The 461,373-nt window shown below is 42.9% G+C and carries 463 protein-coding genes, 9 tRNA genes, 1 other RNA gene, 4 pseudogenes, 3 riboswitches and 6 other annotated features; of the genes and pseudogenes, 81 read left to right on the forward strand and 396 right to left on the reverse strand.

Features of this window, described 5'->3' with window-relative positions; genetic code table 11:
* Positions 1 to 489 precede the first annotated feature (489 nt).
* From ERJ70_RS10415 to prsW, 14 genes are all read right to left on the reverse strand, one after another.
* On the reverse strand, positions 490 to 750 hold the full coding sequence (locus ERJ70_RS10415) for a stage VI sporulation protein F (protein WP_209364834.1): 261 nt from the start codon (positions 748 to 750) through the stop codon (positions 490 to 492).
* Positions 751 to 808: 58 nt separating this feature from the next.
* Positions 809 to 1,849 (reverse strand): NAD(P)H-dependent glycerol-3-phosphate dehydrogenase, encoded by a 1,041-nt coding sequence (locus tag ERJ70_RS10420; protein WP_209364835.1) that lies wholly within the window; start codon positions 1,847 to 1,849, stop codon positions 809 to 811.
* A gap of 12 nt (positions 1,850 to 1,861) precedes the next feature.
* Positions 1,862 to 3,172 carry a ribosome biogenesis GTPase Der gene (gene der / locus ERJ70_RS10425; protein ID WP_209364836.1) on the reverse strand — a complete coding sequence of 437 codons (1,311 nt, stop codon included), beginning with the start codon at positions 3,170 to 3,172 and terminating at the stop codon, positions 1,862 to 1,864.
* Between the two features lie 156 nt (positions 3,173 to 3,328).
* A complete protein-coding gene (locus ERJ70_RS10430; protein WP_209364837.1) occupies positions 3,329 to 3,514 on the reverse strand; it encodes a capping complex subunit for YIEGIA in 186 nt (61 codons plus the stop codon).
* On the reverse strand, positions 3,511 to 4,407 hold the full coding sequence (locus ERJ70_RS10435) for a YIEGIA family protein (RefSeq protein WP_209364838.1): 897 nt from the start codon (positions 4,405 to 4,407) through the stop codon (positions 3,511 to 3,513). Before ERJ70_RS10435 ends, ERJ70_RS10430 begins: the two co-directional genes overlap by 4 nt.
* Entirely contained in the window at positions 4,400 to 5,017 is a 618-nt protein-coding gene (locus ERJ70_RS20260; RefSeq protein ID WP_445190367.1) for a YphA family membrane protein, read from the reverse strand. The genes ERJ70_RS10435 and ERJ70_RS20260 overlap by 8 nt, the downstream gene beginning before the upstream one ends.
* A gap of 499 nt (positions 5,018 to 5,516) precedes the next feature.
* A complete protein-coding gene (gene fni, locus ERJ70_RS10445; RefSeq protein WP_209364840.1) occupies positions 5,517 to 6,542 on the reverse strand; it encodes a type 2 isopentenyl-diphosphate Delta-isomerase in 1,026 nt (341 codons plus the stop codon).
* A 13-nt stretch (positions 6,543 to 6,555) separates the two neighbouring features.
* Positions 6,556 to 7,695 (reverse strand): 30S ribosomal protein S1, encoded by a 1,140-nt coding sequence (gene rpsA, locus ERJ70_RS10450; protein ID WP_209364841.1) that lies wholly within the window; start codon positions 7,693 to 7,695, stop codon positions 6,556 to 6,558.
* 102 nt (positions 7,696 to 7,797) lie between these two features.
* Positions 7,798 to 8,379 (reverse strand): lysophospholipid acyltransferase family protein, encoded by a 582-nt coding sequence (locus ERJ70_RS10455; protein WP_209364842.1) that lies wholly within the window; start codon positions 8,377 to 8,379, stop codon positions 7,798 to 7,800.
* 14 nt (positions 8,380 to 8,393) lie between these two features.
* Complete coding sequence (cmk, locus tag ERJ70_RS10460) at positions 8,394 to 9,074, reverse strand: (d)CMP kinase (protein WP_209364843.1); 681 nt, start codon at positions 9,072 to 9,074, stop codon at positions 8,394 to 8,396.
* An 81-nt stretch (positions 9,075 to 9,155) separates the two neighbouring features.
* Positions 9,156 to 9,836 carry a flagellar brake protein gene (locus ERJ70_RS10465; RefSeq protein ID WP_209364844.1) on the reverse strand — a complete coding sequence of 227 codons (681 nt, stop codon included), beginning with the start codon at positions 9,834 to 9,836 and terminating at the stop codon, positions 9,156 to 9,158.
* An 84-nt stretch (positions 9,837 to 9,920) separates the two neighbouring features.
* Positions 9,921 to 11,264, reverse strand: a complete 1,344-nt coding sequence (gene ypeB, locus ERJ70_RS10470; RefSeq protein ID WP_209364845.1) for a germination protein YpeB — start codon at positions 11,262 to 11,264, stop codon at positions 9,921 to 9,923.
* Between the two features lie 17 nt (positions 11,265 to 11,281).
* Positions 11,282 to 12,094 carry a spore cortex-lytic enzyme gene (sleB, locus tag ERJ70_RS10475; protein WP_245208197.1) on the reverse strand — a complete coding sequence of 271 codons (813 nt, stop codon included), beginning with the start codon at positions 12,092 to 12,094 and terminating at the stop codon, positions 11,282 to 11,284.
* A gap of 578 nt (positions 12,095 to 12,672) precedes the next feature.
* On the reverse strand, positions 12,673 to 13,359 hold the full coding sequence (prsW, locus tag ERJ70_RS10480) for a glutamic-type intramembrane protease PrsW (RefSeq protein WP_209369299.1): 687 nt from the start codon (positions 13,357 to 13,359) through the stop codon (positions 12,673 to 12,675).
* Between the two features lie 87 nt (positions 13,360 to 13,446).
* Between prsW and ERJ70_RS10485 the strand changes: the two genes are divergently transcribed.
* Positions 13,447 to 14,415: an asparaginase gene (locus ERJ70_RS10485; protein ID WP_209364847.1), complete on the forward strand. Its 969-nt coding sequence runs from the start codon at positions 13,447 to 13,449 to the stop codon at positions 14,413 to 14,415.
* A 133-nt stretch (positions 14,416 to 14,548) separates the two neighbouring features.
* Here the strand turns inward: ERJ70_RS10485 and ERJ70_RS10490 are convergent, their stop codons facing one another.
* The 6 genes from ERJ70_RS10490 to ERJ70_RS10515 all read right to left on the reverse strand — a co-directional run bounded on the left by ERJ70_RS10490 (position 14,549) and on the right by ERJ70_RS10515 (position 20,635).
* A complete protein-coding gene (locus tag ERJ70_RS10490) occupies positions 14,549 to 15,526 on the reverse strand; it encodes a YpdA family putative bacillithiol disulfide reductase (RefSeq protein WP_209364848.1) in 978 nt (325 codons plus the stop codon).
* A 124-nt stretch (positions 15,527 to 15,650) separates the two neighbouring features.
* Positions 15,651 to 16,934 carry a Glu/Leu/Phe/Val family dehydrogenase gene (locus ERJ70_RS10495; protein WP_209364849.1) on the reverse strand — a complete coding sequence of 428 codons (1,284 nt, stop codon included), beginning with the start codon at positions 16,932 to 16,934 and terminating at the stop codon, positions 15,651 to 15,653.
* Positions 16,935 to 17,058: 124 nt separating this feature from the next.
* The gene (locus ERJ70_RS10500) at positions 17,059 to 17,991 is read right to left on the reverse strand and encodes a D-alanine--D-alanine ligase family protein (protein ID WP_209364850.1); all 933 of its coding nucleotides are present in this window, start codon (positions 17,989 to 17,991) and stop codon (positions 17,059 to 17,061) included.
* A 506-nt stretch (positions 17,992 to 18,497) separates the two neighbouring features.
* Complete coding sequence (locus ERJ70_RS10505) at positions 18,498 to 19,088, reverse strand: genetic competence negative regulator (RefSeq protein WP_209364851.1); 591 nt, start codon at positions 19,086 to 19,088, stop codon at positions 18,498 to 18,500.
* A gap of 102 nt (positions 19,089 to 19,190) precedes the next feature.
* Positions 19,191 to 19,967, reverse strand: a complete 777-nt coding sequence (locus ERJ70_RS10510) for a metallophosphoesterase (RefSeq protein ID WP_209364852.1) — start codon at positions 19,965 to 19,967, stop codon at positions 19,191 to 19,193.
* A 41-nt stretch (positions 19,968 to 20,008) separates the two neighbouring features.
* On the reverse strand, positions 20,009 to 20,635 hold the full coding sequence (locus tag ERJ70_RS10515; RefSeq protein ID WP_245208198.1) for a CBS domain-containing protein: 627 nt from the start codon (positions 20,633 to 20,635) through the stop codon (positions 20,009 to 20,011).
* A 164-nt stretch (positions 20,636 to 20,799) separates the two neighbouring features.
* On the opposite strand from ERJ70_RS10515, the gene ERJ70_RS20025 reads away from it, so the two are divergent.
* From ERJ70_RS20025 to ERJ70_RS10525, 3 genes are all read left to right on the forward strand, one after another.
* Positions 20,800 to 21,027, forward strand: a complete 228-nt coding sequence (locus ERJ70_RS20025) for a spore coat associated protein CotJA (protein WP_245207914.1) — start codon at positions 20,800 to 20,802, stop codon at positions 21,025 to 21,027.
* Positions 21,020 to 21,283, forward strand: coding sequence for a spore coat protein CotJB (locus ERJ70_RS10520; RefSeq protein WP_245207917.1), 264 nt, complete (start codon positions 21,020 to 21,022; stop codon positions 21,281 to 21,283). Before ERJ70_RS20025 ends, ERJ70_RS10520 begins: the two co-directional genes overlap by 8 nt.
* Before the next feature lie 76 nt (positions 21,284 to 21,359).
* On the forward strand, positions 21,360 to 21,929 hold the full coding sequence (locus tag ERJ70_RS10525) for a manganese catalase family protein (RefSeq protein WP_209364854.1): 570 nt from the start codon (positions 21,360 to 21,362) through the stop codon (positions 21,927 to 21,929).
* A gap of 159 nt (positions 21,930 to 22,088) precedes the next feature.
* Here ERJ70_RS10525 and ERJ70_RS10530 read toward each other — a convergent pair whose 3' ends face one another.
* Genes ERJ70_RS10530 through ERJ70_RS10545 form a run of 4 tightly spaced genes read right to left on the reverse strand, consistent with a single transcriptional unit; the run spans position 22,089 to position 25,620 of the window.
* Positions 22,089 to 22,439, reverse strand: a complete 351-nt coding sequence (locus ERJ70_RS10530; RefSeq protein ID WP_209364855.1) for a hypothetical protein — start codon at positions 22,437 to 22,439, stop codon at positions 22,089 to 22,091.
* Positions 22,384 to 23,034, reverse strand: a complete 651-nt coding sequence (locus tag ERJ70_RS10535; RefSeq protein ID WP_209364856.1) for a CPBP family intramembrane glutamic endopeptidase — start codon at positions 23,032 to 23,034, stop codon at positions 22,384 to 22,386. The genes ERJ70_RS10530 and ERJ70_RS10535 overlap by 56 nt, the downstream gene beginning before the upstream one ends.
* Positions 23,012 to 24,562: a RecQ family ATP-dependent DNA helicase gene (locus ERJ70_RS10540; protein ID WP_209364857.1), complete on the reverse strand. Its 1,551-nt coding sequence runs from the start codon at positions 24,560 to 24,562 to the stop codon at positions 23,012 to 23,014. The genes ERJ70_RS10535 and ERJ70_RS10540 overlap by 23 nt, the downstream gene beginning before the upstream one ends.
* Positions 24,559 to 25,620: a YpbB family protein gene (locus tag ERJ70_RS10545; protein WP_209364858.1), complete on the reverse strand. Its 1,062-nt coding sequence runs from the start codon at positions 25,618 to 25,620 to the stop codon at positions 24,559 to 24,561. Before ERJ70_RS10545 ends, ERJ70_RS10540 begins: the two co-directional genes overlap by 4 nt.
* A gap of 120 nt (positions 25,621 to 25,740) precedes the next feature.
* Here ERJ70_RS10545 and ERJ70_RS10550 point away from each other — a divergent pair, with 120 nt between their 5' ends.
* Complete coding sequence (locus ERJ70_RS10550; protein ID WP_209364859.1) at positions 25,741 to 25,989, forward strand: ferredoxin; 249 nt, start codon at positions 25,741 to 25,743, stop codon at positions 25,987 to 25,989.
* 55 nt (positions 25,990 to 26,044) lie between these two features.
* Here the strand turns inward: ERJ70_RS10550 and ERJ70_RS10555 are convergent, their stop codons facing one another.
* The gene (locus ERJ70_RS10555; protein ID WP_209364860.1) at positions 26,045 to 26,509 is read right to left on the reverse strand and encodes a helix-turn-helix transcriptional regulator; all 465 of its coding nucleotides are present in this window, start codon (positions 26,507 to 26,509) and stop codon (positions 26,045 to 26,047) included.
* 204 nt (positions 26,510 to 26,713) lie between these two features.
* Between ERJ70_RS10555 and ERJ70_RS10560 the strand changes: the two genes are divergently transcribed.
* Positions 26,714 to 27,208: an inorganic diphosphatase gene (locus ERJ70_RS10560; protein WP_209364861.1), complete on the forward strand. Its 495-nt coding sequence runs from the start codon at positions 26,714 to 26,716 to the stop codon at positions 27,206 to 27,208.
* Positions 27,209 to 27,761: 553 nt separating this feature from the next.
* On the opposite strand, the gene ERJ70_RS10565 is transcribed toward ERJ70_RS10560, so the two are convergent.
* The 14 genes from ERJ70_RS10565 to ERJ70_RS10630 all read right to left on the reverse strand — a co-directional run bounded on the left by ERJ70_RS10565 (position 27,762) and on the right by ERJ70_RS10630 (position 41,139).
* Entirely contained in the window at positions 27,762 to 28,955 is a 1,194-nt protein-coding gene (locus tag ERJ70_RS10565; RefSeq protein WP_209364862.1) for an RsiX family anti-sigma factor, read from the reverse strand.
* Positions 28,952 to 29,488 (reverse strand): RNA polymerase sigma factor SigX, encoded by a 537-nt coding sequence (sigX, locus tag ERJ70_RS10570; protein ID WP_209364863.1) that lies wholly within the window; start codon positions 29,486 to 29,488, stop codon positions 28,952 to 28,954. The genes ERJ70_RS10565 and sigX overlap by 4 nt, the downstream gene beginning before the upstream one ends.
* A gap of 132 nt (positions 29,489 to 29,620) precedes the next feature.
* A complete protein-coding gene (locus ERJ70_RS10575) occupies positions 29,621 to 30,142 on the reverse strand; it encodes an ECF transporter S component (RefSeq protein WP_209364864.1) in 522 nt (173 codons plus the stop codon).
* 5 nt (positions 30,143 to 30,147) lie between these two features.
* Complete coding sequence (locus ERJ70_RS10580) at positions 30,148 to 30,564, reverse strand: DUF4430 domain-containing protein (protein ID WP_209364865.1); 417 nt, start codon at positions 30,562 to 30,564, stop codon at positions 30,148 to 30,150.
* A gap of 161 nt (positions 30,565 to 30,725) precedes the next feature.
* Positions 30,726 to 30,927, reverse strand: a riboswitch (cobalamin riboswitch).
* Positions 30,928 to 31,012: 85 nt separating this feature from the next.
* The gene (locus ERJ70_RS10585) at positions 31,013 to 32,773 is read right to left on the reverse strand and encodes an ATP-binding protein (protein WP_209364866.1); all 1,761 of its coding nucleotides are present in this window, start codon (positions 32,771 to 32,773) and stop codon (positions 31,013 to 31,015) included.
* Positions 32,773 to 33,489, reverse strand: coding sequence for a response regulator transcription factor (locus ERJ70_RS10590; RefSeq protein WP_209364867.1), 717 nt, complete (start codon positions 33,487 to 33,489; stop codon positions 32,773 to 32,775). Before ERJ70_RS10590 ends, ERJ70_RS10585 begins: the two co-directional genes overlap by 1 nt.
* Positions 33,490 to 33,533: 44 nt before the next feature.
* Positions 33,534 to 34,724 carry a c-type cytochrome biogenesis protein CcsB gene (ccsB, locus tag ERJ70_RS10595; protein ID WP_309506931.1) on the reverse strand — a complete coding sequence of 397 codons (1,191 nt, stop codon included), beginning with the start codon at positions 34,722 to 34,724 and terminating at the stop codon, positions 33,534 to 33,536.
* A 37-nt stretch (positions 34,725 to 34,761) separates the two neighbouring features.
* On the reverse strand, positions 34,762 to 36,396 hold the full coding sequence (gene resB, locus ERJ70_RS10600) for a cytochrome c biogenesis protein ResB (RefSeq protein ID WP_209364868.1): 1,635 nt from the start codon (positions 36,394 to 36,396) through the stop codon (positions 34,762 to 34,764).
* 28 nt (positions 36,397 to 36,424) lie between these two features.
* Entirely contained in the window at positions 36,425 to 36,997 is a 573-nt protein-coding gene (resA, locus tag ERJ70_RS10605) for a thiol-disulfide oxidoreductase ResA (protein ID WP_209364869.1), read from the reverse strand.
* Between the two features lie 51 nt (positions 36,998 to 37,048).
* On the reverse strand, positions 37,049 to 37,789 hold the full coding sequence (locus ERJ70_RS10610) for a pseudouridine synthase (RefSeq protein WP_209364870.1): 741 nt from the start codon (positions 37,787 to 37,789) through the stop codon (positions 37,049 to 37,051).
* An 89-nt stretch (positions 37,790 to 37,878) separates the two neighbouring features.
* Entirely contained in the window at positions 37,879 to 38,412 is a 534-nt protein-coding gene (locus ERJ70_RS10615; protein WP_209364871.1) for a spore maturation protein, read from the reverse strand.
* A complete protein-coding gene (locus ERJ70_RS10620; protein WP_209364872.1) occupies positions 38,409 to 38,999 on the reverse strand; it encodes a nucleoside recognition domain-containing protein in 591 nt (196 codons plus the stop codon). The genes ERJ70_RS10615 and ERJ70_RS10620 overlap by 4 nt, the downstream gene beginning before the upstream one ends.
* The gene (locus ERJ70_RS10625; protein ID WP_209369305.1) at positions 39,000 to 40,064 is read right to left on the reverse strand and encodes a D-alanyl-D-alanine carboxypeptidase family protein; all 1,065 of its coding nucleotides are present in this window, start codon (positions 40,062 to 40,064) and stop codon (positions 39,000 to 39,002) included.
* 190 nt (positions 40,065 to 40,254) lie between these two features.
* On the reverse strand, positions 40,255 to 41,139 hold the full coding sequence (locus ERJ70_RS10630; protein WP_209364873.1) for a superoxide dismutase: 885 nt from the start codon (positions 41,137 to 41,139) through the stop codon (positions 40,255 to 40,257).
* 205 nt (positions 41,140 to 41,344) lie between these two features.
* On the opposite strand from ERJ70_RS10630, the gene ERJ70_RS20125 reads away from it, so the two are divergent.
* Complete coding sequence (locus ERJ70_RS20125; RefSeq protein WP_256439037.1) at positions 41,345 to 41,470, forward strand: hypothetical protein; 126 nt, start codon at positions 41,345 to 41,347, stop codon at positions 41,468 to 41,470.
* Here ERJ70_RS20125 and ERJ70_RS10635 read toward each other — a convergent pair.
* The 3 genes from ERJ70_RS10635 to ERJ70_RS10645 form a co-directional block, all read right to left on the reverse strand.
* Positions 41,467 to 41,949 (reverse strand): DUF3907 family protein, encoded by a 483-nt coding sequence (locus tag ERJ70_RS10635; protein ID WP_245207920.1) that lies wholly within the window; start codon positions 41,947 to 41,949, stop codon positions 41,467 to 41,469. The genes ERJ70_RS20125 and ERJ70_RS10635 overlap by 4 nt on opposite strands.
* 64 nt (positions 41,950 to 42,013) lie before the next feature.
* The gene (scpB, locus tag ERJ70_RS10640) at positions 42,014 to 42,601 is read right to left on the reverse strand and encodes an SMC-Scp complex subunit ScpB (RefSeq protein WP_209364875.1); all 588 of its coding nucleotides are present in this window, start codon (positions 42,599 to 42,601) and stop codon (positions 42,014 to 42,016) included.
* 5 nt (positions 42,602 to 42,606) lie between these two features.
* Positions 42,607 to 43,338 carry a segregation/condensation protein A gene (locus ERJ70_RS10645; protein WP_209364876.1) on the reverse strand — a complete coding sequence of 244 codons (732 nt, stop codon included), beginning with the start codon at positions 43,336 to 43,338 and terminating at the stop codon, positions 42,607 to 42,609.
* A gap of 179 nt (positions 43,339 to 43,517) precedes the next feature.
* Here ERJ70_RS10645 and ERJ70_RS10650 point away from each other — a divergent pair, with 179 nt between their 5' ends.
* Positions 43,518 to 43,601 carry a YjcZ family sporulation protein gene (locus tag ERJ70_RS10650; RefSeq protein ID WP_035426703.1) on the forward strand — a complete coding sequence of 28 codons (84 nt, stop codon included), beginning with the start codon at positions 43,518 to 43,520 and terminating at the stop codon, positions 43,599 to 43,601.
* Between the two features lie 185 nt (positions 43,602 to 43,786).
* On the opposite strand, the gene ERJ70_RS10655 is transcribed toward ERJ70_RS10650, so the two are convergent.
* The 21 genes from ERJ70_RS10655 to ERJ70_RS10755 form a co-directional block, all read right to left on the reverse strand.
* On the reverse strand, positions 43,787 to 44,140 hold the full coding sequence (locus ERJ70_RS10655; protein ID WP_209364877.1) for a GNAT family N-acetyltransferase: 354 nt from the start codon (positions 44,138 to 44,140) through the stop codon (positions 43,787 to 43,789).
* Between the two features lie 298 nt (positions 44,141 to 44,438).
* Positions 44,439 to 44,903, reverse strand: a complete 465-nt coding sequence (locus ERJ70_RS10660; RefSeq protein WP_209364878.1) for a zinc metalloprotease — start codon at positions 44,901 to 44,903, stop codon at positions 44,439 to 44,441.
* 153 nt (positions 44,904 to 45,056) lie between these two features.
* Complete coding sequence (locus tag ERJ70_RS10665; protein ID WP_209369306.1) at positions 45,057 to 45,491, reverse strand: peptidylprolyl isomerase; 435 nt, start codon at positions 45,489 to 45,491, stop codon at positions 45,057 to 45,059.
* Between the two features lie 2 nt (positions 45,492 to 45,493).
* The gene (lysA, locus tag ERJ70_RS10670; RefSeq protein ID WP_209364879.1) at positions 45,494 to 46,807 is read right to left on the reverse strand and encodes a diaminopimelate decarboxylase; all 1,314 of its coding nucleotides are present in this window, start codon (positions 46,805 to 46,807) and stop codon (positions 45,494 to 45,496) included.
* Between the two features lie 161 nt (positions 46,808 to 46,968).
* Entirely contained in the window at positions 46,969 to 48,474 is a 1,506-nt protein-coding gene (locus ERJ70_RS10675; RefSeq protein ID WP_209364880.1) for a spore germination protein, read from the reverse strand.
* Positions 48,471 to 49,037, reverse strand: a complete 567-nt coding sequence (gene spoVAEA, locus ERJ70_RS10680; RefSeq protein WP_209364881.1) for a stage V sporulation protein SpoVABEA — start codon at positions 49,035 to 49,037, stop codon at positions 48,471 to 48,473. The genes ERJ70_RS10675 and spoVAEA overlap by 4 nt, the downstream gene beginning before the upstream one ends.
* 28 nt (positions 49,038 to 49,065) lie before the next feature.
* A complete protein-coding gene (locus ERJ70_RS10685) occupies positions 49,066 to 49,485 on the reverse strand; it encodes a stage V sporulation protein AB (RefSeq protein WP_209364882.1) in 420 nt (139 codons plus the stop codon).
* Positions 49,463 to 50,089: a stage V sporulation protein AA gene (locus ERJ70_RS10690; RefSeq protein ID WP_209364883.1), complete on the reverse strand. Its 627-nt coding sequence runs from the start codon at positions 50,087 to 50,089 to the stop codon at positions 49,463 to 49,465. Before ERJ70_RS10690 ends, ERJ70_RS10685 begins: the two co-directional genes overlap by 23 nt.
* Before the next feature lie 654 nt (positions 50,090 to 50,743).
* Positions 50,744 to 51,499, reverse strand: coding sequence for an RNA polymerase sporulation sigma factor SigF (gene sigF / locus ERJ70_RS10695; RefSeq protein WP_074597073.1), 756 nt, complete (start codon positions 51,497 to 51,499; stop codon positions 50,744 to 50,746).
* A 10-nt stretch (positions 51,500 to 51,509) separates the two neighbouring features.
* Complete coding sequence (spoIIAB, locus tag ERJ70_RS10700) at positions 51,510 to 51,950, reverse strand: anti-sigma F factor (RefSeq protein ID WP_209364884.1); 441 nt, start codon at positions 51,948 to 51,950, stop codon at positions 51,510 to 51,512.
* Positions 51,947 to 52,300, reverse strand: a complete 354-nt coding sequence (gene spoIIAA / locus ERJ70_RS10705) for an anti-sigma F factor antagonist (RefSeq protein WP_245207923.1) — start codon at positions 52,298 to 52,300, stop codon at positions 51,947 to 51,949. The genes spoIIAB and spoIIAA overlap by 4 nt, the downstream gene beginning before the upstream one ends.
* Positions 52,301 to 52,405: 105 nt before the next feature.
* Positions 52,406 to 53,605 carry a D-alanyl-D-alanine carboxypeptidase family protein gene (locus tag ERJ70_RS10710; protein WP_209364886.1) on the reverse strand — a complete coding sequence of 400 codons (1,200 nt, stop codon included), beginning with the start codon at positions 53,603 to 53,605 and terminating at the stop codon, positions 52,406 to 52,408.
* 357 nt (positions 53,606 to 53,962) lie between these two features.
* Positions 53,963 to 55,264, reverse strand: a complete 1,302-nt coding sequence (locus tag ERJ70_RS10715) for a pyrimidine-nucleoside phosphorylase (protein ID WP_209364887.1) — start codon at positions 55,262 to 55,264, stop codon at positions 53,963 to 53,965.
* A 23-nt stretch (positions 55,265 to 55,287) separates the two neighbouring features.
* Positions 55,288 to 56,106, reverse strand: coding sequence for a purine-nucleoside phosphorylase (locus tag ERJ70_RS10720; RefSeq protein ID WP_209364888.1), 819 nt, complete (start codon positions 56,104 to 56,106; stop codon positions 55,288 to 55,290).
* Between the two features lie 13 nt (positions 56,107 to 56,119).
* Positions 56,120 to 57,301 (reverse strand): phosphopentomutase, encoded by a 1,182-nt coding sequence (gene deoB / locus ERJ70_RS10725; protein ID WP_209364889.1) that lies wholly within the window; start codon positions 57,299 to 57,301, stop codon positions 56,120 to 56,122.
* A gap of 173 nt (positions 57,302 to 57,474) precedes the next feature.
* A complete protein-coding gene (gene xerD / locus ERJ70_RS10730; protein ID WP_209369308.1) occupies positions 57,475 to 58,362 on the reverse strand; it encodes a site-specific tyrosine recombinase XerD in 888 nt (295 codons plus the stop codon).
* A gap of 8 nt (positions 58,363 to 58,370) precedes the next feature.
* On the reverse strand, positions 58,371 to 58,595 hold the full coding sequence (locus ERJ70_RS10735) for a YqzK family protein (protein ID WP_309506933.1): 225 nt from the start codon (positions 58,593 to 58,595) through the stop codon (positions 58,371 to 58,373).
* Between the two features lie 121 nt (positions 58,596 to 58,716).
* Complete coding sequence (gene fur / locus ERJ70_RS10740) at positions 58,717 to 59,181, reverse strand: ferric iron uptake transcriptional regulator (RefSeq protein WP_209364890.1); 465 nt, start codon at positions 59,179 to 59,181, stop codon at positions 58,717 to 58,719.
* Positions 59,182 to 59,290: 109 nt separating this feature from the next.
* On the reverse strand, positions 59,291 to 59,929 hold the full coding sequence (spoIIM, locus tag ERJ70_RS10745; RefSeq protein WP_209364891.1) for a stage II sporulation protein M: 639 nt from the start codon (positions 59,927 to 59,929) through the stop codon (positions 59,291 to 59,293).
* Between the two features lie 87 nt (positions 59,930 to 60,016).
* A complete protein-coding gene (locus ERJ70_RS10750) occupies positions 60,017 to 61,183 on the reverse strand; it encodes an endonuclease Q family protein (RefSeq protein ID WP_209364892.1) in 1,167 nt (388 codons plus the stop codon).
* A gap of 1 nt (position 61,184) precedes the next feature.
* Entirely contained in the window at positions 61,185 to 61,730 is a 546-nt protein-coding gene (locus ERJ70_RS10755) for an NUDIX domain-containing protein (RefSeq protein WP_209364893.1), read from the reverse strand.
* A 360-nt stretch (positions 61,731 to 62,090) separates the two neighbouring features.
* On the opposite strand from ERJ70_RS10755, the gene ERJ70_RS10760 reads away from it, so the two are divergent.
* Positions 62,091 to 63,011, forward strand: a complete 921-nt coding sequence (locus ERJ70_RS10760) for an aldo/keto reductase (RefSeq protein ID WP_209364894.1) — start codon at positions 62,091 to 62,093, stop codon at positions 63,009 to 63,011.
* 301 nt (positions 63,012 to 63,312) lie between these two features.
* Here the strand turns inward: ERJ70_RS10760 and ERJ70_RS10765 are convergent, their stop codons facing one another.
* The 5 genes from ERJ70_RS10765 to ERJ70_RS10785 form a co-directional block, all read right to left on the reverse strand.
* The gene (locus ERJ70_RS10765; RefSeq protein WP_209364895.1) at positions 63,313 to 63,540 is read right to left on the reverse strand and encodes a YqkE family protein; all 228 of its coding nucleotides are present in this window, start codon (positions 63,538 to 63,540) and stop codon (positions 63,313 to 63,315) included.
* On the reverse strand, positions 63,540 to 63,872 hold the full coding sequence (locus ERJ70_RS10770; RefSeq protein WP_209364896.1) for an iron-sulfur cluster biosynthesis family protein: 333 nt from the start codon (positions 63,870 to 63,872) through the stop codon (positions 63,540 to 63,542). Before ERJ70_RS10770 ends, ERJ70_RS10765 begins: the two co-directional genes overlap by 1 nt.
* 65 nt (positions 63,873 to 63,937) lie before the next feature.
* Complete coding sequence (locus ERJ70_RS10775; RefSeq protein ID WP_209364897.1) at positions 63,938 to 64,732, reverse strand: SDR family NAD(P)-dependent oxidoreductase; 795 nt, start codon at positions 64,730 to 64,732, stop codon at positions 63,938 to 63,940.
* Between the two features lie 5 nt (positions 64,733 to 64,737).
* Positions 64,738 to 65,700 (reverse strand): MBL fold metallo-hydrolase, encoded by a 963-nt coding sequence (locus tag ERJ70_RS10780; RefSeq protein WP_209364898.1) that lies wholly within the window; start codon positions 65,698 to 65,700, stop codon positions 64,738 to 64,740.
* 162 nt (positions 65,701 to 65,862) lie between these two features.
* Positions 65,863 to 67,491, reverse strand: coding sequence for a M20/M25/M40 family metallo-hydrolase (locus tag ERJ70_RS10785; protein WP_209364899.1), 1,629 nt, complete (start codon positions 67,489 to 67,491; stop codon positions 65,863 to 65,865).
* 83 nt (positions 67,492 to 67,574) lie between these two features.
* Here ERJ70_RS10785 and ERJ70_RS10790 point away from each other — a divergent pair, with 83 nt between their 5' ends.
* Genes ERJ70_RS10790 through rnz form a run of 3 tightly spaced genes read left to right on the forward strand, consistent with a single transcriptional unit; the run spans position 67,575 to position 70,304 of the window.
* Positions 67,575 to 68,324, forward strand: coding sequence for a glycerophosphodiester phosphodiesterase (locus ERJ70_RS10790; protein WP_209364900.1), 750 nt, complete (start codon positions 67,575 to 67,577; stop codon positions 68,322 to 68,324).
* Between the two features lie 21 nt (positions 68,325 to 68,345).
* The gene (gene namA, locus ERJ70_RS10795; RefSeq protein ID WP_209364901.1) at positions 68,346 to 69,365 is read left to right on the forward strand and encodes an NADPH dehydrogenase NamA; all 1,020 of its coding nucleotides are present in this window, start codon (positions 68,346 to 68,348) and stop codon (positions 69,363 to 69,365) included.
* 15 nt (positions 69,366 to 69,380) lie between these two features.
* Positions 69,381 to 70,304 (forward strand): ribonuclease Z, encoded by a 924-nt coding sequence (gene rnz / locus ERJ70_RS10800; protein WP_209364902.1) that lies wholly within the window; start codon positions 69,381 to 69,383, stop codon positions 70,302 to 70,304.
* 486 nt (positions 70,305 to 70,790) lie between these two features.
* On the opposite strand, the gene ERJ70_RS10805 is transcribed toward rnz, so the two are convergent.
* Entirely contained in the window at positions 70,791 to 72,059 is a 1,269-nt protein-coding gene (locus ERJ70_RS10805) for a DNA polymerase IV (RefSeq protein WP_209364903.1), read from the reverse strand.
* 282 nt (positions 72,060 to 72,341) lie between these two features.
* Between ERJ70_RS10805 and ERJ70_RS10810 the strand changes: the two genes are divergently transcribed.
* The 3 genes from ERJ70_RS10810 to ERJ70_RS10820 all read left to right on the forward strand — a co-directional run bounded on the left by ERJ70_RS10810 (position 72,342) and on the right by ERJ70_RS10820 (position 75,068).
* The gene (locus ERJ70_RS10810; RefSeq protein ID WP_209364904.1) at positions 72,342 to 72,719 is read left to right on the forward strand and encodes a hypothetical protein; all 378 of its coding nucleotides are present in this window, start codon (positions 72,342 to 72,344) and stop codon (positions 72,717 to 72,719) included.
* A complete protein-coding gene (gene yidC, locus ERJ70_RS10815) occupies positions 72,665 to 73,474 on the forward strand; it encodes a membrane protein insertase YidC (protein WP_209364905.1) in 810 nt (269 codons plus the stop codon). Before ERJ70_RS10810 ends, yidC begins: the two co-directional genes overlap by 55 nt.
* A 706-nt stretch (positions 73,475 to 74,180) precedes the next feature.
* Complete coding sequence (locus ERJ70_RS10820) at positions 74,181 to 75,068, forward strand: glycine betaine ABC transporter substrate-binding protein (RefSeq protein WP_209364906.1); 888 nt, start codon at positions 74,181 to 74,183, stop codon at positions 75,066 to 75,068.
* Positions 75,069 to 75,118: 50 nt separating this feature from the next.
* Here ERJ70_RS10820 and ERJ70_RS10825 read toward each other — a convergent pair whose 3' ends face one another.
* Positions 75,119 to 75,478 (reverse strand): SpoIIAA family protein, encoded by a 360-nt coding sequence (locus tag ERJ70_RS10825; protein ID WP_209364907.1) that lies wholly within the window; start codon positions 75,476 to 75,478, stop codon positions 75,119 to 75,121.
* A gap of 329 nt (positions 75,479 to 75,807) precedes the next feature.
* Here ERJ70_RS10825 and ERJ70_RS10830 point away from each other — a divergent pair, with 329 nt between their 5' ends.
* Positions 75,808 to 76,179: a carboxymuconolactone decarboxylase family protein gene (locus ERJ70_RS10830; protein ID WP_209364908.1), complete on the forward strand. Its 372-nt coding sequence runs from the start codon at positions 75,808 to 75,810 to the stop codon at positions 76,177 to 76,179.
* Between the two features lie 259 nt (positions 76,180 to 76,438).
* A complete protein-coding gene (locus ERJ70_RS10835; RefSeq protein WP_209364909.1) occupies positions 76,439 to 77,677 on the forward strand; it encodes an MFS transporter in 1,239 nt (412 codons plus the stop codon).
* Here the strand turns inward: ERJ70_RS10835 and ERJ70_RS10840 are convergent.
* The 22 genes and pseudogenes from ERJ70_RS10840 to ERJ70_RS10945 all read right to left on the reverse strand — a co-directional run bounded on the left by ERJ70_RS10840 (position 77,615) and on the right by ERJ70_RS10945 (position 96,211).
* Positions 77,615 to 78,424 (reverse strand): helix-turn-helix transcriptional regulator, encoded by an 810-nt coding sequence (locus tag ERJ70_RS10840; RefSeq protein ID WP_209364910.1) that lies wholly within the window; start codon positions 78,422 to 78,424, stop codon positions 77,615 to 77,617. The two genes, ERJ70_RS10835 and ERJ70_RS10840, sit on opposite strands and share 63 nt — an antisense overlap.
* A gap of 167 nt (positions 78,425 to 78,591) precedes the next feature.
* Positions 78,592 to 79,566, reverse strand: a complete 975-nt coding sequence (locus ERJ70_RS10845) for a quinone oxidoreductase family protein (protein ID WP_209364911.1) — start codon at positions 79,564 to 79,566, stop codon at positions 78,592 to 78,594.
* Between the two features lie 161 nt (positions 79,567 to 79,727).
* Positions 79,728 to 80,081: a VOC family protein gene (locus tag ERJ70_RS10850; protein ID WP_209364912.1), complete on the reverse strand. Its 354-nt coding sequence runs from the start codon at positions 80,079 to 80,081 to the stop codon at positions 79,728 to 79,730.
* 13 nt (positions 80,082 to 80,094) lie between these two features.
* Positions 80,095 to 80,556, reverse strand: coding sequence for an SRPBCC family protein (locus tag ERJ70_RS10855; protein WP_209364913.1), 462 nt, complete (start codon positions 80,554 to 80,556; stop codon positions 80,095 to 80,097).
* Entirely contained in the window at positions 80,553 to 80,906 is a 354-nt protein-coding gene (locus ERJ70_RS10860) for a VOC family protein (RefSeq protein ID WP_209364914.1), read from the reverse strand. The genes ERJ70_RS10855 and ERJ70_RS10860 overlap by 4 nt, the downstream gene beginning before the upstream one ends.
* A 51-nt stretch (positions 80,907 to 80,957) precedes the next feature.
* On the reverse strand, positions 80,958 to 81,704 hold the full coding sequence (locus ERJ70_RS10865; RefSeq protein WP_209364915.1) for a helix-turn-helix transcriptional regulator: 747 nt from the start codon (positions 81,702 to 81,704) through the stop codon (positions 80,958 to 80,960).
* Positions 81,705 to 81,761: 57 nt separating this feature from the next.
* Positions 81,762 to 83,219: a carboxylesterase/lipase family protein gene (locus tag ERJ70_RS10870; RefSeq protein WP_209364916.1), complete on the reverse strand. Its 1,458-nt coding sequence runs from the start codon at positions 83,217 to 83,219 to the stop codon at positions 81,762 to 81,764.
* 58 nt (positions 83,220 to 83,277) lie between these two features.
* A complete protein-coding gene (locus ERJ70_RS10875) occupies positions 83,278 to 83,766 on the reverse strand; it encodes a GNAT family N-acetyltransferase (protein ID WP_209364917.1) in 489 nt (162 codons plus the stop codon).
* 18 nt (positions 83,767 to 83,784) lie between these two features.
* A complete protein-coding gene (locus ERJ70_RS10880) occupies positions 83,785 to 84,603 on the reverse strand; it encodes a GNAT family N-acetyltransferase (RefSeq protein WP_209364918.1) in 819 nt (272 codons plus the stop codon).
* A gap of 40 nt (positions 84,604 to 84,643) precedes the next feature.
* The gene (locus tag ERJ70_RS10885) at positions 84,644 to 85,669 is read right to left on the reverse strand and encodes a serine hydrolase domain-containing protein (RefSeq protein WP_245207926.1); all 1,026 of its coding nucleotides are present in this window, start codon (positions 85,667 to 85,669) and stop codon (positions 84,644 to 84,646) included.
* Between the two features lie 22 nt (positions 85,670 to 85,691).
* Positions 85,692 to 86,156 (reverse strand): DinB family protein, encoded by a 465-nt coding sequence (locus ERJ70_RS10890; RefSeq protein ID WP_209364920.1) that lies wholly within the window; start codon positions 86,154 to 86,156, stop codon positions 85,692 to 85,694.
* A 70-nt stretch (positions 86,157 to 86,226) separates the two neighbouring features.
* Positions 86,227 to 87,121, reverse strand: a pseudogene (locus ERJ70_RS10895) (glycerophosphodiester phosphodiesterase family protein).
* Between the two features lie 135 nt (positions 87,122 to 87,256).
* A complete protein-coding gene (locus ERJ70_RS10900) occupies positions 87,257 to 88,291 on the reverse strand; it encodes an anti sigma factor C-terminal domain-containing protein (RefSeq protein ID WP_209364921.1) in 1,035 nt (344 codons plus the stop codon).
* Complete coding sequence (locus ERJ70_RS10905) at positions 88,278 to 88,820, reverse strand: RNA polymerase sigma factor (protein ID WP_256439040.1); 543 nt, start codon at positions 88,818 to 88,820, stop codon at positions 88,278 to 88,280. Before ERJ70_RS10905 ends, ERJ70_RS10900 begins: the two co-directional genes overlap by 14 nt.
* Before the next feature lie 211 nt (positions 88,821 to 89,031).
* On the reverse strand, positions 89,032 to 89,208 hold the full coding sequence (locus tag ERJ70_RS10910) for a hypothetical protein (protein ID WP_209364923.1): 177 nt from the start codon (positions 89,206 to 89,208) through the stop codon (positions 89,032 to 89,034).
* A 17-nt stretch (positions 89,209 to 89,225) separates the two neighbouring features.
* Positions 89,226 to 91,184 carry an aconitate hydratase gene (locus tag ERJ70_RS10915; RefSeq protein ID WP_209364924.1) on the reverse strand — a complete coding sequence of 653 codons (1,959 nt, stop codon included), beginning with the start codon at positions 91,182 to 91,184 and terminating at the stop codon, positions 89,226 to 89,228.
* Between the two features lie 228 nt (positions 91,185 to 91,412).
* Complete coding sequence (locus ERJ70_RS10920; protein ID WP_309506941.1) at positions 91,413 to 91,862, reverse strand: GNAT family N-acetyltransferase; 450 nt, start codon at positions 91,860 to 91,862, stop codon at positions 91,413 to 91,415.
* Between the two features lie 17 nt (positions 91,863 to 91,879).
* Positions 91,880 to 92,302 carry a flavoprotein gene (locus ERJ70_RS10925; protein ID WP_209364925.1) on the reverse strand — a complete coding sequence of 141 codons (423 nt, stop codon included), beginning with the start codon at positions 92,300 to 92,302 and terminating at the stop codon, positions 91,880 to 91,882.
* A gap of 16 nt (positions 92,303 to 92,318) precedes the next feature.
* Complete coding sequence (locus ERJ70_RS10930) at positions 92,319 to 92,762, reverse strand: VOC family protein (protein WP_209364926.1); 444 nt, start codon at positions 92,760 to 92,762, stop codon at positions 92,319 to 92,321.
* An 830-nt stretch (positions 92,763 to 93,592) separates the two neighbouring features.
* The gene (locus tag ERJ70_RS10935; RefSeq protein ID WP_309506943.1) at positions 93,593 to 93,913 is read right to left on the reverse strand and encodes an ArsR/SmtB family transcription factor; all 321 of its coding nucleotides are present in this window, start codon (positions 93,911 to 93,913) and stop codon (positions 93,593 to 93,595) included.
* A 407-nt stretch (positions 93,914 to 94,320) separates the two neighbouring features.
* Positions 94,321 to 95,262: a type I pantothenate kinase gene (gene coaA / locus ERJ70_RS10940; RefSeq protein WP_209364927.1), complete on the reverse strand. Its 942-nt coding sequence runs from the start codon at positions 95,260 to 95,262 to the stop codon at positions 94,321 to 94,323.
* A gap of 110 nt (positions 95,263 to 95,372) precedes the next feature.
* Positions 95,373 to 96,211 (reverse strand): annotated as a pseudogene (locus ERJ70_RS10945) (alpha/beta fold hydrolase).
* Between the two features lie 147 nt (positions 96,212 to 96,358).
* On the opposite strand from ERJ70_RS10945, the gene ERJ70_RS10950 reads away from it, so the two are divergent.
* The gene (locus ERJ70_RS10950) at positions 96,359 to 96,841 is read left to right on the forward strand and encodes a DinB family protein (RefSeq protein WP_209364928.1); all 483 of its coding nucleotides are present in this window, start codon (positions 96,359 to 96,361) and stop codon (positions 96,839 to 96,841) included.
* A 55-nt stretch (positions 96,842 to 96,896) separates the two neighbouring features.
* On the opposite strand, the gene ddlA is transcribed toward ERJ70_RS10950, so the two are convergent.
* The 9 genes from ddlA to ERJ70_RS10995 all read right to left on the reverse strand — a co-directional run bounded on the left by ddlA (position 96,897) and on the right by ERJ70_RS10995 (position 105,662).
* Positions 96,897 to 97,997 (reverse strand): D-alanine--D-alanine ligase, encoded by a 1,101-nt coding sequence (gene ddlA / locus ERJ70_RS10955; RefSeq protein ID WP_209364929.1) that lies wholly within the window; start codon positions 97,995 to 97,997, stop codon positions 96,897 to 96,899.
* 261 nt (positions 97,998 to 98,258) lie between these two features.
* The gene (locus ERJ70_RS10960; RefSeq protein ID WP_209369314.1) at positions 98,259 to 99,305 is read right to left on the reverse strand and encodes a DUF2332 domain-containing protein; all 1,047 of its coding nucleotides are present in this window, start codon (positions 99,303 to 99,305) and stop codon (positions 98,259 to 98,261) included.
* Between the two features lie 229 nt (positions 99,306 to 99,534).
* Positions 99,535 to 100,032: a Crp/Fnr family transcriptional regulator gene (locus tag ERJ70_RS10965; RefSeq protein WP_209364930.1), complete on the reverse strand. Its 498-nt coding sequence runs from the start codon at positions 100,030 to 100,032 to the stop codon at positions 99,535 to 99,537.
* A gap of 71 nt (positions 100,033 to 100,103) precedes the next feature.
* Positions 100,104 to 100,550: an RrF2 family transcriptional regulator gene (locus ERJ70_RS10970; RefSeq protein ID WP_209364931.1), complete on the reverse strand. Its 447-nt coding sequence runs from the start codon at positions 100,548 to 100,550 to the stop codon at positions 100,104 to 100,106.
* A 217-nt stretch (positions 100,551 to 100,767) separates the two neighbouring features.
* Positions 100,768 to 101,196 carry an OsmC family protein gene (locus tag ERJ70_RS10975; protein ID WP_209364932.1) on the reverse strand — a complete coding sequence of 143 codons (429 nt, stop codon included), beginning with the start codon at positions 101,194 to 101,196 and terminating at the stop codon, positions 100,768 to 100,770.
* Positions 101,197 to 101,530: 334 nt separating this feature from the next.
* The gene (locus ERJ70_RS10980) at positions 101,531 to 102,658 is read right to left on the reverse strand and encodes a M20/M25/M40 family metallo-hydrolase (RefSeq protein WP_209364933.1); all 1,128 of its coding nucleotides are present in this window, start codon (positions 102,656 to 102,658) and stop codon (positions 101,531 to 101,533) included.
* A 209-nt stretch (positions 102,659 to 102,867) separates the two neighbouring features.
* Positions 102,868 to 103,143, reverse strand: a complete 276-nt coding sequence (locus ERJ70_RS10985) for a carboxyl transferase domain-containing protein (protein WP_209364934.1) — start codon at positions 103,141 to 103,143, stop codon at positions 102,868 to 102,870.
* Positions 103,144 to 103,170: 27 nt separating this feature from the next.
* Complete coding sequence (mce, locus tag ERJ70_RS10990; RefSeq protein WP_209364935.1) at positions 103,171 to 103,989, reverse strand: methylmalonyl-CoA epimerase; 819 nt, start codon at positions 103,987 to 103,989, stop codon at positions 103,171 to 103,173.
* 14 nt (positions 103,990 to 104,003) lie between these two features.
* Positions 104,004 to 105,662: an acyl-CoA mutase large subunit family protein gene (locus ERJ70_RS10995; RefSeq protein ID WP_209364936.1), complete on the reverse strand. Its 1,659-nt coding sequence runs from the start codon at positions 105,660 to 105,662 to the stop codon at positions 104,004 to 104,006.
* A gap of 176 nt (positions 105,663 to 105,838) precedes the next feature.
* Here ERJ70_RS10995 and prli42 point away from each other — a divergent pair, with 176 nt between their 5' ends.
* Positions 105,839 to 105,976, forward strand: a complete 138-nt coding sequence (prli42, locus tag ERJ70_RS11000) for a stressosome-associated protein Prli42 (protein WP_209364937.1) — start codon at positions 105,839 to 105,841, stop codon at positions 105,974 to 105,976.
* 67 nt (positions 105,977 to 106,043) lie between these two features.
* On the opposite strand, the gene ERJ70_RS11005 is transcribed toward prli42, so the two are convergent.
* The 11 genes from ERJ70_RS11005 to ERJ70_RS11055 all read right to left on the reverse strand — a co-directional run bounded on the left by ERJ70_RS11005 (position 106,044) and on the right by ERJ70_RS11055 (position 118,473).
* Positions 106,044 to 106,994 (reverse strand): aromatic acid exporter family protein, encoded by a 951-nt coding sequence (locus ERJ70_RS11005; RefSeq protein WP_209364938.1) that lies wholly within the window; start codon positions 106,992 to 106,994, stop codon positions 106,044 to 106,046.
* Between the two features lie 93 nt (positions 106,995 to 107,087).
* Positions 107,088 to 107,519 (reverse strand): BrxA/BrxB family bacilliredoxin, encoded by a 432-nt coding sequence (locus ERJ70_RS11010; RefSeq protein WP_083334658.1) that lies wholly within the window; start codon positions 107,517 to 107,519, stop codon positions 107,088 to 107,090.
* Between the two features lie 194 nt (positions 107,520 to 107,713).
* Complete coding sequence (locus ERJ70_RS11015; RefSeq protein ID WP_209364939.1) at positions 107,714 to 107,950, reverse strand: hypothetical protein; 237 nt, start codon at positions 107,948 to 107,950, stop codon at positions 107,714 to 107,716.
* A 546-nt stretch (positions 107,951 to 108,496) separates the two neighbouring features.
* Complete coding sequence (locus ERJ70_RS11020; RefSeq protein WP_209364940.1) at positions 108,497 to 109,768, reverse strand: dihydrolipoamide acetyltransferase family protein; 1,272 nt, start codon at positions 109,766 to 109,768, stop codon at positions 108,497 to 108,499.
* A gap of 18 nt (positions 109,769 to 109,786) precedes the next feature.
* Positions 109,787 to 110,770 carry an alpha-ketoacid dehydrogenase subunit beta gene (locus tag ERJ70_RS11025; protein WP_209364941.1) on the reverse strand — a complete coding sequence of 328 codons (984 nt, stop codon included), beginning with the start codon at positions 110,768 to 110,770 and terminating at the stop codon, positions 109,787 to 109,789.
* Positions 110,771 to 110,781: 11 nt separating this feature from the next.
* Entirely contained in the window at positions 110,782 to 111,720 is a 939-nt protein-coding gene (locus ERJ70_RS11030) for a thiamine pyrophosphate-dependent dehydrogenase E1 component subunit alpha (RefSeq protein ID WP_209369316.1), read from the reverse strand.
* Positions 111,721 to 111,793: 73 nt separating this feature from the next.
* Positions 111,794 to 113,218 (reverse strand): dihydrolipoyl dehydrogenase, encoded by a 1,425-nt coding sequence (gene lpdA / locus ERJ70_RS11035; RefSeq protein WP_209364942.1) that lies wholly within the window; start codon positions 113,216 to 113,218, stop codon positions 111,794 to 111,796.
* A 16-nt stretch (positions 113,219 to 113,234) separates the two neighbouring features.
* Positions 113,235 to 114,323: a butyrate kinase gene (buk, locus tag ERJ70_RS11040; protein WP_209364943.1), complete on the reverse strand. Its 1,089-nt coding sequence runs from the start codon at positions 114,321 to 114,323 to the stop codon at positions 113,235 to 113,237.
* Between the two features lie 32 nt (positions 114,324 to 114,355).
* On the reverse strand, positions 114,356 to 115,450 hold the full coding sequence (gene bcd / locus ERJ70_RS11045; protein WP_209364944.1) for a branched-chain amino acid dehydrogenase: 1,095 nt from the start codon (positions 115,448 to 115,450) through the stop codon (positions 114,356 to 114,358).
* 13 nt (positions 115,451 to 115,463) lie between these two features.
* Entirely contained in the window at positions 115,464 to 116,363 is a 900-nt protein-coding gene (yqiS, locus tag ERJ70_RS11050; protein ID WP_209364945.1) for a phosphate butyryltransferase, read from the reverse strand.
* A 43-nt stretch (positions 116,364 to 116,406) separates the two neighbouring features.
* Positions 116,407 to 118,473: a sigma 54-interacting transcriptional regulator gene (locus tag ERJ70_RS11055; protein ID WP_209364946.1), complete on the reverse strand. Its 2,067-nt coding sequence runs from the start codon at positions 118,471 to 118,473 to the stop codon at positions 116,407 to 116,409.
* A 172-nt stretch (positions 118,474 to 118,645) separates the two neighbouring features.
* Between ERJ70_RS11055 and ERJ70_RS11060 the strand changes: the two genes are divergently transcribed.
* The 3 genes from ERJ70_RS11060 (at position 118,646) to ERJ70_RS11070 (ending at position 121,642) form a co-directional block, all read left to right on the forward strand.
* Positions 118,646 to 118,867 (forward strand): DUF2627 family protein, encoded by a 222-nt coding sequence (locus ERJ70_RS11060; protein WP_209364947.1) that lies wholly within the window; start codon positions 118,646 to 118,648, stop codon positions 118,865 to 118,867.
* Between the two features lie 128 nt (positions 118,868 to 118,995).
* On the forward strand, positions 118,996 to 120,906 hold the full coding sequence (locus ERJ70_RS11065) for a DUF294 nucleotidyltransferase-like domain-containing protein (protein ID WP_209364948.1): 1,911 nt from the start codon (positions 118,996 to 118,998) through the stop codon (positions 120,904 to 120,906).
* 1 nt (position 120,907) lies between these two features.
* Positions 120,908 to 121,642, forward strand: a complete 735-nt coding sequence (locus ERJ70_RS11070; protein WP_245207929.1) for a 3'-5' exonuclease — start codon at positions 120,908 to 120,910, stop codon at positions 121,640 to 121,642.
* 131 nt (positions 121,643 to 121,773) lie between these two features.
* Here the strand turns inward: ERJ70_RS11070 and ERJ70_RS11075 are convergent, their stop codons facing one another.
* The 28 genes from ERJ70_RS11075 to ERJ70_RS11210 all read right to left on the reverse strand — a co-directional run bounded on the left by ERJ70_RS11075 (position 121,774) and on the right by ERJ70_RS11210 (position 147,771).
* Positions 121,774 to 123,126: an aspartate kinase gene (locus ERJ70_RS11075; protein ID WP_209364949.1), complete on the reverse strand. Its 1,353-nt coding sequence runs from the start codon at positions 123,124 to 123,126 to the stop codon at positions 121,774 to 121,776.
* 458 nt (positions 123,127 to 123,584) lie between these two features.
* On the reverse strand, positions 123,585 to 124,373 hold the full coding sequence (gene spo0A / locus ERJ70_RS11080) for a sporulation transcription factor Spo0A (RefSeq protein ID WP_209364950.1): 789 nt from the start codon (positions 124,371 to 124,373) through the stop codon (positions 123,585 to 123,587).
* A 295-nt stretch (positions 124,374 to 124,668) separates the two neighbouring features.
* Positions 124,669 to 125,946, reverse strand: a complete 1,278-nt coding sequence (spoIVB, locus tag ERJ70_RS11085; protein WP_209364951.1) for a SpoIVB peptidase — start codon at positions 125,944 to 125,946, stop codon at positions 124,669 to 124,671.
* Between the two features lie 195 nt (positions 125,947 to 126,141).
* The gene (recN, locus tag ERJ70_RS11090) at positions 126,142 to 127,875 is read right to left on the reverse strand and encodes a DNA repair protein RecN (RefSeq protein ID WP_209364952.1); all 1,734 of its coding nucleotides are present in this window, start codon (positions 127,873 to 127,875) and stop codon (positions 126,142 to 126,144) included.
* Positions 127,876 to 127,909: 34 nt separating this feature from the next.
* Positions 127,910 to 128,359, reverse strand: a complete 450-nt coding sequence (ahrC, locus tag ERJ70_RS11095; protein ID WP_026569998.1) for a transcriptional regulator AhrC/ArgR — start codon at positions 128,357 to 128,359, stop codon at positions 127,910 to 127,912.
* A gap of 84 nt (positions 128,360 to 128,443) precedes the next feature.
* Complete coding sequence (locus ERJ70_RS11100; RefSeq protein ID WP_209369320.1) at positions 128,444 to 129,271, reverse strand: TlyA family RNA methyltransferase; 828 nt, start codon at positions 129,269 to 129,271, stop codon at positions 128,444 to 128,446.
* Positions 129,272 to 129,274: 3 nt separating this feature from the next.
* Complete coding sequence (dxs, locus tag ERJ70_RS11105; protein WP_209369322.1) at positions 129,275 to 131,167, reverse strand: 1-deoxy-D-xylulose-5-phosphate synthase; 1,893 nt, start codon at positions 131,165 to 131,167, stop codon at positions 129,275 to 129,277.
* A 183-nt stretch (positions 131,168 to 131,350) separates the two neighbouring features.
* A complete protein-coding gene (locus ERJ70_RS11110) occupies positions 131,351 to 131,926 on the reverse strand; it encodes a hypothetical protein (protein ID WP_209364953.1) in 576 nt (191 codons plus the stop codon).
* Positions 131,927 to 132,661: 735 nt separating this feature from the next.
* On the reverse strand, positions 132,662 to 133,546 hold the full coding sequence (locus ERJ70_RS11115) for a polyprenyl synthetase family protein (RefSeq protein ID WP_209364954.1): 885 nt from the start codon (positions 133,544 to 133,546) through the stop codon (positions 132,662 to 132,664).
* A gap of 1 nt (position 133,547) precedes the next feature.
* Positions 133,548 to 133,778, reverse strand: a complete 231-nt coding sequence (locus ERJ70_RS11120) for an exodeoxyribonuclease VII small subunit (protein WP_209364955.1) — start codon at positions 133,776 to 133,778, stop codon at positions 133,548 to 133,550.
* Complete coding sequence (gene xseA, locus ERJ70_RS11125; RefSeq protein ID WP_209364956.1) at positions 133,775 to 135,121, reverse strand: exodeoxyribonuclease VII large subunit; 1,347 nt, start codon at positions 135,119 to 135,121, stop codon at positions 133,775 to 133,777. Before xseA ends, ERJ70_RS11120 begins: the two co-directional genes overlap by 4 nt.
* A 33-nt stretch (positions 135,122 to 135,154) precedes the next feature.
* Positions 135,155 to 136,015 (reverse strand): bifunctional methylenetetrahydrofolate dehydrogenase/methenyltetrahydrofolate cyclohydrolase FolD, encoded by an 861-nt coding sequence (folD, locus tag ERJ70_RS11130; RefSeq protein WP_209364957.1) that lies wholly within the window; start codon positions 136,013 to 136,015, stop codon positions 135,155 to 135,157.
* A gap of 12 nt (positions 136,016 to 136,027) precedes the next feature.
* A complete protein-coding gene (gene nusB, locus ERJ70_RS11135) occupies positions 136,028 to 136,408 on the reverse strand; it encodes a transcription antitermination factor NusB (protein ID WP_209364958.1) in 381 nt (126 codons plus the stop codon).
* Positions 136,409 to 136,640: 232 nt separating this feature from the next.
* The gene (locus ERJ70_RS11140) at positions 136,641 to 137,036 is read right to left on the reverse strand and encodes an Asp23/Gls24 family envelope stress response protein (protein ID WP_074596996.1); all 396 of its coding nucleotides are present in this window, start codon (positions 137,034 to 137,036) and stop codon (positions 136,641 to 136,643) included.
* A gap of 21 nt (positions 137,037 to 137,057) precedes the next feature.
* On the reverse strand, positions 137,058 to 138,413 hold the full coding sequence (gene accC / locus ERJ70_RS11145; protein ID WP_209364959.1) for an acetyl-CoA carboxylase biotin carboxylase subunit: 1,356 nt from the start codon (positions 138,411 to 138,413) through the stop codon (positions 137,058 to 137,060).
* Positions 138,414 to 138,428: 15 nt separating this feature from the next.
* Positions 138,429 to 138,932, reverse strand: coding sequence for an acetyl-CoA carboxylase biotin carboxyl carrier protein (gene accB / locus ERJ70_RS11150; protein WP_209364960.1), 504 nt, complete (start codon positions 138,930 to 138,932; stop codon positions 138,429 to 138,431).
* 498 nt (positions 138,933 to 139,430) lie between these two features.
* Positions 139,431 to 139,991, reverse strand: coding sequence for a SpoIIIAH-like family protein (locus ERJ70_RS11155; protein ID WP_209364961.1), 561 nt, complete (start codon positions 139,989 to 139,991; stop codon positions 139,431 to 139,433).
* Between the two features lie 15 nt (positions 139,992 to 140,006).
* Positions 140,007 to 140,657, reverse strand: coding sequence for a stage III sporulation protein AG (gene spoIIIAG / locus ERJ70_RS11160; RefSeq protein WP_209364962.1), 651 nt, complete (start codon positions 140,655 to 140,657; stop codon positions 140,007 to 140,009).
* Between the two features lies 1 nt (position 140,658).
* Positions 140,659 to 141,270: a stage III sporulation protein AF gene (gene spoIIIAF / locus ERJ70_RS11165; RefSeq protein WP_209364963.1), complete on the reverse strand. Its 612-nt coding sequence runs from the start codon at positions 141,268 to 141,270 to the stop codon at positions 140,659 to 140,661.
* Between the two features lie 16 nt (positions 141,271 to 141,286).
* Positions 141,287 to 142,477, reverse strand: a complete 1,191-nt coding sequence (gene spoIIIAE / locus ERJ70_RS11170) for a stage III sporulation protein AE (RefSeq protein WP_209364964.1) — start codon at positions 142,475 to 142,477, stop codon at positions 141,287 to 141,289.
* Positions 142,478 to 142,499: 22 nt separating this feature from the next.
* Positions 142,500 to 142,889 (reverse strand): stage III sporulation protein AD, encoded by a 390-nt coding sequence (gene spoIIIAD / locus ERJ70_RS11175; RefSeq protein ID WP_209364965.1) that lies wholly within the window; start codon positions 142,887 to 142,889, stop codon positions 142,500 to 142,502.
* Positions 142,890 to 142,891: 2 nt separating this feature from the next.
* Positions 142,892 to 143,098 (reverse strand): stage III sporulation protein AC, encoded by a 207-nt coding sequence (spoIIIAC, locus tag ERJ70_RS11180; protein ID WP_209364966.1) that lies wholly within the window; start codon positions 143,096 to 143,098, stop codon positions 142,892 to 142,894.
* A 22-nt stretch (positions 143,099 to 143,120) separates the two neighbouring features.
* On the reverse strand, positions 143,121 to 143,633 hold the full coding sequence (gene spoIIIAB, locus ERJ70_RS11185; protein ID WP_209364967.1) for a stage III sporulation protein SpoIIIAB: 513 nt from the start codon (positions 143,631 to 143,633) through the stop codon (positions 143,121 to 143,123).
* Positions 143,578 to 144,555 carry a stage III sporulation protein AA gene (spoIIIAA, locus tag ERJ70_RS11190; protein WP_209364968.1) on the reverse strand — a complete coding sequence of 326 codons (978 nt, stop codon included), beginning with the start codon at positions 144,553 to 144,555 and terminating at the stop codon, positions 143,578 to 143,580. The genes spoIIIAB and spoIIIAA overlap by 56 nt, the downstream gene beginning before the upstream one ends.
* A 547-nt stretch (positions 144,556 to 145,102) precedes the next feature.
* Complete coding sequence (gene efp / locus ERJ70_RS11195; protein WP_209364969.1) at positions 145,103 to 145,660, reverse strand: elongation factor P; 558 nt, start codon at positions 145,658 to 145,660, stop codon at positions 145,103 to 145,105.
* Positions 145,661 to 145,685: 25 nt separating this feature from the next.
* A complete protein-coding gene (locus ERJ70_RS11200; protein WP_209364970.1) occupies positions 145,686 to 146,747 on the reverse strand; it encodes a M24 family metallopeptidase in 1,062 nt (353 codons plus the stop codon).
* Between the two features lie 5 nt (positions 146,748 to 146,752).
* The gene (gene aroQ / locus ERJ70_RS11205; RefSeq protein ID WP_209364971.1) at positions 146,753 to 147,193 is read right to left on the reverse strand and encodes a type II 3-dehydroquinate dehydratase; all 441 of its coding nucleotides are present in this window, start codon (positions 147,191 to 147,193) and stop codon (positions 146,753 to 146,755) included.
* Positions 147,194 to 147,252: 59 nt separating this feature from the next.
* Positions 147,253 to 147,771, reverse strand: a complete 519-nt coding sequence (locus tag ERJ70_RS11210) for a YqhR family membrane protein (protein ID WP_209364972.1) — start codon at positions 147,769 to 147,771, stop codon at positions 147,253 to 147,255.
* 499 nt (positions 147,772 to 148,270) lie between these two features.
* Here ERJ70_RS11210 and ERJ70_RS11215 point away from each other — a divergent pair, with 499 nt between their 5' ends.
* Positions 148,271 to 148,657: an SA1362 family protein gene (locus tag ERJ70_RS11215; RefSeq protein ID WP_074596982.1), complete on the forward strand. Its 387-nt coding sequence runs from the start codon at positions 148,271 to 148,273 to the stop codon at positions 148,655 to 148,657.
* Between the two features lie 92 nt (positions 148,658 to 148,749).
* Here the strand turns inward: ERJ70_RS11215 and fosM are convergent, their stop codons facing one another.
* The 3 genes from fosM to ERJ70_RS11230 all read right to left on the reverse strand — a co-directional run bounded on the left by fosM (position 148,750) and on the right by ERJ70_RS11230 (position 153,109).
* Complete coding sequence (fosM, locus tag ERJ70_RS11220; protein ID WP_209364973.1) at positions 148,750 to 149,172, reverse strand: FosM family fosfomycin resistance protein; 423 nt, start codon at positions 149,170 to 149,172, stop codon at positions 148,750 to 148,752.
* Between the two features lie 786 nt (positions 149,173 to 149,958).
* A complete protein-coding gene (gene mntR / locus ERJ70_RS11225; RefSeq protein ID WP_074601087.1) occupies positions 149,959 to 150,381 on the reverse strand; it encodes a transcriptional regulator MntR in 423 nt (140 codons plus the stop codon).
* A 160-nt stretch (positions 150,382 to 150,541) separates the two neighbouring features.
* Positions 150,542 to 153,109, reverse strand: a complete 2,568-nt coding sequence (locus ERJ70_RS11230; RefSeq protein ID WP_209364974.1) for a vitamin B12-dependent ribonucleotide reductase — start codon at positions 153,107 to 153,109, stop codon at positions 150,542 to 150,544.
* A gap of 458 nt (positions 153,110 to 153,567) precedes the next feature.
* Here ERJ70_RS11230 and ERJ70_RS11235 point away from each other — a divergent pair, with 458 nt between their 5' ends.
* Positions 153,568 to 153,960: a rhodanese-like domain-containing protein gene (locus tag ERJ70_RS11235; protein WP_209364975.1), complete on the forward strand. Its 393-nt coding sequence runs from the start codon at positions 153,568 to 153,570 to the stop codon at positions 153,958 to 153,960.
* 136 nt (positions 153,961 to 154,096) lie between these two features.
* On the opposite strand, the gene gcvPB is transcribed toward ERJ70_RS11235, so the two are convergent.
* From gcvPB to gcvT, 3 genes are read right to left on the reverse strand one after another with little or no spacing between them, the layout of a single operon-like run.
* Positions 154,097 to 155,560: an aminomethyl-transferring glycine dehydrogenase subunit GcvPB gene (gene gcvPB, locus ERJ70_RS11240; protein ID WP_209364976.1), complete on the reverse strand. Its 1,464-nt coding sequence runs from the start codon at positions 155,558 to 155,560 to the stop codon at positions 154,097 to 154,099.
* Entirely contained in the window at positions 155,553 to 156,899 is a 1,347-nt protein-coding gene (gcvPA, locus tag ERJ70_RS11245; RefSeq protein WP_209364977.1) for an aminomethyl-transferring glycine dehydrogenase subunit GcvPA, read from the reverse strand. The genes gcvPB and gcvPA overlap by 8 nt, the downstream gene beginning before the upstream one ends.
* A 24-nt stretch (positions 156,900 to 156,923) precedes the next feature.
* Positions 156,924 to 158,027, reverse strand: a complete 1,104-nt coding sequence (gene gcvT / locus ERJ70_RS11250; protein ID WP_209364978.1) for a glycine cleavage system aminomethyltransferase GcvT — start codon at positions 158,025 to 158,027, stop codon at positions 156,924 to 156,926.
* Positions 158,028 to 158,142: 115 nt separating this feature from the next.
* Positions 158,143 to 158,223: riboswitch (glycine riboswitch) on the reverse strand.
* 3 nt (positions 158,224 to 158,226) lie between these two features.
* Positions 158,227 to 158,317: riboswitch (glycine riboswitch) on the reverse strand.
* Positions 158,318 to 158,478: 161 nt separating this feature from the next.
* Between gcvT and ERJ70_RS11255 the strand changes: the two genes are divergently transcribed.
* Together ERJ70_RS11255 and ERJ70_RS11260 are read left to right on the forward strand one after the other, a co-directional pair.
* Positions 158,479 to 160,152, forward strand: a complete 1,674-nt coding sequence (locus ERJ70_RS11255; protein ID WP_209364979.1) for a DEAD/DEAH box helicase — start codon at positions 158,479 to 158,481, stop codon at positions 160,150 to 160,152.
* Positions 160,130 to 160,942 carry a YqhG family protein gene (locus tag ERJ70_RS11260; RefSeq protein ID WP_209364980.1) on the forward strand — a complete coding sequence of 271 codons (813 nt, stop codon included), beginning with the start codon at positions 160,130 to 160,132 and terminating at the stop codon, positions 160,940 to 160,942. The genes ERJ70_RS11255 and ERJ70_RS11260 overlap by 23 nt, the downstream gene beginning before the upstream one ends.
* Positions 160,943 to 161,241: 299 nt before the next feature.
* On the opposite strand, the gene ERJ70_RS11265 is transcribed toward ERJ70_RS11260, so the two are convergent.
* Positions 161,242 to 161,421 carry a YqzE family protein gene (locus ERJ70_RS11265; protein ID WP_209364981.1) on the reverse strand — a complete coding sequence of 60 codons (180 nt, stop codon included), beginning with the start codon at positions 161,419 to 161,421 and terminating at the stop codon, positions 161,242 to 161,244.
* Positions 161,422 to 161,442: 21 nt separating this feature from the next.
* Positions 161,443 to 161,958, reverse strand: a complete 516-nt coding sequence (locus ERJ70_RS11270; RefSeq protein WP_209364982.1) for a shikimate kinase — start codon at positions 161,956 to 161,958, stop codon at positions 161,443 to 161,445.
* Positions 161,959 to 162,066: 108 nt separating this feature from the next.
* Here ERJ70_RS11270 and comGA point away from each other — a divergent pair, with 108 nt between their 5' ends.
* From comGA to ERJ70_RS11315, 9 genes are all read left to right on the forward strand, one after another.
* Positions 162,067 to 163,083, forward strand: a complete 1,017-nt coding sequence (gene comGA / locus ERJ70_RS11275; RefSeq protein WP_209364983.1) for a competence type IV pilus ATPase ComGA — start codon at positions 162,067 to 162,069, stop codon at positions 163,081 to 163,083.
* Between the two features lie 7 nt (positions 163,084 to 163,090).
* Positions 163,091 to 164,107 (forward strand): competence type IV pilus assembly protein ComGB, encoded by a 1,017-nt coding sequence (gene comGB, locus ERJ70_RS11280; protein WP_256439094.1) that lies wholly within the window; start codon positions 163,091 to 163,093, stop codon positions 164,105 to 164,107.
* A gap of 16 nt (positions 164,108 to 164,123) precedes the next feature.
* Entirely contained in the window at positions 164,124 to 164,429 is a 306-nt protein-coding gene (gene comGC / locus ERJ70_RS11285; RefSeq protein ID WP_209364985.1) for a competence type IV pilus major pilin ComGC, read from the forward strand.
* On the forward strand, positions 164,426 to 164,860 hold the full coding sequence (comGD, locus tag ERJ70_RS11290; protein WP_209364986.1) for a competence type IV pilus minor pilin ComGD: 435 nt from the start codon (positions 164,426 to 164,428) through the stop codon (positions 164,858 to 164,860). The genes comGC and comGD overlap by 4 nt, the downstream gene beginning before the upstream one ends.
* A complete protein-coding gene (locus ERJ70_RS11295) occupies positions 164,847 to 165,197 on the forward strand; it encodes a type II secretion system GspH family protein (protein ID WP_209364987.1) in 351 nt (116 codons plus the stop codon). Before comGD ends, ERJ70_RS11295 begins: the two co-directional genes overlap by 14 nt.
* On the forward strand, positions 165,160 to 165,588 hold the full coding sequence (locus ERJ70_RS11300) for a ComGF family competence protein (protein ID WP_209364988.1): 429 nt from the start codon (positions 165,160 to 165,162) through the stop codon (positions 165,586 to 165,588). Before ERJ70_RS11295 ends, ERJ70_RS11300 begins: the two co-directional genes overlap by 38 nt.
* Positions 165,563 to 165,952, forward strand: coding sequence for a hypothetical protein (locus tag ERJ70_RS11305; protein WP_209364989.1), 390 nt, complete (start codon positions 165,563 to 165,565; stop codon positions 165,950 to 165,952). The genes ERJ70_RS11300 and ERJ70_RS11305 overlap by 26 nt, the downstream gene beginning before the upstream one ends.
* 410 nt (positions 165,953 to 166,362) lie before the next feature.
* A tRNA-Gln gene (locus tag ERJ70_RS11310) sits at positions 166,363 to 166,434 on the forward strand.
* A 121-nt stretch (positions 166,435 to 166,555) separates the two neighbouring features.
* Entirely contained in the window at positions 166,556 to 166,798 is a 243-nt protein-coding gene (locus ERJ70_RS11315; RefSeq protein ID WP_209364990.1) for a DUF2626 domain-containing protein, read from the forward strand.
* A gap of 70 nt (positions 166,799 to 166,868) precedes the next feature.
* On the opposite strand, the gene ERJ70_RS11320 is transcribed toward ERJ70_RS11315, so the two are convergent.
* A complete protein-coding gene (locus tag ERJ70_RS11320) occupies positions 166,869 to 167,489 on the reverse strand; it encodes an MBL fold metallo-hydrolase (RefSeq protein WP_209364991.1) in 621 nt (206 codons plus the stop codon).
* Between the two features lie 153 nt (positions 167,490 to 167,642).
* On the opposite strand from ERJ70_RS11320, the gene ERJ70_RS11325 reads away from it, so the two are divergent.
* Complete coding sequence (locus tag ERJ70_RS11325) at positions 167,643 to 167,813, forward strand: DUF2759 domain-containing protein (protein ID WP_209364992.1); 171 nt, start codon at positions 167,643 to 167,645, stop codon at positions 167,811 to 167,813.
* 582 nt (positions 167,814 to 168,395) lie between these two features.
* Here the strand turns inward: ERJ70_RS11325 and ERJ70_RS11330 are convergent.
* The 4 genes from ERJ70_RS11330 to ERJ70_RS11345 all read right to left on the reverse strand — a co-directional run bounded on the left by ERJ70_RS11330 (position 168,396) and on the right by ERJ70_RS11345 (position 173,392).
* Positions 168,396 to 170,321, reverse strand: coding sequence for an LTA synthase family protein (locus ERJ70_RS11330; RefSeq protein ID WP_209364993.1), 1,926 nt, complete (start codon positions 170,319 to 170,321; stop codon positions 168,396 to 168,398).
* 259 nt (positions 170,322 to 170,580) lie between these two features.
* Positions 170,581 to 171,546: an ROK family glucokinase gene (locus tag ERJ70_RS11335; protein WP_209364994.1), complete on the reverse strand. Its 966-nt coding sequence runs from the start codon at positions 171,544 to 171,546 to the stop codon at positions 170,581 to 170,583.
* Positions 171,547 to 171,558: 12 nt separating this feature from the next.
* Positions 171,559 to 171,759 (reverse strand): YqgQ family protein, encoded by a 201-nt coding sequence (locus ERJ70_RS11340; protein WP_209364995.1) that lies wholly within the window; start codon positions 171,757 to 171,759, stop codon positions 171,559 to 171,561.
* Between the two features lie 169 nt (positions 171,760 to 171,928).
* Positions 171,929 to 173,392: a spore germination protein gene (locus ERJ70_RS11345; RefSeq protein ID WP_209364996.1), complete on the reverse strand. Its 1,464-nt coding sequence runs from the start codon at positions 173,390 to 173,392 to the stop codon at positions 171,929 to 171,931.
* Between the two features lie 191 nt (positions 173,393 to 173,583).
* Here ERJ70_RS11345 and ERJ70_RS11350 point away from each other — a divergent pair, with 191 nt between their 5' ends.
* Positions 173,584 to 174,465 carry a hypothetical protein gene (locus ERJ70_RS11350; protein ID WP_209364997.1) on the forward strand — a complete coding sequence of 294 codons (882 nt, stop codon included), beginning with the start codon at positions 173,584 to 173,586 and terminating at the stop codon, positions 174,463 to 174,465.
* Here the strand turns inward: ERJ70_RS11350 and ERJ70_RS11355 are convergent.
* From ERJ70_RS11355 to rpmG, 4 genes are all read right to left on the reverse strand, one after another.
* Positions 174,438 to 175,973, reverse strand: coding sequence for a rhomboid family intramembrane serine protease (locus ERJ70_RS11355; protein ID WP_209364998.1), 1,536 nt, complete (start codon positions 175,971 to 175,973; stop codon positions 174,438 to 174,440). The genes ERJ70_RS11350 and ERJ70_RS11355 overlap by 28 nt on opposite strands.
* Positions 175,974 to 176,617: 644 nt before the next feature.
* Positions 176,618 to 176,806, reverse strand: coding sequence for a protein YqgO (yqgO, locus tag ERJ70_RS11360; protein ID WP_209364999.1), 189 nt, complete (start codon positions 176,804 to 176,806; stop codon positions 176,618 to 176,620).
* Positions 176,807 to 176,867: 61 nt separating this feature from the next.
* Positions 176,868 to 177,425, reverse strand: a complete 558-nt coding sequence (locus ERJ70_RS11365) for a 5-formyltetrahydrofolate cyclo-ligase (protein ID WP_209365000.1) — start codon at positions 177,423 to 177,425, stop codon at positions 176,868 to 176,870.
* A gap of 262 nt (positions 177,426 to 177,687) precedes the next feature.
* Complete coding sequence (gene rpmG, locus ERJ70_RS11370) at positions 177,688 to 177,837, reverse strand: 50S ribosomal protein L33 (RefSeq protein ID WP_026771167.1); 150 nt, start codon at positions 177,835 to 177,837, stop codon at positions 177,688 to 177,690.
* 341 nt (positions 177,838 to 178,178) lie between these two features.
* On the opposite strand from rpmG, the gene ERJ70_RS11375 reads away from it, so the two are divergent.
* A complete protein-coding gene (locus ERJ70_RS11375) occupies positions 178,179 to 178,538 on the forward strand; it encodes a hypothetical protein (protein WP_209365001.1) in 360 nt (119 codons plus the stop codon).
* Between the two features lie 11 nt (positions 178,539 to 178,549).
* Positions 178,550 to 179,023 (forward strand): endolytic transglycosylase MltG, encoded by a 474-nt coding sequence (locus ERJ70_RS11380; RefSeq protein WP_209365002.1) that lies wholly within the window; start codon positions 178,550 to 178,552, stop codon positions 179,021 to 179,023.
* Between the two features lie 320 nt (positions 179,024 to 179,343).
* Here ERJ70_RS11380 and phoU read toward each other — a convergent pair whose 3' ends face one another.
* From phoU to ERJ70_RS11465, 17 genes are all read right to left on the reverse strand, one after another.
* On the reverse strand, positions 179,344 to 180,003 hold the full coding sequence (gene phoU, locus ERJ70_RS11385; RefSeq protein ID WP_209365003.1) for a phosphate signaling complex protein PhoU: 660 nt from the start codon (positions 180,001 to 180,003) through the stop codon (positions 179,344 to 179,346).
* A 22-nt stretch (positions 180,004 to 180,025) separates the two neighbouring features.
* The gene (pstB, locus tag ERJ70_RS11390) at positions 180,026 to 180,802 is read right to left on the reverse strand and encodes a phosphate ABC transporter ATP-binding protein PstB (RefSeq protein WP_209365004.1); all 777 of its coding nucleotides are present in this window, start codon (positions 180,800 to 180,802) and stop codon (positions 180,026 to 180,028) included.
* A gap of 17 nt (positions 180,803 to 180,819) precedes the next feature.
* The gene (pstB, locus tag ERJ70_RS11395) at positions 180,820 to 181,608 is read right to left on the reverse strand and encodes a phosphate ABC transporter ATP-binding protein PstB (protein ID WP_245208201.1); all 789 of its coding nucleotides are present in this window, start codon (positions 181,606 to 181,608) and stop codon (positions 180,820 to 180,822) included.
* 50 nt (positions 181,609 to 181,658) lie between these two features.
* Positions 181,659 to 182,546, reverse strand: a complete 888-nt coding sequence (gene pstA / locus ERJ70_RS11400; RefSeq protein ID WP_209365006.1) for a phosphate ABC transporter permease PstA — start codon at positions 182,544 to 182,546, stop codon at positions 181,659 to 181,661.
* Positions 182,546 to 183,469 carry a phosphate ABC transporter permease subunit PstC gene (gene pstC, locus ERJ70_RS11405; RefSeq protein WP_209365007.1) on the reverse strand — a complete coding sequence of 308 codons (924 nt, stop codon included), beginning with the start codon at positions 183,467 to 183,469 and terminating at the stop codon, positions 182,546 to 182,548. Before pstC ends, pstA begins: the two co-directional genes overlap by 1 nt.
* 87 nt (positions 183,470 to 183,556) lie before the next feature.
* Complete coding sequence (locus ERJ70_RS11410; RefSeq protein ID WP_209365008.1) at positions 183,557 to 184,525, reverse strand: phosphate ABC transporter substrate-binding protein; 969 nt, start codon at positions 184,523 to 184,525, stop codon at positions 183,557 to 183,559.
* A gap of 557 nt (positions 184,526 to 185,082) precedes the next feature.
* Complete coding sequence (locus ERJ70_RS11415; RefSeq protein ID WP_209365009.1) at positions 185,083 to 187,203, reverse strand: peptidoglycan D,D-transpeptidase FtsI family protein; 2,121 nt, start codon at positions 187,201 to 187,203, stop codon at positions 185,083 to 185,085.
* Between the two features lie 69 nt (positions 187,204 to 187,272).
* Complete coding sequence (locus ERJ70_RS11420; protein ID WP_209365010.1) at positions 187,273 to 188,547, reverse strand: MFS transporter; 1,275 nt, start codon at positions 188,545 to 188,547, stop codon at positions 187,273 to 187,275.
* Between the two features lie 244 nt (positions 188,548 to 188,791).
* A complete protein-coding gene (gene sodA / locus ERJ70_RS11425) occupies positions 188,792 to 189,403 on the reverse strand; it encodes a superoxide dismutase SodA (RefSeq protein ID WP_209365011.1) in 612 nt (203 codons plus the stop codon).
* 465 nt (positions 189,404 to 189,868) lie between these two features.
* Positions 189,869 to 189,944, reverse strand: a tRNA-Phe gene (locus ERJ70_RS11430).
* A gap of 238 nt (positions 189,945 to 190,182) precedes the next feature.
* Positions 190,183 to 190,275: transfer RNA gene (locus tag ERJ70_RS11435), tRNA-Ser, on the reverse strand.
* A 9-nt stretch (positions 190,276 to 190,284) separates the two neighbouring features.
* Positions 190,285 to 190,361 (reverse strand) — tRNA-Ile (locus ERJ70_RS11440).
* 15 nt (positions 190,362 to 190,376) lie between these two features.
* Positions 190,377 to 190,452 (reverse strand) — tRNA-His (locus ERJ70_RS11445).
* 10 nt (positions 190,453 to 190,462) lie between these two features.
* Positions 190,463 to 190,539 (reverse strand) — tRNA-Met (locus ERJ70_RS11450).
* 4 nt (positions 190,540 to 190,543) lie between these two features.
* A tRNA-Asn gene (locus ERJ70_RS11455) sits at positions 190,544 to 190,618 on the reverse strand.
* A 221-nt stretch (positions 190,619 to 190,839) separates the two neighbouring features.
* Positions 190,840 to 192,465 (reverse strand): Na/Pi cotransporter family protein, encoded by a 1,626-nt coding sequence (locus ERJ70_RS11460; RefSeq protein WP_209365012.1) that lies wholly within the window; start codon positions 192,463 to 192,465, stop codon positions 190,840 to 190,842.
* Between the two features lie 305 nt (positions 192,466 to 192,770).
* Complete coding sequence (locus ERJ70_RS11465; protein WP_209365013.1) at positions 192,771 to 193,403, reverse strand: NfeD family protein; 633 nt, start codon at positions 193,401 to 193,403, stop codon at positions 192,771 to 192,773.
* Between the two features lie 118 nt (positions 193,404 to 193,521).
* On the opposite strand from ERJ70_RS11465, the gene yqfZ reads away from it, so the two are divergent.
* On the forward strand, positions 193,522 to 193,896 hold the full coding sequence (gene yqfZ, locus ERJ70_RS11470; RefSeq protein WP_209365014.1) for a protein YqfZ: 375 nt from the start codon (positions 193,522 to 193,524) through the stop codon (positions 193,894 to 193,896).
* 115 nt (positions 193,897 to 194,011) lie between these two features.
* Positions 194,012 to 195,121, forward strand: coding sequence for a flavodoxin-dependent (E)-4-hydroxy-3-methylbut-2-enyl-diphosphate synthase (ispG, locus tag ERJ70_RS11475; RefSeq protein ID WP_309506958.1), 1,110 nt, complete (start codon positions 194,012 to 194,014; stop codon positions 195,119 to 195,121).
* Positions 195,122 to 195,167: 46 nt separating this feature from the next.
* On the opposite strand, the gene ERJ70_RS11480 is transcribed toward ispG, so the two are convergent.
* Together ERJ70_RS11480 and ERJ70_RS11485 are read right to left on the reverse strand one after the other, a co-directional pair.
* Positions 195,168 to 195,614 carry a DUF4190 domain-containing protein gene (locus ERJ70_RS11480; RefSeq protein ID WP_209365015.1) on the reverse strand — a complete coding sequence of 149 codons (447 nt, stop codon included), beginning with the start codon at positions 195,612 to 195,614 and terminating at the stop codon, positions 195,168 to 195,170.
* 171 nt (positions 195,615 to 195,785) lie between these two features.
* Positions 195,786 to 196,523 (reverse strand): transglycosylase SLT domain-containing protein, encoded by a 738-nt coding sequence (locus ERJ70_RS11485; protein ID WP_245207931.1) that lies wholly within the window; start codon positions 196,521 to 196,523, stop codon positions 195,786 to 195,788.
* Between the two features lie 212 nt (positions 196,524 to 196,735).
* Between ERJ70_RS11485 and ERJ70_RS11490 the strand changes: the two genes are divergently transcribed.
* A complete protein-coding gene (locus tag ERJ70_RS11490) occupies positions 196,736 to 197,020 on the forward strand; it encodes a DUF2624 domain-containing protein (RefSeq protein ID WP_209365016.1) in 285 nt (94 codons plus the stop codon).
* Positions 197,021 to 197,473: 453 nt separating this feature from the next.
* Here the strand turns inward: ERJ70_RS11490 and ERJ70_RS11495 are convergent, their stop codons facing one another.
* Both ERJ70_RS11495 and ERJ70_RS11500 read right to left on the reverse strand, forming a co-directional pair.
* Positions 197,474 to 198,367: a deoxyribonuclease IV gene (locus tag ERJ70_RS11495; RefSeq protein WP_209365017.1), complete on the reverse strand. Its 894-nt coding sequence runs from the start codon at positions 198,365 to 198,367 to the stop codon at positions 197,474 to 197,476.
* 50 nt (positions 198,368 to 198,417) lie between these two features.
* On the reverse strand, positions 198,418 to 199,731 hold the full coding sequence (locus tag ERJ70_RS11500; RefSeq protein ID WP_209365018.1) for a DEAD/DEAH box helicase: 1,314 nt from the start codon (positions 199,729 to 199,731) through the stop codon (positions 198,418 to 198,420).
* Between the two features lie 242 nt (positions 199,732 to 199,973).
* Between ERJ70_RS11500 and ERJ70_RS11505 the strand changes: the two genes are divergently transcribed.
* On the forward strand, positions 199,974 to 200,921 hold the full coding sequence (locus tag ERJ70_RS11505) for a 4-hydroxy-3-methylbut-2-enyl diphosphate reductase (protein WP_209365019.1): 948 nt from the start codon (positions 199,974 to 199,976) through the stop codon (positions 200,919 to 200,921).
* A gap of 312 nt (positions 200,922 to 201,233) precedes the next feature.
* Here ERJ70_RS11505 and ERJ70_RS11510 read toward each other — a convergent pair whose 3' ends face one another.
* From ERJ70_RS11510 to rpsU, 24 genes are all read right to left on the reverse strand, one after another.
* Positions 201,234 to 202,346: a Nif3-like dinuclear metal center hexameric protein gene (locus tag ERJ70_RS11510; protein ID WP_209369327.1), complete on the reverse strand. Its 1,113-nt coding sequence runs from the start codon at positions 202,344 to 202,346 to the stop codon at positions 201,234 to 201,236.
* Between the two features lie 5 nt (positions 202,347 to 202,351).
* A complete protein-coding gene (locus ERJ70_RS11515) occupies positions 202,352 to 203,044 on the reverse strand; it encodes a tRNA (adenine(22)-N(1))-methyltransferase (protein WP_209365020.1) in 693 nt (230 codons plus the stop codon).
* 177 nt (positions 203,045 to 203,221) lie between these two features.
* Positions 203,222 to 203,611, reverse strand: a complete 390-nt coding sequence (gene cccA, locus ERJ70_RS11520; protein WP_209365021.1) for a cytochrome c550 — start codon at positions 203,609 to 203,611, stop codon at positions 203,222 to 203,224.
* 104 nt (positions 203,612 to 203,715) lie between these two features.
* Positions 203,716 to 204,243 carry a hypothetical protein gene (locus tag ERJ70_RS11525; RefSeq protein WP_209365022.1) on the reverse strand — a complete coding sequence of 176 codons (528 nt, stop codon included), beginning with the start codon at positions 204,241 to 204,243 and terminating at the stop codon, positions 203,716 to 203,718.
* A 189-nt stretch (positions 204,244 to 204,432) separates the two neighbouring features.
* Positions 204,433 to 205,554 carry an RNA polymerase sigma factor RpoD gene (gene rpoD / locus ERJ70_RS11530; RefSeq protein ID WP_053219143.1) on the reverse strand — a complete coding sequence of 374 codons (1,122 nt, stop codon included), beginning with the start codon at positions 205,552 to 205,554 and terminating at the stop codon, positions 204,433 to 204,435.
* A 31-nt stretch (positions 205,555 to 205,585) separates the two neighbouring features.
* Entirely contained in the window at positions 205,586 to 207,409 is a 1,824-nt protein-coding gene (gene dnaG, locus ERJ70_RS11535) for a DNA primase (RefSeq protein WP_209365023.1), read from the reverse strand.
* Positions 207,410 to 208,296: 887 nt separating this feature from the next.
* Positions 208,297 to 209,121: a pyruvate, water dikinase regulatory protein gene (locus ERJ70_RS11540; RefSeq protein ID WP_209365024.1), complete on the reverse strand. Its 825-nt coding sequence runs from the start codon at positions 209,119 to 209,121 to the stop codon at positions 208,297 to 208,299.
* Between the two features lie 3 nt (positions 209,122 to 209,124).
* The gene (ccpN, locus tag ERJ70_RS11545; protein ID WP_209365025.1) at positions 209,125 to 209,763 is read right to left on the reverse strand and encodes a transcriptional regulator CcpN; all 639 of its coding nucleotides are present in this window, start codon (positions 209,761 to 209,763) and stop codon (positions 209,125 to 209,127) included.
* A 77-nt stretch (positions 209,764 to 209,840) separates the two neighbouring features.
* The gene (glyS, locus tag ERJ70_RS11550; RefSeq protein ID WP_209365026.1) at positions 209,841 to 211,928 is read right to left on the reverse strand and encodes a glycine--tRNA ligase subunit beta; all 2,088 of its coding nucleotides are present in this window, start codon (positions 211,926 to 211,928) and stop codon (positions 209,841 to 209,843) included.
* The gene (gene glyQ, locus ERJ70_RS11555; protein ID WP_209365027.1) at positions 211,915 to 212,805 is read right to left on the reverse strand and encodes a glycine--tRNA ligase subunit alpha; all 891 of its coding nucleotides are present in this window, start codon (positions 212,803 to 212,805) and stop codon (positions 211,915 to 211,917) included. Before glyQ ends, glyS begins: the two co-directional genes overlap by 14 nt.
* A 309-nt stretch (positions 212,806 to 213,114) precedes the next feature.
* Positions 213,115 to 213,858, reverse strand: coding sequence for a DNA repair protein RecO (recO, locus tag ERJ70_RS11560; RefSeq protein WP_209365028.1), 744 nt, complete (start codon positions 213,856 to 213,858; stop codon positions 213,115 to 213,117).
* A gap of 90 nt (positions 213,859 to 213,948) precedes the next feature.
* A complete protein-coding gene (locus tag ERJ70_RS11565) occupies positions 213,949 to 214,098 on the reverse strand; it encodes a YqzL family protein (protein ID WP_209365029.1) in 150 nt (49 codons plus the stop codon).
* Between the two features lie 309 nt (positions 214,099 to 214,407).
* A complete protein-coding gene (gene era / locus ERJ70_RS11570) occupies positions 214,408 to 215,313 on the reverse strand; it encodes a GTPase Era (RefSeq protein WP_209369329.1) in 906 nt (301 codons plus the stop codon).
* 456 nt (positions 215,314 to 215,769) lie between these two features.
* Positions 215,770 to 216,147 (reverse strand): diacylglycerol kinase, encoded by a 378-nt coding sequence (locus ERJ70_RS11575; protein ID WP_209365030.1) that lies wholly within the window; start codon positions 216,145 to 216,147, stop codon positions 215,770 to 215,772.
* Positions 216,122 to 216,589, reverse strand: coding sequence for an rRNA maturation RNase YbeY (gene ybeY / locus ERJ70_RS11580; protein ID WP_209365031.1), 468 nt, complete (start codon positions 216,587 to 216,589; stop codon positions 216,122 to 216,124). The genes ERJ70_RS11575 and ybeY overlap by 26 nt, the downstream gene beginning before the upstream one ends.
* Positions 216,589 to 218,736, reverse strand: a complete 2,148-nt coding sequence (locus ERJ70_RS11585) for an HD family phosphohydrolase (RefSeq protein ID WP_209365032.1) — start codon at positions 218,734 to 218,736, stop codon at positions 216,589 to 216,591. The genes ybeY and ERJ70_RS11585 overlap by 1 nt, the downstream gene beginning before the upstream one ends.
* A gap of 82 nt (positions 218,737 to 218,818) precedes the next feature.
* The gene (locus ERJ70_RS11590) at positions 218,819 to 219,775 is read right to left on the reverse strand and encodes a PhoH family protein (RefSeq protein WP_209365033.1); all 957 of its coding nucleotides are present in this window, start codon (positions 219,773 to 219,775) and stop codon (positions 218,819 to 218,821) included.
* Between the two features lie 2 nt (positions 219,776 to 219,777).
* Positions 219,778 to 221,007: a sporulation protein YqfD gene (yqfD, locus tag ERJ70_RS11595; protein WP_209365034.1), complete on the reverse strand. Its 1,230-nt coding sequence runs from the start codon at positions 221,005 to 221,007 to the stop codon at positions 219,778 to 219,780.
* 26 nt (positions 221,008 to 221,033) lie between these two features.
* Entirely contained in the window at positions 221,034 to 221,285 is a 252-nt protein-coding gene (gene yqfC, locus ERJ70_RS11600) for a sporulation protein YqfC (protein WP_209369330.1), read from the reverse strand.
* A 272-nt stretch (positions 221,286 to 221,557) separates the two neighbouring features.
* A complete protein-coding gene (locus tag ERJ70_RS11605; protein ID WP_209365035.1) occupies positions 221,558 to 222,088 on the reverse strand; it encodes a hypothetical protein in 531 nt (176 codons plus the stop codon).
* A gap of 30 nt (positions 222,089 to 222,118) precedes the next feature.
* A complete protein-coding gene (floA, locus tag ERJ70_RS11610) occupies positions 222,119 to 223,108 on the reverse strand; it encodes a flotillin-like protein FloA (protein ID WP_026569908.1) in 990 nt (329 codons plus the stop codon).
* Positions 223,108 to 224,424 carry an NfeD family protein gene (locus ERJ70_RS11615; protein ID WP_209369332.1) on the reverse strand — a complete coding sequence of 439 codons (1,317 nt, stop codon included), beginning with the start codon at positions 224,422 to 224,424 and terminating at the stop codon, positions 223,108 to 223,110. The genes floA and ERJ70_RS11615 overlap by 1 nt, the downstream gene beginning before the upstream one ends.
* 306 nt (positions 224,425 to 224,730) lie before the next feature.
* Positions 224,731 to 225,177, reverse strand: a complete 447-nt coding sequence (locus ERJ70_RS11620) for a GatB/YqeY domain-containing protein (protein WP_074601151.1) — start codon at positions 225,175 to 225,177, stop codon at positions 224,731 to 224,733.
* Between the two features lie 21 nt (positions 225,178 to 225,198).
* On the reverse strand, positions 225,199 to 225,372 hold the full coding sequence (gene rpsU / locus ERJ70_RS11625) for a 30S ribosomal protein S21 (RefSeq protein WP_067837072.1): 174 nt from the start codon (positions 225,370 to 225,372) through the stop codon (positions 225,199 to 225,201).
* 849 nt (positions 225,373 to 226,221) lie between these two features.
* On the opposite strand from rpsU, the gene ERJ70_RS11630 reads away from it, so the two are divergent.
* On the forward strand, positions 226,222 to 227,145 hold the full coding sequence (locus tag ERJ70_RS11630) for a Na/Pi symporter (RefSeq protein ID WP_209365036.1): 924 nt from the start codon (positions 226,222 to 226,224) through the stop codon (positions 227,143 to 227,145).
* A gap of 167 nt (positions 227,146 to 227,312) precedes the next feature.
* Here ERJ70_RS11630 and deoC read toward each other — a convergent pair whose 3' ends face one another.
* The 14 genes from deoC to gpr all read right to left on the reverse strand — a co-directional run bounded on the left by deoC (position 227,313) and on the right by gpr (position 242,690).
* The gene (gene deoC / locus ERJ70_RS11635) at positions 227,313 to 227,984 is read right to left on the reverse strand and encodes a deoxyribose-phosphate aldolase (RefSeq protein WP_209365037.1); all 672 of its coding nucleotides are present in this window, start codon (positions 227,982 to 227,984) and stop codon (positions 227,313 to 227,315) included.
* Positions 227,985 to 228,364: 380 nt separating this feature from the next.
* Positions 228,365 to 229,720, reverse strand: coding sequence for a tRNA (N(6)-L-threonylcarbamoyladenosine(37)-C(2))-methylthiotransferase MtaB (gene mtaB, locus ERJ70_RS11640; RefSeq protein ID WP_209365038.1), 1,356 nt, complete (start codon positions 229,718 to 229,720; stop codon positions 228,365 to 228,367).
* Between the two features lie 2 nt (positions 229,721 to 229,722).
* Positions 229,723 to 230,478, reverse strand: coding sequence for a 16S rRNA (uracil(1498)-N(3))-methyltransferase (locus tag ERJ70_RS11645; protein ID WP_209365039.1), 756 nt, complete (start codon positions 230,476 to 230,478; stop codon positions 229,723 to 229,725).
* Positions 230,479 to 231,435 carry a 50S ribosomal protein L11 methyltransferase gene (gene prmA / locus ERJ70_RS11650; protein ID WP_209365040.1) on the reverse strand — a complete coding sequence of 319 codons (957 nt, stop codon included), beginning with the start codon at positions 231,433 to 231,435 and terminating at the stop codon, positions 230,479 to 230,481.
* Between the two features lie 156 nt (positions 231,436 to 231,591).
* On the reverse strand, positions 231,592 to 232,719 hold the full coding sequence (gene dnaJ / locus ERJ70_RS11655; RefSeq protein WP_209365041.1) for a molecular chaperone DnaJ: 1,128 nt from the start codon (positions 232,717 to 232,719) through the stop codon (positions 231,592 to 231,594).
* A 209-nt stretch (positions 232,720 to 232,928) separates the two neighbouring features.
* Complete coding sequence (dnaK, locus tag ERJ70_RS11660) at positions 232,929 to 234,758, reverse strand: molecular chaperone DnaK (RefSeq protein ID WP_209365042.1); 1,830 nt, start codon at positions 234,756 to 234,758, stop codon at positions 232,929 to 232,931.
* A gap of 31 nt (positions 234,759 to 234,789) precedes the next feature.
* Positions 234,790 to 235,362: a nucleotide exchange factor GrpE gene (gene grpE / locus ERJ70_RS11665; RefSeq protein ID WP_209369334.1), complete on the reverse strand. Its 573-nt coding sequence runs from the start codon at positions 235,360 to 235,362 to the stop codon at positions 234,790 to 234,792.
* A 167-nt stretch (positions 235,363 to 235,529) separates the two neighbouring features.
* Entirely contained in the window at positions 235,530 to 236,561 is a 1,032-nt protein-coding gene (gene hrcA, locus ERJ70_RS11670) for a heat-inducible transcriptional repressor HrcA (protein ID WP_074600961.1), read from the reverse strand.
* Positions 236,562 to 236,638: 77 nt separating this feature from the next.
* The gene (gene hemW / locus ERJ70_RS11675) at positions 236,639 to 237,796 is read right to left on the reverse strand and encodes a radical SAM family heme chaperone HemW (RefSeq protein WP_209365043.1); all 1,158 of its coding nucleotides are present in this window, start codon (positions 237,794 to 237,796) and stop codon (positions 236,639 to 236,641) included.
* Positions 237,797 to 237,962: 166 nt separating this feature from the next.
* Positions 237,963 to 239,777 carry a translation elongation factor 4 gene (gene lepA, locus ERJ70_RS11680; protein ID WP_209365044.1) on the reverse strand — a complete coding sequence of 605 codons (1,815 nt, stop codon included), beginning with the start codon at positions 239,775 to 239,777 and terminating at the stop codon, positions 237,963 to 237,965.
* Positions 239,778 to 239,810: 33 nt separating this feature from the next.
* Positions 239,811 to 239,954 carry a hypothetical protein gene (locus ERJ70_RS11685; RefSeq protein WP_209365045.1) on the reverse strand — a complete coding sequence of 48 codons (144 nt, stop codon included), beginning with the start codon at positions 239,952 to 239,954 and terminating at the stop codon, positions 239,811 to 239,813.
* Between the two features lie 12 nt (positions 239,955 to 239,966).
* Positions 239,967 to 240,287 (reverse strand): hypothetical protein, encoded by a 321-nt coding sequence (locus tag ERJ70_RS11690; RefSeq protein WP_209365046.1) that lies wholly within the window; start codon positions 240,285 to 240,287, stop codon positions 239,967 to 239,969.
* Positions 240,288 to 240,298: 11 nt separating this feature from the next.
* A complete protein-coding gene (spoIIP, locus tag ERJ70_RS11695) occupies positions 240,299 to 241,504 on the reverse strand; it encodes a stage II sporulation protein P (RefSeq protein WP_209365047.1) in 1,206 nt (401 codons plus the stop codon).
* 85 nt (positions 241,505 to 241,589) lie between these two features.
* Positions 241,590 to 242,690 (reverse strand): GPR endopeptidase, encoded by a 1,101-nt coding sequence (gpr, locus tag ERJ70_RS11700; RefSeq protein WP_209369336.1) that lies wholly within the window; start codon positions 242,688 to 242,690, stop codon positions 241,590 to 241,592.
* Positions 242,691 to 242,857: 167 nt separating this feature from the next.
* On the opposite strand from gpr, the gene rpsT reads away from it, so the two are divergent.
* Positions 242,858 to 243,124, forward strand: a complete 267-nt coding sequence (rpsT, locus tag ERJ70_RS11705) for a 30S ribosomal protein S20 (protein ID WP_026569890.1) — start codon at positions 242,858 to 242,860, stop codon at positions 243,122 to 243,124.
* Positions 243,125 to 243,305: 181 nt separating this feature from the next.
* Here rpsT and holA read toward each other — a convergent pair whose 3' ends face one another.
* On the reverse strand, positions 243,306 to 244,355 hold the full coding sequence (gene holA, locus ERJ70_RS11710; protein ID WP_209365048.1) for a DNA polymerase III subunit delta: 1,050 nt from the start codon (positions 244,353 to 244,355) through the stop codon (positions 243,306 to 243,308).
* A 322-nt stretch (positions 244,356 to 244,677) separates the two neighbouring features.
* Between holA and ERJ70_RS11715 the strand changes: the two genes are divergently transcribed.
* Positions 244,678 to 244,812, forward strand: a complete 135-nt coding sequence (locus tag ERJ70_RS11715; RefSeq protein ID WP_026569888.1) for a YqzM family protein — start codon at positions 244,678 to 244,680, stop codon at positions 244,810 to 244,812.
* 112 nt (positions 244,813 to 244,924) lie between these two features.
* Here the strand turns inward: ERJ70_RS11715 and ERJ70_RS11720 are convergent, their stop codons facing one another.
* From ERJ70_RS11720 to ERJ70_RS11730, 3 genes are all read right to left on the reverse strand, one after another.
* The gene (locus tag ERJ70_RS11720; protein ID WP_209365049.1) at positions 244,925 to 247,213 is read right to left on the reverse strand and encodes a DNA internalization-related competence protein ComEC/Rec2; all 2,289 of its coding nucleotides are present in this window, start codon (positions 247,211 to 247,213) and stop codon (positions 244,925 to 244,927) included.
* Positions 247,214 to 247,243: 30 nt separating this feature from the next.
* A complete protein-coding gene (locus ERJ70_RS11725; RefSeq protein ID WP_209365050.1) occupies positions 247,244 to 247,807 on the reverse strand; it encodes a ComE operon protein 2 in 564 nt (187 codons plus the stop codon).
* Positions 247,808 to 247,871: 64 nt separating this feature from the next.
* The gene (locus ERJ70_RS11730) at positions 247,872 to 248,486 is read right to left on the reverse strand and encodes a helix-hairpin-helix domain-containing protein (RefSeq protein WP_209365051.1); all 615 of its coding nucleotides are present in this window, start codon (positions 248,484 to 248,486) and stop codon (positions 247,872 to 247,874) included.
* Positions 248,487 to 248,573: 87 nt separating this feature from the next.
* On the opposite strand from ERJ70_RS11730, the gene comER reads away from it, so the two are divergent.
* Positions 248,574 to 249,398, forward strand: a complete 825-nt coding sequence (gene comER, locus ERJ70_RS11735) for a late competence protein ComER (RefSeq protein WP_209365052.1) — start codon at positions 248,574 to 248,576, stop codon at positions 249,396 to 249,398.
* A gap of 792 nt (positions 249,399 to 250,190) precedes the next feature.
* On the opposite strand, the gene ERJ70_RS11740 is transcribed toward comER, so the two are convergent.
* From ERJ70_RS11740 to ERJ70_RS11775, 8 genes are read right to left on the reverse strand one after another with little or no spacing between them, the layout of a single operon-like run.
* A complete protein-coding gene (locus ERJ70_RS11740; protein WP_209365053.1) occupies positions 250,191 to 250,946 on the reverse strand; it encodes a class I SAM-dependent DNA methyltransferase in 756 nt (251 codons plus the stop codon).
* A complete protein-coding gene (gene rsfS, locus ERJ70_RS11745) occupies positions 250,946 to 251,293 on the reverse strand; it encodes a ribosome silencing factor (RefSeq protein WP_209365054.1) in 348 nt (115 codons plus the stop codon). The genes ERJ70_RS11740 and rsfS overlap by 1 nt, the downstream gene beginning before the upstream one ends.
* Positions 251,286 to 251,879, reverse strand: coding sequence for a bis(5'-nucleosyl)-tetraphosphatase (symmetrical) YqeK (gene yqeK / locus ERJ70_RS11750; protein WP_209365055.1), 594 nt, complete (start codon positions 251,877 to 251,879; stop codon positions 251,286 to 251,288). The genes rsfS and yqeK overlap by 8 nt, the downstream gene beginning before the upstream one ends.
* Positions 251,866 to 252,435, reverse strand: coding sequence for a nicotinate-nucleotide adenylyltransferase (locus tag ERJ70_RS11755; protein ID WP_209365056.1), 570 nt, complete (start codon positions 252,433 to 252,435; stop codon positions 251,866 to 251,868). Before ERJ70_RS11755 ends, yqeK begins: the two co-directional genes overlap by 14 nt.
* Positions 252,436 to 252,446: 11 nt before the next feature.
* Positions 252,447 to 252,737 (reverse strand): ribosome assembly RNA-binding protein YhbY, encoded by a 291-nt coding sequence (yhbY, locus tag ERJ70_RS11760; RefSeq protein WP_209365057.1) that lies wholly within the window; start codon positions 252,735 to 252,737, stop codon positions 252,447 to 252,449.
* On the reverse strand, positions 252,724 to 253,578 hold the full coding sequence (gene aroE, locus ERJ70_RS11765; protein WP_209365058.1) for a shikimate dehydrogenase: 855 nt from the start codon (positions 253,576 to 253,578) through the stop codon (positions 252,724 to 252,726). The genes yhbY and aroE overlap by 14 nt, the downstream gene beginning before the upstream one ends.
* A 10-nt stretch (positions 253,579 to 253,588) precedes the next feature.
* On the reverse strand, positions 253,589 to 254,689 hold the full coding sequence (gene yqeH, locus ERJ70_RS11770) for a ribosome biogenesis GTPase YqeH (RefSeq protein WP_209365059.1): 1,101 nt from the start codon (positions 254,687 to 254,689) through the stop codon (positions 253,589 to 253,591).
* 1 nt (position 254,690) lies between these two features.
* On the reverse strand, positions 254,691 to 255,209 hold the full coding sequence (locus tag ERJ70_RS11775; protein ID WP_209369338.1) for a YqeG family HAD IIIA-type phosphatase: 519 nt from the start codon (positions 255,207 to 255,209) through the stop codon (positions 254,691 to 254,693).
* A 397-nt stretch (positions 255,210 to 255,606) separates the two neighbouring features.
* On the opposite strand from ERJ70_RS11775, the gene ERJ70_RS11780 reads away from it, so the two are divergent.
* From ERJ70_RS11780 to sigK, 8 genes are all read left to right on the forward strand, one after another.
* Positions 255,607 to 255,747, forward strand: a complete 141-nt coding sequence (locus ERJ70_RS11780; protein WP_026569877.1) for a sporulation histidine kinase inhibitor Sda — start codon at positions 255,607 to 255,609, stop codon at positions 255,745 to 255,747.
* 283 nt (positions 255,748 to 256,030) lie between these two features.
* Positions 256,031 to 258,361 carry a Na+/H+ antiporter subunit A gene (locus ERJ70_RS11785; protein ID WP_209365060.1) on the forward strand — a complete coding sequence of 777 codons (2,331 nt, stop codon included), beginning with the start codon at positions 256,031 to 256,033 and terminating at the stop codon, positions 258,359 to 258,361.
* A 1-nt stretch (position 258,362) separates the two neighbouring features.
* Complete coding sequence (locus ERJ70_RS11790) at positions 258,363 to 258,701, forward strand: Na(+)/H(+) antiporter subunit C (protein WP_209365061.1); 339 nt, start codon at positions 258,363 to 258,365, stop codon at positions 258,699 to 258,701.
* The gene (locus tag ERJ70_RS11795; protein ID WP_209365062.1) at positions 258,694 to 260,175 is read left to right on the forward strand and encodes a Na+/H+ antiporter subunit D; all 1,482 of its coding nucleotides are present in this window, start codon (positions 258,694 to 258,696) and stop codon (positions 260,173 to 260,175) included. The genes ERJ70_RS11790 and ERJ70_RS11795 overlap by 8 nt, the downstream gene beginning before the upstream one ends.
* A 6-nt stretch (positions 260,176 to 260,181) precedes the next feature.
* Positions 260,182 to 260,658 carry a Na+/H+ antiporter subunit E gene (locus tag ERJ70_RS11800; protein WP_074600942.1) on the forward strand — a complete coding sequence of 159 codons (477 nt, stop codon included), beginning with the start codon at positions 260,182 to 260,184 and terminating at the stop codon, positions 260,656 to 260,658.
* An 85-nt stretch (positions 260,659 to 260,743) separates the two neighbouring features.
* Entirely contained in the window at positions 260,744 to 260,965 is a 222-nt protein-coding gene (locus tag ERJ70_RS11805) for a monovalent cation/H+ antiporter complex subunit F (protein ID WP_371068787.1), read from the forward strand.
* Positions 260,946 to 261,329 carry a monovalent cation/H(+) antiporter subunit G gene (gene mnhG / locus ERJ70_RS11810; RefSeq protein WP_074600940.1) on the forward strand — a complete coding sequence of 128 codons (384 nt, stop codon included), beginning with the start codon at positions 260,946 to 260,948 and terminating at the stop codon, positions 261,327 to 261,329. Before ERJ70_RS11805 ends, mnhG begins: the two co-directional genes overlap by 20 nt.
* Positions 261,330 to 261,867: 538 nt before the next feature.
* Positions 261,868 to 262,572 (forward strand): RNA polymerase sporulation sigma factor SigK, encoded by a 705-nt coding sequence (gene sigK, locus ERJ70_RS11815; RefSeq protein ID WP_209365064.1) that lies wholly within the window; start codon positions 261,868 to 261,870, stop codon positions 262,570 to 262,572.
* A 199-nt stretch (positions 262,573 to 262,771) separates the two neighbouring features.
* Here the strand turns inward: sigK and ERJ70_RS11820 are convergent, their stop codons facing one another.
* The 3 genes from ERJ70_RS11820 to ERJ70_RS11830 form a co-directional block, all read right to left on the reverse strand.
* Positions 262,772 to 263,011 (reverse strand): YrhC family protein, encoded by a 240-nt coding sequence (locus ERJ70_RS11820; protein ID WP_209365065.1) that lies wholly within the window; start codon positions 263,009 to 263,011, stop codon positions 262,772 to 262,774.
* A gap of 96 nt (positions 263,012 to 263,107) precedes the next feature.
* Entirely contained in the window at positions 263,108 to 263,800 is a 693-nt protein-coding gene (gene mtnN / locus ERJ70_RS11825) for a 5'-methylthioadenosine/S-adenosylhomocysteine nucleosidase (protein ID WP_209365066.1), read from the reverse strand.
* A 30-nt stretch (positions 263,801 to 263,830) separates the two neighbouring features.
* On the reverse strand, positions 263,831 to 264,526 hold the full coding sequence (locus ERJ70_RS11830; protein ID WP_209365067.1) for a YrrS family protein: 696 nt from the start codon (positions 264,524 to 264,526) through the stop codon (positions 263,831 to 263,833).
* Between the two features lie 181 nt (positions 264,527 to 264,707).
* On the opposite strand from ERJ70_RS11830, the gene ERJ70_RS11835 reads away from it, so the two are divergent.
* A complete protein-coding gene (locus ERJ70_RS11835) occupies positions 264,708 to 264,953 on the forward strand; it encodes a KTSC domain-containing protein (RefSeq protein WP_209365068.1) in 246 nt (81 codons plus the stop codon).
* Positions 264,954 to 265,413: 460 nt separating this feature from the next.
* Here ERJ70_RS11835 and greA read toward each other — a convergent pair whose 3' ends face one another.
* The 15 genes from greA to cymR form a co-directional block, all read right to left on the reverse strand.
* Positions 265,414 to 265,890, reverse strand: a complete 477-nt coding sequence (greA, locus tag ERJ70_RS11840; RefSeq protein WP_074600934.1) for a transcription elongation factor GreA — start codon at positions 265,888 to 265,890, stop codon at positions 265,414 to 265,416.
* 299 nt (positions 265,891 to 266,189) lie between these two features.
* Positions 266,190 to 266,813, reverse strand: a complete 624-nt coding sequence (gene udk, locus ERJ70_RS11845) for a uridine kinase (RefSeq protein WP_209365069.1) — start codon at positions 266,811 to 266,813, stop codon at positions 266,190 to 266,192.
* Between the two features lie 24 nt (positions 266,814 to 266,837).
* Positions 266,838 to 267,473 carry an O-methyltransferase gene (locus tag ERJ70_RS11850; RefSeq protein ID WP_209365070.1) on the reverse strand — a complete coding sequence of 212 codons (636 nt, stop codon included), beginning with the start codon at positions 267,471 to 267,473 and terminating at the stop codon, positions 266,838 to 266,840.
* 147 nt (positions 267,474 to 267,620) lie between these two features.
* Entirely contained in the window at positions 267,621 to 268,763 is a 1,143-nt protein-coding gene (mltG, locus tag ERJ70_RS11855; RefSeq protein ID WP_209365071.1) for an endolytic transglycosylase MltG, read from the reverse strand.
* 303 nt (positions 268,764 to 269,066) lie between these two features.
* Entirely contained in the window at positions 269,067 to 269,351 is a 285-nt protein-coding gene (locus tag ERJ70_RS11860; RefSeq protein WP_074600930.1) for a DUF1292 domain-containing protein, read from the reverse strand.
* A 25-nt stretch (positions 269,352 to 269,376) separates the two neighbouring features.
* The gene (gene ruvX, locus ERJ70_RS11865) at positions 269,377 to 269,793 is read right to left on the reverse strand and encodes a Holliday junction resolvase RuvX (RefSeq protein ID WP_209365072.1); all 417 of its coding nucleotides are present in this window, start codon (positions 269,791 to 269,793) and stop codon (positions 269,377 to 269,379) included.
* Positions 269,794 to 269,795: 2 nt separating this feature from the next.
* Positions 269,796 to 270,059, reverse strand: a complete 264-nt coding sequence (locus ERJ70_RS11870; RefSeq protein ID WP_074600928.1) for an IreB family regulatory phosphoprotein — start codon at positions 270,057 to 270,059, stop codon at positions 269,796 to 269,798.
* 94 nt (positions 270,060 to 270,153) lie between these two features.
* Positions 270,154 to 272,790, reverse strand: a complete 2,637-nt coding sequence (alaS, locus tag ERJ70_RS11875) for an alanine--tRNA ligase (protein WP_209365073.1) — start codon at positions 272,788 to 272,790, stop codon at positions 270,154 to 270,156.
* Positions 272,791 to 272,908: 118 nt separating this feature from the next.
* Positions 272,909 to 273,116, reverse strand: a binding site (T-box leader).
* A 66-nt stretch (positions 273,117 to 273,182) separates the two neighbouring features.
* Positions 273,183 to 274,250: an AI-2E family transporter gene (locus tag ERJ70_RS11880; protein WP_245207933.1), complete on the reverse strand. Its 1,068-nt coding sequence runs from the start codon at positions 274,248 to 274,250 to the stop codon at positions 273,183 to 273,185.
* Between the two features lie 114 nt (positions 274,251 to 274,364).
* Entirely contained in the window at positions 274,365 to 274,553 is a 189-nt protein-coding gene (locus ERJ70_RS11885) for a YrzR-like zinc ribbon domain (RefSeq protein WP_209365074.1), read from the reverse strand.
* Between the two features lie 71 nt (positions 274,554 to 274,624).
* On the reverse strand, positions 274,625 to 276,943 hold the full coding sequence (gene recD2, locus ERJ70_RS11890; protein WP_209369342.1) for an SF1B family DNA helicase RecD2: 2,319 nt from the start codon (positions 276,941 to 276,943) through the stop codon (positions 274,625 to 274,627).
* A gap of 21 nt (positions 276,944 to 276,964) precedes the next feature.
* Positions 276,965 to 277,639, reverse strand: a complete 675-nt coding sequence (locus ERJ70_RS11895) for a tetratricopeptide repeat protein (protein ID WP_209365075.1) — start codon at positions 277,637 to 277,639, stop codon at positions 276,965 to 276,967.
* A 913-nt stretch (positions 277,640 to 278,552) separates the two neighbouring features.
* Positions 278,553 to 279,665, reverse strand: coding sequence for a tRNA 2-thiouridine(34) synthase MnmA (mnmA, locus tag ERJ70_RS11900; protein WP_209365076.1), 1,113 nt, complete (start codon positions 279,663 to 279,665; stop codon positions 278,553 to 278,555).
* Positions 279,666 to 279,704: 39 nt separating this feature from the next.
* Positions 279,705 to 280,847 (reverse strand): cysteine desulfurase family protein, encoded by a 1,143-nt coding sequence (locus ERJ70_RS11905; RefSeq protein ID WP_209365077.1) that lies wholly within the window; start codon positions 280,845 to 280,847, stop codon positions 279,705 to 279,707.
* Positions 280,848 to 280,864: 17 nt separating this feature from the next.
* Entirely contained in the window at positions 280,865 to 281,284 is a 420-nt protein-coding gene (gene cymR, locus ERJ70_RS11910; RefSeq protein ID WP_209365078.1) for a cysteine metabolism transcriptional regulator CymR, read from the reverse strand.
* A 407-nt stretch (positions 281,285 to 281,691) separates the two neighbouring features.
* Between cymR and ERJ70_RS11915 the strand changes: the two genes are divergently transcribed.
* Complete coding sequence (locus tag ERJ70_RS11915) at positions 281,692 to 282,981, forward strand: replication-associated recombination protein A (RefSeq protein ID WP_209365079.1); 1,290 nt, start codon at positions 281,692 to 281,694, stop codon at positions 282,979 to 282,981.
* Between the two features lie 508 nt (positions 282,982 to 283,489).
* The gene (locus ERJ70_RS11920) at positions 283,490 to 284,167 is read left to right on the forward strand and encodes an RsfA family transcriptional regulator (protein WP_209365080.1); all 678 of its coding nucleotides are present in this window, start codon (positions 283,490 to 283,492) and stop codon (positions 284,165 to 284,167) included.
* Positions 284,168 to 284,238: 71 nt separating this feature from the next.
* On the opposite strand, the gene ssrS is transcribed toward ERJ70_RS11920, so the two are convergent.
* From ssrS to ERJ70_RS11975, 11 genes are all read right to left on the reverse strand, one after another.
* A non-coding RNA gene (gene ssrS / locus ERJ70_RS11925) (6S RNA) lies at positions 284,239 to 284,431 on the reverse strand.
* A 118-nt stretch (positions 284,432 to 284,549) separates the two neighbouring features.
* Positions 284,550 to 286,328, reverse strand: a complete 1,779-nt coding sequence (aspS, locus tag ERJ70_RS11930; RefSeq protein ID WP_209365081.1) for an aspartate--tRNA ligase — start codon at positions 286,326 to 286,328, stop codon at positions 284,550 to 284,552.
* A 1-nt stretch (position 286,329) separates the two neighbouring features.
* The gene (gene hisS, locus ERJ70_RS11935; RefSeq protein ID WP_209365082.1) at positions 286,330 to 287,610 is read right to left on the reverse strand and encodes a histidine--tRNA ligase; all 1,281 of its coding nucleotides are present in this window, start codon (positions 287,608 to 287,610) and stop codon (positions 286,330 to 286,332) included.
* A gap of 535 nt (positions 287,611 to 288,145) precedes the next feature.
* Positions 288,146 to 288,366: a binding site (T-box leader), on the reverse strand.
* A 49-nt stretch (positions 288,367 to 288,415) separates the two neighbouring features.
* Complete coding sequence (locus ERJ70_RS11940; protein ID WP_209365083.1) at positions 288,416 to 288,592, reverse strand: hypothetical protein; 177 nt, start codon at positions 288,590 to 288,592, stop codon at positions 288,416 to 288,418.
* A gap of 193 nt (positions 288,593 to 288,785) precedes the next feature.
* A complete protein-coding gene (gene dtd / locus ERJ70_RS11945; RefSeq protein WP_209365084.1) occupies positions 288,786 to 289,235 on the reverse strand; it encodes a D-aminoacyl-tRNA deacylase in 450 nt (149 codons plus the stop codon).
* A gap of 14 nt (positions 289,236 to 289,249) precedes the next feature.
* Positions 289,250 to 291,454: a RelA/SpoT family protein gene (locus tag ERJ70_RS11950; RefSeq protein ID WP_209365085.1), complete on the reverse strand. Its 2,205-nt coding sequence runs from the start codon at positions 291,452 to 291,454 to the stop codon at positions 289,250 to 289,252.
* 299 nt (positions 291,455 to 291,753) lie between these two features.
* The gene (locus tag ERJ70_RS11955) at positions 291,754 to 292,266 is read right to left on the reverse strand and encodes an adenine phosphoribosyltransferase (protein WP_209365086.1); all 513 of its coding nucleotides are present in this window, start codon (positions 292,264 to 292,266) and stop codon (positions 291,754 to 291,756) included.
* Positions 292,256 to 294,604, reverse strand: a complete 2,349-nt coding sequence (gene recJ / locus ERJ70_RS11960; RefSeq protein ID WP_209365087.1) for a single-stranded-DNA-specific exonuclease RecJ — start codon at positions 294,602 to 294,604, stop codon at positions 292,256 to 292,258. Before recJ ends, ERJ70_RS11955 begins: the two co-directional genes overlap by 11 nt.
* Before the next feature lie 71 nt (positions 294,605 to 294,675).
* Entirely contained in the window at positions 294,676 to 295,002 is a 327-nt protein-coding gene (locus ERJ70_RS11965) for a LapA family protein (protein ID WP_209365088.1), read from the reverse strand.
* A gap of 508 nt (positions 295,003 to 295,510) precedes the next feature.
* Positions 295,511 to 297,760 (reverse strand): protein translocase subunit SecDF, encoded by a 2,250-nt coding sequence (secDF, locus tag ERJ70_RS11970; protein WP_209365089.1) that lies wholly within the window; start codon positions 297,758 to 297,760, stop codon positions 295,511 to 295,513.
* Positions 297,761 to 297,914: 154 nt separating this feature from the next.
* Positions 297,915 to 298,211, reverse strand: a complete 297-nt coding sequence (locus tag ERJ70_RS11975) for a post-transcriptional regulator (RefSeq protein ID WP_309506965.1) — start codon at positions 298,209 to 298,211, stop codon at positions 297,915 to 297,917.
* A 122-nt stretch (positions 298,212 to 298,333) separates the two neighbouring features.
* Between ERJ70_RS11975 and spoVB the strand changes: the two genes are divergently transcribed.
* A complete protein-coding gene (gene spoVB / locus ERJ70_RS11980) occupies positions 298,334 to 299,890 on the forward strand; it encodes a stage V sporulation protein B (RefSeq protein ID WP_209365090.1) in 1,557 nt (518 codons plus the stop codon).
* A 297-nt stretch (positions 299,891 to 300,187) separates the two neighbouring features.
* Here the strand turns inward: spoVB and ERJ70_RS11985 are convergent, their stop codons facing one another.
* A complete protein-coding gene (locus tag ERJ70_RS11985) occupies positions 300,188 to 300,856 on the reverse strand; it encodes a DUF421 domain-containing protein (protein WP_209365091.1) in 669 nt (222 codons plus the stop codon).
* Positions 300,857 to 300,934: 78 nt separating this feature from the next.
* Positions 300,935 to 302,233 carry an ArsB/NhaD family transporter gene (locus ERJ70_RS11990; protein ID WP_209365092.1) on the reverse strand — a complete coding sequence of 433 codons (1,299 nt, stop codon included), beginning with the start codon at positions 302,231 to 302,233 and terminating at the stop codon, positions 300,935 to 300,937.
* 161 nt (positions 302,234 to 302,394) lie between these two features.
* Between ERJ70_RS11990 and ERJ70_RS11995 the strand changes: the two genes are divergently transcribed.
* Positions 302,395 to 302,781, forward strand: coding sequence for a TIGR04086 family membrane protein (locus tag ERJ70_RS11995; RefSeq protein ID WP_209365093.1), 387 nt, complete (start codon positions 302,395 to 302,397; stop codon positions 302,779 to 302,781).
* A gap of 490 nt (positions 302,782 to 303,271) precedes the next feature.
* Here the strand turns inward: ERJ70_RS11995 and yajC are convergent, their stop codons facing one another.
* From yajC to ERJ70_RS12210, 43 genes are all read right to left on the reverse strand, one after another.
* Positions 303,272 to 303,535 carry a preprotein translocase subunit YajC gene (gene yajC, locus ERJ70_RS12000; RefSeq protein ID WP_209365094.1) on the reverse strand — a complete coding sequence of 88 codons (264 nt, stop codon included), beginning with the start codon at positions 303,533 to 303,535 and terminating at the stop codon, positions 303,272 to 303,274.
* A 15-nt stretch (positions 303,536 to 303,550) separates the two neighbouring features.
* Positions 303,551 to 304,687: a tRNA guanosine(34) transglycosylase Tgt gene (gene tgt / locus ERJ70_RS12005; RefSeq protein WP_209365095.1), complete on the reverse strand. Its 1,137-nt coding sequence runs from the start codon at positions 304,685 to 304,687 to the stop codon at positions 303,551 to 303,553.
* Between the two features lie 33 nt (positions 304,688 to 304,720).
* Positions 304,721 to 305,749, reverse strand: a complete 1,029-nt coding sequence (gene queA / locus ERJ70_RS12010; RefSeq protein ID WP_209365096.1) for a tRNA preQ1(34) S-adenosylmethionine ribosyltransferase-isomerase QueA — start codon at positions 305,747 to 305,749, stop codon at positions 304,721 to 304,723.
* 19 nt (positions 305,750 to 305,768) lie between these two features.
* The gene (locus ERJ70_RS12015; RefSeq protein ID WP_209369346.1) at positions 305,769 to 305,960 is read right to left on the reverse strand and encodes a DUF2905 domain-containing protein; all 192 of its coding nucleotides are present in this window, start codon (positions 305,958 to 305,960) and stop codon (positions 305,769 to 305,771) included.
* A 5-nt stretch (positions 305,961 to 305,965) separates the two neighbouring features.
* A complete protein-coding gene (gene ruvB / locus ERJ70_RS12020) occupies positions 305,966 to 306,967 on the reverse strand; it encodes a Holliday junction branch migration DNA helicase RuvB (RefSeq protein WP_209365097.1) in 1,002 nt (333 codons plus the stop codon).
* A gap of 59 nt (positions 306,968 to 307,026) precedes the next feature.
* Complete coding sequence (gene ruvA / locus ERJ70_RS12025) at positions 307,027 to 307,641, reverse strand: Holliday junction branch migration protein RuvA (protein WP_209365098.1); 615 nt, start codon at positions 307,639 to 307,641, stop codon at positions 307,027 to 307,029.
* A gap of 157 nt (positions 307,642 to 307,798) precedes the next feature.
* Positions 307,799 to 308,356 carry a BofC C-terminal domain-containing protein gene (locus tag ERJ70_RS12030; protein WP_245207936.1) on the reverse strand — a complete coding sequence of 186 codons (558 nt, stop codon included), beginning with the start codon at positions 308,354 to 308,356 and terminating at the stop codon, positions 307,799 to 307,801.
* A gap of 138 nt (positions 308,357 to 308,494) precedes the next feature.
* A complete protein-coding gene (locus ERJ70_RS12035; RefSeq protein WP_209365099.1) occupies positions 308,495 to 309,244 on the reverse strand; it encodes a YebC/PmpR family DNA-binding transcriptional regulator in 750 nt (249 codons plus the stop codon).
* A 576-nt stretch (positions 309,245 to 309,820) separates the two neighbouring features.
* Positions 309,821 to 310,339, reverse strand: a complete 519-nt coding sequence (locus ERJ70_RS12040; protein WP_209365100.1) for a YhcN/YlaJ family sporulation lipoprotein — start codon at positions 310,337 to 310,339, stop codon at positions 309,821 to 309,823.
* 73 nt (positions 310,340 to 310,412) lie between these two features.
* Positions 310,413 to 311,150 (reverse strand): NAD(+) synthase, encoded by a 738-nt coding sequence (nadE, locus tag ERJ70_RS12045; RefSeq protein ID WP_209365101.1) that lies wholly within the window; start codon positions 311,148 to 311,150, stop codon positions 310,413 to 310,415.
* Positions 311,151 to 311,178: 28 nt separating this feature from the next.
* A complete protein-coding gene (locus ERJ70_RS12050; RefSeq protein WP_209365102.1) occupies positions 311,179 to 312,147 on the reverse strand; it encodes a phosphotransferase in 969 nt (322 codons plus the stop codon).
* Positions 312,140 to 313,252, reverse strand: a complete 1,113-nt coding sequence (gene safA / locus ERJ70_RS20030; protein ID WP_245207938.1) for a SafA/ExsA family spore coat assembly protein — start codon at positions 313,250 to 313,252, stop codon at positions 312,140 to 312,142. Before safA ends, ERJ70_RS12050 begins: the two co-directional genes overlap by 8 nt.
* Positions 313,253 to 313,448: 196 nt before the next feature.
* Positions 313,449 to 314,309 carry a prephenate dehydratase gene (gene pheA, locus ERJ70_RS12060; RefSeq protein WP_209365103.1) on the reverse strand — a complete coding sequence of 287 codons (861 nt, stop codon included), beginning with the start codon at positions 314,307 to 314,309 and terminating at the stop codon, positions 313,449 to 313,451.
* Positions 314,310 to 314,322: 13 nt separating this feature from the next.
* Positions 314,323 to 314,772 carry a transcriptional regulator ThrR gene (gene thrR / locus ERJ70_RS12065; RefSeq protein ID WP_209365104.1) on the reverse strand — a complete coding sequence of 150 codons (450 nt, stop codon included), beginning with the start codon at positions 314,770 to 314,772 and terminating at the stop codon, positions 314,323 to 314,325.
* A gap of 45 nt (positions 314,773 to 314,817) precedes the next feature.
* Positions 314,818 to 316,098 carry a GTPase ObgE gene (obgE, locus tag ERJ70_RS12070; RefSeq protein ID WP_209365105.1) on the reverse strand — a complete coding sequence of 427 codons (1,281 nt, stop codon included), beginning with the start codon at positions 316,096 to 316,098 and terminating at the stop codon, positions 314,818 to 314,820.
* A 14-nt stretch (positions 316,099 to 316,112) separates the two neighbouring features.
* On the reverse strand, positions 316,113 to 316,643 hold the full coding sequence (locus ERJ70_RS12075) for a Spo0B domain-containing protein (protein WP_209365106.1): 531 nt from the start codon (positions 316,641 to 316,643) through the stop codon (positions 316,113 to 316,115).
* A gap of 313 nt (positions 316,644 to 316,956) precedes the next feature.
* Positions 316,957 to 317,247: a 50S ribosomal protein L27 gene (gene rpmA, locus ERJ70_RS12080; protein WP_026569821.1), complete on the reverse strand. Its 291-nt coding sequence runs from the start codon at positions 317,245 to 317,247 to the stop codon at positions 316,957 to 316,959.
* Between the two features lie 15 nt (positions 317,248 to 317,262).
* Positions 317,263 to 317,595 carry a ribosomal-processing cysteine protease Prp gene (locus ERJ70_RS12085; RefSeq protein ID WP_209365107.1) on the reverse strand — a complete coding sequence of 111 codons (333 nt, stop codon included), beginning with the start codon at positions 317,593 to 317,595 and terminating at the stop codon, positions 317,263 to 317,265.
* Between the two features lie 11 nt (positions 317,596 to 317,606).
* Positions 317,607 to 317,915 (reverse strand): 50S ribosomal protein L21, encoded by a 309-nt coding sequence (rplU, locus tag ERJ70_RS12090; protein ID WP_026569819.1) that lies wholly within the window; start codon positions 317,913 to 317,915, stop codon positions 317,607 to 317,609.
* A 15-nt stretch (positions 317,916 to 317,930) separates the two neighbouring features.
* Positions 317,931 to 318,005: a sequence feature (ribosomal protein L21 leader region), on the reverse strand.
* Positions 318,006 to 318,041: 36 nt separating this feature from the next.
* Entirely contained in the window at positions 318,042 to 319,505 is a 1,464-nt protein-coding gene (locus ERJ70_RS12095; RefSeq protein WP_209365108.1) for an Rne/Rng family ribonuclease, read from the reverse strand.
* Between the two features lie 12 nt (positions 319,506 to 319,517).
* Positions 319,518 to 320,387: a M50 family metallopeptidase gene (locus ERJ70_RS12100; protein WP_209365109.1), complete on the reverse strand. Its 870-nt coding sequence runs from the start codon at positions 320,385 to 320,387 to the stop codon at positions 319,518 to 319,520.
* Complete coding sequence (locus tag ERJ70_RS12105; RefSeq protein ID WP_209365110.1) at positions 320,371 to 321,141, reverse strand: M23 family metallopeptidase; 771 nt, start codon at positions 321,139 to 321,141, stop codon at positions 320,371 to 320,373. The genes ERJ70_RS12100 and ERJ70_RS12105 overlap by 17 nt, the downstream gene beginning before the upstream one ends.
* A 461-nt stretch (positions 321,142 to 321,602) precedes the next feature.
* Positions 321,603 to 322,403 carry a septum site-determining protein MinD gene (minD, locus tag ERJ70_RS12110; RefSeq protein ID WP_209365111.1) on the reverse strand — a complete coding sequence of 267 codons (801 nt, stop codon included), beginning with the start codon at positions 322,401 to 322,403 and terminating at the stop codon, positions 321,603 to 321,605.
* A complete protein-coding gene (gene minC / locus ERJ70_RS12115) occupies positions 322,396 to 323,082 on the reverse strand; it encodes a septum site-determining protein MinC (RefSeq protein WP_245207940.1) in 687 nt (228 codons plus the stop codon). Before minC ends, minD begins: the two co-directional genes overlap by 8 nt.
* Before the next feature lie 64 nt (positions 323,083 to 323,146).
* On the reverse strand, positions 323,147 to 323,686 hold the full coding sequence (gene mreD, locus ERJ70_RS12120; protein WP_209365113.1) for a rod shape-determining protein MreD: 540 nt from the start codon (positions 323,684 to 323,686) through the stop codon (positions 323,147 to 323,149).
* Complete coding sequence (gene mreC, locus ERJ70_RS12125) at positions 323,686 to 324,546, reverse strand: rod shape-determining protein MreC (RefSeq protein ID WP_209365114.1); 861 nt, start codon at positions 324,544 to 324,546, stop codon at positions 323,686 to 323,688. Before mreC ends, mreD begins: the two co-directional genes overlap by 1 nt.
* 15 nt (positions 324,547 to 324,561) lie before the next feature.
* The gene (locus ERJ70_RS12130; protein WP_309506967.1) at positions 324,562 to 325,602 is read right to left on the reverse strand and encodes a rod shape-determining protein; all 1,041 of its coding nucleotides are present in this window, start codon (positions 325,600 to 325,602) and stop codon (positions 324,562 to 324,564) included.
* Positions 325,603 to 325,869: 267 nt separating this feature from the next.
* Complete coding sequence (gene radC / locus ERJ70_RS12135) at positions 325,870 to 326,559, reverse strand: RadC family protein (RefSeq protein ID WP_209365116.1); 690 nt, start codon at positions 326,557 to 326,559, stop codon at positions 325,870 to 325,872.
* A gap of 34 nt (positions 326,560 to 326,593) precedes the next feature.
* Positions 326,594 to 327,166, reverse strand: a complete 573-nt coding sequence (locus ERJ70_RS12140) for a Maf family protein (RefSeq protein ID WP_245207942.1) — start codon at positions 327,164 to 327,166, stop codon at positions 326,594 to 326,596.
* A gap of 183 nt (positions 327,167 to 327,349) precedes the next feature.
* Positions 327,350 to 328,267, reverse strand: coding sequence for an SPOR domain-containing protein (locus tag ERJ70_RS12145; RefSeq protein ID WP_209365118.1), 918 nt, complete (start codon positions 328,265 to 328,267; stop codon positions 327,350 to 327,352).
* 136 nt (positions 328,268 to 328,403) lie between these two features.
* Positions 328,404 to 329,021, reverse strand: a complete 618-nt coding sequence (locus ERJ70_RS12150) for a hypothetical protein (RefSeq protein WP_209365119.1) — start codon at positions 329,019 to 329,021, stop codon at positions 328,404 to 328,406.
* Positions 329,011 to 329,562 (reverse strand): PilN domain-containing protein, encoded by a 552-nt coding sequence (locus ERJ70_RS12155; RefSeq protein ID WP_209365120.1) that lies wholly within the window; start codon positions 329,560 to 329,562, stop codon positions 329,011 to 329,013. The genes ERJ70_RS12150 and ERJ70_RS12155 overlap by 11 nt, the downstream gene beginning before the upstream one ends.
* A 25-nt stretch (positions 329,563 to 329,587) precedes the next feature.
* Positions 329,588 to 330,544, reverse strand: a complete 957-nt coding sequence (gene pilM / locus ERJ70_RS12160) for a type IV pilus biogenesis protein PilM (protein ID WP_209365121.1) — start codon at positions 330,542 to 330,544, stop codon at positions 329,588 to 329,590.
* Between the two features lie 12 nt (positions 330,545 to 330,556).
* The gene (locus ERJ70_RS12165) at positions 330,557 to 331,312 is read right to left on the reverse strand and encodes a prepilin peptidase (RefSeq protein ID WP_209365122.1); all 756 of its coding nucleotides are present in this window, start codon (positions 331,310 to 331,312) and stop codon (positions 330,557 to 330,559) included.
* A 65-nt stretch (positions 331,313 to 331,377) separates the two neighbouring features.
* Positions 331,378 to 331,728, reverse strand: coding sequence for a competence type IV pilus major pilin ComGC (locus tag ERJ70_RS12170; protein ID WP_209365123.1), 351 nt, complete (start codon positions 331,726 to 331,728; stop codon positions 331,378 to 331,380).
* A gap of 156 nt (positions 331,729 to 331,884) precedes the next feature.
* Positions 331,885 to 333,087 (reverse strand): type II secretion system F family protein, encoded by a 1,203-nt coding sequence (locus ERJ70_RS12175; protein ID WP_209365124.1) that lies wholly within the window; start codon positions 333,085 to 333,087, stop codon positions 331,885 to 331,887.
* 6 nt (positions 333,088 to 333,093) lie between these two features.
* On the reverse strand, positions 333,094 to 334,128 hold the full coding sequence (locus ERJ70_RS12180; protein ID WP_209365125.1) for a type IV pilus twitching motility protein PilT: 1,035 nt from the start codon (positions 334,126 to 334,128) through the stop codon (positions 333,094 to 333,096).
* A gap of 12 nt (positions 334,129 to 334,140) precedes the next feature.
* A complete protein-coding gene (locus tag ERJ70_RS12185; RefSeq protein WP_209365126.1) occupies positions 334,141 to 335,772 on the reverse strand; it encodes a GspE/PulE family protein in 1,632 nt (543 codons plus the stop codon).
* Position 335,773: 1 nt separating this feature from the next.
* Positions 335,774 to 337,249, reverse strand: a complete 1,476-nt coding sequence (locus tag ERJ70_RS12190; protein ID WP_209365127.1) for a pilus assembly PilX N-terminal domain-containing protein — start codon at positions 337,247 to 337,249, stop codon at positions 335,774 to 335,776.
* A 6-nt stretch (positions 337,250 to 337,255) separates the two neighbouring features.
* Positions 337,256 to 337,669: a prepilin-type N-terminal cleavage/methylation domain-containing protein gene (locus ERJ70_RS12195; RefSeq protein WP_245208202.1), complete on the reverse strand. Its 414-nt coding sequence runs from the start codon at positions 337,667 to 337,669 to the stop codon at positions 337,256 to 337,258.
* Positions 337,659 to 338,111: a type IV pilus modification PilV family protein gene (locus ERJ70_RS12200; RefSeq protein WP_209365129.1), complete on the reverse strand. Its 453-nt coding sequence runs from the start codon at positions 338,109 to 338,111 to the stop codon at positions 337,659 to 337,661. The genes ERJ70_RS12195 and ERJ70_RS12200 overlap by 11 nt, the downstream gene beginning before the upstream one ends.
* A 123-nt stretch (positions 338,112 to 338,234) precedes the next feature.
* Positions 338,235 to 339,956: a sensor domain-containing diguanylate cyclase gene (locus ERJ70_RS12205; protein ID WP_209365130.1), complete on the reverse strand. Its 1,722-nt coding sequence runs from the start codon at positions 339,954 to 339,956 to the stop codon at positions 338,235 to 338,237.
* Between the two features lie 94 nt (positions 339,957 to 340,050).
* On the reverse strand, positions 340,051 to 341,352 hold the full coding sequence (locus tag ERJ70_RS12210; protein ID WP_209365131.1) for a bifunctional folylpolyglutamate synthase/dihydrofolate synthase: 1,302 nt from the start codon (positions 341,350 to 341,352) through the stop codon (positions 340,051 to 340,053).
* Between the two features lie 142 nt (positions 341,353 to 341,494).
* Between ERJ70_RS12210 and ERJ70_RS12215 the strand changes: the two genes are divergently transcribed.
* Genes ERJ70_RS12215 through ERJ70_RS12225 form a run of 3 tightly spaced genes read left to right on the forward strand, consistent with a single transcriptional unit; the run spans position 341,495 to position 343,768 of the window.
* Positions 341,495 to 342,391 carry an ATP-grasp domain-containing protein gene (locus tag ERJ70_RS12215; protein ID WP_209365132.1) on the forward strand — a complete coding sequence of 299 codons (897 nt, stop codon included), beginning with the start codon at positions 341,495 to 341,497 and terminating at the stop codon, positions 342,389 to 342,391.
* A gap of 1 nt (position 342,392) precedes the next feature.
* The gene (locus ERJ70_RS12220) at positions 342,393 to 343,259 is read left to right on the forward strand and encodes an ATP-grasp domain-containing protein (protein ID WP_209365133.1); all 867 of its coding nucleotides are present in this window, start codon (positions 342,393 to 342,395) and stop codon (positions 343,257 to 343,259) included.
* A complete protein-coding gene (locus ERJ70_RS12225) occupies positions 343,259 to 343,768 on the forward strand; it encodes a GNAT family N-acetyltransferase (RefSeq protein WP_209365134.1) in 510 nt (169 codons plus the stop codon). Before ERJ70_RS12220 ends, ERJ70_RS12225 begins: the two co-directional genes overlap by 1 nt.
* Before the next feature lie 799 nt (positions 343,769 to 344,567).
* Here ERJ70_RS12225 and ERJ70_RS12230 read toward each other — a convergent pair.
* Positions 344,568 to 347,219 (reverse strand): valine--tRNA ligase, encoded by a 2,652-nt coding sequence (locus ERJ70_RS12230; protein WP_209365135.1) that lies wholly within the window; start codon positions 347,217 to 347,219, stop codon positions 344,568 to 344,570.
* A gap of 164 nt (positions 347,220 to 347,383) precedes the next feature.
* Positions 347,384 to 347,616: a binding site (T-box leader), on the reverse strand.
* A 181-nt stretch (positions 347,617 to 347,797) separates the two neighbouring features.
* Here ERJ70_RS12230 and ERJ70_RS12235 point away from each other — a divergent pair.
* On the forward strand, positions 347,798 to 347,986 hold the full coding sequence (locus ERJ70_RS12235) for a YszA family small membrane protein (protein WP_209365136.1): 189 nt from the start codon (positions 347,798 to 347,800) through the stop codon (positions 347,984 to 347,986).
* Here ERJ70_RS12235 and ERJ70_RS12240 read toward each other — a convergent pair.
* The 8 genes from ERJ70_RS12240 to hemA all read right to left on the reverse strand — a co-directional run bounded on the left by ERJ70_RS12240 (position 347,983) and on the right by hemA (position 357,016).
* Positions 347,983 to 349,002, reverse strand: coding sequence for a phosphotransferase (locus ERJ70_RS12240; RefSeq protein ID WP_209365137.1), 1,020 nt, complete (start codon positions 349,000 to 349,002; stop codon positions 347,983 to 347,985). The genes ERJ70_RS12235 and ERJ70_RS12240 overlap by 4 nt on opposite strands.
* 144 nt (positions 349,003 to 349,146) lie before the next feature.
* A complete protein-coding gene (spoVID, locus tag ERJ70_RS12245; RefSeq protein WP_209365138.1) occupies positions 349,147 to 350,283 on the reverse strand; it encodes a stage VI sporulation protein D in 1,137 nt (378 codons plus the stop codon).
* Positions 350,284 to 350,689: 406 nt separating this feature from the next.
* Entirely contained in the window at positions 350,690 to 351,985 is a 1,296-nt protein-coding gene (gene hemL, locus ERJ70_RS12250; RefSeq protein WP_209365139.1) for a glutamate-1-semialdehyde 2,1-aminomutase, read from the reverse strand.
* Positions 351,986 to 352,004: 19 nt separating this feature from the next.
* The gene (hemB, locus tag ERJ70_RS12255) at positions 352,005 to 352,979 is read right to left on the reverse strand and encodes a porphobilinogen synthase (protein ID WP_209365140.1); all 975 of its coding nucleotides are present in this window, start codon (positions 352,977 to 352,979) and stop codon (positions 352,005 to 352,007) included.
* A gap of 9 nt (positions 352,980 to 352,988) precedes the next feature.
* Positions 352,989 to 353,780, reverse strand: coding sequence for a uroporphyrinogen-III synthase (locus ERJ70_RS12260; protein WP_209365141.1), 792 nt, complete (start codon positions 353,778 to 353,780; stop codon positions 352,989 to 352,991).
* Entirely contained in the window at positions 353,780 to 354,709 is a 930-nt protein-coding gene (gene hemC / locus ERJ70_RS12265; protein ID WP_209365142.1) for a hydroxymethylbilane synthase, read from the reverse strand. The genes ERJ70_RS12260 and hemC overlap by 1 nt, the downstream gene beginning before the upstream one ends.
* Positions 354,710 to 354,764: 55 nt before the next feature.
* Positions 354,765 to 355,583: a cytochrome C assembly family protein gene (locus ERJ70_RS12270; RefSeq protein ID WP_209365143.1), complete on the reverse strand. Its 819-nt coding sequence runs from the start codon at positions 355,581 to 355,583 to the stop codon at positions 354,765 to 354,767.
* Positions 355,584 to 355,645: 62 nt separating this feature from the next.
* Positions 355,646 to 357,016: a glutamyl-tRNA reductase gene (hemA, locus tag ERJ70_RS12275; protein WP_209365144.1), complete on the reverse strand. Its 1,371-nt coding sequence runs from the start codon at positions 357,014 to 357,016 to the stop codon at positions 355,646 to 355,648.
* A 306-nt stretch (positions 357,017 to 357,322) separates the two neighbouring features.
* On the opposite strand from hemA, the gene ERJ70_RS12280 reads away from it, so the two are divergent.
* Positions 357,323 to 357,805, forward strand: a complete 483-nt coding sequence (locus ERJ70_RS12280) for a LiaI-LiaF-like domain-containing protein (RefSeq protein ID WP_209365145.1) — start codon at positions 357,323 to 357,325, stop codon at positions 357,803 to 357,805.
* Between the two features lie 291 nt (positions 357,806 to 358,096).
* Here ERJ70_RS12280 and yihA read toward each other — a convergent pair whose 3' ends face one another.
* The 5 genes from yihA to ERJ70_RS12305 all read right to left on the reverse strand — a co-directional run bounded on the left by yihA (position 358,097) and on the right by ERJ70_RS12305 (position 365,475).
* On the reverse strand, positions 358,097 to 358,678 hold the full coding sequence (gene yihA, locus ERJ70_RS12285) for a ribosome biogenesis GTP-binding protein YihA/YsxC (protein ID WP_209365146.1): 582 nt from the start codon (positions 358,676 to 358,678) through the stop codon (positions 358,097 to 358,099).
* The gene (gene lon / locus ERJ70_RS12290; protein ID WP_209369349.1) at positions 358,665 to 361,013 is read right to left on the reverse strand and encodes an endopeptidase La; all 2,349 of its coding nucleotides are present in this window, start codon (positions 361,011 to 361,013) and stop codon (positions 358,665 to 358,667) included. The genes yihA and lon overlap by 14 nt, the downstream gene beginning before the upstream one ends.
* Positions 361,014 to 361,291: 278 nt before the next feature.
* Positions 361,292 to 362,572 (reverse strand): ATP-dependent protease ATP-binding subunit ClpX, encoded by a 1,281-nt coding sequence (gene clpX, locus ERJ70_RS12295; protein ID WP_209365147.1) that lies wholly within the window; start codon positions 362,570 to 362,572, stop codon positions 361,292 to 361,294.
* Between the two features lie 442 nt (positions 362,573 to 363,014).
* Positions 363,015 to 364,301, reverse strand: a complete 1,287-nt coding sequence (gene tig, locus ERJ70_RS12300; protein ID WP_209365148.1) for a trigger factor — start codon at positions 364,299 to 364,301, stop codon at positions 363,015 to 363,017.
* 178 nt (positions 364,302 to 364,479) lie between these two features.
* Entirely contained in the window at positions 364,480 to 365,475 is a 996-nt protein-coding gene (locus ERJ70_RS12305) for a tetratricopeptide repeat protein (protein WP_209365149.1), read from the reverse strand.
* A gap of 886 nt (positions 365,476 to 366,361) precedes the next feature.
* Between ERJ70_RS12305 and ERJ70_RS12310 the strand changes: the two genes are divergently transcribed.
* On the forward strand, positions 366,362 to 367,183 hold the full coding sequence (locus ERJ70_RS12310) for a collagen-like domain-containing protein (RefSeq protein WP_209365150.1): 822 nt from the start codon (positions 366,362 to 366,364) through the stop codon (positions 367,181 to 367,183).
* Between the two features lie 8 nt (positions 367,184 to 367,191).
* Here the strand turns inward: ERJ70_RS12310 and ERJ70_RS12315 are convergent, their stop codons facing one another.
* The 15 genes from ERJ70_RS12315 to ERJ70_RS12385 form a co-directional block, all read right to left on the reverse strand.
* Positions 367,192 to 367,497 carry a hypothetical protein gene (locus ERJ70_RS12315; protein WP_209365151.1) on the reverse strand — a complete coding sequence of 102 codons (306 nt, stop codon included), beginning with the start codon at positions 367,495 to 367,497 and terminating at the stop codon, positions 367,192 to 367,194.
* A gap of 94 nt (positions 367,498 to 367,591) precedes the next feature.
* Positions 367,592 to 367,665: transfer RNA gene (locus tag ERJ70_RS12320), tRNA-Arg, on the reverse strand.
* 44 nt (positions 367,666 to 367,709) lie between these two features.
* A tRNA-Gly gene (locus ERJ70_RS12325) sits at positions 367,710 to 367,783 on the reverse strand.
* 201 nt (positions 367,784 to 367,984) lie between these two features.
* Positions 367,985 to 368,503 (reverse strand): metallophosphoesterase family protein, encoded by a 519-nt coding sequence (locus tag ERJ70_RS12330; protein ID WP_209365152.1) that lies wholly within the window; start codon positions 368,501 to 368,503, stop codon positions 367,985 to 367,987.
* A gap of 16 nt (positions 368,504 to 368,519) precedes the next feature.
* Positions 368,520 to 369,113, reverse strand: a complete 594-nt coding sequence (locus ERJ70_RS12335; protein WP_209365153.1) for an XTP/dITP diphosphatase — start codon at positions 369,111 to 369,113, stop codon at positions 368,520 to 368,522.
* Between the two features lie 18 nt (positions 369,114 to 369,131).
* Complete coding sequence (gene rph / locus ERJ70_RS12340) at positions 369,132 to 369,887, reverse strand: ribonuclease PH (RefSeq protein ID WP_209365154.1); 756 nt, start codon at positions 369,885 to 369,887, stop codon at positions 369,132 to 369,134.
* 190 nt (positions 369,888 to 370,077) lie between these two features.
* Entirely contained in the window at positions 370,078 to 371,187 is a 1,110-nt protein-coding gene (locus ERJ70_RS12345; protein WP_209365155.1) for a GerMN domain-containing protein, read from the reverse strand.
* Positions 371,188 to 371,826: 639 nt separating this feature from the next.
* On the reverse strand, positions 371,827 to 372,630 hold the full coding sequence (racE, locus tag ERJ70_RS12350; protein ID WP_309507461.1) for a glutamate racemase: 804 nt from the start codon (positions 372,628 to 372,630) through the stop codon (positions 371,827 to 371,829).
* Between the two features lie 17 nt (positions 372,631 to 372,647).
* A complete protein-coding gene (locus ERJ70_RS12355; protein WP_209365157.1) occupies positions 372,648 to 373,100 on the reverse strand; it encodes a MarR family winged helix-turn-helix transcriptional regulator in 453 nt (150 codons plus the stop codon).
* A gap of 70 nt (positions 373,101 to 373,170) precedes the next feature.
* A complete protein-coding gene (locus tag ERJ70_RS12360; RefSeq protein ID WP_209365158.1) occupies positions 373,171 to 374,652 on the reverse strand; it encodes a potassium/proton antiporter in 1,482 nt (493 codons plus the stop codon).
* A gap of 188 nt (positions 374,653 to 374,840) precedes the next feature.
* Entirely contained in the window at positions 374,841 to 375,065 is a 225-nt protein-coding gene (locus ERJ70_RS12365) for a helix-turn-helix domain-containing protein (protein ID WP_026569771.1), read from the reverse strand.
* 138 nt (positions 375,066 to 375,203) lie between these two features.
* The gene (locus tag ERJ70_RS12370; RefSeq protein WP_209365159.1) at positions 375,204 to 375,653 is read right to left on the reverse strand and encodes an acyl-CoA thioesterase; all 450 of its coding nucleotides are present in this window, start codon (positions 375,651 to 375,653) and stop codon (positions 375,204 to 375,206) included.
* Positions 375,654 to 375,766: 113 nt separating this feature from the next.
* Complete coding sequence (sdhB, locus tag ERJ70_RS12375; RefSeq protein ID WP_209365160.1) at positions 375,767 to 376,528, reverse strand: succinate dehydrogenase iron-sulfur subunit; 762 nt, start codon at positions 376,526 to 376,528, stop codon at positions 375,767 to 375,769.
* A gap of 18 nt (positions 376,529 to 376,546) precedes the next feature.
* Positions 376,547 to 378,298 carry a succinate dehydrogenase flavoprotein subunit gene (sdhA, locus tag ERJ70_RS12380; protein WP_209365161.1) on the reverse strand — a complete coding sequence of 584 codons (1,752 nt, stop codon included), beginning with the start codon at positions 378,296 to 378,298 and terminating at the stop codon, positions 376,547 to 376,549.
* A 51-nt stretch (positions 378,299 to 378,349) separates the two neighbouring features.
* Positions 378,350 to 378,970, reverse strand: coding sequence for a succinate dehydrogenase cytochrome b558 subunit (locus ERJ70_RS12385; protein ID WP_074600844.1), 621 nt, complete (start codon positions 378,968 to 378,970; stop codon positions 378,350 to 378,352).
* Positions 378,971 to 379,252: 282 nt separating this feature from the next.
* Between ERJ70_RS12385 and ERJ70_RS12390 the strand changes: the two genes are divergently transcribed.
* Positions 379,253 to 379,693, forward strand: coding sequence for a YslB family protein (locus ERJ70_RS12390; protein ID WP_209365162.1), 441 nt, complete (start codon positions 379,253 to 379,255; stop codon positions 379,691 to 379,693).
* 504 nt (positions 379,694 to 380,197) lie between these two features.
* Here the strand turns inward: ERJ70_RS12390 and uvrC are convergent.
* The 12 genes from uvrC to zapA form a co-directional block, all read right to left on the reverse strand.
* Positions 380,198 to 381,991: an excinuclease ABC subunit UvrC gene (gene uvrC, locus ERJ70_RS12395; protein ID WP_209365163.1), complete on the reverse strand. Its 1,794-nt coding sequence runs from the start codon at positions 381,989 to 381,991 to the stop codon at positions 380,198 to 380,200.
* Positions 381,992 to 382,378: 387 nt separating this feature from the next.
* Complete coding sequence (gene trxA / locus ERJ70_RS12400) at positions 382,379 to 382,693, reverse strand: thioredoxin (RefSeq protein WP_026771093.1); 315 nt, start codon at positions 382,691 to 382,693, stop codon at positions 382,379 to 382,381.
* Between the two features lie 704 nt (positions 382,694 to 383,397).
* Positions 383,398 to 384,378 (reverse strand): electron transfer flavoprotein subunit alpha/FixB family protein, encoded by a 981-nt coding sequence (locus ERJ70_RS12405; protein WP_209365164.1) that lies wholly within the window; start codon positions 384,376 to 384,378, stop codon positions 383,398 to 383,400.
* A 26-nt stretch (positions 384,379 to 384,404) separates the two neighbouring features.
* On the reverse strand, positions 384,405 to 385,178 hold the full coding sequence (locus ERJ70_RS12410) for an electron transfer flavoprotein subunit beta/FixA family protein (protein ID WP_209365165.1): 774 nt from the start codon (positions 385,176 to 385,178) through the stop codon (positions 384,405 to 384,407).
* A 14-nt stretch (positions 385,179 to 385,192) separates the two neighbouring features.
* Positions 385,193 to 385,966: an enoyl-CoA hydratase gene (locus ERJ70_RS12415; protein ID WP_209365166.1), complete on the reverse strand. Its 774-nt coding sequence runs from the start codon at positions 385,964 to 385,966 to the stop codon at positions 385,193 to 385,195.
* Positions 385,967 to 385,996: 30 nt separating this feature from the next.
* Positions 385,997 to 386,581 (reverse strand): fatty acid metabolism transcriptional regulator FadR, encoded by a 585-nt coding sequence (fadR, locus tag ERJ70_RS12420; protein ID WP_209365167.1) that lies wholly within the window; start codon positions 386,579 to 386,581, stop codon positions 385,997 to 385,999.
* Between the two features lie 150 nt (positions 386,582 to 386,731).
* Positions 386,732 to 388,429, reverse strand: a complete 1,698-nt coding sequence (locus tag ERJ70_RS12425; RefSeq protein ID WP_209365168.1) for a long-chain-fatty-acid--CoA ligase — start codon at positions 388,427 to 388,429, stop codon at positions 386,732 to 386,734.
* Positions 388,430 to 388,640: 211 nt separating this feature from the next.
* Positions 388,641 to 389,048 (reverse strand): DUF350 domain-containing protein, encoded by a 408-nt coding sequence (locus ERJ70_RS12430; RefSeq protein WP_209365169.1) that lies wholly within the window; start codon positions 389,046 to 389,048, stop codon positions 388,641 to 388,643.
* Positions 389,049 to 389,140: 92 nt separating this feature from the next.
* A complete protein-coding gene (locus ERJ70_RS12435; protein ID WP_209365170.1) occupies positions 389,141 to 391,480 on the reverse strand; it encodes an endonuclease MutS2 in 2,340 nt (779 codons plus the stop codon).
* A gap of 46 nt (positions 391,481 to 391,526) precedes the next feature.
* The gene (gene polX, locus ERJ70_RS12440; RefSeq protein ID WP_209365171.1) at positions 391,527 to 393,245 is read right to left on the reverse strand and encodes a DNA polymerase/3'-5' exonuclease PolX; all 1,719 of its coding nucleotides are present in this window, start codon (positions 393,243 to 393,245) and stop codon (positions 391,527 to 391,529) included.
* A gap of 232 nt (positions 393,246 to 393,477) precedes the next feature.
* Complete coding sequence (locus tag ERJ70_RS12445; RefSeq protein WP_209365172.1) at positions 393,478 to 394,035, reverse strand: CvpA family protein; 558 nt, start codon at positions 394,033 to 394,035, stop codon at positions 393,478 to 393,480.
* Positions 394,028 to 394,303, reverse strand: coding sequence for a cell division protein ZapA (gene zapA / locus ERJ70_RS12450; RefSeq protein ID WP_026771090.1), 276 nt, complete (start codon positions 394,301 to 394,303; stop codon positions 394,028 to 394,030). Before zapA ends, ERJ70_RS12445 begins: the two co-directional genes overlap by 8 nt.
* A gap of 236 nt (positions 394,304 to 394,539) precedes the next feature.
* Here zapA and rnhC point away from each other — a divergent pair, with 236 nt between their 5' ends.
* A complete protein-coding gene (gene rnhC, locus ERJ70_RS12455; RefSeq protein ID WP_209365173.1) occupies positions 394,540 to 395,514 on the forward strand; it encodes a ribonuclease HIII in 975 nt (324 codons plus the stop codon).
* 687 nt (positions 395,515 to 396,201) lie between these two features.
* On the opposite strand, the gene ERJ70_RS12460 is transcribed toward rnhC, so the two are convergent.
* The 5 genes from ERJ70_RS12460 to ERJ70_RS12480 all read right to left on the reverse strand — a co-directional run bounded on the left by ERJ70_RS12460 (position 396,202) and on the right by ERJ70_RS12480 (position 402,375).
* Positions 396,202 to 396,462 (reverse strand): DUF6199 family natural product biosynthesis protein, encoded by a 261-nt coding sequence (locus ERJ70_RS12460; RefSeq protein ID WP_209365174.1) that lies wholly within the window; start codon positions 396,460 to 396,462, stop codon positions 396,202 to 396,204.
* Between the two features lie 102 nt (positions 396,463 to 396,564).
* Positions 396,565 to 397,404, reverse strand: coding sequence for a protein kinase family protein (locus tag ERJ70_RS12465; RefSeq protein ID WP_209369351.1), 840 nt, complete (start codon positions 397,402 to 397,404; stop codon positions 396,565 to 396,567).
* Positions 397,405 to 397,681: 277 nt separating this feature from the next.
* Entirely contained in the window at positions 397,682 to 400,111 is a 2,430-nt protein-coding gene (gene pheT, locus ERJ70_RS12470; RefSeq protein WP_209365175.1) for a phenylalanine--tRNA ligase subunit beta, read from the reverse strand.
* Positions 400,112 to 400,127: 16 nt separating this feature from the next.
* Positions 400,128 to 401,162: a phenylalanine--tRNA ligase subunit alpha gene (gene pheS / locus ERJ70_RS12475; RefSeq protein WP_209365176.1), complete on the reverse strand. Its 1,035-nt coding sequence runs from the start codon at positions 401,160 to 401,162 to the stop codon at positions 400,128 to 400,130.
* A 164-nt stretch (positions 401,163 to 401,326) separates the two neighbouring features.
* Positions 401,327 to 401,558, reverse strand: a binding site (T-box leader).
* 64 nt (positions 401,559 to 401,622) lie between these two features.
* Positions 401,623 to 402,375 carry a TrmH family RNA methyltransferase gene (locus ERJ70_RS12480; RefSeq protein ID WP_309507464.1) on the reverse strand — a complete coding sequence of 251 codons (753 nt, stop codon included), beginning with the start codon at positions 402,373 to 402,375 and terminating at the stop codon, positions 401,623 to 401,625.
* Between the two features lie 98 nt (positions 402,376 to 402,473).
* On the opposite strand from ERJ70_RS12480, the gene sspI reads away from it, so the two are divergent.
* From sspI to ERJ70_RS12495, 3 genes are all read left to right on the forward strand, one after another.
* Positions 402,474 to 402,689, forward strand: a complete 216-nt coding sequence (gene sspI / locus ERJ70_RS12485) for a small acid-soluble spore protein SspI (protein ID WP_209365178.1) — start codon at positions 402,474 to 402,476, stop codon at positions 402,687 to 402,689.
* Between the two features lie 531 nt (positions 402,690 to 403,220).
* A complete protein-coding gene (locus ERJ70_RS12490; RefSeq protein WP_209365179.1) occupies positions 403,221 to 403,679 on the forward strand; it encodes a YhfM domain-containing protein in 459 nt (152 codons plus the stop codon).
* A 487-nt stretch (positions 403,680 to 404,166) separates the two neighbouring features.
* The gene (locus ERJ70_RS12495; protein WP_209365180.1) at positions 404,167 to 404,790 is read left to right on the forward strand and encodes a lytic transglycosylase domain-containing protein; all 624 of its coding nucleotides are present in this window, start codon (positions 404,167 to 404,169) and stop codon (positions 404,788 to 404,790) included.
* 53 nt (positions 404,791 to 404,843) lie between these two features.
* Here the strand turns inward: ERJ70_RS12495 and ERJ70_RS12500 are convergent, their stop codons facing one another.
* Both ERJ70_RS12500 and ERJ70_RS12505 read right to left on the reverse strand, forming a co-directional pair.
* Positions 404,844 to 405,929, reverse strand: a complete 1,086-nt coding sequence (locus ERJ70_RS12500) for a M42 family metallopeptidase (protein WP_209365181.1) — start codon at positions 405,927 to 405,929, stop codon at positions 404,844 to 404,846.
* Between the two features lie 87 nt (positions 405,930 to 406,016).
* Positions 406,017 to 406,502 (reverse strand): dUTP diphosphatase, encoded by a 486-nt coding sequence (locus ERJ70_RS12505; RefSeq protein WP_209365182.1) that lies wholly within the window; start codon positions 406,500 to 406,502, stop codon positions 406,017 to 406,019.
* Between the two features lie 121 nt (positions 406,503 to 406,623).
* Here ERJ70_RS12505 and ERJ70_RS12510 point away from each other — a divergent pair, with 121 nt between their 5' ends.
* A complete protein-coding gene (locus tag ERJ70_RS12510) occupies positions 406,624 to 407,010 on the forward strand; it encodes a sigma-w pathway protein ysdB (RefSeq protein ID WP_074600824.1) in 387 nt (128 codons plus the stop codon).
* Between the two features lie 157 nt (positions 407,011 to 407,167).
* Here ERJ70_RS12510 and ERJ70_RS12515 read toward each other — a convergent pair whose 3' ends face one another.
* From ERJ70_RS12515 to ytxC, 7 genes are all read right to left on the reverse strand, one after another.
* Positions 407,168 to 407,755: a TVP38/TMEM64 family protein gene (locus tag ERJ70_RS12515; RefSeq protein WP_209365183.1), complete on the reverse strand. Its 588-nt coding sequence runs from the start codon at positions 407,753 to 407,755 to the stop codon at positions 407,168 to 407,170.
* Between the two features lie 109 nt (positions 407,756 to 407,864).
* Entirely contained in the window at positions 407,865 to 408,131 is a 267-nt protein-coding gene (locus ERJ70_RS12520; RefSeq protein ID WP_209365184.1) for a DUF1294 domain-containing protein, read from the reverse strand.
* Positions 408,132 to 408,334: 203 nt separating this feature from the next.
* Positions 408,335 to 408,691: a 50S ribosomal protein L20 gene (gene rplT / locus ERJ70_RS12525; protein ID WP_026569744.1), complete on the reverse strand. Its 357-nt coding sequence runs from the start codon at positions 408,689 to 408,691 to the stop codon at positions 408,335 to 408,337.
* A 47-nt stretch (positions 408,692 to 408,738) separates the two neighbouring features.
* Positions 408,739 to 408,936, reverse strand: a complete 198-nt coding sequence (gene rpmI / locus ERJ70_RS12530; protein WP_026771086.1) for a 50S ribosomal protein L35 — start codon at positions 408,934 to 408,936, stop codon at positions 408,739 to 408,741.
* Positions 408,937 to 409,211: 275 nt separating this feature from the next.
* Entirely contained in the window at positions 409,212 to 409,715 is a 504-nt protein-coding gene (gene infC, locus ERJ70_RS12535) for a translation initiation factor IF-3 (protein WP_209369353.1), read from the reverse strand.
* 79 nt (positions 409,716 to 409,794) lie between these two features.
* Positions 409,795 to 409,916 (reverse strand) — a sequence feature (ribosomal protein L20 leader region).
* 266 nt (positions 409,917 to 410,182) lie between these two features.
* A complete protein-coding gene (thrS, locus tag ERJ70_RS12540; protein ID WP_209365185.1) occupies positions 410,183 to 412,132 on the reverse strand; it encodes a threonine--tRNA ligase in 1,950 nt (649 codons plus the stop codon).
* A gap of 363 nt (positions 412,133 to 412,495) precedes the next feature.
* Positions 412,496 to 413,347 carry a putative sporulation protein YtxC gene (gene ytxC, locus ERJ70_RS12545; protein WP_209365186.1) on the reverse strand — a complete coding sequence of 284 codons (852 nt, stop codon included), beginning with the start codon at positions 413,345 to 413,347 and terminating at the stop codon, positions 412,496 to 412,498.
* A gap of 318 nt (positions 413,348 to 413,665) precedes the next feature.
* Between ytxC and ERJ70_RS12550 the strand changes: the two are divergent.
* Positions 413,666 to 413,806 (forward strand): annotated as a pseudogene (locus ERJ70_RS12550) (IS1595 family transposase); the annotation flags it as partial.
* Positions 413,807 to 413,887: 81 nt separating this feature from the next.
* Positions 413,888 to 414,433, forward strand: a complete 546-nt coding sequence (locus ERJ70_RS12555) for a ClbS/DfsB family four-helix bundle protein (RefSeq protein ID WP_209365187.1) — start codon at positions 413,888 to 413,890, stop codon at positions 414,431 to 414,433.
* A gap of 220 nt (positions 414,434 to 414,653) precedes the next feature.
* On the opposite strand, the gene dnaI is transcribed toward ERJ70_RS12555, so the two are convergent.
* From dnaI to ERJ70_RS12610, 11 genes are all read right to left on the reverse strand, one after another.
* Positions 414,654 to 415,586: a primosomal protein DnaI gene (gene dnaI / locus ERJ70_RS12560; RefSeq protein WP_209365188.1), complete on the reverse strand. Its 933-nt coding sequence runs from the start codon at positions 415,584 to 415,586 to the stop codon at positions 414,654 to 414,656.
* A 53-nt stretch (positions 415,587 to 415,639) separates the two neighbouring features.
* Positions 415,640 to 417,016, reverse strand: coding sequence for a replication initiation and membrane attachment family protein (locus ERJ70_RS12565; protein ID WP_209365189.1), 1,377 nt, complete (start codon positions 417,014 to 417,016; stop codon positions 415,640 to 415,642).
* 35 nt (positions 417,017 to 417,051) lie between these two features.
* Positions 417,052 to 417,513 carry a transcriptional regulator NrdR gene (gene nrdR / locus ERJ70_RS12570; RefSeq protein WP_026569739.1) on the reverse strand — a complete coding sequence of 154 codons (462 nt, stop codon included), beginning with the start codon at positions 417,511 to 417,513 and terminating at the stop codon, positions 417,052 to 417,054.
* A gap of 34 nt (positions 417,514 to 417,547) precedes the next feature.
* Positions 417,548 to 417,955 (reverse strand): cytosolic protein, encoded by a 408-nt coding sequence (locus tag ERJ70_RS12575; RefSeq protein ID WP_209365190.1) that lies wholly within the window; start codon positions 417,953 to 417,955, stop codon positions 417,548 to 417,550.
* Between the two features lie 199 nt (positions 417,956 to 418,154).
* Complete coding sequence (gene speD / locus ERJ70_RS12580) at positions 418,155 to 418,532, reverse strand: adenosylmethionine decarboxylase (RefSeq protein ID WP_026569738.1); 378 nt, start codon at positions 418,530 to 418,532, stop codon at positions 418,155 to 418,157.
* Positions 418,533 to 418,901: 369 nt separating this feature from the next.
* A complete protein-coding gene (locus ERJ70_RS12585) occupies positions 418,902 to 419,933 on the reverse strand; it encodes a glyceraldehyde-3-phosphate dehydrogenase (protein WP_209365191.1) in 1,032 nt (343 codons plus the stop codon).
* A gap of 298 nt (positions 419,934 to 420,231) precedes the next feature.
* The gene (coaE, locus tag ERJ70_RS12590; protein WP_209365192.1) at positions 420,232 to 420,834 is read right to left on the reverse strand and encodes a dephospho-CoA kinase; all 603 of its coding nucleotides are present in this window, start codon (positions 420,832 to 420,834) and stop codon (positions 420,232 to 420,234) included.
* 13 nt (positions 420,835 to 420,847) lie between these two features.
* Positions 420,848 to 421,477, reverse strand: a complete 630-nt coding sequence (gene ytaF, locus ERJ70_RS12595; protein ID WP_209365193.1) for a sporulation membrane protein YtaF — start codon at positions 421,475 to 421,477, stop codon at positions 420,848 to 420,850.
* A 70-nt stretch (positions 421,478 to 421,547) separates the two neighbouring features.
* Positions 421,548 to 422,372, reverse strand: coding sequence for a DNA-formamidopyrimidine glycosylase (gene mutM, locus ERJ70_RS12600; protein WP_209365194.1), 825 nt, complete (start codon positions 422,370 to 422,372; stop codon positions 421,548 to 421,550).
* 17 nt (positions 422,373 to 422,389) lie between these two features.
* Positions 422,390 to 425,029, reverse strand: a complete 2,640-nt coding sequence (polA, locus tag ERJ70_RS12605; RefSeq protein WP_209365195.1) for a DNA polymerase I — start codon at positions 425,027 to 425,029, stop codon at positions 422,390 to 422,392.
* A gap of 394 nt (positions 425,030 to 425,423) precedes the next feature.
* A complete protein-coding gene (locus ERJ70_RS12610) occupies positions 425,424 to 425,600 on the reverse strand; it encodes a hypothetical protein (protein ID WP_209369584.1) in 177 nt (58 codons plus the stop codon).
* A gap of 528 nt (positions 425,601 to 426,128) precedes the next feature.
* On the opposite strand from ERJ70_RS12610, the gene ERJ70_RS12615 reads away from it, so the two are divergent.
* Positions 426,129 to 426,362, forward strand: a complete 234-nt coding sequence (locus ERJ70_RS12615) for a hypothetical protein (protein WP_209365196.1) — start codon at positions 426,129 to 426,131, stop codon at positions 426,360 to 426,362.
* Positions 426,363 to 426,600: 238 nt separating this feature from the next.
* Here ERJ70_RS12615 and ERJ70_RS12620 read toward each other — a convergent pair.
* From ERJ70_RS12620 to ERJ70_RS12655, 8 genes and pseudogenes are all read right to left on the reverse strand, one after another.
* Positions 426,601 to 427,082 (reverse strand): annotated as a pseudogene (locus ERJ70_RS12620) (IS1595 family transposase); the annotation flags it as partial.
* An 88-nt stretch (positions 427,083 to 427,170) separates the two neighbouring features.
* Entirely contained in the window at positions 427,171 to 428,559 is a 1,389-nt protein-coding gene (pnpS, locus tag ERJ70_RS12625; protein ID WP_209365197.1) for a two-component system histidine kinase PnpS, read from the reverse strand.
* On the reverse strand, positions 428,546 to 429,253 hold the full coding sequence (locus tag ERJ70_RS12630; protein WP_209365198.1) for a response regulator transcription factor: 708 nt from the start codon (positions 429,251 to 429,253) through the stop codon (positions 428,546 to 428,548). Before ERJ70_RS12630 ends, pnpS begins: the two co-directional genes overlap by 14 nt.
* A gap of 156 nt (positions 429,254 to 429,409) precedes the next feature.
* Entirely contained in the window at positions 429,410 to 429,886 is a 477-nt protein-coding gene (locus ERJ70_RS12635; protein WP_209365199.1) for a MaoC/PaaZ C-terminal domain-containing protein, read from the reverse strand.
* A 122-nt stretch (positions 429,887 to 430,008) separates the two neighbouring features.
* Positions 430,009 to 430,947 (reverse strand): malate dehydrogenase, encoded by a 939-nt coding sequence (gene mdh, locus ERJ70_RS12640; protein WP_209365200.1) that lies wholly within the window; start codon positions 430,945 to 430,947, stop codon positions 430,009 to 430,011.
* Between the two features lie 25 nt (positions 430,948 to 430,972).
* Positions 430,973 to 432,244 carry an NADP-dependent isocitrate dehydrogenase gene (gene icd, locus ERJ70_RS12645; RefSeq protein WP_209365201.1) on the reverse strand — a complete coding sequence of 424 codons (1,272 nt, stop codon included), beginning with the start codon at positions 432,242 to 432,244 and terminating at the stop codon, positions 430,973 to 430,975.
* 155 nt (positions 432,245 to 432,399) lie between these two features.
* A complete protein-coding gene (citZ, locus tag ERJ70_RS12650) occupies positions 432,400 to 433,515 on the reverse strand; it encodes a citrate synthase (protein WP_209365202.1) in 1,116 nt (371 codons plus the stop codon).
* Positions 433,516 to 434,234: 719 nt separating this feature from the next.
* Positions 434,235 to 434,705, reverse strand: a complete 471-nt coding sequence (locus ERJ70_RS12655) for a DUF441 domain-containing protein (protein WP_209365203.1) — start codon at positions 434,703 to 434,705, stop codon at positions 434,235 to 434,237.
* Positions 434,706 to 434,846: 141 nt separating this feature from the next.
* Here ERJ70_RS12655 and ytvI point away from each other — a divergent pair, with 141 nt between their 5' ends.
* Positions 434,847 to 435,953, forward strand: a complete 1,107-nt coding sequence (gene ytvI / locus ERJ70_RS12660) for a sporulation integral membrane protein YtvI (protein WP_209365204.1) — start codon at positions 434,847 to 434,849, stop codon at positions 435,951 to 435,953.
* A 538-nt stretch (positions 435,954 to 436,491) separates the two neighbouring features.
* On the opposite strand, the gene ERJ70_RS12665 is transcribed toward ytvI, so the two are convergent.
* From ERJ70_RS12665 to dnaE, 8 genes are all read right to left on the reverse strand, one after another.
* Entirely contained in the window at positions 436,492 to 436,884 is a 393-nt protein-coding gene (locus ERJ70_RS12665; RefSeq protein ID WP_209365205.1) for an FxsA family protein, read from the reverse strand.
* Positions 436,885 to 436,975: 91 nt separating this feature from the next.
* The gene (gene pyk, locus ERJ70_RS12670; protein WP_209365206.1) at positions 436,976 to 438,736 is read right to left on the reverse strand and encodes a pyruvate kinase; all 1,761 of its coding nucleotides are present in this window, start codon (positions 438,734 to 438,736) and stop codon (positions 436,976 to 436,978) included.
* Positions 438,737 to 438,777: 41 nt separating this feature from the next.
* Positions 438,778 to 439,737 carry a 6-phosphofructokinase gene (pfkA, locus tag ERJ70_RS12675; RefSeq protein ID WP_209365207.1) on the reverse strand — a complete coding sequence of 320 codons (960 nt, stop codon included), beginning with the start codon at positions 439,735 to 439,737 and terminating at the stop codon, positions 438,778 to 438,780.
* Positions 439,738 to 439,927: 190 nt separating this feature from the next.
* On the reverse strand, positions 439,928 to 440,893 hold the full coding sequence (accA, locus tag ERJ70_RS12680; protein ID WP_209365208.1) for an acetyl-CoA carboxylase carboxyl transferase subunit alpha: 966 nt from the start codon (positions 440,891 to 440,893) through the stop codon (positions 439,928 to 439,930).
* Positions 440,890 to 441,750, reverse strand: a complete 861-nt coding sequence (accD, locus tag ERJ70_RS12685) for an acetyl-CoA carboxylase, carboxyltransferase subunit beta (protein ID WP_209365209.1) — start codon at positions 441,748 to 441,750, stop codon at positions 440,890 to 440,892. Before accD ends, accA begins: the two co-directional genes overlap by 4 nt.
* A gap of 81 nt (positions 441,751 to 441,831) precedes the next feature.
* Positions 441,832 to 442,569 carry a FadR/GntR family transcriptional regulator gene (locus tag ERJ70_RS12690; protein ID WP_245207945.1) on the reverse strand — a complete coding sequence of 246 codons (738 nt, stop codon included), beginning with the start codon at positions 442,567 to 442,569 and terminating at the stop codon, positions 441,832 to 441,834.
* 55 nt (positions 442,570 to 442,624) lie between these two features.
* Positions 442,625 to 443,863, reverse strand: a complete 1,239-nt coding sequence (gene ystJ / locus ERJ70_RS12695) for an NADP-dependent malic enzyme (RefSeq protein ID WP_209365210.1) — start codon at positions 443,861 to 443,863, stop codon at positions 442,625 to 442,627.
* Between the two features lie 146 nt (positions 443,864 to 444,009).
* Positions 444,010 to 447,333, reverse strand: coding sequence for a DNA polymerase III subunit alpha (gene dnaE / locus ERJ70_RS12700; RefSeq protein WP_209365211.1), 3,324 nt, complete (start codon positions 447,331 to 447,333; stop codon positions 444,010 to 444,012).
* Between the two features lie 167 nt (positions 447,334 to 447,500).
* On the opposite strand from dnaE, the gene ytrH reads away from it, so the two are divergent.
* Positions 447,501 to 447,833, forward strand: coding sequence for a sporulation membrane protein YtrH (ytrH, locus tag ERJ70_RS12705; RefSeq protein WP_209365212.1), 333 nt, complete (start codon positions 447,501 to 447,503; stop codon positions 447,831 to 447,833).
* Entirely contained in the window at positions 447,834 to 448,337 is a 504-nt protein-coding gene (ytrI, locus tag ERJ70_RS12710) for a sporulation membrane protein YtrI (RefSeq protein ID WP_209365213.1), read from the forward strand.
* A gap of 64 nt (positions 448,338 to 448,401) precedes the next feature.
* Here ytrI and ERJ70_RS12715 read toward each other — a convergent pair whose 3' ends face one another.
* Positions 448,402 to 449,352, reverse strand: coding sequence for a DHH family phosphoesterase (locus ERJ70_RS12715; RefSeq protein ID WP_209365214.1), 951 nt, complete (start codon positions 449,350 to 449,352; stop codon positions 448,402 to 448,404).
* 101 nt (positions 449,353 to 449,453) lie between these two features.
* Between ERJ70_RS12715 and ERJ70_RS12720 the strand changes: the two genes are divergently transcribed.
* Positions 449,454 to 449,747: a YtpI family protein gene (locus tag ERJ70_RS12720; protein WP_209365215.1), complete on the forward strand. Its 294-nt coding sequence runs from the start codon at positions 449,454 to 449,456 to the stop codon at positions 449,745 to 449,747.
* A gap of 62 nt (positions 449,748 to 449,809) precedes the next feature.
* Here the strand turns inward: ERJ70_RS12720 and ERJ70_RS12725 are convergent, their stop codons facing one another.
* From ERJ70_RS12725 to ERJ70_RS12760, 8 genes are all read right to left on the reverse strand, one after another.
* Positions 449,810 to 451,123, reverse strand: a complete 1,314-nt coding sequence (locus tag ERJ70_RS12725) for a DRTGG domain-containing protein (RefSeq protein WP_209365216.1) — start codon at positions 451,121 to 451,123, stop codon at positions 449,810 to 449,812.
* Between the two features lie 73 nt (positions 451,124 to 451,196).
* The gene (locus tag ERJ70_RS12730) at positions 451,197 to 451,424 is read right to left on the reverse strand and encodes a hypothetical protein (RefSeq protein WP_209365217.1); all 228 of its coding nucleotides are present in this window, start codon (positions 451,422 to 451,424) and stop codon (positions 451,197 to 451,199) included.
* Positions 451,425 to 451,619: 195 nt separating this feature from the next.
* Positions 451,620 to 452,300, reverse strand: coding sequence for a metal-dependent hydrolase (locus tag ERJ70_RS12735; RefSeq protein WP_209365218.1), 681 nt, complete (start codon positions 452,298 to 452,300; stop codon positions 451,620 to 451,622).
* 84 nt (positions 452,301 to 452,384) lie between these two features.
* Positions 452,385 to 453,935: a polyamine aminopropyltransferase gene (locus ERJ70_RS12740; protein ID WP_209365219.1), complete on the reverse strand. Its 1,551-nt coding sequence runs from the start codon at positions 453,933 to 453,935 to the stop codon at positions 452,385 to 452,387.
* 95 nt (positions 453,936 to 454,030) lie between these two features.
* Positions 454,031 to 454,426, reverse strand: coding sequence for a DUF350 domain-containing protein (locus tag ERJ70_RS12745; protein ID WP_209365220.1), 396 nt, complete (start codon positions 454,424 to 454,426; stop codon positions 454,031 to 454,033).
* Positions 454,427 to 454,446: 20 nt separating this feature from the next.
* Positions 454,447 to 455,100: a DUF4247 domain-containing protein gene (locus tag ERJ70_RS12750; protein ID WP_209365221.1), complete on the reverse strand. Its 654-nt coding sequence runs from the start codon at positions 455,098 to 455,100 to the stop codon at positions 454,447 to 454,449.
* 132 nt (positions 455,101 to 455,232) lie between these two features.
* Entirely contained in the window at positions 455,233 to 455,901 is a 669-nt protein-coding gene (locus tag ERJ70_RS12755; protein WP_209365222.1) for a PspA/IM30 family protein, read from the reverse strand.
* Positions 455,902 to 455,918: 17 nt separating this feature from the next.
* On the reverse strand, positions 455,919 to 456,428 hold the full coding sequence (locus ERJ70_RS12760) for a DUF4178 domain-containing protein (protein WP_209365223.1): 510 nt from the start codon (positions 456,426 to 456,428) through the stop codon (positions 455,919 to 455,921).
* Between the two features lie 221 nt (positions 456,429 to 456,649).
* Here ERJ70_RS12760 and ERJ70_RS12765 point away from each other — a divergent pair, with 221 nt between their 5' ends.
* Positions 456,650 to 457,744: a M24 family metallopeptidase gene (locus ERJ70_RS12765; protein ID WP_209365224.1), complete on the forward strand. Its 1,095-nt coding sequence runs from the start codon at positions 456,650 to 456,652 to the stop codon at positions 457,742 to 457,744.
* Between the two features lie 176 nt (positions 457,745 to 457,920).
* Here the strand turns inward: ERJ70_RS12765 and ald are convergent, their stop codons facing one another.
* Together ald and ERJ70_RS12775 are read right to left on the reverse strand one after the other, a co-directional pair.
* A complete protein-coding gene (gene ald / locus ERJ70_RS12770; protein ID WP_209365225.1) occupies positions 457,921 to 459,042 on the reverse strand; it encodes an alanine dehydrogenase in 1,122 nt (373 codons plus the stop codon).
* A 66-nt stretch (positions 459,043 to 459,108) separates the two neighbouring features.
* Positions 459,109 to 459,861: an SDR family oxidoreductase gene (locus tag ERJ70_RS12775; protein ID WP_245207949.1), complete on the reverse strand. Its 753-nt coding sequence runs from the start codon at positions 459,859 to 459,861 to the stop codon at positions 459,109 to 459,111.
* A 157-nt stretch (positions 459,862 to 460,018) separates the two neighbouring features.
* Between ERJ70_RS12775 and ERJ70_RS12780 the strand changes: the two genes are divergently transcribed.
* Positions 460,019 to 460,459: a universal stress protein gene (locus tag ERJ70_RS12780; RefSeq protein WP_209365227.1), complete on the forward strand. Its 441-nt coding sequence runs from the start codon at positions 460,019 to 460,021 to the stop codon at positions 460,457 to 460,459.
* Between the two features lie 45 nt (positions 460,460 to 460,504).
* Here ERJ70_RS12780 and ERJ70_RS12785 read toward each other — a convergent pair whose 3' ends face one another.
* Positions 460,505 to 461,311 carry an EcsC family protein gene (locus ERJ70_RS12785; RefSeq protein WP_209365228.1) on the reverse strand — a complete coding sequence of 269 codons (807 nt, stop codon included), beginning with the start codon at positions 461,309 to 461,311 and terminating at the stop codon, positions 460,505 to 460,507.
* Positions 461,312 to 461,373 lie beyond the last annotated feature (62 nt).

Raw genomic sequence — 461,373 nt, forward strand, 5'->3', positions numbered from 1 at the left:
ACGATCGGACAAGACAAATATGCTTTAGATATTATAACATAATCCATTTTCGGCAGTTATGTAAAAAACAAATTTTTTATACAGAGAAAAAGTGCCTTCACCTAAGAAAAGGACAAAAGCGCAAGCGCCTGTTTAAAGGAGTACAGGCTAAAGCCGCCACGTCCTGTGGCAACGCCTGCATGACCCACATCGTTTGGGCCTCCGACAAGCTTAAGAACAGCCTCGGCGTGGCGCTTTTTGCCACACAGAGGGTGGGCTTAAGACCTCGAGGGGGTAGGCGCTGGAGCTGGACGTGGCTGGTTAGGCCAATAATGATCCACAGTCAATTAAATTTATAATTTTCTATAAAATAAAAAAACCGAGGTAGAAGGGGCAGAATCTACCTCGGTGCGACTAAATAATACCCATTGCGGCTCTAAAATGAATGCTTGTGCGATTTATATTATGCGAGCCTTATCCACTTTGTATCATCACTTTGCCCAGTCTCTGCTACTTTTTAAACAGCTTTCCAAGCGAATTCATATCTGCTGGCATTTTATTGCCGGTAATCGACTTGACGATTTTATCTTCTTTTTCTTTCGAAAGAGGCTTATCTGCCATTTTGGCTAATTGCTTGACCAGCCTTCGAACCGTTTTCTCATCTGAAAAGTCTGCGTTTTTTACAGATTCTGCTACTTTAAAAATTTGGTCAGGCTTGATATTGGAGTTTTGTTGGATCTGATCAAACATATTTTTCTGAAAGTCGCTCACGTGCATTCCTCCTTGCCTTCGTCTTCCCAACATTATATGCAAGGGGAGGAGCAGCGTGTTAACCAGAAATACGATTATTAAGAATTGCCGAAAGATCTTCCATTTCCTGACGCCTTACCCTCGTCATCAATTGGTCCACTACATCTCTTGGAACAGCATCTTCAAACAAAATACGGAACAAACCATCCGTTATCGGCATGTCGATTTCATGGGATTCTGCAAGCTGATGTGCAGCTTGTGTGGTCCGTACCCCTTCCACAACCATTCCCATATGATCCAACACATCATCAAGCTTTTTCCCTTTTCCTAACAAGTTTCCGGCTTTCCAATTCCTGCTGTGCACACTCGTACACGTAACAATCAAATCACCGACACCTGTTAACCCTAGAAATGTAAGTGGGTTTGCTCCCATCGATGTACCGAGTCTTGCGATTTCGGCCAAACCTCTGGTGATCAAAGCAGCTTTAGCATTATCCCCGTATCCCAGCCCATCAGAGATTCCTGCACCGAGAGCAATAATATTTTTCAGGGCTCCGCCTAACTCCACTCCAATCATATCGGGACTCGTATACACGCGCAAATTACCATTAATGAATAAATCTTGAACCTTTTTCGCCTCTTCAAGATTCTCAGAAGATGCTGTCAGTGTCGTCGGTTGTCTCTGACTTACTTCTTCTGCATGGCTTGGTCCTGAAAGCACGACGACTTTATCATATAACTGATTAGATAACTCTTCGTCGATCATTTCTGAAACCCGTTTAAAACTTCCCGGTTCTATACCTTTTGTTCCATGAGCAAGGGTGACCTGCTGATCGAGAACCTTGTTCAGTTGTCGGCAAACGTCTCTTATTGCTTTGGTCGGTACTACCAAAATGACGGTCGAAACATCATGCACAGCTTCAGCTAAATCATGAAAAGCTGTAATTCCTGATGGCAGCTGTACTCCTGGTAAGTAACGTTCGTTTTGTCGGGTTTCATTGATGGCAGCTGCATGGTTTTTTTTATGCGACCACAAGCGTACATCATGTTCATTATCGGCCAGCACCATGGCAAGCGCCGTTCCCCAGCTTCCAGCTCCTAATACAGCAATTTTTCCCACGGAATCTCCTCCTTATTTTCTACGTCTTGCGAAAATCTTTATTGGGGTGCCCTCAAATCCGAAGGCTTCTCTAATTCTGTTTTCTAAAAAGCGTTCGTAAGAGAAGTGCATTAATTCCGGATCGTTTACAAATACAACAAAGCTAGGCGGTTTGACAGCCACCTGAGTCGCATACAAAATCTTCAACCGCTGTCCTTTTACGGTCGGAGTTGGATTCATTGCCAGTGCATCCATGATGACATCATTTAATACATTGGTCTCTACACGCTTGGCATGATTTTCACTTGCTTCAAGAACGCGCGGAAGCAACGTGTGAATCCGCTTTTTCGTTTTCGCAGACAAGAATACAATCGGTGCATAGTCGAGAAATTGAAAATGGGCTCTGATTTGATCTTCAAATTCTTTCATCGCCTTTTCGCTTTTTTCCACGGTGTCCCACTTGTTGACGACGATGACGACGGCTTTTCCCGCTTCATGTGCATATCCGGCTATTTTTTTATCCTGTTCGATGATGCCGGTTTCCGCATCGATTAAAGTTAACACAACATCTGAACGTTCAATTGCCTTCAATGCACGTAAAATACTGTATTTTTCAGTAGTTTCGTAAATTTTCCCGCGTTTTCGCATTCCTGCAGTGTCGATGATTACGTAATCCCTGCCATCCTTCGTAAACGGTGTATCGACTGCATCCCGTGTGGTGCCAGCTATATCACTGACAATGACACGCTCTTGATTGAGCAGTGCATTCACCAGGGAGGACTTGCCGACATTCGGGCGGCCAATAAGACTAAAGTGGATAGTTAAATCATCTTCTTCCGCCTGTTCAAGCTCAGGGAAGTGTTTCACGACTTCATCAAGCAAATCACCTAAACCCAAACCGTGTGTTCCAGAAATCGGGAACGGTTCGCCAAATCCGAGCGAATAAAATTCATAAATTTGATCGCGCATTTCCGGATTATCTACTTTGTTGACTGCCAGTACGACAGGTTTATTCGATTTAAACAGCAACTTGGCCACTTCCTCATCGGCTGCTGTCATTCCTTCTCGACCATTCACCATAAAGATGATCACGTCTGCTTCATTGATGGCCACTTCTGCCTGCTCGCGCATTTGTACAAGCAGTGGTTCATCACCGATTTCGATTCCTCCGGTATCAATCAGGTTAAAGTTGGTAGTCAGCCACTCCGCCTGCGAATAAATACGATCTCTGGTTACGCCGGGTATATCTTCGACTATGGAAATTCTTTCTCCGACTAACCGGTTGAAAATGGTTGATTTTCCGACATTCGGTCGACCGACTATTGCTACAATTGATTTCCTCATGAAAGGTTCATCCTTTCTTTCTACTATAACTTCTATCATTCCATGTAAAACCGAAGGCTCTAACTTTTCTATTTTAGCAAATGAGGAATTTTTAAACAACGCTTTTTGGTACAACATGGCCTCCAGCCGATTTCTATCATGCAAAAAAGTTGCATATCAATGTTTGACAATGATATACAACTGATCACTGAGTGCATGACTAATCCCATCCAGTATCGCTTCTAAATTTGCTGCCACTTTTTCCATCTCTTCCTGTGTTTCACACAAAAAGATGGGGGCTCCCCCGTCGATTTTTTCCTTGTTAAGGGTGATGACCGCTAATATGGCCTTTTCCATTTTCATCCTTTTTCTTCCCCCTTTTTATTTGCTTTTGATTCAGAGGGCATGCGGATTGCATTTTCCAAGACCGGCACTGCACCGATTATTCGTTTGGCCTTGTCGATATCCTTATCCTGCGGCAAAATAAAAACACCAATACGGCCATCATCCAAATCCCGCTTGATCAAAGGAACAAGTGCTGGCGTACCGGAATCTCGAAAAACCCCCAGGGATACAGAGGCATCATGAAGAATGGCTTGACGCTGTCCCAAATTGGCAATCGTCGACCGTACATTGAAATTTTTTGGAGTAAGGATAAATCCCATTCCATACTTCATTATTTCTTCCTGCCGTTTTGGCAGACCAATATTCATAATATAAATATTATCGACATACAGACCCGCACCTTCGAAATGTAAATCATGGTGCTCGATGTCGACCAGTTCCTTTAAAGTAGCTCCGCTCATGAATTTTCTAATGATAAGATAGCAGACAAGCGAAGCAATGATGGCAATCCAGATATTCCATACTAAATAAGTTAACGTTGCAATAAAGGATGTGAAAATGACCAGATAATTTCTTCCTTCAAACGCGACCGCTATCCCTTCTATGTACGTATTTCCCCTGGGAACCAATTCGTAAGCGTCCAATTCAGTCAACGTATTCCGCTCCATATTCCGAACTTCCCTGAACTGGGATGCAGCAATAGTCAGAAAAGTGACAGCAGTGAACTCTTTCTCCATTATGGCAGGTACGGCGACTGTACCGAGCGAAGCAGCAATAAATCCCAACGAGATGTGGATGACCTTACCATGCAAGTATGTCGGGTATTGCCGGTAATCTGTTCGCAACATGACAAGTCTGGCAATCGTTCCGATCACTACTCCAAATAAAATCGGGTAGGTATATTCATTCATGATTCCACCTCATTTTGAGCTTTTGCTCTATGGTTTGTGCAACTACGTCTATCTTTTGTTTCGTAGCTACGGTTAGTCTGAGTAGAATGATAAAAGCTATACCTACAAACAATAAATCAAAAAATGAAAGTTCTCCGATTGTTGGATGAAAACCATAACTCCTCATTATCAACCCATGAAGAATTTCACCACTGGTGATGCCGAGACACCAAACCATGCACTTCTCGATCAGTGTTTCTGCCAGAAATATAAGTAAGACAAGTCCTATAAACGGAATCATTAACAAACGGGGAACAAACAGCCAAATTGGACTGATCAATTCCCAAAGCAGAATACCGACATAACAAAATGTCATGCATAAGCTTCCAAACAATAACCAAACCCAATCCCTTTTCCTTGCTAAATAAAGGATTCCAGAGAAAAAAGAAACAACTAGGGCGAGATTCAACTGACAGTCCCAAATAGTTATCTTTGTATTGGAACCACATAAAAGCAAAAGGATCACCAAAGAAAGATAAAATCTAGTGTGATTCTTTTTAAGTAAAAAAGTAGCGACTATCCATAACAACCAGCATATCCAATAAAACAACAGACCTTCCACGGGCTTCACCTTCCATTAGCATTATAGCTTTCCGAACGTGTTTTTAAACCCGCATATTTAACGCTTGTCAAAAAAAGTGTAAAGCGTCTTTCTTACCTTAAGTGCAACTTTTAGTAGCGATTCTTTGCCATACAGAGAGTTGTTTTAAATCTTAAGCGGAAGATAGGTTCTCGAGCTAGATAGCATTCCAGAACAAAAGCGCAAGCGCCTGTTTAAAGGAGTACAGGCTAGAGCCGCCACGTCCTGTAACGCCTGCATGACCCACATCGTTTGGGCCTCCGACAAGCTTAAGAACAGCCTCGGCGTGACGCTTTTTGCCACACAGAGGGTGGGCTTAAGACCTCGAGGGGGTAGGCGCTGGAGCTGGACGTGGCTGTTTCATCCAATAATGATCCACAGACAGTTAAATTTATCATTTCCTACAAAAACAAAAACCGAACGAGTTCGAAGGGATTTCGAATCATCGTCCGGTTTTTACATTGTCCGCTATATTTTTGTGCAAATCCTTTTATTTTGCTCTTTGATCAAACCACTCTTTTAAATATCCGGTTACGACATACGGCTTGCCCGCCAATTGTTTCGGCTCTCTACATTCCAAAAGCATCATGATGATTTTCAATTCCTGATGGACGGAGGCAATTCGATTCGACAACGAATCCATCCCCTCCTCCATGAGCACTTTGAGCAGGCTTCCGGCCATGCCAAACGCTTCCGCTCCAAGTATCAAAGATTTAGCACCGTCCATCCCGTTTCGGATACCGCCTGAAGCAAGTAAATGAGCACCGGGTAAAATTCCCCTTATCTCTTTGACCGACGCAGGAGTTGGAATCCCCCAACTATTAAAAGCGGATAAGGGATCTTTCCTTCGACGGTTCTCCACCTTTGAAAAATTGGTTCCTCCCATTCCGGCTGCATCTAAAAATTGAACTCCTAATTCCTGCAAACGTATAGCAGTCTCTTTTGATAAACCGTGCCCTACCTCTTTTACGATAACTGGAACGGGGATACTTTGGACAATTGCTTCAATCCTTCTATCCATCTGACGAAAATCCCGATCACCTTCTGGCATAATCAGTTCCTGTAAAACATTAAGATGGATCTGCAAGGCATCCGCTTCAAGCATGTCCACAGCGCGCCGGGCTTGTTCTACTGATGACTCACTTCCTATGTTTGCAAAAATAATACCCTTGGGATTCTCTTTCCGGACAATACGGTATGAAGGCTCTTCTGTAGAATCTTTCAAAGCCGACATCTGAGAACCGACAGACATGCCGATGCCTGTTTCTGCGGCAACAGCGGCTAACTGGGCATTTATTTTTTCCGTTTTGATGCCGCCTCCACCAGTCATCGCATTAACAAAAAGGGGCGAACTTAAAGCAAGTCCGCCCACTTTTGTATGAAGATCAATATCTTCCCAACGGAGAGAAGTAACACTTTGATGGACAATCTCCATATCATCAAAAGGGCTCCAGCCCTCCTGATTGGATTCTACCGCATATTTAATATGCTCTAATTTTCTTTGTTGTCTGGTCATCCATTTTTCACCATCACTTATACTTGTCGAGCTTATCTCCGATCATATCGCCTAATTGAAAGCCAGAGTGATCTTCTTCTTTTTCATACTGCTTAAGCTCAGCTTGATCCTGATCTCGCTCCAATTCTTTGATACTTAAGGACATGCGTTGATCCTGTTCATTCACATCAAGAACCTTCACTTGAACTTCTTGCCCTACATTCAGTACTTCCTGTGGGGTACCAATATGCTGGTTTGAAATTTGGGAAATATGGACAAGTCCTTCTACTCCCGGGAATACTTCGACAAATGCGCCGAAGTTCACCAGGCGCTTAACAGTTCCTGTAACGACAGAACCCGTCTGTACCTTCTCTTCAATTCCATCCCAAGGTCCCGGCAATGTTTCTTTTAGTGATAAAGAGATACGCTCATTGTCCCTGTCGACAGAAAGCACCTTGACATTAATTTTTTGACCTTCCTCTACGACATCGGAAGCTTTTTCCACATGCTGATAAGATAATTGAGAAATATGGACAAGTCCATCGATACCGCCGATATCAACAAACACACCGAAGTCAGTAAGTCGCTGAACCGTACCTTCCAATACTTGCCCTTCTTCAAGAGACTGAAGAATTTCCTGTTTCCGGTTAGCTTGTTCAGCTTCGGAGACAGCTCGGTGGGAAAGAATCACCCTGTTTTGCTCGCGATCCAACTCTACCACTTTTAAGCTTAATGCTTTATTTTTGTAATCAGAGAAATCTTCTACATAATAAGTTTCTACAAGAGAGGCCGGGATAAAACCACGCAGTCCTACATCGACTACTAAGCCGCCCTTAACAACATCTTTCACTTCTGCTTCGAATATTTCCCCACTGTTGAATTTTTCTTCTAAATCTTCCCATGCTTTATCAGCATCGACTGCTCGTTTGGAAAGTACGACTTCATCGTCTTCTACTTTTTTCACTTGAAGTGTCAGCTCGTCACCCTCATTCACTACATCGGAAGCTGTTTCCACATGCAGGCTGGAGAGCTCACTGATAGGTACAATCCCTTCCACTTTATAACCGATGTCAACGAGCACTTGTTTTTCTTCTACTTTAACTACCTTCCCTGTCACCTGATCACCGGTAGATAGCTGTTGTAAATCTGAAAATTCATTGTTCATTTCATCCATAAAGAGACCTCCTTCAAATTCCGACACAACCAATCTTATGAAATGCCTTTTTTCTAACTTCTAATATTTACCCATTTTTGTCAAGCGATAGGCAGGGTACGATTACCGATTTTCATCGATCAGTTTTTGGATTTCCTGCATGATCACTTGGGTAACATCCTTTGCTGATACTTTATTTTCCCGATATTGTTCCATTTCAATCGGTTTTCCGTAAACAACTTTTAATTGTTTGAACGGTTTATAGGGTCCGATAATGGCACAGGGTACGATATATGCCTGCGAACGGAGGGCAAAAAACCCCGCTCCCGCCAAGCCTTTCCCGACTTTGCCAGTCTTGTTCCTCGTCCCTTCCGGAAAAAGACCGAGGGTATTCCCTTCTTCCAGTATGTTCAATGCCTGACGCAAAGCGTTCCGGTCTTTCATCCCCCTCTTGATCGGAAAAGCATGCAGCCTGGTCAACAATCCTCTTAAAAAGGTATTATTGAATAATTCCTCTTTAGCCATAAAGTAAATATCACGCGGGGACGTAATACCAACCACTGGCGGATCAAAATTAGAAATATGATTAGAACAAATGATAACCGGGCCTTTGTCGGGAACATTCTCCGCACCGACTACTTTAATCCGGTATACGGGGTAAAGTATAGCAGCTACTACGTTCTTAGCAAAAGTATATAAACTCATATCCCAAATCCCCTCTAGCTTTTTCTTGCATTTTTCACTACTTCCAAAATCCGATCCGTAACACCTTGGATGGAAAGAGAAGTAGTATCGATCTCCACAGCATCTTCTGCTTTGATCAATGGAGATGCTTCCCGCTCTGAATCAAGTTGATCTCTTTTTTCGATTTCTCTCTTTAATTCCTCTAGGTCGGAAGCAAATCCTTTTTCCTGATTCTCTTTGTGCCGTCTTTCCGCTCTCTCTTGTACGGAAGCCACTAAAAATATTTTTACTTCTGCGTCTGGAAGTACATGGGTGCCGATGTCTCTTCCGTCCATTACTACTCCGCGTTTGGCTGCGAGTGCTTTCTGCCTTGCAACCATTTCTTTCCGTACTGCCGGGTGCTTCGCCACCACTGATACCTGTCCGGTCACCTGCTGTCCCCTGATTTCACGAGTAACGTCTTCACCATCTACAAGAACGCTTTGACCGTTGTTTGATTGCTGCAAATCAATCGTTGTTTGCTGCAACAGTTGTAACAGGGCTTGTTCATCCTCCAGATCAATGTCTTTCTGAAGTGCCTTATAAGTAAGGGCTCGGTACATTGCACCTGTATCAATATAGATATAAGATAGTTCCTCAGCAATTAATTTAGCAACTGTACTTTTCCCTGCTGCTGCCGGCCCGTCAATCGCTATGGCTAGTTGATTTTGTTCCATATGTTTCTACATTCCTCTCTTGCTATGAAATATGTATTGTCCAATTTTACGGGAATAGAAACGAGACGCTCGTGTGTTCATTTAATTTCGTATTCCCTTTCTGGTGTCCAGTCCACGTCTTCTCGCTTCGAGCTGTTTCTCGAAGCAATATCGAATGATTGACTGGCGATCTTGTTCCTCTATTTCTTCAAATTTGACAGATAAGAGCGGTCGTTGTCCTTCCGGCCGGTCATGTGTACGAATAACCTCTGCCTGTACCTTAACATAAGAAATTACCGTTGATTCCATCGGTAAGACGATCAATAATTCCAATCGTTTTCCCGGAGGGATTTCTCGTCCGGGTGGAAGTACAAGTGACAGTCCGCCTCCACTTATATTTTGTGTGATCGTGGTAAATGGACGGAGTTCCTTTTCTGTATCATGCACAGAGACATCTACGGCGGTCTCGATCCGCACATATTCCCGGCGTTGAACCTTTTTCAACTGACTTGCTCCTGGATAGTTTAACACAAGTGTTGGGATTTTTAATTTCTTCTTATCTTTTAATTCCGTTTCAAAACTGTATACCGTATGATCCTCCCCGACAAAACTTGCCGTAAAGATAGTTCCTCGTTCAAAAAGGTTCGTTCTACCGGAAACTAGATGGACCGGATAATCAACGAATAAAAAACTCCCTTGTTGCTCTACTACTTTACATCGATAACGCTCTACTTCATGATCCTTCTCTATCTCTAATGTGAGCGGTGTGCCGATTTTTATCAAAGGTTCCGCCTCTCTCTATCTTTTATTTAGTCCTTTTTATTATCTCAAAAAACAAGGAAAAGGGAAAGGAGTAAAATCCCTTCCCTAAACTGCATCATCGAATTTTGCTTCTGCCCCTTGTAATTTTTCCACTTTTTCTTCAGCACCGTTCAACGCATTAATAAAGATTCGGTACGTATCATTTCCCAATACACCTAAAAACTCATGGGTAAGTACTTCTTCACCAGAATCGTTTTCCATGACAGCTAATCTATTTTCCTGTATCTTCACATTTTGGTTGACCTTATCCTTTGCTTCTTCCGCTGTCAACTTAGGCTCCGGCAGATCGCGTTCCTGGTGGTTCATGTAATAATCGCGAGACGTAAAGCCCAGTATATCCCCATTGTCCAGCGCCACTTTCACTTGAACAGAGTCAGGGTATATACGTACATCGCCCTGTGTGTACAAGAAATTGTACACTCCGACATTGTTATATTGACTGCTTTGGAAGAGTTCCATGTCTTCCATCTCAAGGCTTTTTAAATAATCTTCTGCTTTTTCCATCCCTTCATTGAGACTGATGCCAGGATCCTTGACTTCTCTATTGATGATCAACGATATTGGATGGCCGCCTTTCACCGACATGTCCATATAACCATCCCTGCCATCTTTGTGAAAAGAAGCACTATAGGTTGCTACTTCCGCACCATCCCCTGACTTGGTTATCTTTATGTCGGAAGCATCTTTTACTTCAAACAGCTTTTGGGCTTTTTTCTGTGCCTGTTTTTCATCAATATTTTCTCCATTTAAGGATTGGTATTCATGTTTCTTGTTCGAAGTCCCGGTCATACTGACACCTAGATTTCCCTCTGAATACCCTTCTACGGTTTTTTCCACCGTTTCAAATCCATCGATAATGGTATTGTCTGCTTGTTTATCGTTGGTAGCTAGTGCCAGCTGCACATCCATCCAGCGCAAGTTATTCTCCAGGACAAGGTGTTGAACTTTCCGCAGTTCGTCTCTTATTTCTCCGGATGTTTCATAGAGGGATTCCAGATTATTCACTTCTCCGTCAGTCAGTGGATCCTTTTCCAAGTCTCTTATGGCTGTATTATAACTAAAATCTCCGATATCAGATAGGAATTCTTCTGTTTTGTTGAATGGCAGCAAAGCCAACGGAAGCTGACCTACATCATTATGCGCTTCGGATGTAAGCCGCCATATATCTGCCAGTTGCGGGGATAAGCGTTCCTTTGTATTCATAGCAAGTGTTGTTCCGATTTGATCATGCAGCAAGTCCATATGGTAGGACAAATCGTGGAACGACCGCTGGTACGTATTTTCCGCCTGAACGAGAATAGCGTTTTTCTCCTGATGTTCCTGATAGCCCCAAATCCCTGTCGCTCCCACTGCCACAGCCAGTACAGCGATTAAAATCCATCTCATCATTTTCCGCGCCACCTTTCTTACATACAAAATATGTGCTTGCCGATTTGTTTGATTTGCGGCCTTGACCAAATCCAGTCAGATGTAGCTGTATTCGGATTAAAATAGTAAGTAGCCTCGCCGGTAGGATCCCAGCCATTTATTGCATCAAGCACAGCCTGTTCAGCAGATTCATTCGGCGTCAGCCAAATTTGCCCATCTGCAACAGCCGTAAAAGCCCTCGGCTCAAATATTACTCCTGATACAGTATTCGGAAATGTAGGGCTTTCAACCCGATTAAGAATGACTGCTGCTACGGCAACTTTTCCTTCATATGGTTCTCCTCTAGCTTCTCCGTGAACAGCATTGGCCATTAAACGGATGTCGTTTTGCGAAAAGCCTCCCGGTACATTGACAGCTGTCGGCTCAGCAGATGTACCTCCTCCCTGTTGCTGATTTTCTCCCCCCTGATTTTCTTTATTTCCAGCCTGCTGGTTATCACCATTTTTCACTTGTTGTTCTTTTGGCGTACCACCATAATGGGTGAACTTTTTCCCTTTTCTGATTTGCTCCTGAACAAACTCCTTATCATATTCGCTCGCTTTTTCAAGTTTCTGTTTTGTTTTCGATCCAGCCATGCCGTCAATTTCTAAACCAAACTCATACTGGAAATTACGGAGTGCCCAATACGTACCCCAGCCGAAAACACCATCAATATTCCCATTATAAAAACCTAAATATTGTAATCTTGCTTGTAACTCAATGACATCTTCCCCCGAAGCACCATGCTGGATAACTTGCGGGCTGAACGCCTCTACAGGACGAAGTCCATCCGCAGCTGGCATTCCAGCCATCAAGAGTACCGCAAAAAACAAGAGAATAACTGTTCTTTTGAACCGCATACCATTTCCTCCTAAGAGTATCAAAGTCTTCGTTGTTGGCTTATTTTTTGAAAGCATGCTATTTTTATACATGGGAAGCAGGATAATAAGAATTGGTTATTCAATTGATGAGTTGGACACCAGCTCATCAGCATGATGCTATCTTGCATTGGAAGAAAACCAGGCATAATCCCTCCACTCCTTCTATAACAAGATAAACACAGTTAGCGGAGACTCTGATGAGGACAAAAGCGCAAGCGCCTGTTTAAAGGAGTACAGGCTAAAGCCGCCACGTCCTGTGGCAACGCCTGCATGACCCACATCGTTCGGGCCTCCTATAAGCTTAAGAACAGCCTCGGCGTGGCGCTTTTTGCCACACAGAGGGTGGGCTTAAGACCTCGAGGGGGTAGGCGCTGGAGCTGGACGTGGCTGTTTCAGCCATAATGATCCACAGACAGTCAAATTTATCATTTCCTATACAGTGAAAAATACAGTGAAAAATACAGTGAAAAAAAGCTACCCATGCCGAAGCATGGATAGCTTTGATTCGTTTATTGAATTTGTGACTTTTTTTCGGCCAAGACGACAACGTTTTTGTATTCTTGCTGGTTGGCTAATTTGACTTTCCGTAATGCAAACATCCACAACAGAATCATAAAAGGGGTCATGACATAGATCCAGGAGGGCACTGTTTCTAAGATGAAGTCATAAAAACCATGGAGGCTTAAGGGAATCAACAACGCTGAAAACTGAGATCGTTTTACGTTTTTCGTCAAAAATTTCGCTTTCCCAAGATAATAGCCCATAATCACACCGAACAAGGCGTGCGATGATACAGGAAAAATCGCTCTGCTAAATGCATATTCTACACCATGGGCAAGTAAGTAGAGCAGATTTTCCACTGTCGCAAAGCCTAGGCTGATGGCGACACCATATATAATCCCATCGTAAAGGGAATCAAAATCTGTATATTTATATACCGTATAAAGAAAGATAAACCATTTAAAGAACTCTTCCATTAGTCCGGTCAGTAAAAAAGATCGAATCAGCGGCGTCTGGCCGATTCCTTCCTCCATAAAAGCATATTGGATAAACATGATAGGAAACACCAAAAGAGCTCCGTACAAAAAAGTCCGGAACACAGTAGTCAGAGGCTCTGAATCGAATCGATCTTTTAAATAAAAAAATGACATGAGCGCCAGTGTCGGTGCAATCCCGGCAGAGAGGACAGCAAACATATCGACACCCTCTTTCAATCTAATATCATTCATCGTATCATGAAGTTGGCACAAATAAAATAGCCCCAATAAAAGTAGGTGAAAAACTTGAAAAAAATTCTAATTATCCATACTGGCGGCACCATTTCCATGCAAGAAGATAAACGAAGCGGTACCGTTTCAACATCCAGCGAGCACCCATTATCGAACTCTGCATCTTTGTTTAATCATGATGCACATATTGAAGAAGATTTTTTATTCAACTTGCCGTCTCCTCATATTACGCCTGCGCACATGCTCGAACTAGGCAGGCGGATCCATGACAAGCTTGCCGCCGGAAATTTTGACGGGATCGTGGTAACGCACGGAACCGACACATTGGAAGAAACAGCTTACTTTCTCGATTTATTTTTACAAACCAGAAAACCGGTTGTCGTCACAGGGGCCATGCGCTCCAGCAATGAAATCGGATCAGATGGATTATATAATTTAATCAGTTCCATCCGGGTTGCCAACTCGGACGAAGCCCAAGATAAAGGGGTACTCGTTGTGATGAACGATGAAATCCATACAGCAAAAAATGTCACCAAAACATCGACAAGCAATGTAGCAACATTTCAGAGTCCTCAGTACGGGCCGATTGGAATCATTACAAAGCAGGAGATATTATTCCACCAAAAGCTTATCTCCTATGAATCCTATCCCATCCAGCAGTTGACCAAGAATGTCGCGTTAGTTAAAGCTTACGCCGGGATGGATGGCAGTCTTATTAGCGCCATTCATAGCACAGGGATTTCCGGCATGGTCATCGAAGCGCTCGGCCAAGGCAATGTGCCAAAAGGAATCATTCCCGCCCTTCAGGAAATACTGGATGACGACATTCCGATCATTCTTGTTTCCCGATGCTATCAGGGGATTGTTCAGGCAACCTATGTGTACGATGGAGGAGGAAGACAATTAAGAGATATGGGGATCATTTTCGCAAACGGACTTACCGGACCAAAGGCGCGGATTAAATTGATGGTAGCGTTGGAATTGACAAACAATTTGACAGAACTGGCCCCGATGTTTGAATGATTTACCGAATTGCGAGAATAAAGAAGAGCCTGGGACAAAAGCATCGTGATCAAAATAAAAACCGAACGATTCCACAATTCGTTCGGTTTTTGCTTTGGTGGCCATGTTTTTATCCCGGCCACTTTCCAAATCGTCATGATTTAGCGATTATAGCTTCGGCAATCAACCCGCCATGGTAACGCCCATTCTCTATAAAAATCTTATTATTGTTATAGCCAGCGGCAATCACGCCAGCAATATAGATATCGGAGACATTCGTTTCCATCGTCTCTTCATCATATACTGGTTCTCCCGATTCCTTATTTACTTCAATTCCCATTTCCTGAAGAAATTGGTTGTCCGGCTGATAGCCTGTCATGGCAAACACATAATCATTATCAATCACCCTTTGCTTACCGTCCACTTGATAATGCACTTCATCTTCGGTAATGCGATCGATTTCTGCATTAAATTCCATTTTGACGATTTCTTTTCGGACAAGGGAAGCAAACTCAGGTAAAATCCATGGTTTAATACTTGGTGAATATTCACTGCCCCGATATAACACGGTAATATTCGCTCCCGCTTTATGTAGCTCCAACGCAGCATCGACAGCTGAGTTTTTTCCACCGATAATGACTACATTTTGACCGAAATAAGGATGCGCCTCCTTAAAATAATGCATCACTTTTGGAAGTTCTTCCCCCGGAATCCCCATATATCGTGGCTGATCATAATAGCCTGTTGCTACGACAACGTGTTCTGCATGGTAATTCCGTTCTTCCCCCTTGGCAGTTCGTGTACGTAGTTGAAAACCCTTTTCCTGTTTAGTCACATTTACTACCCGTTCAAAGCTGTTTATCCGGAGGTGACTCCGCTCCGCAACGGTGCGATAATAGGCCATCGCCTGGTTCCGCACTGGTTTTTTCTTTTCTGTGATAAACGGGATTTCACCAATTTCCAACCGATCACTGGAACTGAAAAACGTCTGATGGGTGGGGTAGTGATAAATGGAATTCACGACATTCCCTTTTTCAATCAGTAACGGTTTCACTCCGCGTTTTTGCAATTCCAAGGCGGCAGACATACCACACGGTCCCGCCCCAATAATAATTGTATTCTCTTTTTGCATCTCTTCCACTCCTTTTCGCCAATCCAAAAGACTGCTCAGAAGCAGCCTTTATCTTCTAACAGGACAGAGGAAGGAAAACAGAAACGGTACTTATCAAACTTACACTGATAAGTACCGCCTGCCATTAAATCCACCCTCTGAACCTTGCTGCTTCAGCCATTTTTCTTACTCCGACCATATATGCAGCCAGACGCATGTCTATTTTTCTGGTTTCAGCTGTGTTATAGACATTATTAAAGCCTTTGACCATGACTTTATACAATTTCTCTTCAATTTCTTCTTCCGTCCAGTAATAGCCCTGGTTATTCTGTACCCATTCAAAATAAGAGACAGTGACACCACCAGCAGAAGCCAATACATCCGGAACCAGTAGAATGCCCCGCTCGGATAAAATCCTTGTAGCTTCCAGTGTGGTTGGTCCGTTGGCTGCTTCTACTATAATAGATGCATTAATCTTATCGGCATTTTCCTCGGTTATTTGGTTTTCTACTGCGGCAGGCACTAATATATCGCAATCCAATTCTAATAGTTCTTCGTTGGATATCGTGTCTTCAAATAGTTTGGTCACTGTTCCGAAACTGTCTCTTCTATCTAGTAAATAATCGATATCCAAGCCGTCTGGATCATGAAGTCCCCCGTATGCATCAGATATCCCGACGATTTTGGCTCCTTGATCATTCAAAAACTTCGCCAAAAAGCTTCCTGCATTTCCAAAGCCTTGAATGACCACTTTTGCATCTTTTACAGATATGCCTTTTTTCTTGACCGCTTCATCAATACAAATAGTAACGCCTTTGGCTGTGGCGGATTCACGCCCATGTGAACCACCAAGAACTATAGGTTTACCTGTAATAAAACCAGGATTATTGAACTCGTCTATCCGACTGTATTCATCCATCATCCATGCCATGATTTGCGGATTTGTAAACACATCTGGCGCCGGTATATCCTTTGTCGGGCCGACTATTTGGCTGATCGCCCGCACGTATCCACGGCTAAGCCCTTCCAGCTCCCGGAAAGACATTTCCCGTGGATCACAAACAATTCCGCCTTTTCCGCCGCCATAAGGCAGATCTACAATGCCCGCTTTCAGACTCATCCATATCGATAGCGCCTTTACTTCTTTTTCTGTTACATTCGGGTGAAACCTTACCCCGCCTTTTGTTGGTCCTACTGCATCATTATGCTGCGCTCGGTATCCTGTGAAGATTTTGATGGAATCATCATCCATTCGTACAGGTATCCGGACAGTCATCATCCTCACCGGTTCTTTTAGTAAATCAAAGACTTCATCTGGATAGCCCAATTTATCGAGTGCTGTTTGTACTACCGTTTGGGTTGATTTTAATACGTCCAGTTTGTCTTTCTCTTGTTCATTTGGAGAATCTGATGCTTTATCGGCTACCATGAACTTACCTCCCAATCGTATTCAGTTCATCACTTTAAAGTTTTCGCAATTTCTTTCAGACAATAGTATACACGCTAGATAGCATTATGCAATACGTTATCGGCATTTGATAAATAAATAATTTCTATTGCTTGTTTTTCAAAGAAAGGGTCACAAACTGCTCGACCATTTGTTCATAAGACCAGCCGACGACTTTTGCTGCATCCGGAAACAAGCTGGTCGGTGTCATCCCGGGTAATGTATTCACTTCTAAAACTACGGGTTCACCCGCCTCTGTCACGATAAAATCGACCCTTGAATATACATCACAGCCCAAAAGTTGATGGGCGCGAACAGCGTACGTTTGCAATTGTCCAGTTAACGAGTCACTAATACGTGCGGGGATGATATGTTCACTACCGCCTGGCTTATATTTAGAATCAAAGTCATAATAATCATTCTTGGGAATGATTTCAATAACCGGTAGTGCCTGTTCTTCCCCTTGTGATCCGATCACCGCGACAGTGAATTCTCGTCCAGAGATAAATTCCTCCACCAGTAACATATCGTCGCTTTGCACTGCATTTTTCACCGCTTCCGGCAACTGTTCACCCTTTTTGACAATCGTCAATCCAAGCGTGGAACCTTCTTGATTCGGTTTCACTACGTATGGAGGAGTGAATTTTCCCTGTATCAAATCAATGATTTCCTGTTGAGTATGTCTCTTAACAGGTATGGCTATACCCTTGGCAACCGGCAATTGATTCTTTTCGAAAATTTGCTTTGCCTTTGCCTTATCCATCGCTAATGCAGAAGCCAAGACTCCTGACCCTACATAAGGAATGTCCAGTATATCCAGCAGCCCTTGTATTTTTCCATCCTCTCCGAATTTTCCATGAAGCCCGATAAAAACCAAGTCAACTCTAAGCTTCAACAATTCGTCGAGACGTTCTGGATGGAAATCGATGCCTGTCACCTCATGTCCGTTTTCCTTCAAAGCTTGGATGATTCCCTTTCCTGTTGAAAGGGATACTTCCCTCTCACCAGATGTTCCTCCGTACAGGACCGCTATTTTCAATCCATTCACTCCCTAAACCAAAACTCTTTTTCTTTATTTATTTTACTACGTACATATAGTAACATGTTCCCATTCCATCATCTACAAAAACGGACAAGAAAAGCGCAATCCGACTTTGTCGACCCAGACGAAGAAAAATCGATGACTAGCGTATTCAGATGAGAAAAGTGCCTCCATATATATCCCTTCCTTCTTGAACAATTTCACTTTCTCGCTTTCTCGACTGCTCCCCTTTGCTAAAATAGATACTTTCATATTTAGCCAGGACAAAAGCCCAAGCGCCTGTTTAAAGGAGTACAGGCTAAAGCCGCCACGTCCTGGGGCAACTCCTGCATGACCCACATCGTTTGGGCCTCCGACAAGCTTAAGACCTCGAGGGGGTAGGCGCTGAGCTGGACGTGGCTGGTTCAGCCAATAATGATCCACAGACAGTTAAATTTATCATTTCCTGGACAGTAAAAAAGGAGCTGGTATATGATCGACCAACTCCTTTTTTCCCAGATATATCATTGTAGAAAATACTTATTCACTTGTTCAGCAGCATTCTGTGAGAAGATTCGTTTTCCATACTCATTTAATTTATGAGAGGTAACGATACTTGGAGAAGAAAACTCTGACATGATGGCAATCACATGCTCACGGTTTTGTCCATCCACTTCTTCATCGTCAAACTGCATATAATAAAAACCATCCATATGGTATACGGTTCCTCCGGTTATGCCTAAGTCGGCAAAATGTGTACAAACCTGGATGATATTTTCAAAATCAGTAAATGCAAAAATCAGTTCCCTGCTTTCATCCAAGGTAACCTTCATTTCTACATAATCTTCATCGTCTTCCTCATCATCTATCCAATGGTTATTCTGCGTCACAATGACCAGCATCCCTTGTGCCTGCATAAGATGAACCTGGACAAGCAGCATTCCTTCCAACTCAATTCCCAGCTCATCGCTGGCTTCATACATCATGTCATGGAACAGTTGATGGACTCTAGGCAAATCATGCCATAAGTCTTCCTTTGTCAGACCCCTTTCAATCAAGTCGTCGAAGGTTAAGAAAATCTTAAATTGGTTGGTCGATAGTCGTTCTAAACGCATTCACTTATCCCCCCTTGAATGCCTCATCTAATTATATACTATATGAGGATATCGGATTAATGGTACCTAGACAGTAACACAGATTTAGCCAGCAGAAAACTGTTAAACTCCTTTTAGTGTTACAATATGGCATTCGGCAGTTGTTCCAAGCCTGAATGGCAAACTGGTGTAACCATAGCCTTCGCTAATCAGAACAGGTGTGTCATGGATTGTTTTAATCCCTCCACGTGTATATGGCCCATAACCAAAAATACGTATTTGCCCCCCATGTGTATGGCCGCTTAAGACAAGATCAATCGTACCTGCAATGCTCTCCGCCATTTCCTCAAAAGCACTCGGACGATGGCTTAGGAGCAGCATGGGCATGTCTTCGACCGGCTTATCCAACAGCTCGACAATGGGAGAACTGTTGTCCGGATCATCGAAACCGATAAGACATAGAGATTGACCATTGGGCAATTCCACCATTTCTGATTCATTTTTGAGGCAGATGACTCCTTCCACTTCTAACAGCTCTTCCAGCTTCCTGTAATCCAATTCATAATCATTGTTACCCCAGACAAAATAAATCGGTGCTTCGAGCTTATGGAGCAAGCGTATATTTTCTTTGATTCTACTTAGAGGTACCTTGCGTTCTGCTAAATCGCCACCGATAACGACCAAGTCAACACGTTCTTCAACCGCCGATATAATGGTTTTCTGTATGGTTCGACGGTGAATGTCGGAAATGAAAAATACCCGGATGGCTTCGTCGTTCTTCCTGGATAACGATACAGGTATATCATGGTAGCGAATATGATCATGGTGGGCCAGGTAAATCATTCTTGCCGATAAAAGCAACCCGCTAATGCAAACAACTCCAATGATAAAAGCAACCAATCAGTTTCTCCTTTTCCCGTTGTTAAACGTTGACGATAATTTTATACTTCCTTGATATCCAATACGCGGAATCCTGATTTTTCTAACTTCCTTGATAATTTGTCGATATTATCATTTTTTTCCACCTTCAGAACAATCCTTCTCGCCAATTTATCGGTTTCATCAAAGGTTGTAACCGAAATAACATTTGCATGGTTTTGTTTAATAATATCGGCCAGGCGGGATAAACGGCCCGTCGATTCTTCAGAAGTGAATGCAATTCTTACACCAGGTTTTTTCATCCCAAAAACACTTTCAAATTGTTCAATCATATCAAACCTGGTGACGATACCGAGAAATTGCTTTTCTGGCCCGACCACCGCCAAAATAGGATACCCTTTAAAAGTCGTTAATGTTTTTTCAAAAACAGCTTGCTCATCAATATATAAATCGCCATGTGATGCGATGTCACCGACAAGCGTGCCGCTCAGAAATTCATCACGGGGCTTACCGCTCTGGAAATAAGCCTGGTATATATCCTGTTTCGAAATCATTCCTTTAAAGATGCCGTTTTCCACTACCGGCATTGCTTCAATGTCCTTGGCTTCCAACTGATTTATAGTAGCTTTTAGTGTATCCTTTTCTGTGGCAATAATACACTGATAGCTTGGTTTTAAAATGCTTTTCACAAACAACTGAATCAGCCTCCTTTTGAAGATACTATATATTTATTTCTACATTTGCTATTCCATTCCCTGCATAATTATTTCTTAACATGAATCAAGTAGAATGAGACAAATTGTTTTATTCATACACTGTACCATTACTTTCGCCCTTTAGAAAGGAGTATGTCATGTTCAGCCAACGAAAATTTTATACACCTTATACGAGTCCCACTGATCCATGCCCGCCTATTGAAGTAAAGAGCTATGAGACGCCTCCGCAGTTATACCTCGGTTTCCAGCCCCCATGTCTTCCTCAGTATGCCACGGCAAAAGAAGCATTGTACCGAGGTACATTATGGCCGGCTTTATACAGTCCGTACGAGTCTCCTTATAAAAGGAGGGATACAGGTGAATGAACCGCTGACAAGCGCCTATTACGAACTGTTGGAAGAAATTCAAGCGGTCGACTTTGTATTATGCGAATTGACTTTATATCTAGACACCCATCCTTGGGACAATGAAGCAATCCAGCAATTCAACCATCATGCCCATCAGAGTCGGCAGTTGAAAAAACAATATGAAAAGCAATATGGCCCATTATTTCAATACGGCATGAGTTACTCAGGTTATCCTTGGAACTGGAAAGAAGCCCCTTGGCCTTGGCAAGTCTGAACATAAGGGCAGCTGGCATAACAACTCTGCCCTTCTTTTCTTCGATCAGCAGCACAACCAAGAAAGGAAGATGGTCATGTGGTATTATGAAAAGAAACTTCAATACCCTGTACGTGTCCGGGAATGCAATCCTCGTTTGGCAAAGTTCTTAATTGAACAGTATGGAGGAGCAGATGGAGAATTGGCAGCAGCACTGCGCTATTTGAATCAGCGCTATTCCATTCCGGATAAAGTAATCGGATTGTTGACTGATATCGGGACCGAAGAATTCGCTCATTTGGAAATGATCGCAACAATGGTCTATAAATTGACGAAAGACGCCACCCCTGAACAAATAAAAGAATCTGGTTTGGGTGCACACTACGTCAACCATGACAATGCCCTGTTTTACGAGAATGCATCCGGAACTCCATGGACTGCGTCCTACATACAAGCCAAAGGAGATCCGATCGCCGATATTTATGAAGATATTGCAGCAGAAGAAAAAGCAAGAGCCACTTATCAATGGATCATCAACATGTCTGATGATCCGGAATTGAACGATGGACTGAAGTATTTACGGGAACGTGAAGTCGTCCATTCCCAGCGGTTTCGCGAAGCTGCTGAAATACTAAAAGAAGAAAGAGGGAAGAAAGTTTTCTTTTAATAACCTATTCACCTGCAAAAAAACTCTTTATGCGTACGGTTGATTACGTAATTTTATAGATTCTGTTGTCACAAATAGAAGAACCGAACGAGTTCGAAAGCTACGGATTTCGAACTCGTTCGGTTTTGCTTGGCCACCCATGCTTTTGTTCAAGCAAACTCATTTTCCATTCGTTATTATCTTTACCTGCTCCCAGCCCGGCAGAATGTTGTCCATTCCCTGTCCGCCATCCAAATCGAACAGCTGGTTGCCATCCCAAATCTGAAACGATACAATTACAGCAATAATAAGAAGAAAAAGAATAACAAGCAACCGGACCAGCGACAGGCTCACTTTCCACTTCACTTTTGTTCTTTTGTTCTGATGGACTTCCTTGCGGGGTGGAAGGTTTAAGACATTGACTTCCTCCTGTTCCGGACTATAAGTCGTTTCCGTTTCCTTGTCATTGTCCAACTCATTCACCATGCTTCGAAGATGTCTGGCTTGATCCTTGCTGCTTTCCTCTGTCATTCTTCATTCCCCCTCTCATGATGCTGCCATTCCTGAGTAACATTCCTAGTATAAAATCTACAACAAAATGAGCCGCAATGGTAACCAATAAATTACCGGTCAATTCGTATAACCATCCAAAATAAAAACTGATCAGCACGATGGATAATAGTAAATATGGTTTCGTTAAATACCGGACATGAACGAGTGCAAAAATGACACTGGCAGTCAGGTAACCAAATTCTGTTTGCAGCACACCTCTGAAAAGAGCTTCTTCCGAAACGGCCACAATCAGTGCGATTATAAGGACTTCCACTACACTGCTGTTAGTGAAAAGCTTCTTGTTTAGCCCACCGTCATCAAATGCCTGCTCCGGCAGCCATCTCATTAATATTAAATCTGTCAATACGATGATCAGACCGGGAATTAACCCATAAAAAAGCAAGTCTCCCTCATTCCATGAAACTAATTCGAGCCACTGATGGAAGGAAGGAAATAACCACAAGCTCAGCCCAAAAGCAAGTAGCAAAAGAAGCAACTGTGAAAGGTATAATTGTATCTTCAATTGGCTGCCTGAAAGCTGCTGTACAGCTTCAGCCTGACTTAATCTTTTCATCGCTGTCCCCTTGTAGCATTATCTGTTTAAATGCCTGCTTCCAATTAAATGATTCAAACTTACTTGTAACCTTCGTCACGGGTGACCATTCAGAAAATTTAAAATCACATTTATCACAGCAACGATATGTTGGCTGCTTGATCGTATCCTGGAACGGAGCAAACAACGCTTTCCTTCTGCATTCACTTTGTTCTGCCCACCAGAGCAATTCCTTTACTTTGGAAAGTTTGTATTTTGTTCTTTGAGCAGCTACACGGCTGATTTTTTCCTCTATGTTTTCCCACTCAAAGGTAGAAACAATCTGATTATTGTCCATCATACCATGATTTTCAAAGTGATAGCGCATAAATCGCCACTTTGTTTCACTAATCTGCAAACTTTCCAGAAATGTGTCTTGTTCAGGTAAATGATAAACCCCTTGTTGTATCTTTGATTTTATATAATGGAGGACCCGATCGATTTCTTCCTTGTCAGGTAACTCAGACTGGATTAATTTTCTTGGAAGTAAGTCATCATTTGGTGACAAAAGGACAAGACTGACACTTGATAAACCGTCCCTCCCCGCTCTGCCAACCTCCTGGATGAACGACTCAATCTGCGGCGGCAAATGAAAGTGAATAACCAACCTGATATTTTGTTTATTGATTCCCATACCAAAAGCGCTGGTACAGCATATTACGTCAAGCTGATCATTCATAAATTGCTGCTGAATCAATATACGGTCAGATTGTTCCATTCCGCCATGATAGAAAGCAATATCCATATTTGGCAATGCTGCGGATAGCTCAGCAGCAGCTTTCTCTGTCCAGTTCCGGCTCGAAAAGTAAATCATTGTCGGTACCGGATGTGCTTCTAATACATTTGAGATCCGCTTCATTTTTTCAGACGGATCCTCAAGTTTATCGACTTGAAAAGTAATGTTTTCTCTGTCCATTGGATAGATATGTCTTGCCATGGCGGGCTTACGTAACTGAACGGAAATATCCTTCTGTACTTCCGGTGTCGCTGTAGCGCTCAGGGCAAGGACCGGAGGATGTTTTAAGGCTTCTATCGTTTGATGCAATTTTAAATAGTCCGGACGGAATTCATGCCCCCATTGCGAAATGCAATGTGCTTCATCCACTACAAATAAGGATATGTTCATTTCGGACAGCTTTTTGACAAACCCTTTTTTTTGCAGCATTTCCGGCGAGGCATATATCAATTTATAAGCTGATAAATTTCGGTACGCTTTTTGTTTTTTTTGTAAACTCAAAAAACTGTTGAATGCAATCACATCCTTATACCCGGCAGCCGCCAGCTGCTTTTCTTGATCCATCATCAAAGAAATCAACGGGGAAATAACCAGTACTGCACCTGGCATCATCCTGGCAGGAAGCTGATAGCATACCGATTTACCGGAACCAGTCGGCAAAATACCAAGTACATCTTTCCCAAGCAGGACGTCTTCGATAATCTCCCGTTGCCCCTCCCGGAAAGTTTGGTGGCCAAAATACTTTTCTAACGCACTTTTCAAACTATCGGTCATTGTTCCACTCCTTTTTGCCATCCTGCCCGGTAGACAGCCATTACGAGACGTATTTGCAAGTAACTGTAACGGTCATCTAAAGCCTGCTTAATGTCCTTTAACTTCCTGGATTCCAACCGCTCGATTTGTTTTCCTATTTCACTGACGGCTTCCGATGATACATAATTGTTTAGAGGAAAACGCGGATGAGCATAAGCGATTTCAATTAGGTGATCATGGACAGTACTTTCTTTCAACTTTCTTATCCTGCATATCTCTTCGACACTCCTCCCCTGTTTAAGCAGGTCGTTCGTTTTGCGTGCCGAATCGGTCAGAAACACTTCTTTTACGAGACCTTTTGCAAAAAGGGCGAGAGTTGGAGTGGGTGTGCTATCATAGATGACATAAGTTAGCAGTCGGTGTAAAATCAACTGGTATAACACCAAAAATTCATACTTATCCAAATGATAGAAAGCTGCTAGCTGGACTTTGCTCAGGCCAAAATGGGAGTAGCCGCTTAACCTTTTTACAAAAATTTCGGCATGCTGCTCAGGTAATCTATTCAAGAAAACAAGCAATTCATCGTACAACTGATCCAGCGACTCTTGAAGCCGGTGTCGGGTCGTAGCATAGTAGTTCTTCATCCAGCGCAATACTTCCTGATTCTCGCTAACAGGTATGAATCGATGATTGCCGCGTTTTATATTTGCTGCAGTTTGAATAAATAGGGAGAGTCTTTCATAGAAAAGATCCGAAGCTCGGTCATAATGGAGACCGTTATAATGCTGCAAAAGTCCCTTGAATTCACTTTTTTTCAAAAAATCCATACCCTCTTGTGTAACAACTGCTCTATCCCCTCTTTGAAGTAAGTAATCCTTACTCACCAACTTTTCTATTTCTTCATCGAACGCTTGTTTCTCCATTCCCTTAGCAATTCCGAAATAGCCAGTCAGACGGTATATATGGGCATCCTGCAGTGTTTGGGAAGATCGCTTGCCCACCAGCAAGTGATAAACCGCTGCACTAGTGCGCTCCTGCTTTAGCTTTTCAAGACTATCTAATATGATTTCCGTTAGCATCGCGATATTCCCTTTCTATTACTTTAGCTTAACATTTGCCGAGAAATCCAAACCGTTTTACAATAGAAGATAGTGATTTTGTGGTTTTGCATAGTGCAAAACTTTAGGAGGAACCCTATCATGGCGAAGTTTACATTAGTCGATCCGGACACCTGCATCGCTTGTGGAGCTTGCGGAGCGGCGGCCCCGGATATATTTAACTATGATGATGAAGGAATCGCTTTTTCTCGCCTGGATAATAACCAGGGGAGTATATCTGTTCCCATACAGCTTGAAGATGACCTGGAAGACGCCTACGAAGGCTGTCCTACTGAATCTATCAAGATAGCAAAACAGCCATTCGACGGTAATCCAGATAAATTTCTATAAAATCCCCAAAAAGAGATGCCTTCACGGTCATCTCTTTTTATCTTTTCAAGGCATACTATTTGCTGCCCACCAGTCCATTTACTTGGCCGAACTTGGCAAACGCAGCCTCCTTATCTGTCGAACTGTACCACCGCTGCTTGTCCGGATTTACTATACGGTAATGTTGGCTTATGACATTTTGTTGCAGGATATAACCATTTCGCTCTGAAAGATCATTCCACCAAACCTTATCTTCTGTATGTATTCCCAGCGACTCTTCTATGGAAGTGTGGGCGATTGTTTCGATTACCTCCAGAACATCTCCGCCGAGCATGTTGCGAATGACTTCACTGTTACGAAACAATGCACAAATTGCTGTTGTTGTAGTCCAGTTGGCAATCGTTCTTCCCTTTTCAATTTGAACAAGTGTTTTCTTCGAGATTCCAAGAATCGTTGCCATTTTATCCTGTGTATAATTTCTTTCCACTCTAATTAATTTGATTTTACTTGATATTTGCTTACTAAGTATAGTTTTATCCATTTTTTTACCGTCCTGTTGCTGATTTTTTCATGTGTAAGGTTTTTATACGTTTCTTTTACATTCTAACATGTTCTCTGCTTTCTTTCCTTATTAAAAATTGATATAATATGTTACCGAAGCTGATTACATATTTGTTATGAATAAAAAAGCTGGCAAGCAATGGTTTTCAGCTACTCTTGCCAAGCAAATAAGGAGGAAATATAAATGGCAGATAATAAAGTGATTGATGTATTTGTCGAAATCCCGACCGGCAATCAGAACAAATACGAATACGATAAGGAAAAAGGGGTATTCAAGCTGGATAGAGTACTTTTTTCTCCGCAATTTTATCCTGCTGAATACGGTTATATCGATGAAACGTTAGCATTAGATGGTGATCCCCTGGACGCACTGGTGCTAGTGACCAATCCAACTTTCCCTGGTTGTGTCATTGAGTCCCGTGTGATCGGCTTTTTAAATATGATTGACAGCGGTGAAGAAGATCAGAAGCTGTTGGCAGTACCTGTAGAAGATCCTCGTTTTAAAGATGTCTACAGCTTGGAAGACGTTCCATCACACAAGTTGGCTGAAATTTCCCACTTCTTTAAAACTTACAAAGACCTGCAAAACAAAAAGACTGAAATCGGAGAATGGGAAGGCGTAGAGGCTGCCAATAAACTGATTGACGATTGTCTTGCAAGGTATAAAGAACAAAAATAAAGGTGATATAAAAAGCTGTCCTTTGGCACAATTGGCTGAAGGACAGCTTTTTTGATAGCATTCTAGAAAAGTATTGTGATTTTTTCCCTATATGGTATAAACTGCACAGTACTTGTAATGGGAAGTTCCATTTCCTATTTAAAAAGCTTGTTAAGCAACGCTTCGGTAGCATGTTGATTAACGCTAGCGTAAAAACTTTTTCTCCTTGAAACCCAACAAGACTTTTTAAAAATCAGGAAACGCGTTCTTTTCTTCCTAAAGAATAGTTGGGGTTCCGTCTTTTCACCTTCTCTTGGACTTTTTGTTTTTCTAGCTACATGCAGTACCAAGTGATGCAAGAGAAAAATGTCTCGTACACTCGTTTATTAAGGAATCTGTTTCCGTAGCGCCGTAATCCAACTCAATAAAATGAATGTAAGAAGTTAGCAAGACGAATTCAAACTATGTCGCAGTTTCTATCAACAGGGAAAAAACAATAGAGTAAAGGCTACAAACAGTAACCTGATCATGTGACTGCTTCGAACTAGATGATTAAAGAAGCAGCTGTAACTGTTTATTGCCCATTGATCCCATCTGGAACTTCAAGCGGCTCTTCCAGATTGTCATAAGGTCCTATTCTGTTTTCAGCGATATTGAACTCAATTGTTTTGTATCCGAAGCTTTTGGCGGTCATCATCATTGCTTCCATCATATCCAGCGTCTTCTGGTCATTTGTAACAGGTCCGGATAGATCCACAGAAACCTGCTTTTCTGACTTTTGAACACGGAATGTAACATCTGCAGGTATTGTCGCTTTCAAATTATTGTCGGGTTCTTCTTTTCGCATTTCGTAAAACGCTGCTTCAATGTCATGGTCAATGGCCACGGGTACAGCTGCTAAAAAAGGAGTGGTGTCCTCCTGCTTTTGATAAATCTTATAAACATAGCTACCAGGCTGTTTTAGCGGAAGACTATCTATTACTTCCCCTTTTGTTGCAATTGGGATACCTGGCTTTCCATTAATTTGAAGTTTTACTTGGTTTATTTCCAGAGGCAGAAACAATCTGGATAATACCGTTCCCACATTCTCGGTAAACGCTTCGTCTTCAAAGTTAAATTCGGCAGGAAAATGAACAATTGCAATCCCGTTGCTTTTATCAATTTCAAAGGTAACCCCTTGTAAAAGATTCGGCGGGAGACTGATAGCTTCAGGATCGAGCCGTTCATCTAACTGATTTAAAGTGCTTTGGATACTTTCACTTGTATTTTCTGTTTGATAAGTCAATGGCACAAGATAACCGTTTCCTTCAATCGGTATGGAGACATCTAATGTCGTTGTCCTGTCGGTATTGGTATAGACAGCTTTACTGACTGGTTCTTCTGCTTCATTTACTATCGCTCCCTCATCTGCAGACTCGGATCGTTCAGCAGGGAGACCGGAATCGGATTGTGATCCCTCTTCCATTACTTTGGCCTCTTCGGTGTCCACAGCTTCATTCGAGTAAGTATCGGCAGCGTCTTCCTGTGAAGTAAAGTGATCGATACGCATTGCGCTTTGGCCTATTACTGCGATTAACACAAGTACCGCCAAAGTAGCCAGGGAGGGAATCAACCATGATTTCCAGGACCTTTTGTTTTTTCTGTCTGTTTCTTCCTGTAAACCTTCCACAACCTTTTGATACAATTCATTTTCCGGCCGCTTATCCTGTATAACAGGCAACTTTCTCAAGTTTTCCTCTACACGTTGATTATTCCATCCTTTTTTCACTGTATATCCCCCTCCTCTCCGTATTCCTGCTGTAGTAGCTGTCGCAATGCCTTGATGGCTCTATGTTGCGTTGTCTTCACTTTGCTAATACTCCAACCGAGCGTTTCTGCTGTTTCCTTTAAAGAAAATGATTGAATATACCGTAAAATGATAACACTTTTTTGATCCAGACTACATTTATCGAGACAGTGATAAATCTGTCTCATTTCTTCATTTTGCTCAGCTATTTCTTCCGGAAGAATGGATTGGTCTTCCAATTGTTCTCCTCGTTCTCCCCAATCAAAAAAATCAAGGATCCGCTTTCGTTTATTCGACTGTTTTCGGAAATAATCGATTGCTACGTGCCTGGCTATGGAAAAAAGCCACGTTTTTTCGCTGCTTTCTCCTTTGAATGTGTGAATGGACTTCAATACTTTTATATAAACTTCCTGGACGAGGTCTTCTGCTTGCTCCTTATCCTTTGTCATATATATTAAAAATTGGTATAAATCCTGATGATATTTTTTGTACAAATCCTGAAAAACGGCTCTCATGCCAGATCCCCCGTTCACTATATTGTCGGAGTGCGAAGCAAAAAGGTTACAATGAAGGAACATTTTTGTCAATCGCTTCTATTATAACTTTATTTATTGCTTTCTTTTAGGGGTAAACCAAAAAAATACCAGCTATTTACTAGCTGGTATTTTTCCATATTCTGAATTACGGAGATATTTTGTGAAAATCCTGGAGAATACCGGGAACAAAATCGCCATAAAAATTCCGTTGCCTACTGCATGATAAGTATCAAACGGCAAACCCAAAAGGTAATAGGAAAGAAAATTCCCCGCCACTGAGAAGGTTGCCAATGACACAATCAGTCCGTAAAGATAGCCGCACATAACGGCAAAAACAATCATCACCGGCAGCGGAATATCCCTCCAGTATTTCCCGATCAATCCGCTCATCAACCCGATTAATGCCCAGCCAACTATTTGCCAGATAGTCCAAAGCCCCATACCGAGGAATAAATTGGAAAGATAAGTAGTCAATCCAGCAAGCAATACTCCGGATAGAGGACCTAAAAAGAAACCACAAATAATGATCAAGGCAGTCACCGGCTGTACATTGGGAAGAAACTGAAAGGTATATCTGCCCACGACAGCCAAAGCTGCGAGAACTGCAATTAGAGTGAGTTTATAGGTATTCACTCATATCATTCCATGGCATGCAAATCGAACGTGACTTCATCTTCCGGGCTTAGTTCATACTCGTTTGCACCAACCTCGGCCATTTCTCCATTGACGGTGTACATCCAGTATTTCCCTTCCTCTTCGTTTTGACTGACACCTTCGATGGAAGTAATAAAGCCATCCGCTTCTTCTACTTCGAAGTTTTCTTTCATCACATCAAGTAAAATAGCCCCTTCTTCGATTTCAACTTCTTTTTCAGTGATGACATTTTCCCCTTCATCCTCTGAAATGGTGACCATCACCGCTTCTTGACTTTCTGATTCACCGGATTGCTCCGTTGTTTCCGCCGTCTCATTGTTCGACGAATCCTGCTCCGCACAGCCGGTCACGATACCAGCGGCAAATAACAAACTTAATAACGCGAATAAAAACTTCTTCATTTCTTCCAACCTCCCAATTATAATTTTCAGGGACAGGAAAAGTGCTATTTATGTACAAAAATAAAAGCTTATCCTCTGAGAAGATAAGCTAAAGAGACAAACCAGCTGTAATGGATGACAAACCACACACCGGCAGTCTCAAACACTCAATCCCCGAAGGTTTGAAACAGGCAACAACGGCAGGTCTACTGGCTCGTACATCTTTCTACTTAGGAACCTTCCCATGACTAAAAGCTCACAGTGGTTTTTCCTTTTCGTCCGTACTTACAGTTGCGAGGACAGCTCTGGTTTTTCACCAGATTCCCTTTTCAGCCTGCCAGACGGCAAAACCGACTGAAAGGCACCGCAGTATTCTATTTGATTTCCAGAAATCATTTTATCATAGTTCCCTATAATTAGGAAGTTGTAATGTTACATAAGGAACAAGATTATTCCTCAAGTTTAACGATTATTCGATTTTTTTCGGAATCCGGAAGGTGAAGGTTGTCCCTTCTTCTACTTTGCTTTGGACAGTCAGCGAACCCTGGTGCGCTTCCATGATGTTTTTTGCAATTGCCAGTCCTAAACCAGTTCCCGTCTTACTGTTTTCTCTTTTTCTTGATTTGTCTGCTTTATAAAATCGTTCAAAAACAAAAGGCAAATCGTCGGCAGGAATACCTGCTCCTTCATCCATGATTGAGCAAACCACTTCTTTTTCTTCCTCGGCGAGAATAATTCTGACCTTTCCGCCTGCAAATGAATGCTTAATCGCATTATCAATCAGGTTCGTAAAAACTTGTTCGATTTTGTCCGGATCGAATGTGAGTTGTGTTACCTGAAGATTATTTTCCAGAGACAGAGAAACAGCTTTATCATGTGCCATGCCACTGAATTTTTTGACAATCCGATCTAAAAACGGCTCCATATCCACCGATTCCAATTCCAATTGTATATGGCCTGACTCCATTCTGGCCAAGTCGAGCAGTTCGTTTACAAGCCGGCCAATGCGAAGCGATTCCTCATGGATGATCCCCGCAAGCTCATTTTTTTCTTCCTTACTTTCCGCAATATTGTCAACTATTGCTTCACTATAACCTTGTAGAAGAGAAATCGGCGTTCGCAGTTCATGGGAAACGTTGGCAATAAAGTCTTTCCGTAGTTTATCAAGACGTCTTTCATCTGTCACATCCCGAAATACTGCTACTGCTCCCCTGACATAGGACTGATCGTATAAAGGCGTCATGATCATCGCCCAGTTTCTTCCTTGTATCGAGATTTCCCGCATGACTTCCTTCTCTGTGGCAACGACTTCATCCAACGTTTCCATTAATTCTGTTGGCAAGTTTACTTCCTCTTCAGCAGAATCATTTTCATAATGCCAGTCTTTAAGAAACTTTTCGGAAGGTGGATTGGAAACCATAATGTTCCCTTTTCGGTTAAGGGTCAAGACTCCATCCGCCATGGAACTTAAGATGCTCGATACTTGTTCTTTTTCCTGCCTCAAAGCGTTGATATGGAACTTGAGCTGCCTTCCCATACGGTTGAATGCCATGGCCAGCTCTCCAATTTCATCGTGAGTCAGAATGGGTACTTTCGTATTGAATTCCCCTTTCGCCAACTCAAATGCTCCTTCTCGCATTTTTATCAAAGGAGATGTGATCCGCGAGGACAAAAAGAAAGCAAAAATGGTTGTAAGAATCAGAGCAACACCTGCAGCGAGCCAAATGATCCGTGTTGTGTGCCTGGATGTTTCTTTTAACACATTCAGTGATTGATAGACATAGACAGCGCCATTTTGATTTGGAAGCTTCGTACCAACAATAATTACCTTATTTTCGGTCCCTGGCAAGATCACTTGTTTTTTGACTTCTTCATCGTTATCGATTACGGATGATAAATCCTTTTCTGACATCAGCCAGTTATAGGATATATTCGGAAGGCTGTCATCCTTCTTGTCGGAAATCCAAAAATCCCCTTCACCAAATACGAGGGCTATCTTGCTCGAAGGATCTTTTACGCGTCTCGTTGTTTCATAAATCAAGCCCCTGTCATCGTAATGGTCTACCATGACAGAGACTTTCGTAGCTGTTTGCATCAAGTTTTGCTCTGCTTGATCTGTGTTATAGTTCTGGAAAAACTCCAGTAATAAAATAGTCAGAATCAACAAAACAAAGGAGACAAGCAGCAGGATAGTAAACCATAGCTTGAAAACCACACTACGCCAGAACATCAGTCGCCATCAACCTCGAACTTGTACCCGACTCCCCATACGGTTACGATCATTTTTGCAGCATCCACAGAAATTTTGTTAAGTTTTTCCCTTAATCGTTTCACATGAGTATCGACAGTACGTAAATCACCAAAAAATTCATACTTCCAAACTTCTTTCAACAGCTGCTCTCTGTCGAATACTTTGTCAGGAGACCTTGCCAGAAAATATAGCAACTCATATTCTTTTGGAGTCAGACTTACTTCTTTGCCATCTGCTTTGACCCGGTGTGCATCATTGTCAATGAACAAATGAGGGAATTCAATCAAATCTCTGGTCGTATGCTCCTCGGCTGAAAATGCCTTGGAGGTAGAACGCCGCAATAAAGCTTTGACTCGCAAAACGACTTCGCGCGGACTGAATGGTTTTACAATATAATCATCTGTTCCCACTTCAAAACCCTGAACCCGGTTTGCTTCCTCTCCTTTTGCAGTCAGCATGATGATCGGCGTATCCTTCTGCTCTCTTATATCTTTGCAAACCTCGATTCCGTCTTTGCCTGGAAGCATGATGTCCAACAAAATCAAGTCATAGTCATTTTCAAGTGCCAGTTGCAGACCGAACTCACCATCCTCTGCTTCTTCCACCAGGTAATTTTCCCTTTCCAGATACATTCGGATCAGCCGACGAATTCTTTCTTCATCTTCTACTACTAAAATTTTTTCATTACTGACCATGCAATCCGCCCCTCAATTATATTCTAGCTTCTATCATACCGCTATTACGCATAGGAGTGAAGACCGGCGATAATCAAGTTGACAGCAACCAGATTAAACATGATGATTGCGAATCCCCCAACTGCCAGCCATGCAGATTTTTCACCGTGCCAGCCTCGGGATAAACGTAAATGCAGAAAGGCTGCATAGAAAAACCAGGTGATCAAGGCCCAAACTTCTTTTGGATCCCAACCCCAGAAACGGTCCCACGCCTGTTGTGCCCAAATCATGGCAAAGATCAAAGCCCCCAGAGTAAATACCGGAAAACCGATAGCTACTGCTCGGTAAGAAATTTCATCCACTAAATCAGGATTTGCCCGTTTCAATAATGGCTGAATGGCCGCTGCAATCCGTTTCCTTAACATCAATCTGGCTAATAAATACAGAACTGCCCCAGTCAGGACCGACCAGATCAATGTATTAAATTTCCTGGCAGCATTTTCACCATGCATCCAACCAGGTGCTTCAAACCATGGTTGCATGACCCCTTCTGTCTGCAACTCTCCGTCATTTGGTCCCGTGATTGCAGGAAGCTGATACTCCACGGTAATTTCTTGTCCTTCGACCGGAAATTGAAATGCTGCACTATAGTGAAAAGCGCTGAATAAGGAGGAAATAATCACAAAACCCAATGTGGAAAAAACCGCATACATGACTACTTCCAGCCAGGTGGTCCGTTTACTTCGTTGTGTTTGGTCGATTTGCCTTATTAAATAAATCAGTCCCGCTGCAAAACTTACTGCCAATATCGCTTCCCCGGTTGCCGCTGTTGTTACATGTATGTACAACCAATGACTCTTCAGCGAAGGAATCAGCGGTGATATTTCCCGCGGGAACATACTTGCGTATGCAATAATCAATAAAGCAACAGGTAATGTGAATAGTCCTAGCAGATTCAATCGGTAAATAAAATAGATGATGATAAAGGCAAAGACGAGCATCATGCCAAAAAAGGTGGTGAATTCAAATAAATTACTTACCGGTGCATGCTGACTTGCAATCCACCGTGTAATAAAATAGCCTATTTGTGTCAAAAAACCGATGATGGTGATGGTAATGGCTACTTTACCTAACATGCCATTGCCTTTATCCGTACGTTTATCACGAATTGTCCCTGCAAACACGAAAGTCGCCACTAAATATAAAATAAAAGCAAAATAAAGCAGCGCACTGCTTACCTGAGTCAAATCTCCCATCGTTCTCCTCCTTCCACCGTTTGTGTACCAAACGGGGTTATTGCTTGAGTTCCTGTTGATCCTCTACCATGTTCAATTCAGTTCCCTCGATCGCTTTCTCAATTTCACGCTTAATTCCATACCAGTTTTTGTTCGTATGGGCAGCCAGCATCACTCCTGAATCGCTTGGATGGATCCAAACTCTGCGGTGCTGCCAGTACATGCCCTGGATGACCCCAATCATGAAAATTAGACCACCAAGTGCGATGATAGGAAGGGTATAGTCTCGTTTAAGTGTTAGTCCGGTTACATCGCGTACTTCGAAATTCTGCAATCCTACTTTATAGTCATTTTCTCCCGATGCATCGACGTTTCGCCCGATTCCTGCAAAGCTAACTTCAGGTGTGTCCTCCCCTGGAGGATACACGAAAAAGACAAAGGCCGGATTTCTTGGATACTTGGATTGAGATGCAGGTGTTCCGTCGTCCATGTAGTATTCAGGGAAGTATTGGTCAATGACCACACGGAATCCATTATCGAGTTCATATTCGTATTCTGGGTCCATCAAATTGACAGTAAAGCTGGCTAGTGCCTCTTCTGCTTCATCGTCTGTTTCATGGATTTTAAATGTCATAGATTTAAATTCATCAAGCTGATAACTCGATTGGTAAAGAGCATAACCGTCGAACTTCAAAGGTTTGTTTACTTGGATACTGCCTTCCTTTACCTTCTCCAATTCTGGGTCTTCTCCTGTGACAGCTTCCCCGGATGCTTTATAGATGACTGCATCTGTCTGGTAGTTACTCGGTACAGCACCACCCTGTTTTTGGATCGCTTCCTGATACCGTTCATCGTTTTCATCATACGTTTCCATGATGAAATCTTTGTTCTCCACGTAATATTGCTGGTCTGTTTCCGGGACAACCGCTGTTTCTCCTTCCCGTACCCATACATAATCGTCTATGTACATGAATGGGATAAAACGCATAAGTGCACCTATCAAAAATACAATCAAGCCAATATGATTGACATACGGTCCCCATCTGGAAAAACGACCTTTTTCAGCCAGTATGTGACCGTCTTGTTCCTTGATTTTATACCGCTGTTTTTTCAACTGGTCTTTCACATGATTTATAGCTTGGTTGGATATGTTTTCCGTCTCGCTAAACAACCGTTGTTTCTGCAAAAATGCTTTGTGCCGCTTCGGTTTCTGCATTTTCAAAGCCCTGCGGAGCGGAACATAACGATCAATGCTGGCAATGATGATTGACGTGCCGATCATCGCGATTAAAATCATATACCACCAGGAGCTGTATAAGTTATGCAGACCTAATTGATAATAAATTTTTCCTAGTATTCCGTACTGATCGGCATAGTGCTGTGCCGGGTCCACATTCGGCGGTATATACATTTCCTGAGGAAAGATGGTTCCGACCGCCGAAGCAATCAACGTTATGACGATTAACGTCACCCCTACTTTCACCGAAGAAAAGAAATTCCATATTTTATCAATCACCGACTTATTGTAGGTTTGTGACCTTCTTGCACTGCCCTCGTACCGCATGTTCAGTAGTTTTCCAGGTTTATTGCCATCGATATGCTGATTTTTTTCAATCGGCTTTCCGCAAGCTTCACACAACACGGTACCTTCCGGATTGACATGTCCGCAAGATTCACAAGTAATTCGTTTCATTCCTATCCCTCACAATTTTCAGCTGTTGTTATTGAGGTTCGATTTTTTTTAAGTACCCCTCCAACCGATCAAGTGTCAATGCGCCCGATACCTTGTCCACAACTTCGCCATCTGCATTGATGAATAAAGTGGAAGGAAGCTCGCCGACATCATATAATTCCAATACTTGTCCTCCATTATCTCTGACAATCGGAAAGCTAAGCTCATACTTGTCGACGAATCGATTCACGACTAAATCGTTTGAATCCATACTGACAGCTAAGATTTCTACCCCTTTTTCTTTGTATTCCGGATACAGGCTTTCCATATACGGCATTTCATCTTTACAAGGTCCACAGTATGTAGCCCAAAAATTAAGCATGACCCCTTTGCCTTTTAAATCATCAAGGGATACTTCTCCACCTTCACCATTTAGGCGTTCCAATTTAAAATTGGGTGCCTCAGCTCCTACTCCTATTACCGTTTTATCCTTGTTAAAATTAGACACCAGCGCAAATACTACCGCAGCCAGCAAAACAATTAGAATGCTGGAACGAAAAAGAAGACGCATGTTCTTCTTTTTTTGTTTTTGTTTTTTTGCTTCTTCTACTTTACTCAACATGCTCACTCCCTACGCCATTATATCATTAAAAGCAAGCGTGATATTTGAACATTATTTAACATTTTCTTCTGCGAGCGTACGCAGTTTCTTTACTTCGTGCGGTGTCAGCTCCCGCCATTCACCTGCATTCAAACCGTGCAGGTTCAAAAACGCATACTCCTCCCGCTTTAATTTATCAACCGGATAATGCAAAGCTTCCATCATTCGGCGAACGTGACGGTTTTTTCCTTCATGCAAAACAATTTTGACGATCGCCGTATTTTTCTTTGCATCCGTCGACAAAATTTTCACATAAGACGCCCTTAATCTTTCCCCTTCTGAAACGACTCCTTTTTTCATTTGCCGTAATGCTTCCTTATCAGGTATCCCCTTTGTTTTTGCAACATAAACCTTGTCTATTTTATGCTTAGGGTGCATCAACAGATTTGCAAAGTCTCCGTCATTAGTCAAAAGCAGCAAACCAGAAGTATCGTAGTCCAGCCTTCCTATCGGGAACACCCGCTGTTCAATCTCCGGTAAATAATCGGTGACTACTTTTCGGTTTTTATCATCTTTGACACTTGATATAACGCCGCGTGGTTTATAAAGAAGATAATACACAGGTTCTTCCTTCTCCAGAGGAACTCCGTTTACCTCAACTTTGTCATCGGAAGAAACCTTTGTCCCCAATGTTGTCACTATTTTTCCGTTAACCTTCACTTTTCCTTCTTCGATTAGTTTTTCTGCTTTCCGGCGGGATGTGACTCCGCTTTGTGCTATCACTTTTTGCAGCCTTTCTTGTTCATTAGCCATTTTATCACCAAATTTTCCTTTATTTTAGTAGTACTTTTGCTCGTCCCTTTTCGGACAATAAAGAAGAGCGTTAACTAAAAAGTCAACGCTTACCTTGCGAATACAATCGTGACAATGACGATTGAAGCTATTATACCAATTAGATCTGCCAACAGTCCAACTTTTAAAGCATCTCCCATCCTTCGGATTCCAACTGCCCCGAAATAAACCGTAATAATATATAAGGTGGTGTCCGTGCTACCTTGCATGGTCGAAGCAAGTCGGCCGATAAACGAATCCGGACCGTGAGTATTTATCAATTCTGTGGTCATGCCGAGTGCCGCCGTACCGGAAATTGGTCTTATAATCGATAAGGGAACAATATCAGGCGGTACCCCAAAAGCCTGCAATAATGGAGATAGCATGGAAATAAAGGCGTCCAGAGCCCCCGATCCGCGCAAGATGGCGATGGAAACCATCATTCCCAGTAAAAAGGGAAGCAAAGAAAAGGCCATCTGAATCCCCTCCTTTCCCCCTTCAACGAACAACTCATAAGAAGGAAGTTTCTTCCATGAAGCAGAAATCAGCACAATTAATATAATAAGTGGAATCATCCAGCTGCTGATTGTCGAAATGAAACTCATTTTTTCTGCTTTCTCACCCTTCTATAATAAAATAATCTGTCTATAATGATGGCAGCTGCAGAAGATATCAACGTAGCGATAATCGTTGTGCCGACTATTTCTGTAGGTGCAGCCGAATCATACTTCATGCGGATGGCAATGACTGTGGCTGGAATCAACGTCAAACTAGAGGTGTTGATTGCCAGAAAAGTAATCATCGAGCGGCTTGCTTCATCCGTCTGACTGAGCTGCTTCATTTGTTCCATGGCCTTGATTCCCATTGGGGTAGCAGCATTGCCTAACCCGAATAAGTTTGCGGTGAAATTCGACAAAATGTAACCCATAGCCGGGTGGTCTTTGGGAATATCCGGGAACAATCTTGTTACCAGCGGTTTGAAAAGTTTGGCCAGCATGGTAAGAAGTCCTGCTTCTTCAGCTACCTTCATTAATCCAAGCCAGAAGACGAGAACACTTATCAAACCAATCGACAACATCACTGCGTCATCGGCACTCTCGAATAATGCTTCATTGACTTCTTCCATGGTTCCATTGAACATTGCATAGACAATACCAATCACGGCCATTGCTGCCCAAATATAATTTACCACCTAGAAAACTCCTGTCATTTTCCGGAATAACTGCCAAAATCCATGCTGGCCATTATTTTGATTGAAACCATTGGGGAAAATGCTCATCTCTGTCAAATAGGTGCCGTTGACTTGAAAAACTTTCTTGCCGATTTTCTCCGCTTGTTTTTTTGAACTAGGAGCATTATCAAGCAAATATACTGAGCTGGTCACTTGCTGTTGTTCTTTTTCTGTAAGCGGATAACGCAACGTATCTGGAAAGTATCCACTAAGTTCTTTGTTCGAACCGCGGACGTTAAATTGCTCGACTCCCTGCTGTTGTAAATCCGTCATCTGATATTTATCAAATCCCCAATCAAATAAACGAATGTGATCTCGCCAATCATCCGGATCATTTATGGTTACCACGATAAGGGACATTCCGTCTTTTACAGCTGTTGAAACAAGCGTTCTTCCCGCCCGTTTTGTGTATCCTGTCTTTCCACCAGTGCAGTACTCGTAATACTGAGTCAATAGTTTGTTTTTGTTTCCCCATGCGTACATCCTTGTCTCTGCTTTGTATGATTTAGAACCGGTTATTTCTCTGAATATCTCATTATCCATTGCATAGCGCATTAACAAAGCCATATCGTATGCACTCGAGCGGTGGTTTTCCGAATCAAGACCATGCGGGTTTTCAAACGTTGTATCTGTCATTCCGAGCCATGCTGCCTTTTCATTCATCATATGGACAAACCCTTCGACGCTTCCGCCCACCTTTTCAGCGATAGCGACTGCCGCATCATTTCCTGAGCGCAGCATCAGGCCATAGACTAAATCTTTCAGTTTCATCTTTTCGCCTTCTTCCAAATAAATCGAAGACCCCTCCGTATAGACAGCCCGGTGACTAGCTGTCGCCTCCTCCTCCAATTCTCCCGATTCTATCGCGATGATTGCCGTCATAATTTTCGTGATACTTGCTATACGTTGTGGCTCGTGAGCATCCTTTTCAAACAGCACTCTTCCTGTGGACTGTTCGATCAGAACGGCATGTGCAGCGGATACTCCCGGAGCTGCAACTGCCCTTTGGGGTATAAAAACCCCCATTATGAAACCAACACAACAAACGAGAACTCCTATTCGCTTCAATGCCCTACCTCCCAGCCTACTCTCTTGTACCATCATATGCAGGAAGGACAGGCGTATGTATAAAACTCTCTTCTGTTTTCAACCAGCAGTTAAAAAAACGGAGCCAGCTGCGAACTACCTACTTCTCCAGCCAGCTCCTGTTTGGAAGTTAAACATATGGAACGTTCACTTGTTTTGCTTCTTTCAATCTTTGGGAAACCGATTGCCAGTTTACGATATTCCACCAATTCTTCACATAGTCGGCCCGTTTATTCTCATATTGAAGATAATAGGCATGCTCCCATACGTCTAGGACTAATAGCGGAATGACATCCCACAAACTAAACATTTGATGCTTTTCGATTGTCTGGATTGCCAGGCGACCTGAGCGTGGTTCCCATACGAGCGCAGCCCAACCTACTCCTTCCACTGACTCAGCAGCACTGGAAAAAAGCGCTTTGAATGATGCAAACGAACCGAAATCTTTTTCTATTTGTCGCATTAACTCGCCAGAAGGCCGGCCACCTCCTTGAGGGGACATGTTTTCCCAAAACAAAGAATGGAGGAAATGACCAGAACCATTAAAAGCCTGCTCCCTCATCCAATGTTTGATTAATTTATTATCAGTCTGTTTTGTATAAAGCTCTGTTTCCGCTTTGTTTAATCCATCCACATAAGATTTGTGGTGACGATCGTGATGCAATCTCATGATTCGCTCAGAAATATACGGCTCCAAGGCATTATAAGCATATGGCAGATCTGGAAGGAAGTGCTGCCCTGGCAGAATGGCTCCCTGACTTTGTCGCGGCTTTTCCAATAGATACTTGATAAGGTGGAAAAGCTTAGCGCTTTTTTCTTCCACAAGTGCGATCTTTTCATCAGTGGGTTCGTCTTTTTCTTCTAACAAACCATTTAGTAAGGATTTCCAGTCGTACAGCTGTATCTTCCACTCTTCCAAATCCTTCCCGTCCAGTTTGACTCCTTCCATTTTCCCTTCTACTTCCTCGCCCCATGTTTTCAAGGAAGCTAAGTAATCTTTCTTTTTTTCGTTCATCGAATCACCTCCCGATATTCTATGCCGGAGACCCGCCTATGTGTATCTGCTAACGAGCACTGAGGTGAAAAATTTGCTGACAGTCAGGATCAAGTCTGGAAAGCGGAATGCCAAAAAACGTTCGGCCGGTTTAGGAAGAATAGTTTTTCAAATTGGAAGCTTCAGCCGTGTACATTGTCCGCAGGATAAAGGGGGGAGGGAACGAGTGACCGAAGTCCTAAAGGATGCTAAACGAACAGAAGCAAATCATGCGCTGATTATGTCCTATACTGATAGCAAAAAAATCATCAGCATATCTCATTTTGCTGATGATTTTCCATATTCCGCTTAAGACATTCTTTTCTGATAGGTTGTTTCATAATAGCTTAATTCCTCGCGCATCCGTTGAAAGGACTTTTCCAAATGCGCCATTAAACGCAAAAACGAATAGGGTGGTTGATGATAAAATGTGATGCTCTGTCTTCCAGAATAAGATGCCCGGCTGTTTTCGTACCAAGCGTCATTCTTAGGCGAAAAGAAACCGAGAATACATTGATGGTGAATGCCATATAGCGTTCTTTCTGCCGCCGTCTCGCGCATCGGTTCTTCACGAAGCAGACCATTGACAGTATCATTGGCTTCGTCGCAAAAAACTTCCAGTCTTCTTAGTGCCTTCAACAGCTCCATATAATACCCAGAATCTCTGCTGCCATCTTCACTCATTAAATCTGCCAATTTGCAATTGTTCAGATAGCTGCTGATTTCGTGCAGGGAATCAGCAAGAAAAATACTTACCTCTTTCACATGAGCATATAGGGAATCGTTGCTCATCATTCAGCCTCCTGTTAAGTTCTAATGGCCGGGCCATTAAAAGATAAAATACGATTACTAAATCCTACTCCTCTTCCAACTGGTCCTGAAAATTTTTAAAAAACAAATCAGCTTCTCCTTCTACGTCTGCTTGTTCCACACTTTCAGGGAGTGGCGGCAATTCATCAAGCGATCGGAGTCCAAAATACGTTAGAAACTCCGTAGAAGTACCGTATAAGATGGGGCGGCCAACTCCTTCTTTTCTGCCTTTTTCTGCAATAAGTCCCCTGGACATTAACGTTTGGACAGGTCGATCACTCTTGACCCCTCTCACTTCTTCAATCTCCGCCCTGGTGATCGGTTGCTGGTATGCGATAATCGCCAATGTTTCCAGTGCAGCTTGAGAAAGCCTAGATGTTTGCGGGGTGTCCATCAATTTTTGATAATACGCTGTATGTTCTGGCTTTGTGGTTAAATGAAGCACATCATTAGACTCCATTATCGTTATACCTCGCTCAGCATGCTCATAATCGTATTTCAATTCATCGAGAACATGTTGGACTGCATCTGCATCCAAACCAAGAATTTGTTCAAGCTGCTTTTGGCTGATTCCCTCATCTCCAGAAGCGAACAAGAGGCCTTCCATTACTGCTTTAAACTCTGATAACTCCACGTGGTTCACCTCATATAATAAATCATTAATTCATCGAAATGTTTCTCTTGTGTACAATAAACTTGTTTTCCCTTCATCAGTTCAAGCACTGCCATAAACGTGACAACAATGTGGGAACGTGAAGGAATAGGGAATAATTCATCAAATGCAATTCCGTCCGGTCTTTCCTTCACTTGTGTCATCACTTCTTCCATCCGCTGTTTGATGGGTATTTCTGTGCGTTGAATTTTTGTCGAAACAGGTTTTTCCCATTTTTTCCGCTCCATGATTTTATTCATGGCAGCAATCATGTCATAAATGGAAACATCCCCCTGTACCATTTGCTTTTGCGCTGGTTCTTCCTGAAATTCTACCGGTGGTCTCGTATAGATTTTATTGGCTTCCAGCTCTCTTTCTTTTAACTGGTCAGCTGCTTCTTTGTATTTCCGATATTCAATCAGCCTTCGCATCAAATCTTCACGGGGATCCTCTTCATACTCTTCTTCTTCCGGCTCAATGGTCTGGTTTGGAAGCAACAGTTGACTTTTTATAGCAATCAAAGTGGCTGCCATCACCAAGTATTCACTGGCAATATTAAGTTCAAGCTGTTGCATGGTGTGTATATAAGTCATGTACTGCTCAGTGATTTCTGCTACAGGAATATCATAAATATCTATTTCATACTGATTGATCAAATGTAGCAAGAGATCTAACGGGCCTTGAAATGCTTTCGTATGTACTTCATATTTCATACTCATTACTTTTCCTCCCTTGCCAAATCACCCACCGGTCACTCCAACACTTTATTCTATGTCTCAAAATGTTCTTTCATAAAATTTATTCTGTCTGGCATATATGCCCATACAGCATTAAGCAAAGCGCATAGATTATTATTGTAAGTTAAATAATAACGTTTCTACTAAAGGAGGCATTAGCTATGGGTGCATATTACGGCGGTGGATTCGCTTTGATCGTAGTACTGTTCATTCTTCTAATCATTGTAGGTGCAGCCTGGCTGTAAAAGCCAAATAGCCCAACATCGGTAAGAAATCCTTTAAAAAACCTGTAAAAACCGGCCTACATTTTCTGCAAGGCCGGTTACATAGCCACTAATGTAACTCCGCTCATTCTATTATACGCTAACTCTGGAAACTGGAAAAGCCAGCTCGCTAAGGAGCTGGCTTTTCTATGGCGTCGGTGTGTACGTTATTGCTCCTCTTCACATCGTTCAAGAAAACGCTCTGTCATATCGTCGGCACAAACAGCGTACTGCTGCTCATACGAACGCTTGACTGCCTGAACCATTTTCCGTCCAATCCCCATATTTCGATGAGAAGGATTAACCGTTATATGTTGAATGACGACATTAATTTCATTTTCGAACCGGACACCGACAGCACCGAGAATGTCTTCTTCTTTCCAAAGAAACAGCTGCCAGTCAGGATTTTCCTCGTATTCTTTAATGGTGCTTTGCAGTTTCTTTACTTCTTTTTCTTCCGGCATGAAGGAAAGTAATCCCATGGCAATTTTTTTAAAACTTTTTTTATAGCGAATTAACATATTTACCCCTCAATTAGAAATTAACTTACTTATGATTGATAGAAGAAAAATAAGGCCGACTATGACCATCAGCCAAAACAGCATTTTCTCCTGCCTATCGCTATTCATGTTTATTATCACCCTTTGTACGGTGAAGTATAATCTATTTATGGACTATATTAGCCAATTTGTCAAATAACTAAATATGTCAAAGGACAATATAAAACCAATAAATGAAACCCCAAATCAAACCGATCACCAAAAGTATGGAAAATAATAGCCAATTTCTTTTTTTCTCGCTCATCCGCTTCACTCTTTCCTATCCAGACTGTCTACCATCAATGATCGTTCGAAGAACAAAATATCCGTCCGACTTCTTCCCTCTCCACTTAAATGGAATAAAATTTACCATAGCAATCCACAAATTATATAGCGCAAACAGACGGATCCATGCGTTGCTTTCAAATACGAATTTCATTAACAGCCAACCAGCTGCCAGATTACAAGCAGGACCACCCAAGGAGATAATGACTTTTTCCACGCGACTGTAAGGATGCGTTCTACTACTTGAAGCATGCCCTCCGGCTGTAAACAGTAAATGAAAATGCACTGTCAGTTTACGTCCTATCCTTACTTCTTTTATTCTTTTTCCAGCCCCAAGTGTCAAATCCATATATTCTGCCCGACAAAACCAGGAGCCGATCGCGTGCCCTGATTCATGGATCCACACCCCTGCCGGAGCTGCCACCAGTACCAGATAAGTCAACATTAAAAGCCAATGCATGGTGTTCCGCCCTTTACCTTCCAAAGCATACTTGTCCACCAATCATTTTATTGGTTTGACCAGGAAACTTCAAGGGGGCCTACAAACAAAAAATCATCAGCATGTTAAATGGCGCTGATGATTTCTTGAAGATAGGCTTTTGAACAGCCCTTTTTAAACGGTTTCGACTTTTACTTCCTTCATGACGTCTCCCTGCTTGATCCGCAACACTGTATCCATTCCTTCCGTTACCTGTCCAAAGACAGTATGAACACCATCTAAATGGGGCTGGGGTTCATGAACAAGGAAAAACTGACTTCCGCCTGTATCCTTCCCTGCGTGAGCCATGGATAAAGAACCTGCAACATGTTTATGTGGGTTTCCTTCTGTTTCACATTTAATCGTATATCCAGGACCACCTGCGCCTGTCCCGGTCGGATCACCGCCTTGTGCAACGAAACCAGGGATGACTCGATGGAAGGTCACTCCATTGTAAAATCCACTATTGGCAAGTTTTTCAAAGTTTGCCACTGTGTTTGGTGCAGCTTCCTCAAACATTTCTATTTTGATTACTTCCCCATTTTCGAATTGAATGGTTGCCTGTTTCATCATTAAACCCTCTCCTTTATACCGTATGGCAAATCATTTCTAGTCAAATCTTCATAAGATTCCCGCTGTATCACCAGCTGGTCCTCACCTTGTTCGGCAAACACCACTGCCGCCTTCGGAAAGCGGTTATAATGATTGGACATCGAATACCCATATGCCCCCGTGCTGTAAACCGCCAATATATCGCCATATTCTACTTCAGGAACTTCCATATCCCAAATCAACATATCTCCCGATTCACAGCATTTTCCAGCAATGGATACCTTCTCGGTCAGTGGCGCGTCTGCTTTGTTTGCTATGACAGCATCATATTTCGCCTGATAAAGTGCTGGCCGTAAATTATCAGTCATTCCACCATCTACAGAAACATACTTTCTTACACCAGGAATATCTTTTATGGAGCCTGTCCTATAAAGTGTCACTGCAGTATTTCCGACAATCGCTCTTCCTGGTTCAATCCAGATTTCCGGGAATTCCATTCCATGGAAGTCCACCTGTTTTTGCACTTCATCTACGAGGGCATCCACATAACCATCAAGCGGAAGCGGTTCATCTTCCGCTGTATAACGGATTCCAAATCCTCCTCCAAGATTAAGCACTTTAGAGCGATAACCGTACTCTCGTTTCCATTCACCCAGCGTTTCGAACAAGCGCCTCACAGCCATGACGAAACCGTCTGTTTCAAAGATTTGGGAACCGATATGACAATGCAAGCCGATAACATGGATGGAGTCCATCTCCTGCAACATTTCAAAGGCCTGCTCCGCTTGTCCATTTGCCAAGTCGAAACCAAATTTCGAATCCTCATTTCCGGTTAAAATATAATCATGTGTATGGGCTTCAATTCCAGGTGTTACACGTAAAAGGACATCCATGGTTCTTCCTTGTTTCTCCAGGATATCTGACAGTAACTCGATTTCATAGAAGTTATCCAGTACAATACAACCTATTTCATGTTGAACCGCCATCGATAGTTCCTCAAAACTTTTGTTATTCCCATGTAAATGGATCCTGTCAACGGGAAAACCTGCCTGCAGAGCTGTATAGAGCTCGCCCTGAGAAACAACATCAAGGCTTAAATTTTCTTGTTTTGCAACCTGCAGCATAGCAATCGAGGAAAACGCCTTACTTGCATAAGCGACCTGCGCGCTAACGCCAGCTTGTTTAAAAGTATTTACAAATGCTCTCGCATTCTTTCTAATCAATGAAACATCGTAAACAAATAGAGGTGTTCCATACTTTTTTGCCAAATCAATCGTATCCACCCCGCCGACCACTAAATGGCCCTGTTCGTTCGTATGAAAAGGATGATTCATTCCCTGCACCTCCCTGCAAATTGCTCAAGCACAAAAAGGATGAAGCCGAGCAGTGGCAGTTCTCTTTTTACTTCTAATGAATACTGCCCAGCACCAAGCTTGTTTTTCTTCCTTTTTTGAAAAAATAGATAAAATTAATTTACCATAACCTTGTCGAAGGTTCAATGTTTTCCTTTCGGCTGCTTATAATTATTGCGGGGATGAACGATACTTGGCCGGTCTTTGGTTAATGGAACGGATACTCGGAAAATGATTTGCTGCATCGCTTTGGCATTAAACGGAATGAACGGCCACAGATACGGAGTATTCAAGGATTTCGTAAGACTTAAAGCCAGTATATAAAGCGTGAATCCGATAACCATGCCTTTTACTCCAAAGAGGGAAGTGATGATAATTAATAACATGCGGGACAACTTATTTGCGATGCTCAATTCATAACTCGGTGTTGCAAAGGAACCGATGGCACAAATCGAAACATATAAAATTACTTCCGCACTAAACAGCCCTACATCAATCGCAATCTGGCCGATCAATACTGCTGCAATCAAACCCATTGCTGTCGAGAGCGGGGTCGGTGTATGAATAGCGGCCATTCGCAAAAATTCAATTCCAATGTCGGCTATGATTAATTGTAAAACTACCGGGACATTTCCTTCCTCATTTGGCCCTATGAATTGAAGGAATGCTGGTAAGTGGGCAGGTTCCATTACCAGGACCAGCCAGAATGGCAGAAGAAATACGGATGCAAAAATGCCTAAAAACCGAACCCAACGGACAAATGTCCCTATTGCCGGAGATTGTCTGTATTCTTCCGCATGTTGTACATGATGAAAAAAAGTGGTAGGAGTAATAATCATACTAGGTGACGTATCAACCATGATCAACACATGTCCTTCCAACAAGTGTGTAGAAGCGACATCGGGCCTCTCCGTATATCGAACAAGTGGAAAAGGGTTGAACCCTTGTTTAACAAGGAACTCTTCAATGGTTTTATCTGCCATCGATATTCCGTCAATTTCTATATGTTTTAATTCGTCTTTTATCAGCTTCACCAGGCCATGATCTGCTACGTCTTGTAAATAGGAAATACAAATATCCGTTTTGGAACGTTCTCCTACTTTTATCATTTCGTGACGGAGCCGCTCATCTCTGATTCTTCTTCTTGTCAATGCAGTATTTTCAATAATGTTCTCTGTGAATCCATCGCGGGAACCCCGGACGACTTTTTCCGTATCCGGTTCTTCCGGTGAGCGACCTGGATAGGTCCTCACATCCACAATAAAAGCTTCTGATTCATCCTCCATGAAGATGACAATTAATCCACTAAGCATTTGATCTACTGCTTCATCCATCATAGCAACTTTGGTAACTTGCTGATGTACCAGATGGCTGCCGATAATTTCAGTAAGCTTATGTTTATTTCTACCTGCTGAAGCAGGATACGTTTCATTTATATCTGTCAATTTCTTTAACAACTCAACGATGGTTGGTGTTTCACAAAGCCCCGTCAAATAGTAAAGCTGAATTTCTTTCTTTAAAATAGTCAACTGCCGAAAACCTACATCAAATGAAGTTCCTACGCCGACTTTTTCTTCCATGAATCGCTGGTTATCTTTGAGATCGCTTGATATGGTGGGTTTTTTCTGAGCTTGCTTTTGTTTATTCATTGATAACCACCTCTTTCTAAAATGATTTCAATCGCTTTTCGAGTAATTGGCGATCCCTTTTTGATATCATCTTTTCCTTGCATCTTTCCAATGTCTCCAATAGCGACGACTACAGGAATGTCCATTTGATCCAAAGAATAAATTGTGTCACCGTTTATCCTTCCAATCTCTGGGATCGGTATGCCTTCTTTACTTATGCCATTGGAAGTCAGTTGTCCGTCCTGATCTATTGCCAAGGTAAACCTAGTCCATTCGGCGTTTTTTGTATGTGCAGCTACAGCAATGGCACCTATTATTTGGATGTTTTTGTTTTTTGCCAACCCTAGTAAGATTTTCTCTCCTGCCCCCGGTCCAGGAGCCCCTGCATCATCTATCAAGACATAAACTGGTTCTGCCGGGGCAGCCATGATTGCCTCTGTCACCTGTTTTTCCGTTGCTTGAGTCGGATTATCTGATAAGTATGCCAGACAGGTTCCGCCTAGTTGCCCCGATAAGTAATCAATTGTCTTCTTGGCGTATTCGTCCCCATCCGTTATGATGATCACTTTTTTCGGTCGTTCCATTGCACCGAGTCCTTTCCACACGTCTTGGTTACTTAACGAAAATGATCCATTGAAACAGCGAACCGGCTATCTTACCTAGTACGATAGCCATCAGCAGCCACAGAAGATGGTTTTCCATACCGATCCGTTTCGCCAATAAAGGGAAAACATTCAAAACTTCCGTCAGAGCAGCTGCCAACATTCCGATGAACACCCCATGAAAAGCTCCCCAGACAATTGTGATAAACAAGGATAAATGGAGTGATACGCCGACAAAGGAAAGATACGTCCCAAATAAAGCACCGATAGTCACGCCCGCTTCATATGTTTTTACAAAAGCTTTCGTTTTGCTTAATTGTACAAGGCGAGGAATGATTCCCAGTACAGTCAAAAAAGCGACAAATCCAGTCCCTACTATTAGCCCAGAGGCCAATCCGATAAATATCTCACTGAGAATGATGAGAACCATGCTCTTTGTTCAACTCGTTTTCATGGTAGGTGACATAACTGTCCAAGTCCTGCTGGTATTTATAAATTTCCACTTCCAATGGGCTAGGTTCCTCATTAAACCGTTTTTTAAATAAGTGGTTGAAAAAAAGAATCATCCCGATTCCTAATCCGAATGAATAAGGGATTTGCAGCCAGAGCGGATATTCTTTGTTTTCTCCTGTCAACAAGTAATGCAGACGCTGCTGCACTTCCTGCATACTGACGTCATAGTGAAAGTTCATGATGGCCATTGCCGATCCTATAAACAGTAGCAACCAAATCAACGTTACCAGCAAAATTGGAACGTTTTTTCGTTTCTTTTCGATCATTAAAATTGTTTGGGCAGCTCCAACTTGCTGGAATTCCAAGTTGGGGTATAGCACTGTCAATTTATCAATAACAGTGAAAATGTCGATTACCGATACATTTTGATCTTCAGGGGTTACCTGATAAATATGCGTTTCGCCTAACTCCTGCATATCGGGGGCTGTACCTGACAATACCGCGATATCCTTAAGCAGGACTGTCGTATGTTCCGTGACATATAGCTTCTTTTTTAATCTCAAATATACAATGCCTTCCAAATCAGCCACCTCCACTGTCGGATTCGTCCTTATTATGGATAACCGGTTCCTTAAACATGCATAAACAGAATAAAAGCTCTCCAGCATGTTTTCAAAAACGTGAAAAATTCACTTAAATTCCTTAAAGAAATCTAGTAAGTAAAATTTGTGAGAAATCAGAGTCAAAAGACAGGAATGAAGATGTATAAAGGTGGAAATGAATTGTCCCTGCCCAAGAAAGCATTTCGGAGATGTAAAGCAGATGAGCGTTCGGATAAATGGACGGTATCTTGAGGATTCGTTTCACGACAATGCAAAAACCGCCAGTATGACTGGCGGTTGATTTTGTTTAGATTGATGAACCGAAGATTTTTTGCAGAAAAAAGATAAACTGTGCAGTAACTCCCTTAGTAGTCCTTGAGCCTTTTTATAGTAGTGGTGTAGTCCAGCGCTACGGAAATACCCTTCGCTTTCCGCGGGCGGCTGGTGAGCTTCCTCGAGCTAACGCTCTGCGGGATTTCACCGAGACCTTTGCTCCCGCAGGAGTCTACAGGTATTTCCACCGCTGGTATGGGGTTTCTGAATTTGGATTAGTAATACCACACGTTAGACCTATTTTACTGCTTCTTCACCTATTATTCAGAAATCTATTTAAGCGCAAGTGTCAGTGTCTTTCTAAACACCTATCTGGTCTTTTATATATTGCAGAATGCGCTTTTCAAGCCTGGATACTTGGACTTGAGAAATTCCCAGCCGTTCGGCCACTTCTGATTGCGTCTGGTCCTTATAATAACGTAAATAAACAATAAGCCTTTCTCTTTTTTCCAGATTCCGAATCGCATCTTGTAATGCGATCTTATCAAACCACTTCGTATCTGTTTCCGCAATTTGATCCAAAAGGGTTATGGGATCACCATCATTCTCATAAACCGTTTCATGAATGGAATGAGGCAGTTTAGAAGCCTCCTGAGCATGGACTACTTCCTCCGGTGAAATCTCCAATTTTTCAGCGATTTCGCTAACAGTCGGCCCGCGCCCCATCGCCTTGGTCAACTCATCCTTTGCTTTTCGTATCTTGTTCCCTGTTTCCTTCAAGGACCTGCTTACCTTGACGCTTCCATCATCCCTTATAAACCGTTGAATCTCTCCGATAATCATCGGGACAGCATACGTGCTAAAGCGAACATCATAAGACAAATCAAACTTATCAATGGATTTTAGCAGGCCGATACATCCAATCTGAAATAAATCATCTGGATCGTATCCCCGGTTGATAAACCGCTGAACAACGGACCAAACCAGTCTGACATTATTCTCTACAAGCCGGTCCCTTGAAATTTGATCGCCTTCCTGGCTTTTTAAAATTAATTCTTTTACCTGTTCATTTGTCAAAGGGTCATCTTTATGCGTTTTTTTGAGCTCTATTTCCATAGGCATCCCCTTAATTGCACAAGGTTTTACTCTTCTTTAGTTGTTTGTACAACTTAAGCGTGGTGCCTTCTCCGGGATGTGAAACAACCTCAACCTTATCCATAAAATTTTCCATGATCGTAAAACCCATGCCTGAGCGTTCCAATTCTGGTTTGGAAGTGTACAATGGCTGTACCGCTTCGTTGATATCGGAGATACCGATACCCTCGTCCCTGATGACTAATTCAATTTCATCTTCCTCGATCGAACAGCTGATATAAATTTTTTGGTCCTCACTGTTTTCGTACCCATGAATAATAGAATTGGTAACTGCTTCCGAAACAACGGTTTTTAGTTCCGTCAATTCGTCCATCGTAGGATCCAGTTGTGCGATGAAAGAAGCGACCGTTACGCGGGCAAATGCTTCATTTTCACTAACACTGGTGAATTCCAAATGCATATTATTTTTCATGATGCTACCCCCAGACGAAGCAATGCATACTCTTCACTTTCTTCCAAACGGATGATTTTAAACAAGCCGGACATATCAAACAATCGTTTCACCGCAGGGGATATTGAACAAACGACCATCTCTCCTCCCAATTGCATCACTTCTTTGTACCTACCCAGAAAAACTCCCAATCCCGAGCTGTCCATAAAGCTTAAGTCCTCTAAATTCAATATAACGTGCTTGGCGTTATTTTCTCTGATTGCCTGCTGCCACTCCTTTTTCAATCGATCCGAAGTATGGTGGTCAAGCTCACCCGAGAGACGAACCAATAAAACATTCTCTTTGGTTGTGAATTGCGTGTTTAGACTCACTACTGATTCCTCCTTACTGTTTCTGTAGTGAATCTTTTCTTTACGGGTCATCTTAAATCCTGCAAGGTGACAAAAGAAGTGCAGGTTCGGTAAAACCCGCAAAAATCACTGCTTTTTCAGCATTGCATGGAATGTCCGTTTAAATAACTGCCAATAGCCGGCATGATCGACGTTTTCTTTCACAATGAGCGGTGTTTCCGACAATACTTTTCCATTATGGACAATCTCGACCTTGCCAACTTCATCGCCCATCTTCAAAGGAAGCGTTATGTCTTCCTGCATCACTACATTTGTATCTATGTTTTCCAAAGGTTCTCCTTTTTTATAAATCAACGAAATAGGTTCTTCCGTCACCACATCAATCGACTCATTTGCTGCTTTTAATAAACTTAACTTTGAGACCGGTTGGTTGCTCTTGAACAGCTGTTTGGTATCAAAATGATTGAATGCATAATCAAGCATTTGGGTAACATCGCTATTCCGCTTTTTCGTTGTATCTGCACCCAAGACAACTGCAACCACTCGCATATCGTTTTTCTTTGCAGTAGCGGTCAAGCAATATTTTGCTTCAGAGGTATAACCGGTTTTCAAACCGTCGACACCCGGATAGAATTTGACCAGTTTATTCGTGTTGACCAGCCAGAATTCATCTTCGGTGCCTTCACGTAAATAGCCGTCATAAATACCTGTATATTCTGTTATCTCCTCATGCTTCAATAGTTCCTTTGCCATAACACCCATATCATAAGCCGTGCTGAAATGCCCTTCTGCAGGGAGGCCTGTGGGGTTTTGGAAGCGGGTGTTTTCCAACCCTAGTTGCCTTGCTTTATCATTCATCATTTTGACAAATGCTTGTTCACTTCCGGCTATTCTTTCTGCCAGTGCAACACTTGCATCATTTCCGGAAGCTACTGCAACTCCCATCAATAGATCCTGCACCTTCATTTCTTCTCCGGCTTCCAGAAAAATTTGCGATCCGCCCATCGATGCTGCATATTCGCTCACTCTCACCTTTTCGTCTAGCTTGATTTTTCCTTCATCCAAAGCTTCCATAATAAGAATCATGGTCATGATTTTTGTCATGCTCGCCGGCGGCAATTGCTTATGAGCATCTTTTTCATATAAGATTTTTCCTGTGTCTCGCTCCAGCAAAATTGCTGATTGGGAATTCTCTGCGAGATTCAGCTGATCCTCTGATGTCTGTTCTTTGTTTTGTTCCGCTGTATTTTCCTCGGCCATCATATTGACTGGAAAAACGCCAGAGAAAACCATTAAAAAAGCTAGTAACAAGATTGTTTTTTTCATAGCAATACCTCCAAATGTTAGTATTGTTATTTTTTCCATATGGAGGACAATTTATAACAAAAAAATAAGGCCGGGATAAAAGCATGGCCACCAAAGCAAAAACCGAGCGAATTCTAAGTGCCAATCAAATTCGTTCGGTTTGTATTTGTATATTCTCTTTTTATCCTGTTGTTTAATGCGTGCTTCAAATCGCTACGGCAAGATACTACGCGTTCCCGCGGAAAGCGAAGTACCTTGCCGGAGTGGAAAGTTGCACTTTTCATAGGGTAGAACGGTTTGCTTTTTGCTCATCAAAAAAACCGAACGAATCGTTCGGTTTTCATTTTGGTCACAATACTTCTCTCCCAGGTCATCCTTTTACTTGATTACTTCGTATATTAGCTGATGCTTATTTGGCTTGTCATCCGCAATTTTGTACGCTTCTTTTACTTTAGTCAAAGAGTCTGCCGGATTTGGTTGTTCACTGTGCAGAACAGCTATGGTCTCTCCCTTTTCGATTGGATCCCCAATCTTTTTGTTAAGGGTGATTCCTACCGCATGATTAATTTTATCGTCTTTGGTCGCCCTTCCGGCACCTAAGTACATGGCAGCAACACCAATCGATTCGGCATCTATCTCCGCAACAAACCCCTCTTTGTTCGAGATTACCTCCACATGGTGGGGAGCAGCTGGCAGGCGGGATAGATCATCGATCATCGATAAATCCCCTCCTTGTGCAGAAATGAATGTACGGAATGCTTGAAAAGCCTCTCCGTTATCGAGTTTCTGTTCAAGTGCCTGGTAAGCTTCTTGATAAGACGGAAAAGCACCTGCCAACACAGCCATGTGTGCTGCCAATTCCAGACCAAGGTTTCGTAAATCCTCCACTTTTTTTCCTTGCAGAACTTCTGCGGCTTCTTTGATTTCATTGGCATTACCGACCTCATAGCCAAGCGGCTGATTCATGTCACTTATGACAGCAATCGTGTTCCGGCCGAGTTTGTTACCGATATTCACCATCTCTTGTGCCAAAGCCTTGGATTCATCCAATGTTTTCATAAAAGCTCCAGAACCTGTTTTGACATCCAAGACAATACTGTCCGCTCCAGAAGCAAGCTTTTTACTCATAATCGAACCAGCAATTAAAGGAATTGAATCAACCGTGCCTGTTACATCCCTCAGTGCATATAACTTTTTGTCTGCCGGGGCTAGATTGCCAGTCTGTCCTGCTACAGAAAGCTTATGCTTGTTGACATTCGAGATGAACTCCTCTTTGCTCATTTCGATATGAAAACCGGAAATCGATTCTAGTTTGTCCAAGGTTCCCCCTGTATGACCCAGCCCTCTTCCGGACATCTTCGCCACCGGCACTCCCACAGAAGCAACCAAAGGTCCCGTTATAAAGGTGATTTTATCTCCCACGCCACCAGTGGAGTGTTTGTCCACTATGTGACCCTCAATCGCTGATAAATCGATGGTATCTCCGGAAGCTGCCATTGCTTCCGTGAGCACCGCTGTTTCATCAGCACTCATGCCTTTAAAATAAATAGCCATCATTAAAGCTGCTGCTTGATAATCCGGGATAGTCCCGGCAGTGTATTCCTCGACAAAAAAACGAATTTCCGAGTCCGTTAACTCCTGCCCATTCCGTTTCTTTAGAATTACATCGACCATTCTCATTAGTTATCACCTTTTTACTTTTATCATGGTAAAGTTTTGACTATTTTCTTAACGAAACTCAAGAAATCCTGCCGTACGCGCTCCGTCGTCTCGATCACTTCCTGGTGAGACAACGGCTGATCCAGTATGCCCGCAGCCATATTGGAAATACAAGAAATCCCCAGTACTTTGATTCCCATGTGTGCTGCAACAATCACTTCTGGAACCGTTGACATACCGACAGCATCTCCCCCGAGCGTTCGTAGCATTTTCACTTCGGCCCCTGTTTCATACGTAGGTCCGGTATTACCGACATAAACCCCTTGCTGGATGGAAAAATCTAATTCTTCCGCACACTTACGGGCGTGTTCCAGCAATTCTCTGTTATAAGCTTGGGACATGTCGGGGAAACGTGGGCCGATTTCTTCATCGTTCGGACCTATCAACGGGTTTGTTCCCATGTTATTGATATGGTCCTCTATCAGCATTAAATCGCCCGGTTTAAATTGTTCATTAATTCCGCCAGCCGCATTGGTGACAAGCAATTTTTCTACACCCAAAAGCTTCATGACACGGACAGGAAACGTGACCTGATCCATGCGATACCCTTCATAGAAATGAAAACGCCCCTGCATCGCAATTACCTGTTTTCCCTCCAGGCGTCCAGCTACCAACTGGCCTTTATGACCCGAAACGGTCGATTCCGGAAAATGAGGAACCGATTTATATGGAATAATGATAGGATCTTCAATCTCTTCTGCGAGAACTCCAAGTCCAGAACCAAGAATCAGGCCGATAACGGGTTTTTCCTCCAGCTTCGATTCGATATATTGCGCTGATTCTTTCATTTCTTTGCTATTCATTGTGTACTCCCCCCTATTGACTGATTTCCTTCAAAAAGCTATGGCCGTGTTCCGGCATTTTGATAGCAAAGTTATCCGCTATCGTTGCTCCTATATCAGCAAATGTTTTTCTAATCTCCAGTTCCTTTCCGTTTTCGATACCCGTATGGTAAACAAGTAACGGCACAAATTCCCTCGTATGGTCTGTGCCATGGTGAACCGGGTCGTTTCCATGATCGGCTGTAATGATCAGTAAATCATCGCTTTTCAGTTTTTCCAGGACTTCCGGCAAGCGGGCGTCGTAACGCTCCAACGCCTCTCCATACCCCTGCGGGTCGCGACGATGACCATATTTCGCATCAAAATCGACCAAATTCAAAAAGCTTAATCCTTGAAATTCTTTATCCATGGATTCAACCAACTTGATCATGCCGTCATCATTATCTAAGGTTCGGATTGCTTCGGTTACTCCTTCACCATCATAGATATCGGAAATTTTGCCAAGTGCTATTACATCCAGTCCGCCATCTTCCAGTTCATTCATCACCGTTCTTCCGAAAGGTTTCAACGCGTAATCATGCCTGTTCGCAGTTCGTTCAAACGCCCCGGGCTCTCCAACAAACGGACGAGCGATAACCCTTCCGACCATGTATTTTTCATCGAGCGTCAGTTCACGTGCAATTTCACATATACGGTATTGTTCTTCTATCGGAATAACATCTTCGTGTGCTGCAATCTGCAGTACCGAATCGGCAGATGTATAGACAATCAACGCCCCTGTTTCCATATGCTCTTTGCCGAGCTCTTTGATAATTTCCGTACCGGATGCAGGTTTGTTTCCAATAACTTTTCGACCGGTTTTCTCCTCTAATTCAGCAAGCAATTCATCAGGAAATCCTTCTGGAAACGTCCGGAACGGCTGTTGAATGTTCAACCCCATTATTTCCCAATGGCCTGTCATGGTGTCCTTGCCATTAGATGCTTCCTGCATTTTTGTATAATGGGCTTTCGGCTGTGCCGCTGTGGGGATGCCTTTTATTTCCCGGATATTGCTTAATCCCAGTTCCCCCATGTGAGGCATTTGTAGTCCATCCATATGTTCGGCAATATGCCCTAACGTATCAGCACCTTTGTCATCGAATTTTTCTGCGTCCGGTGCTTCTCCTATCCCCACTGAATCCATTACAATTAAAAAAACACGATTAAATTCCTTCACAACGATCCCTCCTATGTAGGTTACTTTCCCTTAAATATCACCAATTATGCTGCAAATGAAACGTTGTAGGATGTCAGACAACTAAGAAAAACACGATACTTCTTATCTGTCCGCTGAGCCAGTCGCCAGGTAGGACAACTCCTTAGCGGACACTTTCTGTAGAAAAAGCAAAGTCAGGCCCTTGGATGATAAGCCTGATAAATATCCTTCAATCTTGCTTTTGTTACATGTGTATAAACTTGTGTTGTCGATATATCGGCATGTCCCAGCATTTCCTGGACAGAACGTAAATCAGCTCCATTTTCAAGCAGATGTGTAGCAAAAGAATGCCGCAATGTATGAGGAGTGATTTCTTTGTTTATCCCAGCATCTCTGGCAATCGCTTTCAACACTTTCCAGAAACCTTGTCGCGTCAATTGGTTTCCGTGATGATTCACAAATAGCGCCTCTGTATTTTTTCGATTGACTAACGTTCCACGGGCAGAATCAATGTATTTTCCCACAGCTTCTCCTGCTATATTGCCTAAAGGGACAATTCTTTCTTTGGATCCCTTTCCAAAGCACCTGACAAACCCCATTGTAAGGTGAAGGTCGGTAACTTTCAATGAGATCAGTTCGCTAACCCGGAGGCCAGTGGCATACAGCATTTCCAGCATGGCTTTATTCCGAATGGCAAGTGCGTCTTTTTCCGGTATATTAAGCAGCTTGTCCACGTCATCGGAGGATAAAACTTTGGGAAGCTTTCTTTCTTTCTTCGGTGTTTCAATATGTAAACTTGCATCTTTGCTGATACCATACTCCCTGACTATAAACTGGTGAAACAACCTTATAGAAGACAAAGTACGGGCTAACGTCGCCGAGGATTTACCACTATCCTTTAAATGGTATAAAAATTGCATGATATGGTGACGATCAACCGCTTCCCATCCCTTTACGGCCAGATTTTCGGCGAGGAACAGCTGGTATTGCTTCAAATCCCTTTTATAAGATTGCAGGGTATTGTCAGACAATCCCCTCTCAACAGTCAGGTAATGAAAAAAGTCTTTCATTTCATCCTTCATTTTTGTTCCTACTCCCCTAATCGAAAAAATATCGACAAACGTTCCACCCATTCCTGGTCATCCTGATTAAATACTTTAACCGCCCTTCCTTCAGGCGGATCATAACGGTGATAATCTTGGTATTCTGCATGCATCGCCCTCAAACCGAAATAGAATAAGAGGGTACAAGCCGTAAAAATGATGAATATTTTCAACGCATCTTTGATCAGCAGCAATGCGGGTTTCATAGGCATATCTCCTTGATCTCCTAAATAGTTTTTCTATTAATAAAGATATGCCAAAAAAACGGGAAAATATACGTCAAATTAAGATTAACAGATTCCGGTTCAGGACAAAAGTATTTTCCGTGTGGATTTAAGAGGTTTGTGCTTTCTCAGCCGCTTCCAGCTGGCAATTTTTGCAAACACCATGGAAGGTAAGTCGATGATCTTTCACCTGAAAACCCCAATCATTTTGTACAATTTTTTCTACATCTTCCAATAAATCATCTTCTATTTCCTCGACAGAGCCACATTCCATACAAACAAGATGGTGATGAAAGTGGGCTGCGCCTTCTTTTCTTAAATCATATCGAGATACGCCATCTCCAAAATTGATTTTGTCGACTATTTTAAGTTCTGATAACAATTCTAAAGTACGATAAACAGTAGCCAAACCTATTTCAGGGGCTTTTTCTTTAACAAGAAGGTAGACATCCTCTGCACTCAAATGATCCTCTTCCCGTTCCAATAGAACACGTACGGTTGCCTCCCGTTGAGGGGTCAGTTTATAACTTTGTGCGTGCAGCTGTTTTTTTATCCGGTCGATTCGATGTTCCAAGTCCCATCCCTCCCTCATAATACCAACTTTATTATAAGCAGACATGGAACTAGTGTCAAATTATAATAATTATAATCTGTTATTTATAATTATTATAATTTGATAAAATTTATTGATAAATCCATTCTATTACCACCTGCATGGCCGGTTTCGAAACAAAAGATTCCACCAAAGAAGCGGCGGCTACAAACAACAAAAGCGTCATAAATGACATGCTATATTTTGCGAATGGCTGCAATATCGGTTGTTGCGAGCGCCTGGTGAATAATTTGCGTAAAAGAGTGAGTGAAAAGATCATGGCAAGGCTTCCGGCTATCAAGTACGCTGGGATAATCAAAAGATTTTGCGGTGCAATAGAAGCAGCCGCAAACAACAATCCCTTCCATCCCATTTGATTGACAAAAAAACCTACAGAAAACCCGACTACCAGTCCTTTTACAAACAGCATCACCCAAATCACCGGCAGCCCGATGATCGACAAACCTAATAGGAATAACAAGAGCAAGTATTTTAAGTGATAAAAAATACTTGATTTGAAGACCTCCTGACTGTCTGCTATGGTTCCATCCATCATTTGGCCAAAGAAACGGTCGAGATAAAAAAACAAATCTTCCCTTTGAATAAAGTTCATACTGTTAACGATTATGGCGCCGAAAATAATGCCGATCAAAAAAAGGATGAGCATAAAAAAGTAAATGGCTGCATGTTCTCTTATATGGTTTGCGATCAGGTTCCGGTTTTTATACATAATATCCCCCATCATCTAATTGATAGTTTTGGTTATACTTCAAATCTATGAGGGATAAGGAATAATTAGACCAAGAAATAGACTACGTTATGGCAGCTTGATTTTACCATATCTTCCTCCTCCGCCAGCTACAGCCTTTAGTTTGCCTTCTCTCATGGCAATGATTGCTTCAGCAAGTTTATCGGATACAACTTTTTCTAGTGCTTGTTTGCTAGTATGGTGCAAGATGTGCATTTCAGTTCCGAAAGCGTCAAGCAATTTATGCAGCGTTTTGGGGCCGAGGGTCGGCAAATATTCCAGCGGGACCTGATGAATGTATGGAGGCCTGGAAGGAAAATTAGTGGCATTCGCCAACTCACGGATTCTATCTGCAACTCCTTTGATCCACTTTTCGCTGCCGCAATTTCCGCAAACATGTCCTTCGTCAACCGGGTGGAAACAATCCGAACAAACGGTTTCATGATATTTACCCAGCAGCGGATTCATCCCATAATTGGCTTCAATCCTCCGCCCGTTCAGCTGTTGCAAAGCCCATTTTAATTCTTGAAAAGAAGGGGCCTCCATACGTATTTTCTGATACTCCCTGCCTATTTTGGCCAGCGAATGAGCGTCCGAGTTTGACAAAAAAGAAAACGGGTGCAGTTCCTCAATCTGATCAGCCATTTTCGTATCGGCACTCAACCCGAGTTCTATGCCATCGATTAAATCAGGATCCAATATTTCTGTCAGCGACTGCTTTACCCCTTTTCCGTATAAGCTTTTAAACGGCGTGAAAACATGGGCGGGAATGAACAGGCCTGATAGTTCCTTTACTTTGTCCTGCAGCTGTTTAGCAGTTCCGTAATATCGTTGCGAGCTAAGATGGATATTGGTCACTCGCTCTTTTAACCACTCAGTGAATCCTTTCATGCTTTCCAAATCGGGGAAAAAACAAAGAACATGGATTGGACCTTGGCATAGCGAATCATACACCTCCACTTCCGAGCCAAGAATTAAGGTGGTCCGCTCATATTGAATGCCGCCATCTTGCAATGGCCATGCACCGTGATCGGCGATCAATTCTCTCAATTCCGATTGGACAGCGGGGACGTGACTGTCTATTACACCGACCAAATCCATGCCTTTATGCCTGCTCGCTTCTATTAAGATGTGCGACAAGGTCAGTGACTTCGCTCCTGTTATCTTTACCGGTTTATTGAACATGTCACGGCCTATATGGATATGCAAATCGGCAAAGTAACTGGATAACGCCATTTTACTTACTCTCCAAAAGCCGCAAATAAAGGACGGCATAGGCCGTTTTTACATCATGTATCCGCTGCTCTTTGACCAGCTGTTCCGCTTCCTCAAGACTCAATTCCAGTATATCGACAAATTCATCTTCATCTCCTGCAACTTCTTCCTCTAATAGGTGGAGATCCTTGGTAATGTAAAGGTGGATGATTTCATCGGCAAAACCCGGTGAAGTATAAAAAGAGGTCAGAAAAGTCAATTCATTGGTGGTATAACCTGTTTCCTCTTCGAGCTCCCTTTTGGCAGTGATTTCCGGCTTTTCACCAGGTTCCAGTTTACCGGCAGGAATTTCTACCAGTGTCTTTTCCAATGGCTTCCGGTACTGCTCGACAAAAAGGATTTTATTGTCCTTTGTCACGGGAATAATTGCGACAGCTCCTGGGTGTTTGATGATTTCACGTTTCGATGTATTTCCGTCAGGCAGTGACACTTCATCCACCTGAAGTTTGACCACTTTTCCATTAAATATTGTTTCAGAAGCTATTGTACGTTCTTCAAATTTATCCATGTATATCCTCCTAGGAGCTTATTTTTTAGGCAATATTTTAAAAGATTGTTGCTTTGAAAGAACATATACTGAAATTTAAACTTTTAACAGGAGCTCTTCACATTCTTTACTCGTATGTACTTATACTTCGCTTCGGGAAGCGAAGTATTCTGCCCCAGCATGGGGACGCTCAACAAAAATCGGAGTGAGAGAAGGGCACAAAACCATTTCCTATGTCACAGGTGACTATGGGACTTTCAAGCAACCTTAACCTGAGAGCATAAATAGTTTAACATAGATGCCCTGCCTGATTCTTCTCATTTGTCATTCAGTTGTCCTATTCCTTACAATAGAAACCAAATAGAATCAGGAGGAGATATAATGGATAAACGGCAAATCGGTAATTCTGACCTCTATGTGTCCCAGGTCGGACTCGGTTGTATGTCCCTGGGAACAGACGAGCAGAAAGCTGAATATATCATAGACGAAGCGCTTGATTCAGGGATTAATTACTTAGACACAGCCGATTTATATGACCTGGGAAAGAATGAAGAAATCGTCGGTAAAGCATTAAAAGGGAAAAGGGATCGGGTTATCCTTGCAACAAAAGTCGGAAACCACTTTAACCACCAGAATGGGGATTGGTTTTGGGATCCTTCTAAAAAGTATATTAAATCAGAAGTGAAAGAAAGTTTACGAAGGCTAGGTACCGAATATATCGATTTATATCAATTGCACGGCGGAACGATCGATGATCCCATCGATGAAACAATCGAAGCATTCGAGGAACTGAAACAGGAAGGCGTCATCCGTTATTACGGAATATCTTCCATTCGCCCTAATGTAATAAGGGAATATATTGAACGTTCTTCTATCGTAAGCGTGATGATGCAATATAGTTTATTAGATCGCAGGCCTGAAGAAAAGATACTCGACCTTCTCCATGAAAATAACATCAGCGTGCTGGCAAGAGGCCCACTGGCCAAAGGTATGCTAAGCGACCAGGCACACGAAAAAGTTGCATCGAAAGGGAAAGATGGATATCTTGATTACAGCCTTGAAGAACTCCAAGCAATTACGGAGCGCCTAAAAGCGTATAGCGGAGCTGACAGAACGAGAACAGCGTTAGCGCTTCAGTATGTCTTACAGCATCCTGCTGTGGCGGCAGCCGTATTCGGAGCTAGCAGTTCCCGTCAGCTGCAGGACAACTTGTCTATTCAGACTGCTGAGCCATTGACAGCTGAAGATGTTAACAATTTGAAATCCATCAGTAAACCAATACATTATGCGCAACACCGCTAAGCAAGGTTTGGAAAAAAGAACGTAGTGGCAAAGCAAAAACCGAACGATAAGCCACCAAACCTTTCGGACTCGTTCGGTTTTTTTGTTCCTTTGCTGTTTCTCCCAAAGCGTGCCTAATCGAATGCTTGAAGTAGGTTTTTTACTACTTGCCACTTATTCCCAGCTCTTATTTCATCCTATTTCCTAGTTGATTTAAACAGCGTAAGAAGCAATCCACGATCGTCACGACGTTCCAGCCCGTAAGCTCTCAAGAAAAGGAAACTGCGCAACATCTTTTATCACCGGTATAAGGACTGAAAATTCACTTAAATTGATGCCAATCAAGCTCACTGTCATTCAACAGTTCTTCAAAGCTTTTATTCGCCTCTTTTCGTTGACGCTCCCTTAGTTGCCTCTGCTTTTCCTCCTCTTGTTTGGCCTTTTCTTTATTTTTCAATTGCCTTTTCTTCGAGGATAGCTGTTGTACTAAGTCTGGATTCAATCGATCCTTTAATGAGTGGATATCTTCATTCTGTCTCTTTTGGCCCATTAGACTGTCACATCCCTTTTAAGCTCTCCGGGGGAAATAAACCCGTTCAATATTCCTTGCGGGCTGGTTAAACGGAATGTTTGCTGGTTAAAATCCAACGTCATTTCGTTTTCAAAAAAAGTTGCCTGCTGTGGATGGATGATGACCGATAAGTGCTCGTTTTCTACTTCCAGGTCATCCGCATGTTTAACATCACGCCATCTGATCGTCGGTACCCCATTCACTCCACAGCATCCCTCTGTATCATAATAAATTTGCAGATATGCTTGTTGATCAGTCTTCATCTCTTGAAGCAATCGGTTCAGTGCAGCCTCTGTAATTGTCAAATGCATCGGCGCACACCTCCTTTAGTAATACAATTATAACAATCACCTCTGAACAATTCATTTCAGTCGAACTATTTTTTATTAAATTGTTTCTTCAATAGTTTCTCCATCCAGACAGGTGAAATTTGATAGAGCTTGCTTCCGATTTCCATCCAACGCGGTAAATTGATTTCCCTTTTTTTCCTGAACAGACTGGACACAATTTGTTCAGCTACCGTATCCGCCTTCAGCATATACCTTTCTACCGACTTCCGATAATTCCCGGAAGGGTCGGCATGATCGAAAAAACGCGTGGCGATTGGACCAGGATTAACGGTTGTAACAAATATCCCCTGCCCTTCCACTTCCAGTCGCAGCGCGTTGGAGAATCCGACAACAGCATGCTTGCTTGCACTATATACCGACGATTTAGGAGTTGCTAGTTTACCTGCCTGGGAGGCTATATTTACAATATGACCACTGTTATTACGCAGAAAGTGCGGCAGCATGTGATAGACGACTTTAATCAACGCTGTCACATTGAGCTGCAGCATGTTTTCAATATCCTCCCAGCGAGCATCCTGTAAATAGTCAAAGACACCAAAACCAGCATTATTGACCAATCCGTGAATCTGTTGGTGCTGCAACCCTATTTCTTCAAACAATTCATCCAACCGACCGATTTCCGTCAAATCTGCCGGATAAAACGGAATATCTTTCCCATGGATTCCCTTCAATTCTTCGGCCAGACGCTTTAATTTCGCTTCCGATCGCGCAATTAAAATTGGAATACCGCCTTGTTCCGCTATCTTTCTGGCAATTTCTTCACCTAAACCGCTTGAAGCTCCGGTGATGAGTATCTTTTTCCCTGCAATTCTGTCATTCATTCGTATCACTCGCTTCTTATTTGAAACTTGGAAATGCCGTTTACATTTATTCTTTCAATTTTATGGCAATCTTCCAAATAATCAAGCTGGCCAATCGTTTCCGACATCGTCAGCCCAAATTCTTTATTAATTTGATTAGGAAATAACTTTTCACATATCTGAAAAGCCGTTTTCCTCCCATCTTCAAGTATTTCTCTTACCCGTTCAGCCCGTTGCTCCTGTTTCTGCAACCGCTTATCAATCAAAGATGCAGCTTCCGTGAAGATCGGGCCATGTCCTGGGTAAACAGTATGTATCCCAAGCTCTTTACAATGGTTCAGAGCACTGCGATATTGCAGCAATGGTTTCGGGCGATCCATCCCCGGTTCGATCGGCGGCTCCAGTAATGGATTGGATGAAATATGGGAGAGCAAATGATCCCCCCCAATAAAAGCCCTTGATTCTTCCTGATAGAAGGATAAATGGCTTTGCGCATGACCTGGTGTTTCGACCACTCGGTACTCCTCATGACCAGGAAGCCGATCTCCTTCGACGAGATAATCAGAAAGTTCCCCTTTTCCTGCGAAACGAAGAGGTGCCCGAAGCGTTTTTAAAAACGCTTGATAGGACTCCGGGACTCCCGATTTTATGTATAAATCATGAAAGAACTGTTCATACCGTTGGAAATACGCTTCCTCACGCTTAAGCCAAACATCATTCAATGCATGCCCATATATGGCTTTTAATCTGGGGAATTCTTCCGTAAATCCTATATGATCCGGGTGGTGGTGTGTCAAAACAAGCTGTTCGATATCCTTCGGGCTATAACCTAACTTTTCCAGACCGTTCACTAAAGCTTCCCAAGCCTGTTTTGTCTTGGTTCCGGCGTCGATTAACGTCAACGTGTCCCCTTTGATCAAGTAAACATGAACGTCCCCGACAGCAAAAGGAGTCGGAACAGTTATCTGATAGATATTCGATTCAGACATATACAACGCCTCCAAAAATGAATGACTGTTCATTTTTTATAATCATTGTACGCTTTTTTTCTTGGAAAGTCACCCTTTTTGCAAAATAACGAAAGGAAAAACCGAACGAGTTTGAATAGGTGGATTCGGATCATCGTTCGGTTTTAAGTTGATCTCAGTCCCTTACTTTTTGCTTCCTAGCAGTGACTCGATCGTAAATTTTACAATTTCAGGCAAGAAACCGAAGCTGTAAGTCAGTTCTAAGCGTTCTGTCCACTGATGCGGGTCTTTACCCAGCGGACCAACATTCAGTATTGGCATCGTAATCTGCTCCATTACATCCTCCGGCAGTTCAAATCCTTTATTTTGTAAAGGCATATTTCCCGTCAGTGGAGACAAGCTGCTGTCTGAAGCTACCGGGCCGATATAGCTTAAATCAGACAAGCCTGGAAAGTACTCAACTGTTTGTAGTGGAATACCATAACGATGGCTGACATAATCCCTAACCAGTTCCGCTGTTTTGGCTATGTATTCATCATGATGAGAGGTAACGGCTGGATAAAAAGGAGGACTGTAAAATAAGACGATCATCGGCGCATATTCTTTACATAGGGCGGCCAGTTCCTGTACCAACAATGTCGAAAAATCTCTATCACCTGTATCCCTTTTTTTAATCAGTAAATTTTGCCGCCGTTCCACTTCTTCTCTGCCGAACTGAGAAACAGCAAGCCGATAAAGCTCCTCATAGTGAAACACATTGACATGAAACTCGGGCTTGATAAAATCGGCAGCCATACGAGCGTATTTATCCACTTTTTCATCGTAATGGCGTTCGATGGCAGTAGCCGCATTCCGGGCGGCACGGAACAATTTCTCATTTATCATTTCTATCGATTGCTTTAAATAATGCACATTATACATTGAAACAGCTGAAACAGGCGTCTGTACGGAATATTCTTCCTTTAAATCGCGTTGCATCAGACTGACCGGAGGGGGTGTAACTTCCTCCCCCACTTTTTCAACAAAAGATTCATTCAACTCCAGCTCTTCTGATAAGAAACTGATCATCAAATTGGCGTTCAATCCGGCAAACGGTTCGCCGACGTGTGTTTCTTTTCCATAACATAAAAACCCAGGAAGCACCTTGCCAATCGAACCGGTGTACATGTAATGGTTTTTATCACCTGGATACTTGCTGAACATCGGCTCTCCGTTCAAACATGCCCGGTAACGAAGTCCGTGTTCATCTCTCAACCTTTTCAAAACCGGCAAGGCAGTGATCATTCCGAGTGAATTCACTTCCTCATCCGGAACCGTGAGCAAAAGAATATTTCCGTCAAATTCACCTGAAATGGCTTTTTCCACCATAGACAAATGCACCGCCAAACCAGATTTCATGTCCATCGTTCCCCTGCCGAAAATCCACTCTCCATCCGCATCAAGATCCTGCTGAACAAGCTCTGGGAGGTCTGCTTTACGTTTATTCAACTCCGCTGTCAATTCCTGAGGATGAAAAGCGAGATTTTTTAAAGACCCATAATCCTCTATTCCGACGACATCAAAATGACTGAGCAGGATAACTGTTTCAGCTTCTTTCCGCTGTTTGACCAATGCAGTCAATAACTGCCGTCCATCTTTCAATGGATGCAGGCTCACTAAATCGGGATTGCTTTTAAAGTATTCTTTCTGCCGCAGGGTGTATAACAAATACTCAGCCAAAGCCAGCTCGTCTTCACTGCCACTGATACTCGGATATCTGACCAATGAATAGAGTAAGTCTGTTAATTGCTCCTTCGTCTGCCATTCTTGCATACGGTTGATTCCTCCCCTTTTCATTGACTTTTCAACAGAAATAACACACAATTTAACCATACTTACAGGATGAGGTGAAACGTGTGAAAACGCTAGTGTATGCCCACCGAGGCGCTAGTAAACTGGCTCCGGAGAACACCATGCCTGCTTTTCAGCTTGCCTATGAAATGGGAGCGGAAGGCATTGAGACAGATGTCCAGCTATCCAGGGACGGCATCCCAGTTCTCATTCATGATGAGTCGGTGAGAAGGACGACTAACGCCGTCGGCTTTGTCCAAGATTATACATTTGAACAGCTGCAAAAGCTAGATGCTGGCTCGTGGTTATCAGAAAAATTCGAAAACACCCCGATCATTTCTCTGGAAGAATTCCTTATCTGGGCACAGTCAAAGCAGCTTCAATTAAATATCGAATTAAAGAACAACGTGATTGACTATGAAAATATGGAAAAAAAAGTTTACGACTTGTTATGTAAATATAAAGTCGTAAATCGCACGACGATATCCAGCTTTAATCCCGTCAGCATCGAGCGATTCAAGCAAATCGATAGAAAAATCGCTACCGCTCTGTTAACATCACAGAGAATAAACGGATTGGTCGATTATACGGCAGGACTTGGAGCGAAAGCATTACATATTAAATACCGCTTGCTGAACAGTAAGGTTGTCGCACAGTGCCGGGAGATGGATATGAAACTCCGCATTTATACGATTAACCGTGCTGGAGCAATGAAAAAATGTTATCAACTACAAGTTGACGCTATTTTTACCGATGTCCCCGACAAAGCGATCGAACAGCGCAAGTTATTCGAGCAAATGGAGCAACAGGATTAAAAACTAGCGGGAGGTTCTAATATGTCCAACAAACTTTTCTCCCCTATTACATTTGGGGATGTCACCTTAAAAAATAGAATTGTCATGTCACCGATGTGTATGTATTCTTGTGATCCGGAAGATGGAACCGTTCAACCTTTCCATGTCGCCCACTATGAATCTCGGGCTGCCGGTCAGACAGGCCTGGTAATGGTTGAAGCTACTGCTGTCCAACAAGCTGGAAGAATTTCAGCGAAAGACTTAGGTATTTGGGATGACAAACATATTGAAGGCTTGAAAAAAGTCAGTGACAGAGTTCATGCGCATGGTGCAAAAAGCAGCATCCAGCTGGCTCATGCCGGAAGAAAAGCGGAAGATGAAGAAAAAAATTATAGTGCGAGTGCACTTGCATTCAATAAAGACTATCAAACCCCGGTTGAAATGAGCACGGAGGATATTGCCGATACGGTTGAAGCATTTAAACAAGGAGCACGAAGAGCAAAGCGTGCCGGTTTCGATATCATTGAGATTCATGCTGCTCACGGTTACTTAATCAATCAGTATTTGTCCCCTCTTACCAATCAACGGAACGATCAGTATGGCGGAAGCAAAGAAAACCGATACCGGATTCTCTCTGAAATCATTGAAGCAGTGAAAACGGTATGGAATGGCCCTGTCTTTGTTCGAATTTCAGCCAATGAATATACAGAAGGCGGCAACTCCATGGAAGACTTTGTTTATTTTGCCGGACAAATGAAGCAGCAAGGAATCGATTTGATTGACTGCAGTTCAGGCGGAGTCGTACCAGCCAAGATTACTGCATATCCTGGCTACCAAGTACCAGGCGCCGATATGATCAAGCATGAGGCGGATATTTCCACAGGTGCTGTCGGATTGATTACGACGGGTATCCAGGCAGAAGAAATTCTGCAGAATGATCGCGCAGATTTAATCTTTCTTGCCCGGGCATTATTAAGGAATCCATACTGGCCTAAGGCGGCTGCGGATGAGTTAGGCCATACGATTGAGGCACCAAAACAATATCAACGCGGCTGGAGGTGAGTTGGGAGGGATATCATGGATGTAGTATTTTTAGGAACAGGAGCAGGCTTGCCTTCAAAGGAAAGAAACGTATCGTCCATTGCACTGCGCATGCTGCAGGAAAACCAAAGCATCTGGCTTTTTGATTGCGGTGAAGCAACACAGCATCAAATTCTGCACACGTCGATTAAACCCAGAAAAATAGATAAAATATTTATTACGCATTTACATGGAGATCACATCTATGGGTTGCCCGGCATGTTAAGCAGCAGGTCCTTTCAAAGCGGCGAAACACCTGTGACCATATACGGGCCAAGAGGTCTTAAGGAATTCGTCGAAACAAGCTTGCGGGTGAGCGGTACAGTTCTTACGTATCCGTTATTTATAGAAGAAGTCAGCGAAGGGCTGCTGTTTGAAAATGAGCAGTTCGAAGTCATGGCCAAAAAGCTGTCACACGGTATCGAGAGTTTTGGTTACCGTATAACAGAAAAATCCCGTACAGGGGAACTCCAGCCGGAAAAACTCAAAGCTGCAGGCATCGAGCCTGGTCCTATATATCAACAAATCAAGGAAAAAGAACATGTTACCCTGGCTGACGGCAGAACGATTTCACGAAGCGATTATACTGGACCTGTCAAACCTGGTCGTGTGATTACCATACTCGGCGATACGAGATATTTTCCGAATTTGAAGAATTTCGCAAAAGGATCTGATTTATTAATTCATGAAGCAACTTTTAAAGGGGACGATGAAGCGTTGGCGTTTGATTATTTTCATTCGACAAGCAGGCAGGCTGCCCGGATTGCGAAAGCTGCTTCGGTTAACAAGCTCGTCCTCACCCACATTTCTTCTCGTTACCAAGGAGAAATGCAAGAGCAGCTGCTAGCCGAAGCTCAAGAGATATTTCCCAACACAGCTCTGGCACAGGACTTTCATCAAGAAGAAATACCACAAAAATAAAAAGCACGTCAGGGACCGCAAATAACAAGGAATGCGGGCCCTGACGTGCTTTTTTCTATAGTTACTGTACGTGTTTCCCCCTGACACTTTCCCTTTCGTTATTTAGTCAGAACATTTTCCTTGAGGATAAAAAGTGTTTCGCTCCCCTACATTTGGGTATATAAAGGAGTGAAATAACGATTTGATTACTAAAGATAAACATCTATTGAGAGAGGAAGAAGATAAATGTGTCAACACTTCAAAGAACATATTCATCTAAATGGAGCGAAAGAAAAACAGTCATATAGTACTACCTGCCAGGAGTGTTTTCGGGAAATTCTAAAAAACCCGGACATCTTGAAGTACATCAATCAAACCAATTAACTTAACGAATAGATAGCAAGATAACTTGTAGAGAGACTGAAGGTTTTTCTACAAGTTTCTTCCGCAATAAATTATCGTGACCGCTCTTTATTATGAGTTTGCTACCCCTGGCAACGCTCTTCCCTATTCTTTATTTTTTCTGTTTCTATCCTTATAATCATTCAAAAAATCTTTTTGAAAACTGGTTCGAGGTTCAATTTCCAGTCCCTTTCCACCTAAATTTTTGAAAGGGTTTTTTCCAAATTTTTCAGTCAACTCGTCGATTGTCTTGTAAAGTTTTTCTTTGCTTGCTTCTTTTTCGTACGTAAACAAATCAAGCTGCTGTGCAACCTCTTTTTTCTCCGCCACATCTTGGACGGTGATTCCCAACAATCTTACAGGCTCCTCATTCCAATGCTTTTCAAATAAATCCATACTAACCGCTAAAATCTCCCCCTCGCTATCTGTATAATCGGGCAACTTACGACTTCTGGTAATGGTTTTGTAATCATGGTACTTGACCATAATTTGCATTCCACGGCCTACAGCCTGCTTTCTTTGCATCCTTCTGACAACATTTCTTGCCAGGCGGGTGAACAACTGCCTAATCTCGGTAAAATCGGTCGTATCCTGCGGCAAGGTCTCTGAGCTCCCAATACTCTTGAACTCATGAACTGCATCGGGGTCAACTGGACTGGTATCCATTCCTTTAGCACGATTCTGCAACCGTTCTCCGTTTATCCCCAAGACCCGTTTGAGCTGAAAGGTATCCGCTTCGACCAGATCTTTTATGGTAAAAATGTTCAATTTATAAAGCTTTTCAGCTGTCTTGCTTCCGATGCCATACATTTCTTCTATAGCGAGCGGCCATAGCTTCGTAGCTAAATCCCGTTTCCGCAACACCGTAATTCCCATTGGTTTTTTCATATCCGAAGCCATTTTAGCGAGGAATTTATTGGGTGCTATTCCGATACTGCAAGGCAAATCCAGTTCACTCGCTATTCTGTTTTGTATAGCTTCAGCGATTTTTAAAGGAGAACCCAAATGTTCGCAGTCGGTAATATCCATATAACCCTCATCTATCGAAACAGGCTGAACAAAAGAAGTGACATCGGATAAAATGTTAAACATTTCCCTTGAAGCAGTCCGATACCGATCAAAATTCGGCCGCATTACCAACAGCTCCGGACAGAGTTTTTTTGCTTCCCATAAGGGCATTGTGGTTTTAACGCCTTTTTTTCTGGCTTCGTAACTGCTTGTCACAATGATTCCTTTCCGTTCTTCCGGATTTCCGGCAATGGCAATGGGTTTTCCTTTTAATTCTGGATTATAAGCCATTTCAACAGATGCATAAAAACTGTTCATATCGACGTGAAAAATAACACGCCCTTTTTTGGGATACCACTTCGACATAACCTTCACCTTCTTACAGAACAGTTGTTCTACTATTGTTAGTATAGCACATTTTATCTGTTGATACCTTCAGCAGCAAACCACAGAATTTTGGTAATTCATTGAAACCTTCGGAGGGGTGTTTTTCGTAATAGTTTCATAAGCGAATGATGTTATAGAGGAGAAAAGAAGAAAAAGCTACCCTTTTCCCGACTCTATTTTGTCACGAAATGTCCTTTGACAAATCGCTGTCAGAGGAGTTTAATAGAAGTAGTTTGCATAAGAAGAAGGAGGTGAATACAAATGTTGATCGAATTATTGAATGAATTGTTGAGCGAGGCGTCTCCATTTTATTTTTACGTAAGTATGATGCTGGCGATTTACTGTGCATTCGGGTTTTCGGTGATGGCCTTCCCCTCTTTGTCCAAAAGCAGTGAAATGGTCACCAGAGATTACCACGCAATCCAGTTTCGACTGCTCCCGGTTGAAAGAAGATTAACCGAGACAGGGGAAGTAATTACCTGGATAGCAAGAAAAATAAAACGAAAAGACGGCCCTGAAGATGATACAGATAATCATTCCTTCTCGTTGACCAATCAGAAATATACCCTACGAGGAGGACAACAATGGAAAAACATTCTGTATTCACTACCTTTCAAAAGAGCGGATTTATCCTTATAACCCTTATGCTGTTGCTAACCGGATGCCAAGGTGCTTCGGATGGCAGTTCGTCGGGCTGGTTCCATCATTATTTTGTCGACAGTTTTTCGTTTTTGATAAAAGGTGTAGCGGCATTACTAAACGATAACTATGGAGCATCGATAGTCGTCGTTACCTTACTGATACGATTAGCGTTGATGCCATTGATGCTGAAACAGCAAAAAGGCAGCTATCAAATGCGGGAAAAAATGGCCGTGATGAAACCGGAACTCGACGAGATAAAAGAAAAATACAACAACAAGACCGATAAGGAATCCAAAACAAAACAGCAACAGGAAATGATGCAATTATATCAAAAACACGGAATGAATCCTCTCGGTGCTGTCGGCTGTTTACCGATGATTATTCAATTTCCGATTTTGATAGGCTTTTATTATGCCATCAGAACAACTCCTGAAATAGCTTCTCATACTTTTCTATGGTTTAACTTAGGCCATACTGATATAGTCATGCCATTTATTGCCGCAGCGATTTACTTTGCTCAATTCAAAGTGACGCAAATCGGAATGGATCCGCAGCAGCGGAAGCAAATGGCTATCATGGGATTGTTGTCACCGGTAATGATTGGTTTTGTCTCCTTTTCAGCCCCGGCAGCACTGCCGTTGTATTGGACTGTAGGCGGCTTGTTCTTGATTTTCCAGACGCTTTTGGCTAAGCGACTTTATCAACCAAAACAATCCCAAAAAATAGTGACTACTGAACAGACAGTGAAATAGTGACAAAAGCGCAAGCGCCTGTTTAAAGGAGTACAGGCTAGAGCCGCCGCGTCCTGTGGCAACGCCTGCATGACACCCACATTGGGCCTCCGACAAGCTTAAGAACAGCCTCGGCGTGGCGCTTTTTGCCACATAGAGGGTGGGCTTAAGACCTCGAGGGGGTAGGCGCTGGAGCTGGACGTGGCTGGTTCAGCCAATAATGATCCACAGACAGTTAAATTCATAATTTCCTATACAGTAATGAAAAGCACTTTCCGGTTCACTGGGAAGTGCTTTTCTTTTGAGAGCTGGTGGGAGCCAGAAATTATCTCCACCTTCTGAACTACCTTCTTTCCTCCTCCGATTTTCGTATGCGCTTTTTCACCCGGTTGCATATACTTCTTATCTTGTTATAATATTCCTTGTGTCTGTTTCGGCTTTACAAACGTGGTTGCTCAACCAGTATATTTCTTAAAGTTTGGTCCATTGCGCTCGTTTTTTGTGTTTGTCTTTTAACAGATGTATAGCAGCTAAGTATTCCCCAAAGCAAATTATTCTGTTAAAACATATCCATGTACTATTTCCTCTATTTTTTTCATTCTGTCAAGTGCCCCGCTGGCAGAATTACGCTCTTCGATGGATGATTACACTTAAATGCCTACAATATAGTTAACCATGAACTTACAGATTAGAAGAAGCTAGTTCAACAAAGGAGGATGAAGTGTAGATGAAAAAACTGTTATCTATTTTATTATTAGGACAGACGTTATTCCTAACAGCTTGTGGCGGTGAAGAATCGGGCGAGAATACGGAACAACAGACAAAAGATGAATCACAAGGGGACAAGGGTACCATCTCCATTGGGATGAATAACTGGGCAGAGAACGTGGCGGTCTCCAACATGTGGAAAATAATCCTGGAAGACAAAGGTTACAACGTAGAGTTAACCTCTGTTGAAAAAGCGTTTCTCTATGAAGCCCTTTCTGCTGGTGATTTAGACATTGGAATGGAGATTTGGCTGCCGAATACTGATCAAGCCTACTATGACAAGTACAAAGATGAAATCGATTGGCGTGAAAATTGGTATGAAGGTACTGATTTGGCACTCGTCGTCCCTTCTTATATGGAAAATATCAACAGCATTGAAGACTTAAATAACCATAAGGAAGAATTAGATTCCCAAATAGTAGGCATTGACGCTGGCGCAAGTATTATGTCCTTAACTGAGGAAGTAATTGAGACCTATGGTTTGGATTTTGAGCTTGCAAGTTCTTCTGAACCAACGATGTTGACTGAATTGCAAAGCAACATCGAAAACAAAGATCCAATCGTTGTTACCTTGTGGAAGCCACATTGGTCTTTTGCCGAGATGGATTTAAAAATACTGGAGGATCCAAAAAACGTTTATGGAAATGCGGAAAACATTTCCTACGCGGCCAGAAAAGGACTCGAAGAAGATCAGCCAGAGGTAGTTAAGTGGTTTGATAATTTCAAGCTTGATGATCAACAATTAGGAAGCCTGATGGCAACCATAAATGAGGCAGAATCAGAAGAAGAAGGAGCTCAAGCCTGGATTGACGAACATCAAGAGTTGATTAAAGAATGGACTGAATAACAGGACAAGAAACCACGGAACATCTTACCCCGTGGTTTCTTGATTCGACTTCATTTTTTCTGCAGCCAATCCCACGCTTCGGAAAGTTGATCCTTTTCAAATTGCTTTACGGTAATACCAGGCAAATACTTTCCGACTTTTGCGAGGGATTCTACTGAATCTTTGCCTGTCACAACTGCCAATTTACTAAATTGTTCCCAATGCTTCGCATCAAACTTCATGCCTTCCATCATGCCTTTCAGGGAAGATCCTTTTATATCATGAATGATGGCCAGCAGGTTAAAAGAATTTCCTTCCGGAAAGTGTTCTTTTACATGTTGTTCCAAACGTTCTGCATCCTCTTTTGTTGCCTCTCCCGTAAACTGAACAGCAATTGTTTTTTCATCCTGGCTCGGCAGGAAAGATAACATGGAAACACACCCTTCTGTCATGCTTTACTAATGGTTTACCCGAATCAAAAGGCTTTTCAAACGATGAATCATCAGCTTACAAGATTATCACGCCTGTTTTCCCTTCAAACCTTTCGCTAATGTCGATTTCAAACTTTGAATGAATAAAACAAGCGATAAAATGGAGAGTATCATTGCTGAAGGGTGTTCTCTGTGACCTTTATCCACTCTACTCATCATCGCTCTGTATCATTTCACTTACCCAATCCCATTTTATACCATGTATGATAATTATCCTGTATTATCACGCTATGAGTGTAACTGAATTTTGCGGAATTGGAGTGGGAACGATGGAGATGCATGAAGAAGACAGAAGCTTTTTCGACCAAGCGATCCTGGATTACAAAGAAGGAAGCAACCGATTGGAAAAAGGCCTGCCGGAAATGACAAAAAGTTATTTCGATTTTACAGAAGCTTGTTTTCAGGATGGCGCAATAGACGGAAAACAAAAACAATTGATTGCCCTTGGCATCAGTATTTATGCCCAGGATGAATACTGTATCATGTACCATACCAAGGGTGCTGTAGAACACGGAGCCAATGAAAACGAAGTGATGGAAACGATTGCTGTCAGTGCCGCTCTTGGTGGCGGTGCAGCCTTTTCGCAAGGTGTCACGCTGGCAATGGAAACATTCGATCACTACCATGAAGTAAAACATTGATACATTTTGTTTCTAGCTATTGCAAAACCAGGCAACATGGCCAAGCATTTATTTATGCCATTTTTGCTTGGTTTTTCATTAGGGAATATATCCATTCTTCCAACATGTGATAATCAAGCGATTTAATGAAAAAACATTTGAATTGATAAAGCTTGCAAATTATGTCCCTTTCAAGCCAAAAAAGTTGGTTCTTTTTCAAGCAATATTTAATAAGCCTCCATGCCATTGTTTTATATATGATGGTGTGGAGGTGATATTCATGTACACGCTGTTAACACAAAATAGGAATTTTCGTTTCTACTTAATAGGAGGAGGAATTTCCAAACTCGGCGATATCCTTTCTGGCCTTGCCTTTTTGTTTTTAGCGCATGATATGACCAGATCTGGTGTTCATACAACAGGGATGGCCATTGCAGAAACGTTACCCTATCTCTTTTTCGGATTAGTTGGTGGTGTTATTGCCGACTGGCTTCCTCGTAAAAGATTATTGATTTGTTTGGATGGAATCCGGTTTCCTCTTATTCTATCGGTCGTTTTTTTGGATTCAACCGGAAGCCTTACATATTTATATTTGTTGTTTGTCAGCTTCCTGATCCAAACGATTGGATGCTTTTTCAACCCAGCCCACCGGGCAATTCTTCCGATGATCACACACAAGGATGAACGAACGGCAGCAAACAGCTTGCAAGACAGTATAACAAGAGGCATAACTGTCCTGAGCCCGCTGATAACCGTTTCTTTGATAAAAACACTTGGAGTGGTTCACTTTTTCACCATCGACGCCGTCACCTATTTGATTAGCATCCTATGTCTCCTTCGCGTGTTTGTTCAAGAAACAAAAAAGGATTGTAGTAAGTCGGTTCGGCAACTTTTTTCAACCATTCTTTCTTTTTTTGTATGGGCAAGACAGCATGTAACAGTCCGTCAACTATTCCTATTTACATTTATTACTGTATTTCTCAACACATGGGTTTGGGAAGTTGGGTTACTGTTGGGACTTGCTGAGCTGACGTCAAACGAACAATCCATTTATAGTATCCTACAAGGTGTGTTTGGTGCTGTAGTGATTGTCACAAACTTAATCCTGCCTTATTTCATCAAAAAAATGACCTTGAAGACTTATTTGGTTGGAGCAGCTATTTGGGGAATCGGCATCACTTATTACGGCGCTTTGTTCGATGTCAAACATTTTTACATTGGCTGTGCGATTGTAGGCATCGGGCTGCCCATAGCTGGATTGGCCCGCGTATATTTATTGCAGTCACTCATACCAGAAGAAAAATTAGGCAGGGCATTCAGTTTCAATGCGGTTCTGCTTTATCTCGCCAATACAGTTTCTCTTGCGTTATTCGGAACTCTCTCTGCCTATGTTCCCATCAGATTATTAATGACTGGAAGCGGAGTCGTCATCTTGCTCACCAGTATTACTTTTTTACTAATTAAAACGGTTGGTTGTTCGGAACTCAGACGGGGTCGCCCCGTAAACTTTTTTAAATAAACGGGTATACGCAGATACGTTCTTAAAACCATGGGCCATGGCAATTTGCAACACGGTTTCATCAGTATAAATCAAATCCGGCTGACTTCGTATCAGCCGGTATAATTGTAGCCAGGAGTACGGAGATATACCTGTTCGCTCTTTAAACAAATGAGCAAACTGATATTTATTTATTCGGGCCACCTCTGCCATTCCGTCCAATGTCCAGTCTTGCTCATAGCTTTGTTTAATAGCATCAGTCACCAGCTTTAACACTTCATCTTGTACCACTTCAGGCATTGTCCCCTGGTGCTTTCCCAATCCATACTGTACCATCAGAATAGCAAGCTGGGTAAAGCTATTTTCCACCAACAGTTGATTTGCCTCAGCAGGTTTTTCACTATTCCAGCCGATAAGTTCACGAATAAAACAAGCCCACCGATCTATTTGTGGATGATAATAAGACACTGCTGCAAATTCCATTTCACGTCCAGTAACACCCAGTCCCACGGAAGCATCTTTCAACAACTTCTGGTCCAGTTCGATTAGAAATTTTTCTCCCGACATATGAAGTTGTCTATGCTCCTGCAAGGGATTGAAAATGACAAATTGCCGTTGCCCAATCGTTAAGTACTGATGACGCGTTTGATACATTCCTCCACCTTTTGAACCAAATATTAATTTATATGTATGGTCGCTGCGCCAGTCACGTTCTCCTAACTTATCAGAACGCAGTAGGAGCAGTCCGTTTTCGTCTTGGTAAATCATAGCCGACAACCTCTCTATATTAACCACTTTACCCCTTTTACTGTCATTATATCATTTCGCTGTGAGAAGGAGTTTTTTAAGACAGCAATTTTGAGAGGTCATTGTTTTTTAGCAAAGGTCCAGACTGCAGCGCAGCCTTAGAAAGTTGCATCACATTAAACGGGGTATTACTTAGTAATCTCCAAAATAATCTTTCCTACACTTTTTCTGGATTCCAATAGCTGGTATGCTTCCCTGGCATTTCTCAACGGCAGCTTCTTACCAACCTTTATACCAAGCTGTCCGGTTGTCATGTAATGTAAAACACCTGCAGCTGTTTCTTGCAGGACTTCAGGCCGTTCTTTTCTGGTCGTACCTAAACTAAACCCGAGAACAGAACGACAGCTTGCATGCAGCTGTTTTGCTTCGACAGTACCTGTGCTTCCACTTGAGTTTCCAAAGTGGACTAGCCTTCCAAAGTGGGATAAACAGTCGAGACTTTCTTCGAAAATACGTCCGGAAACAGAATCTAGAACGATATCAACACCTTTTCCTTCCGTAATCTCCTTTACTCTGTCAGCAAAATGCTCGTATCCGATCACATGGTCAGCTCCTGCGTCTTTGACTACCTGCAGTTTTTCCTCCCTGCTAACTGTCCCAATAACGGAACCAGCTCCCATGATTTTTGCCAGTTGTACAGCCGTACTCCCTACACCCCCGGCTGCCGCATGAATGAGCACCGTTTCCCCTTCATTTATCCGGGCAATCCATTTCAATAAATGATAACCTAGAAATCCGACAGTAGGACAAGCAGCAGCACTCGTAAAGTCTAATTGTTCTGGAATAGAGAAAGTCAGCTTTTCGTTCGCTACTGCATATTCTGCATAAGAACCAAGACGAGGAAAACAGATAACCCTATCTCCTGGCCTAAACCCCTCTACCTTATCACCAGCTTCCACTACTGTTCCTGCAGCATCCAGTCCCGGGACAAATGGAATGGGACCCTTCCATTTCCTCCCCGATCGATTTTTAATATCAGCATAATTCACACTAGTATGAACCACCTTGATAAGCACTTCGTTTTCCTTTATCTTTGGAATCTCCATTTCAACATGCTCTAGTACTTCAGGTCCACCAAATTTATTGACTACGATCCCTTTCATCTAATCCCCTCCAAATTTCTATCCTCTCAACCTGTCATTTCTTGTTCCGCCTTCTTTATTCCTGCAATGGTCCATAACTAGATTAAGACTATTCTCTTATCGATTAACGGAATAGCAGCATGCTTGTTGACGAGAATCAGGCTAACACGATGACCTGCTTACTAAGAGTGGGGGATTTCCTCGAACAAACCAAGACGATTGCCCCAAGGATCAGTGAAAGTTGCCCACTTTACCGGAACTTCTTCCCTGGAGCGGATTGAAAATCTCTTTACTTGCAGCCTTTCCAGCAGCCTGTTCCTTTCTTGCTCGATGGATGCTGTCTGGATACGTAAAGGACCGTTGCCAACTGCAGGCTCTCCTTCTGCTACTTGCAGCCAGCAGCCAGGAAGCAATTCCCATTCGGCAAACCCGTGATGAGGTTCAAAATCCGGCTGTTTTTGCAAAAAAGCAGCATACCACTTCCTGCCCTCATGGAAATCTTTTACTCGTACTTGAAAGGTAACGGTCTCGATCAAGTTATTCTCCTCCTTATAGTAAATCATTTTTGATGACCAATCCTGTTTCCAGGTATATCTTAAGAAGTGTCATAGCCTCTCCCCAACCTGCAGCACAAAATAAGCTAGTCTGTACATCAAGGTTGGAAAGAGAATACCCTTTTTCTTCTAATTCTACAATGGTGCCTGCTTCATAGGCTTTCAATAGGAATCTGACAACTGTTTCTGACTGACCAGGTTTCCACGAAAACGCAAATAACTTATCGGTATCCATAGCTGTAATTTGGCAATATTCTTCTACCCACTGTCCCTCTACTCCAAAATTTTCCCAACACAATCGTAAAGTTCCTTTGCCATCCTCTGAGAGTATCAATGTGGTTCCATCCGTGAACCAGGCATTCCAGCCTTCCTCTGTCGTCAATGCATTGTATACTACAGAAACTTGTTTTTTTATGTAGGTCCGGTGTTTGATAATAGGGGGTGTGCCTGTTTTCATTGACAAAACCCCAAAACTTCCAGCTTGTTTCCCGATGGATCTTCGATTTCAATAAACCGTCCCGGTGGGCATGGTTTCGGTTCATCCGATACTAACTTGACTCCCTTTTCTTTCAAGATTTTGATATCCTTATCCAAATCCACTGACTCTAAACCTAATACAATGCTATTATCCGGCGGCACCTCTCCACTTTGACTTGTTTCCAATACAATGGCTATTGGTTCCTGTTTTAGACTGACAGTGGTTTCACTATAACGTTCAGATACGACAAAATTCAATTTGCCCGAATAAAAGGCTATAGCCTCTTCCATTTCCTTCACTTTAATCGTTATCACACAGACTTTGTTCAATTTTACATCTCCTCCTGTCCATTTGACGTAAATGATACAGGAACAGACTGCTCAAATTTTCTTCCCGTTTGCTGTCTTATTCAATTTTTGGAAAAGGAGCAATGGCAAATTGATTAATATCGGCGGGTCGTAAGGCTGGGGTTTACGCAATGTTAGAGATACTTCCATTTCTGAATCCTCTGTTATCACTAATGGCTGCTCATGTTTGGAACGCAAACAATTATCTGGCACAAAATAATCTTTTATATTTCCGCTCCAAGGAAGTGCGGCAGCCATTAAATAGTAGGTGCCTGGACGAAGTCTGGAAAAAGTGCAAAAGGGGCTACTACGGGTTATCACCGTTCCTGTAACCGGTGCCTTGTCCGGAATTTGCCGGCGGAATAACCCGACAAAAATTATACCGTTAAAAGAGAAGGGAACCCTCACATGGCACGATACAGTTGGTTTCGTAGGAAGAAGGCGGTCAATCAAGCTGTAATCGGTTTGGGACTCCATAAAAGTGGCAAGCCGTTTCGTTTCTGATGAAAATTGTTTAGGAGACAATCCAACATTATGTTTAAAGCGACTGCTGAATGTACCGATACTCTTAAATCCCACCTGCAAAACTGTTCGTAACACCGAATAACTGGAGGAATCTATCAACTGTTGTTTGCCTTTCTGAATTCGGATTGCAGACAGATATTGACGTGGAGAAACACCCGTCACTTCTTTAAATATTCTTGTGAAATGATAAACACTGTACCCGGCATTTGCTGCTATCTGCTCAGAGGTAAGCTCTTCCTGCAAATGTTGTTTCATATATTCAATTGCCTGAACAACGGTTTGTTCCTAATCTTCCATTGCTTCTTCTCACTTTCATGATTCGTTATCCTGAATGATTCTTCGCTTTTCTTTATGGGGATCGGCAATAATCCGATCTGATTCGTTGAAAATCTTCGTTTTCCTTACTTCCAGATCATACGCAGGCCAATCCGATCCTGGCTCGCCAGTCCTTGCAAAAGAAACCCATGCATTTTGCATTCGTGTCGACAATTTTTCCAATGACATTCCCACCTCTACCTCTAGCTTCCAAAAGTAATCGAGGTTTTGAAAGACAAACGGGATTTCTAAAGCATGAACAGCTTTACCCGCATAAGGATGGCCCGGGACATGCCAGTCGAATCGGTACATCCAAACAGGTGCATAATTGGTTTGTGCTTCAGCAAATTCCAAAGCCGGTTTCCAAAAAACAAAATCGGTAATCAATCGAGCCTGTCCCTCAGCACTAGGCGGATAGTATTCTCTTATTTTATCGGCATTTTCTCTGCCCGCCATACGCTTGACGATTTCGTCCATTTTCCCTTCAGGCATCTCTTCGGTATCCGGCCTGACAAAAAATACCCCTTCATCATGGTTGGTTCCAATCATCAATGGTATATCTGCTGCCGAACCAGCAGCAACCGCATCGGTAGGGTACTGCGGGAGCGTATTGTCATCAATTGCGGGTTGAAAGAGAAGAACCGACTCATCTCCTCCATTCTCCTGATATACTTCTTCGCTTGCTTTCATAAGAGAATCCAGCGATTCATCTTTTATAGCTGACAAATGATCCGGTTCAATATCCAGCATACTGATAAAGTCTTTCGCAATATGCACAGCTTGACCAGAAGGAACAACCTGGGATGCTCCGCTTTCCATAATGGCTTTGTTAAATAGCCCCTTCGCTTGCGGCATCGCGAAGAGTGAAGCAATGCTCATCGAACCGGCAGACTCTCCAAAAATAGTTACCTGCTGGGGATCTCCCCCGAAAACGGCGATATTGTTTTTCACCCAACGCAAGGCAGCAACTTGGTCAAGCAACCCGAGATTGGCTGTAAAATGATCGTCTAATCCGGCAAGATGCAGAAACCCTAAGGCACCAAGACGGTAGTTCAACGTAACAACCACGACCTCTCCTTGTACTGCAAGCCGTGCTCCATTGTACAAGTAACTGCTTCCTGCTCCGGAAGTAAAGGCTCCGCCATGAATCCAAACCATTACTGGTAAATCCTTCTTCGATGTGTTTGGCGTCCACACATTTAGATAGAGGCAGTCCTCAGACATATCCTCCGGATTGATCCCCTGCATTGCTGCAGCTTCGGGAGGTTGAGGACAAACCGGCCCAAAATCAAAAGCTTCACGAACACCTTGCCAATTATCCGGTTGCTGTGGCGGTTCGAAACGCAATTTTCCTACAGGGGCCTTAGCATAAGGAATCCCCTTCCAGCTTATGCTTTTTCCTTCGATCTTTCCTTTTAGTTGTCCCTGTTTTGTCTCTGCCAGGATTTTATCCATTTTGTATTCCTCCATCTCTATGTTGCATATCCAATTCAAAGGTCAATTTGTTTTATCTTTATTTCCTGCTGCCAGGTTCTTTAAGATGTTTTTCCATGCTGTACATCCTCTTCCCTTCATATATCCTTTCATCGAAGGGGGTAAAACCTACCTTTTTCCAAAATTGCAATGCCCGTTTATTTTCTGCATGGACGGCAATTTGAATACAACCAGCTTGCTTTTCTATCAGCATTTCTTCAAAAGCCAGGTACGTTTTTTCAGCAATTCCCGTGCTTTGAAAATCCTCCTCAATTAAAAACAAACTGATCCACGGTTTTTTTTGGCGCGGACTCGTCATTCCAAAATCCAGAATCCCGATATAACTCTTTTCATACCTGGCGAGATATCGGCTTATTTTTAATTTTTGTGCTTCTCTATATTGGTTGAAAAGATCGTTGTCATCTAGTATTCGTTTCCCATAGGCAATCAAGTTATATTCTTGCTGAGAATTGATTATTCTCTTTTCAACTTCCAGTGTCTCTGGATTGTTTCGGGTAAATTCAATCATAGCCACGGTCTCCCACTTTTACAGAGTCTGTTTTCGAAGGCTCCAAATTGCTTTAGTAAATGCGATTTTCATTCCAGCTCTTTCCATATTGCGCATGCTTGCACTTCCAAAACCCGCTTGTCCGACAAGAAGACGGCAGTTCCTTGATTTTGCTGCAATAGCTCGTTTTTTTATCATGGCTTTATGGACTCCTTTTCGCCTGAATTCCGGGAGGGTTGCTGCTGCAGCAAGAACAGCGATCGCTTCTTCGATGTACAATACAGCAATACCGACAGGCTCCCCATCAACGGTTGCCAAATAGAACATCCAGTTACTATCCTTCTCCAATACTTGATTATTCACTTTAATAGCTGGTTTAAGAGATTCTGGCATTTGAAATGAATCGGCATATATCGAGGCAAAGATGTCAAACTCATCGCTATTCATTCGACGTACGAAAACTTCACCCTCTTCTTTTTTATCCGTTAGCAATGAAGAGACAGGCGCATAGAGGGAAGTGTGGAAGCCCGATTGATAGTAACCCTTTCCACTTAAAGTGGTCAGCAATTGCTGAGACACGTGTGCAGGTGTTAACTCCCAACGTACAGGAATACCCCGCTGTTCATAAAATTCGATTATTTGGTCAAGCAGCTTTTCGTCGCTATCCTCCAGCCCCTTCACTGTATTAAAAGACGGACCAGGAATGCCGGCCGCCGAAAAACAAGTTGCATGGCCAAAGCGTTTCAAATCAATCCCCATTGGATTGCCCTCTATCTTTTTGATTGCTGACAGTCTGGAATGCAAACAAGATATTTCTGCTTGCTCCATATCGTAAGCCAGCTCTTTTGTCGTCACCATTTTCTTCTCATCCCTTCGTTTTCATCGACTCTCACCCTTGCTAGATCGAAAGTAAGTCCTCTTCTATTATTTTCATGATTTTAAATGGCCCTGAAGAATGATTGGACGGTATGGCCATCGTTATATTCAACTGTGGATAATGAGCAGAATGAAAACTTACCCCCGGATCATAGCCCATAACTTGGTATTTCCAAGGATGGTTTCCTTCCCGGTTTATCCAGACACCGTATCCATACTCCACCCCATCCTTTACTTTGATATGTGGAGTAAGCAATAGATCGGTTAAAACTTTGCTGAGCAGTTGATGGTTTAAGAGCGCTTCCCAAAGTTTCATCATATCCGGAGCTGTGGTGAAGGCACCACCGTCCGCTCCCCCTTTTATTGGAATAGAATATATGTTGGTCCTCCAATTCCAATCGTCGTTATGTATGTATCCAAATGCTGTATTGCCAGGCAGCTGGTCTAGTGAAAAGTAACCAGAGTCCAACATATTTGCCGGTTGGAAGATGTGTTTTTCCACGTAATCGGAAAAAGAGAGGCCGGTCTGCTGTTCGATGATTAACCCAAGCAGTATGTAACCTGCATTGTTATAATGAAACCTATTACCGGGCTTATCTTTCATTGATTTCTCCTGAAACAAAGGCAGGAAGTCAGCAGCATTTTTCATTGAATACATTGGGGTTTGTTTCCACAGTTCTTCGAAATCCTCCATTTCATCTTCGTCAAAATAGTCAGGAATCCCTGCACTGTGCGTAAGTAAATGATGGATAGTAATCGATTGGTCAAACGTTGGGAAGTCCTTTTTCAAACACTCGTTGAGACGAGAGTGGAAGGACAAGCTACCGCTTTCGACAAGCTGACAGACAGCGATGGCGGTAAACAGTTTGCACCCGGAAGCAATGCCAAATTTAGTATCAAGAAAGTTAAGTCTTTGACTAGCTTTATCTGCATAACCTGCTGCATGCTCGAACAAAGTTTGTCCATCCTTTTTAACGATAATCGTTCCAGAGAATCGCTCCTTTTCAACTGCTTCTATTAGACGTTTGCTTGATAATTGTTGTTTCATCCTTATCCCCCCTTCTTTCCCTTTAACTGAGAACGCCATTCGCTGCGTCCCATCTCCCCATGGCTTTGCGAATATAGACAATCTGACCAACATGATATGTGTGATGCAAGGCCAAATGGTTGATTTCGGAAGCCCATTTTTCCAAATGGGTATCGGAACTAGCTTCAATATTTTCAATCCATTCACCCATCAATTGGTCTAGCACCTTAAGAGTCTGCTCCCATTCCGGCACGGGGCCTTCTGTGAAAGTCGCTTTGTTGTCATAAGCAGTTTCTTCTACAGATCCACCCTTAAATTTATCTAAATAAAGCCTATTATAGTAGATTAAATGGTTGACTATTTCCCAAACGGAATGAGTCGTTTCCTTGTTGCTCCAGGAAGCCTCTTCAGCATTTATCCCGTTTAACGCCGTTTTGATAGAAACAAACCACGTATCCCTGCCATAGCAGGCATTAACTTGGTCCAACAATAGTTTTTTCTGGTTCATTTTTTCTCTCCTTTCCAATTAAAGAATTACTTCCATTTAAAAGCAGTATTTTCCTGCATATTGTTGGGTCTTATTTAAATTGTTCACTTATACTGTCTATCCGATTTGTCCACACTCCACCGAAGTAATTTTCCGGCAATCTATTAAGGTCTGCTTTAGAATCAAAGCCCTCTGGCCATTTGCCATTTCCTGCTACGATAATAACCTTGGTATCGACTTGGTCCATCAAATTTATCCGGCCATCCCCATAGCCATTTCGCATATTTTTCAGGAATCATGCCTGTCCAGCCGCCGGTAAGGGAAGGGATCAGCCATTTTTTTAAAGTCGCCTTAGACATCACCCGCTGGTCGGGAATTATTTCCTTTATTCTTGCTATGGGGGCATTACCGCCATAAACCGTCAGCCTTTTTTTGGGTTTCGCTAATGCTATTAAGAAAATCAGCCATTTGTTCCCCTTCAGCAGGATCATCGCTTTTTATATGTATTAAAAACAGCTGTTCAGGAAAAGTGGTCAAAACCTCTGTTAAAGAAGGCATCATTCCAACCCCTTTACCTCGGAATGGATAGCTCTGTCCGTTATCGAAAGTATAGCCATAACCAATATCTATTTTCTTCAGCTCTTCCATGGTGTATTCAGAAGGAGCTCCGTTCACATTCGTCCGGCAATCCAGCGTCCAATCATGAAAAACGGCAAATTGGTCATCCTTTGTAGGACGGACATCTATTTCCACCATATCCGCCCCATACTCGAATGCGGCTTTTATGGAAGGAATCGTGTTTTCAAGATAAGCATGCTCTGGTTGATAAATCTGCTCCGCTGTACAAGTCTTACCTATTATATTTTCCATCGAAAACGTCTGCGCCAAACCCCGGTGAGCGAGAAGAAAAGGCTGATCCGTTCGGGTTTTCGTAAAAACGAACTATTATTTAAAAAGACAAATACTGCCAACAATACAATGCCCATTCCTATTATTTTGACTGATTTCTTAACGTTTATTTTTGTGTCCTCCGATAATAAAGCAAACCGTTTGCATAAAAACATGATCAAGAAGAAAGGATCCTCACTGTTTAATCCTTGTACGCTCTGGTTACCCTTTTGCTATTTATTCCAATTCCACACTTCAATGCCGCCTAATTGTAATTGATAAAGCTGTTCCTCCTGTTCCAATTTCTCCATCTCCCGTACCGGCCCCGTCACTACTGCGCCGATTACTTGTATCCCGTGTTCGTTTAAATACTCAAGCCGTTTCTGATCGATTTCTCTCCCATAATAGCGTCCGTGTTCAGTCAGCCATTCCAGGTCCTGGATCAATTGCTTTTCAGCTTCGGCTAAAGACTGTTTATTCGTCAAGAACAATCGCCAGGAACTCAGTTTGTTCTCCTCATCATATTCGTGTGCAGGCCGTAAAATCAGCGGGGAGATAAAAGTGAACTGGCCAGCTTGGGAATAAGAAACTTCATAATTGGTTATTTCCCCGCTATAAACAGCCATTTGATTGATTTCCAAATCATATCTGGAAAGAAGCTGTCGAAGTTTTTCTGGTGTCATTCCCTTTTTGACTCCTACTTTTACCTGGGCTACAAAACCGTCTTCGACGTTGGCTAATTGCTCGGTGAGACTGAAACCCGATTGTCCCTTTTCAGCAGATGTCTTCCCAAGCAGGTCAGGAGCGACAGGGAAATTGTTGGTGAATCCATCGTCAAGGTATTTTTTTTGTTCATCCAAGTGGTACTGTACCTTTCCAAACAATCGTTTTTTGACCGTTGCTTCTCCAGCGGAAACTTTCCAATCCCCAACCTGACGGTAAACGCTATAGGTGGATTGCTGTGTAAGAAAAGGGGTAATGGTCGCTTCTCGGGACATCCCTTGTTTTTCGATGGTTATTCCTGGTGTTCTTGTCTCAACCAACGTTGTGGCCATCCGATCAAAAGCAGCCTGTTTCCCTGACATATTGTAGAAAATATCAATCGTAGACACATACAGCACATATACCAATAGCAGCAGCAAAAGTGTCCTAATCACTGTGAAACCAATGGAAAACCTGGTCCGCCATACCAATTTTTTCGCTTGTTTTCGATCCTCTAACGGAGTTTGTGATTCATCCCAGTCCGATAATACCTCATCTTTTTTCATTTTCTAACTCCCTTCTCTCCTGGTCATACTGCTGAAATTTCTGACGCGCCCTATGTAATGTGGTCTTCACCTGGCTATCCGTGAGGTCCATAGATGTGGCAAGCTCTTTGTAGGAGAAGCCCTGAATTTCTCGCAAATAGATTATTGTCTGCATCCGTTCCGGCAGCTTTGCCAGAATATGCTCCAGTTCCTCTTGACGATTCTTACTCTCCAATTGTTGTTGTGGGTTCCCTAATTTACTGGACGGCTGGTAATCCTTTATTAATTTTTCCATCATTTTGTTCTCGGATTTCGACTTTCTCGCCTGGTCTATATATAAATTTCGAGCCACCTTAAATAACCATGCCCTAGCCTGGACCATGTTTTTCACTTTCAAGGAAATCATTGCCCGATAAAAAGTTTCCTGCAGTAGTTCTTCCGCAGTTTCCCGGTTTCTGCTCATTTGCATCAAATAACGGAAGAGCGGCAGGCGGTACTTCTCGAAAAGTTCTGCAAACATATATTTTTTCAAATCCGCTCCCCCCTCCACTATAAAAACGAAACGCTTTTGAAATTGTTACATATATATGTATTAAAAAAATAAAAAAAAGAACGGAAATCCCCGTTCTCATTCTACTATAACTGCTAACTATATTGTCCCCTTTTAATAGAGAGGTTAGACCAGACGAGTTCGAATGCCGAGAAATCCAAACTCGTCTGGTTCTGTCTTGGGTATATATTTTAATCCCTGCTTCTGTAAACTAATCCAAGAGTCGATTATTTTCATCCACATTTATCGGCCTTGCTGGTTCTGCTCGATCACCAGGAGAAAATTCCCCGTCTCCGCCGCATACCGTACATGTGTATTGCCATTCCTCATCATCGGACAGCATCCCAGTGCCTTCACAAGCTTTACAAACATTCCTTCTATCAACCATTTTTCTCTCTCCTTTTCTCAGGATTTGGAGGCGTTCTGTCGTTCTCTTACCCAATTGATTAATCCGCCTTTTAGCATCATTTCAACCTGCCGGCCGGACAATGCATGCTGGACAGCAATTGATTGATTTTTTCCTTTGATCGAAATGCTGAATTCGTTACCTTGTTGAATTTTGTTTCGCAGGTCCGTAAGTTCCAGGACATCACCTTGATTCAATTTCGCATAGTCATCCTCATCTACGAAGGTCAAAGGCAAAATTCCGAAATTGACCAGGTTTTGCCAATGGATTCTTGCAAAATCTTTTACTAAAGCTGCACGCAAACCGAGGAACCTAGGCGCAAGTGCTGCATGCTCCCGGCTCGAACCCTGCCCATAGTTAAAGCCGCCGATAATCGCATGTCCACCCTGCCCCCTGACTGCCATGCTCCGTTCATAGTAGGATTCATCAACTATCTCAAAAGTGAATTTGCTTATTTCCGGCAGGTTGCTGCGGAAAGGCAGTACACGAGCGCCTCCTGCCAAAATTTCATCAGTGGAAATATTGTCACCCATCTTCAACAGAACCGGAAGTTCAAGCTGATCCGGCAATTCATCCATCTCAGGGATGGAAGCGATATTCGGTCCCTTATAAAGTTCAACCTGCCTTGCTTGCTCAGGATCAAGCGGGGCATCCAACAAATTCATGTCAATTGTCGGTTTTTTTGGCTTTCTAATTTTCGGGTAATCCATTTTTAGTGTTCGAGGATCCGTAATGACCCCAGTTAGTGCTGATGCGGCTGCCGTTTCCGGACTACAAAGAAACACACTGTCTTCTTTCGTCCCGGATCGCCCCGGGAAGTTCCGTGGGGTAGTTCGAAGACTGTTTCTGCCAGTTGCCGGGGCTTGTCCCATCCCGATACAGCCGTTACACCCTGCCTGGTGGAGTCTTGCTCCTGCCTGTAATAGATTGGCAATATGTCCCTCATTGACTAAATCTGTCAGCATCTGCCTCGAAGTAGGGTTGATATCAAAAGAAATACCGTCTGCAATCTGTTTCCCTTTCACGATTTCTGCAGCGATGGCAAAGTCCCGATAACCCGGATTTGCAGAAGAACCGACATACGACTGATAAATCGGTTCACCGGCAATTTCCTTGACCGGCACGACATTGCCGGGGCTGGATGGTTTAGCTATTAACGGTTCTAGTTCGGAAAGATTGATTTCCTCCTCCAAATCGTACGTTGCACCACGATCCGCCTTTAATTCCATCCAGTCTTTTTCACGATCCTGATCGTTTAAAAACCGCTTTACTTCTTCGTCAGAAGGAAAGACCGTACCGGTTGCCCCCAGTTCCGCTCCCATATTCGCGATAACATGACGGTCCATGGCACTCAAGTTCTTCAAACCGGGTCCATAATATTCGATGACTCTGCCAACGCCCCCTTTAACGTCATGGCGTTTCAGCAATTCAAAGATAACATCCTTGGCGCTGACCCATTCCGGCAACTCACCGGTCAGTTTCACTCCCCATACTTTCGGCATTTTCACATAGAACGGCTCACCAGCAATAGCCATCGCTACATCGATTCCGCCTGCTCCCATGGCGAGCATTCCCATACAACCATTTGCACAAGTATGGCTGTCCGATCCAAGTAACGTTTTCCCTGGTTTCGCCAATCGCTGCATATGCACCGGATGGCTGACACCATTACCGGGACGGCTATAATATAAACCAAAACGTCTGGTTGCACTTTGCAAAAACAAATGATCATCAGGATTTTTACTGTCTACTTGGATAAGATTATGATCGACATATTGGGCGGAAGCTTCCGTTTTTGCATAATCAAGCCCCATAGCTTCCAGCTCAAGCATCACCATTGTACCAGTGGCATCCTGTGTCAACGTTTGATCAATACGGAGTCCTATTTCGGTTCCAGATATCATTTCACCTGACACCAAATGTTCCTTAATCAATTTTTGGGTAACATTTAAAGGCATAGATCAACCTCCTCAAAATACTTGCTATTATCATTTTGGTTCTAATGTGAAAAACTATGCTTCCAGGAGGGAATTAAGGGAAATATCTTTTTGTTGTGAAGGGATTTCTTTCTGGATAAAAAAAGCTGAAAACAGCCTCCGGCTCTTTCAGCTTTTTTTGTTTGCGATATCTATGTTATGTAAATTAAATGCGTCTTTATTTATAATTGTTTCATCATGAGAAGCTCATCACGGGGTGGAAATACCATTTTCTCCCTCCATTGGAATTTGGGGTTTTATTATTCTGGCTCGATCGATGGCGTTCTGATAAATCTTGATTATCCGGTAACCTCTGCGCTGGTAAAATCCAAGTGCAAGAATGTTGTCATTACTGGTGACAAGCTTCACACTCGTACAATTCATTTTTCGGGCCATATCTTCCGCCAATGTTAGGAGTTTGGTACCGATACCACGTTGCTCTAACACGCTGTCCAATGAAATTATTTCACATGCCTCTCCGACAATTGTATAGGTGATCATGCCGACAATTTCTTGACCTTTAGCAACTGCTGCAAAGCCGGGAAGCTCATCACATTGATAGGTTCCGCTCGTGATGACCATTTCCGGACTCCCCCAATGGTCTTTAAAAAAGGCAGTGATTATTCGTTTATCTAATTGGTCCAATTTCACATACTCCATTTATTTCTGCCCTTTCATTATTTACTTTTGACGAATGGAGCAATCACCCTTAACCCGTCGGCAAATTGAAGCTGGTTGCACGGAATACCAGCTTCTATGTAACTTCTTACCATTTTCCATTCGTCCTGGTTCGTCTTTCTTTGAAAAACATCAAAACACAAATTCGCTGTATCAAGCGGTTTTCCTTCGATAATCAATGTAGCATAGATGATGGCAATTACCACATTTTCTCCAGTGGATATTTTCGCATGGACAGTCAATACCCATTCAGCTGATTCCTTTAACTGCGTGAATGCTTGTTCCCATCCTTCAAGCGACTGTTGATAGCCAAAATCGAGGATTTCTGAACCCCTTGATTCACGAGCCTGATAATCGTTAGAAATATGCTTTTGTAACTCTACCAGGGAAAAATTCCTCCATGCGTCAAGGTAGCTTTCCAAGTATTGTTCAAACCCTCTATTTCTCTCCTGTTACACTTTCCAATGGAGTCAATCTGTGCAATTTTTTATAAACAGGACTTAGTTCACTCCACACATCGAATTTATTTCCGTCTAAATCATAAAAGGTAAAATTGTTACCTGGATGTCCCCTATCTTCAATTGCCCCGACTTTGACTCCTCTCTCCAGCAACTGCTGCCGAATGGCTTGGAGTGCCTCGAGTCCGTCTACTTCAAAGGTGATAGAGAAGCGTTCTTTTCCAGTTGCATCCAAAAAATTAGCCGTTTGTTTTTCCCCTGCTTTTACAAGGAAAAAACTTTGGTCAGCAAGATTTAGGATTGCTTTTTCTTCATCCTGGTAGGATAAATCAGCATCCAAATTGGTCACGTACCATTCAGTAGCTCTATTCACATCTGCTACCGGCAAATAAGTTGTTCCTACTCTGATTAATTTTTTGTCCATTTGCAACACTCCTTAACACCGTTTGTTAAACCAAGAAAAAATTAGAGCTACCAGAATACCACTATTTTGATAATCGATGCCTGTACTCCTTGTTTCTTGCCAGATATCCTTGCCTCAGTGAAGAGTTATACCACCTTTCCTTTCCTGCGAGAAGAATAGGGATAAAACCTATTTGGATCGGCTCATCCGTCTTCATTATTTTTCCAATCTATCCGCAAAATAGCTCACCTGCAAACATACAGCTGATGCAATAGTAGTATTACGACAAAACTAGCGAATTTTCCTTTTTTATTTCAAGAAAGCAATGCTCCAGCATGATGTTACCAGGTTTATTTGACTTCAGAGTATCTAGCTAATTATTTTCCTATTCTCCGCTGCTTTTGTACTGGTTGAATAGCTGTTCTTCTCTTCGTCTTTTATAATTACCCGCCAGCGATTGTTTTTTTATCATAAGACGTAATAAGAAACGGACCAAAAAAGCAATTCCAACTGAAGGACAGCAAACTCAGCACCAATATCCAGAAAATTACGCAAAAACTTGAACATGGTTACCTTCCTACTAATCAACTTTTTTCGAATTTTTCCATACTTATTCTTTTTATTAGGAAATACAACAGGAGAGCCTGCAACAAACCAAAGGATTTCGAGAAACAAATGGTATACCAGCTTACTGGTTTCCCGGCACATTTCTTCATCCCTTTTTTAAATGGACCCGATACACTTTCACATCTGTCGGATTTCCTGTCTGCGAATAGAAGCCCATTCAAAAAGTACTATATGAGTGGTTTCTTCCTTTTAATCAAATTAATTTGATTTATAAAATAAAAATTTTAATCTCTGCGAAACAGGCAGCAAAGTTCTTCTGAAAGCAAATGATTGATTTGCGGATTGTTTAACGTATAGTAACTCCAGGTACCCCTTGTTTCTTTGTCAATCAAACCAGCATCCATCAAAATCTTTAAGTGGTATGAAAGCTTGGATTGAGGTAAACCTAATTTATCTGCCAAATCACAAACACATACCTCGCCATATTGGGTGATTTCGTGCAAGATATGCAACCTTTTCTTATCCGCAAGTGCTTTGAACTTTTTTTCATAGCTGGTAAACGCCTGATCGATAGACATATCGATTGTTGCATTTTCATTATTCATTCAGAAGTCTCCTTACATCAATTTAGTTTGATTATCTTAATGATAACCTCCCATCTTATGGGATGCAAGCACTTAACATCAAAAAAAATTGATTTAACATAAAACTGCTTACCAAAAGGCTCTAACAGGACAAAAGCGCAAGCGCCTGTTTAAAGAAGTACAGGCTAAAGCCGCCACGTCCTGTGGCAACGCCTGCATGACCCACATCGTTTGGGCCTCCGACAAGCTTAAGAACAGCCTCGACGTGGCGCTTTTTGCCACACAGAGGGTGGGCTTAAGACCTCGAGGGGGTAGGCGCTGGAGCTGGACGTGGCTGGTTCAGCCAATAATGATCCACAGACAGTTAAATTTATAATTTCTTATACAATAAACGAAGTCGAATGCCCTCTAGGAGCATTCGACTTCGTTTATACTTTTCTCAAGCTAATCTTTTCCGTAAGGTGGTCTTTCCCTTTTTTAAAAATAATCGTCGATCGGTACTTGGTGGGTGATATATTCAGTTCAAGGTTTTTCTTGTTTATCCGGTTCCAAATATCTGCAGCTACTTCTTCAGCTTCTTCGTCGTTAAGATCGGCATATCGATTGAAATAAGCATTGGGATCCTTAAAGGCTGATTCCTTTAAAATCTTAAAACGCTCTATGTACCATCGTTTGATATCCACTTCATCAGCATCCACAAATAACGACATATCAAAAAAATCTGATACATATAACCTGGAAAGCATTTCATTGGTGACCGGCGTTTGCAGGACATTGATCCCTTCAATGATCACAATATCTGCTCCATCCACCTCGACATACTCTTCTGGTACGATGTCATACGTAAAATGAGAATAAACCGGCGCCCGTACATTGTCCTTGCCAGATTTCAAATCACTTAAAAAATGGATGAGTTTTCTGATGTCATAGCTTTCCGGAAATCCTTTTTTGTCCATCAATCCTTTACTTTCCAAGATGGCATTTGGATACAAAAAGCCATCGGTCGTCACGATTTGCACTTTCGGATGTTCTGGCAGCCTGGATAGTAGCGACTGCAAGATCCTAGAAGTAGTACTTTTTCCTACGGCGACACTTCCCGCAACCCCGATGATATACGGAACCTTTCGTGTAGCTTGTCCAAAAAATTGATCTGTCACAGAATGAAGCTGTTGGGAAGCGTTGATATATAAATTCAGCAACCGCGTTAGCGGCAAGTAGATCTTTTCTACTTCTTCCACGGATAATCGTTCATTGATCCCCTGAAGTTCTTTTATTTCAGCTTTTGTGAGTGTCATTGGTGTATTGAACCGGAGCTTTGCCCACTCTTCCCTTGTAAAAGAAATATAAGGGGAAATTTTTTCAGAAACCATGAATATCTACCTCTGCTAGTTAATTGACATACTTCTACATCATACTATGTCACCTTTGATTTGAGAAGGGAGGTGCTTTATTTTTATCGGATTGGTGTGTTAAAGATAGATTACCCTGACAAGAAGTGGCGTATATCTCGTAAAAAAGCTTGTTTTTGTTCCAGAAACGGGTAATGGTTACTTTTATCGTAGGTGATGAACCGGGATCCAGGAACAAGTTCATTTATTTCCTTTGAAAATTCCCATGGGCATTGGACATCATATTTCCCGCAAAGAATCAAAAGATTCGGCTGACAGCCAGGAAGCTTGCTAGTTAAATCAAATACAGCCAGTTCACGACTGAAAACTCGATTCTCTCCTTGGACAATGTTTTCTTTATTTGTTTGGAAAAAAGTTGTCCATATTCTTCCGGATTATAGAGGGACAGTTTCGTCCTTTCCTTTGTCAATGCTTCTCTTTGAACTGCCTCAAGTTTCGGTTTCTTCAACAATTCAAGCAATTCCTGCATTCGGTGGAAATCGGGATGATCAGGATGATAAATAGATGAGGACGAGACGGTATAATCTCTTGCGGCAGTTCCGACAACAATCAATCCAGCCAAGCTGTTCGGAAAATAAATGCCATACACCAGTCCTAACATTCCTCCAGTCGAATGACCGGCAAAGTACCAAGTTTTTAAGCCGAGCGATTGTCTGATTGCTTCCAAATCCATTACGGTCTCCAGCATGCTGAGCTGATGGAATTGCTCTGCCCTCGCTGAGGATCCAGTCTCCCGGAGATTGACCAAATAAACCATGTTATTGCTTGTAAAGGTGTCGGCAAAGTTATCACCGCTCTCATTAAATGCTGAATAAAGGTGGGTGATACAGATTGGTTTCCCTTGCCCTTTGACGAAGAACTCGAAACTCCCCCTTTCTGTTGTTACTATTTTTCTTTTCCATTCCAAGATGAACACTCCCCTTTTCGCCCCGACGATGTAACCCCTTTCACAATTCTACCAGAAATAACCTTTTGGTGACATCCATTCGATCAAACGGGAAGGAATATCCAAAGCGAATTAGTTATGGAAAATACGAATGAAAAGAGGGAAGTAGGAATGGAAGCTCGTCATCAAATATTGTTCCGCCAAATGGAAACATACCGTACGGAACTTCTGGACGCTGTTCTTCCTGTTACTGAAGAAGAGGCAGACTTTGTTCCTCCGGGATTCAACAATAACATACGTTGGAATCTCGGCCATGTTTACCTTGATCAATTTTTGTGGCTGGAAACTTTAACAAAAGAAAAGCAGAACGTCCCGCATGAATTTCACAGCTGGTTTGGCTTCGGTAGTTCACCGGCAGATTTCACCGCGGAAACACCCAGTCTAGAGACGATAAAAAGATTGCTCGCGGAGCAACCCGGTGGTATAAAAGAACGGTATGGTGAACGAATGGACGAAACGTTCCCAGCGACAGAAATGGGAATGCATACGATTGAACAGGTATTAGTCCGTACCATTTTCCATGAAGGAATGCATTTACAAAAAGTGATGGATATAAGGCAACAGCTTTCCAATGCCGTTCGGAAACAGGTATAAAAACACCCCGATATTGCCAGCCTATTTCCTGACAATATCGGGGCACAGCAATTATTTATTCCACCGTGTTTTTCAGCGACTTATCTCTTTCATGTCTGGTGATTGCCAGCTGAATTAGTTGATCAATTAAATCCGGATAAGACAATCCGCTTACTCCCCAAAGCTGCGGATACATACTGATCTTCGTAAAGCCGGGCAGTGTATTCACCTCATTCAAGACTAACGAACCATCTTGTTTCAGAAAAAAGTCGACTCTTGCCAGTCCCTCACATTCAAGCACGCGGAAAGCTTGAATCGCGGTATCTTGAATATTTCTTATCTCTTCATCGGATAGTTGCGCAGGTATCTCGAGCACGGCTCCATTTTCATCAATATATTTCGTTTCATAGGAATAAAAATCCCCTTGCGGAAGGATTTCACCCGGGAGCGAAGCCTTTGGTTCCTCATTACCTAAGACGGCACATTCTACTTCGCGCCCCTCCACGCTTTCTTCAATCAATACTTTATGGTCGTAAAGGAACGCCATTTCGATTGCTTTTCGGAAAGCTGCTTCATCGTTCACCTTGCTAACGCCTACAGAAGACCCCTGGCTGGCAGGTTTTATAAAGACAGGCAGCCCCAACTGTTCTTTTACATCGGCAAAAGATACTGTTTCTTTTTGATGTTTTTTCAACGTTACGGACTTTGCTACTTCGATACCTGCCTGCTGCAATAATTTTTTCGTTATATCTTTGTCCATACATACCGCCGAACCCAGCACATTTGATCCGACATACGGCAGATTCGCCAGACGCATCATACCCTGAATGCTGCCATCTTCGCCTAGCGTTCCATGCAGGATCGGAAAAATTACGTCAAGCTGCTCCAGCTTTACAGTCTCTTTCAAATTCATCATTTGCTGCTTATCTTCTCCAGGGATGATGGCAATATGCTGGTTGGATTTGTTCATCTCGATCAATTTCGGATTTTCCTCATTCATGAGAAAGTGGGACTGATTATTTAAATGCCATTTGCCTTCTTTGTCAATTCCGATCAATGTTACCTCGTACTTCTCTTTATCGATGGCGTCGACGATATTTTTGGCAGATTGCAGAGATACCTCATGCTCTGCAGATTTACCGCCAAAGATCAATCCTACCCTTGTTTTTTTCTTCATGACTGCCTCCTAATGCATCCAATTATTTTCTTCTATATCATATCAAAATAAAACGCATTTGGTTTCTTTTTTCATTTACTTGCGACTTTCTTATATGCATCTATTGTATTTCAGCCTGCCTGTTCCTGTCTTCATCGGCTACCGTATTAATCCCTTTCTTTCAGAAGTTTGTACAGCAGTCAAGCTGCAAAAGCTCAGATGAATGCTGTTTAATTTACGCGCTCTTCAAGAAGGGGTGACGGATGGAAGACTGTTCCATTTTCAAGTCATTTGCTTTTGTTCGAGCCGCCATTCAAACCAACTGCCATGTCCATCTGTCCTTCCCACTATTTCATGACTTTCTTTTCCTTCTGACACCCTGTCTATGTGAAGCAGCGGGTCAGACATATTATTGTATATATGAAAGATTTCTCGATTTTTGCTGATGTGCTTGATGCGATCTATCAGCTTCTTTTTTTCTCGAGAAGGGATTTGATTTGCGACATGTGTATGAAATACACAAATAGTTGAATCAAAAGGGATTTCAGCAGCTACCTCTTCCAACAGGTCTACTCCGTTTCCTTCTATTAATGTAAGGTCTGATGCCTCTTTTTGGCACTGCATGGCCGCCCGTTCAAAAGCTTTTCTCCTTGTTTGATGCTCGGGCCAAATCAATGCCTTTAACCAGGCATAGTCCTCAGGATCATTAAGATGATTGATATGTAAGTCAATTCCTATTCTTTCCGCTACTGGCGGGCTTTTCTTTCTTAATAACGGAAGCTGTCCTTCCCTTACTTCAGCCGTCAACACTAATTGTGCATCTGCATTTCCTACAATCGAACCATGTTCGTACTGGTAAGCATATTTGTCCCATAACAATTGCAGTCCCGCGCTGCTCCCTAGTTCGATAAGCGATAGTGGGTGCTTTGTTTGCTGGTAGATATGGCAAAAGATCGGATAGAGATAAGCACAGCGTCTCACTTCATTTGTTTGCACCAATTTTTCAGTAAGCAGTTGTTTTATTTCTGTTTCATGATTTCGACAAAAATCCTTGAACCAATAAAATGCTTTTTCCGGTTTCTCGGGAACAGTCGTCAGACTGGCGTAAAATCTTTTCAATGGATGATCACTTTGTTGTAAAAGATAATGTACAGCACCAAGTAACAAGTTCGGCGTTGGCTGGTCTTCTCTGGCATGCCCGCTCAATCGTAAAAGCTCGTCGTCATCGGCTATCTCAGTCGCCAGACATTCATATAGTCTGCTTGACCCTCTGCATTCATAAAGGGAAAAATGCTGAAATCGCTCGGATAAAAGATCTTTCATTCGTATGTACCCCTTTTCCAGTCATTTCATTTCACTTATTTATTTGTATACTTTCGTTGCTATAAAACAATCTCCTTCATTACGAATATAAAGGCTAAGCAAATAATCAAGATTTAGGAATATTTTTCTTATGAAAACGTAGGTTGAGGAAGTGATCGGGATAAATATAATTGGGCAAAACAAAGGGACTGTCCCCTAAGCATTTTGATGCTTAGGGGGACAGTCCCTTTCCAATTTATGAGCAATGGCAGCAGAGCTGATGGTCACTCTTTTTCACATGATGGATTTTGCTATAACCTTTTTTCAGCTGACTAAACAACTCTTTTGTTTCCGAAAGCAAAGATTGTTTTTCAGTTAAATAAATATGATTTTTTGATATATGGGTAATTAATTCAACGGCCAGTTTTGGTTCATGCTTCATCAATCTGCTATATGATTCCTCATCGACCCGTACGAATACGACAGGGGTTACACTCTCGACATACATATGCTTTGTAAAAAACACGGAACGATCACCAAAAAATTCGCCAGCTCCTATTATTTTCGTTCTGCATGTTTCCTTATTGAAAAGGCGAACAAACCCACTTGTAATAAAATAGACAGCATGTGCAGGCTGTTCAAAGGAGTAGATCAGCTGACTTTCCCCAACCTCCCCGATTTCACCATACGCTGATAAAGTCTCATAATTGTATTTCCATTTATCCTCTAAGTGTTTACGTTTCGTTAATTTCATATATATGCCTCCTTTAAATTGTAATTATTTTTATTACATTTAAGGCGTACATTCGGTACCATTCTTAGCAGTTATAGGTCAGTAACTATTTCTGAAATTGGTTTAGACGGATGGTTTCTCACCAACATTGCTACGTCGTTTATACTATAACCAGCCAAAAAACTTTCTAACTGTTTTTCAGCATTCCCGAAAATCGTTGTTAACGTACTCTTCATATTTGCCCCTACTACACAGTCTGGATTTGCTGGGGAGCATTTAGGGATCAAAGTACCTTCGGAGGTTATTTTATATATTTCGTGCAGCCCTATTTCTTCGGGATTTACCCGCAAAATGAAACCACCGGCACACCCTTCTTTCGTTGCGATGTACCCTTGCTTACGAAGTAATCCCAATACCTTCCGTACCCTGACAGGATGAACAGCAGTACTCTCTGCAATAGCATTACTTGTAGCCATCTGACCTGGATGCAATGCCAGATAAGTTAAACTGTGTACGGCCAAGGTGAATTCACTGTTCACTGTAATCCTCCTAAATGATGATCATACTTATCCCTTGTTCATAACTGTAATCATATTTATTTCAGTTCTTCCTGTCAACCTTTTAACCTTGGAAAACTATCTAGCAAACAGAGGAAAAAGTACCTAATTATGTAAAACACAAGATGCCGATGGATGCTCCCCCCTTTGGTCAGGAAGGCCTCAAGCGAAATAAAACGCTTGAGGCCTCCCGGTTTTTCTATGAAATTTTCTGTGTGCCTTGTTCCCCATTTATCGAGTAACTTACGGTTAACTCCGCATTGACGGAATGCGCTACAGAACAATACGTATCTTTTGATAATTGAATGGCTCTGACTACCTTTTCTTCGGGTAGATCCCCCTCCAGGACGTAGTGAACATGAATAGTGGTGAACCTTTTAGGATGCTCTTCTGCACGTTCACCGTCAATTTCCACTTCAAATGACTCAGGTTTCAGTCGCATTTTTTTCAGGATGGAAATGATATCGATAGAGGTGCATCCAGCTACAGCATTTAACAGTAATTCAGTTGGCCGTGCTCCGCTATTTTCCCCACCGACCTCTTCGGAAGCATCCATATGTACTTGATGGCCGGAAGGCGTAGAGCCAGTAAAAGACATTTTCTTGTTCCATTTTATACTGTTTTTCATACTCCTGCTCCTTTCGATCGTCTCTAACTACTATTCTCCCTATTGAGGGATTTATACTTTTCCTAAAATTAACGGTAAACAAAGCCTCCTTCATTCCGAAGAGAGAGGGAGATGACTTTATTTTCGTTTTGCGAAAGTTTTCAATCCACGCATGGAACACCTTGCTCACTCGACAAGCATAAGCCAATCCTTCAAGCACGTTCCTGCCACAAAGAGGATTGGCTTAAGACATCAAGGGAGTAAGAGTGGACCTTGGAGCCAGACAGCATTCCAACAAAATTCACATATTATTAGAAAAACCTTGAATAAGATGGCCTTTGTACCCACTTTCTTTTTACGAGTTGGCAGCCTCTTTTGCGATGGCTGTAAGCAGTTCCGCAACTTTCACCAACTCGCCTACCGGCATCCGTTCATTTGTTGTATGGATATCTTCATAACCGACAGCTAAATTAACAGTAGGGATACCGTGGCCGGCTATCACATTTGCGTCACTTCCGCCTCCGCTTTCCAGCAACTGACTGTCTCGCCCAATAGAATTTGCGGCTCTGCGGGCAACCTCTACCACATGGTCTCCAGCTTGCTGTTTGTAGCCCGGATACATGACTTTTATATCCAAATCGACACTTCCTCCAAATTCAGCAGCAGTTTCTTCGAATGCCTGCTTCATTTTTTTCACTTGCTCCTCCATTTTTTCGGGGACAAGGGAACGAGCTTCTGCCAATATTTCAACATGATCGCAAACAATATTGGTTTTCGACCCTCCTTCAAATCGTCCGATATTGGCAGTCGTCTCTTCATCGATTCTGCCAAGGGGCATTTTCGAAATAGCTTTTGCTGCCAAAGTGATGGCTGAAACGCCATTTTCCGGAGCTACTCCGGCATGTGCCGTTTTCCCTTTTACCACTGCATTGATCTTCGCTTGTGTTGGAGCAGCTACAATGATATCACCCACAGTTCCGTTACTGTCTACAGCATAACCATAAGCTGCGTTCACCATTGAAATATCCAGTGCCTTTGCTCCGACAAGACCGGATTCCTCTCCTGCAGTGATGACAAACTGGATGTCACCATGATCGATATCATTTTCTTTCAGAAGTTTGATTGCTTCCAACATGGCCGCTAAACCGGCTTTGTCATCTGCCCCCAAAATCGTTGTACCATCAGAAACGATGTAACCCTCTTTTACAGAAGGCTTGATGTTGTTACCAGGTACTACGGTGTCCATATGGGATGTAAAATATATCGTATCAACTTCCCGTTTATTTCCTTTCAACGTACATATTAAATTGTTGGCGCCATGTCCGGTTTTCGCTTTGCTGTCATCTTCTACCACTTCCAGCCCAAGCTCTGTGAATTTCTTCCTCAAGACCTCTACTATTTCTTCTTCATGCTCTGTTTCAGAATTCACCTGGACAAGTTCCAGAAATTCTTCCACGATACGTTCCTGATTCACTTCTAGCATGTTTCACGTACCTCCTTGTTGTTTAAAAGGACATTTCTGTCTTCTTCTTACGTTACTGAAAATCGGGAGTCTCTGTCAATTTTTTCATCCCATAACCACTTTAGTTTTGGTGTTGATACCAGTCCTATTGACTCACTACGCATCTAAAGCAAGGAGGAACCCCTCCCGGATCTGGACATCATCAGAATCATTTAATCCAATCAATGAAGTTACATCACCTTAACGCCAAGATCCATCACGGCTACAATCTTTTTTGCATGCATTTCTCTTAGAGCGCTGCCATATATGGTGAAATCCTGCGCGAATAAATGATCTGATCGGCCTGCCGTCGATTTCAGTGCTCTCCGTCCCTCTGGAGCTCCTTTATCCGCCATTCCGAAATCGGTAACACGGGGGTCGACGAACGGATTAAGCTCGACAAATGTATCTTCATCTATTGTTAATCCGTTCATGGTGTTTTCGAGTCGCTTATCTCTACGGACCAATTCTACTTATCTTCGTTTTTCTTCAATTCATTTATCTCCTTCTGTTTCCTGATGCTGGCATAACTCGATTAACACTTGGCTGGCATCGCCGGGATGAAGAAAAGCGATCTGACTATTATCAGCACCTGCTACTGGTGTTTCATTTAGTAAGCGTATGCCTTGCCGTCGATACTCGGACAATCGCTCCTCCAAGTCATCCACTTCAAAGGCAAGGTGATGCACCCCTTCTCCTTTTTTATCAAGAAAGCGATGAATGGTTGATTGTTCATTCAATGGTTCAAGTAGTTCCAGACGCGTTTCTCCTATCCTTAAAAAGGCCACTTTTACCTGTTCTGAGTCAACCATCTCTACTTTCTCCACTTCCAGTCCAAGTACATCCTGATAAAAAGGGAGTGATTTATTTATGGCCCTTACAGCAATCCCGATATGCGCGATTTTTTTAGGCGATACGGATGCAGAGCCGACTAGACGTTTTATGTAAGAGGCTAGTGCCTCCGTCGAAGCGCCACTGGTGAATATTTTTGTTATCCCTTTTCCTTCAAGGTACGGGATGTCTTCAGCTGGTATAACACCACCGCCGATAACCGGAATATCGGCAGCATCTCTTGCTCGCAATGCTTCTACCACCCTGGGAAACAATGATCGATGTGAACCTGACAAGGAAGAGAGACCGACAACATCGACATCCTCCTGGACGGCAGCCTGGGCTATTTCTTCCGGCGATTGTCTCAGCCCCGTGTAAATTACTTCCATGCCGTGGTCACGCAAAGCCTGAGCTATGACCAAAGCACCGCGGTCGTGACCATCCAATCCGGCTTTTCCGATCAATACACGAATTTGTTTCATTTTATCGACCACCCCTATATTCCGTTGTATTCCCCGAATTCTTTTCGAAGTGTGTTACATATTTCCCCAACTGTGCAATATGCCTTCACAGCTTGTAAAATATACGGCATTAAATTGATGCCAGGATCGGCTGCAGCTGCTGCCAGCTTCTTCAGGCAACGATCTGCCTCCATTGGGTCGCGTTCCGTTCTGACTTGCTGCACTGCCTGTTTCTGGCTGGCTTCAAGTTCTTCATCCACCTTCAACAAATCCGGTTTTTGTTCTTCTTCTTCGACAAATTGATTAAGACCGACTACTGTTTTCTCTCCTGATTCTATTTTCTTTTGGGTTTCATATGCTGCCTGACGGATTTCCCGCTGCATATAACCAGCTTCAACGGCTTGAACAGCACCGCCCAGCTTGTCGATTTTTTCAATATATTCCCATGCGCGTGACTCTATTTCATCTGTTAAGGACTCCACATAATAGGAACCACCTAAGGGATCGATCGTATCGGCAGCACCGCTTTCGTTTGCAATGATTTGTTGCGTCCTTAATGCAATCCTTGCCGATTCCTCGGTAGGAAGGGATAGTGCCTCATCCCTTGAATTGGTATGAAGACTTTGCGTCCCACCCAAAACCGCTGAAAGCGCCTGCAACGCAACGCGGACAATATTGTTGTTTGCCTGTTGGGCAGTCAATGTCGAGCCGCCTGTCTGTGTGTGAAACCGCAGCTTCCAGCTAGTTGGCTCCTTAGCATGGTATCTTTCTTTCATGATTTTAGACCAAATCCGACGTGCTGCCCGGAATTTTGCTGCTTCCTCAAAGAATTGATTATGCGCGTTAAAGAAAAACGCAAGACGAGGTGCAAACTGATCGATATCAAGCCCGGAAGCTAAAGCTGCTTCTACATAAGCGATTCCGTTAGCAAGTGTAAAAGCAATTTCCTGGACTGCAGTAGACCCTGCCTCCCTTATATGATAACCCGAAATACTGATGGTATTGAAGCGGGGAAGCTCCTCCTGGCAATAAGCAAATATATTAGTAATCAAGCGCATAGAGGGCTTGGGAGGAAAAATATAGGTTCCGCGCGCAATATATTCTTTTAAAATATCATTCTGAATGGTTCCCGTTAGCTGAGCCGGATCTACCCCTTGTTTTTCTCCCACTGCTATGTACATGCATAGCAATACAGAGGCTGGCGCATTGATCGTCATGGAAGTGCTTACTTTGTCTAGTGGAATCGAGTCAAACAGCGTTTCCATGTCATGCAATGAATCAATCGCAACACCCACTTTTCCGACCTCCCCGTCAGCCATGCTATCATCGGAATCATAACCGATTTGTGTCGGAAGATCGAAAGCGACAGACAAACCGGTTTGCCCTTGTTCCAATAAATAACGAAACCGGTGATTGGTTTCCTGTGCTGAACCGAAACCAGCATACTGCCGCATTGTCCAATACCTGCTGCGATACATGGTCGGCTGAATTCCACGGGTATAAGGATATTGGCCGGGAAATCCTAGCGTTTCCTGATACTCTTCTTGTGGGTGCTTTGGTGTGTATAGTCGATGGATCGGGATACCGGAACTTGTTTCAAAAACTTCCTGTCTTTCCGGATAGCGTTGAATCGTTTTTTTCACTGTTTTTTCCCACTCTTGTTTATTGGCAGAAAACTCTTGTTCCTTCCCCATACGAATCCTCCTTTGTCTCTCTATCCATACCATTCCGATACAGTTGATTTAAAAATCCTTTACGTTTCCTTCTATTATATATAAAATTGTTTGAATATTTAATTCCCAGGGGGCTTGTCCATTCTGCCCATTCGCGGTAAAATACAAGTAGCTACAGGGGTGAAGGAGGAAATGCAATGGCTAAAAACAACATGGACCAAACAGTAAAACGCAAACCGTCCAAACGGGAAAGACGGATCAAATTAGTTATATATATTATGATTATCGCCATGGTATTGTCAACGGTGACAATGGGATTGTCTATGTTTATATAAAAAAAGGGCTGGCACTGCATTATCTTTTTAAGATCATCAGTGACAGCCTTTTTCTTTTGCAAAAAAATCATACATCACTTGGTTTAAAGGTCTTTTTTAACACAAGGTATTGTTCGATTTCATATAGCAAACGGAACAAGTTCGCCCTCGTTTCAAACTCGATTCTAGTTTTTGGCAAATCATCCTTATCAAAGGTTTTACGCAATTCGCGCAAAGTTTCCAAATGAAGTTTTGCCGTATTACCGGGATGAACCGCTTCAGCCAGTTCATCAAAAAAATTAGCCATCCGATAGTTTTGTTCATACAGCCTGTCCATTTGACTGACAAGCGGGAGCATTCGGCGCAACAGTTCAAATTGTTTTCTCCGCATGATGAAATAATCAAAAAACGTATGCTTATCTCTTAATAAATGATTTTCAATATCCCGCGCAACCAGCCGTTCCGCCTTATTCAACAATTCATCGGTCTCGGTCAACTCCTTTCCCGTCCAGGTTTCACGGCCTTCCCGTAAGTATATGGCTATTTCTTTTAAAATGGTGCGGAAATTATCCTCGACTTTTTCCTGTAAATCAACCAAATTATTATCTAAGCTGGGCATATATAAATTCAAAAGGAGAGCCGTCCCGATTCCTATCACGATAAGAAAAAATTCATTCACCAATAAAGAAAAGGTTATCTCGCCGGAGCTGTACAAATGCAAGATAATTACCGAGCTGGTCACAATTCCCGGGGTCAACTTCAATAGAACGGTTGTTGGGATAAATAAAACAAGCAAAATGCCGATGGCCAATGGATGGAAGCCGATCGTTTCGAAAACGGCAAAAGAAAAAAGCATTGCCAGCAAGCATGCACCAAAACGGTGCCATGAGGTAAGCATCGAACGTTTACGTGTAGGCTGAATGCACAGTAAAGCAATAATTCCTGCGGAAACAAAGTTTTGAAGCTGAAGTAATTGAGCCAACCAAATTGCTATCGGTGTCCCGGTAGCTGTTTTTAAAGTTCGGTATCCTATTTTCACGCTGTATACTCCTTACTAGCTTTTTGAACAAGGATGAAGAGAGAAAAAAACCTTGTCACAGGCGTGGCAAGGTCATCATATCTCTGTGTTTCATTATATTTCTTCGCAATGTTCCTCAAAAATATGTTGAAGTTTTTCTACGACGTCTACCGGACCAAATCCTTCTATATCATGGCGTTCAACCATCGTGACGATTTTTCCGTCCTTTAGAAAGGCGAAAGAAGGGGATGATGGTGGATAACCTTCAAAATAACTTCTTGCTTGTTCGGTTGCTTCTTTGTCCTGTCCTGCAAAAACAGTAACCAGATGTTCGGGACGCTTGTCATAATGAATGGCATTGGCAGCTGCCGGACGAGCGACTCCACCTGCACATCCACAAGTAGAATTTACCATAACAAGTGTTGTTCCTTTACGGTTCAAAGCTTGGTCCACCTCTTCTGGTGTAGTTAGCTCTTCATAACCTGCTTCTGTTATATCTTTTCGTGCCGAATTGACGACATCATCCATGAATAAATTGAAATCCACTCTCTATCCATCTCCTTAAAGTTAATATTACTGTACTCATCGTAACAAGAATAATCCAGAGTTTCAATCAGACTGTTTAGACAAGGTTTCAAGCATCTTTTTTTGTTGCTGTTTTTTCATTACAACCTGCATGATTGCCAGTACCCCATATTTTTCAGTCATTTCAAATTAGCAAAGACATGTTCGTCAAAATTTCAGTCGTTTTCATACTGGTCTTGTTCCTTATTGTCTAGTTTCCCACTAACTGCAGGCTGCTTTCTTTTATACATGTTGATAACCAGGTCACCTACCCCCATGGCGATAAAACCATTCAAAACGCCAAATATCATGATAATGTTGCCTCCCCCAGTGAAAAATGACATAACCAGCACTGCGATACTATATACAGCAAAAATTAACCCTAATATGTATAAAATTCGTCCTACGATCATTTTCCCTCTCCTTTTATAACCACTACTCGTTGATCGAGAGCCTCCTATATCTCCCATTCTATATGTTAGTTTACCATATCCATGAAGACTTTTTTATTTGTAGAAAAGCTATATCAAAAAAATATTTCATCTTCTAAATGAGAAAGTGTGAAAAATTTTGATCCTGCTATGAATGCAGCGATGAAAGGTGTTTTCAAAACAGGCGAAAAACCAACAGAACGAAATAACGCCTATCAGTCATTTTTCATTTAGTAGAAGACGCATTTTCTGTTGAGCTTTTAAATGTCGACTTGTCAGTACCAAAGACTTATGAAGAAAATTTCTATGCATGCAATGATTAGATAAGACCGATCGTTGTCGTTTTCATTTGATCATCCTCCTAATTCTTCTCTATGTTGTGAAGAAAAGAAAGAAAAGACCAAATCTGCTGCGATTTGGTCTGCAATTGTCTTGTGTTCGTTTCTCTGGTTTTACATTAAGAAAGAACTGCTTCGTTTGGTCTATTTTTTCTCAACCCGTTCCGCAGGAGATTAATGCTCAAGTAAATTAATAAATCGGTGTATTTTCACTCGATGTATTTTCTAAGATTTCTTTCAAACGGGCCAGGAACTGTCCACAAATCAATCCATCTAAAACACGGTGATCGAGCGATAGACAAAGATTGACCATATCTTTTGCCGCAAACATGTCATCAATAATCACTGGGCGTTTGACAATGGATTCAACCTGCAGGATAGCAGCCTGCGGGTAATTGATGACTCCCATTGATTGGACGGAACCAAACGACCCGGTATTGTTAACGGTGAACGTTCCACCTTCCATATCCTGGGCAGTCAGTTTTCCGTTTCTCGCTTTGCTGGCCAGAGCGTGTATATCCTTGGCGATTCCTTTGATGCTTTTCTCATCAGCAGCTTTTATTACAGGTACAAATAATTCTTGTTCTTTAGCGACTGCAATCGATATATTCACATCTTTATGCTGAATAATTTTATCGCCGGCCCAAGAGCTGTTAAGCTGCGGAAATTCCTTCAGTGCTTTTGAAACAGCCTTCACAAAAAAAGCAAAGAATGTGAGACCGAAGCCTTCTTCCTGTTTAAATTGGTCTTTTACGGAATTTCGGTATTTTACCAGGTCTGTTACATCAACTTCGACCATCATCCAAGCATGGGGAATTTCCGTTTTGGCTTTCACCATATTATTGGCTATTGCCTTGCGTACCCCGGTTACCGGAATTTCCTTCGCACCAATGCTAGTATGTACTGGTTGCTTCGTTTCCGGTGCCTTACTATCGACTCTTGCATTTTCAGAAGGCTCGTTATTTTCAACGATTGTTTCTTTCTGCTTGGACGGACCACCAGAAGCGATGATCTTTTCAATATCTTTTCGAGTGATTCTTCCGCCTTTTCCGCTTCCTTCCACCTGATCAAGCTGGATATTGTTTTCCTGAGCAAGCCGCATGACCGCCGGAGAGTATCTTTTTTTCATCGATGATTCTTCCGTCTTCGGTTCAGGAGCATCTGTGTTACCTGTTGCATTTGTGTTCGCTTCTTCAGCTGCAGGCGCGCTGCTCTCCCCGCCTGCTACTTCGATATAACACATTAAATCACCAACAGCTACCGTATCGCCTTCTTCTGCCGCAATTTCCGTCAAGGTACCTGTAAAGGATGAAGGCACTTCTGCATTTACTTTATCTGTCATTACTTCCGCAATCGGATCGTACTTATTGACTTGATCGCCAGGCTTTACGAGCCATTGGCTTATTGTTCCTTCTGTCACACTTTCACCAAGCTGAGGCATATTGATTTTTTCTATGGACACAGCGTTCCCTCCTCGTCATTAAAATTCTGCCAGTTCACGCATTGCTTTTTCCACCTTATCCGGATTGACCATAAAGTGTTTTTCCATGGTGGGGGCATACGGCATTGCCGGTACCTCCGGTCCAGCCAAGCGCTGAATCGGTGCATCTAACTCAAACAAGCATTCTTCAGCGATGATTGCAGCGACTTCTCCGATAATGCTTCCTTCTTTGTTGTCCTCGGTAAGCAATAGCACTTTACCTGTTTTTGATGCTGCTTCTATAATCGCTTCCCGGTCAAGCGGGTAAACGGTCCGGAGATCCAAAATATGTGCATCGATTCCTTCCTGCTCCAGCTTTTCCGCTGCCTGTAGTGCGAAATGGACACACAATCCATAGGTTATCACCGTAATATCTGATCCGTTTCTTTTTACATCGGCTTTTCCCAATGGAAGGGTATAATCTTCATCCGGAACTTCCCCTTTAATCAGGCGGTAAGCGCGTTTGTGTTCGAAAAACAGGACTGGATCATCGTCGCGGATGGCAGCTTTTAACAACCCTTTGACATCGTAAGGAGTGGACGGCATAACAATTTTCAAACCAGGTTGATTGGCAAATACTGCTTCTATGGACTGTGAATGGTACAACGCTCCATGAACTCCTCCGCCATACGGCGCCCGGATTGTAATCGGACAATCCCAATCGTTATTTGAACGATACCTGATTTTTGCTGCTTCAGATATAATCTGGTTAACTGCTGGCATGATGAAGTCAGCAAACTGCATCTCAGCTACCGGTCGCATGCCATACATCGCTGCACCGATTCCTACACCTGCGATAGCTGATTCTGCAAGCGGGGTATCCAGCACCCTTGCTTCTCCAAATTTTTCATAAAGTCCATCCGTGGCACGGAAAACTCCGCCTCTTTTACCGACATCTTCCCCAAGGACAAATACTTTTTGGTCCCGTTCCATCTCTTCTGACAAAGCCTGCGTCACTGCTTGTATATAAGACTTTACCGGCATAAAAACCCTCCTCACTCTGCATAAACATAATTAAAAATCGTTTCCGGATCAGCATAAGCTGCATTTTCAGCATAATCTGTCGCTTCATTAACCAAACTCATGATTTCATTCTGCATTTCCTGCTCTTTTTCTTCTGTCAAAATGCCGAGTTCCCGCAAGTAAGCTGAAAATGTATGAATGGAATCCTCTTGACGAGCCGCCTCCACTTCTTCCTTTTGACGATAGGTACGATCATCATCATCACTGGAATGTGCCGTCAGCCTGTAAGAAACAGCTTCGATCAAACTTGGACCTTCTCCACGTCTTCCCCTGTCGGCTGCCTGTTTGACTGCTTCATAAACTGCCAACGGGTCGTTGCCGTCAACCGTGAAACCCGGCATGCCATATCCTTGCGCACGGTCGGAGACTTTTTCACAGGCAAGCTGTTTGCTTACTGGAACAGATATCGCATATTTGTTGTTTTCCACCATGAAGATTACCGGCAATTTATGGACCCCTGCAAAATTCGCTCCTTCATGAAAGTCCCCTTGGTTGGACGAACCTTCGCCAAAAGTTACCAGACTGACAAAATCCTTTTCTTCCATTTTCCCTGCAAGAGCTATTCCGACAGCATGCGGAACTTGTGTCGTCACAGGTGAAGAGCCTGTAACGATTCGATTCTTCTTCTGTCCAAAATGACCCGGCATTTGTCTACCACCGGAATTTGGATCTTCCGCTTTGGCAAATCCGGATAACATCAATTCTTTTGCAGTCATCCCGAATGCAAGAACCACACCCATATCCCGGTAATAAGGAAGCGCATAGTCCTTCGTACGATCCAATGCAAAAGCTGCGCCAACCTGTGCTGCTTCTTGTCCCTGGCAAGATATGACAAATGGAATTTTCCCGGCACGGTTCAGCAGCCACATGCGCTCATCAATTCTTCTAGCCAAAAGCATCGTACGGTACATGTCAAGTACCTGTTCATCACTTAAACCAAGTTTATCATGTCTATTTTCTGTCACTGTTTACCCTCCTTGCTATTTATCCATGTATTTGCTTTCCGTCCACAGCCAATGCCGCTTCACCAATTGCTTCTGATAAAGTTGGATGTGGATGGATGGTTTCCCCGATTTCCCACGGAGTGGCATCTAGTACTTTTGCCAATCCTGCTTCTGAAATCATATCTGTTACATGAGGGCCAATCATATGGATACCAAGAATATCATCGGTTTCTTTGTCGGCTATAACCTTGACAAAACCCGCAGATTCGCCGTGAACCAATGCTTTTCCGATAGCCGTGAATGGCATCTTGCCGGTTTTCACCTGATATCCTTTTTCTGTCGCTTCCGTTTCAGTCAAGCCAACACTAGCAGCTTCCGGACTGGAGTACACACAGGAAGGGATTTCCTCATAGCGAATCGGTTCCGGTTTCTGATCAGCCATATGTTCGACTGCCTTTATCCCTTCATGAGAAGCCACGTGAGCAAGCTGCATGCCACCTATAACGTCCCCGATTGCATAGATGTGAGATTCTTTGGTTTGATAAGCCTCGTTTACTTGAATTACGCCTCGTTCATTGACGACAATATCCGTATTTTCTAGTCCAATGTTTGCTACATTGGCTTCTCTCCCAACCGATACAAGCATTTTGTCAGCAGAGAAAGTTTTCTGCTCTCCGTTGATTTCAGCAGTGATTTCAATCCCGGTCTCTTTGCGGAGGGATTCCGGCGCCACTTTCGCTCCCGTATGAATCGTTATGTTTTTCTGCTTGAGGTGGCGGGCCATTTCCTTAGCCACATCCTTATCCTCCGTAGGCAAAATTCTATCCATGTATTCGATTACATCGACCTTTACTCCAAAGTCAGCCAGCATCGATGCCCATTCAATTCCGATGACTCCCCCGCCGACTATGACTATCGAAGCAGGCAGTTCTTCCATCTCCAACGCATGGTCAGATGACATCACCAAATCACCATCCAGCTTTAATCCAGGCAATGTTTTCGGTTTAGATCCGGTGGCGATGATTACGTTTTTCGGTACCAACATTTCGTTTTCGTCCCCATTTTCGAATTCAACTGAAACCGTGCCTGCAGTTGGAGAGAAAATAGATGGACCTAATATTCTGCCTGTCCCTTCATAAACGTCGATTTTCCCTTTTTTCATCAGTCCCTGAACACCCTTATGTAATGTATCGATAATATTCTGTTTGCGTTCTTGGACTTTCAAAAAGTTGATGACAGGTTCAGAAACGCTTACCCCGTACTTATCCGCTTCTTTTGCTTGCCGGAAAATCTCCGCACTCCGCAGCAGTGCTTTCGATGGGATACAGCCTTGATGAAGACATGTTCCACCCAGCTTTCCTTTTTCTACGACAGCAGTTTTCAAACCGAGTTGGGAAGCCCGGATAGCAGCTACATAACCGCCAGTACCACCGCCGATAATTACTAGATCGTAATCTTGTGCCATAAACTCACTCCTTTATTTATACAGGATTGGGATATTCTTTCGGTTCTTCTTCTCCAGCCAGCACACGTATTGTCCCTTCTGCAAGTGCTTGCAGTTCATTTTCTCCGGGATACACCAGGACATCGGCAATCCAATTAACCCGTTCGGCAATCATCTCGACAAATGTTTTCCCATAAGCCAGGCCACCGGTGAGTACAATGCCATCAACCTTGCCGTTTAACACGACTGCCATAGAACCAATCTCTTTGGTCACTTGATAAGCCATTGCCTGATAAACGGCAAGGGCCTGCTCGTCACCACTCTCAATCCTTCGCTCTACTTCCTGAGCGTCATTGGTTTGCAAATAACCGACTAAGCCGCCTTTACCTACAATTTTCTCCATAACCTCATCCCGGTAAAACTGTCCGGAAAAACACATCGAGATCAAATCGCCTGCAGGGACCGTACCCGCTCTTTCTGGGGAAAACGGTCCATCCCCATGCAAGCCATTGTTGACATCAACGACACGGCCGCAATCATGGGCACCAACGGTTATACCACCGCCCATGTGTGCGACGATCAAGCGTAATTGTCGGTAAGGTTGATTCAGTTCAAGGGCAGCCCGCCTGGCAACAGCTTTCTGATTGAGCGCATGAAAAATGCTTTTTCTGGGAATATCCGGAACACCTGAGTACCTGGCGATTTCCGCCAATTCGTCCACTACCACAGGGTCGACGATAAAAGCATGGATGTTCAAACCCGATGCTATTTCGTATGCCAAAATTCCTCCAAGGTTGGAAGCATGCTCCCCATTATACCCCATGCGTAAATCCTGCAGCATCTCCTCGTTGACCAAATAGGTTCCGCCTTCAATGGGACGTAGCAATCCACCCCGCCCACAAACGGCGTCCAACTTGGAAATATTGATTCCCTCCTGGTGAAGCTGTTCTAAAATGACCGCTTTTCGAAAAGCGTATTGATCGATAACCCGCTGAAATTGCCCAATCTCCTCAGCGGAATGCCTAATTGTTTTCTCAAACAAACATTGATCATTATCGAAAACCCCGATTTTAGTAGAAGTCGAACCAGGATTAATAACTAACACTCGATGAACTTGTAACACCATTTCGAACCCCCGTCGTTAATCTTGCCGTGTCATTATCGTCTACTTATAATGTGGTGGCCATTTGCCAAGAACTGGCTCCTGGATTGTTTGAGCATTTCGATCCTTTCTTCCGCCATCCGATCAGCTGCGGCATAAGTTGGAATGTTATCCCGTTTGGAAATTTCAAACACACGTTCCAAATTGCTGTAAATGGTTTCCACCCGCTTCATGGCCCTATCCTGGTTATACCCAATCAATTCATCTGCAACATTGATGACTCCACCAGCGTTGATGACATAATCAGGAGCATAAACGATTCCTTTTTCATGGAGAATATCCCCATGTTTTGTATCTTGAAGCTGGTTGTTGGCTGCACCGGCAACAACCTTTGCTTTTAGCTGCGGAATTGTTTCATCATTTATAGTCGCTCCTAATGCACACGGAGCATATATATCGCAATCCACCTGGTAAATATCCTCCGGATCCACCGCTTTGGCGCCATAAGCCTCAACTGCACGATTGACAGATTCTTTATTAATATCCGTAACAATCAGTTGGGCTCCTTCCTCATGCAAATGGCCACACAAATTAAAAGCAACATTCCCGACACCCTGTACAGCTACGGTTTTACCTTCTAGTGAGTCCGTTCCAAAAGCTTGTTTTGCGGCAGCCTTGATTCCTTTATATACTCCATATGCTGTTACTGGCGATGGATTTCCGGAAGATCCAAACTCAGGAGAAATTCCGGTAACGAAGTCCGTTTCCTCATGGATTAAATCCATATCATTGACAGTGGTTCCTACATCCTCTGCCGTGATATATCTGCCGTTCAGTCCCTGGATGAACCTTCCGAATGCACGGAACATTGCTTCGTTCTTATCCTTTTTAGGGTCACCGATAATCACTGTTTTACCGCCGCCAAGATTGAGGCCCGCTGCAGCATTTTTATATGTCATTCCTTTAGCTAAGCGCAATGCATCCGTAATGGCTGCTTCTTCTGAATCATAAGTCCACATTCTCGTCCCGCCCAAAGCAGGTCCTAATGTCGTATCGTGAATTGCAACGATCGCTTTCAAACCCGATTGTTCATCTTGACAGAATAATAGTTGTTCATAATCGTAACTTTCCATGTACTTGAATATTTCCATTGGTTTTTCCTCCTTATTGTAACGTGCGTAAAGCCAATGCCAGTGAATATAACTTGTTTTCAGCCGTATCGGAACGAGAAGTAAGTACAATCGGCGCTCTAGCCCCTGCAATAACAGCAGCCACATTGGCTCCGGCAAAATAAACAAATGATTTGTATAATGCATTTCCCGTTTCAATACTAGGCACCAGCAAAATATCCGCACATCCTGCGATATCTGATTCGATATTTTTTTGTGCCGCTGCTTCCAATGAAACAGCCGCATCAAAGGCAAGTGGTCCATCTATCAGACAGCCTGCAATCTCTCCATTCTTCTGCATGTCGGAAAGTCTGGCTGCATCGACAGTTGCCGGCATGGCAGCGTTGACCTTTTCCACTGCGGCCAACGCTGCCACTTTAGGTATATCGATACCGATGCTTTTAGCAACATGGACGGCATTCCTAACTATACTGGTTTTGATTTCTAAGTCTGGCGCAATATTCATGGCTGCATCTGTTAGCAGAATACAGTCTTCCCGGCCAGGAACTTCAAAAAGAGCAACGTGGGACAGGACACTGTCGGTCCTAAGCCCATCCTGTTTATTCAGTACTGCCTTTAGTAGTATACTTGTGTCGATATTACCTTTCATGACCACATCCGCATCGCCGTGGCTTACATCCTTAACCGCCTGCTTGGCAGCCAATTCGGATGTGGTTGCCTCCACAATTCGCAGCCCGTTTTGGATGTCGACTCCTGCCTCTTCAAAAAAGTTACGGATGAAGCTGCCGTCGCCATAAAGAATAAATTGACAAAGTTGTCTATCCAATCCGGCCATGACAGCTGTCAATACTTCCTTGTCTGCAGCCTGGACTACCGCAACCGTTGGCATTTTTCTTTCAGGTATTGTTTGAAGAAGATCTTGTAATTGTTTCATCCAGCATCCCCCGACATTTCTATATAAGCTCTTCACCAAATAACTATGAAAAATCTTGCATGCTATTTTTTTCTATATTGTATTTTTCCATCTTGTAATATAAGTTCCTGACCGAAATACCGAGTGCTTCGGCTGTCTTTGTTTTATTAAATTGCTGCTCTTTAAAAGCCGCTGCAATAACCTGCTTTTCAAAGGTTTCCACAGCTTCCTGAAGCGGCTGTCCTTGAAAACTGGTTATATCGGGTTTGATGTCCTGTTCTGTCGGAAGCTCCGGTAGATGATCCAAGGTAATGACCTCTTCTCCCACCTGCATTTTTATCATGGCTCTTCCAATCACATTCTCCAATTCCCGGATGTTACCCGGCCAATTGTACGTTTTTAAATACGTTAAAGCTTCATTATCGAGTTCTCGTACATTTCTCCCATAATCTTGATTGATCTTGTCGATCAAATGACTTGAGAGCTCGTCGATATCCTCGATTCGCTCCCGTAACGCCGGGATGAAAATCGGCAGCCGGTTTAATCGGTAGTATAAGTCCTCCCGAAAATCCCCATTCATGATAGCCTTCTCTAAATTGACGTTTGTTGCCGTAATAATCCGGACATCTACGCGGATGGGTTTAGTTCCACCAACCCGGAAAATTTCACTCTCCTGCAGTACGCGAAGCAGTTTTGCCTGCAATGACAGGCTCATTTCACCGATTTCATCTAAAAAAATGCTTCCGTTATTGGCGTCTTCAAAGTAACCGCTTTTCGCACCTTGCTTTGAGTGAGGCAGGACCCCTTCGGCATAACCGAACAGCTCACCTTCGAGCGTTTTCTCTTCCATCGCTGCACAGTTAACCCTGATGAATTTATTGTTTCTGCGGTTGCTTTCGTTATGGATAGCATGGGCAAACAATTCTTTGCCGGTACCGGATTCGCCTCTCAACAGAACGGTAGCAGGTGTTTTTGCTCCCACACGGGCCTGTTCGAGCGAAAGCTTCATTTCATTGGAGGAACCGATAATATCATCAAACGTATATTTTGCTTCCAAATTTCGAATAATTTGTCTTGCTCTGCGGAGTTCACTCGATAAAGAAGTGATTTCTGATACATCATGCAGCACTCCCACGCTGCCCTTCAGCTTGCCATCAACGATAATTGGTGCCACATTTACCAGGACTTCTTTTTTTGCTGGACCCACTTTCATGCGGACCCCTCTGACCGGCCTTCTTGTCTGGAGAACCTTCATGTGCATGCTTTCCCCTTCTGTGATATCCGCGGAAGCAGGTTTTCCAATAATATCCTTTTCTGCAAGTCCGGTAATCCTGGTGTAGGCAGGGTTGACCATAATACCGAGGCCTTCTTCATCGACGACGCTGATTGCTTCATCGGAAGAATGAAAAATGGCTTCGAGCATTTTCTTTACTTCTTTTAATCCGGTCACTTGCTCAGCGAGCTCCACCACTTCTGTGATATCCCGAAAAACAGCAAAAGCCCCTTTTAACCGGTTGTTTGCATCGATAATCGGTATTCTCGTTGTGATCACTTTTTTTCCATTTTCCAATATCAGCTTCTGATTCACTTCTTTTTTTCTTGAGCGTAAAACTTTGGGAAGTCTTGTTTGATCAATCACTTCCCTGATTGGTTTATGAAGAAATTCTTTTCTAGGTACATCGACGATTTGCTCGGCACGTTTATTCACAAAAACCACCGACTCCGAATCATCGATAACAATCATACCCTCGTGGATATTGTTCATGATCAATTCTTGCGTATGTGCTTCATTTTTCAACTGGGACAGCAATGTTTCTTTTTCTTCCAACAGTTCCGCCGTTATGTATGCTACCGATCCAGGAATTACTACTGTTTTACGAGCACGCGCCTTGATCACCTCTTGGAGCACTTCTTCCGACCCGGTAGCTTCTATGACAATGTCAATGTCCCGGTCTATCCAGTCCTGCCACCGCCGTCCAGTAGGTATATGATTTGCTTCGGCAGCCTTCAACCCTGGTGCATGCTTATCCGTATCCACCAATGCAACAATCTTCATACGATTGGTTGCAATCAGCAATTTAAGTAAAGCTGTACCACCTTTTCCTCCGCCAATGATTAGCACTCGCTTCATCCAGCACCACACCTTGCATTTTTTTGCACACTTCCATCATAAACAAACCTGCACATTTTAGCAAGAAAGACATCGATGTTTATCTCTGCTATACTACATGTGTGCACGATTATAGGAAACAACCGTTCATAGCAAGAAAACGCGAAAGAGAAGGAAGTAAAGGAGAAAATAGATGAGGTTTATTGCACTACTAATATTAATCATACCTGGAATAGCGGCCACTTTTGGAATTAAATTGATGAGAGATGCATTTTTTGGAGATTTCTATCCTTTGTTTTTTCACGTGGGGATCCAGTTTGCTGCAGGTTTGATTCTTTTATTGGCCGGACTCGCCTTTATAGGTGGTTTTATTTTGTTCCGAGACAGAAAAAGAAATTTGACAAAGGATAAATAGGACAAAAGCGCTGGAGCTGGACGTGGCTGGTTCAGCCAATGATTATCCACAGACAGTTAAATTTATCATTTCCTATACAATAAAAACAACAAATAACTACATCATGGATATATACAGGAGGTCGCCCTATGGAAGCATATCTGTACATGTTTCAGTCCCACTACCCGTTCAGCTTGTTGTCTGACGAGGAGTTCGAATTCTTGACAAAGCATGCAAAAATCAAGGACTACAACCCGCATCAATTCATCATCCATGAAGACCAAAACGAAGACGATATTGACATCCACTTTATGATTTCTGGACTGGGGAACAGCATCATGCATCGTTCGAACGGTAAACAGCTGTCCATCCGTTATTATTATCCAGGAGATCTGGTGGGGATGATGGTGGTGATGTCCAGCGGTGAAATGAAGTTTTCTGTACAGGCGATGGAAACGACTCAGACCCTTTGTTTTCCTAAATCTGCCTTCATGGCACTGATGTCTTCAAACCAGCAATTTTCCAATGTCGTATTAGAAGGCATCAGCAGTACCATGAAAAGTTTATATCAGGAGATTAAATATAAGAGCGCCGACTCTGATGAAGAATCAGAAACCGAATTGTATACCAAAAGAGTCGATGGATATATGGAATCGCCTGTTTTCATTCATTCATCTGCAACGATTGCTGAAGCAGCGAAGGTTTTGCAGGATAAGGAACTGGAGGGCGTTATTGTCAGCGATAATCACAAACAAATGCTCGGCATGATCGGCTACTCGGAAATTTTGACTGCATTTTTCCAAAACAATCAGGACAACGATGTAGAAAAATACATGAAAACAGATGTATATGCGGTGATGTCGAGTAATTTTATTTATGAAGCGCTATCCTACTTAAAGCATCATCCGACTTCCATCATTCCTGTTTTTTATAAAGAGAATGTCGTTGGTTTTCTGCGTCAATCCTCCTTTTTCAATATACAGGACTCGATTTATTTTGATTTGACTTACCGCATATCCAACTCCGTAAACGTAGAAGAATTGAGAAAATTATCTCCGTTTTATAACCAAGCATTTCAAACCTTCATCCGACAGTTGATCGATCAGGGCACCTTCGGTTACGAAATTTGCGAGTTAATATCTAGTATGAATGACCGAATTCACAAACAGGTGATCCATCTCGCGGAAGAAGAAATGAAAAACGAAGGCTATGGCACTCCTGCTATTAATTATTGTTTCATTGTGATGGGATCGGAAGGACGAAAAGAGCAAGGATTCAGCACCGACCAGGACAACGGTCTTATTCTATCCGATTATCACAATATGAAGAATGCAGAAGAAATAGAGCGATATTTCCGTCTGTTCAGTCAAAAGGTGAATTTTATGCTGGAACAGTGTGGTTTTCCATTGTGTACTGGCGGCATTATGTCAAAAGAATCAAAGTGGAGACACTCAATCGGGGAATGGTCCGATAACCTCGAGGAATGGATCAAATCCATGGATGCCCAGGAAATCCGGGACTTTACCATTTTCATGGATTTTCGGCCGGTTTTCGGCGACTATTCTCTCGCATATCAGCTTCGCGAACAATTAACAGAAAAGGTGAAGAAGAAGCTGCACGTCCATCAACTTCTGATGAAGGATACGTTGAGGTTCCGTGTACCTTTTCAGCCTTTTGGCAGAATCATCGGTGTAGGAAAACAGCGGAATCTTAACTTGAAAAAATCGGCTATCATGCAAATCGTCAATGCTGTCAGAATTTACTCCATCCGTTATGGAATAGACAGTGTCGGAACCATCGACCGTTTGAACCGACTGACAGAAGAAGAACGGTTTCATCCACGGGATGCAGAAAATGCAAAAATGGCTTTGCATCGATTACTGACCTTCCGACTGGAACAAAACCTCGCGCAAATGGAAGACAATAAAGCGCTGACCAACGATATCAGCCTGCATCAACTAAATAAAGAAGAAAAACGGAAACTCCGTGAAGCCTTAGCAATCGCCAAAAGGCTACAGCAAGTATTGGAACTGAGTTATAACAGGAACAGGGTGGTATAGCTTGTTACCAATTGACTTACAAATATTAAAATATTTTCTATTCGAAAAACCAATGTTCCAACAAAAAATCAAGCCTTACTTCAACTGGGAATCTTATCAAAGCCTGGCAGAAAACCTGGAAAACAGGGAAGAAGACCCAGCCATGGAAACAACCGATTTCACAAAAGCAACTTTTACTGTATTTGATTTGGAAACAACAGGATTAATTCCGGAAATCGGTCATGAGATTATTTCTATTGGCGCCATTCAACTTACTGGAAATAAGTTTTGCAGGACAGAAAAGTTTCATCAAATTATCAAACCTGTCCGGCCAGTGTCGAAGAGGATAAAAAATTTAACTGGCATCGATAAACAGGAATTGGTGAATGCCAGCCCATTCATCGATGCATTCAGTAACTTCTTGCAATATAGCAGGGGCACCATCCTTGTTGCCCATCCGGCAAAATTTGATATTCGGTTTTTACAAACCATGATTAAACGATGGAAACTACCAGCATATCAGCCATATGTACTCGATTCCCAGTTAATGGCTAAGTGGCTGCTGCCCAAGGTAAACCACCAGTTGGATCCATTGATCCGTTACTTAGGAATCGAAAGGTTGGAGCGGCACCATGCATTGAACGATGCTATCATGACAGCGGAACTTTTTGAGTATTTGCTTGAAGAAGCAATGAAGCTGGGTATTTCAACATATCAGGAACTTGGTCCAATTCTCGAGCAGTTACAAAACAAATAAAAAGGCTGGGACATAAACCGTCCATCCACTTAAAAAACCGAACGAGTTCGAAAGCTTAGGATTTCGAATCATCGTTCGGTTTTTGCATTGCAGCGGCTTTTATCTCAGACACTTTAATACAAATATATCGTTTACTGATCTTTAAAAAAAGCTTTGTAAAGCGCCCGGACAGATGCTTCCAGTCCAGATTCTTTAATTCCAAACATCATTGCCACCTCAGAAGACCCTTGGTTGATCATTTCCAAATTCACATTGGCCTCAGCAAATGCTTCGGTTGCTTTCTGGGCCAGTCCGACCGTACTATGCATTCCTTCCCCGACAATCATTACTAAAGCCAGACCACGATCGATCGATACCATGTCGGCATCCAATTCTTCTTTAATCCTGCGGATAACACGCTCTTCTTTTTCCTTAGGAAATTGTGATTCCCTCATGATTACTGACATGTCGTCGATACCTGAAGGTGTATGTTCAAAAGAAATGTTCTCATCTTCCAGGATATTTAACAATCTTCGACCGAAACCTAGTTCTCTGTTCATTAAGTACTTGCTGACATAAAGGCTTAGAAATCCTTTATCGCTGGCAATCCCGACTACCGGGTTAGGGGTCATATGCTTTTCCGACACAATCATCGTTCCCAGTCCATCCGGGTTATGTGTGTTTTTAATGCATACTGGGATGCTTGCTTTGAAAGCAGGTATCAATGCTTCATCATGGAAAACAGAAAAACCTGCATAGGAAAGTTCACGCATCTCTTTGTATGTCAATGAAGTGATTTCCCGTGGATTGTCTACGATAGTAGGGTTCACACAATAAACTGAGTCAACATCCGTAAAGTTTTCATACAAGTCGGCCTTCACCCCTGCTGCGACAATCGAACCAGTTATATCAGACCCACCTCTAGGGAATGTCATCAGTTTGCCTTCTTTTGTAAATCCGAAAAATCCTGGAATTACCACGATGTCTTTACGGTCATGGAGCTTGTACAGATGATCGAAGCTTTCATCCAAAATTTGCGCACTTCCCGGTTCATCGCTGACGATAATCCCCGCTTCTTTGGGGTTTAAGTAAGAAGCATCCATGCCAAGCGATTGCAAGTAGACACTTAGCAGTTTTGCAAGGGAATCCTCTCCAACCGCTTTGAAAGCATCCTTTTTCAACTCGTTCTCATAGTCGGAATGGATCACCGACTGAATATCCTTCCGAATTTCCTGCAAGATCTCCTCAGGAAGGTTCAGTTCTTCAGTAATATCCTTAAATCTTTCGATGACAAGGTCGATTTCTTTTTCATAACTTTCCCCGTTTACATAAGCGGTGCACAAGTTAATCAACAAGTCAGTGACTTTTGTATCATCACTGTACCGTTTTCCCGGTGCTGAAACGACGATAACCCGTCGATCGGAATCGGCTTGTATAATCCCGGCCACCTTTTCAAGCATTTTCGCGCTTGCCACAGAGCTTCCGCCAAACTTAGCTACTTTCATGTCAATTACTCTCTCCATTTTTTAAATTTTGTCTCTAGTATAAAATATTAACACACTTCCGACAGAAATTCCTACTGGTAAGTGAAAGACGACTATGCAACGCGCGATAATATCCTGTTATTCAGGGACTTCAGTATTTGAAAATAGAGCAGAACAAAAGTGCAAGCGCCTGTTTAAAGGAGCACAGGCTAGGGGCGCCACGTCCTGTGGCAACGCCTGCATGACCCACATCGTTTGGGCCTCCGACAAGCTTAAGAACAGCCTCGGCGTGGCACTTTTTGCCACACAGAGGCTGGACTTAAGACCTCGAGGAGGTATGCGCTGGAGCTGGACGTGGCTGTTTCAGCCACAGACAGTTAAATTTATCATTTCCTATATAAAAAACATCCTTCTTTATCGATTAACATCGATAAAGAAGGATGTTGTGAAGCCATGACAAGAATTAAGGATAAATCCGCTTAACTTGCCCGGTGTTCCAGCCGCAGCCTGTCGGCCACCATCGCAATGAATTCAGAATTGGTCGGTTTGGCTTTGGAAATGCTTACCGTGTATCCGAAAAGGGAAGAAATAGACTCCATGTTTCCTCTGCTCCAGGCAACTTCGATGGCATGGCGGATAGCCCGTTCTACCCGTGAAGCTGTCGTATTGTACTTTTTGGCGATGTCCGGGTACAGTACCTTTGTGATGGATCCTAGTAACTCGATATCCTTGTAAACCATGGTGATCGCTTCCCGCAAATACATATATCCCTTGATATGTGCAGGGACACCTATTTCGTGGATGATGTGGGTAATGCTTGTTTCCAAATCTTTTTTCCGGTCATCTCGTTTTCCTTTTTGTTTGCTTGTGCTGACATTATCGAAAGAAGGAGCAATACCATGGACTTGTCTGATTTGATCCGCTAAACTGTCCAAGTCAAATGGTTTAAGAATAAAGTATGAGGCACCTAGATCTACTGCTTTTTTGGTTACTTCTTCCTGTCCGAAAGCAGTCAGCATAATGACGTTTGGGTATTTTTCCTTTTCCAGTTCTTTTATTTTCCCCAATACTGCCAGACCATCGATGTGTGGCATAATGATATCCAGCACTAACACGTCTGGATCAAGCTCTTCCAGCATCTGCAGGCAGTCTTTCCCATTATAGGCAGTACCGATGACTTCAATATCTTCTTTGTCATCGAAATACTCCTCCATTAAATTAATTAGCTCCCGGTTGTCGTCGACTAAACAAACTTTAATTTTCTCCACTCCAAATTTCCTCCTTTAAGTAATTCCTCCCTGAGTTCCTCGTTATGATTTCGACATAAATACGATATTTCCTTCTTTTCAGGAAAAAACATTGGATTTTTTTCTATTTTCTTTTAATAGCTTTTATATACTTCATAATTCTTGTAATTACGACAATAAGTTCGTGGTTTATTGCCTTTTTGTCGAAAATTCTTTATTTTATTTTCTTAATTGTAGCACATTTTCCAGCTTATGCAGACTTTAACCCAAAAAAATTAACTCTTATCTTGGTAAGAGATAAGAGTTAATTTGGGATTCAGCCTGCTTTTTGTTCACTGCCATAAATATCAATACCTGCTTCATTCAGCATCCACTCAATGTGCACGCCGTAACCAGAAGTCGGATCATTGACAAACACATGTGTTACTGCGCCGATTACCTTTCCATCCTGGATTATTGGACTACCGCTCATTCCTTGAACGATACCACCCGTTTCCTTTAGTAATTCCTTGTCCGTTATCTTAATAATCATCCCTTTGGTGGCTGGGAATTTTTGCGGTACACTACTGACAATTTCCACATCGAATTCTTCCACTTTTTCTCCATGGACGACTGTCAGTATTTTTGCCGGGCCTTCTTTCACTTCGTGAGAAAGCGCAATAGGCATTGCCTTATCTATTTTTCCATTCTTTATCTTTTCATCCAACTTTCCAAAAACACCGAAGGGCGTATTTTTCGTGATGTTGCCCAATTTCTTTTCGCTTGCCGAAAATTCGGCACGTTTTTCTCCAGGTGTCCCGTTATCTCCTTTTTCAATCGCTTTAATGTTGGAGCGGACAATTGTTCCTTTATGAATTTCAATCGGTTTTCGGGTGTCCATGTCGGAAATTACATGTCCCAACGCTCCATATTTTTTCGATACAGGGTCATAAAAAGTCATCGTTCCGATTCCTGCGGCAGAATCCCTGATATACAAACCGATTCGGTAATCATCTTCTTTGGCATCCAAATAAGGAGTCAATTCGGTCTCAAAGGTTTTTTCACCGCGCTTTACTGTCACCTGTAACGATTCACCATCATTTCCTGCGCTTTCTACAAAAGGAGCCACTTCCGATATTTTCTTTATTGCTTTTCCATTTATTTTTAACAGGATGTCGCCAACCTGTATATCCGCTTCTTCCCCAGGGGAAACCTTCCCTTCACTGGTTGTTATTTGATGATGACCTACTACTAAAACTCCAAGGGTATGAAGATTAACGCCGATTGACTGTCCACCTGGTATGATACGGAAATCATCCAGAACGTCGACATTCACTTTTTTTATTGGCAATCCGGCTAGTTCATAGACAATATCTGCTGTTCCCATTCCCTTGGCAGCAAAGGAAGCCTCACCTGCTGCCTCTATAACCTCTTCATCACTGCTGGCCATCGATACATGCGTGCCGAGAGCCGGCATGTGAATCCCTTCCTGGTTCATAAACGTGGTCAGATGACCAGGTATCATGAAAAAATCTTTAACCGGTAAAAAAGGAATACACAGGAAAGCAACAAGGAGCGTTATTCCTATGCCATTACGAAATCCTCTAAGTTTCATGCTTCACTCTCCTCGTTCCTAACCCATATCAATAATTTTATTTCTGTAGTTCTAATTTGGCCTTACAGCTTCTTTTTTAAACACTGTAAAGATGAGAAATAGCGGCGATAATTTCCTTAAATGCTTGGAATTAATCAAGCGAAAAGGCGGATAATATAATAAAGCCAAAGAAAAAACCCTTGCCATTGGCAAGGGTCATTCTTGATCCTTTTTGAATTTTTCTGCAAGCTTTATCAACTCTCTGGCATGTTCCTTTGTCGTTTCCGTCATTTCTGCTCCGGTGATCATCCGGCTGATCTCTTCCACGGAAGATTCCGTATCTAGTTCCACCATAGAGGTGCTTGTCCTTTCACCTGACACATGCTTTTCAATTAAAAGATGGGTGTCCGCCATCGAAGCAACCTGTGGGAGGTGGGAAATACATAAAACCTGAGAACCGGTTGCAATCCCATGAATTTTTTCAGCTATCGCCTGTGCGACCCTTCCGCTTACCCCGGTATCAACCTCGTCAAAGATGACACTGGTCACCCCTTGGTGTTTAGAAAAAATTTTCTTCAGGGCTAACATGATTCTGGATAGCTCTCCGCCTGAGGCAACTTTATTGATTTCTTTTAGTGGCTCTCCGGGATTGGTAGTGATCAAAAATTTCACCAGGTCGAAACCATTGGCCTGCATACTAACAGGAATTCCTTCCAACTGTGGATCTCCTTCTTTTCCGCGTCTCATTTGTATATCGACACCGAATGCGGCTTTTTCTAAATAGAGATCCTTCAATTCTTTGTGGATGGAATCAGACAAGGTTTCCGCTGCCTTTTTTCGGATATCATGCATATGCCTCGCTTCCAAAAGCGCATCTTCTCCAAGTTCTGCAATTTGATTTTGCAGCTTGGATAAATGGGATTCGCGATTGGTGATTTGATCAATCTCATCTTCGACTTCCGCTGCGTATTCTAAAATTTCCGTTACTGTCTGGCCATATTTCTTTTTTAAACGGTTGATCTCATTTAACCGGCTTTCTATCACGTTCAGCCGTTCCGGATCAAATTCCATGGAATCGAGGAAATTACGCAAATCAAACGTAAATTCCTCCAGTACATAATAGTGATTCGAGAATTCTTCTTTTTTAGAAGCTGCTTCTTCATCATATTCACTCGCACTTTCCAAGCCGTTCAATGCAAGCGAAAGCCAGTCAAGCCCCTTCTGCTCTCCATACAACGCGTTATAAGCATCATGAATTCCCTGATATATTTTTTCATAATTGTTCAGCTTATCCCGTTCTTCACTTAACGTTTCATCTTCCAAGGGGGACAATTCTGCCTCTTGAATTTCCTTTAACTGAAATTCAAGCAAATCGAGCCGCTGAACCATTTCCTGTTCATTCTCGCTGAGTTCGCGATAACGCTTCCTTAAAGCCTGAAATTTTTCAAACAAACGGAGATAATCTGATTTTACTTGTTCCAGTTCATCTCTGACATATAGATCCAATAATTCAATATGCCTGTCCACTTCCATAAGAGACTGTGTCTCATGCTGACTGTGTATGTCAATGAGCGTTTTACCGAATTCTTTCAATATCGCCAGCGTGACTAATTTGCCGTTCACCCTGCAAATACTTTTTCCATTAGCTGTAATCGTACGATGAAGGACAATCATGCCGTCTTCATTGATATCTACTCCAAAATGGCGCCCTTTTTCAAATATAGGATGATGGAGATCATCAATAATGAACAATCCCTCTATATCCGCTTTTTTAGCTCCATACCTGACAAACTCTACCGACCCTCTACCACCAGTCAATAATTGGACGGCATCGATAATGATCGATTTGCCTGCCCCGGTTTCGCCTGTTAACACAGTCAAGCCTTCATTGAATGTAATCGATATTTCATCAATAATTGCGAAATCCTTGATAGACAATTCAGTTAACAAGTAAAAACCACCTCATTTTTTTAAAGTAAACCTGTTACAACATTTCCAACAGTCTGTTTTTGATTTTCTGTGTATCCTTTTCTGTACGACAGATAATCAAGCAAGTATCATCACCACATATCGTCCCCATGATTTCCGTCCAATCGAGGTTATCGATCAGTGCACCAAGTGCTTGCGCATTTCCAGGAAGGGTTTTTAATACAATAAAATACCCAGCTGTATCAATCCGGACAAATGCATCCATGATCAACCGTCTAAGTTTCTCCAGCGGATTGAAGCGCTGGTCGGCAGGAAGGCTGTACTTATACTGACCATCTACGGTCGGTACTTTTACAAGATGCAATTCTTTTATATCCCTGGAAACAGTAGCTTGAGTGACATTGTACCCTAAGTCACGCAGCTGTTCGACGAGTTCATCCTGGGTTTCAATATCGTTATCGGTTATTAATTCTCTAATTTTTATATGCCGTTGTCCTTTCGTCATTTTACCCCTCCTTCTTTTGACAAAATCTATTCTCTTGGTATAAAGATTGGCAAAGGAAAAGGGCTACAGAAAATGTAGCCCTGCTTATACTTGCTTCTGATGTGTCTCGTGCGCTTCCTTGACTACAAGGTCCACTTCGACATCAGACAGGTTATTTCCTGCTTCTCGTCCCTCATAAACAAAATAGGCTAAAAACTCGATGTTTCCATCTCCACCTGTTATTGGTGAGAAAGTAAGCCCTTGAACGGAAAATCCTTCTGTCCCAGCAAAGGAGAGTGTATTCTCCAAAACCTGGCGATGGACAGTTGCATCCCTGACAATCCCTTTTCGACCAACCTGTTCCCGACCTGCTTCAAATTGCGGTTTGATTAGAGCGACTACCTCTCCTTTGGCTTTGATCAGTGTTGCCAGCACTGGCAGTATCAGCTTTAAGGAAATGAAAGAAACGTCAATAGATGCAAAATCCGGTGTCCCTTTTTTCAGCATATCCGGTTTTACATATCGAAAATTGGTCCTTTCCATTACCTCTACTCTTTCATCATTCCGCAGTTTCCAATCAAGCTGGTTATAGCCGACATCTACTGCATAGCTTAACTCGGCACCGTTTTGCAATGCACAATCGGTAAAACCGCCTGTTGACGAACCAATATCGATCACTTTTTTTCCTTGAAGGTCGATGGCAAAATACTTGATGGCTTTTTCTAACTTCAATCCGCCTCTGCCTACATACGGAAACAACTTACCCTTTACGGTTAGGGGTATATCCTCTTCCACTTTCATACCCGGCTTGTCCAGTCGGGTTTGTTCTGAATAGACTAATCCGGCCATTATCGACCGTTTCGCCTTCTCTCGCGTTTCAATCAACCCTCTGTCCACCAACAGAGTGTCGAGCCTTGTTTTTTTACTCAAAATCGATCATGCCCTTTGCTGTTTACTTGGCAGCATGCGCTGTATATGTTGGATTGCTTGTTCCTTCGTCAAACCGATTTCTTCTAATAACTGGTCAACTTTACCATGTTCAATATATCGATCCGGTATGCCCATCCGTTGAATCGCCTGGTTCTGGTAATCGTTCTCTTCAGCAAATTCCAATACAGAACTGCCAAACCCACCTTTTAATACTGCCTCTTCGATCGTCAGTATCGGCAGGTTCATGGACATCAACTCATGAAGCATCCGTTCATCAAGCGGTTTGATAAAGCGTGCATTGATCACTTTGACAGATATACCCTTTGCCTGCAATTCTTTGCTCGCCTGCAACGCCATCGGTATGGTAGTGCCGAAAGTTAGGATAGCAGCATCACTACCCTCTTTCAAGATCTCCCAACTGCCAATTTCTATCGAATGAAACGTTTCATCCATAGCAACGCCTAGACCATTACCACGCGGGTAACGGACGGCAATCGGCCCATCATCGTATTCAACCGCAGTATGGACCATATGCTGGCATTCGTTTTCGTCTTTAGGCATCATCACGACCATATTGGGAATACTCCGCAAAAAGGATATATCGAAGACACCCTGATGCGTTTCTCCGTCTGCTCCCACGAGTCCAGCCCGGTCAATCCCGAACATTACATTGAGGTTTTGTCGGCAGACATCATGAACCAACTGATCGTATGCCCGCTGCAGGAAAGTCGAATAAATTGCTAAAAATGGCTTCATCCCCTGGGTGGCAAGCCCTGCTGACATAGTGGCAGCATGCTGTTCGGCGATGCCGACATCGAAGAGCCGTTCAGGAAACTCCTTTTGGAACTTTTCCAGCTTCGAGCCCAGAATCATCGCAGGCGTAATAACCGTCAACCGCTCATCTTCCCGCGCTTTTTTTTGCAGCGTACTGCTGACGACTTCACTCCACGCCGGTGGAGCATCTACTGGTTTTATTTTCTCCCCGGAATCGATTTTATACGGACCGACTCCATGCCATCTGTCTTTCATGTCTGTCTCTGCTGGCTGGTATCCCTTTCCTTTTTGAGTAATCACATGAACAAGGACAGGACCGCCGGTTTTCTTGGCATATTGGAGATTTTCCTGCAAAGCAGAAAAATCGTGGCCGTCGACAGGGCCATAGTAGGTGAACCCGAATTCTTCAAACAGCATCCCCGGTACCATAAAGTATTTCATGCTATCCTTGACTCGTTCTGCAGTTTGGGCAAGACGACCGCCGACTGCCGGTATTTTTTTCATCAGCCACTCCATCTCATCTTTTACCCGTTTATATTTGCCTGCACTTCTCATACGTCCTAATGCATTATGCAGGGCTCCGACATTATTGGCAATCGACATTTCGTTATCATTCAGGATGACGATGATGTCTTTTTTTTCATGGCCGATATGATTCAGCGCTTCCAAGGCCATGCCTCCGGTCAATGCTCCATCCCCGATAATTGGGACAATATGACTGTCCTCTTTTTTCAAATCTCTCGCGATAGTCATTCCCATCGCGGCAGATAGCGAGGTAGAACTGTGGCCCGTTTCCCAAACATCATGCTCACTCTCACGTACTTTTGGAAAACCGCATAAACCTTTATACTGACGCAGCGTATCAAACTGACCGGCACGTCCCGTTAAGATTTTATGAATATAGGACTGGTGTCCCACATCAAATATAAATTTGTCCTTCGGGCTCTGAAAAAGTTTATGGAGCGCCAATGTCAATTCCACAACACCTAAATTCGCTCCAAGATGCCCTCCCGTAACGGATAACTTCTCAATCAGAAACTGCCGGATTTTTGCTGCAAACTGCTCTAATTCTTCGTTTGACATATTTTTTAAAAACGAAGGATCTTTTATTTCTGTAAGATCCATGATGGGATTCCTCCCCTTCACCATAATTTTCCGGTCGGTAATTACTTGCATGATACCTACCGGTTCCTTTTTGCTTGCGAATTCCAGTTTATGTCGCAATTTGTACTTTCCCTTAGTATAACAAATATCTTCAGTAAACGTATGTTTAACGATTCTGTTGACATTTTCTTCTCCTTACCACTACTACCCTTTTTTAAGCAATTGTACATTGAATTTAGACTCGATCAATGCGACAACCTTGCCCACAAAAAAGATAATATCGGTTGAGGCATGGATGGCAAAATACTTGCCGATTGCTTTTCCGCCAACAGTCAACGCAGCCACAAAACTGGTTAAGACCACATTGATCACAATTTGGAGGGTGGAACCTTCTGAATAACCGAATCCGTTAGCTACCTGCAACACGACAATTGCTGAAGCAGTACCACTGACGATTCCCGAAATATCTCCGATCACGTCATTGCAAAAACTGGCAAAACGATCTGCATTCCGAACAATCAGCAAGGCTTGCTTGGAACCGCTTACCTTTTCCGAGGCCATTGCGTGGAATGGCGTTTCATCTGCAGCAGTTGCTGCAATCCCCAGCATATCAAAAAATATACCAATCAGCACGATAACCAACACGATTAACATTCCTATAATCCATGCTACACCGTTAAGTACGGAAGATGATATAACTGAAAAAATAGCCGCTAACACGAATGTGATAACGGCAATACTTAAACTAAATCGTAACGACTTTTGTAGTTGTGATTTCATTGTTACCCTCATTAATCGGATTCTAAAGTTATGTATCAGGAATGGTCATTTAAAAGGTAAAAACTGCGGCTTAGGTCCAGTAGGTTTTCCCAGATGGATACCGAATGTTGCCATTCTGGCGGTTCCCCTTTAAATCCACCTTAGCTTTGTCACCAAAAGCTAGACTGGATTACCACTTAGTCCGCACTATAATCCCTTTTAAATGTCCAATGGAACAGTCTAGGAGATTTCCTCGACAGTCTTTAGCCGTTCCCTAGCCTCTTTTGCAGCACTGATTTCAAATGGCAAAATAACATAATAAAAGTGGCCGCTTCTATTACGCCGATAGCCATTATCCCCTCAGGACCACTCAAGGCAGGCTACGCTGCGAATAGAGATTCCCTTTCCCTATTGCGCAGGTTCATACCCCATTCCATAGCAGCTGCTAGGCTTAGCCGCCGCTACAGAGATGGGCCTCCGCGGAAGCAGGGTCCTCGCCCACATGCCTTTGTGGATCGCCCTGCTACCTTAACTCCCAGCACTGACCCAAGGCTGGGCGCCTCAAGCCAGCACAAGGAACTTCATCGATGTGCCCTTTGGCGGATTTTTAGGCCCGCCTTCAGGAACGGAGGACCGACTAGAATACTGCACCATTCCCATTTGATTATATTTTATCATAAATCAAAAAAAATCTCAATTTAAGAAAAAGCGGGCATAGAGTAACTACCACTAAAGTAAGGAAACCAATCAGGTCATTCAACGATCGCGGTTGCCGAAGTACTCGGTAATGTCGACTAGTACCGAGCTTTCTACACCTGCTTCCTTCAAAGTTTGCTTCGCTTTTTGAATATACATTTCTTTTTGCTGTATCGCACCATCCAGCCCGAGAAGCTTTGGATAGGTGCTTTTCAAGTTGGTTTCATCGCTGCCTACAGGCTTGCCGATCAACTCGGGGTCACCCTGAACATCGAGAATGTCATCCTGCACTTGAAAAATCAATCCGAGGTAGTAGGCATACTCTTGAAGGGAGGCAATTTGACCAGTAGTAGCCCCGCCGATCATTGCACCGGCAGTCACTGCAAATCGGAGTAGCCTTCCTGTTTTCAACGTATGGATTTGTTCCAGTTGTTCCAAGTCTGCTTTTTTGTCTTCAGCCTGCATATCGAGAACTTGTCCAGCAACCATACCTTTCGGCCCGGCTGCATCAGCTAACTGTCTGATTAATTCCACTTTCTTCGTCTCAGAAACGGCCAATTCCGAAGCGATAATTTCGAAGCTGTATGTTAAAAGTCCATCGCCAGCAAGGATGGCAGTAGCTTCATCAAACTGTATATGATTGGTCGGTTTTCCCCGTCGTATATTATCATTATCCATCGCAGGCAGATCATCGTGAATAAGTGAATAGGTATGAATCATCTCCAGGGCCGCAGCTGCAGGTATGACAGTTTTTATGACTCCGCCATAGGACTCGCAGCTCGCAGCCATTAAAATCGGGCGTAATCTTTTCCCGCCTGCTTCGGCTGAATATTTCATCGCCGCTTTAAGCCGTTCCGGTGCCTCCAGCTTTTTTATATAACCAACGATTGCTTCATCCATCTGGAGTTGTTTTTCCTTCAAATATTTTTCTAGACTTTCGGTCACCCTATTCGTCCTCCTGAATAGAGAAAGGAACAGTTTCGCCCTGTTCATTAACAATTTTCTCCATTTGTTCTTCTACATTCGACAGCTTATCGCTACATAGCTTGGAAAGCTTCATCCCTTCCTGATAATAATTGATCGCCTTTTCCAACGGGACTTCCCCTTCTTCAAGCTTCTCCACAATTTCCTCCAGCTGTTTCATTGCTTCTTCAAAGCTGATTTCTTGGTCACTCATTGTTTCTCCTCCTCGATTCCCCATACCTGGCAGTCCAACGAGCCATCAAAAAGTTTAACCGTCACTTGTTCTCCCGGTTGAACTTTTTTGGTAGAGGATAATACTTCACCGTTTTGCTGATAAGTGATGGAATAACCACGCTTCATCGTATTTAATGGGTTCAATAGAGATAATTTGTCCAGATTTTTTTGGAATCGGTTTTGCCTTGCTTGTACTTCTTTGGCAAAAGCTCGATCAAGCCGTAGACGCAGCTGGTTAAGCTCACGGCCCATCAGCTGTGTCTGTGTTTTCGGATGCTTTAGCATTAGCCGTTTATGAAGAGCCCGAAGGCTGTCTTGCTTGCTATTGTGTCTGGCAGACAATCCTCTGCCAAGACGCTCCACGAATTTATCGAGCTCCTGTTCTTTTTGCCGTAATAATTGAGCAGGATAACGAAAGGCGTATGCTCTTTGCAACTGGCCTAGTCGTTCTTTAGCACTGGCTAATCTGCTTTTTAGCGCTCGATCCATTGAACGATCGAGGGCAATAATTCGCTCTTTGATTTCCGCTTGTGAAGGAACTGCCAGCTCTGCAGCAGCTGTCGGAGTAGCCGCCCGCATGTCAGCAACCATATCACTGATCGTAAAGTCGGTTTCATGCCCTATGGCAGATATTACGGGTACAGTAGAAGCGTGTATGGCCCTGGCAACAATTTCTTCATTAAAGCTCCACAACTCTTCTATCGAGCCGCCGCCGCGACCAACAATCAGAACATCAAAGTCTCCCATTCGGCTGGCTGTTTCGATGGCCTTTACGATGGAGGCAGCAGACTGACTTCCTTGCACAAGCACCGGAAACAGTACAGACTTTGCGATTGGATAGCGTCTCGATAAGGTAGTCATAATATCGCGAACGGCAGCACCTGTCGGAGAAGTGATCACTCCGATTTTTTTCGGATAAACAGGAATGGATTGTTTAACGGAATGATCAAACAGCCCTTCTTTGCTCAACTTTTCTTTTAATTGTTCGAAGGCAAGATAAAGGGCGCCGATTCCGTCAGGCTCCATCTGGGAGATATACAACTGGTACTGGCCTTGCGGCTCGTAAACGCTCAACTCCCCTTTTACCAGGACATTCATGCCATTTTCCGGTTTAAATTTCAAGGACCGGTTATTTCCAGCGAACATCACTGCCTGGATTCTGGAATGGTCATCTTTTAAGGTTAGGTACATATGCCCTCTGCTATGATGCTTAAAGTTGGAAATCTCGGCTTTCAACCAAACATCCTTTAAGTGCCTGTCCATTTCAAATTTCCGTTTTATATATTTTGTCAATGCGGTTACTGTTAAATATCTATCATTCATCGCTGGACACCTGCATATCTGGATTTTCTTCCATCATCTAGAAAGCTGATGATGCCTTTTTGCCGACTTAATCGTATTATGTAATAACATCGTAATCGTCATCGGACCGACCCCTCTAGGGACTGGTGTTATATAGGACGCTTTTTCCGATGCTGCTTCAAAGTCCACGTCTCCCGTCAATTTGCCGTTTTCCATCCGGTTAACTCCGACATCAATGACTACTGCTCCAGGCTTAATATCTTCAGCCGTGATGAAATGTTGTTTCCCAACTGCCACTATCAGTATATCTGCCTCTTTGGTGTACTTTTTCATGTCCTTTGTCCGCGAATGGCAATACGTCACCGTAGCATGTTCATTCAACAGCAATTGCCCGACCGGTTTTCCTACAATATTACTCCGCCCGACTACGACAGCATGTTTTCCTGCAATTTCAATGTTTTTTGATTTTAACATGGTCAAAATACCGAAAGGAGTGCATGGATAGAACGTATCTTCTCCGGTAAGCATCCGCCCGATGTTAATTGGGTGGAAACCATCCACATCTTTTTCCGGACTGATCGCTTCGATTACTGCTTGTTCCTCGATATGACCCGGAAGAGGCAGTTGGACAAGAATACCGTGAATATTTTCATCTGTGTTTAAATCGTCTATCAGATTGAGCAATTCCTGCTGAGAAGTGGTTTCCGGTAATTTAATGAGATTGGAATCAACTCCGACCTCGTCGGATGCCTTTTGTTTTCCTTTCACGTAGGACTGGGAGGCCGGATCATCTCCTATCAGGACGACTGTCAAACCTGGTATGATCCCTTTTTCCGCAAGTTTCTTTACCTCTTCTTTCATTTCCAGTCGCAGATCGGCTGCTAACTCTTTTCCATAAATAATTTCGGCTCCCATATTACTTTCCCCCTATTTTAACATCTTAGATAGAACACCATTGATGAATCTTCCCGATTTCTCGTCTCCATAACTGTTGGCCAGTTCTATCGCTTCATTTATCGCCACGCTGCTTGGCACATCCTCTTTATAGGACAATTCATAAGCAGCGATTCTCAATAAGGTTCTTTCTACAGAAGCAAGTCTGTTGAACGTCCAGTTTTCGAGGTTTTCATCGATTTTCTCATCGATTTCTTGTTTGTGTTCGATTACACCATATACAAGGTCTGTTAAGAAAGCATCATCCGCCGGACCATCCATCACATGCTCGATTGCCTCTTTCGGGGGGATGTCATTGACATCCATCTGAAAAAGAATCTGGAAAGATTTTTCACGTGCTGTTCGTCTTTTCATCGTTTCATTCTCCTTTAGATACCTGTTCAAAAAGACTGGCTCGTCCTGATTCTTTTTGAACAGCTGTTCAAGCAATACCTGTTTCAAATGATAACATGTTACAGGATACAAAGCCATTTCCAGATAATTTTCACAGAAATCATCGAAAAATACAAGCATGCTTTCCTATTCGTCAGGCTAATTAAAAACAAGACCAGGAAGCACCTGTCGCTCCTTGGCCTTGTTTTACTAGTTAGATTGTTTCTTCTTCTGTTTCATCACGATCGATTTGGACACCGACGATGTGAATATTTATCTCATCAATTTCAAGTGCAGTCATATTCCTCAATGCCTGGCGTATATTGGTCTGGATCTTTTGTGCCACTTCCGGAATCCTCGAACCATAGTCAAGCACGACAAATACATCGATCAGGACACCTTTATCAGTGAGTTCGACTTTAATCCCTTTTCCGTGCGACTTTTTTCCGAACCGTTCTGCTACCCCGGATGCGAAGTTACCGCGCATGGCATAAACACCCTGTATCTCGGTAGTGGCGATGCCGGCAATAACCTCGATTACTTCCGGAGCGATTTCCACTTTACCCAGATCAGAGCCTTCACTAACATTCAATAAAGAGTTTTCGTCCATTCCGTTCACTCCTTTTTTATGCTATTCATCTTCCATTATAGTATATTTCTCCAGAAACTTCGTATTAAAATCTCCATCAATAAATTGTGGATGTTCCATCATTCTAATATGGAAGGGAATAGTTGTATGAACGCCCTCAATAACAAATTCGTCCAGCGCTCGTCTCATTCTGTTGATTGCTTCCTGCCTGTCTGCTCCGTGAACGATTAACTTAGCAATCATGGAATCATAATAGGGAGGAATGCTATAGCCCGGGTATGCACCGGAATCGACTCTGACGCCCAGACCTCCTGGAGCAAGATACATATCGATTTTTCCTGGTGAAGGCATGAATTGTTTAAACGGATTTTCAGCATTGATTCTGCATTCAATCGACCAGCCTTCAAACTCGATATCTTCCTGTACGAACGACAAGGGCTGATCGTTGGCAATATTGATTTGTTCCTTGATCAAATCGATTCCGCTTACCATTTCGGTTACCGGATGCTCTACTTGAATACGGGTATTCATTTCCATAAAATAAAACGTTTCTTCTTTCTTATCAAAGATAAACTCGATCGTCCCAGCTCCTGAATAATCAACTGCTAATGCTGCCTTGACTGCCGCGTCGCCCATTTTTTTCCTGATCTCTGGTGTAATCGCCGGTGATGGCGATTCTTCGATCAGCTTTTGCAGACGACGCTGAACGGTACAATCCCGCTCGCCGACATGTACAGCATTGCCATGATTATCGGCCAACACTTGAATTTCCACATGGCGGAAATCTTCAATGTATTTTTCCAAATAAACACCAGGGTTGCCAAAAGCCGTTTCAGCTTCCTTCTGGGTTACTCGGATACCTTTAACCAATTCTTCTTCTGTCTTCGCTACGCGAATTCCTTTTCCGCCACCTCCGGCAGTAGCTTTAATGATTACCGGATAGCCTATTTCTTTGGCTACACGCCGCCCTTCATCCTCATCGGCAATGATCCCTTCTGAACCGGGAACAATCGGAACCCCGGCAGCTTTCATCGTCTCTCGTGCCACATCTTTTGTACCCATTTTTTGAATAGCATAAGCACTCGGTCCGATGAACGTTATATTGCATGCCTTGCAAATTTCAGCGAAATCGGCATTCTCTGACAAAAAACCATAGCCCGGATGAATAGCATCCACTTCGGTTAAAGTGGCTGCACTCATGATATTTGTGAAATTTAAATAGCTGTCCTTGCTTAGTATTGGACCGATACAGTAAGCCTCGTCTGCTAGCTGTACATGTAGGGACTCTTTATCACCTTCTGAATAAACTGCTACTGTTTCAATCCCCAGTTCTTTACATGCACGAATGACCCGAACAGCAATTTCACCTCTGTTTGCAATCAATATTTTCTTAATCACATTGTCATCCCCTTACTATGCCTTGACTCTGAATAATGGTTGTCCATACTCGACGAGTTCTCCGTCTTCAACAAGAATCTCGACAATTTCACCGGATACATCCGCTTCAATTTCGTTGAAAAGTTTCATCGCTTCAACGATACAGACGACCGTATCTTTGTTTACTTTATCGCCTTTTTTTACATATGCATCGCTCTCTGGTTCTGGCGAACTATAAAATGTTCCAACCATAGGCGAAACGATTTCGTGATCGAATGCTCCGGCATCTTGTTCTTTCGATTCGTTTTTTGCAGGTTCTTCTTTAACCTGCTCCTGAGGTTGGACAGGAGCCGCTGCAGGTGCAGGAGCCGCTGTTTCCTGACGGACAGCAGGTTCGCTTACGATGGTTTTTTCCTGGATTACTTCTCCAGCCTGTTTTTTCATGGAAACCTTCGTTCCATTTGATTCATAGTCGAATTCATCAATGGAAGATTCATCGATCAATTTAATTAATTCTCTAATTTCCTGTACATTTAACATAAAGTGGGACACCCCTTTTATCACAATTTAACAACAGGTACTAATAACTCCTCTTAACATTTTACGAAAACAAAATGAAAACTTCAACTCTAACGTAGGAAATAAGAGCAGACTTATCCATTATATCCTGTTGTTCAAACAATGTCTTCTTTCTCGCAATAAAGCGTCTACATTAAGTACATAGGACAAAAGCGCAAGCGCCTGTTTAAAGGAGTACAGGCTAGAGCCGCCACTTCCTGTGGCAACGCCTGCATGGCCCACATCGTGTGGGCCCCCGACAAGCTAAGAACAGCCTTGGCGTGGCGCTTTTTGCCACACAGAGGGTGGGCTTAAGACCTCGAGGGGGTAGGCGCTGGAGCTGAACGTGGCTGTTTCAGCCAATAATGATCCACAGACAGTTAAATTTATCATTTCCTATACAATAAATAAAAACCGACTTCCCCAGGGAGTGTTGCCGGGAAAGTCGGTTTATATGGGAAATTTTTAACTTGTCCGGTTTTAGCTCGCCGGTTGGAACTTCACTTCGATTGTCACTTCACCAAACTCGTCTTTTACCATTTGAATGATATTATTCGCTTCCGTTTTAGACAATTCTTCTGCTTTGACGGTTACAACCACTTCATTATCTTCTGATCGAACGAGCACATCTTCATACTGATTTTCCGCCATAATTGTTTCTTCGATGATTGATTCTTTTTTTGCCGCTTCCTCTAGTTGCTGCATCTCTTCATAGGCGGCATTGATTTCTTCCGTAGAAGCGGTACTTGAGGCGACCGTTTCTTCTAATTCTTCTTTCTTGGCACTTCGATCATCCTGGATTTGCATTCTTATGGAAGTGAACAGTTCATCGGTCGAAGACTCGGAGATGACGGAGTCTCCTTCCTCTAATAATTCTTCACCCTCCCCTTCCACCATTTGGGTTCCTTCCCCTGATGTTTCCTGATCCGCATTATTTAAAAAGGCCAGTTCCTCACTATTTGGAGAACTCATATAATATACACTCAACACAATCATTAAACTTAACATTGTCAATAACCAAACAGTTTGCTTTTTCAGCATGTCAATTCCTCCTTATTATTTTTTAGGCATGACCGAAATCCGGTGGGTCGGGACATCCAAAACCCTGGATACTGCTTCGACTACCCATTGCTTAACCTGCATATGGTCCACTCCTTTGGCTACTACAAGGACCCCCCTTACATCTGGCTTTTTTGTATGGACAAGAAGCGGAACTTCTTTATCACCTTGTCTGACAAGTACGACTTCCTGCTCCCTTGTTGAATCTTCAAGGGTACGCTCTCCACCGTTTTGATCGGTTTCGTCTGTGGTCTGCGTTCCGATGATCAAGTTTTTTTCGTAAACCTTTTGCTTTGTGGAATCTAAGTTCACCATTGCTTCCACGTCGGAAACGCCTTGGATTTTTTCTAATAATGCTGTTAGTTCACTTTCATAATTTCCTTCCAAGTCCGCTATCTCTTCATCCTTCTCAGCGACGGTTTCTTCTTTTTTATTGAGGAAAGTCTCCTGGTCATTGGTATTGCTGTCAGGAGTGACAGATAGCATGTTATCCTCGCTGTTTTTTTCTGGTGAGAATATTCCGCTGACCAAGATCAACAGCAGACCAACAAGCCCGACAATCAGTAGATATGCAAGCTTTGTGGGCTTATTGTCCTCATCCTGCTTTAGCTTAACGTGGGATAACAGTTTTTTTAGTGGGTTATTCACTCTATCCCTCCTCCCAGTCAATGGTTATCGTTTGATCTTCCAATCCCCATGCATCAAACAAAAAGGACTTGATTGGTTTTGAGTCAGGCATGTCCTCCTTTACTGGCTCTTCGCCGATATCTATCACGACCTCTTCCACACTACCCTCTGAATCGACGTTCGTTTGATGTTTTCTTAAGAGAACGTGGATTCCTGTTAACGTTTCGAAGGAAAGGTCTTCCCCTTCTTCAAACTGAAAGGAGATATCAGCAATTTCCACATCATGCTTTTCTTCCAACCCCTCTTCCACTTCATTTTTCATTTGGACAGCCATTTCTTCTAAAATATATGCACGTTGAGAGGCTTGTATTTCTTTTTTCTTTAATTCGATTGAATTTTTCATTTCTTCTTCCTCGGTTTCCATATCAAACCCCGCTGAAGCTTGGGACATCATTGTGTCGATATCCATTTGAAAAAGCCGGAACAAAGGTTGTAAAAAGATCAATATCAACACTAGTCCGACTACTACCTTGATGTATTTTTTCATAGAGGAGTCCGGCATAAGGAGATCGATAACCATCGCCAACAGCAAAAACAAAATAATTTGGGTAACCCACTCCGTCAGTAAGTTCATGCTAACCCCTCCCTGTTCATCGCAACATCACCGTTAAATTGCTGGATGCAACCAGGATCACGATAGCCAGGAAGAACATAAAGGTGACAATCAACAGGGCAGCAAAAATATAAATAATATATTTGCTAATGCTGTCCATACACTCAATCACAGGGCCATCTCCAATAGGTTGAAGGAGAGCGGAAGCGAGTTTATAAATGAGGGCAATCACAAAGATTTTCACAGCAGGAAACAGAGCGATACCAAGTACAAGAATGACACCGACCAATCCGATAGCATTTTTCAACAAAAGAGAAGCACTCAATACGGTATCTGCTGCATCTGTAAACATCCGTCCGACCACAGGAATAAAATTTCCGGTGACAAACTTGGCGGTTTTTAAAGCAATCCCATCCTGAACTGCAGTCGCTGCTCCCTGGACAGAGATAACTCCCAAAAAGGCCGTGAGGAACACCCCCAGCAGTCCTATCCCGATATTTTTCAACAGATCAGCAAGCTGTGTTGCTTTATAATGTTCATTCAACGTACTGACAATGGATAATAATGCTGACAAAAAGAATAGTGGCAGGACGACGACGGAAATCAACAAGACACTAACATGAATAAGAAATACGACTGCCGGGTGAAAAAAAGAAACAGCAGCCATGCTGCCTAAAGAGGCCATCAAACCCAACAACAATGGGAGCAGCGCTACCATAAATCCGCTCATCAGTTCTATTGACTCCTTAGCATAAGAAGCAGCTGAATGGAAACTGTTCAATGCCAGAACAATTAGCACTAAATAAACAATGGCATACGCTATTTTGCTGATATTATTATTTTCAAAAGAGGACTGTAATGTTTGCAAAATCACACAAAATAACGTCAGCAAGATCAACATGCCAAGCAACTTGCCGTTGATGATCACTTCGTGGAACAAGTATTGAAGAATGCCTTTGGCCCAATCTTTGATCGAAAGGGATTCCTGATTTTTGATAAATTCCATAAAGGTGGATTTTTTCAATCCTGGCAGATAACCACTGTATTCATCGACTACATGGTTCCAGTAACCCTTTATTTCATCAAACGATATGGAGTCGACAGTTTGTTCATTTAATTGTTCAAACTGGTTGGGTTCCTCGGCAGCAGCCAAGCCATGGGAAGGAAGGAGAATCATTGTTGCTATCGCTACGGCTAATAATGTGAGGAATTTTGTGAATGAGTGCATCTTCTTCTTTCCTCCCCTCAATTTAAACCGGCAAAAATCCGAGAATTGTTTCTATCACAGCAGTCAAAATCGGAACTGCCAGCACCAAAATAAACACTTTTCCTGCCAGTTCTATTTTTGCCGCAATGGCTCCCAGTCCCGCATCACGAGTCAAATGAGCGCCAAAATCCGCGATATAAGCAATACCGATTATTTTTAAAATCGTTTCTATATAGATTCCGTTTATATTCGCTTTTTGTCCGAGAGTGTTGATCAGCGAAAAAATTTCTGCTATATACTGGATGACTGCGAGAAAAATAACAATACCTGTTATAAGAATCAGCAGGAAGGCCATCGACGACTGCTGGTCTTTCAAAAGGATGTACAGTAAACTTGCCACGATCCCCAAACTAACAATGTGAAAGATTTCCATGGCTACCCCTGGAAAAGGAATACAGATTTGATTTGATTAAATAAGTCAGCAATTTCTTCAATGACAATAATCATCACGATGATAAATCCGACTACCGTGGCGAAATGAGCAATATCTTCTTTTCCCATTTGCTTTAGAATTGTATGAATCATGGCAACAATGATTCCGATACCTGCTATTTGAAATAGAACGGCGGCCTCACCTAGCATGTTATGTTTGCTCCTTTCTAGTCTATATCAAGAGTAGAACGACTAATAATCCAGTCAAAAATCCAAGACTTTTGACCATTTTGCTATACTTTAGCTGCTGATTCTGCGCTTCCTCCAGTTCTCTGTCCAAGTGGGTCAACGCTAATTGAATGTGTTTTTGCTGTTGGGAAAAATCATGCTGTCCCAAAGTCCTACCAAATTGTTTCAAGACCTCCTTCTCGCTGTCTTTCAAAGCGGCATGCGGCCAAAAACGATCAAGATTGTACTTCCATATTTGATACAGATCAGTTGTATTGCCCTGTAAGTCCTTATTCACGGATTGAAAAAACAGCGATACCGGCTTAGGTAGTTGTTTTGCCAGAGTTGCACACGCTTCTGCCAACGGGGCCTGACTGTATAAAATCTCAGCCTCTAATATTTGCAACGCACTTTTCAACTGACGGATCTGCACTGGTCGATCACTCAATTTTCTTGAAAATTCAAAACCTGCCCACGTAGTTGCGCAAAGCAGCAGAATCGCTCCTATCCACTTCATTTTGTCTGCACCTCTGTTTCCTCTCGATACGCTCTCCGTTTCCATTTAAAATCCATTTCACTGCCCCCGGAGCCACTTTTTTCTCTAACACCACATACCTTTGAAAGGCATTACTGTCAAAAAGCGGCAGTAGGGAAGGCCGTTTTTTCAATTCATGCAGATAATCACCATGAATGGAACAAATCACTTTCACGCCTGCATAAATTGCTTCCATCAAGGCTTGTACATCCTTTTCGCTGCCAATTTCATCAACGAGCAAAACCTCTGGTGACATGGAGCGAATCATCATCATCATTCCGTCTGCCTTCGGACAAGCGTCCATGATATCGGTGCGAGGGCCTAGATCATGCTGTGGTATCCCGTCTACACTGCCCCCAATTTCGGAACGCTCATCGATGACCGCTGCCTTTCTGCCTGCTGCTTGTCCCCATCCTGAAGATACCAACCTTACCAAATCTCTTAGCATCGTCGTTTTCCCGGTCTGTGGTGGCCCGATGATCAATGTATTCAAGTAATCTTTCTCATATAGAAACGGAATGATTCCTTCCGCACTTCCCTGCTTTTCTTTAGCAATCCGTATATTAAAAGAGGAAATATCCTTTATCGCTTTAACAGACCCTTTTACTGTATTAACCTTTCCAGAGAGACCGATACGGTGACCGCCTTCTATCGTGATAAACCCCTCGCGCAGTTCGTCTTCCAGACGATAGAGGGAAAATTGACTGATCTGATTTAATAGATATATCCCGTCTTCTTTCGTCAGTATCAATCCATTCGCCCATTCATTTCGACTATCAAAAATAAGTTCAATCGGCCGGGACAGCCTTACCCTTATCTCTTGAAGACTTGTCCATCGCTCGCCGATAATGCTGGCAAGGCTTGTCCTGGACGGTTCTGAAAACAATCGTAAAATTTCTTCCACAAAACCACCCTCGCTTTTTCGAAACGCTCTAAGAGTTTCTAGAATGTAATGAAAACCAGGATTTACAACCCCTTCGTATCCCTTCTATCACTCCTACCAACAATGTATGCCGCACACCGCCAAATATGACAAACGAAAACAAGCACCATAGCAGGAAGGAAGAACCACGGAAACAGGGTCTTTAAAAGGAGGAAGCAGTACAGAGTGTTGGGGACTGCCCCCTTGAATGATTGGTTCAGCCAATCAAGAACAAAGTGCTGGTTATGGGGTCAGACTTTGATAAAAAGCAAATGAGGTTCAGAAGGGTACCTTTGCCTACTAATTTTTATATTATTTATCCCTCTGGATAGTATGGATTCGAAATAAAATGAAGTTGTTTTTTGTTTGCGGGGACTGACCCCGAGTACTGTCAGTCTTTCACTAATTTGAGGCAGAGGGCCTGTCCCTCCTCCAAAATCTGTCCGCACCAACAAAGTGCCTATAAAAAAACCAGTCCGCATTATAGGTGCGGACTGGTTTTTAATCTAGCAGTTATTTTTGTATTGGGTTAGGCGCGGGATACATATTTCCCATCTGTAGTACTAATCACAAGCACATCGCCTTCGTTAATGAAGAACGGGACTTGGACGCTTAGTCCTGTTTCGAGAAGGGCCGGCTTGGTGCCGCCGCTTGCTGTATCCCCTTTAATACCAGGTTCTGTTTCTTCAACTTTCAATTCCACATTGTTAGGAAGTTCGACTCCCAACGTTTCGCCGCCATATGTCATAATATTCACTTCCATATTTTCGCGAAGGAATTTTAATTCGTATTCAATTTGATTTGCCTGCAATTCAAGCTGTTCATAGGTATTGGTATCCATAAATGTATGTGTATCACCAGAAGCATAAAGATATTGCATTTTTCTATTTTCAATATGAGCACGACTTACTTTCTCACCAGCCCGGAACGTTTTCTCCTGGATGTTGCCGTTGCGTAGATTACGTAGCTTGGATCGAACAAAAGCAGCACCTTTACCTGGCTTCACATGCTGGAAGTCCAGTACCTGCCAAATACCATTATCTACTTCAATTGTTAGTCCTGTACGAAAATCGTTTACTGAAATCATACTATTTCCTCCTTCATTCCCTCAACTATAAGGTTATCAATTCTTTCGGTGCGAAGCTAAGAGATTTATTTCCTTCCTTGGTCACCAAGGTATCATCTTCAATTCGACACCCTCCGACATTAGGAACGTAAATTCCCGGTTCGACAGTCACGACCATTCCCTCTTCAAGAACCTGCCCGCTCCGATGTGACAAAGCAGGACCTTCATGAACGTCTAGTCCGAGACCGTGTCCGGTAGAGTGTCCAAAATAGTTTCCGTATCCTTTTTCCTCAATATAATCTCTTGTCAATGCATCCGCTTCTTTACCTGTTATTCCAGCTTTTATTCCTTCCATTCCTTTTAATTGAGCTTCCAAAACAGTATTATAAATTGTTTTTAATTCACCACTAATATCACCTACAGCCACCGTCCGGGTGATATCCGAAGCATAACCTTTATAAAGGGCGCCAAAATCAAGGGTAACAAGTTCGCCTTTCTGAATTTCCTTTTCTGAAGCCACTCCATGCGGAAGAGCTGAACGCAAACCGGATGCAACAATGATATCGAAGCTTGAAGAGGTCGCCCCTTGCTTCCTCATAAAGAACTCAAGTTCATTCGACACATCAATTTCCTTAACTCCAGGCTTGATAAAAGTCAAAATATGTTCGAATGCAGCGTCGGCAATTTGTGCGGCAGCTTTAATAATATTAAGCTCTTCTTCCGATTTTACTAAACGGAGTTTTTCTACCAAACCGCTGGTAGGTACAAGTTCGGCTTCAATCTGCTCGCGGTACTGCTCATAAAGGCCATACGTCATATCAGCTTTTTCAAAGCCGAGTTTCTTGCTGCCCATCTTCTTCACTTGATCGGCAACCTCTTGATGAATCGGCTGCTTATGTTCGATAATTTCAAAATCCTTTACCTGTTCACCGGCCTGCTCCGTATAGCGAAAGTCAGTGATAAATAGTGCCTTATCAGCACTTACCAGCACAACTCCAGCCGTCCCGGTAAATCCGGTTATGTATCTGCGATTTTTTGCACTCGTAATTAACAATGCATCTAAATTTTGATCCTTTAGCGCCTGTCTTAGCTTCTCCAGTTTCCCCATCCTCTTCATCCTTTCTTGTTTTCTTCCAGAAATGCTAAAGCTGCCAAACGATATCCTGTCGTTCCCAGTCCAACCACTTGACCATAGCATACTGGTGCAAGCATGGAATGGTGACGGAAAGCTTCCCTCTGATGTATGTTGGAAATATGAACTTCGATGACTGGGACATCCATACCACTGATTGCATCCCGGATAGCGATGCTAGTGTGCGTAAATGCTCCTGGATTGAAAACAACCCCCTGGTATGTACCCTCGGCATCTTGCAAACAATCAATTAATTCCCCTTCGTGGTTCGATTGGAAAGTGTCCAATTCCCATCCATAGGCAGCGGTTAACTCTTTTATCTCTGCATGTACATCTTCCAAGGTTGTTGAGCCATAAATCGACGGCTCTCGTTTGCCAAGCCTGTTCAGATTCGGACCATTCAACAGTAATAATCGTTTCATTGCAACTTCCCCATCCCTTTACCATCTATACTGATACATCATCTTTCAGTTTATCATAATTAACTATCCTTTGAATAATTTTTTCCCCCGGCCCTTTGGGCATCCTGATAATTGTAAGCGATCGAATAACCGATAAAGGTGCCATACAACAAAAACAGGCAGATGGTTGTCACTACCGTATCGCTGTCCAGCCTCGTCATTTTCGGGACATTGGGAAAAATCGGATGCAGTAGATAAAAAACCAGGAACCATAATGCAATACCGAAAATAGCACTTGGCCAGATTCCTTCTACCGTTTTCATGAAAAAGTAAAAAATAGCGGCTGTCCCAATCGACAACAGGCCTATTACGAAGATAGAAATCAACTCACCAAGCCAGCCATCTGTCCAGGCCATAGTCAGCCAGGGTCTGAGAATGAAAGTTGCTGGTGAATAGGAAGTAAAATTGAAGAATGACGCGACAAAACCAATGAAGCTCCATAGCACACCTCCGAAAAAACCAGTGAACAAGGCTTTCCGGAAAAAGGAAACAGATTTTTCCTGTTTATTTTGCTCTAATTTTTCGTTGTCTTTATACATGGATAACACTCCCTTCCTTTATAAGAATGACCAATAACCTTCATTTTCATCCATCTACTCTTTCGTGCACTAAAAAAATCCGCTAGTTATCTAAATATTTTTTTAGTAAAATAAAGATATGGTTTCACACTGTGACACGGCCAAGAATTCTTTTCGGAAAATAGAGAACGATATTGAATAATTTTTGGTCTGTCAGGGAAGAATTTATTCGTGAGTGACAACAAGCTTTTTCCCGAAAATGCTTCATTAATTGAAAAGAAAAATCCACCTATACGGTGTAAAATCTTCCTATTCGGGAAACGTTATTAATGAAGTCTGCTATCGTACTATATTTCGATCATCTGCTTCCTGCATCAACCACCCATACATTTTTTGTTCTTTCAATTTTTTTCTTTGGAAAAATCCAATTAAGAGGATAAAAGACATTCCCTTAGTGGTATACAGGATAGTAAGAGAAATCGAAATGGTTATTTCGCTGGTGAAAGGAGGACTTGATTAGATGACTCGCAGTAAGATGTCCCTTTTTATTTATTTACTGATCGGCCTTGCTATATTTGGGTTTGCTGCTCAGCTGTTAACTAATACAAGCGGATTATTAATGAATTTGGTCATGATGGTAGCGGTCGGCGCTGCATTATACGGGGTCGTTTACTACTTTTTCATCCGCAAGCGTACATCGAACGAATTAAAAAAGTATAAGAAGGCAGTAAAGCAATCGAAGATGAAGTACAAAGGGGAAGATGCGGCCAGCAAAAAAACATTTTCTCAGGCTGCCAAAAAGAACGCCCCGCTCCTGAAACAGAAAAAAAACAACCGTGCCCGGGCCACCCATTTGCGGGTGATTGACGGAAATAAACACAAACGCAAAAATCGAGCTTCTCTGTAAGCTCGATTATTTTTATGTTTCCATTCGATAATGATTAGTTATGCATCAATTATTTATTAAGCTTTTCTTGGGAAGAACAAAACGGAATTCTGTTAGGAGAAAAATTCCATATGCGGCATAGCCTGCCGATAGTAATCCAATCGATCCTGCAGTGTACCAGTATGAAACTCGAATTTGTGTCCATCCGGGTCTGTAAAATAAATAGAGGATTTATCCCGCTCATCACGGCTCCTGCCTTCCAAAATGGAGACTTCTAGCTCCTCTAATTTTCTGCATGCTTGTTCGAATTCCGACTCTTCGATCGAAAAAGCGATATGTGTATAGGACTGATGAATTTCCCTTCTCGGAATTTCTTTTTCAACATTGAGGGCAAGCCATAGCCCGTTTAAATCAAAATAAGCAGTATTCCTCCCCTTTACGAGCAGCTTGGCGTCGAACACATTTTGGTAAAAAGCAATCGACCTCTCCAAATCCGTTACCGAAAAAAGCAAGTGATTAATGCCTTGCACGTTCATAATTTCACCTCTTTCGTGTAAAAAATGTAAATAAAAGCTAACCCACATTGCCGCCAGCCTTTGTTCCGGACTAGGAGTGGGACAAAAGATAGAAACTGCGCAGTAACTGTAATGTGAAGTGTTATTGCCTATTAAAGAGTGGTAACCACCGCTTCGGTATCATACTTCGCTTTCCGCGGGCACGGCTTTAGCCAACTTGGAAAAAATATCGCTTTACCAAGTGGATCTTCAGCTCGCGCTTTTCCCGCAGTAGTCTGCGATGCTCCCTGCGCTAAGAAGCGTGCTGATTTTATCGCAAGCGTACAATCTTTACCCTTTAGAGCCAACAAGACTTCTTAAAAACGCCTGTCAGGAAATGTGTACACCTCTTCTTGAAAAACAGTTGGGATCCCGTTTCTCTTGGACTTTCTGCTTGTTTTTCAAGCTATGTCTATTATGTAGTACCAAGTGAATAAAGAAAATGTCTAGTACACTCGTTTAGAAACAGGAATCTGTTCCTAGCGGAGGAAATACCTGGAGACTCCAGCGGGTGGAAAGGCCTCGGTGAAATCCCGCAGAGCGTTAGCTCGAGGAAGCTCACCAGCCGCCCGCGGAAAGCGCAGGGTATTTCCGCAGCGCCGAACTCCAACTCAATAAAAGTAGGAAGTTAGGAAGACGCATTCAAACTATGTCGTAGTTTATGTTTACTAGGATGTAACAAACTAAAGCATACAAAATATCCGAAAAAGCTTCTATTTAAAAAGAAGTATTATACCAAAAGATGTAATACTTCTTTGCTAAGTTGCATTATTGATTTTCTGCTTTTTGGTGAATGGCTTCCAGTTCCTTCACTCTCGCTTCATCTTCTTCAAAATATTGCACCAGGTCACCGATTCGATCGATCGAATTCCAGCTTAAATGATGCTCGATTCCTTCGACATCCTCATAAATGTTTTCTTTATTTACACCAATCAATTCTAAGAACTGCTCCAATAACTCATGCCGATATACTAACCGCTTACCAACCTTTTTTCCTTTCGCTGTCAAGATCAGTCCACGGTATTTTTCATAATTCAAATATTCATCTTTATCCAGCTTCTGAACCATTTTTGTGACGGAGGATGGATGAACATGCAAGGCTTCCGCTATATCAGAAACGCGTGCATATCCTTTCGATTCAATCAACAGATAAATTTGCTCAATATAGTCTTCCATGCTTGGTGTTGGCATAATAATCCTCCATTCGCTTCTTCAATCCAGTTATTCCCTCTATGTAAAAGCATACAATAGTTTATACATGCAGACAAGCAGACAACCGCAAGGTATTTATTTTCCATATTAACGGTCCTAGCAAATAAGAAAGGGCGGCAAATGCCGCCCTTTTGGTTACTTATAATCCACATTTCAGCTGTGCATTGCAATTCGTACACGTGTTACAGCCACCTATGTCTTCCACTGTTCCTTTACGACAAACGGGGCATGTATCGCCGACTTCCGAGCCAATCGTCACGTTGGTTTTTTCCAATTCGTGGATGGTATCCATCAAAACGACATGTGGCTTGTTGCCAGCAGTTTCCTCCTGTTGCTGAGCTTCTTCATCAAAGCTGTTTTCTTCCGCTTTCAGGGTAAGCACTTGGGTGTCCCGGCTGCCATCCACGTAGACGGTTCCGCCTTTGGCACCCCCGTTATAGAGTCTACGGTAAACACTTTCTACTTGTTCAACCGAGTAACCTTTCGGAGCATTGACAGTCTTAGAAATAGAACTGTCTACCCATTTTTGAATCACACATTGGGTATCTGCATGCGCTTCTGGAGATAGCTCCATTGCCGTAACAAACCAATTCGGCAGATGGTCGGCATCTTCTCCAGGATGCCTGTCCAAATATTCCTGGACAATATCTGCTTTCACTTCAATAAATTTACCTAAACGGCCGCTACGGAAGTAAGAGAAGGAGAAGTATGGCTCCAGACCAGTAGAAACACCGACCATTGTACCTGTACTTCCTGTCGGAGCTACCGTTAGAAGATGCGAGTTACGGATTCCGTGGTCCAAAATACCTTGACGGATATCCTCCGGCAGTTTCTCTACATAGCCAGTTTGTACAAACCGTTCGCGCAGCTCCCTGGTTTCTTGTTCTGTATCTCCGATCAGGAACGGGAAGCTGCCCTTCTCCTTCGCCAATTCAATCGATGTGCGGTAAGCAGTAGTTGCAATCGTTTCAAAAATTTTATCGACAAGCTGATTGCCTTCCACTGAACCATATTCCGTTTCGGTATAAATCAAAAGATCATGCAGACCCATAACCCCCAGACCGACACGGCGTTCGCCTAATGCCTGTTTTTTATTCTCATCAAGAAAGTATGGTGTAGCATCGATGACATTATCCTGCATTCTTACCCCTGTACGAACAATGCTCTTTAGTTTTTCAAAATCGACCTGTTTATTTTCCTTATCGGCCACAGAAGCAAGGTTTACCGCAGCCAGGTTACAAACAGAATAAGGCGCAAGCGGCTGTTCTCCACATGGGTTGGTGGCAACAACTTGCTGTCCATAAGCCTTGGCATTTGTCATGTCATTCGCGTTATCAATGAAGAAAATACCGGGCTCTGCAGAATAAGTGGCACAGATATTGATCAGATTCCACAATTCCTTCGCTTTCATCCGGCGATAAACCCGGACGCCGTACCCCTGTTCTTCCCAGCTACGTACATCGCCGATCTCATGCCATTTTTCATTATAAGCCTGCATCTCTTCCGGCGTATAACCTTCTACATTCGGAAATCTAAGTTCATAATCCATATCCTTTTCGACTGCTTCCATAAACTCTTTTGTCAGGCATACGGATATATTTGCCCCTGTCAAAAATTCAGGATTATGAACACTGTATGTACCTCCTGTGTTCAGCTTCTCTTCGGCTTCTTTAATAGCATTTTCCGTAAAACCTCCCAAACCAGGCATGTTTTTATAGTTGACAATTCCTTGGTAAAGGTCTATTTCCGTCGGAGTTAACGGTGTGAATTTCAGCTTTTCCTGCGCCAGCTTTTTAATTTGCTCGTCCTCTGTATTTTCTATCAAGAATCGGAGAATCCTCGGGTTTTGCATTTTAGAAATAATAAATTCAATGATATCTGGATGCCAGTCTGCCAGCATAATCATTTGTGCTCCCCTACGAGAACCGCCTTGCTCCACAAGATGGGTCAACTTAGCGATATCATCCAGCCAGGAAACAGAACCGGAAGATTTACCATTCACCCCACGTGCAAGGGTATTGCGCGGACGCAGCGTGGATCCGTTCGTACCGACGCCTCCCCCCCTGCTCATTATTTCCATGACTTGCTTGCGATGATCAGAAATCCCTTCACGCGAGTCTTGGATAAATGGCATAACATAACAGTTGAAGTAGGTCACATCAGTTTCTGCTCCTGCTCCATATAATACGCGTCCCGCTGGAATAAAATGCATATTGGATAATTCATGATAAAAGCGCTCAAAGGCTTCCTGTTGCTTTTCTTCCGTTGTTTCTACCTTTGCGAGACCTGTTGCGTTCCGCATGGCAATTTGTTCATAATAAATTTCAAGTGGTTTGTCAATCACATCCAACGATCTGCTGACAACACCGGTATTCGCTTCTTCCGGATTATCCAGCACAGAAACAAAATCCTTGTCCACCTGAATTTCAGCACGTTTTGACTGCCAATCGATCGATTTGACAAAACCATATCCCCGCGCCGGAAACTTAGGGTCTGCTTTTACCGTCAACACGACAAAATCGCCTGACTTCAACGTTGCTTTCTCTGTATCCTTGAAAGCATACCTATCTAGCATTACTAAACGCGATACACCTTTATGGGTAATTTTCATGTCCTTGGTGATTGGATGCACCTGCTCAAATAAGGCGATATCCTCGTTTAATTGGTCGACATTAATCTGCATGTTTACTTCTGTGATGGTTTTCATATATGCATCACTCCTTCTTCCCTTTAAAAACAATTTAAGTATAGTATTCAATTTACCACATCTCCAAGAAATAAAACAATATATTGTGTTTTGTTTTTTAAAAACATACTATATCTTGTTAAGTGGAACGAAACGAACAAGATTTGTCAAAGATGAGAAACCGCAATTATAAACGTAAATCCGAGATAAAAAAAGAAAATGGGTTAAATTTTTTGGAAAACCACTTTTTTTATTAGTTGCGTTTTTTGGCGTATTTTGTTGAATGGCAAGTAAACCTGTAAGACCGCAAAAAAGAAAGCTTATTAAATAGGATAAGATAGAAAAAATTTTTTATAACCCGATTTTTGACGACATCATTCGGAATGAATAGAACAGGAAGTCACCGAAATATCCTTTGAAAAAAACGAATAACATGCCTATAATATAGGTTGACGCTAAAGAAAATGGGGGAACAGATTATGGGAATTGAATTTCTGTTGATTTTGCTAATTGTGATAGTAGGGTTCGGTATATATAGATACTTTAAACAAAGAAAAATACTGAAAACCTTATCGGAAGAAGAGTTCCGTCAAGGCTACCGAAAAGCCCAATTAATTGATGTAAGAGAACCGAAAGAATTCGACGGGGGACACATCCTGGGGGCACGGAATATCCCGCTTTCCCAGCTGCGGAACCGTTTGACTGAACTAAGAAAAGACCAGCCAATCTATATGTATTGCCAAAATGGGACAAGAACCGCAAGAGCTGCCATTCTTTTACAAAAAAAGGGATACAACGAATTGTTCCAGCTTCAGGGTGGTTTTAAAAAATGGAACGGCAAAATCAGAAAATCAAAATCTTCACAGTACTAAAATGAAAGACAAGCCTCATCGTGGTGAACTCTATCAACAGAGGTTTGGCTTAAGACCTCGACGGGGTAGGTGCTGCTGGAGCTAGACAAAAAAAGAAAGCGGCCTGCCCGAATTTTTCGGACTGGCCGCTTTCTTTTTATGATTCCCTATAGTAACGGAGAACTGGTTTTCTGGCCGCTGTGGTTTCATCCATTCGCTTCACTACCGTATGATAAGGCGCTTCCTGGACAAGTTCCGGGTCGTCCTTTGCTTCATTGGATATTTGGATCATCGTATCAATAAATCCATCCAGTGTTTCTTTAGATTCTGTTTCGGTAGGTTCTACCATCAGCGCTTCTTCCACGTTCAGCGGAAAGTAAATCGTCGGAGGATGATATCCAAAATCCAACAAGCGTTTTGCAATATCAAGCGTACGTACCCCCATTTTTTTCTGACGTTTTCCAGAAAGGACGAACTCATGCTTACAGTGCTGGGTGTAAGGCAGGTCATATTCCTCTTGCAAACGCCTCATCATGTAATTTGCGTTTAAAACGGCAAATTCGCTAACCTTCTTCAATCCTTCTGCTCCCATCGTACGGATATACGTGTAAGCCCGCAAATTAATCCCGAAATTGCCGAAATAAGGCTTCACTCTCCCGATGGAATCTGGTCTATCTTCGTCAAAATAGTATTCGCCACTTGCTTCTGTCAAAATCGGCTTCGGTAAAAACCTAGCCAATTCCTCACTCACTCCTACCGGTCCGGAGCCCGGTCCTCCCCCTCCATGAGGTCCTGTAAAGGTTTTATGAAGGTTTAAGTGAACGACATCAAATCCCATATCCCCCGGTCGCGCATAGCCCATAATGGCATTGAGGTTGGCACCGTCATAATAAAGCTTGCCGCCAGCCTGATGAACGATTTCTGCCATTTCCAAAATGTTTTCTTCAAATAAACCAAGCGTATTTGGATTGGTCAGCATCAACGCAGCCGTATCCTCGCCGACTACGCGTTTTAGATCGTCTAAATCCACGGTTCCCCGTTCGTTGGATTTTACTGTTACCGCGTCAAAACCGGCGACAGTAGCTGATGCAGGATTGGTTCCATGTGCAGAATCAGGTACGATGACTTTCGTGCGATTCCGATCTCCGTTTGCCTCATGATATGCCCTGATCATCATCAGCCCGGTCCATTCTCCCTGAGCTCCTGCTGCAGGCTGCAGCGTCACTTCATGCATGCCTGTGATAGCTGCTAGAGACGTTTGCAAGTCATACATCATTTTCAAAGCACCCTGGACAGTTTTCGTGTCCTGGTATGGATGGATATGACTGAACCCTTCCAACCGTGCGACGTCCTCGTTCATCTTCGGATTATACTTCATCGTGCAAGAACCTAATGGATAAAATCCCGAATCCACTCCATGGTTCCTTTTTGATAAAGCGGTATAATGGCGGATAATCTGCAGTTCACTTACTTCTGGAAGATCCGGTGCCTCCTCGCGAATATAAACAGGATCCATTTCCTCTTTCAGGTCGAATTCCTCGATTTCTAATTCCGGTAGGCTGTAGCTTGTTCTCCCAGGCTTGCTATGTTCAAAAATCAAAGGAAAATCTCGTTTATCCATGAATATCCCCCATTTCTTTTGCGAAGGCATCGATTTCTTCTTTGCTCCGATTCTCTGTGACTGCTACCAGCATATGAGTAGCAAGTTCAGGGTATGTCTTCGCCAGGTCATATCCGCCTATAAAGCCCTTGTTAAGCAGGCGTTCGTTCATTTTTGATACAGGCATCTGGATGTCGACAACCAGTTCATTGAAGAACGGTCCTGTAAAAACACTCTCCACTCCCTGCTCTTTAAGCTGTTGACGTAAGTACCTGGCCTTCTGCATATTAAGCCATGCCATCTTTTTGATGCCTTGCTTTCCTAAAGAACTCATCGCTACAGAAGAAGCAAGAGCATTCAAAGCCTGATTGGAGCAAATATTAGAAGTCGCCTTGTCCCTGCGGATATGCTGTTCTCTTGCCTGTAAGGTGAGCACAAAACCACGCTGGCCGTCTTCATCAGTGGTTTGACCAACCAGCCGCCCGGGAACTTTCCGCATCAGTTTCTTTGTTGTTGCAAAATAGCCACAATGCGGACCCCCGAATTGAGCTGGAATTCCAAATACTTGCGTATCCCCTACGACAATATCTGCTCCAAAAGCTGCAGGCGGGGTCAAGTATCCCAAAGCCAAAGGATTACTGGAAACAATGAACATCGCTTTCTCGTTTTCTAACAACTGCTGCAGCTCGGCAAGCGGCTCTATTTGTCCAAAGAAGTTCGGATACTGTACAATGACACCTGCCGTGTTATCGTCCATTTCTGCCTTCAAGGCTTCTAAGTCCATCATGCCTTCCTTGTGGCCGATCTCTACTATTTCGAGTCCTGGACCTTTTGCATAAGAAGCAATCACCTGCCTGGACTCGGGATGAACTGTATTTGCAACAATGATCTTCTGACGTTTGGTCTGTGACGCACTCAGATTTGCCGCTTCTGCAAGAGCAGTGGGACCATCATACATAGAGGAGTTGGCTACATCCATCCCCGTTAATTCACAAATCATTGTCTGAAATTCAAAAATGGCCTGCAATTCTCCTTGAGAAATTTCCGGCTGGTAAGGAGTGTATGCTGTATAAAATTCTGATCGGGAGATAACGTGATCGACGATTGACGGAATGTAATGGTCATAGACACCTGCACCTAGAAAGGAAACATGCGACTTTAAGCTGACATTTTGCTTTGATAAACCAGCCAGCTCCTTGAGGAGTGCTGGTTCATTGGTCGGTTCTTTTATATCCAATTCACCATGAAAGCGCACTTTTTCAGGCACATCCGAAAATAATGCTTCTGTTGATTCGACACCGATCGTGCGCAGCATTTCCTGCTTATCTTCATCGGTCATCGGTAAATAGCGAAACTCCATTGTTTTTCCCCCTTAGCGATGTTTTTAAGATCTTTTATAAAATGGTGTCGGAACTACTTTGGCTTTCAACAGACGTTTTCGCACCTGCACAAAAACCTCTTCTCCCTGCGTTGCATGATTCGCCCGAATTAAAGCAAGCCCGATGTTTTTCTTTAAAGTCGGCGACTGGGTACCTGTTGTGATAAATCCGATTTCCTCTTCCCCTGCGTACACTTTGTAGCTGGTACGGGGAATCCCTTTATCAATCATTTCTATTCCTACCAATTTTCTTGGCGGGCCATTCTCTTTTTGCTTTTTCAGGACATCTTTCCCGATGAAATCAGCCTCTTTCTCGGTCTTGACAGCAAAGCCGAGACCAGCTTCAATGGGGGTTATTTCCGGGGAAAGTTCCTGCCCGTAGAGTGCAAGATTCGCTTCAAAACGAAGAGTATCCCGTGCTCCGAGCCCGACTGGCTGGAGGCCATCTGATGCACCTTCTTCAAGCAGTCTTCTCCATAGCTGTACGCCAGCCTCGGGTTCTATGTATATTTCAAATCCGTCTTCCCCTGTATATCCAGTACGTGCCACGATTGCTGTACCTTTTACATCGGTAAATGGTACATCCATTTCAAAGCGGAAAAAACGTATGGAGGAGAGGTCAGCATTCGTCATTTTTTGCAAAATTGTTTCTGCTTTCGGTCCTTGGACAGCCAATTGGACATACTGGTCTGATACATCCTTGACGGCCACCCCATCCACTTTGTGTTGTTGAAGCCAGTCATAGTCCTTACTTCTGTTTGCGGCATTGACCACAAGCAGATACTTCTGCTCAGCCAGCTGGTAAACAATCAAATCATCAACCGTTCCTCCATCCGGATAACACATCATCGTGTACTGTGCTCGTTTCGGGGTGAGCTTGTATACATCATTTGTTAAAAGTTTCTGCAAAAAACGCTCCGCATCCCGGCCTTCTACAAGAATCTCTCCCATATGGGAAACGTCAAAGAGTCCAGCCGCCGTTCTTGTGGCCTCATGCTCCTTCTTAATCCCGGTAAATTGTACTGGCATTTCCCAACCACCAAAATCGACGGTTTTGGCTCCGCTTTTTTCATATTCCGGAAATAAAGGGGTTCTTTTTAATTCTGCCATTCTATCAACTCCTTCTAAATAATCATCCATAACTACAACAATGAAACACTGGCTGCCGGCAGACACCACAGCAAACCAAACATAAAAGGACAGAGATTCTCCCAAGCAGGAAAATCTCTGTCCTTTCACCAGAAAGTTTCGCCATTTCGATTGGCTTGCTTCTTAGGTGGTTTACATGCGTAAACACTCTCCAGAGCTGCGTCCTATAAGAGTCTTTTTGCCTGAGAGATTCACATTTTGTTTGCTCCTTCGGCGCTATCTTCGCAGATAGTCTCTCCTCTTATATTCATTCGCTATATTAAATTAACCGTATACGGACATAATAAGGATGATGCTGCAACCAGGATGATTATGTCATAATGTTTACACTTTTTTAAATTCAGCATCATTATACCATAGCAATCAGCTGGTATGGGAAGAATTTTTCACTATTTTTGAAAGGGGAAACGAGATGAACATTCAGCTAAACAATGATAATGCTTTCATAGAAGAATTTGAATCCGCATTACAACAAGATGGACCGTTTTCTTCCTGGCAACTGTTTCAGATGTCCTATCGTGCAGCACAAACGACCCTGACACCTGAATTTACTGGGTTGACCGCTCCTAAACATCTACCACATATGGAGTTTTTGCCGCATCAGCTGGACTGCGCCAGGCAGATTATCGAAGAAATGAACGGGAGGGGATTGTTGGCAGATGAGGTCGGTTTGGGTAAAACAATTGAAGCCGGATTGATTTTAAAAGAATACATGATCAGGGGTTTGGTTAAAAAAGCACTGATTCTTGTACCCGCTTCCCTCGTAAATCAGTGGGTGCTGGAACTCAGCCAAAAATTCTATATACCTGCCGTATCCCAAGGAAAACGGCCGGTGTGGGACCAGAACAGTATCATTGTGAGCTCGATGGATACAGCCAAACGCCAGCCACACCGCGATATTATTCTAGAACAGGAATACGATTTCATCTTAATAGATGAAGCTCACAAACTCAAAAACCACAAAACCAAAAACTATGAGTTCGTTCGTGCCTTGAAGAAGAAATACTGCTTGCTTCTGACTGCAACACCAGTACAAAACAAACTTAGTGACATTTTCAACCTTGTCTCGATTCTAAAACCTGGACACCTTGGTAATTATGAAGACTTCACTGCCACATACGGAAAAGACCGTAACAATTTATTTAACGACGAGCATCTCAAGCAGCTTATTCAAAAAGTGATGGTACGGAACCGAAGACAAGATACAAAGGTCGACTGGACAGAGCGTAAAGTCCAGACAGTCTGGATCACTTTTAGCGAAGCCGAACAACAGGCTTACAATCAGTTAACATCCATTACCAGTAAAGCAGATACGTTTTCTTCTATCACTTTGACAAGAGAATTGTGCTCTTCTCGGGAAGCTTGTTATTTATCCATTAAAAAAATGCTGCAGCAGGAAAAGCAGGTCGCCAATCGGGAAGCGTATCAGGATTTTCTGAAAATAATAGAAGGGCTGCCACACCATGCCAAGGCCGATAAGGTGGTTGAACTAATCGGAAATACAGATGAGAAATTCATCATTTTCACGGAATACCGGGCAACCCAGTTGTACTTGCAGTGGTACTTACAGCAGCACGGCATCTCTTCCGTACCGTATCGGGGCGGTTTTAAACGTGGCAAAAAAGATTGGATGAAGCAGCTTTTTCAAAAACATGCGCAGGTTTTGATTGCCACTGAAGCCGGCGGTGAAGGGATCAACCTTCAATTTTGCAATAACATGATAAATTATGACTTACCTTGGAATCCCATGCGTTTGGAACAACGAATCGGAAGAATCCACCGATTCGGTCAGCAGCAGGATGTCCATATATACAACTTCGCGCTCCGCAACACGATGGAAGAACATGTGCTGAACTTATTGTATGAAAAAATCCACTTGTTTGAACGGGTGGTAGGCAATCTCGATGACATTCTTGCCGAATTGGATATAAAAGACGTCGAGCAGGAAATTCAGACAATCTTCAGGGAATCAGAAACAGAAGGAGAAGCCAAAATCAAACTGGACAACCTCTCTTCCGTTATCTCTTTGCGACAAGACCAATTACAAGAACAGGAGGATTGGGATGGCAATCGAGAATCTTCATAAATTTCTTACCGACTACTTTCTGGCCAATCAATGCGAATTACTGGAAAACGACAATGGAAAAGTGACCATTCAGCTGACAGATAAAATGGATGAACTGATTATGAATCGGCCGTTTTACTGGCACTACATCAAACAAATCGGCCAACAAGGCCAGCCGATGAAAATTACGTTTATAACAAATCCAGACAGACAAAATGAACAAGGTGAATGGGTGCATTTCGGCAGTCCCAGGTTGCATCAAATTTTCCGTACTTTATCGAAACAAGGAAAGATAACCAGACAGTATGAACAAACTGGATCGATGCACCGTCAGCCGCTGATTCCCTGGCTGGTTTTGAACATAAAAGTCAGTTATCAAGGAAAGCATAAAAAGGACGAATTATTGTCTTATGGATTGCAATTGATTAACGGAACGCTGGTTAGTCCAATGATGGAGAAGCTATCCAAGTTAAACCTACAGCCAGTCATACCTGATTATTGTTATACAATTTCTCCGTTGATTCACAACAAAAGCGCCTATCAGCGATTGATTCGCTATGTGCAGGATTACCTTCGGACAAAGGATTATACGTGGGCGAAGGAATCATGGGACCATCTTTATGCCGAAGGAAAACTGCTTGAGCATTTCTATAAGCAAGACCAGACAGATGAGGAAAAACAGAAAGAGTTACAGCAGGCACTAAGCGAAATCGAAAGCAGATTCCGCCCTCGGATTTCCATTGACATTATCAACGGCGGCCTTTTTTACCTGACCCAGGACAGTTCAAACGTTGCTCGTTCAAGTAATTAAATCATACGCATTGCTCTCGCGGAAAAATGTTATATTTCCTGATGAGCGGGAAAGGAAAATTATCCGAAAACTGTTTTTACGTTTCTTTTCCCTACTATTTGAACACTTAATTCAAATCCGGGGAGAAGACGTGAGAATCCCGAGGGTAGAGCAACTACTAAAACTTCATAGAAAAGCAGGACTTTCTCTTGGGCGAAGAACATAAAAAACGCACTATTTTCATCCAGGGCCGTTTTGACATTTCCTCTTCAAAACAATGTATCCACTAAAAAAGTAACAGACCGTCAAAAAACAGCCTGTTACTTTTTCTTTTTCATGAGCAAACGAAAAGCAAACGGAAGTAAACCCAGCCAATGATCAGAAACTTCGTTGCGCTCTCTCTTGCTGTACTGTTTTTTCTTTTTCCGTTGGTCATGCGGTGTATCCATGTACTTCACGATTTCCTGTGTCATGAACTTTACATAATCGTTTCCGGACACTTTATTCACCTCTATATTTTCTTATATTCCTAGCATGTCCGTATTTTCCTTTCTTATAAGCTGGTATATTTCCTCGGCCACCTGTTCGGGGCTTTTTCCATCCGTTTTAATCAGACTGTCAGCTGTTTGGCGGTATTTTTCCATTCTACGCTCATATAGTGCAGTTTTATCGTGTTTTTTCCAGAGCGGACGTGATTCATCCTTTCCTAATCTGCGCTCAATTTCAGCTAACGAAGTGTGCAGATAAACAACGAAAACATTTTCCTTCAGCCAGCTCCTATTCACCTCGGACTCCACGATACCGCCACCCGTTGCTACCACAGCATCCGTTTTGGGCATTTTCATCAATGTATCGGTTTCCTTCTCACGGAAAACCGTTTCCCCCTGGGACTTAAAAATTTCAGGGATTGTCTGTCTGGTTGTTTGCTCGATCTGCTGATCTGTATCCAGTCCCGGTATAGCCATTTTCTCAGCCACCAAACGTAATACACTTGATTTACCGCTGCCCATAAAGCCAATAAGATAAATTGCTTTCATACTTCCTCTCCCCCTGGATTTCCTAAAAATTTTTTATTTAATTGCAGGAAAAAAACGATATTCGTCGAAATAATCTTTATCCTAAATGAAAGTGAGGTGATTAAAGAAGTGACCATCGCTGTCACCTTCTCTGAAAAATTGCTTGCGGCTGCCATTTCAGCCCATGCCTCCGACATCCACTTCCTCCCCTCTGCAATTGACACCGAAATTTTCTTTCGCATAAGAGGCGAACGTAGCCTCTTCAGCAAAATACCAGTTAGACACTATAAACAAATACTCAGTTACTATAAGTTTACCTCAGGAATGGATATAGGAGAAGTCCGTAAGCCGCAAAGTGGCACCATCCCGTTTACGATTGACAGTGGTCCGTCCTATTCCCTTCGCTTGTCCACACTCCCAGTAAATCATTCTGAAAGTTTGGCCGTGCGTATTCTTCCCCAAACGGACACCCCTCCTCTCGAACGGTTGTTATTGTTCCCTTGGCAGTTAACAAAGCTGTACAGGTTGGTTTCAGCCAGCTCTGGAATCATCCTCCTGACTGGGCCCACCGGAAGCGGGAAGACTACTACACTTTATGCCTTGTTACAATCCTTGCTTGATAAATTCTCCCCTCAAGTGATCACACTCGAAGATCCAATTGAAAAGAACTTGAACAAAGCTATCCAAGTTCAGGTGAATGAAAAAGCAGGCATCACCTTTCAAACAGGTCTAAAGGCCGTGTTGCGGCATGATCCAGACATTCTTATGATAGGAGAAATCCGTGATAAGGGAACAGCCCAAATTGCCGTCCAAGCTGCTTTTACAGGTCATCTCGTTTTATCCACACTTCACGCCAAGGATGCCTATGGCACAATCAAACGGCTGCTTGACATGGAAATCAACGAGAATGATCTTCACCAGGTTTTACTTGGCGTCTGTGCTCTTCAGTTGTTGCCGATCCAACTGCCCGGTTCTGGCAACAACCGTACAGCCGTGCTGGAATTACTGGAAAACGCTATCCTGGCCGAGGCAATAAGCGGTCACAATCCCTATCATTCCCCTGCTTTTGCTACATTTTCCCGACTAAGGAGGAAAGCGTACGCATATGGTTATGCTGATCAAACAATTTTCGACGTTGGTTTCTAACAGTAGGATGAAATTATCCACCAAAGAACAGCTTGTCCTGCTGCAACGCCTCAGCAGGCTGATTAAGGGGGGTTACTCATTGATGGATTCCCTTCTGATGCTGGAGTGGGACCCAAAATTAAAGCGTGCGTCCTGTTCCATTTCTCGTTCTTTGGCCGATGGAAAGAGTATCGACAAGGCATTCGAACAAGCGCATTTCCATCAGAATATCATTTCCTATTTATATTTTGCCAGAAAAAATGGCGATCTAGAATCCATGCTTCACCACTGTTCAGAGACAATGGAGAAACAGCTTGCTCAATTCGAACAGTTTCAAAAAACTTCCCGATACCCTTTTATCCTGATTGGATTTTTTACTGTGTTGCTCTATTTCATCAAGACTTCTGTTTATCCAGCTTTTACACAGATGGTCCTCTCTGTATCAGGTGATACACCAGCAATCACCACCTATTCCATTTTATTCGTCGACTTTCTGTTTACGTTCTCCGCATGCATGGCTGCAGCCGCACTCCTTTTTGTCCCTGTTTGGCTATTGTGGAAGGCCCGGATACCGATTGATTTGCACATAAGGATACTTCAAAAAGTTCCTTTGTGGTACGGATTTCAGCGAATGAAAACTACATTTCTGTTTGCCATACACTTAGGAGCTCTTTTGAAGAGTACCGTGCCATTGAAAGACGCCCTGATCATTATGCAAAACCAAAGCCACCATCCAATACTCGCCCACTATGCGATGATCATTACAGAGAATCTCAATCGTGGGATCCATATTGCCACTGTCCTTCCAAACCTACCCCTTTTTGAAACAGAGCTTTTCAGTATTTTTCAAAAAAATAACAATGCCAAAGAATTGGAGCATGATTTATTGATTTACGCTGATTTTTTAATCGAAAGTCTAGAGGATAAATGGAAAAAGATGATTGCCTTGATCCAGCCGCTTACATTTTGTCTACTCGCAGGGTTGATAATTTTTGTCTACTTATCGATTATGATGCCGATGTTCCAGTTGATAAATTCAATCTGACAAAAAGGAGACTATTATGAAAAACGAAGAAGGTTTCACGTTAATTGAGATGTTAATCGTTTTAACGATTATTTCCATTCTGTTAATCCTCATATTGCCTAATCTTGCCGAAAAGAACGAAGAGGTCCAGACAAAAGGCTGTACTGCACTCGCAGAAATGGCCTCCAGCCAAATACAAGCCTATGTTTTGGATCACGGAAGCGAACCAGACTCTATTTCTCAACTGTTGAATGAAAATTACTTAAAAACAGATACGTGCGCCAACGGAGCGAAACAAATTCAACTTTCACCAACTGGAGAGGTTGAGATTGTCTCACCATGAAAGCAGGAGGCTTTACCTTCATCGAAGTGATGGTTGTATTAAGTTGTATCGTTGTACTTACAGCTGTGGGTACCACGCTCCCCTTGCACCTATTTGAGAAACAAGAGACAAACGATTTCTTTCAGCTATTCGACAGCGACCTCATTTACCTGCAGCAATCAGCAATGCTGTCTTCCGAAAGAAATGCCCTTTACCTCGATCCGGAAGGTCACGAATACACCATTCGCACAGGCGGTACAGCTAGAATTATTTTATCCAGAAAAATACCGAAAAGCTGGAATATTGAGTTGAGAACACTTAAAATGCCACTTTCCTTTAATTCCAAAGGAACCATAAAACAACCGGGAACTATGATCATTCATACAAACAAAAGGCGATACAAAGTGGTTTTTCCGCTCGGTAAAGGGAGGCACTACTATGAGGAATTGTAGCGGATTTACCACCGTCGAAGCATTGGCGGTTTTCTCTCTTTTTCTCATGGTTTCTGTCACGCTCCTGCCAAGCTTCCTTCAAATCAAATTGGAGGATCATCAATTATTGATAAAAAGGCAAGTGCTATCGCAGCTTCATGATGATTTAATTGAAATCGCTTATGGAAAACACCAGGAAAATCCGGAACAACAAAATTACCAGGAAACCTGGATGGGAGTGAAGGTGACGTACACATTCGTCAAAGAAACCGATTTAACGAAAGGATGTGCGAAATGGAAGTATGCTAAACAGGAAGATCATGAAGTTTGTCTATATGCTTATCCCGCAAAACAGTAAGGGATTTACACTCATTTCGCTTCTGTTCGGATTAGCTATCTTATTAATGGTTCTTCCCTGTGTCGGTATATTTTATCAATCGCTTCCCACGGAGAACCATTATCAGGAACAAGCCGTAAGACTTGCCTTTCAATTTCTAGCTGATCAGTCGGAACAATCTGTGGAAATGCGAGTAGAAGGAAACGACCTATTATTTGAATCTGAAGAGGGTTCCATTATCTCGATTAGCCAGTATGAGGACCTATTACGAAGACAAGTATCTGGAGAAGGACATGAAATATTGCTGCGAAATGTATCCGATTTTTCGACAGAACTGCTGCCATTTGGCTTAAAAATGACCGTGGTGATGGGTGGAGGAGAACAATATGAAAAAATCATTCGTTATCCTTAAACAAGAAAAAATCAATCAGCACGGTTTTATATTCCCATATGTAGCCTTTGCCTCCGTTGTTGTCATTATGACATTGATCAGCGCGGTTGCTCTCCTCCATAATCAGCAGTTGGAAACTTACCAGTATTATGAACAGCTCAAGTTGGATACACTTCTGCAAATGGGGAAAGAACAACTACAAACCGAGCAGCATGCTTGGGATAAAAGCTGCCCTGCTCCTTGGAAATACACATATCCATCTGGCACTACTACCATTCGCTGTGAACAAATAATAGATGGAGTCTTCACAGCGACCTTTACCATGGAAACCAACAGCGGTACAACCGTCAACAAATTGGTTAACTTCAAACTAGACTCACCATGATCAAATTTTTTATACGTACTGCCTTGGTAGGAAACCCTATTACGGCACCTGCTAAAATCGTACGATGTGGATGCCGTTATTGCGTGTAGTTGAAATACTGGATCGCTCGTTTTATGATGAAGATCCCCCCACAAGTAGATGATCACTGTGGGGCGATCTTTCAACTTTATCATCCATCCATTTGCAGTACGTACATTTTTCATTGCTTTCTGAAACAAAAAGAACCGACCATTCACACCAAAGTTCTGACAGTCTCCTTCTCCAAAAAAACAGTCGATGTGCCGCTTCTCCTTCTGTTGTTTTTTTCCTGCTTTCCTAGTTGGATTGCTCTTTAATCTTTTTGCATTAATTTTTGGTGAATAGACGTATAATTTACACCCTATCCATCCATCCTAACAGTGTACAAACATTGGGCTATAGCCAAGCGGTAAGGCAGCGGGTTTTGATCCCGTGATTCGCTGGTTCGAATCCAGCTAGCCCAGTTTGTTTTCGCATGATGATATTATTTCCCTTCTCTCCCGGAAATGATAAGATTGATTTACAATCTTACCATACTCGTTTATAATAACCATGATACATAACCTTGAAAAGGAGGGGAAAAGTATGGATAGAATGTATCGCGTTCTTGCTTTTTGGACGGGTATTTTCACAGTCATGTTTTATATAGGTGATATGGAAAGCCTCGCTGTTTTGTTCCTTGCTCAGACAGTTTTCTTTATTGCTGTAAGCTACTTGAAGCTCTCTGAACGCATGTACATGTACTTATTCGGTGGCTATTGCACCCTGTTCTTTATTGGTTTTACCTATTATACGAACTTCATACTCGTTCCCGGATTTGGGCACTAAAAACATGAAGCTCTGGACCTTTTCAAAGAAGGCCAGAGCTTTTTGCTTTTCACTGATTCCCACCATATGCTCAACCGACAAATTGGTTATGTACCTTTTCATCGCCGATTACCGTTTCTGGACCATGTCCCGGGTAAACAGTATAGTCATCAGGCAAGCTGAACAATTTACTTTTAATTGTTTCTACCAATACTTCAAAGTCCCCTCCAGGCAAGTCGGTTCTCCCGATTCCTCGTTGAAACAAGGAATCGCCTGAAATGACCCATTTTTCCTTTGGAAAAACGAAAGCCACCCCACCCGGAGAATGACCGGGGGTTTCCAGTACGTTGAACGAGAAGGGGCCGATGGACATCTCACCGCTCTTTACATACCTATCAGCAGGCCCGGCGGATATCGGCTCCATACGGAACAAAGCTGAACCATTCAGATTCGGATTGGACAGCCAGTCAGCCTCTGCATGATGCACAAAAACAGGAATCTGATACCTGTTCCGTACGTCTTCTACAGCACCAATATGGTCAAAGTGTGCATGTGTCAGCAATATGGCAATCGGTTTTATATTTGCCTCTTCCAGGTACGCGTTTAGTTTATCGGCGTCTCCTCCCGGATCTACAACCATGGCGTCCTTGTCTTTAATGACAAGGTAGCAATTAGTGCCTAACGGGCCAAGGGGCATTTTCTCTATCTTCATGTTACCACTCCTTCTAAAAACAGTATAAATCGTCCGTGTATATCTCGACAAATCATTTAATTTGTTTTAAAATGTATGAGGAGATTATATCTACTACATATTAATATTGATTGTTCCTGAAGCTACTTCGGGAATTCAAGGAGGTTATCGATAGTGGTATTGGCAATCCTGTTATTGATTGTAGCTATTTTATGTGCTGTTGCTGTATTACGTGAATTGAAAGCTAAAAATATGTTTGCTGTTCTATTTGCCGGATTATCTACTTTAGTGTTCGGATGGTTTTCCATTATGACGGTTTGGGCAGAATTGTTTCAAAACGTATAACCAGATTGAAGAAGCTATAATGATTAAATCCCTTGCCCTTTTGGACAAGGGATTTTTCTTTCCCCTGCTTCTTTTCACGTTTATCTTTACTGGTTCTCTATTAAAAGAGGTGGTGTCATTTTCACTCCACGGTCTCTTTATCGAAAGGCTTATTCTATAAAAATGACGATTTGCTCAAGCTGCAGAGGGAAATAAACCCGCTTTACCGGACGGCGCCTCTAGTTAGCCTCCTCACAAAGCCCGCTGTTAGGTCTCGATCGCCCGTTTGTCCACAGGAGTTTTTTTTTCCGTTGCAATACTTCAAACTACAGAATCTTTTTGACCGCTTGCTGCCATAAAATTTTTGCTTTGACCACTGAAATTGTTCACCTCTCAATTTACCCGACATGAAAAGGATACATGAACGACTGTAAAATTTCTTATTTTATAACGATTTTCTTAAACGGTAGGGAATGAGTGTATTTTTGCACCCTGCACGAGCCCTTATCACGACAGCGACACCACTGCATTCAGTATAGATCGGTAAAACCATATCTTGCAATGTATAAAAAAGCATCCCCATTCAGATGGGAATGCTTTTTCTTATTGTTCTACTTGATCATTTTGTTCGTCTTGTTCGTCGTTAAAATCATAGAAACGGAACAAGTCTCCGTAAATAATTTTATCGGAATAGGATAATTCTTTATCTACTTTTTCTTTTATAGGTTCACATAAGCCTTCGGCTCCATCCTCTTGCTGTTGTTCCAATCCAGTAGGTTCGGATTCAAGAAGTTCACCAGATTTACGATCATAGCATTGACCCTTTGTATAGATGTAATCATCACTGATGTAATCTCCATTACGCAACGCGATAAACTCTTTACGGTCTTTGGCAAACAAATCTGTTCCAAAGGTAATATCGTCGTCACTTTCAATGCCCAACAGGCTTAAAATCGTCGGCTTCACATCGATTTGACCAGCAACTTCCGAAATAACGCCGCCTTCTTCACCAGGAATATGAATGAAGAGCGGTACACGCTGCAACTGAACGTGCTCGTAAGGCGTGATTTCTTTGCCAAGATACTGTCCCATCGCTTTGTTATGGAATTCACTAATACCATAGTGGTCACCCATTAATACGATAACGGAGTCTTCATACAAGCCAGATTCTTTCAAATCCTTGAAGAACTGCTCTACAGCTTCATCCGTGTAACGCACTGTCGGGAAATACTGGTTTAATGTCTTCGAATTTGAGTCATATTGATCAATCGAAGCGTCTTCCTCTTCCAAATCAAACGGATAGTGGTTGGTTAACGTAATGAACTTGGAATAAAACGGCTGTTTCTGCGATTGAAGATATTTCATCGATTGTTCGAAGAATGGTTTATCTTTTAATCCCCAGCCAATCGAGTTATCTTCTGTCACTTCATACGAATCAACATCGAAAAATTTGTCATAGCCAAGACTGTCATACATAACATCGCGATTCCAGAAACTTTTATTGTTGGCATGGAAAACGGAGGTGAAATAACCGTTGTTCCCTAAAATTTCCGGTGACGCATGGTATTCGTTCTGACCGTGTGTAAAGAATACTGCACCCCTGGACAAAGGATACAAAGAGTTTTCAATCAAGAATTCAGAGTCAGAGGTTTTACCCTGCTCGGTTTGGTGGTAAAAGTTTTCAAAATAATAACTATCATCAATCAAATCGTTCAGGAACGGCGTGATTTCCTCTCCATTCACTTTATTATTGATGACGAAACTTTGTACCGACTCAAGCGAGATAAAAATAACGTTTTTTCCTTTAGCTACCCCAAACATATCGGACTTCTCTTTGTTTTGAACTTGCTCATCAACATATTCTGTGATTTCCGGCATTTCATTGCCATCGGCGAAAACTCGCTGAGCCTTCGTCTTGGATTGTAATACTGCATCATAGATATGATAGTTGAACAACCCGATGTTTTTCACCAAATATTCCCGGTCGAATGTCCGCTGTAACAACTGCGGGCGCTCAATTTCAGCAAGTGTGTAGTTAAACAGCAAGAATAAAAGAGAAACACTGAGTGCAAGTGTTTTGCCTCGTTTATGATACCCTGCCGATATTACGGAAGGATACTTTCTGCTCAGTACCCAGATGATGGCTACATCAAGAAACAATAGCAAATCCGGAAGGTGGACAAGTGACATAAAACTTGACCCTAAGTCTGCCGCATTGCTTCCCTGAAATAAAACAGGGATAGTGATAAAATCGGTGAAATTCCGGTAGAAAATCAAGTTAAAGTAAATAATCAGTGTCCCGATCAGCGCGGCATAGCGCAAGAACTTCATTTGTCTTCTTTCTTTGAACCATACGCTCAATGTAAACACCAAAAATGCAGAAGCGAAAGGGTTCACAAACAGGATGAATTCCTGCATCCAATTATCAAGCGATATTTCAAATATAAATCGATATACAATATACGTCTTTAAACCAAATAGTACGGTTGCAATAATATACAACGGTATATTAAACAGTTTCTTAGACATGCTTTCTTCCTCCTAACAGCAAAACTCTATTTTCATAGTTTGATAACAATCCATGATTAATTTACATGCACTTTACATTATTAAATTATATTCCACCATCTGTAATAAATAAACACTAATTATAAGACGTGCCCTCCTAAGAGAAGGTTTCATTTTTTTAGAAAAAAATTACGTCTTTTTAATATTTCTATATTTTAATAGACATTGCCAAAAAAATAAACCCTCTTGAGGCTTATTTTTTCTCTAATGAGTAAAACGTTTATCCTTTCCTTCCCTGTGTGACCAAATAGGCTGCACCGATAACCCCTGCATCATTTCCCAGTTTAGCGGTGACAAACTCAGCAGCTTCACTGATCCGTGGCAATGCGTATTTGTCAAAAGCTTTACGGAGTGGGATGAGGAGCTGTTCACCCGCTTTGGACACCCCTCCTCCAATCACGATTTTGGAAGGATTAACCACAGTAGCCGAGTTGGCGATAGCCAGTCCCAAAACATCCGTTACTCGGTCAATAATCGCTTCAGAGGCTTTATCTCCAGCTGCAGCCGACTCAAATACATCCTTGGCGGTAACGTTCCCATTCTCTTTGTACACCGTTGCTAGTATTGTCTCCTGGTCCGATTCTATATATTGCTCAGCCTGTCTGGCAATGCCGGTTGCAGATGCAACGGTTTCCAAACAACCTTTACGGCCACAATTGCAAGGGGCACCGTCTGTTTCTACCGTAATGTGTCCGATTTCCCCCGCTGTACCATTTACTCCGTTTATCACCTGGCCGTTTGCGATTATTCCGCCACCGACCCCTGTCCCAATCGTGACAGCTACTAAATTTTCCGCCTGGTTTCCTGCTCCAAGCCAGTTTTCTCCGAGTGCCGCTATATTGGCATCATTATCCACTACGGCAGGCAAGTCCGACAACTTTTCTAACTTCTCGGCCAATGCAAAATCTTTCCACCCGATATTGACAGCAACAGCTACATCCCCAGTATCTGTGTCGACAAACCCAGGGGCACCTGCGCCGATTCCAATCAAATCCGAAGACCGCAAGCCGATCGTTTTTAATTTTTGTTCAACGGATGACCATATGTCCTCCGGTATGGATGAACCATTATTGTCGAGGTTGGTTTTAATCTCCCACTTTTCCACAATGTCGCCGGTTTCTTTAATAATAGCCAGCTTCACTGTTGTACCGCCGATATCCACGCCGACAGCATATTTTTCTGCCATTCTGCTTCCCCCTTATCGTTGCTCCATCAGCTTCTGTTTCTCCTGTTTCAAAAGCAGGATTGCCGATTGAAAATCCCTTGTTTCCATGCACTGCGCTTTGTATAATTCCCTTACTTCATCTTCCATCATATCCAGGTCGGCAATTCTATCCCCTAAATAAATGAAAGTACCGAATTTTTTTAAATATTGTTGGATATCATAAATCGTTTTCATATTAAATCACCAAGAAATATTATACCAATCTTTTATCCGGTTGGGAATGATTAACCACTAATTGTCAGTTTATGCAGAGAAACACTTAATGAATGGGGTGATTTCGAGACAAATAAAAAGCTTGTAGAAAAACGTTGGTTTCTCTACAAGCTGGATGGTCTATACTTCATCATCGATCGGGATCCTGTGGATTTAAGAATGTAGGTCTTCTGTTTTTCAGTGGGATCGGAGAGCGAAGTACAATATCTCGCAACGGGCGGGCAGAAAACGGAAAGAATGGCCATAGATAGCCGATTCGGAAAGAGTCCATCCGCACTAGATAAAAAATCCAAATCGTAATCCCGGCAACATATCCTTTTACTCCAAAGATCGCTGTTACAAGAAGTAGAACAATCCGGAATATTCGGTTGGCAAGGCTTAATTCGTAACTTGGAGTAGCAAATGTACCGATCGCCGCTACCGCTAGATACAGTACCACTTCGTAAGAAAATAACCCCACTTCGACAGCTACTTGGCCAATCAATATGGCTGCGACAAGTCCAAGCGCAGTCGCCAACGCTGTAGGAGTATGGATAGCCGCCATCCGGAGCATGTCTATTCCTGCTTCTGCGATTAAAAACTGAATCAAGAGTGGTATTGCTCCTTCTTCATTAGGCCCGATAAAAGCGAGAGCCTTAGGCAGTAATTCCGGCCTTGTTGAAAGTAAATAGTATAATGGAAGAATAAAAATCGATGCTATCACCGCAATAAAGCGGACCATCCGCAGATATGCCCCTACCAATGGTTTCTGACGGTACTCTTCAGCATGCTGTAAATGATGCCAGAAGGTAGCCGGTGTAATCATAACACTTGGCGACCCGTCGATGATCACCAAAATATGTCCCTCATATATATGGGCAGCTGCTGTATCCGGCCGTTCTGTATATCGTATAGTCGGATAAGGATTCCAGTGGCGTCCGCATAAATACTCTTCGATGGTCTTCTCTGCCATCGGCAGACCATCGGTATCAATCTTTTTCAAGTGCTTCTTTAATGTTTCCACTCTGCTTTTATCTGCAATATCATCTAAATAGCACAAACAAATATCTGTTTTGGACCTCCTGCCTATGCTTAAGTATTCCATGCGCAGGGAACGGTCACGGATTCTCCTTCTAGTTAAAGCAGTGTTAAATACTATGGTTTCTACATAACCGTCACGCGATCCCCTTACCACTCTTTCCAAATCCGGTTCATCCGGACTTCTGACTGGATAAGTACGTGCATCAATGATGATGGCATAACGGATCCCTTCTACTAACAATGCCGTCGGCCCTGCCAGTACCGTATCGACTGTTTCATCCAAATCCTCCGACTTGTCCAGCTCGATGTACGGCAAATGGGTTTTAAGCAGCTTCTCCAGTGGGTCCGGCTCCAACTGATCGGGCTTAAGTCTGGATAGAAGCTTCATCAATAAGTGAAGGATATCATCTTTGACAAAGCCATCAACCATAAATAAAGCCATTTTCTTTCCAGCGTATTCTAAGTCCATGTGGATGACATCAAAGCTTTTATCCACACCGAGGCGTTCCCGCATGTAATCAACATTTTTTTCCAGACTGCGATGTACTGGTACCTTTTTCGTTTCGTTGTCCATGTTCTCATCCTATTTGGTAAAGTCATTAATACTGTTAGCTTGTACCGTTTAGGTATGAACCATACAGAAAAATCCACTGCTTGAACAACTCCTGCCTGTAAAGATCCAAACAGCTTCGCTTCATATAATTGGCGTCCAGAACATATATTCAATTAAGCAACAAATGACAAGCTGTTAAAGGAGAAAACTGTATGAAAAAAACGTTGCTCATTCCAGTTATTTTAACTGCAGCCGTCCTTGCTGCCGGCTTATTTTTTCTCGCCAACAAGGAGACAACTGTACTTAAATATTTTCCGTTGGATGAAAAGATTTCTTTTTCTTCTTACCATACAAAACTGAAGATTTTGTCTGAAATTGATACAGATGAATATGGTGTACAATGGCAGGAAGTCTCAGAATTAGAAACCCCTATTTATTTACGACAGGATGTTTCCTTATTATATGTAGACGGAAAGTTGAAAGGAATCCTTAGCAAATGGAAAGAAAACGGACAAACCATCGAACAAAAATCTTCTATTCACGGGGAAGACAGCAGTCATTTCCAGGCGATCACTTTTCATCATGGAGAAATACATTATCCAGACGACAAAATTAAAAGTATACAGGCAATGTCTTCTGATGAATTATATGTGATTGATTCACCTCACACAGCCTTGGAATCTTTTGATCAACCTTTAAATAAAAATCAGGAAGAATGGAAGCACACCCTTGATACAGCTACCAGCCAGCAACTCAGCTTCCATTGGAACCAACTGATCAATCACTTTAATATTCCGATCGATAGGTATACCATCGTTCCGCTAACAGACTTGGCAAAATACGAAAACCTGCCGTTGCCGGGATTAACAGAAACGGAAAGTCAACAAGTCATCGGACAGCTTTGGGAAGGACTTTACAAACATTATATCCTTGGAATTGCAGGCAGCCAGAATAACAAGCATCCAATCAATACGTTTATCCCTCTACTTTTATTTGCGAATGATGGTAGCCATTTAATGGTTCTTTATCAAGACGAAAACGAAGAGAAACAGCAACTGTTGCAAGCCTACCCTTCATTCGATGACAAACGTTGAACTAGATTTTCAAAATTTTCGTTATCCGGTTGCAGGCTCAAAGCTTTTTCTGCATGCTGTTTCGCATTCTCGAATTGATCATGGCTGGCATACAACAGAGCCAAATTATAATGTGCTTCGGCAAAATCCGGTTTCACTTCTAAGCTTTCCTCTAAATCATCGATTGCTGCTTCGTTTTCATCCAAATTCAAATGTGCCAGCGACTGGTAAAACAAAAGCTCTGCCTGGTATTCCTTCCCGTCTTCAAGCCCTTGCTCCGTATAGTTTAAGGTACGGTGGTATTCTTCTTGCTCCAAAGACTGCTGGGCAAGCTGGAGAAGATTAGCTGATGAAAAGTGCATACCATAGAAAAGCAAACCGCCAGCCATTATAAGGTAAAGCAAGAATCCACCGATCTGATTCAACCATTTCTTTTTCCTTGGTAAAGAAACGGCAGCAGAGGCTAGGAACCCGCCCAGCAATCCACCGATATGTGCGCCATTGTCAATTTGTGGCATCATCACACCGAAAGCAATATTTAAAGCCAATATAAACAGAAGATTCCAGCCCATCGTCCGGAAAAACAATCTTTTGTAGAGCACGCCGAAATAAAGCAGGGATCCGAAAAGACCAAAGATCGCTCCAGATGCCCCGGCAGACACCTGCGTGTTAAAGGCAAAGCTGGCAAGCCCACCTGTTATGCCGGCCAAAAAGTAGATAATCGCAAACCGGCTAGTTCCATAAAGTCTTTCTACTGCTGTGCCCAAGTAAAACAAAGCAATCATATTCATGAGCAAATGGACAAAACCGATATGAAGGAACATGGAGGAGATGATCCGCCACCACTCCCCTTGCAAAATTGCCGGGTTGTACTTCGCTCCAAAGTCGATCAATGTTTGTGTATTTAGACTGCTTCCGTGACGTTCCAGTAAAAAAAATAATAGGACATTGATTGCGAGTAAAACATAAGTGAACAAAGGTCTACCGTGCTGGAAGACCGACTGTTCTGCCTGCTGTTGTTCAACCAAGCGGGTTTTTAGCAGGTTTTTCAGTTCGTCAGACTGGCGCTCCATTACTTCTTCATTGTCAGACTGTACGATTGATCGATCATCAAGCCCCAAATTATCATATAACCGATACTTTTCACTTGTACGGTTCCTTTCGTCCAAATAATACACATGCATTTCTGTCGGCTTTTTATCCTTTACAAGCAACGGTTTTTTCAAGGACTCCCAATCATCGACAGGGGCTTGTGCCGCGACATAAACATCATGTATTTTCACTTTTTTGCCACCAAGCAGCTTGCGCAAATTCTGCACCTTATATATGACCTGAGCCATATCATTTTTTAAATGATTCCCCCAATCAAAGCTTTTATGATACAACCGGATAACATTCGATGTATCTTTTTGTTGCTTTTCGAGCCAAATCTCCTGACTGTCCTTATCAATATGTAATAGTTCATAGTTATGGTCACGGACCAAGTCATGAGCTAAATTCAAAAAATAATATTCATCTTGCACATACATGATGCCACTCCCTCTCCCTTTTATCTTACCATGTATGACTGTCTAAATGATAAAAAACAGGCATGCAATCCTTTCGTCCCCCACTAAAATACTACTGTCCCTTTTCCACCGACTGACTGCTTTACCTATACCTCTTGAAAAGAATTTTTATGCCTATTTAGTCTCCTTACTGATACTTATTATAAAAGAAAGGCAATTAATGAAAAAATGGTTGAATTCACGCAATAAATATATACTGCTAATTAACTTAAATACCACATATCAGACATATTTTAGTACTTCTTCACTCTAAAATCAGAGATCTATCTTAAGCAGTGGAAAATGCGACACTCCTGGGGGGAAGATCAGCTTCCAAATACCCCACAGGGAGTATAATTTCTTAGACAGAACAAAAGCGCAAGCGCCTGTTTAAAGGAGTACAGGCTAGAGCCGCCACGTCCTGTGGCAACGCCTGCAGGACCCACATCGTGTGAGCCCCCGACAAGCTTAAGAACAGCCTCGGCGTGGCGCTTTTTGCCACACAGAGGGTGGGCTTAAGACCCCGAGGGGGTAGGCGCTGGAGCTGGACGTGGCTGTTTCAGCCAATAATTATCCACAGACAGTTAAATTTATCATTTCCTATACAATTTAAAAAAACGCTCAGCTTATGATGCTGAGCGTCCCAAAATAGCAGGCATGATTTTTGACCGGATATACGGAATGTTCATCGACACGGTGACAGCAAGCTTTCGCAGTGTATTGACTGCTAGCAGTGCGTTAAGTATTTTAAATCGTTTTTGGAAAATCATACCGGCTGTGATAATTATCGAGCATGCAATCAGAAATGATCTCATGTTCTACACCCTTTCTCGCTGGATGATCTTATCATGCTCTAGGAGGACTCTTTTTATGCTTCTAAAAAATCAATCCGGTTTCCGTTATGAGATGATCAACCGCTATATCATAAGCATCTCTTGGAACCTCATCAATTAACTGTTCATTACTTGTCAAAGCGAGGGTGGGATTTGAAAAATCGGATAAAAAACGATCGTAATAACCACCACCATAGCCAACCCGATAGCCTTGCCGATCAAACAGTAAGCCTGGTACAATGACCAGGTCAATTTGCTGCTTCGAGATAGATTTGGCAACGTCAGGATTTGGTTCCCATAAATCAATATAAACACACTCTAATTGATTGTAGGACTGCAAATGATAAAACACAATTTCCGGTATTTTTGGATAACACTTCGGAACACAAACGTTTTTCCTTTCCTTCCACGCCTTCTCGATAATCACTCTGGTATCCCACTCATGACTTTGGGAAACGGTCAATGCGATTGTATTGGCCTTCTTCCAGTAAACCGAGTCGAATAAATGAGCCGCCAACTTTGCTTCTATCATTTCCCTTCGTTCAGCAGGCATGTCTTCCAGCAATTGTTTAGCCCTTGTTCTCCATTCACTTTTTTTCATTTACCAGCCCATCCCCCATCTTTCATACTCACACGTTTCCATGCTTGGTTTCATCATACCAAATACAGAACGCATTGGTAGCTTCTACAATTTCGGGTGGATCCTTTCTCCCTTTTTATTTGTCCAGCTATTTTTAATTTGGAGAGGAATCCAACTTCAAAGGAAAATGGTTTAAAAGAAAACAGATAAAAACCCCCGCCAAACGAATTTGGTGAGGGTCTTGTAACACATACAGTTCCAGTAAGCCGGATATACTGTAGGGTTATTTTGTTTCGCGGTGCAGTGTGTGCCGACGCAAACGTGGAGAATATTTTTTTAGCTCCAAACGTTCTGGATGCTTACGTTTATTTTTAGTAGTAATATAGTTGCGGTCACCTGTTTCGGTGCAAGCAAGTGTAATGTTTACACGCATTCTTTATCCCTCCAAACCTTCATCAAATGTAATCAACATTTCAATCTTACATATCATTTTTCAGACTTAATAATACTACCAAAAAAACTGAACAATTTCAACCTCTTAACAGAAAGCATTCAAATATTCGATAGAATGTGATATAACTGTTTATGGAAACAGCCAATTACTTATATATGTATATATAAGAAAGAACAGTCCGGGTGTGTCTTTTGTAGAGCTGGTTGTCCGCTTCCTGTTTCTTAATCAGGATTATCCTTTGAAATGCCGTATCACTACTTTACATGCTTGTTCAGAAGTAACTTTTTAGATAAACGCCATAAAAGAAAAGAGGAATCACCATGCTATACGCACTCTCTGCCTTGCTGGCAGTAGCTATCATTTTATTGATCTTATCCTTTTTCATGAATGATCGGTTCAAAGACATCGAACAGCAACTAGAGCAGTTTTCTATTTCTTCCATGCAAGAGTCTTACCAGCTGAAAAAAAAGATCAAAATACTGGAAGAAGAATTGCTTGCAGACGATATGGATTTTATGGAAGATACCATTCCGGTTTCACAAGGCAAAAAACCGCCCATGTACCAAACAATCCTCGAACTGAATCACCAAGGAAAATCAGTCGAGCAAATTGCCAGGGAAACCTCTTTGAATGAACATGACGTACATTCCATTATAAAACAATTTTCTTCAACTAGATAAGGAGAATCAGTATGAAGCAAACGATAAGGGCATTTGCCCTTGGTCTTTTGAGTGCTGTTATCGTTCTCGGAGCTATTTACTACATCGATGGAAAACCCGAGGAATCAAAAGCAGATATACCGGTTTCCGAGATGATTACACAGCTGGAGGCCGAAGGGTATGTCGTTGATACGCCGGATGAAATACAGACAGAACAATCAGCAGCAAAAGAGGACAAAGATGTAGAGAAGGAAAACAAAGCAAAAGAGGAGAGAACGGAAGAACAGGAAAATCAGTCACCTGTCAGTATAAACCTACATGTTGAACCAGGCATGAATACAGAAGAAATCATTGATACACTTTATGAAGCAGGTATTATCGAAGACAGGCAGAGTTTTACCGATTATTTAACCGACCAAGAATATAGTACGGGAATCCAAACCGGAGAGTTTCACATCGAAGAAGGCATGTCCTATCAGGAAATAGCCGAAACGATCACCCGTTGATTCAACTATCGAACAAGGGATACCGCCAATGTCCGGGCAAGAAATTATGAAGAGGCCGGGACAAAAGCATGGCCACCATAGCAAAAACCGAGCGAATGCTAACTGCCAATCAAATTCGTTCGGTTTTTCGTTGTATGCTCTCCTTTTATTCTGTTGTTTGATGCGTGCTTCGAATCGCTACGAGTGGAAAGTTACACTTTTCATAAGGTAGAACGTTTTGCTTTTTGCTCATCAAAAAAACCGAACGAATGGTGGAATCGTTCGGTTTTCATCTTGGTCACGATGCTTTTGTCCCAAGCTCTTTGTTAATTTGCAAATAGCTATTTATTTAAGTCAAGGGTCTCCCCTTTAACCAGATAAAGGATACTTTCTCCGATATTGGTAGTATGATCGGCGAAACGTTCAATATATCTTGCGCTGAAAGCCATCTGCATGATATGTTGTATCTTCTGTGGATTTGTCGCTGTCTCTTCCAGCATTTCCCGGACTACTTCTCCATACATATTATCGACTAAATCATCCAGCTCTGCCAGTTTTCTTGCCAGAGTGATATCTTCGTATTCAAAGGCTTTTACCGAAAGATCGACCATTTTCAATGCCGTTTGCTTCATATCATTTAATGCAGGGTGGATCGTCAAACCATGGTTTTCCCCTAAATGAATTGCTGCTTTCGCTATATTTTTGGCATTATCGCCCATTCTTTCCAAATCCGAGGATATACGCAATGCAATAATAAGTCTCCGTAAATCAGTCGCTACAGGCTGCTGTCTGGCAATCATCAAAATCGCATCTTCATTGATTTTCAGTTCCTTTTCATCCAGCTGCTTATCATAAACGATAACTTCATTAGCCAAATCGATATCCTGGTTATACAATGCCTCCATTGCTTTTCCCAGCATTTTTTCTGTTTCATGGGCAAGACTGATGATTTGGCCCCTTAGCGCAGTCAATTCTACCTGGAACTGTTCTCTTGCAACCATCTTATCTCCTCTTTTCTATAAATTAACCAAACCGGCCACTAATATAGTCTTCTGTCCGTCTGTCCGATGGAACCGAAAATAAACTATCCGTGTCCGAGGCTTCTATTATTTCGCCGTGAAGAAAGAATGCCGTTTGATCAGAAATCCTGGCCGCCTGCTGCATATTATGGGTAACAATCACAATCGTGTATTGATTCTTCAGTTCGCTAATCAATTGTTCAATTCGAAGGGTGGAAACTGGATCTAATGCTGATGTGGGTTCATCCATCAGTACGACACTTGGTTTGGTGGCAATTGCACGGGCGATACAAAGTCGCTGCTGCTGTCCCCCGGATAAACCGAGAGCCGAACTGTTCAAACGATCCTTCACTTCATCCCACAAGGCAACTTGTTTCAAAGACGTTTCCACTGCTTCATCAAGCTGTTTCTTCTTTTTCATCCCGTGTATTCTCGGTCCATATGCTACATTATCATAAATCGATTGCGGGAAAGGATTCCCTTTTTGAAAAATCATTCCGATTTGTTTTCTAAGGTTAACCAAATCGACTTTGTCTTTTAATATATTTTGTCCGTTAAAATGCAGCTCACCGGACAATTTAACACTGGGTATCCTTTTAATCATCAAGTTCAATGTCTTGATAAAGGTGGATTTTCCGCAACCAGATGGTCCAATTACGGCTGTGACTTCATTTTTTGGAATTTCCAGATGGACATTTTTCAGAGCCTGGTTGTTTCCGTACCATAAATTCATGTCTTGTACATGAAAAACGGGTTTCACTGCGGTTGCTGTCTTGTTCATACCTCTGTTCCCTCCCCTTATCCGAATCTGCCGGAAATATAATCTTCCGTCTTTTCTTGGTCTGGATTGGTGAAAATTTTCTCGGTTTCTCCATATTCAATTACAGATCCATTCAAGAAAAACGCTGTTTTATCCGATATTCTGGAAGCCTGCTGCATGTTATGTGTGACAATAACAATCGAATAGTCTTCCTTCAATTGCAAAATCAACTCTTCTATTTTTGCATTGGAAATCGGATCCAGGGCAGAAGAAGGTTCATCCAGCAGCAGTACGTTTGGTTCCATTGCAAGTGTCCGGGCGATGCAAAGCCGCTGCTGTTGCCCGCCTGATAACGATAAGGCAGAATCATGCAGCCTGTCTTTTATCTCATCCCATAAAGCAGCCTTCCGCAAGCTTTCTTCCACGATTTCATCTAACTGCTTTTTCTTGCGATTCCCATAGAAACGCAAGGCATGCGTAATATTGTTGTAGACTGATTTAGGAAAAGGATTCGGTTTTTGAAAAACCATGCCGATTTCTTTGCGCAGTGCGATTGTATTGATATTATCCGACAGGATATCCACGCCTTCATACATGATCTTTCCTTCATTCCATGAAACAGGGATTAAATCGTTCATCCGGTTGATACTGCGCAAAAATGTCGATTTCCCGCACCCGGATGGACCGATTAAAGCAGTGATGGCATGCTTCTCTATATCCAGATTGGCGTGTTTTACCGCCTGATTGTCTCCATAATAGATACTCAAATCCTCTGTCTTCAGGATGGTTTCTCTCTTTTCATCAACTGCTGTCGGTTGTTTATGCATATTTGGTTCAATTGTGATTGTAGCAGCCATATTAATACCCCTTTGTTCAATTATTTACTTGCCGTGATTTTCTTATGGACAACACTTCCGAGCCATCTTGCCAATAGGTTGAAAATCAACACTGCCAAAACCAGGACCGCAGAAGATCCATTGGCTATTTCCCTGATATCCGGCATGATGCCATTGGTATTCACTGCCCAAATATGGACAGCAAGCGTTTCAGCCGGTCGAAAAATGTTCAATGGAGAAGTTTCCGAAAAAGGATTTAAGTCAAGATAATCAAGCCGTGGTGTAGACAATCCCGCTGTAAACAACAGCGCTGCCGCTTCACCGAATACACGTCCCGATGCCAGAATGGCTCCTGTCAGGATTCCTGGAAAAGCCGATGGAATTAATACCGTCTTTATTGTATGCCAATGTGTGATGCCCAACGCCAAACTTGCTTCCTTCATTTCAGCAGGTACGGAGCGAATGGCATCTTCACTGACCCGGACCATGACCGGAATGTTGAAAATCGTAAGAGCCAATGCTCCGCCAATAATGGTATAGCCCCACCCTGTCGTGTTGACAAAAATCAAGAGTCCGAACATACCGACGACGATTGAAGGCAGGGACGCTAGCATTTCGATACAAGATCGAATAAAATTGGTCACTTTACCAGGCTTGGCATATTCCGCCATGTAAATACCGCCGCATACTCCCAGCGGTACAGTGATCAGCATCGTGATAAATAAAATATAAAACGAATTGAATAGTTGGTCTCTAATTCCTCCTCCTGCCCGTACAGAGCTGGAAGGAGTAGTCAAAAACTCCCAGGAAATTTGCGGTACGCCCCGGAACAGAATAAACGAGAACAGCGCGGCCAGAATGGCAACGATGATGAAGGCAATTGTGACAAAGACTCCTGTGGCGATTCGATCTGCTACCTTGCTGTTCATTAGATTTTCCTCCTAGATGACAAGTATCGGACAATTAATATGAAGATAAATGAAATGATCAACAAAATCAGTCCCATGGACCATAACGTGTTGTTTTCCACACTTCCATAGGTGGTATGCCCCATGTTTAGTGTAATAATCGTCGTTAAAGTGGCAGACGGATCTAGTAAACTAGCCGGCAGGTTCCGGACATTACCAATGACCATTTGTACTGCCAGTGCTTCACCAAATGCTCGAGCCATCCCAAGTACAACTGCTGTCAACAATGATGGCAGGGCGGCAGGCAGTAATACTTTCCGGATTGTCTGCCATCTAGTCGCCCCAAGTGCCAAAGAACCTTCTCTTAAACTGCTCGGCAATGCTCCCATTGCATCAGTTGCTATGGTGGTAATCGTCGGCAAGATCATAATGGACAGGACGATGGTACCAGCAAGAATACTAAAACCGGTCCCCGCCCCATGTTCTCTTATAAAAGGAACCAATACTGTAAGCCCTATGAATCCATAAACAACAGAAGGAATTCCTACCAACAGCTCAATGACTGGCTGCAGGACTTTTCTACCCCACGACGGGGCGATTTCTGTCATAAAGATGGCTCCGCCGATACCTAACGGTGCTGCAATCAATGCAGAGAGAAAGGTAACAGCCAACGAACCAAAAATGAATGGCAATGCGCCATAGCTTGGCTGGTCTGCTAAAGGGTTCCAATTGGTGCTGGTTAAAAACTCAATGGGACTTACATGGTTAACAAGAAAAGATTGCAGCCCCTTCACAGTCAGAAAAATCGTTACGGCTACTGTGGCTGTAATCATAATTAATGCGCACAACGTAACCAGGATTTTCCCTCTCAGTTCACCTAATGACCTGTTTTGTTTTGATTTTATTAATCGCTCTCCCGCTGATAGAGCTGCTTTGTTTTCCATAGTAAACACCCCTAATAAGTCATCACAGGGCAAATGCTTTTTGCATTTACCCTGCTTTTTTTCTCATTTGTTTTTCTGTTTTTCTTCTTATTTATCTGTTTGATTTCCTTCGGCATCGCGTTCTACTTGCATTTTTGTCGATGCGATATACCCTTGCTCAGGTAGTAGTCCAGTTTGGACTTCATCGCTCATTAAGTAGTCAAGGAACGTTTTGGCCAGGCCTTCAGCTTCCCCTTTTGTATAAGAATGCTGATAAGCCCAAATTGGGAATTCACCACTTTGAACATTTTCATCTGTTGGTTCCACACCATCGATTGCCATTGCGGTGACAGAGTCATCGGTGAAGTAAGAGAATGCTAGATAACCAATTGCACCTTCTGTTTCGCTGACAATTTGTTTGACTGTATTGGAAGAATCCTCCGTAACGCCTTCTGCAGGTGTCTCGCCGTCAAGACCAAAATTCACGAAAGTCGCACGAGTACCGGATGAATCCGGACGATTGACCAGCGTAATATCCACATCTTCGCCACCAAGTTCAGACCAGTTCGTGATTTCTCCTGTGAAAACTTTCTTTAGGTCTTCTTTCGAAATATCGTCAATTCCTACTCCAGGATTCACTGCTGCAGTCATCCCTACTACGGCAACCTTGTGATCGACTAGTTCATCAGCCGGAATGCCATCCTTTTCTTCTGCAAATACATCCGAGTTTCCAATATCTACTGTTCCCTCAGACACTTCACTAAGACCTGTACCAGATCCGCCGGCGTTGACTTGAATGTCTGCTTCAGGGTTTTCACTCATGAATTGTTCTGCTGCAGCTGCTACTAGTGGCTGCATAGCACTTGATCCGGAAATAGTGATCGAACCAGAGGCACTCTCTTCGCTTGACCCTTCATCAGATTCACTTTCGGAACCTTGGCTGGCATCTGTCTCTTGATCCGTTTCATTCGATCCGTTTGATTCTTGCTCTTCTCCATTGCTCGATCCACATGCTGCCAATATCCCTATCAGCAAAATCAACAATGCAGCAAAGGATAATAATTTCGTTTTCTTCATAAGTTTGTTCCCCCTATAATCTTATAAAATGATTGTCGCCTATCCGGCTACAAGTACATCGTAACGCGTTAGTTTTAAGTAGCAGTTAACTGCTTGTAAAGATCGTGTAAATTTACTAGATAAATAGTCCTTTTTGGTAGATTTTATCGAAAAATTCTTCTTCCAGGATGGTTGAAAGTGCCTTGGGTTACCTAAACAACTGAGAGGAAGGCTATTAAAGCAGTTTATATATAGATGAATAATTAGGCCCAAGAGGTGGAGAGGAAAACATCGGTAATGAAAGCCAGACAACATATGCCAAGACTTTCACTGAACAAAAGCGCAAGCGCCTTGCTCACCCCTAACAAGCTTAAGCCCACGCTCGGCGTGGCGCTTTTTGCCACACCGAGGGTGGGCTTAAGACCTCGAGGGGGTAGGCGCTGGAGCTGGACGTGTCTGTTTCAGCCAATAATGATCCACAGGCAGTTAAATTTATCATTTCCTATACAAATACTAAAGAAGCCCTTGGCAACAATTCGCCAAGGGCTTCTCCAGTAAACTCGTTGTATATAATATAGTTAATCTTCTTCTACTTCTTCTTTTCCTTCCTTGCTCTGCTTCAATTCATTCTTCACGCCTTCTTTATCACGTTTCTCTTTAAGTTCGAAGTATTTCCCAATAATTCTAGTACCTATTTTATGGTTAATATCGTATTGACCATTTCCAGTTCCATTATTTGGAACGATGATCGCAAAGGCCACTTCCGGTTCATCATACGGGGCATAGCCGACAAGACTTAAATTCTCCGTATCAGCCAGCTTCTTACCATCCTTATATACCTCGTTCTCTGCGGTACCTGTTTTGGCTGCTACTTTATAATCGCTGTATTTTTCCCAACCATGATTGGCTGCTGTACCTTGGGTAATGACCCTGCGGAATCCTTCATGGACACGATCCAGATATTTATCATCCATTTCGATTTTGTTTAGGACTTCCGTATTAAAGCTCTCAACGACAGCTCCGAGTTCATTCCGGTCAGGCTTCGGCGACCTTATCTCGCTGACAAGCCGCGGGCGGATGCGGTAACCGTCATTGGCGATTGTCGAAACATATTGGGCCAATTGCATCGTCGTATATGTGTCATACTGACCGATGGCAAAGTCAAGCAAGTTACCCCCTTGAGGATTCGGACCAACGTATCCAGTCGCCTCAAACGGATAATCGACTCCTGTTTCCACTCCAAGGCCGAATTGCTTGAAGTAATTCCGCATTGTCGTAAAGGATTGCGGATCAAAATTCATCGACTTCATTCCGTAGTGATAGTTGAATTCACCAGCCATGCGCATGGCTATATGGAACATGTATACGTTGGAGGATTTCTCCAATGCCTCTACATCAGAAACGTTCCCTAAGTTCTTATAGGAAGATTTTTTCAATTGTCCAATTTTTATTTCAGTATCATGAAAAACTGTCCCCGGCTTTATCACTCCGGCATCTAAACCAGACAGAACAGTTGCACCTTTTACAGCGGAACCTGGCCTGTGTGCATCGTAAAGCGTCCGGTAGGATTGGTTGCGGTACTCGTTTTCTTCCCTATCATAATGCTGGCCTGACATGGTCAACACTTCACCTGTTTGGGGATCCATCATGACGACCAACGCATCCGTCATGTATTGGTTTTTGGATGGGCGCATTTCTATTGCCGTTTTCAGCTCCTCACGGACGATTTTATCAACTGCCTGTTGTAGCTCCATATCGATGGTCAGCATCAAATCATTTCCGCGCTGTCCTTCAGTGACTACCTCCGTATTGACAACTTCCCCGCTGCTATTGGTAATATATTCGACTTTCTCTTTGGTCCCTTTCAGTTCGGCCTCGTACTGCTCCTCCAGCCCGCTGATGCCGACACGGTCGTTTGGGCTGTATCCTCTACTTAAGTAGTACTGCTCATTTTCTTTCGGGATGCCGCGCTCCGTGCTCGATACACTTCCGATAATATCGGAGAAAGTACCTTCCACTGCAGAAATACGATTCCAGTCAATCGTTGCGTCGATTCCTTCCAATTCACCTAAATGCTCGGACACCTTGGCATATTCCTCTTCTGTGACTCCTTCATTTTTAACGATGTGAGGAGATAGCTCCGAAGCAGCGTCCAGTTCTTTTTTTATAGCGATCACTTCGAGCAAGTCATCGTCCCATTCAATTTCAGCCAGCTCTTCTTCCGTAATCCGTTTCAGCATCGTATTGTACTGATCACCGTTGTCCATTTCTTCCTTTTCTTCATCGGTAAGTTTCTCTAGAGCATCCTCTTCATTCAAGAGATACCAGTACTCCTTTTTATCCCGTTCACTCACTTTATCTTCGGCATCTTCTATATCAATATAACCAGCAAGTTTTTTCGCTAATTTCAAACGTTTTTCAGGTTTCGCTCCATTTTTCGGAGCAGTATAGGTAATCGAGCGGACCGGTTCATTATCTAATACCAGCCGCCCATAACGGTCATACATTTTCCCCCGTGGTACTGGTATTTCCGAAATCGTGTTCTCCGTTCGATCGATTTCATCCTGCGCTTCCTCGCCATTCAAGATTTGAACCACACCCAGCTGCAAGATCAAGCCGGAAAACAGCAAAAATACAAACAAAAACAATATATTTAAACGAAAGGGAAGTTGTGCTCGCTTTTTCTTCTTCTTTCCCATATCGCTCCCCCTTTATTAGTGTACATTACTGTTAGTATAACATCTTTACGGGGAGCAGACTATTATTTATCAACGATTTTCCTCTTCCGCCAATTCTTTGGAGATGGCTGGTTTTTCCCTTGGTTCTGTCACTTTCAAATCGATATTTTTCAAAAAGAAATAGATAATGAACGGCCCTACTCCGACTCCTACTAACAAATAAGGAATCGCAGTTTCCGCCTCGAAGATACTGACCGCTGTCAAAAATAAAAGAATCGATGTGATTCTGCCGAAGTTGAGAAATAATTCTCTTACGACAATATATTCAATCCGCATCTCGGCGGCTCTCCACGCTTTGCCGATGACATCGTACGTCATCGAGGCATATGGAACGAACAATATTGGGTAAGAAAAACCGATAATCCCTGCATATATAAGCAACGTCGTATAATCCAGATGAATAAGAATCAAAAATACGGACAGGCAAAGGGACAACCCGCCTATAAAGATCGCTCCCTTTCTCATTCGGGGTTTGATCAACCTAGTAGCGGTATAATAAAACACAAAAGAAAAACCGGAAAAAATCAGATTGAATGTGCCCAATGCCAATTCACTGTTGGTTGTGATAAACACCCAAACCGAAATCACAAAGACAAATATTCCTTCCCGTAGACCTTGAAAGGAATGGGCATAAAGGACCCTTTTCCAGTCTTTATTTTGATTCCGTTCTTTAAAAATCCTGACAAACCGGAATACCCCTTTAGCAGAACGACGTTTCAGAAAAAACGTACAGACTACCGCCAATACAAATAGAGAGAACGAAATGGCGAATATAACGGTATAGCCTTGAAAAGATGCCATCCTGGATATGATGTAACCAGCCAGTATCGGGCCAATCATTCCTCCAAACGACTGAAGTAGTCCTTGGAATCCATTGAAAAAGTCCCTTGTTTCTGGTTCGGTTACTTCGAAGGTCAGGACGTTAAAAGCTAGCCAGTAGAAACCATAGCCGATTCCGAGTAAGCCGCCCAGTAACATGTTATACTTGGCAGCTTGTTCACCAACCAGCAAAACAGTCATAAAGAACAGCGAGAGAAATAACACCCCCAGCCGTAAGACGATCACCCGGTCTACTTTTTTGGCCCAGCGTCCTGCCAGAATGAATGTAAGCGGCTGTAGAATATAAATAGCTAAATTATAGAGGGCAATTGCCATATAATCACCTGATTGCTTCCAAAGATAAATATTTACGAAAGTATTCGACAAAAAGATACCAAGTGAATACAGCCCGCCAATTGTCAGTAGCAATTTTAAATCCTTGTCTATTTCAATATCGCCTAATAGTAAATGTAAAGATTTTTTCATATTTCCCGTCTCCTTTACTGTTAAACTTAGTGTTTTCTAAAGGAACGGAGTTATACAAAAGACGCCGAATTGAAATATCCCGGCCGTAAAGGAAAAAAACACTTCTAACTATATAGAAGCTAAAGAATTGCAGGAAAAAGGGTGAAGCCGGTTAGACAGCATGATATCAAGACCTCTTTTCCTTACCATTAAAAAAGGACTTGATGAGAATAACTCATCAAGTCCTTTTGCTTGGAAACTTATCTTATTTAGCTGCTTCGTAACGCTTCGCAACTTCATCCCAGTTTACAACGTTCCAGAAAGCAGAAACGTATTCAGGACGTTTGTTTTGATACTTAAGATAATAAGCATGCTCCCAAACATCCAAACCAAGGATAGGTGTTTTTCCTTCCATGATAGGGGAATCCTGGTTTAGCGTGCTGGTAATTTCCAGTTCGCCATTGTTGACAACCAGCCAAGCCCATCCAGAACCAAAACGGCCTGTTGCAGCATTGCCGAATTCTTCTTTGAATTTGTCAAAGCTGCCGAATTTTGAGTTGATTTTATCAGCTAACTCACCGGATGGTTCGCCGCCGCCATTAGGAGAAAGTACTGTCCAAAATAGTGAATGGTTAGCGTGACCTCCGCCATTGTTACGTACAGCTGTACGAACTTTAGCAGGAACACTGTCGATATCTGAAAGCAAGTCCTCTAGTGATTTGTTTTCCAAATCACTGTTTCCTTCCACAGCGCCATTTAATTTTGTCACATAAGTGTTATGGTGCTTTGTGTGGTGGATATTCATTGTTTCCTTATCGATATGCGGTTCTAATGCATCGTATGCATAAGGTAGCTCTGGTAGTTCAAATTTAGCCATTGTTAATTCCTCCTTTTAATGATATGTAGCCAGAAAAAGGTGACACGAATCACCTTTCCTTCAAGACCAAGATTATCAAAGCGTGTTTTTTCTTGCAACTTTTATGCATCAAAAATTAGAATCTTTTCCATTTTTAATTGAAAAAACAGCATTCAAGGACCGACAAAAAGTATAGAGCCAGGACAAAAGGAGTACAGGCTAAAGCCGCCACGTCCTGTGGCAACCGCCTGCATGACCCACATCGTTTGGGCCACCGACAAGCTTAAGAAAAGCCTCGGCGTGACGCTTTTTGCCACACAGAGGGTGGGCTTAAGACCTTGAGGGGGTAGGCGCTGGAGCTGGACGTGGCTGGTTCAGCCAATAATTTTCCACAGACAGTCAAATTTATAATTTTCTATACAGAAAAAAAGACAAGCTGCAGAATGCTTGCCCTTACTGTTTACAATGTATTTTCATAAAGTAAAATGGTGGCTCGGGACGGAATCGAACCGCCGACACACGGATTTTCAGTCCGTTGCTCTACCGACTGAGCTACCGAGCCATAAATAGAATTTAAATAAGTTTTTTTCTCGCCCTGTTTATTTGCTTCGTGGTATTTCTAGGAAGTTCTGTGCTCGTCACGTTAATAGTACATTCGGTGAAGATGCGCTCCTCGCAAGCCTGCACATGGGAGTCCATTCAGGATGTTGGCGGCTCTCTACCGACTGAGCTACCGAGCCAATACATGCTTCATCATGCTTGCCACTTTTTCACATGCCAGATCATGTGAAATTATGTAATGGAGGAGGATGAGGGATTCGAACCCCCGCGGGCGATGAAGCCCCTGGCGGTTTTCAAGACCGCTCCCTTCAGCCAGACTTGGGTAATCCTCCTCGAGTTGTTGGTGGACCCTGCAGGACTCGAACCTGCGACCGATCGGTTATGAGCCGATAGCTCTAACCAGCTGAGCTAAGGGTCCTTGTATTAATTAATATGGGGCGACCGGTGGGAATCGAACCCACGAATGCCGGAGCCACAATCCGGTGCGTTAACCACTTCGCCACGACCGCCATATTAAGTTGGTAGCGGCGGAGGGGATCGAACCCCCGACCTCACGGGTATGAACCGTACGCTCTAGCCAGCTGAGCTACACCGCCATAGTGGCTCCACAGGTAGGATTCGAACCTACGACCGATCGGTTAACAGCCGATTGCTCTACCACTGAGCTACTGTGGAAAAATTAATTAGCTTTCGACCTAACTTGTAGAAGCGACGAAATATAATTTACCATGAATATGTACGATTGTCAATGCTTTTTGCAAATGTTTTAAATCAGCAACAAAAATAATAATAGCATGTCCTTTTCTTCCATTCAAGCATTTTTTATATTTTTTTGATTCGCTTCGTCATTTTCTCGATAATTAAAGGGTGCCAAACCCTTCCGGCACCCTTTTTCATTATTCCCCTAATACTTCTTCCGCTATATTGACCGCGTGATCGCCGATCCTCTCAAGGTTGCTGATGATATCGACAAAAACAATACCTGCCGGCCCGGAACAGGAGCCTTCGTTCATACGGATAATGTGCTTTTTCCGATAAGCCCGCTCCATTTGGTCGATTTGATCTTCTTTTTGTACAACCGCCAAGGCTTCTTCCCTGTCCATTTCCCCAAGCGCCTTAATCGCTTGTTTTACCGTAATTAACGTAAGATCAAACATATCATTCAAATCCTGCTGCGCTTGTTCCGTGATAACCACTTTGTTAGATATCTTATAATCGACCAGCTCGACTATATTTTCGAAATGATCGCCGATTCTTTCAATGTCACGGACGGAATCCATTAAAGCAGAGTGTTTAGCACTATCTGCTTCCGAAAAGGACGTACCTGACAAACTGACAAGGTACTCCGTGATTTCCTTGTCTAGGTTATTCAGCGCCCCTTCTACTTGGAGAGCCATATCTGCATGCTTTTGGCTATGATTATTCAAGTACAAGCTGGCTTCTTCCAAGCCTTTATATGCGTATTCGCCCATGCGGATGACCTCTTCTTTTGCCTGGTCAAGAGCGACCGACGGAGACTGCTGGATGAAAATCGGGTCCAAGTGCTTCGGTTTATACTCGATCACTGTATCCTCACCAGGTATCAGTTTTGTCACGATAAATGCCAGCGCCCCGATGAACGGAAACTGGAGGATTGTATTCGCCAGGTTGAAGCTGCCGTGAGCAAAAGCGATCGTCATTTCCGGGTTGAGATTGAACACATCCTGCAAATAAGAAACATACCTCGTATACAAAGGCAACAAAATCAAAAAGATTGTCGTTCCTATCACATTGAAGATAACGTGGGTGAATGCTGCACGTTTCGCTGCAATGGTTGCTCCGATTGAAGCAAGAATCGCAGTGATTGTCGTCCCGATGTTATCCCCGAATAACACCGGCAGTGCTGCGTTGATATCGATCGCACCCTGTTCGAACAAGCCTTGCAGGATACCAATCGTAGCACTGGAGCTTTGGACGATAAAGGTAAACAACGTACCAATCACTACGCCCAATACAGGAGTGGAGCTCATGTTTAAAGTCAAATCATGAAAAGCTTGTACATCACGTAGCGGAGACATTCCGCTGCTCATTAATTCCAAACCGTAGAACAGAGACCCGAATCCAAAAATCGTCTGTCCCAGGTAGGTCACTTTATTATTTTTAAAGAAAAAGAGCATAAATGCACCGACAGCCATAATCGGCAGGGCGTACTCTCCTAAATCAATACCAATGATAAAGGCTGTCACGGTCGTGCCGATATTGGCACCCATGATAACTCCTATTGATTGCCGTAGAGTCATAAAACCGGCATTAACTAGTCCCACTGTCAGTACTGTTGTCCCGGAACTGCTTTGGATCAGGACTGTCACAATAATACCTGCCAGCACACCCATAAATGGATTACTGGTGAACCGGTCTAAAATATCCCTCAATCGGTCACCTGCAGACTTTTGTAAACCATCTCCCATAAATTTCAGTCCGAGCAGGAAGATTCCCAGTCCGCCGACAAACTCGAAAATTAAGGATTGCACATTAATATCCAACGTTTCCCATCCCTTCACACATGCTGATTAGCTTGAAATGCCTCTCTCATTATTAATGAAAGCAGAAGAGTTTGTAAAGATTTTTCGATAAAATTTACGTTAAATTTACATTCTTGTTCCTCAAACGCCTCTTCCCTTCATCAATACATGTAAAAGCTGGTTTTTTCACCACTTTTTGCTAGCGGCTTCCTTTCTATTGGTTATGTTCCCCAATTTATTGACAGCAATCATAAAGTTGGCAGTTACATAACCGACAAAAAAGAGTACTTCACCTTTTCAAGATGAAATACTCTTTATAGCTTTTGTTACTGTTTGTTTTTTGATACTAATATTTTTGTTCCGTCCACTTGTACTACTCTGACTGCTGTTTCTCTTGGGATCCATTGACCGTTCGTTACTGCGCTGTAGTCCTCCCCGTCTACCCGAATGGTTCCGACAGGACGCATATCGGTAACAGTGATTGCCTCTCTCCCCACTAGGGACGCATACGTTTCGTTCATCGAATTATATCCTTTCTCACTAGTAAGCTGGTCGACCAAGGCAAGCTTTGACCACATTTCTCTTCGTTTAAATACTTTCAAAAACAGAAGCGAACAAAAGCCGCCAATAACCACTCCGATTATGCCATACAGTCCTGCTGTCCAATTGGGAGAGCTTAAGCCAATCGAAAGGATCATACAGACAGCCCCAATAGTAGCAAGGGTTCCGTCATTAAGAAATTTTCCATCTATAATAATCAACAACAGTCCGATCAAATAAATCACCATCATCAGTACAAATGCTCCTGGTGCCAAAAAAGACAGAAAATAGATGGTTATAAAACCTAAGCCGATAATTCCAAAAAAACCTCTCCTATTTACCAGCAGTTCGCCGAATAAAAATAAAGTACCTAGCCCTGTTAGGATAAAACTCATCCAGTCTGCTGAAAAAACGTCCATTTCCATCCCCCTTCCCGCTTTATATGATTTACGTTATCCCGAAGAAATTTGTTTCAAAAAAAAGGGTTTTAGTTTCTTTGTAGAATGTATATATAAATGAACAGAAGGCGGTGTTACGATGGGATTCCTCAAAAAAACAGTTGTAACTCTCTTCATCATATTATTTATTGTCAGTATCTTTAAAGACTTAACGGTCGGAACGTTAAACGGCGCCCAACAACGGACAGAAGAGCAGCCTGCCAATCCGTCAAATAGTCACAAGCCTTCTCAGAAAGCACCGCAACAAGATCAAATAGCCTACCAAGTAATAGAAGTGGAGGTGCGCCCCGGTGATACAGTACTCAGCATTATTGAAGAAATCAATCGAGCGGAAGCAGTTCTGGCAATTGACAGTATCGTCACTGACTTTCAAAAATTGAATCCCGGAACAGACCCCCAACAAATCCAGCCTGGGGAAACATACTTATTCCCTTTATATATAAGCGAGGAATGAAGTATCTGTTTTTTTAAGGTTTGTTACTTCTCAATTTAGCTTTTTCCCCTTATAATAAGCAATGGTACCTAAAATACCATTCTTGTTCGCGAATAAATAAAGGAGCGATATATTTATGGCAATAACCCACAGGAAAAATACACGACCAGTCAAAGTAGGCAATGTCATGGTCGGGGGTAAAAACGAAGTGGTCATCCAATCCATGACAACTACCAAAACACATGACGTTGAAGCAACTGTTAATCAAATAAACCGTTTGGAAGAAGCCGGATGCCAAATCGTACGTGTCGCCTGCCCTGATGACAGAGCAGCAGACGCAATTCCGGAAATCAAGAAAAGAATAAATATTCCTTTAGTAGTCGATATACATTTTAACTATAAACTAGCTTTGAAGGCAATTGAAGGCGGAGCAGACAAAATCAGAATCAACCCGGGAAATATCGGTAAACGAGATAAAGTAGAGGCTGTTGTTAATGCCGCAAAAGCAAAAGGAATTCCAATCCGTATAGGTGTTAACGCCGGATCACTCGAACGGCATATCATCGAAAAATACGGGTACCCGACAGCAGACGGTATGGTGGAAAGCGCACTTCATCATATCAAAATTCTCGAAGATCTCGATTTCCATGACATCATCGTTTCCATGAAAGCCTCTGATGTCCCTTTGGCTATCGAAGCTTACGAAAAAGCAGCAGAAGCAATTGACTATCCGCTTCATCTTGGTATCACCGAATCCGGAACATTATTTGCGGGAACTGTAAAAAGCGCTGCCGGATTGGGAGCGATTCTAAGTAAGGGTATCGGAAATACAATGAGAATTTCCTTAAGCGCGGATCCTGTTGAAGAAATCAAGGTTGGAAGAGAATTACTTAAGTCCTTCGGCCTTGCTTCCAATGCAGCAACCCTAATCTCCTGTCCGACATGCGGAAGGATTGAAATCGACCTGATTTCCATTGCCAATGAAGTAGAGGATTATATTTCCACCATCAAGGCTCCAATCAAAGTAGCTGTACTTGGTTGTGCAGTAAACGGACCAGGAGAAGCCCGAGAAGCCGATATCGGAATTGCCGGAGCCCGCGGTGAAGGCTTACTATTCCGCCATGGGGAAATTATTCGTAAAGTGCCGGAAGAAACAATGGTCGAGGAGTTAAAAATCGAAGTGGATCGAATTGCAGAAGAGTACTTTGCTCAACAGAAAGAAGAAGAAGACAAGCAAGAAGCATAATTGCGACCATGAAAAGAGCTGGCCCCAATAGGGACCAGCTCTTTTGTTATACAAAGGGGGCTAAAAATAACGTTAGGATAATGGAAACAGCTCCAGCGATTATCGCTGTGTTTCCCAGAGTATGGGCACCCCGATTTCTGGATATAAACCCGAAAATTATGGCGGCGGCTCCAAGAACCACCGGCATCATGAAGAATGATAAAACACCAAGGATAACAGCCACCCAGCCAAACCCTGTTTGCACATCCCCGTCCATTTTTGTTTCCTTTTCCTCGTTGTGGATTGGCTTATTGAATTCTGTGGCGGTTAACTCCTGAGCCATTTCTTCATCCCGTTTATACGGCTCGTCGAGAATATACTGCTCATGCGGATCTCGCGGAGGTACAGATCCGCCCTGTTGCTGGGTAATAATCGGATCGTTCGTGTCATCTCCAAACTTCGGAGCATCCTCGACTTCTTCGTTCTGTTGCTTTTTGTTCGAATACTCGTCCATCGGCAACATCCTCGCTTTCTTATCGGGGTGCCTTTGTAGTTTATGAAGGAACCTTGTTCAAATTACAAGGTAAATAAAGGATGGTAACCTTTCATCTATAGTGGAACTTTCGAAAAAAATCTAAATGAACGAAGAAAACCACCCAATTTGAGTGGTTTTTTTCTTTGTTCATTAGTTTGCTGCTGCAACAGTTTTATGATCTTCCGCATTGGATAATATTTCTACAGCGTACCAGCTTTTGGCATTGCCGTTTTTCCGGACAAACTCTTCCATCCCGCTCATGCCCCGATGATAAGCGGTTAAAGCTTCTTCCCAATTGCCATATTCATTATGCAGATAATCGAGATACACGATGGACAGCTGCATGGAATAATAAGGATCATACAATAATTCCTCTTTATATGGTAAACCAGCCATTTCAGCGACCCACGGTGCTGTGTTCTTCATGAACTGACCCATCCCATATGCCTTTCCATATTTGGTTTCCGGTCCAACCAATTCTGCATCGAAGGTTCCGCCAGTCTCGACCTTGAGTAGCTCATAAACAATCTTAGGGTCCACATCAAATTTTTGCGCCTCCTTCACCAAATAAAGCGCCCAGGATTTCTTAAATCTCCCATCACTTTCTTCAACAAAGGCGTCCGCAATCTGTTCGATTTTCGGCCAAGTGAGATACCCATTTTTGTTGGGTGATTCGGACTGTTGGGATTGTAAGTATTCTTTTTCTGATCGAAGTTGCTTATTTTCTTGTTTGAGTTCGACAATCTGCGCTTTTATTTCTTCTTTTTCCTGCGAGATGGCATCGATTTTCTGGTTATCTTTGGCGTATCCGTCAAATATAAATAATAATAGTGCACAAATAAATAAAAAGCTGATGGCCTTAGAACCAGAGTTGTTCCAAAAGTTCACACAAATTCACTCCTTACTACAACCTGCATTTTTCCAACCACAAAAAACTATACTAGCTGTTAAGGGGCATAAATGCAATTGATTTACTTACCAGCTGTTGTCCGTAACAAAACCAATTCTTCTACATAAGGTGTAACAGGGCAAAAACTCAATATACTTGGGTGTTTCGACTCCATCGATAACAGCCAGTAGAAGAAGAAAGGGTTTTTTAGATGAACAGCATGCTTAAAAAGATGGTACTCAATAAATTGAAACAAGTAAGTACAGAAGAGCTGCTTCACTACAGCAAGCAATATGATATTCCAGTCACTAAAACACAGGCAGAAAAAATAACTGCCTATTTGCGAAAAGCCGAATTCGATCCTTTCAGCGAGAAAGAGCGCATGAAATTGTTCAAAGAGCTTGCCAAAATGACAAACGTAGAAACAGCTCAAAAAGCCAATAAACTTTTCAAGCAACTGACGAAAGAGTACGGCGTTGACTCCTGGTTTTATTGACTTCCCTATCTTTATCAAACCTAAACATCTGCTCGGCGGATAAAGGGCTTCATCCTGTAAGACACTGGTAAGCCTATGCAGCAATTGACGGTAATATGAATGGGATCAAGTGCAATCACTACTATATAAAAGAAGTGGAAAATAACAGAAATCCAGTAATAAACCGAACAAGAACAAAACGTGAGAAGCAACAGACATTCTTCATGCGTTCGGGTTGGCAAACCAATGGAAAATAGGGATTTCTCCTTAAACCCGGCTTCTTTTCATTCTGGTGGTTGATAACGCTTTGATTCGATATCTCAAGTCGCCTTCAACTTTGTCAGAAAGCGAAGTTGCTTACCCAGTAAAATTTTCTGCCACATCCTAAAAAAACCGAACGAGTTCGAATGCGAATGCTTTCGAACCATCGTTCGGCTTTGCTTTTGACGCCTATGCTTTTGTCCAATTACATAATTATTGTGCAACAATTTGTTCTTTTAGATCTCTTACAAAAGAATCCCCTTTAAGCATCTCAATCTCAAATTTATATGGAGGTTTTTTGTTCTTTTTATCTTCTCCTACATATGGGGTTTCCAAAATCTTCGGTAGTTCTTCCAGTTGAGGATGATGGACAATGTTGTGAAGCGCATCAAACCCTATATGACCAAAGCCGATATTTTCATGACGATCTTTCCCGGCTCCGCGTACGTTTTTGCTATCATTGACATGGACGACTTTTAATCGGTCTAATCCGATTACCCGATCGAACTCGTCAAGGACACCATCAAAGTCATGAACGATGTCATAACCTGCATCGTGAGTGTGGCAAGTGTCAAAACAGACAGACAACTTTTCATTCAGCTTGACACCGTCGATAATTCTCGCCAATTCATCGAAATTCCTACCAACCTCTGAGCCTTTTCCAGCCATCGTCTCTAAGGCTATCTGCACTTGCTGGTCTTTATGGAGTACCTCATCCAAACCTTCGATGATCTTCTCTATCCCTTTGTCAGCGCCTGCTCCCACATGTGCACCAGGATGCAGGACAATTTGTTTTGCACCTAAGGCTTCCGTACGCTCAATTTCACTTCTCAAAAAATTGATTCCGAGTTCAAACGTCTCTTTTTTTGTCGTGTTGCCAATGTTGATAATATAAGGGGCATGGACGACGAGATCAACAATGCCGTTTTCCGCCATATGCCTGCGCCCATTTTCAATATTCAATTCTTCCAGTGGACGCCGGCGTGTATTTTGCGGCGCTCCTGTATAAATCATAAATGCATTGGAACCGTAAGATACAGCTTCCTCACTCGATCCCAACAACATTTTTTTACCACTCATCGATACGTGCGAACCTATTTTCAGCAATTCCTCCACCTCTTTGCTCTTTTTCTATAACCATTATAACATAATAATGATTATTTTTTATACTTATCACGATTTAACTTTTTCTTTACTTGCTCCTTCTGTTGCTTCATTTTCTTTTTGTAACCTGGTTTCACTTTTTTTGGTTTACGGACCTTGCGCCATGCTTCTTTTTCCGCGTCTGATTCAGCTTTTTTCCTTGTGCTTCGTTCGTTCCAAGCTTTTACTTCCTTCCATTCTCCATCTTTTACGTCAAAGCTGGTGAATGTCAATCCTTTTTTCTCCAGTTTTTCAATTAGCTGAACATCTTGATCGGTGTACAGATTGATCGCTGTACCTTCCATCCCTGCGCGCGCTGTACGGCCAACTCGATGGATATAAAATTCTTCTTCTTTGGGCAGCTGGGCATTGATTACATGGCTGACACCTTTAATATCGATACCTCTAGCCGCCAGATCGGTAGCAACAATATATTGATAACGAAGATTTTGAATTTCCTTCAACACCCGTTTTCTTTCTCTCGGAGAAAGCCCTCCATGAATAAGCCCTACATCCATTCCTTTTTCGGTCAGCTCTTCCGCAAGTTGGTTAGCCAATTCCTTTCCATTTGTAAAAATAATTGCCAAGTAAGGTTGAATGGCTCCTGATATACGAAAGACCATTTCCGAAACAGAACGATGCCGTAAAGGTACTAGTCTATGCTCCATCGTTTCCGGTGAAAGCTTATGTTCATCTGCAGTTAAGTGCGCCGGATTCTCCAAATATTTTTTTAAGAACGGCTGCAGCCTTTCCGGAATGGTCGCAGAAAATACGAGGAGCTGTATTTCCTGATTTGTCTTTACCAACGTCTTGTCGACCTCTTGAATGAAACCAAGATCAAGCATTAAGTCCGCTTCATCGACAACGAATGCCTTGGCATTATATAAATCAAGTGCTCCTTCCTCGACAAGGTCCAATATTCTCCCCGGGGTACCGACAACAATATGTGGCTGTTCTTTCAGCTTTTCAATCGATCTTTTTTTATCCGTTCCGCCAATCAGCAATTTCGCATTCCAGCGATGATCTTTGTTGGCATAATGAATGATTTTCCTTACTTCGTCATAAATTTGGATAGCCAGTTCCCTTGTAGGTGCTGTAACCACAAATTGAACCTGTTTTTTCGTTTCCTCCATTTCATTAAACAATGGTAGTAAATAAGCATGGGTTTTGCCGGATCCAGTGTGGGATTGGCCAATCACACTCTCCCCTCTCAGAACGGCAGGAATCACCTTCTCCTGGATCGGGGTCGGTTTATGGAAATCAAGTCGGTCAATGACGTCATTGATAACAGGATGCAAAGAATATTGTCTAAAATGATGGTTTTTCATTAATAAACTCCTTTAAATTGACTTTTGCTACTTTCCTATTATAGTGGAGAAAGAGGTATTTTGCACGGTAATCCTTCCCAGATTCACACATTGCCTCTTGTATGGCAACCAAAAAAGCTACTTTCAGAAACAGTCATAACTGATGAATATTTTTGTCATATTGTAGTTTTACCTTTATAATGAAACTGATGCCCTGAAAACAAAAAGTAGTGAAGTTATATATTAGAGGGGGAACCGTAATCATGGAAGTAATTAAAATAGCTCCGCGCGGTTATTGTTATGGAGTAGTTGACGCAATGGTCATAGCTCAGAATGCGGTTAAGGATCCGAATCTGCCAAGACCTATTTATATATTAGGAATGATCGTGCACAATTCTCATGTCACCAAAGCCTTTGAAAGCGAGGGGGTCATCACCCTCGATGGAAAAAACAGAGGAGAGCTTCTGGAAGAAATTGAAGAGGGTACGGTGGTTTTCACGGCTCACGGCGTTTCACCGGAAGTGAAAAAAAGAGCAGAAGCGAAGGGGTTGACGGTACTGGATGCCACTTGTCCCGATGTCACCCGGACGCATGATCTGATACGCGAGAAGGTAAAAGAAGGTTACGAAGTAGTTTATATTGGCAAAAAAGGTCATCCAGAACCGGAAGGTGCCATGGGGGTGGCCCCTGGTAAAGTCCATTTAGTGCAAACGGAAGAGGATGTAGAGAAACTGCACCTGGATAACGAGAAACTGATCGTAACCAACCAAACCACAATGAGTCAATGGGATGTATATGATGTCATGCAAAAGGTAAAAGAAAAATATCCACAAACGGAAATGGTACAAGAGATTTGCATGGCAACACAGGTACGTCAAGAAGCCGTAGCTGAACAAGCAAAAGAAGCAGACCTGACGCTTGTTGTCGGAGATCCGCGCAGTAACAATTCCAATCGTCTGGCACAAGTTTCACAGGAAATTGCAGGGACTATAGCATACCGAATTGCTGATGTTTCGGAAATCAAGCTGGAGTGGCTGGAAGGAGTTAGCAAGGTAGCAGTAACAGCCGGCGCTTCTACCCCGACTCCGATCACAAAAGAAGTAATTCGCTTCATCGAAAATTTTGATGCAGCACAGGAAGACTGGGATCTTCAATCCAAGGTAGAACAAAGCAAAATTCTGCCGAAAGTCAAAGCAAAGAAAAAAGCATAAAAGAAAAACCGCGAAGAAAGCATATCTTCGCGGTTTTTTTGATCATTCTATTGGCTCTATACTGAATGTGGTTAAATAGGCTCTATAGAGCGAAATAGTGTAGCAGAGGAAATATGGCCTCCTGTGGAAAAACAGGCCGCCGAGACCCTGCAGCGGGCTTTGCGAGGAGGCTCGGACGTTCGTCCGCGGAAAGCGAGTGTATTTCCTCTGCGACCGAAGTAAAACTACTATTTTTATGGAATGAGCCATTCGATAAAGAGATGGTGGAGTGAATAATCACACCACCACATTTGACAGAGAACCGAAACATTTTCACATAAAATGAAACGGTTCGGTATTCACCCTGGAAACGATCACTTCGGGTGCATTGGATTTATCGAACTTCTGCTGTAAGAAAGACTGAACAGCTTGTTTCATGAACTTTTCTACATGATGTCCTGGATCAATCAGTTTCAATCCCATCTGCCAAGCATCCTGCGCTTCATGAAAACTGAGGTCTCCGGTTATATACACGTCTGCTCCTTGTTGAAATGCATGCTTGATATAATCTTCGCCACTTCCGCCTAAAACCGCGACCCGTTTTACCTCCTCGTCCAGATTTCCCACGATTCTTAAGCTAGGAACCTGATAGCTTTCTTTTACGAGTTCACCTAATTCACGCAGCGTCATGCTTTTCTGTAAGTCTCCAATACGCCCGACCCCGATTTCTTCTCCTTTATTTTTCATCGGATAAAGATCATATGCAGGTTCTTCATATGGATGAGCAGTTTTTATTGCATCCAGCACACGGGAAAGTTTACTTTCCGGAATGACCGTCTCCAATCTGTCTTCCTCTACCCGTGCCAATTCTCCTTTGGTACCGATAAATGGCTGTGTCCCATCCAACGGCTTAAAGGTCCCTTCTCCTTTTACCCGAAAACTGCAATGACTGTAGTCTCCGATATGACCTGCTCCTTGATTTCCAATTGCTTCTCTGACCTTCTCCGTATAATCAACAGGAACATATATCGCAAGTTTAATAAGCTTGTCTTGCTCTGACGGCACCAGGACCGAAGTCCTACGTAAACCTAGTCGCTCGGTCAGAATATCACTAACCCCGCCTCTAGTTATATCTAAATTGGTATGAGCGGCATACACAGTGATCCCGTTTTCGATTAATTTAGTGATCGTCCGACCTTTAGGTGTCGTCGTATCGATTTGTTTTAAGGATTTAAACAATAAAGGGTGATGGGCAATGATCAAGTCGACGTCCGCTTCCGCTGCTTCTTCAGCGACTGATTCAAGGACGTCCAATGTAATCATCACTTTTTTGACAGGCTTGTCCAACGTTCCCACTTGTAATCCGACATTATCCCACTTATAGGCTAGTCCAGGAGGCACCCACGCTTCAAAAGCATCAATGATTTGCCTTCCTGATACTTGCATTTGAGTCAAGTTAAAACCTCCTTAATAAGTTTTATTTCATGACGGAAAATTTCCATCTTTTTTACATCCGGGTACTTCGCCTTTTTCATCTGCTTTATCACTCGTTCCCGTTTTTCTAGTTCCATTTTCCACTTTCTTTGGAAAGGATCCGACTTCTCTTTCATCAAATAAGGACCCAGCAGCAATTCCGTTTCTGTCATGGAATACGCGATATTTGAAGAAATGGCGGAAATCACTTCATAGATGTGTCCTGCTTCTTCGATGATCGCTTCCCCATTCAGTCGGTAGCCATTTTCTTGAAGCCAAACCCTGACAGCTCTTGCTTCTACATTGGGTTGAGCAATAATTTGTCCGACACCTGCCAGCTTCTCTTTTCCCTTCTCCAGAATCGTGGAAATCAAACTGCCCCCCATGCCTGCAATGACCACTTGGTTGACTTCATTGGCAGATATAACCGCAAGGCCATCACCTTTACGCACTTCTATCCTGTCTGTCAGCCCTTCTTCAGCGACTGTGCTTTTAGCACTCTGGTAGGGACCTTCGTTTATTTCGCCCGCTATCGCTTTTGCCTGTTCGTCCATATGACAAACATATACGGGTAAGTATGCATGGTCAGAACCAATATCAGCGAATAACGCTCCTCTTGGTAAAAAGGATGCAATACATTGTATACGATCAGACACCAGTCTCTCATTCATTCCCATTAACTCCTTTTTCTTTTTCACCGGATTCTTTTCTAAGAATTTAATTACAAGGCTTTTTCTCTGATGAAAAGGCAAAGCGCATCCTCTCCGGAAAGCTTAATCCAAGCCTTAGTTCTTAGCTTGTATCTAAAAAAGAAAGCTTTCTGGCGAAAGAAAGCTTTCTTTTGAGTATTACTGATGTTCAGATAACCATTGCGCAAGCATATCGGCTTCGCTGTCACTTACAAGGCCGCCTGGCATTCCTCCGTCCGTACCGTTCATGATAATTTCATGTATTTCATCCTTGGAATATCTGCCTCCAACTTCTTGCAGATTAGGACCGGCACCTCCAGACAAGTCGCCTCCGTGACAGGTAGCACAATTATTCTGGAAAATTGCTTCCGGATCATCGGACGCTGCTTCTTCACCGCCGCCTTCTCCAGATTCCTCCTGCTGACTCCCCTCTTCACCGGCTTGTTGAATGTCCTCATATTGATTCAGACCGACTACAGATAAAACAATCATTGTAAGTATTCCCAACACTGCGATAATTGCAAAAGGGATAACTGGGTTTCTTTTCATGTCTTTGTCCTCCTTATGTAATCCCCAAACTTGTCTTTACAGACCAAACTACATATATTTTACTTGAAAATGTGACAAGAGAAAAGGGAAATGACAAGAATTTTTTATATAATCACATAGTATATTACCATAATCGTACCAATCATTCCTGCCCCAAACAAGTATTTATCTTTCTGTTTATAGCCGGCAATCAACCATCCTGCCAATTGAATCGAAATCGCTATTGGTGTAATCCAAGGAGTTTTTGTCACCATTTGGACTATATCAATAGTGATGATCAGCAGAATCCCCAGTATAACAAGCTTGGCTACAGGTATTTTTACAGCCTTTATATTCGAAAACACTCGGTAACATGCATAGGAAATCAAAAGAAAAATAAATGCCAGGAACATTTGCAATCTGTCTGGGAATTCAGTAAAATTGATTACAAGATATGTTAGCGGTAACATCACAATATCAGAAAAGAGCAGAAACACCAGCTTCAGGTTCATGGAAGGTTTTACAGGCTCGTCTATCCCCTCTCCCTGGGAATAGAGAGCCAGTAAAAAGTCACAATATTCACCCGGTAAAAGCCTGCTCTGCTTCCATTGCTGAATTTCCCTAATAATGATTTCTTTTTTCTCAGTAGCCATCCTACTCCCCCATCCGATTTCCTGTAATACCAATCGGCAAACGGTTCCTGTTATAGAGGAATATCCATGGCGGGTATGAACTGCCTAACCGATTTAGCATTTTTAATCCCTTTGAAGCAAAATCAAAGTCATTGTACGGACGCACAATGACTTAGCTGAGCTCCAAACAGTCCGCATGAACAGATTTTTTTACTCAAGGAAATCTTTTAACCGCTTGCTCCGGCTTGGATGGCGTAACTTGCGTAGAGCTTTCGCTTCAATTTGTCTAATACGTTCTCTGGTCACACCAAATACTTTTCCTACTTCTTCGAGCGTTCTAGTTCGACCATCATCTAAACCGAAACGAAGCCGCAATACGTTTTCTTCGCGATCTGTCAACGTGTCCAGTACATCTTCCAACTGTTCCTTCAACAGTTCATATGCTGCATGATCGGAAGGTGAAGTAGCTTCCTGGTCCTCAATGAAGTCGCCTAAATGGGAGTCGTCCTCTTCACCAATCGGTGTTTCGAGGGACACTGGTTCCTGTGCTATTTTCAAAATCTCCCGGACTTTATCAGGGGTTAACTCCATTTCTTTCGCAATTTCTTCCGGTATAGGCTCTCTGCCCAGATCTTGCAAAAGCTGACGCTGTACGCGAATCAACTTATTGATGGTTTCCACCATATGGACTGGTATCCGTATCGTCCTCGCCTGGTCCGCTATTGCTCGTGTTATCGCCTGACGGATCCACCACGTGGCATAGGTGCTGAATTTATACCCTTTTCGATAGTCAAATTTTTCAACTGCTTTAATCAAGCCCATATTGCCTTCCTGGATCAAATCAAGGAACAGCATTCCGCGGCCGACATAACGCTTTGCAATACTTACGACAAGTCGGAGGTTTGCTTCAGCCAGTCTTCTTTTGGCCTCTTCCTCGCCTTCTTCAATCCGCTTTGCCAAGTTAATTTCTTCTGTGGCAGAAAGCAAATCAACTCTTCCGATCTCTTTCAAATACATCCTGACCGGATCATTGATTTTTATCCCCAAAGGCACGCTCAAATCATTTAAGTCGAATTCCTCTTCTTTTGAAAGCTGCTGCATGCTCGGATCCTCTTCGGAATCACCGATTACTTCTACACCTTGCTCATTCAGGTACTCATAAAACTCGTCCATCTGCTCTGATTCCAACTCAAAGTTGGACAAACGCTCTGCAACTTCTTCATATGCTAGCACCCCGCGCTTTTTTCCCAGTTCAAGTAACTGGTCCTTCGCTTGCTCCAGGGTTAGCTCATTTTCATTTTCTTTAGAACGTGATGGCTTGTTATCTGCCATGAGTCCCCCTCCTTCCAGACTTACTTCTATATCAATGAATTGAATTTTTCAATTGCTTTCTAATCTCAAGAATCTGCATAGCTATCTGGGCGGCCTTTACATGATCATTTTGTTTTTCTGCCTGTTTTTGCTCCGCTTTTAGAGATTTAATAGCTGCTTCATCACTGTGTTCCACTCGGATGAGACGAATATAGTCATTAATCTCCCTATCGCTGATATCCTGGTGGATAGGCATCATTGCAATTTGGACAACTAAACTTTGGATGGACGGGTCTGGAAGTCTTTCCACAAACAGACTGACATCCGGCCCGTTTCCTTCTTCATAATAAGCATATAAATAGGTAACAATGACTTGATGCTGCTCTACGTTAAACGATCCGCCTAGTTCGTCTTTCACTTTTTCAGCAATCGATCTATCGTTTAGCATATAAGCAATCAACTGCTTCTCTGCATTATGGTAAGCGGGAAGTAATTTCTTTTGACTGTACGGTGCTTTCGCCATACTAGTATTGCTCTTATGCACCATCTTATCCTGCCTGGGACCTATCTTTTGCCTTCTAGCCATTATCTCCTGAGACAAAGTATCCATAGATAATTCAAATTCATTCGCTAATTCTTTCAAATAATGCTCCCGTTCCACAGGCCGGTCGATCAATGCGACTTCATCAAGTACACTTTCAACATATTGTATGCGATCTCCTTCCAGATTTAGATTATAATCTTTTTTCAAATATCTCATCAGGAAGGACATGTACGTATCGCTTACATCGACTACCTCTTTCCGAAAGCGCTCCGCTCCATTTTGCTGAACGAATTCGTCGGGGTCCATTCCGTTTGGCATACTGGCAACCTTTACTGTACAGCCAGCCTTTTTCAGGACCTTTGCAGCTTTGTAAGATGCCTGCACTCCCGCGTCATCCGCATCATAACAAATAACCACTGTATCCACATAGCGGCGCAGCAGTTTGGCCTGTGCTTCTGTAATGGCAGTTCCCAAGGTAGCTACGCCATTGGTGACTCCAGCTGCATAAGCCGATATCACATCTGCATAACCTTCAAACAATACGGCTTCTTCTCGTTTACGGATGTGACTTCTGGCTAAATCGAAATTATATAAAAGCCTTCCTTTATGAAACAGCTCCGATTCCGGGCTGTTCAAATATTTGGGTTCCTGATTGTTAATCGATCTTCCTCCAAATCCAACCGTTTTCCCAAGATGGTTGCGTATAGGAAAAACAACCCTTCCTCTAAACCTGTCGGAGACTTCCTGTTGGTCATTCATCGAGAGGAGTCCCGCTTTTACCATGGTCTGGGGGTGAAACCCTTTCTTCTCCAGGAACTGAACAATAAACTCCTTGGAGTTTGGAGAAAAACCTAACTGAAAAGTATCAATCACCTCATCAGTGAATCCTCTATCGATTAAATACTGATAGCCAGTCTTACCTTCTTTCGTGTGACGTAGCAAATGATGATAAAGTTTCATAAGCCATTCATAAGCGCTGAGCACATCCTGGCTTTCTTGGCTTACCTGCTGGTTTTGATTTGCAGGCTGGTAGCTTTCTGGCAGAGTATGACCGCTTTTCTCAGCCAAATGCTTTAATGCTTCAAAAAAACTGAAGCCTTCCATCTCCATTACAAACGTAACAACATTCCCGCCTTTATGGCAGCCGAAGCAATGAAATATCTGCTTGTCCTGTGTCACGGAAAAAGAAGGTGTCTTTTCTCCGTGAAATGGGCACAAACCAAAATAATTTCTGCCCTGCTTTTTCAATTGGACATATTCTCCCACGACATCCACGATATCATTGGATTTCCTGATTTCTTCTATCGTTTCTTCAGGGATTTGACCATTCATTAGAATCACCATGCTCTACGTTTATTCTATAAAGACTAAGAAAACCCTGCAAAATTCGACAATCTTTTTTAAAAAAATAACTGATTCATTTACTATCAATTAAACAAAACGCTCTCACTCACAGGACATGCGCCTTGTCCTGATCTTACATAATAATGTAACCTTTGCAGAGAAGGGTCAAACCAGTAGTTGCTCTATCCTGGATAGTTGCATAAGAAAAATAAAATAGAAAAGATAAATGTAATGTATCTTCTAATTCGACATAAAAAAGAAAACAGCTAGTTTTTTATTCTACATGAATTCGAATAATCCTTCCTTTTTCCTATGTTTTTATTTTTCAGAATTTAATATCCTCTTAATTTAAACTTGTCCAATAGAGAAAGACATTATAGAAACATTTTTTCACAAAAAATAATTATAATACAAAAAAAAAGAAAATGCTAATATTTTTTCTTATAATCATGCTTTAAAAGAAGGCATTTATCCGAAAAATATAGTCTGCAGCATAGCGTAAATTCACTATATGTGAATCTACACTACCCGGGTAAATAGTCCGGCGCTGTGAAAAACACTCGCTTTCCGTGGGGAAAGCTTCAGCCAGGGTGCTACATGGAGCAGCTTCTTCGCTCCCTTGGGTCGAGGAAACCCGCTGCGGAGCTTAACAGGGAGACGCAGACGGTGGTCTTCATATTGTTCCTTTTCCCACTGGATTCAGCAGAGCCGCCATGCGAAATTTAATTCGCAATTTATCTCAACTGCAAAAAACATCAAAAAGCAGGAGATATAAGCGAAAGTCTTTTTTATTCTAGCTGTTCGCTGATGAGAGGCATACGGCAACACCGCGGTTTTTAACAACGGGCAAGAGCTTCTCACACACAGCTTAACAATCATGGTTTTCCATTCAATAGTAATTGCTTTCTTATATTCAGAATAACATTGGCGGTTTCTTCTACCGCTTTATTCGAGACGTTTATCACGTGACAACCGATTCTTTCCACCACTTTTTCAAAATGATCAAGCTCTTGCAAAATTCGTTCACGATTAGCATAACTGGCCTGATCTCCCAGACCAAGAGCCTTTAAGCGCTCCTTCCGGATATCGTTTAATTTTTCTGGACTGATTTTCAAACCAATGCAACGATTGGGATCTACTTGAAACAATTCTTCCGGAGGATCCACTTCTGGTACTATCGGTACATTGGCAACCTTAAGCCGTTTGTGTGCAAGGTATTGCGAAAGGGGTGTTTTTGAAGTCCGGGAAACACCAATCAATACAATATCTGCTTTCGCTATTCCCCTCGGATCTCTTCCATCGTCATACCGTACAGCAAATTCTATCGCTTCTACCCGTTTAAAATAATCTTCATCCAATTTATGAACCAATCCAGGCTCGAGCCGCGGTTTTTTTTGATAGACTTTTTCCATGGCATCTATAAGCGGCCCCATGATATCAATGCATTCAATCTTTCTTGCAGCCGATTCCTCCAGAAGATGTCTGCGGAAAGTCGGATTTACCAAGGTAAACCCGATTATTGCCCCTTTTTCCTCCGCCTGTTTGATGGTTTCATCAAGTATCTCCAGGTTTTCAACGTAAGGCACACGATGAAGATGATATTCTCCACTGTTATCAAACTGACTGAGAGCTGCTTTGACCACTAATTCCGCTGTCTCTCCGACCGAGTCTGAAACAATATACACAAATGGTTTCGCCATCGTCTAACCTCCCTGCAAGTTATCATTACTGGTAAATTCCACTAATGCTTTTGTCATATTCGTTTTGGTAATACGGCCGATAACCTGTAAACCTTTTTCTGTATCTTCTACCACTGGAAGACCATCGATTTGTTTATTGATCAGTTGTTTTGCTGCTCCGATGAGAAAATCATCTTTTCTGCAAATCGTCACATTCGGCATTCTTGTCATGATGATATTAACTGGAAGGCTGGCTAAGTCCTGATTCCCAAGACTTGCCCGCAACAAGTCCTTACGGGAAACAACGCCCGTCAAAAGTGATTGATCGTCCACAACGAACAACGTGCCGACATCCTCCAGAAACATTTTGCTGATGGCATCATACACCGAGTCATTTTCTTTAATCACGATGGGTATGGATTGAAAATCCCGGACTTTCACTTCTTTCAGTTTTTCAGAAAGCAATTCAAAGCCGGTTTTCCCAGTGAAAAAATACCCCACTCTCGGACGGGCATCCAAAAAGCCGGACATGGTGAGGACGGATAAATCTGGTCGGAGTGTTGCTCTTGTCAATTGGAGTTTTTCCGCTATATTCTCCCCAGTAATCGGACCATGTTTTTTTACAATCTCAATAATCTGCTGCTGACGATTGGAAAGTTCCATCCTTTCACCACCTTCTCGGCATGATTCACATATTTTCTCTCATTATAGACAGGTACCGTATATATAAACCGGATATATCAGAATTGCTGTTTCCACTGCACTTTTGACAGGTCGGCGTATTGATAAACCATCGTAGCTATTTTATTCAATAATGCAAGCCGGTTATTTTTCAGCTTCTCCTCTTTCGCCATTACCATGGTATGATCGAAAAAAGCATGGATTGGTTCAGCCAATTCAGCCAAAGTCTCTATAGCTTGCTTTGCCTTTTGTTGCTCTAAAGTCTGCTGATAGCCAGGCAACAATCGCTCCACTGCTGCATTCAATTCGGTTTCTGTATCATTTTCGAACAATTCTTTTTTGACTTCTCTTGTCTCCGTCTTACCTGCCAAATTCAGAACACGACCCAATCCTTCTTGTGCAGATTTAAAGGATTCATCCTGTCTTTTATCTGCCAAAACAAGAGCTTTATCGAACGTGAATTGAAAAATACCTATGCCGGCATGCAGAACTGCTTCGATGACATCCTGGTCGATTCCTGCTTCCTTCATGATATAACCAGCCCGGTGAGTAAAGAATTCAGACACATCTTCCAATGTCTCTTGTTTACTCCGGGTTGGGATTCCCTTCGCTTCAAACTGCTGATAAGTTTTCTCAAGCAACTGCTCCAGTTTCACTTGCCAGTTTTGATTTTTTAAGATTTGCAGCACGCCGATAGCTTGTCGTCTCAGTCCATATGGATCCTGAGAACCACTAGGAATTATACCGACGGAAATACAGCCGATAATGGTATCCAGTTTATCAGCAACACTTACAAGAGCCCCTTCTGTCGAAGCAGGGAGAGTATCTCCTGCATGCCGTGGCATATAGTGCTCGTTAATCGCCTTAGCTGTTTGTTCGTTTTCACCGAACAAAAGGGCGTATTTTTCTCCCATTATACCTTGGAGTTCTGTAAACTCGTTGACCATGTTGGTAACCAAATCAAACTTCGAAATTTCAGCCGCTCGAACTGCCCGCTTTCGTACTAGAGCATCTAAATCGATCAAATCACTTATTTGTCCGGTTAATTGAGTAACACGGCTCACTTTGTCCGCAATGGTTCCCAGCTTTTCTTGAAAAACCATCTTTTCCAATTTCTTCACATTGCTGGCAATGGATTGCTTCTTGTCTTCTTCAAAAAAGAATCTTGCATCGGAAAGTCTAGCTCTTAACACTTTTTCATTTCCACGGGCAACTGTTTCTATAAAATCGCTATTTCCGTTTCTTACAGCGACAAAGTTGGGTAGCAAGCTACCTTCGCTATCCCGCACTGGAAAATAACGTTGGTGTTCTTTCATGGAGGTAATTAGCGCCTCTTCTGGGATCTCAAGAAATTCTTCATCAAAAGAACCAGAAAAAACAGTAGGATATTCAACTAAATGTTTTACTTCATCCAATAAATCGGCATCAACTGGTACCTTCCAGTTTTTCTTTTCCTGTAATTGTTCAATTTCCTTTCGGATTTTCTCCTCCCTCTCGGAAGGCTTCACTATTACATACTGATCTTTAAGCTTATTACGATACTTTTCAGCAGATGATAATTCAATCGATTCCCCGAGAAAACGATGTCCGTATGTTATGTTAGATGCTGTCACACCTGCAATTTCCAAGGGAACGATCTCGCTCCCGAACAAGGCAGTGATCCAACGGATTGGTCTTACATAACGAAGGTTCAAATCACTCCACCGCATACTTTTAGGAAAGTTCATCTTTAACACGACATCTTTGAATCCCTGTAACAAATCAAGGGTCTTTCTTCCTTCGATAAATTTACGGACAAAAATATATTCGGTACCATTTACTTCTTTTGTATAGATGTCTTTTACAGTTTTTCCCTGCCCGCGTGAGAATCCAACCGCTGCCTTTGTCCACTCGCCATTTTCATCTAGTGCAATGCTTTTCGCAGGACCTTTTGCTTCTTCCTCGATATCTGGTTGTTTTTCAGCAGCATCCTTGATAACGACAGCCAGCCGCCGCGGTGTTACATATACTTCGATGCCTTGATAAGGTACCCGCAATTCATCCAGCCAGGCGGTTGTTTTTTCATGCAATTGTTTCTGTGCATCATCGAGAAAACGTGCCGGCATTTCTTCCAGCCCTATTTCGAATAATATATTAGTTGTTGTCATTGTTTGCTGCCTCCTTCAACATAGGGAAACCTAGACGCTCACGCTCTTCCACATATATTTTGGCTATTTCCCGCGCCAAGTTTCTCACCCGGGAGATGTATCCGGTTCTTTCGGTTACGGAGATAACTCCTTTGGCATCCAAAAGATTAAAGGTGTGGGAGCACTTCAATACATAGTCATAAGCTGGGAATACAAGGCCGTTCTCCATCGTCCGTTTTGCTTCCTTCTCATAAGTCGCAAACAGATCAAACAGCATATCTGTATCGGACTCTTCAAATGTGTATTTGGAATGTTCATATTCAGGCTGGAGGAAGATATCAGAAACGGTGACTCCATTCGTCCACTCTAAATCAAACACATTTTCTTTATCCTGGATATAAGAAGCAAGTCGTTCAATTCCATAAGTCAATTCAACCGCTACCGGCTTTGCTTCGAGCCCGCCGATTTGTTGAAAATACGTGAATTGAGTAATCTCCATGCCGTCCAGCCACACTTCCCAACCAAGTCCGGCCGCACCAAGAGTAGGGTTTTCCCAATTATCTTCAACAAACCGGATATCATGCTGCAGGGGATCAATACCCAATGCCCGCAAAGAATCTAAATATAAATCTTGAATGTTGTCGGGTGAAGGTTTCATGATCACTTGAAATTGATGGTGCTGATACAAACGATTCGGATTCTGTCCATATCTGCCGTCTGCCGGCCGGCGGGACGGCTCTACATATGCAACATTCCAAGGTTCAGGTCCAAGACTGCGTAACAATGTCATTGGCGACATTGTCCCAGCCCCTTTCTCGACATCATACGCCTGCATTAAAATACAGTTTTGATCTGACCAATGCTTTTGCAAAGTTAGAATCATTTGCTGAATATTCATTTGCTCATTCCTCCGATTGTGATTTGACACTTAAAAGTGGGTTCTATATCACGACAAAAAACCGCCCCTACGCCTGTTCAAGGCATAGGGACGGGGATATCCGCGGTTCCACCCTACTTGCTTTCCGGTAAACGGAAAAGCCACTTTCAATTGATTGCTCTGGTACGCCTTCCCCGGTATTTTCTACTCCAGCTCCCACTGTCCTGGATTCGCTATTAGAAAAAATGTCCAAGTACTACTCACCTTCAACGCAATATGTAAATTTTGATTTAACCTTACTGAATTTTATCCATTTTGTCAATCAAAATGCTATTTCAATAAGTCCAGCTGGTCTAAAAACTTTTTTGACTTGATATGATAACCGCCATACTGCTCATAATACTCCTCCATTAGTTTTTTCAACAGCTGCTTATTTTCCGGTTTAATTGAAATATTGCCGATCCGTTCTATATCTATGGTGGTAAACATCGAAAGTATTCTTGATAGGTTTCCCGGCAAGGATACTGCATACTCATCGATATGACGGCAACGCGGGCAAAGATAACCGCCTTCTGCAGTCGAAAAAGCAAATGGTCCTTCAGGATTTCCACAATTGACACACTGTTGCAATTCAGGTGCGAAACCTGCCCGCTGGTAAATTTTCAATTCATAAATAATGGTCAGTATTTCCGCATCTTTCCCTTCGGCAATCCAGGTAAACGTCTGATCCAGCTGTTGAAATAAAAAAGGATCATAATTATTCGTTTCTACCAACTTATCTGTCAATTCTGCAAGATAAGTGGCGTATGCGGTTTTAACAATATCCTCCCGTATCGCCCGAAAGGAAGATAGCACTTCCCCTTGTTGAAGTGTACCGAGATTTCTCCCGGTCTGTATTAAAAATTGACCATGTATAAATGGTTGCGTGATGGCAGCCATCCTGCTTTTCGGTTTTTTTGCTCCCCTCGCAACTACGCCGATTTTCCCGTGTGATGGCGTCAATATTGTCACAATTTTATGCGTTTCCCCGTAATCCTGCGTCCGCAGAATGATGCCCTCTGTTTTCTCAAACAAAACGATTCACCAATCCCTTTCAAAAAAGACGAGGCCCTTTCGTACAACTAAGAGACGCCGCCTGTTTCGATTTGGCGGCGCGGCAGTCGCTTATAAATTTCGATCAAGTTCTTGAAGTTGTTCTTTATAGTTTGGATTAACAGACGATTCTTCATCGTAGTAAGATTCCATTTCTTTCATCAGTAAATAGGTTTCAATGTTTCCTGTTTGACTGAATATTTTCCAGGGAAAGTCGAGCACAAGAAACCCCACCTTTCTATAAACTGTTAGAAATCATCCTTATAGGAAGTTCAAAATATCAGGTAAAAATAACGCTGTGTATTTTTTCGTTCGTTTGCTTTTCGGTTCCTCCTGTATGCGTTTATACCTCGGACCTCCCCTTCACTGCCCTATAGGTTTATTCCAGCTATCTGCTGACGGTCAGAGATTTTTCGGCGGCTATCCCTTACACCTCTAGGATGACCTTCTCCTTTTGAATACATGTGTTAAAATATTTACCATGTATGAAAAGGAAATGCCCTTTTCATCGGCTAATTTACCTTCTTGAACTCAATATTCTTCACTGCTAAATCCATACTCCGTCAATTGACTGGGCCTGTTGCGCCAATCCTTTTGTACTTTCACCCATAGCTCTAAGTATATCTTGGTTCCCAGCAATGCTTCTATATCCTGTCTTGCACGTTTTCCGATTTCCTTGAGCATTGAGCCCTGTTTGCCAATAATGATTCCCTTTTGTGATTTTCTCTCGGTTACAACCGTAGCTTGTATAAAAACACTTCCACCTTTTTCCCTTACCTCTATATTGTCAATGACCACTGCAATGGAATGGGGAATTTCTTCTCTAGTCAGCTGTAGTGCTTTTTCCCTTATCAATTCACTGATAATGAACCGTTCCGGGTGATCAGTAATTTGATCTTCCGGATAATACTGTGGTCCTTCCGGTAAATGAGATTTTAAAACGTGAAGCAAATGGTCAACATTGTTGCCTTCCAATGCTGAAATCGGGATGATTTCCTCAAAATCATATCTGTCTTTATACTCATCGATTAGCGGGAGCAGGTCATCGGGATGTACCTGATCAATTTTATTGATGATTAAAAAAACTGGATTGGAGACGTTCTGTAAGCGATCCAGAATAAACTGGTCGCCTCTTCCGTATCCTTCTTCCGCATTGATCATGAACATTACCGCATCCACTTCGTTTAGCGTATTTTCTGCGACTTTCACCATGAAATCACCAAGCTTGTGCTTCGGTTTGTGGATTCCAGGAGTATCGATAAAAACCATTTGGGCATCTTTTTCCGTTAAAACCCCTTGGATTTTATTGCGTGTAGTTTGCGGTTTATCGCTCATAATTGCAATTTTTTGTCCGATCACTCGATTCATAAACGTCGATTTTCCGACGTTCGGCCTGCCGATTATTGATATAAATCCTGATTTGTATGCTGCATCCATGTTGTATCCTCCATCGTTTATTGCTTTTTTCATCCTATGGTTTTCTTCTATTTTACTATAAAATTTTACCCCTTTCATGGATTCGACAAAACCTCTCTAAAAAAGTTGTAATACAAAAACAACATAAAAGAAAACCGAAAAATCTACATTGTTTTTCCTTGGTTAGTTTATACGAACTTTCCCCTAATATCATTCTTCAAAAGGATTCTTACACAAAGAAAGTTAGGATGAAGTTGATATGAATAATGTCGTAACCCTTGCGTTGAATTTTCTTATTTTCTTCTGACTGTGAGGAGTGCGATCAGCCGCTCGTGGAAAGCGCGGCTGTACTACACATTTTCTAATCAAGGATAAAGAGAACCACTTCATGCGCAGTATATATCTTCTGTTCAAAAGTGATACTTTTTGTTTTTTCTAAAAAACCCGGCCGCCTGATAGGGGGCCGGGCATTGGCTGTCAAAACAACTGTGCAATTCTCGGTAGGAAAATGATTGTTCCCACTACCGCGGCTGCAACAGCCACGGCCAGAACGGAACCAGCAGCAATATCCTTAATAGCTCCCGCTTTGGGATGGAATTCCGGAGCTACATAATCAAGCAGCCGTTCGACCGCAGTATTGATCATTTCCATAGCAATAACCATGCCAATCACAATAACGAGAATTAGCCATTCGATTGCAGTGATCCGGAAAAAGGCCCCCAGCACCAAAGCAGCAGCGGCTACGCCAACCTGAATTCGCAAATTCCGCTCCTTCCAAGCATGTTTCCACCCCCGCACAGCAAAAGCGAAACCGACTGTCCGCTTTCGTTTATTTCCTTTCAAGTCCGAACGCATTCAAAATTTCCTCTTGTCGCTGGAACATTTTCCGCTCGTCTTCTTTTCGTATATGATCATAGCCAAGAAGGTGTAAGAATCCATGCAAGGCTAAAAAACCAAATTCCCTTTGAATGGAATGTCCATATTCTTCTGCCTGTTCGGCAGCTTTATCGACAGATATCACGATGTCGCCAAGAACTAATGGGATATCTTCCCCGATTACTTTCAGCTCTCCTTCGCCCTCTTCCTGCATGGCGAAAGAAATTACATCTGTCGGCTTGTCCTGTTGCCGATAGTTGCGATTGATGATTTGAATCTCCCCATTATCGACAAAATTAACAGAAACCTCCGATTCATCCGTAATTTCTTCCTTTTCTGCAGCGAAAGTTAAAAGCCGCTGAATCAGATCGGTGGTACCTTCTTCTACTTTGTTTGTTTGATCATGAAAATCGATATGCATTAATTTGCCTCCTTCACTTCTTGATCTGTCGGGTACTGTATCCTGGAATGGAAGATACCATTCAGCGTTTCACAAATCGCTTTACGGATTTTCTCCAACTCCTTGAATGTTAACGGCGCATCATTCAACTGTCCATCCATTAGCTTTTGATGAATAATCGAGGTGACGATCTCTTCTATTTTTTCATTTGTCGGCTCTTTCAAGGAGCGTACAGCTGCTTCAATCGAATCACAAATGCAAACGATCGCCGCTTCCTTGGTTTGCGGTAGAGGACCAGGATATCGATAATCCGACTCGTTCACCTGCTTGTTTTGTTCTTTTGCTTTATGGTAAAAAAACTGCAAAAGACTTTTTCCGTGATGTTGTTCAGCGATATCAACAATCTCTTTAGGCAACTTGTGTTTTCGTAGAAGATGAGCTCCTGCATATGGATGGTTGATAATAATTTCAGCGCTTTGCTTTGGCTGCAGCATGTCATGGGGATTGGTGATACCCATTTGGTTTTCAATGAAATAATGTGGCTGTTCTGTTTTCCCTAAATCGTGATAATAGGCAGCCACTCTCGCGAGAAGTCCGTTGGCTCCGGCTGCTTCGCAGGCAATTTCACTCAGGTTCGCCACCATGACACTGTGATGATAGGTACCCGGTGCCTCTATCAATATTTTACGTAATAAAGGATGGTTCGGATTGGATAAGGTGAGCAGTTTTGTATCTGACAATATCCCCAGTCCGGTTTCAAAAAATGGCAGCAGGCCAATTGTTAAAACAGATGAAAGGAAAGCAGCCACAACCCCATATCCACTGAACGTCAAAATATCCGCGATAGCATATTTTTCAAAAGAAAGAAATAAAAATAATAGTACCGTAAGTATGTGTACCAGTGTAATTCCTATTCCTGCTTTCAGAATTGCGATACGGTCCTTTAGACTGACCAGGAAAATGATGCCGGCCAATTGAGAAAACAGCAGATAGATTCCCGCTTCCATGTTTAGCGATCCTGGTATCTCAGCATTGAAAATGAGACTTGCAAGGATGCTGTACAGAATCGACATAGCCAACGCCAGTCGTTCATCGAGCAAAATTTTCAACAACATCGCGCCTGTTGCTGCAGGAACCAGAAAAAACAGTTGATTGACTGAATCCGTGAAAACACTTGCCACTTTCATTAATGATACCATCAACACACTTATTAAAATAATGGAAGCAATCTTCCTAACATCCAATTCCCGTTTTTTGGAATGGATATGCATCTCATAAACGATGGTACCCCCGATTAAAAGAATCAACAAGATAAGACCGATCAGCGGATATACATTTCGATCATCGTTCAACAGACCGACCAATTTCAATTGCTCATAAATTTCATTGGTGATTGTCTGTCCTTCGGTTACAATGATCTCACCAGCCCGGATCATGACTGGTTCCACATTGTTTGAAGCATGTTTTTGGGCTTCCACAGTTTTTTCCGCATCGTAAAACGAATTTTCCACTATGGCAAAATCACTGAGTATGTAGAGAACTTCTTTCATCTCATCGCTTAAACTAGAATATTGGAGCTTCTCATTTACACTTTTCACGGCGTTTTCTACTGTTTCCGTTGTCACGCCGTCATTCATTACTTCATAAATAGAGGTGGTCAGTAATTCTTTAGCCAGTGATCGTTTTTCCGAACTGGCATTGATTAATTCAATCAATTCTTCCCGGTCGAGCGCTTCACTCAGCTTCGGTGAAATGATTTGTTGCAGCTTTTGCGCTTTCTCCTTATCCGTAGCAGCAGGGGTATCTTCCTCATCCCTAGCCTTCGAAGCTTTTTCTTCCTCTTCAAGCTTATCGATTGCTTCAAATAGTTCATTGACATATCCTGCCCGTTCCTGGGTTATTTCCGATGATATTTCATACCTGTCTTCCACTGCCTGAATCGCTTCTCTTCTTTCACGCTCTGTCTCTTTTTTGTTTTCAATAGACAAAGGGGAGCGGATAGTTTCTTTGGCTTCATTGAACCGCTCAATATTGTATGTTTCGGTATAGACATTAGAAAGCGTGATAAAAAAGAAAAAAATGCACAACAGCAAAACTGCCAAACTAATTTTCAGCCATTTGTTCTGATAAACCGGTAATTGTTTAAACCGTTTCCAGTAATGCTTCATTCCTTCACCTCATTTTTGAAAAAGAGCGGTTTATACAGAAATAAGACCCTGGAGAGCGGGTCTTAAATCATGAAGGTAATACTTACTCTTCCTCATATGCATCGATTATTTTCTGTACCAGTGGATGACGGACTACATCGGACTGTTTTAAATACATGAATGCAATACCTTTAATCGACGACAACCTGGCTTCGACGGCTTTCAAGCCGGATGTGACACCCATCGGTAGATCGACTTGGGTGATATCGCCGGTTATTACCATTTTTGAGCCGAAACCAAGTCTGGTTAGGAACATTTTCATTTGGGCAGGTGTTGTATTTTGAGCTTCATCAAGAATGACAAAAGCATCATCCAACGTCCTGCCTCTCATATAGGCAAGAGGAGCAATTTCAATGGTGCCTCTTTCAATCAGCCGCAGCGTATGCTCGTTACCGAGAACATCGTGCAGGGCATCATAAAGGGGACGTAAATACGGATCAACTTTTTCTTTCAAATCGCCAGGTAAGAAACCAAGACTTTCGCCTGCTTCCACTGCTGGTCTTGTCAAAATAATTTTTTTGACAAGGCCTTTTTTAAGAGCGGTCACAGCCATGACAACGGCCAAATAAGTCTTACCAGTTCCTGCAGGTCCAATCCCGAAGACAAGATCATTTGATTTTATTGCATTGACATAATTACGTTGCCCAAGCGTTTTGACCCTGATGGATTTTCCTTTGGCATTTTTGGTGATTTCATCTTCAAACAATGTTTCAAATTGATCTATTTTACCTTTTTTGGCGAGATCGACAGCATATACCACATCTCGTTCTGTGATAGTCAGCCCTTTGCGGACGATATGAAGCAATGCAAGCAGTATTTCCTCTATAAACTGTATATCATCCGGGCTGCCGGATACGCTGACCTGTTCTCCGCGCGTGACAATCGATACATTCAAGTGTTGTTCGATTTGTTTAAGATGTCTATCTTCCGTTCCAAACAAAGTAAGTGCTTCGTTTGGATTTTCGAGTTGTAAATCGATCGTTTTTAAATCTTCAGGCATAATCAATCTCCTTGAGATATTGGTTGAATTTTTGTTATATCTTCCTTAGCTTTGAAATAAAGGGTTAACTTAACTTTACCACTCTCAATACGTTCGTGCAAAACTTTTTGAAAGGCGATTTCCGCATCCTTTCCAAGTTCGCTCTGGAGCTGTTTCGTTGCTTGCTTCACGGCTTCTTCTCTTGCTTTTTCCCTGCTTCGTTTTTCGTTGAAAGGCGCTTGTTCATTCCATTGCTCCTCTACGAAAGAAATGGGCAGAGTCCAATGCAAAAAATACAATGGTTTACTTTTAATTTCTTTATATACGTGTTCATATTCGACCTTTTTAAAACCCCAAATAGGAATTTTCACTTTTCCGATTTGCAGTTTGAATTTTGTTTCGCTCTCTCCGGTAAGGGTTTGATAATTTGCCTTTATTGGTACAGTCGTTTCCACCTCGTACCAAGTTTCGGCAATAACTTCTCCTTCCGCTGCCACATAGTTTTTGGGTTTATTTTGCTTTTCTTCGTCGTCTTCTTGTTCTCCTTCTCCTTGATTCTCATTCAAGTTGCCGGAAACCAATACCTGTCCAGGTGTGACAAGATCATTTACTTCGACCAAAGGGAGTCCCTTAGCGACAAACATATCAACAATGACCCCTTTTTTTGCAGCAACCAGGTTTCGCGGACCCGATTGCTCTGGTTCTTCGACAATCGTTTTCTCGACTGCTTCCAGCTGATAGGTTGTCCCCTTTTCCGTCACACCCACCCACAACAATTCAGGCAAATCATCCAGCAATCGTTGTTGAATGTCACTTGGTGTTCCGATTGTAAACTTTATTGCCCCGGGTCGAATGCCATACTCGTCCAATTTTTCGATAATTTTCGCTTCTACTTCCGGCGGGACGTTTTCCACTTCTATGTCCCAGACAATGTTTGAGAGAAACATGACAAACAAAACACTCAAAAACAATCCCGCCACGAATGGTTTTTTACGCAAAACGCGCTGTATCAAAAATGGAAAGCCTTTCCGTGACAGAAAAGACAGCTTATAAATCGTTTGCCTGCGTAGTCTTTTTATCGCGGAAATATCGCTTAATCTTACATTGCCGACACATTGCGTTTCATTTATTTTTATCACATTCCAAACAGTTATTCCTTCTCTTGCGCACAGATCAAAAAACAACTCTGGGTGGTGTCCGGTCACCTTTATCTTTACAGACCCGGTAAAAAATATATCTTGTGTGTGCTTCATCACTGCCCCCTCCGCCGGCTATCCGATCACTCTTCGATGAAAGCCAGCTCCTTGATTTTCCCCTCTAGCAGGATTTCCTCCGGCAGTATCATCTTCAGCACAAATTTTTCTCCAGTTATCCGGAGGTATCCGTCTTTCATACGTAAACGAAGTTCTGATTCTGAGAACAGAATGAGTCCTTTATGGTTTTCGATATAAGCATGGATTTGACCGATGGTCGTAATTCTCGGAAGTTCGAGGATAACATCGGAAGGAAGTTCAAGGTGCTGCGTGAGCATATTCTCGATGCGCTGTTTCCATTTGTTCACCCAGGATGCCCCCTCTCACATCATATGTATGAATGAAGCCGGGAGATAAGAACAGCAAAATATCCCCGGTTTAAGCATGAAAGAATGCAGAAACCGGGGATACAATCGAAATATTATTATGTTGTGAACGAGGTAGTGTATGCACCTGCCTCTACTTAAAACCTGAAGGGTGCTGAAACTGGACAGCACCTCCAGTAACTTAAAAACCCCCCTTTGTCCATAACTGACAAAGGGGGGGGTTTTTACTTCGCTCGTCGTCTTCTTTGATAAGGACGGTGGGCCCTTGGCTGACCGAGCACCTCAGCCATTACAAAACTCTCTGCAATCCCTTTTTTGGATAAATTCCTGCGGATGGAAAGCTTCTTGTTTGACTGGACTTCTTTTTTTGCAGCCTGGTCTTTGCTTCTCTTTTCCAACTGTCTCGGTCTTTCTACATCCTGTATGGGATCCATATGAGAAGCAAAAACTTCCCCATCTGAACGCTGTGTAACTGGTTTCGTTTCTGCAAGCTTCGCTTTCTTTTTCTCATAATACGTTTGTGTCCTGGAAGGATCAACTGCGGTTGCAGGGCTTGTTTGTGTCTCGACTTCAACATTCACAGTTGATTGCGCTGGATCTGTATTGTTTGGTTGGTGACGGGAAGAAGTAGGGGTTGGCCGAGAAGGCCGGGTAGGTTTCCCGCCCTTCTGTTCCTCCTCATCGGTTTTAAACATGCCAAACAGCCATCCGGCAACGGCCAGAAGCGGGATGATTAATCCTATTAAATCCTCCATCGATCACCCTCCTCTTGAGCTCGGCCTCTTTTATTGATCCTCATCATTTTCTTCTTGAGAAAGCTTGCCAATCGTATCGCGCATGTCTGTGTCGGCATTGATGTTCTTATAATTCATATAGTCCATCACGCCCATATTGCCTGAGCGAAGCGCTTCAGCAAGAGCAAGCGGTACGTCTGCTTCTGCCTCGACGACCTTGGCGCGCATTTCCTGTACCCTTGCCAGCATTTCCTGTTCTTGGGCGACAGCCATTGCACGACGCTCTTCTGCTTTAGCCTGTGCAATGTTTTTGTCTGCTTCTGCCTGATCTGTGGAAAGGGTAGCCCCAATATTTTTGCCGATATCGATATCAGCAATATCAATCGATAGGATTTCAAAAGCTGTACCCGCGTCCAGACCTTTGGATAAGACATTATGGGAAATGGAATCCGGATTTTCCAAAACTTTCGTGTGACTGTCCGAGCTACCAATCGTACTTACAATCCCTTCGCCAACACGGGCGATCACTGTATCCTCACCGGCCCCGCCGACAAGTCGGTCGATATTAGCTCGTACGGTAATCCGGGCTTTTGCTTTCACCTCGATCCCATCCATTGCAATACCAGCAATGAACGGTGTTTCTATCACTTTCGGGTTAACACTCATTTGTACTGCTTCCAGCACATCCCGACCAGCCAGGTCGATTGCTGCAGCTCGCTCGAAAGTCAGTTCGATGTTTGCTCGCTGTGCGGCAATCAAAGCATTGACCACCCGATCGACATTACCTCCTGCCAAATAGTGGCTCTCCAGCTGGTTCGTGTTGACGCCAAGGCCTGCTTTATGTGCCTTGATTAGCGGATTGATCACCCTGGAAGGAACAACCCTTCTCAAACGCATTCCAACCAGCGTAAAAATGCTGACTCTGACACCAGCAGCCAGGGCGCTGATCCAGAGCATCACCGGAATAAAGGTAAATAATACAGCAACTGCTATGACAATTAATCCGATTACTATGATCGGTAATAAACTTTGAATGTCCATTATACGTCCTCCTGTTTCTGTTGATTATTTATTTGCCTTACCACTATCCTTGAACCTTCCGTTTTGACAATCTTGATAGGAGTATCCTTCTCGACATAAGCACCTTCGGTCACTACATCAAGCCGTTCATCCCCGAAGATCCCCGTACCTGACGGCCGCAGCATTGTGACCGCTCTGCCTTCCAGGCCGATTAAATCCAGCCTGCTGACTGAAGACACATAGCCTTGTTCAGTAGTCGTTGCATCCTTTAGAATGATATTTTTAAAGAAACCTTTTTCCAAGCCGATTGTTTTAAAAAGAATAACGGAAACGACAATTGATGAAAGTAATGCGATTGCAATGCTCATGGCCATATGTCCCATGTCTGCTGAAGACATGAACAAGGCAGCGACTACTGCACCGATTCCGAGAATACCAATTATTCCTCCCGGCACAAAAATTTCAGCTATGATCAAAATGATTCCCAACACAAGCAAGATAACCGCTTCATAGCCTGCTAGGCCAGCCACAATATGTCCGTAGAAAAATAAAATCAGGGACAACAGGCCTATAGAACCTGGAATTCCGAAACCCGGAGAATATAGCTCGACGATTAAACCGATGCTTGCAAGAGACAACAATATCGGTACTACGACAGGGTTCGTTAAGAACCTGGCGATTTCCTCTGCAAGCGTGGTATTGGTTTCAATAATTTCAGCATCTTGCAGGTTCAGCTCAGCCAACAGTTCTGTACGGTGGTTAACGATTGCTTTTGCATAACCTACCTCCACAGCCGTTGTCGGCTCCAAGGTTAAAAATTCACCTTCGGGCGCGCCATATTCCGGTAAATCAACAGAAGGATTTGCCATTGCTTCTGCATACAATGGATCTCTATCCTTCGAAGTAGCAGCACTCTTCATAGCCGAAATCCATGCTGACTGTGCTTTTTTATCAGCAGCAGTACCGTCTGAGTTTATAACGCCGCTCGCTCCCATTGTTGCATGAGGCTTCATGTAAATATTGTCGGTGTTCAATGCTATGTATGATCCTGCTGATAAAGCTTCATTGGTAATAAACGCAGTTGTCTGAATTTCTAAATCCTGTAACAATTCAGCAATCTGTCCTGCAGCATCGACTCGTCCACCTGGAGTATCTATTTCAAAAATGATATGGTCGGCATTTTCTTCGACTGCTTCCTGTGTAGTTCTCTTTAAAAAAGCTTCCAGCCCCCGCTCCACTTCATTTTCAACCGGTATGACATACACCAGCTTTCCATTCCCTCCAGCTGCGTGAATCGATGTTGGAGGGATAAAAGAACCAATCAAACCCGCTATCATGCCCAAGAACACGACAAAGATAACGGCTAATCTTCTGCCCACCTGCTATCCCCTCCTTTCTATCGGTTCGCTATGTATACGGACCGCTACCTATTAAAGTTTCAAAAACTTTTCTTCAGTTTAACATACATTTTCAGATGTTAGTATTCACCCAACACGACATATTCATGAGAAAAGGCTCTTACTATTTTAGGAAAACAGCAGCAGACCGTCAGAAATGGGATTCTTTCCCTATATAAAAGAAGCGGTTCCCGCCTTCGTTGGCGAAAACCACTTCTCCTTTTAGCGCTCACTTGTTTAATTTAATTAAGACAAATGCTTCTGAACAAGACGATTCACTTGTGAACCATCAGCCTGACCTTTTACTTTAGGCATGACGGCACTCATAACACTGCCCATATCTTTTTTGGAAGTTGCGCCAACTTCCTGGATCGTTTCTTGAACAATTTGTTCAAGTTCTTCTTCTGTAAGCTGTTTCGGCATATATGCTTGTAAAACTTTTATTTCATCTTCAAGTTTTTCCGCAAGATCATCGCGTCCAGCTTCTTTGAATTCTTGGAGGGAATCTTTTCGCTGTTTTAACTCTCTGGATAAAACAGTTAGTTCTTCTTCTTCAGATAATTCGTCTTTACCAAGTTTGATGGCTTCATTCTGTAAAGAAGCTTTCACCATGCGAATGACACTCAAGGCTTGTTTATCCTTGTTTTTCATCGCCTGCTTCATGTCCTGGTTCAGACGTTCAACTAATGACATATCTCTTCTACACCCTCTTTGTTACTTACGCTTTCTAGCAGCCTCAGATTTTTTCTTGCGGCGCACACTAGGTTTTTCATAAAATTCACGCTTGCGGTATTCAGACAATGTACCACTTTTAGATACACTGCGTTTGAAGCGACGAAGAGCATCTTCAAGAGACTCGTTTTTACGAACGCGAGTTGTGTTTGACATGCTATTTTCCCTCCCTCCGAAGCATACAACAGGTTTCTGGGACATATGTAACCTCACATATGTCTCCCGACAATTATAATATATTGCCAATTCCCGGTCAACTCATTTCACAAGCAATCACAAATAAATTCTATTTTACTTACTATACGGACATTCTTTTTTTATTTAACAGTCTCCTCGTACACTTCGATACTCGTTAATCGCCGTAGTTGATAGAAACTGCGCAGTAACTTCCTTTGTAGTCCTTGGGCCTTTTTATAGTAGTGGTGTAGTCCAGCGCTACGGAAATACCCTGCGCTTTCCGCGGGCGGCTGGTGAGCTTCCTCGAGCTAACGCTCTGCGGGATCTCACCGAGGCCTTTCCTCCCGCAGGAGTCATCGGGTATTTCCTTCGCTGGGAACAGATTCCTGTTTCTAAACGAATGTACGAGACATTTTTCTCTTGCATCACTTGGTACTGCATGTAGCTAGAAAAACAAGCAAAAAGTCCAAGAGAAGGAGAAAAGACGGAACCCCAACTGTTTTCTAGGAAGAAAAGCACGCGTTTCCTGACAACCGTTTTTAAGAAGTCTTGTTGGGTTTCAAGGAAAAAAGTTTCTGCGCTAGCGATAATCATCATGCTCCTTAGCGCAGGGAGCATACGCAGACTCCAACGGGAAAAGCGCGAGCTGAAGCCGTGCCCGCGGAGCGTTGCTTAACACGCTTTTTGAATAGGTAATGGAACTTCCAATCACAGTTACTGCGTAGTTTAGATGTTTTACGCAAGAATATCAATCTTTTGATAAACAGCCTTGAAAAGAAACAGACATGTTTCCACCGCCTGTCCATATAATGTATCGAGGTGAGTCGTTTGGCTGATTTGCTTTCTTTATCCGCCGTGTTTTTAATGCTGTTTTTTCTCGGTTTCCAAGTTTTGCGGACAGGCTTATACCACGTTGCCTTCCATAAAGTTGAATCCTTGCTTGCAGGCATGACGAAAAATCATTATGTTGGAATTTTGACAGGTCTGCTTGCAACTGCCGTTTTACAGAGCAGTTCCTTGATCATGGTGCTGACGATCGGCTTTGTAAGCGTAGGGTTGATGACCTTTAAACAATCCATTGGTATCATCCTCGGTGCAAACATCGGAACGACAGCAACGGGGGAATTGCTGGCTTTCAGTCAATATATTCCCGAATGGACTTTTGTTGTTCTTGGTGCAATCCTGCTGTTCTCCAATATAAAAGTACTTTTTGGGGCGGGTACCATCCTGTTTGGCATCGGTTCCATCTTTATCGCTCTGGCTGGATTCGAATCATTGGCCCCCTTGATTGTAGAACTTCCGATATTGGAAGATGCCATTATGTTTACTCAATTGAATCCAGAGGCCGGGGTAGTCATCGGAATGGTGTTCAGTGGCGCCATCCAATCTTCAAGTGCTACCACCGGTATTACGATGAGTTTTCTAAACGAGGGACTAATAAGCATGGCTGCCTCCATTGCTATCGTTCTCGGAGCCAATATCGGTACTTGCCTGACCGCAGTACTGGCAGCTCTGGGAACAGGAAAACAGGCTGTTTTAACTGCGATGGCGCATGTTTGGTTCAACTTGTTCAGCGTCCTGCTATTTCTTCCATTCCTTACCGGAATTACTGGATTTGCAGAGACCTTGTCAAGTTATCCAATCAAACAACTAGCTCATGTTGCAGTCTTATTCAACGTTGCTTCTGTGCTTTTATTTCTGCCATTTATCAGTCCATTCGAAAAGTTCATCATCCGGTTCCACGGCAAATAGTAAGCGTAAAAAAACACACTGCATGACATCCTCCTTCACAAAGGAACCGTTATGGCAGTGTGTTCTTTCCATACAGCTATAATTTTTTTCAGAAGTACAAGGGAAGCTAGTGTTATTTTCGCCGCAGCCATAGATTGTGTCGCGCTAAAACAGCAATACCGCCTCGATTAATAGTCAGTGTCAGCTATTCCGCCAGAGATAATTTGTACACCAGCACTGGCACCAATACGAGTCGCACCTGCTTCAATCATCGCATCTGTCGTTTCCCGGTCCCTGACACCTCCGGATGCTTTGACTCCCATCTCTGGTCCCACTGTTTTTCTCATCAAAGCGATATCCTCAACCGTTGCGCCGCCCCCAGAGAAACCTGTCGACGTTTTTACGAAGTCAGCGCCAGCCTTCTTAGCCAACTGGCAAGCTGTAACCTTTTCAGCTTCATCCAGAAGAGAAGTTTCAATGATCACTTTCGTCAGTGCCTGATTGCCAGCTGCGTTGACAACAGCAGCAATATCCTTTTCCACTACAGCCGTTTCGCCAGACTTCAATGCTCCGACGTTGATGACCATATCGACTTCCGTAGCTCCATTTTTGATGGCTTGCTCTGTTTCAAACACCTTGGTTTCCGTCGTGGTTGCTCCCAAAGGAAATCCAATTACGGTGCACACTTTTACATCTGTATCCTTTAACTGTTGATAACAGTAAGAAACCCAATAAGGGTTGACACAAACGGAAGCAAAATGGTTTTCTTTTGCCTCTTGAATGATTTGGTCCATTTTCGATTTTTTTGTATCAGGCTTCAGTTGCGTATGATCAATCATACTTGCTAGTTTCTTATCCAATTGTACCCATCCTTTCTCGTTGTACGAACCTCTCTGTCAATCATAGCATTTTCGGTTCAAAAAAACCAAGTATTGTTCAGCATTCTACTCAAACAAGGCCGACTTAAGCCACAAAAGGAAAGGGGCCGGGACAAAAGCATGGCCACCAAAGCAGAAACCGAGCGAATTCTAACTGCTAATCAAATTCGTTCGGTTCTTATTTGTATATTCTCTTTTGTCCTGTTGTTTGATGCGTGCTTCGAATCGCTATGAGTGGGAAGTTGCACTTTTCATGAGAGAAGGTTAGAGAAGTTTGCTTTTTGCTCATCAAAAAAAACCGAACGAATGGTAAAATCGTTCGGTTTTCATTTTGGTCACGATGCTTTTGTCCCAGGCTCTTTTTAAAAGATTTCCGCTTTTTGGTTAATTTTCGGTTCATCCATCACACGGACAAACTGCCCTTCATTATATGGGTATCCCGCTTTCGTGATCTTCACGCGGACAATCTTGCCAATCATGTCATCGGAGGCTTCAAATTTCACCTTCAGATAGTTATCGGTATAACCGACAAATATATTGTCCCCTGCTTCTTCATCAAAACGCTCTTCTGGAATCACTTCCAGGACTTCGCCTTCATACTGGGAAGCATACTCTTTGGCCTGTTGGTCTGACAACTCAATCAGACGGTGGACACGTTCATTTTTTACATCATCTTCAACTTGATCAGTCATACGCGCTGCAGGTGTCCCGGTACGTTTTGAGAATGGGAAAACATGAAGCTCTGAATAACCGATTTCCCGGATAAAGTCGTATGTTTCCTGAAACTCTTCCTCTGTTTCTCCAGGAAAACCGACAATTACATCGGACGTAATCGCCAAACCAGGCAGGGCGCGCTTGATTTTTTCGATTTTCCCACGGTAAAAGTCAGCAGAATATTTTCTTCTCATCCGTTCTAAAACGGTGTCGGAACCTGACTGCAGCGGAATATGAAGGTGACGGACGATCTTATCCGACTGGTCGAGCACTTCGATTACCTCGTCAGTGATTTGGCTCGCTTCAATGGAAGATATCCGGATACGTTTTAATCCGTCTACTTTTGTTTCCAAGTCACGCAGCAATTGGGCAAAATTATAATCCTTCATATCCTCCCCATATCCTGCTGTATGGATTCCTGTCAGAACAATTTCTTTGTAACCTGCATCCACAAGTTGCCGTGCTTGTTTTAATACATTTTCAGGTTCTCTGGAGCGTAGTAGTCCACGTGACCAGGGGATGATACAAAACGTACAGAAGTTGTTGCATCCTTCCTGAATTTTCAGGGATGCACGTGTCCGGTCCGTAAATACGGGTACGTCCATCTCTTCGAAAACACGGTTTTTCATGATGTTTGAAACTCCGTTTATTGGCTGCCGTTCCTGCTTATGCTGCTCGATATATTCAATCATCTTTTCCCGGTGCTGGGTTCCGACGACAACGTCTACGCCGGGGATTTCCATGATTTCACCCGGTGAAGTTTGAGCATAGCACCCGGTAACACAAACAACTGCTTCCGGATTTTTCCGGATAGCACGACGAATCACTTGCCGGCTTTTTTTATCGCCTGTATTGGTTACGGTACAGGTATTGATTACATAAACATCTGACTGGTGATCAAAATCAACCCGTTCATAACCTTCCTCTTTGAACTTTCTCCAAATTCCTTCTGTTTCATAATGGTTCACTTTACAACCTAATGTATGAAAAGCCACTGTCGGCATTTTCAACACCCCAATTCTTCAAAATGATACGAAATACTTGCCAACAAATACAACGGTGCAGTCTCTGTTCTAAGTATCCGTGGCCCCAGCCGGACCGGCTCAAAACCATGAGCTTTCAAGGCTTCAGCTTCTTCTATTGTATATCCGCCCTCAGGACCAATACAAGCAATGATTTTCTGGCCTGATTCCACGTTTGAAAGGATGCCGCTCAACCCGTGAAAATCGTTTGTTTTTGCCTCATCCTCATAGGCGAAGATTTTCACCGGATAGTCCTCGCTCTTTTTCAACAGACTTTCAAAGTCAAGAAAACCTTCTACTTCCGGAACTACTGTACGATGCGATTGCTCACTAGCCTCTTTGACTATTTTTCGATAACGGGACAGCTTTTTTTCTGCTTTTTTCTGATCCCACTTCACAATCGAACGACCTGCTTGAAAAGGAATGAAACTGGCTGCTCCCAGCTCCGTTCCTTTTTGAAGGACAAGTTCCAACTTGTCGCCTTTGGGAAGTCCATGGGCGATAGTCACCTCTACCGGAAGTTCTTTCATCTCATCCAGCCATTCATCAATGGTAGCAGAAATATACTGATCCGTGACATCGTTGATCGTACAGACCGCCGCCCTGCCTTCCGGTGCATTGCAGATTATCGAGTCGCCAGACTGCATACGCATTACCCTGTCGATATGATGCCGGTCATCCCCGATAATGCGCACCATATTTTCCTGCCAGCCCTCTTCGGGTACGAAATATCGCTGCAATTAAAACACCTGCTCTACTTCCGGTTTTCTTGCTATAAACGAGGCCCAATCTTCCATTTGATTGACTTCCAGTATTTCAAAACCGCTATGTTCCAATTCTTCTCTGACCAATTGTTTTTTAGCCTGTATGATTCCGGAAGTAATAAATGTTCCGCCAGGCTTCAAGCAATCATAGGCTTCCTTGACGAAACGGACGATTATCTCAGCCAGTATATTGGAAACAATCAAATCAGCTTCTTCTTTTATATTATCCAGCAGGTTGTTTTGCCTGGATTCGATCTTACTCTCCACATGATTCAGTTTGGCATTTATAACCGTGCTCTTCACGGCAATATCATCCAAATCGAACGCCTTAACCTGATCTGCTCCCAACAACACGGCTGCGATGCTCAACACCCCCGACCCTGATCCGACATCGAGTACTTTATCCCCTTTCGAAACGAACCTCTCCAGCGCCTGTATACTTAAAACGGTTGTGGGATGTGTACCCGTCCCGAAAGCCATTCCGGGATCAAGCTCAATGATGATTTCGTCACTCGAAACAGGTGAATACTCCTCCCAAGTCGGTATGATCGTCACTTTTTCTGATATTTTCACAGGTTTATAATATTTTTTCCAGGCGGTCGCCCACTCTTCCTCATGCACTTCGCTAAGCGTTATGTTATTCATCCCCAGGTCAATATTATAAAGAAGCAGATTGTTGACCGCCTGCTTGATCTCTTCCACTGTTTCCCCAAGAAAACTGTTTACAGGTAAGTAAGCTTTCACGTATACGCCTTCTTCTGGATAGTCATCGGGGTTAAGCTCATATATTTCCCCATAAAAAGTGTCTCTTTCTTTTATCAAATCCCTTGGATCTTCGATAACAACCCCACTGGCGCCTGCTTCATGTAGTATGTTGGAAATCGGTTCTATCGCCTCATTCGTGGTATGGATTGTGATTTCTGACCATTTCACTGGAATCACCCGCTTCTTCCGAAATAAAACCTGACAACCAGGCCGTCATTCCGATTATTGATAGATACTTTATGTAAAGTCAGGGTTGAACTTTTTAAAAAAGCAGGCAGGAAGTTACAAAACATGTACCCTCCCGCCGATTTGTCTTACTTATGGTCATTCCCCTTTGAATGCACGTTTGACCCGCTGAAAGAATGTTCCATGCTGTTCTTCCGTCGGCTGATTGCCACTAATATCGTTAAATTCGCGCAAAATTTCCTGTTGTCGTTCTGTAAGGTTGGTAGGAGTCACCACGCGAATGTTGACATGTTGATCTCCATGACCGTAACCACGTACATTCGGTACGCCTTTCCCTTTCAGACGGAACGTCTTGCCTGTTTGTGTTCCAGCTGGAACTTTAAGTTTTACTTTACCATGGACTGTCGGAACTTCAATTTCATCTCCCAATGCAGCCTGGGCAAAAGTTATTGGCATTTCACAGAAAATATGGTCGCCTTCGCGCTCGTAAAATTCGTGCGGTTTGATTTGAACCACAACATATAGATCTCCTGGAGGGCCGCCATTAACACCAGCTTCGCCTTGTCCGGAAACACGGATTTGTTGTCCTTCGTCTATTCCTGCCGGGATGTTGATATGAATTTTTTTGCGTTTTTTCACTTTTCCTGTTCCACCGCAGGTGTTGCATTTATCAGGAATGATTTTACCTGTTCCTTGGCAATAATGGCAGACACGCTTATTGACGACACGGCCGAAAGGTGTATTTTGTTCCATATTCAGCTGACCTGACCCATTACAATGGGAACAGGTTTTCGGTTCTGTGCCAGGCTTGGCGCCGGAACCGTGACAAGTTTCGCAGGTTTCCTCGCGAGGAATTTGAATGTCTGTATCTTTGCCGAAGATGGCTTCTTCAAAATCCAGCGTCATGGTATATTGTAAGTCAGCACCCTGCCGCGGTGCATTTGGATCCCGTCTTCTTCCACCGCCGCCAAAAAACATATCGAATATATCTCCGAAACCACCAAAGTCTTCGGCACTGCCAAAACCGCCGCCAAATCCTTGACTCTGTGGTCCCGCGTGACCAAATTGGTCATACTGCGTTCTTTTTTGTTCATCGCCCAGCACTTCATAGGCTTCCTTCGCTTCTTTAAATTTATCGGCAGCATCTGCTTCCTTATTTACATCCGGATGGTATTTACGTGCCAATTTCCGGTATGCTTTTTTTATTTCATCCTTGGAAGCGTCTTTGGAGACACCAAGGATTTCATAATAATCTCGTTTACTCACTTGAAGATCACTCTCCCGAATCTCTATAACATAAAGTTTATCATAACATTACTTTCCTTAACTGAGCAAATTCCTTCTTGTGTAAATAAGTTGGGGTAAATAACAAATAGAAGCTTGATGAATTGGTGTTATATAACGGATTACGTGTAAAAAGCCAAAGCCAAGGAAATCCTGACTTTGACTTTTTTGACACGGACTTATTTTAACGCCTATTTTTTCTCTTCTTCATCGTCTACTTCTTCATAATCGGCGTCCACTACATCGTCGCCTTCCTGGCCACCTTCACCTTGCTGGGCCTGGGCATCTGCCTGTGCTTGTTCATATAGTTTAACCGACAAAGCTTGCACCTGCTCTTGAAGGGCATCTTTTTTCGTTCTGATTTGTTCTAAGTCGCCTTCTTCCAGCGCTTTTTGCAATTCTTCTTTAGCAGATTCCGCTTTTTGTTTTTCGTCTTCAGAGACCTTGTCACCTAGATCTTTGATGGTTTTATCTGTCGTGAAGACCAACTGATCTGCTTCGTTTCGAAGTTCCACTTCTTCACGGCGTTTTTTGTCTTCTTCCGCGTTCGCTTCTGCATCTTTAACCATTTGTTCCACTTCTTCATCAGATAGTCCGGAAGATGATTTTATGGTAATCGATTGTTCTTTGTTCGTACCAAGATCTTTTGCCCGGACATTTACGATACCATTTGCATCGATATCGAAAGACACTTCGATTTGTGGTACTCCGCGTGGTGCTGGCGGAATATCGGTCAGCTGAAAACGACCCATTGTTTTGTTATCTGCAGCCATTTCCCTCTCACCTTGCAGCACATGGATATCAACTGCCGTTTGATTATCTGCGGCGGTTGAGAATACTTGTGAATGGCTGGTAGGAATAGTCGTATTCCGTTCAATCAATTTCGTTGTTACACCGCCCATTGTTTCAATACCCAATGATAGCGGGGTAACATCCAGCAATACTACATCTTTAACGTCACCTTGCAGCACACCACCTTGAATAGCAGCACCGAGCGCTACAACTTCATCAGGATTTACCCCTTTAGATGGTTCGTTGCCGATTTCCTTTTTGATTGCCTCTTGCACAGCAGGGATTCTGGTTGATCCACCAACAAGAAGCACTTTATCGATTTCCCCTGCACTCATACCTGCATCTTTCAATGCCTGACGAGTAGGTCCCATAGTCCGTTCTACAAGACCGGAAGACAGCTCATCGAATTTAGCGCGAGTAAGATTCATTTCCAAATGAAGCGGACCGGCATCCCCAGCAGTAATAAATGGAAGAGAAATCTGGGTTTGTGCAACACCGGATAAGTCTTTTTTCGCTTTTTCGGCAGCATCTTTAAGACGTTGTAATGCCATATTGTCCTGAGAAAGGTCGATGCCATTTTCTTTTTTAAACTCAGCGACCATATGATCAATGATGACTTGGTCGAAGTCATCGCCGCCCAGACGGTTATCACCGGCCGTGGCCACAACTTCAAAAGTTCCTTCGCCGATATCCAGAATCGATACGTCGAATGTACCGCCGCCCAAGTCATAGACAAGGATAGTCTGATCTTGATCATCTTTATCAATACCATATGCCAAAGCAGCGGCGGTTGGTTCGTTGATGATACGCTCTACTTCAAGACCTGCAATTTTACCTGCGTCTTTTGTTGCTTGGCGCTCGGCATCATTGAAATAAGCTGGTACAGTAATGACAGCTTTGTCAACAGATTCTCCCAAATAATCCTCTGCATACGATTTAATATACTGTAGGATAATAGCAGAGATTTCCTGTGGAGTATATTCTTTTCCTTCGATTTCCACCTTATAGTCTGTGCCCATATGGCGTTTGATTGATTGAATCGTGTTTTTATTGGTGATCGCCTGACGCTTGGCAACTTCACCTACTTGCCTTTCTCCATTCTTAAAAGCAACAACAGAAGGGGTGGTACGGTTTCCTTCAGGGTTCGGAATTACCTTTGATTCTCCACCTTCCATCACAGCTACACAAGAGTTTGTTGTTCCTAAGTCAATTCCAATTATTTTTCCCATGTCTAACTTCCTCCTTTACAGCATATGTAGTTTATTGATTGACCTTTACCATAGCCGGCCTGATGACACGGTCTTTCAGTAAATAGCCTTTCTGCAATTCTTGCACTACTACATTGGACTCATATCGATCATCTTCCACCTGCATAACTGCCTGGTGGATATTTGGATCAAACGGTTCACCTTCTGTTTTGATCTCTTCGACGCCTTCTTTTTCCAAAGCATCTTTCAATTGGCGGTAAACCATTTTGATACCGTCCACAAACCCTGCAGCCGATTCATCCTCTGGCACGGTATCCAGCGCTCTTTCAAAATTGTCGACGACAGGAAGCAACTCGGATACAAGCGATTGAGATTTATACTTAAGGTCTGCCTCTTTTTCTTTTTGCGTCCGTTTACGGAAATTGTCATACTCAGCTTGTAATCTTAACAATCGCTGATATACGTCATCTTTTTCCTTCTTTATTGCTTCGATTTCCTGTGCAGCTTGCTGATCCGCTTCCCCGTTGTCGGAATCGGAATCTTCCGTTGTTTCTTCCACAAGCTCTTGCTCAGGTTCTTCCACTACTTCCTGTTCTTGTTTTTCCTGATCTTTTTCTTCCACGATTGTCACCTCCTAAGAAACCTCTTCCATCATAACCATTGTAGAATATATCACGAAAATGGTGTGTGTGAAATTAATACGTTTGAAATTGTTTCAAAAACATTCATTCTGTCTGCACACAAAGAAGGGATGGGAAATACTGCTTCCCATCATATCAGCTATACCCGCAATTACTCCCTTTCATACAGCGATCGGAAAGTATTGGTCAATCTTTTCGACAGCACATTCAACAGGCTGATTACCCTTGAGTATTCCATTCTTGTCGGTCCAAGCAAGGCAAGTGTGCCCATTTGCTTGTCGCCGATTGAATAAGTTGCGGTAATCAAACTGCAGTCCTGCATGGCATCTAGCTTATTCTCCTGTCCGATGGATACTTTAATCCCGTCTTTTTCTGTTCGGAGAAGGCTCGCCACAAGTTCTTCCTGTTCCATCACGGAATACAGTGACCTGATTTTTTCCACATCTTTAAACTCTGGCTGCATCAATATATTGGTTTTACCTCCCACATAGAGCTTGACTGGATGTTCCTCAAACAAAGCTCCATTAAGATAATGGTAGGCCGTTTTATAATCGCGTGTATGTTCCCTCAGCAATGCCGCTACTTCTGCTTTCAATTTTTCCTGCAGTTTGATAATCGGCACACCAGCCAATTTATCATTCAGTATATTAACCAGTATTTCCAGGTCAGCCGCATTGATTTCATGTGGTACATTAAAAGAACGATGTTCAACATGGCCGGTATTGGTAACCAGGATGGCAACAGCTGTATTTGCCGTTAGGCTAATAATTTGCAGCTGTTTCAATTTTGTTTCAAAAACTTCCGGCCCTAATATGATAGATGTATAATTTGTCAAATCGGAAAGAATCCCGGCTGACTTTTGCACAACCCGTTCAAATTCCAGCATTTCCTCCTCAAAAGTATGCGTAATGATCTCCAATTCGGAATTGGACAAAGAAAACGGGGAAAGGAGATGGTCCACATAGAATCTGTATCCTTTTTCCGAAGGCACCCTCCCTGAAGAAGAATGCGTTTTTTCAATAAAGCCCAATTCCTCCAAGTCCGCCATTTCATTTCGAATGGTTGCAGAACTGAAGGTCACTTCATCCTTCTTGGCAATTGCCCTGGAACCGATTGGTTGTGCGGTAGTGATGAATTCATCAATAATAACTTGTAATACGAGCAGCTGTCTATTTGATAACATCGATGATCACCCCTGTTAGCACTCTTGTGTAGCGAGTGCTAAATCTATTATTAAATTATCAAATGGACGGTTCCTTGTCAATAAGTAAGCTCCAGTGAATCATCGTCCAAAAGAAACTCCTGGAACACTTCATTTCCGAACAACAGGCCCTCAGATGTAAGTTGTAAAAATCCGGATTTCTCAGTCAGCCAGCCCTTCTTTTTCAATTGCTCGATTGCATCACCATAGAGATGTCCAATTTCCCGTCCGTACTTTTCTTGAAATCTTTTGATAGAAACTCCCTGACGCTTGCGTAGTCCGAGAAACATTTCTTCCTCCACTTGCTCTTTCAAGCCTATCGGTTCCGTGTGAAGTACCGGTTTCCCATCCTTCAGTGCCTGCTCAACATATGCCGGCAAAGGTCTTAAATTGATGGTCCGTCTACCAGGTAAATAACCGTGTGCCCCTGCGCCCATTCCATAGTAATGATCATTGTTCCAATACGTTAGATTGTGCCGGCTTTCATAACCAGGTTTGGCAAAATTGCTAATTTCATATTGGTTGAGCCCATGCGCCTCCATTTGTTCAGTCAGCAGCTGGTACATTTCTGCTTCCACTTCTTCTTTCGGTTTATGAAGCTTTCCTTTTTTGTACCGTTGATAAAAAACAGTCTTCGGCTCAATTTGCAGTGAATAGGCTGAATAATGAGGAAGCTGGAAGGAAAAAGCTTCATGAAGTGTCCGTTCAAAATGTTCCAACGTTTGATTGGGCAAGCTGTATATTAAATCGATGCTGATATTTTTGAACCCTTGTCGTGTTAAGGCATCCACATTCTGATAAACATCCTTCACACGATGCACCCTTCCAATGAATTCAAGCATCTCGTCATCAAAAACCTGAACACCCATTGAAATTCGTTGTACTCCGTAGTGCTTCAAAAGTTTGATTTTTTCGTCATCTAAATCGCCAGGATTAGCCTCAAAGGAATATTCCTCACAAGAGTTTACTTCGAAATGTTTGTCGATCATTTGGAGCAGCTTTTCCAATTGACTGCTGTTCAATGCTGTAGGCGTCCCGCCGCCTACAAAGATGGTTTTCATCGATTGTTTTGGTTCGTCAATATACGTTGACATTTCCTTCTCCAAAGCATCGAGATACTCGTCCACAAGTGTTTCGTTGTAATAAAATTTCGTGAAATCGCAGTAATGGCAAATTTGCTGGCAAAAAGGTATATGAATATAAACGGATTTGACCATTTGTTGTCGCCCTTTCTCTGCTTAATGCAGTCTATCTTGTTGTTATCAGTGAAGGAGCTGTTCCAGGTAAGAACAGCTCCTTCACTATTTACCTGTTATGATTGTATTATCAGAATACTGGTTAGCCGATCAGCGTTCGAGTCGGCTACTTTTAAGAAACAAGGTTTTACTCCTCGTCCATTTTCAATACAGACATAAAGGCTTCCTGCGGAACTTCTACCGAACCGACCATTTTCATCCGCTTTTTTCCTTCTTTTTGCTTTTCTAACAGCTTTCGTTTTCTGGAAATATCTCCGCCGTAACATTTGGAAAGCACATTTTTTCGCATTGCTTTGATTGTAGAGCGGGCAACTACTTTGTTGCCGATAGCCGCCTGTACAGGAACTTCAAACTGCTGTCGTGGAATCAAATTTTTCAACTTTTCAACAATCTGCTTCCCTCGTTCATATGCAAAATCCCTATGAACTATGAACGAAAGAGCATCGATCGTATCTCCATTTAATAAGATGTCCATCTTCACCAAATTGGATTGCTTGTATCCGATCAGTTCATAATCAAAAGATGCGTACCCTTTTGTCTGGGATTTTAACTGATCAAAAAAGTCGTAGACAATCTCAGAGAGCGGTATATCATAGACGACATTCACCCGGACTTCATCGAGATATTGCATGTCAATAAAATCGCCACGCTTTTTCTGGCAAAGCTCCATAACTGCGCCTACATAATCATTCGGCACCATGACCGTTGCTTTCACGTATGGTTCCCTTACTTCTTGGACACTTTGCGGATCCGGCATGACGGAAGGGTTATCCACTTCTATCTCTTCACCGTCTGTCAGAGCAACTTGATAGATAACACTTGGAGCTGTCGTAATCAGTTCAATATTGAATTCACGCTCGATTCGTTCCTGGATGATTTCCATGTGGAGCATACCCAAGAATCCACAACGGAATCCAAAGCCGAGTGCCTGTGAGGTTTCCGCTTCATATTGCAGGGAAGAGTCATTCAACTCCAGGCGTTCAAGCGCTTCGCGTAAATCGTTGTAATTATTCGCATCTACCGGATACATCCCGCAAAATACCATCGGGTTCAAGCGCTTGTATCCTGGCAGAGGTTCAGCCGCGGGCCGTCCACTCAGTGTAATGGTATCACCAACCTGGCTGTCACCTACGTTTTTTATGGAGGCTGTCAAATACCCAACATCTCCGACTGCCAGTTCATCCTGTTGGAATGGCTTCGGATTGAATACTCCCAGCTCGTTCACTTCGAACTCTTTTCCATTCGCCATCATTTTAATCTTGTCGCCTACTTTTACTGAGCCTTCTTTTACACAGATATAGGCGACCACGCCGCGATAAGGATCGTACAAGGAGTCGAAAATCAACGCCTTCAATGGCGCATCTGCGTCTCCCTGAGGGGCAGGGATCCTTTCGACGATTTGTTCCAGTATCTCATCAATCCCGATTCCAGATTTACCACTAGCTAAGATAGCGTCATCGGCCGGAATTCCGATTACATCTTCAATTTCCTTTTTGACTCGGTCCGGATCGGCGCTCGGAAGGTCGATTTTATTAATGACCGGGATGATTTCCAGATCGTTGTCAAGCGCAAGATACACATTCGCCAATGTCTGAGCCTCTATTCCCTGGGCAGCGTCCACCACCAGGATAGCACCTTCGCAAGCTGCCAGGCTCCGCGACACTTCATATGTAAAGTCTACATGACCAGGTGTATCGATTAGATGAAATAAATAATCTTCTCCATTGTCGCGTTGATATTTCAACTGTACCGCATTTAACTTTATCGTAATTCCGCGTTCCCGTTCCAAGTCCATGGCATCGAGGAATTGCTCCTTCATTTCACGGGAGGTAAGTGCTTTCGTTTTTTCTAAAATTCTGTCGGCAAGGGTTGATTTTCCATGATCGATGTGAGCGATAATGGAAAAATTGCGTACTCTACTTTGATTTCTTGCATTAACCAATGATGATCACTCCTATTTTTCGAGCAACGATAACTAGCATTGATTATAGCAGTAGGCAGCAATACATTCAACGAAAACAGTGGAGTTCCCTGCAAATAAATGACAGCAGTCTGTTTCCGGCAAAGGTTCCTGCCATTCACATCTGCTGTCTATTCCTCTGTCACTAATGCAATTCATCCATCTTCTTCCTCAGAAAAATACCTGAACAAGCTGGTAAATGACAGCAATCACTTGATTATAGAACCAGTTCAGGAAGCTCCCGAGTGCAGCCGCCAGCTTCTGTGTGAAATGCGTCTCCTTAACTGGTTCATAATCTTTGCTGGCAGCCAGGACTGACTCCGCTTCCGGCTCTTTTATCGTTATCAAAGGGGGCTTTTTATCACTTACAGAGATTTCTTCGTCCACAACTACTGTACCATCCGGTCCTTTGGCAACCTGGTTGATTCCTGTCAGCATCCCGCCGAGAAATAATAGAACCATTATCAATAAACTGAACAATACCTTCGCCATTGGCCGACCTCCTAAGGATTTGCCTGAACTTTCTCTGCGTCCCAATAATAGTCACTAAAGACTTCAGCCAAAGCTTCGGCTGAACGATACAGTTCATCCATATTATTGTCGACGCCACCAAATTCGATAGTCAATGCATTTTCCGAGACATCCTGGTTATAAACACCATTTCTTCCCGGACCGCCATATTTCTCGACCCCTCTGCTAAGCCCTGGGTACTTTTCTTCCATTAAATGATGAAGTTTGTTTGCAAGTTTTAAATTCTTTTCAAAATGTGCATTTTCACTGCCTAACACAAACATTATTTTGGCAAAATCTTTTCCTTCTATCTGTTTGGTGGTGACATCTCTTCCCATTGAATCTCGATGAAGATCGAAGACAAACTGCAAATCTTTATTATCTGCGAGTGCAGCTTCTACCACCGGCTTTGATGCCCGGTAAGAATCCGCCGTGTAATCCCAGCCTTTTTCCTGGAGTTCACCCGTGTTATCCGTATGGTCTACTTGCGTTCCGACCCCATGCTCCTCTAGACGCTTTTTCAATTCATCGCTCACTTTGGTGATGTTGACTTCGGCATGGAACGCTTCATTGGGGTTATCGACTCCTGGCAAATGCGGCAAAAATGACTCTCTATTGTGGGTGTTATAGATAAACACCACTTTTCTGTCACCTGTAGTCGGCTGACTAGACTTATTTTCTTCCTCATTATCCCCCTCGTTTTCTTCTGTCTCTTTCTCCTCATCCTCTGGAAGTGATGCCTCCCTTTCCTTCAAAACCACATCAAGCGGTGCAGAAGATTCAACGGTAAGATTGGTATAGTTCGTACCTTCACCAGCAACCAATATTTCCCGGTCAAACTGCTGAAATCCTGGCAGTTCCTTTCCGAGCAAACTGCGGGGATCTTCCGGTTTCAAACTCGTGGTCAGCCTGAAAGCCAAATCGGAAGTATCGAGTGGTTGATAGTCTTCCGGGTAAGCACTTTCGAAAGCCTTGTTTTCCATGCCTACTAAGTAGAGAAACGAAGACCCTTTGATCTGCCTTGTCCATTCGGTGATTGTACTGGAGGATAACCGATAAGCGGGCTGAATCGTCGTGAGGATCCCTATAAAAATAAACAATGCCGTTATGCTTAAAATAAGTACACTGCCATTTCTATACCAAGGCTTCGTTTTGTGTACAAATTCGTGAATGGTCGTTCTTCGAGTCTTCTTTTTCATGTTTCCATCCTTCCTGTCTTTTCTATCATCTTTAGTAGAATCTATGAACTGACAGGAAAAAGTAGAACTTGGAATTTACGGTTAATCAGCGGGTATAGGACCCGAAGTTTTCGACATTGATATTTTCATGAAGGGCAGCATTGAGTCCGGACGCAATAATGTGAGCCATGTCCGCCATATAACCGTCAACCTCTTTTGGCGTCACCATCAAATTATGCCCCAAGGGAGTTAGTACTTCTTTAATGAGCGAGCGTTTTTCTTCCTCCGATAAACTACCCACCATACCTAATACAGCTTTTCTTTGTTCCTCGCCCGGCAAGTCCTCTTCTTTAAGCTCTCGTTTACCGAAAGACATCCCGGCAGGTGTCAAGGCCTTTGAAGGCTTATCCTTTTCCTTGAACTCCCTGCCAAAATGCTTGAGGAGAAAATCGATTGTATCGCTGGTGATGGTCACCGCATCGACAACAGTCGGCACTCCTATGGCAATCACTGGAATTCCAAGGGACGTCTCACTAATTTCTTTCCGTTTATTCCCGACTCCCGATCCTGGATGAATTCCCGAATCGGAAATTTGTATCGTGGCATTGACCCGCTCCACTGACCTTGAAGCAAGCGCATCAACTGCTATTACGAAGTCAGGTTCCACTTGGTTGATCAACCCAAAGATAATATCACTTGTTTCGATTCCCGTTACTCCCATCACTCCGGGAGTCATGGCAGAGACCGGTCGGTAGCCATCTTCTACATATTCTGGATGCAGGTTGAACAAATGGCTGGTAACCATGATTTTTTCGACAGTCATCGGTCCGAGAGCATCCGGGGTAATATTCCAATTTCCAAGTCCTACTACAAGGCAAGTTGCTTCCTTTGGAATCTTACTTTGTTTAATCAGCTCTCCCATTTCTTTGGCTAATACTTTCGCAGTCTGCTCCTGGCTTTTGGTATCCTGCTTTTTAACAGCTTCTGAATGAATCGTCACATAACTTCCCGCTTTTTTGTCGAGCGCTTCTGCCCCTGTTTCATCTATCTGCACATAGGTTACCGTGATGTCCCCTTCCTGTCTCTCCTTCGTTGTAACACCCTTAATACTACTCTCATCCGTCTTCTCTTTTTCTACATACATGTCTTTTGCTTCTACTGCTAAATCGGTTCTTACTTGGTATTTCTTTTGTTCTTCCTTGTTCATCATGCTGCCTCCCTTTTTTAATGTTTAGGGTTGCCGGTTTTGCTGTTAATCATACAGAATATCGTTTATACTGAAAGATAGCTATTGAAAAGCAGCATACGCTTTGGTAAAATGGCTTTTGTTCCAAATTAACATTTTAGGGATGTTTTCTATGGAGGTGAAACTAAATGGCTAATATTAAATCTGCAATCAAACGTGTCCGCACCAACAACGATCACCACTTGCGCAATCAATCCTTTAAAACGGATATGCGTACACAGATTAAGCGTGTAGAAAACTTTGTTAATAGCAATGATGTCGAAAATGCGCAAACTGCGCTTCGAAAAGCAACTCATAAAATTGACAAAGCTGTTCAAAAAGGTATCGTCCACAAAAACAAAGGCAACCGCCAAAAAGCTCGTCTTGCAAAAATAGTTAATGAACTTAGTGCATAATGCGCTTAATTTATGACCAACACGAACGATCCTGACGCAGGATCGTTTTTTATTTTTCTTTAAATAAACGGAGCAGCCTGGACGAATATTTATGTTATCCCAGGTTTTTATCATTTCAGATAACGCAAAAAAGGGACTGCCGGAAGCTAAATGGCTTCTGACAGTCCCTTTCACATTCTACCTATTTGGTAGTAAGCTTTCTGTTTTGCCGATGATGAATCAATTGATAAAGAAGGAGTTCAAAGGAAAGGGATTTATCCATTTTGCCTTGCTTGATTTGCGTATCGGTCTCTGTAAACAAATGGATGATTTGCTGCAACTCATCAAGGGTGAAGCTTTTCTCTCGCTTTTGGGACATCTTCACTACATACGGATGAACCTTCAGCTGCTGGGCCATTTGTTTTTGTGAATACCCTTTTTTCTGCAGCACCTTTACATGCATAACAGTTCTGAATTGGGAAGCAAGCAAAGCAAGCAACGCGATTGCATCTTCGTTTGCTTTTTCCAAATCCTTATAAGTATGAACAGCTTTACTTAAATCTTTTTCGATTACCGCATCTACCAGCTTTAATCCAGAGGTTGTGGCGTTGTGGGCGATCAGCTGCTCGGTGATTTCCTTTGTTATCCTTCCTTCTCCGCCTGTGTATAGGGCAAGTTTATCGATTTCCTGTTTGAGCATAAGTAAGTTGGTTCCCACTTCCTGCCCGATAATATCGAAAGCATCTTCATCGATTTCCACTCCCGCACTCTTCGCCAAACTTTCAATCCATTTGGGCAGATCCCATTCCCTCACTGGCTGACATTCAATGAAGGCACTTTGTTGCTTTAATGTTTTCGTTACTTTTTTCCGCTCATCGATTTTTTCATAAGGAGCAGTAAGCAGAAGGATGGTATATTCCGCCGGTGTCGACAAGTACGTTTGAAGGGCATTAAGATTATGCTCAACAGCAACCTTATCGGGTTTCGCTTTTAAAAAAACCGCATTGTTTGCCACGATCACTTTCCGCTCACTAAAAAATGGGTAAGTTTCCGCGTCCTCCATCACTTCCTGAATGGATGTTTCCGTTAAATCATATGTAGTAATACCTGTTTCTCTTTCTTCTTCCGTCAGTGCATGCAACAGGAGTTGCTGACGGATATCCTGTATTAAATAGGACTCTGTTCCATATAATAAATATACTGGAGAAAAATGCTTGTTTTTTATCTCCTTTAACACATCAAAATAATTCATCCTGTTCACTCCATCCTTGTAGGACAATCGTAAAACGAAAACGACTTCCTTGCAAGCAGGTTTATGACAGGAAGGAGAAAACAGACCAAGCTGTCTCCTCCTTAAGAAAAAGCAATCTATATCAACGCAGGCATAACAGCCCCGGGAAACTGCTGTACCTGCGGCATTTTGCTCTTGGTTATAGATTGACCAGTTTATCTTTATATATGGGTGTTAAGTCTTGCTAACAAAGGTAAGTACATTTAAACAAGTTAAATTACAATCAAAAGTGGATTTTTTAGCGGGAATGTCTTATACTAAAATTGTTATAGGAGGGGTTAATGTGAACGAATTCGAAAGAGATGTCCAATCCAAAAATAATGATGTTATTGATTCTGGCAAAGGATTTATTTTCTCATTCCTTTTCTTTTTCATCATTTTCTTCATTGGTGTCTTTGCAAAAGTGATCGGATCCTGAATAAGTATGGTACGCAAGGAAAGAGACTGTTTGACGCAGTCTCTTTTTTTAATTGTTGACCGTTCATGTACTGATTTATTCGTGATGGATTGCTTCCGACTACATGATCATTCTATGGAAGAAAGGAATAAAATGTTCCATCTTGGCCGAAAAATGAGTACCACACCGCGCCATGTTGATCTGTGCGCATAACAGAAATTTCTGCTTCCCTCAGTTTTTCAAGTACTTCCTGGTGAGGATGGCCGTAACGATTTGATCTTCCCACTGATACCAAGGCCGCTTTCGGCTTTACTTGCTGCAGGATATCTGCCGAAGTGGACGTTTTACTTCCGTGATGCGCTATTTTCAAGACGTCAATATCCAGCTTCGGATAAGCGTTGATCACAGCCTTTTCTATGTTTTTTCCAATGTCTCCGGTGAACAACCAGCGTTTTCCTCCAATTTCCGAAAATATTACCATAGAATTGTCATTCGGATCTCCGCTATCTCGGGACGGGGACAGTATAAAGAACACTTTCCCGCCGACAGTAAGGGATTGACCGGCATCTAATTGAATAATCCGGGTATTCTTCTGTAGCAATACGGCTTTCTGTTGTGGATTAAATTGATAATAAGGGCTGGTGAACAACTTTTTCACTTCAAAATCGCGGAGCAAATAAGAAGCACTTCCGTCATGATCCAAGTCTCCGTGGGACAAAAACAGTCCATTTATGGTAGTAATACCCCTATAGTATAAGTATGGCTTGATTATTTGCTTATAGACTTTGTCTGTCGGTGCATGAAAATCGGCCGATGCTGCCCCGGCAGCATCGATCAATACCACTCCCTTTCGTTGCGGAAGTTCAATGACAAAACAATCTCCTTGCCCGACGTCCAGCATGGTCACTTTTCCGTGAGGACTCAAAAAAGGGGCAAGCGATAGTGCTACAAGTAAAGATACCAACGCCACACCATATAGAAGCGCCTGAAAACGTCTTTCAGCAGTCAGTTTTGCCATAAACATAATCAGCAATAAAAAGTATGGTACATACATGAAGGTAGGAAAATCACCGATAACCCAAGAAGAATCAAAATTTTGGTCAACTTTCTCCACTAACAGTAGCATCACATGATGAACGCTGAAAAAAACGTTATCAATGAAATCAGCAAGAGGCGTTATAAGTAGGACAGAAAACTGCAAAGTCAGGAGACAAGGCATCACAAATACGGTGAAGTAAGGTACGACAATCAGATTTATCATAACTGATAGTGGTTGAAAAAAATAAAAGGTGTCCAGTTGGATGGGGAGAATCGTGAGCTGGGCGATGAGACTTACAGACAAGCTAAGGTAAAGCCAGGAATACGGTTTGGAAAAAAACTTTTTGGAGAGGATTAAACCAAAAGTAACAAGATAGGAGAATTGAAAACCTGTTTGCATAATCAGTTGGGAATTCCCGATCATTAACCCTAGGAAAATAAGGCTGAGACAATCCGTCAGCGAGAGATTTAAATTTAGCTTTTTGCAGATTACCAAGAGGACGGCCAATAAACTCGCACGCCAAACGGAAGGAGCTTCCCCGGCCAAAACAGCATAAAGAGGCAGGATAGCAATTAAGCAAGATTGAATGTTCTCTATCGTCCACCATCCGGTTTTTACAGTAATATAATAAATAATCGCCATCAGCAAGCCGACATGCAATCCCGAAATCGCTAACAAATGATTAATCCCCCATTTCTGAAACCTATCTAATTGCTCTTCCGGAAGCTGCGTATCATCACCAATTAAAAGCGCATTAAGCCAGGAAGCGGAAAAAGGACTTAAATGGGAATTATTAATATTCAGGATTGAGGCGCGAATTTGATCGAGGTAATGCAGAAAAGAGGAACCTTTACATTGGATGTTGTCAATAGAAGGGAGAATCATTTGATAGGAAATCCCCTTGGATTTTAAGTAGTCTCGGAAACTAAATTCCCCTGGGTTGGAAGCCTGCTGGGGAAGTTCAAGTCGACCTTTAATATGACAATCAGCTCCTCTTCGCAAATGTTCGGAAGTTGCCCCGCCAGGCTCTTCCTTTTCTTTGTTATTATAATAAGTGACTAAAGTCTTTATCCCATTTGTTCTGTCTTTTAAAGTGAATTCAGTTTTTTCAGGGGTGTTTTGAATGGAGCCGATGATTTTCCCTTGAATTATTTCGGGGTCAGATGAAGTAGAGGGAGAAGGTTGATTAGTAAAAACAAACCATCCACTAAACAAGACAAGTGAGGAGAATGCAAATAGCGCATGCTTGCCGGTCAATCTTTTTCGTAAATAGAGCAGGGAAATCCAAAGGAGAAAAAAGAATGCAATGATCAATTTATGATGGAAAACGGAAAGGGAACTCGCCAGCATTGCAAAGGCGATTAGATGCCAATTCCCTTTCATCGCTTCCTCCTCCACTCTTTGTTAACAAGGCTACACACGGAATAATTGCTCTGCTTCCTGCTTAAAGGCAGAAAGTTCCTGCTCACCTTTTCCCGCTTCTTCCAGCTTGTCCAATAATTGATCCACATATTGCTTTTTCTCCTGTATACGGACATCCACTGCAACCTCTTCCAGCTTCACTTTTTCTGTTTGTACTCCTGCATCTTGGAAAAGTTCGATCGCATAAGGGTGATTTTTGTAATCCGCAGCATAATAGACCTTGCGGATTCCGCTCTGGATAATCGATTTGCAGCATTGGAGACAAGGAAAATGAGTCACATACAACTCAGCTCCCTCTGTGGCAACCCCAAACTTCGCACATTGCAAGAGTGCATTTATTTCCGCATGGACGGTCCTAACACAGTGTCCGTCTATTACATAACAGCCTTCATCTATGCAGTGGACACTCCCTGATACACTTCCGTTATAGCCCCCCGCAATAATCCGCTTGTCTCGAACAATGGTAGCCCCCACCATCAACCTCTGACAAGTACTGCGCAGTGCAAGTAGATGGCTTTGAGCCATAAAATATTGGTTCCAGGATATTCTTTCCAAATTCATTACCACCTTAACCACAGTTTCATTTAGTTTAACCCCAGCATTTTTTCTCGTCAATACTCTATGGAACTTGGATAGAGGAAGCGATTTTTTCCAGTGTCTTCTCCCCGATTCCAGCTACTTCAAGCAGCTCCTCTAACTGCTGATAACCGCCATTTTCATCGCGATACTGTATAATTGCATCTGCTTTGGATGGGCCGATTCCCGGCAGCTTTGTCAATTCTTCTGCATCGGCAGTGTTCACGCGGATTTTGCTATTCCCCTGTACAGCTTCACCAGCGGAATTCTCACCTTGTTCGCCTTGGGCGGGAACCATAATTACTTGTTCGTCCTGCACTTTCTGCGCTAAATTTACCGCGTTCGAATCCGCTTCTTCAAGAAACCCTCCTGCCAATTCAATTGCGTCTCTTACCCTTTTGTCAGCAGATATAGCATAAACACCCGGATGTTTCACTTCTCCTTTAATATCTACATATACTTCTCCTTTCTCAATTTGATTTAATGGATCTCTATTTTGTTCAGCTTCCGTCCCAGAAGAGCCAAGCATTTCTTCCGGCAGGGATAGAGTATTTCCTTCTTCAGCTGTCAAGGGTTCACTAAGTAAGTAAATAGCAGACATAACGAGCACCCCGATCATTATCAATATGATTCGAATGTGTTTTTTCACTATTTCCATCTTATTTTTCCTCCTTGTTAACAGGTTTCATAGGACAGCCTATTTGCTCATACAATAGATTGGTAAAACATGCAGGGAGTTGATGAAATGAAATGGGGAATTATTGGGACGGGGAATATGGGGCAAATCCTTATTCATGCATGGATGTCCTCAGGAGTTATCGAGCCGGATCAGCTTTATATAAACAACCGAACCATCAGCAAAGCCCAAGCTATACAGACAGTTTATCCAGGGGTTCATGTCTTAGAGGACAAAAATGAACTGGCAGCTGTCGCAGATATCCTTTTCATTTGTGCAAGACCGACGGAAATTTATCCGCTTCTTGCCGAGATTCATGATAGACTGACCAGCGAACAGTGCCTTGTATCGATTACAAGCCCCTATTCTGTTCAGCGATTGGAACAACTAGTCCCCTGTCAGGTCGTCCGGATGATTCCAAGCATCACGAATCGGGCTCTATCCGGAACAACTCTGTTCAGTTTTGGCGAATCGGTAACAAAAGAGATGAAAGGATACTTACTCCAAAGCAGCAAGCTATTTTCCAAACCGCAGGCCATTGAAGAAAAAGTGACACGAATAGCATCCGACATCGTTTCATGTGGTCCTGCCTTCTTCAGTTACTTGGCACAGGAATTCATCGAAGCAGCTTGCCGTGATACCAGTATCAGCAAGCAAGAGGCAACAAGTTTAATGGAAAACATGCTGATCGGGTACGGGAAATTACTGGAAGAAGGGCATTACAGCCTCCCACGACTCGTTGAAAAGGTGTGCGTCAAGGGGGGCGTTACAGGAGAAGGGATCAAAGCGCTGGAAGGAGAAGCAGGCCGTTTATTTAGCGGCTTAATTAGCAGGACACACGCAAAATACCGCGAGGACATCGAAAAAATAAGTTATCAAATGCTAGAGGGTTAATAATAGATTCGACAGACTTTGCGAAAATCCTTTTTTCAAACAAAAAAATTCTTGAGTAAAATATTCTTGTTAAGCGACGTAATCGATAGAAACTACGACATAGTTTGAATGCGTCTTCCTAACTTCCTACTTTTATTGAGTTGGAGTTCGGCGCTGCGGAAATACCCTGCGCTTTCCGCGGGCGACTGGTGAGCTTCCTCGAGCTAACGCTCTGCGGGATCTCACCGATGCCTTCTTTCCACAGGACAAGTGTTTTCGGTGGGACGAGTAATCGCAGTCCCAAGGAAGGCTGCTGCAGCGATGCATCGCACGAAGATCCACTTGGTAAAGCGGTTTTCTTTACCAAGTTAGCTGAAGCCGTGCCCGCGGAAAGCGAAATATGCTACCGAAGCGGTGGTTACCACTCTTTTTGAATAGGCAATGGAACTTCTCATCACAGTTACTGCGCAGTTTATATTTATTGCTCATAACAAAAGTCCCTTAGAAAACACCATCAGAAAGAACAAAAGCGCAAGCGCCTGTTTAAAGGAGTACAGGCTAAAGCCGCCACGTCCTGTGGCAACGCCTGCATGACCCACATCGTTTGGGCCTCCGACAAGCTTAAGAACAGCCTCGGCGTGGCGCTTTTTGCCACACAGAGGGTGGGCTTAAGACCTCGAGGGGGTAGGCGCTAGAGCTGGACTTGGCTGTTTCAGCCAATAATGATCCACAGTCAGTTAAATTTATCATTTCCTATATAAAAACAAAAGCTTGTAGAAAAACCTAACGTTCTTCTACAAGCTAAGAAGAAGGTTAAACCTCCCTCTTCTTTTCACACACAAAGAAAATCCGTTCTGCCGGCGATTCCCCAAGCGGCTCATCAGAAAAATCCCCGTATACTCCCTTGACATGGAATCCCGTTTCTCTTAGCAGCTCTCTATACTGATTTATCGAAAAAGTCCGTTGATGGTGCTGTTCGTCAAACCGTTGATAACGTTGATCTGCTTCTTGAATGAAGAACGTCAAATCGTGGAAAACTTCGCCCTGATTTTCCCCTGGCTGGCATAGCCAAACATACGATATATCATCATATATTTCAGCGAATGTCTCTCCCTTCATATCATGCTCGATATGTTCAATCGAGTGGACATCAAATAAAAACAATCCTTCGGGAATTAATATTCGATTCACATTGGCAAAGGCTTCACGTAAAGACTGTTCGTCCGTAATGTAATTGATCACATCACAAAAACTGACGGCTGCATCAAACTGAGAAAAACCACTCAATTCTGTTATATCTGCATGGTACCACTGAATTTGTTGGCCTGTTTCTTCAGCTGCACGCTTGGCATAAGCAAGCATTTCTTCTGAATTGTCTATGCCTGTCATTCGGTAGCCGGCATTGGCCAGACGCCTGGTGATTTGGCCGGTACCGCAGCCTAAGTCAGCAACTTTGCCTATGGTTTTGGCATAGCTTTCAAACTTTTTTTCGGCAAAGGCTGTCCACTCTTCATATGGGGCATCTTCCATCAATATATCGTAAACTAACGCAAGCTGGACATAGGACATTAATTAATTCCTGTTTCCACTAATGGTGCGTCTCCCCATAAACGCTCCAAATTATAATAGCTTCTTTCTTCTTTATGGAAGATATGACATACCACATCTTCTAAATCGACCAGAATCCACCTTGCTTGATCAAATCCTTCCAATCGTTTCACTGTCAGTTCCTTTTCTTCTGCCGTTTCCTTTATAGCTCTGGCAATTGCCTGAACCTGCCGTTCATTGCTCCCCTCACAAATGAGAAAATAGTCTGCGATCAGCGAGACATCCTTCATATCCAATAAGACAATATCTTCGCCCCTTTTATCCTCGCATGCTTTTGCCGCTAACTGTGCCAATTGTTTGCTATCCATTAATTGCTTCCCTCCATTTATTATCCTCCATCATCTTCGTTAAATCATTATATGCATGAAAAGTATCCGGATAAATCCGTTGGTTTTTGCTCACTAAATAACGAATGGTATTTTTGGAAACCATCCAACAGGCGTAGTCTAAATTTTCCTCGGCCGCTTTTCGTACATCATCGACACCTGGAAAATCTCGACCAGGTTCCATATAATCGGCCAAAAAGACCAGCTTCTCCAAATGGTTCATGCCAGCTTTGCCTGTCGTATGCCAACGAATCGGGCTCAAAACATCTTTGTCCTGGATGCCAACTTCCCGCTGGACAAGTAAAGCACCAACAGGGCCATGCCACAATTCATGATGGTATTCCAACAAGTCTTTAGGCAGGGGTTCATGGATAATCCAGCTGCGCATTTCCTCTCGATCCCGATATTTGGCATAATCATGGAAAATCGCTGCAAGCTCTATCGTTTTTAAGTTGCCCCCATATCGGTTCGCCAATTCCAATGCGGTATCCGTAACTCGGACAGTATGCTCGAACCGTGCTTTTGTTAGATACGGCTCAACGATGGCCAGCGCTTCACTCCGCTCCATATAAACGATACTCCTTTATTTTGTTAATCACTTTATCCGGCACCAAATACTTCACAGAATGTTTTGCCGAAATTCTGTCCCGTACTAAAGTAGATGAAACATCTATGCCGGGAATTTCGACTTCCATAACTGGATAGGCAGTATCGAGTCGGTAGTCGGAACGTTTCACTCCTACAAAATGAACCATTCCTGCCAACTCCTTGATTTGGTGCCACTTAGACAAGTATTCCACCATATCGGCTCCAATGATAAAATAAAAATCCGTTTCAGGCTCGCGTTCCCGCAATAACCGTATGGTGTCAATCGTGTAGGACTTCCCTTCCCGCTCTAATTCAATCGGTTCAACACGAAAATGAGTATTATCCTCTATAGCGGTCTCAACCATCTCCAAACGGATCGCCGCATTTGTTCCAGAATGCTGCTTATGCGGCGGCAAATTAGAGGGAATAAACCACACTTCATCAAGCTGTAATGCCTGATATACTTCCTCGGCAATCAGCAAATGGCCCAAATGAGGGGGGTCAAATGTGCCCCCTAACAAACCAATTTTTTTCATGACAAACTCCTTTAGGGCAGTACAATTTGTTTATTCTCTTCTGATTCCTTATATAGTACGATAATGTTTCCGATTATTTGTACAATTTCCGCCTCGGTTCCTTCTGCAAGCTCCTCGGCAACATTCCCTTTATCTTCCATACAATTTTGCAGGATGCTGACTTTGATCAGTTCCCGTTTTTCCAAGGCTTCACCCACCTGGGTTATCATATTCTCATTAACACCTGTCTTGCCAACTTGAAAAATAGGATTCAGGTGATGAGCCTGAGATCGTAAATAACGTTTTTGCTTACCTGTTAACATATCCATTTCCTCGCAATCTTTGTTCTAGTTGTTCCACCAATGATTCCATCTGAGGATGTGCGCCTGTCCAAATTTCAAAAGCATATTGGGCTTGATAGAGCAGCATCGTATGGCCGTGGTGCGTCTTGGCCCCAAGGTTTGCAGCTTCCCTCAGCAGCTTTGTATTCAATGGTTTATAAACAATATCACTAACCACTGTATGTGGCTTTACCTTATTTAATGAGATGACCTGTTCATCGTGATTAGGAGACATCCCGACAGATGTAGTTTGTACAATCAAATCAAAGTTATCGAGCGCCGCTTCCGCTTCAGAAAAGGAAAGGATCTCTGTCTCTGTATGTAAATCCTGCAAGTCAAGCAGGCCCTCTGCTTTGGACTTAGTTCTGTTGGCAATACTGATTCCTTGTATTCCCTGTTTTACAAGTGCACGATAAATCCCGCGAGCGGCTCCCCCCGCTCCCAGTATAAGAGCCTTTTTCTCTTGCTGAAATACATTAGGATAAGCCTCCGCAAGGGACCGCACATAACCGATGCCATCGGTATTATACCCTTTCAGCCTGCCTTTATCGTTAACAACCGTATTAACTGCACCGATTCTATAAGCATCTGAATCCACTTCATCTAAATACGACATGATTGCTTGCTTATGCGGTACAGTCACATTGAATCCGGAAATATCCGCTCTTTTCAATTCTTCTAAGCGTTTCTCCAGTTGGTGCGGCTCAGTCTCAAATAGTTGATAAGACCCCTGGATGCTAGTGTTCTCCATGAATTTTTGATGGATGAACGGTGACAAAGAATGTTGAACCGGATAGCCAATCAATCCCAGCTTAAATTCCATTATTCTCCCCCTATATCAAAGAAGGTCTGATCGATACGGTTACGCCTTTCGGGCTGTATACGGTAACCGTAACGTCACCCTCCGGTAGTGTGATCCAGCCTAGCCCTGGAAACACAACATCCGTTTTCCCTTCCGTTATTTTTATGCTTTTCTTCTCGAGCGGAGGGAGTGATTCAGTCGACGCTTCACTAGGTGGTGACAACAATTCACCGAGATGGCGCTGGTAAAGATCGTCCGCGTTTTCCAGTTTGGTACGATGGATGTTCAATTGATTCGCGAAATAACAGACAAAAGATTTTCTTCCTCCCTTAGTAAAGTCAACTCGGGCAAGCCCGCCAAAATAGAGCGTCTGCTGTTCATTCAATTGAAAAACACGCGGTTTTATCTCTTTTCCAGGCGTGATTGCTTTCACATCCTCTTCGGATAGATAGTGGGCCATCTGTTTTCTGTTTATGACTCCCGGTGTGTCATACAACGAACTATCGTCATCCAGTGGAATATCAATAAAACCGAGAGTAGTTCCAGGAAAATAGGAAGTGGTAATAGCATCACTGATTCCACTGGTCCGCTTGATCAATTTGTTGATCAGCGTCGACTTCCCTACATTCGTGCTGCCGACGATATACACATCTTTTCCTTCCCGGTACGTTTCGATTGCGGATTCCAGTTCATCAAAACCGAGCCCTTTTTCTGCAGAAACCAACATAACATCCTTTACCGGAAGGCCCTCTTCCTTTGCCGAATGCTGCAGCCATTGCTTCAGTTTATTTTTGTTCGTAGACTTTGGAAGTAAATCTACTTTATTTCCCGCAAGCAGTATGGGATTATTTCCAGTGAGCCGCTGCAGGCTGCTGATGAAACTGCCATTGAAATCGAAAATGTCGACCACCTGTACTATTAGCGCGTCGGTATTGCGAATTTCACTGATCATTTTCAAAAAATCATCGTCTGTAAGTGATACATCTTGCACTTCATTATAATGCTTTAAACGGAAGCAGCGTTTGCAAATTACAACGTCCTTCTCCAAAGCCGACTTTGGCGCATATCCCGGCTTCTGTTCTTCTTCCGTTTGAATAGGTGCTCCGCACCCTTGACAGATTAACTCTTCCATCTCACTCTTCCTCCCAAGTAATCATCCCTTTTTTTCTCATCCAACTTAAAATCCGCCTTTCAATTTTCCGATTGATTCTTGTCAACGCACCATCTGTTTTAACAATCGGCACAACCAGGATGGTATAAAAACCAGCACTGTTGCCGCCCAACACATCAGTCATGATTTGATCTCCGACAACAACAATTTCATCCTTATCTAATTCCATCTGTTTGGTAGCTTTTTTGAAGGCTTGGCTCAGAGGTTTTCTCGCACCATAAACAAACGGGGTGTTTAATGGTTCTGAAAATAATTTTACTCTTTCTTCTTTATTATTTGAAATGATTGTAATTTTGATTTCGTGTTTTTCCATCAGCTGAAACCAGGCGATGATTTCCGGTGTAGCCATGGCTACATCCCAAGCCACCAACGTATTGTCAAGATCTGTTATAATCCCTTTTATTCCGCGGGCTTTCAGATCATCTGGATGGATTTCAAATACGCTTTTCACGTGTTCGTTTGGCAAAAATCTCTTTAAGATCAACTGCTAGTCACCTCATTTTATGTATAACCGTTCTAAACACTCCTTACTCATGATATACATTTTATCTTCTGGATTCAAAAGAAATTTTTCAAGCGGTTCATTTCTTTTCCATCTTGACATATATGGTTGATATCGGCAAAAAATGAATCTTTCTTTCGACAAATTCCCCCACATTTTACTCTGTGGATAACTTTATTAACATCCTACTCCCCGTCAAATCAAATGATTCTCCCAAAATAAACAGTTTATTAACAAGTTATATACACCCAACTGTTAATAACTTACAACTTGTCCAACCCATTCTTTCATGGTAAAGTATTAATAACTTCAAGACAGACATTCATTCCTTGAAAATGTATTGATGGGAAACTTCCAATACAGGAGGAGCAGCCTTATGGAACATTTATCGGACGAATTGTTAATAGAATCCTATCACAAAGCGAATGAACTGAATTTAAGCAACGAATTCATTCATTTAATAGAAGCAGAAATTCAAAGAAGGTCGCTAACTCACGAAATTAAATACTCCAGCTGAATGCTTCCGTTTTCTGTTTGGATTAAATGGATGGTTTACTGAAAATTGTCAAACTCTTGTCATGTTTTCTCATGGCAGGGGTTTTTTATTTTCGCTAAAATGAGTTTATGGACGTTTTTGCATGTTCCCCACTCGTCCATGAATGCATTTAGTTGAATATTACACCTTGTTCTGATTAAAATGAGAGGTAAGTGTGCACTTATCCCGCACTCCCATCGGCATAATTATCATCTGATTACCCTTCCCCTGTGAATGAGATCAATTAAAGGAGGACCATTATTAAATGCTATTCGCAGTTTTATTACCACTTATCTTGACACTTCTTATTCCTTTCTTGAGTAAGTTCAAAGATAAAATCCACACAGGAATTTTTGTCTTTTTCATACCTCTGGGAATATTCATTTTTTTTGTTCGTTTTATCGGAGAGGGTTTTTCTCCGAAACTGGAAAGCTACCCTTGGATTCCTTCCATGGGAATTTCGCTTGATTTCTACCTGGATGGATTGAGTTTATTATTCGTGCTTTTGATCAGTGGAATTGGTGCATTGGTCACTTTGTACTCCATCTTTTACTTACATAAATCGGAAAAACTGGCACACTTCTATGTGTACCTTTTACTATTCATGACCGCAATGCTCGGGGTTGTATTATCAGATAATGTATATGTTCTTTATACGTTTTGGGAATTGACCTCCATTTCATCCTTTTTATTGATTGGGTATTGGAACCATCGGGAAGGCTCCAGATACGGGGCTATGAAGTCAATGCTGATCACTGTATTCGGAGGTCTGAGCATGCTCGGTGCCTTCATGCTTTTACATGTAACAACCGGTGTCACAAGTGTACAGCAGATGATTGGCAGTGTAGATATGATTCTTTCGAGCGACTACCTGCCGCTGATATTGACTTTGCTTTTATTGGGCGCTTTCACTAAGTCGGCTCAATTTCCTTTTCATATCTGGCTTCCGGACGCCATGGAAGCACCGACACCTGTCAGTGCTTATCTTCACTCTGCTACAATGGTGAAAGCAGGTATTTTTCTTGTCGCTCGATTCTCTCCGATTTTCCATGGATATGAATGGTTCTTTATTATCGTGAGTGGGATTGGCATCATCACGTTATGCTGGGCTTCCTACATGGCAGTCAGACAGACTGATTTGAAAGGAATTCTTGCTTTCTCGACAGTCAGCCAGTTAGGTATGATCATGGCGATGCTGGGGTTTGGCACAGAGGCCGCTGTTTTTGCAGCTGTCTTTCATATTTTGAACCATGCCACTTTCAAAGGAAGCTTGTTTATGATCGCCGGCATTATCGACCACGAATCCGGATCACGGGATATTCGCAAACTAGGTGGGCTGATGACGCTAATGCCTATTTCCGCGACGCTTGCCCTGTTTGCTTCGCTATCAATGGCCGGAGTACCACTTCCATTTCTCAATGGGTTCTACAGTAAGGAGCTTTTCTTTGAAAACTCCCTTCATATTGGAGATACCACGTTGTTGATTGCGTCCATCATGAAACAGGCAATTCCTTATCTTGCGGTGTTCGGGAGTATCTTTACATTTGTTTATTCGATGTATTTCTTGTTCGGAACCTTTACTGGAAAACAGAAATTGGAGCAACTACCCAAAAAACCACATGAGGCACCTATCGGCATGCTGATCGCCCCTGCGATTCTTGTATTCGGGGTTATTTTTATCGGACTGTTTCCGAATTTGTTCAATGAGACATTTCTCGCCCACGCAGCCGAGGCAATCAGCGGGGTGGAAACCCATGAGCATATCGTTTATTGGCATGGATTGAAAACGGCATTCTACATGTCTTTAATTGTAGTAGCCTTTGGTACAATCCTATATCTATTCCGTGAAAAGTGGTGGAATATTTACAAGTCTATACCAGGTAATCTGAGTTTTAACAGAGTTTATAATGGCACATTGAAAGGGTTAGACGTTTACACCGCAAAGCTGACCAAGGGCTATATGAATGGATCGCTGCGCAGGTACACTGCTCTGATCATTTCAACTATTTTCGTTGTAACAGGACTAGTGATGGCCGGAACGAACGGTTTCACCTTCAAAACGGATGATCTTGCACCTATCACACTCCCAGAAATCCTTGTAGGAATTATGGTGATAGCTGGTGCAGTTGGTACTATTCTCGCCAAAAATAATGTAGCAGCCATTATCATTCTTGGCGTATCAGGGTATGGGCAGGCATTATTGTTCGTCTTTTACCGGGCACCCGACCTGGCATTGACACAGTTGGTAATCGAAACCATTACAGTAGCCTTGTTGCTGTTGTGTTTCCATCATTTACCGCAGCTGAGCCGCAGAACGGAAAGAGCCGGCTTCCGTCTAACAAATGCAGTCATTGCGGTAGGATTTGGTACATTGATGACCTTGATTGGTATATCGGCACACAGTAGCAAATGGTTCGCTGCGATTTCCGACTACTTCCTGGAAACTTCGCATGATTTAGGCGGCGGAGACAACGTAGTGAATGTGATCCTCGTTGATATGCGTGGACTAGATACACTGTTTGAGATCACTGTCCTGGGTATCGCCGCGTTCAGCATCTACAGCTTGATCAAGCTGCGCAGCAAGGAGGGAAAATAAATTGGAAATTATCATGTCGGTGGTAGCTGGAATTTTATTTGCGGCCGGTATTTATAATTTGCTGCAAAAACAGCTGCTTCGAATTGTAATCGGTACGGTTATTCTTTCGAACGGAGCCCATTTGTTCATTCTGACGATGGGGAAATTGAAACGAGGCGCTCCGCCTGTATTGGAATATGGAATTAGTGACTATGCAGATCCTCTGCCTCAGGCCTTAATTCTGACCTCCATTGTCATCAGTTTCGGTCTGACCAGTCTGCTGCTGGTCCTTTCTTACCGGGCGGCACAAGAAAACAATACAGATAATATGGAAAAATTGAGGGGTAACCATGATGAGTAACTTAGCAGTACTTCCGATTATCATCCCGCTAGTTTCCGGGATTTTATTAGCATTCTTTCATACAAAGACACCGTTTGTACGCCATGCAGCAAAACTGTTGTCCGTGATGAGTACAGGTGTAGCCGCATATGTCTTTTACTACGTACTGCAGAACGGTACCGTGACATTGGAGACCGGAGGCTGGGAAGCTCCTTATGGGATTGTCCTGGTCGCTGACCTGCTGGCGGTCACCTTGGTTTTGACCACCAATGTCATCGGGCTTGCCTGCGTCTTTTATGCGCCTTACTCACTTACTGAGCAGAAGGAAAGGTACTACTTTTATACGTTTTTCTTCCTTTTGATTACAGGCGTTTCTGGCGCATTCCTGACAGGTGACTTGTTCAACTTGTTTGTATTTTTTGAAGTGCTGTTGATGGCTTCTTATGCGCTCATCACGCTGGGGGGAGAAAAAGTCCAGCTCCGTGAATCGATCAAGTATGTGCTAGTCAATCTATTTTCTTCGATTGTTTTTGTCACGACCGTCGCTTTTCTTTACTCTGTATTAGGAACTGTCAACATGGCACAAATGGCTGAAAGGGTGCAGGAAGTAGAGCAACAGGGAATTTTGACGACGATCGGCATCTTGCTGTTCTTTGTATTTGCGACGAAGGCAGCATTGTTTCCGCTCTATTATTGGCTGCCTAAGCCTTATACTGTTCCCAATCCTGTCGTCTCCGCAATGTTTGCTGCACTGTTGACAAAAGTTGGCGTTTACTCGATCATCCGCATGTTCACGCTAGTGTTCATTCACGACACGACTGTGACACATGAACTATTTATTTGGATAGCCGGCTTTACGTTGGTTTTCGGAGCAATTGGTGCTTTGTCAACAAACAACATCAAGCTGATTATCGCCTACAACATTATTCCTGCAGTCGGATTTATGGTGATGGGCATCGGAATCTATAACAAAACGGCGTTAAGCGGATCGGTCTATTATATGATAAGTGACATGATCATCAAAGCAGCATTATTTTTGTTGGCAGGTGCTGTCGCTCACATTGTCGGCACCTCGGATTTACGCAAAATGAAGGGGCTGATTCATCAGCTTCCCCTTCTCGGCTGGCTGTTGTTCATCTCCGCTTTTGTTCTGGCCGGTGTACCCCCGTTCAGCGGATTTATTGGCAAGTTAATGATCATGCAAGGTGGCTTCGCTGATGGAGAGGTAGCCATTGTTATCATTGGTTTATTGTCTAGTCTGTTAATTTTGTATTCGATTATGAAAATATTCGTCCGAGGTTTCTGGGGTGAAAAAGATGAAAACATCACGATCGACAGAAAAACCGCCAACGCATTGACTTGGCCGGTCGCTTTTCTGGTATTTTTCACTGTATTGCTCGGAATCGGAGCAGAAATGTTTTATCCGGTCGTAGATGAAATTTCGAATCAACTAATGAATCCGGAAATTTATATCGATTCTGTTTTTAAGGAGTAAACCTATATGCCTTTTCAAATTTTACTAAACATTTTGATCGCGGTAATGTGGATGTTCATGAGTGAAAGCTACACGTTCTCGACATTTTTTGGCGGTTATTTGATTGGTATCCTGCTCTTACTGGTCCTGCAGCGCTTCATCCCCGACGCATTTTATATGCAACGGGTAGTTAAAGTGTTGAAGTTAATGCTCTTGTTTACCAAAGAGTTGATCCTTTCCAATCTGCAGATTGTCAAGCTGGTTTACAAACCAAAGCTGGATATCACGCCAGGTATATTTGCATTGCCTACAGAACTGAAAAGTGATTGGGAAATCACGCTGCTAGCGAACCTGATTTCTCTCACTCCCGGAACACTGTCGATAGCTGTTTCCGACGATAACAGTTTGATTTATATTCACGCGATGCATATAGACGATACCCAGGAATCCATCCAGGAAATCAAGGACAGCTTTGAAAAAGCGATTATGGAGGTGACCAGATAATATGACGTCCACCGATTTTTACTATATTACAGAAGTTGTCACGTATATATGTTTAATAGCAACCTCTGTTTCGCTAATTCTGTTAATGATCCGCGCGATTAAAGGACCGACAAATCCGGATCGCGCTGTAGCCCTGGATGCGATCGGGATTAATTTAATGGCTCTTGTAGGTCTGATTGCCATATTGCTTGTCACTACAAAATTGAACGATATCGTATTGTTGATTGGTATCTTATTGTTTATCGGTACGATTGCATTGGCAAAATTCATAGAAAAGGGTGTTATCATTGACAGGGACGAGCGTTGATATCTTCATGGATATTCTGATTTCGATATGTTTGCTTGTTGGTACATTTTTCATTTTTTCGACATCCATCGGTTTGTTGCGCTTCCCTGATGTCTATACAAGAATGCATGCTGCTACGAAAGCATCGACACTGGGTATAGCCGGAATTATGATTGGAGCTTTTCTGTTTCTGTATGTCGAACACGGCATATTTAGCGGAAAGTTGATTTTAGGTTTGCTGTTTGTCCTTTTGACCGTCCCTGTATCAGGTCATATGATTTCCAGGGCGGCCCACCGCAGTGGCGTTAAACCATGGGGGGACAAAGTACGCGATGATTATACGGAAGCCATCCGAGCGAAAGAAAATCCAGATCATATGAAATAATAAAAATGACAAAATCAATACCTTGAGGAAATCATCAGCAGTACATAAAATGCTGATGATTTTTTCGTTTACCCGATTTCCAACAAAGGCTCGTTCTCCTGATTCGCCATAAATATAAACTACGACATAATACTGCTGTTTCTTCCTCCTAGTCTTAACAGAATGAGTGCTAATCCAACGCTGCGGAAAGCAGGGTATTTCCGCAGCGTCGAACTTCAACTCAACGAATGTAAGAAGTTAGGAAGACCAATTCAAACTATGTCGCAGTTTATAGCTATTGTGCAGTAGTCACTCTTCGCTTTTTCATTGCAGGATTATTCCATGAATTTTCCTATAGAACAATCGTCGCTTAACTACATATTAAATAATTATGACCCTGAATTGCTTTGGGAGCATGTTTGAAAATGCCCGCTTTTTACCCTGCATGGACTCAGAAGCAGATTAATAAATGTTTCACCGGCAGACAGGCACAATTTCCAACAACCGCACATAGAGTGAAGATATAGGCTATAGCCCACTCTAACGGAGGTGCTTGTTTTTGTCGGGTATATTAAGTGCGTTGGCATATCTCATCAAAGAAACACTGTTCTTTGTATCCTATGTTAAAAACCATGCTTTTCCTCAACCACTCTCTGCTAAAGAAGAAGCATTATATATTGAAAAAATGCAAGAGGGCGACCAGCACGCCAGAGATATGTTGATCGAACATAATTTGCGCTTGGTCGCGCACATAGTAAAAAAATTTGAAAATACCGGGGAAGACACGGAGGATTTGATTTCTATCGGTACAATCGGATTGATTAAAGGAATTGAAAGCTTTTCAGTTGGAAAGGGAACAAAGTTGGCCACTTACGCTGCAAGATGTATTGAAAACGAAATACTTATGCATTTACGAGCATTGAAGAAAACCAAAAAAGATGTGTCTCTCCATGATCCAATCGGCCAAGACAAAGAGGGAAATGAGATCAGTTTGATTGACATTTTGGAAGCAGAAAATGAAGATTTGATAGAATATATCCAATTGAATATGGAAGTGGAAAAAATCAAGGAATACCTTGGGATACTGGATGAGAGAGAAAAGGAAGTAGTGATCAATCGATATGGTCTAAATAATACCAAAGAATTAACACAGCGCGAAATTGCCAAGAAACTGAAAATTTCTCGAAGTTATGTTTCCAGAATAGAAAAACGTGCCCTAATGAAGGTCTTTCACGAGTATTACCGTAAAGAAAGAGGCACATAAAACAGAGAAAGAAGAGAGAATCGATATATAGGAAAAGCAAAAACTTCAGCCGATCCCCTAAGGCGAGTATCTTAATACAGCGATGGCGTCGATTCAATGCTCTTTTCGAAAATGTACCTTGATTACTCTAAGTAATCATTTATAAAAAACCGCATGGCATTGAATGACTTTCCAGTCGATAAATACCATGCGGTTTGTATTATTCCGTTAAACTATTTAACTCCCGTTGCCACTTTTTCAGCAAGACAGCAATCCAACCAGCAGCCACTACGGTTAGGACCAATATAGCCGGCAAAAGGCCGCCGTTATCCATCGGCTCAAGATAGTAATTAATAATCATCCCTAAATAGAAAAAAGCACTAAGCATCAACAGTGTCACCAAGAAACGACCAAAGTCTTCAATCCGCTCCTCGATGAGTTTAGCTTCCTGCTGCTTCATAAGCTGCTTTCCTCCTTCCTGTTGAACAAAGAGCGATTCTACTTGTACTATAACATAGAATCACACGTTTGCCAGGAAGGTAATTGATGGAAAAGCTCAGATTTTTTCTACGATATCGATGATCAAATTTGCGGCATTTGCAGCTGCTTTTTCTAAAAAAGCATCAAAGGATACGGAAGATTCCTTTCCTGCTATATCAGATAAAGACCGAATAACTACAAAAGGTATCTGATAATTGTAAGCAACCTGGGCAATCGCTGCTGCTTCCATTTCTGCCGCAATCATATCAGGAAACTTGTCCCTGGCAAATGCCACACGTTCTTCATCTTGCATAAATGAATCACTGGTAGCTATCAATCCCTTTTTCGTCTGAAGATCGTTCAGTCCTTTTGCTGCCTGGAGCGCTAATTCCACTAATTGTTCGTTCGCTTCATATTTAGGAGGCATTCCGGGAACCTGTCCATATTCATAATCGAAGGCAGTGACATCAACATCGTGATGCGTGACAGAAGTCGATATGACAATATCTCCCACCTCTAGCTCCTGATCAAATCCACCTGCTGTGCCGGTGTTAATGACATGAGTGGGCGCAAACCTTTCGTGTAAAATCGTTGCGGCCATTGCCGCATTTACTTTTCCTATGCCTGACTGAAGTAAAACCACCTCTCGATTTTTCAGTGTACCCTTCACAAACGTACACCCTGCTACCTTAATCGTATCGAGAACGTCCATTTTCCCCTTCAAAAGTTGTACTTCTTCATCCATTGCTCCGATAATGGCAATTGTCATAGTATGGTTCCTCCTGTAACGTTGTTCTTGTTATTGTTCAAAACGGTATTTTTGATCATTTTCTTTTAACACTTCCACCTTGGTTGGTTTCCAGCCCTCGTTTTCCACCCATGTTAGGTAAGTCCGGTATGTTTCCGTCTCATCACTATCGGAAACAGTAGCAATAACTTGCTGGTTGGCACTTCCTCTTTCGACCCACCAGACAATTCGATTGCTGCTTGGTAAATCTGTCGCCAATTCAATGGCTTCCATCATTTCTTCCCAATCCTGCGTACCTTCTTCAAACGTCGTTTCATGCGTCCCCTGCTGTTCCGTACCTACCGGTTTCCAATCTGCGGTGTAAGCTTCTTTTACATTGCTGTCTCCACTCGAATCAACTGTTTCTTTTTCTGCCTCTTGCCCCGTATCATTTTCAGTGGGTTCCGTTTCTTCTTCTTCTGTGTCACCAGTATCCGACTGATTTGTTTCATTCGTTCCGTCTTCATTTTCAATCTTGTCTTCTTCTCCCGTTTCCGTAGCAGAATCCTGCCCCTCTTCAGGTGATACTTCTTGGTTTTCGTTGTTATTTGTGGAATTATCTTCATCCCCACCGCCGAACAGAAAAAAACCAATCAAAACAAGGATCAGTATTCCGCCGGCAATCAAAAGGAAAGTTATCGCTTTTGTGCCTTTTCTTCTTTTTTCAAAACGATTCACCCTAGATGGTGAATGAAATTCATCTGACATGAAAGTACCTCCTTTTCCATCTATCTGCTATTATACTATGGTATTTTGAATTGGACAAAATCATTCTAACCTTCACTCAAGATTATTTTTGTCGAACTTCTTCTACTTTTGGCATATAGGAAGGAGTCCGTGCATAAACATCTAACTAATAAAACAGCGAGTTCAGAAGGGGATGATGCTATTGAAAATTACCAAGTTCGATCAGCAGCTATGGGGGATAACCACCTTCAATGAAGTCGGTTATGATAAAGAACAGAATCTGTTTTCCATTTTCTTTTTAGATGGCACAGAGGTTCAATTTGCTGAAGTGGAAGAGTTGGTCGTCTTCGAGTTCCTGATTTCCCTGAAAAAGGAGGATTTTATCAGAAAAGTGTTTCTTCCCTACTATCCTTGCAAGCAAAGAAAAGAACTTTCAGAATTGAGGTGAACAAGTTCTTGAAAAGGATATGGACTCCAATCTCAACGATTACCTAACAATAACAAAATCAAAGGACTGTCCAAAATATTCATCAGCATAGAAAACTGCTGATGATTTTTTTGAATAGGAAGTATGAAAAGTATTTAGTTGATTATGGATATATTAAAGTGTTCTGATCTCTGAATGATGGATGCAGTTATAGTGAAACAGTATTCAATTAAGGAAATGCGAAGCCCCCTACAAGTTAAAGAAAGCGTTGGAGTGCCGCTTATTGCCATATAGAGGGTTGACTTAAGACCTCGAGGGCTGGACGTGGCTGTTTCAGACAATAATGATCCACAGACAGTTAAATTTATAATTTCCTATACAACCAAGAAAAACCGAACGAGTTCGAATGGGTAGAATCGAATCATCGTTCGGTCTTTACTTTGTCAATTATGGTTTTGTCTCTGTCACACTATCCTATTCCTTATTCAACGCTAAGAATTTCAACTTCCATATCCCCGCCCGGTGTCGGCACGGTCACCTTTTCGCCTATTTCACGTCCTATCAGTGATTTTGCGATTGGTGAATCGTTCGAAATTTTCCCTTCGAACGGATCCGCTTCCGCACTACCGACAATTTGATAACTTTCTTCGTCACCGTCAGGAAGTTCTTTAAACGTAACTGATTTCCCTAAATTCACCACGTTTGGATTATCATTATCATTTTCGATGATGACTGCATTCCGAATCATGTTTTCCACCGTAGCGATACGGGATTCTACGAAAGCCTGCTCATCCTTGGCAGCATCATATTCAGAGTTCTCGGAAAGATCGCCGAACCCTCTGGCTATTTTTATTCTTTCTACAACTTCTTGTCTTTTTTCCGTTTTAAGGTATTCCAGTTCATCTTCTAATTTCTGCTTACCCTCATTGGTCATGTAAAAACTTTTTTCTGCAGCCATTTGACACACTCCTTTGATTCCAACAATAATATCATATTCCCGATTATTCCAGGTCTTCTTTTAGTATATATAGTTTATCTAGTATACAACAAAAACATGATAAATTAAATCGGTGAAGTTTTGCATTGCTGGTCACCAGATTGGTAATCGGGGCGGGAAAAGAACCTTGTCCTTGTATAAAAATGAGCAGCACAATTGTGCGCTCAAGTTCATGTTCCCGTTTTCAGTTTTGACTATATCCAATACTATGGCAGATTTTATCTAATTTTTCAATAGTTTTTACTTAAAGGCGGAAAAATTTACCGGTTCAGAATGGTTTGTATTTTAGTTGCCATCAAATCAATGGCTACATGGTTTTGTCCACCCTCAGGGATAATGATATCCGCATATCGTTTTGTCGGTTCGACAAACTGCAGATGCATGGGCCGGACTACATTGATGTATTGATCAATAACAGAATCGATCGTACGCCCACGTTCCTTGATATCCCGAAGCAGCCGTCTGATAATCCGTACATCTGCATCCGTATCAACAAACACTTTGATGTCCATTAAATCAAGCAGGCGTTGATCTTCCAGAATCAAAATCCCTTCTAAAATAATGACATCTTTAGGTTCGACACGCACCACTTCCTCCGAACGGGTGTGACGAGTATAGTCGTAAACAGGTTTGTTGACAGGTTTTTGTGCCAACAGTGTTTTTACATGTTCTATCAATAAATCATTATCAAAGGCCAATGGATGATCATAATTGGTACTCAAGCGTTCTTCATATGGAAGGTGACCTTGATCTTTATAATAATAATCCTGTTCTATGACTAAAATGGTCTTATCTGTAAACCGCTGGCTGATTGACCTGGTTACAGAGGTTTTTCCAGATCCGCTGCCCCCGGCAACGCCAATAACTACGGGTTTGTTGGACATACTACCTAGCTCTCCTTTTTCCTTTCATCTTCTAACACTGACAGCGATCCCGTCACCAACCGGAATAATGGTCGTATAAAAGTCGGGGTGGTGAACAAGCCATTCATTATAACTGCGCACTTTTCCTGCAAGTTTGTTAAGCCTGTCTTTTCGATCGGATTCAGCAGCCACCAATCCTCTGAACAGGACATTATCGGAAACGATGACCGCATCCTGGTTCAACTGCTTGGTATAGGTTTCGAAAAAACGTTGATACTGACCTTTGGCTGCGTCAATAAACAACATATCATAGAGTCCATAATTGTTTACCTGCCCTGCTACTTCCAATGCATCTCCCAATATTACCTGGATTTGGTTTTGTTTATCCTGAGCTTTGATATTATTTATCGCTTCCTGATAGCGCTGTTCATCTCTTTCAATTGTCAGAATCTGTGCAGCAGGATAAGCTTCCAGCATTCTGAGTGCAGAATAACCGATAGCCGTCCCGATTTCGAGGATTTTTGCAGGCTTATGAATGCGGATCAATTGCATCAAAAAATGGATGCCTAGCGGTTCCATTATCGGTATGCGATGCTCTTGCGCATATGCTTCAAGTTCTGCAGCCCATTTTGGTACGGCTGGGACAGTCCTCGTTAAGTATTGTTCTAACTGATCGTCCACTTTTGCAACCTCCGTCAATTTCTTATGTCAAAAGTCCGCTTGTTTTTACAAGTGGATTGTTCTTACTTGGGCTTTACAAGACCTTTGAACAATTTTTACAACCATATTATTTTAACACAAAAAAAGCAGGGAATGCGAATTTTTCCTTCACTCCCCTGCTGCATCCCTGTGTAAATATTTTTGCGTTAACTGCTGATGTTCTTCAAATGTTTCCGAGTAATAAATTGTCCCGTCTTCTGCCGCCACAAAATACATATAGCTAGTGTCCTCTGGATTGAGAACGGACTGTAAGGAATTCTCTCCGAAGTTTGAAATTGGTCCTACCGGGAGTCCGGATACTTGATAGGTATTATAAGGCGACTCAACCTCAAGATCTTCGAACAACACCCTTGATTTATGCTCGCCCAAGGCATAAAGCACAGTCGGATCGGTCTGAAGTCTCATATCTTCAGCCATCCGGTTGAAAAACACTCCGGCTATCATCTTTCGATCTTTTTCTGTTCGCGCCTCTTTTTCAACCAGAGATGCCATTGTCAGTGCTTCGTGAACCGATTCTATCGTGTCATTCGCCGAAATGGAATCCAAATATGGCGTCAAAACATTTTCTGTCTTTCGCAGCATTTTGTCGATAATCTTTTCCGGTGTAGGATTTTCTACATAATAATCATAGGTAGCGGCAAATAAGTAGCCTTCCAGTGGATGCCTGATTTCCGGATCCAATATCTCCTCCGATAATATCATTGGATGCTGAGCTATCAGATTTTCTAAGTATTCGACGTCTTCTGTTTTGGCAATAAATGCTTCCGGATCAATGCCTGCTTTTTCAGCATAAATAGAGGCTATTTCTTCAATTGTTTTTCCTTCCGGAATGGTGATTGTCAGAATAGGATCCTTGACCAGTGTACCCGTCTGCAATGACTCCACAATCTGGTCAAAGCTCATCGACGGCGAGAACTCATACTCTCCCGCTTGAAACTCTGCCACATTATTGAATTTAATATAAAAACGGAATACAAGGCTGTTGCTTATAATGCCATTTTCTTCTAAAATTCCAGCAATTTGGGAAGTAGAAGAACCTAAAGGTATTTCTACATCTGTGGTCGTGTCATCATCCGGATCTACTGGTTCCATGGCAGACTTGACGTATAAATATCCGGCAATGGAGCCGATTATCATGATCAATAGTAAACAGGACAGGATAACAGCGACGATTTTCCTGACAGTGCTTGCTTCTTCTATTCGCTGTTTCCAACTTACGGAAAACTTTGTCTCTTTATCAGAAGTAGACATACGAAACCCCCTTCACCGGATTTATTATACTACAAACATCGACAACATTTCTAATTATTATGTAATTTACTCAAGTTTTCCGGTTAAACCCCGCCATCCCGTTAAAGCATAAAAAGCCTGACCCAGTGTATATTACCACAAAGGGGGTAGGCGCTGGAGCTGGACGTGGCTGGTTCAGCCAATAATGATCCACAGACAGTTAATTTTATCATTTCCTATACAATCACAATCAAAAAAAGCCTATTACCGGCAAAGACCGATAATAAGCTTTTCATTCATCATAAAAACATCATAAAAAGAAATTTATTCAGTTTCTTCATCCGTCAGGGTATTAAGCATTTCCTCGACCATTTCCCATTCTTCCTCTGATTCAATTTGAAACAATGACAAGTCATCTTCATCCTGAGACTTTTCCTCATAGCGGAAGGCAAATACCTCGACTTCATCATCGTCTTTCTGTTCAGCGGGAACGACAGCAATATACGAGTTGCCTGTCTGGTCTACATCAAAAGTGAACAGCACTTCAAATAAATGCTCTTCTCCATTCTCGTCTGGAATGATGATTCTTTCTTTTTCTTCTAATGCCATTTCTGCACCTCCGTAAGTTATTCGTTCATTTGTTTGCGTCCAGGTAACCTTGCAAAATCATGACCGCAGCCATTTTATCAATTACCTTTTTACGTTTTTTTCGGCTCATATCGGCTTCTAAGAGAACCCGCTCCGCAGCCATGGTAGTCAACCTTTCATCCCATAAAACCGTCCGGAGTGAAAAACGATCCTCGAGGTATTTGGCAAATGCTTGAGAAGCTTCGCCCCGTTCCCCGATTGTTCCGTTCATATTTTTAGGCAAGCCGACTACTGCCTCTTCAATATTATATTCCGAGATTATTCTTTCTATTTCGGATTCGGCTGTCGAATAATCCTTTTCATCCCATTTAATGGTCGTGATACCTTGCGCAGTCCAGCCTAGAGCATCACTGACAGCAACCCCGATTGTTTTTTCACCAACATCAAAGCCAATCTTTTTCATTATTACTCCTTATGGTTATTTAAATAGGACTTGACCAGTTCTTCAATCAACTCATCCCGCTCTATTTTTCTGATTAGGTTCCTTGCATCCTTATGCCGGGGAATATACGCCGGATCACCAGACAACAAATACCCGACGATCTGGTTGATTGGATTGTAACCTTTTTCCCGTAAAGCTTCATGCACGGTTAAGAGCACTTCTTTCACATTTTTTTCGAATGGTTCTTCGGGAAAGTTAAATTTCATTGTTTTGTCCATAGATCCCATTAGTTTACCCCCGTTTTTCAAATTTTAACGTTAACTGACAAACGTCCACAATTCGTTACTCCCTATTATATACCTAAACCGTCTTCAAGAAAAACTAGGAATTTTCCCTGATAAATGTTTCGGCATATTGAAGTGCCTCTGGGAGCTGGTCCGGATTTTTGCCTCCCGCCTGCGCCATATCGGGACGACCACCACCGCCGCCACCGCAACGTTGTGCCGTTTCTTTGATCAGTTTTCCTGCATGATAACCTTGTTCAACAAGGTCCTTCGAAACTCCTGCCGCGAGCTGGACTTTTCCGTTGGAAACCGAGCCTAACAGAATAATGCCGGAGCCGACTTTTTGCTTGAGTTCGTCTACCATATTGCGCAGCTGGTTCATGTCCTGGACATCCACCTGCCGGGCAAGAAGTTTCACCCCGTCAACTTCTTGAAGATGATCCAGTATAGAAGATGCTTCCAAATTAGAAAGCTTGGCACTTAACGATTCCTTTTCTCTTTGGAGTTCTTTCATCTCATTGAATAGGACGTCGATTCGATCCGGCACACTCTCCGGACTTGTCTTCAGCATATCAGCTGCATTCCTTAGCAAAGTCTGTCTGTCGTTTAAATACTGATAAGCTGCCTTCCCAGTGCTTGCTTCGATCCTGCGCGTTCCAGCGCCAATTCCGGACTCAGCTGTTACCTTGAACAAACCGATTTCTGCAGTGTTGACGACATGGCAGCCTCCACATAATTCAATGCTGTAATCGCCGACCTGGACTACACGTACGATATCGCCGTACTTTTCTCCGAATAAGGCCATAGCTCCCATCTTCTTGGCTTCATCAATTGGATGATAATCAATTGCAACGGGTACAGATGCCCATATTTTTTCATTGACAAGTTGTTCCACACGGTCCAATTCCTCTCTCGAGATAGACCCGAAATGGGAGAAGTCAAACCGAAGCCGGTCTGCAGTTACCAAGGATCCAGCTTGGTTGACATGTTCTCCCAATACATCTTTTAATGCCTGATGAAGCAAGTGTGTAGCTGTATGGTTTTTGACAATTTCCGAACGGGATTGTTGGTCAACTCTAGCCTTTACCCGTTCCCCTTTTTGCAATCGTCCTTCCTGTACCAGGACACGGTGCAGGTTCTGTCCCTGCGGGGCTTTCTGAACATCTTCTACCGAGAGTGTAGCATGATCGGTATGAATCCAGCCTTTGTCAGCAACCTGCCCGCCGCTTTCAGCATAAAATGGCGTTTCTTTCAAGAAAAGGTAAGCCTCTTCCCCTGCTTCCACGGTATCGACCAGCTCTTTGTCTTTGATAATCTCCAAAACGGTGGTTTCCGCTTCCAGCTCTTCATAACCGATAAACGTGCTTTCCGCTTCCACTTCTCCGGCAACGCCTTCTTGGACATGCATGGAATCAACCTTTTGCCTGGCTTGACGCGCCCTTTCCCGCTGTTTGTTCATTTCCTGCTCAAAGCCTTCCTCATCAATGGTAAAACCCGCTTCGCTTATATATTCATCAGTGAGTTCCTTCGGAAAACCATAGGTATCATACAAACGGAATACCTCTTCACCAGGAAAGACATTACTGCCCTTTTGTTTTTCGTTTTCCATGATTTCCGATAAAATTGCCAAACCTTCGCTAAGGGTTTCGTGGAACCGTTCCTCTTCTGTCTTTACCACGTTCTCAATAAAGGACTTTTTATTCTGTACTTCTTCATAAAATTCTCCCATGATATCACTGACCGAATCCACCAGCTGGTACATGAAAGGCCGGTTGATTCCAATCTGCTTGGCATAACGGACTGCCCGCCGCAAGAGTCTTCTCAACACATAGCCGCGTCCTTCATTCGAAGGAAGCGCACCGTCACTGACTGCAAACGTAACCGTTCGGATATGGTCGGCAATTACTTTGAATGCTATGTCGCCTGCTTCCGTTTCGCCATAGTTGACGCCGGCCAGTTGTTCGGCACGTTGTATCAGCGGCATGAACAAGTCGGTTTCAAAATTAGTCGGCGTATCCTGGATGACACATACCATCCGTTCCAGCCCCATTCCAGTATCGATGTTTTTCTTAGGGAGCGGGGTATAAGTGTGATCGGGATTATGATTGAATTGAGAAAAAACCAAATTCCATATTTCCAGATAACGCTCGTTTTCTCCACCTGGGTACAGCTCCGGATCACTTGCGTCCTTCCCGTATTTTTCGCCGCGATCATAGAATATTTCCGTGTTCGGTCCGCTTGGTCCCTCGCCGATATCCCAAAAATTTTCTTCCAGGCGAATAATCCTTTCTTCCGGAAGTCCAATTTTGTCCCGCCAAATTTGAAAGGCTTCATCATCTTCCGGGTGGACGGTTACAGAAAGTCTTTCTTTTTCAAAACCGATCCAATCGTCACTGGTGAGAAACTCCCAAGCCCACTCAATCGCTTCTTCTTTAAAATAATCACCAATCGAGAAGTTCCCCAGCATCTCAAAGAAGGTGTGGTGCCGTGCGGTCTTCCCTACATTTTCAATATCATTTGTCCGGATCGCTTTTTGGGCATTGACCAATCGGGGATTATCCGGAATGACTCTTCCATCAAAGTACTTTTTTAACGTTGCTACACCACTGTTGATCCAAAGCAGTGTCGGATCTTCTTTCGGCACTAAAGAGGCACTTGGTTCTACACGGTGCCCTTTCTCCTTAAAGAAATCTAAGTACATTTGCCGAACTTCTGCTGAAGTTAAATGCTTCATAGGTTTATACCTCCATTGACTTTGACTTATTTTACAAAGGATTGCTTACTAACTTCGTTCTCCCCCAAACAGGATAGACTTTCCGATAAAACAAAAAAAGCCCCCGTTCCTGCCTGAAAGCAGGGACGAGAGCTCTGTTCGCGGTACCACCCTGATTATGGATACAACGATCCATCACCTCTAGTTGCTTGTAACGGTGCAGGCCGGCGGAGATGAATCCGCACTCAGATCTAGCTTCCATGGTCCTGTCCGGGAATTTTTTCAGCCTGGAAATTCCTCTCTGATCGGGTGGATCACCATGTACTCGGGATCATCAACGTATTATAGCATTCCTTCTATTGTCCTTCGTCTACTTGTATCAAAAGTATAAAAAAGATTCTTTCTTATGTCAATCAATCCGCCGCACGAAAACGATGGATATGAAACAGAATTACTTTTAAAATGGTAAGTAGCGGGACTGCCAGTATCATTCCGATAATTCCGCCAACTTCTCCCCCGGCAAGTAAAGCAAATATTATTAAAATCGGATGAATATCGATGCTTTTGCCGACAATGAACGGGGAAAGTAGATTCCCTTCGATAATCTGTACGATAAACACGGCGATCACTACATAAACGACCATTTTATACGAGATAGTAAAAGCAATTACTACTGCCGGAATAGCTCCCAGAATCGGACCAAAGTAGGGAATAATATTTGTCACTCCCATGATCACTGCCAAGAGAAGTGGATATCGCATGCCGATCAGCCACAAAAAACCATAGGTGGTCAAACTAACAAACAGGCAGACAAGCAACTGCCCCCTAATATAATTTCCAAGACTCTTATCTATTTCAAGGCAAAGCTTCCGCCCGTCGTCCCGATATTTCTCCGGAGTCAGCCCGCTGACTACTTTCCTGATCAAATCAAAATCTTTCAGCATATAAAAAACAAGTACGGGAATCACCGCTGCCAGTATGATGATATCCATTAGTTTGGCTGCCTGTTCAACTACACTAGTAAGTAAATGACCGATAAATTCTTCCACCCGGTAAAAAAGAAGATCCATCCGGTCATGTACGGATTCTGGTAAGTAAGCTGTACGTTCATACAATCCATAGATCGCACTGCGGTATTGCTCCATAAACGCAGGCAAATTGGCGTTCAAATCCCGGAGCTGATGGAGCAGTACGGGAAAAGCTTTGTAAAGAAGATAACCTGAAAGACCAAAAAACACGATATAAATACCGATAATGGCAAACCAACGGGGAAAATTACATTGATGAAGCTTTTCAATTACAGGATGCAGCAAATAAGCAATCAATGCCGAGATAATGAAAGGAGTCAATATATGGAGAAGTACAGTCAAAACCGTCTGATATAGTGGCAGCAGCCTCCATAACAAATACATAAATAAAAATGCCAATATTCCGGCTGAAATCCAGTATAAAAAGCGGATAGATTTATTAGGATGGAACAAACATACTCCTCCTTCCCGGTAAACAAACTTGACGATTTGAACCCCAAACGTCTCGATTTAGTTTTCCCAGGAAAGAAGATTTTATCAATCCATGTTGGGCGCTGCTAATACATTCTACCAACTTGCTTTTCTTTCATCCTCGCTAAAAAGGTCATTCAACGAACTCAAAGAACCATCCTGCTCAACCTGATGCAGATCAAGTACTTCTCCCAATAGAGACAGCTCGATAAAACAATTCCAGCAATAAAATTGCTGGTTTCCTATTTTCCCAATGTTTTTACTTTTACAGTTCGGGCAATGCATCCAGGACCCTCCTTGCCAAATCGTAAGTTGTCCTAAAGCATGCCCGATTTATGCTGTTTTATACATAAAATCTATAGAAAATCGTAAGGCGAAAGTTCTTCTTCCTCCTCCTGGTCCGGGTGAGGTATATTCTCCATGAGTTCCCGAAGCTGTTCTTCTAATGAAGTAAACCGGCGATTCGTATCCTGTTCATTGACTCCTTGAATAAATGCCTGTTTATTGCCACACAAAATCAATGATTTCTTACATCTTGTGACAGCGGTGTATAGTAAGTTCTTACGTAGCATTCTTCGATATCCTTGGATAACCGGAATGATGACAATCGGAAATTCGCTGCCCTGCGACTTGTGTATGGAAGTGCAGTAAGCATGCATAATATTGGTTAAATCTTTCCGTTCATATACTACTTCTTTTTCTTCAAAGGCTACCACAACTTCTTCAGCCTGACCGCTTCCCTCGTCTTCCTCGAAAATCGCCGATATTTCTCCGATATCTCCATTAAACACACCATCTTCCGGCTGATTGACCAATTGGATTACTTTGTCGCCGGTCCGGAACGTGATATCCTTTGTACGAATTTCCCTGCGTTGATTTGTTTTCGGATTGATCAATTTTTGAATTTCTTCATTGATACGATGAATGCCCGCTTTGGAACGATACATCGGTGCAAGCACTTGCAGATCTCGAAGATCGACCCCTTTGTCGTGTGCGCGTTTCACAATTTGAATAATCACATCGACCACTTGATATTCCGGACATTCAATAAAATTAAAATCCGTTTCCTGCTGAAGGGAGTCAGTCCTGCACTGATTATTTTTTATTTCATGAGCAAGCTGAATAATCTTCGAGCCTTCTTTCTGCCGGTATACTTCGTTGAGTTGTACATAGGGGACAAGACCGCTTTTAAGTAAATCGGCCAATACCTGACCTGGCCCTACAGACGGTAGTTGATCTTCGTCACCGACAATGAGTACTTGCATATTATTTGGAATTGCTTTGAACAATTGATGTGCCAGCCAGATATCCACCATGGAAAATTCGTCTATGACCAGCAGCTTTCCTTCCAACTGATTATCTTCATCTTTTTCAAAGGTTTCATGCCCATTCCAGCCTAGCAGCCGATGAATCGTCACAGCCGGAAGACCGGTAGACTCTTTCATGCGCTTAGCGGCCCTTCCGGTTGGAGCGGTCAATATAAATGGATAAGTTGCATCACTGTCGTAATCATCGGGATCGAGTGATAAACCGTGAATCTCTGCATAAGCATTGATAATTCCTTTAATGACCGTTGTCTTTCCGGTACCCGGCCCACCTGTCAACACCATCAATTTGGAACCAATCGATTTTTCAATCGCCTGATATTGTTCCTTACCGTAACTGAGAGACTCTTCTTCCTCAATCCTTCCGACGATTTTTAGCAGCTCCGCATCTGCCGGCTGTTCAGAGATTTTTTGTTTGAAAATACGGTCGATACTTGTACAAAAGCCGCTTTCTGAATAATATAGCGATGGCAAGTAAACCCTCGAGTCCACTACAATTATCTTTTTCCGCTTATTCAACTCTGCAATCTGAGAAGTGATTGTTTCCGGCTCTATCTGATACTCCTCTCCATGCAACAATTCATCAACGGCTTCCAAATGGTTTTCCAATGGCAGATAAACATGTCCCTCCTGAATACTTTGCTGCAATGTATAAATGCAGGCAGCTTGAATCCGACTGGGATGATCCATCGGAATGTGATTTTGTCGGGCAACTTCGTCAGCTCGTTGAAATCCGAAGCCTTCTATGTCAAAAACATACTGGTATGGATCCTGCTCAAGGATGGTAATGGCCTCGTCTTTATAGGCTTGATAAATTTTTTGTGCCATTTTCAATCCGAATCCATAGTTGGATAAATGGACGACAATATGTTCAAACCCCTGGTGTTCGGCCAGATCCTTTGAAAGCTGTTCCGCTTTTTCTTGCGCTAGGCCTGGAATCGAATCCAATACACCAGGGTCCTGCAATATCTTGCTGACCGCCGTTTCCCCTAATTCTTTGACAATTCGCTGTGCTGTTTTTTTACCGATTCCGTAAAACAGGTCACTGGATAGGTAAGCGACCAATCCATCTTCCGTTTCTGGAACGAACCGTTTAAATTGGTTCACCTCGTATTGCAGACCGAATTTTTTATGATGTTCAAAAGTACCGTAAAAAACGTAGGTTTCTCCTTCATTTAGGCGGGAAAAGTACCCTTTTACAACCATGTCTTTTTCTTTGAAAGACTCATTGGTCTCTAGAACCTTGATTCTGGCAATGGAAAAGTGCTCCTCCTCATTGATAAATATATGATGGATGAGCTCTCCTTTCACATAACTATTCTGTTGCGACTGTCGGTTTTTATCTTCCATTGCCATCTTGATTGCCCCTTTTTACTGTTCCTGGTTATCCTGGTTCAGCATATCGTCAATACTCTTTTTCCCGTTTGAAGCAAGCAGGTGATCCGGCTGGTATTGCAGTGCTTTGTTAAAATACTCGTAAGCTCGGTCGACATCTTCCTCATATAAAAAGCTAACGCCGATATTGTAGTACGCATCACTGTGTTCTTTGTCAAGTTCCAGCACTTTGAAAAAGGTTTGTTGCGCCAGCTGAATTTGATTCGTTTGTGCTAAAGCGAGTCCATACTGGAATAAAGCTGACTCATCTTTCGGGTTCAGCTCAATGGCCCGCTGAAAATAAGGCAGTGAAAGCTTTTGGTGGTCCTGATGCTGCAAGGACATCGCCAGCATCATGTAGACATCCCCTTCTTCAAGCCCTGTGTTGATTGCCTTTTGAAAGTGTTGTTGAGCGGTTGGATAGTCCTCTTGATCAAAGGCAGCATTTCCCAGTCCAAAGTAAGCTGTAGCGGCATTAGAATCGAGTTCGATCGCTTTCTGATAAAATTTTTCTGCCCGCTGATAGTCATTCATATGGAGCAATAAGTTGCCAAAGTTAATGAAACCTACTGGATCTTCTGGGTTTTCCTCGATCGCTTCATTGAACAAGCGTGCTGCTTCCTGAAGATCCTGTTCCTGCATTTTCTCTATCCCTTTACTGATTTTGTCCATCTTTTCACCTCAATTTATTTTCAGCCGTCTTAAATCCTACTGTTACTATACATTCTTACAAGTTTTTCATTGTTTTTTTTAAACAGTCAACACTCTCAGCTTTTCTTCAGCTATATAAACAAAACACATGCGCTCTTGATTTAGGACGAAGAAAAGCGTTTTTTGCATCACTTGTTTTTGTCCCAGTTGATAGAAACTGCGCAGTAACTTCCTTTGTAGTCCTTGGGCCTTTTTATAGTAGTGGTGTAGTCCAGCGAAGGAAATACCCTGCGCTTTCCTCCCGCAGGAGTCTTCGGGTATTTCCTTCGCTGGGAACAGCTTCCTGTTTCTAAACGAATGTACGAGACATTTTTCTCTTGCATCACTTGGTCCTGCATGTAGCTAGAAAAACAAGCAAAAAGTCCAAGACAAGGAGAAAAGAAGGAACCCCAACTGTTTTCTAGGAAGAAAAGCACGCGTTTCCTGACAGGCGTTGTTAAGAAGTCTTGTTGGCTCTAAAGGGTAAAGGTTGTACGCTAGCGATAATCAGCATGCTCTTAGCGAAGGGAGCATACGCAGACTCCAACGGGAAAAAGCGCGAGCTGAAGATCCACTTGGTAAAGCGGTTTTTCTTTACCAAGTTAGCTGAAGCCGTGCCCGCGGAAAGCGAAGTATGCTACCGAAGCGGTGGTTACCACTCTTTTTGAATAGGCAATGAAACTTCCAATCACAGTTACTGCGCAATTTATATGTTTTGTGTACATTACGCTCTTCAGAAGAAAATACTTTAAAACAAATCATTTGGCGAGCAGCAAAAAGCACAGCTTAATTACTCTTACTTCTAGTCTAATGAAAATCGATTGGCACGCCAACCCCTTGATTGAACTTTGAAAAACCCCTTGTCACATTGGACAAGGGGTTGCAGTATATACAATCAGCCAACATAGTCTAGGTATTTCTCATCTTTGAAGACTTCGTCAATTGTTCCTCCGCCTAAACAAACGTCCCCGTCATAAAAAACGACCGCCTGACCTGGAGTGATTGCACGCTGTGCTTCATGAAATTCCACACGTACCTTATCATCGCCAAGAGGTCTGACCGTTACTTTACTATCTTGTTGACGATAACGGAATTTTGCAGTGCATTCCATCGGACCGCTCAATCTTTCTTCATTTATCCAATTCAAATCGGTAGCTATCAACCCGTCAGAGTACAACCGGTGGTTATGAAATCCTTGTTCCACGTAAAGAATATTTTCTTCCAGGTTTTTCCCAACAACAAACCATGGATCCCCGGAACCACCAATCCCAAGACCCTGCCTTTGACCGATTGTGTAATACATCAGCCCTTCATGTCTGCCTTTTTCCACTCCGTTCAAGGTTTTCATTTTACCAGGCTGTGCCGGCAGGTATTCGCTTAAAAATTCCTTGAAATTTCGTTCACCGATAAAACAGATACCTGTGCTGTCCTTTTTATGCGCAGTCGCCAAATCGTGTTCAGCCGCGATTCTGCGTACTTCTTTCTTCGGCAAGTGCCCCAAAGGAAACATGACTTTGGAAAGGACCGATTGAGAAAGTTGATTCAAGAAATAGGTTTGGTCTTTGTTATCGTCGACTCCGCGGAGCATTTGGTATTCTCCATCCACTTCACGGACTTGAGCATAGTGTCCTGTCGCAAGATAATCTGCACCTAATGACAAAGCATGGTCAAGAAAGGCCTTGAATTTTATCTCCTTATTACACATAACGTCTGGATTTGGCGTCCGTCCAGCTTTATATTCATCCAAAAAATAGGTGAACACTTTGTCCCAGTATTGTTTTTCGAAATTCACCGCATAATAAGGTATTTCCAATTGGTTGCACACTCTTACGACATCATCAAAATCTTCTGTAGCAGTACATACGCCGTTTTCGTCAGTATCATCCCAATTCTTCATAAAAATACCGACAACATCATAGCCTTGTTGTTTTAGAAGCAAGGCTGCCACGGAGGAATCGACACCTCCGCTCATCCCGACGACCACTCTTGTATCTTTTTTATCCTTCATGCTGTTCACCGCCTTGTTCATTATTTGCTCTTTCTTTAACTATTGCGCCAGCCGATTGACAATGGAAGCGACACGTTCAGCGGCCTCTTCCACATTTTCTTTGCTATTGGCAAGCCCGAAGCTGAATCGTATCGAGTTAGTCGTACGGTCATCTCCTTTTCCGAACATTGCCGACAATACATGAGAAGGCTCAATCGAACCAGCTGTGCAGGCGCTGCCGCTGGAAGCCGCAACACCTGATAAATCGAAGTTCGTGAGAAGAGCCTCAACGTTTGTACCAGGAAAGCTAATGTTGACAATTGCAGGAACCGTTTCCGTTTCCATCCCGTTTATAATAAACCGAACATTTTCTTGTTTCAGTTTTTGCAGAAAAATCTGTTTGAATTCTCCGTATTCGCGCTGCCGTTCCGCACGTTTTTCCACAGCCAATTCAACTGCCCGCTGGAATCCTTTTATGCCGGAAACATTTTCCGTTCCGGGCCTGCGTTTCCTTTCCTGCTGTCCTCCGTATTGCAAGGCTGCAATCTGGACACCCTCTCTCATGTAAAGAAATCCACCAGCCTTTGGTCCGTTGATTTTGTGGGAAGAAGCAGTCAGCAAATCAACATTCCATTCGTCGACATTAATATCCAGGAGACCGTATGCCTGCACAGCATCTGTATGGAAATAAGCAGGATGATCCTTCAAAACTCCGCCAATCTCTTTCATTGGCTGTATCATTCCTGTTTCATTATTTACAGCCATAATCGATACTAAAATGGTATCTTCTCTCAATACAGACTCCAGCTCGTCCACCGATACTTTTCCTTCCGGTCCGACAGGGAGATAGGTAATTTCAAAACCCTGTTTTTCCAAGTATTCGGCAGCATGGAGAGTGGCATGGTGTTCGATTTGTGTAGTGATTACATGCATACCGCGTTCTCGATTTGCCAGAGCGGTTCCGACAACGGCGAGATTATCTGCTTCCGTCCCACCGCTCGTAAACACAATCTCTTTTTCATTTGCATGTATACTCCCAGCTATTACGCGGCGTGCTTCATCGATTACCTGTCTTGCCTTTCGACCAAAATGATGTACACTGGAAGGATTACCGAACACTTCCTGCAATACCGGCAGCATGGCTTTTGTCACTTCCGGATGCACCGGTGTCGTCGCTGCATGATCTAAATAAATTGGTTCCATTTTTATCCTCCCTTCTCTCAAATATAAAACATATAGGCTTCCTGGCTGTCATCATCACCGTGCTTTCGCAAATCATCAAGGGTAGTCGTATCCAGTACATTTTTCACAGCATCCCTGACACGTAACCACAAGGCCTGTTTAGCAGGTTCTTCATCCTCTATCCCTTCTACAGGAGTGATAGGTCCCTCTAATACTCGAATGATATCACCAGCGGTAATCTCGTTCGGCTGTTTAGCCAGAATATATCCTCCATAGGCTCCCCGTACACTCTTTACCAAACAGGCATTCCGCAGCGGGGCTGCCAACTGTTCTAAGTAATGTTCAGACAGTTCGTTCTCCTTGGCAATCGTCTTCAATGATACCGGACCATTACCGAAATTTTTCGCTAACTCTATCATAATCGTCAAGCCATATCGGCCCTTGGTCGAGATTTTCATTCCCCTCACCTCTTCATGCATAACTCTCTATCAGCGGAAAGCTTTTATTGACTTAGTTTTGCTTGACTCCGTTTTTTGATACATCAAGCTGTGATTCCATTTTCTGAATAACCGCTGATTTGTCCGTTTTCTATTGGGAAACACCTAGTTTAAACAGGTGTCTCAAGTATATTTAAACGTTCTTCTAATAAAGAGATCGAGACTTCCTTTTCCCTCAACCCTTTATCTCCTTGTTATAATTGTATCATTAGCCAAAAGCTATTATAGCATGAATAGCAAGTTTCTTGCATTTTATCAAGGTTATCATTACGCTTGAAAATAGTTATTTTATAGACATTATCAGGTTACGTCAAGCTATATACTCACAGAGCGATAATTGGACTCTTCATTAAACAGGGGGAATAATAATGAGAAGCAAAGAACCATTGGCTTATCGGATGCGTCCAAAAACAATCGATGAAGTCGTCGGTCAGGAAAATGTGATTGGAAAACAGACAAAACTCTACCAAATGCTGATGAACGGCTACGTACCATCCATGCTTCTATATGGAGATCCAGGTATCGGTAAGACGGCCATTGCCCATGCAATCGCCGGTACAGTAAACATGCCGTTCACCACCTTGAATGCGACTACTGCCGGAAAAAAAGATGTAGAAATCGTCATCGAAAAAGCGAAAATGGAAGGAAACACCATCCTGTTTCTCGATGAAATTCATCGCTTTAACAAAGCACAGCAAGATTACTTGCTCCCACATGTGGAAAAAGGATTAATCATCTTGATCGGTGCCACAACCGAAAATCCCTATCACGATGTCAATCCCGCTATCAGAAGCAGATGCGGACAGATCAAACAGCTGGAAAGGCTTGACAGCAAAGATATTGAGAAACTGCTTCGGAACGCGCTGGCAGATGAAGATAGAGGCTTCGGAAACCTCCCTATCACTGCTGATGAGAAAGTGATTCAGCGAATTGCGGAAGGGACCAACGGAGATGCAAGGAAAGCGTTGAATGTTCTGGAAGCAGTTGTCTATGCTTCCGGTAAACAAGAGGAAGAAATCGTGCTCGAAGAACAAACGGTGGAAGAATTTATCGACAAGGCAGGTGTGTTTGGCGATAAAAAAGGTTCTAATTTTTATAACTTGTTGTCAAGTCTGCAAAAAAGTATTCGCGGCAGTGATGTAAATGCCGGTTTATATTATTTGGCCCATTTACTGGAAAGCGGAGACTTGACTGCAGTCAATCGCCGTCTGCTTGTGATTGCTTATGAAGACATTGGACTGGCAAACAAAGATGTCGGGAGTCGTGTTCTGGCAGCAGTGGAGGCAAGTGAACGCCTTGGTATGCCTGAGGCAAGGATTCCTTTATCGGTCGCTGTTGTCGATATGTGTCTGTCTACGAAATCCAATTCCGCCTACAAAGCCCTTGATATGGCAATAAATGATATTCGGAAAGGGAAAGTCGGGGAGATTCCTCTACATTTGCGTGATACCCATTATAAAGGTGCTAAGGATTTGGGGCATGAAGGATACTTATACCCACACAATTATCCTGTCGGTTCATTCGGCGGCTGGGTTAATCAAGATTATCTTCCTGAAAAATTAAAAGACAGACAGTATTATCATCCCGTTGAAGCTGGAGAGGAACGAAGAATGGCGGAAATCTACAGGAAATTAAAAGATTTCAAAAAACAAAAATAGACGCTGTCATCCCTTCCCCAATTTCTTCCTAAGAGAGAGCATTAAGAAGAAAAGCACTATCAGCACAAGCAGAATATATAGAATCCTATTGGACCATCATATATCAGAAAACACTGGCGGCTGGGTTTGCCGTGTTCAGTGAAATCCGTAGTGGACTTCCTCGATCCAAGGGGAAAGGAGTCTGATCAAGAACATCCTTTGCTAGCCATGCTTATAGGAAGCGAATTGTTCTGCCGAGGCGAGTCCGGGCGACAATCTGGTCATAGTGGCAGAAAAAAACGGATTTTCCCTGTATCGCAATTGTTTAAACTGTAAAAATCTTTAAACCAACGGATCTGGAATAAGAGACATATAATATGTTAGCAGCAAATTCAAGTAAAAACAGCTAGCATTTCCAGAATAAAAAAGACAAAGTATTACATTCCTGCGTATAAAAACAATAGAAACGGCAAAGATAGATATAAAAATTGCAAACTATTTCTATGAATTTATTGAAGGAGTGAATACTTTGGTTAAAGTTAGACAAGACGCTTGGTCACATGAAGATGACTTGCTGTTGGCCGAAACAGTATTAAGACATATCAGAGAAGGCAGCACCCAATTGAATGCTTTTGAAGAAGTCGGGGATAAATTAAATAGAACCTCGGCTGCTTGCGGATTCCGCTGGAATGCCGAGGTAAGAAAGAAATATGAACAGGCTGTAGATATCGCAAAGCGACAACGAAAAGAGAAGAAACGCGCACTTGCCAAACAACAGAAAACCGTCCAAAAACCAGCTCCTGCCTTTTTGTCTGGTCCGGTAGAAGAAGTTAAGGAAACGGAAAATGAACAATTCTATTTACCTGATCAAGTAGCGGAAGAGGAAAACGCGGCGTCTATCAATTTGGATATGGTTATTGACTATTTAACTTCATTAAAACAGGGTTATCATGATTCCAGGAAGTCCCAATTGGATGTTAAGGCCTTAACAGATGATAATGAATCTCTTAAAGAAGAAAACCACCAGCTTAAGAAACAGCTGGGAGACACAAAAGAGCAGCTGCAGGCAATTCAGGAAGATTACCAAGTACTGATTCAAATCATGGATCGTGCCCGTAAAATGGTGGTGTTCGATGATCAGGAAAGTCTGTCTGCGTCTGCTTTCAAAATGGACAAGAACGGCAACTTGGAACATATGGCCAGATAACCAGTTACTAAGATAATAATGCAAAAAACCTTAAGGATATAAACATCCTTAAGGTTTTTCATTATGTACGCTTCAATCCCGATTGTGCCGTCCCCTTGATAGTTTTGAACCCGCTCTCGGCAGGTGGGTGCCCTGTTCTATGTTTTATGCTTCCTCTCATCAGACATTCCAATGAGGCTTGCACGCCGCATAGAAACCGCAGGCTCCCGTTCAACTAAATGTTCGGTCAAAACGTATTGGATGAGACGAACACATCAGGATTGATAGCGGCCTCCATAAATGAGTGCCGCTTAAGTTATACTCAAATGATAGCACAGAAGTATCCGGCTTTCAAGAAGCTTACTCATGACGTTTCCATAACATTTGTTACATGTTTGCAATGTCAGGATTTTCGTTCAGGTTCTTTCCGTGTCAAATTCAATTCATCCAGCTGAGCTTGGCTTACACCACCCGGTGCTTCAGTAAGCAAGTCAGATGCTGAAGCTGTTTTAGGAAACAAGATCGTATCCCGCAAGTTTGTTCTGCCGGCTAGCAGCATGATAAAACGGTCGAAACCAAGTGCGATGCCCCCATGTGGTGGAGCTCCATGTTCCAACGCATCAAGCAGGAATCCGAACTGCTCCTCTGCCTCTTCCTGAGAAAATCCCAATACCTCAAACATTTTATTTTGCATTTCCCGCTGATAAATACGTAAAGAGCCGCCGCCCAGTTCATAACCATTAAGAACAAGATCATAGGCTTCCGCTTTTACTTCCTGTGGATGGGTATCCAGCTTGTCGATATCCTGCTGGACAGGCATTGTAAACGGATGATGAGCAGCAAAGTAACGCCCCAGTTCTTCGTCATATTCTAATAACGGCCAATCCGTAACCCAAAGGAAATGGAATAATGACTCATCAATCAACTTCCGTTCTTTCCCCAGCTTCAAACGAAGGGCACCAAGACTTTCGTGTACCACCGACACCTTATCGGCCACAAACAACAATAAATCGCCATCTTCTACTTCCAGCACTTGCATTAAATTTTCCGCTTCCTGTTCTGTCAAAAATTTAGCGATAGGACCTTTTAATTCGGTTCCTTGTCTTTTCAACCAGGCAAGACCTTTAGCTCCATAAATCTTTACGAACTCTGTCAGCTGGTCGATGTCTTTTCGGGAGTAATCTGGTGCTGCACCTTTAACATTCAGGGCACTGACTTTTCCGCCATTCTTCACTGCACTGCTGAAAACGCTAAACCCAGAGTCTTTCACTACTTCGGAAACAGTGACTAATTCCATCGCAAACCTTGTATCCGGTTTGTCTGAACCGAATCTTTCCATCGCTTCTTCGTAGCTCATTCGTGGGAAAGGCGTTTCAATATCCATAGCCTTCACCTGTTTCATTACCCTTTTCATCATTCGCTCAGCCATTGCCATGATTTCTTCACTCGACAAGAAAGAAGTCTCTATATCGATTTGGGTAAATTCAGGTTGCCGATCCGCACGTAGATCTTCGTCACGGAAACAGCGGGCAAATTGATAATACTTTTCAAATCCGGAAACCATTAGCAGTTGTTTAAATAACTGGGGCGACTGCGGAAGCGCATAAAAGTGACCCGGGTGCACCCTGCTCGGAACTAAATAATCACGAGCCCCTTCCGGCGTGCTTTTTGTCAGCATGGGAGTTTCCATTTCTAAATAATCTTCTTCATTTAAAAAACTTCGAATCGCTTGGGTTGTTTGATGCCGCAGCTTAAACGTATTTTGCATCGGTTCTCTTCTTAAGTCGATATAACGATACTTCAACCGCAAATCTTCAGATACATCCGTATCCCCTTCGATTTGGAAGGGAGGCGTCTTCGATGTATTCAAAATTTTGATACTTGTTACCGAGATTTCGATTTCACCGGTGGCCATTTTTTCATTGACGGTTGCGCTGTCTCTTTCGACCACCGTTCCTTCGATTTCTACAACATATTCACTTCTAACCCGTTCAGCGACCTCAAGTGCTTCCCGAGAAACGTCCGGATTGAAAACCACCTGCACAATGCCGGAGCGGTCTCTTAGATCGATAAAAATCAAACCACCCAAATCGCGGCGTTTTTGTACCCACCCTTTTAATGTCACTTGTTCATCGACTGATTCTCTTGAAAGCCTGCCTGCCATTTGTCTTGATTCTGCCATATTAGTTTCCTCCTTCCAACTCTTTCTTCATATAAGCAACCAATTGATGGAGCGAAACATCTTCCTGCTCCCCGGTATTCATATTTCGCACCGTAGCTGAATTATTTTGCAGTTCTTCTTCCCCAAGGATTACTACATACTTTGCTTTTAAGCGGTCCGCAGCTTTGAATTGTGCTTTGAATTTCCGCTGCTGGTAATCCTTATCTACTTGAACGCCAGCTTTTCTTAATTCATAAGTATAGTGGACTGCAGCCTTTTCAGCTTGGTCTCCAAGAGATACAAAAAAGCAATCGAGTCCATCGTCCACCGGCAATTCAATACCTTCGGCTTCCAAAGCCATCAAAAGTCGCTCCAGGCTCATTGCAAACCCGATACCGGGAGTTTCAGGACCACCTAGTTCTTCGACAAGTCCATTATAGCGGCCTCCGCCCGATAAAGTGGTAATAGAGCCAAACCCTTCGGCATTGCTCATGATTTCGAAAGCGGTATGGTTGTAGTAATCAAGTCCACGCACAAGATTAGGATCGATGACATAATCAATGCCCATGCTATCAAGATGGTTCCTTACTTGTGCAAAATATTGTTCGGATTCTTCATTTAAATATGTCAGGATTGAAGGAGCTGTTGCCATTGCTGGGTGATCTTTATCCTTTTTACAATCCAGAATCCGGAGAGGATTTTGTTCCAGCCGGACTTGGCAATCTGCACATAACTCCTCTTTATGCGGTGAAAAATGCTCAACCAGTGCTTCCCGGTGATTGTTACGGCTTTCTGCATCACCTAAGCTGTTAAGTACGAGCTTTAACGAACGGAGTCCCAATTCTTGATAGGCGCTCATAGCCAATGCGAGCACTTCCGCATCTACGGCCGGGTCAGCACTTCCCAAAGCCTCGATACCGAATTGAACAAATTGTCTCATTCTCCCTTGCTGGGGTCGCTCATAACGGAACATCGGTCCGAAATAAAACAGCTTGACCGGCTGATTGGCAATCCCATACAGCTTATGTTCGACAAAAGCCCGCACTGCCGACGCGGTTCCTTCAGGCCGCAAGGTCAAACTTCTGCCGCCCCTGTCTTCGAAGGTGTACATCTCCTTTTGTACAATATCCGTACTGTCTCCCACTCCCCGCTGGAATAATTCGGTGTGTTCGAACACAGGTGTGCGTATTTCTTTATAGTTAAATCGTCTGCACAAATCCGTCAACTTCTGTTCAACATATTGCCAGTTACCAGTCGTTTCTGGTAAAAGGTCCTGTGTGCCCCTCGGTGCCTTGATATTCATTTTCATACCCCCTGTTTCTTATGGTTATGTAGATTTCAGTTTCCTATCTTAATATGACTTTTGACGTTTTGGGTGCCCTGAATAATGCACGACCGCATTCGATGTTCTCTTAAAGAACAAAAGCGCAAGCGCCTTGCTCACCCCCGACAAGCTTAAGAACAGCCTCGGCGTGGCGCTTTTTGCCACACAGAGGGTGGGCTTAAGACCTCGAGGGGGTAGGCGCTGGAGCTGGACGTGGCTGGTTCAGCCAATAATTATCCACAGTCAGCTAAATTTATAATTTCCTATACTATAAAGAAAAGCGCAAGCGCCTATTTAAAGGAGTACAGGCTAAAACCGCCACGTCCTGTGGCAACGCCTGCATGACCCACATCGTTTGGGCCCCCGACAAGCTGAAGCAAAGCCTCGAAGCGGCGGCCTATTGCCACCCAGAGGACTTGCTTAAGACCTCGAGGGGGTAGGCGCTGGAGCTAGACATCTCTGAAATTTATACTTTCTTATCTTTTAAAAAAATAAACTCTCGTCCCTTTATGAAAAAAGGGACGAGAGTTTACCCGCGTTGCCACCCTGGTTGAAGCTGTTCTAACAGCTTCCACTTTCACAGTTAACGCCTGCAAAACGTTTGTATTTACTAACTTCAATACAAAACCTCCGGGACGTCTTTCAACAGATCATCATGTAGAAGTGCTCTCAACCTGCGGCACTTCCTCTCTGTTCACGTGTAATTCTGCCTACTTTTCCCTTCCATGGTTGTTCGGTCCATATTAAGAATTGTTTATAATCATAATGTTTGCCGCTTCTCTTGTCAAGCACGGTTCAATTTTTCTTTCAGTTTTTTCACATCACCAAGTGAGATACCGAGATCTTCAGCAATTTCAATCCTGTTCAACTGCCCTTCAATTTCCATAAAGCGGTGAAAGTCTGCTCCAAAAATGCTCGGTCCTGCTGACTGCATATCCGATTGCTTTTGGTTGTACCGCATCGACAGTAGTCCTCCTTATTGATTGGATTTCTTAACGACTAGCCAAGCGAAACTAACGCTGTTCCCTTTTCTATTCTAAGTATGCCCAAGTCAATCGACGACTATGCCATCCTGAAAAGCGTGTTGTTCAGGAATCAGTCTGGGTTGCTTTCTTTCAAACCACTTCTGCTTTCACGGAAATCGTTGCATCTCTTTATCGGCGGTCCGAGCTGTCCAATAGCAAGGTTACAGGGCCATCGTTTATTAGATGGACCTGCATATCTGCCCCAAATGTTCCTGTTTCAACGTTGATGCCGGATTCCTCTATAAACTGATTGAATACCTCATACAGCTGTTTAGCGGGGCCCGGCTTTGCTGCGTGCATGAAGTTTGGCCGCCGTCCCTTCCTGGTATCCGCGTACAAAGTGAATTGAGAAATAGAAAGGACACTACCTCCGATGTCTTTTAAAGACAAATTCATCTTTTCCTGACCATCTTCAAAGATCCGGAGTGATACGATTTTATTCGCCAGATATTTGGCATCTTCTGTTGTATCCTCATGGCCGACACCCAGTAAGACAACCAGCCCAGAATCTATTTTGCCTACCGTTCTTTCCTCTACCGTAACCCCGGCTTGTTTCGCTCGTTGAATGACAGCTTTCACCTTTCAAGCACTCCTTACTGCAGCATTCTTGTTACCGTGTATACATCTTTTATTTGCTTCAGCCTGTCCACTATCCTTCGAAGGTGACTGATATTGTGAATCAAGATGGTAATATGGATAAGGGCCACCTTATTGCGATCTGATTTACCATTGACTCCAATGATATTTGTTTTCGTTTCATTGACAGCTTGTAGTACTTCATTCAGTAATCCTCGACGATCGAACCCGGAGATTTCTAAATCTACATGATACTGTTTCGACAATGCCTCATTGTTTTCCCAATCAACCTCTAATATTCGGTCCTTTGCTTCTTCTGTCTGTATATTCGGGCAGTCGGTCCGATGAACGGAAACACCTCGGCCTTTTGTGATATAGCCGACAATATCGTCGCCCGGAACAGGGTTACAACATTTAGACAACCGGACTAGCAGATTGTCTACACCTGCCACCCGGACACCAGAATCTTTTTTTCGACCTTGTCCAGGTTTTACATCTGTTTTCGCCACGCCTTCCAACGTTTCAGCTAAATCCTGCGTTTTCAAATTTTGTTTTTTCTGTTTCTCCGTCAGACGTGTGGCGATTTGTGCAGCGGTGATTCCCTGGTATCCTACAGCCGCGTACATATCGTCCTCATTGCTGAAATTGAATTTCTCCGCAATTTTTTCAATATTCTCGGCAGTTAAAATATCTTTGGGCTCGAAGCCTGCTGCTTTCACTTCTTTTTCGACCAATTCTTTTCCTTTGACCACATTCTCATCTCGACGTTGTTTCTTGAAAAATTGCTTGATTTTGTTTTTCGCCTGTGACGTCTGCGTGATACTGAGCCAGTCTTGTGATGGTCCATAAGAGTGCTTCGAGGTCATCACCTCGACGATATCACCGGTATGCAGTCGGTAGTCAAGTGGCTCCATCTTCCCGTTCACTTTGGCACCGATTGTTTGGTTGCCGACTTCTGTATGGATTTTATAGGCAAAATCCAGAGGTACAGAACCAGATGGAAGCTCAATGACATCTCCTTTTGGTGTAAAGACATACACCATATCAGAAAACAAATCGACTTTCAACGACTCCATGAATTCTTCTGCATCATGTGTTTCATTTTGCCATTCCAATATTTCCCGGAACCAGCTCAACTTGGCTTCTGAATCCTCTTGATTCTTTTCAAGCTGCTTTCCTTCTTTGTACGCCCAATGAGCGGCAATTCCGAATTCGGCAATCTCATGCATATCCTTTGTCCGGATTTGGACTTCCAAGGGTGCTCCTTTCGGCCCAATCACGGTTGTATGCAAGGATTGATAGAGATTTGGTTTCGGCATCGCGATATAATCTTTGAAACGTCCCGGCATCGGTTTCCAGCAGGTATGGATGATTCCCAATACAGCATAACAGTCCTTAATACTGTCGACGATTATCCGTACAGCCAGTAAATCATAGATTTCATTAAACTGTTTGTTCTGCAAGGCCATCTTTTTATAGATACTATATAAGTGCTTCGGCCGTCCGGAAAAATCTGCTTTAATATGGACTTCATCTAGCTGCTTTTGCACTTCCTGCATGACTTCTTCAATGTAGTTTTCGCGTTCCTCGCGCTTTTGTTTCATTAAATGCACGATTCGGTAGTACTGTTGGGGATTTAAATATCTTAATGCCGTGTCTTCTAATTCCCACTTGATGGTGGAAATACCAAGACGATGCGCCAAAGGAGAAAATATTTCCAGTGTCTCATTTGAAATCCGCCTCTGCTTCTCAGGCGGCAAATGCTTTAGCGTTCGCATGTTGTGGAGTCGGTCCGCTAGTTTAATCAAGATAACCCGAATATCTTTGGCCATGGCAACAAACATTTTACGATGATTTTCTGCCTGCTGGGCCTCTTTGGATTTATATTTAATTTTCCCAAGCTTGGTAACGCCATCCACAAGCATTGCAACCTCATCATTAAAAGCTTCTGCAAGCTGCTCTACCGTTACATCGGTATCTTCGACAACATCATGCAAGAAGCCGCCGGCAATCGTCTCTGGATCCAATTCCAAATGGACGAGAATACCCGCTACTTGGACAGGATGAATAATATACGCTTCCCCAGATCGCCGATACTGGCCTTCATGAGCCTTTTCAGCATAATTGTAAGCTTCTCTGATAAAGGATATATCTTTTTCGGGAAGATAGGTACCGGCTTGCTCCATGACATCTTCTGCTGTCAAAATTTTATCTTTCGACATGTAATCACCTTGATTTCTTTTACTATTGAACACTGGAATGGACAATGAGTTGGGAATAAAAATCTAACATATTAAAAACGGCAGATCGCCTGAATCAAGTAAGAAAGTTTTCGTTTACATCTCTTAAGATTCACCTGTTGCAAAAAGTGTAAAATAACATCATTTGCTGTTTATGCTTTCTTCTAGTATAAAAAAAGCGTAAAAAAAGTAAAGAAAAAAAGTTTGTTCAACCGTAAAAACACACTGGAATGTAGCTAAACAGGAGTACTCCTGAGAGCACTCCTTCTTTTTGCTTTTATTTAGTATTGCATTAAAGTAAGAACCTCATAGCCATCCAGCTTTTCACGGCCGTGTAAGTAAGTCAATTCTATCAGGAAGGCACAACCTGCAACAATACCTCCAAGCTCTTCCACAAGTTTGATGGTTGCTTCGATTGTTCCTCCTGTCGCCAGCAAATCATCCGTGATCAAGACACGCTGACCAGGCTTGATGGCATCCTTGTGGATTGTCAGTACATTTTTTCCATATTCAAGACCGTAATCGACTTTGATCACTTCACGCGGCAGCTTGCCTTCTTTTCTGACCGGGGCAAAGCCGACTTCCAACGCATAGGAAACTGGGCAGCCGACAATAAACCCTCTCGCTTCCGGACCTACAACCAGGTCGATCTCTTTGTTGCGGGAATACTCAACAATTTCATCCACTGCAGACTTATAAGCAGTCCCGTTATCCATGAGGGTTGTGATATCTTTGAATCTCACTCCCTCTTTAGGCCAATCTTCTACTACGGTAATATATTTTTTATAATCCATGGCTTACTTCCTCCTTAGGTGATCCGCTCTTTTCCATAAATGGATCAAACCATGCTCTCAATTCATCATAAGACGAGTAATAAAGTGTTTTTTCTATTTCCAGCCTGTTTTGCATCTTTTGATATGCAGGCGCTTCGGTTAAATCCTTTTTTGCTGGGTGAGGATTTGTTTTTAGCAGACCATCTTCTATTTTAACAAATTCCAATTCAAAAAACACTTCGCTGATAAATTTTATCTTTTCTTGCTTCCAGCCTTTGTGTTTCGCAAGTAAATCTAATTCTTTTTTCATGTCAAACTGTTTTCGCTGTAACATCATGGCATAGAACCACTTGAAATCTTCCCGGCTCGGAAGCACTTCCAGGAAGTGGCCGTCTTTTTCATAAAAACAGGCAAAGATTTTATCTGGTTTCAACCGGGACAGCAGATGCTCCAAGTCATCTAAACGTTCAGGCAAATCGAGCAAAATCAAACTGTCGATATTTACCCGTTCCCAGTAAGACAGCTTGTCCTCGCTATATAACGATACTTTGACTTCAGCTGGTACACGTTGCTCCATGGATTCCTCATGAAAGCAGACAGCAAGACTTTCCTGAAAAAGCTCCAATGGTATTTGCTTTGAAAGGTGCCTGGATCCTCGATAATCAAAAAGCTGCCAAACATTCACTGCCAGATCTTTAACCATGAGCTGCACTTTTTGTTTCCCATTCCATTCGTTAATCTCCAACTCTCCAATCACATCTAGTGTGGAACGCGGAGAAATTTTATGGTAGAGATCACCCATTCCGAAAGCAACGCCATCCACTATTTTTTGCTCTCCCTGAAAGGAAAACTTCAAATGATTTTGCTGGCTTCCGATCTGCCTGATTTCTTTAGGCTTGGCTTGAACGTGGAATAACGGTTTTGGGTTGCTCATCCCGAACGGCGCAAGTTTATTAATCTCCTTGATGATCGAGACATCCAGCTCCTCGATATTGACGGTTGAATCTATTGTCAGTGACTGTTTGTAATCCTCTTCCGTAAGTTTGCTAGCTGCAGCATCGTTCAAAAGATTACGAAGTATCGGGAGATTTTCCACCGGCAGTGTCATACCGGCAGCTTGCGCATGCCCGCCAAAGTGCGTAAAGGTTTCCCTGATTTCCATACAGTTTTTAAACAGGTCAAAAGCATCGATACTTCTTGCCGACCCTTTGGCCTGTTTCTTGTCAGCGTTGATGGATAAAACAATCGCCGGACGATCATACTTCCTTACCAATTTGGATGCTACAATCCCCAGCACCCCTTCATTCCATCCCTCTTGGGCAGCAACAATCACATGTTCCCCAGTATCGCCTGCTTCTACCAATGCTTCAGCTTCTTTGGCTATATCGGCAACTATTTTCTGCCTTTCCAGATTCAGTTCCTGAATGAACCCTGCCAATTCCTCGGCCTCGGATGCATCTTGGGTCAGCAGTAAATCCACAGCCATATCTGCATCCTGAAGTCTTCCCACGGCATTGATTCTCGGGCCAATAAAAAAACCGATATGTTCTTCGGTAATATCGCCCTCTATTTTACAAACCTTCTTCAAAGCTTTTATCCCTGGACGGTTTGATTGTGAGATGGCTTTCAAGCCAAATTTAGCCAACACTCTATTCTCATTGACCAGCGGTACCAAATCAGCGATGGTTCCAATCACAGTCAAATCCAACAAGTGCTTGGGAAAATAGCCAAGTAAGTGCTGGGCGAATTTAAACGCTACGCCGACGCCGGCAAGTTCTTGAAACGGGTAGTCGGTGGAGCATTTTGGGTGGACGATCGCCAGCGCAGCAGGAAGCTGCTCTTGCACTTCATGGTGGTCTGTAATGATGAGATCCACGCCGATTTCTCTGGCGATTTCCGCCTCCTCAACTGCTGCAATCCCTGTATCCACCGTGATGATCAAGTCTACTCCTTCCGTTTTCGCTTTACGGAAAGCTTGTTCATTGGGTCCGTACCCTTCTGTAAAACGGTTGGGGATGTAAAAGGTACAATCCGCTCCTAATTCTCGAAGCGCCTCTAGCATGACAGCAGTCGAGCTAACCCCATCTGCATCATAGTCACCAAAGACTAGAATTTTTTCTCCTTCTGCTATGGCTTGGTGCACTCTTTCAGCAGCCTTACCGATATCATTCATCAAAACCGGATCATGTAAGTCCTCTAGGCTTGGATGAAGGAATTTTTCTGCCTGCTCCTTTGAAACGATCCCTCTCTGAAACAACAGCCGCTCTGTTACCGGGGCCAAGGAAAACTCCTCTCGAAGACCGATATCGTTATCTGAATCGCTATATGTAAACTTCCAATTTGCTTGGCTTTGTAACATAAATTCACCCCTGACCCACTTATTATACTAGAGTGAATCAGGGGTAGCAAATGGATTTTCCATCATTCTCATCATTCATTGTGATCGGGCAATCCTTCCTTCTCCTCTTGTTCCTGACTGCCTTCGGTCGAATCAATCTCAACAACAGGTTCGTTTAGTTGTTCGTTTTCCTTTTTCAGGGAGCGGACTTCCCTTTGCAGTCGCAGCACCTTGACCCAGCCGACAGCAGCTGTAATCAATCCACCCATCAAGACAGATATTAAGATGACAAGAATCAACGGTGCATTTCCGGTTCCGAATAAGTAATCGACTTCTACAGGTTCGACATTAATAACAGCGAAAATCGCTACGATCAATGCAAATATGAGTGCAAGAATGATATAGCTTTGCCCTTTCATTTGTTTCCTCCTTTAACCGCATGATAGAAGGTTGTAAACATCGGCTACGGATATACTTCCCAACATAAGCAGAAAAAAAACTTCGCAACTCCAGTTGGTCATCTGTAATCATCTCTTTTAGGAAGTTTCTGGAGGTTTTTGTCTTAAAGCCATTTGCTACAGAAATTGAGCTAGTAAGCTGGGGGGCAATGACGTCTACAAGAAAAAGAGGCCGGACAAAAGCATGGCCATTAAAGCAAAAACCGAACGAATTCTAAATGCTGATTGAATTCGCTCGGTTTTTTTGTAAAGTGAGACTTCTTTTTATCGTGTTGTTTGATGCGTGCTTCGAATCGAGAAACTACGCGTTCCACGGGCACGGCTTCAACTTCCTCAGCGGGATTTTCAGCTCGTGCTGTTCCCGCAGGCGTCACCACCGATCGCTCATCGTGGAATCAATAACAAACTTTTTACAGCACTCTTAGATTAAAAAGGACTTTTTAGTGGTCTCCATCTTCGGTGGTTTACTTTAAACCTGCGGTCCACCGGTTTGTTTTTTCTTCACATAGTTGATCGGTTTTTCTTTGATATTTCTACCACGGAAAATCAACCAAAGCTGCGCTGCAATAAATAATGACGAATAGGTGCCGGCAATCAGTCCGACAACTAGCGCAAACGAAAAATAAGTGATTGAGGTTGCGCCGAACAATAGCAGCATAACGGCAGCAAACACAACCGTGATAACGGTATTGAAACTTCTCGCCAAGGTTTGCATTAAGCTGCGGTTAACGATTTTCGCTAGCTCGCCGAACGATTTCACTCGTTTCTTCAGCTTCAGGTTTTCCCGGACCCGGTCAAATGTAACGATGGTATCGTTGATCGAATAACCGACTATCGTCAATATTGCCGCGATGATCGTAATATCGAATTCCATCCTCGTAATACTGAACAGTGCTACGATGAAAAATGCATCATGCAGCAAGGCGATAATGGACGTGAGCGCAAAGAAAAATTCAAACCGGATTGTCACGTATATGATGATACAAATTGCTGCGTACAATACTGCCATTACAGCGTTTTTGGCGAGCTCCTGTCCAACAACAGGTGATACCGTACTAACGCTTGGATTGTTCCCGTACTCATTGCTGAAATAATCTTGTATCTCCCCTACTTCATCCTGAGCCAAGACAGTACCAAACCTTGCAACCGCTATGTCGTTATTATCACCGGAAATAACAATTTGTTCCGGAGAATATCCTAGTTCCTCGAAATCTTCTTCAATTGCTTCCTGAGTTAGGCTTGTTTCAGAAAGAACTTCTACTCTGGAGCCTGCAGTAAAGTCGATTCCGAGGTTCAAGCGGAAGACAGAAAGGCAAATGACACCGGCAAGGACAAGAATCAGTGAGATGGAAAAGAACTTTTTACGATGGCTCACCAAATCAAATGTTCGTCCAAATAGCTTCGGTTCCACTTCTTCTGTACTGGCTTTATCCTGAATATCCTTGCTTTTCACACCGAACCATCCAGGACGCTTATTTAGAAAGCGACTGTTTACCCAAAGTCCGAGAAATAGCCTTGTCCCGTAAACAGCTGTAATAAAGCTGACCAATATGCTGATTATCAGCATGGTGGCAAACCCTTTAACCGAGCTCGTCCCGAAAATAAATAACACGGCAGCCGCAATCATCGTGGTGATATTGGCGTCGAGAATGGTAGACAAGGAATTTTTGTTACCGGCTTTGAAAGCGGACTGTACCGATTTGCCGGATTTCAGTTCCTCTTTAATCCGTTCATACGTGATAATGTTGGCGTCGACCGCCATTCCTACCCCTAAGATCAAAGCAGCGATTCCCGGCAGCGTCAATACCCCGTTCATCCATTCAAATACAAGTAAAATCAAATAAATATAAATACTTAGGGTTATTGATGCAACTACACCAGGAAAACGGTAGTAAATCATCATAAACAAGAAGATGAGCGCTACTCCAATAAAACCGGCAAATACCGTTTTATCAAGCGCCTGTTGCCCGAATTGAGCTCCCACCGAGGTGGAATATACCTCTGTCAAATTAACCGGCAATGAACCGGCATTCAAAATATCTGCCAATCGTTGTGCAGAATCTACAGTGAAGTTCCCGCTGATTTGAACATTCGATGTATTCAGCGTTTGATTGACAGCCGGTGCCGAAATATATTTAGGGTCCTCTTTCTTCGATTCTTCTTCAAATGAATCTCCTTCTTCATAATCCATCCAGATGACCAATCGATTATCGGGCATCTGCGAAATTTGTCTCGTAACATCGGCGAATTTTGAAGGGTCCTTCAATTGAAGGGTAACGATCGGCTGATTCGTATTTGGATCAAAGTCCTGCCGAGCGCTGTTTTCTTTTAAATCATCTCCGTTTAAGTATTCCTTATCATTCACATCCCGGAATGATAATTCAGCCGAAGTCGAGAGCAACTCCCGTGCCTCATTCTGATCTTCCACTCCGGCAAGCTGGACCCGGATCCGGTTTGGCTCTTCAATGTTGAAATTCGGTTCATTGACACCGAGAACATCGACACGTTCACGGAGGGCTTCCGTCGTCGCTTCCAACGTGTCCATGCTGACATCCGAGTCGCCATCCAGTGTTTCCACTTCATATAAAACTTCAAAACCACCCTGTAAATCAAGGCCTAGCTTGATATCTTTGGTTATCCCTGTAATCGTTGTCCCAATCGTCCCTGCAAAAATCAACACGATTAGAAAAAAGGCAACGATTCTGCCTCTTTTAACCATCCTGTTTGTGCCTCCTCTACTCCATCCGCTCTAACAGCAAATACAGCTAATTTGTGACCGGCTAAATTGCCGGGTTCTTTTTTCATTAGTATCTTATCAAGCAACACATAGGAACATTATAGAAATTATTTACATGAAGGTCAATGGACTATTCTTAACCTTCTTCTTCAGCAGGGCCGGATAAAGCGGCGATCGATGCCATTATATCGTCGTCTTGATAAGCTTGCACGGTTAAATAACTCATATAAATAGTTGAACTCAAATGAAAAATATCTCCCACAACTTCATGAACACGCTTCGAGGGATTGCCTTTCCACACTTTCTTCTTGAGACAATTCCACACATCATTTGAAGTCGCCCGGGAGTACCCCATCAATTTAAATTCTTCCACTTTGCTTTCCAGTATCAAATCCATTTCTTTCTTCCACTCATCAACCAGTTTTTCTTCCACAATGGTGCGCCCCCTCTAGCGTTCGATAATTTTTATACCTGCCTGTCATGCTTGGCCAACTACCTTGCATATACATTCATTGTATATGAATTATAAAAATTTGAGAAGGCAGGTCGTTACTTGTGACCAAGCAAACATTTCTTCAGGGGACCCTGATATTGATAGCAGCTGGCATGATTACCAGGTTTCTAGGCTTTATCAATCGAATCATAGTAGCAAGGTTAATGGGTGAGGAAGGAATAGGCCTGTATATGATGGCTCTTCCGACTTTGTTCCTCGTCTATACCCTCACCCAGTTCGGGCTGCCCATAGCTATCTCCAAGCGTGTCGCAGAAGCAGAAGCGCATGGCGATCTAAAAAAAATTAAACGCATTCTAATTATTTCTCTGACTATAACCGGAACGCTGAGCGTCATATTCCTCGCAGGGCTAATTTTAATTGCTCCGATTGTAGCGACGAAGTTTTTGACAGATGAACGAACGCTTTATCCATTGCTCGCAATCAGTCCGATGGTGCCGATTTCGGCTGTTTCCTCTGTCATCCGCGGTTACTTCCAGGGAAGACAAAACATGAAACCACAAAGCTATGCTCAAGTCATTGAACAAGTAGTCCGGATTTGCTGTGTTTCATTCTTGGTAAAGTTATTTCTTCCCTACGGAGTAGAGTTTGCAGCTGCCGGCGCCATGTTTTCTGTTATTGTCGGGGAACTTTGCTCGTTGTTTTTTATGTTCCGCATGTTTAAAATGAAAAAGCGTATCAAGTTGCGGGCTGACGTCCTTCAATATATTAAATCTGGACGGCAGACATTCAATGAACTTATGTCGATCGCCTTGCCCGGAACTGGAAGCCGTCTTGTTGGTTCTATTTCCAATTTTCTCGAGCCGATTCTCGTTTCACAAAGTCTAGCGATTGCAGGTTTTCATACGGTAGCTGCGACTAAACTTTATGGTTCGCTTACAGGATACGCGCTTCCATTGCTGTTCATGCCGACCTTCATCACCCACTCACTTGCTGTTGCCATGGTGCCTAATATCAGTGAAGCAGACGCCAAGCAAAACAAACAGCTCGTCCATTATCGCATTCATCAGGCAATCCGAATTTCATTTGCTTCCGGTGCTTTAGCAACCGTGATCTTGATGCTTTTTTCCGTTCCCATTCTTGAATTTATGTATGGAACCAGCAGTGCGAGCCGTTTTTTGGTACTGATGGCTCCGTTCTTTGTCATGTTGTATGTCCAATTTCCGTTAAATGCTGCCCTGCAGGCGCTAAATTTCGCAAAAGAAGCAATGTGGAACAGTATTATCAGCACAGGGATAAAATTCATCGTTCTGATCATCTTTGCTACCAATCCCCAATTTGGGATCATGGGCGTTGCCTTGGGAATGATTGTGGGGGTAGTCCTCGGAACCATGCTCCACATGGCGACCTTGATAAAAGTCATCTCCTTCAAACTGCCATGGATGGATTTTTTGAAAATGGCCTGCTTGTTTTCCATTACCTGGTGGGCAGGAAAGCTGTTGAAGCAATTGATTCCCGGATATGCGGACAATCTGTTGGTTTTTCTTTGCACACTTACAGTACTGGGTACCTTCTATCTCGTTTTACTGTTCCAGTTCAAGTTTTTATCGGTAGCCGAGTTGCGTCAATTCCCGATTTTGAACCGTTTTACCCGTAAATAAGAAATGGAGAGTACTTAAACTGTAAACAAGCAGTTACTTCCTGGTAAGGGAAAGCGGTTCAGTCAAACAAAATAATCGGGGCTCAATCAGCGAAAGTAGAGTATGATTAAGCGGACGGACGACCTATTCATTTACCGAGCCACTTCCCAGGCTCCGGGAAGCTTGTTTAGGAGGGATATAACACGGTGAGGCTCCGGAATGCTAAAAAAGCTCGAGGTGGCTCACCAGCCCCGCCTACGGAAAGCGCAGTTTCGTTCCACAGCCGGTGGTTTAGCACAGCTCAAAGAATCTTTCCATCTATTTTTTTTCGTTTTTTATATCGACAAATATTTGGCCATCTTTGTCGATACTGCAAAAAGAGACCTGCTCGACAGTGAGATCCCGCTTTTTCACTTCTCCCATTAGCCAGTCTTCGCTTTTATCGATTTTTTCCAAAGCACCATACTGGATTTTTCCGTCCACGATCACTGGTACAACATACCCTTCCGATGAAATACCATCACTGCCATTAACCGACTTTTCAAATATGGATAATTTACCGGAAGCTTCAAGAATCGCAAATTCAACATCTTGAATACTTTTGGTGCCGTTTTCCCGCAGCTGCTGCATCAAATCATTAAAATTGTATCGTTGTTTTCGCATTTCATGCTCATCGATTTTCCCTTTTGAAATGATCACAGAAGGTTTGCCTTCAAACCATCCACGAAATCGCTGGTTTTTCAATGATGCCCAGGCAGTAAAACGCTGAATGAGCAGCAAAATAGTCATGGGTATGATAGCTTGGGCGATATTCGACTTGGGTTCCTCGATAGCAAACACCGCCATTTCCCCTACCATGATGAATACAACGATATCCAGCAGGCTTAATTCTCCGATTTCCCTTTTTCCCATCAACCGAAAAATCACCACGATGATTAAATAGGTAAAAACAGTGCGGAATATTATCTTCCCCAGTTCAATTTCCATAAACAAGTTCCTTCCCACAATCACAGTTACAGTTATTATTGCTAATAGACTGGATTTTATGCTGAAGATAATGCTTGCTTACAAGCCTTGCTGGAAAGGAACCAGATAGCGAAAATAAATATAAACGGTCGATACAATTAAAGAAAGGATTACGAGCGGAATTCCATAGCAAAGAAACCGTATAAAAGGGATACGCTGTCCATTCCCCTCCGCAAGTCCCGCTACCACCACATTGGCAGATGCCCCGATCAATGTCCCGTTACCTCCCAGGCAAGCTCCCAATGCCAACGACCACCAGAGTGGATCCAGGTTCGCCATCCCGTATGATTGAAATTCCTTTACCACTGGTATCATTGCAGCAACAAACGGGATATTATCGATAATCCCAGAGAAAAGGCCGGCCGTCCATAAAATCAGCAAAGCTGTAAAGGGCAAGTCCCCTTCTGTCAGCATCATAATTCCCCTGGCCAATTCATCAATGACTCCTACTTTCTCCAATCCACCGACAAGCATGAATAACCCGATAAAGAAAAATAAAGTGATCCATTCCACCTCTTGAAATACTTTTTCTGTACCCGCTTCCTGGTCAGTGAGAAGAAGTAATAAAAGTGCTCCCGCGACTGCTACAGTCGTCAATTCAATATGAAACACAGGATGAAGCAAAAATCCTGTGATGGTCAGTAGTAAAACCGTCACCGACTGATACAACATCGGTGTCTTCTTTAAATAAGTCGTTCCATCCAATTCCATCAACTGGTCAATTCGGTCCTCGTTTTTCTGCAATTTATTCCGAAATAAAAGAATAATAGAAAACATCATGACAGCAAACAACAAGACAACAACCGGTCCTAGATGAACAATAAACGAAAGGAATGTTAAGTGCTCGACCGCCTGGCCGATCATGATATTCGGGGGGTCCCCGATCAAGGTGGCGGTGCCTCCGATATTGGCGCTAAAAATGATTGTCAGTAAATACGGGAATGCAGGAAGCTGCAGCAGCCTGGTCAATGTCAAAACAATCGGAACAAACAGGAGTACGGTTGTCACGTTATCGAGCAAGGCAGAGCCAAGAGCGGTAAGGATAGAACAGCCAACCAGCAGGGGGATGGGATCCCCATGTACTCTCTGAGCAAATGTAATTGCAATAAATTCAAACAGCCCCGTTTTTTTCGTAATCGAAACGAGTACCATCATCGAGAACAATAACGCAATGGTGTTCCAATCGATGTAATGCGTATAAGCATCTTCCCACTGATAAATGCCAGTAAGCAGAAGCAGAACTCCTCCAGATAAAGCAACAAGTGCCCGGTTGATTTTCTCGGTCATGATGAAAAAATAACTGATAATAAATATAGCAATGGCTACCACTGCAGACATGTTTTTCTCCCCTTCCTGCCGATAACACTTCCTGTTCGAACTTCCCTTTTAAAAATCCATTACTATGAATGTATTCACAGCTTGGGCAAATATTTAATTCTAATTTAAAAAAACGCGAATAAGCTTTTACAAAAGGGACAAACACATAGGGAGGTAATCAGATGGCACGAGCACGAATGACCGCGCTTCTTTATGGATGGATTACGGCACTGGGAATTATCCTGGCAGCAAGCCTGATTTTATCCATGCTGTTGAAGTTCACCAGTTTTGGGGAGGCCGAATTGAATTGGACGACTATTGCAATCAGTATTGCGGCACTATTCATCGGCGGGCTTATTGCTGGCCTGAAAGGGAAGGAAAAGGGATGGATATTGGGGTCTCTGACAGGATTGGGCTTTATCCTTTTTATTCTGCTTTATCAATATCTTGGATACCGTACGGGAATTAGGCTGGAACAGCTCGTGCATTACGGGGGATTCTTAGCGGCGTCAGTAATCGGAGGCATGCTGGGTGTTAATTTAAGCTCGGAAAGTAATACTTCCAAATAGTAGCAAAGCTTGAGGAAGCGTAAAACCCGCTTCTGCCAGTTTCTATCATTCGGAACAAGACCGGACGAATTCGAGTCTTGTTTCTTTTATTATTTCTAATATTATTTTCACCCTAGCTCCCAGAAACACATCATTCTTCCATTCATCTGTCCTATGCATAGGAGGGGAGCACCCAGCTTCAGGGTTTCATTCCCAAAGTTCTGCTTTCTCTGTATATAAAGGCAACGAAATATAAGAAGAACGAGGACAAAAGCGCAAGCGCCTTGCTCACCCCCGACAAGCTTAAGAACAGCCTCGGCGTGTCGCTTTTTGCCACACAGAGGGTGGGCTTAAGACCTCGAGGGGGTAGGCGCTGGATCTGGACGTGGCTGGTTCAGCCAATAATTATCCACAGACAGTTAAATTTATAATTTCCTATACGATAAAAAACTCCGATGCTCCCATATATAGGGAAGCGTATCGGAGTTTGTAAAAACAAAATCTTTTGATCTTAATCTTGAGAAATTACATCTCTCACCGCGGAACGGTCGTATGTAATCTTTGTACCATCCTGGGTAGTCAAAACGAGTGTACCCTCGTCCAGCGCATGCACGGTTCCATGCATGCCACCAATCGTGATGATTTTATCCCCTTTTTTCAGATCTGACTGCATTTGGCGAACTTGCTTTTGCTTCTTTTGCTGCGGACGGATCAAAAGAAAATAAAAAATAACGAACATTAAAATGATCGGTGCTAATGATGCTAAAATATCCATCGTATTTCCTCCCTTCTAAAAGTTTTTTGCATTCGGTTTGTTGAAACCATATTGTTCAAAGAATTCCTCTCTGAAATCGCCAAGACGATCTTCTTTTATCGCTTCGCGGACTTGCATCATTAATTCTAACAGAAAATAAAGATTATGGTAAGTAGTTAAACGAAAGCCGAATGTTTCGTTAGCCTTAATCAAATGCCGGATATAAGCCCGGGAATAATTTCGGCAAACATGACAATTGCAATTCTCGTCCAACGGTCCGAAATCCCGCGCATACTTTGCATTGCGGACAACCAGTCTGCCGTTAGAAGTCATACATGTACCATTTCTCGCAACCCGAGTAGGCAGCACACAATCAAACATGTCTATTCCCCGGATTGCCCCGTCAATCAATGAATCAGGCGATCCTACTCCCATCAGGTAACGCGGTTTGTTTGTCGGCAGCAATGGTGTAGTAAACTCCAGCACTTTATTCATGACATCTTTCGGTTCTCCGACAGACAATCCTCCGACCGCATAACCGGAAAAATCAAGCGAGGTAAGATCCCGGGCACTTTGACGACGCAATTCTTCGTACTCACCGCCTTGGACAATACCGAACAACCCTTGCTCTTCTGGACGTTTATGGGCCTCCAGACAGCGTTCAGCCCACCTGCTAGTCCTTTCCACTGATGCTTTCATATACTCATGGGATGCCGGATACGGAGGACATTCGTCGAATGCCATCATGATATCGGAACCAAGGGAATTCTGAATCTGAATTGCTTTTTCAGGTGATAAAAACAATTTTTCGCCACTAATGTGATTGCGAAAATGAACTCCTTGTTCTTCAATATCGCGCAGATCACTGAGGCTGAAAACCTGGAACCCGCCGGAGTCGGTCAAAATAGCCCCATCCCAATTCATGAATTTATGCAGCCCGCCTGCTTCTTCTATAATGTCTTCACCAGGACGCAGCCATAAATGATAAGTATTGGAGAGGATGATTTTAGCCCCCATCTCCTCGAGCTCTTCCGGACTCATTGTCTTTACTGTGGCAAGCGTTCCAACCGGCATAAACATCGGTGTTTCGAACGAGCCGTGGGGCGTATGCACACGCCCCAGACGAGCTCCTGTCTGTTTACATGTTTTGATATGTTCATAGGTGATTGGCATAAACTGCACCCTTTCTTTTCATCAATATGTGGGTTATACAATCAGCATAGCGTCTCCAAAGCTGAAAAAACGGTAACGTTGGTCGACTGCCTCTCGATATGCTTTCAGGATGAAATCCTTACCGGCCAACGCGCTTACCAGCATGATCAAAGTCGATTTCGGAAGATGGAAATTCGTAATGAGCCCGTCGATTGCCGTAAAACGATAAGGAGGATAGATGAATATATCCGTCCAGCCGCTAGCTTGTGTGAATAACCCATCATTGTCACGGGTGATGGTTTCCAGTGTTCTAGTTGAAGTCGTCCCGACAGAAATGATTTTCCCACCAGCCGCTTTAATTCTATTTAACTGGTCCGCCGTTTCCTTGGACATGTGATAAAACTCACTATGCATATCATGTTCTTCAATACTATCCACACTGACCGGCCGAAAAGTCCCCAAACCGACATGAAGTGTAACGAAGGCAAGCTCGACACCTTTCGCCTTAATCCGTTCAAGCAGTTCCTCGGTAAAGTGAAGTCCGGCTGTAGGCGCTGCCGCTGAGCCTTCTTCTTTTGCATAGACTGTTTGGTACCTGTCCTTATCCGGCAGTTGCTCCTTTATGTATGGAGGGAGCGGCATTTCGCCAAGCTGTTCGAGCACTTCTAGAAAAATTCCGTCGTATTCAAACCGGACGACTCTTCCACCGTGTTCTTTGACCCCAGTGCAGACTGCCCGCAGTTGTCCGTCTCCGAATGTAATGACTGTTCCTTCTTTCACTTTTTTAGCAGGTTTCGCTAGCACTTCCCACTCATCCTGCTGCTGTTGGTGAAGCAGCAATACTTCTATTTTTCCGCCCGTATCCTGTTTGCTGCCATAGAGTCTGGCCGGCAATACCTTTGTATCATTCAATACAAGACAATCGCCAGGAGACAAATAATCAATCACATCGGAAAAGTGTTGATGATTGATTGTCTGTTTCTGTCGATCCATCACAAGCAAACGGGAGGCTGTCCGATCCTCCAATGGTGTTTGAGCAATTAATTCCTCTGGTAAGTCAAAATCAAAATCATTTATATCCATTTTCAATCTCCTTACTCTATTATCGGAACTTCCCTATAATAAACAAAATCACCGATAAGATGATACTGACCACAATTGATGTCATGATCGGAAAGTGGAAGGACACATTCCCTTTTTTAAAACTAATATCGCCAGGAAGTCTGCCGAATATCCCCCACAGCATTCCGATGATGATAAAAACAACTCCTATTACAATAAATAGTTTTCCCATTCCGGTCAAGCTTTCGGCACCTCCCGGTTGAAGTGGTGATATGCTTTGGCAGTGACCTGCCTGCCTCTAGGCGTCCGCTGAATGAACCCAGTCTGCAGAAGGAACGGTTCATACACATCTTCGATTGTCTGGGATTCTTCACCGATAGTCGCTGAAATGGTGTCCAGACCAACAGGACCTCCGTTAAATCCATCCATTATACCCAGCAGTAATTTATGGTCGACATGATCCAGGCCGGCAACATCTACTTGAAGCATTTCCAACGCAGTTTCGGTTGTTTGTTGTGAAATGATTGGCTCCCCCTTCACCTGTGATATATCTCTGACCCTTCTCAGCAATCTGTTGGCAATTCGAGGCGTGCCCCTGGACCGTCGGGCGATCTCAATAGCCGCTTCTTTTTCAATTCCTACTTGGAAAATATCTGCAGTTCTCTCCACAATAGCGCATAAATCTTTTGTTTCATAATATTCCAACCGACTGAGGACTCCAAAACGATCGCGCAACGGAGCTGTCAGCAACCCTGCACGGGTCGTAGCACCGACAAGCGTGAACGGCGGCAAATCAAGCCGTACAGAGCGGGCACTGGAACCTGATCCTATTACAATATCAAGGCAAAAATCCTCCATGGCGGGGTAAAGAATTTCTTCTACCGCCCTGGGCAGCCGGTGAATTTCATCGATGAACAACACATCTCCGGCTTCCAATGAAGAAAGTATGGCAGCCAGGTCACCTGCTTTCTCGATCGCGGGTCCTGATGTGGTACGAAATTGCACCCCCATTTCGTTGGCTATGATGGAAGCCAATGTCGTTTTCCCAAGCCCGGGAGGTCCGTAAAGCAAAACGTGATCAAGCGGCTCATTTCTCATTTTGGCTGCCTCTATAAAGATGCGCAAGTTACCCTTTGCCTTGTCTTGTCCAATATACTGTGCAAGGTTGATTGGGCGCAGGCTAAGCTCCATCGACTGATCATCTTCCTGCAATTCGCCGGAAATCATTCGTTCTTCCACGTTATCTCCCCTTTACCAATAAGAAGTTCTCTCTGGCTGATCCTATTATGGCACAGCACTTATTTCATCAACAAAGCCAATCCTTTCCGGATATAAGGATCGGGATTTTCATGTTGTTCCTGTCTCAATGTCGGTACGATTGCTTTTACTTCGCGTTCGGAATATCCCAATGCCTTCATAGCAGCAATCGCTTCCTCTAAGGCATTGTTTTGTCCCTGGAGAGCCTCCTCTTCCGAAGACCGGTCGGCAGTTTCAACAGCGACGGCTGCAAATCCATCTGGCAACTTACCCTTCAAATCAAGAATCATTTGGCGGGCTGTTTTTTTTCCGATTCCCGGGAATTGGGTCAAAAATTTGTCATCTTCCCTTTCAATAGCCGATACAAATTCTTCCACCCGTACAGAAGCAAGAACGGCCAGCGCCCCTTTGGGACCAATACCTGAAACATTCAGGAGCTTGGAAAACAATAATTTGTCATCTGTTTTTTTAAAACCGAACAATGTTTGATTGTCTTCTCTGACGTAATGATACGTATAAATCAGCACTTGCTCACCCAATACGTCCTGAAATGCGAATGGATTTGCACAAATGATTTCATAACCAACTCCATTCGCTTCTACAATTACAGCTTCTTCATTCACTGCTTCCAAATTTCCTTTTATGTATGCAATCATTACGATTATTCTCCCCTATCAACAATAGCCTGTATCTATCTTACCATACAAGCGTATGTTCGTATAACTGTTTTCTTCCTCCAGCATACTTCGGTAATGAAGGCAGCTTCATTGCAACACGGTAAAAAGGATTCCGGCTGGAAACCGGAATCCTCCATTAACTGTTAACTGAGCGTTGAGGAGCCATACCTCGATAAGCCTCCAGAACATATTCGTAGACTTGCTTGGAATCAATTTTGATACCATCCTGAAGCCTTTGTCTCTGATAACTCTCCAACTCACCTGTATCAATCTGATAAAAGGATTGTATCACCTGTTCATGAATCGGCAGTCCTTCAAATATAGCCAATTGATCATCTGATAAACCGAAATAACCATGTTCTTTCATATACGGGGAAATATCCGCTATTTCTTTTTTTAAGACAACCTTTCCTTCCTGCTGCTCGACTACCTGCCAATCATGGTAGTATGACCAGAAGTCTTCCATTGCCCAAATTTTTTCCTCATGTGTGCTTTCTTCTACATGTCCGTCCATGTACTGTTTCTGCAGGGTCACTTCCAATACAAGCGGTTCTTTTTGCGTAACCTGCTTTTTTTGTTCTGCTGCCCGAGTCGTCCGTTCATCAATTGATTGCATAACTCCAATCAGTAACAATACGCTGGTTATTCCTATAACTGCTATACTGCAGACAAAAAGCTTCCGTCGTTTTCTCACACTATTCACCCCATGTGTTAAAATGGCTAAACCTCTATTTGACAGTTTGGCCATTTTCACACTTTTTATCCCAGTGAAGAGTGATCAGAGCACAGAAAAACCGGCTGTTTCCTATTGGAAAGCCGGTTAAGAGGCACTTTATAATTGGGCAAGGATTTCCTCGTCGGCGTCAAGGTTATGGTAAACATCCTGAACATCTTCGTTATCTTCCAGCATATCGACTAGACGAATCATCTGTTTGGCTTCGTCTTCGCCGAGCGGTGAGAGTGTCTGTGGTATCATCGTCAATTCTGCCGTGGAAAATATATATCCATCCGCTTCCAATTGCTGTTTCACTTCAGAGAAGTTTTCCGGATCTGTATAGATTTCAAAAACGTCTTCCGTCGTTTCCATCTCTTCTGCGCCAGCTTCTATGGCTGCCAACAACATATCATCCTCGTCCGCGTCTGTTGTACTTCTATCAATGACGAGATAGCCTTTGCGGTCGAACATGAATGCGACACATCCGTTTTCACCCAAGTTCCCGCCATTTTTATTGAAAGCATAGCGGACTTCTGAAGCAGTCCGGTTTTTATTATCTGTCAATGCTTTCACCATCACAGCCACCCCGCCTGGTCCGTAGCCTTCATATGTCATTTCTTCATAATTTACGCCTTCCAGGTCACCCGTCGCTTTTTTTATCGCACGATCGATATTATCATTCGGCATGTTATTTGCTTTTGCTTTGTCGACCGCCAAGCGGAGTGACGGATTCGTTTCGGGATCTCCACCGCCCTGTTTCGCAGCGACGAATATTTCCTTCGCCATCTTCATGAATACTTTCCCGCGCTTTGCATCCTGTGCATTTTTGCGTCGTTGTATATTTTTCCATTTAGAATGACCAGCCATAGGACATTCTCCTCTCTTAATGCTGAATAATTCAGTCAGGCCAATGCCTGTCAAGTAAAAGTTGAGAAAAAATTCCTTTATTACTATAACATAAAATTTTCACCTTATAAACGTTTATCTTCCAGAGGAGACTGGATTCTAAGAGATAATGCTTTTGGCTTTTACACAAAAAATACGAACTACGCAGTAACTGTAATGGGAAGTTCCATTGCCTCTTCAAAAAGCGTGTTAAGCAACGCTCACCAGCCGCCCGCGGAAAGCGCAGGGTATTTCAACTCAAAAAAGCAGGAAGTTAGGAAGACGCATTCAAACTGTGTCGGAGTTTATATCAAAAGCCCCCAACAAGGTATGCGAATTTTGCCCAAGCCAAGAAAGGGGAGGCGTTTTGGGACTCCGATTAAGCAGGAAGCCCGCGTTATGTTTGCCAGATAGAAACTAGTTCAAACCACCGTGCACGCTGTCCAAGCATCATAAACCGGAATTGCTGCCATTCAATTTTCAATGTATTGATTTCCAGCGCAAAAAAGCCTTTGCTACAGCGACTACTGTGCAAAGGCGATGTTCCTTCAAAAAACATCATCTGGCTGGTTCTCTGGCATCCCGATCCCTCATTTGATTCCAATAAATGTCTCCAGTGTAAACGAGGACCTCTTTGCCTTCAGCTTGGCGTTCCACCTTGCTGTAAACCTTGTCTGCTATCGATGCAGCCTTGTCATCATACTCCTGATTCAACGTAAGCGAAACGATGACACGATCTTCGGTAACGTAAACTTGAGCAAGAGTGATTTCATCAAGCTGATTTAAGTCCTCGGAAATGGTTTGAGACTGTTCATTATAAAAACCTTCCAAACGCTGCTGGCCTGGCGGCAGGTTCTCCTGGTAGCCGGTAAAATCCTGCCCTTCTTCCTGTTGGCCGTTTCGATTCTCTCCATCATCCAAGTTGCGTTCCGCTTCATCATGGGTACTATAGTCGATCGGCATGGTAGAATCTTCCATGTCCTCTCTGATCATTTGTCCTTCTTCCTGCTGATCGGAACACCCTGCTGCAAGAAGAAAGAGCAAACAACCAAAGACGAATAATAGTAGTTTATTCAATAAAAAAACCTCCCTTACCCTGTAGAATGGGATAAGGAAGATTTTTTAATCAGTTATTTTCTGGGAGCAGTTTTTACAAGGATGGTCCTGGAGCGATTTCCCGCTTATGAGCAGACTTTTTATGGAGCTGATCAATAATTTCTTTGTCCTTTTGCGGGATTTCTTCCCCCTTCAAATACTTGTCGATTTTCTCATAAGTCGTTCCCATTTCGTTCTCGTCAGTTTGGCCTTCCCAAAGTCCTGCACTAGGTTGTTTATGGACAATATCATCCGGTACGCCCAAATATTCCGCCATTTCCCGGACCTCGCCTTTACCCAGGCTGACTAGTGGGACCAAATCCACACCGCCATCTCCATACTTGGTAAAATAGCCAGTATAAAATTCTGCCGCGTTATCGGTTCCGACTACTAAGTACTGATAATTAGCCGCTAAAGCATATAAGGTGCTCATCCGTAGACGGGCGCGTAGGTTAGCATCCGCCAGCTGCTGGTTATCCGGATTGACAGACTGCTGGTCGTTAAGCTGGGTTTGAATGTTGTTGAACAGTACGTCATGTGTCTCTGATAAGTCAACGGTTATTGAATCGATTCCACAGCTGTCAATCACCTTTTTGGCGTCTTCCATGTCCTGTGGGTTACTTTTGCAAGGGAGTATCACACCTAGTGAATGATCCGGCGCCGCCCGTTTTATTAGATGGGCAACCACGGCAGAATCGATACCGCCGCTAACGCCTACCAATAAACCCTTCACTCCAGATTCTTTGATTTTTTCTTGAAGCCATGCTACAATTTTTTCTACTTTTTCCTGCATCGTTTGTCTCCTCCCATTTGATAATAATTTATGTTAGCACAATTTCTACATCTTTCACAAATTTAACCCGCTGCTTCCATTTCTCCTCAAGGTGGGAAACATAATCGAACAATTGGTTCCATGACGGCTTTCTTCGGGAAAACAACAGCCATTCTCTAATCAAATCGACTGGTGTTCCAACGCTTCTTAAAATAAAATCAATTTCCTCCTCCTTTTCCGAAAAGAGGGAACTGCACAATTGTTTTATATCATGGTTGACATAAGGTAAAAAGCGCTGGCCAAGTTGAATCCAATCGTAACTTTCAGGAGCCAGACTAAGCAAATCAAAGTCGATAATATTCACTGCACTCGAGTTTGTTCGTAAGAAATTATGGGATGCGACATCACCGTGTGTCCAACTGCGTCTATCCACAGCTGTTTTTTCCATTGTATACCAGTCAATGTCTTTCCGTAGTCGTTCCAAAAGGCTGGCCGTCGTGTCGATGATTTCGCTGGCCAATGAATCCTTACCAGCCGCCTCAAACAGAAACCGGGTTTTGGAAAACCTGTGCAACCGATTTTCCCACTTATACACTAGCGGAGGCCGGATGACAGGATCCGCCACCTTTATTCCCCTGGCTGCCAAATGAAAATTCCGGAGAACCTCCACCGCTGTTTCCCTATCCTGTTTGTTGGCGAACTGAAGGGATTGTCCCTCCCGGTAAGGCATTAAAAGCCAATGGTAACCATATTCATATAAAAAGAATTCCCCATTTGGAAAATGGACAAACCTGACAATGTCCGAATCAGGATAAACCGTTTGAAAATCGAGCTGCTGCTGTACAGATGCCCTCTGTTTGATTCCTTTCAGGATATATTTCTGGCCTGAATCATCACGGAGAACAAAGACGGCGTGCTTAAGGAACCTTAATTTTTCCGGACACAGAAGTGCCCTCTTCTGTAAAAAGGAAGAGAGACGAGCCTGAAAGGCTTCGTCTCTAAGTGCCAGCTTATTCACTTTCTTCTTCTTCCTCCCGAGAGTACGGCGGATATGGAGGATTGAAATTTGTCATACCTGTATATGGTTGTTGCGGCTGGAACTGTTGGTAGGATGGTTGATTATAGGCAGGGTACATTTGCTGAGGCATCATCTGTCCACCAAATGGCTGCATACCCTGCTGGGACATAAAGCCCGGATACCCATAACCAGGCCATTGCTGACCCGGATATCCAGCCATGGACTGGTTAGGGTCGGCATACTGCCCCAAGGTTTGAGAACCGCCGCATCCGCAATCACTGTCCATACCTGCCACGTTTTGAGGCATTTGTGGCATTGGGGTCATTTCCATCGACGAAGAGGATTCCATCAAGTCTTCCATTCCCTGTGAAACACCTTGCACGGTGGGATAAGAAAAAGATTGATTGGCCGTCATATTCTCTGCTCCGAATTGGGGACCACACGGTACTGTCTCCCCCATCGGATAATGGTGTACCGGCATGGTCATAGGCTGCATCGGGATACAATATGGCATCGGTTGATAATAGTTCATAGGCATTGGTTGTTGTGCCGGCAATGTCTGTGCAGGCATTTCATAAGCCGGGGTTTCCTGTTTCCATTTTTTATCCTCGTGTTTTTTTGGCGACTCATAAGATGGCATTTTCGGTACGGTCATATTGATCGGGAACTTTTCCATATGCTGTTCCATCATCGGCACTTTTGGTACGTCCATCATTTTGGAAGCTGGTTTCTTATGGTCATCTTCCTTGATTACCGGAAATGCTTTGGGCGTAGTATCCTTCCAAGGATGCTTTGCAGGCTGTTTGCCAGCCTGTGGCTGTGTTTCCGGCTTCTCTTTTTCCTTAGGCTTCTGCTGGCTTTCCTGTTGCTTCTTCTTCTGTTTTTGTTGCGCAGGTTGAGGAGGGTATTGCTGCATTTCCTTATCTAAACTTCCCTCTTGTTTAACTTGGACAGAATTGCCTGGTATCTTGATTTTCATTCCCGGCATGATCATATCCGGATTAGACAGGTGAGAATTCACCTGCTTCAGTTCTTCAAAATCCACTCCATACTTTTTGGCTATTTCCCACAATGTTTCTCCTTTTTGCACTACATGAATTCTCAATACTGAAACTCCCTTCTGTATAATTATGGCAGACACTAACGAGCCTGAATTACGGAACAATTCCATACAACATATGCGAATGCCCCAGAAAGGTTGATGAAATATTCGATGATCATGAAAAATATGCCTAAAAATACAAGCTGCCGGCCGGAATGACTTTCATCATCCCTGCCGGCAGCAAAGGTCTTCATACTTGTTACCTATTCATTTGGTAAACGGGATAGGTGCCGAGGAGTGTCACTTTACAGCCCAATGCCTCCAATTCGGCCTTCACCCCAGGAAACAACACTTGGTCATAAGCTTGGATGACATCGATAATGAAATAATAGTTTCCAAGCCCTGTCTTCATCGGCCGGGATTCGATTTTGGACAGGTTCATTTTCCGCCAGGCAAAAGCGGACAGCACTTGATGCAATGCACCCGCATAATCGCTCGGTAGCGTAATCAACAAGGTTGTTTTTTGCGTGCCGGCTGCATGCCCACTGCTGATTACCGGCTCCTCCTGCTTCGATAACACTGCAAACCTTGTATGATTATTTGGATAATCATGAATATCCTCTGCCAAAATTTTTAATCCGTATTCTTTAGCAGCAAGTTTATTGCCAATTGCTGCGGCAGTCGGATCCGAAGTCGCAACCATTTCTGCCGCCTTCCCGGTGGAGGTAGTGTAATGCACATCCGCCTGCTGCAAGTGTTTATGTAGAAATTGATGACACTGAGCAATTGCATGGCTGTGTGAATACACATGGGCGATATCCAAAAAAGATTCGGTCGCTCTTTCGTTTACCAGCAAGTGCTGCTTGATTGGAACGACTATTTCTGCAACGATAGGAAGTCTCACTTGATGGATCATATAATCAATCGTCAAGTGGACCGTTCCCTCGATTGCATTTTCCAATGGCACGACAGCTATATCGATTTCTTCGTTTTCTACGGCATCCATACATTCAGGAATCGTTGCATAATCCGCTTTTTCTTCTCCATTAAAAAGGGAATCTACTGCAATTTTCGTAAAAGTCCCCTTCGGCCCCAAATACCCTATTTTCTTTTTCACCATGTTTCCCCCTGTTCTAAGCACCAGAACTTAATATTTCCACCCTATCGACAAAATCCAGCCGTTTCAATTGTTGAATCAACGTCTCGATTTGAATAGTCATTGCGGAAGTATTCAAGGACAACGTCACATTCGCCTTTCCCTGGAGCGGAATCGTCTGATGGATAGTCAAAATATTCCCTCCTGCTTTTGCTACCGTATCCAGTAAATTGGATAATGTACCTGCCCTGTCTTCCAAGTGAAAAAACAAAGTGATCATCCGCTCCTTTACCATTGCCTGGAAAGGAAATACTGCATCCCGATACTTATAAAAAGCACTCCGCGACAAATCGACCTGTTTCACAGCATCAAATACAGATTCCACTTTGCCGCGTTCAATCAGCGCTTTCGCTTCAATCGTTTTTTTCATGGCATCAGGAAGGATGTCGTTTCGTACAAGATAAAATTTTTCTTCTTTTTCAGCCATTGGTTTATTCCCCTTTGTACGTGCCTAGCTCCGCCTGAAAGTACGTTATTCAATGAACTCAAATTCATAATCCAGCAGCCGTACTGTGTCCCCATCTTCGGCTCCCTGTTTGCGGAGGGCTTCATCGATTCCCATCCCCCGCATTTGACGGGAAAACCGACGCACGGACTCATCGCGGTTGAAGTCGGTCATGCGGAACAATTTCTCGATACGCTCCCCGGAAAGGACAAATGCACCGTCCGGATCACGGGTGATTTGGAAACCTTCCTGCTCCGGCTCATACTTATAAACAACACGTTCTTCTTTCTCCTCGATCGGCGTACTCTCTTTTGGAATGGTATCAAGCAAATCTGCGACAGCGAACAATAGCTCGCGTACCCCTTCTCGTGTCACGGTAGAAATCGGATAGACAGGGAATTCGTCCGTCATGTTCGCTTTGAACTCCTTCAAATTATCCTCGGCGCCAGGCATGTCCATTTTATTAGCGACAATAATCTGCGGCCGATTTTCCAGTGCCATATCGTATTCCTTCAATTCGTTATTAATGGCTACATAATCCTCGTATGGATCCCGTCCTTCGCTGGCCGCCATATCAATCACATGGACAATCACCCTGGTTCGTTCCACGTGCCGCAGAAACTGATGTCCTAATCCGACGCCTTCATGGGCACCTTCAATCAATCCAGGCAGATCAGCCATGACAAAACTGCGCTGATCCGTCGTTTCTACTACTCCGAGATTTGGCGATAATGTAGTGAAATGGTAATCGGCAATTTTCGGTTTTGCGGCACTGACAACGGATAATAAAGTCGATTTCCCCACACTAGGAAAGCCGACCAACCCAACATCAGCTATCAGCTTCAATTCAATTTGAATATAGCGCTCCCGTCCGGGCTCCCCATTTTCAGCCAATTCCGGTGCAGGATTTCTCGCAGTTGCAAACCGGATATTGCCCCGTCCGCCGCGTCCGCCTTGGGCAATCACCGCTCGCTGTTTGTGTTCCACGAGATCGGCAATGACTTGCCCTGTATCATCATCTCTCACCGTTGTTCCCGGTGGGACCGACAATACTAATGGTTCAGAATTTTTTCCGTGCTGTCCCTTGCTCATGCCATTTTCTCCGCGTTTTGCTTTAAAGTGTTTCTGGTAACGGAAATCCATCAATGTGTTCAATCCTTCATCCACTTCAAACACAATATCTCCGCCATTCCCGCCGTCTCCTCCGGCAGGTCCGCCCATCGGTACATATTTCTCTCTCCGAAAAGCAACCAGGCCATTTCCGCCATCGCCTGCTTTAACATACACCTTTACTTGATCGACAAACATAGTTGATCACCTCTTCAGCTGCACACCCATTTGACTGTACACCGATTTTTTTCTGCTTCTGAGACCGTAACGAAAAATCGTTCGTCAAGTTCAGACAGCTCTTTGCTCATTTTTTCAGGTGTATCGTACACCCCTGAAATTTCCAACAATACAACCAATTGATTCAATTGGTCGGAATGAAGGGTAAGATTCCCCTCGTACATTTCCATTTCGTTTGTATGCCGGCCGATTACCTCTATCAGCTTATTTAGCCAGGACGCTATCTCTTCATCATATATAGAATACCCGTTTGATTCCAGCGAAATGTCGTAATCAAGCCGGAAATTACTGTGATGCCAGTTAAAACTTATGGCCCATAAAGCTGTCTGCGGCAAGCATGCACTTGAAATCCGCCGTTCCTTTTCCATTTCAGCATTGATTTCGTGGATTTTCTCCTTCACTTTATCCAGTTTCCCCATTGAGGCATAGCCACTAATCAACTGCATCGCATTCATCCAATCATGACGATAATGACTTAATAGCTCTACGACCTTTTCCGGTTCCATCTTGTTATCCGCCCCCCACTCAGTTATCAAAATTATAGCAAAAAAGCAAGGGAACGAAAACAGGACTATATTCTGTTTATGTACAGGCAGAACAAAAGCGCACGCGCCTTGCTCACCCCCGACAAGCTTAAGAACAGCCTCGGCGTGGCGCTTTTTGCCACACAGAGGGTGGGCTTAAGACCTCGAGGGGGTAGGCGCTGGAGCTGGACGTGGCTGTTTCAGCCAATAATTATCCACAGTCCATTACATTTATCATTTCCTATACAGGCACAAAAAAAGACCCTATCCTCTACTGGTTAGGGTCTTTTTTCCATTAAGCTTCTTGTACTTCTGGATACACGCTCACTTTTTTGCGATCGCGTCCCACACGTTCAAACTTAACGATGCCGTCAGCTTTAGCGAACAACGTATCGTCTCCGCCGCGTCCAACGTTAGCACCTGGATAGATTTTTGTACCGCGTTGGCGGTAAAGGATAGAGCCGCCTGTTACGAATTGTCCGTCTGCACGCTTGGCACCAAGACGTTTCGATTCGGAATCACGGCCGTTTTTCGTACTACCTTGACCTTTTTTCTGAGAGAAAAATTGTAGATTAAGACGTAGCATTTGGTTTGCACCTCCTTATTTTTCAGAGATGGTAATATACTTCCCATAGTCTCTTGCTATGGTCTCCAAGGATACCATCATACCCTCAAGCAGTAAATATGCTTTCGCTTTTGTTTCATCTGTTAAGTTTTCAGGCAGTTCCATCCGTAAATAACCGCCTTCTTCCCCAGCTTGTTCAATGATAGGTTCCATTTCACAAAGACGGATAACGGCATTTACAGATCCGAAAGAAACTGCTGAAACACCAGCGCAGACCAAGTCATAGCCTTCTGATACACTATCAGCATGACCGCTTAATTCAAACGCATGGATATTGCCTTGTTTACGGTACACAGCCACCTTAATCATACTATCAAACCTTATGCATTGATTTTATCAATGGTCAGTTTGGTGTAAGGCTGACGGTGACCTTGTTTACGATGGTAGTTCTTTTTCGGCTTGTATTTGAAGACAGTTACTTTTTTGCCGCGGCCTTGTTTTTCAACCTTAGCAGTTACAGTAGCACCATCTACATATGGAGCGCCGACTTTCACGTCATCTCCACCGACTACAAGTACTTTATCAAAAGTGACAGTAGCGCCGTCTTCGCCCTCTACTTTTTCTACGTAGATAGCTTGGCCTTCTTCTACTTTCACTTGTTTACCACCAGTTTCAATAATTGCGTACATACTTCTGCACCTCCTCGTTAAACTAAGACTCGCCATTCAGGTGTCAACGAGGTTGACTTATCGACCTGTTCTGAGCGGTTGTAGCATCGGGTGCTACGATGAATAACATACTGATGTTACCATAGTTTAAAAAAGTTTGTCAACACTTTCTGTCGCTTTGCCTCCGAGGTACACTTCCGCCTGCTTCTGGCTGCCTGCAAAGCCAATTTGATAACCTGCTCTCAGACTGTTGTCGGTAACCATGTATAACGAATTGCCCAATTTAGCCGAGAGTTCTGGAAGGGAAAGCAACTGTGAAAATAACTTGATGAATTCGTAACTTGCCACCACCACTACTGCATCGGCTCCGCTGTAAGATGCATCGTACAGATCCCTTTCCAGCATGTAGACACGCGTTGAAGCAGAAAGCCCCAATCCGCTATTACTGTTGTCCTGAAGCAAATAAGACAGAGAATACGACTCTCTTTTTCTGGTCATCTCCAGTAGACCGAGTTTCGTAAATCCGTAAATTTCGGTCCTTATCGGGTCATCAGTCAAATGCTGTCGAAAATGGCGGATCAGTTCGGAACGGTCTTCTTCTTTATCCATGTTGATAAAATCCACGATGATGATACCAGCAATATTCCGCAATCGCAACTGTCTGGCAATCTCTTCGGCCGCTATGCGGTTCGTTTTCACTGCGGTATGTTGTTTACTGTTCCTTCCCGTGAAAGAAGCAGAATTGACATCGATAACTGTCAATGCTTCCGTTTGATCTATGTACAACTCTACCCCTTTAGGTAATTTGACACGGCTCCTGATTGCATTTTCAAAAAGTTGATTCACAGAGTAAGGAAGTTCCTTTATCAGGTCTTTCTTCCATTCTGTTTTTTCTGCTAAGGCAGGGAAAGCTTGTCTGACGCTTCGGACCAAGTTCGCACTATCAATCACCACTTTATCCATTTTTTCCGGCGCGAAACTTCGCAGCAGTCGGTCGGGAATCAATTGGTCCTCAAATATACAGGAAGGAGTTTTGACAGACACTGCTTTTCCCGAAATCTCTTTCCACTGCCGGCGCAGCCTGTTCAACTCTTCCGCAACCAATGCGAAATCGGTTTGGGCAGCACTGGTACGGATGATGACCCCTTCTTCCTGGTTAAGAATGGTTCCCAACTTTTCTCTCCATTCGCTGCGTTGTGGTTCGGCAATTTTTTTGGAAACAGCCACATAGCCTCCAAAGGGCATATATATAATCGAAATTCCCGGCAGGGTAAGATTGGCAGTAAGCTTTGCTCCTTTTTCACCATATGCCGCCTTCTGGACCTGCACGAACAGACGCTGACCCTGGGTTAACATATTTTCCAGTTTGCGTTCTGGATTTTTTTTACCTTCAGGCAGTTCTTTTTTAAGTAAGAACCCGGGTCTTGAGGAACCAAAATCGACAAAGGCTGCCTGTAGACCCTTTTCGATTTTAGAAACTTGAGCCTGATAAATATTTCCGACTTGATCCTCCCAACCTGGACGATCGACAACAAACTCTTTGATTTCTCCATTTTCTTCAATGATTCCGACTTTTTCTGTTGCTTGTGCTTGTATATAAATGGTTAACAATGATTTTCATCCTCACTTGGAGCGGCTAAGTAATTCACCTGCACTCATCTGGTGCTGCTTCATCTTAAAGTAGGCATGTAGACAGGTTTGCTCTTCCAGCCAGTCGGAATCCCTTTTGGCTGGTTTCACATAAATATGATGTGTTTGTCCACGCTTAAATTGAAAAAACACGTGAAGCAATCTTGTACTGGGGGCAACGGTAACCGGCCGGATTTTCGGTTTTTCTGGAGTTGCCGTTAAGTAACGTTTCAACAGAAACCGCAAAAAGATATAGTAACGCTGTTTCCATTCTAATCGATTTTCCCATAATATAAAACCTGTCAGCATGACAGCGCTCAATGTGAATGGGAAAAACAGAACAAACGAGACAGCCGCGAACAATGAAAAAGCAATCGAACTGACGATTGTCATGGTGTGAGCCAGTTTAAAAGGCAAAAAATAGGATAATAACAAAAATACCATTTTGCCCCCGTCCAGTGGCCAGATCGGCAGCAAATTAAATAATAAGATGGTCGTGTTGTATAGAAAGCCAATTTCGATGAGGGAAGCGGGTACTACGGAAATTTCTTTACATGAAAACAGCAGCGCGTATATCCAAAGGTGCTGCAGCGGTCCGGCGGCAACAATCCAAGCTTCCTCCCTGATGGGCCTGCTGCTATGTTCTTCCGTTTCCATCACTCCGCCAAATACCCAGAGATTGATTTTTCTTATCCGCCAGCCATACCATTTCGCTGTAAAGTAATGGCCAAGCTCATGTACGATCACAATAAAAAATATAATCAGAAATTCTGCAAGTGTACCAGTCAGGACGGCCGTAAGTGCGAACAACCATAATATCGGGTGAATATGCAGTTGAGGAACCATGTTATGGCTGCTCGTCAACTTGCATCACCTGGACCGGATCGAGATACTGGTTGTTTTTTTGTATTGCAAAGTAAATGTCTTGTTTTTCTCCTTCTACTGGATCAAACTGCCCAATCACATGATTATCTCCAATAAATTGATATTGATAAACATCGATATCGGTCAAATATCCATAGATGCTTTTGCTTCGGTCAGCATGTTGGACGATGACAGTTTTTCCAGTATCCGATTTTTTGCCCGCGAAAATCACCGTTCCATCTTCTACTGCGACAACTTCAGATTTTTCATTGGCAGCAATCCGGATCGCTTCTCCATTTGATTGAAATGACTGGCTTACTGTCCCGTTCACTGGTAGAACAGCTGGAAGCTCCTCCGTTTCTTCCTGGTTCGGTACCATTGCCAACGGGCTGCCAAATTTATTTTGGTACCATGCATTCACGGAAGCAAACGGAAATTCTTCAGAAAAGGCCTGGGTTGTCCATTGCTTGGGACGTTCAACCCAGTCAGCATCCAACTGGTGTATCATGGAAACACCAAAAAACAGGACGCCTGCTAGTATTCCTTTCAATATTAGAGTGACAGCGAAACTTTCTCGGCGTGAACTCGGGCTTGTCCCCTGACCCTGACTCGGGATAAAAGGCAGATAACCATGTTTTTCTTCCTCTTGCGGGAAAGGAGCCACTACTTGTTTATCCGGAACCGAGTGGCTCAATGGATGTTCTTTTTTTCTTTTAGCAATGTTTTTTCGAATTTGCCTGACATCTTTTTTCATTTGCTTCACTTTCCTTTGCGGGATTTGTACAAGTCTATGAAGCAGCGAAAACAGATATACCTCTCCAAAACCTCCTGTGCCTTCTAAACTTCATCCTTTCTATCTACTTCGTTCCACTCCGATGCTGCGAAACCGTTTTTTTGTTCTTGTGAGATGCGGCACAGTAAGTTCCATGGAAGTCTCTTAACCCCAATTTCAGCAACACTCTATCAGGGTAGGCAGGCAGCATACGCTGAATCCTTCGGGAACAGGGGGAACTTGTAGAACCAGGAGTGAAGTGGTTTTTGCTTTTAAGAACTAGGAGCGACTAACCCCGTGCAGAAAATGGCGCTTCCTTTCCACAAGAGTAAGACCGTGCCTGCAGAAAACGAAGATGCAATGACCAGTTAGATAGAAAACGCATCAAAAAATCTCTCAACCTGTATTGACAGGTTGAGAGATTGGAAACAAACGTATCAGAATCAGGAACGCATCCCCAAGAATTTTTTCATTTTGGCGAACATGCCTTTTTCTTCTTCTAGCGACAAAAGTGGTACCGTTTCGCCGAGAATTCGCCGAGCTATATTCCGATAGGCCAGTGATGCTTTTGTATTCGGGTGAAAAGCAACGGGTTCGCCGTGATTGGAAGCTTTGATCACCTCATCATCGTCTGCGACTATCCCCAGTAATTCAACTGACAGAATTTGTACTATTTCATCCACATCAAGCATATCGCCATTTTTCACCATATGATTCCGGATGCGATTAACGATCAAATGAGGCGGCTCCACTTTTTCTTCTTTTTCCAACAAACCGATGATACGGTCTGCATCCCGCACGCTTGATTTTTCTGGTGTCGTCACGACAATCGCCTTATCTGCACCAGCAACTGCATTTTTATAACCCTGTTCGATGCCTGCGGGACAATCTATTAAAATGTAATCATATTCTTGTTTCAATTCAGCAACAATTGCTTCCATCCCCTCAGGAGTAAGATCCGATTTATCACTCGTCTGGGCAGCAGGAAGCAGATACAAACAATCAAATCGTTTATCTTTTATCAGCGCTTGTTTCAACTTACAGCGCTTCTGGATAACATCAACGATATCATAAATAATCCGGTTTTCGAGACCCATGACAACGTCTAAATTACGAAGCCCGATGTCCGTATCGATCAGACAAACTTTTTTCTCCATTAACGCGAGCGCAGTACCTATGTTGGCCGTTGTGGTGGTCTTACCCACACCGCCCTTACCAGAAGTAATTACGATTGCTTCACCCATGTATCATTCTCCTTTCAAACCCGTTTAAATCAGGACGTTTTCGTGCCAGAATCTGAAGACGGTCTATGATGATTTTTTCTTTCTCGTGGTCGATGATTCCGCATTCCATGTAAACGCCTTCTGTTTCATAGTCCGGGGAACGACTGATGTAATCAGCTATCCGCAGCTGGGTTGGCTTCATGTAAGCAGCGGCAATCACCGCTTCACGATTGTTGGGCACTCCTGCATGGGCGACTCCCCGTAAATTCCCCATCACGAAAATGTTTCCGCTGGCCATAATCTTTCCGCCAGGATTTACATCTCCGATCAACAACATGTCCCCCTGAACCTCGATTACCTGACCCGAACGGACTACTCTGTTAACCACTTTGACTTCACTGTCCTCCAGCCAATCCAGTGCCTGCTTTTTCGAAATGACATTTGATTCGATCGATTGAACGACCAATTTATTTTTACTGCGGATCAACTCACGCAGTTGTTCTTCTTGATTTTCATGTAAATAACGATTCCCCAGTTGGATGGTCACAGTGATCATTGGCTCATCTTCTGCCACGTGATTAGTAGACAGGGTTGCTTCGAGTTCCGTAAGCATTTCACTGAATGAGCATGAATCATCAATATACAGGGTAAGACCATCCCGAGTTCCTTTTATCGTTATTAGTTGCTTGCTGCCTGCCACGATCATTCACCTCAAACCTTTTTAATAAATATCTTTTCTTGGAGTTATGATATCCCCTTAAATCTTACAGCTTTCCAGTAGAGTTGAAACGGTCCGTTGACCACTTGACCAACTTCTGTTTAGTCAATGGATAAATAAGGAGTAAAAACAACACATTGGCCAAAAGCGTCGGAATCAGACGGATATAGAAATAATCCTGCCAAGGCAGCTCGGTCAACCCAATAAAGGAGTACACAATATAAACACCAGTATCTGCAAGAGCAACTGCAAGGGCGGAAAGCACCAATGCCACCAGAAAGTTGGTGTGAAGCAGCTTTTTCAACCCGTGAATTCCATAAACGACTAAAGGATAGATAAACATGTAAACGCCTAAAACGCTGGTATAAACAATATCAATCATCAAACCGAAGGCGATGGCATATAACACCGATACATATGTATTTTCCAAGTCGTAAAAAATACTGATTAACACCAAGTATAGCAACACCCAGTGAGCTGCAATCATCCAGCGGCCGGTTACCAGGCTGTTCGGGAGGAAATCAACGGCGACACCCTCCAATACCAACAGGAGTAAAAGAAAAAGAGGAAGATAGAATTTTACCATTATTCCTCCTCCTCCTGCTGATTTCCTTCTGCTGCATTGACGACGATCACATGATCCATGTTATCTACATCGGCTGCAGGAGTCACATAAGCCATTTGGGTAAGACCGTATTTGTCCGGGGTAACTTCTTCCACTGTCCCTATTTCAAGGCCGCGGATAAATACCCCGCCCATACCGGATGAAACGACTAAGGCACCTTCTTCCACTTCCGATTCATAGGAATTAAGCTTTAACATCAGTGCCTCTTTTTCTTCATCGTATCCAATGATAAACCCTGACTCGTCCTCTTTGTCCTCCTGGGAAACCGTTACAGAAATCCGGTTGGATCCATCAAAGCCTCTCAGCAATTGGACAGTGGAAGAAAACTCGGCAGCTGATTGGATTTTGCCGACCATACCTTGCCCGGTAATGACTGCCATATTTTTTTTGACGCCATCCTGTTCCCCTTTATTGATGGTGACTTCCTTGAAAAAGGGTTCCGGACTTTGACTCCTTACAGAAGCCTGAATCGGTTCGTAATCGGAAATAGACTCGGTTTTGTCCAGTATTTGTCGCAATTCTTCGTTATCCTGTTTTAGTTCCTGTATTTCATAGAGCAGCGACTTATGATCAGCCAGCCGCTCCTTCAATAGTTGATTTTCTTCATACGTGTGTTTGATTTCATCAATATTGGAAAAAATACTGCTGGTGAACTCTGCCGGCCGGTGGACCACTCCCTGAAGCCATCCGACCGTATCCTTCAAGAATTCCTCGCCCACTGTCAGATTGCTCCGGTCGCTCAAAGAGAATCCGATTAAGGCAACCAGTACAATAAAACCAATTAAAATGATAAACAAACGAGTTCTTCTAAAAAAAGACATCAATTAAACACCTACTTATTTCATCGAGGATCGACTGGATACGTTAGGCTGGGAGGTAAAGTGATGGATGTACTCCAATGCCTTGCCTGTACCAATAGCTACACTATCCAAAGGTTCTTCCGCAACAAATACCGGCATTTTTGTTTCCTCACTGATGACATCATCCAACCCTTTAAGCAACGCGCCACCGCCTGACAGGACAATTCCCCGGTCCATGATGTCTGCTGCGAGTTCAGGAGGAGTCTTTTCCAATGTATTTTTAACTGCTTCAACGATGGAAGATACCGTATCCTGCAAAGAGGAAGAAATTTCGTCAGATGATATGGTGATCGTTTTGGGCAAGCCTGTCAACAAATCCCTGCCACGGATATCCATCTCTTCCACTTCAGAAGGACGACCTGCCGAACCAATATCCATTTTGATGGATTCCGATGAGCGTTCACCGATCATCAGGTTGTATTGCTTGCGAATATATTGAATGATCGCATCATCCATATCATCGCCCGCTGTTCTAATAGATTGACTTGTCACAATACCGCCAAGTGAGATGATAGCGACCTCCGTAGTGCCTCCCCCGATGTCGACAATCATGCTTCCAGTAGGCTCCCAAACAGGCAGGCCTGCACCGATTGCAGCAGCAAACGGTTCTGCAATCGGAAATGCATCTTTCGCTCCTGCCTGTTTCGTAGCATCGATAACTGCCCTTTCCTCCACCATTGTGATTCCGGAAGGTACACAAACCATGACATTCGGCTTGCGAGCAAAAGCCGACCGATTTTTTTGCGCTTTTTTAATGTAGTATTTCATCATGACAGCGGTCGTATCATAATCGGCAATGACTCCGTCTTTCATCGGACGGATCACGGAAATATTTCCCGGCGTACGCCCGATCATGTTTCGTGCCGAGCTGCCAACTGCCTCTATCTCACCTGTCGCTGTGTTTTTGGCTACAACTGAAGGTTCTCGTACGACGACACCTTTGCCTTTGACGAATACCAAGGTGTTCGCCGTTCCCAAATCTATACCCAAGTCTTGTGATAAACTGAATCTTCCCAAAAAAATCTCCCTTTCCAACACATCTCATAATCATTCATTACATTCTTTTGTATATTTTACTATATCGATTACCGACATAACTTGCAATTAATCCCATTGCAGTTCGTTTGACGGTTTTCCTGTTCAGACAGACTGCCATCCATATCCCACGCACAAAGCTAAAGCTGCATGAGAAGAAGCGCCAAACCCGGGAAAAATCCTGAGCATGGCGCTGACTGTATCATCCGCCTATATAATTATACGAAAAAAATTTAAAAATAGATAGTGTTACAGATATCCTTTTTCTTTCAATGAGACAAATTTACGATCGCCGATTACCAAATGGTCTAAAAGTTCGATACCGATCATCTTGCCACACTCAGACAATCGTTTGGTAACATGGATATCTTCCTGGGAAGGAGAGGGATCTCCGGATGGGTGGTTATGTGCACAAATAATAGAAGCAGCAGAGCGTTTTACCGCTTCGCGAAACACTTCTCTAGGGTGGACGATCGATGCATTCAGACTGCCTATGAAGATCGTCTGTCTGTGGAGGATTTGATTTTTGGTGTTTAAAAATAAGCAAACAAAATGTTCTTGATTGAGGTTTCTCATTTCTTCCATGATATAATCTGCTCCATCTTCTGGACTGCGGATGACATAGCGTTCTTCCGGGCGAAAACGATAGAGGCGTTTACCGAATTCGATGGCTGCCAGTATCAACACTCCCTTGGCTGTACCAATTCCCCTGATTGCAGTCAATTCTTCGATTGTGGCGTCCTTAAGTAAATGAAGCCCCTCGAAATGCATGAATACACGTTGGGAAAGCGTGGTGACCGATTCGTCTTTTGTACCGGTACCAAGCAATATGGCAAGTAAATCCTGGTTCGATAACGTCGCCGGACCCTTTTCAATCAGTCGTTCCCTTGGCCTGTCCTGCTTGGGAACATGTTTCAACGTAACATCCGCTTGCACCATAGCATCTATCAGCCCCTTTTAGATAAAACCTCAACTACCCGGATGAAGAAGGGACAATTCCGAAGTGCTCAAGCTCGCGGACCACCTTTGACAGGGGTAGGCCGACCACATTAAAATAATCACCATGAATTTCTTGAACCAATAACGCTCCCTTCCCCTGGATACCATATCCTCCAGCCTTGTCAAAAGGTTCACCAGTAGCGATATAAGCAGCCAGTTGTTCATCGGTCATTTCCCAGAAGGTGACCTTGGTTACAACGGAAAAAACAGTGGATTTGTCCTGCGAACGAATAGAGACTCCTGTATATACATGGTGTGTCTCTCCGTTCAATTCAGAAAGCATGGCAAATGCATCTTCCCTGCTTTCTGGTTTGGTGAGAATCCGTCCATGCTGGCTGACCACCGTGTCTGCACTAAGCACTACCTCCCTCTTGGCAGGGGACAGCTTTTCTCCTTTCATTACGGCCAATTTTTCCACAAGCTGGCAAGCATCACTAGCAGTAACCGATTGTTCATCTACATCGGGAATTTTTGTTAAAAACTGCAAACCAGCCTGTTCCAGTAGTTTTTTTCTGCGCGGTGACCCGGAGGCTAAAATAAGCTGCAATTCTAAGTGTCCTTTCCGTTGGGTATTTGAGTACATTTATTGTAACCGAGAAAATAACATGCATTCAACCGGATAAAAAACGATTTCCGGTTATTTTACTAGTTGCAAATAAGGTTTTTTTCTGTCATTAATCAGGTATTTGAATGAACGTCACCGTTCTAAACGTTATATATATCTAAACTATTACAATTGGACGGCTTTATTCCATAGAGACAGCAGTTCAATCTGTACTTCACCGGGAGACAAAGCGTTGGCTTCGTTTGTCAGCTTTTCCGCTTGATCATGCAATTGTACCAGCGCTTCCGCAGCATCTTTCGGAAGCAAACCCAACCAATCGTTCCACTCCTCACGATTTATCTCCCCTCCAGCACTCACACTGTCTTGCCATAATGGAGGAAATTGCTGTAGCCACTCAGCTTCTCCTTCTGTGAGATCTTTTTCGGTGGCAGTTGTCTGCCAGGGTTTTACATAGGTTTCCAGTTTATTTTCTGTCATCGCTGAAGCTGTTTTTTTGGCAGCGGCTTCTGTGTCTGCTACTCCTGCAAATAGGTAATACTGCCCTTCGCGCTCCCATACCATCGAGGGAAAGTCAGCTTCTGTGAAATTTTTCTGCCATGCCTCCGCTTTATCTTTTGATGAAAACACTCCCCCTTGAATAACGAAGGCCTCCATTCCTTTCAAGCCGTTGGTTTTTTCAGCTGTTTCTTTTCCTGGATCATCGTTTGCAGGATTTGTGTAGGACGAGGGCAATGTTTCTGGATCACTTGCTTCATCAATACCGGCAAACATTCGGAGCATAATAAAACCTAAAGCCAGTCCAATCGCTAAAGCTGCAAATGCCGCAAAAAGAAACACTTTATAAATGCCGGGCAGCTTTCTTTTACCAGGTGTTTTCTTCTGATACCAATCGCTTGTACCGGTACCCTCTTCTATCGGGCTCTCGAAAAGCGGACTTGCAGAACCATGTAAATGTTTCTCTAAAGCAGCAGCTTGTTCATTGATGGTCTTCTTGCTTTCTTCCGGGTATTCATGGTGTTTGGCGTTGACATGCTTCCTTTTGTTGTCATTGATTCGTACAGTGATCGGTTTATGTTTGTCCACTCCAATTTCCCCGTTTCTACTAGAATTTCTTTCAACTCTAGCACACGGAAGGCAAAAAGTAAGAGGAGAATTGTCTAAGACAACTCTCCTCTTTTCTACAAATGCTCTTCGTTTTAGTTAATTTCCGCCATTATTTTTAAATGGGCTTTGTATCCATTTCTGTCGTTGGGTCGGATTTAGGGCTTTCCTTCAGCAGACCGTCCAAATCAGGGGCATAAAAAGCTTGGATATGAACAGTGAAAGCAAAACCATTCTCGTCCGCAGTCATTTCCAGATGATTGACTTTCAAAAGGCGTTCATCTTTTTCCAACAGTTGAAGAAAATTGTCAACTGCCTCGTATTGTTCCGATTCCCCTTGCAATTCATAAGCGAAGCTATCAATCTCTGCCAATGCCTCTGAATCTTCCTGTTCACCGGCTTTTTCTTCAGTTTCCTGAATTTCAACCAACTCTTTAAGAGATACCCCCGTCGATTCAGCTATCCCCTCTAACATGACAAGGATTTGATCGATTTCTTTGTCGATCGGAAGCTTTAATTGCAATGCTCCAGAGGTTTCCGGACGATTTGTAGCATCGGCTCCAGACTCAATTCGTTGCAATGCCTGGTTCTGTATTTGTACCTCATCCTCCAGCTCTTTCATTTTATCTGTTGCCGGAGCCACATAATAATGATAACCAAGACCGTAAAAGCCACCCACGATAAGGAGAGCACAGAGGATCGTCAACAAAAGAAGGAGACGGTGATTATTCGCCATCACCCATCACCTCCTTGAATCTTTCTGGATCCACCTTAAATCGAAAACTAGTTTGATAGATTTGGCCCTCTTTCGTTTCCTGAGGGTAAACATCGATCAAACTGGATTCCTCAATATATGGCTGGTTTGTCAATGCTTCCGAAAATGCTGCAGCCCCGGAGAGCGAGTCAGCTTCCATGATCAGTTTTACGCCATCTATTTGGTCGTAAACAAAGTTTGACAAATAATCGTTTTCCGGCAAAAGGGAAGTTATATCCTCCATTAAGTCCCTTTGGGAAAACAACGCTGTCTCTACAGTTTGCACCCGTTCCGCCAACTCATTCCGCTGTCGTTGTAGATTGTGGCTGCCAGTTCGATCATTGAGTGCGGTATTATTTTTTTTCCACTGTACTTGCATATCGTCCACCTGGCTATCGATGTAAGATCGCTGCCAATAAAGCAACCCGGTACAGGCAACCAGAAAAACAAGCAAAAGGACAGCAATAACAGGAACAAAGCGTTTTTTCTTTGATTGTGCAATAAAATTAATTTCAACCGTCATCGGCAGCTCCCACCTTGATTTCCTATCACTTTTTTATCGATAGGCCCAGCACATCAGCAAACTTGCCTGGAACCTGTATTTTCTCTTCCAATTCATCGATGGTGACTATGGGCATACGATAATTTTCCTTCACATAAATCTCGACTTTTGTCAAAAAAGGGAAATCCCCGCAAAGCAGCAATTTGTTGATTTGTTTCTCTCCGTCCATGACGGAATACTGATAAAAATCCAAAAACCTCTCCAGCAAGGTTAATTGTTCATCAATCGATTCAGCGATTTCATTCTGACTTCCCTGCCAGGTTATTTCTTTCGCTTCCTGGCTGAATTGCCAGGAATCTTGGGGCAGGACAGATTTGATTTGACGGGTGAAAACCGGTTTGTTTTCATTGAAAGCCGTCAACACCGCTGAATCCCTTCCCCACTGTGCCAACAGCAGATGGTCACCTTCCTCTGCATAGCCAAGCTCGTTATAAAGACGGTATAACGATAACGAGGAAAGATCCGCCACAACCGGGAGAAGACCGGCTTGCTTGAACGCATGCAAATATTCGTTTATTCGTTCTTTTGGATAGGCGAACAATAGTATCTTTACTTGTTCCTGTTCTTCTCCGATGACGACAAAGTCGAACACCGGATCAGAAAAGGGCAGCCGGATGCTTTCTTCTAACTCCATGTTAATATAGCTTTTTATCTCTGTTTTTTTCAATTGTTTCGGCACCAAATGTTCCCGGATGGTTACAGAGGCATCAGGTACACAGAAAGATAACGGTTTATTTTTCCATTTCTTATTGGACACCAGCATATGCAAGGCAGCCGCAAAGCCTTCCGGATCTGAAACTTTCCCGTCCATGATGATACCGACGTCCAGCTGTATTTCTCCATAGTCGATAACTCCTGTGAGTGTCGGCTGATTTGTGACCATGTATCGAATCGCTTGATCCTTGATTATCAAATTGACTTGCTTTTTATTTTTCTGAAACATGCTCCACCTACTTTAGAAAAAAGATGTTAAGTACCAGTTGAATAGTTTATCACCAAAGAAATAGACCGTAAGGCTCCCGAGCACGATAAATGGTCCGAAGGGAACCGGTTTTTTCCGTTCTATCCGTTTAATGGCAAGCAGCACCAGCGTGATCACTGCTCCGTAAACAGTGGAAACAAAAAATGCCAGCAACACGTTTTTCCAGCCCAGTACGATTCCCAATACGCCGAATAGTTTCATATCCCCGCCGCCCATTCCGCCTCGGCTGGCAACGATGATGGCTGCAAGCAGCAAAACCCCAGTAATACCGCCAATGATCGGAGTCCACCATGGATCAAGCGGGCTAATGATTCTTCCTGCTAAAAAAAGCGGCAAAAAAAATAACAGTACACGATCAGGTATTTCCATATATCGCAAGTCTGATACCAGAATGATCGCGAGCATCGAGCATAATAGCAAGGCGACGAAAAGTTCCACTTGAAATCCAACATGCCAGAAGCATGCCGCAAACAACAGGCCGGTTCCCAATTCAGTCACAGGATATATCGGTGAAATGCGGCCGCGGCAATGCCGGCAGCGACCCTTTTGCAACAGATAGGACAGGACGGGAATCAGCTCATACCATTTTAAGGAATGGAGGCAATGCGGGCAATAGGAGCGATTCTTTGCGAACAACTGCCGCCTGGGGACCCGCATACCGACAACATTGAAAAACGAGCCAAAAATCAAACCGAGGATAAAAAAATAACAGAGGTAAAAGATTGTCATCATGTTCTCCTATATGTAAGATATATAGAGAGATCCCTTAAGAGGGATCTCAGAGTGATTCAAAATTAATCTTCCTCAAACTCAAAGCTATGTTCATTTTCTCCAGGATTACTATTGTAAACTACTTTGCCACTTGGCAAATCCGTTCTGTCTTTTTCTTCCAGATAATCACCTTCAACTAATTCGTCCACCGTGATTTCATCTGTGAATTCTTCGGCAGCATAAGCAATCCGGGCAGCTTCGATAATCATGTCGATTTCTGCCTCATCCGCTTTTGTTTCTGTATTACTAATAATCCCGCCGATAGCAGGAACAGCGATGGCTGCGATAATTCCTAAAATAACAATAACTGCGAGCAACTCGACCAATGTAAACCCTTTTTCTTCCTTGCACTTCTTCCAAAATCTTTTAAGCATGAACGATTCCTCCTTGACTATGTAATTTTTGTCGACAAGCCTATGAGCACCGTGCTTTTCCGGTGTGTTCTCCCGTTGTTCTCTCATCTAACCTTATTATACTATATAAACCAAGTTTGAACAGGACCTTTTTACTAGATTCCGCTGAATCTTTTGTTAAATATTTTCAAAGATAGCAAACATCGGGATGATGATAGCCAGAACGATGGCCCCGACCATCACGGCCAAAAATACAATCATGACTGGTTCGATCAGCGATTTCAACTTATCGGAAGCTTCATCCAGTTCCTGCTCGTAAAAATCGGCAACCTTTTTCAGCATGCTGTCCAAAGACCCCGAGCTTTCTCCGACAGCAATCATTTGGGTCACCAGCTTCGGAAAGGCCCAGTGGTCTTTCATCGGGCCAGCCAATGATTCTCCCTCTTCGAGAGAAGCCTGACTGTCTTTCAGCACCTGCTTAAACACCTGATTGCCAATTACACGTTCGGTAATACTAATCGCCTGTAAAATCGGAACCGAGCTGGCCAAAAGCGAGCTCAGCGTCTGGGTCATCCGGGCTAATAAAGCTTTTTGCAGAAACTTGCCGAACAACGGAAGTTTTAGTTTAGCACGGTCCAATCTGTTCGCGATATGAGCCTTTCTGCTTAAGTATTGATAGAGAACGGAAAGAAGCACAGCCAATATGACTATTAGCCACCAATACCCTTGGGCCAAACTACTTATTCGCAAAACAACTGCCGTATAAGCAGGTATTTCTTCACCGAACGATGCAAACATGTCCGTGAAAATCGGGACAATAAAAACAAGCAGAAAAATCGAAACCAGGATGGAAATCGACCCGACCGCCAATGGATAGGCAAGCGAAGAAGTGATTTTTTGTTTCAAACGATATTGCTTTTCATAATAGGACGCCATGTTATCGAGAATCTCATCCAGGCTGCCGCTAATCTCCCCTGCGTGGACCATACTTACCAATAATTCCGGAAAAATTTTAGGATATTTCTCCATCGCATCGGTTAGCGGAACGCCGGTTTCCAAATCTTCTTTGACGTGTTCCAATGCTGCTTTCAGGTATTTGTTATCCGATTGTTCCGCCAGGATTCCTGTTGCAGCCACCAGTGATATGCCTGCATCGATCAAGGTAGCAAACTGCCGCAAAAACAGGACGAAATCACGATTTTTCACCTGGCGCCCAAAATGAATGTCTTTGTATAGGATGCTGTTGAGCTCTACCAGCTCATAAGCAACCACACCCTCACTCCTTAAGTAAGATAGCGCTTCCTGCTTCGATTCAGCACTTACTTTTCCCGTTTTCGCTTTACCTTCCTTGCTTCTCCCCTGGTAGCGGTAATAAGCCATCAGCCGTCACCCTCTTTCCTTGAGGTAAGGAAGGGCAAATTCTTCGGAAATTTCTCTTGTGCGCAGCATTTTCTTTATATCCATCGTCATGGTATGCATTCCCTGCTCGCGGGAAACCTGCATGGTATTCGGTATCTGGTGCATTTTTTCGTTTCGAATCAAATTCTTTATCGCTGCTGTGTTCCGCAATATTTCCGTTGCAGCTCTCCGCCCTTGCTTATCGGGGGTCTGAAATAATCGCTGCGATATGATTGCCTGCAGAACGTTGGCCAGTTGGATGCGGATTTGTCCCTTCTGATGGGAAGGAAAAACGTCAATGATTCTGTCCATCGTCGAGGAAGCATCGGTCGTATGCAAGGTTCCGAGGACAAGGTGACCTGTCTCAGCAGCCGTGATAGCGGTCGCTATTGTTTCCAAATCGCGCATTTCTCCGACAAGTATTACGTCTGGATCCTGTCGCAGACAAGCACGCAAACCATTTTGAAAGTTTTTTGTGTCGAATCCCACTTCCCGCTGGTCGATAATACAATTTCCGTGGGCATGTAAGTACTCAATTGGATCTTCCAATGTAATAATGTGCTTGTGCATCGTTTTATTCATATAATCGATCATGGCAGCAAGCGTGGTACTTTTGCCACTTCCCGTCGGTCCTGTAACCAGCACCAAACCTTGTGTGCTGGCAGCGATTTCCTTGATAACTCCAGGGAGGTGGAGATCATCCAGACTGGGAATGACCGTAGGGACGACACGGACAGCAAGCGAAAGGCAATTGCGTTGATGAAAAATGTTCATCCGAAACCGGGATATTCCTGCTATACCATAAGACAAATCGATTTCTCTTTTCTCCTCCAGCCGTTCCCATAACTTATCATTGATTGCGCTTCTGACCATTTCCTCCGTATCCTCTGGTGAAAGCTTGTCCTGTCCGAATGGTCGTAATTCTCCATTGATGCGAAAAACCGGTGGAGTTCCTACTGTGAGATGTATATCCGAAGCATTTTGAGAAAAAGCTTCCTGTAATAAAGAATTCAATCGATTCATGTTGATTCCCCCTTACTCTTCCGTTGCAACCCGTAACACTTCTTCCAGGCTGGTGGTTCCCTGCTTCACTTTTTCCAGACCGTCATCCATCAAAAACTTCATGCCATTCTGTTTCAAATACTTTTTCATTTCGGCCATCGAACTATTTTCCATCATCATTTGCCGGATGGCATCGTCAATCACCAACAGTTCCTGAATCGCTGTCCTGCCCTTATACCCGGTCTGCCTGCAACTGTTACAGCCTTTTCCTTCGTATAGCTTGTCTATTGCAATGTTGTGTCTATCGAAAATTTCTTTTTCCATGTTATTGAGTTCTCTGCTTTGTTTACAATCCTTGCACAGTTTTTTTACCAGTCGCTGCGCCATGATGCCGGATAACGAGGATACGACCAGATAAGGCTCCACTTTCATATCAAACAACCTGGGTATGGCAGCCATCGCACTGTTCGTATGAAGGGTGCTGAACACCATGTGTCCTGTAAGGGAAGAGCGCACGGCTATTTCTGCTGTTTCCGTATCCCTGATTTCTCCCACCATGATGATATTGGGATCTTGTCGTAATATCGACCGAAGTCCGGCTGCAAAATCGAGACCGATTTTTGCATTTACCTGTACTTGGTTAATTCCTTCTAACTGATATTCCACCGGATCTTCCACCGTGATAATGTTGACTTCCTCACGGTTCAATTGGTTGATTGAAGCATACAAAGTCGAGGTCTTTCCCGACCCCGTCGGTCCCGTCAAGAGAATCAATCCGGAAGGCTGCTGAATCAGCTTCCGGTAATCGTGATAATTTTCTTCGCTGAAGTCCAGGTCGGTAAGCTTTTTGACAATATTGGAAAGGTCGAGAATCCGGATTACGATTTTTTCACCGAATACGGTCGGCAAAATCGAAATACGCAAATCGATTGGCTTCTCATCAATGATGACTCGGATTCTTCCGTCTTGAGGAAGCCTTGTCTCGGTAATATTCAAATTAGCCATGATTTTCATCCTGGCTGTCAGCGAGTTTTGCAACCGTTTCGGAATGGTTCTCTCCTTATGAAGCATGCCATCAACACGGTAACGGACAGATAAACTGTCTTCGGCCGGATCAAGATGGATATCGCTCGCCTTCAAATGAACCCCTGTCTGCAGCAGTTGATCCATTATCCGGACAGCGGGAGCGTCGTCAGCCAGATCCGCATCATCTTCCTCCAGAGCAAAATCCTTTTGGTCGTAATACTTGTTAATTGCCTGTAAAATATCATCCTTGGAAGCAATCACTGGCTTGATATCGAAACCCGTCGACAACTCCAGATCATCAATTGAAAAATAGTCTATCGGGTCATTCATTGCCACTGTCATCGTATTTTCTCTCAAATTCAACGGCATTAGCACGTTACGCTGGGCCATTTCCTTTGGCACCAGCTCCGTAAGCTTTTGATCAATGGGATACCGATATAAGGACACGCTTTGGATACCAAGCTGTAACTCCAATACTTCGAGCAGCTGCTGCTCGGTAATAAAACCTTGTTCCAGTAAAGCGTCTCCGAGTTTCTGACCTTGTTTTTTATGTTCGAGTGTTTCCACAATCTCCGTTTCCGTTAATACGCCCGCCTCTTTCAGTAAGTCGCCCAGCTTCTTTTTATTGCGGATTGCCATGTTATTCCTCCTGTTCGTCTGTTTCCCTGATTGGTTCCTTGGTGATGATTTCTTCGACATCGGCAGGACTTCCACCCGAAACAAAAGGAAGCGCATCGAGATTGAATTCCTCGTACTCAATCCCGCCTCCGCCATCTCCGGTCAGTGAGTCAGAAACAACCATCCCCTTCAGTTGCCCACCCCCCGTGAAGTGGAAATCTGCATGTGGAGCGTATATAAGATAGGCACTTCTTGCACCGCCATCGACCTTCACGTTTGATCCTCCTGTGAAAATGTGTCCGGTGAATCCGCCACCTCCCGTTAATTCGATGTCAGCCCGCTCCGCAAACAGGGATCCTCTTATCACTTGAGATCCTGCGAGCTTCAGTTTCTCCAATCCTTTATAGTAAAGGGCGACAGTGTCAGTTTCTCCAGACCCATTCAGCGTGCTTCCCGAACCAAATGTGATTTTGTCACGGACATAAAACGTCAGTATACCCGGATTCTTCAGTTCGATATGACCATTTTCTAAATTCAAATGATCCACCACGATGGACAGATTGTTGCCATGTAGATCGATGGTCAGGTTATTGTTGCTGCTGATTTTGATTTCTTTGAAAAAAGTGCTTCGTTCAAGGGACAAGGAATAATTGCCTCCACCACTAATCTTCAGCCTCCCATCCTGGATGACTCCTGTTTCGCCCCCCTGCAAATTACGGTCTTCCGCTTGCGGATAATCGGGAAACACTGGAAACTCCGGCAATTCCATCTTACCCTTGTCTTGTCCTATGGGTTTTGGTAAATCATCCAGCATCCAATCGGGGGCATCAAGCGCACGATCCTCTGATCCAAACGGTACATAAATGCTTCCACCTTTCAGTGTCGCTCCTCCATCAAAGCGTATGGAATGCTCCTGATCTGAATTTGTTTTCATATTCCCCTTGATTGTCGCACCACCCGATAAATCGATCGTCGTATTGGTATATACCGCAGTGCCGGCAGGTAAATCGACGCCACCGTTGTCTCTGGGAAGCCAGTTGACGGTGAATGGCCGTTCCACTGTTCTGGAACGCTTGCCGATGGTCCCAGTGGAAACAAGCTTATACCGAATGGTTTGTCCATCATCCGGTGCGTTTGCCTCAATATGTACAACGGCTTCAGGCTGCTTTCCAAACGCCTCTTCAAAGTCGCTGTATGTCCGTTCCGTTTGAATCAGTTCCTTGATCTCCGCTTCCGAACCATCCTCCTCCTGGTAATAACGTTCGATTGCTGTTTCGATTTCCGCGTATTTCAAGGCTGCACCTGCCTCGGCAATATAGTAGGCAGACTGATCGCTCCGTTCACTTGAACTCAACTTTGTGTGATGGACAATCACTCCGAGCAAGCTCAAACCGAGAACCGAAAGAATCACGAGTACGATCAACGTAAAGACGAGAGCAGACCCGGCCTGATTGTTCCATTTACTACTTTTCCAGTTCACCCTTTTTTCCGGCATCATTCATCCCTACTCCCTGATATATAAAACCGTGGATACTTCAGACAGCTGGTGAGAGTCACTTGCACCCTTTATTTGCAGTGTCACACCAGCGCCTTGTTCTGTCGGTTCGACTTGGAAATCTGAAATCCCTTCGGCAACCATTCGCCCGTTGCGTAACAGATGGCCAGCATTTAACCGGTACACGACCTCATCAAGCTTCAATTGGTTGTTTGTCACGGTTAAGGAATCGGCTTGGCGCACATCCTTGGTGATTTGCTTCAGAGCCAGCCTGACTTCTGCTTGCTGTTTTGTCTCTTCTAACTGGCTGGTATATTGATTTTGCCCAAACCAGGTAACAGAGCCTGCAAGGATAATAATCAAACCAAGCAGTGCCAGAACAGCCAGTAGCTCTACCAGTGTAAAACCTTTGTCATTGGTCATTTTCACCTTGCTGCTCCTTCCAATTGATTGTCGTTTCCATTTGAGCTTCCAGTTTGGAAGAACCAGATTGATAGACTTTCACCGTTATATTGCCAAGACTACTGTTCTCAAGTAATGGTTTTAACTCTATTTTCACCTCATAACCATCCGACACATCCGTGTACTTCCCACCGCCTGCTCCACCTCCATACTGGTCGGCCAGTTTATTTTTGCATTCTGTGTAACCTGTACAACTGACACTTATGTGATAAATTTCTTCCATGTACCTTTCGGCCACGTAGGTAGCTGTAACAATTGATCCGGCATTTTTATTGGTCTTGGCAGCCTGAGCAAAAAAAGCGAAAAAAGTGGTAATGAGGATGGATAATATCGCAATGGACACAACCACTTCAATAAGTGTCAGTCCGTTTTCATTCTTCGTAAGCCACTCCCTTATTTTCATAAACAAATCCCCTTATTCCTTGCGGTTTAATTCCTTATCACCACTATCAATCTTTGATGGACAGCTGCCATAAAAAAGCCGCAGCCGGCTATTGGCAGCAGCAGATTAGTAAAAGAAGAATCTCTATTTCTCGTAAACAGCCACCCGGTTTCGGCCCTTCTGTTTTGCCCCTACGTACATTGCCCTGTCTGCATGGCGGATGAGTTCCATCGGTTCTTCACATTCATCAGGATAAGAAGCAATACCGATACTTGCAGTCAGGGATACTTTGATCGTTTCTTCCCCATCCATTATGTGATCAGAAAGGTAAAAAGGATCTTCCGATATCGACTTACGAATGACTTCTGCCAGGAACAATGCTGCCGACTTATTGGCTTTTGGAAGAAAAACAATAAATTCCTCTCCACCGTACCGGGCAGTGATTCCTTTCTGGCCGACTATCCTTGTAAGTCTGGAAGCAAGTTCCCGCAATATTTCATTTCCGCTTTGATGGCCGTATGTATCGTTGAATGCTTTGAAATGATCGAGATCCAGCAAAATCAAAGAGGACGGCTCTGTGATACTTTCCGGCCGCTGATTGGCAAAGTACATATGCAAATAGTCCTCAAAATAACGGAAGTTGTACAAACGGGTAAGAGCGTCCCGCTCACTTCTCATTTTTGTCTCTTCGTAATTTTTCGCATTTTGCAGCGATACAGCCAAGTAATTTGTCAGGATCGAAAGCATCATAAACTGAGATTTTTCAAATGCCCGTTTTTGTTTGGAAATCAGTGTAATGACGCCGACAACCTTATTATCCCTTTCCAGAGGTACAGACATCAAGCTTTCCCCCGGCATTTCTAAATGTTTGGCAACCATACCTGCCCACTGACTTCTCCGGTGATAATGCACACCTTGTTTACTGGCCCAAACACGGCCGCTTACTGCTTCCTTTCGATAGAGACGATCATATTCAGGGAAATCCATGCGTCTTTCCTTGTCGATAAAGCGGACAAGGCGCATGCTCGAACTATCTTCCACCTCATAGACCATCGTATAGTCTACAGGCAGTAGCTCATGAATTTGCTCGTTGAAAAGATCGATGACTTCATTCACTTCCATTTGCGCTGTCAGCCGGTGACCGATTTCGCTCGTTTTTTGCAAATGATAGTTTATCTTCTGGCTGGAATGAAACATACGTAAAATATAGCTAATACTTAATAACGGGAATCCGATAAACAGTATTGCGGTCGTCCCGTTTTGTACAAACAGCAAATGTAGGATCAGTCCGATCGGAATGACCAAAATCAGTGTATATGCCTCCCAAATAAGCCCCCTGTCAAAAAAAGGAGCCTTTATGCCGTAAACAAATCGCTTGATCAGACGTAGAGAGAACTGATTGGTGAAAAAAGCGGTTAAAACATACCCGATAATTGGCAGGGCGTTTTGCGGATCTTCCAACACACCCTCTCCATTGCTTCCGCCCAACAACCAGTAGACCAAAGCAGATACAATCGAAATGATTAAAAACATGAATAGATTCATAGGAATACGAAACCATTCGGCTCGTTTCAACCGGATACCGGCCAAAAGACAAAGGATGGAAAACTGCGTTAGAATGACTTCGATGAAAAGACCGTAGTATAAAAACACAGCCAAACTAAGCCCATTGACGAAAAAGATAGGCGTTTGATTGATGATAATCGGAAACAGGGCGACACTGCACATCAGCAAACCGAATAATACTAAGTCATACCAGTTGACCGGGATATCAGGGTTCCATTGCTGATAACTCAACCAGGTAAGTGATGGCCAAAGAATGAGCCATGTAACCAAGAGAAAAATTTTTTTATTTTTGCTTACCATTCTCAGCATCTCCCCGACTTCTCTATCACTTTCACACCATCATACTTAGGTCTTAAGCCTTATTTAATTTCCTAAATTTAAAATACCACACTTATCAACGTTTAACAAAGAATTTTCTGACTAATTCTATGAAATATAAGGATCCTGTGATAAATAAAATGGATTCTCCTGTTGATCCCAAGTGATTGCGGATAACATTTTCCCATTTTTCTATTTTGCTATTTTTCCCTGGATAATGTGTCTGCAAGACTTCTGCGGATGCTGCCCGCTCGTGCGGAAAGCTAGTAAAATGTACACTTTGAAAGTCATTTCCCAGCTGTGAAAGCATCTTTTGAAGAGGCTTGTCTTTAAACGCTGCAAATAGTAATCGCTTCTTTTTGTCAGAATAAAAGTATTCCACAGTCTGTAAAAAAGCTGCCAGTCCCTCAGGATTATGAGCCGCATCGATAATGACGGCCGGGTGGTCATGAACTTTTTCAAAACGTCCCGTAATAGCAGCACGTTGCAATCCCTGCAACACTCTCTTCCACTCCATTGGAAAGCAGTCTTCTAAAAGCTTTACAGCCATAAGAGCCAGCGCTGCATTTTTCACTTGATGTCTGCCTGCCATCGAAATGACCGCTTCCTGTGACAAACCGTTGCATTCAAATGTGAATTCCGTGTATTCCGGATGTTCCGCTGTTACATTCGTCACGGTAAAATCCTTGAAGATTTGGTAAACAGGAGAGCGAAGACCTTTTGCTTTTTTTAAAATAACTGAGGCTGCCTCCTCGGTAACATCTCCCAGCACAAGCGGTACATGCTGCTTGATGATGCCCGCCTTATGACTGGCAATGGCAGCAATGGTTTCCCCAAGCATCCGCTGATGATCCAAACCAACATTGGTGATGATGGAAAGGATTGGAATAAAACAATTGGTGGCATCCTCTAAGCCTCCCATTCCCGTTTCGATTACACTAATTTCTGCATTTTCATCCAGAAAGCAAAAAGCAGCTACGGTTTTGATTTCAAATGCAGTAGGGGGATTTCCGATGTCATCCAATGCTTGAATGGCAGGTAACATACGATTGACCAATCGGACGGACTGGGTGTCTGTCATCTGTTTTCCATCAATTTCAATTTCCCCTTTTAGTCCCGTGATGTGTGGTGTTGTGTAAGTACCAACCTTCCAGCCGCCACTTCCAAGTATTTCCTTTATGTAAGTAGAAGTTGAACCCTTGCCATTCGTCCCTGCAACATGAATCGCACGGATCGTTCGTTCCGGATTGCCCAGCCTTTCCAGTAGAAAGTAGACACGGTCAAGACCAGGTTTTACGCCAAGTTGTTTTCTCCCCTCCAAAAACATGTTTACTTCCTGATAATTGCTGAACATGGTAAAACCCCCATATTTTTTCATTCCGCCTATCTTCTTGGATATTTTTGCTTTTCAAATACTTGTAAACTTTTTAAAATATAATATAGCAACGAATGGTATTGCTTGTTTATCGATTCGCATGCTCATTATATACTATCACTAGCAGACGAAAAAGGAGAATAACATGGTAAAATATGGATGGGTTGTTTATAATGGACACCTGCCAGGTAATAAATTCAGAGATTTCGCAGAATGGATACAGGCAGCAGCTAAAGAAAAGAATATACGGCTTGAGTTAATCAAAAACAATGAATTACTCGCTCTACATCAACAGACAGGCGGAACTATTTTTCCGGAATATAACAAACGGCCTGATTTTGTCGTGTTTGGCGATAAAGATATACATTTGGCCAAGCAACTGGAACTACTGGACATTCCCGTATTCAACAGCGCACAGGCAATCACCCTGTGTGATGACAAAATAGCTACCTATCAAGCCCTGTCAGCCCATCATCTGCCTATTCCGAAAACCATTGCAGGACCAAAAATTTTCCCCAATCCCAGTGCTTTGGAAACCGCAAGTTTTATTGAAGCCGGAAAAATGCTTGGTTATCCACTTGTTATTAAAGAAGCATTCGGATCATTTGGCGAGCAGGTTTATCTGGTAGAGACAGAACAAGGATTGATAGACAAAATAGCAGAACTCCGAGAACGACCGTTTGTTTTACAGGAATTTATTTCTTCCAGTTATGGGACCGATGTGCGGCTGAATGTGGTCGGGGGTAAAGTGGTCGCTGCAATGAAGCGCACTTCTTCTAATGACTTTCGGGCGAATGTAAGTGCAGGCGGCTCCATGGAAGTGTATCAACCAACTAAAAAAGAAATAGAATTGGCGGTAGCCGCTTCCCGTGCCGTTGGTACAGACTTTGCCGGTGTTGATCTTCTGTTTGGACCGGAAGAAACTCCGCTGGTCTGTGAAGTGAATTCCAATGCCCATATCCGCAATATATTCGATTGTACTCATGTTAACGTAGCGACATATATCATTGATTATATCGTGGAAAAACTTCAGGAGGGATAAGATGCAAGTAACCGGCTGGCTGATTTATAAACGGGAAGATGCTGCTGTCAACAAAGCTTATATCGATTGGTTCATCCGAGAATGTGAAAAACAGGACATCAAGCTTCTCCTCGTCTTTCGGGAAGAGCTGACGATCGGTGTAGTTGCGGGGAAATTGACCGTTAAAACAGCTGATAACATAAAATTGCCCGATTTTTGTGTCGTCCGCACCATCGAACCATTACTAAATAAACAGTTCGAAATGCTCGGAATACCAGTATTTAATTCCTCAGAAGTTTCTTACCTGTGCAACAACAAAGCAGTTACCCATCAAAGATTGACAGCATTGGGCGTTCCGATGGTCGATACCATCTTTTTGCAAAAAAATCTGCTAAGTGAATACTTGCCTGTTCCGGTACCATTCGTCGTGAAAGAAGCCACAGGAAAAGGCGGGCAACAGGTCTACAAAGTACACAATCTCGATGACTGGCTGTCTGTCAGACAAAAAATCGAGTCTGCAGATGTCATTATACAGGAATGTGCCGTGCAGCCCGGAAAGGATTTACGCGTGTTTGTCGTCGGGAAGGAAATTGTCGGAGCCATCCTTCGCAGTAATGAAAATGATTTTCGGGCCAATTATAAACTTGGCGGAACCGCTGAGTGGTATGAATTGTCTCAAGAAGAAATCCGTTTGATCCGTATGATTGTCGATCATTTTCCTTTTTCCCTGGTCGGAATCGACTTTTTATTTTCTAATGCTGGTACCTTGTTATTCAATGAAATAGAAGATGTTGTGGGCAGCAGAACGTTAAGTAAAGTTAGTGAAATCAATCTTTTAGAAAAATACGTGAAGTTGATCCGACACCAAATTAACAAGGAGGAAGCTTGATGATTCGTATTCGAAAAGCAGCAACAAGCGATGCCGAAGCAATCGCCAAAGTCAGTGTCGATTCTTGGATATCCACTTATCGTGGTATTGTACCAGAGAAGATATTGAAAAAAATAACCTACCAGCAGCGCACAGTTGCCTTCAAAAAGCGGCTTGACGATCCGCAACATTATATGTTCGTGGCCGAGACGACAGACGGGCAAATAGTAGGCTTTGTTAATGGAGGGCCGGAAAGAAGCGGTGATTATCCCTATGAGGGGGAAATTTACAGCCTATACATACTCGATGAATATCATCACCTCCAAATTGGTAGAAAGCTTGTCCGTGTGATGACCGAACAGTTACTGACTGATGGATATGACTCCTTGCTGGTGTGGGTTCTGGAAGAGAATCCAGCCAAGGGCTTTTACGAGCATTTAGGGGCAGAACCTGTCGATCGTAAATACCTCGCGGAACTGGAAGCCTTTGAAACAGCATTAGGCTGGACAGCGGTTGACCGGCTTTTGTAAATAAGAAAGTCGCTATTTTAATGTCGCTTTTGAACATAAACTATAAACTACGCAGTAACTGTAATGGGAAGTTCTATTGCCTATTCAAAAAGCGTGTTAAGCAACGCTTCGGTACATATTTCGCTTTCCGCGGGCACGGCTTCAGCTAACTTGGTAAAGAAAACCGCTTTACCAAGTGGATCTTCAGCTCGCGCTTTTCCCGCAGGAATCTGTGTATGCTCCCTGCGCTAAGAAGCATGCTGATTATGGCTAGCTTAGAAACTTTTTCCTTGAAACCCAACAAGACTTTTTAAAAATCAGGAAACGCGTTCTTTTCTTCCTAAAGAATAGTTGGGGTTCCGTCTTTTCTCCTTCTCTTGAATTTTCTGCTGATTTTCCTAGCTACATGCAGCACCAAGTGATGCAAGAGAAAAATGTCTCGTACACTCGTTTAGAAACCGGAAGCTGTTCCCAGCGAAGGAAATACCCGAAGACTCCTGCAGGAGGAAAGGCCTCGGTGAGATCCCGCAGAGCGTTAGCTCAAGGAAGCTCACCAGCCGCCCGCGGAAAGCGCAGGGTAATTCCGCAGCGCCGTAGGAAGTTAGAAATACGCATACAAAATATGTGGCAGTTTATATCAAATACGCAACAAAGTATGTAAAAAGAAGTAAAGACCACCTTTTGTCTTCCCGATAAAAAAGACTCGCAAATCGTTAAGCCGGTGGTAATGCCTACGTTGGAAACTTATCTGCTATGATGAATTTCAACCACGCAAAAAACACAGGGGGTCATGCAAACACCCCTGTGTTTTTTACTTTTATCAAGATTGCAGTTCATCAAGTCTAGCCTGCACCTTTGCACGCTTCTCCAAATAATCTGCCTGTTTTTGTTTTTCTTCCTCAACTACACTTGCTGGCGCCTTGCTGACAAAACCTTGATTCGAAAGTTTCTTTTCAACTCGCTCTACTTCTTTATTCCATTTCTCGAGATCTTTTTTTAGTCGCTCGATTTCTTTGTCGATATCGATCAAACCTTCAAGCGGGAGGAATAATTCTGCTCCTGTTACTACAGCGGACATTGCTTTTTCAGGTGCATCGATGTTGTCCGCAATTTCCAATTTGCTCGTATTACAGAAGCGTTCTAAATAATGACGGTTTTTCTCCAGGTTTTCAGCTATAGGCTGGTTTTCCGTTTGAATAAGCAATTGTACTTGTTTCGACATCGGTGTATCGACCTCAGCCCGTATATTTCTTACAGAGCGGATGATGGCAACCAGCTGTTGCATTTCCTGGGCAGCTTCTTCATTATGAAGTTCCCTTCTAACAACCGGCCAGGCAGCTCTCGTAATCGATTCTCCTTCATGAGGCAAGTGTTGCCATATTTCCTCGGTAATAAACGGCATAAACGGATGCAGCATTCTCATTGTTTGATCAAGTACATATGCAAGGACCGATCTTGTCGTATGTTTCGCTTGTTCATCTTCTCCATACAGTGGCAGCTTCGCCATTTCAATATACCAGTCACATAACTCATCCCAGATAAAATTATATAGCTGGCGTCCAGCCTCACCAAATTCATATTTATCCGCGTTTTTGGTTACTTGTTCGATGGTTTGATTCAAACGGGTGAGAATCCATTCATCAGCAACCGACTTCTCTCCGGTCAAGTCGATTTGATCATAACGTAAGTCCCCCATGTTCATCAAAGCAAACCGGGAAGCATTCCAAATCTTGTTGGCAAAATTCCAAGTAGACTCTACTTTTTCCCATTGGAACCGTAAATCCTGGCCAGGAGTTGTACCAGTCAACAAGAAATAGCGAAGGGAGTCTGCACCATATTTATCGATCACATCCATCGGATCGACACCATTTCCAAGTGATTTACTCATTTTTCTACCGTCAGCCGCACGAACAAGACCATGGATCAATACGTCTTTAAACGGTCGTTTACCGGTAAATTGCTTTGATTGAAAAATCATTCTTGAAACCCAGAAGAAGATAATATCATAGCCAGTCACAAGCGCGTCCGTCGGGAAGTAACGTTTGAAATCTTCCGCCTCTGTATCTGGCCAATTCATTGTCGAGAAAGGCCACAGTGCGGATGAAAACCATGTATCAAGTACGTCTTCATCCTGTTCCCAGTTTTCGCTGTCCTCCGGTGCCTGTTTTCCTACATAAACTTCTCCGGTTTCCTTGTGATACCAGGCAGGTATACGATGTCCCCACCATAGCTGACGAGAAATACACCAATCTCTTATGTTTTCCATCCAGTTTAAATAGGTGCGTTCAAACCGTTCTGGAACGAAATTTACTTTTTCTTCTTCATCGGACTGCAATTCGACAGCAGCTTCAGCCAATGGCTGCATTTTGACAAACCATTGGGTCGACAAATAAGGCTCGACTACAGCCCCGCTGCGCTCCGAATGACCGACTGAGTGCATATGTTCCTCTATTTTAAACAATACACCCTGGTCCTGGAGATCTTTGATCAGTTGCTCCCTGCATTCAAATCGATCCATGCCCTGGTAGCTTCCTGCATTTTCATTCATCGTTCCATCTTCATTCATCACCAAGATTCGCTCCAGATTATGGCGATTCCCGATTTCAAAATCATTCGGGTCGTGGGCAGGTGTGATTTTTACTGCTCCGGAACCAAACTCCATATCGACATAATCATCGGCAACTATTTCAATTTCACGGCCAACTATAGGCAGGACTACCTTTTTGCCGATCAAGTGCTGGTACCGTTCATCTTTCGGATGGACAGCAACCGCACTGTCGCCGAGCATGGTTTCGGGCCGGGTAGTCGCTATCTCGATATGCCCGCTGCCATCCTTCAACGGATACTTCATGTGATAAAAATGCCCCTGGATTTCTTCATGTATTACTTCGATATCGGAGAGCGCTGTTTTAGTTGTCGGATCCCAATTGATAATATACTCTCCGCGATAAATTAATCCTTTGTTATATAACGTAACAAACACTTCTTTAACGGCTTCTGACAAACCTTCATCGAGTGTAAAGCGTTCACGTGAATAATCCAGTCCCAAGCCTAGCTTGGCCCATTGGCGGCGGATGAAGTCTGCATATTGTTCTTTCCACTCCCATGATTTTTCAAGGAATTTTTCGCGTCCTAACTCGTAACGGTTTTGCCCTTCTTCCTTGAGCTTTGCCTCGATTTTGGCCTGGGTGGCGATGCCCGCATGATCCATTCCAGGCAACCAGAGTACATCATACCCCTGCATTCGCTTCATCCTAGTAATCAAATCTTGTAAAGTTGTATCCCAGGCATGGCCGATATGCAGCTTTCCTGTAACATTCGGCGGTGGAATGACAATCGTGAAAGGTTCTTTCTTCTGATCACCATCTGCTTCGAAATACTTCCCTTCAACCCAAAATCGATAACGGTCACGTTCGACTGCTTGTGGGTCATATTTGGGCGGCAGAGAATGCTCTTGTTTATTTTCGTCCATTTCGTTATACCTCCTGCTTCCATAAATTCCATGCGGATAGAATAAAAGATGGTACCAAGACAGCACCGCCAGAAAAATTCTTTTCTATTAAGTTAAGAAGAGAAAAGCGATAGCGACTTGGTTCAGCCTTATACATTCGACAACATACAAAAGCCCTCCTCATCCTAAAGGACGAAAAGGGCTGTATTTCCGTGGTACCACCTTTGTTTACAGACGGACACATCCAATCTGCACACTCGAATGTTTTAACGGCTGTAAACCGGCTTCCTTTACTTCATTTTCAAGGAAACTGCATCCCGGACGACCTTCCAATAACAACCATCCTGGAAAACCTCTCAGCTAATGGTTCTCCTCTCTAAAGGCGTTGCACTGTACTCTTCCCGTTCATGGCATTTATGGTGTTCAATTTATATTCCTTATTTTATCCAAATTTCAGCTATCAAGTCAACAAAAAGATGACAAAAATAGACGGACAACAAAAATCGGGCTGATATAACGGTTTGTTCCTGTTTTTAAGTACCAATTTGATTTCCTGTTCATAGGATACACCAAAAGACTAAGAAAAGGGGTGAAAGTTATTGGCTCGTTATTACCGTTATAAACTCCCTCCGTGGTGTAGATATTGGCTTGTCGTCATCGAAAGGGCTACCTTGCCGATCATGATCTTTCAACTGATCCGGACTTTATTTTTTCCAACTACAATGGACGTTTTCCTTCTTGGTTTGTTTGTCGGGATTTTTGTTGCATTTTATATGGAATGGATTTAATCTTCTTCCTCCAGCTTTTCCAAGTATTCCTGTCGTTGACCTTCAAGTACTTCCTGGAATTTCAGGCCATGGTACAACCTTCGATAAGACCGCTCCAAGTCTCTGATTTGAAATGGAAGTGGCCTGTTGTACGGATGCCGGAGATGGTCTTCCACTGTGTCCAGATAATTAGATGGATTGATAGACAAAATAGCCAGAAGGGACTTCTCACTCTGTAGCAATCGGTTCTGTTTTTCATATACCGGGAAAGACTGCAGAGCATCCTGAAGGGAGTAATCATGGAATTGCCATTCCTGTTGAAAGTAAACGGATAAATCCTGTACCGGGTTCCCAGTGAAGGCATGTTCCCAATTGATAAATTTGGCTTGTTCCTGGGCAGTTAGCAAATGAGAGGTACGTAAATTTCCATGACATAGACACGTTCTGCCAATTTGGTCCCTTCGCAAATCTTCCAGATAAGCCTCAAACCATGCAGCAGTTTTAGAAAATGCGATTTCGATATCTCGATAGTGTGTGCAAACTTCTAGTTCAAACGGTGACATATAACGGCGTGCTTCAAACTGTTCCACATGTTCGAGTAAGTCTGCCCGACGAGACTCTAATTGTTGTAATTCATGAGCGACTGTATCCTGTGCCAGTTCCTGATTAATAGCATGTTCTTCCATCGTTACAGCATGAATATTCGTCAGTTCCCTGAAAAAACCTTCCAGTTCATGGACTGGCTCATCTCTTTCCAGCATTTCCTGCCAAGGAGACAAATAATAAATATCCTTTTCATAAGAAACATATAATTGTCCTTTTTCAGTCAAATAGACAGGAACGATGGAGGAGAGCCTGTGCAAATTAGCTTGGCGATAAACGTTTTCCCAGCTAGAAAGGGCCTCTGGCTTCATCCGAGATCGCTTTAGGGCAAAGGTATAATCAAACGTATGAATTTTATACAATCGGCTAGTTATTGGAACAATTTCAGCTGGACCGATTTGATATTCCTGTAAAACGGATTGTATCCTTTCCACCGATCTCCCTCCTAAAAACTCCATTCCTTAGTTGGATTTGACGTGGTCCATGATTCTTGTTTACAGAGCTTTCTGCCGTACATTTTGTTACGTAAGAAATCCCTTGACCGCATCTGGTTGGCAAGGGATTTTCTTCTTTGCTCTTCACTTCTTGACAGGTATATAGAGAATCTGCCCTTCTTCTATATCATCGTCACCTAAACGATTCGATTTTGAAATATGAAGAGGCGAAACCTTGTACTTCTCTGCTAATGAAGCAAGCGTATCGCTTTCTTGTACAATACACATTTTTAGACGGGTATACCGTTCCTCTTTGTTATCGAATATGTTCAATAAGTAGCGAGTATCCGGTTTTTCTCCGTCCCTTCCATCTGAAGATTCTTCACTCGACTCAAAGGAGTCTTCATACTCTTCATCGGATTTTCCATCGTAGCTTTCATAGTCTGTATTGCTCGATTCAGCAGATTCCTCTACTTCTTCCACTTTACCGAAAAACTCTGCCAGTGACTGGGTTTTCTGTTTCCATCTGTCTTTTTCCTGTTCCTTTTCGCTCTGTAATGGATCATTATCGATAGAAGCTTGTTCCCGCTCGTGTGCTTCATCTGAGCTTTCCGCTTTTTCTTTTACATCGAATCGGAAAACTTCCTGCTCTTCCGTTTCAACTGCCGGCTCCTCTTTTACTGCCTCCAATATTGGTGTATCAGGAACCGTAGTGTCACGTGCTTCCTCAACGGATTCAACTTCCGTATCTTCCAGCAAAGCTTCTGCTTCTTTCTCTACTTCCGTCTGCTCTGCTGTCGCAGGTTCTGTTTCCATTTCGGAAGTACTTTCCTGCCGCGGCTCCGAAACACCGTGGATCGTCAAGGATGCATTTAATTTTAATTGATTGGAAGCAGGCAATTCATAATCAAACGACTCAATACCGACCCTCACATCATCAAGTGAACGGACTCGATATGTTGGTATGGAAACTTCGACTGGAAAATGGTGAAAGAACTCATTCACTCCATCTTCATAAGCTTCTATTTGATCGACCACCCGATGGGAAGGATCCTCTCGGAAAGAGTCAGCATCTTCATCAGATTCCCTCTGATTTTTTACCTGAAAATACTCCCCTTTCAACTCAATTACACCCCTGATGGATACAAAATCACCCATCTCTTGAATAGAAATTTCCGGATCCAGGGATATTCCCATCATTTCATCAACTTCCTGTCCTTTTTTAAACCAGACAGATTCATTCAAATCAAACGTAAACACGGATTGACCACCTTCTGCCAAAACTTACTCCTCCCTTCAAGATCCATAAAACCTCGAACACTCACTCCCTTAAGATATATGACCTTCCCCTGGAAATTATGCCAAAACCCAAAGAGGAGCAGTAGAACCTTGCGCTTTGGGACTGTCGCTTAGAATCGGTTTGGGGGCGGCTTGGGGTCAGTCCCTATCCATGTATAAATCGGACAAAATGATGCTGTGGGGACTGACCCCAAAAGGGATTATATACACGCTTCATCATTACAAAAGGTTTTGAAATCAGTAATTTATACGAAGGATGTCTGTCTCTATCTCATCTTGTTTTACCGATAAATGGGGGGAAATGGATAGATGGGGACTGACCCCAAACCGCCGAAACTGGTGTCGATGCAAAAAAAAGCATCCTGCATAGGGGCAGGATGCTTTTTTGTTATTGATTTTTGCTTATTTTTTCAAATGCGTTTCTGGCTGCTTGGATTGTCTTGGCTATATCTTCGTCCGTATGGGCGACTGACAAGAATATCCCTTCGAATTGAGACGGTGGCAGGAAGATGCCTTGTTCCGCCATCGAACGATAATAACTGGCGAAATGATCAAGGTTTGCAGATTTAGCTGTTTCGTAATTAATGACATCTGCCTCGGTGAAAAAGATTCCAACCATGGAGCCTGCCCGGTTGACACAAATCGGCACCCCATAATCTTCAGAGGCTTGCTTGTATCCTTCGATAAGTTTGTCAACCTTATCGCTGATCTGATTGTAGGCTGCTTGATCCATAAGACTTAACGTTTCGTAACCAGCAGTCATCGCCAGCGGATTACCGGATAAAGTACCGGCCTGATAAATATCGCCGGTCGGCGCGACACGTTCCATAATTTCCCGTTTGCCGCCGTATGCACCTACCGGCAATCCACCGCCGATTACTTTACCGAGACAAGTCAAATCTGGCGTTACACCGAAATGACCTTGGGCACTGTTAAAACCGACACGGAATCCTGTCATAACTTCATCGAATATCAGCAGTGTACCATTGTCTTCTGTCAATTGACGCAGATCCTGTAAAAAGTTCCCTTGCGGCGGAACCACTCCCATGTTGCCGGATACAGGTTCCACAATGACAGCCGCCAGGTCATCACCATATTGTTCGAAAACGTAGCGGACGCTTTCCGTATCATTGTATGGAACGGTGATGGTGTTTTGAGCAATCGACTCTGGCACTCCCGGGCTATCCGGAAGACCGAGCGTAGCAACACCGGAACCTGCTTTGATTAATAGCGAGTCGCCGTGACCATGGTAGTTGCCTTCAAATTTTAAAATCTTGTCCCTTCCGGTATAACCGCGTGCAAGTCGCAATGCACTCATGGTCGCCTCGGTTCCGGAATTGACCATCCGCACCATCTCAATCGAAGGTACCCGATCAATCACCAATTGCGCCAGCTTGTTTTCGATCTCGGTCGGGGCACCAAAGCTAGTACCAAGCTCGGTCACTTCCTTTAACCGATTGACCACTCTTTCGTTGGCATGTCCTAAAATCAACGGTCCCCAGCTTAGGACATAGTCGATATATTCATTGCCATCGATATCCCATATCTTCGAGCCTTTCCCACGTTCCATAAATAACGGATTCATTCCTACTGATTTAAAGGCTCTGACAGGTGAGTTGACCCCTCCGGGCATCAAATCCACCGCTTCTTGATAAGCATGCTTAGAACGATCATAATTCGCCATTATCCACTACCTCCAACGATTATTCTTCTTTTAACCATTTTGCTACATCTTTAGCAAAATAGGTGACGATCAAATCTGCGCCTGCGCGTTTCATCGAAGTCAGTTTTTCCATCACCAATTCCCGTTCGTTGATCCAGCCATTTTGTGCTGCTGCCTTCACCATTGAATATTCTCCGCTTACATTATAAGCGACCAACGGTGCATTAAAACGGTCTTTGACTTCCCGCATGATGTCCAAGTAAGACATCGCTGGTTTAACAATAAGGAAGTCTGCACCTTCTTCCATGTCGGACGCCGCTTCACGGAAAGCTTCCATTCTGTTGGATGGATCCATCTGGTATGTCTTTCTGTCACCGAATTGCGGGGTACTGTCCGCTGCATCGCGGAATGGGCCGTAATATGCTGATGCATATTTGACCGCATAGGACATGATCGGAATGTGTTTAAAGCCCGCATTATCCAATCCTTCTCTAATAGCGGCAACAAACCCGTCCATCATATTCGACGGAGCAATGATATCCGCTCCTGCTTTGGCCTGGCTAATTGCTGTTTCCACATGGAGCGGAAGTGAAGCGTCGTTATCTACATCCCCGTCATGAATAACTCCACAATGCCCGTGGGAAGTGTATTCACAGAGACAAGTATCCGCAATGGTAATCAATTCAGGAAATTCTTGTTTGATTTTTCTTAATGCTTGTTGGACTATACCTGTTTCACAGTAAGCCTGGGTTCCCTGCTCATCCTTCTCCTTCGGAATGCCGAACAACAGGACGGAACGAATACCCAGTTCGACAAGCTTGTCCATCTCTTCCGATAGATGTTCGAGCGAAACCTGATATACCCCAGGCATCGAAGGAACTTCCCTTCTGACATTTTCCCCTTCTATCACGAATATCGGATAAATCAAATCGTCAGTCGATAACTGTGTTTCCCTAACCAATGCCCGCATGGCTGCTGATGTTCTTAATCGTCGATGTCTTTTAAACTCGTTCATATCGTTCACCTAGTTCCTTTCTGTATCATAGTACCTGGCAAGCTGTTTAATCATGCCCTCAAGTGTGTAGTCTTTCGGTACAAGAATATTTGTAAACCCTTGTTTTCCAGCAGCCTCTTTAGTAGTCGGTCCTATACAGACGGTCAACGCTTCAGAAACAACTTTTTGTTGTAATTCCGGTTCATCTGACGTTAACTTCATGAACGCTTTTACTGTCGAGGGGCTGGTAAATGTGTAGACGTCCAATTTTCCCTCTCTAATGAAAGACAAAAGATCATCACGGGCCACTGTATTTATCAGCGTATCATAAACCACTGCTTTCTGGAAATAAACCTTTTGCCGTTCAAGCTGTAGAGGAATATCCTGTCTCGCCAACCCACCGCATACAAGCAAAACCGGACCTGGATCAGGATATTTCTTCATAAATTCGGTGGCCATGCGCTTCCCAGAATACTTTTCCGGAGTAAAATCGACGGACAAACCTTGTTTATGTAAAGCCTGTCTGGTTTTTCTGCCGACTGCTGCCACCCTACTATTTTCCAACTGCCCCGAATCAAGACCGCAGTCCCTTAATTGCTCGAAAAAAAACTTCACGCCATTGGCACTTGTGAAAAACACCCATGTAAATTCGTGAAGTTTGGAGAGGATTTGTTTGTTCGATTGTGCTTCCCTTTTTTGTAAGCGAAGAAGCGGAACAATTACCGGAACTGCTTCCGCTTCTTCTAATTTACTTGCGAAATCCTCCGCCTGCTGTTCACTGCGGGTGATTAAAACTCTTTTGCCCGCAAGAGGCTTGCCCATTATTGGTCAAGCTCCTCTTTGGCGTCATCGACAATTTTCTGAGCTCCTCGCGCCTTCATCCGCTCAGCAGCTTCTCTGCCGACTTCCACCGGATTTTTGCCTTTGACAACTTCCTTTAATACCGTTTTTCCATCTGAGGTGGCAACAAGTGCAGTCAGGACAACCTCGTCTTTTTCCATATGAGCATAACCCGCTATCGGGATTTGGCACCCACCTTCCAACAAATGCAAGAAAGTACGTTCAGCTGAAACAGTATGGGCCGTGTACTGATCATTTATTTTCTGAAGCAGTTCACGCAGCTCCTGGTCATCCTCCCTGCACTCAATAGCCAATGCTCCCTGTCCAACGGCCGGAACACAAAGATCGGGATCCAGGAATTCGGTTACGATTTCTTCTCCCCATCCCATACGAATCAGCCCGGCAGCTGCCAGGACAATCGCATCGTAGTCTTCTTCCTTCATTTTTCGAAGTCGGGTTTCGATATTACCGCGAATAGATTTTATTTCAACGTCCGGTCTTGCTGCCAGCACTTGCGCCGCCCTTCGCAGGCTGCTAGTACCGACCACCGCTCCTTCCGGAAGGTCTGTTAATGATACGTTATCATTGGAAACAAAGGCATCACGGTGATCTTCACGAACCGGGATGGAAGAAATAATAAGTCCTTCAGGTAGTTGAGAAGGCATATCCTTCATACTGTGAACAGCCATGTCGATTTCCTTGTCAAACATCTCCTGTTCTATTTCTTTGACGAACAAGCCCTTCCCGCCTACTTTCGAAAGTGTGACATCGAGGATTTTATCCCCTTTGGTCATAATTTTCTTGATTTCAAACTCATATGGTACCCCTGCTTTTTTCAACTGGTCAATCACCCATTCTGTTTGGGTCAAAGCCAGGTTGCTTTTCCGGGAACCGATTACGATTTTGCGCATTGTCATCCTCCTGACATCATGAAATAGCAATCTTATTCAAAAGCAGGTCAACTTTTCAAAAGTGAAAATTAGACAGCATGCTGAATAGAAAGAAATTAATCAACAGAAACAAAAAAGCTCCTGTATTATACAAAGCAATAGTCCTGCCTTGATACCCTTTCACCAATCGTAATATCAAGTGGACCATATAGACAATCAAAACGAACATCGAGCCCATTGTTTTAAAGTCATTCCAATAAAACTCGGCACCGGAGGAATACGCCCAGACGATTCCCAAGATAATGGAAATCATAAGAATGGGTACCCCGACCGTCACAGCTTGGAATGACAAGGTGTCAAGCCGGTCGAGCCCTCCGAAGCGACGAAGCCATTTATAACCTTTTTTTTCCTTCAGCAAACGATATTGCAGTAGGTACATAATAGAAAATAAAAAGGAAACGGTAAAAAAACCATAGGATAAAAGCGCTAGGCTGATATGGGCGATTAACAACTCGCTGACAAGGTGGACTCCCCGTTCAGTTCCCTGATTTTGGGCACTAGCCCCTACATGAAGAAGCATAATAAAAAAACCTAGCAGGTTCGTAAAAAAAACAATCAAATCCACCCGAAAAAAGCGGTTGATCAACAGAGAAAATGTAACGAGTATCCAGGCATAAAAATAAAGTCCGTCATACATGTTTAGTACCGGAAAGCTGTCTTCAAGCAACAGCTGATAAATTAAAAACAAGGTTTGTAAAACCCATACCAAACTAAGCAACCAGAAGGCAATCCGATTGGCCTTCCGGTTGTATTGAATAAAATCGATAAAGTATCCCATCACACTAGCGCCGTATATGACAAGAATCAGTTCATAAAGCCACTTCATTTCCAGCATATGGGAAATCCTCTCATTTGTATAGCATTACAGCCCATTTTTCCGGTAATTGTCATTAGGTCTCAATTCGTCGATGCTTTTTGCACAGCGACTGTTTGTGACACCTTCGTTCCTTGATCAAAGCTGAAAACTTTGCCGCCGGACTGTTTGTTCAACTCCTCTTGAACCATCTCTTCAATACCGAAGATTTGCATGAACATTTGCAATGATTCTTCTGCTTGTGGTTTGCCCGCCATTTCTTTCGCTTGCAAGATCGGCTGTTTCAGCATCTGATTTATGATACTTTTCGTATGCTTGTTCAACACCTTGCGTTCGCGGTCTGATAAATCCGGCATTTTACGCTCAATGCTTTTCATCGTTTCTGCCTGGATGGATAACGCTTTTTCTCTTAGGGCAGAAATGACCGGAACCACACCTTTAGTCTGAAGCCATTCCTTAAATGCGACAATTTCTTCCTCTATTATCAATTCAATTGCTTCCGCAGCTTGCTTCCTTGTTTCCAGGTTGGCGTCGACAATTCCTTGCAGATCATCGATGTCATATAAAAACACACTGTCAAGGTCTCCAAGAACTGGATCAATATCGCGTGGTACAGCAATATCGACTAGGAAAAGGGGACGTCCCTTCCTTTGCTTGTGTACAGGTCCCAACAAATCTTTATCCAACACATAATTGTTTGCTCCGGTAGAACTGATCAAAATATCTGCATCCTTCAACACTTCCGGAAGGCTATCGGATGTACGTGCTTGTCCGGAGAATTGCTCAGCCAGCGCTTCTGCTTTTGATAGCGTGCGGTTGATGACTGTCACTTTTTCCACACCGGATCCTTGCAAATTTTTCGCTGCCAATTCTCCCATTTTTCCAGCACCAAGAATGACGACATGTTTGTTCAACAGATCGCCGAATATCTTCTTGGCAAGCTCTACGGCCGCATAACTGACTGATACAGCATGATCGCCGATTTCTGTTTCCTTGTGAGCACGCTTTGCCAGTGTAACAGCTTGTTTGAAAAGTTCATTATAAATGGTGCCGGTTGTTCCGGATTCTTGCGCCAAAAGAAATGCCTGCTTCATTTGACCAAGAATCTGGGTTTCTCCCAAGACCATGGAATCAAGACCGCTCGTCACCTTGAACAAGTGTTCTACTGCTCCATCTGCTTCATAAATAGCCAGATGTGGTGAGAAAAAGTCTTTGTCCATGTCGAACCATTCGGCAAGGAATTGCTTGATGTAATAGCGTCCTGTATGAAGTTGATCAACCACTGCATAAATCTCTGTCCGGTTGCAAGTGGAGATAATTACATTTTCCAATACGCTTTTTTGTTGGTTCAAAGACTTCATTGCTTGCGAAACATCTTGATTTTCAAAAGTGAGCTTTTCCCTAACTTCCACAGGGGCTGTTCTGTAGTTTATTCCGACAACTAAAATATGCACTTTATTCTACCCCCAATATTACGTATAAAAACTGTTGCAGCCGGATGTAGCCGCACATGGTGTTTAGGCCGCTGGCCAGTGCCTTTTGCTTTTATTATTTGTATAAGTCCATCTTTCATTATAACACGCATGTTACCAGCGACTGATAAAATTTGTGAACAGATATTGAAACTATATGTTAGGATAATACCAGTACGTAGTTGTATCTTGCTGTTTTTCAATCCTTTTGTACTTTACCATATACACAGTACAGAAGCAACTAATTAATACTATTTAATAATTATTATAATTTACGGAGGAACCCTCGTGAAGAAACAAAACATTTTTACCGGATTTTTGTTGATCGGTATCGGCTGCTACTTTTTTCTCCAACAGTTCCAGATACCCTTTTTCACCGATTTTTATTCCTGGCCAACATTGTTAATGATTATCGGTATTGTATTTCTGTTTCATAGTTACTTTTCCAAGGAGTACAAAAATTTATTCCCGGGGACGATTCTCCTTGGATTAGGTCTCCACTTCTTCGGTTTGCGCCATTATGGTTTCTGGATTGACCATTGGGGTGTTTACCCATTGATCATTGGCATTGCATTTCTAATCCGGTTTCAAAAGACAAAAAGCGGATTGCTACCCGGTTTGTTGTTACTGGGGATTGCTTTGTTCGCTATCTATTCGATTAACAAGCCGGGCTGGTTCAACTGGATAAACGAAACGGCTTCTTTGCTGGAAAGCTTTTGGCCGCTTCTCTTGATTGCCATCGGTGGTTATCTTATTTATCGAAAAAAGTAGCATAACAAAAAGCGGAAGCCGTTTAAAACTGCTTCCGCTTTTTTTCTGTTCACATGCTTAGTTACTTCCTTAACCGATACAGTTGAGCTAATATTCCTGGATGCTTGATATCGCTTCGGCAGATTACCTCAACCAGGGTACCCCTGCCTAATCTTCCTTGCACCCTCGGTCCGCTACAAAGTAAAATTCAAAGACGCATAAGCGTATTTTTGCAACATTGGATCAACACCAGATAGGCGCAATCCATTTTGCTTGTACCCTGCCAAGCAGCTATTTTCTGAAGTCAGCTTTTCACAAAAAACTTTGTAACACTTTCCAAGCTTCTTCTTTTCCTTCTGCCGTTTCTGCTGAAAAAGGAAGGACAATATCCTCGACATCAGCCTGCAGTGTTTTAATTACTGTTTGCAGGTGTGCTGCCCGTTTGGTTTTCGAAACCTTATCCAATTTCGTAGCGACTACGATGACGGGAAGTTCGAAATGCTTCAAAAAGTCATACATCATAATATCATCTTCTGTGGGTTGATGCCTGATATCTACAATAAGAACAGCAGCCTTCAGGTTTTCCCGCTCCATGAAGTATTCTTCCATCATCTTGCCCCACTTTTCCCGTTCCTTCTTGGAAACTTTGGCATAGCCATAACCGGGCACATCCACGAAGTAAAAACTTTGATTAATTTTATAAAAATTCAATGTCTGGGTTTTCCCCGGCTTGGAGGAGGTCCTGGCAAGATTCTTCCGGTTGATCATTTTGTTGATGAAAGAAGATTTGCCGACGTTTGACCTGCCTGCCAATGCTATTTCTGGTAGCATATCGCCTGGATATTGCTTTTTTGATACTGCACTTATTACGATTTCCGCCTCAGTTACTTTCATGTTTCTCCTCCACTAACGCATGTTCCAGCACTTCATCTAAATGTTCGACAGGGATAAAGTTCAGCCCTTCTTTGACGCTCTCGGGAATGTCATCCAGATCACGTTTGTTATCAGCCGGCATAATGATCGTTGTCAAACCTGCTCGGTGGGCACTTAGTGATTTTTCCTTTAAGCCGCCGATTGGAAGCACTCTTCCCCTAAGTGTGATTTCCCCGGTCATGCCGACTTCGCGTTTCACAGCACGACCAGTCAGTGCAGAAACAAGCGCGGTTGCCATGGTAATCCCGGCTGAAGGTCCATCCTTCGGCGTTGCCCCTTCCGGCACATGAATATGAATGTCGTTATTCTCATGAAAATCGCGGTCTATTTTCAGTTCTTCAGCTCTGGATCGTATATAACTGAAAGCCGCTTGAGCTGATTCCTTCATGACATCACCCAGTTTTCCGGTCAGCGTCAATTTTCCCTTGCCCGGATATAACGTCACTTCAATCGACAGTGTATCTCCGCCAGCAGATGTATAAGCAAGCCCTGTAGCAGCACCTACTTGATTCTCCTCTTCCATTTTTCCATACCGGAAAAGCGGCTTGCCGAGCAATGACTCCAGCTGTTTATCCGTTACTACGACCCGTTTTTTATCTTCTGATACAATTATTTTTGCTGCTTTTCGGCACAAGGATGCAAGTTGCCTTTCCAGTCCCCGCACACCGGCTTCTCTTGTATAAGTGCGGATCAATTTGGTTAGTGCATCATCACGTACTTGCAGCTGTCCTTTGTTCAACCCATTTTCTTTTATTTGTTTTGGCAAGAGGTGCTCTTTGGCAATATGGAGTTTTTCCACTTCTGTATAACCTGCAATCGAAATGACTTCCATCCGGTCACGCAGCGGTCCTGGAACCGAAGCCAAATTGTTTGCCGTTGCGATGAACATTACATTGGATAAATCATATGTTTCTTCAATGAAATGATCGCTAAAATTACTGTTTTGCTCCGGGTCCAAAACTTCGAGCATGGCTGCCGAAGGATCTCCGCGGAAATCACTTGCCATTTTATCGATTTCATCCAGTAAAAAAATCGGATTGACCGTTTTTGCCTTTTTCATGCCTTGGATGATTCTGCCGGGCATCGCGCCGACATAAGTCCGGCGATGTCCGCGGATTTCCGCTTCATCCCTGACTCCGCCCAAGGAGATTCTGACAAAATTTCGATTTATTGCCCGGGCAATGGATTTTGCCAATGATGTCTTTCCTACACCGGGTGGGCCAGCCAGACACAATATCGGTCCCTTGATTGTTTTAGTAAGCTGCTGAACGGCCAAATATTCCAAAACACGCTCTTTTACTTTTTCGAGTCCGTAATGGTCTTCGTCCAATATTTTTTCAGCATGGTTGACATCTAAATTGTCCTCCGTTTTGTCCGTCCAGGGAATGGAGACCAGCCAATCGACATAATTACGGATAACCGAGCTTTCCGCAGAACTTTGCGGAACTTTTTCGTAACGGTCCAGTTCTTTATAGGCAATTTCCTGGATTCTTTCCGGCATATCGGAAGCTTCGATTCTTTCTTTCAGCTGACTTACTTCGGAAGCTTTGCCATCCTTATCACCGAGCTCTGTCTGGATAGCTTTCATTTGTTCACGCAAGTAATATTCCTTTTGCGTCTTTTCCATCGACTTCTTGACGCGTTGTCCAATTTTTTTCTCTAAATCGAGTACTTCACGCTCATTCGTAATCAACGAAATCAGACGGTTCAAACGTTCTTTGACATTCTCTGTCTCCAACAATTCCTGTTTGTCTTTGAGCTTTAAAGATAAGTGAGAAGTAATGATATCAGCAAGTCTGCCCGGTTCATCAATGTCTGTAACCGTAGCGAGCGTTTCCTGACTCACTTTCTTCGATATCTTTATGTATTGCTCGAACTGTTCGATCAAAGACCGCATCAGTGCTTCTTCTTCGTTGTTGTCTCCATGGACTTCTTCAAATTCCTGAATTTCGACGACAAATTGGTCATCTTCTTCAAGAAACTGAACAATTTCCCCGCGATACAATCCTTCCACTAAAACACGAATTGTACCGTTGGGCAGTTTTAGCATTTGCTTTACATTTGCCATCGTTCCCACTCTGTAAATATCATTTACAGCAGGCTCGTCCACACCGCTTTCTTTTTGGGCAGCAAGAAAAATACTTTGATCTTCCATCATTGCTTTTTCCAATGCATTTACCGACTTTTCCCGCCCAACATCTAAGTGTAAAACCATAGCGGGGAAAACCAACAACCCGCGCAGCGGAAGGAGGGGGATTTGTACTTTATTTTCTGCAGTCACACTTGGCACCTCCATATCTTCGCAAACCTGTCCATTCACACAATGCTTCCATTTCATTATTACTCCACTAATAAGGCACTTTTATACCATTTCATGAAAAGTTCCTCAAATCAAACCTTTTACATGCGTCCCGTTTGTTATCATTACCTGCCTTTTTCTTAACTGAAACCCCAGAATTTTCTTCGCAGATTCTTTTATCCATGTGTAAATCCCTTGTTATGACATAACAAGGGATTTACAACGGAAGGAAAATGCATGTCTGTTTTTAATGGACTCGGTGTCTTATCGTTTTATTAAGCACTTTCTTTCGGTGATTCTTTGTTTTCGTCTTTTACCGTACCATCACTTAAAACTAACTTCGGACGTCCGTTTTCTAACAGAACTGTGTCCTTGGTAATGATACACTTCTCGATATCATCCCTTGATGGCAACTCGAACATGACGTCTAACATAATTCCTTCGATAATAGAACGCAGGCCACGTGCCCCTGTTTTACGTTCAATTGCTTTTCGTGCAATTTCAATTAAGGCATCTTCTTCCATTTCCAGTTCCACATTATCAATCTGGAAAAGCTTTTGGTATTGTTTAACAAGCGCATTTTTAGGCTTTGTCAAAATCTCGACTAACGCTTCCTCATCTAATGGCTCCAGAGCTCCGATAACCGGTAGTCGACCGATGAATTCAGGAATCAAACCAAAACGAAGCATGTCTTCTGGGAGAACTTTAGAAAGCAGTTCTGCTTTGGTTAGGTCTTGATTCTCTTCATCTGCGCCGAAACCAATTACTTTGTTGCCAAGACGGCGCTTAACGATTTGCTCAATACCATCAAAGGCACCACCGCAAATAAATAGTACGTTCGTCGTATCAATTTGAATGAACTCTTGGTGTGGATGTTTTCTTCCGCCTTGTGGAGGTACGCTTGCAACGGTACCTTCAAGGATTTTCAGCAATGCCTGCTGTACCCCTTCACCGGATACATCACGAGTGATCGACGGATTTTCGGATTTTCTGGCCACTTTATCGATTTCGTCGATATAAATAATCCCTTTTTCTGCTTTTTCTACATCATAGTCAGCTGCCTGGATTAGTTTCAGCAAGATGTTTTCCACATCTTCCCCTACATAACCAGCTTCTGTAAGAGAAGTCGCATCAGCAATCGCAAATGGCACATTCAATATCCTTGCAAGTGTCTGTGCCAGCAACGTTTTACCGCTTCCTGTCGGCCCGATCATCGCAATGTTACTTTTTGACAACTCGACATCATCAGAAGCAGTCTTGCCGGAATTGATTCGTTTGTAGTGATTATACACTGCTACCGATAGGTTTTTCTTGGCTTTTTCTTGACCGATTACGTAATCATTCAGGATTTCACAGATTTCCTGTGGCTTCGGGATCTCCTTGAATTCCACTTCTTCTTCATTACCTAATTCTTCTTCCACTATTTCCGTGCAAAGTTCAATACATTCATCACATATATAAACGCCAGGACCGGCTACTAATTTACGTACTTGATCTTGGCTTTTTCCGCAAAAAGAACATTTTAATTGGCCCTTTTCTTCATTAAATTTATACATCTAATTCACCCCTCAAGTAATAAGTATCTATTATGATATGAGAAATCATTTGAGTTTCAATCAAGTATTCCTTTCTTTAGCTCATAATATCAGATATACCGTTTTGAAAAAAGTAAAATACCTCAAATGGTCACATCTTATCTACGTTAGCAAAAAACAGTCTCATTAAAAGTCTTGCCATTAAACCGTTCGAATAAACTGCAACCTGCAAATAACAGCAAACAGTTTTACAAACAGTGTAAATCTTATTATGTAAGAAGATTCTAAAATGTCAACTAATATGTTATGTAAGTTTGTCTTCTATTTTATATTCAAGTTCCCGATTTTATGTTATGGGTGACAACTTTTTTACTATTTCCCGCTTACTGCATCTTTAAACGAATGCCTTTTATAGAGAAAACAAGGCACGAACCAGAATCGCACCTTGTTTTTCCATTTTTATTTATTTTGTTTTGCTGTGTTCTACCAGGAAGTCGATAGCTTTTTTGAATTTAAGGTCTTCTTTGATGGCGTCCGTGTTCCCGCCAAGCATTTGTTTCAACTGGTCTACCTCTGTTTGATACATCGAAGCCATCGACTCAAGCTCTTTATCGACATCTTCATCTGTCACTTCAACTTCTTCTTGATTAGCAATTGCGTCAAGAGTCAAGTTTGTTTTAACGCGCTTTTCAGCATCGTCTTTCATTTGCTCCTTCAAGCCTGCTTCATCTGTTCCGGAGAATTGGTAGTACATATCCATGGTCATTCCTTGCATTTGCAAGCGCTGTTCAAACTCTTTGACCATCCTGTCAAGTTCTGTTTCTACCATTGCTTCCGGAATATCGACTTCTGCATTCTCGGATGCCTGTTCAATCAGAGATTCACGCTTTTTGTTGTCAGCGTCCGTCTCTTTTTGTTCTTTCAGTCGATCTCTTGTCTTGTTGCGAAGTTCTTCCAGTGTTTCGACATCTTCGTCGACATCTTTTGCGAACTCATCATCAAGTTCAGGCAATTCTTTACCTTTAATTTCATGAATTTTGACTTTAAAGGTAGCTTCCTTACCTGCAAGCTCTTCTGCATGGTATTCTTCAGGGAAAGTTACCTGAACTTCTGTGTCTGCTCCCGTTTCTTTTCCAATCAACTGCTCTTCAAATCCTGGGATAAAAGAACCAGAACCGATTTCTAATTGATGGTTTTCCGCCTGTCCGCCTTCAAATGCTTCTCCATCAACGAAACCTTCAAAATCGATAACGACAGTGTCGCCTTCTTCAACGGTTCCTTCTTCTTTGACGACTAACTCCGCTTGATGTTCCTGCATATGCGAAAGCTCATGCTCAACGTCTTCATCCGTTACTTCTGTCTCTTCTTCTTCTACTTCCAGGCCTTTATATTCCCCGAGTTTCACTTCAGGTTTAACCGTAACCTGTGCTGTGAAAACAAGCGGCTGCCCTTTTTCAATTTGCGTTACATCCACTTCCGGTTGATCTACCGGCTCAATACCAGTTTCTTCAACGGCGTTTGTGTAAGCCTCAGGAAGAATGATATCGACCGCATCTTGGTATAATGACTCTACACCAAAGCGCTGTTCGAATAGTCCTCTTGGCATTTTCCCTTTACGGAATCCAGGAACCTGTACTTGCTTAACCACTTTTTTGAAAGCTTGATCTAGTGCTTTGTCGAACTTTTCAGCATCAACTTCAATGGTTAATGTCCCTTGATTTCCTTCTTGTTTTTCCCATTTTGCTGACATGTAATTCCCTCCAACATCTATAAATTCAGTATGTCTTGTTTGACGTTCATTCGGTGTATAATAAAATCATACGAAGGCGGAACGCAATTGCAACCACCTTATTATAACATAAACAGACTTGCTTTCAACAATTAGAACAGACTGAGAATTTGTGAAGCACCACGTGTCATCTATGAACCTATTCCTCAATGATCGAGAAATAGCTTTTTTCATTTTGGGTTATTTCTTCCATATATGTATCAACATCCAATTCGCCCGCCTGTTTTTTATATGTATGATATAGTCCTTCGAGCTGTAAATACTTCGCACCCATTATTTTAATGGCATGGCTGACAGCAATCAGTTCTCCTTCTCCAGGCATGAATGGATACCTCACGTATAAATATCGATACAACAACTTTTCTAAGAGCTGATACAAAGTCGGATTTTCCTGCTCTACTTCTCTTAAAAGAACCTTTATTTGCTTGGTAACAGGATGGTCTTCCACACTTTTAAGATCTGCTGGGTTAACAGATATCTCAGATTCCGCTTTTTCAACTACTATTTCCGAATCAACCTCCTGTTCAGCTAGCCATTCCATGATTGCCGTCTTTACTACAGGGTGTATCCTGTCATCCTTCAGTAATTGTTTCAAATAGCGAAGGTAAGGAGTTGGTTTCAAATTACTGCTTTGTACGATGATGCGCCACTGACGTAGTGGATCGCCCTGTTTCACCGCTTTGCTAAGCTCATTGATGTGATCATTTGCCTCTTCATCCATTTTATCCTGCAACAGCTTCGTGCTCATTTCCGCAAGTTGTTCAAGCTGAGAATTCATTGGCTCTGGCACTGTTTTACGGGAAAATACATCATCAATGATTTCTATAAGTTGCTCATATTCGCTCATTTGAAACAACAGCGTGACATAAATATGCAAGTACTCAAAAAAGTATTCATCTTCAAGAGACACGAGATGGCGACACAACGCTTCCGCCTCATCTGTTTCTCCGAGCTCCATCAGACAGATGATTTTCCCTGCAAAAATCTCATGGGAATAAATTTCGTGGTCAATCAGTTCATCTAACTTCTTCAGTGCATCCTCGTACCGTTTTTCTTTTAATGCCTGCAAGCTTTCTTCTTCCAATGCATCCTTCCACTTCGGAAAGATAATTACCTTATCCTGCTTTGTGTTCATCCGCATCCTTCCTCACCTGTTGTAGATATGTATAATCATTATCTTATCTGTACCCTAAATTAGTTGTCTGAAAACTAGGACTGAAAAATTATTCAATAAATATAAATTCAGCATTTCTTATCAAAAGCGAATGTCTGTAACTGAGAAGCGCTCTACATTATTGCTAAACATATATGATTCGCTGTAATTGATTCGATGACATTTACCATTACAATACTTCTGGAATTTAGAGAAAACGGCATTCCAGTCAAATGCTAGGCACTTTAAATCACGGTTGTTTCAAGTGGACCGGTATGTATGTTCGCATGTTCCACCTCATCGAACCTGTATCTCAAGAATTTATCGAATGAGCTCCAAGTATAACAGATTTCCAATAGTGTAGAATAACAATTATATGCCCTTCAATAACCTCTCCTGTTTATTCTCCAAACATTTTCTTCGTCATTAAGAAAGGAATAAATCCAGTAAATCTTCACATAAAATTATAATTTCCCTATTATAACAATTTAAATATTTTTTGGCTATAGACGCTCCTATTGCGGTAGTAAGCTTTACCTCCACCCTAGCAGGCGGGATTATCTGATTAGACGAATTACTTTGGTTTCATTCACTTCTTAAACCATCTATTTCTCATTGTTTCTGTGAAGGCATCGCTTGCACAGCTTACATCAACTCTCTCTTTCCCTAATCGTAACTTGATGGAATCCTCCCGTTATTATGCATTTATAAGTCTTTAAGAGATAGGGTGAGCTTTAAATACCAGCCTTTTAGTAAAATAAAAAGGAAAATAATGCAGCAGGAGTTTTTGACCAAGGAATATGTGATTAAGTAGCCGTTTCATATAGTTTTTAGAGGAATAAATTATTACAGTCAGGAGGTGATATCTATGAACAAACATTTTAATAACCCTTGCGTCCCAGAAGTTTGTTGTATCCCAACTGGAGGAAAGCTATGTCCTCCTCGAGGACCAAGATTTGTGCCAAGTAGAGTCATATCCTGTTCGGGATGTCCTACCGGGCCTCCCGGAGTCACAGGACCTACGGGGCCTCCTGGAGCTACTGGACCTACAGGTGCTACTGGACCTGCAGGGCCTACGGGAGCTACTGGAGCTACTGGACCTACGGGTGCTACTGGCGCTACTGGACCTACAGGGCCTACGGGTGCTGCAGGACCTACGGGGCCTACTGGCGCTACAGGGCCTACGGGTGCTGCAGGACCTACGGGTGCAACTGGACCTACAGGGCCTACGGGTGCTACTGGCGCTACAGGAGAAGCGGGTGGAGTATTAGCCTTTGCAGATTTCTATGCTTTAATGCCGCCTGATAATGCTGCAACAATTGCTCCAGGTGAAGATGTGGATTTTCCACAAAATGGACCTATTAGTGCAAACGGACTGATTACTCGTACTAGCGATGATACATTTAATTTGACTGAAATCGGGACCTACCAGGTATTGTTTCAGGTAAGTGTAGACGAAGCAGGGCAACTGGTTTTAACACTCAATAACAGTGAATTACCTTATACGGTGGTTGGGCGAGCAACTGGTACTTCTCAGATAGTGGGAATGGCTCTTGTGACTACCACAAGTGCCAATTCTATAATAACTGTACGAAATCCTGCTGACAATGCCACGGCACTTACCATTACTCCTGTCGCTGGAGGAACGGAGCCTGTCTCAGCACACCTTGTTATCACTCGACTTCAGTAGATAAAACTTCACCAACTGTTACAGGCCTTGCTTTTCATTCTACCTAATTCACACGATAACGAAGCCTCAAACTCTTTATAAGCTATACTTGCAAACGGAACAAAACCATTCTGATTAGAGTTGGAAATAGAAAGACGAGCGAAAAAGAAGACAGTTAACCCAATAATTTTTTTACCGCTTCTTTCTTTTCTTTTCATGGGGCATTCAAGAATAAAGTGAAAACTTCCTCCAGAAAAGCATGGATAAACACGCTCTAATTCATGAACAATAGAATTAAAAAATTTGAGCAAATAGACACTATATGTAAATCTCATCCCGCCTCCACAAGGCGCTATGTCTCTCACCATCCCTAAACAAAAAAACGCTGAATCCCTTGACAGCCAGAGGATTTAGCGTTTTGTTATGAAGCGTCCCAGGAGAGATTCGAACTCCCGACCCACAGCTTAGAAGGCTGTTGCTCTATCCTGCTGAGCTACTGGGACATGAAAGTAGTATTTATAATATTTTACTAAATTAAAATTATGTATGGAGCGGGTGAAGGGAATCGAACCCTCATCATCAGCTTGGAAGGCTGAGGTTTTACCACTAAACTACACCCGCATAACAACTAGCTTATCATTCAGCACTTTCAGGTTTGCGCTACAGCAAAATTGATGGGAATGAATGATCGTTTCTAACGGACAAGATTCATTATAGTAATGATCAGCAAACTTGTCAACTACTTTCTAAACTTTTCTCTTTGTTGAAGGGGCTTGACTGTAAACAGACTTTCCTCTCCAGTCGCTGTTTACAGTCAACCTTCTAGTCCAATGATGTTCTATACATCATCTCTTCGATTGTTTTCCCGTTCCAATCCTTGAATTCGACAGTGATCTCTCCCTTATCTTCCCAACTCAAAATAGCGTAGGTATGCTCACTCCGGCCACGAGGCAATCTGATGCTGCCCGGGTTAATAAACAACTGGTTATCAACCCGCTCCGCCCCAGCTATATGAGTATGACCGAAGCATATCACCTGCGCACCAACTTCCTCTGCACGGTAGGATAAGGGCATCAACGTGCTTTTCACTTGATGCAGATGACCATGGGCTACATAAAAATGGAGGCTTCCAACAGAAAAATGAGATTCATCAGGAAAACGGCTATCCATATCACAATTTCCGGCTACTTTCATGAATTGCTCCAGTTCAGGAGCATCTGCATCCAGTTCAGAATCACCGCAGTGGATGAACTGGTCTACTTCCTCTTTATGCCGATCACGGATAACAGCTACTTCTTCTGTCCATCCATGACTGTCGCTCATAATTAAAACTTTCGGCATCACAGCTTCTCTCCCTTTAAAGATCTTTCAGCCATTCATCTAGCTGCACAATTGCGTTCTTTCGGTGACTGATTTGATTTTTTTCTTCTGAAGTCAGTTCGGCCATCGTTTTAGTTAGTCTGTTAGGATAGAAAACAGGGTCATAACCAAACCCGTTTTCTCCTATTGGTCGTTCGGCAATCCATCCCTCGCACGTTCCTCTTTTGAAAATAGTCGTTTTTCCCGGTCTTGCAACCGCCAATACACAAACAAACCTCGCCGTACGTTCTTCTTTCGGGACACCTTTCAGTTCTTCCAAAAGTTTGTCGACATTAGCCTGATCGCTTTTTTCTAAACCAGCATAACGAGCTGAAAATATGCCCGGCCTGCCTTCCAAAGCATCCACTTCCAACCCTGAATCGTCTGCCAAAACCGGAAGGGAAAATCTTTCTGCAATGGTTTCAGCCTTTAAGGCAGCATTTTCCTCAAAGGTTTCACCGGTTTCTTCTATATCAGGAATACTTTCGTCCAAGTCTAGCAGTGATCTAATCGTAATACCGTATTTTGAAAATAAATTCCGAAAATCTTTCACTTTTCCTTTGTTTTTTGTTGCTATAATCAATTGCTCCATGACGACTCTCCCTACAGCTTATTCGTTATCCGCATGCTCACCAATTAAACCTGCCCATTTTCCAAGCGCTTGTTTTTGAATGGTGAAAATGTCCTGCAACCCTTCATTAGCAAGGCCGAGCATCGTTTGCAGTTGTTCCATTGAAAAGGTTGCCTCTTCTCCTGTACCTTGAATTTCCACAAATTCACCAGATCCAGTCATGACGATGTTCATATCTACGTGTGCCTGGGAATCTTCCTCGTACTGCAAATCCAAAATTTCTGTTCCATCAGGAAGAACCCCGACAGATGTAGCTCCCAGCAAGTCAGTTACCGGCATCTGTTTCAGAACTTTTTTTTCTACAAGGCTCCCGAATGCAAGGACTACTGCCACAAAAGCACCGGTTATAGAGGCCGTCCTGGTGCCGCCATCTGCCTGGATTACATCGCAGTCAACCCAGACGGTCCGTTCCCCTATTTTATCCAGGTCTACGACAGCGCGGAGTGAACGACCGATTAAACGTTGGATTTCCATCGTTCTTCCTGATACTTTCCCTTTTGAGGATTCCCGGATATTGCGCTGCTCGGTCGCCCGCGGCAGCATGGCATATTCTGCCGTGATCCATCCTTTTCCTGAACCTCGCATGAAAGGAGGCACCCTGTCTTCTATGCTTGCATTGCAGATCACTTTCGTGTCTCCTACTGTTATAAGGACCGAGCCTTCTGGATGCTTAACATAATTGACTTCCATATGTATAGGTCTTAATTGATTGACTTTTCTATCGTTGTTTCTCATCGTAAGAATCCTCCTTCTAATCACTTATTTATCGTAACATATTTTTGCCAATTTATATAAGTTCATACTCTATCTTCTGGATACGAAAGGCTGAGACGCCATTATCACTGCAAGAAACGTAAAACTTGAATGCTACTATTAATTCGGATTACGTGAAAAAGGAGCCAGTAGCCCGGCTCCCATTCATGGTTTACAAATTCCCTGTTGGCACGAACATGCTTTTCGTCACTGGTTCTGTATAAGCTGTTCCTGCTTCATTATAGATTTCCTCCACGTCTGCTACATTTACGTCCACGGCCTCCACTCCAGGTTGATCAGTTAAAGTCAGTACCAATGTTTCCATGACTTGATCTGAAATAGAGGCGTTCTCCACACTATCCAATATCTTTTCATTAAAATCAAGCGTCAGTACGCCATCTTTAATTGTCGGTTCTGCCGTCAGGCTCGTACCTGCATTGAACACATTCAACAAATCCAAATCCAGGGAAGGACCTTCAACCAAAGCTTGTACGATGGAGGCCATATCCTCTGCGTCTTTGGTTTCAACATGCTGGGTGACTGGTACATGGTAAACTTGTTCACCTTGCTGGGCTGGATAGTAAAGCGTCACCGCTTTACTATCCAGCAAATCTACATTGTCCCCATTGTATATATTGATGCCATTCGCCCTGGAGACGCCTTGGCCAATCGGTGTCCCACTAACTGGCATTTCCTCTTTGGCTTCCCCGTTTATTTGCAATTTTACCTTGTCGACGTTTTCAAATTGGGTCAACGTATAGGTCATGGATTGTAGGATTTTTTGTTCATCTTCTGCCTGATATTCGGCAAATTCCTCTGATACATCCACTGTAAGGGTACCGTCCTTAAGATTCAGACTGTTGATTGTTGTTCCTGCCGGCAATACTGCTTCAAAACCATCTGGAAGCAGCTCTGTGACCGGTCCGTCTTTCACCAAATATTCCAGCGCCTGTTTCGCTACCTCTTTCGATTCCATTTGTGGTAATTCCAACGTTTGCGGTACTACCATTCCATTAGCATCAAGCAAATACAATTGCCGTTCCACAGTGGTCGGTTCCGCTTCTTCTGTATCAGTTCCCGTCTCTTCCGTTTCCTGGCTATCCCCTTCTGCTTGTTGCCCATCTTCTTCTGTCGTCTCATCCAAGTTATCTGTAAGGGATGCTTCTTCTGGAGGATTATCCATTTCCTTCAAAGATTGCTCTCCCTGAAATACCCCGCAACCTGTTAACCCGAAGGCTGCACTTACGATGCCCACAGTAATGATCAATGCCCGCTTCCTCATGCTTTCCCCTCCTACGATGGTTTGTACTACTATATATACGGCTTGTAAGAAAAATTAGACCAAGCATTGAAAATTTAGTTCAAGATATTAGCCGAAATCCTAGAAGGAAGCCAGCAGGAGAATGGGGCCCTTGACCATATGTACCCAGGACAAAAGCGCAAGCGCCTGTTTAAAGGAGTACAGGCTAAAGCCGCCACTTCCTATGGCAACGCCTGTATGACCCACATCGTTTGGGCCTCCGACAAGCTTAAGAACAGCCTCGGCGTGGCGCTTTTTGCCACACAGAGGGTGGGCTTAAGACCTCGAGGGGGTAGGCACTGGACGTGGCTGGTTCAGCCAATAATTATCCACAGCCAATTAAATTTATCATTTCCTATACAATAAAAAAAGAAGGTACTCAGACTCCTGTGGAAATAGCGCGAGCTGAGGGTCCCAAATGGTAAAGCGGTTCCCTCTACCAAGTTAGCAGAAGCCGTACCCACGGAAAGCGAAGTAACCTGTCGGAGTGATTATCAGTAACTTTTCTAAAAAATATGTGAGGATTATCTAAAATAAAAAACCGAAAAGGATTCGAATGGTTAGATTTTCGAATCCGTTCGGTTTTTGCTTTGGCCATTATGCTTTTGTCCCAGCTTTTTTTCATACAGTGAGTGATACATTGGCTATTTCCGCTACCGGCTGATCAAGCCAAGACTTAGCGATGCTTTCAAACACTGTGAGTTTGCCGGTTGTGTATAACTTGTGCTGCGGCCTTCGTTCCCCATTAAACAGTTTGTTTTGATATTGCAGGATGGTGCTTACTTCTCTGGCTGTTTCTTCACCAGAAGATATGATGGTTACTTTGTCACCGATAACTTCCTGTATCACTTCCCTCAGAATAGGATAATGGGTACATCCCAATATCAGCGTGTCGATATGATTGCTCTCCTTCATAGGAATCAGGGTTTCGGCAACGATCCGGTACGTTTCCTCTCCCGATAGTATCCCCTGTTCTACTATTGGAACAAAACGAGGGCAAGCAAGGGCATTGATATGGATTTCCTCATTGATATTTTTCAGAGCAGTAGGATATGCCTGGCTTTTAATAGTTCCTTCCGTTCCGATGACACCTATGTGAAGATTTTCCGTGGATTTTATTGCTGCCCTTGCTCCTGGTTGAATAACCCCGATAACCGGGATGGGGAGTTCTTTTTGCAACAGCTCAAGTGTGAAGGCTGTTGCTGTATTGCAGGCAATGACCAGCATTTTTATCCTTTTTCCCATTAAAAAATTCACCAATTCTTTAGTGAATTGAACGACTTCTCGTTCTGGACGCGGTCCATAAGGACATCGAAGTGTATCTCCTAAATATATCAATTCCTCCCTCGGCAGCTGACGCATCAATTCCCGCGCAACTGTCAACCCGCCGACGCCGGAATCTATTACACCTATTGGTTGATCCACCATTCTCGCTCCTTTTCTTATTTTGTACTGACTTTTTCCATCTGTACGTGGAGCAGGTTTAAAATTCGTTCCAGTGTATCAACCTCTAAATCCGCAACATTTTCTAATACCTCTCCCAAATATTCCTGGCGTTTTCGAATTACTTCTTTTATAATGCTTTTCCCTTTATCAAGTAAATGGATGCGTACAACCCGTCGATCTTTAGAATCCTTTCGTCTCTCGACTAGTTGATTTCTTTCCATCCTGTCTACTAAGTCGGTAGTGGTACTGAAAGCCAGATTAATTTTATTGGACAGTTCGCCAATGGTCAAGTCCCCACTTTCGTCCAACCATTGTAACGCGACAAACTGAGGAGCGGTAATCGGGTAATTGGTCAAGATTTCTCTGCCTTTTTGTTTAATAATTGCTGCTATATACCGTAATTTCTTTTCAATTTCTGCGATTGTTTTTTCTTCTGAAGTGTTATGCAACTGATAGCCCCCTTTCGGCAGGACACTTATATAAAATGTAATAATAAATCCCTGAAAGTGCAAGAACTTCTTATTCTCGGACGAAACCAACTTTTAATTCATCAGCTATTGCTCGATGCAAATGTTGCCCAGCCAATATATATAGGGAATCTCCTTCCTGAATAACTGTATCTCCATCGGGAGTGATCACCTGACCACAGCGAACTACTGCGTTGATCAATGTATTTTTGGGAAGGTTGGTATCTTTGAGCTTTTTCCCATTTACCCAATCCTGTTTTTCAACTTTATATTGTACTATGTCAAGGTCCTTTTGACCAAGGGTGAGAACTTGGAGCTGTTCCAGATCATGCGGTTTGGGATGGTTTATCAGACCCAGTTTTGTTGCTGCATAAGGAATCGTCGAACCTTGAATGAGCGCCGAAGTCAACACGATAAAGAAAACGGCATTGAAAAACAATTGGCTGTTTTCCATCTCGGCAAGCATGGGGAATAAAGCCAATATAATAGGAACAGCCCCCCTTAAGCCGGCCCATGATAAAAAAGTCTTTTCTTTGAAGCTGTAACGCCAGGGCACGAGCGAAATCCAAGTCGCAATCGGCCGGGCGATTAAAATCAAAATCCCCGACAACAAAATGCCATGGAAAATAATCCAATCGGAAAACAACCGAGAAGGGAACACAAATAGGCCCAGAATGATGAACATCAGTATTTGCGCCATCCAGCTAAAACCTTCATTGAACTTGTGAATCGACTCCCGAAACGATAAATCCAGGTTTCCAACTACCAGTGCAGTTACATATACCGCCAAAAATCCACTGGCATTCACCAAGGATGTAATGCTATACGAAAAAAAGGCAAATGCCAACCCAAACAGGGGATACAGGCCACCAGACGATAGCTTTATTTTGTTTAGAGAAACACTTGCCATTTTTCCGATGAAAAGGCCGAGCAGCAATCCCCCCGCCATTTGCCAAAAGAATTGCAGTACCAGAGACAATACGCCCGAGCGATCCGTTGTGATCAATTCAATGAAGGAGATGGTCAAAAAGAAAGCCATCGGGTCATTCGTACCGGACTCCCCTTCAAGGGTCGCTTCTATTTTGTCATTAATATTCTTATCCTTTAAAACAGCAAACACTGCTGCAGCATCGGTGGAACCGACGAGAGAACCAAGCAAAAATGCTTCAAGCCAGCTGAAACCAAATACCCATTTGGCGCCGAGACCTACTATGGCAGTTGTAATCAGCACACCAAACGTTGCCAACGAAATAGAAGGCAGTACGACCGGCTTAATCGTCCTCCAATGCGTTTGAATTCCCCCCTCATACAAAATGACGACAAGCGAAAAAACGCCGATGGCTTCGGCTATTTGCACGTTATTAAAATATAACAACCCAAGTCCATCGGAACCAACCACCATTCCCGCTAGAATAAACAACACGAGTGATGGAAGTCCGAACCGATCTGACAACTTGGTTATCAAAATACTGAATAATAGCAATAGTGAAGTTAGTAAAATGATTTTATCTGATTCAACAACCTCTTGTATCACACAAATTCCCCTCCCGCAGCGACAAATACAGCAACCTTTGCAACAGTTATGCCTTAACACATACCCGTTTTTTCCTTGCTTGTATCATGGTTGCTGCAGTTGCAGGCATAAACTCCGGAAAGGGATCGCCATCCCATTAAAATAAAACACTTAAAAAACCGACCTTCTTAAAGAAAGTCGGTTTCTTACTAGAGCTTTAGTTCCCCCATACGAAGGAGCTCTACGACTGCTTGTGAACGCCCCTTGACACCTAATTTTTGCATAGCATTTGATATGTGATTCCGAACAGTCTTTTGTGATATAAACAGTTCTTGGGCTATTTCTTTTGTTGTTTTGTCCTGTACTAGAAGTTCAAATACTTCTTTCTCACGTTTGGTCAATAATTGCTTCGGCTTGTAGTCACTATCATTCAAGTGTTAACCCCTCCTTGCTGTCTTTAAAGCCACATGGTGAAGGGTGTTTATTTAGTCAATGTATTTTATGTGAAAGTTGAATAACCCGTGAATTAGTTTTGCGTAAATATGCGATTATTTTACGAATAAGGGAAGATGTCACGGTCCGGCAATGAGACGATTCTTCTCCTCTTCGGAGAATGGGGCAGGCTTGCCTGTGTGAACGTTTATCTGGACAAGCCTTCCTCTTCCAGTGATACATACTTCTTCTTTTTGATTTACTCCTAAATAATGGATATCGATAGATGTATTACCGATATGGTTCACTTTGACGTATAATTTCATCTGGTCATTGAAGTACATTTGCCGATGATAGTCACACTGCAAGTCCGCCACGATCGGGATGGTTTCAGGATTTTCCACATCGATCCGGAAAAGACCCACTTCCTTTAAAAAGGCAATACGCGCCTCTTCAAAGTAAATAAATGGAGAAACGTTATTCACATGGCCAAACATATCCGTCTCTGAAAAACGGACGTTGATCGGAATGAAAAACGCAAAGGATTCTTTCCAAGTATCAAAATCTTCTATGTAATTAACCGCTTTCATTTTTGACCGCCTTCCTACTGTCATTGAATAAGGTAAATGATTCCATTATTGGTGATAAAGAAGCCCTTACCCAAACGGGTAAAGGCTGTTTAAACTTGGCAATTTCCTGTTAATCAATAGACATGGTCACTGCCAAAGAAGTTTTTAAATGCTTGTATATTGGTATCTCTGTTCATAGCCGCAATGGAAGTCGTCAATGGAATGCCTTTCGGGCAAACCTGGACACAGTTCTGAGAGTTTCCACATCCATGGATCCCCCCATCTTCCATTAAAGCTTCCAAACGTTCTCCTTTGTTCATTTGGCCGGTTGGATGCGCGTTGAATAAACGTACTTGAGATAACGCAGCTGGTCCGATAAAGTCAGAATTACTGTTTACGTTCGGGCAAGCTTCCAAACAAACGCCGCATGTCATACATTTTGACAATTCATAAGCCCACTGCCGTTTCTTTTCCGGCATACGCGGTCCTGGTCCTAAGTCATACGTTCCATCAATCGGAATCCAGGCCTTTACTTTTTTAAGAGAATCAAACATTCTGCTTCTGTCTACTGCCAAATCCCTGACTACAGGGAAAGTAGACATGGGTTCCAGCCGGATAGGCTGTTCGAGCTGGTCGATAAGTGTGGCACAAGATTGTTTTGCTTGTCCGTTGATTACCATCGAACATGCTCCACAAACTTCCTCCAGGCAATTCATTTCCCAAAAAACCGGAGTAGTATTTTCCCCATTGGCATTGACAGGATTTCTGCGGATTTCCATCAATGCTGATATCACATTCATATTCTCTCTGTAAGGTACTTGAAAGGTTTCCTCATAGGGAGAAGAGTCTGGACTGTCCTGTCTTGTAATAATCAAAGTTATCGTTTTATCAGCCATGATTAACTTGCCCCCCCTTTATTTTTTCTTACTGTAGTCGCGTTTTCTTGGTTTTATCAAGGACACATCGACGTCTTCATATTCAAAAACCGGTTCATTGCTAACCGCATCATAAGATGCCTTGGTCGTTTTCAACCATTCTTCGTCGTTACGCTCTGGAAATTCCGGTTTATAGTGGGCCCCACGGCTTTCATTTCGATTGTAGGCTCCGATGGTAATGACCCTGGCTAGTTGCAGCATGTTCTTCAATTGCCGGGTGAACATAACGCCTTGATTGCTCCAACGGGAAGTATCATTGATATTGATATTCTCCCAACGCTCCATCAATTCTTTGATTTTTTCATCTGTTTTCAGTAGTTTTTCATTGTCCCGCACAACGGTAACGTTATCGGTCATCCATTCTCCAAGCTCCCGATGAATCTGATAAGCATTTTCCTCTCCGTTCATGCTCATCAACTGTTCAAAGGTTTCCTGCTCCTCTTTCAGCTTTTCATCATAAAGAGAGGATGGGATATCTTCTGTCGTTTTCTCCAGTCCCTCGATATACTTAATGGCATTCGGACCGGCAACCATGCCGCCAAAAATAGAAGAGAGAAGAGAGTTAGCTCCCAAGCGGTTTCCGCCATGCTGAGAATAATCACACTCGCCGGCAGCAAAGATTCCCGGGATGTTGGTCATCTGATCGTAATCAACCCAAAGCCCGCCCATCGAATAGTGGACAGCAGGGAAGATTTTCATCGGCACTTTGCGCGGATCTTCCCCGACAAATTTTTCATAGATTTCGATAATTCCGCCCAATTTAACATCCAGCTCTTTCGGGTCTTTGTGGGAAAGATCCAAATAAACCATGTTTTCCCCGTTGATACCAAGCTTTTGATTGACGCAAACATCGAAAATCTCCCTGGTTGCGATATCACGAGGAACCAGATTCCCATATGCAGGATATTTTTCTTCAAGGAAATACCATGGCTCCCCGTCTTTATAAGTCCAAACCCTTCCGCCTTCTCCGCGGGCAGACTCACTCATCAAACGGAGTTTATCATCGCCGGGAATAGCTGTCGGATGAATTTGAATGAATTCCCCGTTTGCATAGATGGCACCCTGCTGATAAAGCGCACCAGCTGCCGAGCCGGTATTGATGACCGAGTTGGTTGACTTTCCAAAAATGATTCCCGGACCACCGGTTGCCAGAATCACTGCATCTGCTTTATACACCTTGGTTTCGTGGTTCTGAATATGCTGGGCCACTATACCGCGGCCAACACCTTCTTCATCGATAACCGCAGAAAGAAATTCCCAATTTTCATATTTGGTAACCAACCCTTCCACTTCGAAGCGGCGGACTTGTTCATCCAAAGCATAAAGGAGCTGCTGTCCGGTTGTAGCACCGGCATATGCTGTCCGATGATGCTGCGTTCCGCCGAAACGCCGAAAGTCCAATAGCCCTTCCGGTGTTCTGTTGAACATTACGCCCATCCGATCGAGCATATGGATGATGCTTGGCGCCGCATCGCACATTGCTTTGACAGGAGGCTGGTTGGCAAGGAAATCTCCTCCGTAAACGGTATCGTCAAAGTGTTCCCACGGAGAGTCACCTTCTCCTTTCGTATTAACTGCTCCGTTAATACCTCCTTGCGCACAAACAGAGTGAGAACGTTTTACCGGTACGAGGGACAGCAAATCGACGTGAACTCCTGCTTCTGCTGCCTTTATTGTCGCCATTAAGCCGGCCAGACCGCCACCAACGACGACGACATTAAGATTACTCATTTTTTGCTCACTCCCCTATATTCACTAAATACTCTTCTTTTCTGTTTACTTTTATGCTCCGTATGCAAAAGCAAAAATTGCTCTTACACCTATATAGGTTACAATAAGGAAAACGACCAGCGTTGCGTATGTAGCCACTCTTTGAGAACGAGGTGTGATCGTGAATCCCCATGTAACCAGGAAGCTCCATAGACCATTCGCAAAATGAAATGTAGTCGAAACCACTCCAATGATATAGAACCAGAACATAAATGGCTGTGTCAGGATGTTCTCCATTAAGCTGTAATTAAGTTCTGCGTTCCCAAGGCCAATGGCAATCCGTGTTTCCCATACGTGCCAAGCGATAAAGATAAGCGTGATGATACCGGAAACCCGTTGCAGTGTGAACATGATATTCCGGAAAAAGCTGTAACGCCTATTGTTGTACTTGACCGTAAAAACAATATAAACACCTAAAATTGCATGGAACAGAATTGGAATGTAAATCACCACAAACTCGAGCACAATCCTGAAAGGCAAGTCGTGAATAAAACCGGCCGCCTGTTCAAAACTTTCTCTTCCATACACGGCAAAATGATTAACCAGCAGATGCTGTATCAAAAACACACCGATTGGAATTACCCCTAAAAGTGAATGTAGTCTGCGATAGAAAAAATCGCGATTCTCCGCCATGTGTACCCCCCTCACCAAAAATTCCTTATGATATGATCCGTGCACCTTTCCTGGTAAAGCGCTTTACTTTCCAATAAAATGGAAAAACAAACACGTGAGATTCCCTCGAAAAATGCACATTTTTGTGACACACTTATTGTACTTCTATCCTAGTGGAGCGTCAAGAAAACGATTCACAAAATCCTCCAGCGGGTAAGGAGTTGTAGCCTGTTTTTTTTTAGTACGGGTTGCATGAATAACAAAATCGGGTAATAATAGTTTGGTAGGAAAGGAATGAATGACATGGGGAAAAACAGAGAGCTTACTGACGAAACAACCCTTGATTTTTTACATACATCCGGAGCCGGATATGATATACTACGGTACATTTGCCTGCCGGACTTACTTGGAAAAGATGCCCCGCCCATTCTTTATATTATGGGTAAAAACCTGGCAAGAAAGATGCAGGTTGGCAGCATGGAGGATATAGTAAATTTTTTCGAAAAACTAGGTTGGGGAAATTTGCAGTTAATAAAAGAAAAGCGGCGGGAGATGATTTGGGAATTGACTGCTGAACAAATTAATGCTCGTCAGCAAGCACACCTCCCGGAAGTCGAATATCGTTTGGAAGCCGGATTTCTTGCAGAGTCTATTCAACAAATCAAAGGACTTCCCTGTGAAGGGATTGAAGAAATCAAGCCAAAAAACAATAGCGTCCAATTCAGTATTGTCTACACGAAATGACTATGTTAAAAGCGAAAGGCTACTTCCACACAAACATCAAACCTCAACGAGAGACAGGCTGTGGAACTCCCTTTCAGAGATCTCCCTTTTTCTTAGGAAAGGACTCCTTGAAATAAAGGCCCGTTTTCTGTGTGCAGTGAGTCACCGCCGATTCTTTCTCTAGTCGCCAGAAGCAAAGAACGATTATTCTGGTTACTTCGGAAGTGGAGCCATCCTGATGTCTATGTATTCTGCCTTCGGTTGATATCAATTCCTAAAAGCAACAAAAGAAAATCCTGCTTTTGTATGCTTTCGCATTTATGAAAAATTTTTACCAAGCGAAAGGCAGTGTATCTCTCCTTCGAGGAAATTACCAAACGAAGACTTACTATATAGGGAACATAGCTTTTCGAGGAGGGCAGGTATTTACAAAAAGCGAAAGTTTGAACGCAAAACCGATTTCTTTCTTCAAACAGACGAAAACCGGACGGCAATCAATAAGAAAGAATGCCGGTCCGGTTTCGTTTATTCATCTCCATTTTTTTCTTTCCCCTGCAAATGTTGCAGGATCGCATCCGCAGTCGGAACAGGCAGTCCCAGTCGGACCAGGTCATCTTGACTGGCATTTTTTATTTCGGTAACCGATTTAAAATGCCTCAGCAGTAATCTTCGCCGTTTTCCGCCTACTCCAGGGATGTTATCAAGTTCGGACTTAAACACGCTCTTTCCCCGAAGCTGCCGATGGAAGGTGATCGCAAACCGGTGAACTTCATCCTGTATGCGCTGAATCAGGTAAAATTCTTTCGAGTTCCTATCCAGATTCACAACGGCAGGAGGCACGCCATAAAGCAACTCGCTTGTCCGGTGCTTATCATCCTTTGCAAGTCCGCACAAAGGAATATCGAGACCGAGCTCGTTTTCCAAGACATCGGAAGCAGCCTTCATCTGCCCTTTTCCTCCGTCAATTACAATCAAATCAGGAAGTGGAAGCCCCTCTTTTAATACCCTGGAGTATCGTCGTCTTACAACTTCACGCATCGTTTCATAGTCATCCGGACCTTCCACACTGCGGATTTTATACTTACGATACTGCTTCTTGTCCGGTTTTCCGTCAATAAATACAATCATCGCCGAGACAGGATCGGTTCCCTGGATATTCGAATTGTCAAAAGCTTCGATTCGATGAGGTGTTTCAATATGAAGCTTTTCTCCTAAGTTTTCGACGGCAAGAATCGTCCGTTCCTCATCCTTTTCGATGATGGAGAACTTTTCTTCCAATGCAATTTCCGCATTTTTTTCTGCCAGTTCCACCAGTTCTTTTTTCCTGCCTCTGTAAGGAACCGTCACATCTATTTCAAGCAGTTCTTTTAAGAGATCATTGTCTGTCGGTGCAGGAACCAGTACTTGCTTCGGTTTCGGGTGGTTTTGATGGAGATAAAACCTGCCGATGTAACTTAAAAAGGTATCTGCGGGGTCATCATAGAACGGAAAAATCGAGACATCCCGCTCAATCAACTTACCCTGTCTCACAAAGAAGACCTGGACGCACATCCAACCTTTATCATAGGAATAGCCGAACACATCTCTGTCCACAGTATCTTTCAGCGTCATTTTTTGTTGTTCCATCACCGCATCAATGTGCTGAATTTGATCGCGAAGCTCTTTGGCCCGTTCAAAGTCAAGGTCCTCGGATGCTTTATACATCTTTGTTTTCAGCTCTTTTTTTATTTCCTTATGTCCCCCGCCCAGAAAAGAACTGATACTTTGTACGATCTGCCTGTTCGTTTCTTGGGATACTGGGTATTGGCAAGGGCCAAGACACTGGTTCATATGATAATATAAACAAACCCGGTCCGGCATTTTGTCGCATTTTCGAAGAGGATACAGCCTGTCCAGGAGCTTTTTTGTTTCTCTGGCCGCGATTACATTCGGGTACGGACCGAAATATTTCCCCTTGTCTTTTTTTACTTTCCTCGTCACAATCAACCGCGGATGCTCTTCCGCAGTAATTTTCAAATAAGGATATGTTTTATCGTCTTTTAGCAGGACGTTATATTTAGGGTCATATTTTTTAATCAAATTCATTTCAAGAATAAGGGCTTCAATTTCAGAAGAGGTGACAATATACTCAAATTCGACAATTTCCTGCACAAGTCTTTGCGTTTTCTGATCATTCGCTCCGGTAAAATAAGACCGGACCCGGTTTTTCAATGCTTTCGACTTTCCCACATAGATAATGGTCCCTTGCTTATCTTTCATCAGATAACAGCCTGGTTGAGCGGGCAGTACTGCAAGCTTCTCTTTTATTCGTTCATTCATGTGTTTCTTTCCCCCATATGCGGTATTGAGTCTCATGCCCATATGAAATGCAGATGCACCTGCTCACCCCGTAAAAGACTCTCGCTGACTGGCGGGCAACAGAGCCATAACTGCACTTCTACTTCATTTCGGAAAGTTTTGCTACGTCGATTTTCCCCAATGCAAAATTTACTACTTTCTGAAGCGCATGCTTATATCAAATCTCGGGGTGGTGTTTTTCTGCCTCTGTGAGGATCGTTCAGACCTCGTGAGCTTAGCCGCTGGAATTAGACAACATAACGCCAGAACTCCTACTTTCCTATCAATATAAAACAGTCCCTTGTCACAACCATGGCAACAAGGGACTGTTTGAGCATTTATCCAGCACAACTACAGTTGGCTGCATTTTTAAGAGTGCTTATTGATCAAATCTACCAACGCTTCTTTCGGTTGGAAACCGATTACTTGATCCACTACTTCCCCGTCTTTGAACAAAAGAAGGGTAGGAATGCTCATAACTCCGAACTTTCCAGCCGTTTCCTGGTTTTCATCAACATCAAGTTTGACAATTTTTACTTTGTCGCTCATTTCATCATCAATTTCTTCCAATACAGGAGCGATCATTTTACATGGCCCACACCAAGGTGCCCAAAAATCGGCCAGTACGACACCGTCCCCTGTTTCTGTTGAAAAATTTTGATCGGTCGCAGTTACAATTGCCATTTATATTTCCTCCTCTAGCGTCCTTTTTTCCATCCATGAATGGAAGCATCACTAATTATTATCCAATTTCGGATATGATTCATTAGTATAGCAGACATTTTTGTCAGGATAAATATTGATTCGTCTTAGAGTATAGCATCATTTTTTCCTTTAAAGCTAATAGTTTGCTTATAATGTATCATTTCCAAGATTGCCTTTTCGATTCCATATTCTAATTTCCAATATTCTTGATTTATCCTATTTCACCTTATGTCAACAAGTGCAGGACAAAAGCGCAAGCGCCTTGCTCACCCCCGACAAGCTTAAGAACAGCCACGGCGTGGCGCTTTTTGCCACATAGAGGGTGGGCTTAAGACCTCGAGGGGGTAGGCGCTGGAGCTGGACGTGGCTGGTTCAGCCAATAATTATCCACAGACAATTAAATTTATAATTTCCTATACAGGGACAAAAGCGCAAGCGCCTGTTCAAAGGAGTACAGGCTAGAGCCGCCACGTCCTGTGGCAACGCCTGCATGACCCACATCGTTTGGGCCTCCGACAAGCTTAAGAACAGCCTCGAAGTGGCGGCCTTTTGCCACAAAGAGGATTTGCTTGAGACCTCGAGGGGATAGGCGCTGGAGCTAGACATCTCTGAAATTTATACTTTCTTATCTTTTAAAAAAGCGGCGGCAGAAGCATTCATACAGCCCTGCCGCCTTTTTGTTATCAAGCATTCACTTTTACCTGTTTGATTTCTTCAATCAATTGAGGAATGACTTCAAACAAGTCTCCTACAATACCGTAATCAGCAATATTGAAAATGTTTGCTTCAGGATCTTTATTGATGGCGACAATCACCTTCGAATTGGACATTCCTGCCAGATGCTGAATCGCTCCCGAGATACCGCAGGCAATATATAAATCTGGCGTAACCACTTTTCCTGTCTGGCCAATTTGCAGGGAGTAATCGCAATAATCGGCGTCGCACGCACCTCTTGAAGCGCCCACTGCGCCTCCCAATACTTCTGCCAACTCATATAAGGGATCGAATCCTTCCTTACTTTTCACACCTCTGCCGCCGGCAACAATCACTTTGGCCTCCGATAAATCAACTCCGTCAGCGGTTTTCTTAATGACATCGGTAATAACTGTTCGCAAGTCACCAATTTCTACTTCGATAGCCGTAATCTCTCCGGTACGGGATGTATCCTTCTCCAACGCAGCAATATTGTTAGGCCGGATTGTCACAAACAGAATTCCATCCGTAATGATTTTCTTTTCAAATGCTTTCCCAGAATAGATCGGCCTGGTAAAGACAACGTTGTCCCCGCCTTCTTCTAACTCTGTCACATCAGATATCAAACCAGTTTCAAATCGGGCAGCCAGTTTAGGCGTCAAATCTTTTCCTATTGCCGTATGACCCATCACGATTGCATCGGGCTCTTCTTGTTCAATAACCCGGCCCACAGCCTGTGCAAATCCTTCAGATGTATACGTTTTCAATTTTGGGTGTTCTACTACGATTGATCGATCGGCACCAAAATGGATCATTTCTTCAGCCAGCGGATTCAAGCCAGATTCGCCACAAATAAGGCCGGTGATTTCTCCCCCGTTGCTTAGTGTTTTAGCAGCCGCTATTGCTTCGAATGTTACATTTCTCAAGACACCATCACGTGTTTCACCTATTACCAGTACTTTTTTGCTCATATCCATACTCCTTTCTTAACGCTCAATTATAAAATCTTAGCTTCTGTTCTAAGCAATGTCACCAATTCCTTCACCTGGTCATTGACCTCTCCTTCCAGGACTCTCCCGGCCGCTTTTTCCGGAGGAAGGAAAACTTCAATTGTTTTTGTTTTTGGCTCGACGTCATCTTCATCCAGATCCAAATCATCTATTTCGAGTTCTTCCAAAGGTTTTTTCTTTGCCTTCATGATCCCTGGCAAAGATGGATAACGTGGTTCATTCAATCCCTGTTGGCAGGTTACAAGGAGCGGCAATTGGGTATCGACTTTTTCCATATCGCCTTCGACATCTCTTTCAATGTGAACGCTTTCTCCTTCGATCTCCAGTTTTGTTATGGTGGTGACATAGGAAATACCAAGTCTTTCTGCAAGTCTAGGACCCACCTGTCCACTCGCTTCATCAATAGCGACGTTTCCAGCCAATATTAAATCAGGCTGCTTATCCTCAAAATAGGCTTCCAGAATCCTTGCAGTTGTGAATTGGTCACCTGCCTCCAAATCGTCTTCCGTGTTGATCAATACTGCCTTGTCCGCCCCCATAGCCAGTGCGGTTCTCAATTGTTTCTCGGAATCCTCTTCTCCAATGGTAATCACGGTTACTTCACCGCCATGTTGATCCCGTTGGTTTATCGCTTCTTCTACGGCATATTCATCATAAGGGTTGATAATGAACTCTGCTCCGTCTTCATCAATCTTGCCTTGTTGAATGTTGATTTTTTCTTCCGTATCGAATGTCCTTTTTAAAAGTACATAGATATTCATCTTATCCATCCTTTCTATTTATCTTGAAAACTTGGTTTTCTCTTTTCTATAAAAGCAGTAATTCCTTCACTGGCATCTTCATTGCCAAATATCTCCCCAAATGCCTCAGCTTCTGCTTCGATCCCTTCCTGGAAATTTTTATTTTTTGTATAGGGGATGAGCTTCATCACACGATGGATCGTCGGCCCGCTTTTCGCTGCCACTTTTGCGGCCAACTCGTTTGCCTTTTCGAATAATACCTCTTCCGGATAGCTATGATTGGCAAGTCCGTATTCGGCAGCCATCCTCCCGCTAATCGGTTCACCGGTTAATATCATTTCATAGGCTTTCGCCGCACCTACATAAGCTGGCAGACGCTGCGTTCCTGCAAACCCTGGAATAATTCCAATTGTCAGCTCTGGCAGGCCGAGTTTTGCCTGTTCACTGACGAGCCGGATATGGCAGGCCATTGCTAGTTCAAGACCTCCGCCTAAAGCCGCTCCATGAACGGCGGCAATAATCGGGATTTTAAACCCCTCCATCCGATTAAAAAGCTCTTGCCCTTGTTTAGCCAGCGCTGTATAGTCTTCCGCCTGTTGAAGGGAAGTGAACTCTTTTATGTCAGCTCCCGCCGAGAAAAATTTCCCTTCGCCCTTTAAGATCAACGCTTTTATGTCCTGTTCCTGTTCCACCTCATCTAAGACGGCTTCAAGCTGTTCCAAAATGGCACGCGATAAAGCATTGGCAGGCGGACTGCTAATCGTCAGACTGGCCACCTGTCCCGATTTCTGATAATGTATAGTGCTCATTCTTTCTCCTCCCTCGACACCCTTAAAGGGTTATCTTTTTGATATTCCGTTGACCAGCAACCCGTGTACTTCTTCGGCCTGGTCGACCAAACTGTATTTATGATCCTTCATCACCCAGTTGGTAACTGTTTCATCAATGGTCCCGAAAATCATCTGCCTGACCAGTTTTTTATTCAGATTATCCTGAAATAATTTCTCTTCTATGCCTTCTTGGATGATACTGTCAATGACGGTTAAATAGCGCTTCAATACGTCATTGATCTTCTTCCTCAGGTCGGGATTGGATTGGCGTAATTCCAGCTGGGTTACAATTGCCAATGGAAGATTGGCACCGAGCTGGCTGAAATGCAGCTGGATTAATTCAAGTAATTTTTCCTCCGCGTTGTTTTTCTCGGCTATTTCCTGTTCGATCCTCTCGATGAATTGCCCCATTTTTTCTTGAAACAAGGAGACCAGGATATCCTCTTTATTTTTGAAATATAAGTAGATAGTTCCGTCTGCTACCCCCGCTTTTTTAGCAATCTTGGACACTTGTGACGAATGATATCCATTCTTGGCAATGACCTCTACTGCTGCATCAATAATCTGATTGAATTTTGGTTTGGTGTTTTTCATTGGCACATTCTCCTTGCGGAATTTCTATTAATGAATGAATAATCATTCATATCTATTTTACAAGTGCCTTCTGATTCTGTCAACCACAGGAGGCTTGTCTATGAAAAAGGCAACCTGGCTTTCGCCAAGTCTGTAATGCTGCCAAAAAACTCAAACCGTTTTCGTTGCTTCTCTCGCCTGTTTCTTCTTATCTTCCTCTACCAACTTCCGGCGAAGTATCTTCCCTACCGCTGTTTTAGGGAGTTCATCCATAAATTCATATATACGCGGGACTTTATAAGCGGCTAGCCGTTTGCGGCAGAATTGGTCTAACTCTTTTTCTACAAGTTGCACTCCCTGTTTCGGAACGATATAGGCCTTTACTGTCTCACCACGATATTCATCAGGAACCCCTGCAATGACTACCTCCTGGACTCCATTGAACTCATACAGCACCTCTTCTACTTCTCTCGGATAAATATTATATCCTCCAGCAATGATCATATCTTTCTTTCGATCGACCACATAAAAATAACCTCGTTCGTCCATATAACCGATATCACCTGTCAGGAGCCAGCCGTTTTTCAATACTTGTTCCGTTTCTTCCTTCCTGTTCCAGTATCCCTTCATCACTTGGGGGCCTTTGACAGCGATTTCACCTACTTCTCCGTTCGGTAATTCTTGAAATGTCTCCATATCGACTATTTTAACATCCGTATCCGGCCAAGGGACGCCGATACTGCCGTTGACATTGTTGCCGTTCAGAAAATTGGAATGAGTGACGGGAGAGGACTCGGTCAGTCCATAACCTTCCACTAATTTCCCTTTCGTCACATTTTGAAATTGTTGCTGCACTTCTGCTGGAAGTGGTGCAGATCCACTTAAACACGCTTCAATGGATGATAAATCGTACTGTTTGAGACGTGGATGATGAAGCAGGGCGATATAAATAGTCGGAGCACCGGGAAATACGGTTGGCTTTTGTTTCTCAATTGTTTTCAAAACATCCTCCGGTTCGAACTTCGGCATAAGAATCATTTTAGATCCAGTCATAACAGAATAATTCATGACGGTTGTCATTCCGTAAACGTGAAAAAAAGGCAGTACTCCCATGACGATATCCCGCTTCTGTTTGCTTCCAAGCCAAGCTTGGGACATCAACCCATTGGAAACAAGGTTGTAATGGGTAAGCATGACGCCTTTCGGATAACCGGTTGTACCTCCTGTATATTGCAATAAAGCCAGGTCCTGTTTTGGGTCAATAGCACATGCTTTCAAATCGTGCCCCGTTTCTGAAATCACCTGGTTCCAAAGATGCGTATCAGCAGACGCTTCCAGTTTTACAACCATATTGTATTGCTTTTTTTGGATAAATGGGTAAATCAAATTTTTAGGAAAAGGCAGGTATTCTTTAATTTGGGTCACTATTATGTGGTCCAGCGCCGTATTTTTCTTTACTTGGGAGACGCGAGGAAGCAAAATGTCGAGACAAATGATTACTTTTGCTCCCGAGTCCTGTAGTTGGTATTCCAACTCACGTTCCTGATAGAGAGGATTGGTTTGAACGACAATCCCTCCTGCCAAGAGGACAGCATAATAACCGATGACCGCCTGAGGAGTGTTCGGCAGCATGATTGCGACTCGATCCCCTTTTTCGATGCCAATCGATTGGAGGAAGCCCGCCACTTTCAAAGCTTGATTATAGACCTCTTCGTAAGTCATTTCCCTCCCCATAAAATAAAGCGCTTTCATTTTGGGGTTATTTGAAGCACTTTCCTCCAAATATTCGTGCAGAGGTTTCTCGTCATAGCGAATGCTCGTTGGAATATCAGCGGGATACTGTTTTAACCATGGTTTTTCATTATCCATCCAACTACCTCCTTTTTTTGTATTAAGTTCATTATAACTTTTTCCACTGCATTTTGAAATGTTTTTATTTTTCAACAATTCCCAAACAGCTATGACGTCACGCTGATCAAGATACATTTACCATATAGATGATTCCGACAATGAGAAATAGAATAGCGACTACCGCCAGGACCTTCGCCAATGTTTCCATGTTGTACCTCCCTCTTTAGTTTTATCCGATACTTGCTCCGATGACAAAGGAAAGACCAACCGAGATAACCATTGACACGAAGCCGACAGCCCGATTATCATTGGCTATTTCATCATCGATTTTGTATGTAGGCGTCAAAAATTCAAATATGAAATATCCGATCAATAATAAAAAGAACCCGAATATCCCCCATCCAATACTTTGTAAAAGTGTATCGTTATGTTCGATGGAATACCTGAATATATTGGCAATACCGAATATTTTTCCTCCTGTAGCCATAGCTACCGACATATTTCCATTTTTGATTTCTTCCCAATTTTTATAGGAAGTGACAATTTCGAAGATAGCGAGAAACAAAACCAGACATAAAATAGAGACACTGTACCTTGCTGCTGTTTCGACGAGCGTATTTTCCCAAAAGCCGGTCATAGTGACAACTCCCTTATTGATTGCTTATATCCTTGCCCATTTTGTAGCGAAGTGCTCCGGGCTTTTGGTCACCCGGGGCCTAATCGCTTTATTTAAAACTCTAAAACCGTGACGCCGCTTCCTCCTTCATTCATACCGCCCGCGCGATAGCTTGTGATACGTGGATGCCTTTTGGCGAACTCCTGCACCCCGTTTCTCAATGCACCGGTTCCTTTTCCGTGGATGATTGATACGCGCGGATATCCGGCTAACAGGGCGTCATCGACATATTTCTCCAGTTCCTGCAAGGCATCCTCGTAACGTTCTCCACGAAGATCCAATTCTGTTTTCACACGATAGCTGGAACCTTTGACCGTCGCCATTGGTTTTTCGACCAATGGTTGTTCCCGCTTGACAAATTGTAAGTCTTTTTGCTTTGCTTTCATTTTCATTATACCAACTTGAACGAGAAATTCCTTATCGTTCACTTTTTCCAAAATCGTGCCTTGCTGATTGAGGGTTAAAAGTTTGACCTCGTCACCTGGGTGCAGCTCCTGGTTTTCCTGTTTATTTTCCTTTTGCGGGGTTTGCTGTTTTTTCGTTAACTGAGGCTGTGCTTCATCAAGCATCTTTTTCGCTTCTATCCATTCATGCTCTTTCAACCCACCTTGCTTCATGGAGCGAAGCTCGGAGACAATTGCTTCTGCCTCTTCTCGAGCTTTTTGCACGGCTTTTTCTGCTTTTTCTTCTGCTTTTCGATATACCGATTCCCGCTTTTCTTCGAGCTCCCGCCATTGTTTCTCAAGATCCTGTTTTAATCGTTCTGCCTCGTCAAGTGTACGGCTGGCGGCTTCATAATCTTTTTCTGCACCGCGCCTGGATTCTTCTAAAGAAGCAATCATATTTTCAACACTTTTCGAATCTGTACCTATATGGTTTTTGGCAATGCCGATAATTTTCTCATCCAATCCAAGCCTGCGGGAAATTTCAAAAGCATTACTTCGGCCCGGTACGCCGATAAGCAGTCGATAAGTCGGTTTAAGTGTTTGAACGTCAAATTCAACAGAAGCATTGATGACGTTATCCCGGTTGTACCCATAAGCTTTCAGCTCCGGATAGTGAGTAGTGGCAATGATCCGAGCATCCTTCTTGATTACTTCATCGAGGATCGCCATAGCAAGTGCAGCACCTTCCTGTGGGTCTGTACCTGCTCCTAATTCATCAAACAGTACGAGTGTTTGCTTATCAACACGTTTTAGAATCTCGACGATGTTGGTCATATGAGAAGAAAAAGTACTCAAACTTTGTTCAATTGATTGTTCATCACCGATATCGGCAAATACATTGGAAAATACGGCCAGTTCGCAACCGTCCATAGCCGGCACCTGTAACCCTGATTGTGCCATCAACGTGCAAAGCCCAATCATTTTCAATGTGACCGTTTTACCACCTGTATTCGGTCCGGTAATAACAATGGAGGTGTAGGACTCCCCAAGTTCCACATCGTTCGCAACCACTTCATCTTCTGGAATCAACGGATGCCGAGCCTGCTTCATCTTGATAATACCTTGATCATTCATTGTCGGCATTGCGGCACGCATTTGTTTACCGAGTTTTGCCCGTGCAAACATGAAATCAATTTGTCCGAGGGATTCCACATTCTGGTACAAAAATGCCTGGTCTTCCGCAATCCGTTCCGATAGATCCCGCAGGATACGTTCTATTTCATTTTTCTCCTCTGCTCTGGCCTCTGACAACTGGTTATTTAAATCAACCACCGACTGCGGTTCGATAAACAGCGTGGCGCCTGAGGAAGACTGGTCATGAACAATCCCGCCGATGGCTCCTCTGTACTCCTGTTTTACCGGGAGAACATAGCGCTCATTCCGTATGGTGACAATTGCATCAGAAAGCATTTTCGACTTGGTTCTCGTGTAATTTTCCAAACGGTCCCGTACACGGCTTTCATTCGTCCGGATTTTAGACCTGATGGTCCGCAGTTTATCGGAAGCCCCGTCCATCACATGGCCATGATCATCAATGCAGCTTTTGATCTGACGCTCTAATTCATTCAAAGGGATAATCTGTTCGGTGAATCCTCGGATTATCGGCAGTTCCGGTTCCTCCATCTCGGCAATGAAGGACTTCAACTGCTTCCCGCCATAAATGGTGCTGGCAATATCAAGACATTCGCCAGGATTCAAAACGCCCCCGATAATCGTCCGTTGGATACTTGGTTTAATATCAAAAATACCGCCTAACGGAACATAGCCTTTTAGTCTCAGTACTTGTGCTGCTTCGTCTGTTTCTGCCTGCAGCCGATTGACTCTCTCCAATTCTCGGGACGGCTTCAAAGCCGCGGTCCGTTCCTTTCCTAATGAAGAGGCTGCTTGTTCGGTAAGCATGTCAATGATTTTCTTATATTCAAGTACTTGATAAATTCTTTCGTTCATGAATATAAAACTCCTTTTTGTTCGAAAGGCTTTCCATCCAGCCTTTTTATTTGTTACGGTTAAACAAATTCACTAATTCGTCTTTCGTCCACGTATTAATAACAGATTCAGGTTCTAACCAGCCTTTTCTGGCAGAACCGACCCCAACGTCCATAAATTCTAATGTATGGTAGCTGTGGGCATCCGTATTGATAGCAATGTTGACCCCTTTTTCCCGGGCCTTCTGCAGCCACTTCCAAGACAAATCAAGACGATTTGGATTGGCATTAAGCTCTAACACCGTTCCTGTTTCCTTGGCTTTTTCAATCAGCATATCAACGTCTGCCGCATAACCCTTGCGACGTCCAATCAGCCTTCCCGTAGGGTGTGCAATGACATTTACGTATGGATTTTCCACAGCCGCCAGCAGCCGCTTCATGATTTTGTCCTGTGACTGTGAAAAGCTGGAATGAATAGCACCGATGACATAATCCATTTCCATCAGAAATTCATCACGGAAATCAAGAGAACCATCCGGCAAAATATCCATTTCCACTCCGGCGAAAATATGAATATCGGAATATTTATCATTTAACCGGGCGATTTCTTCCGCTTGCCTCTTCAAACGTTCTTCATTCAACCCGTTGGCAACCCTTAGATATTTGGAGTGATCGGTAATGGCAATATACTCATAGCCTCGTTCTCGGGCTTTTTCCACCATCTCCTCGACGGACTGGGCGCCATCACTCCATGTTGTGTGCATATGCAAATCTCCGCGGATGTCCGTCGGTTCAACCAATCGTACAGAAGAACGGAATGCCTCTAGTTCCCCCTGGTTTTCCCTGACTTCAGGAGGAATAAAGTGAAGCCCAAAATGTTCGAAAAATTGCTGTTCTGTTTCAAACGTAACAATTTTGCCGGATTCACTGTTTTCAATGCCATACTCATTGATTTTTTCTCCTTGGGCTTTGGCAAGCTGCCGCATGGCGACATTATGTTCCTTCGAACCTGTAAAGTGATGGAGCGTCGTTGCGAACTCTTCAGGAGCTACAATCCGGAAATCTACATTTACGTCATATCCTTCTTCAAGGACAACGGAAACCTTTGTATCTCCTGTGGCTATTTCTTCTTTTATGTTTTCAAGCTTCAATAAGGCATCCCGGACCTTGTCCGGATGTTCGGCTGCAATGATAAAATCAAGATCCTTGATTGTTTCACTCATACGACGGATACTGCCTGCCCGGGAAAAGCGAAGGATAGGTTCTATTTGCTGTAAATATTCCTCTATTCTTTCTGCAATTGGCAGCATAAATGCAATCGGCAGTCGCTCAGGCCGGTTCGATGCTTCATCGAGTGCTTTGACTATCTTTTCTGCGGATTTTTTCCCGAAACCGCTTAGCGCTTCGACCTTGCCTGTTTCGCATGCTTCTTTTAAGCTGGCGGCATCCACTACTCCCAGCTCTTGATAAAGCTTGGCGAGTTTTTTTCCACCCAATCCCGGCAGATTCAAAAGCGGTACCAGTCCCTCCGGCACTTCTTCCTGCAGTTGTCTCAAGGTGTCCGATTCTCCATTAGCGATGAACGAGTCGATCACAGTGGAAGTTCCTTTTCCGATTCCGTTTATTTTCGTAAAATCATCGATTTCATTCAACGAGCGGTCGTCTGTTTCCAAAGCTTGGGCTGCTTTTCGATAAGCAGATATCTTAAAAGGGTTCTCCCCTTTCAGTTCTAAATAAACCGCCACTTTTTCCAGCAATTTAATGACGTCTTTTTTATTTACTTCCATCCTCGGCACCGTCCTTTTAGTAGGCTTTAGTTTTCATTTAGAAGGGTTCCTATATAGATGATGTTTCATAACAAGTCTTAACGAGTAAAAAGAGACTACTCCTTTGACAGTTTGTTATCTCCGCTCCCGGAGTACACAGTAACTGGTCTCATCCAGCCATGCAGTGCAGTGTCAGGAGATAACTGCTTGTTGGAACAGCCTCTTCAGCCGGCGAATAAATACCGGCATTCTTTTATTTATCCTGAAATAATCCAGCTACGTGCTCGAACCATAACGCTTTTATTTGCCCTGATATAAAGGGCGTATGCTCGATCATAAAGGAGGCAATCATGGATCGCTCAAGGATTGTCTGGACGAACTGGACCGGAAGCAGTGCACCGATATATAAAAGCAGGAAAACCAGCAGGTATACTTCCACAAACCCGAGAATACCGCCCAGCAGCCCATTGATGGAACTCAGAATCGGCAAGGCAGCTACAAAATCCAGCATAGAAGCGATGATTTGTAGCGCAATCCGAACCGCAAAAAAGATGATGGCAAACGCTATCGCGTTATAAAAAGCCGTCTCTAACGGAAGGGAATCGAGAAAGACCCCCCATGAAGCATCATCCGGCATATCTGGGTAGGGAATCCAAAGTTCCAGCTTCGGTGCTAAATCATCGTAATAAGCTGCTGCAATAATAAAGGCAGCAATAAAACCAATTAAGTGGAATAATTGCAGAATAAACCCTCGTTTTAGACCTGTAAAAAAGCCAAAAATGAGAATGACAATCAAAATTAAATCAATCATTGTTATCTTGTTCCTTTTTCTGTTTAATTGAACCTAACAGTTCGGTGTACTCTTCTTTCAATTTCAAATAGTCGTTCATCGTGTTTACAGCTGTCAGCACCGCAAGCCTGGTCGTATCCAAGCTTCGGTTTGTTTCCTGTATTTCCCGCATTTGCTGATCGACAAGACTTGCCACCATCCTTACATGATGAGCAGGTTCATCTCCAACAATGGTGTAGGACCGATTGTGTATTTCGACTGTAGTACGTGTTTTGTCAGATTGGGACACGTTTTTCCCCCCTTGTTCTCATAGCTACCATATGTTCAAACAGCGTTAACCGCTTTTCGTTTCTTTTCGTCAACTGCTTCAAAATGTCAATTTTATGTGCTTTTAGAAATCACAACCCATTTTACGAGTGAATCATGATTATGATAAAATCCTAAAGTTAATATTAACACGAAGATTGTCATTTAGGAAACTAATGTGACGTGATTATTCCTCCAAACAGGAAACTGTTATAATTTATGTATCCTACTGGAAATGGGGAGATCGATTTGCCGCAAGTAGTATTGAAATTGAATAATAAAACCATTGAAAAAATGAAAGTTTTTTACCAGGATCATATGAAATCTGCCCCTCCTGGTTCTGTCTTTGCTGCCAAAACTTCAGATTGCTCGATAACCGCGTACAACTCCGGTAAAGTGTTATTTCAAGGCAAGGGCTCCGACAAGGAAGCTGGGAAATGGGGGACTGCAAACAGCCACAGCCCTTCCAAATTAAGACAGGCAACGAGAAAAAAACATTCCTATTCTCCGCCGCAGGAATTGTTCACCAGCTCCCATATCGGTTCGGATGAAGCTGGAACGGGAGACTTTTTTGGTCCGATTACCGTAGCTGCAGCCTATGTAAAAGCCGACCAGATTCCCTTATTGAAGCAACTAGGAGTTAGGGATTCCAAAAATCTTACGGACGAAAAAATTAAGACAATTGCTAAAGCATTGCTAGCACAATCCATCCCTTACTCACTGGTCGTTCTCCACAATAAAAAATATAATCAGCTTCAAAAAAAAGGATGGTCACAAGGGAAGATGAAAACGATGTTACACCATCATGCCCTTGAAAAGTTATCTAAAAAAATTGCTCCGGAACGTCCGTCCGGGATTTTGATTGACCAATTTTCCGAACCTGGAGTCTATATCAATCATTTAAAATCAGAACGATCGGTTCTTCAAGAAAATGTGTACTTTATGACTAAGGCGGAGAGCTACTCTATTGCTGTGGCCGCAGGATCCATCCTGGCAAGAGCAAGCTTTGTCAACGAGATGAATAAATTGTCTAAAAAAATGGGGATTGAACTGCCTAAAGGTGCTTCCCAAAAAGTCGACCAGACTGCAGCAAGGATCATTCAAAAACATGGAAAGCAAGCTTTGGGGGACATTGCCAAACTTCATTTTGCCAATACAAAAAAAGCAGAAGCCTTTACACAGAAGGATTTCTGATAGACCTGTTACAAACATCCACGCCGGCAGGGTAATTCGCTTTCCAACGGGCACGGCTTCAGCTAACTTGGTTAAAAAACGCTTTACCAAGTGGATCTTCAGCTCGCGCTCTTCCCGCCGGAATATGCGTACCTTGCCTCCATTGGGGTGGATTTCTTCGATTATAGGGAGATATATCCTTTTGGATATTGGGGTTACATGAGGGAATTTTCGTAGCATGAAAGGTTGAAGAATGTCATATAGAAAATCTATGTGGCTGGCAATTGTTGCCCCTTCTTTTGTCGAGGGCACAGAAAAACTTTTCTGCTGTTGATAGATTTCCTCCTATTCATAACAGGAAGTTCGCCGTCATCGCTTAACCTGCATTTTTAAGCTGTTCAGAGCCGCACAACTGATCTACGAAAACTGCATTTTAATCAGGGTACTGCAACTTAGTAAAGACAAGATACGGAGACTTCCTACGGGAACAGCACGTGTTGAAAATCCCGCAAGAAAATGTATGGTGCTTTAAAGAAAGAACACCTTACTTCGCTGTTCCTTACCTTGCCCAATCAACCGAATATAAAAGGTTCTTTTCATGTCACCTATTTCACCTATTCTGTTACCTTTCTTTTTTTGCAAAAGTTTTTCTATTATGTCCCAGCTACGTTTCTTAATCTATCGTTTCATCTTACTTAATGCATTAACTCAACGGACTATCCAGTCAATAAAAGATAGCAACGTAATAATCAACATAATGATCGAAAAAAGTCGAATCCAAAAGGTACCTAGCTCAGAAACTTGTGGTTCCCCTTTGAACATCCAACGTCTGCCAAACAAATAGCTTTCTTTTGGTTTCATAATCGACCAGACTAACAATGCTACAAATGGCACTCCGAATACAATGATGAAGAACCACACCGCAAACGGATTAGGAGAAAAGTCCGGGATTGGCTGTTCGCTGTACATATTTTCTTCCCCCCAATCTTTGAAAACAGCTGTTTATTGGTTGAACACCATCGCATATCTGTTTGGGTCACTTTTGCACAAGAATGAATTACCTCTTTTCGTTTATTGATTTTTCGCATATTTCCAAGCACCATAGAAATCTTTTACCGTTGCGTATCTTTTATTGCGATCTTCTTCAACCGCTCTCCAAGCTACCTCATAAAGACCCGGATCAGCTTCCCACTTGGAATAGGAACGATCTCTTTCACCACCCAGTAATCCAAACGCAATAGCACCCAAATTAAAGACAGTCGTAATAGAATCAATCGGGGCTCCAAGTTTATATTCTTCCGGGGATTTTGAACGATTAGAACCCCAAAATTCCTCCCCTATATCATTCATGGAGGGTGCTTTTCGATAAAAATCAATGTCGCATATTTTCGTTTCATCCTTTTGAAAATCATAAAGGATACTTCCATCATAGAAATCCACCGCAACATAATCCTTGGACTCCACATACGTATGAAAAGAAAAGATTGCATCTAAGGCCTTTAAACGTTTTTTCACATCCAATTTCCTGAATCGATAAAATGGTGACTTGGGGTTGGTGTATTTTTCCTTACCTCCGTACTGCCAATGAGCATGCAGACATTCCCCTTCAAACCATTGAAAAACTACTGCAAACCCATTACCGGTAGAAAAGGAATCAATTAGCTCAATAAGGTACGGATGTTCAAATTCTTGATAAACTGGTACAGCTTTTTTCAACCGTTGCACCGCATCATTCGGATTTCCTGTAAACTCAGTCGGTTTTGCACCGGCATATTTCACGAAATACTTTTGCCCATCCTTTTCTACTCCGAAACTTATATTTCCTGAATCTTGTTGGTCAAACACATAAAAAACAGTACCCAATTGCTCTAACCAGCTGAAGTCATGCTCTTCTTGTAGTTGAAATTTCATATTATCGAGTGTCAATGTAACGTAATTCGTTTGGGAGTCATTTTCCAATATAGGAACCTCCTGTAATTCATCATATATGTTTTATACTAATTTCCAGACAATAAAAGGTCAAGATACGAAATAGAAAACGCTCTCATCTATTAGGAAATGATAAATCCTTTTGTTGATAAACAGTACTGCTTATCCCTTTGATTTTTTTAAGACAGAAATGGATCTTATTAAATTAATAAAGTTAAAGGGGCTGCCCCGTAGATGGGACAGCCCTGTTTCTTTCGCATTAACCTCGCAATTCTGCCTGATGTTTTTCTTCTACTGCTGACAGAATTGCCTGATAGGACGCTTCTACTTCATCATCTTTCAACGTTCGCTCAGGGTCCTGATAAAATAAGCTGAAGGCGATCGACTTTTTACCAGCCTGTAGATGCTCACCCTGATAAACATCGAATACTTGAACATCCTTCAACAGCGTACCACCTTTTTCTACAATCGTGGCTTTGATATCGCCGGCCGGGATTTCCTGATCGACCACTAATGCAATATCCCTTGATACAGATGGGTAACGCGGAATCTTTGAAAAATCTGGTTCGTTATTTATCTGATCTAATAATGTCTCCATATCCAAATCAAATACATAAGTGTCTTTTAAATCATAGGATTGCTGCAGCGTTGGGTGCAGCTGACCAAGAAAACCAATTGATTGTGCTCCTAAATATACCTGCGCCGTTCTGCCAGGGTGCATTCCTTCTAATTTAGCTTGTTTAAATGTTACCACTATTCCTAATTTATCCAGCAATCCCTCGACAATACCCTTAACCAAAAAGAAGTCGGCTTGTTTCTTTTCCTGCTGCATTGGATGAAGGAGCCAATCCCCTGTAACAGCCCCGGAAACCCTTAATAATTCGCGGGGCTGTTCCGTCAATTTTTCAGTGGTAGGGGAAACGAATACGGTACCTACTTCGTAATAGGCGAGATTTGCCTGTTTTCTGGCTGTATTATACGAAAAAGAGGCCAGTAGTTCCGGAAGAATGCTTAACCGCAAGTTGCTGTGCTCTTCACTCATCGGCATCGATAAACGAATCGATTCGGTTGCATGCTCACGGACTTCCGGGCTTACCAGTGTTTCTGCCCGCTCTTTACTGGTCAGGGAATACGTAATGGCTTCCATTAAGCCAGCACCTTCCATATAATGTTTGATTTCCCGTTTTAACGATTGCCGTGATGTCAGGCCACCTGCCTGTCCTGCCCCAGCAGGAAGCGTGTACGGTAAATTATCATAACCGTATATACGCGCAATTTCTTCTACCATGTCCTCAAATATTGTAATATCACCTCGTCGGCTCGGGACCGAAACAATAAATATGCCATCATTTGCTTTAAAATCGAAATGAAGCTTCCGTAAAATATCGGAAATTTCTTCTGTGGTTATTTCCGTTCCAAGTCGTTCATTCACTTTTTCCGTGCTCACTTCTACAGTGGCTTCGGACCGGTCCAATTCATCAAATTCTACCGTGCCCTGCAGTACAGTACCTTCTGCATATTCGCTCAATAGCTGGCATGCTCTCAACCCGGCTCTTTTTATCCGGTCAGGATCGACTCCCTTTTCAAACCGGGCGCTGGATTCGCTCCGTAATCCATGATCTTTCGAACTTTGTCTGACTGCGGCAGGAGAAAAATAAGCAGCCTCCAATAATACCGTTTGGGTTTGGTCGGACACCTCCGAATCTGCACCGCCCATCACTCCTGCAATTGCTGTCGGTTCTTGACCATTGGTAATGACTAAATGATTGGATGAAAGCTCCCTCTCTTGATCATCCAACGTAGTAATGGTTTCCTTGTCACGGGCTCTTCGTACAACGATTTCTTTTGATCCAAATCGATCGTAGTCAAATGCATGCAATGGCTGACCGTATTCCAGCAAGACATAATTGGTAATATCCACTACATTGTTGATTGGTCTGATGCCTGCAGCAATCAAATAATTCCGCATCCATAAAGGAGAGTTTTTCACCTCTACATTTTCAATGACAAACGCTCCATAGTATGGATTAAGCTCTGCATCCTCTACCTTGACGGAAACATAATCCGCAGCCTTATCAGACGATGTGTTGATTGATACATCCGGTAGGTTAATTGGTGTATCCAAAATAGCAGATGTTTCGTAGGCGACACCAAGCATGCTCATCGCATCTGCACGGTTCGGCGTCAGGCCGAGTTCCAGAATTGCATCGTCTAAATTCAGCAATTCCAATGCATCGGAACCTACTTCTGCATCTTCCGGAAATACAAAGATGCCTTCCGCAAACTCCTTCGGCACAAATTTTTCTTCGATACCTAATTCTTGCAGCGAGCAGATCATCCCTTGGGATTCCACACCGCGCAGCTTTGCTTTCTTGATTTTTACATTACCAGGCAATACGGCGCCTGGTTTCGCAACCGCAACTTTTTGACCTTGAGCAATATTAGGGGCTCCGCATATAATTTGCAGCTCTTCTTCGCCTGTGTCCACCTGGCACAAATTAAGCTTATCAGCGTTAGGATGCTTTTCACAGGATTGTACATAGCCGACGACTACATTTGAACTTGTTTCTGCAACATACTCGATGCCTTCCACTTCTATCCCGGATTTTGTTATTTTTTCAGCCAGCTGCTCTGGTGAAATATTGTCTATATCCACATAATTTTTCAGCCAATTCAATGATACGAACATATTTTTTCCTCCTGATTTACGCTTTATGGTACTGCTTTAAGAAACGGATATCATTTGTATAGAAATGCCGGATATCATCTACACCATACTTCAGCATAGCGATTCGTTCAGGCCCCATACCGAAAGCAAAACCAGTGTATTCTTTGGGGTCATAGCCCGCCATTTCCAATACGCGGGGATGAACCATGCCGCCGCCCAGTATTTCGATCCAACCTGTTCCTTTACAAACAGAGCATCCTTCTCCATGACAGACTTTACAGGATATATCCATCTCAACTGACGGTTCTGTAAACGGAAAGAAACTTGGACGCAGACGGATTTCCCTTTCTTCACCGAACATTTGCTTGGCAAAGCGGTTCAATACACCTTTCAAGTCGCTCATACGTACATTCCGATCCACATACAGTCCCTCTACCTGTGTGAACTGATGAGAGTGGGTGGCATCATCGGTATCCCTGCGATACACTTTTCCTGGACAAATCATTTTGACTGGTTTGCTTCCCTGATATTTCCCCATTGTTCTCGCTTGAACTGGAGAGGTATGCGTGCGCATCAACAGCTCCTCCGTGATATAAAAAGAGTCTTGCATATCGCGGGCTGGGTGCCCCTTCGGAAGGTTAAGTGCCTCAAAATTGTAATAATCTGTTTCGACTTCAGGACCTTCCCGTACTTCGAATCCCATGCCGATGAACAAATCCTCGATTTCTTCGATAATGGAAGTCAGTAAATGCGGTCCGCCTACAGTGACCGGACGGCCCGGCAATGTGACGTCGATTGTTTCCTTTTTGAGTTTTTCCTCCAGCTCTCTTGCCTCGAGTTTTTCTTTTTTCACGTCCAGTTCACCGGCTATTGCTTCCCTTACTTTGTTTGCCAGCTCCCCGATGACAGGCCGCTCTTCTTTCGACAGCTTGCCCATTCCACGTAAAACTTCCGTAATCGGTCCTTTTTTCCCAAGGTAAGCCACCCTTATATCCTGGAGATCCTTCAACGTGTCTGCCTGTTCTACCTTGGCCAGCGCTTCCTCTTTTAGTTCTTGTAATCGTTCCCTCATGTGCAGGAACCTCCTTTTCGTCATCAAGTGATAATTTAGCCGATTTACGATTCCTCGCTCGTCCTGTTTTCTACCGCAATAAGAAGCGTTTTGTTTAGCTCCAGCAAGTCTCGCATCAGAACTTACACCTCTTATCACATAAAAAAGCCCCGTCCCTCTATAAAAGAAGGGACGAGACTTATGTATCGCGGTACCACCCTTGTTGGTGCCTGATGCACCCACTCGTGTTTGATAACGGAATAAATCCGGAACACCATTACTTGCCGGAAAACAAGGTCCAAGTGTCGGCTCCAGAGTGAAAATTCAATCATTACCACGATAGAAATGCTTTCAGTCTATGGCATTTCCTCCCTAAATCGATTTGTAATCATTTACTGACTCTTTCTCGGCCTGTAAATATAATACATGTTATTTTATTATTATAGAAAAAGCATTCGTTTCTTGCAAGCCTTAACGTCCATTACTTTTCGCCTGAAGCAAGATGATAAAGCAAGATGCCTGCAGCTACACTGACATTTAAAGATTCTGCTTTGCCGAAAATCGGAATGGACACGATGTCGTTTACCTTTTCCAATATCGACGAAGAAATTCCCGCACCCTCGTTTCCGACAACCAGTGCTGCTTTTCTTGGTACCGGTAAAGCCGTATATGGTCGGGCATTTTCCAATGCAGCACCCCATACTGCGAAATCATCATTCTGTAATTGGTCAATTATCGGGAGTAGATCGGTTTGAAAAATCGGCAGATGGAAAATAGATCCCTGAGTCGAGCGCAATACTTTGTCATTATAAATATCCGCAGACCCAGCACCTACATAAATTCCATCGAATCCGGCAGCATCTGCCGTACGGATCATGGTCCCCAGATTGCCTGGATCCTGAACATTGTCGATGAGCAGCAGCTTCTCAAACTTCTGTTCCTCAGGCTGCTTTACTTCCACTACAGCCGCAATACCTTGAGGAGTTTTCGTATCGGTTATCGATTTTAAAATATGGTCGGTAACTATGATTGCTTCCTTATATTCAAGCCAGTCAGGGATTACCGCCCCATCAGCCAGAATAACTTCCTTTACGTCCCAATCGCTTTTCCATGCCTCTTCAATCATATGGTAACCTTCTACAATAAAGTTGTTTGTTTTTACTCTTTCTTTGCGTTTTTTTAATTTTTGCCAGTTTTTCACCCTGCTGTTTTGGACAGAAGTTATCACGTACATCATCCTTTTGGTAAATTCTTTTCTATCATACATATTTCCCTACATCGTGGTCAAACTATCTATCACATACTGAATAATTAAAGATATGAGGTGAAAAAATGGATTTGAATTTACGTAAAGCGATATTAGACAATGTAGCCGACAATAATACCGAACAATTAGAGGCAACGATACTGGATGCTATTGAAAGCGGCGAAGAAAAAATGCTGCCTGGTTTAGGCGTGTTGTTCGAGCTGATTTGGCAACAATCAGACGAATCCGATAAAGAAGAAATGTTGTCCGCTCTTGAAAAAGGGGTTCAACAAGCACAGTAACAGGAGAAGCGAAGGCGCCTTGCTCTTCCCGAGAAGCTTACGTCAGCAACAAAGCATAAGTTGTAGAACCGGATATAACCTACTGAATCATATAAAAAACACCCTTACACATCTAAAAATAAGTAAGTAGTTCCGTTTCGGTGGAGAAAGACACGAAATAGCATACTAATTAACGAGCCTGGGACAAAAGCATCGTGATCACAATAAAAACCGAACGAATTGATTGGCATTTAAAATTCGTTCGGTTTTTGCTTTAGTGGCCATGCTTTTGTCCCGGCCTCTTTTTTATGCTAAAAAATGTGGTTTGTGAAAGAACGCACTTAAACTAACGGATAGGACAGTGAATAAAGAACAATACGACAACAGCACAACGAAGCATTTCTCGTGATGATAAATGCTTTTTTTGTTTGAAATCGAATTAAGACATCTATAAAACATAAATAACATAATGATAAAGAATATATAATTATTGAATATCAATAAACATTTAGTAAAATAAACTTGTATTAAATAAGCGGCGGGGGAATACTTTTGAAAAAGTTTATGGTGTTAGCATTTTTGATATGTGGGGCTATTACTTTAGTTGGTTGCCAAGCTACAAAAGAACGAATGACATTGTTAGATACAATAACGGAAGTTTCCATTTCAAAATCTGGAGGATATGTTGGGTTAAATGAAAACTATTTCCTAACGATTAACCGAGTAGAAACGATATCAGGTTTTGAAAAAGTTCTGAAAAATACCAAAGGAATAAGTCATGATGTGGATGTGACTAATGAGAAACCTGACTACGACATATTGATTCGTTATGAAAATGGGAATACTCATGGATTACATCTCCAGCTTGGAAATGCGGGGGAAGAAAGCGTAATAATGTATATCGGTCACGAAAGAAATGGTTATATTGTTTCTCCTAAAGATACAAACGAATTAAGAAAGTTATTAGGTGTTAGTAAAACTTTGATCAACAAACGGGTGGCTTTCGTTTAACAAGGAAATAGGACAAAAGCGCAAGCGCCTGTTTAAAGGAGCACAGGCTAAAGCCGCCACGTCCTGTGGCAACGCCTGCATGACCCACATCGTGTGGGCCCCCGACAAGCTTAAGAACAGCCTCGGCGTGGCGCTTTTTGCCACACAGAGGGTGGGCTTAAGACCTCGAGGGGGTAGGCGCTGGAGCTGGACGTGGCTGGTTCAGCCAATAATGATCCACAGACAGTTAAATTTTTAATTTCCTATACAATATAAAAAAACGCTGGGGTATTAAAATTCCAAGCGTTTTGTTTGTTGTTATTTGTGCTGTTATTTACGGTGCAAAACATAGTGAGTTGTAATATGTTATTTCACCAGTTATTTTATATTTTCTCCACAGTATCGGAGCCACTTAAAAAATAAGGGTTTTTTTGTCGTTTTTACCGTTGCCGGTCCAGGCAAAATCAGGTAATATGAAAGTAACGACCTACCTACCGGAGGAACATACATGGAAATCAGACAACTTCAAAATCTCATCCAAATGCAGGCAATGTCTATTTTAAATGGAGGAAACGGTTCATCTAGTGATTCCGCCTTTCTAGAGACTGCCTTTCAACAAATACTTCAACAACAGATGACAACTGCCCAAATATCAACTAATAATAGGCCAGAAGCTTCTTCTATGGCCAACAGCACCCCGGTTATGCCGGTATATACTCCTGAGATTGATTATACAGAAAATACATCGAGTAATACTGGAGCAATTGACAGTTATATCGAACAAGCCGCAGAAACATTCGGAGTCGACCCTAAATTAATCCGTTCCGTTATCCAAGCGGAATCTAATTTCAATCCCGACGCCGAAAGTGGTGCAGGTGCACAGGGCTTGATGCAATTAATGCCTTCAACAGCCCGTGGACTGGGCGTTCAAAACGCTTTTGATCCATTGCAAAATATCATGGGCGGAACCAAGTATTTAAAACAAATGCTGGATCGATATAGCGGGAACACCTCTTTGGCACTGGCGGCTTACAATGCCGGCCCAGGCAATGTGGATAAATATAATGGAATCCCGCCCTTTAAGGAAACGCAAAGCTATGTGGGCAAGATTCTGGATTCCTATCGTGTATAAAGCAAAAAGGAGCTGTTCTGAATGGACAGCTCCTTTAGCATTTCTGATTTCATTTAACCGAACGTAATCTCTTTCACTTTATCTTCATCCAACCCTTTGATCACTTCGACGATTATCTTGACGGCGTTCTCAAAGTCATCTTGATGTAAAATTGCTGCATGTGTGTGAATGTAGCGTGTGGCAACTGTGATGGATAATGCCGGAACACCATTTGCCGTTAAGTGGATAGAACCTGTATCTGTTCCACCTGCAGCCATTGTGGCATACTGATAAGGAATTTTCTTGGCATCTGCCGTGTCCAGTACAAAATCACGCAATCCTTTGTGAGAAATAGCCGAGGCATCATAAAGGATGATTTGTGGACCCTCTCCAATTTTACTGTCCGCTTCTTTATCGGAAATACCAGGAGTGTCTCCAGCAATACCAACATCGACACCAAAACCGATATCCGGTTTGATTGTATGTGTAGCAGTGCGGGCGCCTCGAAGGCCTACCTCTTCCTGTACCGTTCCCACTCCATAAACAATATTTGGATGATTTTCACCTTTTAAGCGCTTCAGCACTTCAATGGCAATCGCACAGCCAATTCGATTATCCCATGCTTTAGCTAAAAGCAGCTTTTCGTTGTTCATTTGGGTGAATTCGAAGTAAGGAACAATCGAGTCTCCCGGACGAACACCGAACTCCTCAGCTTCTTCTCTGCTGGATGCACCGATATCGATAAACATATCCTTTATTTCCACTGGCTTTTTACGTGCTTCTGCCGGCAAGATGTGAGGTGGCTTCGAACCGATAATTCCGGTAACATCCCCTTTTCTCGTCATAAGCGTTACACGCTGTGCAAGCATCACTTGGCTCCACCAGCCGCCGATTGTTTGGAAATAAACAAATCCTTTATCATCAATGCGAGTGACCATAAAGCCCACTTCATCCAAGTGCCCGGCTACCATCACTTTAGGTCCGTTTTCTTTTCCGGTTTTCTTTGCAATCAGACTCCCGATATTATCGGTGAACACTTCATCCGCATAAGGAGCGATATACTTTTCCATTACTTCTCTTGCTTCTTTTTCATTGCCGGATATCCCTCTTGCATCCGTTAACTCCTTCAACATTGTAACTGTTTCATTGTACGCTGCCATATGTATTTTCCTCCTTTTTAGGGTTCACATTGAATTATAGCGGTTTTTTCCAAGATAGACAAAACATACCCTTCATCGGTACACGAATCAATAGCCCTGTTGTTGACGTTGATGGTTTACTTTGTTTTTCTTGTTATACGCTTCCTGGATGGCTTCTTCTGGAAAGCCTAGCTGTGCCCCCAACTGTAGGTATGTTGTAAATAACTGATGGTAGTTCGCTTTACTGGGAACTTGCTTGAATGCTATGATTTGTTCATAGACTTGGAGAAATAACTGCGTATCATCTAAATCAGTGGGCTGTACCGCGTCAGAATCATAGCGGTAGCCAGTATCAAGCCCTAGTGAAAGAATAAAATGCAACCCATCCACGTATTCTTCCAGGATGACTGCCGATTCACTTTTCGGCTTTTTGCTCCAAAACTTGAAACAACGTGTTTCGTTCGCTAACTCTCCGGTTTCCACTAATAGAGCTAATACTTTTCTTTCGAACAATTCATCTGCTTTTACGCGATTATTCGTTTGAATATGCTCATCCAATTGCCTTTGTGTGTCAAATAACTGCTCCCAATACATCTTTATGTTTCTCCTTTTTGAACTTTTTCTTGATTATAACATGCTTATTTGCAAATTGTTGAAACCTTGACCAGGTTTTATTCGTAAAGGAGAGAAGACTCTAAAACAGGAGACGGTGTGTATGATTGTTTTACTATTTCGCTTACTGATTTTTGTCGCAATGGTGATGCTTCTTTATACGATATATAAGTATTGGATCAATCCTAACAGAAAGTTGGAAGTAGCACGCGAAAAAAAGGACTTTTTCTTTCTGGATGAGCCTGACAATATTAAAAAAAATTTTCTGATGACCTACAAAGGATTCATTTTTGAAGGCGAGAAATACTTAGGAACGACCGAGGATTCATTTGACGTATTGAATATCAGTATCCATGCGCACTATCCAGGAGAGTTGAAGGGTCTGGAAAGAAAAGATTTGTACTTCATGGAAGAGGAAGTCTTGATCAGGTATCCCTATGCAACAATCGAATGGAAGCATCCGATAGATAAACTGCTGATCAAAAAGTGATCAAACAGAAGCAGACGCACTCGTGCATCTGCTTCTTTAAATAAAAATCAAGATTACTGGATGGTATCTTCAACCGAATCCATTAGCCTCCGAGGACATAAGGCAAAATACTCCGAGCAGGCTGAAGTACCGGAGTACAAGGTGCCACTAGCTTTTCTTACTGTTTGACTGTTGGACTTTTTCCCACAAAGAATTCAGCCCATTTTATCGTTGTTTGTTTTCTGCGGAGAAAATATAAAAACGGCAGCAGAAAAAGAATAAAGGCCATCATGACCACCGGCGATAAGCTCGATATCCATTTCCCGAAGGATGTATAAAGTACCGCCAGCGGAATATTGGAGTAAAAAGACGATCGAACATATTCTTTAAAGCTAGAAGAAATTTCTAAAATACATAAGGATAACAAATGAAAATGAATAAAAGGGATGAGTCGCAGTACAGCCACCTGGGAGGTCGTCAACGTTGATCGTTCCCCCATCAACTTTTGCTTTACATGCACGAGTTTATCCGACATGCCCGGCATCCACTGTATCAGTTTGTAGAACGTCATGCTTGATAACGTAATACCGATTACAGAGTATAACGTGCCAGCTATCGCTCCGAATAATACTCCTCCTGTTATACAGATCAAGATAACAGGCAGGAAAAACAACGGACGCAATAAATGAAATCCTATGAACAGCAGAGGCGTCAAAATACCACCTGTCTCTGCTATGGTCAACAAATAGCTGCTGACATCTCCCATCTCCTTTGCCCCCTTTTCCTTCAGCTCATTCTATGACAATAGACGAGCTGTTATGACAAGAAGGTTTTATCGGAGTTGTCCCATTTAGCCGAATACTGTTCGGATAAGTCTATCCCTTCCATTGAACGATTAAATAAAGATGAATGATGAAAAGTACCGGCATCCCCAGTTTAAAACGGAAGTGACGGGTTTTATGCCTGAATGTGTACATCCCTGCTATCCCTCCTGCCGCTCCTCCAATTAAAGCCCCTATCCAAAGCGTTTTTTCAGATATCCTCCACTGATGCTTGACGGCCCTCCGCTTATCTATTCCCATGAGAATCCATTCTGCAATATTTATCCCTATTATGTATAGTAGTAAAAATCCATTTGGCATGTTCCATCTCCTATCCGGTTTGTTGGTAGTTTTAAAGAAAGACTATTTCTTAAAAGTTTAATGCTTTCAGACTTAAAAAATACAGTTTGACTTTAAGTGAGTGAAAACCACCCTGCAAACAAAGAGTACCACCTGTGCTGTGCATGAATAGATTTTAAAAGAAAAACCATCCCCGCTGAACGAGGATGGTTTTTGGACATTCCTTATTTCAATGCATCTTTAGCCTTGTCAGCAAGCTGTGCAAATGCTTTTTCATCATTGATAGCCAAATCAGAAAGCATTTTACGGTTTACTTCAATTCCAGCTTGTTTTAGACCGTGCATCAAACGGCTGTAAGACAGGTCATTCAAACGCGCTGCAGCATTAATACGTGCAATCCAAAGCTTACGGAATTCACGCTTTTTCTGTCTGCGGTCGCGGTAAGCATATTGACCTGATTTCATTACTTGTTGTTTAGCTGTTTTAAATAGGGCATGTTTCGAGCCATAATATCCTTTAGCAAGCTTTAATACGCGCTTACGACGTCTGCGAGTAACTGTTCCACCTTTTACACGTGGCATAATAATTCCCTCCTAATATATATAACCGATAAATTCGGATTTAAGGTTTATTTGTTTGGCAGCATTTGCTTAATGCGTTTGTAGTCTCCAGCAGAAACAATATCACTTTTACGCAATTTGCGTTTTTGCTTTTGAGACTTGTTGGCAAACAAGTGACTAGTGTATGCATGAGAGCGTTTAAGCTTTCCGGAACCTGTTTTTTGGAAACGTTTTTGAGAACCTTTGTGGGTTTTCATTTTTGGCATGTTATGTTCCTCCTTGTAATGAATGTTCATACTTGCGGGTGAAAATTACCGGCGTAGCTCAGCGTCAGCTTGCTCCTCCGGTACGCACGTATCTTTTTTATACGCTGTGTTCCTCGCAGCTGCGCTTCCTTGATCTACTTGGTTCTTTTCATCCTCGTATAAACTCCTATTTGCTTGAATGTTCATACTTGCGGGGAAAATTACCGGCGTAGCTCGGCGTCAGTTTGCCCCTGCATGAACCGCAATTTGTTCAAATCACAACTTACTGATAAAAGTTATTTTTCGTTGGTTGGCGCAAGCATTAGAAACATGCTGCGGCCTTCCATTTTCGGCTTTGTTTCAACAGTGGAAATATCTTTACATTCCTCTGCCATTTTTTCAAGGACTTCCTGTCCTAATTCTTTATGTGTAATGGCACGGCCACGGAACCGAATGGAAGCTTTCACTTTATCGCCTTTTTCAAGAAACTTTCTGGCGTTGCGCAACTTCGTATTGAAGTCATGCTCTTCAATGCCAGGGCTTAAGCGAACCTCTTTGACATTAATAACTTTTTGTTTTTTACGTGCTTCTTTATCTTTCTTTTGTTGCTCAAAACGGTATTTACCATAATCCATGATCCGGCATACCGGCGGTTTTGCATTTGGAGCTACTAATACAAGGTCCAAATTTCTTGTTTGAGCAATGTCTAATGCTTCTTGGCGGGATTTGACCCCAAGTTGGTCTCCATTTGAATCAATGAGCCTGACTTCGCGAGCACGAATTTTCTCATTGACGTTCATATCTTTGCTAATAATGAGCCACCTCCATAGAGTTTGGAAAAACAATATAAGATCATATCGACAAGTTGTTGTAGTTGAAAGCATAAAAAAAATGTCGGTACATACTGCACCCACACATCTTCCCATACAATAAGGATGTTGTAACCTGCCAACTGCAAAACGCGTCGATCAGGTGAGAAGCGGGTGCTTCTGCTTGCCTCAGATCATTATTTAATTTCACCTTTAAAATAATAGCATAAGCATGCTAAGATGTCAACAACCATGGTTGCGTTTCTATGAAAACGACTATCTCATCATACAAAATTCAGAGCAAAAACACAAGGGGGTATTTTTCACAACTTATGCAGCCATCCAATCTGTTGATACAGATAAGCGGAGCTGAATGGATATTCTTGCTTGATAGAAAAAATCACCAGCATTTCGTACACTGGTGATTTCCACTCTAGAATTCGAGACCATCTCTTTTTTTACTGGTTGGCTAATGTTTTTTCACGTATCTCCGCTTCGATTTGATCGATGAACTTATCCAAAGGCTTCGTCTCTGAATTTTTCTCGCCATAACGCCGGACGTTTACGGCAGTGTCTTCGATTTCTTTATCACCCACGACAAGGGCGTAAGGGATTTTCTGCGTTTGTGCTTCGCGGATTTTATAGCCGATTTTCTCATCACGCTCATCCACTTCTACGCGGACTCCACGATATCGCAAGTCCTCCTCCACTTTTTTAGCATAATCCAGGTGAATTCCAGGCGATACAGGGATAATCCGGGCTTGTACAGGTGCAAGCCATGTAGGAAATGCCCCTTTATATTCCTCGATAAGGAATGCCACAAAACGCTCCATCGTAGATACGACACCGCGATGGATGACGACAGGCCGGTGTTCTTTGCCGTCTTCCCCGATGTAGGTCAAATCAAACCGCTCGGGCAAATGAAAGTCCAATTGAACGGTAGACAACGTTTCATCTTTACCTAGCGCCGTTTTAACCTGAACATCCAGCTTAGGACCATAGAAAGCTGCTTCACCTTCGGCTTCCACATAATCAAGCTCCATGTCTTCCATCGTCTCTTTCAACATTGCCTGGGCTTTTTCCCACATCTCATCGTTATCAACGTACTTTTCAGTATCCTCTGGATCACGGTAGGATAGACGGAAATAATAATCATCGATACCGAAATCTTTGTAAACTGCCTGGACTAACTGTACCACACGAATAAATTCATCTTTCAGCTGATCTGGCCGTGCAAAGATATGGGCATCATTCAGTGTCATAGCCCGAACACGCTGTAAGCCGGCAAGTGCACCCGACATTTCATGGCGGTGCATGGTGCCAAGCTCCGCAATACGGACAGGAAGATTACGATAGCTGTGCAGTTCATTTTTAAACACCATCATATGATGCGGGCAGTTCATTGGACGTAGGACAAGGTCTTCGTTGTCCATTTCCAGTGTAGGGAACATGTCATCCTTGTAATGGTCCCAATGCCCACTTGTTTTATAAAGATCTACACTGCCGAGAACCGGGGTATAAACATGATCATAACCCAGCCTTTCCTCCAGATCGACAATGTAACGTTCGATTGTCCGGCGGATAGTGGCGCCTTTCGGCAGCCAAAGCGGCAAGCCCTGACCGACTTGCTGAGATACCGTGAACAAGTCCAGTTCTTTCCCCAACTTACGGTGGTCGCGTTCTTTCGCTTCTTCACGAAGACGCAAATATTCATCAAGACTGCTCTTTTTCTCAAATGCAGTGCCGTATATTCGCTGCAGCATTTTATTGTCGCTGTCACCTCGCCAGTAAGCACCAGAAATGCTCAACAGTTTAACAACTTTTATTTTACTCGTGGAAGGGACATGGATGCCACGGCATAAATCGAAGAATTCACCTTGCTGATAAATGGACACTGTTTCTCCTTCGGGAATAGCATCAATTAATTCAAGCTTTAATTCATCACCGATTTCCCGGAACATTTCCTTCGCTTCTTCGCGTGAAACTTCCTTGCGAACAATTTCTAAATTTTCGTCGATGATTTTTTGCATTTCTTTTTCAATTCTAGGTAAATCTTCTGGGGTTACGGATTCTTCCATATCAAAATCATAATAAAATCCATCCTCAATGACAGGACCCACCCCGAATTGAACATTATCGTACAAGCGCTTGATTGCCTGTGCCATCAAGTGAGCAGCAGAATGACGCATTATTTCAATTCCTTCTTGCTGTTTATTGGTGATGATCTCGATCTCGCCGTTTCCAGGCAGCTCGCTGCGAAGATCATAAGGGATTCCGTCCAGTTTTACTGCCAGCGCCTGTTTCTTTAATCCCGGTGAAATCGATGCTGCTATATCCTCTCCAGTTGTTCCCTGAGGAAATTCCTTCTGGGCCCCGTCTGGAAATGTAATGCGGATCATTTCTGACATAAGTAGTCTCTCCTTTAAAATTTGTTTTGTAGATTAAGCAGAATAAATAAAAAACGCCCGTCCCGATAGCTGTTAATAGCTAAGGGACGAGCGTTGGCCTCGTGGTTCCACCCTAATTCCCGCAAAAACGTACGGCTCATTTAGCATCTGTAACGTAGATGATACGCTGTTACTTACTATCTCAGTTCAATAACAGGGTTCAGAGGGGGTAATCAGAATGACGGTAATACAGGAAGCTTTCAGCCGGGCGGCTTCCCTCTCTATAGTATTCCTGGTCGATTCGATCGTGTCCTCATCAAAACCGATGTGTTAATCATTTATGAACGTAATTATAGCGATACAGTCGTCAAAAATCAAGTGTATTTAATGATTTCTTAAATAATTCGGGAAAGGAAACCGGGTAAACGGTTCGAAAACCGCTTTTTCCTGGAAAACATTGATCACGGTCAATGTTTTTGGCTCAGAAGGATGATCTCCGTATATGACCACCCGCTCAGGCGCCATGGCAAGCAGCGGTGTTATATTCAGCTCTGCTTCATCCAAACCGACTATGTACAGCGGCTCCTGCTGGATCAGCATTTTTATTTCCATCTTGGAAAATGGCTTTCCGTTCGCTTTATAAAATTTGAAGTTCCTGCCTTGGACAACGTGGACGACCTGGAATTTGGACTTCTTTTTTGCCACGTATTCCCGTAGCGATTGGACAAACGATTGGTAATCTTCTTCCCGTTTAAATTCATCAATCGCCATCCCGATGATTTCGATAAGTTCTTCTTTGTAGGGCTGCAGGCGAAAATTCACTAATGAGTTGAAGTGGACTGCTTCTTCAGTATGGATGTTATCCTGGAAGCAACTTTTCAATGTCTCCCGCAAGTCGATATCAACCGGTATCGGAACATCCCCTGAATCATCACCGGACAAAATAGAATGGGCCAGCTCCGAAATTCGATGTACTTCCTCCTTATCTTTATAATAATAAACATTTTTGATTATATCAGCGACCCAGCTGCTTTCTTTATGCCTTATGAAGACATATGCCATCGCCTCTGCAGTGTTAGCCAGCTGCTCCTCCTTGGAACGGCTTTCCCGGATTTTGATTCGGTTTCCCCACGTGTCGTTGGTTTTCCAGTTCAGTTCTACATCGAGGCCATACTGAACAATCCGATCACAAAATGTCATGGTTTCTGCTTTTGTCTCAAAATAAACCTCAAGCAATACTCATCACCCTCATCACGATCAAACTGTTACATTATATGGATGAATGCTTCAAAAAATGTGTGATCTATCGGAAGAAAAAATAGTAGATGGCAAAAAACGCCTGGGATCCACCATTCAATCTAAAGAGAAAGTTAATTAAATGTTTACTTAAATAAAAGCTATGTTAAACAACGCTGTTAATATTCGTCCCAAAGGAACATTTGTTCTGAGCGTAAGTATAACCATCTTTATGTTTTCAATCGGATACTTCTTTCAAGACAGGTTCACTTGCTCAGTAGGAAACCAAAGAATTGGTGAAAAACTCCTTCAAACGATTATTTGAGTTGGTTTCAGTTCCTTGATAGCATCAAGCATCGAAATAATGAATCAACCGTTAGTAAAATGATTATTGAAAGTTGCTTGTTCTCAGTAAGTATCACTTATGATAAGTTTAGATTATCAGATTTTACCAGGTGAAAACCTTATTCAACTAACGGGCAGTGTTAATTGAAAATGAAATTGATTCAAATAAACAATACATTATAGGAGGAAATCATCATGACGGAGAAAAGTGAAAAAGAAATTCTATTATTGAACAGTGACAAGAATTTTAAAGCATTGATTGAAGTAATTGAAACAGTACCTAGTAGAAAAAGAAAAATATCTATCGAAACTAAAGACAGAGCTAAGAATTTTCGAGATGTCCTAATGCATCTGTATGAATGGCATGCCATGCTTGAGCGGTGGTATAGGGAAGGTATGGACGGAGATATTCCATCTATACCAGCACCTGGTTATAAATGGAGAAATATTAAACTACTTAATATGAAAATTTGGGAAAACTATCAAGATGTAACATTAAATCAAGCTATTAAAAAATTGAAATTAAGCCATGAAAGAGTGACAGATTTAATTAAGTCACATACCAATGAAGAAATAATGACAAAAAAATACTATAAGTGGACTAAAACAAGTAATTTATGCAGCTATTTTGTAGCAAATACCTCCAATCATTACAATTGGGCTTATAAAAAATGTGAAATTATAGCAAAGTCTATAATAGCCGGAGAAAAAGAAGGAGCAAAGGACAAACTTGTGAAATAATGTACTTAAATTAACGGGTGCGTTAGTTCAATAAGAACGGGAACCTACTCTACGAGGGGTTCCCTAATTTTTTTCATTATAAATCAACAGTATTATTTAACATAGCTTAAATAAAAAAACCAACGAGTTCGAATGCTTAGGATTTCGAACATCGTTCGGTTTTTTCATTTGGCAACTATGCTTTTGTCCCAGCCTCTTTCCTTAAGGTATCTCTTTTCCCTTACTCCCTCCGGTTCACTCCAAAAAGAGGAACCTCTCGGCTGACTTGTTTGATCCGTTCAATGATCCTTCCAGCTTTGACTTTTTCGATGTCGCCTCTTGTAGTAGTCGCTAAATGGTTTTCCAGCTGTTCGAGACTATAATTGGAGGTGAAAAACACAGGTAACTTTTCCATCATTCTATACTGTAGTATAGATCCCAGTATCTCGTCTCTGAACCAGGCTGACTGCGACTCCGCTCCTATGTCATCCAGCATCAGAACAGGTATCGTTTTGAAGCGCTCCACTTTCTGATTCAGGGAGTCATCCTTTAAAGATGCTTTTATTTCTCTGACAAATTCGGGCATATAGATAATCATGGTTGCAATCCTTTTTTTTGCCAGCTCATTGGCAATTGCTCCTAAGAAATGCGTTTTTCCCACTCCGAAGGGGCCATAAAAATACATTCCTTTATCAGCTTGTTTATCGGTTCCGATCGACTGAAGGTAACGGAGGGATTCTGTAATAGCCTCCCGTCGTTTATCGGTGTGATCTAAATCCGTAAAAGTGGCGTTGAGAATATCCTTTGGCATATAAAGGCTTTGAATAAGCGACTTTTGCTTCTCCTGTTCGTCATGCTGGATTTTTTTATAGCATTTTTCATAGCTTAAACGAACCGTTTTTCCATCTACTTGCAAGTAAGGTGTATAGCCGGGAAGGATGTTTTTACATTCTTCCCGGACTGGACAGTCAGCGCAATTTTTAGATTGCGAGATAAATTCATAAAGCTTCATTAAATTCCTGTCGATGTCCTTTGAATCCAATTGTGGATTATTTAAAAGCAGCTGCTTGACCTGCGAATCATTAACGATTGCGCTTCGCAAGTGACTAAAATTCTCTTGGAAGTTTTTGTTATCTTTCATCCATTTTTTCAAGGAAGCTTGAATAGGTTCCATCTTCGATCATCCTTATTCTTTTACTTCTGTCCCCCACAAACAGAAACAGCGCCCTAGCTGCCATTTTCCAAATAGCTTTTTATCAGTTCGCCAAGGTCTTCCTGGTTTTCTTCTTTATCGATGGAAGTTTCTGTCTCTTTCGCAGTTTTTCCATTCTGTTGCGCTTTTCTTTCCTTAAACCAGTCTGGGATTACCTCTTTTTGGGCAGGTCTACGATAACTTTGCTTTGCAGAACCCCATTGCTGATATTTTTGATTCTCCGATTTGGCTAGAGCCATTGCCTGTTTCACTGTTTTCACATTTTTCCTGGCCCAGTGACTCGCTATTTTTTCTAAATAAGCCTTGGATAGTTTCATGTCTGTTTTTAAAAGTACATAATGAACCAACACATTCATGACACCTGGCGAAAGTCCTTGCTGTGTCATCACATCTCTGATTGTTTTTAAATCCTGTGCCGAGGCTTGGTTGCCGCCCGATAAATCTTCTAACAGCTGTTTTGGCGAAATTCCTTCCAGCATCTTCACAAACTGTTCTTCCTTGCTTTCCGGTACTTCTGTTGGATTTTCAGCTTTTACACTGCCAGCCTGTTTTTCCACCAGTTTTATATCGGCCTTTCTTGCAGAGGCTTGGAATAAATCATGGCAGGCAGATTTGAATTCCTTTGCGTCCAGCTGATTATCTTCATTGATAGCCCAAATCACGGCGCTTTCCAAGTCTTGAACAGGCAAATCATACAACACGGTCATTTGCCGAATCAGTTTTTTGTTGGCTGCTGTCAAGACAGAACGGGAGGGTATCATCCTTTTTTGCAGCATTTGTTCAATCCAGGAAAAATCAACTTCCTTGTCAAGATGAGCAATGCCTTTCTGGCTTTCTTGCTGCTTTTCTTCTCTCGGGGAATCGGGAGCAGCAAAATGGTGGATGCGTGTATCAAATACCTCCGCGAATTCCATGGTTACCTCTTCACCTTCTAGGTGATCATGACCCTCTATGTCAAACAACTGGAGCAATTCCGCATGTTTTTTTTCGCCAAGGTGATGATAAAGCAACTGTGACAGCATTCCATCATTAAAAAAATCCATCGGCAAAAAAGGAGGATTCAACTGGTATGTATATACATTCTTTTGTTCTTGTTCCGTTTTATATGTGCTCAATAAGCCGATGCCTTCCAGTTTCAAACGTGCCTGATACAACTTATCAAGCGGAAGAGACAAGTAATTCATCAACGTGTGATGGGTTTGCAGCTCCTGGTGGTTGTTTCTTAATTGGCACTCACTCATCAGTGTGTGATATAAAGAGATGGCATCACTGCCGACAAGCGGCTGATACAAATGGGTCAAAGATTGCAGACTGTCCAGAGATAAGGCCGCGGTTGTCTTTATAGCAAATCCGTCGATCGGGAGTAATTTACCAATATGTTGATGATTCACGATGTTGTCTCCTTTCCTGGATAAGCTTCATCCATTTATTTATTATCCGACCGTATCAAATCCTTCAATTCATCCAAAAAAACACTAATATCTTTAAACTGTCTGTACACAGAAGCAAACCGGACATATGCTACTTCATCTACAGAAGAAAGCCGATCCATGACCATCTCGCCAATTTCTTTGCTTTGCACCTCAGAGGTACCTCTGTTACGCAGTTCTTTTTCTACTTCTACGGCAATCGATTCGATTTGTTCCAACGCTACTGGACGCTTCTCGCAAGCCTTGATCAACCCTCTCATCAACTTTTCCCGACTGTACTCTTCTCTTGTCCCTTCTTTTTTGACGACAATCAATGGTACTTCTTCCAGCCTTTCAAATGTTGTAAAACGAAAAGAACATTCTTCGCATTCTCTTCTTCTTCTAATTGAACGGCCTTCTTCAATCGGACGGGAATCAAGCACTTTTGTACTTTTAAATTGGCAGTTAGGACATCTCATTATGTATCAACCCCATACTTTTATAGCAGTTTCATTATAAATCAGCATTCTTCGTCATCGATGTTTCCAAAAAAGTTAGTTCTTTCTTTAGCTGGCTGTACAATTTGGGAATCAGGTTATGGCTGAATCCGAAATCAAACGGGAGGACCGATTCGGTCGTCACTGAAAAGTCAATTGCAGTTCGATAAGGTTTTACCATAATGACCGTAGCAATAATGAAAGCTTTTCTTCCACCGGTGTAATTGACGCTGATTTCTCCGTGCTCTTTCGATTGAGCTACTATCTCATAGGAACCGGACCGTTTAAAGTATTCCTCAACAGCCTGTAAGCCTTTTTCTTTTGTCGTTTTAAAATAATGTGTCTGTAAATTTGCATCCCAATGATTTTCACTGGTTTCGGCATGATTGCCGAAATACTTTGTGATTGTTTGTCGAAAACTCATGACAGGCACCTCATAACTTAGACAAAGTCTTTTCTTTTTATTTTAACACGTTTTTAACGATTAAACGATGACCAAAGTCTTTTCTTTGTTTCACATCCATCCCACCCGATTCAGCAATAGGGAAATATTTGGAAAAATATGGCTTCGGCATAAAAAACCCTTGCCGTCTCCTCTTTGGCAAGGGTTTCTGTTTCGTCCATTATAAGGCTTTAAACTGGCTGACTTCCACAGGACCCATTCCCCGCGGTACTTCTACTTTTTCGCTACGATTCGACTCAAGCGATTCAGCAATATATTCCGCAGCTACGTTTGGATCGATAATATCACCACACGTATAGACATCGATGCTTGCGTATCCATGTTCCGGGAAGCTGTGGATTGTTAAATGGGATTCTGAAATAATCACGACGCCGCTCACACCATAAGGAGCAAATTTATGAAAAGCAACCTCGCGAATTTCGGCTCCGGCTTTTAAAGCTGCATTCACGAAAATCTTCTCGATTAATCCCATATCATTCAGTTTATCTATATTACATTCCCATAGTTCTGCAATAACGTGTCTGCCCATTGTATCCATTCAATTAATCCCCCTTTTAAAAGTAAAAAAGTTTCCTCAATAAAAGCATGGACCGCCATGGGGGAAAGTTAGTCCTAAGAGGTCCTAACCCTTAAAGCAGTGGATATCCATGCTCACGGTGAAGAATTACCGGAAACCGGGTTGTGTTGAAACAGCTTTGCATTATTTGGTATACCTCTTTTATTCGAAGCATTAAACCAGAAATCCTTCTTGCATACGGCAACCGTCATCAAACGGTTGATGTGCAAAAAAAGTATATACGGTTTACCTTGTTTTTGCAAGCATGTTCAAAAACTTTTTTGTAGAGAGAATAAGGGGGCGTTATTCCCTCCATCTTATTATTAGGCAATCAGCAGGCACTTATCCGCATCAGGAATACTGATATCGTTCCTGTTTGGCTAAAGCCATGGAGATAAATCTGGCAAGATCTACTACGCGACAGGCGTATCCCCATTCATTGTCATACCATGCGATGATTTTCAAGTTATTCTCGGCAACGACCATCGTCGATAACCCATCTACCACTGCTGAAAAATCGGAAGTTGTGTAATCGATGGAAACTAGCGGCTGATCACTATATTGAATGATGCCATCCATTGACTCCTCGCTGGCTCGTCTAAAGCATTCGTTTACTTTGTCGGGAGTGACGTCTTTTTGCAGGTCAACGGTCAAATCGACCAATGAAACATTCGGCGTAGGTACACGTAAGGCGATTCCTTTTAGTTTTCCCTCCATGGCAGGTATTACATCCTTAATTGCTTCTGCAGCTCCAGTGGTGGTAGGGATAATCGACTGTGTACAGCCGCGCGCTCTTCGTAAATCCTTATGCGGATTATCTAGGCTCTGCTGGTCATTTGTAAAAGCATGAACCGTGGTCAACAAACCATGTTCTATACCAAATTCATGATGAAGAACTTTTAGCAATGGTGCCAGACAATTTGTTGTGCAAGAGGCTGCAGATATTACCCGATGGTTTTCCGGCTGAAAATCCGCTTGATTTACACCCATAACAATCGTGGCATCCACATTTTTGCCGGGTGCAGTAATGATGACTTGCTTAGCCCCAGCATCCAAATGCTGTCCAGCTGCTTCTCTCGTTTTAAATTTTCCTGTCGCTTCGATAACAAGGTCTATTTCCAACTCTCCCCAGGGAAGCTCGCGCGGAGTCCGGTTGGAGACAAGCAGAACTTTTTTTCCGTTAACCAGCACACCGTCCGAAACCGCTTTCACTTCAGGCGAAAATTTTCCATGAACGCTGTCATAATTGATTAAATGTGCGATGGTTTCTGAAGGGTAACTGGCATTAATGGCGACTATATCCAATTCGTTGTCGCAAATTGCCCTTCTGAACACCATCCGCCCAATCCTACCGAACCCATTAATTGCTATACGAGTAGTCATTAAAGCGACCTCCTATTAAAGTGCATTTTTATCATTAATCATACAATAGTATAGCATATTTAATTTATTAGTGTGTCACTTTTTATAACGCAAAATAAAAAAGCCTGGAATTTCAGGCTTTTTTCGAAACGTCGACTTTCTCACTTTTTAAACAAAATCCTTCCTCCAACAACTGTTTCACCACAAGTTCATTTTCGTTCCAAAAGACTTCCAATACGCAATACATTCGTCTATGGAAGTGGAAATAGTGCTCCCGGTGAAGTTTTTTAAAGAAACCGTGTCCTAGCCGAAGTCTGTTTTAGAGAGGAACTTCCCATTTTTTTAAAATGGTGAGCAGCTGCTGACGGGATGACTCCACACTGCCATTATTATCAATTATTTCATCTGCCATTTTTGCTTTTTTCTCTAAGGGAAGCTGGGAATTCATGCGGTCGATTGCTTCTTCTTCAGAAAAGCCATTTCGATCCATCAACCGTTGCCGTTGTGTTGGTTCATCTACATAAACTACCAGTACCTTATCAACAAAATGTGTAAGGCCGCTCTCATATAACAATGGAATATCCAGTACGACGGCCGCTTCCCCCTTATCTGCATATGCGTCTCGTTGTTCCAGCATTTTTTTTCTTACTGCTGGATGGACGATATTATTAAGTTGTTCTCTTTTTTCTTTATCTTTGAAAATAATACTGCCCAATTTTCCACGATCTAAATTCCCATCGGAGAGAAGCACATCTTCACCGAATAGATCGACAATTTGCTCATATGCAGCCTCTCCCTTTTCTACTACCTGTCTGGAAATAATATCTGCATCTACTATAGGAATATTCCATTCGGCAAAAATGCCGGCAATGGTACTTTTCCCGCTGGCAATCCCTCCAGTCAGTCCGATTACAAGTGCCATATCTATCACACCTTCAGGTAATTTTTATGATCCCGATTACGATGAGAATCAAACCGGGAAGAAATGTCAATTGCTGCAGCCAACGCCAATAAGAGAATAAGTAGCCGCTTTTCAATCCTCCAGTCAAAAAAATTCCAGTAGTGGCACCAATGCCACAAGCTGCCAGCAATGGTGGGAACCCAAGCATGGCTGCCCCAATCCCTGCACCAAAAGAGTCAACAGACAACGCCAAACCAAGCAGCAAAGCTTCTATCCCGGTTATGTTTCCAGATTTATCAAAGTCAGCCGCCATCGGTTTTTTTAATATTTCGATGACAATACCAAGCGACTTTATTTCAAATTTCAAGACAATCGGCTGTTCCGGTTGCGTATTATCGGTTCGGAAAAACTGGTAAACGACCCAAATGCCAATCAATATAAGTACTGTTCCACCGATCATTTCTGCTACTGAAGGATCCAGAAAAGAAGCAATTACGGAGCCGATCAACATGGAAATATAAAAAACTACGGCCGTTATTATCGCGATTAGAAGGATAGTCCGGGGTCTTATTGCCATTTTCCGTAATCCATAAGTAAATCCGACCATGAAACTGTCCAAGCTGACAGCAAAAGCAAGCAGCACAAAGGTGGAGATATCAGCCATATCCTTAACTCCTTTATCCGTATACTTTTACGAGTTAGTATATGGATGGAGTATCCCCCTTGTGCTTACCCTATTCTTGACAGGTTAAGCAAATATGTGTTCCTCTGCCACCTACTTTGATTTTGGTTATAGGTCCTCCACATCTTTTGCATGGTTCGTTTTCCTGTCCATAAACAAACAATTCCTGCTGAAACATACCAATTTGCCCCTGACTGTTTACGTAAGAGCGGATGGTAGTACCTCCTTGTTCAATTGCCTGTTCCAATGTTTCGACAGCCTTTTGATGGATGACAGAAACTTCTTTCTTAGATAAACTGGTTCCCTTTCTCTCTGGATGAATGCCTGCTTTGAACAGCGACTCATCGACATAAATATTGCCCAATCCTGCAATCACCGTCTGATCCAATAAAATCGATTTAATCGTTCGTTCACTTTTATGGACCTTTTGATAAAAAACGGCAAAATCGAATGCTGGGCTGAATGGATCAGGGCCGAGCTGACTTAAAGGTTTTTGCTGGTTTGCTGTTCCTTTTTCAACCAAATGCATCGTACCGAATTTCCTTACATCTTTGTAACGAAGCTCACTGCCATCGGTGAATGTGAATACAACATGCGTATGATTCAACACAGGCTCATGCTGTTGATAAACACCGTAATTTCCTTCCATGCGCAAATGGGAAATCAATGTATAATCATCCAGTTCGAACAACAAAAATTTCCCCCGTCGGTCGATATCAAGGATTCTTTGCCCGGGAAGCAGTTGTTTAAATACGTGAACATCCGTTGGCTGTTTGATTATGTTATCCCAATACACTTTTACATCCGCAATTTGTTTATTTTTTACAAGTTCCAATAATGTTTTTCTTATTGTTTCCACTTCAGGCAATTCTGGCATTACCTATTCTCTCCTTGCTATTTTGCATCATACCAAGTCTTCCCATAAGCATAATCTACTTTTAATGGTACGTTCAATTCAATTGCACTTTCCATCGCCGAGGGGACAATGGTTTTCAATTTATCAATTTCCCTGTTTGGTGCTTCCAAAATCAATTCATCGTGTACTTGAAGCAACATTCTTGCTTCCACTTGCTCGTCCTTCAATTTCTGATGAAGATTGATCATCGCCAGTTTGATAATATCAGCAGCACTACCTTGGATCGGCGTATTCATTGCTGTCCGTTCGGCAAAGCTCCGTTTGTTGAAATTTCGGCTGGTGATATCAGGAAGGTATCTTCTCCGATTCATCATCGTGGAAACGTAGCCCGTTTGCTTCGCCTCCTGAATGATTTCCTCCATATAATCTCTTACACCCAAATAGGTATCCAAATACCGGTCGATAAATTTTTTCGCTTCTTTCCTAGTAATTCCCAGGCTCTGCGATAACCCATAATCGCTTATTCCATAGACTATTCCGAAATTGACGGCCTTCGCCTGCCTGCGCATATTCGGGGTTATCTCGTCTTCAGCAACATGAAAAACCTCCATAGCAGTTTGCGTATGAATGTCTTTGTTGTCATTGAAAGCTTCAATTAGTTTTTCGTCATTGGCTATGTGTGCTAAGACACGCAGCTCAATTTGCGAATAATCGGCTGCAAATACAATCCAATCCTCTTTAGAAGCTGTAAACGCCTGTCTGATTTTCCTTCCTTCTTCCAGGCGAATCGGGATGTTTTGTAAGTTCGGATCCGTCGAACTCAATCTGCCCGTTTGTGTTAGTGCTTGGTTGAAACGCGTGTGGATTTTATCGTTGTCTCTATGGACCACTTTCAACAATCCTTCTATATACGTTGACTGCAATTTCCCTAACTGCCTGTACAATAACAAGTTCGGTATGATTTCATGCTGATCCTGTAACTGTTCCAAAATATCCGCAGAGGTGGAATAACCTGTTTTCGTTTTTTTGATAACAGGCAAGCCGAGTTTTTCAAACAAAATCGGCCCCAATTGTTTTGGCGAGTTCAAGTTGAATTCCTCACCAGCAAGCTCAAACACTTTCTCTTCGATTTCCTTGAGACGGCGCTGGAGTTCTGTACCCATTTCCTCCAGCCGCTTTATATCTACCCGCACACCAGTGTGTTCCATTTCACCCAGGATAACCGCAAGTGGCATTTCCAATTCATCAAACAGTTCAAACTGCTGATTTTCTTTCAACTGCTCTTCCATTCTGTCTTTTAACTGATAGATCAACCCGGTTTTTCTGGATACATGGTCGGCAAGCAGTTCCTGCTCTGGCACCTTCAGTTTCGCGCCTTTCCCATATACTTCTTCGTCATACAACACCCCTTTTTCTCCCATTCGATGGCAAATAGCCGGGATATCGTGATGATTCTCGGAAGGATTGATTAGATAGGAAGCTAGCAGCAAATCAAAAGTAATACCTTTTACGTCTATGCCCTTATTCAGCAAAGCGACCGTCGTCTTCTTTGCATCAAAAACATATTTTTTCATGGAAGGGTCTTCTGCCCACTGTTTGAAAGCAGTAGATTCCAATGCTGCTTCGGTTGGGACAAAGTAGTTGTGCTGGGCATTGACGATACCGATTCCTTCTATCGGAGCTGAATGGTAGTTGTCCTGCAGCATTTCTACCACCACAGCTTCTTCTCCTGTGAACACATCCTCGGTGATCTCCTCGAGAATGGATACATTTAATTCTGGCAGCTCTTCCCTTGGTTCTGCATCCTCTGCACCCTCGCCATCTAGTCTGCTTAACAGGGATTGAAAACCCAATTCTTTGAAAATGGCACTTACTTTATGTGCTTGATACCCGGGGTATGGAAGATCTTCCAAGCCTATTTCCAGGGGAGAGTCACAAGATATCGTCACCAGTTCTTTACTCATATAGGCATCCTGCTTATGGTTTTCGAGTTTTTCCTTCAGCTTTTTCCCACTGACTTCATCCAAATGGTCAAAAAGATTATCAAGTGTTTCATATTGCTTCAACAGTTTGACAGCCGTTTTTTGACCAATTCCCGGTACACCGGGAATATTGTCAGAACTATCCCCCATCAAGGCTTTCATATCAATGATTTGTTCTGGTTTTACTTCCATTTTTTCCAGCATGAAGGAAGGGGTATAGGCATCGATATCGCTAAGTCCTTTTTTCGTCAAGCTAACCGTGACTTTATCAGAAACAAGCTGAAGAAGGTCCTTATCACCAGATATGACGTTTACTTCCCATTCCTTGCCCTCACCCTGTTTAGCAAGAGTTCCGATGATATCGTCCGCCTCGTATTGCTCCAGCTGATAATGAGGAATACTGAAAGCATCCAACAAGTCACGAAGCAACGGGAACTGTTCAGAAAGCTCAGGCGGCGTTTTTTGTCTCCCGCCTTTGTACTCCTTGTATGTTTTATGACGGAAGGTAGTTTTTCCTGCGTCAAAGGCGACCAGCATATGGGTCGGTTTTTCTGTCTCCAGTATTTTCAGCAGCATGTTGGTGAATCCATATATAGCGTTGGTATAAACACCTTTGTCATTGTTCAATAGCGGCAAGGCAAAAAAAGCCCGATAGGCAATACTATTGCCATCAATAAGGATAAGTTTATTGGTCATCTTTCGCTCTCCTTTTCTTTTCAAAAAAATTATGTATTTTCCTACAAGCTTTCAGTTTTTCACATTTTGCGCCTGTACGCTCGTGTAGTGTACCTTCGACCTCTCTTCTATCTTACCATGTTTCAGGATAAGAAGAAAAAAGTGTGTAACTGTGGGGCATTAGTCAGCTGAGTAGATCATTATTCTCTAGAAGACCTGTCCATCACAGTCCGATCGGTTTTACTTTAGGAAAACATGTCTGGGAAGATAACTTACTCAAAAAATTTCATTACAAGGCTCTGTTAATGTTTAATGTTGATATTAGGTATAAAAATGGACCTTCCACAAATCAGGAAGGTCCATTTTTATTATTGGCCTACTAAACTAACGACCCCGTCACTTTAAATGCATTTCTTCACGACTTATAAGGAAATAGCTTATTCCCTATCAAACCGCCTACTAAAGCAGATACCCCTGCAATGATAACTTTGGTAATAAGGTTTGTATTAGGAAAAAAATACTCAGATAAAAAAAACACAATTCCAACAAATAACCCTGTAAATAAAGCCATTCCTGTACTTCCCTTTTTCAAAATAACCACCTTCAATGTGAGACATAAAACTATAAGAATCCTTTTCACTAAGCATTATTTTATACGCTAAATCCCCTTTAAAAGTTTAGTATTCTATTCAAGTAAACTGCTGCGTTAGTTCAATTTCTATATAATAAATGTTAACGTAATACACCAATTTGTAATTGGTATTCCTGAACTAAAAAACAATAAAAAAGAACAACTTTAACGTCAGTCTGCTTACTTAATGATTGCCCCCGTTACTTTAAGTACATTCTTTCACAAAGTTAGTCAGATTGATGTTATTTGAATGCGCAGTATGATTGTCCTGCGCAGCAATAAATCCTGTTATTAATGAAAGGTTTTGTTCAGCTAACGCACCAGTGAATTTAATAAGAATCTTCGCTTTTATTATACACCTTATTCTAACTATTCAGACAGTATTATACAATATACCATATATATGTTATACTAATATATACAATACAATCGTTGGGAACCTTTTGACTTTCCTTAGTCTTCTTCCATCATTAAGGAGGAAACACTAAAATGTCAAAAGAAAGTCTAATAAAAACGCTTGAAACTCTTTGTCAGTACAACCATGTTGAGATTACACATACATTTAGCTCTAATGAACAACCAATAATGACAGTACGATGCATAAAACATACAAGGACTATAGAGATAACCAATCATAAAAATAATACGGTAAAATTGTTTGATAATATTGAAGAATCAGCGGAAGCCCTACAACTTTTAATAAATATAAATACGATTGTTTAAACCTCTTACTCTTAAGAGGTTTTTTGTTACTCATTTTTTGTCAAATGCCACATAAAGTTCTCATACTCATCTTAAACTAAACTGCCTCGTGAGTTTAAGTACACTTTTTCACAAAGTCATTTAAAAATGAAGACTCTTGTTGCGCAGTAAGAGTCTAATACGCATTAAAGAATGACGACTTTCTTATTCCGCATAACTGCCTGTTAGTTGAATAAAAATAATATTTATGTCGTAAATTTCTAAGTGTATCATATGTTTCCATATTTTGTATTAGGTTTTAATAATCAAATCATTTATAGTGACAGGATTTATTTGATGTTGAATGGATTCTAATTCTTGAAACTAAGCAATGTAACTGTTCACATATTTAGTTGTAACTCCATTAAATGTTGTATCCATCCTTTTGCCTTCGATGATAATTGGTGACATTTTGAATGTGGCATAGATCCTCTGTGCGAATCTCTCCGTTAGACTTGAATAGATGAATAATCATACCTTTTTCAGCAGCATATGTTTTAAAGGCACGCCAAGAATCGGTGCATAAAACATTCTCTCTTGATAGTTTATGTCCGATAGCTTTGTCTAATTGCTCTTTTGTTAATCGATCCATTCCCAATGTTTCCGAATAGGTCATCTTTCATGGTCTCTTGGGACCAAGACACATACTTGTTCGTAGCTTATGCCACGTTTCTTAGCTGAACCACCATGTTTACGGAGTTTGCTGCAATTACAAAAGGGCTCTCCACCAGTCGTTTTTCTGACTTAGTGAACAGCCCGTTCACCTTTAATATAAAAATAAATGCTGCATTCATTGAAAATGCTCCGGCTTTAACGGCAATTCAACCGTGAACACCGTTCCTTCGTTTAGTTTGCTATCCAAATAGATCGAACCCTTGTGCGCTTCAATAATATGCTTTACAATCGCCAAACCAAGCCCCGTACCACCGGTATTTCTGCTTCTCGCCCTGTCAACACGATAAAAACGTTCAAAGATCCTGCTTTGGGCCTTTTCTGGTACTCCGATTCCAGTATCGGCAACGGTTATCTTTAACTTGTCAACATTCCGTAGGATAGTCAAAGCCACTTTTCCCTGTTCCTGTGTGTAATTGACTGCATTATTCAGTAGATTGATCAATACCTGCTTCAGCCGTTCTTCGTCTACCACAGCCGCCAGCTGATCCGGAAGATCGGCAGTCAACTCAATCTGCTTTTTATCTGCCTGCTGCTTGACCACAGGCAGTAAGTCATGGACTAACGACGGAACATTCACTTCTGTATATTCCAATCGCAACTCTTCTTTTTCCAATTTGGACAATTCCAATAAATCGTAAATTAAAGTCTGGAGACGCCCACTCTCTTTTAAAATAATTTCTAAGAATTGCCGTCGGAGTTCTGTATCTTCCATCGCTCCTTCCAACAATGTTTCAGCAAAACCTTTGATAGAAGTAATCGGTGTTTTTAATTCGTGGGAAACATTTGCGACAAAATCCTTACGCATTTCTTCCAGTCTCTTTAACTCCGTAATATCATGAAAAACCAGTACTGCACCTTTCAGCTCCCGTTTATCATTAAAAATCGGGGCGCCGACTGCTTCTACCGCTTTTCGTTCCAGGCCCGAAGTGATCGAAAAGGAGACCTTCACCTTTTCTTCGTAAAGAAATGCTTCCTGGACTGCTTTATGTATCTTCTCCTTGTCCAAAACATCATAATATAAAAATCCCAAGTAATCTTTTTCGGTCGAACCAAATATGGATAAAAATTTCCGATTGACCATGTGGACATAGCCTTTTTCGTCAATCAGCATCAAACCGCTTTCCATATTGTCAATCACGGTGCTCATCTGATTTTCCTGCATTTTTTCCTGTAATGTGATCTGCTGCAAGCTTCTTGCCAATACATTAATGGAATTACTCAGCTTGCCGGCCTCTCCGAAATAGCTGACATAAGTTCTCGCCTTGTAGTTTCCTTGCACTAGTTCGTCTGCTACCCTGGCTGCTGACTGAATGGGTTTTATGTATTTTTCAAAAACATTCATAATCAAAACCAAAAAAACAATTAATCCGCCAAGAAGGCTGCAAAGGCCAATTATTCTTTCCGTAAATTCGAGAAGCGGAAGAATAATGACAGCCATCCCAGTAAAAATTAGCACAACCACAAAAAGGTAGCTTAGAAAGGGCCGTATATTAACCGATCCCATTTAAATGATCCTCCATTTTGTACCCTAGTCCCCTGATGGTTTTGATGTAGACAGGGTGTTTTGTATCAGGCTCGATTTTCTCCCGCAAATGGCTGACATGAACATCTACGATGCGTGTATCTCCAACAAAATCATAATTCCATACAGCGCTCAGCAATTGATCCCTCGATAATACCTTACCTTTATGCTTGGCCAAATATAGTAAAAGTTCGAATTCTTTTCTTGTAAATAATAGCGGTTCTCCCTTCATAACTGCTTCGTATTGTTCCGGATAAATCACTAAGTCGGCTATTTTCAGAAAAGATAACTCCGCTTCAGCAGGCTGCTTGTTCGTTCTTCGCAGTATCGCTTTGATCCGGGCGACAACTTCCTTCGGGCTGAACGGCTTTGTAAGATAATCATCAGCACCTAACTCAAGACCCAGCACTTTATCAAATTCATCATCCTTGGCAGTCAACATCAAAATAGGTGTGTCTATCTGTTTTTGCCTTAGCAGTTTGCACACTTCCGTACCATCCAACTCAGGAAGCATGATGTCAAGAACAATCATATCGAAATTTTCCTGAACCGCTTTTTGGACTGCTGTCTGCCCGTCATAAGCTACATCGGTTTGAAACCCTGCTTGTTCTATGTTGTATTTCAACAAGGTCACAATCGATTCCTCGTCGTCCACTATTAATACCTTTCGGTTCATCCCAACACCCCATTGTCTCTTTATATAGTATGTTTATTCTCTTTTTTCATCATACAATGAAGGGGGTATTATGTGAATACAAGAAACCTTATTATCGATAAACTCATCTGTAAAATTTCCTTTACAAACTTTACAATTGCTATTTCAAATTGTTTCTCAATAGAAATTTTCCAACGAGGAAGCAATCATCGACTTCGGTTCATACGCAGGACAGACGATCAGAGTGCCCCGCAACACAACTTTGTCTCTGCTATCCTGGCCTGTAACGCTAATTCTGATTTGATGCTTTTCTAGATCAATAGAAGAGATTTGCAAATGAAAAACAAGCTTGCTTTCGTGATAGACAGGAGACGGGTAAGAAAGTTGTTGCTCGATAATATGGCTTCCCGGACCAGGAAGATGCATGGAAACGACAGAAGAAACGACTCCAAACAAAGCAACGGAAGGAACAATCGGCCGCTTATAGGGAGTTTGCGAGGCATAATCATGCTGGAGATAAAGCGGATTGGCGTCATTGGTGATTCCCAAATACAACAGTAAATCCTGGTCAGACAAGTGATAATGATGTTGATAAGAATCACCGACATTCAACTCGGAAATCTTCTTTCCTAAAGGTCTTTTTTTAGCAAACACAGAAACATCCCCCTTTTATGTATGCGCTTTCTTTCCATTATAACGGAAAAATAACAGCCAGGGAAAGGCCGCTAGATAAAAAAGCTTTATGAGGATGAGTATTCCCCATAAAGCTTCTTCTATTACTTCAAAATTTCCAAAACTTTTTTAACAGCTTCTGCTGACTTATCCAGAGCGGCTTTCTCATCGTCCAATAAATCGAGCTCAATGATATCTTCCAAACCATTTCCACCGATAATGGTAGGAACGCCTAGAAAAATATCCGAGTAGCCATATTCTCCTTCCAAATATGCAATCGAAGGCAGGACACGACGCTGGTCTTTCAAAATTGCTTCAGCCATTACTGTCAATGAAGCTGCCGGAGCATAATAGGCACTACCATTTCCTAAAAGGTTTACGATTTCACCGCCACCCGTCCGGGTCCGAGCAACGATTTCTTCTAATCGATCTCTGGAAATCAGCTTTTCCAGCGGTATCCCGCCAGCATAGGAGTAACGGATTAATGGTACCATGTCATCGCCATGGCCCCCTAGAACAAAACCAGTTATATCTTTAACAGACAGGTTTAGCTCTTCAGCAACGAAGGTGCGAAAACGCGCAGTATCAAGCACTCCTGATTGACCGATAACCCGATTTTTCGGAAATCCTGATTCTTTGAATACCGTGTACGTCATCGCATCTACTGGATTAGTCAACACAATGATGGAGGTATCCGGCGAATACTTGACGATTTCCTTTGTAACACTTTTCATGATTTTTGCGTTTGTGTTAACCAGGTCATCCCGGCTCATTCCCGGTTTTCTGGCAATACCCGCTGTAATGATGACGAGGTCGGAACCTTCCGTATCCTTATAATCAGCTGTACCAGTAATCTTCGCATCGAATCCTTGCACAGGACTCGCTTCCAACATATCAAGTGCCTTTCCTTTTGTAGGATCTTCCATATCCGGTATATCTACCAAAACGATATCAGATAGTTCTTTTTGTGCAAGCATCAGGGCAGTAGTGGCTCCAGTGAAGCCACCGCCTATTACAGATACTTTTTTCCTTTTAATGCCCATGCCGCAAAACCCCTTTTCTGAAAGGTTAATCCATATTTTTGATCAATGCGTCTCCGAATCCGGAAGTTTTGACTTCTTTAGCACCGTCCATCATTCTGGCAAAGTCATAGGTTACCTCTTTGGAGGCTATGGTTTTATCCATGGACTTCGTAATCAATTCTGCTGCTTCTCTCCACTCCAAGTGTTCGAGCATCAGGACACCAGACAAAATGACAGATGACGGGTTCACCTTATCAAGTCCAGCATACTTTGGAGCTGTACCATGCGTTGCCTCAAATATAGCGTGACCAGTTTCATAGTTAATATTGGCACCCGGCGCAATACCAATACCGCCCACTTGTGCTGCCAACGCATCTGATACATAGTCACCGTTCAGGTTCATGGTAGCCACTACATCGAATTCACGAGGACGAGTGAGAATCTGCTGTAGGAAAATATCAGCAATGGCGTCTTTGACGATTATTTTTCCAGCTTTCTCTGCTTCTTCCTGTGCTTTGTTTGCCGCGTCCTTACCTTGTTCTTCTACAATACGGTCATATTCCCACCAAGTAAAGACCTTGTCTCCGAATTCTTCTTGAGCAACTTCATAGCCCCATGCTTTAAAAGCACCTTCTGTAAACTTCATGATGTTTCCTTTGTGGACGAGCGTCACACTCTTACGGCCTTCATTGATTGCATACTCAATAGCCGCGCGTACCAATCGCTTAGTCCCTTCTTCAGAAACCGGTTTAATGCCGATACCGGAAGTCTCAGGGAAACGGATGTTATGTACCCCCATTTCATTCCTCAAAAACTCAATGACCTTTTTGACATCATCCGATCCTTTTTGCCATTCAATTCCAGCATAAATGTCTTCGGTGTTTTCCCGGAAAATAACCATGTCCGTATCTTCAGGACGCTTAACCGGTGAAGGCACTCCGTCGAAATAACGGACAGGACGTAAACAAGTGAATAAGTCCAGTTCTTGGCGCAATGCTACATTAAGCGAACGGATACCGCCACCTACAGGAGTGGTCAATGGCCCTTTGATTGCTATTTTATATTCACGAATAGTGTCAAGTGTATCCTTTGGAAGCCACTCACCGAAACGGTCATAAGCTTTCTGACCTGCGAAAACTTCCTTCCACTCGATCGATTTTTTTCCATCATACGCTTTATCTACTGCTGCTTCGATGACCCTTTTCGCTGCAGCCCAAATGTCTGGTCCAGTTCCATCCCCTTCAATGAAAGGAATTACCGGACGATCCGGAACATTCAATACTCCGTCGTTTACTGTGATTTTACCACTTTGTGCCATAAGTTGACCTCCTAATATTTAATCAAACAGATAAATAGTATCATAAATCATGAAATTTTTTTACTTTTTACAGGCTATATGTTCGGTCTTTTCCAACTATAAAAGCAAGTGACCTTGGCGTTGCAGCCTGGTAATTCACCGAAACGATGATTTCTTTAACGCTCTTCAACCGGTTTGTATGATTGAAGTTTTGGCCCAACATATTCAGCGCGCGGGCGGATAAGCCGGTTGTTTTCATACTGTTCGAGAATGTGGGCCAGCCAACCCGATACTCTGCTCACTGCAAAGATGGGGGTGAACAAATCGTGTTCAATTCCCAGGCTGTGGTATACGGATGCTGAATAAAAATCGACATTTGCCGGTAAACCTTTGTTCTCTTTAATATACTCCTCAATTTTTACGGACATGTCATACCACTTAGACTGACCTGTCAGCTCGGTCAATTCACGGGACATCTTTTTCAAGTGCTTTGCTCTTGGATCACCAGTACGATAGACACGATGTCCCATTCCCATGACTTTTTCTTTATTATCCAGCATTTTTTTAATGTAAGGAATAGCGTTGTCCACTTCCCCTATTTCTGTAAGCATCTTCATGACTCGTTCGTTGGCACCACCATGTAACGGTCCTTTCAATGCACTGATTGCGGAAGTTATTCCAGAATAAACATCCGACAATGTCGCCACACATACTCGGGCTGTAAATGTCGACGCGTTCAGTTCGTGATCCGCATGGAGCACCAACGCCTTATTCACCGCTTCAACCTCAAGATCTTTCGGCTCTTTTCCGTTAAGCATGTAAAGAAAATTAGCTGCATAGCTCAAACCTTGCTTCGGCGCGACAGGATCCTTCCCCTGACGAATCCTCGCAAACGCTGCCACAACAGACGAAATTTTCGCCTGCAGACTGACTGCTTTCCGCTTATTTGCTTCTTCGTTCATTTCATCTGCTTCCGGATCGAAAAGACCGAGCATTGAAATGGCAGTCCGCAAAGCCGCCATTGGGTGGACAGTGCTAAGATCATAAGATTTTAAATGCTGGATGATTTCTCCAGGCAACTCCATATTAGAAAATAAATCTTCTGCCAAACGGTCCAATTCGTCTTGAGAAGGAAGTTTCTTATTCCAAAGCAGGAAAATGACTTCCTCAAAACTAGAATTTTCAGCCAAATCATCAATTTTATATCCAGCATAGGTCAACTGGTCATCGATAATGGAGCTGATTGATGATTCTGTAGCTACAATTCCTTCCAACCCTTTCGTTGTTGACATTACATCTCTCTCCTTTACCTGTATTTTCCATATGCCAGCACCTGACCGACAATCAGACATAAACCAAATCGGATATCAAGCAAAGTAACCCGGTAAGCCGGGCTGTCAGGCGTAGCAATCCAGCATTGCTGTATAAGGTCAGAAAGCGACAAAACTTTCCATACATTGATTGATAGAAATGCTTTCTATTCATACCCATGTTCAATTATAAACAATAAAGATAACAAAGTGAAACGTTTTCTTTTCTAAAAAAGAAGAAAGTGTCCGTTCAGGCGCGGGGCTATTCAGCTTCCATGCCTTATTTCCTCAAACTATTACAGGTTTAGTTGCTTACCAAATGACCAGGGTGCTGTCGAAAACTGTTATCTTTGCTGGAGATTGCCGTTTGACGACTGGAACAACTTCTCGCTATGTATTTTTATCTATACAACCCGATAATTATAGACTAACTGCAATTGGGCCATTTTTCAAATAATTCAAATCAGAAAGTTATTCGATTTTGGCCCATTATCGCAGAAAAGCTTTTTTGCAATCCGCTTTGTACCGGTAAACGAAAAACGTGGGTCCCTGAATCAGTATATACACCAACTCAGGACCCGGGAACCGAAAGTATCTTCTAAATACCATCAGGGTTAGATACTGTATGGCTTTTGGAATAAATGCTGCATTCCTTCAATAAAATGTACAAGCAGAGAAATTGAAATCGGCGTCTGACCAATTCATCCCAATTTCAGAAAAAAATCCACCAGTTTCATCACCATGTAGGCAATCCCTGCTCCTATCAACGGACCTACTGCCACTCCATGAAAAAATACAACAGCTAAAATGGTCCCCATCACAAGTGCTGTAGTCAAATGCGGGTCATTTGCCAATAAATCCAATCCATTTTTTGCAATCAATGCAACGAACATTCCTGCTGCCAATGCGATCCACGCATAATAGGATTTAACACTGGCCAGCAAATCTTGGAAGCCAATTTCACCAGTCGCAATCGGAACTAACACGGCGATTGTAATGACCGTAACGCCTAGGCTGATTCCTTTGTCTGCAAGATAAGGAAAAACCTTATCATCCATTCGGAAAAGCTGCAAACCCAATAAAACATAAACAGCTATCATGATCGATTGATTTTTTCCTATATATCCCAACAAAAAAAGAATGAGTAAAAAAACGGTTGATTGATTAAACATGATGTTACCTCCACTCTGCGTTTCCAAACCATTGTTAATCCTATCATATCAAGCGATGTCGCAAAAGTTTCATGGCTCGATCCGCTCTTAGTCCAAAGCGGACCAGGTTTTACCTGAAAACAAATGCCAGGAGGTGAAAACTTGTCCACTACATTACTATACAGATGGCTCCGCTTTATTCTGGTTATTGTCTGTACTTTTATCGGTGCAATTGTCCTTTATTATGTTGCCAAGTATACATATCCCTTCGTCATAGCAGTTTTGATTGCAATCATGCTAAATCCAGTTATTTCTGTTCTGGAACGTCTGACAAAGCTTCCTCGTGCCGTTTCGGTAGTACTGGTGTTGGCGGGTTTTCTTGTTTTGGTTTCGAGTTTAGTGGCCATTTTAATTGTAGAACTGATAAACGGTACAAGCTTTTTGGCAGCTAAAATTCCGGGACAATTTAAAGAACTCATTCGTTTCACGGAGGAATTTTCTTCCTATTATTTGGGGCCGGTCTATGAAAAAATGAATGGTCTAGTCGATATGCTTGAACCATCACAGCAGGATTTGGTAACAGGACAGTTAAAAGAACTTGGGGAGGATATTGCTGCCGCAGGAGCTCTTGTTATCCAGCACTTGTTGCAAGCTATATCTCAGTCGCTGATCAGATTGCCAAGTTATTTTTCTATTTGGTTGTTCTCGTTATTGGGCACCTTTTTTATTTGCAAAGACTGGTACAAACTCAAGGCCGCATTCTTTCGCTTTTTACCTTCCTCCTTCACTACTAGTACCTCGACCTTGTACCTTGGCTTGAAACAGGCGTTTTTAGGTTATTTAAAGGCACAGTTGCTTTTAATTTTCATCACTTTTCTTCTAGTATGGACAGGTCTCTTGCTTTTAAAAATTGACTATGCTTTGACAGTTGCTTTCATTACAGCGCTGATCGATTTACTCCCTTATGTTGGGACAGGAATCATCTTTCTGCCTTGGATTGTGTATGTTTTCTTCACCGGGAATTACAGTTTGACTATCGGATTAGCCGTGTTGTATGGAGTGGTGGTTATACAACGCCAAATCAGCGAGCCCAAAATCTTGTCTGCCAACATTGGCGTTAACCCCTTGGCCATGCTTGTATGCTTGTTCGTTGGATTTCAACTTTTCGGGTTATGGGGACTCATTGCAGGCCCGGTTGTCCTCGTTTTGCTGACAACTTTTATAAAAAGCGGCTTGTTAAACCAGCTATGGGGATTTGTAAAGGGGTAACTAACAGGATAGGAAAGTATAATAGCTAGCTAAAGTATGCAAAGGAAGAAACAGTGAAGGAAGGGGTCTCCGCATCTTGCCTTCTTCGCTTTGTTACAGTGGGTTCTAATCTTTGATTGATGGGTACAGTGTCTCGCAGCAATTTTCGTAGTTTGGACGTAGTTAGCTATCAATCAAAGCAAATAAAGATATCGCATTACAAGGTGGGTCTTTCTCGCATTCCTCATCATAGGGTTACCTTGCCCTTGTTAAATAGGAGCTCATTGAATACACTTCTAAATAGAGGATGGGTGGCTTTAAAGCCTGGGTTAATCCCAAGTGACTAGCAGTTGTGATCATTAACACTTTAAGTTGCTGAGAGGGAAAAGGAAAATTCCTTTGTTCATAAAAAGTAATAAGGCTTTATTATTTACCAGGTTACTTTCACTGCTTATATAGAAATAAAAAACCGGACGAAATTCGAATGGGTCGGTTCGAATCAACGTTCCGGTTTTTACTTGGTCACTTTTCTTTAGTTAAGCCACTTTTCCTATCATTATTACCTGCGAAAAATGGTAATTGTTCCTCGGTCCATCATTCGGCGCAGCATATTCAACATCCAGCGCTTAATAGGTTTCCTGGTAGTAGGAAATAATAGAAGGAAGCCAATCGCATCAGTAATAAAACCGGGAGTGAGCAGCACGGCAGCTCCAAGCAGGATGCATATGCCGTCCATGATTTCTTCCCGTGGGGCCTGCCCGTATGCCATGGATTGTCTTGCTCTGGCCAACGTCTCGAGTCCCTGTCGCTTCGCGAGCCATGCACCTAAAACACCGGTAAGGATAATCAGTAATACCACCCACCAGGGACCAATTTTATTACCAGACCATACCAGTACACCAATTTCCAAAGCAGGAACAATTAATACAAAAAGCAATATCCAGCGAAACATCTATTATCTCCTTCCTCCTTCAATTACCGCTTCTCTCTCATCCTTTTTAAAAGAAAAGAAGAGGCCGAACGGAACCTCTTCTTTGTCTTCTTTATAGAACACTTGCATGTCCCTTGTATATGTCGCCCTTGCTCGCATCAATGGTTATATCTTTTCCATCTTCCACTAACTCGATAGCCTTGTCCACACCGACAATGACAGGGATTCCCAGGCTAAGACCAACTACTGCAGCATGAGAAGTGAGTCCGCCTTCCTGCGTGATCAATCCGCTTGCTTTTTCGATAGCAGGCATCATGTCTTTATCGGTTCCATACGTTACCAGAATGTCTTCTTCTTTTACCTTTTCCAACGCTTCCGCTGCATTTTTGACAACTACTGCTCTTCCGTAAGTGCTGCCTTTGCCGACGCCCTGCCCTTTCGCAAGAACGTCTCCGATAACGTGGACTTTCATCAGGTTGGTCGTGCCGCTTTCACCGACTGGAACACCTGCAGTGATGATGACACGATTGCCACGCTGCAGCATACCAGAACTGATTCCCCGGTCGATCGCTACATCCAGGACATCATCGGTAGAGTGGGCCAGTTGTCCGACGATTGTTTGAACGCCCCAAACAAGTGCAAGTCTGCGCTCAATCCGTTCATCGAAAGTCACGGCAATAATTGGGGCTTTCGGACGGTACTTCGAAATCATCCTGGCAGTATGCCCGCTGACAGTAGGGGTCAAAATGGCATCCACTTCCAAATTCATTGCCGAATGGTTAACCGACTGACTAATCGCATCCGTAATGGTCATATCGCTGTTTTTAGAACGCAAATCAAGAATTGCCTTATGGTCAATTGCCGTCTCTGCCTTCATAGCGATATTGCTCATTGTCTGGACAGCTTCCGCAGGGTAATCACCAGCTGCAGTTTCTCCAGATAGCATGATCGCATCGGAGCCATCAAAGATTGCGTTTGCTACGTCAGAGGCCTCTGCACGGGTAGGACGCGGATTACGCTGCATGGAATCCAGCATCTGAGTTGCCGTGATAACCGGTTTCCCTGCGGTATTACATTTGCGAATCATTTCCTTTTGCACCAATGGTACCTCTTCAGGAGGAATTTCAACCCCTAGATCTCCTCGGGCAACCATTAAACCATCACTAACCTGGAGAATATGATCTAGATTGTCGACGCCTTCCTGGTTTTCTATTTTAGGGATGATGTGGATATGACCAGCATCATGTTGTTCCAGCAAGTCACGGATCTCCAGTACGTCCGTTGCACGTCTTACAAAAGACGCAGCAATAAAGTCTACATCCTGCTCAATACCAAACTTAATATCGTTGGCATCCTTTTCGGTCATACCCGGAAGGTTCACACTGACGTTTGGTACGTTGACGCCTTTTTTATTTTTTAGCAAACCGGAGTTAAGTGCTTTTGTCTTGAGCTCTTTTTTTTCCTTAAGGATTTCCTCTACTTCCAGTTCAATCAATCCGTCGTCCAAAAGTAATTTGGAACCAACGTGAACGTCATTGATTAAATCAGGGTACGTAACAGAAATACGCTCCGCAGTTCCTTCAATATCCTCCATTGAAACATAAACAGTATCACCCTTCGTCAGCTGGGCTTCGCCGTCTTTCAATGTACCTGTTCTGATTTCAGGTCCTTTAGTGTCCAAAAGGATAGCGACCGTTTTTCCTGTTTTCTCAGCGGCCTCTCTGATGTTTTTGATACGTTGTCCATGTTCTTCGAAATCTCCATGAGAAAAGTTCAAACGGGCAACATTCATCCCTGCCTCCATCAACTTCGTCAGCATTTCAACCGACTCGGAAGCAGGCCCGATTGTACTTACTATTTTTGTCTTTCTCATTTGATTTCCTCCTTTCAAATTCCTCTTCTGTCTTTTCAATCTTAGATGGAAAGCTGCTTGGATAGTTCATACATTTTGAAATCGACTTTATGCTCTTCATCCAGTATTTCCAAAATGTCATGATCCACCAGTTTGTTGTTTTGGATGCCGACTACTCTACCAGCCTTCCCTTCGAGCAATAAATCAACCGCTTTAGCTCCAAGTCGGCTGGCAAGAACACGATCCGACGCAGTTGGGGAACCACCGCGCTGTGTATGGCCAAGTACTGTCACACGGGTTTCAAGATTGGTGGCATCCTTGATGCGCTGTCCAAAGTCCAATCCAGATCCCACTCCTTCGGCTAGCACGATGATACTATGCTTCTTCCCTCTGTCTTTTCCCCTTTTCAAGCGTTCAATAACATCGTCAAAGTCATCCGCGTGCTCCGGAATCAAGATACTTTCCGCTCCGTCGGCCAGTCCTGCCCACAATGCTAAATCGCCCGCATGACGGCCCATTACTTCTACCACATATGTACGTTCATGCGATGTTGCTGTATCCCTGATTTTATCAATCGCTTCAATGACGGTGTTCAATGCTGTATCAAAACCAATCGTAAAGTCCGTTCCCGGGATATCATTATCAATGGTTCCAGGCACACCTATACAAGGATACCCTTTTTGTGTAAGCTTTTCAGCTCCGCGGAAGGAGCCATCTCCTCCAATGACGATCAATCCCTCGATTCCAAACTTGTTCAGTTGAGCAATTGCTTTCTCTCTTCCCTCCTCGGAACGAAATTCATCACTCCGGGCAGTATAAAGGATAGTCCCGCCTCGCTGGATGATATCTCCGACTGAACCGATTTCCATTTTTTTGATATTGCCATCTATTAATCCCTGGTATCCATTATAGATACCATACACTTCCATATCATGGAAAATCCCCTTTCGGACAACCGCCCGAATAGCAGCGTTCATTCCTGGAGAGTCGCCGCCGCTTGTCAGCACTCCAATTTTTTTCATTGATTATCACCTCTAGTAAATTTATTCCTATTCATTCCGCTCCTCATTCCAAGATAATCCTAATCACTGATATTAGCAAATAAAATTATACATGAAAAGAGTTTTATGCGCATCAAACTTCCATCAACGGATGAAGGACGACATAGAAACAGCTGTCCAGACTGACGCCGGGACAGCAAGTAAAAAGAAGCTATTGGGGTTCCATCTCTGCATAATCTCCAATGTGTTTATATTTTTCCCACCGTTTCTCCAACAATTCTTCCTTAGACAGGTTTCCTAGTTCACTCAGAGAATCTTCCAGAACTTTACCTATATACTCGGCTTGTTGTTTGACATCCCGATGAGCACCGCCGCGTACTTCCTGGATGATCTCATCAATAATATCCAATTCTTTCAGGTCATACGAGGTAATTTTCATTGTCTCAGCAGCTCGTTGCGCCTGGCCGGAATCCTTCCATAGCAATGCTGCCGCCCCTTCCGGAGAAATGACGGAATAAGTGGAATTTTCAAGCATGTGAATCTTATCGCCAACCCCCAATGCAAGTGCACCACCGCTTCCTCCTTCTCCAATCACGACACAGATGATCGGCACTTCTAAGCCTGCCATCTCCATTAAGTTTCTGGCAATCGCTTCACTTTGTCCTCGCTCTTCGGCTGCCTTTCCCGGATATGCACCTTTGGTGTCGATAAAACAAATGACCGGACGGCGAAACTTTTCCGCCTGTTTCATGTGTCGAAGTGCTTTTCGATATCCTTCCGGGTGGGGCATGCCGAAATTCCGGCGGATGTTCTCTTTTGTTTCCTTACCGCGCTGGTGACCAATTACCGTGACAGGCATTCCGTTAAATTTGGCTATGCCGGCAACGATCGCTTCATCATCCCCAAACAGCCTGTCACCATGAAACTCCAAAAAGTCGGTGAAGAGCAACTCAATATAATCAAGCGTTGTCGGTCTCTCCGAATGACGGGCTATCTGTACTCTGTCCCATGGTTTGAGGTTTTCATATATATCGTTCTCCAAATTTTCCAAGCGTTTTTCCAGGGTAGTGATTTCATTTGTTAAATCAACCTCACTTCCCTTCGTAAAGGTCTTCAATTCGGCAATCTTTTCGCGAAGCTCCACCACAGGTTTTTCAAATTCTAAGACCTGTTTCATGACCGTTCCCCCCCTGACTGATGGATATCAAGCAATGTTGACAATGTCCGCTTGATGTCATGTCTATCAATTACCTTATCCAACTGGCCATGTTCCAATTGAAATTCAGCTGTCTGAAAATCGTCCGGAAGGTTTTCACGGATCGTCTGCTCGATTATCCGTCTCCCCGCAAAACCGATCAATGCACCCGGTTCAGCAAAGTTATAATCTCCCAAAGAAGCGAAACTTGCAGAAACACCTCCGGTGGTAGGATTAGTCATGACCGAAACCATTAAACCACCATTCGCACTAAAGCGTTGGATTGCTACAGAAGTTTTGCTCATTTGCATGAGGCTAAGCACACCTTCCTGCATTCTTGCTCCACCTGAAGCAGTAAAAATGATAAACGGGAGTGATTGTTCTTCTGCTTTCTCGATTGCTCTCGCAATTTTTTCTCCCACTACCGAGCCCATGCTTCCCATACGGAATCTTGAATCCATTACGGCTACAGAAGCTTTTTTTCCGTCAATACTTCCTGCCCCTGTCACGATTGCCTCATTTAAATCCGTTTTCTGACGGTCTTTCTCCAGCTTATCTTCATAACCGGGAAAACCGAGCGGATTAGCTGAAGTCAACTCCTTATCCCACTCCTCAAATGTTCCTTCATCGAATAAAGAGTCAATTCGGTCATAAGCTGGCATTTGATGATGATAACCGCAATTAGGACACACGTTCAAGTTTTTTATCATTTCTTTTCGATAAAATATTTTTTGACAGTTGTTGCATTTTTGCATTAAGCCTTGAGGAATATCTTGCTTCGCTTCCTCTCTTGGTATTGATGCATACTTTCTTTTCTTGCTAAAAAAGTCTTTAAGCAAGGATGATCCCTCCTTTTAACTCTCGCTTGAAGCCTACCTGTTTTCCACATAATGCTTCAAATAATTTCTTCACAGACAGTCTCACTCGGCTCCGGATATTGCTTCACGCTGCAAACTGCTAAAAAGTGTTTCAATATCTTCATATTTACCATCCATATATATATGTACAAGCAGATGATAAAATTGCTTGTTATAGGAAACATTCTCCACTGCGTAAGAAAAATCATTCAATAAGTGCCATATTTTTTGCAGGAGAAAATTTTCACCACTGTTAAAAATAATCAAGAAAAACTGATAATGAAACTCCTCTGCAGTTAACTGGTCATTTTCCAGGACTTGCTGCAATTCATTTCTTTCCTTGTCAGATAAGTGGCTGTATGCCAGCTTGGCTGCTTCTTTTTCAATAACCCGCTTAGAAAAAACGATATCCTGTTTTGTATTCGAATCCCTTAAAATGAACGACGACAACAGCTCTACTGTGTGATACGGCTGGTACATTTTCAAAAAGGTTCCCTCTCCTCTTCTCGTTTCAATTAACCCAAGCAATTCTATAGCGCGGAGTGCCTCTCTGACAGACGATCTGCCAGCACCTAAATGCTCTGTCAACTCGCGTTCAGAAGGCAGCTTGTCCCCCGGCGACAAATCGTTTTCCTCAATGTAATCCCGGATTTCATTGAGCACTTCTTCATAAACCTTCATTTTCTCCGGTTTGGAAACGATAAGACCCCCCCTTCCACAAAAAACAAACGCTGCGTTCAAAGCGGAACCGGAAAATCTCTCTATAAGGTCAACAAGGAGAGCCTTGGTGTTTGACGCCAAGGCTTTCCTTTCCCATAGAGCTTCACTCATCGTAGTGGAATTCAGCATGCTTTATTTACTTATCATCGATCATTGTAAGTCTGCGGGTTTTTTCAGCAACCTGCTCCGGATCCACTTGAATTCTAGCCACACCGGACTCCATAGCAGCCTTTGCTACACTTGCTGCAACTGCAGGAGCTACCCGTGAGTCAAAAGGAGCCGGGATGACATAATCAGCGTTTAACTCATCTTCTGTAATCAAATCAGCAATGGCTTCCGCAGCTGCAATTTTCATTTTTTCATTGATACGAGTCGCCCGTACGTCGAGGGCTCCTCTAAATATTCCCGGAAAGGCAAGCACATTGTTTACCTGATTCGGAAAGTCTGACCGCCCAGTACCGATTACTTTTGCTCCTGCCGCTTTGGCATCTTCCGGCATGATTTCGGGATCTGGATTAGCCATTGCAAAGATGATCGGATCTTCATTCATGCTTTCCACCATCTCTTTGGAAAGCAATCCACCGACGGAAACACCAATGAACACGTCGGTATCCTCCATGACTTCTTCCAATTTTCCTTCCTCGCGTTCCTTATTGGTGATTTTTGCTACCTCATCTTTGACTCCATTCATCCCGTAGTTTCTTCCTTCAAAAATGGCTCCTTTGGAATCACACATAATAATATCTCGGACGCCAAGGCTATGCAAGAGCTTGATAATTGCGATGCCAGCTGCTCCAGCTCCATTGGCGACAACTTTTATATCAGAAAACTTTTTATCTACCAATTTCAAGGCATTTAAGAGACCGGCAACTGTCACGATTGCTGTACCATGCTGATCATCATGAAAAATCGGGATGTTCGTTTCTTTTTTCAATCTTTCTTCGATAATAAAACAATTCGGCGCGGCAATATCTTCCAGGTTCACGCCGCCAAAGGTTGGCTCCATCAACTTAACTGTCTGAATAATTTCTTCAACGTCATGGGTGTTTAGACAAATCGGAAAAGAGTCTACACCGGCAAAGCTTTTAAAGAGGACCGATTTCCCTTCCATAACAGGCAGTGCCGCTTCTGGACCAATATTTCCAAGTCCGAGGACAGCTGAACCATCGCTGACAACTGCTACCATATTGCCTTTCATCGTATATTCATATACTGCTTCTTTCCGATCATAAATCTCTTTACAAGGTTCCGCCACTCCCGGCGAATAGGCTAAACTGAGATCTTTGGCATTTCTGACGGGAATCTTTGTCTGCGTCGTCAATTTCCCTTGATTTTCCCGATGGATATGTAATGCCTCATCCCTTAAATTAGACATTTCCGATCCGCTCCTTTTATCATTCCGGCCGTTTTTCATCTGTTTCAAATTGGTCTGACCACTTAACTACTCTATTATAACAAAAGCTATATCCGTGTAAAGATTGTCTTTGTCATACTCTCATCCACTGGCTAATTGCCTTCGCTTTATTTCCGAACCGCTACATTTTCTTTGCCAAGCAATCGATAAAGGTTGGCCAGGCTCTGTTTGTTAATTTGCATATGGTAGTTGCTTGACAACTGATACGTTTTTTTTCGGCCAGCATGATAAATGATGACTGGACTGCTTCCCGGAAAAGCATCCGCTACTTTTTGTATTTGCAGTAAGGCTTGTTCTTCATTATGCTCTTCAATTTTAAGAAACAATCTCCTTTGGCCGCTTACTTCCAGTTGCTCTTCATCGAACGGAATGATTTCGGACAAGAGCCACTGCCATCGTTCATTCCGCTGTTCAACCTTTCCTTTTATGAGGATTATAGACTCTTCCTTCAACCAGCGATTGACCTGACGATACAGTTCCGGAAAAATGACGGCTTCCATCTGCCCATTTTCATCTCCCATTGTCATAAAGGCCATCGGATCCCCCCGCTTGGTCCTGATCTTCTTCAGTTCCTGGACGATTGCTCCTGCTTTCAGGTTACTTCTCCCGACAAAATGCCTCGAATCTTCAAGAAGAATATACCCTGCACTTCTCAGTTGTTCCCTGTACTTTGCCAAAGGATGACTCGATATATAAATCCCCAGCACTTCTTTTTCAAAGGTTAGTTTTTGCATATCAGTGAAGTCTTCCGTTTCCTTGTAAGTGACATCTAGCTCCAGACTGTTCTGAAAAAGAGAAGGCTGGTCACCGAATTCACCAAACAATTCTGCCTGCTCCATCGCCTGATCAATTGTTCCGAGCAAGCTTGCCCGATTAGCATTGCTTTCGTCGAATGCTCCGGCCAATATAAGGGACTCTATTACCGGACGGTTGACTGTTTTCAAGGAGACGCGCATGCAAAAATCAAAAAGATTTTTGTAAGGGCCATTATTTTTTCTTTCTTGTACAATTTCTTTGACTGCCTGACCGCCGACTCCCTTAATCGACAACATCCCCATACGGATATGGCTGTTTTCTACATTGAATCTACCGAAGCTTCTGTTAATCGAAGGCGGCAACACTTTCATGCCTAGCTGCTTGGCTTCATTTATATATAGTTGGATTTTTTCCTGTTGTCCTGCCGCCGCACCCATGATCTCTGCCATAAAATGAGCAGGGAAATGAGCCTTCAGATAAGCAAGTTGATAGGAAATCATACTGTATGCTACCGCATGGCTCCGGTTGAATCCGTAATTGGAAAAGCGGACGATCCAGTCAAAAATCTGACGCGCAGCTTTTTCGTCATATCCGTTAGCAAGACAACCTTTGAGAAAAGCTTGCTCTTGTTCCTGCATGACACCATGTTGTTTCTTGCTCACAGCTCTCCGCAAAATATCGGCCTGACCCAACGAAAAACCGGCCATTTTACTGGCAATCTGCATGATTTGCTCTTGATAAACTAGTACTCCGTATGTTTTTTCCAGTATCGGTTTCAAATCAGGATGGGGATACTCTACGTTTTCACGGTTATGTTTACGGTCCACATACACCGAAATATATTGCATCGGGCCCGGTCTGTATAACGCGTTTACCGCCACCACATCTTCAAAGGATGTCGGTTGCAGGTCCATCAGGACGCTTTGCATTCCTTTCGACTCCAGTTGGAATACCCCGTTGGTTTGTCCGCGGCGCAGCAATTGAAACGCTGCCTCATCATCCAGAGGTATATCCTCAAGGTCAATTTCCAGTTTTTCTTTCCGTTCGATGGAGTCGGTAATCCTTTCCAGCAACGACAAGTTCCGCAAACCTAAAAAGTCCATCTTCAGCAGACCAATTGTTTCTAACTCCTTCATAGCAAACTGTGTCAATGCCACCCCATTATGACCAGCTATTAATGGAACGTGATGGACCAACGGCTCTTCGCTGATCACAATCCCTGCAGCATGAGTGGAAACATGCCGCGGCAGGCCTTCCAGCCGTGATGCGACTTTGAATAGTGTCTGCAGCTTCGGCGACTGCCTGGCATAATTCATTATGGGCTCGCTGGCCCTGACAATGTCGCTAATCGACTGGGAGGTATGATGCGGTATCTCCTTCAAAATAAACGCTGCGTCCTGTTCATCTATTTGCAATGTTTTAATCAATTCTCTGATCAGAGAACGGGCTGCAAATGTTCCATAGGTGATAATTTGAGCAACATGATCGGACCCATACTTGTCTTTAACGTATTGAATAACCTCTTCTCTCCGGATATCGGAAAAATCGACATCGATATCGGGCATGGATACACGTTCCGGATTCAAAAAACGTTCGAACAACAGGTCGTATTTCACTGGATCCACTTCCGTAATCCCCAATACGTAAGCAACGAGTGAGCCTGCGGCAGAGCCTCGGCCAGGTCCAACCATGATTCCGTTTTGTTTGGCAAAACGGATGAAATCCCAAACAATCAGGAAGTAATCACTGAATTGCATCGAATGAATCACTTCAAGCTCGTAATCCAGACGTTTTTTAACTTGCTCTGACACATGAGCGTATTTATCAAAAAGAAAATCATAGCACAATTTATTTAAATATTCATCTGCCGAGCCTTCTCCCGGTACCGGGAAAGATGGAAGCATCCTCCGGTCAAGTTGAAGCTCGACATTGCATTTAGCTGCTATTTCTCCTGTTTTATCCAGTGCTTCCGGCCAAAATTGAAACGTGTCCTGCAGTTCTTGTTTGGATTTCAAGAAATCGGCCGTATCCTCCTGTTTTGTCTCAGGCTCCCACTTTTCACCCTTTTTCATTGAGAGAAGCACGTCATACGCATTGCGATCGCCTGCCCGTAAATACCTTACATCATTAACAGCTACCGCCGGAATACCGGTTGTTTGGCTGAACCTTTTCCATGATTGTAAGTCGGTAGATTCCGCAACACTGCTATCGATTCCTAAGTAAAAGTCTTCCTGTCGGAACAATCCCTGACACCTTTGGAAGAAACCAGATAAATGTTCGAAAGAAAAGCTTTCCAAGTGGTTTTTCGTCACGGGAATGATGCCCGTCACATCCTTAACGAAACCGGCCAGTTGATCGATGGTTGTCGCCTCCGCTTCTTCCAACTGAAGAGCCGTGCTCAACTTCAACAACTGTTGATAGCCCTGATTACTCTGAGCTAACAGGATGAAGGGCAGTCGCTCTGCTTCCAGTTCTACCACCATTCCCAAAATGGGCTTGATCCCCTTGGCAACACAAGCCTGGTAAAATGGCACAGCTCCATGGAATACGGCATCGTCCGTCAATGCAAGGGACTCATATCCCAACTCTCCCGCTTTTTCCACCAATTGACTTATATGTATGGTGCTTTTCATTAAACTGTATCCGCTTCGCACTTGTAAATGTGAGAAATCCATATATAATACCTTCCTTTACATTACAACCCTATTATAGCCGATAGGGTTGTCAGATTAAATGATAACCGCTTATCATAACTTGTCTTTTCTCCTCATAAACTGAAAAGAGAATCCGCACATTGACTGTCAAAACGGACATTAGAAGGTTGAGAGGGGAGGAAAGGAGCATGGAGGAAAGGTTTGTGTTCTCCCTGATCCACTGCTATTTCATCGCTTTAGGGGTGATCATGGGGGGATCGATCATAGGCAGTATCGGTTATTTGGCCACAGGCGATCCGCCTTTGACATCGGTAACAACTGTCGCAAGAAAGCTGAGAATATGGGCAATCGTGGCAGCTATCGGCGGGACCTTCGATGCCATTTCAAATTTTGAAAAAGGGATTTTTCAAGGGTCCACCATGGACATCGTTAAGCAAGTATTGTTAATTGTGACAGCCATGGGTGGCGTACAAACTTCCATTCTGGTTATCGAGTGGTTTACGCAGGAGGATATTGAGTAAATGCACATTCCTCCTTATTATAAAAAAGAAAGCTGGCAGCGATTTTTTGCAGGAGGATTTTTTGGTGCTGTTATTGCTTTTGTCATTTATTTATATATGTATGGTCAATACTATGAAAAATGGCTGGAAGATAATATGAATCTACGGTCTCAACTAGCAGAACTGGAAAAACAGAATGAAGCGCTGTTGGAAAACGAAAAAGAAATGGATGAAAAAACAAAGGAAAAAGTGGTCGTTCAGTCGATTGAGGTCGAAATCGATAATGCTGAACAGTTAAAACTCGACAGGCTTATTGTCCACCAGTTGCAGGATGCGATAAAAAAAGAGATTGACAGCGTGGTCGGCCGGGATATTGTCAGTTTGTCCGAAAATGATCAATTACTGATTTCCACGCTCGAAAATACCGTCTACCGAGTCGAGGATATCGACTATACAGCGAGCATTAATCAACTCGTTATCGCTCCAACCTTAAAATTGCATCTTTCACTTGATTTCTCCAGTTAAAGACAACCAGGACTCAACACTGCCCTTTGGCAAGAGGAGTCCTGACTCTATATGTTCAACATCGTTATTCGACTATAAACCCTCTGCACACCTTCTCCATATCGGTTATCACGTTTTCTGTTTCCTCCCAGTTTGCCACGGAAGCGCCAGCAGCCATTGGATGGCCGCCACCATTATATTTCGCAGCAATCTCATTCACTACCGGTCCTTTTGAACGAAGTCTGACACGAATAATATCTTCCTCTTCCACGAAGAAAGCCCATGCTTTGATCCCTTCCAAGTCCCCAAGGATTCCTACGAACTGGCTCGTTTCTAATGAGGTGACGCCGAATTCCTCCAATGTTTTTCGAGGAATTTTCACATTGCAAAAACCGGCTTCGCTAATTTTAAAGTGCTGGAGGATATATCCTTTCAACCTCGCTACATTTGGTTTGGTATTATAGAGAGCATCATAAAGCTTTGGCCGGTCAAACTCATACGTGACCAATTCAGAGGCATATTGAAAGGTCTTCTTGGTAGCGCTCGGGAATAAGAATCTTCCAGTATCCCCTACTATTCCTGCATAAATTAACCGGGCGGCCTTATCATTGAAAGCAAAACCCATTTCTCTTCCTTCTAAATATAGTTCATATATCATTTCACTGGTAGAGCTGGCCTCCGTTTCCACCCAGGCATAATCGCCATACGGATCCACATTCGGATGATGATCAATCTTAATCAGTTCATTGCCATTCTTGTAACGTTGATCTGCAATCCGGGCCTGGTTGGCAGTATCACAAACGATGACAAGCGCTGTTTCATATAATTCGTCTGGCACAGTATCCATTTTCGCCAAAAAACTGAGGGAAGGATCCTCATCACCGACGAGATACACCGTTTTTTCTGGAAAAGAATACTTGATCAATTCACCCAATCCGGCTTGGGACCCGAATGCATCCGGGTCGGGCCTCACGTGCCTGTGAATAATAATTGTCTGGTACTGCTTGATTTTTTCTATTATTTCCTTGTTTTTCATCGAAACACTCCCCTTGGAATTAACTTATTTTAGTCCTAGCAAAACGAGTGAAAAAAAGCTACAATGGAGACGTTGTAAAATTAGGTTAGGAGTAGATTTTCATGGTAATATTCCCTATCATCATTATGGTTTCCTTAATCTTATACGTCTATTATAAGGTAGCAATCCTCAGAAGTAACGATACATTGAATCAATTGTATATGAATGCCAAAGGAAAAATCTGTTTAGGTCTCTTTGTTGTGTTCTTCGGAGTCAACCAATACCTATACTATCAAACACAGCTCGCCTTATACATAGGGATTGTCTTCTTCCTGTTGGGGACCCTGCAATTGGTGGATGGCTATAAACGAGCACGTCATTACCGGAATGAACAAAAAAGACTCTCAAGAACATGATATGTACACCAATTAACAGCTACAACCTTTTTGAGCCGGCCCAGTGCGGCCGGCATTTCATCCTACCTGTCGATCAGTTGGGCAAGCAATAAAGCTTTGCCGACTAACACTTTCTCGTTGAAAACTTCGATGTCCACCTTTGCAAATTTCCTTCCCGCTTCAAGCAGCCTTGGTCGTATCTCCAGCATACTTTCCAATTGCACCGGCTTAATAAAGTAAATCGATAAATTTTCCACTACTAAATCACCTTTTTTATACTGCCGCAGCAGTCTGCTCGAAGCTTCGGTAACAAAAGAGGTAAACACACCGTAAGATAAGGTGCCCAGCTGGTTTGTCATTTGCGGAGTAACCACAGATCGGTAAATGGCTGGGCTGTCACCATCCTCCACTACATCCAGCCTGCTCGTGACAAGATCGTCGATTGTCTCCCCTACATGAGGCTGACGCTGGATGTGCTGTAACGCTTTTAGCACATCCTGTCTGGAAACAAGACCTTCCAGCTTTTGAGAGGGCCCCACAACCGGCATGATTTCAATACCTTCCCATACCATCATATGGGCAGCATACGTCAAGGAAGTTTCCTTTTGCACGGTCATCGGGTTCTTCGTCATTACTTTTTCAACAGATAAAGACTTGTCTTTTCCTATAATATCCTTGGAAGTCACCATACCGATGACACGATTGTTTTCATCTACGACTGGATAGCGGCTGTGGGTTGTTTGTTCATTCATTTGATACCATTTTTCCAGTTTGTCCTTCGCGGTCATAAACACGACTTCGTTTTTGGAAGTATAGATATCTCCTACGAGGACGATTTCCTTTTTTATCAGCTGGTCATAGATCGCTCTATTGATCATGGCTGCCACCGTAAAGGTATCATAACTGGTAGAAATGATCGGAAGTTTTTTTTCATCTGCCAGACGTTTCACATGCTCTTCTGTATCAAAACCGCCAGTTATCAGCACAGCTGCCCCTTCCTGAATTGCCAGTTCATGGGCGCCCACCCTGTTGCCGACGATCAGCAAAGAGTCTCTTTCTGTGTACCGCATCATGGCGTCCAGTTTCATGGCACCGATGACAAATTTATTTAGGGTTTTATGAAGCCCTTCTCTCCCGCCTAATACTTGGCCGTCGACAATACTGATTATTTCTGCAAACGTTAAGTGCTCAAAATTCTCTTTTTTCTTCGTTTCTATCCTAATCGTGCCGACACGTTCAATCGTGCTGACCATCCCCCGATTTTCCGCTTCTTTGATAGCACGGTAAGCTGTTCCCTCACTGACATTCAACTCTTTTGCAATCTGTCTCACAGAAATTTTATTTCCTACTGTCAGTGAATCAATGAACGCGAGGATTTGTTCATGTTTGGTAGCCAAGCTATTCACCATTCTTTCATCTGTACTAATAATTTTTATCTACTTGTTATTATACAGATGTTCGGTGCCACCATCAATTTTTACCAGTTGCCATCCGGATCTCCTTTCCTTGTTCCATGACCGGAGGCTTGGTCATTTGTAAAAGTGTAGCCAAATTCGCCCCTGCGACAAGAAGGAAGAACATCAGCCAGCCCGCCCAAAAGTAACCTGCTGCTTGGCCCGTCTGCTGACCGATTTCCGGCCAAGCAACATATAAAAAGAAACAAGCCAGCAATATTCTTAATAGCGCATACTGTTTCACTTTTTCACCCCCAACTGTTTTGTTCTATTGTATGCGTTGACCATAAGGTACATGCTCTCCATATACAAAGCTTGCAAAGCCAATCGCAGGAAGGCCACCGCTGTCGCCGATGCTCCTTATTCCGCCGATGTTCTCCTTAACTTTTTTAAACAAAAAAAAGCCCCGCCATATTTGGCAGGACCCGTTTTACCAATATTAAAGGTCAATCGATTCGCCCGGTTTAAGTGCTATACCCTTTCCAGGTTTTACTTTCTCCGCAAATGCGTCCCCGTCCTGTTCGATCAATGGAAATGTATTATAGTGAACAGGCACGACCGTCTTCGCGTTGACCCACTCCGCAGCAACCAGCGCATCTTCCGGTCCCATGGTGAAATTATCGCCAATTGGCAGGAATGCAAGGTCAATTTCATTCCGCTCACCGATTAATTTCAAGTCAGAAAACAGACCCGTATCACCTGCGTGATAGATTGTTTTCCCTTCTACCGTCAACAAAATTCCAGCCGGCATCCCGGTATATATACTCTCGCCATTTTCATCCGTGAACGCAGAGCCATGAAAAGCCTGTGTAAGTTTGACCTTGCCAAAATCAAACAGATGAGCGCCGCCAATGTGCATCGGATGGGTATTCAATCCTCGTGATGACAAATAGTTGGCCAATTCATTCGGAGCCACTACCAAAGATTCATTCCGTTTAGCAATATCGATGGTATCACCGACGTGGTCATTGTGACCATGCGTAAGTAAAATGACATCGGCTTCCACACTGCTTGCATCAAGATCGGATGCTCCATTGCCCGTAATAAACGGATCAATAAAAATCGTATGCTTTTCCGTCACTACTTTCACAGCTGATTGACCATGGAAAGACACTTTCATTTCTCTCACTCCTCCAATATTTTGATTAATTTCATCCTAGCAAGACAAAATGGTGTATTCAAATGTTATACCTTTTTTTGCTTTTTAATAGTTCTCCCAGGCCCTTTCGTACTTTTGAATTAGATTTGGATCAATTAACGTATTCGGCTGTAATTCGGCTGTTTCCCCTTCCCCTTCTTCCATTGGGTTGTCTTCATCCTTGCCAAACTCTGTTAAACCAGGGAGCATGTCGGTAGTGAGGAATCGGACTGGTATAGTTATTGCCAGATCGTTTACATGGATCTCATTCCGGCTTCCCATGACGAATCCCCAATTTCCGAAACTGGGAACGTCAACATGAAAGTTTTCGACATTCAATCCAGTCGCAGCTATCGTTTCGGATATGGTCCAGTACACTTCCCTGGCAAATACAGGACTGGTTGCCTGGACCATTAAGGCCCCCTCAGGCTGCAAATGATTTCGGGCAAGCGAATAAAATTCTTTCGTATACAACTTATTTAAACTTTCATCATTCGGATCAGGAAGATCCACAAGGATTACATCAAACCAACGATCGGTATTCTCCAAAAACTGAAATGCATCCTGATGAATGATTTCTACCTTTTCATCTTGCAATGATCCGTGGTTCAATTCCAACAAATGCGGTTCCTGTTCGGCAAGTTCGACAACTGCTGGGTCCAGATCTACCAGCGTGATATTTTCCACATCCTGATATTTCAGTACCTCTTTGGCAGCAATTCCATCACCACCACCTAAGATCAAGACATTCCGATGCTCGTCCGCTTGTGCCATGGCTGGATGAACAAGCACTTCATGATAGCGGTATTCATCCGTGGAACTAAGCTGCAGTCCTCCGTTCAAATACAAGCGGGTATCGTTGCCGTCTTTCGTCAAGATAATCTTTTGATACTGACTTTCTTCCATATGGATAATAGGATCCTGGTAAAGCTTTTGTTCAAAGTTAAACGCCATTTCCTCTCCAAACAAGAAGCCCAGCAGTAGCGTCACTAGTATGACACCGCCAATCACAAAGTGAACGGCTATACGGCTGATTTCTTTCCGAAAAAGCCATAAAACAATAAGCGCGACCAACAGGTTGATACAGCCGACAAAAAATGCACTCTTCACCATGCCCAGTGCCGGGCGGAGAAAAAACACGAACAGAAGCCCCCCTATCAAGCCTCCTGCATAATCAGAAAACAATACACGGGCGGTACTTCGATTCAGGGCGACACCAATTTCGTTCGCTTTCCTGATTAAAATCGGCAGTTCCAGACCAGTCAATCCCCCCACGGTCAATGTAATGATATAAAGAAACAGTGCGTCGGATCCATCAGGAGAAAAAGCGGTGATTCCGAACATAGCAAAACTGGAAAAACCGCCGATCAACGCTACAAGAAATTCAATATAAACAAAAGCAATCAGTAAATGCTTCATCACTTTTTCACTTAAACTTGCCCCGATTCCCATTCCAGTCAAGAAAAAAGAGATGACCAATGTGTACTGCTTGACGCCATCTCCAAGGATATACGATCCGAGTGCACCAAATAGCACTTCGAACACAATTCCGCAAATCGACACAATTCCTGAAGCCCAGTAGATAAAATTACTTTGCCTGACAGCTTGTTGTTCCAATTAGATTCACTCCGTCTTTCCATAGTCTTTTGCAAAAATAAAGTTGGGCCTGACTTCTTTTACGTAAAGTCAGACCCATGTGATACAACTGGTATTTATGTAATGGATGCCCCGATTACAAAAGCTAATCCAATAGAGACAGCCAGTGATACAATGCCGACTGCTGTATTATTTTCTTTAAGCTTTACTTCGACCGAAAATTTTCTGGTCAGCACTTCAAACACCAGATAAGCAACAACTTGCAACACCACTCCATAAGCGCCCCAAATGACCGTTTCCCAAATGCTCACGCTATGATAAATGGCGAAAGCTAGTACAATACAGATACCGATTATCTTTCCTGAGACGGATAGTGCAACTGCAGCGTTCCCATTCTCGATTTCCTCCCAATCGCGATACTTTCTTGTCAATGTTTCAAAAACAGCCAGTCCGGCCAGCACAACCAATATAGCAATAATAAAATAAATAAACGTTGATATAAACGGACCCATTTCTTTCCCTCCTCTAAAATTTATTTACCCGCACTCGCTCCACCGCCACGATAGGAAGACATACCCCTTTTCGTGTTCAATCCTCCGCGGTCACCCGTCGTATAGCCGCCATAACAGCCGCCACTTCGGCACTGGTCCATTCGAGATTTCTCCCAGTTGGAAGTACCAAGCATTCTGTTCAACAGTAGAAAAGTAAAAAATCCATTCAAGTGATTGGGTGAATAATTGCTTCGCACAAATTGATCAGAAGCCACTTCGATCAACAACACATCCTGGTCTTCTTCACTAGGTTTGAAGGTGACAAAATAATCTGGATAAATCAATATTTGTTCGCCATCTTTTACCTCACTTTTTTCATCAGGTTTCTTTATACTTGAAACAAGCGAGATCAGCTGTTCCCTCTTAAACTGTCTGGTGGCATAGACATTCGCTTGAGCATCATCGCCTGTAACGACATCCAATAAATAAAAATTGTTGGCAAAAATGGCTTCGATGTCCTGATTGGAAGAAGCTTTCAACTGCTCCTCTATTTCCTGTCTATCCGGCTCGTCCGGAATTTCTTCTACGGACACCGATGGTTCTTCCTCCGTCCCTTGAAGCTGAGAAAGGCCGGATCCACAGGCAGTCAGCAATAAAACAAGTGACAGCAAACAAACACCTAATATTTTGTGCATAACGGAAGGTGTACCTCCTTTCTATATGGGAAGAAAAACCGCAAAAACCCTTGCAGCCTCTGGCAGGTACAAGGGTTTTTACTGGTGACTTCTTCACCTGTCTACTCCATCCCCTGGTCGTTACGGAAATAATTATTCCTTGCCGAGTTTCTTTTTCAAGGCGGTTAATTCATCATCTACACCGCTCTTTTCCAGACTTTCAAACTCATCATCAAGCGACTTACTTGATGCAGACAAATCGTCAGAAGTATCTGCCTCCGCTTCAAACTGCAGGACTTTTTCCTCCATGCGTTCAAATCCCCGTTTTGAATCGTCACTTCCTATCGAGGACATCGTCCGATTCATTTTTGTCCGGGTTTTTGCAGATTCGGCACGGGCCTTCAGCGAATCCTTTTTCAATTTCATCTGCTGGTATTCTTTTTTCATTTCATCCAGCTTATCGCGAAGCACCTGGGAATCATTTTTTGCCCTATCCCAAGATTCTTTTAATGTATCAGCCTGTTCCTGCTGGTCTTTTTTATCTTCCAACGCACGACGGGCCAGATCCTCATTCCCTGCTTCAATCGCTTGCTCAGCCTGGCCTTGCCTTTTATCAACCAATGCCTGGGCGTCATCATATTTCCGTTTCAGCATCTTTTCATTAGCGATTTGTTTGGCAACCGAGCTTTCCACTTCACGAATATCTGATTCCATGTCGCGCATGAACTGCTCCAGCATTTTTACTGGATCTTCCGCTTTATCCAACATGGAGTTCAGCTCCGAGTTTACGATAGTACTAACGCGTTTAAACATTTTAAACATAGGTAAGTCCTCCTTTATTATATGGAACCTGCAATGATTTTAATTTCATAAGGGGCAATTTCATACCCGTAACTGGCTTCAATTTCGCTTCCCCAGTCCTCTAGGCTAAGATAATGCTCTTCCGCTTCATCATAGTATTCAGCATATTGAATCTGCCTGCCGTTTATGTTTCTGCTCCTGCCTTCACCTACCACCCTTGCTTCTCCCTGCTCATCAAGGTAGTAAATGGAATCCTGATAAGTCAGTTGTTTTGGAAAAGGTTTGGACACAGGAAGATTCACCGATTGATAAATACCAAGCTCCAGCTGTTCATCCATTTCTGCAGATAGCCATATGGTATTTTTCCCCTCGAGGAGCTGGTATCCGAACCACTCATAACTGTCCTGACGATAAGTGATCTTTCCGACCACCTCATAGTCAACGAGATCGTAGGTGACAATATCGCCTACCTCTATCGACAAGGGAGATCGTTCCTTTATTTCTGGTTTTTTTGGATCTTTTTGAAACAGTTTCGAAAATAGTCCCACTGGTTCACCTCATCTTTCCAAGAAAATTCCTTGTATATTCCTGTTTACGAATCAAATACCCCTTAGGTTTCAATTCTTTTTATATTTTTCTTTTCTACATTATTTATGGTAACAAAATTCCCGCTAAAAAGATATTTCATTCTTCTTGTCCGGCTATTATTGTCATTATCCCAGGCCAGTTTGTTATACTAATAAAAGACAAGGAAAGGTGGAAGAAAATAATGGAACGATTGCAGAAGTTGATTCAAAAACTCAAACAGCAAAATTTCGATAGCGCCCTGGTAACCTCCAAGGCAAATGTTTACTATCTAAGCGGTCATTATACCGATCCACACGAACGGCTGGTAGCCCTCTACACAGGTATCGACGGAGATCCGTTGTTCATACTTCCGGAAATGGAAAAAGAAGACGCCATCACATCTGGTTGGAAAGGGGATTTTCTCACCTACAAGGATCAGGACAATCCCTGGGAGCTATTCAAGGAATACTTAACAAAGCAAAATAAAACACCCGATTCCATCGCCATTGAAAAAGAGGATTTCTCCGTTTCCCGATTTGAACAATTGCAGCGAACGGTTCCAGGGGCTGAAATTGTGGACGGGACTGAGATACTGGCCGGTTTGCGAGTGATTAAGGACAAAAAAGAATATACCATCCTTAAACAAGCTGCAGATTTAGCAGACTTCGGCGTCAAAACAGGCGTGGAGGCTATCCAGGAAGGTGTTTCTGAGATGGAAATCCTGGCCAAAATCGAGTTTGAACTAAAAAAACAAGGTGTCAGAGAGATGTCTTTCTCCACTATGGTGTTGTCCGGCAAAAAAACTGCATCTCCCCACGGAACACCTGGTCAGGATAAAATTGCAGCAGGTGATCTTGTTCTGTTTGATCTTGGTGTCGTATTTGGAGGATATTGCTCCGATATTACCAGAACAGTTGCATATAAACAGATAGATCCAGAACAAGAAAAAATCTATCAAACCGTCTTGAAGGCACAGGAAAAGGCGATTGATGCTGCTGTAATTGGAGATGCCGCCGGGTCAATGGATCGAGTCGCTCGAGAGCATATTGCACGAGAGGGGTATGGGGAATATTTCACCCATCGGATCGGTCACGGAATCGGTGTCGATGTGCATGAGTACCCATCGCTCACTTCTGAAAATGATTTAACCTTAAAAGAAGGAATGAGCTTTACGCTGGAGCCTGGAATATATGTGCCCGGAGTGGGCGGAGTCCGGATTGAAGATGAAGTATTCTTGACCAAAAAGGGTCCAGAACTGCTGACAAGCTATCCGAAAACGTTGCAGATTATCGAATAAGAACAGAAATGGCTGGACAAAAACATAGTGCCAAAGCTAAACCGAACGATGATTCGAATCGTTCGGTTTTCATTTTGGTCACGATGCTTTTATCCCAGGCTCTTTTAGTGGTAGAAACATTATTGAGTCTGCGAATTTTTACGAGGTATGAATTCGGACCTATTCCATTTCTGCTATCAACTGTCTTGTAATATGCTATCGACTTCAGCATAGTCTAACTTATGGGCTTCAGCCACTGCTTTGTACGTAACAAAACCATCTAACGTATTGATACCTTTCAAGAGCGCTTTGTTATCTGTACAAGCCTTCCGATATCCCTTGTTCGCCAGTTGCAATGCATAAGGTACCGTGACATTCGTCAGACCGATTGTAGATGTACGCGGTACGGCTCCAGGCATATTGGCTACTGCATAATGCAGAACACCGTGCCTGTTATAAGTAGGATCATCATGAGTAGTTATTCGATCAGTCGTTTCAAAAATCCCTCCCTGATCGATGGCCACATCTACAATCACCGAGCCCTCCCGCATCGATTTGATCATCTCCTCGCTAACCAGCTTCGGTGCTTTGGCACCCGGAATCAGTACGGCCCCAATGACCAAATCAGATTCCTCCAATGCTTCTGCGATATTCAACGGATTGGACATGAATGTATTGATGGTCGATCCAAAGATATCATCGAGCTGGCGAAGACGCTCAGGATTCAAGTCGATGATGGTGACATCAGCACCCAGGCCGACTGCTATTTTGGCTGCATTTGTTCCGACTACTCCACCGCCTATGATGGTCACTTTTCCTCTTCTCACTCCAGGAATCCCAGAAAGGAGCACACCTCTTCCGCCTTTTGGCTTTTCAAGAAATTGAGCCCCGATTTGAGAAGCCATGCGTCCTGCTACCTCACTCATGGGAGTCAAAAGTGGTAACGAACCATTATCAAGCTGGACTGTCTCGTAAGCAATCGATACCACTTTATTGTCAATCAACGCCTTGGTCAATTCCGGTTCCGGGGCCAAATGCAAATAGGTGAACAGGATTAGCCCTTCATAAAAGAACTTATATTCTTCCGAAAGCGGTTCCTTTACCTTCATGACCATCTCCTGTTGCCATGCTTCTCCGGCAGTAGAAACGATTTCTGCTCCAGCAGCAATGTACTGTTCATCGGTAAAACCAGAGCCCAGACCGGCTCCGGTTTCCACGAACACTCGATGACCAGCTCTTTCAAGTGTTACAACCCCAGCAGGCGTCATCGCCACACGGTTTTCATTGTTTTTAATCTCTCTAGGTACTCCGATATTCATTTGTCATCCCTCCAAATAGTCTGTATTCCTTGCAGGATTTTTTGTTATGTATGGAAAGAACACCCTTCACCGATATCGGTGAATGACATCCAAACCGCCTGTGACTTCAAAAACAGAACCCGTAATCATGTCGGAGTCTTTCTCGCAAAGAAATAAAATGGACCTGGCAATATCCTCTCCCGTTCCGGATCTGCCTATCGGCGTCTTTTCATCGGGTATTTTACGACTTTCCTCAATACCTGCTTCCTTCATGTCACCAGTAATATTACCCGGGCATACCATATTAGAAGTAATTCCATATTCTGCTTCTTCATATGCAATGGATTTGGTCAAGGATACTAAACCAACCTTTGCGGCTGCAAAGGCCGAACGATATAACCATCCGGTTGCTGTGTTGGCGCCCTGAAACCCGTAATTGATCACCCGACCGAAGTTCTGCTCACGCATCCTTGGGATGGTAAGTTTTAATAGATGAAAAACAGAATCAAGATTCCCTTTCATCATAGCATCCCATTCTTCCTGTGAATAGTCCATTAATTTCTTTCTTTCAAATATGTAGGGGCCGGCATTGTTGATTAAGTAATCAATTGTTCCGTATTTAGTCATCGCTTGTTTTACTAGTCCTTGCAAATCTTTTTTGCAGGTTACATCCGCTTGAACAATATGTAAAGGATCGTTTTTATGTAACGCAGCCAATGCGTCTGCTTTCGCATCATCTTTCCAATAGGTAGCAGTGACTTGGTGTCCAGCCTGCAAAAAAGCTTCTGTCACTTTTCTGCCCAAGCCTTTTGTTCCAGCAGTTATAAGTGCATGTCCCACACTTTGCACCTCCATATCGATTGAATCTTTTATCTAATCCATCTTTATCCTATCTTAATAGGAGCAAAAATTCTATTTTCACGTATTTAGTCCAATCTATCTGGGAAGTTGCGACCATGGTATAATAGAATAAAGAAGTAGAAAGGAGTCTTTTTCTATGGAGTTTGAATACAAGCATATTGTAGCAGCTGTCGATGGTTCAAAAGCTGCAGAACTCGCCTTTAACAAAGCAGTTGACATTGCTAAAAGGAACCACGCCCGGCTGATCCTCGCTCATGTCATTGATCATCGGACCTTCGCCACGGCTGAAGCGTATGATCGATTGTTGGCGGAACGAGCGGAAACTTATGCCAACGAACTGTTGAACGGCTATCGGGAAAAAGCTGAAAGAGCTGGTGTGAACCATATTGTTAGCGACATAGAATACGGATCTCCTAAAATCAAAATCGCCAAAGATATCGCCAAAAAACATGATGCTGACTTAATTATCTGCGGTGCCACCGGTATGAATGCTGTGGAAAGATTCCTCATCGGCAGTGTTTCCGAAAGTGTCACTCGTTATGCTTCGTGTGATGTTTTAGTAGTTAGAAGCGAATAAATAGAAAAGGCCTATCCTCCGTAACCAGGGGATAGGCTATAACAGTTACAGTAAACACCTTTTCTGGTAATATCGAAGGGAAAATTCCCCAACACGTTTTGCCAGTCGGTAATTCCAGACAGCCCCGGTCGCGATTCCAAGCAGCGGAATTCCTTGAACGACTTTTTTTCTTGCCGTCAAAATTAGCAACGATTTGATCGCCTGTTTTATCGGTTGGTGCAGCCACTTTTCGTCCACCAACTCATCATTTCCCTGATACATGTAATCTGCGGCAGACTTTGTTTCTGTAAGCAGGCTCTGCCATGCTTTCCACTGCAATCGTCTAGGCAGAGTCGCGGCTTGAAAAACTTTTAACGACAACATCATTTCAGTCGGCCGACGAATTTCTCTTCCAAATCCCATTGCAATCAACTGGACAAGTCGCAAATTCATGATCACTTGCAATGGAAAATCTGTCCCAAGCAACAGTCCACCGCCTGTACCTGCGGCACCTCCTTGTGCCATTGCATACAACCGCCCCTTTGCCAACTCCTGTATGGAGATGTAAGAAGATTGCTCCATCGTCAACGATTGCATATCTTCAATCGTAGTTATTTCCGGACGAAATATCCTGCCCTGGGCAATTAATCTTTCCCTTGCTTCCTTCTGTAGTGCCGAACCTTGCAAATAAGCGTGTGAATGAAACAAAAGAGCATCTACCGTGCGGAACCATTCTTGTTTCCTGGCCTCGTTCAACCGAATCATTGCCTGCTCTTGCACCGCATCATAAAGCCGTTCAAAATCATTGGCAGAGTGCGCTTCAAGCTTGTTTTCCCAGCTGGAAATTTCCTGACCAATCGGATTGACAGCCACACGATCCCCTCTTCCCTGCTTTTTTTCTATCATATCACTAGGACAAGATCCAGCGCATTGTA

It is taken from the genome of Sediminibacillus dalangtanensis (genome assembly GCF_017792025.1).
Classification (GTDB): Bacteria; Bacillota; Bacilli; order Bacillales; family Amphibacillaceae; genus Sediminibacillus; species Sediminibacillus dalangtanensis.

What these genes read in the sequence shown, in the direction of transcription:
- der (WP_209364836.1), bottom strand. Translation starts at nt 3,172, where the DNA reads ATGAGGAAATCAATTGTAGCAATAGTCGGTCGACCGAATGTCGGAAAA.
- ERJ70_RS10430 (WP_209364837.1), bottom strand. Translation starts at nt 3,514, where the DNA reads ATGAAAATGGAAAAGGCCATATTAGCGGTCATCACCCTTAACAAGGAA.
- ERJ70_RS10435 (WP_209364838.1), bottom strand. Translation starts at nt 4,407, where the DNA reads ATGAATGAATATACCTACCCGATTTTATTTGGAGTAGTGATCGGAACG.
- fni (WP_209364840.1), bottom strand. Translation starts at nt 6,542, where the DNA reads ATGACCAGACAACAAAGAAAATTAGAGCATATTAAATATGCGGTAGAA.
- rpsA (WP_209364841.1), bottom strand. Translation starts at nt 7,695, where the DNA reads ATGGATGAAATGAACAATGAATTTTCAGATTTACAACAGCTATCTACC.
- ERJ70_RS10455 (WP_209364842.1), bottom strand. Translation starts at nt 8,379, where the DNA reads ATGAGTTTATATACTTTTGCTAAGAACGTAGTAGCTGCTATACTTTAC.
- cmk (WP_209364843.1), bottom strand. Translation starts at nt 9,074, where the DNA reads ATGGAACAAAATCAACTAGCCATAGCGATTGACGGGCCGGCAGCAGCA.
- ypeB (WP_209364845.1), bottom strand. Translation starts at nt 11,264, where the DNA reads ATGATGAGATGGATTTTAATCGCTGTACTGGCTGTGGCAGTGGGAGCG.
- sleB (WP_245208197.1), bottom strand. Translation starts at nt 12,094, where the DNA reads ATGGCTGGAATGCCAGCTGCGGATGGACTTCGTCCTGTAGAGGCGTTC.
- prsW (WP_209369299.1), bottom strand. Translation starts at nt 13,359, where the DNA reads ATGTTTGCTGTCCTCTCTGCCGGGATTGCACCGACACTGGCGCTCATG.
- ERJ70_RS10490 (WP_209364848.1), bottom strand. Translation starts at nt 15,526, where the DNA reads ATGCAAAAAGAGAATACAATTATTATTGGGGCGGGACCGTGTGGTATG.
- ERJ70_RS10495 (WP_209364849.1), bottom strand. Translation starts at nt 16,934, where the DNA reads ATGGTAGCCGATAAAGCATCAGATTCTCCAAATGAACAAGAGAAAGAC.
- ERJ70_RS10505 (WP_209364851.1), bottom strand. Translation starts at nt 19,088, where the DNA reads ATGCGTTTAGAACGACTATCGACCAACCAATTTAAGATTTTCTTAACC.
- ERJ70_RS20025 (WP_245207914.1), top strand. Translation starts at nt 20,800, where the DNA reads ATGTTCAGCCAACGAAAATTTTATACACCTTATACGAGTCCCACTGAT.
- ERJ70_RS10525 (WP_209364854.1), top strand. Translation starts at nt 21,360, where the DNA reads ATGTGGTATTATGAAAAGAAACTTCAATACCCTGTACGTGTCCGGGAA.
- ERJ70_RS10530 (WP_209364855.1), bottom strand. Translation starts at nt 22,439, where the DNA reads ATGACAGAGGAAAGCAGCAAGGATCAAGCCAGACATCTTCGAAGCATG.
- ERJ70_RS10535 (WP_209364856.1), bottom strand. Translation starts at nt 23,034, where the DNA reads ATGAAAAGATTAAGTCAGGCTGAAGCTGTACAGCAGCTTTCAGGCAGC.
- ERJ70_RS10540 (WP_209364857.1), bottom strand. Translation starts at nt 24,562, where the DNA reads ATGACCGATAGTTTGAAAAGTGCGTTAGAAAAGTATTTTGGCCACCAA.
- ERJ70_RS10545 (WP_209364858.1), bottom strand. Translation starts at nt 25,620, where the DNA reads ATGCTAACGGAAATCATATTAGATAGTCTTGAAAAGCTAAAGCAGGAG.
- ERJ70_RS10550 (WP_209364859.1), top strand. Translation starts at nt 25,741, where the DNA reads ATGGCGAAGTTTACATTAGTCGATCCGGACACCTGCATCGCTTGTGGA.
- ERJ70_RS10555 (WP_209364860.1), bottom strand. Translation starts at nt 26,509, where the DNA reads ATGGATAAAACTATACTTAGTAAGCAAATATCAAGTAAAATCAAATTA.
- ERJ70_RS10560 (WP_209364861.1), top strand. Translation starts at nt 26,714, where the DNA reads ATGGCAGATAATAAAGTGATTGATGTATTTGTCGAAATCCCGACCGGC.
- sigX (WP_209364863.1), bottom strand. Translation starts at nt 29,488, where the DNA reads ATGAGAGCCGTTTTTCAGGATTTGTACAAAAAATATCATCAGGATTTA.
- ERJ70_RS10580 (WP_209364865.1), bottom strand. Translation starts at nt 30,564, where the DNA reads ATGAAGAAGTTTTTATTCGCGTTATTAAGTTTGTTATTTGCCGCTGGT.
- ERJ70_RS10585 (WP_209364866.1), bottom strand. Translation starts at nt 32,773, where the DNA reads ATGTTCTGGCGTAGTGTGGTTTTCAAGCTATGGTTTACTATCCTGCTG.
- ERJ70_RS10590 (WP_209364867.1), bottom strand. Translation starts at nt 33,489, where the DNA reads ATGGTCAGTAATGAAAAAATTTTAGTAGTAGAAGATGAAGAAAGAATT.
- ccsB (WP_309506931.1), bottom strand. Translation starts at nt 34,724, where the DNA reads ATGGGAGATTTGACTCAGGTAAGCAGTGCGCTGCTTTATTTTGCTTTT.
- resB (WP_209364868.1), bottom strand. Translation starts at nt 36,396, where the DNA reads ATGAAACGAATTACTTGTGAATCTTGCGGACATGTCAATCCGGAAGGT.
- resA (WP_209364869.1), bottom strand. Translation starts at nt 36,997, where the DNA reads ATGTTGAGTAAAGTAGAAGAAGCAAAAAAACAAAAACAAAAAAAGAAG.
- ERJ70_RS10610 (WP_209364870.1), bottom strand. Translation starts at nt 37,789, where the DNA reads ATGGCTAATGAACAAGAAAGGCTGCAAAAAGTGATAGCACAAAGCGGA.
- ERJ70_RS10615 (WP_209364871.1), bottom strand. Translation starts at nt 38,412, where the DNA reads ATGAGTTTCATTTCGACAATCAGCAGCTGGATGATTCCACTTATTATA.
- ERJ70_RS10625 (WP_209369305.1), bottom strand. Translation starts at nt 40,064, where the DNA reads ATGGGGGTTTTTATACCCCAAAGGGCAGTTGCAGCTCCGGGAGTATCC.
- ERJ70_RS10630 (WP_209364873.1), bottom strand. Translation starts at nt 41,139, where the DNA reads ATGAACGAAAAAAAGAAAGATTACTTAGCTTCCTTGAAAACATGGGGC.
- ERJ70_RS10635 (WP_245207920.1), bottom strand. Translation starts at nt 41,949, where the DNA reads ATGAGCAACGATTCCCTATATGCTCATGTGAAAGAGGTAAGTATTTTT.
- ERJ70_RS10645 (WP_209364876.1), bottom strand. Translation starts at nt 43,338, where the DNA reads ATGAGTATGAAATATGAAGTACATACGAAAGCATTTCAAGGCCCGTTA.
- ERJ70_RS10650 (WP_035426703.1), top strand. Translation starts at nt 43,518, where the DNA reads ATGGGTGCATATTACGGCGGTGGATTCGCTTTGATCGTAGTACTGTTC.
- ERJ70_RS10655 (WP_209364877.1), bottom strand. Translation starts at nt 44,140, where the DNA reads ATGTTAATTCGCTATAAAAAAAGTTTTAAAAAAATTGCCATGGGATTA.
- ERJ70_RS10660 (WP_209364878.1), bottom strand. Translation starts at nt 44,903, where the DNA reads ATGCATTGGCTTTTAATGTTGACTTATCTGGTACTGGTGGCAGCTCCG.
- ERJ70_RS10665 (WP_209369306.1), bottom strand. Translation starts at nt 45,491, where the DNA reads ATGAAACAGGCAACCATTCAATTCGAAAATGGGGAAGTAATCAAAATA.
- lysA (WP_209364879.1), bottom strand. Translation starts at nt 46,807, where the DNA reads ATGAATCATCCTTTTCATACGAACGAACAGGGCCATTTAGTGGTCGGC.
- ERJ70_RS10675 (WP_209364880.1), bottom strand. Translation starts at nt 48,474, where the DNA reads ATGAATAAACAAAAGCAAGCTCAGAAAAAACCCACCATATCAAGCGAT.
- spoVAEA (WP_209364881.1), bottom strand. Translation starts at nt 49,037, where the DNA reads ATGGAACGACCGAAAAAAGTGATCATCATAACGGATGGGGACGAATAC.
- ERJ70_RS10685 (WP_209364882.1), bottom strand. Translation starts at nt 49,485, where the DNA reads ATGGTTCTCATCATTCTCAGTGAGATATTTATCGGATTGGCCTCTGGG.
- sigF (WP_074597073.1), bottom strand. Translation starts at nt 51,499, where the DNA reads ATGGAAATAGAGCTCAAAAAAACGCATAAAGATGACCCTTTGACAAAT.
- spoIIAB (WP_209364884.1), bottom strand. Translation starts at nt 51,950, where the DNA reads ATGAAAAATAATATGCATTTGGAATTCACCAGTGTTAGTGAAAATGAA.
- ERJ70_RS10710 (WP_209364886.1), bottom strand. Translation starts at nt 53,605, where the DNA reads ATGAAAAAAACAATCTTGTTACTAGCTTTTTTAATGGTTTTCTCTGGC.
- ERJ70_RS10715 (WP_209364887.1), bottom strand. Translation starts at nt 55,264, where the DNA reads ATGAGAATGGTCGATGTAATTCTAAAGAAACGGAATGGGCAGGAGTTA.
- ERJ70_RS10720 (WP_209364888.1), bottom strand. Translation starts at nt 56,106, where the DNA reads ATGAATAGCAAAGAAATGAAAGAATCAGCGCAATATATCGAATCGAAG.
- xerD (WP_209369308.1), bottom strand. Translation starts at nt 58,362, where the DNA reads ATGAAGGATGAAATGAAAGACTTTTTTCATTACCTGACTGTTGAGAGG.
- ERJ70_RS10735 (WP_309506933.1), bottom strand. Translation starts at nt 58,595, where the DNA reads ATGCCTATGAAACCCGCATTGCTGCTGATCAAAGATGCGTTGAAAATA.
- spoIIM (WP_209364891.1), bottom strand. Translation starts at nt 59,929, where the DNA reads ATGTATAAAAACCGGAACCTGATCGCAAACCATATAAGAGAACATGCA.
- ERJ70_RS10750 (WP_209364892.1), bottom strand. Translation starts at nt 61,183, where the DNA reads ATGGCGTTATCCAGTTACTTTGCCGATTTGCATATCCATATAGGCCGT.
- ERJ70_RS10755 (WP_209364893.1), bottom strand. Translation starts at nt 61,730, where the DNA reads ATGGATAAATTTGAAGAACGTACAATAGCTTCTGAAACAATATTTAAT.
- ERJ70_RS10760 (WP_209364894.1), top strand. Translation starts at nt 62,091, where the DNA reads ATGGATAAACGGCAAATCGGTAATTCTGACCTCTATGTGTCCCAGGTC.
- ERJ70_RS10765 (WP_209364895.1), bottom strand. Translation starts at nt 63,540, where the DNA reads ATGGGCCAAAAGAGACAGAATGAAGATATCCACTCATTAAAGGATCGA.
- ERJ70_RS10770 (WP_209364896.1), bottom strand. Translation starts at nt 63,872, where the DNA reads ATGCATTTGACAATTACAGAGGCTGCACTGAACCGATTGCTTCAAGAG.
- ERJ70_RS10775 (WP_209364897.1), bottom strand. Translation starts at nt 64,732, where the DNA reads ATGAATGACAGAATTGCAGGGAAAAAGATACTCATCACCGGAGCTTCA.
- ERJ70_RS10780 (WP_209364898.1), bottom strand. Translation starts at nt 65,700, where the DNA reads ATGTCTGAATCGAATATCTATCAGATAACTGTTCCGACTCCTTTTGCT.
- ERJ70_RS10785 (WP_209364899.1), bottom strand. Translation starts at nt 67,491, where the DNA reads ATGCAAGAATGGCAGACGAAGGAGCAATTAACAGACTTACTCTATTCA.
- namA (WP_209364901.1), top strand. Translation starts at nt 68,346, where the DNA reads ATGTCCAACAAACTTTTCTCCCCTATTACATTTGGGGATGTCACCTTA.
- rnz (WP_209364902.1), top strand. Translation starts at nt 69,381, where the DNA reads ATGGATGTAGTATTTTTAGGAACAGGAGCAGGCTTGCCTTCAAAGGAA.
- ERJ70_RS10805 (WP_209364903.1), bottom strand. Translation starts at nt 72,059, where the DNA reads ATGTCGAAGTGGTATCCCAAAAAAGGGCGTGTTATTTTTCACGTCGAT.
- ERJ70_RS10810 (WP_209364904.1), top strand. Translation starts at nt 72,342, where the DNA reads ATGTTGATCGAATTATTGAATGAATTGTTGAGCGAGGCGTCTCCATTT.
- yidC (WP_209364905.1), top strand. Translation starts at nt 72,665, where the DNA reads ATGGAAAAACATTCTGTATTCACTACCTTTCAAAAGAGCGGATTTATC.
- ERJ70_RS10820 (WP_209364906.1), top strand. Translation starts at nt 74,181, where the DNA reads ATGAAAAAACTGTTATCTATTTTATTATTAGGACAGACGTTATTCCTA.
- ERJ70_RS10825 (WP_209364907.1), bottom strand. Translation starts at nt 75,478, where the DNA reads ATGTTATCTTTCCTGCCGAGCCAGGATGAAAAAACAATTGCTGTTCAG.
- ERJ70_RS10830 (WP_209364908.1), top strand. Translation starts at nt 75,808, where the DNA reads ATGGAGATGCATGAAGAAGACAGAAGCTTTTTCGACCAAGCGATCCTG.
- ERJ70_RS10835 (WP_209364909.1), top strand. Translation starts at nt 76,439, where the DNA reads ATGTACACGCTGTTAACACAAAATAGGAATTTTCGTTTCTACTTAATA.
- ERJ70_RS10840 (WP_209364910.1), bottom strand. Translation starts at nt 78,424, where the DNA reads ATGATTTACCAAGACGAAAACGGACTGCTCCTACTGCGTTCTGATAAG.
- ERJ70_RS10845 (WP_209364911.1), bottom strand. Translation starts at nt 79,566, where the DNA reads ATGAAAGGGATCGTAGTCAATAAATTTGGTGGACCTGAAGTACTAGAG.
- ERJ70_RS10855 (WP_209364913.1), bottom strand. Translation starts at nt 80,556, where the DNA reads ATGAAAACAGGCACACCCCCTATTATCAAACACCGGACCTACATAAAA.
- ERJ70_RS10865 (WP_209364915.1), bottom strand. Translation starts at nt 81,704, where the DNA reads ATGAAACAACATTTGCAGGAAGAGCTTACCTCTGAGCAGATAGCAGCA.
- ERJ70_RS10870 (WP_209364916.1), bottom strand. Translation starts at nt 83,219, where the DNA reads ATGGATAAAATCCTGGCAGAGACAAAACAGGGACAACTAAAAGGAAAG.
- ERJ70_RS10875 (WP_209364917.1), bottom strand. Translation starts at nt 83,766, where the DNA reads ATGATTGAATTTACCCGAAACAATCCAGAGACACTGGAAGTTGAAAAG.
- ERJ70_RS10880 (WP_209364918.1), bottom strand. Translation starts at nt 84,603, where the DNA reads ATGGTGACGACAAAAGAGCTGGCTTACGATATGGAGCAAGCAGAAATA.
- ERJ70_RS10885 (WP_245207926.1), bottom strand. Translation starts at nt 85,669, where the DNA reads ATGAAACAACAATTATCAAGCAAACGTCTAATAGAAGCAGTTGAAAAG.
- ERJ70_RS10890 (WP_209364920.1), bottom strand. Translation starts at nt 86,156, where the DNA reads ATGAACCAGAAAAAACTATTGTTGGACCAAGTTAATGCCTGCTATGGC.
- ERJ70_RS10900 (WP_209364921.1), bottom strand. Translation starts at nt 88,291, where the DNA reads ATGAAAAAAGATGAGGTATTATCGGACTGGGATGAATCACAAACTCCG.
- ERJ70_RS10910 (WP_209364923.1), bottom strand. Translation starts at nt 89,208, where the DNA reads ATGGTTGATAGAAGGAATGTTTGTAAAGCTTGTGAAGGCACTGGGATG.
- ERJ70_RS10915 (WP_209364924.1), bottom strand. Translation starts at nt 91,184, where the DNA reads ATGCCTTTAAATGTTACCCAAAAATTGATTAAGGAACATTTGGTGTCA.
- ERJ70_RS10920 (WP_309506941.1), bottom strand. Translation starts at nt 91,862, where the DNA reads ATGGAGTATGTGAAATTGGACCAATTAGATAAACGAATAATCACTGCC.
- ERJ70_RS10930 (WP_209364926.1), bottom strand. Translation starts at nt 92,762, where the DNA reads ATGGACAAAAAATTAATCAGAGTAGGAACAACTTATTTGCCGGTAGCA.
- ERJ70_RS10935 (WP_309506943.1), bottom strand. Translation starts at nt 93,913, where the DNA reads ATGAATAATGAAAATGCAACAATCGATATGTCTATCGATCAGGCGTTT.
- coaA (WP_209364927.1), bottom strand. Translation starts at nt 95,262, where the DNA reads ATGGTTTCTGAAAAAATTTCCCCTTATATTTCTTTTACAAGGGAAGAG.
- ERJ70_RS10950 (WP_209364928.1), top strand. Translation starts at nt 96,359, where the DNA reads ATGGAAGCTCGTCATCAAATATTGTTCCGCCAAATGGAAACATACCGT.
- ddlA (WP_209364929.1), bottom strand. Translation starts at nt 97,997, where the DNA reads ATGAAGAAAAAAACAAGGGTAGGATTGATCTTTGGCGGTAAATCTGCA.
- ERJ70_RS10965 (WP_209364930.1), bottom strand. Translation starts at nt 100,032, where the DNA reads ATGAAATTAACGAAACGTAAACACTTAGAGGATAAATGGAAATACAAT.
- ERJ70_RS10975 (WP_209364932.1), bottom strand. Translation starts at nt 101,196, where the DNA reads ATGAAAAACAGTATAAAATGGAACAAGAAAATGTCTTTTACTGGCTCT.
- ERJ70_RS10980 (WP_209364933.1), bottom strand. Translation starts at nt 102,658, where the DNA reads ATGCTAGAAGTGAATCAGGAACGTATCGTGGAAGAATTTCTGGAACTT.
- mce (WP_209364935.1), bottom strand. Translation starts at nt 103,989, where the DNA reads ATGAAACAAATTCGTGTATTGATCGGAAAAGCCGGATTGGATGGTCAC.
- ERJ70_RS10995 (WP_209364936.1), bottom strand. Translation starts at nt 105,662, where the DNA reads ATGGGGAAGGAACAAGAGTTTTCTGCCAATAAACAAGAGTGGGAAAAA.
- prli42 (WP_209364937.1), top strand. Translation starts at nt 105,839, where the DNA reads ATGGCTAAAAACAACATGGACCAAACAGTAAAACGCAAACCGTCCAAA.
- ERJ70_RS11015 (WP_209364939.1), bottom strand. Translation starts at nt 107,950, where the DNA reads ATGATCGTAGGACGAATTTTATACATATTAGGGTTAATTTTTGCTGTA.
- ERJ70_RS11025 (WP_209364941.1), bottom strand. Translation starts at nt 110,770, where the DNA reads ATGCCGGTAAAGTCTTATATACAAGCAGTGACGCAGGCTTTGTCAGAA.
- ERJ70_RS11030 (WP_209369316.1), bottom strand. Translation starts at nt 111,720, where the DNA reads ATGTACCGTACGATGCTTTTGGCTAGAAGAATTGATGAGCGCATGTGG.
- lpdA (WP_209364942.1), bottom strand. Translation starts at nt 113,218, where the DNA reads ATGGCACAAGATTACGATCTAGTAATTATCGGCGGTGGTACTGGCGGT.
- buk (WP_209364943.1), bottom strand. Translation starts at nt 114,323, where the DNA reads ATGGTGTTACAAGTTCATCGAGTGTTAGTTATTAATCCTGGTTCGACT.
- bcd (WP_209364944.1), bottom strand. Translation starts at nt 115,450, where the DNA reads ATGGAAATATTCAAGTACATGGAAAGTTACGATTATGAACAACTATTA.
- yqiS (WP_209364945.1), bottom strand. Translation starts at nt 116,363, where the DNA reads ATGAAACAATTACAAGATCTTCTTCAAACAATACCTGAAAGAAAAATG.
- ERJ70_RS11055 (WP_209364946.1), bottom strand. Translation starts at nt 118,473, where the DNA reads ATGAAGCGAGTGCTAATCATTGGCGGAGGAAAAGGTGGTACAGCTTTA.
- ERJ70_RS11060 (WP_209364947.1), top strand. Translation starts at nt 118,646, where the DNA reads ATGAGGTTTATTGCACTACTAATATTAATCATACCTGGAATAGCGGCC.
- ERJ70_RS11065 (WP_209364948.1), top strand. Translation starts at nt 118,996, where the DNA reads ATGGAAGCATATCTGTACATGTTTCAGTCCCACTACCCGTTCAGCTTG.
- ERJ70_RS11075 (WP_209364949.1), bottom strand. Translation starts at nt 123,126, where the DNA reads ATGAAAGTAGCTAAGTTTGGCGGAAGCTCTGTGGCAAGCGCGAAAATG.
- spoIVB (WP_209364951.1), bottom strand. Translation starts at nt 125,946, where the DNA reads ATGAAACTTAGAGGATTTCGTAATGGCATAGGAATAACGCTCCTTGTT.
- ahrC (WP_026569998.1), bottom strand. Translation starts at nt 128,359, where the DNA reads ATGACGAAAGGACAACGGCATATAAAAATTAGAGAATTAATAACCGAT.
- dxs (WP_209369322.1), bottom strand. Translation starts at nt 131,167, where the DNA reads ATGGATCTTACAGAAATAAAAGATCCTTCGTTTTTAAAAAATATGTCA.
- ERJ70_RS11110 (WP_209364953.1), bottom strand. Translation starts at nt 131,926, where the DNA reads ATGAAATCACAACTACAAAAGTCGTTACGATTTAGTTTAAGTATTGCC.
- ERJ70_RS11120 (WP_209364955.1), bottom strand. Translation starts at nt 133,778, where the DNA reads ATGAGTGACCAAGAAATCAGCTTTGAAGAAGCAATGAAACAGCTGGAG.
- xseA (WP_209364956.1), bottom strand. Translation starts at nt 135,121, where the DNA reads ATGAATGATAGATATTTAACAGTAACCGCATTGACAAAATATATAAAA.
- folD (WP_209364957.1), bottom strand. Translation starts at nt 136,015, where the DNA reads ATGGGAGCCGAAATTATTTATGGAAAAGAGTTAGCAGCCGATCTGCGA.
- nusB (WP_209364958.1), bottom strand. Translation starts at nt 136,408, where the DNA reads ATGAAAAGACGAACAGCACGTGAAAAATCTTTCCAGATTCTTTTTCAG.
- ERJ70_RS11140 (WP_074596996.1), bottom strand. Translation starts at nt 137,036, where the DNA reads ATGGACGAAAACTCTTTATTGAATGTTAGTGAAGGCTCTGATCTGGGT.
- accB (WP_209364960.1), bottom strand. Translation starts at nt 138,932, where the DNA reads ATGTTAAATGTACAGGAAATTAGAGAATTAATTAAATTGATCGATGAA.
- ERJ70_RS11155 (WP_209364961.1), bottom strand. Translation starts at nt 139,991, where the DNA reads ATGCTGAAAAAGCAAACTGTTTGGTTATTGACAATGTTAAGTTTAATG.
- spoIIIAF (WP_209364963.1), bottom strand. Translation starts at nt 141,270, where the DNA reads ATGAACTTACTGACGGAGTGGGTTACCCAAATTATTTTGTTTTTGCTG.
- spoIIIAE (WP_209364964.1), bottom strand. Translation starts at nt 142,477, where the DNA reads ATGCACTCATTCACAAAATTCCTCACATTATTAGCCGTAGCGATAGCA.
- spoIIIAD (WP_209364965.1), bottom strand. Translation starts at nt 142,889, where the DNA reads ATGGAAATCTTTCACATTGTTAGTTTGGGGATCGTGGCAAGTTTACTG.
- spoIIIAC (WP_209364966.1), bottom strand. Translation starts at nt 143,098, where the DNA reads ATGCTAGGTGAGGCCGCCGTTCTATTTCAAATAGCAGGTATCGGAATC.
- spoIIIAB (WP_209364967.1), bottom strand. Translation starts at nt 143,633, where the DNA reads ATGAAGTGGATAGGAGCGATTCTGCTGCTTTGCGCAACTACGTGGGCA.
- efp (WP_209364969.1), bottom strand. Translation starts at nt 145,660, where the DNA reads ATGATTTCAGTAAACGATTTTCGTACAGGACTAACAATTGAAGTAGAT.
- ERJ70_RS11200 (WP_209364970.1), bottom strand. Translation starts at nt 146,747, where the DNA reads ATGGGGAAACTGGAGAAGCTAAGACAGGCGCTAAAGGATCAAAATTTA.
- aroQ (WP_209364971.1), bottom strand. Translation starts at nt 147,193, where the DNA reads ATGAAACGATTATTACTGTTGAATGGTCCGAATCTGAACAGGCTTGGC.
- ERJ70_RS11210 (WP_209364972.1), bottom strand. Translation starts at nt 147,771, where the DNA reads ATGTATAAAGACAACGAAAAATTAGAGCAAAATAAACAGGAAAAATCT.
- ERJ70_RS11215 (WP_074596982.1), top strand. Translation starts at nt 148,271, where the DNA reads ATGACTCGCAGTAAGATGTCCCTTTTTATTTATTTACTGATCGGCCTT.
- fosM (WP_209364973.1), bottom strand. Translation starts at nt 149,172, where the DNA reads ATGAACGTGCAAGGCATTAATCACTTGCTTTTTTCGGTAACGGATTTG.
- mntR (WP_074601087.1), bottom strand. Translation starts at nt 150,381, where the DNA reads ATGCCAACACCAAGCATGGAAGACTATATTGAGCAAATTTATCTGTTG.
- ERJ70_RS11230 (WP_209364974.1), bottom strand. Translation starts at nt 153,109, where the DNA reads ATGAAAACCATCACAGAAGTAAACATGCAGATTAATGTCGACCAATTA.
- ERJ70_RS11235 (WP_209364975.1), top strand. Translation starts at nt 153,568, where the DNA reads ATGGGAATTGAATTTCTGTTGATTTTGCTAATTGTGATAGTAGGGTTC.
- gcvPB (WP_209364976.1), bottom strand. Translation starts at nt 155,560, where the DNA reads ATGGATAAACGAGATTTTCCTTTGATTTTTGAACATAGCAAGCCTGGG.
- gcvPA (WP_209364977.1), bottom strand. Translation starts at nt 156,899, where the DNA reads ATGGAGTTTCGCTATTTACCGATGACCGATGAAGATAAGCAGGAAATG.
- gcvT (WP_209364978.1), bottom strand. Translation starts at nt 158,027, where the DNA reads ATGGCAGAATTAAAAAGAACCCCTTTATTTCCGGAATATGAAAAAAGC.
- ERJ70_RS11255 (WP_209364979.1), top strand. Translation starts at nt 158,479, where the DNA reads ATGAACATTCAGCTAAACAATGATAATGCTTTCATAGAAGAATTTGAA.
- ERJ70_RS11260 (WP_209364980.1), top strand. Translation starts at nt 160,130, where the DNA reads ATGGCAATCGAGAATCTTCATAAATTTCTTACCGACTACTTTCTGGCC.
- ERJ70_RS11270 (WP_209364982.1), bottom strand. Translation starts at nt 161,958, where the DNA reads ATGAAAGCAATTTATCTTATTGGCTTTATGGGCAGCGGTAAATCAAGT.
- comGB (WP_256439094.1), top strand. Translation starts at nt 163,091, where the DNA reads ATGAAATTATCCACCAAAGAACAGCTTGTCCTGCTGCAACGCCTCAGC.
- comGC (WP_209364985.1), top strand. Translation starts at nt 164,124, where the DNA reads ATGAAAAACGAAGAAGGTTTCACGTTAATTGAGATGTTAATCGTTTTA.
- comGD (WP_209364986.1), top strand. Translation starts at nt 164,426, where the DNA reads ATGAAAGCAGGAGGCTTTACCTTCATCGAAGTGATGGTTGTATTAAGT.
- ERJ70_RS11295 (WP_209364987.1), top strand. Translation starts at nt 164,847, where the DNA reads ATGAGGAATTGTAGCGGATTTACCACCGTCGAAGCATTGGCGGTTTTC.
- ERJ70_RS11300 (WP_209364988.1), top strand. Translation starts at nt 165,160, where the DNA reads ATGAAGTTTGTCTATATGCTTATCCCGCAAAACAGTAAGGGATTTACA.
- ERJ70_RS11305 (WP_209364989.1), top strand. Translation starts at nt 165,563, where the DNA reads ATGAAAAAATCATTCGTTATCCTTAAACAAGAAAAAATCAATCAGCAC.
- ERJ70_RS11315 (WP_209364990.1), top strand. Translation starts at nt 166,556, where the DNA reads ATGGATAGAATGTATCGCGTTCTTGCTTTTTGGACGGGTATTTTCACA.
- ERJ70_RS11320 (WP_209364991.1), bottom strand. Translation starts at nt 167,489, where the DNA reads ATGAAGATAGAGAAAATGCCCCTTGGCCCGTTAGGCACTAATTGCTAC.
- ERJ70_RS11330 (WP_209364993.1), bottom strand. Translation starts at nt 170,321, where the DNA reads ATGTCTAAGAAACTGTTTAATATACCGTTGTATATTATTGCAACCGTA.
- ERJ70_RS11335 (WP_209364994.1), bottom strand. Translation starts at nt 171,546, where the DNA reads ATGGCAGAAAAATATGCTGTCGGCGTGGATATCGGCGGTACAACAGTG.
- ERJ70_RS11340 (WP_209364995.1), bottom strand. Translation starts at nt 171,759, where the DNA reads ATGAAAACGATTTATGATATCCAACAATATTTAAAAAAATTCGGTACT.
- ERJ70_RS11345 (WP_209364996.1), bottom strand. Translation starts at nt 173,392, where the DNA reads ATGGACAACGAAACGAAAAAGGTACCAGTACATCGCAGTCTGGAAAAA.
- ERJ70_RS11350 (WP_209364997.1), top strand. Translation starts at nt 173,584, where the DNA reads ATGAAAAAAACGTTGCTCATTCCAGTTATTTTAACTGCAGCCGTCCTT.
- ERJ70_RS11355 (WP_209364998.1), bottom strand. Translation starts at nt 175,973, where the DNA reads ATGTATGTGCAAGATGAATATTATTTTTTGAATTTAGCTCATGACTTG.
- yqgO (WP_209364999.1), bottom strand. Translation starts at nt 176,806, where the DNA reads ATGAGATCATTTCTGATTGCATGCTCGATAATTATCACAGCCGGTATG.
- ERJ70_RS11365 (WP_209365000.1), bottom strand. Translation starts at nt 177,425, where the DNA reads ATGAAAAAAAGTGAATGGAGAACAAGGGCTAAACAATTGCTGGAAGAC.
- rpmG (WP_026771167.1), bottom strand. Translation starts at nt 177,837, where the DNA reads ATGCGTGTAAACATTACACTTGCTTGCACCGAAACAGGTGACCGCAAC.
- ERJ70_RS11375 (WP_209365001.1), top strand. Translation starts at nt 178,179, where the DNA reads ATGCTATACGCACTCTCTGCCTTGCTGGCAGTAGCTATCATTTTATTG.
- ERJ70_RS11380 (WP_209365002.1), top strand. Translation starts at nt 178,550, where the DNA reads ATGAAGCAAACGATAAGGGCATTTGCCCTTGGTCTTTTGAGTGCTGTT.
- phoU (WP_209365003.1), bottom strand. Translation starts at nt 180,003, where the DNA reads ATGGTTGCAAGAGAACAGTTCCAGGTAGAATTGACTGCGCTAAGGGGC.
- pstB (WP_209365004.1), bottom strand. Translation starts at nt 180,802, where the DNA reads ATGAACAAGACAGCAACCGCAGTGAAACCCGTTTTTCATGTACAAGAC.
- pstB (WP_245208201.1), bottom strand. Translation starts at nt 181,608, where the DNA reads ATGCATAAACAACCGACAGCAGTTGATGAAAAGAGAGAAACCATCCTG.
- pstA (WP_209365006.1), bottom strand. Translation starts at nt 182,546, where the DNA reads ATGAACAGCAAGGTAGCAGATCGAATCGCCACAGGAGTCTTTGTCACA.
- pstC (WP_209365007.1), bottom strand. Translation starts at nt 183,469, where the DNA reads ATGGAAAACAAAGCAGCTCTATCAGCGGGAGAGCGATTAATAAAATCA.
- ERJ70_RS11410 (WP_209365008.1), bottom strand. Translation starts at nt 184,525, where the DNA reads ATGAAGAAAACGAAATTATTATCCTTTGCTGCATTGTTGATTTTGCTG.
- ERJ70_RS11415 (WP_209365009.1), bottom strand. Translation starts at nt 187,203, where the DNA reads ATGGGAAAGAAGAAGAAAAAGCGAGCACAACTTCCCTTTCGTTTAAAT.
- ERJ70_RS11420 (WP_209365010.1), bottom strand. Translation starts at nt 188,547, where the DNA reads ATGAAAAAATCTTTACATTTACTATTAGGCGATATTGAAATAGACAAG.
- sodA (WP_209365011.1), bottom strand. Translation starts at nt 189,403, where the DNA reads ATGGCTAAATTTGAACTACCAGAGCTACCTTATGCATACGATGCATTA.
- ERJ70_RS11465 (WP_209365013.1), bottom strand. Translation starts at nt 193,403, where the DNA reads ATGGACGTTTTTTCAGCAGACTGGATGAGTTTTATCCTAACAGGGCTA.
- yqfZ (WP_209365014.1), top strand. Translation starts at nt 193,522, where the DNA reads ATGGGATTCCTCAAAAAAACAGTTGTAACTCTCTTCATCATATTATTT.
- ispG (WP_309506958.1), top strand. Translation starts at nt 194,012, where the DNA reads ATGGCAATAACCCACAGGAAAAATACACGACCAGTCAAAGTAGGCAAT.
- ERJ70_RS11480 (WP_209365015.1), bottom strand. Translation starts at nt 195,614, where the DNA reads ATGGACGAGTATTCGAACAAAAAGCAACAGAACGAAGAAGTCGAGGAT.
- ERJ70_RS11490 (WP_209365016.1), top strand. Translation starts at nt 196,736, where the DNA reads ATGAACAGCATGCTTAAAAAGATGGTACTCAATAAATTGAAACAAGTA.
- ERJ70_RS11500 (WP_209365018.1), bottom strand. Translation starts at nt 199,731, where the DNA reads ATGAAAAACCATCATTTTAGACAATATTCTTTGCATCCTGTTATCAAT.
- ERJ70_RS11505 (WP_209365019.1), top strand. Translation starts at nt 199,974, where the DNA reads ATGGAAGTAATTAAAATAGCTCCGCGCGGTTATTGTTATGGAGTAGTT.
- ERJ70_RS11510 (WP_209369327.1), bottom strand. Translation starts at nt 202,346, where the DNA reads ATGCAAGTATCAGGAAGGCAAATCATTGATGCTTTTGAAGCGTGGGTG.
- ERJ70_RS11515 (WP_209365020.1), bottom strand. Translation starts at nt 203,044, where the DNA reads ATGAATGAGAGACTGGTGTCTGATCGTATACAATGTATTGCATCCTTT.
- cccA (WP_209365021.1), bottom strand. Translation starts at nt 203,611, where the DNA reads ATGAAAAGAAACCCAGTTATCCCTTTTGCAATTATCGCAGTGTTGGGA.
- ERJ70_RS11525 (WP_209365022.1), bottom strand. Translation starts at nt 204,243, where the DNA reads ATGGCTACTGAGAAAAAAGAAATCATTATTAGGGAAATTCAGCAATGG.
- rpoD (WP_053219143.1), bottom strand. Translation starts at nt 205,554, where the DNA reads ATGGCAGATAACAAGCCATCACGTTCTAAAGAAAATGAAAATGAGCTA.
- dnaG (WP_209365023.1), bottom strand. Translation starts at nt 207,409, where the DNA reads ATGAATGGTCAAATCCCTGAAGAAACGATAGAAGAAATCAGGAAATCC.
- ERJ70_RS11540 (WP_209365024.1), bottom strand. Translation starts at nt 209,121, where the DNA reads ATGGCGAAACCATTTGTGTATATTGTTTCAGACTCGGTCGGAGAGACA.
- ccpN (WP_209365025.1), bottom strand. Translation starts at nt 209,763, where the DNA reads ATGGAACTTTCCAATCGTCAGCAGCAGATTATTGAGATTGTAAAAAAA.
- glyS (WP_209365026.1), bottom strand. Translation starts at nt 211,928, where the DNA reads ATGACAACAACTAATATATTATTCGAAATAGGGCTGGAAGAAATGCCG.
- glyQ (WP_209365027.1), bottom strand. Translation starts at nt 212,805, where the DNA reads ATGAATATTCAGCAAATGATTCTAACTTTGCAAAAGCATTGGTCAGAT.
- era (WP_209369329.1), bottom strand. Translation starts at nt 215,313, where the DNA reads ATGGATGCAGCATACAAATCAGGATTTATATCAATAATCGGCAGGCCG.
- ERJ70_RS11575 (WP_209365030.1), bottom strand. Translation starts at nt 216,147, where the DNA reads ATGCGTTCGGACTTGAAAGGAAATAAACGAAAGCGGACAGTCGGTTTC.
- ybeY (WP_209365031.1), bottom strand. Translation starts at nt 216,589, where the DNA reads ATGCATATCGATTTTCATGATCAAACAAACAAAGTAGAAGAAGGTACC.
- ERJ70_RS11585 (WP_209365032.1), bottom strand. Translation starts at nt 218,736, where the DNA reads ATGAAGCATTACTGGAAACGGTTTAAACAATTACCGGTTTATCAGAAC.
- ERJ70_RS11590 (WP_209365033.1), bottom strand. Translation starts at nt 219,775, where the DNA reads ATGCCTGAAGATTTAAAAACGATCGATTTACAACTCGAAAATCCAAAC.
- yqfD (WP_209365034.1), bottom strand. Translation starts at nt 221,007, where the DNA reads ATGAAGCACACACAAGATATATTTTTTACCGGGTCTGTAAAGATAAAG.
- yqfC (WP_209369330.1), bottom strand. Translation starts at nt 221,285, where the DNA reads ATGCTCACGCAGCACCTTGAACTTCCTTCCGATGTTATCCTCGAACTT.
- ERJ70_RS11605 (WP_209365035.1), bottom strand. Translation starts at nt 222,088, where the DNA reads ATGGAGGATTTAATAGGATTAATCATCCCGCTTCTGGCCGTTGCCGGA.
- floA (WP_026569908.1), bottom strand. Translation starts at nt 223,108, where the DNA reads ATGGACATTCAAAGTTTATTACCGATCATAGTAATCGGATTAATTGTC.
- ERJ70_RS11615 (WP_209369332.1), bottom strand. Translation starts at nt 224,424, where the DNA reads ATGATAGCGGGTTTGATTGGTTCTTTTATCCCTCCAACATCGATTCAC.
- ERJ70_RS11620 (WP_074601151.1), bottom strand. Translation starts at nt 225,177, where the DNA reads ATGTCATTAGTTGAACGTCTGAACCAGGACATGAAGCAGGCGATGAAA.
- rpsU (WP_067837072.1), bottom strand. Translation starts at nt 225,372, where the DNA reads ATGTCAAACACAACTCGCGTTCGTAAAAACGAGTCTCTTGAAGATGCT.
- mtaB (WP_209365038.1), bottom strand. Translation starts at nt 229,720, where the DNA reads ATGCCGACAGTGGCTTTTCATACATTAGGTTGTAAAGTGAACCATTAT.
- dnaK (WP_209365042.1), bottom strand. Translation starts at nt 234,758, where the DNA reads ATGGGAAAAATAATTGGAATTGACTTAGGAACAACAAACTCTTGTGTA.
- hrcA (WP_074600961.1), bottom strand. Translation starts at nt 236,561, where the DNA reads ATGTTATCAAATAGACAGCTGCTCGTATTACAAGTTATTATTGATGAA.
- hemW (WP_209365043.1), bottom strand. Translation starts at nt 237,796, where the DNA reads ATGGTCAAATCCGTTTATATTCATATACCTTTTTGCCAGCAAATTTGC.
- ERJ70_RS11685 (WP_209365045.1), bottom strand. Translation starts at nt 239,954, where the DNA reads ATGAATTGCATTAGTGACAGAGGAATAGACAGCAGATGTGAATGGCAG.
- ERJ70_RS11690 (WP_209365046.1), bottom strand. Translation starts at nt 240,287, where the DNA reads ATGGCGAAGGTATTGTTCAGTTTATTGATAATGGTTCTATTATTTCTC.
- spoIIP (WP_209365047.1), bottom strand. Translation starts at nt 241,504, where the DNA reads ATGAAAAAGAAGACTCGAAGAACGACCATTCACGAATTTGTACACAAA.
- gpr (WP_209369336.1), bottom strand. Translation starts at nt 242,690, where the DNA reads ATGAACAAGGAAGAACAAAAGAAATACCAAGTAAGAACCGATTTAGCA.
- rpsT (WP_026569890.1), top strand. Translation starts at nt 242,858, where the DNA reads ATGGCTAATATTAAATCTGCAATCAAACGTGTCCGCACCAACAACGAT.
- holA (WP_209365048.1), bottom strand. Translation starts at nt 244,355, where the DNA reads ATGAATTATTTTGATGTGTTAAAGGAGATAAAAAACAAGCATTTTTCT.
- ERJ70_RS11720 (WP_209365049.1), bottom strand. Translation starts at nt 247,213, where the DNA reads ATGAAAGGGAATTGGCATCTAATCGCCTTTGCAATGCTGGCGAGTTCC.
- ERJ70_RS11730 (WP_209365051.1), bottom strand. Translation starts at nt 248,486, where the DNA reads ATGGAAATAGTGAAAAAACACATTCGAATCATATTGATAATGATCGGG.
- comER (WP_209365052.1), top strand. Translation starts at nt 248,574, where the DNA reads ATGAAATGGGGAATTATTGGGACGGGGAATATGGGGCAAATCCTTATT.
- ERJ70_RS11740 (WP_209365053.1), bottom strand. Translation starts at nt 250,946, where the DNA reads ATGTCCTATGTCCAGCTTGCGTTAGTTTACGATATATTGATGGAAGAT.
- rsfS (WP_209365054.1), bottom strand. Translation starts at nt 251,293, where the DNA reads ATGGATAGCAAACAATTGGCACAGTTAGCGGCAAAAGCATGCGAGGAT.
- yqeK (WP_209365055.1), bottom strand. Translation starts at nt 251,879, where the DNA reads ATGGAGCGGAGTGAAGCGCTGGCCATCGTTGAGCCGTATCTAACAAAA.
- ERJ70_RS11755 (WP_209365056.1), bottom strand. Translation starts at nt 252,435, where the DNA reads ATGAAAAAAATTGGTTTGTTAGGGGGCACATTTGACCCCCCTCATTTG.
- yhbY (WP_209365057.1), bottom strand. Translation starts at nt 252,737, where the DNA reads ATGTTAACAGGTAAGCAAAAACGTTATTTACGATCTCAGGCTCATCAC.
- aroE (WP_209365058.1), bottom strand. Translation starts at nt 253,578, where the DNA reads ATGGAATTTAAGCTGGGATTGATTGGCTATCCGGTTCAACATTCTTTG.
- yqeH (WP_209365059.1), bottom strand. Translation starts at nt 254,689, where the DNA reads ATGGAAGAGTTAATCTGTCAAGGGTGCGGAGCACCTATTCAAACGGAA.
- ERJ70_RS11780 (WP_026569877.1), top strand. Translation starts at nt 255,607, where the DNA reads ATGGAACATTTATCGGACGAATTGTTAATAGAATCCTATCACAAAGCG.
- ERJ70_RS11785 (WP_209365060.1), top strand. Translation starts at nt 256,031, where the DNA reads ATGCTATTCGCAGTTTTATTACCACTTATCTTGACACTTCTTATTCCT.
- ERJ70_RS11795 (WP_209365062.1), top strand. Translation starts at nt 258,694, where the DNA reads ATGAGTAACTTAGCAGTACTTCCGATTATCATCCCGCTAGTTTCCGGG.
- ERJ70_RS11800 (WP_074600942.1), top strand. Translation starts at nt 260,182, where the DNA reads ATGCCTTTTCAAATTTTACTAAACATTTTGATCGCGGTAATGTGGATG.
- ERJ70_RS11805 (WP_371068787.1), top strand. Translation starts at nt 260,744, where the DNA reads ATGATCCGCGCGATTAAAGGACCGACAAATCCGGATCGCGCTGTAGCC.
- ERJ70_RS11820 (WP_209365065.1), bottom strand. Translation starts at nt 263,011, where the DNA reads ATGAAGCAGCAGGAAGCTAAACTCATCGAGGAGCGGATTGAAGACTTT.
- mtnN (WP_209365066.1), bottom strand. Translation starts at nt 263,800, where the DNA reads ATGACAATTGCCATTATCGGAGCAATGGATGAAGAAGTACAACTTTTG.
- ERJ70_RS11830 (WP_209365067.1), bottom strand. Translation starts at nt 264,526, where the DNA reads ATGTCAGATGAATTTCATTCACCATCTAGGGTGAATCGTTTTGAAAAA.
- greA (WP_074600934.1), bottom strand. Translation starts at nt 265,890, where the DNA reads ATGGCTGCAGAAAAAAGTTTTTACATGACCAATGAGGGTAAGCAGAAA.
- udk (WP_209365069.1), bottom strand. Translation starts at nt 266,813, where the DNA reads ATGTCCAACAAACCCGTAGTTATTGGCGTTGCCGGGGGCAGCGGATCT.
- mltG (WP_209365071.1), bottom strand. Translation starts at nt 268,763, where the DNA reads ATGTCTACTTCTGATAAAGAGACAAAGTTTTCCGTAAGTTGGAAACAG.
- ERJ70_RS11860 (WP_074600930.1), bottom strand. Translation starts at nt 269,351, where the DNA reads ATGGCATTAGAAGAAAAAGAAAGAATCATCATTCCAGACGAGAATGGA.
- ruvX (WP_209365072.1), bottom strand. Translation starts at nt 269,793, where the DNA reads ATGAAAAAGATTGGCTTTGATGTTGGTGAAAAAACAATCGGGGTTGCT.
- ERJ70_RS11870 (WP_074600928.1), bottom strand. Translation starts at nt 270,059, where the DNA reads ATGGGATCTATGGACAAAACAATGAAATTTAACTTTCCCGAAGAACCA.
- alaS (WP_209365073.1), bottom strand. Translation starts at nt 272,790, where the DNA reads ATGAAGCATTTAACTTCAGCAGAAGTTCGGCAAATGTACTTAGATTTC.
- ERJ70_RS11885 (WP_209365074.1), bottom strand. Translation starts at nt 274,553, where the DNA reads ATGCATTGCCCGAACTGTAAAAGTAAAAACATTGGGAAAATAGGAAAC.
- recD2 (WP_209369342.1), bottom strand. Translation starts at nt 276,943, where the DNA reads ATGGAAGATAAAAACCGACAGTCGCAACAGAATAGTTATGTGAAAGGA.
- ERJ70_RS11895 (WP_209365075.1), bottom strand. Translation starts at nt 277,639, where the DNA reads ATGGACAAAATCAGTAAAGGGATAGAGAAAATGCAGGAACAGGATCTT.
- mnmA (WP_209365076.1), bottom strand. Translation starts at nt 279,665, where the DNA reads ATGAAGGATAAAAAAGATACAAGAGTGGTCGTCGGGATGAGCGGAGGT.
- ERJ70_RS11905 (WP_209365077.1), bottom strand. Translation starts at nt 280,847, where the DNA reads ATGGAACCAATTTATTTAGATCATGCAGCGACGACACCGGTGCATCCG.
- cymR (WP_209365078.1), bottom strand. Translation starts at nt 281,284, where the DNA reads ATGAAAATCTCGACCAAGGGCCGATATGGCTTGACGATTATGATAGAG.
- ERJ70_RS11915 (WP_209365079.1), top strand. Translation starts at nt 281,692, where the DNA reads ATGAGAAGCAAAGAACCATTGGCTTATCGGATGCGTCCAAAAACAATC.
- aspS (WP_209365081.1), bottom strand. Translation starts at nt 286,328, where the DNA reads ATGGCAGAATCAAGACAAATGGCAGGCAGGCTTTCAAGAGAATCAGTC.
- hisS (WP_209365082.1), bottom strand. Translation starts at nt 287,610, where the DNA reads ATGAATATCAAGGCACCGAGGGGCACACAGGACCTTTTACCAGAAACG.
- ERJ70_RS11940 (WP_209365083.1), bottom strand. Translation starts at nt 288,592, where the DNA reads ATGCGGTACAACCAAAAGCAATCGGATATGCAGTCAGCAGGACCGAGC.
- ERJ70_RS11950 (WP_209365085.1), bottom strand. Translation starts at nt 291,454, where the DNA reads ATGTCGAAAGATAAAATTTTGACAGCAGAAGATGTCATGGAGCAAGCC.
- ERJ70_RS11955 (WP_209365086.1), bottom strand. Translation starts at nt 292,266, where the DNA reads ATGGATTATAAAAAATATATTACCGTAGTAGAAGATTGGCCTAAAGAG.
- recJ (WP_209365087.1), bottom strand. Translation starts at nt 294,604, where the DNA reads ATGTTACAAAGCCAAGCAAATTGGAAGTTTACATATAGCGATTCAGAT.
- ERJ70_RS11965 (WP_209365088.1), bottom strand. Translation starts at nt 295,002, where the DNA reads ATGAAAGGGCAAAGCTATATCATTCTTGCACTCATATTTGCATTGATC.
- secDF (WP_209365089.1), bottom strand. Translation starts at nt 297,760, where the DNA reads ATGGTTAAAAGAGGCAGAATCGTTGCCTTTTTTCTAATCGTGTTGATT.
- ERJ70_RS11985 (WP_209365091.1), bottom strand. Translation starts at nt 300,856, where the DNA reads ATGGAAATTGAACTGGGGAAGATAATATTCCGCACTGTTTTTACCTAT.
- ERJ70_RS11990 (WP_209365092.1), bottom strand. Translation starts at nt 302,233, where the DNA reads ATGTCTGCAGTGGTAGCCATTGCTATATTTATTATCAGTTATTTTTTC.
- ERJ70_RS11995 (WP_209365093.1), top strand. Translation starts at nt 302,395, where the DNA reads ATGGCACGAGCACGAATGACCGCGCTTCTTTATGGATGGATTACGGCA.
- yajC (WP_209365094.1), bottom strand. Translation starts at nt 303,535, where the DNA reads ATGGATATTTTAGCATCATTAGCACCGATCATTTTAATGTTCGTTATT.
- tgt (WP_209365095.1), bottom strand. Translation starts at nt 304,687, where the DNA reads ATGCCAATCACCTATGAACATATCAAAACATGTAAACAGACAGGAGCT.
- queA (WP_209365096.1), bottom strand. Translation starts at nt 305,749, where the DNA reads ATGGATATAAATGATTTTGATTTTGACTTACCAGAGGAATTAATTGCT.
- ERJ70_RS12015 (WP_209369346.1), bottom strand. Translation starts at nt 305,960, where the DNA reads ATGGGAAAACTATTTATTGTAATAGGAGTTGTTTTTATCATCATCGGA.
- ruvA (WP_209365098.1), bottom strand. Translation starts at nt 307,641, where the DNA reads ATGATTGCATACATAAAAGGAAATTTGGAAGCAGTGAATGAAGAAGCT.
- ERJ70_RS12035 (WP_209365099.1), bottom strand. Translation starts at nt 309,244, where the DNA reads ATGGCTGGTCATTCTAAATGGAAAAATATACAACGACGCAAAAATGCA.
- nadE (WP_209365101.1), bottom strand. Translation starts at nt 311,150, where the DNA reads ATGCAGGAAAAAGTAGAAAAAATTGTAGCATGGCTTCAAGAAAAAATC.
- pheA (WP_209365103.1), bottom strand. Translation starts at nt 314,309, where the DNA reads ATGGTGAAAAAGAAAATAGGGTATTTGGGGCCGAAGGGGACTTTTACG.
- thrR (WP_209365104.1), bottom strand. Translation starts at nt 314,772, where the DNA reads ATGGCTGAAAAAGAAGAAAAATTTTATCTTGTACGAAACGACATCCTT.
- obgE (WP_209365105.1), bottom strand. Translation starts at nt 316,098, where the DNA reads ATGTTTGTCGATCAAGTAAAGGTGTATGTTAAAGCAGGCGATGGCGGA.
- ERJ70_RS12075 (WP_209365106.1), bottom strand. Translation starts at nt 316,643, where the DNA reads ATGGAACCGGAAAAGGTCGTAGAGCTATTAAGTCATTATCGTCATGAT.
- rpmA (WP_026569821.1), bottom strand. Translation starts at nt 317,247, where the DNA reads ATGCTACGTCTTAATCTACAATTTTTCTCTCAGAAAAAAGGTCAAGGT.
- ERJ70_RS12085 (WP_209365107.1), bottom strand. Translation starts at nt 317,595, where the DNA reads ATGATTAAGGTGGCTGTGTACCGTAAACAAGGCAATATCCATGCGTTT.
- rplU (WP_026569819.1), bottom strand. Translation starts at nt 317,915, where the DNA reads ATGTACGCAATTATTGAAACTGGTGGTAAACAAGTGAAAGTAGAAGAA.
- ERJ70_RS12105 (WP_209365110.1), bottom strand. Translation starts at nt 321,141, where the DNA reads ATGAAAAAAGATGTCAGGCAAATTCGAAAAAACATTGCTAAAAGAAAA.
- minD (WP_209365111.1), bottom strand. Translation starts at nt 322,403, where the DNA reads ATGGGTGAAGCAATCGTAATTACTTCTGGTAAGGGCGGTGTGGGTAAG.
- mreD (WP_209365113.1), bottom strand. Translation starts at nt 323,686, where the DNA reads ATGGTAAAATTCTATCTTCCTCTTTTTCTTTTACTCCTGTTGGTATTG.
- mreC (WP_209365114.1), bottom strand. Translation starts at nt 324,546, where the DNA reads ATGTCTTTTTTTAGAAGAACTCGTTTGTTTATCATTTTAATTGGTTTT.
- radC (WP_209365116.1), bottom strand. Translation starts at nt 326,559, where the DNA reads ATGGTGCAAGCGGATGTTACGTTGAAACATGTTCCCAAGCAGGACAGG.
- ERJ70_RS12150 (WP_209365119.1), bottom strand. Translation starts at nt 329,021, where the DNA reads ATGGCGAATAATCACCGTCTCCTTCTTTTGTTGACGATCCTCTGTGCT.
- ERJ70_RS12155 (WP_209365120.1), bottom strand. Translation starts at nt 329,562, where the DNA reads ATGACGGTTGAAATTAATTTTATTGCACAATCAAAGAAAAAACGCTTT.
- pilM (WP_209365121.1), bottom strand. Translation starts at nt 330,544, where the DNA reads ATGTTTCAGAAAAATAAAAAGCAAGTCAATTTGATAATCAAGGATCAA.
- ERJ70_RS12165 (WP_209365122.1), bottom strand. Translation starts at nt 331,312, where the DNA reads ATGACAATCTTTTACCTCTGTTATTTTTTTATCCTCGGTTTGATTTTT.
- ERJ70_RS12170 (WP_209365123.1), bottom strand. Translation starts at nt 331,728, where the DNA reads ATGCTTAAAAGATTTTGGAAGAAGTGCAAGGAAGAAAAAGGGTTTACA.
- ERJ70_RS12175 (WP_209365124.1), bottom strand. Translation starts at nt 333,087, where the DNA reads ATGGCTTATTACCGCTACCAGGGGAGAAGCAAGGAAGGTAAAGCGAAA.
- ERJ70_RS12180 (WP_209365125.1), bottom strand. Translation starts at nt 334,128, where the DNA reads ATGAATCGATTGAATTCTTTATTACAGGAAGCTTTTTCTCAAAATGCT.
- ERJ70_RS12185 (WP_209365126.1), bottom strand. Translation starts at nt 335,772, where the DNA reads ATGGCAATCCGCAATAAAAAGAAGCTGGGCGACTTACTGAAAGAGGCG.
- ERJ70_RS12190 (WP_209365127.1), bottom strand. Translation starts at nt 337,249, where the DNA reads ATGATGCCGGAAAAAAGGGTGAACTGGAAAAGTAGTAAATGGAACAAT.
- ERJ70_RS12195 (WP_245208202.1), bottom strand. Translation starts at nt 337,669, where the DNA reads ATGACCAATGACAAAGGTTTTACACTGGTAGAGCTACTGGCTGTTCTG.
- ERJ70_RS12200 (WP_209365129.1), bottom strand. Translation starts at nt 338,111, where the DNA reads ATGAAAATAAGGGAGTGGCTTACGAAGAATGAAAACGGACTGACACTT.
- ERJ70_RS12205 (WP_209365130.1), bottom strand. Translation starts at nt 339,956, where the DNA reads ATGGTAAGCAAAAATAAAAAAATTTTTCTCTTGGTTACATGGCTCATT.
- ERJ70_RS12210 (WP_209365131.1), bottom strand. Translation starts at nt 341,352, where the DNA reads ATGAAAAAATATGGGGGTTTTACCATGTTCAGCAATTATCAGGAAGTA.
- ERJ70_RS12215 (WP_209365132.1), top strand. Translation starts at nt 341,495, where the DNA reads ATGGTAAAATATGGATGGGTTGTTTATAATGGACACCTGCCAGGTAAT.
- ERJ70_RS12220 (WP_209365133.1), top strand. Translation starts at nt 342,393, where the DNA reads ATGCAAGTAACCGGCTGGCTGATTTATAAACGGGAAGATGCTGCTGTC.
- ERJ70_RS12225 (WP_209365134.1), top strand. Translation starts at nt 343,259, where the DNA reads ATGATTCGTATTCGAAAAGCAGCAACAAGCGATGCCGAAGCAATCGCC.
- ERJ70_RS12230 (WP_209365135.1), bottom strand. Translation starts at nt 347,219, where the DNA reads ATGGACGAAAATAAACAAGAGCATTCTCTGCCGCCCAAATATGACCCA.
- hemL (WP_209365139.1), bottom strand. Translation starts at nt 351,985, where the DNA reads ATGGCGAATTATGATCGTTCTAAGCATGCTTATCAAGAAGCGGTGGAT.
- hemB (WP_209365140.1), bottom strand. Translation starts at nt 352,979, where the DNA reads ATGAACGAGTTTAAAAGACATCGACGATTAAGAACATCAGCAGCCATG.
- ERJ70_RS12260 (WP_209365141.1), bottom strand. Translation starts at nt 353,780, where the DNA reads ATGGGCAAGCCTCTTGCGGGCAAAAGAGTTTTAATCACCCGCAGTGAA.
- hemC (WP_209365142.1), bottom strand. Translation starts at nt 354,709, where the DNA reads ATGCGCAAAATCGTAATCGGTTCCCGGAAAAGCAACCTGGCTTTGACC.
- ERJ70_RS12270 (WP_209365143.1), bottom strand. Translation starts at nt 355,583, where the DNA reads ATGCTGGAAATGAAGTGGCTTTATGAACTGATTCTTGTCATATACGGC.
- yihA (WP_209365146.1), bottom strand. Translation starts at nt 358,678, where the DNA reads ATGAAAGTAACTGAGGCGGAAATCGTAATAAGTGCAGTATCAAAAAAG.
- lon (WP_209369349.1), bottom strand. Translation starts at nt 361,013, where the DNA reads ATGGAGGTGCCAAGTGTGACTGCAGAAAATAAAGTACAAATCCCCCTC.
- clpX (WP_209365147.1), bottom strand. Translation starts at nt 362,572, where the DNA reads ATGTATAAATTTAATGAAGAAAAGGGCCAATTAAAATGTTCTTTTTGC.
- tig (WP_209365148.1), bottom strand. Translation starts at nt 364,301, where the DNA reads ATGTCAGCAAAATGGGAAAAACAAGAAGGAAATCAAGGGACATTAACC.
- ERJ70_RS12305 (WP_209365149.1), bottom strand. Translation starts at nt 365,475, where the DNA reads ATGAACACAAAGCAGGATAAGGTAATTATCTTTCCGAAGTGGAAGGAT.
- ERJ70_RS12310 (WP_209365150.1), top strand. Translation starts at nt 366,362, where the DNA reads ATGAACAAACATTTTAATAACCCTTGCGTCCCAGAAGTTTGTTGTATC.
- ERJ70_RS12315 (WP_209365151.1), bottom strand. Translation starts at nt 367,497, where the DNA reads ATGAGATTTACATATAGTGTCTATTTGCTCAAATTTTTTAATTCTATT.
- ERJ70_RS12330 (WP_209365152.1), bottom strand. Translation starts at nt 368,503, where the DNA reads ATGCCGAAAGTTTTAATTATGAGCGACAGTCATGGATGGACAGAAGAA.
- ERJ70_RS12335 (WP_209365153.1), bottom strand. Translation starts at nt 369,113, where the DNA reads ATGGAGCAATTGATTATAGCAACAAAAAACAAAGGAAAAGTGAAAGAT.
- rph (WP_209365154.1), bottom strand. Translation starts at nt 369,887, where the DNA reads ATGAGAAACAACGATAGAAAAGTCAATCAATTAAGACCTATACATATG.
- ERJ70_RS12345 (WP_209365155.1), bottom strand. Translation starts at nt 371,187, where the DNA reads ATGAGGAAGCGGGCATTGATCATTACTGTGGGCATCGTAAGTGCAGCC.
- ERJ70_RS12370 (WP_209365159.1), bottom strand. Translation starts at nt 375,653, where the DNA reads ATGAAAGCGGTTAATTACATAGAAGATTTTGATACTTGGAAAGAATCC.
- sdhB (WP_209365160.1), bottom strand. Translation starts at nt 376,528, where the DNA reads ATGGCTGATAAAACGATAACTTTGATTATTACAAGACAGGACAGTCCA.
- sdhA (WP_209365161.1), bottom strand. Translation starts at nt 378,298, where the DNA reads ATGAGTAATCTTAATGTCGTCGTCGTTGGTGGCGGTCTGGCCGGCTTA.
- ERJ70_RS12385 (WP_074600844.1), bottom strand. Translation starts at nt 378,970, where the DNA reads ATGGCGGAGAATCGCGATTTTTTCTATCGCAGACTACATTCACTTTTA.
- ERJ70_RS12390 (WP_209365162.1), top strand. Translation starts at nt 379,253, where the DNA reads ATGGGGAAAAACAGAGAGCTTACTGACGAAACAACCCTTGATTTTTTA.
- uvrC (WP_209365163.1), bottom strand. Translation starts at nt 381,991, where the DNA reads ATGAATGAACGAATAAAAGAGAAGCTTGCAGTACTGCCCGCTCAACCA.
- trxA (WP_026771093.1), bottom strand. Translation starts at nt 382,693, where the DNA reads ATGGCAATTGTAACTGCGACCGATCAAAATTTTTCAACAGAAACAGGG.
- ERJ70_RS12405 (WP_209365164.1), bottom strand. Translation starts at nt 384,378, where the DNA reads ATGAGCAAAAAAGTACTGGTAATAGGTGAAACACGTGATGGTGTCTTG.
- ERJ70_RS12410 (WP_209365165.1), bottom strand. Translation starts at nt 385,178, where the DNA reads ATGAATATCTATGTACTTTTAAAAAGGACATTCGATACGGAAGAAAAA.
- ERJ70_RS12415 (WP_209365166.1), bottom strand. Translation starts at nt 385,966, where the DNA reads ATGAGCACTATACATTATCAGAAATCGGGACAGGTGGCCAGTCTGACG.
- fadR (WP_209365167.1), bottom strand. Translation starts at nt 386,581, where the DNA reads ATGAAAAACACCAAACCAAAATTCAATCAGATTATTGATGCAGCAGTA.
- ERJ70_RS12425 (WP_209365168.1), bottom strand. Translation starts at nt 388,429, where the DNA reads ATGGATAATGAAAAACCATGGTTAAAACAGTATCCCGCTGATATTCCA.
- ERJ70_RS12430 (WP_209365169.1), bottom strand. Translation starts at nt 389,048, where the DNA reads ATGACCGGCTTTTGGGAAAATACGCTCGTCGAAACAGCAGCAAGGTAC.
- ERJ70_RS12435 (WP_209365170.1), bottom strand. Translation starts at nt 391,480, where the DNA reads ATGAACGAAAGAATTTATCAAGTACTTGAATATAAGAAAATCATTGAC.
- polX (WP_209365171.1), bottom strand. Translation starts at nt 393,245, where the DNA reads ATGGAAGTAAATAAAAAAGACGTCATTAAATTGCTGGAAAAAGTGGCG.
- ERJ70_RS12445 (WP_209365172.1), bottom strand. Translation starts at nt 394,035, where the DNA reads ATGATTGATTTAATTTTGATTGTCATTCTCATTTTTGGCTTTTTTACA.
- rnhC (WP_209365173.1), top strand. Translation starts at nt 394,540, where the DNA reads ATGTATCCTACTGGAAATGGGGAGATCGATTTGCCGCAAGTAGTATTG.
- ERJ70_RS12460 (WP_209365174.1), bottom strand. Translation starts at nt 396,462, where the DNA reads ATGTACAGCGAACAGCCAATCCCGGACTTTTCTCCTAATCCGTTTGCG.
- ERJ70_RS12465 (WP_209369351.1), bottom strand. Translation starts at nt 397,404, where the DNA reads ATGAAATTTCAACTACAAGAAGAGCATGACTTCAGCTGGTTAGAGCAA.
- pheT (WP_209365175.1), bottom strand. Translation starts at nt 400,111, where the DNA reads ATGTTCGTATCATTGAATTGGCTGAAAAATTATGTGGATATAGACAAT.
- pheS (WP_209365176.1), bottom strand. Translation starts at nt 401,162, where the DNA reads ATGAGGGAACGATTACAAGAACTAAAAGAGGAAGCGCTGGCCAAGGTA.
- ERJ70_RS12480 (WP_309507464.1), bottom strand. Translation starts at nt 402,375, where the DNA reads ATGTACGTGATAACTTCTGTCCAAAACAGCAGGGTGAAAAACTGGCAA.
- sspI (WP_209365178.1), top strand. Translation starts at nt 402,474, where the DNA reads ATGGATTTGAATTTACGTAAAGCGATATTAGACAATGTAGCCGACAAT.
- ERJ70_RS12495 (WP_209365180.1), top strand. Translation starts at nt 404,167, where the DNA reads ATGGAAATCAGACAACTTCAAAATCTCATCCAAATGCAGGCAATGTCT.
- ERJ70_RS12500 (WP_209365181.1), bottom strand. Translation starts at nt 405,929, where the DNA reads ATGGCAGCGTACAATGAAACAGTTACAATGTTGAAGGAGTTAACGGAT.
- ERJ70_RS12505 (WP_209365182.1), bottom strand. Translation starts at nt 406,502, where the DNA reads ATGTATTGGGAGCAGTTATTTGACACACAAAGGCAATTGGATGAGCAT.
- ERJ70_RS12510 (WP_074600824.1), top strand. Translation starts at nt 406,624, where the DNA reads ATGATTGTTTTACTATTTCGCTTACTGATTTTTGTCGCAATGGTGATG.
- ERJ70_RS12515 (WP_209365183.1), bottom strand. Translation starts at nt 407,755, where the DNA reads ATGGGAGATGTCAGCAGCTATTTGTTGACCATAGCAGAGACAGGTGGT.
- ERJ70_RS12520 (WP_209365184.1), bottom strand. Translation starts at nt 408,131, where the DNA reads ATGCCAAATGGATTTTTACTACTATACATAATAGGGATAAATATTGCA.
- rplT (WP_026569744.1), bottom strand. Translation starts at nt 408,691, where the DNA reads ATGCCACGTGTAAAAGGTGGAACAGTTACTCGCAGACGTCGTAAGCGC.
- rpmI (WP_026771086.1), bottom strand. Translation starts at nt 408,936, where the DNA reads ATGCCAAAAATGAAAACCCACAAAGGTTCTCAAAAACGTTTCCAAAAA.
- infC (WP_209369353.1), bottom strand. Translation starts at nt 409,715, where the DNA reads ATGAACGTCAATGAGAAAATTCGTGCTCGCGAAGTCAGGCTCATTGAT.
- thrS (WP_209365185.1), bottom strand. Translation starts at nt 412,132, where the DNA reads ATGTCAGAAATGATCCGCATTACATTTCCAGACGGGGCCCAGAAGGAA.
- ERJ70_RS12555 (WP_209365187.1), top strand. Translation starts at nt 413,888, where the DNA reads ATGACGGAGAAAAGTGAAAAAGAAATTCTATTATTGAACAGTGACAAG.
- dnaI (WP_209365188.1), bottom strand. Translation starts at nt 415,586, where the DNA reads ATGGAACCTATTCAAGCTTCCTTGAAAAAATGGATGAAAGATAACAAA.
- nrdR (WP_026569739.1), bottom strand. Translation starts at nt 417,513, where the DNA reads ATGAGATGTCCTAACTGCCAATTTAAAAGTACAAAAGTGCTTGATTCC.
- ERJ70_RS12575 (WP_209365190.1), bottom strand. Translation starts at nt 417,955, where the DNA reads ATGAGTTTTCGACAAACAATCACAAAGTATTTCGGCAATCATGCCGAA.
- speD (WP_026569738.1), bottom strand. Translation starts at nt 418,532, where the DNA reads ATGGATACAATGGGCAGACACGTTATTGCAGAACTATGGGAATGTAAT.
- ERJ70_RS12585 (WP_209365191.1), bottom strand. Translation starts at nt 419,933, where the DNA reads ATGACTACTCGTATAGCAATTAATGGGTTCGGTAGGATTGGGCGGATG.
- coaE (WP_209365192.1), bottom strand. Translation starts at nt 420,834, where the DNA reads ATGGCACTTGTAATCGGACTGACTGGAGGGATTGCCAGCGGGAAAAGT.
- ytaF (WP_209365193.1), bottom strand. Translation starts at nt 421,477, where the DNA reads ATGGCTGATATCTCCACCTTTGTGCTGCTTGCTTTTGCTGTCAGCTTG.
- mutM (WP_209365194.1), bottom strand. Translation starts at nt 422,372, where the DNA reads ATGCCAGAATTGCCTGAAGTGGAAACAATAAGAAAAACATTATTGGAA.
- polA (WP_209365195.1), bottom strand. Translation starts at nt 425,029, where the DNA reads ATGACCAATAAACTTATCCTTATTGATGGCAATAGTATTGCCTATCGG.
- ERJ70_RS12615 (WP_209365196.1), top strand. Translation starts at nt 426,129, where the DNA reads ATGTCAAAAGAAAGTCTAATAAAAACGCTTGAAACTCTTTGTCAGTAC.
- pnpS (WP_209365197.1), bottom strand. Translation starts at nt 428,559, where the DNA reads ATGGGATCGGTTAATATACGGCCCTTTCTAAGCTACCTTTTTGTGGTT.
- ERJ70_RS12630 (WP_209365198.1), bottom strand. Translation starts at nt 429,253, where the DNA reads ATGAACCGAAAGGTATTAATAGTGGACGACGAGGAATCGATTGTGACC.
- mdh (WP_209365200.1), bottom strand. Translation starts at nt 430,947, where the DNA reads ATGGGCATTAAAAGGAAAAAAGTATCTGTAATAGGCGGTGGCTTCACT.
- icd (WP_209365201.1), bottom strand. Translation starts at nt 432,244, where the DNA reads ATGGCACAAAGTGGTAAAATCACAGTAAACGACGGAGTATTGAATGTT.
- citZ (WP_209365202.1), bottom strand. Translation starts at nt 433,515, where the DNA reads ATGTCAACAACGAAAGGGTTGGAAGGAATTGTAGCTACAGAATCATCA.
- ERJ70_RS12655 (WP_209365203.1), bottom strand. Translation starts at nt 434,705, where the DNA reads ATGTTTAATCAATCAACCGTTTTTTTACTCATTCTTTTTTTGTTGGGA.
- ERJ70_RS12665 (WP_209365205.1), bottom strand. Translation starts at nt 436,884, where the DNA reads ATGTTTCGCTGGATATTGCTTTTTGTATTAATTGTTCCTGCTTTGGAA.
- pyk (WP_209365206.1), bottom strand. Translation starts at nt 438,736, where the DNA reads ATGAGAAAGACAAAAATAGTAAGTACAATCGGGCCTGCTTCCGAGTCG.
- pfkA (WP_209365207.1), bottom strand. Translation starts at nt 439,737, where the DNA reads ATGAAAAAAATTGGAGTGCTGACAAGCGGCGGCGACTCTCCAGGAATG.
- accA (WP_209365208.1), bottom strand. Translation starts at nt 440,893, where the DNA reads ATGAAACAGGTCTTAGAATTTGAAAAACCTGTGGTGGAGCTTCGCGAA.
- ystJ (WP_209365210.1), bottom strand. Translation starts at nt 443,863, where the DNA reads ATGTCTAATTTAAGGGATGAGGCATTACATATCCATCGGGAAAATCAA.
- dnaE (WP_209365211.1), bottom strand. Translation starts at nt 447,333, where the DNA reads ATGGATTTCTCACATTTACAAGTGCGAAGCGGATACAGTTTAATGAAA.
- ytrH (WP_209365212.1), top strand. Translation starts at nt 447,501, where the DNA reads ATGGAGGAAAGGTTTGTGTTCTCCCTGATCCACTGCTATTTCATCGCT.
- ytrI (WP_209365213.1), top strand. Translation starts at nt 447,834, where the DNA reads ATGCACATTCCTCCTTATTATAAAAAAGAAAGCTGGCAGCGATTTTTT.
- ERJ70_RS12715 (WP_209365214.1), bottom strand. Translation starts at nt 449,352, where the DNA reads ATGAAAAACAAGGAAATAATAGAAAAAATCAAGCAGTACCAGACAATT.
- ERJ70_RS12720 (WP_209365215.1), top strand. Translation starts at nt 449,454, where the DNA reads ATGGTAATATTCCCTATCATCATTATGGTTTCCTTAATCTTATACGTC.
- ERJ70_RS12735 (WP_209365218.1), bottom strand. Translation starts at nt 452,300, where the DNA reads ATGAAAGTGTCTTTCCATGGTCAATCAGCTGTGAAAGTAGTGACGGAA.
- ERJ70_RS12745 (WP_209365220.1), bottom strand. Translation starts at nt 454,426, where the DNA reads ATGGGTCCGTTTATATCAACGTTTATTTATTTTATTATTGCTATATTG.
- ERJ70_RS12750 (WP_209365221.1), bottom strand. Translation starts at nt 455,100, where the DNA reads ATGCACAAAATATTAGGTGTTTGTTTGCTGTCACTTGTTTTATTGCTG.
- ERJ70_RS12755 (WP_209365222.1), bottom strand. Translation starts at nt 455,901, where the DNA reads ATGTTTAAAATGTTTAAACGCGTTAGTACTATCGTAAACTCGGAGCTG.
- ERJ70_RS12765 (WP_209365224.1), top strand. Translation starts at nt 456,650, where the DNA reads ATGGAACGATTGCAGAAGTTGATTCAAAAACTCAAACAGCAAAATTTC.
- ald (WP_209365225.1), bottom strand. Translation starts at nt 459,042, where the DNA reads ATGAATATCGGAGTACCTAGAGAGATTAAAAACAATGAAAACCGTGTG.
- ERJ70_RS12780 (WP_209365227.1), top strand. Translation starts at nt 460,019, where the DNA reads ATGGAGTTTGAATACAAGCATATTGTAGCAGCTGTCGATGGTTCAAAA.